The sequence below is a fragment of the Variovorax sp. BGA-UO-ETr-C22 genome (assembly GCF_059567965.1).
Map to the genome: position 1 here is coordinate 340,153 of NZ_JCAQPA010000010.1, position 453,830 is coordinate 793,982.

Annotated in this window: 412 protein-coding genes, 1 tRNA gene and 2 pseudogenes (2 of these 415 only partly in view); 256 read left to right on the top strand and 159 right to left on the bottom strand. The window is 68.0% G+C overall.

Annotation, left to right across the window (positions count from 1 at the left end; translation table 11 throughout):
- The 3 genes in view from ttcA to AC57B8_RS15035 are tightly spaced (at most 52 nt apart) and all read right to left on the bottom strand, a layout consistent with a single transcriptional unit that may run on beyond the window.
- Positions 1–57, bottom strand: partial view of a tRNA 2-thiocytidine(32) synthetase TtcA gene (gene ttcA / locus AC57B8_RS15025; RefSeq protein WP_062477895.1) — the beginning only. 873 nt of this gene lie to the left of the window's left edge; 57 of the gene's 930 nt are visible here — the first part of the coding sequence; the start codon lies at positions 55–57; the stop codon falls past the left edge of the window.
- Positions 58–109: 52 nt separating this feature from the next.
- Positions 110–487, bottom strand: a complete 378-nt coding sequence (locus tag AC57B8_RS15030) for a dihydroneopterin aldolase (RefSeq protein WP_056576172.1) — start codon at positions 485–487, stop codon at positions 110–112.
- A gap of 14 nt (positions 488–501) precedes the next feature.
- Entirely contained in the window at positions 502–1,287 is a 786-nt protein-coding gene (locus AC57B8_RS15035; RefSeq protein ID WP_062477898.1) for an SDR family oxidoreductase, read from the bottom strand.
- 42 nt (positions 1,288–1,329) lie between these two features.
- Here AC57B8_RS15035 and AC57B8_RS15040 point away from each other — a divergent pair, with 42 nt between their 5' ends.
- The 8 genes from AC57B8_RS15040 to AC57B8_RS15075 all read left to right on the top strand — a co-directional run bounded on the left by AC57B8_RS15040 (position 1,330) and on the right by AC57B8_RS15075 (position 8,612).
- Positions 1,330–2,442, top strand: coding sequence for a class I SAM-dependent methyltransferase (locus AC57B8_RS15040; RefSeq protein WP_496480019.1), 1,113 nt, complete (start codon positions 1,330–1,332; stop codon positions 2,440–2,442).
- Between the two features lie 411 nt (positions 2,443–2,853).
- Positions 2,854–3,753, top strand: coding sequence for a TauD/TfdA dioxygenase family protein (locus AC57B8_RS15045; protein WP_496480020.1), 900 nt, complete (start codon positions 2,854–2,856; stop codon positions 3,751–3,753).
- 31 nt (positions 3,754–3,784) lie between these two features.
- A complete protein-coding gene (locus AC57B8_RS15050; RefSeq protein ID WP_139705290.1) occupies positions 3,785–4,795 on the top strand; it encodes an ABC transporter substrate-binding protein in 1,011 nt (336 codons plus the stop codon).
- 4 nt (positions 4,796–4,799) lie between these two features.
- Positions 4,800–5,699, top strand: coding sequence for an ABC transporter ATP-binding protein (locus AC57B8_RS15055; RefSeq protein WP_496480021.1), 900 nt, complete (start codon positions 4,800–4,802; stop codon positions 5,697–5,699).
- Entirely contained in the window at positions 5,696–6,565 is an 870-nt protein-coding gene (locus tag AC57B8_RS15060) for an ABC transporter permease (protein ID WP_095743641.1), read from the top strand. The genes AC57B8_RS15055 and AC57B8_RS15060 overlap by 4 nt, the downstream gene beginning before the upstream one ends.
- A 99-nt stretch (positions 6,566–6,664) precedes the next feature.
- A complete protein-coding gene (hisN, locus tag AC57B8_RS15065) occupies positions 6,665–7,441 on the top strand; it encodes a histidinol-phosphatase (RefSeq protein WP_095743642.1) in 777 nt (258 codons plus the stop codon).
- 9 nt (positions 7,442–7,450) lie between these two features.
- Complete coding sequence (locus AC57B8_RS15070) at positions 7,451–7,645, top strand: DUF2905 domain-containing protein (protein ID WP_056575522.1); 195 nt, start codon at positions 7,451–7,453, stop codon at positions 7,643–7,645.
- Between the two features lie 40 nt (positions 7,646–7,685).
- On the top strand, positions 7,686–8,612 hold the full coding sequence (locus AC57B8_RS15075; protein WP_496480022.1) for an ROK family protein: 927 nt from the start codon (positions 7,686–7,688) through the stop codon (positions 8,610–8,612).
- Here AC57B8_RS15075 and AC57B8_RS15080 read toward each other — a convergent pair.
- Complete coding sequence (locus AC57B8_RS15080; protein WP_496480023.1) at positions 8,585–10,099, bottom strand: aminotransferase-like domain-containing protein; 1,515 nt, start codon at positions 10,097–10,099, stop codon at positions 8,585–8,587. The genes AC57B8_RS15075 and AC57B8_RS15080 overlap by 28 nt on opposite strands.
- A 172-nt stretch (positions 10,100–10,271) precedes the next feature.
- On the opposite strand from AC57B8_RS15080, the gene AC57B8_RS15085 reads away from it, so the two are divergent.
- Positions 10,272–10,607: a hypothetical protein gene (locus tag AC57B8_RS15085; protein ID WP_307583109.1), complete on the top strand. Its 336-nt coding sequence runs from the start codon at positions 10,272–10,274 to the stop codon at positions 10,605–10,607.
- 46 nt (positions 10,608–10,653) lie between these two features.
- Here the strand turns inward: AC57B8_RS15085 and glmU are convergent, their stop codons facing one another.
- On the bottom strand, positions 10,654–12,084 hold the full coding sequence (glmU, locus tag AC57B8_RS15090; RefSeq protein ID WP_496480024.1) for a bifunctional UDP-N-acetylglucosamine diphosphorylase/glucosamine-1-phosphate N-acetyltransferase GlmU: 1,431 nt from the start codon (positions 12,082–12,084) through the stop codon (positions 10,654–10,656).
- A gap of 49 nt (positions 12,085–12,133) precedes the next feature.
- Here glmU and AC57B8_RS15095 point away from each other — a divergent pair, with 49 nt between their 5' ends.
- Positions 12,134–12,982: a DUF6279 family lipoprotein gene (locus AC57B8_RS15095; protein WP_447741183.1), complete on the top strand. Its 849-nt coding sequence runs from the start codon at positions 12,134–12,136 to the stop codon at positions 12,980–12,982.
- Positions 12,983–12,996: 14 nt separating this feature from the next.
- On the opposite strand, the gene AC57B8_RS15100 is transcribed toward AC57B8_RS15095, so the two are convergent.
- On the bottom strand, positions 12,997–13,767 hold the full coding sequence (locus AC57B8_RS15100) for a Crp/Fnr family transcriptional regulator (RefSeq protein WP_447741185.1): 771 nt from the start codon (positions 13,765–13,767) through the stop codon (positions 12,997–12,999).
- Positions 13,768–13,860: 93 nt separating this feature from the next.
- Here AC57B8_RS15100 and AC57B8_RS15105 point away from each other — a divergent pair, with 93 nt between their 5' ends.
- Complete coding sequence (locus tag AC57B8_RS15105) at positions 13,861–14,277, top strand: BLUF domain-containing protein (RefSeq protein WP_070060073.1); 417 nt, start codon at positions 13,861–13,863, stop codon at positions 14,275–14,277.
- A gap of 103 nt (positions 14,278–14,380) precedes the next feature.
- Here the strand turns inward: AC57B8_RS15105 and AC57B8_RS15110 are convergent, their stop codons facing one another.
- Positions 14,381–14,698: a DUF2917 domain-containing protein gene (locus tag AC57B8_RS15110; protein ID WP_062477930.1), complete on the bottom strand. Its 318-nt coding sequence runs from the start codon at positions 14,696–14,698 to the stop codon at positions 14,381–14,383.
- 175 nt (positions 14,699–14,873) lie between these two features.
- On the opposite strand from AC57B8_RS15110, the gene AC57B8_RS15115 reads away from it, so the two are divergent.
- Entirely contained in the window at positions 14,874–15,857 is a 984-nt protein-coding gene (locus AC57B8_RS15115) for a LysR substrate-binding domain-containing protein (protein ID WP_062477933.1), read from the top strand.
- A gap of 6 nt (positions 15,858–15,863) precedes the next feature.
- Here AC57B8_RS15115 and AC57B8_RS15120 read toward each other — a convergent pair whose 3' ends face one another.
- A complete protein-coding gene (locus AC57B8_RS15120; protein WP_095743648.1) occupies positions 15,864–16,481 on the bottom strand; it encodes a 5-formyltetrahydrofolate cyclo-ligase in 618 nt (205 codons plus the stop codon).
- 9 nt (positions 16,482–16,490) lie between these two features.
- Between AC57B8_RS15120 and AC57B8_RS15125 the strand changes: the two genes are divergently transcribed.
- The 3 genes from AC57B8_RS15125 (at position 16,491) to AC57B8_RS15135 (ending at position 19,882) form a co-directional block, all read left to right on the top strand.
- Entirely contained in the window at positions 16,491–18,521 is a 2,031-nt protein-coding gene (locus AC57B8_RS15125; RefSeq protein ID WP_496480025.1) for a lytic transglycosylase domain-containing protein, read from the top strand.
- Position 18,522: 1 nt separating this feature from the next.
- A complete protein-coding gene (locus AC57B8_RS15130) occupies positions 18,523–19,086 on the top strand; it encodes an MgtC/SapB family protein (protein ID WP_496480026.1) in 564 nt (187 codons plus the stop codon).
- A 109-nt stretch (positions 19,087–19,195) separates the two neighbouring features.
- On the top strand, positions 19,196–19,882 hold the full coding sequence (locus AC57B8_RS15135) for a glutathione S-transferase family protein (protein ID WP_447741191.1): 687 nt from the start codon (positions 19,196–19,198) through the stop codon (positions 19,880–19,882).
- A gap of 16 nt (positions 19,883–19,898) precedes the next feature.
- Here AC57B8_RS15135 and AC57B8_RS15140 read toward each other — a convergent pair whose 3' ends face one another.
- The gene (locus AC57B8_RS15140; protein WP_095948224.1) at positions 19,899–20,636 is read right to left on the bottom strand and encodes an OmpW/AlkL family protein; all 738 of its coding nucleotides are present in this window, start codon (positions 20,634–20,636) and stop codon (positions 19,899–19,901) included.
- A 165-nt stretch (positions 20,637–20,801) separates the two neighbouring features.
- Between AC57B8_RS15140 and AC57B8_RS15145 the strand changes: the two genes are divergently transcribed.
- The 4 genes from AC57B8_RS15145 (at position 20,802) to otsA (ending at position 26,239) form a co-directional block, all read left to right on the top strand.
- On the top strand, positions 20,802–22,073 hold the full coding sequence (locus AC57B8_RS15145) for a multifunctional CCA addition/repair protein (protein WP_496480027.1): 1,272 nt from the start codon (positions 20,802–20,804) through the stop codon (positions 22,071–22,073).
- Positions 22,074–22,146: 73 nt separating this feature from the next.
- On the top strand, positions 22,147–22,938 hold the full coding sequence (gene otsB / locus AC57B8_RS15150) for a trehalose-phosphatase (RefSeq protein WP_447741195.1): 792 nt from the start codon (positions 22,147–22,149) through the stop codon (positions 22,936–22,938).
- A complete protein-coding gene (locus AC57B8_RS15155) occupies positions 22,935–24,857 on the top strand; it encodes a glycoside hydrolase family 15 protein (protein ID WP_496480028.1) in 1,923 nt (640 codons plus the stop codon). The genes otsB and AC57B8_RS15155 overlap by 4 nt, the downstream gene beginning before the upstream one ends.
- The gene (gene otsA, locus AC57B8_RS15160) at positions 24,854–26,239 is read left to right on the top strand and encodes an alpha,alpha-trehalose-phosphate synthase (UDP-forming) (protein ID WP_062481194.1); all 1,386 of its coding nucleotides are present in this window, start codon (positions 24,854–24,856) and stop codon (positions 26,237–26,239) included. Before AC57B8_RS15155 ends, otsA begins: the two co-directional genes overlap by 4 nt.
- Before the next feature lie 18 nt (positions 26,240–26,257).
- On the opposite strand, the gene AC57B8_RS15165 is transcribed toward otsA, so the two are convergent.
- Positions 26,258–26,740, bottom strand: coding sequence for an Lrp/AsnC family transcriptional regulator (locus tag AC57B8_RS15165; RefSeq protein ID WP_139705322.1), 483 nt, complete (start codon positions 26,738–26,740; stop codon positions 26,258–26,260).
- 141 nt (positions 26,741–26,881) lie between these two features.
- On the opposite strand from AC57B8_RS15165, the gene glmS reads away from it, so the two are divergent.
- A complete protein-coding gene (glmS, locus tag AC57B8_RS15170; protein WP_070060065.1) occupies positions 26,882–28,762 on the top strand; it encodes a glutamine--fructose-6-phosphate transaminase (isomerizing) in 1,881 nt (626 codons plus the stop codon).
- Between the two features lie 245 nt (positions 28,763–29,007).
- On the opposite strand, the gene AC57B8_RS15175 is transcribed toward glmS, so the two are convergent.
- Both AC57B8_RS15175 and AC57B8_RS15180 read right to left on the bottom strand, forming a co-directional pair.
- A complete protein-coding gene (locus AC57B8_RS15175; protein ID WP_496480029.1) occupies positions 29,008–29,814 on the bottom strand; it encodes a DUF1266 domain-containing protein in 807 nt (268 codons plus the stop codon).
- 3 nt (positions 29,815–29,817) lie between these two features.
- A complete protein-coding gene (locus AC57B8_RS15180) occupies positions 29,818–30,339 on the bottom strand; it encodes a hypothetical protein (protein ID WP_496480030.1) in 522 nt (173 codons plus the stop codon).
- A gap of 315 nt (positions 30,340–30,654) precedes the next feature.
- On the opposite strand from AC57B8_RS15180, the gene AC57B8_RS15185 reads away from it, so the two are divergent.
- The 5 genes from AC57B8_RS15185 (at position 30,655) to AC57B8_RS15205 (ending at position 35,501) form a co-directional block, all read left to right on the top strand.
- Positions 30,655–31,041: a hypothetical protein gene (locus AC57B8_RS15185; RefSeq protein ID WP_496480031.1), complete on the top strand. Its 387-nt coding sequence runs from the start codon at positions 30,655–30,657 to the stop codon at positions 31,039–31,041.
- Between the two features lie 234 nt (positions 31,042–31,275).
- Entirely contained in the window at positions 31,276–31,959 is a 684-nt protein-coding gene (locus AC57B8_RS15190) for a response regulator transcription factor (protein WP_159274070.1), read from the top strand.
- The gene (locus AC57B8_RS15195; RefSeq protein WP_492679351.1) at positions 31,956–33,329 is read left to right on the top strand and encodes an ATP-binding protein; all 1,374 of its coding nucleotides are present in this window, start codon (positions 31,956–31,958) and stop codon (positions 33,327–33,329) included. Before AC57B8_RS15190 ends, AC57B8_RS15195 begins: the two co-directional genes overlap by 4 nt.
- Before the next feature lie 138 nt (positions 33,330–33,467).
- Complete coding sequence (locus AC57B8_RS15200) at positions 33,468–33,956, top strand: tripartite tricarboxylate transporter TctB family protein (protein WP_062481184.1); 489 nt, start codon at positions 33,468–33,470, stop codon at positions 33,954–33,956.
- Positions 33,957–33,989: 33 nt separating this feature from the next.
- Positions 33,990–35,501 carry a tripartite tricarboxylate transporter permease gene (locus AC57B8_RS15205; protein ID WP_070060062.1) on the top strand — a complete coding sequence of 504 codons (1,512 nt, stop codon included), beginning with the start codon at positions 33,990–33,992 and terminating at the stop codon, positions 35,499–35,501.
- Between the two features lie 35 nt (positions 35,502–35,536).
- On the opposite strand, the gene AC57B8_RS15210 is transcribed toward AC57B8_RS15205, so the two are convergent.
- Positions 35,537–36,058, bottom strand: a complete 522-nt coding sequence (locus AC57B8_RS15210) for a bacteriohemerythrin (RefSeq protein ID WP_496480526.1) — start codon at positions 36,056–36,058, stop codon at positions 35,537–35,539.
- A 109-nt stretch (positions 36,059–36,167) separates the two neighbouring features.
- On the opposite strand from AC57B8_RS15210, the gene AC57B8_RS15215 reads away from it, so the two are divergent.
- Positions 36,168–36,599 carry a YbaN family protein gene (locus tag AC57B8_RS15215; RefSeq protein WP_370869682.1) on the top strand — a complete coding sequence of 144 codons (432 nt, stop codon included), beginning with the start codon at positions 36,168–36,170 and terminating at the stop codon, positions 36,597–36,599.
- Here the strand turns inward: AC57B8_RS15215 and AC57B8_RS15220 are convergent, their stop codons facing one another.
- Positions 36,600–37,007, bottom strand: coding sequence for an outer membrane protein assembly factor BamE (locus AC57B8_RS15220; protein WP_496480032.1), 408 nt, complete (start codon positions 37,005–37,007; stop codon positions 36,600–36,602).
- A 53-nt stretch (positions 37,008–37,060) separates the two neighbouring features.
- On the bottom strand, positions 37,061–38,530 hold the full coding sequence (locus tag AC57B8_RS15225; RefSeq protein ID WP_496480033.1) for a YadA family autotransporter adhesin: 1,470 nt from the start codon (positions 38,528–38,530) through the stop codon (positions 37,061–37,063).
- Positions 38,531–38,696: 166 nt separating this feature from the next.
- Between AC57B8_RS15225 and AC57B8_RS15230 the strand changes: the two genes are divergently transcribed.
- Positions 38,697–39,089, top strand: coding sequence for a carboxymuconolactone decarboxylase family protein (locus AC57B8_RS15230; RefSeq protein ID WP_062481171.1), 393 nt, complete (start codon positions 38,697–38,699; stop codon positions 39,087–39,089).
- A 6-nt stretch (positions 39,090–39,095) separates the two neighbouring features.
- Here AC57B8_RS15230 and putA read toward each other — a convergent pair whose 3' ends face one another.
- Positions 39,096–42,836: a trifunctional transcriptional regulator/proline dehydrogenase/L-glutamate gamma-semialdehyde dehydrogenase gene (gene putA, locus AC57B8_RS15235; RefSeq protein WP_496480034.1), complete on the bottom strand. Its 3,741-nt coding sequence runs from the start codon at positions 42,834–42,836 to the stop codon at positions 39,096–39,098.
- Between the two features lie 159 nt (positions 42,837–42,995).
- On the opposite strand from putA, the gene AC57B8_RS15240 reads away from it, so the two are divergent.
- From AC57B8_RS15240 to AC57B8_RS15250, 3 genes are read left to right on the top strand one after another with little or no spacing between them, the layout of a single operon-like run.
- Positions 42,996–43,598 carry a helix-turn-helix domain-containing protein gene (locus AC57B8_RS15240; protein WP_307638432.1) on the top strand — a complete coding sequence of 201 codons (603 nt, stop codon included), beginning with the start codon at positions 42,996–42,998 and terminating at the stop codon, positions 43,596–43,598.
- Positions 43,599–43,600: 2 nt separating this feature from the next.
- Entirely contained in the window at positions 43,601–44,131 is a 531-nt protein-coding gene (locus AC57B8_RS15245) for a GNAT family N-acetyltransferase (protein WP_492686256.1), read from the top strand.
- A 46-nt stretch (positions 44,132–44,177) separates the two neighbouring features.
- Positions 44,178–44,561: a PaaI family thioesterase gene (locus AC57B8_RS15250; RefSeq protein WP_496480035.1), complete on the top strand. Its 384-nt coding sequence runs from the start codon at positions 44,178–44,180 to the stop codon at positions 44,559–44,561.
- A gap of 7 nt (positions 44,562–44,568) precedes the next feature.
- Here AC57B8_RS15250 and AC57B8_RS15255 read toward each other — a convergent pair whose 3' ends face one another.
- On the bottom strand, positions 44,569–45,543 hold the full coding sequence (locus AC57B8_RS15255; protein ID WP_496480036.1) for a DMT family transporter: 975 nt from the start codon (positions 45,541–45,543) through the stop codon (positions 44,569–44,571).
- Between the two features lie 143 nt (positions 45,544–45,686).
- Between AC57B8_RS15255 and AC57B8_RS15260 the strand changes: the two genes are divergently transcribed.
- From AC57B8_RS15260 to AC57B8_RS15275, 4 genes are all read left to right on the top strand, one after another.
- Entirely contained in the window at positions 45,687–46,565 is an 879-nt protein-coding gene (locus AC57B8_RS15260) for a LysR substrate-binding domain-containing protein (RefSeq protein ID WP_495312406.1), read from the top strand.
- 69 nt (positions 46,566–46,634) lie between these two features.
- Positions 46,635–51,422 carry a CapA family protein gene (locus tag AC57B8_RS15265; RefSeq protein ID WP_496480037.1) on the top strand — a complete coding sequence of 1,596 codons (4,788 nt, stop codon included), beginning with the start codon at positions 46,635–46,637 and terminating at the stop codon, positions 51,420–51,422.
- Positions 51,419–52,369, top strand: a complete 951-nt coding sequence (locus AC57B8_RS15270; RefSeq protein ID WP_496480038.1) for an alpha/beta hydrolase family protein — start codon at positions 51,419–51,421, stop codon at positions 52,367–52,369. Before AC57B8_RS15265 ends, AC57B8_RS15270 begins: the two co-directional genes overlap by 4 nt.
- A complete protein-coding gene (locus AC57B8_RS15275) occupies positions 52,366–53,424 on the top strand; it encodes an aldose epimerase family protein (protein WP_496480039.1) in 1,059 nt (352 codons plus the stop codon). The genes AC57B8_RS15270 and AC57B8_RS15275 overlap by 4 nt, the downstream gene beginning before the upstream one ends.
- A gap of 7 nt (positions 53,425–53,431) precedes the next feature.
- Here the strand turns inward: AC57B8_RS15275 and AC57B8_RS15280 are convergent, their stop codons facing one another.
- Positions 53,432–53,677 (bottom strand): DUF2798 domain-containing protein, encoded by a 246-nt coding sequence (locus AC57B8_RS15280; protein ID WP_496480040.1) that lies wholly within the window; start codon positions 53,675–53,677, stop codon positions 53,432–53,434.
- A 234-nt stretch (positions 53,678–53,911) separates the two neighbouring features.
- Here AC57B8_RS15280 and AC57B8_RS15285 point away from each other — a divergent pair, with 234 nt between their 5' ends.
- Complete coding sequence (locus AC57B8_RS15285; RefSeq protein WP_369644709.1) at positions 53,912–54,826, top strand: LysR family transcriptional regulator; 915 nt, start codon at positions 53,912–53,914, stop codon at positions 54,824–54,826.
- Here the strand turns inward: AC57B8_RS15285 and AC57B8_RS15290 are convergent.
- A complete protein-coding gene (locus AC57B8_RS15290; RefSeq protein WP_496480041.1) occupies positions 54,823–55,761 on the bottom strand; it encodes an SMP-30/gluconolactonase/LRE family protein in 939 nt (312 codons plus the stop codon). The two genes, AC57B8_RS15285 and AC57B8_RS15290, sit on opposite strands and share 4 nt — an antisense overlap.
- A gap of 119 nt (positions 55,762–55,880) precedes the next feature.
- On the opposite strand from AC57B8_RS15290, the gene AC57B8_RS15295 reads away from it, so the two are divergent.
- Entirely contained in the window at positions 55,881–56,675 is a 795-nt protein-coding gene (locus AC57B8_RS15295; RefSeq protein ID WP_496480042.1) for an SDR family NAD(P)-dependent oxidoreductase, read from the top strand.
- On the opposite strand, the gene AC57B8_RS15300 is transcribed toward AC57B8_RS15295, so the two are convergent.
- Positions 56,676–57,635: a LysR family transcriptional regulator gene (locus tag AC57B8_RS15300; RefSeq protein ID WP_062480583.1), complete on the bottom strand. Its 960-nt coding sequence runs from the start codon at positions 57,633–57,635 to the stop codon at positions 56,676–56,678.
- A gap of 147 nt (positions 57,636–57,782) precedes the next feature.
- Between AC57B8_RS15300 and AC57B8_RS15305 the strand changes: the two genes are divergently transcribed.
- Genes AC57B8_RS15305 through AC57B8_RS15350 form a run of 10 tightly spaced genes read left to right on the top strand, consistent with a single transcriptional unit; the run spans position 57,783 to position 70,326 of the window.
- Positions 57,783–59,237, top strand: a complete 1,455-nt coding sequence (locus AC57B8_RS15305; RefSeq protein ID WP_496480043.1) for an aldehyde dehydrogenase family protein — start codon at positions 57,783–57,785, stop codon at positions 59,235–59,237.
- Between the two features lie 37 nt (positions 59,238–59,274).
- Positions 59,275–60,240, top strand: a complete 966-nt coding sequence (locus AC57B8_RS15310; RefSeq protein WP_496480044.1) for an ABC transporter substrate-binding protein — start codon at positions 59,275–59,277, stop codon at positions 60,238–60,240.
- A gap of 12 nt (positions 60,241–60,252) precedes the next feature.
- Entirely contained in the window at positions 60,253–61,323 is a 1,071-nt protein-coding gene (chvE, locus tag AC57B8_RS15315) for a multiple monosaccharide ABC transporter substrate-binding protein (RefSeq protein WP_496480045.1), read from the top strand.
- 32 nt (positions 61,324–61,355) lie between these two features.
- Complete coding sequence (gene mmsA / locus AC57B8_RS15320) at positions 61,356–62,882, top strand: multiple monosaccharide ABC transporter ATP-binding protein (RefSeq protein ID WP_496480527.1); 1,527 nt, start codon at positions 61,356–61,358, stop codon at positions 62,880–62,882.
- The gene (mmsB, locus tag AC57B8_RS15325; RefSeq protein WP_496480046.1) at positions 62,869–64,077 is read left to right on the top strand and encodes a multiple monosaccharide ABC transporter permease; all 1,209 of its coding nucleotides are present in this window, start codon (positions 62,869–62,871) and stop codon (positions 64,075–64,077) included. Before mmsA ends, mmsB begins: the two co-directional genes overlap by 14 nt.
- 4 nt (positions 64,078–64,081) lie before the next feature.
- Positions 64,082–65,602 (top strand): sugar ABC transporter ATP-binding protein, encoded by a 1,521-nt coding sequence (locus AC57B8_RS15330; protein WP_496480047.1) that lies wholly within the window; start codon positions 64,082–64,084, stop codon positions 65,600–65,602.
- Positions 65,599–66,633, top strand: a complete 1,035-nt coding sequence (locus tag AC57B8_RS15335; protein WP_496480048.1) for an ABC transporter permease — start codon at positions 65,599–65,601, stop codon at positions 66,631–66,633. The genes AC57B8_RS15330 and AC57B8_RS15335 overlap by 4 nt, the downstream gene beginning before the upstream one ends.
- Complete coding sequence (gene yjfF, locus AC57B8_RS15340; protein WP_496480049.1) at positions 66,630–67,652, top strand: galactofuranose ABC transporter, permease protein YjfF; 1,023 nt, start codon at positions 66,630–66,632, stop codon at positions 67,650–67,652. Before AC57B8_RS15335 ends, yjfF begins: the two co-directional genes overlap by 4 nt.
- A 10-nt stretch (positions 67,653–67,662) precedes the next feature.
- Positions 67,663–69,399: an IlvD/Edd family dehydratase gene (locus tag AC57B8_RS15345; protein WP_496480050.1), complete on the top strand. Its 1,737-nt coding sequence runs from the start codon at positions 67,663–67,665 to the stop codon at positions 69,397–69,399.
- A gap of 9 nt (positions 69,400–69,408) precedes the next feature.
- On the top strand, positions 69,409–70,326 hold the full coding sequence (locus tag AC57B8_RS15350; RefSeq protein ID WP_496480051.1) for a dihydrodipicolinate synthase family protein: 918 nt from the start codon (positions 69,409–69,411) through the stop codon (positions 70,324–70,326).
- Positions 70,327–70,375: 49 nt separating this feature from the next.
- Here the strand turns inward: AC57B8_RS15350 and AC57B8_RS15355 are convergent, their stop codons facing one another.
- The 5 genes from AC57B8_RS15355 to AC57B8_RS15375 all read right to left on the bottom strand — a co-directional run bounded on the left by AC57B8_RS15355 (position 70,376) and on the right by AC57B8_RS15375 (position 76,858).
- Complete coding sequence (locus AC57B8_RS15355) at positions 70,376–70,645, bottom strand: hypothetical protein (protein WP_062480564.1); 270 nt, start codon at positions 70,643–70,645, stop codon at positions 70,376–70,378.
- 148 nt (positions 70,646–70,793) lie between these two features.
- Positions 70,794–71,285: a hypothetical protein gene (locus tag AC57B8_RS15360; RefSeq protein ID WP_070060037.1), complete on the bottom strand. Its 492-nt coding sequence runs from the start codon at positions 71,283–71,285 to the stop codon at positions 70,794–70,796.
- 47 nt (positions 71,286–71,332) lie between these two features.
- Positions 71,333–71,749, bottom strand: a complete 417-nt coding sequence (locus tag AC57B8_RS15365) for a hypothetical protein (RefSeq protein WP_095743684.1) — start codon at positions 71,747–71,749, stop codon at positions 71,333–71,335.
- Positions 71,750–71,956: 207 nt separating this feature from the next.
- Positions 71,957–74,524 (bottom strand): cyanophycin synthetase, encoded by a 2,568-nt coding sequence (gene cphA, locus AC57B8_RS15370; RefSeq protein WP_307695525.1) that lies wholly within the window; start codon positions 74,522–74,524, stop codon positions 71,957–71,959.
- A gap of 87 nt (positions 74,525–74,611) precedes the next feature.
- Positions 74,612–76,858 (bottom strand): cyanophycin synthetase, encoded by a 2,247-nt coding sequence (locus tag AC57B8_RS15375; RefSeq protein ID WP_496480052.1) that lies wholly within the window; start codon positions 76,856–76,858, stop codon positions 74,612–74,614.
- 139 nt (positions 76,859–76,997) lie between these two features.
- Here AC57B8_RS15375 and AC57B8_RS15380 point away from each other — a divergent pair, with 139 nt between their 5' ends.
- The 4 genes from AC57B8_RS15380 to queC all read left to right on the top strand — a co-directional run bounded on the left by AC57B8_RS15380 (position 76,998) and on the right by queC (position 81,306).
- Positions 76,998–79,286, top strand: coding sequence for a cyanophycin metabolism-associated ABC transporter (locus AC57B8_RS15380; RefSeq protein ID WP_070060034.1), 2,289 nt, complete (start codon positions 76,998–77,000; stop codon positions 79,284–79,286).
- A complete protein-coding gene (locus AC57B8_RS15385) occupies positions 79,286–79,768 on the top strand; it encodes a cyanophycin metabolism-associated DUF1854 family protein (RefSeq protein WP_496480053.1) in 483 nt (160 codons plus the stop codon). The genes AC57B8_RS15380 and AC57B8_RS15385 overlap by 1 nt, the downstream gene beginning before the upstream one ends.
- Positions 79,769–79,838: 70 nt before the next feature.
- Positions 79,839–80,552 carry a hypothetical protein gene (locus AC57B8_RS15390; RefSeq protein ID WP_496480054.1) on the top strand — a complete coding sequence of 238 codons (714 nt, stop codon included), beginning with the start codon at positions 79,839–79,841 and terminating at the stop codon, positions 80,550–80,552.
- Between the two features lie 49 nt (positions 80,553–80,601).
- Positions 80,602–81,306: a 7-cyano-7-deazaguanine synthase QueC gene (gene queC / locus AC57B8_RS15395; RefSeq protein WP_095743689.1), complete on the top strand. Its 705-nt coding sequence runs from the start codon at positions 80,602–80,604 to the stop codon at positions 81,304–81,306.
- Here the strand turns inward: queC and AC57B8_RS15400 are convergent.
- Entirely contained in the window at positions 81,288–83,099 is a 1,812-nt protein-coding gene (locus AC57B8_RS15400; protein WP_496480055.1) for an ABC transporter ATP-binding protein/permease, read from the bottom strand. The two genes, queC and AC57B8_RS15400, sit on opposite strands and share 19 nt — an antisense overlap.
- Before the next feature lie 106 nt (positions 83,100–83,205).
- Positions 83,206–83,766 (bottom strand): phosphonate degradation HD-domain oxygenase, encoded by a 561-nt coding sequence (locus tag AC57B8_RS15405; protein ID WP_062481317.1) that lies wholly within the window; start codon positions 83,764–83,766, stop codon positions 83,206–83,208.
- A gap of 207 nt (positions 83,767–83,973) precedes the next feature.
- On the opposite strand from AC57B8_RS15405, the gene AC57B8_RS15410 reads away from it, so the two are divergent.
- From AC57B8_RS15410 to AC57B8_RS15435, 6 genes are all read left to right on the top strand, one after another.
- Positions 83,974–85,008, top strand: a complete 1,035-nt coding sequence (locus AC57B8_RS15410) for a putative 2-aminoethylphosphonate ABC transporter substrate-binding protein (RefSeq protein ID WP_492679433.1) — start codon at positions 83,974–83,976, stop codon at positions 85,006–85,008.
- A 22-nt stretch (positions 85,009–85,030) separates the two neighbouring features.
- Positions 85,031–86,104, top strand: coding sequence for an ABC transporter ATP-binding protein (locus tag AC57B8_RS15415; protein WP_496480056.1), 1,074 nt, complete (start codon positions 85,031–85,033; stop codon positions 86,102–86,104).
- Positions 86,105–86,431: 327 nt separating this feature from the next.
- On the top strand, positions 86,432–88,141 hold the full coding sequence (locus AC57B8_RS15420) for a putative 2-aminoethylphosphonate ABC transporter permease subunit (protein ID WP_496480057.1): 1,710 nt from the start codon (positions 86,432–86,434) through the stop codon (positions 88,139–88,141).
- Entirely contained in the window at positions 88,141–89,274 is a 1,134-nt protein-coding gene (locus AC57B8_RS15425; RefSeq protein WP_496480058.1) for a TIGR03364 family FAD-dependent oxidoreductase, read from the top strand. The genes AC57B8_RS15420 and AC57B8_RS15425 overlap by 1 nt, the downstream gene beginning before the upstream one ends.
- Before the next feature lie 40 nt (positions 89,275–89,314).
- Positions 89,315–90,148: a phosphonoacetaldehyde hydrolase gene (phnX, locus tag AC57B8_RS15430; RefSeq protein WP_496480059.1), complete on the top strand. Its 834-nt coding sequence runs from the start codon at positions 89,315–89,317 to the stop codon at positions 90,146–90,148.
- Between the two features lie 81 nt (positions 90,149–90,229).
- A complete protein-coding gene (locus AC57B8_RS15435; RefSeq protein WP_167394971.1) occupies positions 90,230–90,379 on the top strand; it encodes a hypothetical protein in 150 nt (49 codons plus the stop codon).
- Positions 90,380–90,419: 40 nt separating this feature from the next.
- On the opposite strand, the gene AC57B8_RS15440 is transcribed toward AC57B8_RS15435, so the two are convergent.
- The gene (locus AC57B8_RS15440; RefSeq protein ID WP_496480060.1) at positions 90,420–90,872 is read right to left on the bottom strand and encodes a GNAT family N-acetyltransferase; all 453 of its coding nucleotides are present in this window, start codon (positions 90,870–90,872) and stop codon (positions 90,420–90,422) included.
- A 98-nt stretch (positions 90,873–90,970) separates the two neighbouring features.
- On the opposite strand from AC57B8_RS15440, the gene AC57B8_RS15445 reads away from it, so the two are divergent.
- Positions 90,971–92,239 (top strand): MFS transporter, encoded by a 1,269-nt coding sequence (locus AC57B8_RS15445; protein WP_496480061.1) that lies wholly within the window; start codon positions 90,971–90,973, stop codon positions 92,237–92,239.
- Positions 92,240–92,267: 28 nt separating this feature from the next.
- Here the strand turns inward: AC57B8_RS15445 and AC57B8_RS15450 are convergent, their stop codons facing one another.
- Positions 92,268–93,359 (bottom strand): DUF4062 domain-containing protein, encoded by a 1,092-nt coding sequence (locus tag AC57B8_RS15450; RefSeq protein ID WP_496480062.1) that lies wholly within the window; start codon positions 93,357–93,359, stop codon positions 92,268–92,270.
- Positions 93,360–93,453: 94 nt separating this feature from the next.
- Positions 93,454–93,843, bottom strand: coding sequence for an energy transducer TonB (locus AC57B8_RS15455; RefSeq protein WP_496480063.1), 390 nt, complete (start codon positions 93,841–93,843; stop codon positions 93,454–93,456).
- A 224-nt stretch (positions 93,844–94,067) separates the two neighbouring features.
- Between AC57B8_RS15455 and AC57B8_RS15460 the strand changes: the two genes are divergently transcribed.
- Complete coding sequence (locus tag AC57B8_RS15460) at positions 94,068–94,490, top strand: tripartite tricarboxylate transporter TctB family protein (RefSeq protein ID WP_496480064.1); 423 nt, start codon at positions 94,068–94,070, stop codon at positions 94,488–94,490.
- Positions 94,491–94,500: 10 nt separating this feature from the next.
- Positions 94,501–96,024: a tripartite tricarboxylate transporter permease gene (locus tag AC57B8_RS15465; RefSeq protein WP_496480065.1), complete on the top strand. Its 1,524-nt coding sequence runs from the start codon at positions 94,501–94,503 to the stop codon at positions 96,022–96,024.
- A 47-nt stretch (positions 96,025–96,071) separates the two neighbouring features.
- Here the strand turns inward: AC57B8_RS15465 and AC57B8_RS15470 are convergent, their stop codons facing one another.
- Complete coding sequence (locus AC57B8_RS15470; RefSeq protein ID WP_496480066.1) at positions 96,072–97,493, bottom strand: aminotransferase-like domain-containing protein; 1,422 nt, start codon at positions 97,491–97,493, stop codon at positions 96,072–96,074.
- A gap of 110 nt (positions 97,494–97,603) precedes the next feature.
- On the opposite strand from AC57B8_RS15470, the gene AC57B8_RS15475 reads away from it, so the two are divergent.
- The 3 genes from AC57B8_RS15475 to AC57B8_RS15485 are packed head-to-tail and all read left to right on the top strand — an operon-like array spanning position 97,604 to position 99,823.
- A complete protein-coding gene (locus AC57B8_RS15475) occupies positions 97,604–97,792 on the top strand; it encodes a DUF2970 domain-containing protein (RefSeq protein WP_056573062.1) in 189 nt (62 codons plus the stop codon).
- A complete protein-coding gene (locus AC57B8_RS15480) occupies positions 97,792–98,517 on the top strand; it encodes a c-type cytochrome (RefSeq protein WP_070060023.1) in 726 nt (241 codons plus the stop codon). The genes AC57B8_RS15475 and AC57B8_RS15480 overlap by 1 nt, the downstream gene beginning before the upstream one ends.
- Before the next feature lie 7 nt (positions 98,518–98,524).
- Entirely contained in the window at positions 98,525–99,823 is a 1,299-nt protein-coding gene (locus AC57B8_RS15485) for a c-type cytochrome (RefSeq protein ID WP_496480067.1), read from the top strand.
- A 21-nt stretch (positions 99,824–99,844) separates the two neighbouring features.
- Here the strand turns inward: AC57B8_RS15485 and AC57B8_RS15490 are convergent, their stop codons facing one another.
- The 19 genes from AC57B8_RS15490 to gspG all read right to left on the bottom strand — a co-directional run bounded on the left by AC57B8_RS15490 (position 99,845) and on the right by gspG (position 122,696).
- Positions 99,845–101,281: an 8-oxoguanine deaminase gene (locus tag AC57B8_RS15490; protein ID WP_496480068.1), complete on the bottom strand. Its 1,437-nt coding sequence runs from the start codon at positions 101,279–101,281 to the stop codon at positions 99,845–99,847.
- The gene (locus AC57B8_RS15495) at positions 101,278–102,693 is read right to left on the bottom strand and encodes a nucleobase:cation symporter-2 family protein (protein ID WP_496480069.1); all 1,416 of its coding nucleotides are present in this window, start codon (positions 102,691–102,693) and stop codon (positions 101,278–101,280) included. Before AC57B8_RS15495 ends, AC57B8_RS15490 begins: the two co-directional genes overlap by 4 nt.
- 118 nt (positions 102,694–102,811) lie before the next feature.
- Positions 102,812–103,714: a LysR substrate-binding domain-containing protein gene (locus AC57B8_RS15500; RefSeq protein WP_095948271.1), complete on the bottom strand. Its 903-nt coding sequence runs from the start codon at positions 103,712–103,714 to the stop codon at positions 102,812–102,814.
- A 48-nt stretch (positions 103,715–103,762) separates the two neighbouring features.
- Positions 103,763–106,006, bottom strand: coding sequence for a phosphocholine-specific phospholipase C (locus AC57B8_RS15505; RefSeq protein WP_496480070.1), 2,244 nt, complete (start codon positions 106,004–106,006; stop codon positions 103,763–103,765).
- A 15-nt stretch (positions 106,007–106,021) separates the two neighbouring features.
- Positions 106,022–108,241: a phosphocholine-specific phospholipase C gene (locus AC57B8_RS15510; RefSeq protein WP_496480528.1), complete on the bottom strand. Its 2,220-nt coding sequence runs from the start codon at positions 108,239–108,241 to the stop codon at positions 106,022–106,024.
- A 32-nt stretch (positions 108,242–108,273) separates the two neighbouring features.
- Positions 108,274–108,450, bottom strand: coding sequence for a hypothetical protein (locus AC57B8_RS15515; RefSeq protein WP_159273959.1), 177 nt, complete (start codon positions 108,448–108,450; stop codon positions 108,274–108,276).
- Positions 108,451–108,500: 50 nt separating this feature from the next.
- Entirely contained in the window at positions 108,501–110,558 is a 2,058-nt protein-coding gene (locus AC57B8_RS15520; protein WP_496480071.1) for a LamG-like jellyroll fold domain-containing protein, read from the bottom strand.
- Between the two features lie 465 nt (positions 110,559–111,023).
- Complete coding sequence (locus AC57B8_RS15525) at positions 111,024–111,923, bottom strand: 5'-nucleotidase (RefSeq protein ID WP_099795206.1); 900 nt, start codon at positions 111,921–111,923, stop codon at positions 111,024–111,026.
- A 22-nt stretch (positions 111,924–111,945) separates the two neighbouring features.
- On the bottom strand, positions 111,946–113,190 hold the full coding sequence (gene gspF / locus AC57B8_RS15530) for a type II secretion system inner membrane protein GspF (RefSeq protein ID WP_496480072.1): 1,245 nt from the start codon (positions 113,188–113,190) through the stop codon (positions 111,946–111,948).
- Positions 113,191–113,199: 9 nt separating this feature from the next.
- A complete protein-coding gene (locus AC57B8_RS15535) occupies positions 113,200–114,591 on the bottom strand; it encodes a GspE/PulE family protein (RefSeq protein WP_139700924.1) in 1,392 nt (463 codons plus the stop codon).
- A gap of 27 nt (positions 114,592–114,618) precedes the next feature.
- On the bottom strand, positions 114,619–116,952 hold the full coding sequence (gspD, locus tag AC57B8_RS15540; RefSeq protein ID WP_496480073.1) for a type II secretion system secretin GspD: 2,334 nt from the start codon (positions 116,950–116,952) through the stop codon (positions 114,619–114,621).
- A 7-nt stretch (positions 116,953–116,959) separates the two neighbouring features.
- On the bottom strand, positions 116,960–117,763 hold the full coding sequence (gene gspN / locus AC57B8_RS15545; protein WP_159278470.1) for a type II secretion system protein N: 804 nt from the start codon (positions 117,761–117,763) through the stop codon (positions 116,960–116,962).
- Between the two features lie 23 nt (positions 117,764–117,786).
- Positions 117,787–118,338, bottom strand: a complete 552-nt coding sequence (locus tag AC57B8_RS15550) for a type II secretion system protein M (RefSeq protein WP_095948277.1) — start codon at positions 118,336–118,338, stop codon at positions 117,787–117,789.
- Entirely contained in the window at positions 118,335–119,546 is a 1,212-nt protein-coding gene (gspL, locus tag AC57B8_RS15555) for a type II secretion system protein GspL (protein WP_159278469.1), read from the bottom strand. Before gspL ends, AC57B8_RS15550 begins: the two co-directional genes overlap by 4 nt.
- A 131-nt stretch (positions 119,547–119,677) precedes the next feature.
- Positions 119,678–120,721 carry a type II secretion system minor pseudopilin GspK gene (gspK, locus tag AC57B8_RS15560; RefSeq protein ID WP_495305740.1) on the bottom strand — a complete coding sequence of 348 codons (1,044 nt, stop codon included), beginning with the start codon at positions 120,719–120,721 and terminating at the stop codon, positions 119,678–119,680.
- Positions 120,718–121,398 carry a PulJ/GspJ family protein gene (locus tag AC57B8_RS15565; protein ID WP_159273966.1) on the bottom strand — a complete coding sequence of 227 codons (681 nt, stop codon included), beginning with the start codon at positions 121,396–121,398 and terminating at the stop codon, positions 120,718–120,720. Before AC57B8_RS15565 ends, gspK begins: the two co-directional genes overlap by 4 nt.
- Positions 121,398–121,778, bottom strand: coding sequence for a type II secretion system minor pseudopilin GspI (gene gspI, locus AC57B8_RS15570; protein WP_307638382.1), 381 nt, complete (start codon positions 121,776–121,778; stop codon positions 121,398–121,400). Before gspI ends, AC57B8_RS15565 begins: the two co-directional genes overlap by 1 nt.
- Positions 121,775–122,281 (bottom strand): prepilin-type N-terminal cleavage/methylation domain-containing protein, encoded by a 507-nt coding sequence (locus tag AC57B8_RS15575; RefSeq protein WP_496480074.1) that lies wholly within the window; start codon positions 122,279–122,281, stop codon positions 121,775–121,777. Before AC57B8_RS15575 ends, gspI begins: the two co-directional genes overlap by 4 nt.
- A complete protein-coding gene (gspG, locus tag AC57B8_RS15580; protein ID WP_056573020.1) occupies positions 122,256–122,696 on the bottom strand; it encodes a type II secretion system major pseudopilin GspG in 441 nt (146 codons plus the stop codon). Before gspG ends, AC57B8_RS15575 begins: the two co-directional genes overlap by 26 nt.
- 50 nt (positions 122,697–122,746) lie before the next feature.
- Here gspG and AC57B8_RS15585 point away from each other — a divergent pair, with 50 nt between their 5' ends.
- Positions 122,747–123,379 carry a type II secretion system protein N gene (locus tag AC57B8_RS15585; protein ID WP_369644670.1) on the top strand — a complete coding sequence of 211 codons (633 nt, stop codon included), beginning with the start codon at positions 122,747–122,749 and terminating at the stop codon, positions 123,377–123,379.
- A 37-nt stretch (positions 123,380–123,416) separates the two neighbouring features.
- Here the strand turns inward: AC57B8_RS15585 and ilvA are convergent, their stop codons facing one another.
- Positions 123,417–124,982 (bottom strand): threonine ammonia-lyase, biosynthetic, encoded by a 1,566-nt coding sequence (ilvA, locus tag AC57B8_RS15590; RefSeq protein ID WP_240531311.1) that lies wholly within the window; start codon positions 124,980–124,982, stop codon positions 123,417–123,419.
- Between the two features lie 73 nt (positions 124,983–125,055).
- Here ilvA and AC57B8_RS15595 point away from each other — a divergent pair, with 73 nt between their 5' ends.
- Entirely contained in the window at positions 125,056–126,186 is a 1,131-nt protein-coding gene (locus AC57B8_RS15595; RefSeq protein WP_095743713.1) for a site-specific integrase, read from the top strand.
- 94 nt (positions 126,187–126,280) lie between these two features.
- Here AC57B8_RS15595 and AC57B8_RS15600 read toward each other — a convergent pair whose 3' ends face one another.
- Complete coding sequence (locus tag AC57B8_RS15600) at positions 126,281–127,561, bottom strand: porin (RefSeq protein ID WP_496480529.1); 1,281 nt, start codon at positions 127,559–127,561, stop codon at positions 126,281–126,283.
- Positions 127,562–127,833: 272 nt separating this feature from the next.
- Between AC57B8_RS15600 and AC57B8_RS15605 the strand changes: the two genes are divergently transcribed.
- On the top strand, positions 127,834–128,283 hold the full coding sequence (locus AC57B8_RS15605; protein ID WP_487848136.1) for an OsmC family protein: 450 nt from the start codon (positions 127,834–127,836) through the stop codon (positions 128,281–128,283).
- Positions 128,284–128,310: 27 nt separating this feature from the next.
- On the opposite strand, the gene coq7 is transcribed toward AC57B8_RS15605, so the two are convergent.
- A complete protein-coding gene (gene coq7 / locus AC57B8_RS15610) occupies positions 128,311–128,940 on the bottom strand; it encodes a 2-polyprenyl-3-methyl-6-methoxy-1,4-benzoquinone monooxygenase (RefSeq protein ID WP_496480075.1) in 630 nt (209 codons plus the stop codon).
- Between the two features lie 282 nt (positions 128,941–129,222).
- Between coq7 and AC57B8_RS15615 the strand changes: the two genes are divergently transcribed.
- From AC57B8_RS15615 to ygiD, 9 genes are all read left to right on the top strand, one after another.
- Entirely contained in the window at positions 129,223–130,467 is a 1,245-nt protein-coding gene (locus tag AC57B8_RS15615) for a porin (protein WP_159278462.1), read from the top strand.
- A gap of 184 nt (positions 130,468–130,651) precedes the next feature.
- Positions 130,652–131,632 carry an ABC transporter permease gene (locus tag AC57B8_RS15620; RefSeq protein WP_056573001.1) on the top strand — a complete coding sequence of 327 codons (981 nt, stop codon included), beginning with the start codon at positions 130,652–130,654 and terminating at the stop codon, positions 131,630–131,632.
- A 1-nt stretch (position 131,633) separates the two neighbouring features.
- The gene (locus AC57B8_RS15625; protein WP_496480076.1) at positions 131,634–132,908 is read left to right on the top strand and encodes a M20 aminoacylase family protein; all 1,275 of its coding nucleotides are present in this window, start codon (positions 131,634–131,636) and stop codon (positions 132,906–132,908) included.
- A gap of 31 nt (positions 132,909–132,939) precedes the next feature.
- Positions 132,940–134,520, top strand: coding sequence for an ABC transporter substrate-binding protein (locus AC57B8_RS15630; RefSeq protein WP_070060000.1), 1,581 nt, complete (start codon positions 132,940–132,942; stop codon positions 134,518–134,520).
- 105 nt (positions 134,521–134,625) lie between these two features.
- The gene (locus tag AC57B8_RS15635; protein WP_095948286.1) at positions 134,626–135,537 is read left to right on the top strand and encodes an ABC transporter permease; all 912 of its coding nucleotides are present in this window, start codon (positions 134,626–134,628) and stop codon (positions 135,535–135,537) included.
- Positions 135,538–135,557: 20 nt separating this feature from the next.
- A complete protein-coding gene (locus tag AC57B8_RS15640; RefSeq protein WP_495262656.1) occupies positions 135,558–136,628 on the top strand; it encodes an oligopeptide/dipeptide ABC transporter ATP-binding protein in 1,071 nt (356 codons plus the stop codon).
- Positions 136,625–137,665 carry a dipeptide ABC transporter ATP-binding protein gene (locus AC57B8_RS15645; protein WP_492734037.1) on the top strand — a complete coding sequence of 347 codons (1,041 nt, stop codon included), beginning with the start codon at positions 136,625–136,627 and terminating at the stop codon, positions 137,663–137,665. The genes AC57B8_RS15640 and AC57B8_RS15645 overlap by 4 nt, the downstream gene beginning before the upstream one ends.
- Positions 137,662–139,623 carry a glycosyltransferase family 2 protein gene (locus tag AC57B8_RS15650; protein ID WP_496480077.1) on the top strand — a complete coding sequence of 654 codons (1,962 nt, stop codon included), beginning with the start codon at positions 137,662–137,664 and terminating at the stop codon, positions 139,621–139,623. Before AC57B8_RS15645 ends, AC57B8_RS15650 begins: the two co-directional genes overlap by 4 nt.
- A 102-nt stretch (positions 139,624–139,725) precedes the next feature.
- Complete coding sequence (gene ygiD, locus AC57B8_RS15655; RefSeq protein WP_496480078.1) at positions 139,726–140,631, top strand: 4,5-DOPA-extradiol-dioxygenase; 906 nt, start codon at positions 139,726–139,728, stop codon at positions 140,629–140,631.
- A 25-nt stretch (positions 140,632–140,656) separates the two neighbouring features.
- Here the strand turns inward: ygiD and zwf are convergent, their stop codons facing one another.
- Positions 140,657–142,129, bottom strand: coding sequence for a glucose-6-phosphate dehydrogenase (gene zwf / locus AC57B8_RS15660; RefSeq protein ID WP_062472648.1), 1,473 nt, complete (start codon positions 142,127–142,129; stop codon positions 140,657–140,659).
- Positions 142,130–142,272: 143 nt separating this feature from the next.
- On the opposite strand from zwf, the gene AC57B8_RS15665 reads away from it, so the two are divergent.
- Genes AC57B8_RS15665 through AC57B8_RS15680 form a run of 4 tightly spaced genes read left to right on the top strand, consistent with a single transcriptional unit; the run spans position 142,273 to position 147,269 of the window.
- Positions 142,273–143,283 (top strand): ABC transporter substrate-binding protein, encoded by a 1,011-nt coding sequence (locus tag AC57B8_RS15665; protein ID WP_095743722.1) that lies wholly within the window; start codon positions 142,273–142,275, stop codon positions 143,281–143,283.
- Positions 143,284–145,557: an ABC transporter permease gene (locus AC57B8_RS15670; protein ID WP_307695486.1), complete on the top strand. Its 2,274-nt coding sequence runs from the start codon at positions 143,284–143,286 to the stop codon at positions 145,555–145,557.
- A complete protein-coding gene (locus tag AC57B8_RS15675) occupies positions 145,554–146,594 on the top strand; it encodes an ABC transporter ATP-binding protein (protein ID WP_496480079.1) in 1,041 nt (346 codons plus the stop codon). Before AC57B8_RS15670 ends, AC57B8_RS15675 begins: the two co-directional genes overlap by 4 nt.
- Positions 146,595–146,606: 12 nt before the next feature.
- Positions 146,607–147,269 carry an HAD family hydrolase gene (locus tag AC57B8_RS15680; RefSeq protein WP_496480080.1) on the top strand — a complete coding sequence of 221 codons (663 nt, stop codon included), beginning with the start codon at positions 146,607–146,609 and terminating at the stop codon, positions 147,267–147,269.
- On the opposite strand, the gene AC57B8_RS15685 is transcribed toward AC57B8_RS15680, so the two are convergent.
- A complete protein-coding gene (locus AC57B8_RS15685; protein ID WP_496480081.1) occupies positions 147,215–147,886 on the bottom strand; it encodes a lipocalin family protein in 672 nt (223 codons plus the stop codon). The two genes, AC57B8_RS15680 and AC57B8_RS15685, sit on opposite strands and share 55 nt — an antisense overlap.
- A 242-nt stretch (positions 147,887–148,128) precedes the next feature.
- On the opposite strand from AC57B8_RS15685, the gene tal reads away from it, so the two are divergent.
- From tal to AC57B8_RS15700, 3 genes are all read left to right on the top strand, one after another.
- Positions 148,129–149,085, top strand: a complete 957-nt coding sequence (tal, locus tag AC57B8_RS15690) for a transaldolase (RefSeq protein WP_159273980.1) — start codon at positions 148,129–148,131, stop codon at positions 149,083–149,085.
- 2 nt (positions 149,086–149,087) lie between these two features.
- Complete coding sequence (gene pgi / locus AC57B8_RS15695; protein WP_496480082.1) at positions 149,088–150,641, top strand: glucose-6-phosphate isomerase; 1,554 nt, start codon at positions 149,088–149,090, stop codon at positions 150,639–150,641.
- Positions 150,642–150,814: 173 nt separating this feature from the next.
- Positions 150,815–151,147 (top strand): DUF805 domain-containing protein, encoded by a 333-nt coding sequence (locus tag AC57B8_RS15700; RefSeq protein ID WP_354345485.1) that lies wholly within the window; start codon positions 150,815–150,817, stop codon positions 151,145–151,147.
- 57 nt (positions 151,148–151,204) lie between these two features.
- On the opposite strand, the gene AC57B8_RS15705 is transcribed toward AC57B8_RS15700, so the two are convergent.
- Positions 151,205–152,266, bottom strand: coding sequence for a 4-hydroxythreonine-4-phosphate dehydrogenase PdxA (locus tag AC57B8_RS15705; RefSeq protein WP_370877915.1), 1,062 nt, complete (start codon positions 152,264–152,266; stop codon positions 151,205–151,207).
- Positions 152,267–152,308: 42 nt separating this feature from the next.
- A complete protein-coding gene (locus AC57B8_RS15710) occupies positions 152,309–153,289 on the bottom strand; it encodes a Bug family tripartite tricarboxylate transporter substrate binding protein (protein ID WP_496480083.1) in 981 nt (326 codons plus the stop codon).
- Between the two features lie 93 nt (positions 153,290–153,382).
- Here AC57B8_RS15710 and AC57B8_RS15715 point away from each other — a divergent pair, with 93 nt between their 5' ends.
- The 11 genes from AC57B8_RS15715 (at position 153,383) to xylB (ending at position 165,038) form a co-directional block, all read left to right on the top strand.
- Positions 153,383–154,318 (top strand): LysR family transcriptional regulator, encoded by a 936-nt coding sequence (locus AC57B8_RS15715; protein WP_172438316.1) that lies wholly within the window; start codon positions 153,383–153,385, stop codon positions 154,316–154,318.
- Positions 154,319–154,500: 182 nt separating this feature from the next.
- Positions 154,501–155,811 carry an ABC transporter substrate-binding protein gene (locus AC57B8_RS15720; protein WP_496480084.1) on the top strand — a complete coding sequence of 437 codons (1,311 nt, stop codon included), beginning with the start codon at positions 154,501–154,503 and terminating at the stop codon, positions 155,809–155,811.
- A gap of 58 nt (positions 155,812–155,869) precedes the next feature.
- The gene (locus AC57B8_RS15725) at positions 155,870–156,727 is read left to right on the top strand and encodes a carbohydrate ABC transporter permease (RefSeq protein WP_070059984.1); all 858 of its coding nucleotides are present in this window, start codon (positions 155,870–155,872) and stop codon (positions 156,725–156,727) included.
- Between the two features lie 10 nt (positions 156,728–156,737).
- Positions 156,738–157,562, top strand: coding sequence for a carbohydrate ABC transporter permease (locus AC57B8_RS15730; protein ID WP_496480085.1), 825 nt, complete (start codon positions 156,738–156,740; stop codon positions 157,560–157,562).
- A 17-nt stretch (positions 157,563–157,579) separates the two neighbouring features.
- Positions 157,580–158,617 (top strand): ABC transporter ATP-binding protein, encoded by a 1,038-nt coding sequence (locus AC57B8_RS15735; protein WP_062472672.1) that lies wholly within the window; start codon positions 157,580–157,582, stop codon positions 158,615–158,617.
- A gap of 90 nt (positions 158,618–158,707) precedes the next feature.
- Positions 158,708–160,087 (top strand): D-arabinitol 4-dehydrogenase, encoded by a 1,380-nt coding sequence (gene dalD / locus AC57B8_RS15740; protein WP_496480530.1) that lies wholly within the window; start codon positions 158,708–158,710, stop codon positions 160,085–160,087.
- On the top strand, positions 160,084–160,872 hold the full coding sequence (locus AC57B8_RS15745) for an L-iditol 2-dehydrogenase (protein ID WP_496480086.1): 789 nt from the start codon (positions 160,084–160,086) through the stop codon (positions 160,870–160,872). The genes dalD and AC57B8_RS15745 overlap by 4 nt, the downstream gene beginning before the upstream one ends.
- A gap of 26 nt (positions 160,873–160,898) precedes the next feature.
- Complete coding sequence (locus AC57B8_RS15750; protein WP_496480087.1) at positions 160,899–161,570, top strand: transaldolase family protein; 672 nt, start codon at positions 160,899–160,901, stop codon at positions 161,568–161,570.
- Between the two features lie 23 nt (positions 161,571–161,593).
- A complete protein-coding gene (locus AC57B8_RS15755; protein WP_496480088.1) occupies positions 161,594–162,562 on the top strand; it encodes a carbohydrate kinase family protein in 969 nt (322 codons plus the stop codon).
- A gap of 15 nt (positions 162,563–162,577) precedes the next feature.
- Complete coding sequence (locus AC57B8_RS15760; RefSeq protein ID WP_062471853.1) at positions 162,578–163,519, top strand: AraC family transcriptional regulator; 942 nt, start codon at positions 162,578–162,580, stop codon at positions 163,517–163,519.
- A 52-nt stretch (positions 163,520–163,571) separates the two neighbouring features.
- A complete protein-coding gene (gene xylB, locus AC57B8_RS15765; protein WP_496480089.1) occupies positions 163,572–165,038 on the top strand; it encodes a xylulokinase in 1,467 nt (488 codons plus the stop codon).
- Positions 165,039–165,109: 71 nt separating this feature from the next.
- Here the strand turns inward: xylB and groL are convergent, their stop codons facing one another.
- Positions 165,110–166,765: a chaperonin GroEL gene (groL, locus tag AC57B8_RS15770; protein WP_042579049.1), complete on the bottom strand. Its 1,656-nt coding sequence runs from the start codon at positions 166,763–166,765 to the stop codon at positions 165,110–165,112.
- A gap of 56 nt (positions 166,766–166,821) precedes the next feature.
- Positions 166,822–167,112 (bottom strand): co-chaperone GroES, encoded by a 291-nt coding sequence (locus AC57B8_RS15775; RefSeq protein WP_056572926.1) that lies wholly within the window; start codon positions 167,110–167,112, stop codon positions 166,822–166,824.
- A 377-nt stretch (positions 167,113–167,489) separates the two neighbouring features.
- Here AC57B8_RS15775 and AC57B8_RS15780 point away from each other — a divergent pair, with 377 nt between their 5' ends.
- Positions 167,490–167,987 carry a plastocyanin/azurin family copper-binding protein gene (locus AC57B8_RS15780; protein ID WP_495266011.1) on the top strand — a complete coding sequence of 166 codons (498 nt, stop codon included), beginning with the start codon at positions 167,490–167,492 and terminating at the stop codon, positions 167,985–167,987.
- Positions 167,988–168,142: 155 nt separating this feature from the next.
- Entirely contained in the window at positions 168,143–170,365 is a 2,223-nt protein-coding gene (locus AC57B8_RS15785) for a copper-transporting P-type ATPase (RefSeq protein WP_496480090.1), read from the top strand.
- On the opposite strand, the gene AC57B8_RS15790 is transcribed toward AC57B8_RS15785, so the two are convergent.
- Complete coding sequence (locus AC57B8_RS15790; protein WP_447741337.1) at positions 170,346–171,281, bottom strand: LysR substrate-binding domain-containing protein; 936 nt, start codon at positions 171,279–171,281, stop codon at positions 170,346–170,348. The genes AC57B8_RS15785 and AC57B8_RS15790 overlap by 20 nt on opposite strands.
- 97 nt (positions 171,282–171,378) lie before the next feature.
- Between AC57B8_RS15790 and AC57B8_RS15795 the strand changes: the two genes are divergently transcribed.
- Genes AC57B8_RS15795 through AC57B8_RS15815 form a run of 5 tightly spaced genes read left to right on the top strand, consistent with a single transcriptional unit; the run spans position 171,379 to position 175,443 of the window.
- The gene (locus AC57B8_RS15795; protein ID WP_492734049.1) at positions 171,379–171,831 is read left to right on the top strand and encodes a hypothetical protein; all 453 of its coding nucleotides are present in this window, start codon (positions 171,379–171,381) and stop codon (positions 171,829–171,831) included.
- Positions 171,832–171,839: 8 nt separating this feature from the next.
- The gene (locus AC57B8_RS15800; RefSeq protein WP_496480091.1) at positions 171,840–173,012 is read left to right on the top strand and encodes a trans-sulfuration enzyme family protein; all 1,173 of its coding nucleotides are present in this window, start codon (positions 171,840–171,842) and stop codon (positions 173,010–173,012) included.
- A gap of 22 nt (positions 173,013–173,034) precedes the next feature.
- The gene (locus AC57B8_RS15805; RefSeq protein WP_496480092.1) at positions 173,035–173,961 is read left to right on the top strand and encodes a transporter substrate-binding domain-containing protein; all 927 of its coding nucleotides are present in this window, start codon (positions 173,035–173,037) and stop codon (positions 173,959–173,961) included.
- Between the two features lie 55 nt (positions 173,962–174,016).
- Positions 174,017–174,754 (top strand): ABC transporter permease subunit, encoded by a 738-nt coding sequence (locus AC57B8_RS15810; RefSeq protein WP_493196036.1) that lies wholly within the window; start codon positions 174,017–174,019, stop codon positions 174,752–174,754.
- Entirely contained in the window at positions 174,754–175,443 is a 690-nt protein-coding gene (locus tag AC57B8_RS15815) for an amino acid ABC transporter permease (protein ID WP_095948311.1), read from the top strand. Before AC57B8_RS15810 ends, AC57B8_RS15815 begins: the two co-directional genes overlap by 1 nt.
- A gap of 7 nt (positions 175,444–175,450) precedes the next feature.
- Here AC57B8_RS15815 and AC57B8_RS15820 read toward each other — a convergent pair whose 3' ends face one another.
- Complete coding sequence (locus AC57B8_RS15820; RefSeq protein ID WP_496480093.1) at positions 175,451–177,631, bottom strand: TonB-dependent receptor; 2,181 nt, start codon at positions 177,629–177,631, stop codon at positions 175,451–175,453.
- Between the two features lie 271 nt (positions 177,632–177,902).
- Positions 177,903–179,495, bottom strand: coding sequence for a phospholipase D family protein (locus AC57B8_RS15825; protein ID WP_496480094.1), 1,593 nt, complete (start codon positions 179,493–179,495; stop codon positions 177,903–177,905).
- A 174-nt stretch (positions 179,496–179,669) separates the two neighbouring features.
- On the opposite strand from AC57B8_RS15825, the gene AC57B8_RS15830 reads away from it, so the two are divergent.
- Genes AC57B8_RS15830 through AC57B8_RS15845 form a run of 4 tightly spaced genes read left to right on the top strand, consistent with a single transcriptional unit; the run spans position 179,670 to position 185,357 of the window.
- On the top strand, positions 179,670–181,766 hold the full coding sequence (locus tag AC57B8_RS15830; protein WP_496480095.1) for a TonB-dependent siderophore receptor: 2,097 nt from the start codon (positions 179,670–179,672) through the stop codon (positions 181,764–181,766).
- Between the two features lie 30 nt (positions 181,767–181,796).
- The gene (locus AC57B8_RS15835; protein WP_492728418.1) at positions 181,797–182,984 is read left to right on the top strand and encodes a PepSY domain-containing protein; all 1,188 of its coding nucleotides are present in this window, start codon (positions 181,797–181,799) and stop codon (positions 182,982–182,984) included.
- Positions 182,981–183,193: a hypothetical protein gene (locus AC57B8_RS15840; protein WP_070059960.1), complete on the top strand. Its 213-nt coding sequence runs from the start codon at positions 182,981–182,983 to the stop codon at positions 183,191–183,193. Before AC57B8_RS15835 ends, AC57B8_RS15840 begins: the two co-directional genes overlap by 4 nt.
- 37 nt (positions 183,194–183,230) lie before the next feature.
- Positions 183,231–185,357: a TonB-dependent receptor domain-containing protein gene (locus AC57B8_RS15845; protein WP_496480096.1), complete on the top strand. Its 2,127-nt coding sequence runs from the start codon at positions 183,231–183,233 to the stop codon at positions 185,355–185,357.
- 75 nt (positions 185,358–185,432) lie between these two features.
- On the opposite strand, the gene metK is transcribed toward AC57B8_RS15845, so the two are convergent.
- Complete coding sequence (gene metK, locus AC57B8_RS15850; RefSeq protein ID WP_062471813.1) at positions 185,433–186,617, bottom strand: methionine adenosyltransferase; 1,185 nt, start codon at positions 186,615–186,617, stop codon at positions 185,433–185,435.
- Between the two features lie 232 nt (positions 186,618–186,849).
- On the opposite strand from metK, the gene AC57B8_RS15855 reads away from it, so the two are divergent.
- Positions 186,850–187,749: a lysophospholipid acyltransferase family protein gene (locus AC57B8_RS15855; RefSeq protein WP_095948316.1), complete on the top strand. Its 900-nt coding sequence runs from the start codon at positions 186,850–186,852 to the stop codon at positions 187,747–187,749.
- On the top strand, positions 187,746–188,630 hold the full coding sequence (locus AC57B8_RS15860; protein ID WP_496480097.1) for an LpxL/LpxP family acyltransferase: 885 nt from the start codon (positions 187,746–187,748) through the stop codon (positions 188,628–188,630). The genes AC57B8_RS15855 and AC57B8_RS15860 overlap by 4 nt, the downstream gene beginning before the upstream one ends.
- Here the strand turns inward: AC57B8_RS15860 and AC57B8_RS15865 are convergent.
- Positions 188,624–189,538, bottom strand: coding sequence for an alpha/beta fold hydrolase (locus tag AC57B8_RS15865; protein ID WP_496480098.1), 915 nt, complete (start codon positions 189,536–189,538; stop codon positions 188,624–188,626). The genes AC57B8_RS15860 and AC57B8_RS15865 overlap by 7 nt on opposite strands.
- A 90-nt stretch (positions 189,539–189,628) precedes the next feature.
- Positions 189,629–190,366, bottom strand: a complete 738-nt coding sequence (gene yihA, locus AC57B8_RS15870; protein WP_307584259.1) for a ribosome biogenesis GTP-binding protein YihA/YsxC — start codon at positions 190,364–190,366, stop codon at positions 189,629–189,631.
- Between the two features lie 71 nt (positions 190,367–190,437).
- Between yihA and AC57B8_RS15875 the strand changes: the two genes are divergently transcribed.
- From AC57B8_RS15875 to msrQ, 5 genes are all read left to right on the top strand, one after another.
- On the top strand, positions 190,438–191,109 hold the full coding sequence (locus AC57B8_RS15875; RefSeq protein WP_496480099.1) for a c-type cytochrome: 672 nt from the start codon (positions 190,438–190,440) through the stop codon (positions 191,107–191,109).
- Between the two features lie 121 nt (positions 191,110–191,230).
- Positions 191,231–193,411: a cytochrome c biogenesis protein ResB gene (locus AC57B8_RS15880; RefSeq protein WP_496480100.1), complete on the top strand. Its 2,181-nt coding sequence runs from the start codon at positions 191,231–191,233 to the stop codon at positions 193,409–193,411.
- Positions 193,408–194,727 (top strand): c-type cytochrome biogenesis protein CcsB, encoded by a 1,320-nt coding sequence (gene ccsB, locus AC57B8_RS15885; RefSeq protein ID WP_496480101.1) that lies wholly within the window; start codon positions 193,408–193,410, stop codon positions 194,725–194,727. Before AC57B8_RS15880 ends, ccsB begins: the two co-directional genes overlap by 4 nt.
- A 116-nt stretch (positions 194,728–194,843) precedes the next feature.
- Positions 194,844–195,857: a protein-methionine-sulfoxide reductase catalytic subunit MsrP gene (msrP, locus tag AC57B8_RS15890; RefSeq protein WP_496480102.1), complete on the top strand. Its 1,014-nt coding sequence runs from the start codon at positions 194,844–194,846 to the stop codon at positions 195,855–195,857.
- A 31-nt stretch (positions 195,858–195,888) separates the two neighbouring features.
- Entirely contained in the window at positions 195,889–196,542 is a 654-nt protein-coding gene (msrQ, locus tag AC57B8_RS15895) for a protein-methionine-sulfoxide reductase heme-binding subunit MsrQ (protein ID WP_447748621.1), read from the top strand.
- Positions 196,543–196,549: 7 nt separating this feature from the next.
- On the opposite strand, the gene lysA is transcribed toward msrQ, so the two are convergent.
- Positions 196,550–197,827 (bottom strand): diaminopimelate decarboxylase, encoded by a 1,278-nt coding sequence (lysA, locus tag AC57B8_RS15900; RefSeq protein ID WP_496480103.1) that lies wholly within the window; start codon positions 197,825–197,827, stop codon positions 196,550–196,552.
- On the bottom strand, positions 197,824–198,075 hold the full coding sequence (lptM, locus tag AC57B8_RS15905; protein ID WP_062471782.1) for an LPS translocon maturation chaperone LptM: 252 nt from the start codon (positions 198,073–198,075) through the stop codon (positions 197,824–197,826). Before lptM ends, lysA begins: the two co-directional genes overlap by 4 nt.
- Before the next feature lie 12 nt (positions 198,076–198,087).
- Here lptM and cyaY point away from each other — a divergent pair, with 12 nt between their 5' ends.
- A complete protein-coding gene (gene cyaY / locus AC57B8_RS15910) occupies positions 198,088–198,420 on the top strand; it encodes an iron donor protein CyaY (RefSeq protein ID WP_062471779.1) in 333 nt (110 codons plus the stop codon).
- A gap of 22 nt (positions 198,421–198,442) precedes the next feature.
- On the opposite strand, the gene AC57B8_RS15915 is transcribed toward cyaY, so the two are convergent.
- On the bottom strand, positions 198,443–200,854 hold the full coding sequence (locus tag AC57B8_RS15915) for a penicillin-binding protein 1A (protein WP_169805026.1): 2,412 nt from the start codon (positions 200,852–200,854) through the stop codon (positions 198,443–198,445).
- Between the two features lie 251 nt (positions 200,855–201,105).
- Between AC57B8_RS15915 and AC57B8_RS15920 the strand changes: the two genes are divergently transcribed.
- The 20 genes from AC57B8_RS15920 (at position 201,106) to AC57B8_RS16015 (ending at position 223,091) form a co-directional block, all read left to right on the top strand.
- Entirely contained in the window at positions 201,106–202,185 is a 1,080-nt protein-coding gene (locus AC57B8_RS15920) for a pilus assembly protein PilM (RefSeq protein WP_062471776.1), read from the top strand.
- Positions 202,182–202,802, top strand: a complete 621-nt coding sequence (locus AC57B8_RS15925; RefSeq protein ID WP_070059948.1) for a PilN domain-containing protein — start codon at positions 202,182–202,184, stop codon at positions 202,800–202,802. The genes AC57B8_RS15920 and AC57B8_RS15925 overlap by 4 nt, the downstream gene beginning before the upstream one ends.
- Positions 202,803–202,808: 6 nt before the next feature.
- Complete coding sequence (locus tag AC57B8_RS15930; RefSeq protein WP_496480104.1) at positions 202,809–203,495, top strand: type IV pilus inner membrane component PilO; 687 nt, start codon at positions 202,809–202,811, stop codon at positions 203,493–203,495.
- Positions 203,492–204,034 (top strand): pilus assembly protein PilP, encoded by a 543-nt coding sequence (locus tag AC57B8_RS15935; RefSeq protein ID WP_062471766.1) that lies wholly within the window; start codon positions 203,492–203,494, stop codon positions 204,032–204,034. The genes AC57B8_RS15930 and AC57B8_RS15935 overlap by 4 nt, the downstream gene beginning before the upstream one ends.
- Positions 204,031–206,181 (top strand): type IV pilus secretin PilQ, encoded by a 2,151-nt coding sequence (locus tag AC57B8_RS15940; RefSeq protein WP_496480105.1) that lies wholly within the window; start codon positions 204,031–204,033, stop codon positions 206,179–206,181. Before AC57B8_RS15935 ends, AC57B8_RS15940 begins: the two co-directional genes overlap by 4 nt.
- A gap of 23 nt (positions 206,182–206,204) precedes the next feature.
- Positions 206,205–206,753 (top strand): shikimate kinase, encoded by a 549-nt coding sequence (locus tag AC57B8_RS15945; protein WP_062471759.1) that lies wholly within the window; start codon positions 206,205–206,207, stop codon positions 206,751–206,753.
- A gap of 33 nt (positions 206,754–206,786) precedes the next feature.
- Positions 206,787–207,911, top strand: coding sequence for a 3-dehydroquinate synthase (gene aroB / locus AC57B8_RS15950; RefSeq protein ID WP_369644639.1), 1,125 nt, complete (start codon positions 206,787–206,789; stop codon positions 207,909–207,911).
- Positions 207,912–207,939: 28 nt separating this feature from the next.
- Positions 207,940–209,076, top strand: a complete 1,137-nt coding sequence (locus tag AC57B8_RS15955) for a deoxyguanosinetriphosphate triphosphohydrolase (RefSeq protein WP_496480106.1) — start codon at positions 207,940–207,942, stop codon at positions 209,074–209,076.
- Positions 209,073–210,353, top strand: a complete 1,281-nt coding sequence (locus tag AC57B8_RS15960) for an MFS transporter (protein WP_496480107.1) — start codon at positions 209,073–209,075, stop codon at positions 210,351–210,353. The genes AC57B8_RS15955 and AC57B8_RS15960 overlap by 4 nt, the downstream gene beginning before the upstream one ends.
- Positions 210,350–210,925 carry a DUF1415 domain-containing protein gene (locus tag AC57B8_RS15965; RefSeq protein WP_496480108.1) on the top strand — a complete coding sequence of 192 codons (576 nt, stop codon included), beginning with the start codon at positions 210,350–210,352 and terminating at the stop codon, positions 210,923–210,925. The genes AC57B8_RS15960 and AC57B8_RS15965 overlap by 4 nt, the downstream gene beginning before the upstream one ends.
- A gap of 14 nt (positions 210,926–210,939) precedes the next feature.
- A complete protein-coding gene (locus AC57B8_RS15970; protein ID WP_159278667.1) occupies positions 210,940–211,821 on the top strand; it encodes a class I SAM-dependent methyltransferase in 882 nt (293 codons plus the stop codon).
- A gap of 29 nt (positions 211,822–211,850) precedes the next feature.
- Positions 211,851–212,552, top strand: a complete 702-nt coding sequence (locus tag AC57B8_RS15975; RefSeq protein WP_496480109.1) for a transposase — start codon at positions 211,851–211,853, stop codon at positions 212,550–212,552.
- A gap of 178 nt (positions 212,553–212,730) precedes the next feature.
- A complete protein-coding gene (locus AC57B8_RS15980) occupies positions 212,731–217,476 on the top strand; it encodes a glutamate synthase-related protein (RefSeq protein ID WP_495270007.1) in 4,746 nt (1,581 codons plus the stop codon).
- Positions 217,477–217,511: 35 nt separating this feature from the next.
- Entirely contained in the window at positions 217,512–218,990 is a 1,479-nt protein-coding gene (locus tag AC57B8_RS15985) for a glutamate synthase subunit beta (RefSeq protein WP_062471739.1), read from the top strand.
- Between the two features lie 65 nt (positions 218,991–219,055).
- Complete coding sequence (locus AC57B8_RS15990; RefSeq protein WP_062471736.1) at positions 219,056–219,919, top strand: ABC transporter ATP-binding protein; 864 nt, start codon at positions 219,056–219,058, stop codon at positions 219,917–219,919.
- A complete protein-coding gene (mlaE, locus tag AC57B8_RS15995; protein WP_062471733.1) occupies positions 219,916–220,698 on the top strand; it encodes a lipid asymmetry maintenance ABC transporter permease subunit MlaE in 783 nt (260 codons plus the stop codon). Before AC57B8_RS15990 ends, mlaE begins: the two co-directional genes overlap by 4 nt.
- Before the next feature lie 41 nt (positions 220,699–220,739).
- Positions 220,740–221,228, top strand: a complete 489-nt coding sequence (gene mlaD / locus AC57B8_RS16000; protein WP_062471729.1) for an outer membrane lipid asymmetry maintenance protein MlaD — start codon at positions 220,740–220,742, stop codon at positions 221,226–221,228.
- Positions 221,225–221,974 (top strand): MlaA family lipoprotein, encoded by a 750-nt coding sequence (locus tag AC57B8_RS16005; RefSeq protein WP_070059937.1) that lies wholly within the window; start codon positions 221,225–221,227, stop codon positions 221,972–221,974. The genes mlaD and AC57B8_RS16005 overlap by 4 nt, the downstream gene beginning before the upstream one ends.
- 166 nt (positions 221,975–222,140) lie before the next feature.
- The gene (locus AC57B8_RS16010; protein WP_062471721.1) at positions 222,141–222,803 is read left to right on the top strand and encodes an MlaC/ttg2D family ABC transporter substrate-binding protein; all 663 of its coding nucleotides are present in this window, start codon (positions 222,141–222,143) and stop codon (positions 222,801–222,803) included.
- A gap of 12 nt (positions 222,804–222,815) precedes the next feature.
- On the top strand, positions 222,816–223,091 hold the full coding sequence (locus AC57B8_RS16015) for an STAS domain-containing protein (protein WP_062471718.1): 276 nt from the start codon (positions 222,816–222,818) through the stop codon (positions 223,089–223,091).
- Between the two features lie 4 nt (positions 223,092–223,095).
- On the opposite strand, the gene AC57B8_RS16020 is transcribed toward AC57B8_RS16015, so the two are convergent.
- On the bottom strand, positions 223,096–224,469 hold the full coding sequence (locus AC57B8_RS16020) for a serine hydrolase domain-containing protein (protein ID WP_496480110.1): 1,374 nt from the start codon (positions 224,467–224,469) through the stop codon (positions 223,096–223,098).
- A gap of 386 nt (positions 224,470–224,855) precedes the next feature.
- On the opposite strand from AC57B8_RS16020, the gene AC57B8_RS16025 reads away from it, so the two are divergent.
- The 13 genes from AC57B8_RS16025 to AC57B8_RS16085 all read left to right on the top strand — a co-directional run bounded on the left by AC57B8_RS16025 (position 224,856) and on the right by AC57B8_RS16085 (position 235,781).
- A complete protein-coding gene (locus AC57B8_RS16025; protein WP_070059934.1) occupies positions 224,856–225,803 on the top strand; it encodes an ABC transporter ATP-binding protein in 948 nt (315 codons plus the stop codon).
- Entirely contained in the window at positions 225,800–226,564 is a 765-nt protein-coding gene (locus AC57B8_RS16030) for an ABC transporter permease (RefSeq protein ID WP_487847952.1), read from the top strand. Before AC57B8_RS16025 ends, AC57B8_RS16030 begins: the two co-directional genes overlap by 4 nt.
- Positions 226,565–226,583: 19 nt before the next feature.
- A complete protein-coding gene (locus AC57B8_RS16035; RefSeq protein WP_062471708.1) occupies positions 226,584–226,826 on the top strand; it encodes a BolA family protein in 243 nt (80 codons plus the stop codon).
- Between the two features lie 42 nt (positions 226,827–226,868).
- Positions 226,869–228,158 carry a UDP-N-acetylglucosamine 1-carboxyvinyltransferase gene (gene murA, locus AC57B8_RS16040; protein WP_062471705.1) on the top strand — a complete coding sequence of 430 codons (1,290 nt, stop codon included), beginning with the start codon at positions 226,869–226,871 and terminating at the stop codon, positions 228,156–228,158.
- A complete protein-coding gene (gene hisG / locus AC57B8_RS16045) occupies positions 228,155–228,796 on the top strand; it encodes an ATP phosphoribosyltransferase (protein WP_390346376.1) in 642 nt (213 codons plus the stop codon). The genes murA and hisG overlap by 4 nt, the downstream gene beginning before the upstream one ends.
- A gap of 11 nt (positions 228,797–228,807) precedes the next feature.
- Complete coding sequence (gene hisD, locus AC57B8_RS16050; protein ID WP_492679583.1) at positions 228,808–230,130, top strand: histidinol dehydrogenase; 1,323 nt, start codon at positions 228,808–228,810, stop codon at positions 230,128–230,130.
- A gap of 37 nt (positions 230,131–230,167) precedes the next feature.
- Entirely contained in the window at positions 230,168–230,995 is an 828-nt protein-coding gene (locus AC57B8_RS16055) for a hypothetical protein (RefSeq protein WP_496480111.1), read from the top strand.
- A gap of 12 nt (positions 230,996–231,007) precedes the next feature.
- Entirely contained in the window at positions 231,008–231,388 is a 381-nt protein-coding gene (locus AC57B8_RS16060; RefSeq protein WP_070059929.1) for a hypothetical protein, read from the top strand.
- Positions 231,385–232,488, top strand: a complete 1,104-nt coding sequence (hisC, locus tag AC57B8_RS16065; RefSeq protein ID WP_496480112.1) for a histidinol-phosphate transaminase — start codon at positions 231,385–231,387, stop codon at positions 232,486–232,488. The genes AC57B8_RS16060 and hisC overlap by 4 nt, the downstream gene beginning before the upstream one ends.
- The gene (gene hisB, locus AC57B8_RS16070) at positions 232,485–233,102 is read left to right on the top strand and encodes an imidazoleglycerol-phosphate dehydratase HisB (protein ID WP_496480113.1); all 618 of its coding nucleotides are present in this window, start codon (positions 232,485–232,487) and stop codon (positions 233,100–233,102) included. Before hisC ends, hisB begins: the two co-directional genes overlap by 4 nt.
- Before the next feature lie 19 nt (positions 233,103–233,121).
- Entirely contained in the window at positions 233,122–233,781 is a 660-nt protein-coding gene (gene hisH, locus AC57B8_RS16075) for an imidazole glycerol phosphate synthase subunit HisH (protein ID WP_062471685.1), read from the top strand.
- A gap of 63 nt (positions 233,782–233,844) precedes the next feature.
- Positions 233,845–234,588, top strand: a complete 744-nt coding sequence (gene hisA / locus AC57B8_RS16080) for a 1-(5-phosphoribosyl)-5-[(5-phosphoribosylamino)methylideneamino]imidazole-4-carboxamide isomerase (RefSeq protein ID WP_062471681.1) — start codon at positions 233,845–233,847, stop codon at positions 234,586–234,588.
- A gap of 20 nt (positions 234,589–234,608) precedes the next feature.
- A complete protein-coding gene (locus AC57B8_RS16085; protein WP_496480114.1) occupies positions 234,609–235,781 on the top strand; it encodes an AAA family ATPase in 1,173 nt (390 codons plus the stop codon).
- A gap of 16 nt (positions 235,782–235,797) precedes the next feature.
- Here the strand turns inward: AC57B8_RS16085 and AC57B8_RS16090 are convergent, their stop codons facing one another.
- The gene (locus AC57B8_RS16090; RefSeq protein WP_492728457.1) at positions 235,798–236,712 is read right to left on the bottom strand and encodes a transporter substrate-binding domain-containing protein; all 915 of its coding nucleotides are present in this window, start codon (positions 236,710–236,712) and stop codon (positions 235,798–235,800) included.
- 11 nt (positions 236,713–236,723) lie between these two features.
- Complete coding sequence (locus AC57B8_RS16095; protein WP_070059926.1) at positions 236,724–238,031, bottom strand: dicarboxylate/amino acid:cation symporter; 1,308 nt, start codon at positions 238,029–238,031, stop codon at positions 236,724–236,726.
- A gap of 132 nt (positions 238,032–238,163) precedes the next feature.
- Here AC57B8_RS16095 and AC57B8_RS16100 point away from each other — a divergent pair, with 132 nt between their 5' ends.
- The 9 genes from AC57B8_RS16100 to tatC all read left to right on the top strand — a co-directional run bounded on the left by AC57B8_RS16100 (position 238,164) and on the right by tatC (position 243,071).
- A complete protein-coding gene (locus tag AC57B8_RS16100; RefSeq protein WP_496480115.1) occupies positions 238,164–238,997 on the top strand; it encodes a D-hexose-6-phosphate mutarotase in 834 nt (277 codons plus the stop codon).
- 22 nt (positions 238,998–239,019) lie between these two features.
- Positions 239,020–239,805: an imidazole glycerol phosphate synthase subunit HisF gene (gene hisF / locus AC57B8_RS16105; RefSeq protein ID WP_056572731.1), complete on the top strand. Its 786-nt coding sequence runs from the start codon at positions 239,020–239,022 to the stop codon at positions 239,803–239,805.
- A gap of 42 nt (positions 239,806–239,847) precedes the next feature.
- Positions 239,848–240,237, top strand: a complete 390-nt coding sequence (hisI, locus tag AC57B8_RS16110; protein WP_095743771.1) for a phosphoribosyl-AMP cyclohydrolase — start codon at positions 239,848–239,850, stop codon at positions 240,235–240,237.
- Positions 240,234–240,623, top strand: coding sequence for a phosphoribosyl-ATP diphosphatase (locus AC57B8_RS16115; protein ID WP_139701050.1), 390 nt, complete (start codon positions 240,234–240,236; stop codon positions 240,621–240,623). Before hisI ends, AC57B8_RS16115 begins: the two co-directional genes overlap by 4 nt.
- A gap of 25 nt (positions 240,624–240,648) precedes the next feature.
- A complete protein-coding gene (locus AC57B8_RS16120; RefSeq protein ID WP_056572726.1) occupies positions 240,649–241,038 on the top strand; it encodes a DUF4870 family protein in 390 nt (129 codons plus the stop codon).
- The gene (locus tag AC57B8_RS16125; protein WP_070059922.1) at positions 241,028–241,387 is read left to right on the top strand and encodes a histidine triad nucleotide-binding protein; all 360 of its coding nucleotides are present in this window, start codon (positions 241,028–241,030) and stop codon (positions 241,385–241,387) included. Before AC57B8_RS16120 ends, AC57B8_RS16125 begins: the two co-directional genes overlap by 11 nt.
- Before the next feature lie 65 nt (positions 241,388–241,452).
- Positions 241,453–241,701, top strand: a complete 249-nt coding sequence (tatA, locus tag AC57B8_RS16130) for a Sec-independent protein translocase subunit TatA (RefSeq protein WP_070059921.1) — start codon at positions 241,453–241,455, stop codon at positions 241,699–241,701.
- 19 nt (positions 241,702–241,720) lie between these two features.
- Positions 241,721–242,182: a Sec-independent protein translocase protein TatB gene (tatB, locus tag AC57B8_RS16135; RefSeq protein WP_062471652.1), complete on the top strand. Its 462-nt coding sequence runs from the start codon at positions 241,721–241,723 to the stop codon at positions 242,180–242,182.
- Between the two features lie 73 nt (positions 242,183–242,255).
- A complete protein-coding gene (tatC, locus tag AC57B8_RS16140; protein ID WP_095743773.1) occupies positions 242,256–243,071 on the top strand; it encodes a twin-arginine translocase subunit TatC in 816 nt (271 codons plus the stop codon).
- Positions 243,072–243,172: 101 nt separating this feature from the next.
- Here the strand turns inward: tatC and AC57B8_RS16145 are convergent, their stop codons facing one another.
- Positions 243,173–244,333, bottom strand: coding sequence for a S1C family serine protease (locus tag AC57B8_RS16145; RefSeq protein ID WP_062473641.1), 1,161 nt, complete (start codon positions 244,331–244,333; stop codon positions 243,173–243,175).
- Between the two features lie 291 nt (positions 244,334–244,624).
- Between AC57B8_RS16145 and AC57B8_RS16150 the strand changes: the two genes are divergently transcribed.
- From AC57B8_RS16150 to pdxA, 3 genes are read left to right on the top strand one after another with little or no spacing between them, the layout of a single operon-like run.
- On the top strand, positions 244,625–245,977 hold the full coding sequence (locus tag AC57B8_RS16150) for an MFS transporter (RefSeq protein ID WP_070059916.1): 1,353 nt from the start codon (positions 244,625–244,627) through the stop codon (positions 245,975–245,977).
- Complete coding sequence (locus AC57B8_RS16155; protein WP_062473645.1) at positions 245,974–246,747, top strand: Nif3-like dinuclear metal center hexameric protein; 774 nt, start codon at positions 245,974–245,976, stop codon at positions 246,745–246,747. Before AC57B8_RS16150 ends, AC57B8_RS16155 begins: the two co-directional genes overlap by 4 nt.
- Positions 246,744–247,784, top strand: coding sequence for a 4-hydroxythreonine-4-phosphate dehydrogenase PdxA (gene pdxA, locus AC57B8_RS16160; protein WP_496480116.1), 1,041 nt, complete (start codon positions 246,744–246,746; stop codon positions 247,782–247,784). The genes AC57B8_RS16155 and pdxA overlap by 4 nt, the downstream gene beginning before the upstream one ends.
- Before the next feature lie 22 nt (positions 247,785–247,806).
- Here pdxA and mscL read toward each other — a convergent pair whose 3' ends face one another.
- On the bottom strand, positions 247,807–248,238 hold the full coding sequence (mscL, locus tag AC57B8_RS16165) for a large conductance mechanosensitive channel protein MscL (protein WP_062473649.1): 432 nt from the start codon (positions 248,236–248,238) through the stop codon (positions 247,807–247,809).
- A gap of 751 nt (positions 248,239–248,989) precedes the next feature.
- Here mscL and AC57B8_RS16170 point away from each other — a divergent pair.
- The 15 genes from AC57B8_RS16170 to AC57B8_RS16240 all read left to right on the top strand — a co-directional run bounded on the left by AC57B8_RS16170 (position 248,990) and on the right by AC57B8_RS16240 (position 264,699).
- Entirely contained in the window at positions 248,990–250,063 is a 1,074-nt protein-coding gene (locus AC57B8_RS16170; RefSeq protein ID WP_496480531.1) for a polysaccharide biosynthesis/export family protein, read from the top strand.
- 140 nt (positions 250,064–250,203) lie between these two features.
- Complete coding sequence (tviB, locus tag AC57B8_RS16175) at positions 250,204–251,487, top strand: Vi polysaccharide biosynthesis UDP-N-acetylglucosamine C-6 dehydrogenase TviB (protein WP_496480117.1); 1,284 nt, start codon at positions 250,204–250,206, stop codon at positions 251,485–251,487.
- A 14-nt stretch (positions 251,488–251,501) separates the two neighbouring features.
- Complete coding sequence (locus AC57B8_RS16180; protein WP_496480118.1) at positions 251,502–252,641, top strand: NAD-dependent epimerase/dehydratase family protein; 1,140 nt, start codon at positions 251,502–251,504, stop codon at positions 252,639–252,641.
- A gap of 50 nt (positions 252,642–252,691) precedes the next feature.
- On the top strand, positions 252,692–253,873 hold the full coding sequence (locus AC57B8_RS16185; protein ID WP_496480119.1) for a lipopolysaccharide biosynthesis protein: 1,182 nt from the start codon (positions 252,692–252,694) through the stop codon (positions 253,871–253,873).
- A 45-nt stretch (positions 253,874–253,918) separates the two neighbouring features.
- On the top strand, positions 253,919–255,184 hold the full coding sequence (locus tag AC57B8_RS16190; RefSeq protein ID WP_496480120.1) for an O-antigen polymerase: 1,266 nt from the start codon (positions 253,919–253,921) through the stop codon (positions 255,182–255,184).
- Positions 255,185–255,191: 7 nt separating this feature from the next.
- Complete coding sequence (locus AC57B8_RS16195) at positions 255,192–256,394, top strand: glycosyltransferase (RefSeq protein WP_496480121.1); 1,203 nt, start codon at positions 255,192–255,194, stop codon at positions 256,392–256,394.
- Positions 256,381–257,562, top strand: coding sequence for a glycosyltransferase family 4 protein (locus AC57B8_RS16200; protein ID WP_496480122.1), 1,182 nt, complete (start codon positions 256,381–256,383; stop codon positions 257,560–257,562). The genes AC57B8_RS16195 and AC57B8_RS16200 overlap by 14 nt, the downstream gene beginning before the upstream one ends.
- A gap of 50 nt (positions 257,563–257,612) precedes the next feature.
- Positions 257,613–258,656 (top strand): polysaccharide biosynthesis protein, encoded by a 1,044-nt coding sequence (locus AC57B8_RS16205; RefSeq protein WP_496480123.1) that lies wholly within the window; start codon positions 257,613–257,615, stop codon positions 258,654–258,656.
- A gap of 4 nt (positions 258,657–258,660) precedes the next feature.
- Entirely contained in the window at positions 258,661–259,788 is a 1,128-nt protein-coding gene (gene wbjC / locus AC57B8_RS16210; protein ID WP_496480124.1) for a UDP-2-acetamido-2,6-beta-L-arabino-hexul-4-ose reductase, read from the top strand.
- A 22-nt stretch (positions 259,789–259,810) separates the two neighbouring features.
- Positions 259,811–260,947: a non-hydrolyzing UDP-N-acetylglucosamine 2-epimerase gene (gene wecB / locus AC57B8_RS16215; protein WP_496480125.1), complete on the top strand. Its 1,137-nt coding sequence runs from the start codon at positions 259,811–259,813 to the stop codon at positions 260,945–260,947.
- Positions 260,948–260,954: 7 nt separating this feature from the next.
- Positions 260,955–262,208, top strand: a complete 1,254-nt coding sequence (locus AC57B8_RS16220) for a glycosyltransferase family 4 protein (RefSeq protein ID WP_496480126.1) — start codon at positions 260,955–260,957, stop codon at positions 262,206–262,208.
- Positions 262,148–263,164, top strand: coding sequence for a UDP-glucose 4-epimerase family protein (locus AC57B8_RS16225; protein ID WP_496480127.1), 1,017 nt, complete (start codon positions 262,148–262,150; stop codon positions 263,162–263,164). Before AC57B8_RS16220 ends, AC57B8_RS16225 begins: the two co-directional genes overlap by 61 nt.
- Positions 263,148–263,708, top strand: a complete 561-nt coding sequence (locus AC57B8_RS16230) for a sugar transferase (RefSeq protein WP_496480128.1) — start codon at positions 263,148–263,150, stop codon at positions 263,706–263,708. Before AC57B8_RS16225 ends, AC57B8_RS16230 begins: the two co-directional genes overlap by 17 nt.
- A 14-nt stretch (positions 263,709–263,722) precedes the next feature.
- Entirely contained in the window at positions 263,723–264,301 is a 579-nt protein-coding gene (locus tag AC57B8_RS16235) for a PglD-related sugar-binding protein (protein ID WP_495269522.1), read from the top strand.
- Between the two features lie 41 nt (positions 264,302–264,342).
- On the top strand, positions 264,343–264,699 hold the full coding sequence (locus AC57B8_RS16240; RefSeq protein WP_496480129.1) for a VanZ family protein: 357 nt from the start codon (positions 264,343–264,345) through the stop codon (positions 264,697–264,699).
- 70 nt (positions 264,700–264,769) lie between these two features.
- On the opposite strand, the gene AC57B8_RS16245 is transcribed toward AC57B8_RS16240, so the two are convergent.
- Positions 264,770–267,031 carry a polysaccharide biosynthesis tyrosine autokinase gene (locus AC57B8_RS16245; RefSeq protein WP_496480130.1) on the bottom strand — a complete coding sequence of 754 codons (2,262 nt, stop codon included), beginning with the start codon at positions 267,029–267,031 and terminating at the stop codon, positions 264,770–264,772.
- The gene (locus tag AC57B8_RS16250; protein ID WP_496480532.1) at positions 267,028–267,462 is read right to left on the bottom strand and encodes a low molecular weight protein-tyrosine-phosphatase; all 435 of its coding nucleotides are present in this window, start codon (positions 267,460–267,462) and stop codon (positions 267,028–267,030) included. Before AC57B8_RS16250 ends, AC57B8_RS16245 begins: the two co-directional genes overlap by 4 nt.
- A 497-nt stretch (positions 267,463–267,959) precedes the next feature.
- Here AC57B8_RS16250 and AC57B8_RS16255 point away from each other — a divergent pair, with 497 nt between their 5' ends.
- On the top strand, positions 267,960–269,918 hold the full coding sequence (locus AC57B8_RS16255) for a polysaccharide biosynthesis protein (protein ID WP_496480131.1): 1,959 nt from the start codon (positions 267,960–267,962) through the stop codon (positions 269,916–269,918).
- A gap of 101 nt (positions 269,919–270,019) precedes the next feature.
- On the opposite strand, the gene AC57B8_RS16260 is transcribed toward AC57B8_RS16255, so the two are convergent.
- The 3 genes from AC57B8_RS16260 to AC57B8_RS16270 all read right to left on the bottom strand — a co-directional run bounded on the left by AC57B8_RS16260 (position 270,020) and on the right by AC57B8_RS16270 (position 274,130).
- The gene (locus tag AC57B8_RS16260) at positions 270,020–273,076 is read right to left on the bottom strand and encodes a YjbH domain-containing protein (protein WP_496480132.1); all 3,057 of its coding nucleotides are present in this window, start codon (positions 273,074–273,076) and stop codon (positions 270,020–270,022) included.
- The gene (locus tag AC57B8_RS16265) at positions 273,073–273,690 is read right to left on the bottom strand and encodes a YjbF family lipoprotein (RefSeq protein ID WP_496480133.1); all 618 of its coding nucleotides are present in this window, start codon (positions 273,688–273,690) and stop codon (positions 273,073–273,075) included. The genes AC57B8_RS16260 and AC57B8_RS16265 overlap by 4 nt, the downstream gene beginning before the upstream one ends.
- A 134-nt stretch (positions 273,691–273,824) precedes the next feature.
- Positions 273,825–274,130 (bottom strand): hypothetical protein, encoded by a 306-nt coding sequence (locus AC57B8_RS16270; RefSeq protein WP_082818080.1) that lies wholly within the window; start codon positions 274,128–274,130, stop codon positions 273,825–273,827.
- Positions 274,131–274,622: 492 nt separating this feature from the next.
- Between AC57B8_RS16270 and AC57B8_RS16275 the strand changes: the two genes are divergently transcribed.
- From AC57B8_RS16275 to AC57B8_RS16305, 7 genes are all read left to right on the top strand, one after another.
- Complete coding sequence (locus tag AC57B8_RS16275) at positions 274,623–275,372, top strand: LuxR C-terminal-related transcriptional regulator (RefSeq protein ID WP_496480134.1); 750 nt, start codon at positions 274,623–274,625, stop codon at positions 275,370–275,372.
- A 160-nt stretch (positions 275,373–275,532) separates the two neighbouring features.
- The gene (gene petA, locus AC57B8_RS16280) at positions 275,533–276,150 is read left to right on the top strand and encodes a ubiquinol-cytochrome c reductase iron-sulfur subunit (RefSeq protein ID WP_062473677.1); all 618 of its coding nucleotides are present in this window, start codon (positions 275,533–275,535) and stop codon (positions 276,148–276,150) included.
- 14 nt (positions 276,151–276,164) lie between these two features.
- Complete coding sequence (locus AC57B8_RS16285) at positions 276,165–277,601, top strand: cytochrome b (protein WP_070059900.1); 1,437 nt, start codon at positions 276,165–276,167, stop codon at positions 277,599–277,601.
- A gap of 37 nt (positions 277,602–277,638) precedes the next feature.
- Positions 277,639–278,415, top strand: coding sequence for a cytochrome c1 (locus tag AC57B8_RS16290; RefSeq protein ID WP_062473681.1), 777 nt, complete (start codon positions 277,639–277,641; stop codon positions 278,413–278,415).
- 95 nt (positions 278,416–278,510) lie between these two features.
- A complete protein-coding gene (locus AC57B8_RS16295) occupies positions 278,511–279,122 on the top strand; it encodes a glutathione S-transferase N-terminal domain-containing protein (protein WP_062473683.1) in 612 nt (203 codons plus the stop codon).
- A 41-nt stretch (positions 279,123–279,163) separates the two neighbouring features.
- Positions 279,164–279,742, top strand: coding sequence for a ClpXP protease specificity-enhancing factor (locus AC57B8_RS16300; protein WP_062473685.1), 579 nt, complete (start codon positions 279,164–279,166; stop codon positions 279,740–279,742).
- A gap of 59 nt (positions 279,743–279,801) precedes the next feature.
- Positions 279,802–279,877, top strand: a tRNA-Thr gene (locus tag AC57B8_RS16305).
- A gap of 105 nt (positions 279,878–279,982) precedes the next feature.
- On the opposite strand, the gene AC57B8_RS16310 is transcribed toward AC57B8_RS16305, so the two are convergent.
- Together AC57B8_RS16310 and AC57B8_RS16315 are read right to left on the bottom strand one after the other, a co-directional pair.
- The gene (locus tag AC57B8_RS16310) at positions 279,983–280,798 is read right to left on the bottom strand and encodes a class I SAM-dependent methyltransferase (RefSeq protein WP_496480135.1); all 816 of its coding nucleotides are present in this window, start codon (positions 280,796–280,798) and stop codon (positions 279,983–279,985) included.
- Complete coding sequence (locus tag AC57B8_RS16315) at positions 280,795–281,184, bottom strand: cupin domain-containing protein (protein ID WP_159275044.1); 390 nt, start codon at positions 281,182–281,184, stop codon at positions 280,795–280,797. Before AC57B8_RS16315 ends, AC57B8_RS16310 begins: the two co-directional genes overlap by 4 nt.
- A 141-nt stretch (positions 281,185–281,325) precedes the next feature.
- Here AC57B8_RS16315 and AC57B8_RS16320 point away from each other — a divergent pair, with 141 nt between their 5' ends.
- Positions 281,326–284,472, top strand: a complete 3,147-nt coding sequence (locus AC57B8_RS16320) for an ATP-binding protein (RefSeq protein WP_496480136.1) — start codon at positions 281,326–281,328, stop codon at positions 284,470–284,472.
- 67 nt (positions 284,473–284,539) lie between these two features.
- Here AC57B8_RS16320 and AC57B8_RS16325 read toward each other — a convergent pair whose 3' ends face one another.
- The 4 genes from AC57B8_RS16325 to AC57B8_RS16340 all read right to left on the bottom strand — a co-directional run bounded on the left by AC57B8_RS16325 (position 284,540) and on the right by AC57B8_RS16340 (position 288,315).
- A complete protein-coding gene (locus AC57B8_RS16325) occupies positions 284,540–284,887 on the bottom strand; it encodes a zinc ribbon domain-containing protein YjdM (protein ID WP_495272470.1) in 348 nt (115 codons plus the stop codon).
- A gap of 89 nt (positions 284,888–284,976) precedes the next feature.
- Complete coding sequence (locus AC57B8_RS16330) at positions 284,977–285,570, bottom strand: hypothetical protein (RefSeq protein ID WP_062473695.1); 594 nt, start codon at positions 285,568–285,570, stop codon at positions 284,977–284,979.
- 49 nt (positions 285,571–285,619) lie between these two features.
- Positions 285,620–287,341, bottom strand: coding sequence for a single-stranded-DNA-specific exonuclease RecJ (gene recJ, locus AC57B8_RS16335; RefSeq protein ID WP_095950947.1), 1,722 nt, complete (start codon positions 287,339–287,341; stop codon positions 285,620–285,622).
- Positions 287,338–288,315: a hypothetical protein gene (locus AC57B8_RS16340; protein WP_496480137.1), complete on the bottom strand. Its 978-nt coding sequence runs from the start codon at positions 288,313–288,315 to the stop codon at positions 287,338–287,340. The genes recJ and AC57B8_RS16340 overlap by 4 nt, the downstream gene beginning before the upstream one ends.
- A gap of 123 nt (positions 288,316–288,438) precedes the next feature.
- Here AC57B8_RS16340 and AC57B8_RS16345 point away from each other — a divergent pair, with 123 nt between their 5' ends.
- The 8 genes from AC57B8_RS16345 to AC57B8_RS16380 all read left to right on the top strand — a co-directional run bounded on the left by AC57B8_RS16345 (position 288,439) and on the right by AC57B8_RS16380 (position 305,909).
- Positions 288,439–289,695, top strand: a complete 1,257-nt coding sequence (locus AC57B8_RS16345; RefSeq protein WP_062473701.1) for a lipoprotein-releasing ABC transporter permease subunit — start codon at positions 288,439–288,441, stop codon at positions 289,693–289,695.
- Positions 289,688–290,365 (top strand): lipoprotein-releasing ABC transporter ATP-binding protein LolD, encoded by a 678-nt coding sequence (lolD, locus tag AC57B8_RS16350; RefSeq protein WP_496480138.1) that lies wholly within the window; start codon positions 289,688–289,690, stop codon positions 290,363–290,365. Before AC57B8_RS16345 ends, lolD begins: the two co-directional genes overlap by 8 nt.
- A 235-nt stretch (positions 290,366–290,600) precedes the next feature.
- Positions 290,601–291,359, top strand: a complete 759-nt coding sequence (locus AC57B8_RS16355; protein WP_496480139.1) for a TonB-dependent outer membrane receptor — start codon at positions 290,601–290,603, stop codon at positions 291,357–291,359.
- Positions 291,360–291,366: 7 nt separating this feature from the next.
- Entirely contained in the window at positions 291,367–291,885 is a 519-nt protein-coding gene (locus AC57B8_RS16360; protein WP_307584202.1) for an RNA polymerase sigma factor, read from the top strand.
- A gap of 99 nt (positions 291,886–291,984) precedes the next feature.
- On the top strand, positions 291,985–293,004 hold the full coding sequence (locus AC57B8_RS16365) for a FecR domain-containing protein (protein WP_492729812.1): 1,020 nt from the start codon (positions 291,985–291,987) through the stop codon (positions 293,002–293,004).
- A gap of 100 nt (positions 293,005–293,104) precedes the next feature.
- Complete coding sequence (locus tag AC57B8_RS16370; RefSeq protein WP_496480140.1) at positions 293,105–304,528, top strand: filamentous hemagglutinin family protein; 11,424 nt, start codon at positions 293,105–293,107, stop codon at positions 304,526–304,528.
- A 20-nt stretch (positions 304,529–304,548) separates the two neighbouring features.
- Positions 304,549–305,181, top strand: a complete 633-nt coding sequence (locus tag AC57B8_RS16375; RefSeq protein ID WP_496480141.1) for a sigma-70 family RNA polymerase sigma factor — start codon at positions 304,549–304,551, stop codon at positions 305,179–305,181.
- A 107-nt stretch (positions 305,182–305,288) separates the two neighbouring features.
- Positions 305,289–305,909 (top strand): ATP-dependent Clp protease proteolytic subunit, encoded by a 621-nt coding sequence (locus tag AC57B8_RS16380; RefSeq protein WP_070059889.1) that lies wholly within the window; start codon positions 305,289–305,291, stop codon positions 305,907–305,909.
- Here the strand turns inward: AC57B8_RS16380 and AC57B8_RS16385 are convergent, their stop codons facing one another.
- Positions 305,910–306,299, bottom strand: coding sequence for a RidA family protein (locus AC57B8_RS16385; protein ID WP_062473709.1), 390 nt, complete (start codon positions 306,297–306,299; stop codon positions 305,910–305,912).
- 193 nt (positions 306,300–306,492) lie between these two features.
- Here AC57B8_RS16385 and AC57B8_RS16390 point away from each other — a divergent pair, with 193 nt between their 5' ends.
- From AC57B8_RS16390 to AC57B8_RS16400, 3 genes and pseudogenes are all read left to right on the top strand, one after another.
- Complete coding sequence (locus AC57B8_RS16390; RefSeq protein ID WP_496480142.1) at positions 306,493–308,067, top strand: ABC transporter substrate-binding protein; 1,575 nt, start codon at positions 306,493–306,495, stop codon at positions 308,065–308,067.
- A gap of 91 nt (positions 308,068–308,158) precedes the next feature.
- On the top strand, positions 308,159–309,355 hold the full coding sequence (locus AC57B8_RS16395; protein ID WP_496480143.1) for a lactonase family protein: 1,197 nt from the start codon (positions 308,159–308,161) through the stop codon (positions 309,353–309,355).
- Positions 309,352–309,663, top strand: a pseudogene (locus AC57B8_RS16400) (ABC transporter permease); the annotation flags it as partial. The gene AC57B8_RS16395 and the pseudogene AC57B8_RS16400, both read left to right, overlap by 4 nt.
- Positions 309,664–310,002: 339 nt before the next feature.
- On the opposite strand, the gene AC57B8_RS16405 reads toward AC57B8_RS16400, so the two are convergent.
- The 7 genes from AC57B8_RS16405 to AC57B8_RS16435 all read right to left on the bottom strand — a co-directional run bounded on the left by AC57B8_RS16405 (position 310,003) and on the right by AC57B8_RS16435 (position 314,502).
- Complete coding sequence (locus AC57B8_RS16405) at positions 310,003–310,518, bottom strand: hypothetical protein (protein WP_496480144.1); 516 nt, start codon at positions 310,516–310,518, stop codon at positions 310,003–310,005.
- Positions 310,515–311,117, bottom strand: a complete 603-nt coding sequence (locus AC57B8_RS16410) for a type II TA system antitoxin MqsA family protein (RefSeq protein WP_495269254.1) — start codon at positions 311,115–311,117, stop codon at positions 310,515–310,517. Before AC57B8_RS16410 ends, AC57B8_RS16405 begins: the two co-directional genes overlap by 4 nt.
- Positions 311,114–311,542 (bottom strand): hypothetical protein, encoded by a 429-nt coding sequence (locus AC57B8_RS16415; RefSeq protein WP_496480145.1) that lies wholly within the window; start codon positions 311,540–311,542, stop codon positions 311,114–311,116. Before AC57B8_RS16415 ends, AC57B8_RS16410 begins: the two co-directional genes overlap by 4 nt.
- A 445-nt stretch (positions 311,543–311,987) precedes the next feature.
- Positions 311,988–312,437 (bottom strand): hypothetical protein, encoded by a 450-nt coding sequence (locus AC57B8_RS16420; RefSeq protein ID WP_496480146.1) that lies wholly within the window; start codon positions 312,435–312,437, stop codon positions 311,988–311,990.
- 189 nt (positions 312,438–312,626) lie between these two features.
- Positions 312,627–313,007 (bottom strand): hypothetical protein, encoded by a 381-nt coding sequence (locus tag AC57B8_RS16425; RefSeq protein ID WP_095746542.1) that lies wholly within the window; start codon positions 313,005–313,007, stop codon positions 312,627–312,629.
- Positions 313,008–313,139: 132 nt separating this feature from the next.
- Positions 313,140–313,553 (bottom strand): Rid family hydrolase, encoded by a 414-nt coding sequence (locus tag AC57B8_RS16430; protein WP_495273537.1) that lies wholly within the window; start codon positions 313,551–313,553, stop codon positions 313,140–313,142.
- A gap of 13 nt (positions 313,554–313,566) precedes the next feature.
- Entirely contained in the window at positions 313,567–314,502 is a 936-nt protein-coding gene (locus AC57B8_RS16435; protein WP_495261104.1) for an NAD-dependent epimerase/dehydratase family protein, read from the bottom strand.
- 74 nt (positions 314,503–314,576) lie between these two features.
- Here AC57B8_RS16435 and AC57B8_RS16440 point away from each other — a divergent pair, with 74 nt between their 5' ends.
- Complete coding sequence (locus AC57B8_RS16440) at positions 314,577–315,641, top strand: 2Fe-2S iron-sulfur cluster-binding protein (protein ID WP_495273538.1); 1,065 nt, start codon at positions 314,577–314,579, stop codon at positions 315,639–315,641.
- Between the two features lie 46 nt (positions 315,642–315,687).
- On the top strand, positions 315,688–316,665 hold the full coding sequence (locus AC57B8_RS16445) for a tripartite tricarboxylate transporter substrate-binding protein (protein WP_495269259.1): 978 nt from the start codon (positions 315,688–315,690) through the stop codon (positions 316,663–316,665).
- Here AC57B8_RS16445 and AC57B8_RS16450 read toward each other — a convergent pair.
- Positions 316,637–317,413: a Crp/Fnr family transcriptional regulator gene (locus AC57B8_RS16450; protein ID WP_095746547.1), complete on the bottom strand. Its 777-nt coding sequence runs from the start codon at positions 317,411–317,413 to the stop codon at positions 316,637–316,639. The two genes, AC57B8_RS16445 and AC57B8_RS16450, sit on opposite strands and share 29 nt — an antisense overlap.
- A gap of 155 nt (positions 317,414–317,568) precedes the next feature.
- Between AC57B8_RS16450 and AC57B8_RS16455 the strand changes: the two genes are divergently transcribed.
- Positions 317,569–319,764, top strand: a complete 2,196-nt coding sequence (locus tag AC57B8_RS16455; RefSeq protein WP_496480147.1) for a xanthine dehydrogenase family protein molybdopterin-binding subunit — start codon at positions 317,569–317,571, stop codon at positions 319,762–319,764.
- 11 nt (positions 319,765–319,775) lie between these two features.
- Positions 319,776–320,234 carry a (2Fe-2S)-binding protein gene (locus tag AC57B8_RS16460; protein WP_056572291.1) on the top strand — a complete coding sequence of 153 codons (459 nt, stop codon included), beginning with the start codon at positions 319,776–319,778 and terminating at the stop codon, positions 320,232–320,234.
- A gap of 65 nt (positions 320,235–320,299) precedes the next feature.
- Here AC57B8_RS16460 and AC57B8_RS16465 read toward each other — a convergent pair whose 3' ends face one another.
- From AC57B8_RS16465 to AC57B8_RS16500, 8 genes are all read right to left on the bottom strand, one after another.
- Positions 320,300–321,076 (bottom strand): ABC transporter ATP-binding protein, encoded by a 777-nt coding sequence (locus AC57B8_RS16465; protein ID WP_354342495.1) that lies wholly within the window; start codon positions 321,074–321,076, stop codon positions 320,300–320,302.
- A gap of 1 nt (position 321,077) precedes the next feature.
- Entirely contained in the window at positions 321,078–321,851 is a 774-nt protein-coding gene (locus tag AC57B8_RS16470) for an ABC transporter ATP-binding protein (RefSeq protein ID WP_056572293.1), read from the bottom strand.
- Positions 321,852–321,868: 17 nt separating this feature from the next.
- Positions 321,869–323,077, bottom strand: a complete 1,209-nt coding sequence (locus AC57B8_RS16475) for a branched-chain amino acid ABC transporter permease (RefSeq protein WP_062481017.1) — start codon at positions 323,075–323,077, stop codon at positions 321,869–321,871.
- A gap of 13 nt (positions 323,078–323,090) precedes the next feature.
- Positions 323,091–324,020, bottom strand: coding sequence for a branched-chain amino acid ABC transporter permease (locus AC57B8_RS16480; protein ID WP_062481019.1), 930 nt, complete (start codon positions 324,018–324,020; stop codon positions 323,091–323,093).
- A 228-nt stretch (positions 324,021–324,248) separates the two neighbouring features.
- Positions 324,249–325,541 (bottom strand): replication-associated recombination protein A, encoded by a 1,293-nt coding sequence (locus AC57B8_RS16485; RefSeq protein ID WP_062481021.1) that lies wholly within the window; start codon positions 325,539–325,541, stop codon positions 324,249–324,251.
- Between the two features lie 26 nt (positions 325,542–325,567).
- Positions 325,568–326,209: an outer membrane lipoprotein periplasmic chaperone LolA gene (gene lolA / locus AC57B8_RS16490; protein WP_139703243.1), complete on the bottom strand. Its 642-nt coding sequence runs from the start codon at positions 326,207–326,209 to the stop codon at positions 325,568–325,570.
- 184 nt (positions 326,210–326,393) lie between these two features.
- Positions 326,394–328,844 carry a DNA translocase FtsK gene (locus AC57B8_RS16495; protein WP_159275542.1) on the bottom strand — a complete coding sequence of 817 codons (2,451 nt, stop codon included), beginning with the start codon at positions 328,842–328,844 and terminating at the stop codon, positions 326,394–326,396.
- Between the two features lie 96 nt (positions 328,845–328,940).
- Positions 328,941–329,615, bottom strand: a complete 675-nt coding sequence (locus AC57B8_RS16500; RefSeq protein WP_062481025.1) for a Crp/Fnr family transcriptional regulator — start codon at positions 329,613–329,615, stop codon at positions 328,941–328,943.
- A 180-nt stretch (positions 329,616–329,795) separates the two neighbouring features.
- Here AC57B8_RS16500 and trxB point away from each other — a divergent pair, with 180 nt between their 5' ends.
- The 3 genes from trxB (at position 329,796) to rpmG (ending at position 331,416) form a co-directional block, all read left to right on the top strand.
- Positions 329,796–330,746: a thioredoxin-disulfide reductase gene (gene trxB, locus AC57B8_RS16505; protein WP_062481027.1), complete on the top strand. Its 951-nt coding sequence runs from the start codon at positions 329,796–329,798 to the stop codon at positions 330,744–330,746.
- Positions 330,747–330,997: 251 nt separating this feature from the next.
- A complete protein-coding gene (rpmB, locus tag AC57B8_RS16510) occupies positions 330,998–331,231 on the top strand; it encodes a 50S ribosomal protein L28 (protein ID WP_007830293.1) in 234 nt (77 codons plus the stop codon).
- An 11-nt stretch (positions 331,232–331,242) separates the two neighbouring features.
- Positions 331,243–331,416, top strand: coding sequence for a 50S ribosomal protein L33 (gene rpmG / locus AC57B8_RS16515; protein WP_007830291.1), 174 nt, complete (start codon positions 331,243–331,245; stop codon positions 331,414–331,416).
- A gap of 166 nt (positions 331,417–331,582) precedes the next feature.
- Here the strand turns inward: rpmG and AC57B8_RS16520 are convergent, their stop codons facing one another.
- From AC57B8_RS16520 to AC57B8_RS16530, 3 genes are all read right to left on the bottom strand, one after another.
- Positions 331,583–332,797, bottom strand: coding sequence for a DesA family fatty acid desaturase (locus tag AC57B8_RS16520; protein WP_495304994.1), 1,215 nt, complete (start codon positions 332,795–332,797; stop codon positions 331,583–331,585).
- A gap of 132 nt (positions 332,798–332,929) precedes the next feature.
- Entirely contained in the window at positions 332,930–334,201 is a 1,272-nt protein-coding gene (locus tag AC57B8_RS16525; protein WP_492684708.1) for an RsmB/NOP family class I SAM-dependent RNA methyltransferase, read from the bottom strand.
- A 43-nt stretch (positions 334,202–334,244) separates the two neighbouring features.
- Positions 334,245–336,098, bottom strand: a complete 1,854-nt coding sequence (locus tag AC57B8_RS16530) for a M48 family metalloprotease (RefSeq protein WP_487849068.1) — start codon at positions 336,096–336,098, stop codon at positions 334,245–334,247.
- A 54-nt stretch (positions 336,099–336,152) separates the two neighbouring features.
- On the opposite strand from AC57B8_RS16530, the gene AC57B8_RS16535 reads away from it, so the two are divergent.
- On the top strand, positions 336,153–336,401 hold the full coding sequence (locus AC57B8_RS16535; RefSeq protein ID WP_062483076.1) for a DUF1653 domain-containing protein: 249 nt from the start codon (positions 336,153–336,155) through the stop codon (positions 336,399–336,401).
- Here the strand turns inward: AC57B8_RS16535 and AC57B8_RS16540 are convergent.
- Together AC57B8_RS16540 and purN are read right to left on the bottom strand one after the other, a co-directional pair.
- Positions 336,389–336,697 (bottom strand): I78 family peptidase inhibitor, encoded by a 309-nt coding sequence (locus AC57B8_RS16540; RefSeq protein ID WP_223301392.1) that lies wholly within the window; start codon positions 336,695–336,697, stop codon positions 336,389–336,391. The genes AC57B8_RS16535 and AC57B8_RS16540 overlap by 13 nt on opposite strands.
- Positions 336,698–336,756: 59 nt before the next feature.
- On the bottom strand, positions 336,757–337,353 hold the full coding sequence (purN, locus tag AC57B8_RS16545; protein WP_496480148.1) for a phosphoribosylglycinamide formyltransferase: 597 nt from the start codon (positions 337,351–337,353) through the stop codon (positions 336,757–336,759).
- Between the two features lie 173 nt (positions 337,354–337,526).
- On the opposite strand from purN, the gene AC57B8_RS16550 reads away from it, so the two are divergent.
- From AC57B8_RS16550 to AC57B8_RS16565, 4 genes are all read left to right on the top strand, one after another.
- Complete coding sequence (locus tag AC57B8_RS16550) at positions 337,527–338,708, top strand: acyl-CoA dehydrogenase family protein (RefSeq protein WP_062482930.1); 1,182 nt, start codon at positions 337,527–337,529, stop codon at positions 338,706–338,708.
- A 12-nt stretch (positions 338,709–338,720) separates the two neighbouring features.
- A complete protein-coding gene (locus tag AC57B8_RS16555; RefSeq protein WP_095746552.1) occupies positions 338,721–339,836 on the top strand; it encodes an acyl-CoA dehydrogenase family protein in 1,116 nt (371 codons plus the stop codon).
- Positions 339,837–339,932: 96 nt separating this feature from the next.
- Positions 339,933–341,291, top strand: a complete 1,359-nt coding sequence (locus AC57B8_RS16560; protein WP_496480149.1) for an alpha/beta fold hydrolase — start codon at positions 339,933–339,935, stop codon at positions 341,289–341,291.
- Between the two features lie 6 nt (positions 341,292–341,297).
- The gene (locus AC57B8_RS16565) at positions 341,298–342,083 is read left to right on the top strand and encodes an enoyl-CoA hydratase (RefSeq protein ID WP_496480150.1); all 786 of its coding nucleotides are present in this window, start codon (positions 341,298–341,300) and stop codon (positions 342,081–342,083) included.
- A 33-nt stretch (positions 342,084–342,116) separates the two neighbouring features.
- On the opposite strand, the gene AC57B8_RS16570 is transcribed toward AC57B8_RS16565, so the two are convergent.
- Positions 342,117–342,677 carry an HNH endonuclease gene (locus AC57B8_RS16570; RefSeq protein WP_062480919.1) on the bottom strand — a complete coding sequence of 187 codons (561 nt, stop codon included), beginning with the start codon at positions 342,675–342,677 and terminating at the stop codon, positions 342,117–342,119.
- A 165-nt stretch (positions 342,678–342,842) separates the two neighbouring features.
- Between AC57B8_RS16570 and AC57B8_RS16575 the strand changes: the two genes are divergently transcribed.
- The 13 genes from AC57B8_RS16575 (at position 342,843) to AC57B8_RS16635 (ending at position 359,099) form a co-directional block, all read left to right on the top strand.
- Positions 342,843–343,880 carry a bifunctional riboflavin kinase/FAD synthetase gene (locus AC57B8_RS16575; RefSeq protein ID WP_307694915.1) on the top strand — a complete coding sequence of 346 codons (1,038 nt, stop codon included), beginning with the start codon at positions 342,843–342,845 and terminating at the stop codon, positions 343,878–343,880.
- A gap of 125 nt (positions 343,881–344,005) precedes the next feature.
- Positions 344,006–346,855 carry an isoleucine--tRNA ligase gene (gene ileS, locus AC57B8_RS16580; RefSeq protein WP_496480151.1) on the top strand — a complete coding sequence of 950 codons (2,850 nt, stop codon included), beginning with the start codon at positions 344,006–344,008 and terminating at the stop codon, positions 346,853–346,855.
- Positions 346,855–347,370: a signal peptidase II gene (lspA, locus tag AC57B8_RS16585; protein WP_369646000.1), complete on the top strand. Its 516-nt coding sequence runs from the start codon at positions 346,855–346,857 to the stop codon at positions 347,368–347,370. Before ileS ends, lspA begins: the two co-directional genes overlap by 1 nt.
- Positions 347,371–347,533: 163 nt before the next feature.
- A complete protein-coding gene (locus AC57B8_RS16590; protein ID WP_496480152.1) occupies positions 347,534–348,553 on the top strand; it encodes a LacI family DNA-binding transcriptional regulator in 1,020 nt (339 codons plus the stop codon).
- Positions 348,554–348,581: 28 nt separating this feature from the next.
- Complete coding sequence (locus AC57B8_RS16595) at positions 348,582–349,595, top strand: extracellular solute-binding protein (RefSeq protein ID WP_495261117.1); 1,014 nt, start codon at positions 348,582–348,584, stop codon at positions 349,593–349,595.
- A gap of 16 nt (positions 349,596–349,611) precedes the next feature.
- The gene (locus AC57B8_RS16600) at positions 349,612–350,451 is read left to right on the top strand and encodes an ABC transporter permease (protein WP_496480153.1); all 840 of its coding nucleotides are present in this window, start codon (positions 349,612–349,614) and stop codon (positions 350,449–350,451) included.
- Entirely contained in the window at positions 350,451–351,251 is an 801-nt protein-coding gene (locus AC57B8_RS16605; RefSeq protein WP_495305140.1) for an ABC transporter permease subunit, read from the top strand. Before AC57B8_RS16600 ends, AC57B8_RS16605 begins: the two co-directional genes overlap by 1 nt.
- Entirely contained in the window at positions 351,241–352,314 is a 1,074-nt protein-coding gene (locus AC57B8_RS16610) for an ABC transporter ATP-binding protein (protein ID WP_070062132.1), read from the top strand. Before AC57B8_RS16605 ends, AC57B8_RS16610 begins: the two co-directional genes overlap by 11 nt.
- Positions 352,311–353,171 carry a phosphodiesterase gene (locus AC57B8_RS16615; protein WP_496480154.1) on the top strand — a complete coding sequence of 287 codons (861 nt, stop codon included), beginning with the start codon at positions 352,311–352,313 and terminating at the stop codon, positions 353,169–353,171. The genes AC57B8_RS16610 and AC57B8_RS16615 overlap by 4 nt, the downstream gene beginning before the upstream one ends.
- Before the next feature lie 73 nt (positions 353,172–353,244).
- A complete protein-coding gene (locus AC57B8_RS16620; RefSeq protein ID WP_496480155.1) occupies positions 353,245–354,906 on the top strand; it encodes a Na/Pi cotransporter family protein in 1,662 nt (553 codons plus the stop codon).
- Between the two features lie 354 nt (positions 354,907–355,260).
- Positions 355,261–355,917 carry a nuclease-related domain-containing protein gene (locus AC57B8_RS16625; protein ID WP_070062123.1) on the top strand — a complete coding sequence of 219 codons (657 nt, stop codon included), beginning with the start codon at positions 355,261–355,263 and terminating at the stop codon, positions 355,915–355,917.
- Between the two features lie 75 nt (positions 355,918–355,992).
- Positions 355,993–358,398, top strand: a complete 2,406-nt coding sequence (gene bamA / locus AC57B8_RS16630; RefSeq protein WP_496480156.1) for an outer membrane protein assembly factor BamA — start codon at positions 355,993–355,995, stop codon at positions 358,396–358,398.
- 17 nt (positions 358,399–358,415) lie between these two features.
- Positions 358,416–359,099: a response regulator gene (locus AC57B8_RS16635; RefSeq protein WP_496480157.1), complete on the top strand. Its 684-nt coding sequence runs from the start codon at positions 358,416–358,418 to the stop codon at positions 359,097–359,099.
- Here the strand turns inward: AC57B8_RS16635 and AC57B8_RS16640 are convergent.
- From AC57B8_RS16640 to AC57B8_RS16650, 3 genes are read right to left on the bottom strand one after another with little or no spacing between them, the layout of a single operon-like run.
- Positions 359,074–359,358, bottom strand: coding sequence for a hypothetical protein (locus AC57B8_RS16640; protein WP_496480158.1), 285 nt, complete (start codon positions 359,356–359,358; stop codon positions 359,074–359,076). The genes AC57B8_RS16635 and AC57B8_RS16640 overlap by 26 nt on opposite strands.
- 3 nt (positions 359,359–359,361) lie before the next feature.
- Positions 359,362–360,165: a dioxygenase family protein gene (locus tag AC57B8_RS16645; protein WP_496480159.1), complete on the bottom strand. Its 804-nt coding sequence runs from the start codon at positions 360,163–360,165 to the stop codon at positions 359,362–359,364.
- Positions 360,155–360,424 (bottom strand): hypothetical protein, encoded by a 270-nt coding sequence (locus tag AC57B8_RS16650; protein WP_496480160.1) that lies wholly within the window; start codon positions 360,422–360,424, stop codon positions 360,155–360,157. The genes AC57B8_RS16645 and AC57B8_RS16650 overlap by 11 nt, the downstream gene beginning before the upstream one ends.
- 157 nt (positions 360,425–360,581) lie before the next feature.
- On the opposite strand from AC57B8_RS16650, the gene AC57B8_RS16655 reads away from it, so the two are divergent.
- Together AC57B8_RS16655 and AC57B8_RS16660 are read left to right on the top strand one after the other, a co-directional pair.
- On the top strand, positions 360,582–362,165 hold the full coding sequence (locus AC57B8_RS16655; RefSeq protein ID WP_496480161.1) for an ATP-binding protein: 1,584 nt from the start codon (positions 360,582–360,584) through the stop codon (positions 362,163–362,165).
- The gene (locus AC57B8_RS16660; RefSeq protein ID WP_496480162.1) at positions 362,162–362,860 is read left to right on the top strand and encodes a response regulator; all 699 of its coding nucleotides are present in this window, start codon (positions 362,162–362,164) and stop codon (positions 362,858–362,860) included. Before AC57B8_RS16655 ends, AC57B8_RS16660 begins: the two co-directional genes overlap by 4 nt.
- Before the next feature lie 9 nt (positions 362,861–362,869).
- Here the strand turns inward: AC57B8_RS16660 and AC57B8_RS16665 are convergent, their stop codons facing one another.
- Positions 362,870–363,700, bottom strand: coding sequence for an AraC family transcriptional regulator (locus AC57B8_RS16665; protein ID WP_159273091.1), 831 nt, complete (start codon positions 363,698–363,700; stop codon positions 362,870–362,872).
- A 102-nt stretch (positions 363,701–363,802) separates the two neighbouring features.
- On the opposite strand from AC57B8_RS16665, the gene AC57B8_RS16670 reads away from it, so the two are divergent.
- A complete protein-coding gene (locus tag AC57B8_RS16670; RefSeq protein ID WP_496480163.1) occupies positions 363,803–364,789 on the top strand; it encodes a Bug family tripartite tricarboxylate transporter substrate binding protein in 987 nt (328 codons plus the stop codon).
- Between the two features lie 44 nt (positions 364,790–364,833).
- Entirely contained in the window at positions 364,834–366,117 is a 1,284-nt protein-coding gene (locus AC57B8_RS16675; RefSeq protein WP_496480164.1) for a PhzF family phenazine biosynthesis isomerase, read from the top strand.
- Here the strand turns inward: AC57B8_RS16675 and AC57B8_RS16680 are convergent.
- Together AC57B8_RS16680 and AC57B8_RS16685 are read right to left on the bottom strand one after the other, a co-directional pair.
- A complete protein-coding gene (locus AC57B8_RS16680) occupies positions 366,114–366,851 on the bottom strand; it encodes a TetR family transcriptional regulator C-terminal domain-containing protein (protein ID WP_496480165.1) in 738 nt (245 codons plus the stop codon). The two genes, AC57B8_RS16675 and AC57B8_RS16680, sit on opposite strands and share 4 nt — an antisense overlap.
- Complete coding sequence (locus tag AC57B8_RS16685) at positions 366,848–368,299, bottom strand: aminotransferase-like domain-containing protein (RefSeq protein ID WP_496480166.1); 1,452 nt, start codon at positions 368,297–368,299, stop codon at positions 366,848–366,850. Before AC57B8_RS16685 ends, AC57B8_RS16680 begins: the two co-directional genes overlap by 4 nt.
- A gap of 253 nt (positions 368,300–368,552) precedes the next feature.
- Here AC57B8_RS16685 and AC57B8_RS16690 point away from each other — a divergent pair, with 253 nt between their 5' ends.
- From AC57B8_RS16690 to AC57B8_RS16710, 5 genes are all read left to right on the top strand, one after another.
- A complete protein-coding gene (locus AC57B8_RS16690) occupies positions 368,553–369,923 on the top strand; it encodes an NAD(P)-dependent oxidoreductase (protein ID WP_496480167.1) in 1,371 nt (456 codons plus the stop codon).
- Between the two features lie 70 nt (positions 369,924–369,993).
- Positions 369,994–371,304 carry an NAD-dependent dihydropyrimidine dehydrogenase subunit PreA gene (gene preA / locus AC57B8_RS16695; protein WP_062479945.1) on the top strand — a complete coding sequence of 437 codons (1,311 nt, stop codon included), beginning with the start codon at positions 369,994–369,996 and terminating at the stop codon, positions 371,302–371,304.
- A 128-nt stretch (positions 371,305–371,432) separates the two neighbouring features.
- A complete protein-coding gene (locus AC57B8_RS16700) occupies positions 371,433–372,938 on the top strand; it encodes an NCS1 family nucleobase:cation symporter-1 (protein ID WP_496480168.1) in 1,506 nt (501 codons plus the stop codon).
- A gap of 26 nt (positions 372,939–372,964) precedes the next feature.
- Positions 372,965–374,404 (top strand): dihydropyrimidinase, encoded by a 1,440-nt coding sequence (gene hydA / locus AC57B8_RS16705; RefSeq protein ID WP_496480169.1) that lies wholly within the window; start codon positions 372,965–372,967, stop codon positions 374,402–374,404.
- An 18-nt stretch (positions 374,405–374,422) separates the two neighbouring features.
- The gene (locus tag AC57B8_RS16710) at positions 374,423–375,679 is read left to right on the top strand and encodes a Zn-dependent hydrolase (protein WP_496480170.1); all 1,257 of its coding nucleotides are present in this window, start codon (positions 374,423–374,425) and stop codon (positions 375,677–375,679) included.
- A 22-nt stretch (positions 375,680–375,701) separates the two neighbouring features.
- Here AC57B8_RS16710 and AC57B8_RS16715 read toward each other — a convergent pair whose 3' ends face one another.
- From AC57B8_RS16715 to ycaC, 4 genes are all read right to left on the bottom strand, one after another.
- Positions 375,702–376,919 (bottom strand): acyl-CoA dehydrogenase family protein, encoded by a 1,218-nt coding sequence (locus AC57B8_RS16715; RefSeq protein WP_369645982.1) that lies wholly within the window; start codon positions 376,917–376,919, stop codon positions 375,702–375,704.
- 97 nt (positions 376,920–377,016) lie between these two features.
- Positions 377,017–377,613, bottom strand: coding sequence for an NADPH-dependent FMN reductase (locus AC57B8_RS16720; protein WP_496480171.1), 597 nt, complete (start codon positions 377,611–377,613; stop codon positions 377,017–377,019).
- A gap of 93 nt (positions 377,614–377,706) precedes the next feature.
- On the bottom strand, positions 377,707–378,396 hold the full coding sequence (locus AC57B8_RS16725; RefSeq protein WP_062479955.1) for an isochorismatase family protein: 690 nt from the start codon (positions 378,394–378,396) through the stop codon (positions 377,707–377,709).
- A 7-nt stretch (positions 378,397–378,403) separates the two neighbouring features.
- Complete coding sequence (gene ycaC / locus AC57B8_RS16730; protein WP_062479957.1) at positions 378,404–379,030, bottom strand: isochorismate family cysteine hydrolase YcaC; 627 nt, start codon at positions 379,028–379,030, stop codon at positions 378,404–378,406.
- Positions 379,031–379,274: 244 nt separating this feature from the next.
- Here ycaC and AC57B8_RS16735 point away from each other — a divergent pair, with 244 nt between their 5' ends.
- The 4 genes from AC57B8_RS16735 to AC57B8_RS16750 all read left to right on the top strand — a co-directional run bounded on the left by AC57B8_RS16735 (position 379,275) and on the right by AC57B8_RS16750 (position 381,620).
- Positions 379,275–379,610, top strand: a complete 336-nt coding sequence (locus tag AC57B8_RS16735) for a hypothetical protein (RefSeq protein WP_062479977.1) — start codon at positions 379,275–379,277, stop codon at positions 379,608–379,610.
- A gap of 180 nt (positions 379,611–379,790) precedes the next feature.
- Positions 379,791–380,489: a Bax inhibitor-1/YccA family protein gene (locus AC57B8_RS16740; RefSeq protein WP_062479959.1), complete on the top strand. Its 699-nt coding sequence runs from the start codon at positions 379,791–379,793 to the stop codon at positions 380,487–380,489.
- A 35-nt stretch (positions 380,490–380,524) separates the two neighbouring features.
- Positions 380,525–381,070 (top strand): Rrf2 family transcriptional regulator, encoded by a 546-nt coding sequence (locus AC57B8_RS16745; protein ID WP_307694935.1) that lies wholly within the window; start codon positions 380,525–380,527, stop codon positions 381,068–381,070.
- Between the two features lie 103 nt (positions 381,071–381,173).
- Positions 381,174–381,620, top strand: coding sequence for a universal stress protein (locus tag AC57B8_RS16750; protein ID WP_062479963.1), 447 nt, complete (start codon positions 381,174–381,176; stop codon positions 381,618–381,620).
- Positions 381,621–381,658: 38 nt separating this feature from the next.
- Here the strand turns inward: AC57B8_RS16750 and AC57B8_RS16755 are convergent, their stop codons facing one another.
- From AC57B8_RS16755 to AC57B8_RS16770, 4 genes and pseudogenes are all read right to left on the bottom strand, one after another.
- Positions 381,659–382,087 (bottom strand): hypothetical protein, encoded by a 429-nt coding sequence (locus AC57B8_RS16755; RefSeq protein ID WP_062479965.1) that lies wholly within the window; start codon positions 382,085–382,087, stop codon positions 381,659–381,661.
- A 42-nt stretch (positions 382,088–382,129) separates the two neighbouring features.
- Positions 382,130–382,627 (bottom strand): GNAT family N-acetyltransferase, encoded by a 498-nt coding sequence (locus tag AC57B8_RS16760; RefSeq protein ID WP_496480533.1) that lies wholly within the window; start codon positions 382,625–382,627, stop codon positions 382,130–382,132.
- Positions 382,628–382,651: 24 nt separating this feature from the next.
- A pseudogene (locus AC57B8_RS16765) lies at positions 382,652–383,215 on the bottom strand (HD domain-containing protein); the annotation flags it as partial.
- Between the two features lie 69 nt (positions 383,216–383,284).
- Entirely contained in the window at positions 383,285–383,872 is a 588-nt protein-coding gene (locus AC57B8_RS16770) for a hemerythrin domain-containing protein (RefSeq protein WP_496480172.1), read from the bottom strand.
- A gap of 151 nt (positions 383,873–384,023) precedes the next feature.
- On the opposite strand from AC57B8_RS16770, the gene AC57B8_RS16775 reads away from it, so the two are divergent.
- Complete coding sequence (locus AC57B8_RS16775) at positions 384,024–384,536, top strand: universal stress protein (RefSeq protein WP_390349499.1); 513 nt, start codon at positions 384,024–384,026, stop codon at positions 384,534–384,536.
- 119 nt (positions 384,537–384,655) lie between these two features.
- Positions 384,656–385,180, top strand: a complete 525-nt coding sequence (locus tag AC57B8_RS16780; RefSeq protein WP_495266660.1) for an OsmC family protein — start codon at positions 384,656–384,658, stop codon at positions 385,178–385,180.
- A gap of 21 nt (positions 385,181–385,201) precedes the next feature.
- On the opposite strand, the gene AC57B8_RS16785 is transcribed toward AC57B8_RS16780, so the two are convergent.
- The gene (locus AC57B8_RS16785) at positions 385,202–386,386 is read right to left on the bottom strand and encodes a DesA family fatty acid desaturase (protein WP_062479973.1); all 1,185 of its coding nucleotides are present in this window, start codon (positions 386,384–386,386) and stop codon (positions 385,202–385,204) included.
- Positions 386,387–386,567: 181 nt separating this feature from the next.
- Here AC57B8_RS16785 and AC57B8_RS16790 point away from each other — a divergent pair, with 181 nt between their 5' ends.
- Both AC57B8_RS16790 and AC57B8_RS16795 read left to right on the top strand, forming a co-directional pair.
- Positions 386,568–387,293, top strand: a complete 726-nt coding sequence (locus tag AC57B8_RS16790) for a winged helix-turn-helix domain-containing protein (RefSeq protein ID WP_070062099.1) — start codon at positions 386,568–386,570, stop codon at positions 387,291–387,293.
- Positions 387,286–389,397, top strand: coding sequence for a PAS domain S-box protein (locus AC57B8_RS16795; RefSeq protein ID WP_095948752.1), 2,112 nt, complete (start codon positions 387,286–387,288; stop codon positions 389,395–389,397). The genes AC57B8_RS16790 and AC57B8_RS16795 overlap by 8 nt, the downstream gene beginning before the upstream one ends.
- 13 nt (positions 389,398–389,410) lie before the next feature.
- On the opposite strand, the gene AC57B8_RS16800 is transcribed toward AC57B8_RS16795, so the two are convergent.
- Positions 389,411–390,169, bottom strand: coding sequence for a cyclic nucleotide-binding domain-containing protein (locus tag AC57B8_RS16800; protein WP_495305025.1), 759 nt, complete (start codon positions 390,167–390,169; stop codon positions 389,411–389,413).
- Between the two features lie 226 nt (positions 390,170–390,395).
- Between AC57B8_RS16800 and AC57B8_RS16805 the strand changes: the two genes are divergently transcribed.
- Positions 390,396–390,878, top strand: a complete 483-nt coding sequence (locus AC57B8_RS16805; RefSeq protein WP_223301389.1) for a Rossmann-fold NAD(P)-binding domain-containing protein — start codon at positions 390,396–390,398, stop codon at positions 390,876–390,878.
- 12 nt (positions 390,879–390,890) lie between these two features.
- On the opposite strand, the gene AC57B8_RS16810 is transcribed toward AC57B8_RS16805, so the two are convergent.
- From AC57B8_RS16810 to AC57B8_RS16870, 13 genes are all read right to left on the bottom strand, one after another.
- Positions 390,891–391,592, bottom strand: a complete 702-nt coding sequence (locus AC57B8_RS16810) for a sulfite exporter TauE/SafE family protein (RefSeq protein WP_496480173.1) — start codon at positions 391,590–391,592, stop codon at positions 390,891–390,893.
- Positions 391,593–391,598: 6 nt separating this feature from the next.
- Positions 391,599–393,005 (bottom strand): oxygen-independent coproporphyrinogen III oxidase, encoded by a 1,407-nt coding sequence (hemN, locus tag AC57B8_RS16815; protein ID WP_496480174.1) that lies wholly within the window; start codon positions 393,003–393,005, stop codon positions 391,599–391,601.
- Complete coding sequence (locus tag AC57B8_RS16820; RefSeq protein WP_223301390.1) at positions 393,002–393,235, bottom strand: hypothetical protein; 234 nt, start codon at positions 393,233–393,235, stop codon at positions 393,002–393,004. Before AC57B8_RS16820 ends, hemN begins: the two co-directional genes overlap by 4 nt.
- A gap of 5 nt (positions 393,236–393,240) precedes the next feature.
- Positions 393,241–393,531, bottom strand: coding sequence for a FixH family protein (locus AC57B8_RS16825; protein ID WP_070062094.1), 291 nt, complete (start codon positions 393,529–393,531; stop codon positions 393,241–393,243).
- Between the two features lie 11 nt (positions 393,532–393,542).
- Positions 393,543–394,970: a cytochrome c oxidase accessory protein CcoG gene (ccoG, locus tag AC57B8_RS16830; protein ID WP_496480175.1), complete on the bottom strand. Its 1,428-nt coding sequence runs from the start codon at positions 394,968–394,970 to the stop codon at positions 393,543–393,545.
- Positions 394,967–395,881 carry a cytochrome-c oxidase, cbb3-type subunit III gene (gene ccoP, locus AC57B8_RS16835; protein WP_496480176.1) on the bottom strand — a complete coding sequence of 305 codons (915 nt, stop codon included), beginning with the start codon at positions 395,879–395,881 and terminating at the stop codon, positions 394,967–394,969. Before ccoP ends, ccoG begins: the two co-directional genes overlap by 4 nt.
- 13 nt (positions 395,882–395,894) lie before the next feature.
- On the bottom strand, positions 395,895–396,035 hold the full coding sequence (locus tag AC57B8_RS16840; RefSeq protein WP_062481697.1) for a cbb3-type cytochrome oxidase subunit 3: 141 nt from the start codon (positions 396,033–396,035) through the stop codon (positions 395,895–395,897).
- A 23-nt stretch (positions 396,036–396,058) separates the two neighbouring features.
- The gene (ccoO, locus tag AC57B8_RS16845) at positions 396,059–396,703 is read right to left on the bottom strand and encodes a cytochrome-c oxidase, cbb3-type subunit II (RefSeq protein WP_062481700.1); all 645 of its coding nucleotides are present in this window, start codon (positions 396,701–396,703) and stop codon (positions 396,059–396,061) included.
- A 26-nt stretch (positions 396,704–396,729) separates the two neighbouring features.
- The gene (gene ccoN, locus AC57B8_RS16850; protein ID WP_095746592.1) at positions 396,730–398,172 is read right to left on the bottom strand and encodes a cytochrome-c oxidase, cbb3-type subunit I; all 1,443 of its coding nucleotides are present in this window, start codon (positions 398,170–398,172) and stop codon (positions 396,730–396,732) included.
- Positions 398,173–398,259: 87 nt separating this feature from the next.
- Complete coding sequence (ccoS, locus tag AC57B8_RS16855) at positions 398,260–398,397, bottom strand: cbb3-type cytochrome oxidase assembly protein CcoS (protein ID WP_062481719.1); 138 nt, start codon at positions 398,395–398,397, stop codon at positions 398,260–398,262.
- The gene (locus AC57B8_RS16860) at positions 398,397–400,727 is read right to left on the bottom strand and encodes a heavy metal translocating P-type ATPase (protein WP_496480177.1); all 2,331 of its coding nucleotides are present in this window, start codon (positions 400,725–400,727) and stop codon (positions 398,397–398,399) included. The genes ccoS and AC57B8_RS16860 overlap by 1 nt, the downstream gene beginning before the upstream one ends.
- A gap of 82 nt (positions 400,728–400,809) precedes the next feature.
- Positions 400,810–401,031 carry a DUF1059 domain-containing protein gene (locus tag AC57B8_RS16865; RefSeq protein ID WP_062482949.1) on the bottom strand — a complete coding sequence of 74 codons (222 nt, stop codon included), beginning with the start codon at positions 401,029–401,031 and terminating at the stop codon, positions 400,810–400,812.
- Positions 401,032–401,047: 16 nt separating this feature from the next.
- A complete protein-coding gene (locus tag AC57B8_RS16870) occupies positions 401,048–402,109 on the bottom strand; it encodes a class I SAM-dependent methyltransferase (protein WP_496480178.1) in 1,062 nt (353 codons plus the stop codon).
- 144 nt (positions 402,110–402,253) lie between these two features.
- Here AC57B8_RS16870 and AC57B8_RS16875 point away from each other — a divergent pair, with 144 nt between their 5' ends.
- Positions 402,254–402,721 carry a helix-turn-helix transcriptional regulator gene (locus AC57B8_RS16875; RefSeq protein ID WP_496480179.1) on the top strand — a complete coding sequence of 156 codons (468 nt, stop codon included), beginning with the start codon at positions 402,254–402,256 and terminating at the stop codon, positions 402,719–402,721.
- Between the two features lie 24 nt (positions 402,722–402,745).
- Here AC57B8_RS16875 and AC57B8_RS16880 read toward each other — a convergent pair whose 3' ends face one another.
- From AC57B8_RS16880 to AC57B8_RS16930, 11 genes are all read right to left on the bottom strand, one after another.
- Positions 402,746–403,402 carry an energy transducer TonB gene (locus AC57B8_RS16880; RefSeq protein WP_070062086.1) on the bottom strand — a complete coding sequence of 219 codons (657 nt, stop codon included), beginning with the start codon at positions 403,400–403,402 and terminating at the stop codon, positions 402,746–402,748.
- On the bottom strand, positions 403,399–403,836 hold the full coding sequence (locus tag AC57B8_RS16885; protein ID WP_139702542.1) for an ExbD/TolR family protein: 438 nt from the start codon (positions 403,834–403,836) through the stop codon (positions 403,399–403,401). Before AC57B8_RS16885 ends, AC57B8_RS16880 begins: the two co-directional genes overlap by 4 nt.
- A gap of 27 nt (positions 403,837–403,863) precedes the next feature.
- Complete coding sequence (locus AC57B8_RS16890) at positions 403,864–404,292, bottom strand: ExbD/TolR family protein (RefSeq protein ID WP_139702541.1); 429 nt, start codon at positions 404,290–404,292, stop codon at positions 403,864–403,866.
- A gap of 31 nt (positions 404,293–404,323) precedes the next feature.
- A complete protein-coding gene (locus AC57B8_RS16895) occupies positions 404,324–405,193 on the bottom strand; it encodes a MotA/TolQ/ExbB proton channel family protein (RefSeq protein WP_070062083.1) in 870 nt (289 codons plus the stop codon).
- Positions 405,194–405,222: 29 nt separating this feature from the next.
- Complete coding sequence (locus AC57B8_RS16900) at positions 405,223–406,386, bottom strand: alanine racemase (RefSeq protein ID WP_496480180.1); 1,164 nt, start codon at positions 406,384–406,386, stop codon at positions 405,223–405,225.
- Positions 406,383–408,749 carry an alpha/beta fold hydrolase gene (locus tag AC57B8_RS16905; RefSeq protein WP_496480181.1) on the bottom strand — a complete coding sequence of 789 codons (2,367 nt, stop codon included), beginning with the start codon at positions 408,747–408,749 and terminating at the stop codon, positions 406,383–406,385. Before AC57B8_RS16905 ends, AC57B8_RS16900 begins: the two co-directional genes overlap by 4 nt.
- The gene (locus AC57B8_RS16910) at positions 408,746–410,419 is read right to left on the bottom strand and encodes a serine hydrolase domain-containing protein (RefSeq protein ID WP_496480182.1); all 1,674 of its coding nucleotides are present in this window, start codon (positions 410,417–410,419) and stop codon (positions 408,746–408,748) included. Before AC57B8_RS16910 ends, AC57B8_RS16905 begins: the two co-directional genes overlap by 4 nt.
- A gap of 51 nt (positions 410,420–410,470) precedes the next feature.
- Positions 410,471–411,862 carry an MFS transporter gene (locus tag AC57B8_RS16915; RefSeq protein WP_095746600.1) on the bottom strand — a complete coding sequence of 464 codons (1,392 nt, stop codon included), beginning with the start codon at positions 411,860–411,862 and terminating at the stop codon, positions 410,471–410,473.
- A 1-nt stretch (position 411,863) separates the two neighbouring features.
- Complete coding sequence (locus AC57B8_RS16920) at positions 411,864–414,356, bottom strand: TonB-dependent receptor (protein ID WP_496480183.1); 2,493 nt, start codon at positions 414,354–414,356, stop codon at positions 411,864–411,866.
- A 71-nt stretch (positions 414,357–414,427) separates the two neighbouring features.
- Positions 414,428–415,432 (bottom strand): FecR family protein, encoded by a 1,005-nt coding sequence (locus tag AC57B8_RS16925; protein WP_487849109.1) that lies wholly within the window; start codon positions 415,430–415,432, stop codon positions 414,428–414,430.
- Positions 415,429–416,001, bottom strand: coding sequence for an RNA polymerase sigma factor (locus tag AC57B8_RS16930; protein ID WP_223301388.1), 573 nt, complete (start codon positions 415,999–416,001; stop codon positions 415,429–415,431). The genes AC57B8_RS16925 and AC57B8_RS16930 overlap by 4 nt, the downstream gene beginning before the upstream one ends.
- Positions 416,002–416,341: 340 nt before the next feature.
- Here AC57B8_RS16930 and AC57B8_RS16935 point away from each other — a divergent pair, with 340 nt between their 5' ends.
- The 3 genes from AC57B8_RS16935 to AC57B8_RS16945 all read left to right on the top strand — a co-directional run bounded on the left by AC57B8_RS16935 (position 416,342) and on the right by AC57B8_RS16945 (position 421,527).
- Positions 416,342–416,662 carry an STN domain-containing protein gene (locus tag AC57B8_RS16935; protein ID WP_307694956.1) on the top strand — a complete coding sequence of 107 codons (321 nt, stop codon included), beginning with the start codon at positions 416,342–416,344 and terminating at the stop codon, positions 416,660–416,662.
- Between the two features lie 194 nt (positions 416,663–416,856).
- Positions 416,857–419,580: a sensor domain-containing diguanylate cyclase gene (locus AC57B8_RS16940; RefSeq protein WP_496480184.1), complete on the top strand. Its 2,724-nt coding sequence runs from the start codon at positions 416,857–416,859 to the stop codon at positions 419,578–419,580.
- A gap of 48 nt (positions 419,581–419,628) precedes the next feature.
- A complete protein-coding gene (locus AC57B8_RS16945; RefSeq protein ID WP_070062077.1) occupies positions 419,629–421,527 on the top strand; it encodes a GspE/PulE family protein in 1,899 nt (632 codons plus the stop codon).
- A gap of 27 nt (positions 421,528–421,554) precedes the next feature.
- On the opposite strand, the gene AC57B8_RS16950 is transcribed toward AC57B8_RS16945, so the two are convergent.
- Positions 421,555–422,244, bottom strand: coding sequence for an EAL domain-containing protein (locus AC57B8_RS16950; RefSeq protein ID WP_062477265.1), 690 nt, complete (start codon positions 422,242–422,244; stop codon positions 421,555–421,557).
- A 398-nt stretch (positions 422,245–422,642) separates the two neighbouring features.
- Between AC57B8_RS16950 and AC57B8_RS16955 the strand changes: the two genes are divergently transcribed.
- From AC57B8_RS16955 to AC57B8_RS16970, 4 genes are read left to right on the top strand one after another with little or no spacing between them, the layout of a single operon-like run.
- Entirely contained in the window at positions 422,643–423,173 is a 531-nt protein-coding gene (locus AC57B8_RS16955; protein ID WP_070062075.1) for a Csu type fimbrial protein, read from the top strand.
- Positions 423,174–423,181: 8 nt separating this feature from the next.
- Positions 423,182–423,991, top strand: a complete 810-nt coding sequence (locus AC57B8_RS16960) for a fimbrial biogenesis chaperone (protein WP_496480185.1) — start codon at positions 423,182–423,184, stop codon at positions 423,989–423,991.
- Position 423,992: 1 nt separating this feature from the next.
- The gene (locus AC57B8_RS16965) at positions 423,993–426,317 is read left to right on the top strand and encodes a fimbria/pilus outer membrane usher protein (protein WP_496480186.1); all 2,325 of its coding nucleotides are present in this window, start codon (positions 423,993–423,995) and stop codon (positions 426,315–426,317) included.
- Positions 426,284–426,808, top strand: a complete 525-nt coding sequence (locus tag AC57B8_RS16970) for a Csu type fimbrial protein (RefSeq protein ID WP_496480187.1) — start codon at positions 426,284–426,286, stop codon at positions 426,806–426,808. The genes AC57B8_RS16965 and AC57B8_RS16970 overlap by 34 nt, the downstream gene beginning before the upstream one ends.
- A 4-nt stretch (positions 426,809–426,812) precedes the next feature.
- On the opposite strand, the gene AC57B8_RS16975 is transcribed toward AC57B8_RS16970, so the two are convergent.
- From AC57B8_RS16975 to AC57B8_RS16990, 4 genes are all read right to left on the bottom strand, one after another.
- Positions 426,813–427,790: a nitronate monooxygenase gene (locus AC57B8_RS16975; protein WP_492731164.1), complete on the bottom strand. Its 978-nt coding sequence runs from the start codon at positions 427,788–427,790 to the stop codon at positions 426,813–426,815.
- Between the two features lie 51 nt (positions 427,791–427,841).
- The gene (locus AC57B8_RS16980) at positions 427,842–428,447 is read right to left on the bottom strand and encodes a TetR/AcrR family transcriptional regulator (RefSeq protein WP_354342403.1); all 606 of its coding nucleotides are present in this window, start codon (positions 428,445–428,447) and stop codon (positions 427,842–427,844) included.
- 127 nt (positions 428,448–428,574) lie between these two features.
- Positions 428,575–429,729 carry an aromatic ring-hydroxylating oxygenase subunit alpha gene (locus tag AC57B8_RS16985; RefSeq protein ID WP_496480188.1) on the bottom strand — a complete coding sequence of 385 codons (1,155 nt, stop codon included), beginning with the start codon at positions 429,727–429,729 and terminating at the stop codon, positions 428,575–428,577.
- Between the two features lie 111 nt (positions 429,730–429,840).
- Positions 429,841–430,899 carry a beta-keto acid cleavage family enzyme gene (locus AC57B8_RS16990; RefSeq protein ID WP_095948779.1) on the bottom strand — a complete coding sequence of 353 codons (1,059 nt, stop codon included), beginning with the start codon at positions 430,897–430,899 and terminating at the stop codon, positions 429,841–429,843.
- Between the two features lie 237 nt (positions 430,900–431,136).
- Here AC57B8_RS16990 and AC57B8_RS16995 point away from each other — a divergent pair, with 237 nt between their 5' ends.
- On the top strand, positions 431,137–432,117 hold the full coding sequence (locus AC57B8_RS16995) for a Bug family tripartite tricarboxylate transporter substrate binding protein (protein ID WP_496480189.1): 981 nt from the start codon (positions 431,137–431,139) through the stop codon (positions 432,115–432,117).
- Between the two features lie 25 nt (positions 432,118–432,142).
- Positions 432,143–433,183 carry an AraC family transcriptional regulator gene (locus tag AC57B8_RS17000; RefSeq protein ID WP_062477242.1) on the top strand — a complete coding sequence of 347 codons (1,041 nt, stop codon included), beginning with the start codon at positions 432,143–432,145 and terminating at the stop codon, positions 433,181–433,183.
- A 91-nt stretch (positions 433,184–433,274) separates the two neighbouring features.
- Here the strand turns inward: AC57B8_RS17000 and AC57B8_RS17005 are convergent, their stop codons facing one another.
- Genes AC57B8_RS17005 through AC57B8_RS17015 form a run of 3 tightly spaced genes read right to left on the bottom strand, consistent with a single transcriptional unit; the run spans position 433,275 to position 436,216 of the window.
- A complete protein-coding gene (locus AC57B8_RS17005) occupies positions 433,275–434,333 on the bottom strand; it encodes a beta-keto acid cleavage family enzyme (protein WP_070062068.1) in 1,059 nt (352 codons plus the stop codon).
- A gap of 37 nt (positions 434,334–434,370) precedes the next feature.
- On the bottom strand, positions 434,371–435,213 hold the full coding sequence (locus AC57B8_RS17010) for a TauD/TfdA family dioxygenase (protein ID WP_493193170.1): 843 nt from the start codon (positions 435,211–435,213) through the stop codon (positions 434,371–434,373).
- A 31-nt stretch (positions 435,214–435,244) separates the two neighbouring features.
- Complete coding sequence (locus tag AC57B8_RS17015) at positions 435,245–436,216, bottom strand: Bug family tripartite tricarboxylate transporter substrate binding protein (RefSeq protein WP_496480190.1); 972 nt, start codon at positions 436,214–436,216, stop codon at positions 435,245–435,247.
- Positions 436,217–436,414: 198 nt separating this feature from the next.
- On the opposite strand from AC57B8_RS17015, the gene AC57B8_RS17020 reads away from it, so the two are divergent.
- The 12 genes from AC57B8_RS17020 (at position 436,415) to AC57B8_RS17075 (ending at position 450,123) form a co-directional block, all read left to right on the top strand.
- A complete protein-coding gene (locus AC57B8_RS17020) occupies positions 436,415–437,386 on the top strand; it encodes a quinone oxidoreductase family protein (protein WP_496480191.1) in 972 nt (323 codons plus the stop codon).
- Between the two features lie 23 nt (positions 437,387–437,409).
- On the top strand, positions 437,410–438,441 hold the full coding sequence (locus AC57B8_RS17025; RefSeq protein ID WP_496480192.1) for an AraC family transcriptional regulator: 1,032 nt from the start codon (positions 437,410–437,412) through the stop codon (positions 438,439–438,441).
- A gap of 46 nt (positions 438,442–438,487) precedes the next feature.
- Positions 438,488–441,184: a helix-turn-helix transcriptional regulator gene (locus AC57B8_RS17030; RefSeq protein WP_496480193.1), complete on the top strand. Its 2,697-nt coding sequence runs from the start codon at positions 438,488–438,490 to the stop codon at positions 441,182–441,184.
- A gap of 165 nt (positions 441,185–441,349) precedes the next feature.
- Complete coding sequence (locus AC57B8_RS17035; RefSeq protein WP_496480194.1) at positions 441,350–442,258, top strand: TauD/TfdA dioxygenase family protein; 909 nt, start codon at positions 441,350–441,352, stop codon at positions 442,256–442,258.
- Between the two features lie 55 nt (positions 442,259–442,313).
- Positions 442,314–443,372: a beta-keto acid cleavage family enzyme gene (locus AC57B8_RS17040; RefSeq protein ID WP_095948786.1), complete on the top strand. Its 1,059-nt coding sequence runs from the start codon at positions 442,314–442,316 to the stop codon at positions 443,370–443,372.
- Between the two features lie 42 nt (positions 443,373–443,414).
- Positions 443,415–444,398, top strand: a complete 984-nt coding sequence (locus AC57B8_RS17045) for a tripartite tricarboxylate transporter substrate binding protein (protein ID WP_056573291.1) — start codon at positions 443,415–443,417, stop codon at positions 444,396–444,398.
- A 14-nt stretch (positions 444,399–444,412) separates the two neighbouring features.
- The gene (locus tag AC57B8_RS17050) at positions 444,413–444,970 is read left to right on the top strand and encodes an RBBP9/YdeN family alpha/beta hydrolase (protein WP_496480195.1); all 558 of its coding nucleotides are present in this window, start codon (positions 444,413–444,415) and stop codon (positions 444,968–444,970) included.
- A gap of 38 nt (positions 444,971–445,008) precedes the next feature.
- Positions 445,009–445,980, top strand: coding sequence for a quinone oxidoreductase family protein (locus tag AC57B8_RS17055; protein ID WP_496480196.1), 972 nt, complete (start codon positions 445,009–445,011; stop codon positions 445,978–445,980).
- Positions 445,981–445,987: 7 nt separating this feature from the next.
- On the top strand, positions 445,988–446,998 hold the full coding sequence (locus AC57B8_RS17060) for a YeiH family protein (protein ID WP_447746808.1): 1,011 nt from the start codon (positions 445,988–445,990) through the stop codon (positions 446,996–446,998).
- Between the two features lie 58 nt (positions 446,999–447,056).
- Positions 447,057–448,298 (top strand): porin, encoded by a 1,242-nt coding sequence (locus AC57B8_RS17065; RefSeq protein ID WP_496480197.1) that lies wholly within the window; start codon positions 447,057–447,059, stop codon positions 448,296–448,298.
- Positions 448,299–448,357: 59 nt separating this feature from the next.
- Positions 448,358–448,918 carry a hypothetical protein gene (locus AC57B8_RS17070; RefSeq protein ID WP_095746625.1) on the top strand — a complete coding sequence of 187 codons (561 nt, stop codon included), beginning with the start codon at positions 448,358–448,360 and terminating at the stop codon, positions 448,916–448,918.
- Entirely contained in the window at positions 448,915–450,123 is a 1,209-nt protein-coding gene (locus AC57B8_RS17075) for a PrsW family intramembrane metalloprotease (protein ID WP_070062056.1), read from the top strand. Before AC57B8_RS17070 ends, AC57B8_RS17075 begins: the two co-directional genes overlap by 4 nt.
- Positions 450,124–450,136: 13 nt before the next feature.
- Here the strand turns inward: AC57B8_RS17075 and AC57B8_RS17080 are convergent, their stop codons facing one another.
- From AC57B8_RS17080 to AC57B8_RS17095, 4 genes are all read right to left on the bottom strand, one after another.
- Positions 450,137–450,817 (bottom strand): peptidoglycan DD-metalloendopeptidase family protein, encoded by a 681-nt coding sequence (locus AC57B8_RS17080; RefSeq protein WP_496480198.1) that lies wholly within the window; start codon positions 450,815–450,817, stop codon positions 450,137–450,139.
- 175 nt (positions 450,818–450,992) lie between these two features.
- The gene (gene phaP, locus AC57B8_RS17085) at positions 450,993–451,442 is read right to left on the bottom strand and encodes a TIGR01841 family phasin (protein ID WP_390349378.1); all 450 of its coding nucleotides are present in this window, start codon (positions 451,440–451,442) and stop codon (positions 450,993–450,995) included.
- A 44-nt stretch (positions 451,443–451,486) separates the two neighbouring features.
- Positions 451,487–452,827, bottom strand: coding sequence for an MFS transporter (locus tag AC57B8_RS17090; RefSeq protein WP_496480199.1), 1,341 nt, complete (start codon positions 452,825–452,827; stop codon positions 451,487–451,489).
- A gap of 48 nt (positions 452,828–452,875) precedes the next feature.
- Positions 452,876–453,830 carry the 3' portion of a wax ester/triacylglycerol synthase family O-acyltransferase gene (locus AC57B8_RS17095; protein WP_496480200.1) on the bottom strand. It continues 662 nt past the right edge of the window, so the window shows 955 of its 1,617 coding nt (coding positions 663–1,617); the start codon falls outside the window, past its right edge; it ends in the stop codon at positions 452,876–452,878.

The window sequence follows — 453,830 nt, forward strand, 5'->3', positions numbered from 1 at the left end:
CAGCGAGTTGGAGGGCGCACCGGCTTCGGGCGTATCGTCGATCCAGACGGCGTTCATTGGGGGGCTACTTCGGGCAAATCGGGGGAAAGAGCCCCGATTTTGCCTTGGATCACCATTCCCCGGCTTCGATGCGGATGGCGACTTCGCAGTCGTCGAAGATTTCGAGCTTGGCGATCTTCACGCGCACGCCCCGCACGCCGGGCAACTGCAACAGGCGCTGCGCGAGCTTGCCGATCAGGCTTTCGAGCAGGTTGACGTGCTCGGCGGTGCACTCGTCGATGATGATGCGGCGCACCTTGCGGTAGTCCAGCACGTGGAAGATGTCGTCGTCCTGCGGCAGCAGTGGCTGCGGGCCGAGGTTGAGCTCGGCGTCCACCAGGATCGGCTGCGGCGCGGTCTTTTCCTGCTCCAGGATGCCCAGGTTGGCGTCGAAGCGCAGGCCCTGGAGGGTGAGTGTCTGGTGGCCGTGCGGTGTGTTCGTGGACATGGTGGTGGTGCTCGTCACATGAGCGAGAAGTCGCGCTCGAATTTCATGAGGTGCTGGCCGCCGTCGACGAGCAGCGTGGTGCCGGTGATCGAGCTGTTTTCCAGCGCGAACTTCACGGTGGCGGCCACGTCTTCCGATGTGGACGAGCGGCCCAGCGGCGACAGCTTGTGCAGCTGCGCGAACTTGTCGTCGTCGAGCATGTGGCTCGCCAGCGTGAGGCCGGGCGCCACGCCCACCACGCGCACGCGCGGCGCGAGCGCCAGCGCGAGCATGGGGGTGGCGGCTTCGAGCGCGGCCTTGGAGAGCGTGTAGCTCAGGAAGTCGGGGTTCGGGTTCCACAGCTTCTGGTCGAGCAGGTGCACCACGGCGCCGCCGTGCGCGTCGCGCCGGGCCAGGTGGTCGTGCAGCGCCTGCGCCAGCAGGATGGCCGCGCCGGTGTTGCTGCGCGCGTGGCGTTCCATGAGCGCGTAGCTGAAGCTGGCGGCGTCGTCGTGTTCGAAGAGGGCGGCGCTGTGCACCACGGCATCGACGGCGCGAAAGCGCGCCGCCACGCGCGGCAGCAGGGCGCGCGTGGCCTGTTCGTCGGCCAGGTCGGCCTCGAACAGGGCCGAGTCGCCCGAGCGCGCGGCGCAATCGGCCACGGTCTGCTCGGCCTCGGCACGCGAGCTGCGGTAGTGCACCGCCACCTGCCAGCCACCCGCCGCGAGCGCCAGCGCGATCTCGCGGCCCAGCCGGCGGCCCGCGCCCGTGACGAGGACGGTGCGGCGGCGATCGGGGGAGGAGGGTGGGATGGCGCTCATTCGGAGGAAGAAGACAGAAGACAGGAAGAGGACAATGGCGCCGTGACGACGCCAACGACAAACAGTTTACCCATCGCCCTCGACCATCTGATTGCCCGCTCCGTCGAGCGCGCGGGCGGATGGATCGGCTTCGACCGCTTCATGGCCCTGGCCCTGTATGCGCCGGGGCTGGGCTACTACGCCAACACCTCGGCCAAGTTCGGCCACATGCCCTCGTCCGGCAGCGACTTCGTGACCGCGCCCGAGCTGACGCCGATGTTCGGCCACACGCTCGCAGTGCAGGTGCTCGAGGCGCTGGAGAAAACCGGCACCGACACCGTGTGGGAGTTCGGCGCGGGCTCGGGGGCGCTGGCGGTGCAGCTGCTGCATGCGCTGGGAGAGATGGGGCGCAGCGATGTGCGCTATCGCATCGTCGACCTGTCGGGCACCTTGCGGGAGCGGCAGCAGCAGGCGCTGGCGGGGCATGCGGGGCGGGTTGAATGGCTGGGGGAGCTGCCTGAGTCCATGGAGGGCGTGGTGGTCGGTAATGAGGTGCTCGATGCGATGCCGGTGCAGTTGCTGGCGCGGGTGAAGGGGGCTTGGTTCGAGCGGGGGGTGGTGCGGAATTTGGCGGGGGATGGGTGGACGTGGGCGGACCGGGCTACCGAGCTGCGGCCGCCGGTCGAGGTGCCTGGGGTGCACGACTACCTCACCGAGGTGCATCCGCAGGCGCAGGCTTTTATTGCGACGCTGGCGGACCGGCTTGAGAAGGGGGCGGCTTTTCTCATCGACTATGGGTTTCCCGAGGGCGAGTACTACCACCCGCAACGGCACATGGGGACGGTGATGTGCCATCGGGGGCATCAGGCGGATGGCGATCCTCTTTCGGAGGTTGGGTACAAGGACATCACGGCGCATGTCGACTTCACGGGGATTGCTGTGGCGGGGCAGGAGGCGGGGCTTTCTGTGCTCGGCTACACGAGCCAGGCGCGGTTTCTCTTGAATTGCGGGATCTTGGGGCGGATGGAGCGGGGGACTGTGGCGCAGCGGGGGATGGCGGCTCGGTTGATTCATGAGCATGAGATGGGGGAGTTGTTCAAGGTGGTGGGGTTTGCTGTGGGCGAACCTTGGGACGCCGTCGGGTTCTCTGAAGGGGATCGGAGTCATACGCTCTGAGATCTTTGGTCTTGGCTGAGTGATTGCTTCCCGGGGCCGGGACTCGCCCCGGCGGGCGACTTACTTTCTTTTGCTTCGCCAAAAGAAAGTAAGCAAAGAAAAGGCGACCCCACTGTCTGCGTCCCTCCGCTTCGCTGCGGGCAACCTGCGGTGCTCGCGTTTCGCGGGGTCTCGCCCAAACTCGCTTCGCTCAAACAAGGGCGAGCCCTGATCCGCGAAACGCTGCGCTCCTCGGCGCAGCCAGAGGGGCTGGGATGCCGGGCGGGCCATCGCTGCGCTCGGCCACCATGGCGCCAAAGGCGCTGCGCGCTTTGGGCGCCTGGGGCTTGTGCTTTCAACGGGGAAACTTGGTCATAAGCAAGCAACAAAGACTTCGTTGGGGAATGGAGGGCGCGCTTCTACATTCGCGGCATGACTGCCGTTCTTTCCCGCGCTACCTCCACCACAGAGGCTCCCGCGCAGCACTTCGAGGTGCGGCCTTTCGATGCGCCTGTCGGTGCGGAGATCGTCGGGCTCGACATCGCTGAGCCGATCAACGCCGCCGACTTCCAACGCATCCACCGCGCGCACCTCGACCACCATGTGCTGGTCTTTCGCGACCAGCGCATCATGCCCGCGCAACACATCGACTTCAGCCGCCGCTTCGGGCCGCTCGAGATCCACGTGCTGCACCAGTTCCAGCTGAAGAACCACCCCGAGATCCTGATCGTCTCGAACATCAAGGAGAACGGCGAGCCGATCGGTCTCGGCGACGCGGGCGTGTACTGGCACTCCGACATCTCGTACAAGCCTCATCCCAGCCTGGGCTCGCTGCTGCACGCGCAGGAACTGCCGAGCGAAGGCGGCGACACGCTGTTTGCCGACCAGCACCTGGCGTGGGAGGCGCTGCCTGCCGAGCTGCAGCAACGCATCCTGCCGCTGAAGGCGGAGCACAGCTACCTCGCGAAGTACGAGGAACTGCGTGCGAAGAATCCGTGGCGGCCCAAGTTGTCGCAGGCGCAGATCGACCAGGTCGCACCCGCCGTGCAGCCCGTGGTGCGCACGCACCCGGAAACGGGGCGCAAGGCGCTGTTCGTCAGCGAGCACTTCACGACGCGCATCGTCGGCCTGCCGCAAGGCGAGAGCGACGCGCTGTTGGCTGAGCTGTTCGCGCACAGCACGCGGCCGGAGTTCGTGTACCGCCATGCGTGGGCGCCGCACGATCTGGTGTTCTGGGACAACCGCTCGCTGATGCACCTCGCGGCAGGCACGCCCGACCATCTGCGCCGCCGGCTCAACCGCACCACCATCGTGGGCGACACGTCGTTCTGATTTCTTCCTTTTCTCCTTTCCGGACTTTCCAATGAACCGCTTCACCCGCCGCGCCGCCGCGCTCGTCACCGGCCTCGGCCTTCTCGCTGGCAGCCTGGCCGCGCACGCCGAAGGGCAGATCCGCATCGCCGAGCAGTTCGGCATCGTCTACCTGCTGCTCAACGTGGCGCAGGAGCAAAAGCTGATCGAGAAGCACGCGAAGGCCGCGGGGGTCGATGCGAAGGTGGAGTGGGTCAAGCTCTCGGGCGGGTCGGCGGTGAACGATGCGCTGCTGTCGGGCAACATCGAGATCGCGGGCGCCGGCGTGGGGCCGCTGCTCACGCTGTGGGACCGCACCAAGGGCAAGCAGAACGTGAAGGGCGTGGCTTCGCTGGGCAACTTCCCGTACTACCTGGTGAGCAACAACCCGAACGTGAAGTCGATCGCCGACTTCACGGACAAGGACCGCATCGCGCTGCCCGCCGTGGGCGTTTCGGTGCAGTCGCGGGTGCTGCAGATCGCGTCGGCCAAGCTGTGGGGCGACAAGGAATTCAACCGGCTCGACAAGATCAGCGTGGCGCTGCCGCACCCCGATGCGGCGGCGGCCATCATCAAGGGCGGCACGGAGATCACGGGACACTTCGGCAATCCGCCGTTCCAGGAGCAGGAGCTCGCGGGCAACCCGAACGCGCGCATCGTGCTGAACTCGTACCAGGTGCTGGGCGGGCCGTCGTCGGCCACGGTGCTGTACGCCACCGAGAAATTCCGCAACGAGAACCCCAAGACCTACAAGGCGTTCGTCGACGCGCTCGACGAGGCGGCGAAGTTCGTCACGGCCAACCCCGAGAAGGCGGCCGACATCTACCTGAAGGTGAGCAACGCCAAGCTCGACCGCGAGCTGCTGCTCAAGATCATCAAGAACCCCGAGGTGCAGTTCAAGACCGCGCCGCAGAACACCTACGTGTTCGCGGAGTTCATGCACCGCGTGGGCGCGATCAAGAACAAGCCGGCGTCGGTGAAGGACTATTTCTTCGACGACGCACACACCGCCTCGGGGAACTGACGCGATGCTGTCCCGGCTCGAGCGCCTGGCAGGGCCGCCCGCCGCGGCCTTCCTTGGCGGCGCGGTGGCGCCGCAGCGGCCGGCCCGGCGGCGCGGCGTGGTGGCCACGGGCGACGCGGCACCGCCGTACGTGCACGAGGCGCTGCTGCAGGTCGACGGCGTCAGCCTCGAGTACCGCACGCCCGAGCGCGTGGTGCGCGCCACGCACCGCGTGAGCTTCGACGTGCATGCCGCTGACCGCTTCGTGCTGCTCGGGCCTTCGGGCTGCGGCAAGTCCACGCTGCTCAAGGCCGTGGCCGGGTTCATCCCGCCGGTCGAGGGCGAGATCCGCCTCGACGGCCGGCGCGTGACGCAACCGGGCCCCGATCGCATCGTCGTGTTCCAGGAGTTCGACCAGCTGCCGCCGTGGAAGACGGTCAAGCAGAACGTGATGTTCCCGCTGCTCGCCTCGCGCACGCAGGGGCGCAAGGAAGCGGCCGAGCGCGCGCTGCATTACCTGGACAAGGTGGGCCTCTCGAAATTCGCCGACGTGCACCCGCACCAGCTCTCGGGCGGCATGAAGCAGCGTGTGGCGATCGCGCGTGCGCTGGCGATGCAGCCGCGCGTGCTGCTGATGGACGAGCCCTTTGCCGCGCTCGACGCACTCACGCGCCGCCGCATGCAGCAGGAGCTGCTCGAGCTGTGGGACGAGGTGCGCTTCACGCTGCTGTTCGTCACGCACTCGATCGAAGAGGCGCTGGTGGTGGGCAACCGCGTGGCGCTGCTGTCGCCGCATCCGGGGCGCATGCGCGCGGAGCTCAATAGCCACGGTTACTCGCTGGACAGCCTGGGCGGCGCCGACTTCCAGGCGACGGCGCGGCGCATCCACGACATGCTGTTCGAGGAAGAACAGGGCACCCCATGAGCACCCTGACGCCACCCATCCGCCCCGAGTACGAACGCACGCTCGAGCCCTTCACCGAGCTGCCGGTCGAACGCGCGCTGCCGCTGGCCACGCGCCTGGCCTCGCACACCTGGCTGCGCAAGGGCCTGATCCTTGCCGTCATCGCCGTGCTGTGGGAGCTGGCGGCGCGCTGGCAGGACAACGACCTGCTGCTGCCCACCTTCACCGCCACCGCCCGCGCACTGGCCGAGGGACTGGCCAGCGGCGAGCTGGTCGAGAAGGTGCGCATCTCGCTGGCCGTGCTGCTGCAGGGCTACCTCGCGGGCGTGCTGCTGGCCTTCGGGCTCACCACGCTGGCGGTGTCCACGCGCATCGGGCGCGACCTGCTGGACACGCTGACCTCGATGTTCAACCCGCTGCCCGCGATCGCGCTGCTGCCGCTGGCGCTGCTGTGGTTCGGGCTGGGCCGCGGCAGCCTGGTGTTCGTGCTGATCCATTCGGTGCTATGGCCGCTGGCGCTCAACACGTACGCGGGCTTCCAGGGCGTGCCCGAGACGCTGCGCATGGCGGGGCGCAACTACGGGCTGAAGGGGCTGCGCTACGTGCTGCAGATCCTGGTGCCGGCCGCGCTGCCGTCGATCCTGTCGGGACTGAAGATCGGCTGGGCCTTTGCCTGGCGCACGCTGATCGCGGCCGAGCTGGTGTTCGGTGCCTCGTCGGGCAAGGGCGGGCTGGGCTGGTACATCTTCCAGAACCGCAACGAGCTGTACACCGACCGCGTGTTCGCCGGTCTTGCGCTGGTGGTGCTGATCGGCCTGCTGGTGGAAAGCCTGGGCTTTCGCACGCTGGAGCGGCTCACGGTGCGGCGCTGGGGCCAGCAGCGCTAGCCCACAGGTGAAGGGGCCGGGCGGACGAATGCCCCGGCGATGGCGCAAGGGCGGCGGGCTCGGGTCTAATCGCAGCTTTTGGCACGCGTTCTCCTTCCCATGAGCTCTTCCGCCCCCGACCTTTCCGCGATCGCCGGTGCGCTGGCCGATGCCGCCGCCGCCCAGTCGATGCGCTACTTCCGCACGCCGCTGGACATCATCACCAAGGCCGACGAAAGCCCGGTCACGCTGGCCGACCGCGCCGCCGAGACGGCGATGCGCGAGATCCTCGGTGCGCGCGTGCCCACCGACGGCATCTTCGGCGAGGAGCACGGCCCCGAGCGGCTCGACGCCGACCGCATCTGGGTGCTCGACCCGATCGACGGCACGCGCAGCTTCATCACCGGCTCGCCGCTGTGGGGCACGCTCATCGGCGTGCTGCAGGGCGGGCGCGTGGTGCTGGGCATGGTCGACATGCCGGTGCTCAAGGAGCGTTGGATCGGCGAGGCCGGCAAGGGCGCCACGCGCGACGGCCAGCCCGTGCGCGTGAGCGGCTGCACCGAGATCGCCAAGGCCCGCATCGTCACCACCTCGCCCGACATCTTCTCGCCGGCCGACTGGAGCGCCTTCGATCGCCTGAGCCGCCAGTGCGCGATGCGCCGCTTCGGCGGCGACTGCTACGGCTACGCCCAACTCGCGGGCGGCACCATCGACCTCGTGGTCGAGACCGGCCTGCAGCCCTACGACTTCCTGGGCCCGGCGGGCCTGATCGAAGCCGCGGGCGGTGTCGTCACCGACTGGGAAGGCCGGCCACTGGGGCTGAACCCCGACCAGCGCGTGATCGCGGCGGCCACACCCGAACTTCACCGACAAGCCCTGGCCGTGCTCGCGGCCTAGACTGTCTGCATGTTCCGCTGGCTGATCGTCGTCGTCCTGGCGCTGGTGCTCATGAGCGGCCTGACCGCCTGGCTGCGCCGCTTCGGCTTCGGACGGCTGCCCGGCGATTTCGAGTTTCGCGCCTTCGGCCGCGACTGGCAGCTGCCGATCGCGAGCACGGTGGTGCTCAGCATGATCGCGGCGCTGGTGGCGCGGCTGCTCTGAGCACGGCGCGGCGACGATTGAGAAAGAAGAGAACCCCGCAATGAGAGCCTGCGTAGACATCGGCGGCACCAAGGTCGCCGTGAGCCTTTCCGCTTCGAGCGACGCGCCGCTGATCGGCCGCCGCAGCGAGCCCACCGCCAAGACCGGCGACAACGACGCCGTGGCGGTGCAGATCCTGCGGCTCATCGACGAGGTGTGCGCCGAGCAGGGCGTCGATCCGGCGAGCATCGACCGCGTGGGCGTGTCGTCGACAGGGCCCTTCGAGCTGCACGACGGCATGGTCGAGCTGGCCACGCCCAACATCTGCGGCGGCATCGCCGGCCCCTCGCGCGGGCTGCCCAACAACTGGATGACGGCCATCGTCGAGGCGCCGCTGGCGCGCCGCTTCGCCCGCGTGCGCGTCGAGAACGACGCCGTGGCCGCGCTCGAGGCCGAGCGCCACTGGGGCGCGCTGAAGGGGCTCGACAACTGCGCCTACGCCACCTGGAGCACCGGCGTGGGCGTGGGCCTGTGCGTCGACGGCAAGGCGCTGCGCGGCAAGAACGGCAACGCGGGCCACGCGGGCCACAGTTTCGTGGTCGACGACGACAGCGGCGCGCTGTGCGGCTGCGGCAACCTGGGCGACGTGGAAGCGCTGGCGGGTGGCAATTCGATCGCGCACCGCTTCGGCCAACCCGCGGCCGATCTGTTCACGGCCGCCGCGGCCGGTGACGCTGCGGCACTCGAGAAGGCCGACGCGCTGTGCCGCGTGATCGGCCGCATGCTCTACAACCTGGTCATCACGCTCGACCTGCAGCGCATCAGCCTGGGTGGCAGCGTGTTCTGGCACCACCGCGACTTCGTGCTGCCGCGGCTGCAGGCGCAGGTCGACGGCAAGCTGCCGCCGCTCACGCGCGGCGTGCTGCTGGTGCCCGCCGGGCTCGGCGACAAGGTGGGCGACTACGCGGCCCTGGCGCTGCTCGACTGAGCCGCGGCGCGCGGCGATCGCACCCCCGTCGCCGGCGGGTGCTTCTGCGCCGCGCAGCCTTCCTCGACGATCCGTCCCAACCGACGCAGCCCTGCGTCGACCGCTTCGCTGTAGGGCCAGCCGCAGTTGATGCGCAGGTAGTGGTCGAAGCGCGAGGCGTTCGAGAACTGCGCGCCCGGCGCCACCAGCATGTGCTCGCGCAGCGCCGCCTCGAACACCGCCACCGACGACAGCCGATCGGGCAGCTCCACCCACAGCTGGAAGCCGCCGCGCGGCAGGTTCAGCCGCGTGCCGGCCGGAAAGTAGCGGGCGATGGCATCCGCCGTCTGGTCGCGCTGCGTGTGCAGGCGTTCGCGCAGCCGGCGCAGGTGGCGGTCGTAGCCGCCGCTGGCAATGATCTCGCCCGCGGCGATCTGCGCCAGCGCCTCGTTGTTGCGCGTCTGCGCGTACTTGAGCATCTCGACCTGCGCGTGCCAGCGCCCGGCTGTGATCCAGCCCAGCCGCAGGCCCGGCGCCAGCACCTTGTGCAGCGAGGCGCAATACACGACGTTGCCCGTGCGGTCCCAGGACTTGATGGCGCGCGGCGGCACCTCGGTTTCCACCAGGTCGCTGTAGGTGTCGTCCTCGACCAGCGCGATGCCGTGGCTTTCGCACAGCTGCACCAGCCGCTGCTTGTGGGCATCGGGCATCACGCTGCCGATGGGGTTCTGCAGGTGCGGCACCACCACCACGGCCTTGATGTCGTCGTAGGTGTGGATGGCCAGGTCGAGCGCTTCGAGCGAAATGCCGGTCTGCGGGCTGGTCGGAATCTCCAGCCCGCGCAGGCCCAGGCTCTCGAGCACCTGCAGCAGGCCGTAGAAGGTGGGCGATTCGACCGCCACGGTGTCGCCGGGCTTGGCGATGGCGCGCAGCGCGAGGTTCAGCGCCTCGATGCAGCCGTTGGTGACCAGCACGTCGTCGGGCGCCACCGTCATGCCCACGCGCAGGTTGCGCTGGGCCACGACCTGGCGGAACTGCTCATGGCCTTTTTGCGAAGAGGCCGTGGTCAGCAGCTCGGGGCGCTGGCGCAGCGCGCGCGTCATGGCGTTGCGCAGCGCCTCGGCCGGGTAGAGCTCGGGGGCTGCGCGCGAGATCGCGAAGTTGAGCTTCACGTCGTTGAGGCGTCCGCGCGCCATGAAGTTGGCCATGCGCGTGCGCATGTTGACGAACTGCGCCGGGTCGGGCGGCAGGCCGGACACGGGCTCTTCCATGGCCGCGATGGCCAGCCGCTGCGGGCGGCGCACGAAGTAGCCCGAGCGGTCGCGCGCCTCGACCCAGCCTTCGCTTTCCATGGCGCGGCACACCTGCAGCGCGGTCGAGAGGCTGATGTCGTGCAGCCGCATCAGGCTGCGCAGCGAGGGGAGCTTGTCGCCGGCCTTGAGCGAACCGGCGTGGATCGCGTCCACGTAGTGCGCCGCGAGCTGGCGGTAGAGCGGTAGCGAGTCCATGGGTCGATGTTCCCCGCATCGGGCATCCGAAAACAGATGCAGTTGACTGGGAAAAAGACCATAACAGATGGCGTGGCGGCCCGGCTGTTCCGGTCGCAATAGCCACTGGGTGTGCCTGTTTTTCGGGCGGCGGAATTCCTACGATGAAGCCCACATCCACCCGAGGTCCGCCATGATCACCACCCTGTCCGAAGCCCCCGATTCCATCGTCCTCGAACCCGGCCAGTCGCTGCGCACCGCCGTCGATGCGGGCGCCTGGCTTCAGCTGGCCGAGGGCCGCGCCCGCGTGGTGTCGCCGCCGGGCTGGCTGGGCGAGACGGTGTTCATGACCGAGACACTGCTCGGCGAGGGCGACATGCACTGCGTGCCGCAGGGCGGGTGGATCGAGGTGTCGGCGGTGACGGCGGTGCACCTGCGGGTGCATGCGCCCCAGCGCACGGCCCGGGCCACGGCGCCGGTGGCGGCGCGGCCGGTGATGCGCTTCGTGCGCCTGCTGACGGGCTGGTGAGGTCCGGGGCAGGGCGCCTGTCCCGAACCAGAGCCCGAAGCCGCCGTCAGTTCTTCGGCAACTTCTGCGGCCGCTTCCAGTTCGCGAAGCTGACCTGCTTGCCCCGCGCCACGGTCAGCGCGCCGGGCTCGGTCGACTTGTTCACCGTCGAGCCGCCGCCGATGGTGCCGCCCGCGCCGATCGTCACGGGCGCCACGAGCACGCAGTTGCTGCCCACATGCACGTCGGCCTCGATCACGGTGCGGTGCTTGTTGGCGCCGTCGTAGTTGGCCGTGATGCTGCCCGCGCCGTAGTTCACGCGCTCGCCCACCGTGGCGTCGCCCAGGTAGGCCAGGTGGTTGGCCTTGGCGCCCGCCGCCAGCGTGGAGTTCTTGACCTCGACGAAGTTGCCGATGTGCACTTCGGCGCCCAGTTGGGCACCGGGCCGCAGCCGCGCAAACGGCCCGACCAGCGCGCCCGTGCCCACCGTCACGCCGGCCTTCTCGCCGTCGATGTGGGTGAAGGGGTGGATCACCGCGCCGGCCTCGATGCGCACGTTGGCAATGACGCAGTTCGCGCCGATGCGCACGCCTTCGCCCAGCGACACCGTGCCTTCGAACACGCAGTTGACGTCGATGTCGACGTCGGTGCCGCAGCTCAGCGTGCCGCGCAGGTCGAAGCGCGCCGGATCGGCCAGGCGCACGCCCTGTTCCATCAGCGCGTTGGCCTGGCGCAGCTGCCAGGCGCGTTCCAGCGCCGCGAGCTGGGCGGGGCTGTTGATGCCCGCCACCTGCAGCGCGTCGGTCGTGACATGCGCCACCACCGGCACGCGGTCGTCGGCCGCGAACTTCACGATGTCGGTCAGGTAGTACTCGCCCTGGGTGTTCTTGTTGTCCAGCCGCGCGAGCCAGCCCTTGAGCAGCCGCGCGGGCGCGGCCATCACGCCGCTGTTGATCTCGCGCACGGCGCGCTGTGCCTCGGTGGCGTCCTTGTGCTCGACGATGGCCGTCACCTCGCCACCGGCACGGGTGCGGATGATGCGGCCGTAGCCCGTGGGGTCGTCGAGTTCGATGGTCAGCAGCGCGAGCCGCTCGCCACCGCTGGCGGCGATGAGGGTGCGCAGCGTGTCCTCGGCGATGAGCGGTACGTCGCCCGAGAGGATCACCACGGTGCCGTCGTCCGGCAGCTGCGGCGTGGCCTGCTGCACGGCGTGGCCGGTGCCCAATTGGGGCTCCTGGCGCGCGAAACCGAGGGCGGCGGCGTTCACGGCGGTGGCCTTGATGGCGGACTCGACCTGCTCGGCGCCGTGGCCCGTCACGACCACGACATGGCGCGCGCCGATGCGCGCAGCGGTGTCGGTCACGTGGGCCAGCAAGGCGCGGCCGGCCAAACGATGCAACACTTTGGGCAGCTTGCTCTTCATGCGCGTGCCCTTGCCGGCCGCCATGATGACGACGTCGACCGGTCCCTGGTTGCTCTGCTGCGGAGTCTGATTCATGCGCTTTTCTTCCCGGATTCGTTGTGCTGGACTGGCCCGAATTATCGGTGTGCTGCTGCTGGCCGCTGCCCTGGGGGCTTGCAGCGCGGTCAAGCTCGCCTACAACAACCTGCCCGAGCTGAGCTACTGGTGGCTCGACGGTTACTTCGACTTCGACGGCGCCCAGACCCCCAAGGTGCGCGACGAGCTCGCCCAGTTGCTGGCCTGGCACCGCCAGAACGAGCTGCCGCGCATCATCGGCCTGCTGCAGGAGGCCCAGGGCCTGGCGAGCGCCGAGGTGACGCCGGCCCAGGCCTGCCAGCTGGCCGACCGCGTCCGCGAGCGCCTGCTCGCCGTCACCGAGCGCGCCGAGGCCGCCAGCGCCGAACTCGCACTGAGCCTGAGCGACGCGCAGCTGCAGCAGCTCGAACGCAAGTACGCGAAGAACAACACCGACTACCGCAAGGACTGGCTCGATCGCAGCCCCGCGCAGGTGCAAGAAAAGCGCTACGACCAGTTCCTCGAGCGCCAGGAAGACTTCTACGGGCGCCTGACGACCGAGCAGCGCGCGCTGCTGCGCCAGCAGGTGGCGCAGTCGGTGTTCAGCCCGAAGCTGGCGTACGAGGAGCGGCGCCAGCGCCAGCAGGAGGCGCTGGTGCTGCTGCGCGGCTTTCTGGGCGGCAACGGCGGCCCGCGCGCTTCGCCGGCCGAAGCCCGCGCCGCACTGCATGCCTACATCCAGCGCATCGCCGATCCGCCGCCCGGCCCCTGGCGCGACCAGCAGCAGGCGCTGCTGCAGGAAGGCTGCCGCAACCTGGCGGCGCTGCACAACACCACCAGCGCCACGCAGCGCGAGCAGGCGGTGCGGCGGCTGCAGGCCTACCTGGGCGACCTGCGGCAGCTGGTGGCGGCGCGCTGAGGCAGGCGGCGCCTTCAGATCATGGGCACCGGCCGCAGCGGGCGCTCGAAGTAGTCGCCCAGCGTTTCGAGCGCGTGCGGCTCCAGGATGCGCAGCCAGCCGCCGTCGAGCTTGTACAGGCCCAGGCGCTGCAGCCGTCGCATCGTCTTGTTGGTGTGCACCAGCGACAGCCCCAGCGCGTCGGCGATGTGCTGCTGGTTGAACGGAAACTCCACCCAGCCGTCGCGCACCATGCCCACGCGCTGGGCGCGGCGGTACAGGTGCATGAGCAGCATGGCCACGCGCTCGCCGGCGTTGCGGCGCCCGGCGGTGACGAGGTGGTCGTCCACCAGCTTTTCCTCGCGCGCGGCCAGCCAGGTGATGTCGTAGCCGAGCCGGGGCTGGGTCTGGAACAGGGCCCACAGCCGCTCGCGGGCAAAGGCGCACAGCGTGGCGTCGGTCACGGCCTCGACGCCGTGGGTCTGGCCGTCGGCAAACTCGTCCTGCAGGCCGATGAAGTCGCCGGGCAGCAGGAAACCCAGGATCTGCCGCCGGCCGTCGCTCAGGGTCTTGTAGCGGAAGGCCCAGCCTGCGTAGAGCGTGAACAGCTGCGGGCTGGCGCGGTGCTCGTCGACGATGGTGCCGCCCGCCTCGACGCGCCGGGTGCCGGTGCGAAAGGACTGGATCGCCTCCAGCTGCTGCGCCGTCACCGGCAGGAAGGCCTCCAGGCGCCGCAGCGCGCAGTGTTCGCAGGGGTTCGCACCCTGCGGCGGGGAGGCGGCAACGGGGTAGTCCTCGAGCTTCACGCCGCACTATAGGCTGGCGGGGCTATGTCTTTTGACATTTCGGGGTGCAGGATGGCCCCCTAGACTCGAAACGATGTCCCCTTTTTGCACCGCATGACACCAGAACAAGCCTCTGCAGAACTCCTGTACGAATTCCTCTACTGCAGCCTGCTCGCCCCCGACCTGCCGCCCGCCACCGTGGGCGCGATCGTCACCCAGGCCCGCGCGCGCAACGCCGAGGACGGCATCTCCGGCCTGCTGGTGTTCGACGGCCAGTGCTTCTGCCAGCACTTCGAGGGGCCGCGCGAGGCGGTGCAGGCGCTGATGGCGCGGCTGCAGCGCGATCCGCGCCACGTGGCGCTCGTGGTGGTCCACGACGGCCCGCTGGCCGCCCGGCGCTACAGCGGCTTTGCCATGGGCCTGGCCGAATGCGAGGGCCCCGACCCGGTCTCCGGCCTGCGGGCCCTGCGCGGCGAGGCGGCGCTGGCGCACTTCCTGGCGCTGCGCGCCAGCTTCGACATCAGCACCTGACCGGCTGACTGACTGACCGATTTGACCGATTGAAAACGACGGGCAAAGAAAAAGGCGGCCGAAGCCGCCTTTGTTCAGAAGAGCCGGGAGTGCAGGCGGTCGGTCAGACCGGGTCCCACACGTAGGTGGCACCGTAGCCATCCCAGGCTTCCATGACGATGCGCTGGCCGGCGGCCACGGTGAGCGATTCGCCCGGGGCCAGCACGATGTCTTCGCTGGGGCCATGGGCGGTGGCGTCGGGCGTGACCCACACGCGGCCCTGCTTGACGCGCAGCACGCTCGCCGACCGCGCCTTCAGGCTCATCGCCTCGCCGGGCGCAATCTGCCAGGCGCCACGGCGCACGGCCGGCGGAATGGCCGCGGTGCGGGTGGAACGGGACAGGGAAGCGAGCGATTCGTTGGTGCAGACGGCGGTGGACATGATGAGGACTCCTTGGCTGATCCGAAGCGCCTTTGACAGACAGAGAGGTTGGCGCAGTTCGGGAATGAATGATCGTTTTTGCGGCCTTGGAGGTCCAATGAAAACGAGGTAGCCTACTGATGCGATTCCCGCATCAATCAACTGGGCGCCGGGAACGCACACCAAAGTCATACCCATGCAACATTCGCAAACCCACCTGCGCTCCCGGCCCATCTCGGCAGGGCACCTGCGGGCCTTCGAGGCGGTCGCGCGGCACCTTAATTTCCGCGCCGCGGCCGAGGAAATGGCGCTCACCCAGTCGGCCGTGAGCCGGCAGATCCAGTCGCTCGAGGAAGAGGTGGGCGTGTCGCTGTTCCTGCGCCACACGCGGGCGGTCGAGCTGACCAGCGCCGGGGCGCAGTTGCTGCTGTCGGTGCAGCAGGCGCTGCCGCGTATCGACATGGCCGTGCGGCAGATCCGCCAGAGCGCGGGGCGCAAGAGCGTGGCGCTCACCACGTTTGCCTCGTTCGCCTCGATGTGGCTGATCCCGCGGCTGGAGGCCTTCCAGCGCGACAACCCCGAGATCGACATCCGCATCGACGCCAGCGACATCGCGGTCGACCTCGACGTGGCCGACGTGGACATCGCGCTGCGCTACGGCCCGCCCGAAGGCATGCCGCCCGGGGCCGTGCGGCTGTTCGGCGAAACGCTGACGCCGGTGGCTAGCCCGTGGCTCATCAAGAGCAACCCGCCGATCAAGACGCCGGCCGACATCGCCCGCTTCACGCTGATCGAGGCGGGCGACGCGCACCGCACGCACCTCGAGTGGCTCACGTGGCGGCGCTGGTTCGAAGTGAACGGGCTGGAGCGCGCGCAGCCCAAGCGCTGGCTCTATTTCAACTATGCCTACCAGATGGTGCAGGCCGCGCTCACGGGCCAGGGCCTGGTGCTGGCGCGCAGTTCGCTCATTGCCGAAAGCCTGGCCAACGGCGACCTGATCGAGGTGCTGCCGCAGCACCGGCTGGATTCACCGATGGCCTACTGGCTCATCTCGGGGCCGCGCAATGCGCTGCGGCCCGAGATCAAGGCCTTTTCCGACTGGCTCGAGGCGCAGGCCGTCACCACGCGCCAGACCATCGGCGAGGTGCCCGACCCCGACACCGTCGACAACCTCGACTGAGCCGGCTCAGGAGGTCGGCCAGACGACGCCGTTGTCGTTCAGGATGGCATCGAGCGGCAGGTCGTGCGCCTCGGGCTCGAAGTCTTCCAGGAAGCCGTTCGTGAAGCCCAGCCCCACCGTGAACGGCCGCGGCTCCAGCGCCGCCAGCGTGCGGTCGTAGAAGCCGCCGCCATAGCCCAGCCGGTAGCCACCCGCGCTGTAGCCCACGCAAGGCACGAACAGCAGGGTCGGCACGATCAGCTCGGTGTCCTTGGGCTTGGGAATGCCGTAGGCGTCTTCTTCCATCTGGCAGCCCGGGTACCAGGCATGGAAGGTGAGCGTCTTGTGAACTTTGTCGATCACCGGCAGTCCGATGCGGCGGCGCTGCGTTTCTTCCATGAGTTCGCCGTCTTCCTTCCAGCGATGCAGTGCGGGCAGCGGGTCGAACTCGCCCTTGATCGGCCAGTAGGCGCCGATCACGGTGTCGGGCCGGCCGACCAGCCAGATCCGCATCACCCGCTGCAACAGGTCGGCCCGCGCCAGGCGGTCGGGCAGCGCCAGGCGTTGCTCGATGAGTGCCTTTCGCAGTTGACCCTTCAGAAAACTCGCCGTGGCCGAGGTGTCGGCATCCTTTGACTTGTCCATAATCCCCCGATGCAGTTCCCAAGCATTTTGGCATCCGCGCGCGCTCGTCAGCGTCGCGGCGCGCCCGCCCTGGTTTTTTCCGCCGTTCTCGCACTCGCCGCGCTGCTCTCGCAACAGCCCGCCGCCGCGCAGAACAACACCAACGACGACGTGCTGGTCCAGATGAAGCAGGCCTTCCAGCGCGGCGACAAGGCCCGTCTCACGGCCCTGCTGCCGCAGGCCCGCGGCCACGCGCTCGAACCCTGGGCCGCCTACTGGGAGCTCAAGGCCCGCCTACAGGAGGCCGCGCCCAACGAGGTGCAGGACTTCTACGCGCGCTACCCCAACACCTACCAGGAAGACCGCCTGCGCAACGACTGGCTGCTGCTGCTCGGCCAGCGCCGCGACTGGGACGGCTTCGCCGCCAACATCGCCGGCTTCCGCATGGGCGACGACGCCCAGGTGCGCTGCTACGCGGTGCTGGTCGACACGCTGCGCACCGGCACGGCCACGCAGGCGCAGGCCGACGAGGTGCGCCGCAACTGGTTCGCGCAGAAGGACAGTGACGACGGCTGCCTCACCGCCGCCGACCGCATGGTCGCGGCCCGCCTGATGACGACCAACGACGCCTGGAAGAAGGCGCGCCTGGCCATCGAGGCCAACCGGCCCGCCGCCGCACGCGGCGCCGTCACCATCGCCGCACCCGACGCGCTGCCGCTGTTCGAGGAGGTGAACGCCAGCGCCGCCAAGTTCCTCACGGGCCGCGCCTTCGTGGCCGCCAAGTCGCGCAAGGAACTGGTGGTGCTCGCGCTCATCAAGATCGCGGTCGCCGACCCCGACCAGGGCGCCGCGCAGCTCGACGGCAAGTGGGGCCCGATGCTCTCGGCCGAAGAGCGCAACTGGGTCTGGGGCACCATCGGGCGCGCGGCCGCGAACAAGCTCTCGCCGATGGCCGTGAGCTATTTCGGCAACGTCACGAAGAACAGCGACCTGTCCGACGACATGCTCGGCTGGCGCGTGCGCGCCGCACTGCGCGCCAGCCAGTGGAAGGACGTCGCGCCCGCCATCAATGCCATGAGCGACGCCGTCCAGCAAGACCCGACCTGGGTCTACTGGAAGGCCCGCGCGCTCAGCAGCGCCGGCGGCGACGAGCGCCGCGCCCAGGCCCGCGAGCTGTACACCAGCATCGCCGGCACGCGCGGCTTCTATGAAATGCTGGCGCTCGAAGAGCTGGGCCAGCGCGTCGTGGCGGCCACGCGGCCCGCGCCGCTCACGCCCGAAGAAAAGAACGCCGCGCGCACCAACCCGGGCCTGCAGCGCGGCCTGCAGGCCATCGGCATGGGCCTGCGTTCCGAAGGCACGCGCGAGTGGAACTACGCCACCAACCTGCACGACAAGGGCGGCATGGACGACCGCGCCCTGCTGGCCGCCGCCGACCTGGCCTGCCAGCGCGAGGTGTGGGACCGCTGCATCAACACCAGCGAGCGCACCAAGGGCGTGATCGACGTCGAGCAGCGCTTCCCCATGCCCTTCCACGACACGGTGCTGCGCAAGAGCCAGGACATCGGCCTGGACCCCGCATACGTGTACGGCCTGATCCGCCAGGAAAGCCGCTTCATCATGGACGCGCGCTCGGGCGTCGGCGCCTCGGGCCTGATGCAGGTCATGCCCGCCACGGCGCGCTGGACCGCCCGCAAGATCGGCCTGACCGACTTCACGCCCGGCCAGATCAACGACCGCGAGACCAACATCACCATCGGCACCAACTACCTGAAGCTCGCGCTCGACGACTTCGACGGTTCGATGGCGCTGGCCGCCGCGGCCTACAACGCGGGCCCGGGCCGCCCGCGCAACTGGCGCAACGGCCCGGTGATCGACGCGGCCATCTGGGCCGAGAACGTGCCCTTCAACGAGACGCGCGACTACGTGAAGAAGGTGCTGGCCAACACCACCAACTACGCCGCCATCATCAGCGGCAAGCCGCAGTCGCTGAAGGAGCGCCTGGGCCGCGTGGGCCCGCGCAACGCCAACGAGCCGGAACCTAACAAGGACCTCCCCTGATATGAGCTGGCGCGACGAGGTGCTAGACACCGTCGCGTCCGAATTCTCGGACGTGGGCGATGTCGCGCAACTCACGCGCATCTCGGTGCGGCTGCTGCTGGCGGCCGTGCTGGGCTTCCTGCTCGGCTTCGAGCGCGAGCAGCAGGGCAAGGCGGCCGGCGTGCGCACGCACATGCTGGTGGCCATCGGCTCGGCGCTGTTCGTGCTGATCCCGCAGCAGACCGGCATCGTGCCGGCCGACATGAGCCGCGTGATCCAGGGGCTGGTGGCCGGCGTGGGCTTCCTGTGCGCCGGCACCATCCTCAAGCAGGGCAAGGACGAATCCCACGTGCAGGGCCTCACCACCGCCGCGGGGCTGTGGATGACGGCCGCCATCGGCATGGCCTGCGGGCTGGGCCGCGAGGTCACGGCCGTGTTCAGCGCGCTACTGGCGCTCGCCGTGCTGTCGCTGGTGCCGCGCCTCGTGAGCCTGATCGAGCGCGTCGTGAAGCCCTCGCCGGACACGAACGCCTCCGGCCCGCGCGTGATCGTCCCGCCCGAATCCCGCCAGGACGGCGACCGCTGAAGCGGCCCGCATCAATTCGCGCCGCCTTCGTCATCAATCGCAGCGCGCCGCCCGGCTAGCATCGACGGCTTTGCCCCGCATTCCCGCACTGACCCGGAGACCCTGACAGATGTCCAAGCTCTACATCGGCAACAAGAATTACTCGTCGTGGTCCATGCGCCCCTGGGTGCTCATGACCCAGGCCGGCATTCCCTTCGAAGAGGTGATGGTGCGCTTCGATTCGTTCGACGCCACCTCGCAGTTCAAGCACGTGATCGGCGCCATCAACCCCGTGGCCAAGGTGCCGGTGCTGGTCGACGGCGACCTGGCCGTCTGGGACACGCTGGCCATCGCCGAGTACCTGGCCGAGCGCTTCCCCGAGAAGCAGCTGTGGCCCCAGGGCGTGGCCGAGCGAGCCCGCGCGCGCAGCATCTGCGCCGAGATGCACTCGGGGTTCACCAATCTGCGCGGCAATTGCCCGATGAACATCGAGGCCTCGCTGCCCGAGGTGGGCGCGCGGCTCCTGGCCGAGCAGCCCGGCGTGCAGGAAGACCTCGACCGCATCGTGCAGATGTGGACCGAGCTGCTCGACACGCACGGCGGCCCGATGCTGTTCGGCGCCTTCACCATCGCCGACGCCTTCTTCGCGCCGGTGGGCATGCGCATCCGCGGCTACGGCCTGCCGGTGCCGCCGGCCATCGACGCGTACATCGCGCGCGTGGCGGCCCTGCCGGGCGTCGCCGCGTGGATCGCGGGCGCCCTGGCCGAGAAGACCTTCGTGGCTTTCGACGAGCCCTATCGCACTTCACGCGACTGAGGCCCGTCGGACTTCGTCAGAACCGGTACGTCGCCGCCAGGTAGGTGACGATCGGGTTCAGCTTCAGGCTTGCCTCGCTGCGCGCCACCGGCAGGCCGGTGATGCTGGTCGTCGTGAGCTTGGCCTTGGTCTTCAGCGGGATGTAGGACACCGAGAACGACACGCCCCAGTGCTTGTCGAACTGGTAGGCCACGCCGGCGTTGAGCACGGGCGCGAACGAGCTGTCGAGCTTGGCGGTGGTGTTCACCGAAGACGGACGCACGTGGAACTGGCTGGCCAGCGCGCCCTGCAGGTTCGACGTGAGCTTCACGTCGCTGTACCAGACGTAGGTGGCGCCCAGGCCCACGAACGGACGGAAGGCGTCGTTGCCTTCGTTGAAGTAATACTTGGCCAGCACGGTCGGGCTCCACTGGCGGGCCTGGCCGAGTTCGCCCACGCGCGCCAGCGTGCCACTGCCGTTGAGCTTGAACTTGGGCGGCACGCCGAGCACGCCCTCGACGGCCCAGTGGGGGTCGATGAAGTACGCGACGTTCAGGCCCAGCGTGTCCGAGTTGGTGACGCTCGCGCCCGAGCCGGCCAGCACGCTGTGCACGGGCGAGGTCACGGTCAGCGGCTTGCTCGAATCCTGCGGCGACAGGTGGAACCAGCCGGTGCCGACGACCCAGTCGCCGGCGTTCTGCGCCACGGCGCTGCCCGATGCCAGGACCCCGAGTGCCGCCAATGCCAACGATGCTGTTGTTGTGAGTTTCTTCATAGCTGTGAATGCTCCTTGGGTGTTGAAAACAGCCCCGCGCACGGGGGCACCGGCCAGCGACCGGTGCTTCGCGCGACACGAATTTACGAACGGTCGTTCGCATCGCTCGGCGATTATCGAACGACCGTTCTTTTTGTGCAGGGAGAGTATCCCTACACTGCACTCATGAACATTTTTCTCGTCGGCGGTGCACTGCGCGACCGGCTGCTGGGCCGCCCCGTGTCCGACCATGACTGGCTGGTAGTGGGCGCCACGCCCGAGGCCATGGTGGCGCGCGGCTACCTGCCCGTGGGGCGCGATTTCCCCGTGTTTCTGCACCCGCGCACGCGCGAGGAGTACGCGCTGGCCCGCACCGAGCGCAAGAGCGCGCCGGGCTACCGCGGTTTCGTCGTGCATGCGGCGCCCGACGTCACGCTGGAGCAGGACCTCGCCCGGCGCGACCTGACCGTCAACGCCATCGCGCTGCCCGCCGAGCACGTGGCCGCCGACGGCAGCTTCGAGGCGCGCCCCGAAACCCTGGCCGATCCCTTCCACGGCCAGCGCGACCTGCGCGACAAGGTACTGCGCCACGTCACCGACGCCTTCCGCGAAGACCCGGTGCGCATCCTGCGCGTGGCGCGCTTTGCCGCGCGCTTCGACGACTTCACCGTCGCGTCCGAAACCATGGCGCTCATGCGCGAGATGGTCGCGGCCGGCGAGGTCGATGCGCTGGTGCCCGAGCGCGTGTGGCAGGAGCTCGCGCGCGGCCTGATGGAAACGCGGCCCTCGCGCATGTTCGAGGTGCTGCGCGACTGCGGCGCGCTTGCCGTGCTGCTGCCCGAGGTTGACCGGCTCTGGGGCGTGCCGCAACCGGCGCAGCACCACCCCGAGATCGACACCGGCGTGCACCTGATGATGGTGCTGGACACCAGCGCGCGGCTGGGCGCCACGCTGCCCGTGCGCTTCGCCTGCCTGATGCACGACCTCGGCAAGGGCACCACGCCGGCCGACATGCTGCCGCGCCACATCAACCACGAGCTGCGCAGCGTCGACCTGCTGCAGGCCGTGTGCGAACGCTGGCGCGTGCCGGTGGAACTGCGCGAGATGGCCGAGGTGGTGGCGCGCGAGCACGGCAACATCCACCGCAGCGGCGCGCTCGACGCGACGCCGCTGGTGCGCCTGCTGGAGCGCTGCGACGCCTTCCGCAAGCCGGCGCGCTTCGCCGAGGCGCTGCTGGCCTGCGAATGCGACGCGCGCGGCCGGCTCGGCTTCGAGGACACGGCCTACCCGCAGCGCCCGCGCCTGCTCGCGGTGCTCGCCGCGGCCCAGGCCGTGGCCACCGACGTGGTGGCGCGCGAGGCGCAGCAGGCCGGCGCCACGGGGCCGCGCATCGGCGAGGCGATCCACCGCGCGCGCATCGCGGCGGTGAAGGCCTCGTTGCCGGCCACGGCCGACTGAATCCCCGCCATCGGCGCACGCCGGGACTTTGGCCGACACGCGCCGCGTGCGAGCCGTGCTATGGTTTTTCCCAATGCCAAAGTCCTCCAGCAGCAACGCCCAGTTGCCACCTCCGCCGGGCCGGGACGCCGCCCTTTTTCTCGACTTCGACGGCACGCTGGTCGGCCTCGCCGCCACGCCTGAAGCCATCGAGGTGCCGCCCGCCCTCGTGCCCCTGCTGAGCGACCTGCGCGACCTGCTCGGCGGCGCGCTCGCCGTGGTGTCGGGGCGCCAGATCGATGCCATCGACCGCTTTCTCGCGCCGCTGCGGCTGCCCGCGGCCGGCGAGCACGGCGTGCAGCGCCGCGATGCCAAAGGCGGCATGCAGGAGCAGCGCCCGCCCGACCTCGTCCCGATCCTGGACGTGGCCAACGAACTCGCGCGCATCCACGAAGGCCTGCTGGTCGAGCGCAAGCACGGCGCCATCGCGCTGCACTACCGGCTCGCGCCGCAGCTGGAGGCCGTGTGCCGCGACGCGATGGCGCGCGCCATCGAAGGCCGTCCGCAGCTCGAGCTCATGCACGGCAAGTTCGTGTTCGAAGTGAAGCCTTCGGGCGTGAACAAGGGCCTCGCCATCGAAGCCTTCATGACCGAAGCGCCGTTCGCGGGCCGCACGCCGGTCTTCGCGGGCGACGACACCACCGACGAGAGCGGCTTCGCCGTCGTGCAGCCGCGCGGCGGCGTCGCGATCAAGGTGGGCGCCGGGCCGAGCCTGGCGCTGCACCGGCTCGAATCGCCGCGCGCGGTCTACGAATGGCTGGTGCAGGCACGCGACCTGCTGGCCGCACCCGACCATCCCCAGACACCACCGAGGAGCCCCGCATGAGCGAACAACAACTGCCGAAGGCTCCGGAGGACCGCGCGGGCAACGCCCTGGCCGGCGCGGCGGGCCCCGACGACCAGGCGCCCGTCGACGCCGCGAAGGTGGCAGCAGCCCCGCCGCGCGGCTTCGCGCCGCCGGCCGAGCCCTCGCTCAATGTCGGCGTGATCGGCAACTGCGCCTACAGCGCGCTCATCGATGCGCGCGCCCGCGCCGTCTGGTGCTGCCTGCCGCGTTTCGACGGCGACCCGGTCTTCAACGCGCTGCTGCACCCCGGCGAGGAGGCCGGCGCCTGGGCCATCGAGATCGAGGACTTCGCCTCCAGCAAGCAGTGGTACGAGCCCAACACCGCCGTGCTGCGTACGCAGCTGTTCGACAGCGCGGGGCAGGGCATCGAGATCACCGACTTCGCGCCGCGCTTTCACAGCCGCTCGCGCTACTTCCGCCCGCTCATGATGGTGCGCCGCGTGCGCCCGATTGCCGGCGCGCCGCGCATCCGCGTGTCGCTCGACCCGCGCTTCCAGTGGGGCGCCTCGGCGCCGACCGAGGTCACGCGCGGCAGCAACCACATCCGCTATGTCGGGCCCGATGTGACCTTGCGGCTGAACACCGACGCGTCGATCTCGCACATCCTGTCGCGCCAGCCCTTCGTGATCTCGCGCGAGTACAACTTCATGTTCGGCGTGGACGAGACGCTGCTCGAAGGCATTGCCGACACCGCGCGCAAGTTCGAGCAGGAAACCATCGCCTACTGGCGCACCTGGAGCAAGCGCCTGGCCATTCCCTTCGAATACCAGGACGCGGTGATCCGCGCGGCCATCACGCTCAAGCTCTCGCTGTACGAGGACACCGGCGCCATCGTGGCCGCCATGACCACCAGCATCCCCGAGGCGCCGGGCAGCCAGCGCAACTGGGACTACCGCTACTGCTGGCTGCGCGACGCGTTCTTCGTGGTGCGCGCGCTCAACTCGCTGAGCGAGGTGGGCACGATGGAAGACTACCTGCGCTGGCTCGGCAACGTGGTGATCGGCTCGCACGGCGAGCACATCCAGCCGCTGTACGGCATCGGGCTGGAGCGCGAGCTGCCCGAGTCCTTCGTCGAGGGCCTGCCCGGCTACCGCGGCATGGGTCCGGTGCGCGTGGGCAACCAGGCGCAGGAGCACTTCCAGCACGACGTGTACGGCAACATCGTGCTCGGCGCAGCCCAGGCTTTTCATGACCACCGGCTGCTCAGCCGCGCGGGCGTGGCGGAGTTTCCGCACCTGGAGGCGGTGGGCGAGCAGGCCGTGCGCGTGTACGGCACGCCCGACGCCGGCATGTGGGAGCTGCGCACGCGCGCCCGCGTGCACACCAGCTCGGCGCTCATGAGCTGGGCCGCCTGCGACCGGCTCGCCAAGATCGCGCGACGGCTCGAGCTGCCCGAGCGCGCCGCCTACTGGCATGGCCATGCCGCACGCATGAAGGAAGAGATTCTTGCCAAGTCATGGTGCGAAGAGCGCCAGGCCTTTGCCGAAAGCTTCGGCGGGCACGAGCTCGATGCGAGCATCCTGCTGATGGTCGAGGTGGGCCTGATCGACGCGCGCGACCCGCGCTTCATCTCCACCGTCGACGCGATGGAAAAGTCGCTGTGCGACGGCCCCTACATGCGCCGCTACGAAGCGGCCGACGACTTCGGCAAGCCCGAGACCGCCTTCAACATCTGCACCTTCTGGCGCATCGACGCGCTGGCCAAGATCGGCCGCAAGGCCGAGGCGCGCCAGATCTTCGAGACCATGCTCGCCGCGCGCAACCCGCTGGGCCTGCTGTCGGAAGACACGCACCCGGTCACGGGCGAGATGTGGGGCAACTTTCCGCAGACCTATTCGATGGTCGGCATCATCAATGCGGCCGTGCGCCTGTCCGCTCCCTGGGATTCGTGCATATGAGTCGTCTCGTCGTTGTTTCGAACCGCGTGGCCGACCCGCGCAAGCCCGCCGCCGGCGGCCTGGCCGTGGCCCTGGGCGAGAGCCTGCAACAGAGCGGCGGCCTGTGGTTCGGCTGGAGCGGGCAGATCGTCGAAGGCGGGCCCACGGGCGAAGGCGAGCTGCACAAGCAGCAGGCCGGCAAGGTGACGCTCGCCACGCTCGACCTGAGCCGTGACGACCACGACAGCTACTACCTGGGCTACAGCAACGACGTGCTCTGGCCGGTGTTCCACAACCGCCTGGACCTGGCGCATTTCGATGCCGGCTTCATCGGCGGCTACCGGCGCGTGAACCAGCTGTTCGCGCGCAAGCTGATGCCGCTGCTGAAGGACGACGACATCATCTGGATCCACGACTACCACCTGATGCCGCTGGCCGCCGAGCTGCGCGCCATGGGCTGCAAGCAGCGCATCGGTTTCTTCCTGCACATTCCGCTGCCACCGCAGATCATCATCGCGGCCATTCCGCAGCACGAATGGCTGATGCGTTCGCTGTTCTCGTACGACCTGATCGGCTTCCAGGCGCAGCAGGACGTGCAGCACTTCGAGCACTACGTGCGCAACGAGGCCCATGGCGAATACCTCGGCAACGACATGTACCGCGCCTACGGGCAGACGGTGCGCTGCAACGCCTTCCCCATCGGCATCGACGTGGACGAGTTCGCGGCGCTCACGCACGCCAAGGAATCGCGCGACATGTACGAGACCATGAAGCGCGAGTACTCGAGCCGCCGGCTGCTGCTGGGCATCGACCGGCTCGACTACTCGAAGGGCATCCCGCAGCGCGTGCGTTCGTTCCGCGAGCTGCTGGCCAACTACCCCGAGAACCGCCGCAGCGCCACGCTGATCCAGATCGCCTCGCCCACGCGCGAGACGGTCGATGCCTACGCCGACATCCGCAAGGAGCTCGAGTCGCTGTGCGGCGCCATCAACGGCGACTACGGCGAGCTCGACTGGATGCCCGTGCGCTACATCCACCGCATGGTGGCGCGGCGCCGCGTGCCCGGCCTGTGCCGCGCGGCGGCCGTGGGGCTGGTGACGCCGCTGCGCGACGGCATGAACCTCGTGGCCAAGGAATACATCGCGGCGCAGGACCCGGCCGACCCCGGCGTGCTGGTGCTGTCGCGCTTCGCCGGCGCGGCCGAGCAGCTGAAGGAAGCGCTGCTGGTGAATCCGTACGACACGCACGGCACGGCGGAGACGGTGCAGCAGGCGCTGCAGATGCCGCTGGAAGAGCGGCGCGAGCGGCACCAGAAGCTGCTGTCGCGCATCCGGGCGCAGGACATCCACTGGTGGCGGCGCACCTTCCTCGAAGCGCTGCGCGAGGCGGCGAGCGAGCGCTGATCGCGCACAGAACCGGCGTCAGCCCAGCGGAACGCGGGCCCCGAACTTCGCGCGCTTGAGGCTGAAGAACGCCTTCACGTTGCGCACGTTGGCGTCGGCCGTGAACAGCCGCTGCGTCAGCGCGCCGTAGCCGGGCATGTCGCGCGCCACTACCACCAGCACGAAATCGGGCCCCGGCGACACGCGCCAGCACTGCTGCACGGCGTCGTCCGCGATCACGCGGGCCTCGAAGGCGTCGAGCGCGGCGGCGTCCTGCCGGTCGAGCGAAATCTCTACCACCGCCTGCAGGCCGTGGCCCAGCACCGTGGCGAGGCGGTCGGGCGAGAGCAGGGCGACCTGGCGCTCGATGAGCCCTTCCTGGCGCAGCCGCTGCACGCGGCGCAGGCAGGTCGGCGGCGAGATGCCCACCTCGGCGGCCAGGCGCTGGTTGGTCTGCGAGGCGTCGTTCTGGAGCGCGTCGAGCAGCTTGAGGTCGATGGCGTCGAGAGAGATTGATTCCATATGAGTTGAAATTATGGAATAAAACTCCATCTACAGGTTTGAGTGAAATAAAACTCCAAAACTGTGGAAATTTAGACGCCATATTTCTCGAAGGGCTCCCTACCATCGAGCCCTTCTGTTCTTCAAGACAAGGTACACCCCATGTGCGGCATCGTCGGCGCAGCCTCCCATCGCGACATCGTTCCGGTCCTGGTCCAGGGCCTTCAGCGGCTCGAATACCGCGGCTATGACTCCTGCGGCGTCGCGGTGCATGCCGGCGGCCTGAGCCGCGCACGCACCACCTCGCGCGTGGCCGACCTGCTGACGCAGGTGCGCGACGACAAGGTCGAAGGCCTCACCGGCATCGCCCACACCCGCTGGGCCACCCACGGCGCACCGGCCGTGCACAACGCCCATCCCCACTTCAGCCACGGCGTCGGCGCCGACGCGCCCGCCGCGCGCCCGGGCCGCATCGCGCTCGTGCACAACGGCATCATCGAGAACCACGAACCGCTGCGCGCCGCGCTCGAGGCCAAGGGCTACGTGTTCGAGAGCCAGACCGACACCGAGGTCATCGCCCACCTCGTCGACAGCCTCTACAACGGCGACCTGTTCGAAGCCGTCAAGGCCGCCGTGCTGCAGCTGCACGGCGCCTACGCCATCGCCGTCATCTGCCGCGACGAGCCGCAGCGCGTGATCGGCGCGCGCGCCGGCTCGCCGCTGATCCTGGGCGCCGGCAAGGACGGCACCGAGAACTTCCTGGCCAGCGACGCGATGGCGCTGGCCGGCGTGACCGACCAGATCGTCTACCTCGAAGAAGGCGACGTGGTCGACCTGCAGCCCGGCAAGTACTGGATCGTCGACAAGAACCACAAGCCCGTCACCCGCACCGTGCGCACCGTGCACGCCCACAGCGGCGCGGCCGAGCTGGGCCCGTACCGCCACTACATGCAGAAGGAAATCTTCGAGCAGCCGCGCGCCATCGGCGACACGCTCGAAGGCGTCGAGGGCATCGTGCCCGAGCTGTTCGACGGCATCGGGCAGGACGGCGCCACCGGCGCGAGCGCGCACCGCGTGTTCCAGGACATCGACAAGATCCTCATCCTGGCCTGCGGCACCAGCTACTACAGCGGCTGCACCGCCAAGTACTGGCTCGAGAGCATCGCGAAGATCTCCACCCAGGTCGAGATCGCCAGCGAGTACCGCTACCGCGACTCCGTGCCCGACCCCAAGACGCTGGTCGTCACCATCAGCCAGTCGGGCGAAACCGCCGACACGCTGGCCGCGCTCAAGCACGCGCGCTCGCTGGGCATGGAGCAGACGCTGACCATCTGCAACGTCGCCACCAGCGCCATGGTGCGCGAGTGCAAGCTGGCCTACATCACGCGCGCCGGCGTCGAAATCGGCGTGGCCTCGACCAAGGCCTTCACCACCCAGCTCGCGGGCCTGTTCCTGCTCACGCTGGCCATCGCGCAGTCCAAGGACCGCCTGAGCGCGCTCGACGAGGCGCGCTACCTGAAGGAAATGCGCCACCTGCCCGTCGCGCTGCAGTCGGTGCTCGCGCTCGAGCCGCAGATCATCGGCTGGGCCGAAGACTTCGCGCGCAAGGACAACGCCCTGTTCCTGGGCCGCGGCCTGCACTACCCGATCGCGCTCGAAGGCGCGCTCAAGCTCAAGGAAGTGACCTACATCCACGCCGAGGCGTACGCCGCCGGCGAACTCAAGCACGGCCCGCTCGCGCTCGTCACGAGCGAGATGCCCGTGGTCGCCGTGGCGCCGAACGATGCGCTGCTCGAAAAGCTCAAGAGCAACCTGCAGGAAGTGCGCGCCCGCGGCGGCGTGCTCTACGTGCTGGCCGACGGCGACACGCAGATCGCCAGCGGCGAAGGCCTGCACGTGATCCGCATGCCCGAGCACTACGGCGCGCTGTCGCCGCTGCTGCACGTGGTGCCGCTGCAGCTGCTGGCGTACCACACGGCGTGCGCGCGCGGGACCGACGTGGACAAGCCGCGCAACCTCGCGAAAAGCGTGACGGTGGAGTGAGCGTGCGTGGGCGGCGCGATTCCAATGATCTCGCCAAATAAAGTCTTGAACGCGCAAATAGCGTCGTAAATACTTTGAATTTGTTGATTTCCGTTTACGAGTAATCCACTCCTCCATGCGAACAACGGCCGCAAGACATTGCGGCCGGTCAGTTCGCGATGGAAAGGTGGATCAAGCGTCCACGGAAATCAACAGGGAGTGATCCGACGAGCTGGATCTTTTCCAGCGCTGTCGTCGAATGCAACTCACAGAGGCGACAGCACCCAAGGGCTCCGTTCATCGGTCATGAGATCTTCGGCAATACCGATGATTCCGCCCAGCGTCATATTTTGACCCGCCCAGCTGGCCCGGCCGATGATGTAGCTCTTTGCAAACTGCGGCCAGGACGAAAAATTCGAGCGCAATTCCTTGTCTGCATGCGAAAGAATGCGATCGAATTCAGCCTGCTCGATGTATTTGCAGTCCAATGACATCCTCGCAACCGTGACGAGGCGGCCCAGATCCCAGGCAAGGATGCCGGCGCTGTAATCCTTGGGAAGGTACGAGCCATTGACCTTGTCTTCGAGAAGACGAAAAACGGATCGCAGATTCTCCAGCATCTCCATCGCCTGCGCCAAAGCCGAGAAAACGAGATCTTTTTCCTCACTCGGCCCCTGCGCGGCAATCTGCTCGCGCACCGTTTCCGGGGAGCCGTATCGACCGCTGGCGATCAAGGCCTCGAGAACCTCCTGGCGCTCCTCTCCTGAAGCACCATCGCTGTAAATACGAAAAACAATGTCGTAAAAAAAGCGATGGCCATGGCGACCGAGTGACGCCAGGGTTTCAGCAGCCTCCTGGGGCGAGCGTATGCCCCAGTGCGAGCCAAGTCCCTCGGAGAGAGTTTCGTCAGACAACCCCGTTGCGTAGCTGTCGCAATACGCCATGATCTGTTCGGAGTTGATGAGCCCCGCTTGAAGTGCTCGCTGCGCCGCCGGATCCGCTGCGGCCCCATCGGGGCAATTTCTGTATTTTTTGGCAGAAACTATCTGGAACAACTTCTTCAAGAAACCCATGGGTCAGATTTGCTTGAAGGTGGCGTTGACGGCGCGATGCTTGAGCGCATTCACAAGAACTTCAAAGTCTGAATCCTTCACCATGTGAATGGCATCGAACTCGTGCTTCTTGGGTGCCATCGACGGCGTGCTGATTTCTATTTTTTTCTCCGCACTCGATGTGGAGGTTTCCGGGATGTCCGTGATGGTGACTTGATTGATGGCGTCATAGCCCACGGTGGTCAGTACGCCCGAGAATTTCTTGACGGTCGTGAAAGACATGCCCTTTTCATCAAGAACAATGTTGGCGCCCTGGCTGTTGGCTGCGCGCTTCTTGAAAAGTGTTCCGACCGTAAGATACGTGACGTACGCCCCGATCAACATGAGAACGCCATTGGCCACGCCGGTCGGCAGGTGAAGCCGAAGGGTGCCTATTTTCAGATCCGCAATCGGATAAAAAATGGCGGCAATGATAATTGCCGGGCCAATCAGGCCGAAAACGTACTCGAGAATCGAGTACTCCATCTTGTAATTGATGGTGTGCATGTAGCATTTTTCCTTATAGTTGATTTGGCCGGGCGATCGCCCGGTAGGTAGTCGGTCCTGCAAAATTCCTCCAACCCCCGGACTAATGTAACAAATCGCGTCTTGGTGCCGCCGGCCTGCTGTACCTCCAATGCGCCTGCAGAGGCTTCGCCTGCCTTCGTGCGCAACACGTGCATCGCGATGGCGGTAAGCGCACTTCTGGCTGCTTGCGGTTCACACGATTCCCAGCCGCCCGAGCGAACGCGACCCGCGCCTGCTGCCTCCACCACGGTGGTGCTGCCGCCCGTCGCGTACGGACATGACCAGGGCCGCCAGATGTCCGAAGCCGATGACGCGTGCGGTGTGCCGGACCCGCTGCGTCAGGCCGTGCAAGATCAGTTGAAGGCGCGGTATGAGGTTGTGGGCTCCGTGCCGGGTCCCGGCAGGGAGGCCGCCCTTGTGCTGAAGATCGACATCATGGACATCGTGACCGTCAGCGCTGGCGGCCCCACGATCGTGGTCATCCATGCGGTGCTTGAACGACCGGGACTGCCCCCTGCGCAATTCAAAGCCCTGCGCCAAGTGCGCACCCCCTACGCGGATATCACGGCGGAGACGACCGAATGCAGCGCAATGGATGCAGTGATTCACGGGTTGGGCGTGGACGTTGCGAAATGGATGCGCAAGCCGGAAGACGGGGTGTCTCTGGTGAACGGAGAGTGAGCGTGGTCTTCGACTTGATGGGGCCAGGTCAGCTCCTCGCGCACGCGACCACGCGACCACGCGGCTTCATGGACAAACGGTAATGAAGCGCAGGCCTTTCCCGCTTCCACCTGGGCTAGCATTTGCGTTGCAGGCCCCCGCATCCCAGGGGGCGCAACGTGAGCACAACCGCACCGCCATCCATGGGTATTTCTTGCCGTGGCCGCACCGACTGACGTGCTCGGCCCCACCGTCATCTGGAACTGCCTCATCGTCGAGGACGATGCCGACAACGCGCGCTACATCGCCGAAGGCTTCCGTTCGCTCGGCCATGTGGCGGTGATCAGCCGCGACGGCGCGGATGCGTTCGCGCGCGCGACGGGCGAGACGTGGGACCTCGTCATCCTCGACCGCATGCTGCCCAACGACGTGGACGGCCTGTCGATCCTCACCACGATGCGCGCGCTCGGCAAGAAGACGCCGGTGCTGGTGCTCAGCGCCTTGAGCGCGCTCGACGAGCGCGTGCGCGGGCTCAAGGCCGGCGGCGACGACTACCTGGCCAAGCCCTTTGCCTTCTCCGAACTCGCGGCGCGCGCCGAGGCGCTGGTGCGGCGCTCGCGCAGCGGGCCCGAGATCCGCACGCTGCAGCTGGCCGACCTCACGCTCGACCTGGCGCGCCGCCACGTGGAGCGCGGCGGCCGGCCCATCGCGCTGCAGCCGCGCGAGTTCAGGCTGCTGGCCTATCTCATGATGCATCCGGGCCAGGTGGTCACGCGCACCATGCTGCTCGAGGCCGTGTGGGACTACCAGTTCGACCCGCAGACCAACGTGATCGACGTGCAGGTGAGCCGCCTGCGCGGCAAGCTCGATGCGGGCGGCGCGCCGACGCTGATCCACACCGTGCGCGGCGTGGGCTACACGCTGGCCGCGCCGCAATGACCCGGGCCCTGCGCCAGCTGTGGCGCTCGGTCGGCTTCCGGCTCGCCTTCTACTACGGGCTGCTCGTCGCGATCACCATGCTGGCCGCGCTGGCCATCGTCTACATGCAGACCGTCGGCGTGCTGCAGCAGCGCATGGTGCGGCAGGTGGCCGCCAGCGTGCAGCAGCTGGTGGTGCGCTACGAAGCGCGCGGTGCCGAGGGTGTGGCGGGCGAGATCGCCCATGCGCTTTCCGACGGCCGCAACTCCGACAACGAGATCTACCTGCTCACCGATCGCGACGGAAACAAGCGCGCGGGCAACCTCGACCAGATGCCCTCGCTGGCGCCCGATGCGGGCGACGGCGTGCACCGCCGCGTGGTGCGCGCGGGCCAGACCGTCATCGCCTACCTCGTGATGCGCCCGCTGCCCGACGGCGGCATGCTCGTGGTGGGGCACGACCTGCGCGACCAGGAGTCGATCGAATCATTGGTGGCGAGCGCCAGCGCGGCGGCGGGCATCGTGGCGGTGCTGCTGCTCATCGGCGGCACCTTCGTCTTCCGCCAGGAGCTGGAGCGCAGCGTGGGCGCGGTGCGGCGCACGGCCGCGCGCATCGCGGCGGGCGAGCTGCAGGAGCGCGTGGCGCCTTCGGGCCAGGAAGACGAGTTCGCGCTGCTGGAGGGCGACATCAACGCGATGCTCGACCGCATCCAGTCGCTGATGGACGGCGTGCGCCATGTGTCCAACACCATCGCGCACGACCTGCGCACGCCGCTCACGCGCGTGCTGGTGCGCCTGCGTGCGGTGGAGGCGGGGCTCGGCGACGCCCACCATCCGCAGCGCGAGCCCGTCGCCACCGCCATCCGCGAGCTCGAGGAGCTGGCGGTGATGTTCGAGAAGCTGCTGCAGATCGCCGAGGTCGAGGCCGGCGCGCGGCGCCAGCAGTTCGCGCCGGTGGCGCTGCACGTCATTGCCGACGACGTGGCGGAGCTGTACGAGGCGGTGGCCGAGGTGCGGGGCATCGCGCTGCTGCGCGAGCCGGCCGACCGCGCCATCGCGCTGGGCGACCGCGACCTGCTCGCGGGGGCAGCGGCCAACCTGCTCGACAACGCGCTGAAGTACGGCGGGGCCGGCGCCACCGTGCGCATCGGCACGCACACGGTCGACGGGCGCGCGCAGCTGTTCGTGCAGGACGACGGCCCCGGCATTCCGAGCGCCGAGTACGAGCGACTGGGCGTGCGCTTCCATCGGCTGGACCACAGCACGCCGGGCCACGGCCTGGGGCTCGCGAGCGTGCAGGCGGTGGTGGCGCTGCACGGCGGTCGCCTGCAGTTCGGCGATGCCCGCCCGGGCCTGCGCGCCTGCATCGACCTGCCGACCGCGGACGCCTGAGCGGCGCCTTCTTCGTTTCCTCGCGCCTCGAACATTGCCGAATGGCAATGCTTTGTTCATACACACCGCCGCGCTGAATTCCTAGGATCGCTGACGCACATCGTGTGCCGATCAACGCAGTTCCAGGAGACATCAACGGTGAGAATCAAGAGTCAGAGAGACTTCTGCTCGGGCGTGCTTTTCAGCGCCTTCGGCGTGGCCTTCGCATGGGGCGCCACGACCTACAACGTGGGCACCGGCGCCCGCATGGGCCCCGGCTACTTTCCGCTCATCGTGGGCATCCTCATCGCGTGCATGGGCGTGCTGATCACGTTCAAGGCCCTCACGGTCGAGACCGCCGACGGCGAACCCGTGGGCCGCATCGCATGGAAGCCGCTGCTGTTCATCATCGGCGCCAACCTGGTGTTCGGCGTGCTGCTGGGCGGTCTGCCGAGCATCGGCTTGCCGTCGATGGGGCTCATCGTCGCGATCTATGCGTTGACCTTCATCGCGAGCCTGGCGGGCGACAGCTTCGGCTGGAAGGGCGTGACCCTCCTGGCGACCGTGCTCGCGCTCGGCAGCTACCTGGCCTTCGTGGTGGCGCTGAAGCTGCAGTTCCAGGTGTGGCCCACCTTCATCGCCGGCTGACCCGCGCAGAACAACAAGAAATCCAAGAGAACAATGGACCTGATTACCAACCTCTCGATCGGCTTCGGCGTGGCCTTCACCGCGCAGAACCTTGTCTATGCCTTCGTCGGCTGCCTGCTGGGCACGCTGATCGGCGTGCTCCCGGGCATCGGCCCCGTGGCCACCATCGCGATGCTGCTGCCCGCCACGTACGCGCTGCCGCCCGTGTCGGCGCTGATCATGCTGGCCGGCATCTATTACGGCGCGCAATACGGCGGCTCGACCACCGCCATTCTGGTGAACCTGCCGGGCGAATCGTCGTCGGTGGTGACCGTGATCGACGGCTACCAGATGGCACGCAAGGGCAGGGCCGGGCCGGCGCTCGCCGCGGCGGGCCTGGGCTCGTTCTTCGCGGGTTGCGTGGGCACCTTGATTCTTGCGGCCTTCGCACCGCCGCTGACCGAGCTGGCCTTCAAGTTCGGCCCGGCCGAATACTTCTCGCTGATGATCCTGGGCCTGATCGGCGCCGTGGTGCTGGCCTCGGGCTCGTTGCTCAAGGCCATCACGATGATCCTGCTCGGGCTGGCGCTGGGCCTCGTGGGCACCGACGTCAACTCGGGCGTGGCGCGCTACAGCTTCGACATTCCCGAGTTGACCGACGGCATCGGCTTCATCGCGATTGCGATGGGCGTGTTCGGCTACGGCGAGATCATCGCCAACCTGGCCGTGCCCGAGCATGAGCGCGAGGTGTTCACCGCCAAGGTCAAGGGCCTGTGGCCGACCAAGGAAGACTTCCGGCGCATGACGCCCGCTGTGCTGCGCGGCACCGCGCTGGGTTCGGCCCTGGGCATCCTGCCGGGCGGTGGCGCGCTGCTGTCGGCCTTCGCGGCCTACACGATCGAGAAGCGCATCAAGCTCAAGCAGGGCGAAGTGCCCTTCGGCAAGGGCAACATCCGCGGCGTGGCGGGACCGGAGTCGGCCAACAACGCCGGTGCGCAGACCTCGTTCATTCCGCTGCTGACGCTGGGCATTCCGCCCAACGCGGTGATGGCGCTGATGGTCGGTGCGATGACCATCCACAACATCCAGCCCGGCCCGCAGGTGATGACCAGCAACCCCGAGCTATTCTGGGGCCTGATCGCCTCGATGTGGATCGGCAACCTGATGCTCATCGTGCTGAACCTGCCGATGATCGGCATCTGGATCAAGCTGCTGACCATTCCCTACAAGTGGCTCTTTCCGTCGATCGTGCTGTTCTGCGCGGTGGGCGTGTACTCGGAGAACAACAACACCTTCGACGTGTGGATGGTCGCGATCTTCGGCATCGTGGGCTACCTGTTCCTCAAGCTCAAGTGCGAGCCCGCACCGCTGCTGCTGGGCTTCATCCTCGGGCCGATGATGGAAGAGAACCTGCGCCGCGCGCTGCTGCTGTCGCGCGGCGACTGGAGCGTGTTCGTCATGCGTCCGCTGTCGGCGGGGCTGCTGGCGGCGGCGGCGCTGCTGCTCATCGTGGTGCTGCTGCCTTCGGTGAAGGCCAAGCGCGAAGAAGCCTTCGTGGAGGAGTGACGATGCGGCGGCCGTGGCGCGGCGTCAAAGCCGCGTCAGCCGCCGAACAGGCGCCGCATCCACCCCATCTTGACCTGCCCTGCGGCGCCGCCTTGCTGCACCGCCTTGCGCACCTGCGCGTGCACCAGCACTTCCGCAGACGAATCGGTCGTGTGCAGGTGCGCTTTCACGGTCGGCACGTACGCGCCGTCTTCATGGCGGATGTGGTTGAACAGCCAGCGCGAGAGCATGTCGTGCAGCTCGGCCAGCACCTCTTCGCCGTGCTCGAAGCGCGTGCGGAATTCGGTGACGCGGCGCACGAAGATCTCGTGCACCTTCCGGTGCGGGCCCGTGAAGGGGTAGCCCGCGTCCTCGATCATGGCCTCCTCGAACGCGAAGTGCGAGGCGGTGTAGTCGATGGTCTCCTCGATGATCCGGCCCACGACTTTGCGGTCGTTCGTGCGGCGGGCGTCGTCCAGCGCATTGATGTACTGCACGATGCGCTGGTGCTGCGTGTCGATCTCATGGATCCCCGTATTGAGCTCGGTCTTCCATACAAGGTGGGCCTTGGTCTTCAGAACTTTGCAGGTGGATGTAAAAGTCCAGTATCGGCAGCCGAAAGCGGCGCGCGGTTGATCTGAATCAAGCGCGTCGGTGCGGTGAAAGAGAAAGAAAGACAATCGGCCCGTGACGCCCGCCGAAGACCCCCAGAACCCGCCCGCTGCCGTGGAGCCCCGGCCGTTGCCGCTGCTCGTGCGCTGGCTGCTGATGGTCTTTGCCGCGTTGTGCCTGGTGCTGGCCGCCATCGGCGTGGTCGCGCCGGGCATGCCGACCACGGTCTTCGTGCTGATGGCCGCCTGGGCCGCGGCGCGCAGTTCGCCGCGGCTGCACCGCTGGTTGCTGAACCACCGGCTCTTCGGTCCGCTGCTGCGCAACTGGGAGAACGGCCGCACCGTGAGCCGGCGCGCCAAGTGGAGCGCCACCGCGGCGATGGCGTTCTGCGCGGTCGTCATCGTGTTGACGGCGCACAAGCCGTGGCTCGCAGGCGTCGCCATCGGCTCGATGGCGGTCGTGCTGACGTGGCTGTGGCGGCGGCCGGAGCCGCCGCAGGGCGGCTGATCAGCCCTTGGCCAGCTCCGCGCAGATCGCCGGGTTCCAGTGGAAGCTGCGCGCCTTGTAGGCCGTGTCGAAGATCACCTTGTAGCGGCAGCTCGTCGCACCGCCGCCCGAGCGGAAGTGAAAGACGTAGTCCCACTCGCGCACGGCGGCCATGCCTTCGTCGAAGTGCGGGCGGCCGATCAGGGCGTAGAGCTGGTCCTTGGTCGCGCCGGGGCCGACGGCGCGCAGGTTCTCGCGGTTCGGAAAGCTGCCTTCGGTCTGCCACGTTTGCTGCTGGTCGGCGCCGGGCCAGACGAGTTCGGTGGCCTTGCCGTCGCTGTCGAGGCCGCGGCTCACGTACGAGGTGCAGCCGGCGAGGGTGAGCAGGGCCAGCAGCGCGGCGGTGGGCAGAAAAAAGGTGCGTGTCATGAAGGAAGAATGCGTGGGGCCTGGAGCGATGGCGGTTCTGGGGTTCATGCGGCTCACCACTGGTAGCCCGCGCCGGCCGAGACGCCGACGTTGCCGCGCGAGTTGGCCGAGCCGGTGAACTTCATCACCCACTTGCCGTTGTCCGAGATGCTCGAGAAGCCGACCGCGAGCGCGCTCTGGCCCTCGTAGCCGGCGATGCCGGCCGCGATCATGTTCTTGCCCGGCATGTAGGCCTGCGGCATGCCGGCCATGGCCATCGCACCGGCGGTGCCGGCGTTGGCATCGCGCTGGTTCACGCGGATGGCGTCGCGCCACTGCGCGCTCTGCGCGTTCAATTGGTTGACGTTGACCGCATCCGTGCCGGCCACGCCGGGCGCCACGTTGGACACGGTGGTGCCGTTGGGCGCCTGTCCGTTGCCCAGCACGATCTGGTTGTGGTTCACGCTGCCGTCCACGTTGGTCACGTAGTTGACCGCGCCGGCCTGCACGGCCTGCAGCTGGCGCACGTTGACCGCGTCGGTCGCCTGCGTGCCGCCCGCGACGTTCGTGATCTGCCGCTCGCCGCCCGCGCTGCCGACCGAGACCGCGCCCTGCGTGGAGCCCACGGCGACGTTCGAGAAGCGCTCTTGCTGGCCGCCCATGCCCGCGCGGTCGGCGACGGCGCCGGCGCCGAGTGCCACGCCATTGACGGCGCTCGCTGTCGCGCCCGTGCCGATGGCCACGGCGGACGTGGCCGATGCGGTGCTCTGGCGGCCCACGGCCACGGCCGACTCGGCACCCGCGGTGGCGCGGTCGCCCACGGCCACGGCGCTGTCGGCCAGCGCCTGCGTGTTCGCGCCCAGCGCGGCGGCGTTGATGCCGTCGGCGATCGCCTTGTCGCCGGCTGCGAGGCTGCTCTTCTTGCGCGCCTGCGTGTTGGCGCCGAGGGCGGTCGAATTGATGTCGCTCGCGGTGGCGCGGTCGCCCACTGCGACGCTGCTGGTGGCCACGGCCGTGCTGTTGGCGCCGATGGCGGTGGCGTTGGTGCCGAAGGCCTGGGCCACGTTGCCTACGGCCGTGCTGCTGACGCCCGCAGCCACGGTGGTGGAGCCGATGGCGGTGGCGTAGGTTTCGGTGGCGCGTGCATCGGAGCCCGCCGCCACGCTGCCGAAGCCGGTGGCCTTGGCGGCCGTGCCGCCGAGCAGCAGCGCGTCGCCGCCGAGGTTGCCGCTCACCATGCCTTGCAAGGCCGCGGCATCGGGGCCGCCGTTCACGGGGTCGGTCGGCACGCCGGTGATGAGCGCGAAGCCGCCGCTGGCGTTGGGCACCTGGCAGGCCCACGTGGGACCGGCGCCGCCCGAGCTGCACACTGCGCCCGAGCCGGTGGTGTAGCTGGCACCGCCCAGGCTCACGTCGGCCCAGGCCGACGGGCCTGCGAGGCCGGCGGCCAGTGCGAGCACGGCGCCCGCGATGTCTCGGGTTTTCTTCTTGCAGACGAATGCGGCGCGCGCACCGCCCCCCACGTGCTGTGTGACGTGTTCCATGGTTCTCTCTTCTCCCTGAGATGGCGCCTGATGGCGCGCTTGATGTGTGACGCTTCGACTGTATGAACCGCAGGGCGCGTGAACCTAGGACCTAATTCACAATAAATGTGAAGGTACCGAAAGCAAATGTTGCTTTCCATCGCGCATTCACACTTCAGGAGATCGCATGAAACCCCAGCCCATCGAGCACGCCGCCGCTTCCGACGAGGTCCGCGCGGTGTTCGACGACATCAAGGCCTCGCGCAACGTGCCCGACGTCAACAATTTCTGGAAGTACCTGGCCAACGACCCGGCCACGCTGAAGCGCACCTGGGCCAGCCTCAAGGAGGTGATGGCGCCGGGCGCGCTCGACCCGGTGGTCAAGGAAATGATCTATCTGGCGGTGAGCGTCACCAACAACTGCGGCTACTGCATCGCGAGCCACCACGCGGGCGCGGAGAAGGCCGGCATGACGCCGGCCATGTTCGCCGAGCTGATGGCCGTGGTGGGCATGGCGAACGAGACGAACCGGCTGGTGAACGGCTACCGCGTGCCGATCGATCCAGCCTTCGACAAATAAGCCCGTTCACCCGATCGTCATCAGGCTCGCATTGCCGCCGGCCGCGGCCGTGTTGACGCTCAGCGCGCGCTCCAGCACCAGGCTTTCGAGCGGGATGCCGGTGTCGCCGGGCGCGAAGCCGCGCACGCCGACGATGGGGCCGGGCCGCGCCGCCACCTGCTGCAGCACGCTGGCAAGGTGGCCGGCGTCGCCGTGGTGCAGCACGGCATCGAAGACCACGGTGGGCGCGCGCCAGTCGTTGGCGAGCACGACCGCGTGGCGCGCTTCGTCGGGCAGCGCTGCCAGCAGCGCGTGCGCGCCGGGCGCATCGGCGGGCCAGATGGCGGTGCTGCCGACGGACAGCACGGCCGCCAGTTGCACGAGCCGGTCGGCTTCCGCATCGGCGAGGCACAGCACGGCCTCGCGCGGCTGCAGCGTGTAGACGTTGCGCTCGCCGGTCGGGCCGGCCAGCGTGCGTGCGCGGCCGACGTGGGCCAGGCCGGCGAAGCGGCGGCATTGCGCGGCCAGCGCGTCGCGGCCCGTGTCGCGCGCCCAGCCTTCGAGCGCCGCGAGGCCGCTGGCAGGTGCCACGGGACGGTCTTCGGCCACGGCGCGCGCCAGCACGTCGTCGGGCCGCGCCGACAGCAGGCGCGCCATGTACAGCGGCCCGCCGGCCTTCGGCCCGGTGCCCGACAGGCCTTCGCCGCCGAAGGGCTGCACGCCCACCACGGCGCCGACCATGTTGCGGTTCACGTACACGTTGCCCGCCTGCGCCTGCGCCACCACCTGCGCAATGGTCTCGTCGATGCGCGTGTGCACGCCCAGCGTGAGGCCGTAGCCGCTGCCGTTGATCTGGCCGATGAGCGCGCCCAGGTCGCGGCGGCGGTAGCGCAGCAGGTGCAGCACGGGGCCGAACACCTCGCGCTGCAGCTCGCCCAGGTGTTCCAGCTCGACCAGCGTGGGCAGCACGAAGGTGCCGTGGCGCGTGTCGTGGCCGAACTCGCGGCCCTGGCGGAACACGCGCCGGCCGCGCCCGCGCATGCCGGCGATGTGGCGCTCGATGCCGTCGCGCGCCTCGTCGTCAATGACCGGGCCCACGTCCACCGCGAGCCGCGCGGGGTTGCCGATGCAGCTCTCGGCCATCGCGCCCTGCAGCATCGCCACGAGGCGGTCGGCCGCTTCTTCCTGCACGCACAGCACGCGCAGCGCCGAGCAGCGCTGGCCCGCGCTGTCGAAGGCCGAGGCCATCACGTCGGCCACCACCTGCTCCACGAGCGCGGACGAGTCCACGATCATCGCGTTCTGCCCGCCGGTCTCGGCGATCAGCGGCACCGGCGCGCCGTGCGCGCCGAGGCGCGTCGACAACGTCTTCTGCAGCAGGCGCGCGACCTCGGTCGAGCCCGTGAACATCACGCCCTGCACGCGCGCGTCGCCGACCAGCGCGGCGCCGACGGTCTCGCCGCGGCCCGGCAGCAGCTGCACCGCCGCGCGCGGCACGCCGGCCTCCCACAGCACGCGCACCGCTTCGGCGGCGACCAGCGGCGTCTGCTCGGCCGGCTTGGCCAGCACCGGGTTGCCGGCCGCGAGCGCGGCGGCCACCTGGCCGGTGAAGATCGCGAGCGGAAAGTTCCACGGGCTGATGCACACCACCGGCCCGAGCGGGCGGTGCGTGGCGTTGGCGAAGTCGGTGCGCGCCTGCGCCGCGTAGTAGCGCAGGAAGTCGACCGCCTCGCGCACTTCGGCGATGGCGTTGGCGCCGCTCTTGCCGGCCTCGCGCATCAAGAGGCCGAGCAGGCGCGGCTGTTGCGCTTCGAGCAGGGTGGCGGCGTGCTCGAGCGCGGCGGCGCGTTCGGCGGGCGGCGTGGCGGCCCACGCGGTGGCGACGGCTTCGGCCTGCGCAATGGCCGAGGCCACGTCGCCCGGCACCGCGTCCTGCACCTGGCCGACGAGGTCGCGGCGGTCGGCGGGGTTGCGCACCTCGGCCCAGGTGCGACTGGCTTCGTCTTCGGCGCGTGGCGCGGCGAGCATCGGCGTCGCGCGCCAGGGCTCGCTCGCGCTGGCCTGCAGCGTGGCGGCGAGCGCATGCAGCGTGGCTTCGCTCGCGAGGTCCAGGCCCTGCGAGTTCGCACGCTGCGTGCCGTAGAGCGCGGCCGGCAGCGGAATGGCCGCGTGCGGCAAGCCCATCGCGCCTTCCTGCGCAGCCATGCGCTCGACCGTCGCGACCGGGTCTTCCACCAGCGTGTCGAGCGGGATCGACGCATCGGCGATGCGGTTCACGAACGATGTGTTGGCGCCGTTCTCCAGCAGCCGCCGCACCAGGTAGGCCAGCAGCGTCTCGTGCGTGCCCACCGGCGCGTAGATGCGGCAGGGCCGCCCGAGCGGGCCCACCACCTGCTCGTACAGCGGCTCGCCCATGCCGTGCAGGCACTGGAATTCGTACTGGCCCGGCGTGTAGCGCGACGGGTCGGCCATCGTGTAGATCGCGGCCAGCGTGTGGGCGTTGTGCGTGGCGAACTGCGGGTACACCGCGTCGGGCGCATCGAGCAGCCGGCGCGCGCACGCCAGGTACGACACGTCGGTGTAGGCCTTGCGCGTGTAGACCGGGTAGCCCGCCAGCCCGTCGAGCTGCGCGCGCTTGATCTCGCTGTCCCAGTAGGCGCCCTTCACCAGGCGCACCATGAGCCGGTGGCCGCTGCGGCGCGCGAGGTCGATCACCCAGTCGATCACGAAGGGGCAGCGCTTCTGGTAGCCCTGCACCACGAAGCCGATGCCCTGCCAGCCCGCCAGCGCGGGCTCGAAGCACAGGCGCTCCAGCAGGTCGAGCGAGAGCTCGAGCCGGTCGGCTTCTTCGGCGTCGATGTTCAGGCCGATGTCGTAGTGCAGCGCCAAGAGTGCCAGGTCGCGCAGCACCGGGTACAGCTCGGCCATCACGCGCGTGTACTGCGCGCGGCTGTAGCGCGGGTGCAGCGCCGACAGCTTGATCGAGATGCCCGGCCCGCCGTACACGCCGCGCCCGTTGGAGGCGCGGCCGATGGCGTGGATCGCGTCTTCGTAGGCCGCGCGGTAGCGGCGCGCGTCGTCGGCCGTGAGCGCGGCCTCGCCGAGCATGTCGTACGAATAGCGAAAGCCCTGCGCCTCGAGCGTGCGCGCATGCGCCAGCGCCTGGGCGATGGTTTCGCCGGTGACGAACTGCTCGCCCATCATGCGCATCGCCATGTCCACGCCCTTGCGGATCAGCGGCTCGCCGCCCTTGCCGATCAGCCGCGTGAGCGTGGCCGACAGGCCCGTCTCGCTGTGCGTGGCCACCAGCTTGCCCGTGAGCAGCAGGCCCCAGGTCGCGGCGTTGACGAACACCGACGGGCTGTGCCCCGCGTGCGCCTGCCACTGGCCCTGCGCGATCTTGTCGCGGATGAGCGCGTCGCGCGTGTCGGCGTCGGGAATGCGCAGCAGCGCCTCGGCCAGGCACATCAGCGCCACGCCTTCCTGCGACGACAGCGCGTACTCCTGCAGCAGGCCCTGCACCAGGCCCGAGCGGCCGCCGCCATTTTTGCGCTGGCGCAGCTGGTGGGCGACGCGGTGGGCGAGGGCGTGGGCTTCGGCGGCCTGGTCGGCGGGCAGCCGGGCCTGGTCGAGCAGCGGCTGCAGTGCCTCGGCTTCGGGCGGCCGGCAGGCGGCGGTGATGCGGGCGCGCAGCGCGGACGGCGCGGCGGGGCCGTCGGCGAAGGTGGCGAAGGTCGAGGGCAGGGGGGCGGGATCGTTGGCGCTCATGGTGCGTCGGTGGTGGTGATGTGTTGGATGATTTCAGCGATTGGCATGAATATTTCTCCAAAGAACAGTCACTTCGACGAGCAAGTCTCTGCGGACTGGACGACCGGCTTTCGCCCCGGGGTTGACGGAATTTCTATTTCATTGGATATTTCATCCAATATGAAAGAAGAATCAGCGTCACCCCCCAGCCTCAACGACCGCATCGCCCAGCGCGTGCGCGCCCTGCGCGCCGCGCGCGATCTCTCGCTCGACGCCCTGGCCACGCACTGCGGCGTCAGCCGCTCCATGATCTCTCTGATCGAGCGCGGCGAGAGCAGTCCGACGGCCGTGCTGCTCGAAAAACTCGCGACCGGCCTGGGCGTGCCGCTGGCCTCGCTGTTCGAGTCCGACGCGCCGGCCGCCAGCCCGGTGTCGCGCCGTGCCGACCAGCTCGAATGGCGCGATCCGCATTCGGGCTACCTGCGCCGCAACGTCTCGGCCGGCGGCGACGCCTCGCCGATCCAGATCGTCGAGGTGCTGTTTCCGCCCGGCGCGCGCGTGGCCTATGAAACCGGTGCGCGCGAGCCGCGCATCCACCAGCAGGTGTGGGTGCTCGAAGGCTGCATCGAACTCGCGGTCGGCGACCAGCAGCACCGGCTCGAGGCCGGCGACTGCCTGGCGCTCGTGCTCGACCAGCCGACGAGCTATTTCAACCCCACCCGCGAGACGGCGCGCTACGCGGTCGTCATCACCAGCGCGCCTTCTCACGCCAACCGGAAATGACCATGACTGCTGCCACCACCCCGCGCCTGCGCGCCCTTTCTTCCGTCAGCGAGGCCGAGCTGAACGCGCTGGCCGACGTGCTCATCGACTGCGTCGATGGCGGCGCCTCGGTGAGCTTCATGCAGCCGCTCACGCCCGAGCGCGCGCGGGCCTTCTGGCGCCACGTGGCCGACGGCGTGGCGCGCGGCGAGCGCGAGCTGCTCGTGGCCGAGGACGACGCAGGCATCGTCGGCACCGTGCAGCTGGTGCTGGCGCAGCCCGAGAACCAGCCGCACCGCGGCGAGGTCGCGAAGATGCTGGTGCACCGCCGCGCACGCCGCCACGGCCTCGGCGCGCTGCTGATGAAGGGCGCCGAACAGCGCGCGCGCGACCACGGCAAAACGCTACTCGTGCTCGACACCTCCAGCCCCGAGGCCGAGCGGCTGTACACCCGCTGCGGCTGGCTGCGCGTGGGCACCATCCCCGGCTACGCGCTGCTGCCCGACGGCACGCCGTGCGGCACCACCTACTTCTACCGCGCGCTCGGCGACTGACGGCCGTGCGGTCTACAGTCGGCCGGTCCTTTCATTTCCCGTCGCCATGAAACACCCCTTCGCCGAACTGATCGACCTGCGCTGCGAGCAAGCCACCGCCGGCGCCAGCACCATGACGCTGGTCGTCGCGCCGCAGCACCTGAACCCGCACGAGGTCGTGCACGGCGCCGTGCTCTATGCGCTGGCCGACACGGGCATGGGCACGGCGCTGTACCCCACGCTCGAGGCGGGCGAGATCTGCGCCACCATCGAGATCAAGATGAACTACTTCAAGCCCGTGTTCGAAGGCCAGGTCGTCTGCAGGACCACGCTGCTCAACCGCGGGCGCACCGTCGCCAACCTGGAGTCGCGGCTGTACGTGGGCGAGGTGCTCGTGGGGATGGCGAACGGCAACTACGCGATCTTCCGGCGCAGCCGCGCCGAGGGCTGAGCGCTGTTCATGGCGTGACGCCGCAGGTGCGCTGGCCTGGCGACGGCACGCGAACCGGGGCCACCGGCGTCGCCGCCCGCTTCGCTGCCGCCACATGCAGCAGCAGCGCCACCACCACCATCGCCACGCCGACGATCTCGTGCGTCGCGGGCGGCTTGCCCAGCGCCACGCCCATCAGCAGCGCCGACACCGGCACGAAGTTCAGGAAGGCCGTGCCCGTGACCGCGCCGAGCGCGCGCACGCCGTGGTTGAAGGCCAGCACCGCGAGCGCCGACGGCACCAGCCCTACGTACAGCAGCACCTGCCACGACAGGCGCAGCCCCTGCGCGTCGGGCGCGGGCGATGCGCCCAGCACGGTCATGCCCACCGCCACAGCCAGCAGCAGTGGCCACGAGGCCAGCACCGTGAGCGCGGTGTAGTCCACCGTGTCCAGCGTCGGGAAGCGCGCCGCGCCGCGCGTGTAGACGACCCAGCCCAGCGTGCCGACGAAGGCGATGGCGTCGCCGAGCAGCGTGTCGTGCGACAGGCCTGCGCCACCGGGCGACAGCAGCCCGGCCACCGTCGCCACGCCGGCCAGCGCCAGCGCGGCGGTCAGCAGGGTCGTGCGCGTCGGGCGCACGCCATCGAGCCACCAGCGCAGCAGCTGCGTGGTGATCGGCGTGGTGGCGATCAGCACCGCGCCGTGCGAGGGCACCGAGTGCGAGAGCCCGACGAACAGCAGGATGCTGAACACGCCGAAGCCCGCAAAGCCGTGCAGCGCCAGCGGCACCGCGTGCTGCCGCAGCTTGTGCCAGCCGCCGCTGCCGCGCAGGCCCAGCAGCGCGGCGAACACCAGCGCCGACAGGGTGTAGCGGATGAGCGTGAGCCACACCGGCGCCACGTGCTGCAGCACGCCCTTGCCGACGAGGAACAGGCTGCCCCAGCTGGCGGTGGCGAAGAGCAGGGCCGCAATGCCCGGCAGGCGTGAGGAAGGGGAGGACACGGGAAGGCCTTTCAAGAAAAAAGAGGAAGCGCGTGGCCTGAAGGATGGGGACGGGCCGCCGCGAAGGCCATTCGTTTCTTTGGACAAGGGCTTCCGAAAAAGCGAACGGACGACTGCGTCGCACGCGCTCACAATCCGCGGTCATGGAGCTGTACCAACTGAAGACCTTCGTTGCCATCGCGAAGGAGGGCAACCTGACCCGCGCCGCCGAACGCGTGTTCACCAGCGCCCCGGCCGCCAGCGCGCAGCTCAAGGCGCTCGAAGACGAACTCGGCGTGCGCCTGTTCGAGCGCACGCCGCGCGGCATGTCGCCCACCGCGGCCGGCCGTCGCCTGCTCGAAGAGGCCGAGCGCACCCTGGCCTCGGCGATGCGCATGCAGTCGGCCGCCGACCAGCTGCGCGGCGCGGCGCAGGGCGTGGTGCGCTTCGGCACGGTGGTCGATCCGGTGGCGCTGCGCCTGGGCAGCGTGCTGGTCACGCTGGCGCAGCAGCATCCGCAGGTCACGCTGCAGCTCAAGCAGGGGCTGTCGTACGAAACCCTGGCGGCCGTGCAGCGCGGCGAACTCGACTGCGCCTATGTGCTCAGCGATGCCGAGCGGCTCGAAGGCTTCGAGCTGCGGCGCCTGGGCGTGGTCGACCTGGCCGTGGGCCTGCCGCTGGCGGTGGCGCAGGCGCACCCCGAGCTCACGCTCGCGCAGCTCACCGACCTGACCTGGGTCGGCACGCCGCCCTCGTGCATCCTGCGCGCGCACCTCGAAAAACTGTTTGCCTCCGCCGGGCGCGACTACCGCCAGGGCGTCACCGCCGACGGCGAGAGCGCCATCCGCAGCATGGTCGCCAGCGGCATGGGCGCGGGCCTGATGCGGCTGGACCAGGCCGAGCAGGGCGAGCGCCAGGGCGAGCTCGTGGTCTGGAACGGTTGGCGCTCACACACCTGGCTGTGCTGGGTCGCGCCGGCCGGCGGCCAGCGCTCGGCGGCGGTCGAGGCCGTGCGCGGCGCGGTGTTCGACGCCTGGGCCTGACCCGGACCTGGTGCGCCCCGGATTTCCGCAGTGGCAGGCCGCGCCGTGGCCTGTCATCATTCGCGGCGCATGACTCACCAAGCTCCCGTCCCCCTCGCCGATCTGTTGAACCGCGCCAGGCAGGCCCTGGCCACCCCGGACGGGGCGCTGCCCCCGGCCCCGCCCGCCACCGACGAGGCCGGCTGCGTGGTGTTCCTCGCGATGGGCGAGGGCGAAAGCCGCGCCCGCGTCGTCATGGGCCGCGGCCCCGACACCGAGGCCGCGTGGCAGGCCGCGGCCGAGGCGCTGGCCGTGAAGGCCCAGCGCGCCGAGCGGCCCGCGCAGCGGCTGCGCGCGGAGATCGTCGAGCACGCCACGCCCATGAGCTGGGGCGAACTGAAGGCGCGGCTGGCGCAGACCAAGCGCAACTACTTCAACGAAGGCATCGCGCTCGACGCGCGCTTCGAGACCGCGCTGCTCGCGCAGGAGATGCACGGCAGCGCCGTGCTCTACAACGGCACGGTCGACCACGCGGAGCCCAACAACGGCAACCTGCGCACGCACACCAAACGCCGCTTCGGCGACGAGCGCGACTTTCCCACCGACGACGCCGCGCCCGTGTGGTGCTTCACCACGCGCGCCGTGTACGTCGATGCCGAGGGCGCCTGGCCGCTCACCGCGCAAGGGCAGGCCGCGGGCTTTCGCACGCTCACCGACTGGAACGCCGCGCAGGTGCGCGCGCTGGTCGATTCGGCAAGCGATTACCTGGCCGAACAGGTCAAGCCCACGGGCGAGTTCCACTACGGCTGGTTCCCCTGCTTCGACCGCGCGATTCCCACCTACAACACGCTGCGCCACGCCAGTTCCACCTACGCCATGCTCGAAGGCTGGGAGCTCGCGCGCAGCGACGTGCAGAAAGCCGCCATCGACCGCGCGCTGGCCTTCCTGAGCCAGCGGCTGATCCGCCGCGCCACGCTGGCCGACGGCACGCAGGCCGCGTTCCTGGTCGACATCGGCAACGAGATCAAGCTCGGCGGCAACGCCGTGTGCCTGCTGGCGCTGGTGAAGTACACCGAGCTCACCGGCGATGCGCAGTACCAGCCGCTGATGGAGCAGCTCGCGCTGGGCATCCGCTCCATGCAGGACCCCGAGACCGGGCGCTTCGTGCACGTGCTCAACCACCCGGGGCTCGACGTGAAGGAGCCCTACCGCATCATCTATTACGACGGCGAGGCGGCCTTCGGGCTGATGCGGCTGTACGGCCTCACGCGCGACGCGCGCTGGCTCGCGGTGGTCGAGAAGGCCTTCGAGCATTTCATCGCCGCGGGCCACTGGCGCGCGCACGACCACTGGCTGAGCTACTGCGTCAACGAACTCACGCGCTTCAAGCCCGAGACGCGCTACTACCAGTTCGGCCTGCAGAACATGGCGGGCCACCTGGACTTCGTGCTGGAGCGCATCACCACCTTCCCCACGCTGCTCGAGCTGATGATGGCCGCGCGCGAGATGGTGCTGCGGCTGGAAGCCGACCCGGCGCTGCGCCCGCTGCTCGCGGGGCTCGATCGCCACAAGTTCGACCGCGCGCTGGAGCACCGCGCGCGCTACCTCGCCAACGGCCACTTCTGGCCCGAGCTGGCGATGTTCTTCCGCCACCCCGACCGCATCGCGGGCTCGTTCTTCATCAAGCACCACAGCTTCCGCGTGCGCATCGACGACGTGGAGCACTACCTGTCGGGCTACGTGGCCTATCACCGGCTGCTCGAAGCGCGTGAGGCGCAGCAGCAGAGCGCGCAGCTCACGCAGGCCACGGCCGAACCGGCCGCGCCGCGCGGCGCCGAGGGCATCGTGCTGTGGGGCGGCGACGTCAACCTGGGCCGGCGCCAGCACTACCGCATGCACGACCTCGGCGGCCCCGCCCGCATGCTCGGCGACATCGCCGCGCTGCGCGAGGCCGACCTGCGCATCGTGAACCTCGAATGCGTGGTCGCCACCACGGGCGAGCAGGGCGTCGAGAAGGACGAGGGCGGCCCTTACTACTACCGTGCGCGCCCCGAAATGCTGTCGGTGCTGACCGAGGCCGGCATCGACATGGTCGCCACGGCCAACAACCACAGCGGCGACTACGGCCCCGAGGCGCTGCTGGAGCAGCACGGGTTGCTCAACGCCGCCGCCATCGCGTTCGCCGGTACGGGGCCTGATCTCGACTCGGCGCTGCGCCCCGCCTTCCGGCAAGCCGGTGGGCTGCGCGTCGCGTTGTTCTCGCTCGACGCCACGCAGCCGCGCTTCGCCGCCACCGCGCAGCGCCCCGGCGCGGCCTGGCTGTCGCTCGACGACCCGGCGGCTTGGCGCGCCACGCTCGCGCCGCGCATCGCCGCCGCACGCCAGGAGGCCGACGTGGTGCTGGTGGCCGTGCATTGGGGCGAGAACCTGGAGACCGCGCCCTCGCGCGCCGAGATCGCCGTCGGCCATGCCATCGTCGAAGCCGGCGCCGACGCGGTGCTCGGCACCTCGGCGCATGTGCTGCAGGGCATCGAGGTCCATCAGGGCCGGCCGATCCTGCACGACGCGGGCGACCTGCTGTTCGATGCCGTCCGCAACGACCTCGCGGACTCCGGCGTGTTCTCGCTGCGCCTCGGGCCGCACGGCGTGGAAGAGGTGGTGTTCACGCCGGTGGGCGTGGGCTTCGGCTTCTCGCAGCAGCTCGCGGGCGAGGCGGCGCAGGCCGCGAGCGCGCGCTTTGCCGAACTGTGCCGCGCGCTCGGCACCGAGATGACGGCGCGGCCCGATGGGCGCTGCGCGCTGCAGCTGTCGCCGCCCGAACGCACCGCGCCGGCCGGGCGCCCGCCACTGGCGCCGCTGTCGGCGTCGCGCCCGCCCGCGCTGGTCGGCCCCGTGCTCGCGCCCCGGCCCGAGTGGTCGGTCGATGTCGTGCCCGAGGACGCCAGGATGCGCCCGCTGCAGTTCGGCCCGCTGCGCCTCGTGGGCATCCGCCTCGCGCCGACGCAGATCATCGGGCGGCGCCTGCTGTGGGTCGAGTCGTTCTGGACCGCCGATGCGCCCGTGAGCGCCGACCTGCGCGTGCAGTTCCGCGCGCTGCCGATGCGCAGCACCACCATGCCGGCCTGGGGCGAGGCCATGGACCACGACCCCTGCGACTGGATGTGGCCCACCAGCCGCTGGACGCCGGGTCGCATCTACCGCGACCGCTACGGCCTGCGCGCGCCGCGCCTGGGCCTGCTCGAGAACGACGCGCTGCAGATCGAGGCGCGCGTGCGCGGCAGCATGCCCGATCTGCCGGGCGCGCGCCGGCTGCCCGTGTGGTGCGGCCTGCGCGTGCCGAAGTTTCCGACGCCGCTGCCCGAACGCCCCGCGCCCGTGCTCGCGGCGCTGCGCCCCGGTGCGGCGCCGCAGGCGTCGCCCGTGTGGACCGCCGACGAGCTGCAGCGCGTGGTCGGCGGGCAGTGGCTGGTGCCGCCGCCGCCGGGCTGGTTCGTCAACGCGGTGGTGCGCGGGCCGACGCACATGGCGCGGCTGCCGAAGCCGGCGCTGTTCATTGCATCGGACTACCGCACGCTCGCCAAACACGAGAACTACAGCAAGCCGCGCGCCGACAACCCCGACCGCCACGAAGACGTGCCCGTGCTGCAGCACGCGCTCGCGGGCGCCGTGGTCGCGCACCCGGTGGACGGGCTCGACCCGTCGTTCCCGCTGCTGCAGGTGGACGACCCGATCCGCGCCATGATCGAGCTGGGCGTGGCCGCGCGTGCGCGCTTCCAGGGCCGCGTGGTGGGCGTGACCGGCACGGTCGGCAAGTCGTCCACCATCGCCATGCTGCGCGACCTGCTGCCCGAGGCGGCGCGCGTGCACACCACCATCGACAACTACAACTCGCGCGTCGGCGTGCCGGCGATGCTGGCCAACCTCGCGGCCGACGCCGACGTGTGCGTGCTCGAGATGGCGCAGAGCGCGCTGTGGATGGACCGCGGCCCGATCTCGCTCGTGGCGCGCCCGCACGTGGCCATCCTCACCGAGATCGGCCTGTCGCAGACCCGCCAGACCGCCACGCTCGAGCAGACGGCCGAGTTCAAGTCGCGCATCTTCCTCGGGTTGGAGCCCGGCGGCGTGGCCATCGTGCCCGACCACATCCCCTGCCTGATGCAGGTGGTGCGGGCGGCCGCGCGCACCGCGGGCGCCATCTGGGTGGTGGGCAGCAGCCCCGACGCCAACATCCGCATCGTCGACACGCGGCCCGAGCCCGACGGCGGCTGCCGCGTGCGCATCGCGCTGCCGGGGCGCACGGTCGAGTACCTGTTCCCGATCGCGAGTGCAGGACTGGTGCGCAATTCGGCGCTGGCCTTTGCCGCGCTGCTGGCGCTGGGCTTCGACGCCGAGGCCGCGTGCGCGCGCATGCCTTTCGTGCGCCTGCCGGCCTCGGTGATGCAGCTGCGCCCGCTGCGCACGCAGGGCGGCGTGCAGGCCACGCTGATCGACGACAGCTGGAACGCCGAGGTCATGTCGATGCGCAACGCGATGGAGTTCGTGCGCACCTGCCAGCATGCGGCGCACGGGCCGGTGACGCGCAAGATCGGCGTGCTCGGGCGCATCATCAACCTCGACAAGGAAGCAGAAGCGATGCACCGCAGCCTCGCCGCGCCGCTGCTGGCCTCGGGCATCCAGCACCTCGTGACGCACGGCGCCGAGATGCGCTGGCTGCGCGAGGAGGTGCCGGCCGAGCTGCTCGGCCCGCACTTCGAAGACGCCGCGCAGCTCACCGGCTACCTCGGCGAGTTCCTGCGCGATGGCGACCTGGTGCTGGTGAAGGGCGACCGCCAGCAGTCGGACTTCGGCCTCATCTCCGAACTGCTGCAGAAGCTATGACCCCGAGCGCGCGCCTGGCCTGTGTGCTCCTTGCCCTCGTGCAGACGGCCTGCGCGCAACGTGCCGATGCGCCGAAGGCCGCGGCGCCGCGCGAGCCGGCGGCCTCCGCCTCGGCCGAGGGCGCGCTGCTGCACTGGAACCAGCCCGCCGTGCGCGCCAACTGCCCCGACCGCCCGGGCTTTCTCTGGGTGCAGGCGGTCGAGGGGCCGTCGTGCATCCGCTACTTCGCGAGCCGCGACATCGACGACGCGCGCATCGCCATCGTGCAGTTCTCGGGCGACCGCGACAGCGTGATGAACCTGTCGCCCACGCGCATCCCCGGCAACACCGAACCGCTGCGCACGCTCGACGCGCAGGCCGCGAGCGACCGCGCGGGCATGCCGTGGATCTTCATGGCGCGCCCCGGCACCTACGGCTCCTCGGGCGACCACCGCCAGCGGCGCGAGGCGGTGGAGTTCCATGCGCTCGATGCGGCGCTCGAAGCGCTGATGCAGCGCCACCGGCTGCAGCGCGTGGTGCTCTTCGGCCACAGCGGTGGCGCCACGGCCGGTGCCGCGCTGCTCACGCTCGGGCGCACGCGCGTGGCCTGCGCGGTGCTCACGTCAGGCGCCTTCGATCTGCTGGAGCGCGCGCGGCTGCTCGGCCGATCGAAGAACGGGCGCACCGACACCACGGGCAGCATGCAGGTCTACGACCCGCTGGACCATGTGGCCGGCATCCCGCGCGACCCGCAGCGGCGCATCGTGCTCATCGGCAACCCCGGCGACCGCAACACGCCGTTCGCGCTGCAGCAGCGCTTTGCCGACGCGGTGGGCAAGGCGGGCCATCGCGTCGAGGTGATGACGCACGACGCCGAGCCACCGACCTTCCACGACCTGAAAGACCGCATCGGCCTGCGCACCGCATCGCAGTGCGCGCGCGAGGCGCTGCAGTCGCAAGCCCGATGACCGAACCCCTCACTTCGCGCCCCTTCGGCGCCATGCCCGACGGCCGGCCCGTCACCGAGTACACGCTCGACAACGGCCACGGCCTGCGCCTGAGCGCCATCCACCTCGGCGGCATCGTCACCGCGCTGCACGTGCCCGACCGGCAGGGGCGCAGTGCCAACGTGGTGCTGGGCTTGCCGTCGCTCGATGACTACCTGAAGCCGCACCCGCACTTCGGCACCATCGTCGGCCGCTACGCGAACCGCATCGCGGCGGGCCGCTTCACGCTCGATGGCACCGCTCACCAGCTGGGCCTGAACGACGGCGTGAACACGCTGCACGGCGGCGCCACGGGCTTCGGCAAGCGCTACTGGGAGATCGTGCCGGTGCCTCATGAACTCGCCCTCGAGCTGCGCTACACCAGCGCCGACGGCGAAGAGGGCTATCCCGGCGAGGTGCAGCTGACGGTGCGCTACACCTTGAGTGCCACCGCCAACACCTGGCGCATCGACTACCGCGCCACCACCGACCGGCCCACGGTGCTCAACCTGAGCCACCACGACTACTTCAACCTCGCCGGCAGCGGTTCGGTGATGGACCATGTGCTGACGCTGCCCGCGAGCCGCTACTGCCCGGTCGATGCCACGCTCATTCCGCTCGGGCTGGGCGAGGTGGCCGGCACGCCTTTCGATTTCCGCACGCCGACGCGCATCGGCGAGCGCATCCGCGACAGCCACGAGCAGCTGCTGCGCGCGCATGGCTACGACCACAACTGGGTTCTCGACGGCGATCGCAGCGGTACGGGCCTGGCGTTTGCCGCGCGCCTCGCCCACGAGGCCTCGGGCCGCGTGATGGACGTGCACACCACCGAGCCCGGCGTGCAGTTCTATTCGGGCAACTTCCTCGACGGCAGCCTGCTCGGCAGCGCGGGCGCGAGCCTGCGCCAGGGCGACGGCCTGTGCCTGGAGACGCAGCACTTTCCCGATGCGCCGAACAGGCCGGCGTTTGCGTCGACCGTGCTGCGCCCCGGCGAGGTGTTCGCCAGCACGACCGAGCACCGCTTCGGCATCGGCTGACCACGGATCAGCGCTGCGGGCTCTGCACCGTCGCCGCGACGATCCGGCGCACCACCGGCAGCACCACGAGCAGCGACGGAAACGCGGCCAGCCACGACACGCCCCATGCAGCCATCCACATCTGGAAGAGGCCCGAGGCCAGCCCCACGCTCTTGAGCGTGGAGATGCCCGCCACGATGCACGACATGAAGATCGACAGCAGGAAGGGCATGGCGATGCCCGCATAACGGGCCGGCAGTTTTCGGGGGGTCATGATGGGGCAAGCTCCTGGATGTGGTTGTTCAAGGTGCGCGGACGAGGTTGCAGCCCCTCTGCGCCGTCGGTGTCGACCACCCGCACGGTGGGCCTGTGTCGTTGTTTCATGGAATGATTCCTTCGTTTTTTGGCAATGCGATCTGCGACCGCGAGGCCTCGAAGATACGAACGGCAGGCGCCATCGGGAATCCACGCGTGCCGCCATAGACCTTCATCCAGACCGAGAGAATCCATGGACCAGATTCAGGACATCCGGGCCTTCGTGGCCATCGTCGACCACGGCAGCCAGAGCGCGGCGGCCCGGCAACTGGGGCGCTCGGTGCAGTCCATCAGCCGCTCGCTGAGCGTGCTCGAGCGCAGCCTCGGCGTGCAGCTCCTTCGCCGCACCACACGGCAGTCGTCGGTCACCGAAGTGGGGTTGGCCTACCACCGCCGCGTGCGGGCCGCGCTGGCGGAGTTCGATGCGGCGGCCGTCGAGGCCAGCAGCCAGCTCGACTCGCCGCGGGGCCTGCTGCGCGTGGCCGCGCCGGTGCAGTTCGCGCCGGCCTTCGTGGTGCCGCTGATCGGCGCGTTCATGCAGCGCTACCCGGACATGGAGGTCGAGCTCACGGCCTCCGACCGTTTCGTGGACCTGATCGAAGGCGAGCTGGACCTGGCCATCCGCATCGGCGAGCTGCCCGATTCCGAACTGGCTGCCAAGCCGCTCGGCGAGCTGCGGCTGGTGGTGTTCGGCTCGCCGGCGTACTTCGCGCGGCACGGGCGGCCGCAGCGGCCCGAAGACCTGGCCGACCACCAGTGCGTGGTGCGCACCACGCACGGCAGCGACGCGCACTGGCCCTTCACGGTCGACGGCACGCTGCAGCGCGTCAAGGTGACGGGGCGCTTCCGGGCCGACAACACCGCCGCGATCTATGCGGCCGTGCTGAGCGGGCTGGGCTTGTTCTTCACGCCGCTGTGGCAGATCCGTGACCTGCTCGACAGCGGGCAGGCCGAACTGGTGCTGACCGAGTTCGAGTCGCCGAGGATTCCGGTCCACGCGGTGTGGCCCTCGTCCCGTGGCAGCTTCGCGCGGGCCCGGCTGTTCGCCGATTTCGCGGCGGCGCACCTGCCGTCGCTGCAGCCGCGCGAGGGGCCCGGGGTGGCCTAGCCCGCGAACAGCGCCGCCGGCACGCCCGGGCTGTCGATGCGCACCGAGAAGAGCCCACCGGCCAGCGGCTCGCTCTTCAGCTGTGCTTCGGTGCGGCCGTTGCGCGCCGTCGTGATGTAGAGCGTCTGCATATCCGCGCCGCCGAAGGCGCAGTCGGTCACGTTGCTCGCGGGCAGCGCGATGCGGCACAGCTCGGCGGCGCTCACCGGGTCGTGGCAGGTGACGCAGGCGCCGTCCCAGTGCGCGATCCACAGGCGGCCGGCCGCGTCGGTGGTCATGCCGTCGGGCAGGCCGTCGCCCTTCGGGAAGCGGTGCCACAGGCGCTTGTTCGACACCGCGCCGGCGTCCATGTCGAAGTCGTAGGCGTACATCGTGTTGATCGCCGTGTTGTTGAAGTACATGGTGCGGCCGTCGCCCGACCACGTCGGCCCGTTGGTCACCTCGAAGCCGTCGTCGTGCCGGGTGCATTGGCCGTCGGCGTCGAAGCGGTAGAGCGCGCCGGTGGGCGCCTTGCAGTCGAAGTCCATGCTGCCGGCCCAGAAGCGGCCGCGGCTGTCGCACTTGCCGTCGTTGAAGCGGTTGTTGATGCGCTCGGGCTCGGGCTGGTGCAGGTAGCGCGGCTTCGTGGTGTCGCCGGGCGCGGTGGTGTCGAACAGCGCGAAGCCGCGGCGCAGCGTGAGGAACAGGCCCGGCGCCGACGCACGCTCTGCGATGGCGGTGATCTCTTCGTCGAAGTGCCAGGTGCGCTGCGCGCCCGTGGCCGGGTCGTAGCGGAACAGGCGCGGCAGCAGGATGTCGATCCAGTACAGCGCCTGCTCGCGCACCGACCACAGCGTGCCTTCGCCGAGGTCGGCGGCGGCCGGCCAGAGGCATTCGGGGGTGCCGAGCACGCGGGGCGCTGCGAGCGGCGAAGAAGGGGCGCTTGTCTCTTGCATGGTCATTTGTTCTTTCTGTAGGTCATGTCGCCTTGACGCGGCGGATCGTATCAAGGCATATTGATAATAGAAATTGAAAATAACCGCATCGATTGATATGTGTTTTGCAATGTCATGAGATGCCCCTGGAGACCTCGCCCTTGAATTCCCCCCAGCTTTCCATCCATCCCAGCCTGAAGGGCCGCACCGTGTTCGTCACCGGCGGCGGCAGCGGCATCGGCGCGGCCATCGTCGCTGCTTTTGCGGCGCAGGGCGCGCGCGTGGCCTTTGTCGACATCGCGGAAGCTGCCAGCGCGGCGCTTGCCGCGCAGATCGCCGAAGCCGGCCACGCCGCGCCGTGGTGGCGCGCCTGCGACGTGCGCGACATCGGCGCGCTGCAGCAGGCCATGGCCGACGCGGCCGCCGAGCTCGGCGACTTCGCGGTGCTGGTCAACAACGTGGCCAGCGACGACCGCCACACGCTCGCATCGGTCACGCCCGACTACTACGACAACCGCATGGCCATCAACGAACGGCCCGCGCTGTTCGCGATCCAGTCGGTGGTGCCGGGCATGAAGCGCCTGGGCTTCGGCTCGGTGATCAACCTCGGCTCCACGGGTTGGCAGACCAAGGGCTCGGGCTACCCCTGCTACGCGATCGCCAAGTCGTCGGTGAACGGCCTCACGCGCGGGCTCGCGGTGGAGCTGGGCCGCGACCGCATCCGCATCAACACCGTGTCGCCCGGCTGGGTGATGACCGAACGGCAGGTGGCGCTGTGGCTCGACGAGGAGGGCGAGAAGGCGCTGCACCGCAACCAGTGCCTGCCCGACAAGCTGATGCCGGAAGACATCGCGCGCATGGTGCTGTTCCTCGCGTCGGACGACGCGAAGATGTGCACCGCGCAGGAGTTCACGGTGGACGCGGGTTGGACCTGATCAGTCCATCTCGAGCTTGCGTCCGTAGACGCTCATGCTCGCGGTCTTCAGCGCCTTCATCATCACCTTCGCGGCCGGCGACAGCAGCCGGTCGGTGCGCGTGATGATGCCGAAGGCGTCCATGTGGCAGGGCATGTCCAGCGGCAGCAGCGACACGATGCCGTGCGCCGCGTAGTAGCGCGCCACGTCGGTCGCCAGCACCGCGACCATGTCGCTTTGCTGCAGCATGCGCGTGATGAACAGCAGCGCCGGGCTTTCGATGATGTTGCCCGGCGGTGCCAGGCCTTCCTCCTGGAACATCAGCTCGAAGCGGTGGCGCAGCACGCTGCCCGCGGGCGGCACGATCCAGCCGGCGCCCACCACGTCGCGCAGCGTGAGGCCGCTCACGCCCAGCAGCGGATGGCCGGGGCGCACCAGCGCGCACACGGGCTCCTCGGTGAGCGCCTCGTAGCGCAGCTGCGACTTGTCGTGCTCGGCGAACAGCCGCGCCACGAGGATGTCGAGCTTGCCCTGCTCGAGCCGCTCGAGCAGCACCGGGCTGGTCTCGATCTCCAGTGACACGCGCAGGTCGGGCTGCTCGCGCTTGACCATCGCCACGGCCGGCGGCATCAGCGTGAGGCCCGGCGCGGTGATGGCGCCCACGTTCACCTGGCCGAGGCGCCCGGCCTTCAGGGCGGTGAGCTCGTCGTGCGCCTGGTTCAGGCTGGCCAGTGCCACGCGGGCGTGGCGGATCATGGTCTCGCCGTACCAGGTGGGGCGCATGCCGCGCGGCAGCCGCTCGAACAGCGGCACCTCGAGCACGTCTTCCAGGTCCTTCAGCAATTTCGACGCGGCGGGCTGCGTCATGTTGAGCACCTGCGCCGCGCGGTGGATGTTGCCTTCCTCGGCCAGCGCCACCAGCAACAGCAGCTGGCGGGTCTTGAGGCGGGCGCGGATGAACCAGTGGTTGTAGGTGTTCATGAAGAGGGTGCGAACGAAGGTCTGACGGGGTTTTCCAGAATCCACCGATTGATATGCATTTTGTCTAAAAAACGATTGGATCGATATCGAAATCATTCCTAGACTTCCGCCCCAGTCCCATCACAACAGAGACAAGGCAACGCCACGGTGATCCACGGCGAGCTTCGGCAGAGCGTGCGCCAGTACATCAACGGCCGCTGGGAAACCAGCGCGACCACCGGTGTCAGCGTCAATCCATCGGACACCAGCGAAGTGGTGGCCGAGTACGCACGTGCCGACCGGCGCCAGGTCGAGCTGGCGATCCGCGCGGCCAGCGAAGCCTTCGCGCACTGGAGCCACAGCACGCCGCAGCGGCGCGCCGACGTGCTCGACCGCATCGGCGCCGAGCTGCTCGCCCGCAAGGACGAGCTGGGCCTGCTGCTGGCGCGCGAGGTCGGCAAGACGCTGCCCGAGGCCGTGGCCGAGGTGGCGCGCGCCGGCCAGATCTTCAAGTTCTTCGCGGGCGAGGCCCTGCGCGGCGGCGGTGGCGAGAACGTGGCCTCGGTGCGCGCCGGCGTGCAGGTCGACGTCACGCGCGAGCCGGTCGGCGTGGTGGGCCTCATCACGCCGTGGAACACGCCCTTCGCGGTGCCGGCCTCGAAGATTGCCGCGGCGCTGGCGCACGGCAACAGCGTGGTCTTCAAGCCGGCCGAGCTGGTGCCGGCCTGCGGCTGGGCGCTCACCGACATCATCGGCCGCGCCACGCTGCCGGCCGGCGTGTTCAACCTCGTGATGGGCAGCGGCCGCGAAGCGGGCCAGGCGCTGGTCGACAGTCCGCTGGTCGATGCGCTGAGCTTCACCGGCTCGGCCGCCAACGGCGAACGCGTGCTGCAGGCCGCGGCGGCACGGCGCGCCAAGGTGCAGCTGGAGATGGGCGGCAAGAACGCGCTCGTGGTGCTGGCCGACGCCGACCTGGATCGCGCCGTCGACTGCGCGGTGCAGGGCGCCTACTTTTCCAACGGCCAGCGCTGCACCGCATCGAGCCGCCTCATCGTCGAAGCCGCCGTGCACGACGCCTTCGTGGCGCAACTGCGCCAGCGGTTGAAGACACTGAAGATCGGCCACGCGCTGGAACGCGGCATCGACATCGGCCCCGTGGCCGACGAAGAGCGGCTGGCGCAGAACCTCGCGTGGATCGACATCGCGCGCGAAGAGGGCGCGGAGCACGTGTGGGGCGGCGAAGCACTGCAGCGCGCCACCGCCGGCCACTACATGAGCCCCGCGCTCTTCCTGGCCCAACCCGAACACCGCATTGCGCGCGAAGAAATCTTCGGGCCGCTGGCCTGCGTGCTGCGCGCCAGCGACTACGACGAAGCGCTCGCACTGTGCAACGACACGCCCTTCGGCCTGTGCGCGGGCATCTGCACCAATTCGCTGAAGCACGCGATGCACTTCAGGCGCCATGCCGTGGTCGGCATGACGATGGTCAATCTGCCGACCGCGGGGGTGGACTTTCATGTGCCCTTCGGCGGCCGCAAGGGGTCGGGCTACGGGCCGCGCGAACAAGGGCGCCACGCCGCGGAGTTCTACACGACGGTGAAGACCGGCTACATGCTGGCCTGACCGAACACATCACAGACTCATCAAGAAGGAGACAACCATGACCATGAATCGCCGCACCCTCAACACCGCGCTCGCCGCCGCAGCCCTGGGCAGCATGCTGCCCGTGTCCGCCCTCGCGCAGAAGAAACTCGTGCTCGGCTTCGCGCAGGTGGGCGCCGAGAGCGAATGGCGCACCGCCAACACCGAGTCGATCAAGTCCTCGGCCAAGGAGGCGGGCATCGAGCTCAAGTTCTCCGACGCGCAGCAGAAGCAGGAGAACCAGATCAAGGCGATCCGCTCGTACATCGCGCAGAAGGTCGACGTGATCGCGTTCTCGCCCGTGGTCGAGTCGGGTTGGGAAACCGTGCTGCGCGAAGCCAAGGCCGCCAAGATCCCGGTGGTGCTGACCGACCGCTCCGTGAACACCAAGGACGACTCGCTCTACGTGACCTTCATGGGCTCCGACTTCACCGAGGAAGGCCGCAAGGCCGGCCGCTGGCTGGTCGAGAAGATGAAGGACCAGAAGGGCGACGTGAACATCGTCGAGCTGCAGGGCACCGTGGGTTCGGCCCCCGCCATCGACCGCAAGAAGGGCTTCGAGGAAATCATCAAGGCCGACCCGAAGTTCAAGATCACCCGCTCGCAGACCGGCGACTTCACGCGCGCCAAGGGCAAGGAGGTGATGGAAGCCTTCCTCAAGGCCGAGGGCAAGAAGATCAACGTGCTCTACGCGCACAACGACGACATGGCCATCGGCGCGATCCAGGCGATCGAAGAGGCCGGCATGAAGCCCGCGAAGGACATCACCATCATCTCGATCGACGGGGTGAAGGGCGCCTTCGAAGCCATGATCGCCGGCAAGCTCAACGTGTCGGTGGAATGCAGCCCGCTGCTCGGGCCGCAGCTCATGAGCGCGGTGAAGGAAATCAAGGCGGGCAAGACGCTGCCCAAGCGCATCGTCACGGAAGAAGGCATCTTCCCGATGGAAGTCGCGGCCAAAGAGTTTCCCAATCGCAAGTACTGAGGACCGACCGACATGAAACGCAACTTCCTCAAGGCCTCGCTCGCGGGCCTGGCCTTCGCCGTCGTCGGCTTCACGCCGCTGGCCCACGCGCAGGACAAGGGCCTGATCGCCATCTCGATGCCCACCAAGTCGTCGGCGCGCTGGATCGCCGATGGCGCCAACATGGTCAAGTACTTCAAGGACAAGGGCTACAAGACCGACCTGCAGTACGCCGACGACGACATCCCGAACCAGCTCGCGCAGATCGAGAACATGGTGACCAAGGGCTCGAAGGTGCTGGTCATCGCGGCCATCGACGGCACCACGCTCTCCGACGTGCTGCAGAAGGCGGCCGACAAGGGCGTGAAGGTCATCGCCTACGACCGGCTCATCAAGGGCTCGAAGAACGTCGACTACTACGCCACCTTCGACAACTTCCAGGTCGGCGTGCTGCAGGCACAGTCCATCGAGGCGGCGCTGGGCCTGAAGGGCGGCAAGGGTCCGTTCAACATCGAGCTGTTCGGCGGCTCGCCCGACGACAACAACGCCTTCTTCTTCTACAACGGCGCGATGTCGGTGCTCGACCCGTACATCAAGAGCGGCAAGCTCGTGGTGCGCAGCAAGCAGATGGGCATGGACAAGGTCGGTACGCTGCGCTGGGACGGCGCGGTGGCGCAGGCCCGCATGGACAACCTGCTGTCGGCCTTCTACACGAAGGACCGCGTCGATGCGGTGCTGTCGCCGTACGACGGCCTGTCCATCGGCATCCTGTCGTCGCTCAAGGGCGTGGGCTACGGCTCGGGCTCGCAGCCGATGCCGGTGGTGTCGGGGCAGGACGCGGAGATTCCGTCGGTCAAGTCGATCCTGCGCAAGGAGCAAAGCTCCACCGTGTTCAAGGACACGCGCGAGCTGGCCAAGGTGACGGTGGCCATGGCCGACGCCATGCTCTCGGGCAAGGCGCCCGAGGTGAACGACACCAAGACCTACAACAACGGCATCAAGGTCGTGCCCTCGTACCTGCTCAAGCCGGTGAGCGTGGACGGCTCCAACTGGAAGCAGGTGCTGGTGGACAGCGGCTACTACAAGGAAAGCCAGGTCAAGTGAGCCAGGCCGGCGAAGCGCGCACGATCCTCGCGATGCGCGGGATCACCAAGACGTTCCCGGGCGTGAAGGCCCTGAGCAACGTCAACCTCGCCGTGCGCGCGGGGGAGATCCACGCGGTGGTGGGCGAGAACGGCGCGGGCAAGTCGACGCTCATGAAGGTCCTGAGCGGCGTCTACCCGTGCGACTCCTACACCGGCGAGATCCATTTCGAGGGCGAGCTGCGCCGCTTCAAGGGCATCGCCGACAGCGAGAAGCTCGGCATCATCATCATCCACCAGGAGCTGGCGCTGGTGCCGCTGCTCTCGATTGCCGAGAACATCTTCCTGGGCAACGAGATCGCGAGCGGCGGCGTGATCGACTGGTTCGCCGCCTACGCGAAGACGCGCGAGCTGCTTGCGAAGGTGGGCCTGAAGGAGCCGCCCACCACGCTGGTGACCGACTTGGGCGTGGGCAAGCAGCAGCTGGTGGAGATCGCCAAGGCGCTGGCGAAGGAGGTGAAGCTCCTGATCCTCGACGAGCCCACCGCGAGCCTGAACGAGAACGACAGCGATGCGCTGCTGGCGCTGCTGCTCGAACTGAAGCGCCAGGGCATCGCGTCGATCCTCATCTCGCACAAGCTCAACGAGATCGCCAAGGTGGCCGATTCGATCACCGTGCTGCGCGATGGCGCGACGGTCGAGACCATGGACTGCGCGCGGCAGGCGATCAGCGAAGACCGCATCATCCGCGGCATGGTGGGCCGCGACATGGAACACCGCTACCCGCAGCGCTCGCCGAAGATCGGCGAGACCGTGCTGGAGGTGCGCGACTGGCGCGTGCACCACGCGCTGCACGCCGACCGCGAGCAGATCAAGGGCGTGAACCTGCAGGTGCGCCAGGGCGAGATCGTCGGCATCGCGGGCCTCATGGGCGCGGGGCGCACCGAGCTGGCGATGAGCGTGTTCGGCAAGTCGTACGGCCGGCGCATCAGCGGCACGGTGCTGATGCACGGCAAGCCGGTGGACGTGAGCACCGTGCGCAAGGCCATCGACCACGGCATCGCCTATGTCACCGAAGACCGCAAGGGCCTCGGGCTGGTGCTGGAGGAGGGCATCCGCAAGAACATCAGCCTCGCGAACCTCGATGCGATTGCCGAGCGCGCGGTGATCGACGACGGCCGCGAGTTCAAGGTGGCCAACGACTTCAAGAAGGCGCTGAACATCCGCTGTTCGGGCGTCGAGCAGCAGGTGGTCAACCTGTCGGGCGGCAACCAGCAGAAGGTGGTGCTGAGCAAGTGGCTCTTCACCAAGCCGGAACTGCTGATATTGGACGAACCCACGCGCGGCATCGACGTGGGCGCCAAGTACGAGATCTACACCATCATCGACCAGCTCGCGAGCGAGGGCAAAGGCATTCTCATGATTTCTTCCGAACTGCCCGAGTTGCTGGGCATGTGCGACCGCATCTACGTGATGAACGAGGGCCGCTTCGTGGCCGAGTTCACCGCGGCCGAGGCGTCGCAGGAGCGCATCATGCATGCGATCGTGAGCGCGGGGAGTTCCGTTCATGTCCCTGCCTGAAGCCAACGCGGTGCAGGGCGCCGCACCTGCCGCCACCCCGAAGCTCCATGTGGGCTTCCTGAAGAACAACCTGCGCGAATACGGCATGCTGATCTCGCTGGTCGCGATCATGGCGCTGTTCCAGGTGCTGACCGACGGCACGCTCTTGCGCCCGCTGAACCTCACCAACCTGCTGCTGCAGAACAGCTACGTCGTCATCATGGCGCTGGGCATGCTGCTGGTGATCGTGGCGGGGCACATCGACCTGTCGGTGGGCTCGGTCTGCGGCTTCATCGGCGCGCTCGCGGCGGTGCTGATGGTGGAGTACGAGTGGCACTTCGTGCCGACCGCGATCATCAGCATCGCGGCCGGTGCCGTCATCGGCGCTGCGCAGGGCTGGTTCGTCGCGTTCCGCAAGATTCCTTCGTTCATCGTCACGCTCGCGGGCATGCTGGTGTTCAAGGGGCTCACGCTGGCGCTGCTGGCGGGGCAGTCGGTGGGGCCGTTTCCGGTGGAGTTCCAGCGCCTGAGTTCGGGCTTCATTCCCGATCCGCTCGGCGGCGACACGCTGCGCACCACCTCGCTGATCGTGGGCGCGCTGGCCGCTGCGGCGCTGGTGTTCTTCAAGCTGCGTGGGCGCGCCAAGCTCAAGGCGCACGGCATGGAGCAGGAGCCGTATGCCTTCTTCCTCGTGAAGAACCTGTTCTTCGCGGCGATCATTCTTTTCTTCAGCTACCTGCTCTCGACCTACAAGGGCCTGCCCAACGTGCTGGTGGTGATGGCGGTGCTGATCGTGGTGTACGACTTCGTCACGAACCGCACGACCATCGGCCGGCGCATCTATGCGCTGGGCGGCAACGAGAAGGCGGCGCGGCTGTCGGGCGTGAAGACGCAGCGGCTCGCGTTCCTCACTTTCGTGAACATGGGCGCGCTGGCCGCATTGGCGGGGCTCGTGTTCGCGGCGCGGCTCAACACGGCCACACCCAAGGCGGGCCTGGGTTTCGAGCTCGATGTGATTGCTGCCTGCTTCATCGGCGGCGCCTCGGCCTCGGGTGGCGTGGGCCGGGTGATGGGTGCGGTGATCGGCGCCTTCATCATGGGCGTGATGAACAACGGCATGTCGATCCTCGGCATCGGCATCGACTACCAGCAGGTCATCAAGGGGCTGGTGCTGCTGGCCGCGGTGTTCATCGACGTCTACAACAAGAACAAGTGAACGCATGACCGACGGAACCGCCAGCCCCGTGCTCGAACTGCGGGGCATCCACAAGCAGTTCGCCGGCATCCCGGTGCTGAACGGCGTGCAGCTGAAGCTCTACCCGGGCGAGATCCATGCGCTCATGGGGCAGAACGGCGCGGGCAAGTCCACGCTCATCAAGGTGCTCACGGGCGTGTTGCCGTCCAGTGGCGGCGAGATGTTCCTGGGTGGCGAAGCCATCCGTCCGGGCTCGCCGCTGGAGGCGCAGAAGCTGGGCATCAGCACGGTCTACCAGGAAGTGAACCTGTGCCCGAACCTCTCGGTGGCGGAGAACGTGTTCGCGGGACGCTATCCGCGCTGCGGTGCGCTGCAGGGCTTTCGCATCGACTGGGCGGCGGTGAACCGCCGGGCTTCGGAGCTGCTGGCGCGCATCGGGCTCGACATCGACGTGACGCGGCTCCTGTCGAGCTATTCGGTCGCGGTGCAGCAGATGGTGGCGATCGCGCGGGCGCTCGGCGTGTCGTCGAAAGTGCTGATCCTCGACGAGCCGACGTCGAGCCTCGATGACGATGAAGTCGAGAAGCTGTTCGAGGTGCTGCGGCGCTTGCGCGGCGAGGGCCTGGCCATCGTCTTCGTGACGCACTTCCTCAACCAGATGTACGCGGTGTCCGACCGCATCACCGTGCTGCGCAACGGCAATTGGGTGGGCGAATGGAAGGCTGCGGACCTCGGTCCGCAGGCGTTGATCGCGGCGATGCTGGGTCGCGAGTTGGCTGCGCAGTCGGCACGACCTGCCGCGCTGCCCGCGTTCGATGAAGCGGCGCCCGCGCTGCTGCAATCCGAAGGGTTGGGGCAGGCGGGGCAGTTGCAGGCCACCGATCTGCGCGTGCGTGCCGGCGAGGTCGTCGGCATCGCCGGCCTGCTCGGCGCGGGCCGCACCGAACTGGCGCGCCTGCTGTTCGGCCTCGAATCGCCCGACCGTGGCGTGCTGAAGATCGACGGCCGCTCCGTCAGCTTTTCGAATCCGGCCGATGCAATCCGCGAAGGCCTCGCGCTGTGCCCCGAGGAGCGCAAGACCGACGGCATCGTGGCCGAGTTGTCGGTGCGCGAGAACATCGCGCTGGCGCTGCAGGCCCGCCTGGGCACGCGGAAATTTCTCTCGCATGCCGAGCAGACCGCGATGGCCGAGCGCTTCGTCGCCTCACTGGGCATTAAGACCGCCAGTGTCGAAACGCCCATCGGCCTGCTTTCGGGCGGCAACCAGCAGAAGGCCATGATCGCGCGCTGGCTCGCGACCGAGCCGCGCCTCCTGATCCTGGACGAGCCCACGCGCGGCATCGACGTGGCTGCCAAGCAGGAAATCATGGAAGAGATCCTGCGGCTCGCGCGCGCCGGCATGGCGGTGATCTTCATCTCGTCGGAGATGAGCGAGGTGGTGCGCGTGGCGCATCGCATCGTGGTGCTGCGCGACCGGCAGAAGGTGGGCGAACTGCCGGGTGGTTCGACCGAGGACGAGGTCTACGAAATGATCGCTGCAGCATGAACCGCCTCTCGTCCCTCATGAGCCACCGGCTCGCCTGGCCGGTCATCACGCTGCTGTTGCTGCTCGCCATCAACACCGCGTTCAACGCGAGCTTCCTGAGCCTCGAATGGCGCGAAGGCCATCTCTACGGCAGCCTGATCGACATCGTGAACCGCGCGGCGCCGCTGGTGCTGGTCTCGCTCGGCATGACGCTGGTGATCGCCACGCGCGGCATCGACATCTCGGTGGGCGCGGTGGTGGCCATCGCGGCGGCGGTCGCGGCCTGGATGATCGGCGGCTCGGTGTCCAGCGACGTGAGCCGCTTCCCGATGCCGCTCGCGATCCTCGCGGCGCTCGGTGTCGCGCTGCTGTGCGGCCTGTGGAACGGGTTGCTGGTCGCCAAGGTCGGCATGCAGCCGATCATCGCGACGCTGATCCTCATGGTGGCGGGGCGCGGCATCGCGCAGCTGGTCGCGGACGGGCAGATCATCACGATCTACTACAAGCCCTTCTTCTTCCTCGGCAGCGGCTACCTGCTGGGGCTGCCGTTCTCGCTGTTCATCGTGGCGGCGGTGTTCGCGCTGCTGTACCTGGCGATCACGCGCACGGCGCTCGGCCTGTTCATCCAGGCGGTGGGCATCAACCCGACGGCGGCGCGCGTGGCGGGCATCCAGGCGCGGCGGCTGGTCGTCGGCGCGTATGCGTTCTGCGGCGTGTGCGCGGGCGTGGCGGGCCTGCTGATCAGCTCGAACGTGAAGAGCGCGGACGGCAACAACGCCGGCCAGCTGCTGGAGCTCGATGCGATCCTCGCGGTCACGCTCGGCGGCACGGCGCTCACGGGCGGGCGCTTCAGCCTCGTGGGCAGCGTGATCGGCGCGCTCATCATCCAGACGCTCACCTACGCGATCTACTCGCTGGGCGTGCCGCCGGAGATCAACCTCGTGGTGAAGGCGGTGGTGGTGTTCGTGGTGATGCTGATGCAGTCGCCGGAGTTCCGGGCGGAGGTTCGCACGCTGGTGCAGCGGCCGGTGCATGACGGGAGCAGGGCATGAGTGCAGTGATCGAGGCCGCACCCTCGGCGCCACCCGCTCCCGTGCGCGGGAGCAAGGCAAGGCTCAATCCGAAGTACCTGCCGCTCACCGCAACCATCTCGCTGTTCGTGCTGATGGCGACGCTGGGCTCGGTGTTCTACGACGGCTTCTTCTCGGCGCAGGTGTTCCTCAACCTGCTGATCGACAACGCCTTCCTGATCGTCGTCGCGGTCGGCATGACCTTCGTGATCCTCTCGGGCGGCATCGACCTCTCGGTGGGCTCGGTGATCGCGCTCACGACGATGGTGTCGGCCTCGCTGGTCGAGAAGCACGGATGGAGTCCGGCCATCGTGATCCCGCTGGTGCTCGCGATGGGCACGGCCTTCGGCGCGTTCATGGGGCTGCTCATCGAGCGCTTCCGGCTGCAGCCTTTCATCGTCACGCTCGCGGGCATGTTCCTCGCGCGGGGCCTGTGCTACCTCATCAGCATCGACTCGATCAGCATCACCAACGCGTTCTATTCGGAGGTCTCGCAGATCCGCATTCCCATCTGGGGCGAGGCCTCGGTGTCGGTCAGCGCGGTGATCGCCATCGCCGTGCTGCTGGCCGCGGTGTTCATCGCGCACTGCACGCCGTTCGGCCGCGCGGTGTACGCCATCGGCGGCAGCGAGCATTCGGCGATGCTCATGGGTCTGCCGGTGCGCCGCACGCTCGTGGGCGTGTACACGCTCTCGGGTTTCTGCTCGGCGCTGGCCGGCGTGATCTTCACTTTCTACATGCTCTCGGGCTACGGCCTGCATGCGCTCGGGCTGGAGCTCGACGCCATCGCGGCGGTGGTGATCGGCGGCACGCTGCTCACGGGCGGCGTGGGTTATGTGGCGGGCACGCTCTTCGGCGTGCTGATGCTCGGGATCATCCAGACGCTGATCTCCTTCGACGGCACGCTGAGCTCGTGGTGGACGCGCATCGTGGTCGGCGCGCTGCTCTTCGTGTTCTGCCTGCTCCAACGCTTCTTCACCTCGCGCGCCCCGCGCCGCTGACCACCTCCCCATGACAAAGAAACTGCGCTCGACCGAATGGTTCGGCTCCGCCGACAAGAACGGCTTCATGTACCGCAGCTGGATGAAGAACCAGGGCATCCCCGACCACGAGTTCGACGGCCGCCCCATCGTCGGCATCTGCAACACCTGGTCGGAACTCACGCCGTGCAACGCGCACTTCCGCAAGATCGCCGAGCACGTCAAGCGCGGCATCTCGGAGGCGGGCGGCTTCCCGGTCGAGTTCCCGGTGTTCTCGAACGGCGAATCGAACCTGCGGCCCACCGCGATGCTCACGCGCAACCTCGCGAGCATGGACGTCGAAGAGGCCATTCGCGGCAACCCGGTGGATGCGGTGGTGCTGCTCACGGGCTGCGACAAGACCACGCCCGCGCTGCTGATGGGCGCGGCCAGCTGCGACATCCCGGCCATCGTGGTCACGGGCGGGCCGATGCTCAACGGCAAGCTCGACGGCAAGGACATCGGCTCGGGCACGGCCGTGTGGCAGCTGCACGAATCGCTGAAGGCGGGCGAGATCAACCTGCACCAGTTCCTCTCGGCCGAGGGCGGCATGTCGCGCTCGGCGGGCACCTGCAACACGATGGGCACGGCCTCCACCATGGCCTGCATGGCCGAGGCGCTGGGCACCTCGCTGCCGCACAACGCGGCGATCCCGGCGGTCGATGCGCGGCGCTACGTGCTGGCGCAGATGTCGGGTGCGCGTGCGGTGCAGATGGCGAAAGACGGGCTCACGCTGTCGAAGATCCTCACGCGCGAGGCCTTCGAGAATGCGATCCGCGTGAACGCGGCGATCGGCGGATCGACCAACGCGGTGATCCACCTGAAGGCCATTGCGGGGCGCATCGGCGTCGAGCTCGAACTGGAAGACTGGACGCGCATCGGCAGCCACACGCCGACGATCGTCGACCTCATGCCTTCGGGGCGCTTCCTCATGGAAGAGTTCTATTACGCGGGTGGCCTGCCCGCCGTGCTGCGCCGCCTCGGCGAGCACGGGCTGCTGCCGCACCCCGGCGCGCTCACCGTCAACGGCCAGTCGCTCTGGGACAACGTGCGCGAGGCGCCGAGCCTCAACGACGAGGTGATCCGGCCGCTCGACAACCCGCTGATCGCCGACGGCGGCATCCGCATCCTGCGCGGCAACCTGTCGCCGCGCGGCGCGGTGCTCAAGCCCTCGGCCGCCACGCCCGAGCTGCTGAAGCACCGAGGCCGCGCCGTGGTGTTCGAGAACCTGGAGCACTACAAGACACGCATCGTCGACGAAGACCTCGACATCGACGCGAGCTGCGTGATGGTGCTGAAGAACTGCGGCCCCAAGGGCTACCCCGGCATGGCCGAGGTCGGCAACATGGGCCTGCCGCCGAAGCTGCTGCGCCAGGGCGTGAAGGACATGGTGCGCATCTCCGACGCGCGCATGAGCGGCACGGCGTACGGCACGGTGGTGCTGCATGTTGCGCCCGAAGCAGCCGACGGCGGGCCGCTCGCGGCGGTGCGCGATGGCGACTGGATCGAGCTCGACGGCGATGCGGGGCGGTTGCACCTGGACATCAGCGACGAGGAACTGGCGTCGCGCCTGGCCTCGTTGTCCGCGTCCGATGCGCAGCCGATGAGCACGCGCGGCGGCGGCTACCAGAAGCTCTACGTCAACCATGTGCTGCAGGCCGATGAAGGCTGCGACTTCGATTTCCTGGTCGGCTGCAGAGGCTCGGCCGTTCCCCGCCACTCCCACTGACCCCACACCATGACCCCCCGATACCGCGGCATCTTCCCGGTGGTGCCCACCACCTTCACCGAACAGGGCGCGCTCGACCTGGAAAGCCAGAAGCGCTGCGTCGATTTCATGATCGACGCGGGCTCCGACGGCCTGTGCATCCTCGCGAATTTCTCCGAGCAGTTCGTGCTGTCCGACGAAGAGCGCGAGGTGCTCACGCGCACCATCCTCGACCACGTGAAGGGACGCGTGCCGGTGATCGTGACCACCACGCACTACAGCACCCAGGTCTGCGCCGAGCGCAGCCGGCGCGCGCAGGCCATGGGGGCGGCGATGCTGATGGTGATGCCGCCGTACCACGGCGCGACCTTCCGCGTGCCCGAGCCGCAGATCCACGAGTTCTACGCGCGCCTCTCGGATGCGGTGTCGATTCCGATCATGATCCAGGACGCACCCGCGAGCGGCACGGTGCTGTCGGCGCCGTTCCTCGCACGCATGGCGAAAGAGATCGAGCAGGTCGCGTACTTCAAGATCGAGACGGCCGGTGCCGCGTCGAAGCTGCGCGAGCTGATCCGTTTGGGCGGCGATGCCATCGAAGGGCCGTGGGACGGTGAAGAAGCGATCACGCTGATGTCCGACCTCGATGCCGGCGCGACCGGTGCGATGACCGGCGGCGGCTACCCGGACGGCATCCGCCCCATCATCGAGGCGCACCGTTCAGGCGACCGCGATCAGGCCTTCGCGCTGTACCAGCGCTGGCTGCCGCTCATCAACTGCGAGAACCGCCAGGCGGGCCTGCTGGCCTGCAAGGCGCTCATGAAGGAAGGCGGCGTGATCGCCTGCGAGGCGCCGCGGCATCCGCTGCCCGCGCTGCATCCCGAGACGCGCGCCGGCCTCATCGAGACCGCGCGGCGGCTTGATCCGTTGGTGTTGCGCTGGGGGAAATGAAAAAAGGCGGGCCCGGGTACGCCAGGTACCGGGCCGCCATGGGACGGGCTCAGGAAGCGGCGCTGTTGCCCGCTTCGAGCTCGGTGACTTGCAGCGAGAGATCGAACAGCTTGGACTTGCTGGCGTAGTAGCGGTCCAGGCGCCACTCCTTCAGGATGTCCATCGCAAGCTGGAAGCTCTTGTAGTCGAGGCTGTAGAGCGTGATCAACTCGAAGCTGCGTTCGGCTTCGAGCGCCAGCACGAGTTGGGCAAGGATCTTGGCCGATTCGTTGGCCGGGTCCGTTTCAATGAATCGGCGAGCGACCTTGATGGCATTCATGGGAAAGTGTTCCTCGGTTGGCAGGGACCGGGAACTATAGCTAGCACATGCCTGTATTTTGTGACGATTTGATGACAAACGAGGGCATCGCCCGCGAACGTGTCGTCGGTGTTATCACCGAGGCGCATTCCGGGCGATGCGCACCGGGTCACTGCACCGGCACGGGGCGCGGCATGGGCATCGGCATCGGTTCCGCAGGCATCGGTGCCGGCATCGGCGCGGCCATCGGCGGCGGCAGCGTGGCGGCCGGTATGTTCACCACGCGGGTCGAGACCGATTCGCGGATCACGCCGCCACCCATCACGCTGCCATCGACATTGCTGCGGATATTGCCCGCGCTGCCCAGCACGCGGGCTTCGCAGTCGGCACGCTCGGCCGGCGGCTGCAGCCCGCAGCGGGCCACGGCGTTGGCGCGGTAGTCGGGCGCGGAGGTGAGGCCACCGCGCGCCGCGGCCTGGCGCGCGGCGCCGGCTTCGCGGATGCAGGCGGCACGGTCCTGCTGGTTGTGGCCGCAGACCGCAACCTCCTGCTGGTAGGTGCTGCCGCCGCCGTCGCCACGGGCGGCCGTGGCGATGGTGGTGGTGGCCAGCCCGCTGAGTGCGAGCAGGGCAAAGATCATCGAACGCGCATTGTTTGGCATGGTGTGCTCCTTGTTGGCGTATCGGGGTGAAGGCCGGCCTCGCTCGATCAGCGCGCCGGCTGTACGGGCTGCGGCGGCAGCGGGGTGACGGTTTCGCGGATCACGCCGCCGCCCATCACGCTGCCTTCGGTGGAGGTGCGCGCACCGCCGCGGATGCGCGCTTCGCAATCGGCGCGGTCGGCCACGGGTTGTTCGCGGCAGCGTGCGAGTGCGTTGGCGTCTTCGCGTTCCGCACCGGGGGTGGTCAGGCCGTGGCGACCGGCTTCCTGGCGCGCGGCGCCGGCTTCGCGCAGGCACGCCGCGCGGTCCTGTTGCACGCCGTCACAGGTGGCGCGTTCCTTTTGCATCCGCGCGTCGCTGCCGGGCGCCTGGGCCGAGGCCAGCGGCGCACAGGCCATGAAGAAGCCGCCGAACGCCACGAGGGCGGCGGTCGACACGGTGGAACGGAGGGAATGGGTCGTCATCGGGGCTCCTGGAAAGGCGCGCCGTGCGAGCGGACATGAGGAAGACAAAAGCACGCAGGGCGCGACCGGTCCCCAGTGTGGGGCGGGCGCCCGGGCCGGGCTGTGGGACAAGCCGCACGCCGTGGAGCGGGCCGGACGCGCCCCTGCGTGTGGGACACGTCCGTCAGCGCCAGGAGGGCGGGCCTCCTGCGCTGCGGGGCGGGCGGATCAGCCCTGCGCGATGCGCTGCGCGAGGTGGGCCAGCGCCTCTTCGACCTGGTCGACGAGGATGAGCGACAGGTCGCCCGGCTGCAACCGCGCCAGCGCCGTGTCGATGGCGACGAACTCGCCGCGGATCTCGTCGATCTGGCGCGTGCGCGATGCGCCCTGCAGGCCCTGGCGCAGCAGCGCCATGACCTCGCCGTCGGCGCGGCCGCGCTGCGCCGCGTCCTGGTACAGGATCACGTCGTCGAAGGCCTGGCCGAGGATCGCGGTCTGGTCGCGGATGTCGGAATCGCGCCGGTCGCCCGCGCCGCTGATGACCACCGAGCGCTTGTTGGCGGGCATGGTGTCCACGGCCGACACCAGCGCCTTCATGGCGTCGGTGTTGTGGCCGTAGTCGGCGATCACGGTGGCGCCGCGGTAGTCCATGACGTTGAAGCGCCCGGGCACGCCGGCCGCGTCGTTCATGAAGCTCGACAGGCCGCTGCGGATGGTGTCCCAATCGAGGCCCACGGCCCAGGCTGCGGCCACCGAGGCCATCACGTTGTCGACCTGGAAGCCGATGGTGCCGCCGCGCGTGATCGGCACGTCGCGCAGTGCGATGCGTTCGCGCCACGAGCCTTCGGCGGCCACCAGCGTGTCCTGGTCGACGTACACGGTGCGCTTGCCCTGCGCGCGGTGCGTGGCCATCACCGGGTGCATGCGGTCGGCGGTGAAGAAGATCACGTTGCCGGGGCAGCCGGCCGCCATGGCGGCGACGTTCACGTCGGCCGCGTTGAGCACCGCGTAGCCGTCGGGGGCCACGTTGCGCACGATCACGCGCTTGAGCACCGCGAGGTCTTCGACCGTGGTGATGTAGTTCAGGCCCAGGTGGTCGCCGCTGCCGATGTTGGTGACCACGGCCACTTCGCAGCGGTCGAAGCCCAGGCCTTCGCGCAGCACGCCGCCGCGGGCCACTTCGAACACGGCCGCGTCGACGTCGGGGTGCATCAGCACGTTGCGCGCGCTCTTGGGGCCGCTGCAGTCGCCGCTGTCGGTCTGGCGGCCGTTGACGTACACGCCGTCGGTATTCGTCATGCCGGTGCGCAGGCCGCTGGAGGCAATGATGTGGTTGATCAGGCGCGCGGTGGTGGTCTTGCCGTTGGTGCCGGTGACGGCCACCACGGGAATGCGGCCGTCGTCGCCGGGGGCGAAGAGCGTGTCCATCACCGCCTCGCCGACCGCGCGGCCGCGGCCGAACGAGGGCGAGATGTGCATGCGCAGGCCGGGCGCGGCGTTCACTTCGACCACGCCGCCGTGCTGTTCTTCGAGCGGGCGCAGCACGTTCTCGCAGACCATGTCGACGCCGCAGATGTGCAGGCCGACCATCTGCGCCGCATCGACCGCGCGCGCGGCCACTTCGGGGTGCACGGTGTCGGTGACGTCGGTGGCGGTGCCGCCGGTCGAGAGGTTGGCGTTGTTGCGCAGCACCACGCGCTGGCCCAGCTCGGGCACGCTCTCGGGCGTGAGGCCCTGCGATTCGAGCCGGCCGATGGCGATGTCGTCCAGGCGGATCTTGGTGAGCGAGGTGGCGTGGCCCTCGCCGCGGCGCGGGTCGAGGTTCACGGTGTCGACCAGCTGGCGCACGGTGGAGCTGCCGTCGCCGATCACCTGCGGCGGGTCGCGCCGCGCGGCGGCCACGAGGCGGTCGCCCACCACCAGCAGGCGGAAGTCGAAGCCGGGCAAGAATTTCTCGACCATCACCTCGCCGTACACGGCGGCCGAGTCGTAGGCCGAAGTGAGTTGCTCGCGCGTGGTGATGTTCACCGTCACGCCCTTGCCCTGGTTGCCGTCCTGCGGCTTGACCACGACCGGCAGGCCGATTTCCTCGGCGGCGGCCCAGCCGTCGTCGGCGCTGCTCACGGGGCGACCCAGCGGCACCGGCACGCCGGCGGCGTTGAGCAGCTGCTTGGTGAGTTCCTTGTCCTGCGCAATCGATTCGGCCACGCCGCTGGTGCTGTCGATCTCGGCGGCCTGGATGCGGCGCTGCTTGGAGCCCCAGCCGAACTGCACCAGGCTGCCGCTGGTGAGGCGGCGGTACGGAATGCCGCGCGCCACGGCGGCGTCGACGATGGAGCCGGTGCTCGGGCCCAGGCGTTCCGATTCGTCGAGGTCGCGCAGCTCCGTGATGGCGGCGTCGGCGTCGAAGGCGGTGTCGGCCAGCGCGGCCTGGATCAGCGCTTCGGCCAGCGCGAGGGCGCGGCGGCCCACGTCTTCCTCGGTGTACTGCACGGTGACCTGGTAGACGCCTTCTTCGGTCGTGGGCGCGGTGTTGCCGAAGTTGACGGCGCAGCCGGCCTGGGCCTGCAGCGCCACGGCGGCGTTCTCGAGCACGTGGGCCAGCGCCAGCGGCTGGCCGAGCACCATCGGATGCAGCTCGCCGATGGTCGGGAAGCGGGCGCGCAGGCGGGCTTCGAACCCGTCGAGCTTGCCGACGGCGTTCTCGTCGCCTTCGCAGGCCACGACGGCCTCGATGGTGGTGTGGCGGCTCCAGAGATTGGGGCCGCGCAGGGCGCGGATGCGGGTGACTTTCATGGGGCTACGGCACGGGGCGCGCGGTTGCGGTGATCTTGCGGTGTGACCAGGGCGCCGGCCCCGCGGGTGGCGGGGCGGCGCATCGTGTCATGCCAGTTGTTGTTGCGAAGGCGAAAGCGGCGAGGCCTGCGACAGCTGCAGCGAGGCCAGGGCCGCCTGCAGGTCGGCTTCGAAGGCTTCGACGCCGGCGCCGATCAGGTTGAGCGGAATGCCCATGGCCCAGGCGGCGGCCACGGCGGCCAGCAGGCTTTCGAGGCTCACGCCGACGTGGGTCGCGCGCCAGATGGTCAGGCGGCCCAGGCCGGGCAGGAACGATTCGCTCGTGCCGTTGGCCAGCACCACGCGGTCCTGGCGCACCAGCACGGCCTTGCCGCCGGCGGCCTGGTGCGCGGACAGCGCGGCGGCCTGCGGGTCGGCGGCATAGAGGATGACCGAGCCGTCGCACAGCGGCGCCAGCGCGGCGATGCGCGGCTCGTCGGCGTTGAGTACGGCCGTGCCTTCGCCCAGCACCACGTCGACCTGGGTGCGCAGCACCTTGACCATCTGGTCGCTCTCGGTGATGTCGTAGTCGGCCAGGGCTTCGCAGCCTTCGAGGTCGGTCACGATGCCGACTTCGCAGCGGTCGTAGGCCAGGCCGTCGCGCAGGATGGTTTCGGCACCGTTCTCGATCACCACGGCCTCGACGGCGCGGTTCACGAGCAGGCGGTGGCCGGCGTCCCAGTTGGCGCTGTCGCGTGCATCGACGCGGCGGCGTTCCAGGAACAGGCCGTCGCGGCAGGCCAGGCCGGTGTGGCGCCCGCCGAGGTTGATGAGCCAGGCCACCAGCCGCGCGAGCACGGCGGTGTCGCGCGAGCCGGCCACGCCCACCACGGGGATGCGGCCGGGCGCGTCGTTCGGGAACAGGTGGTCGCAGATGGCGCGGCCCACGGGGCGCGGCGAGCCGATGGCCGGCTTCAGGTGCATCAGCAGGCCGGGGCCGGCGTTCACTTCGACGATCGCGCCGCCCTGCGGGCCCAGCGGCTTGGAGATGTCCTGCGCGACCATGTCGATGCCCGCGATGTCCAGGCCGACCACGCGGGCGGCGAGCACGGCGGCGTGCGCCACCTCGGGGTGCACGAGGTCGGTGCAGTCGTAGGCCATGTTGCCGTTGCGCTGGATCGTCACCACGCGCCCGGCGGCGGGCACCGAGTTGCCGTCCAGTTCCTGGCGCTTGAGCTCCAGCTGCAGCTTGGCGTCGGTGGCCAGCACGATCACGTCGAGCGGGAATTCTTCTTCGGCGCCGCGGCGTGGGTCGCTGTTGAGCTGCTTGTCGATCAGCCCGGCCACGGTGTTCGTGCCGTCGCCGGTCACGGTGATGATCTCGCCGCGCGCGGCCGCCACCACCTCGCCGCCCACCACCAGCAGGCGGTGTTCGTGGCCGCGGATGAAGCGCTCGACCATCACGTCGCTGCCCTCGGGCTCGGCGACCGCGAAGGCGGCCATGACTTCCTCGCGCGTGGTCAGCTCGAGCGACACGCCGCGGCCGTGGTTGGCGTCCGACGGCTTCACGACCACGGGCAGGCCGATGTCCTCGGCGGCTTCCCAGGCTTCCTCGGGCGACTCGACCACCTGGCCGTGCGGCACGGGCACGCCGCAGCTCGCGAGCAGCGACTTGGTCAGCTCCTTGTCGCTGGCGATCGATTCGCCGATGGCGCTGGTGTAGTCGGTTTCCGCGGTCCAGATGCGCTGCTGGTTGGCGCCGTAGCCCAGCTGCACCAGGTTGCCGCTGTTCAGGCGCATGTGCGGAATGCCGCGGTCGGTGGCGGCGGACACGATGGCCGCGGTGCTCGGGCCGAGGTAGCAGTCCTCGACCTTGGCCTTGACGGCTTCGACGGCGGTCTGCACGTCGGCGGCGGTGAACGGGTCGTTGTTGATGGCCGCCATCAGCAGGCGGTGGCCTTCGGTGAGTGCCACGCGGGCGACCTGCTCGTCACGCGCGCGGAACACCATGCGGTACACGCCGTGCTCCGAGGTGCTGCGGGTTTGCCCGAAGCCGGTCGGCATGCCGGCCAGGTTCAAGAGTTCGATCACGACGTGTTCCAGCACGTGGCCCGACCAGGTGCCTTCGGTCAGGCGCTGGATGAAGCCGCCGCGCTCGCCCACGCCGCAGTGGTGCTCGATGAGCGCCGGCAGCAGGGTGGTCAGCCGGTCGGTGAAACCGTCGATCTTGTTGGAGGGGAAGTCTTCCAGTTGGCCCAGGTCGAGCCAGACTTCGAGCACCGGACGGTAGGTCCAGAGGTTGGGACCGCGCAAATAGTTGATGCGCAGCAATTGGATGTCGTCGAAACGGGTCATGCAAACGTTCGATGTGCTTTGGCCGAGCACCACGGCGCCTTCAAGCGCACCCATGGCGATCGGTCAGAATCGGCGCCCGACCAAGGACGCCATGACGCGGTCCCAGCGGCCCGCGACGGGCAAGAGTCAAATAAACACAATGCAACATCACGATCCAGTCGGCGCCCAGGCGGGCGAAACGGAGGCGGTCTCAGGCGTGCTGAAAAGCCGACTCGCAGGCGCTGAAAACGTTTCGGTAACACTTGCGGTTGACCTCGACGACCAACTTCGCTTCGCCACGGGCCTCGTCGCCCTGACCGACCAGCGGCTCATCGCCCTGGAACCCGGCGGCGAGTGGCGTGAGTGGCCACTCACCGATCAGGCCTTGGAAATGCGTCTTTCCGACCATGCAGGCGTCGGAACCCTCGACCTCATCGGCCCCGCCGGACAGCTCGCCCGCTGGCGCTACACCCTGGCCGGCCAGCCGGCGGCGCTGAAGCTGCTCAAGCTGTTCGGCCAGCGCGCCGCGCCCGCTGTCGCGAAGGCGACAGAAGAGGTGCCCGAACTTCTCGACGTCGACGGCACCGACACCGAACTCCAGACCCCGCCCTCGACCTGGGTGCTGCTGCGCCTGGGCCGCTTTGCCGGGCCGTACCGCAAGCAACTGATCCTCGGGTTTGTCCTGACCCTCATTTCCACCGCCGCCACGCTGGTGCCGCCGTACCTGACCATCCCGCTGATGGACGACATCCTGATCCCGTTCCAGAACGGGCAGAAGATCGACTCCGCCCGGGTCGGCCTCTACCTGGGCGGCCTGCTGATCGCGGCGCTGGTCGGCTGGGGACTGGGCTGGGCGCGCACCTACCTGCTGGCGCTGGTGTCCGAGCGCATCGGCGCCGACCTGCGCACCACCACCTACGAGCACCTGCTGACGCTGCCGCTGGACTACTTCGGCGGCAAGCGCACCGGCGACCTCATGGCGCGGATCGGCTCGGAAACCGACCGCATCAACGTCTTCTTGTCGCTGCACGCGCTCGATTTCGCCAACGACGTGCTGATGATCGTCATGACGGCGGCCATCCTCATCTCGATCAACCCGCTGCTGGCCGTGGTCACGCTGGTGCCGCTGCCCTTCATCGCCTGGATGATCCACGTCGTGCGCGACCGCCTGCGCACCGGCTTCGAGAAGATCGACCGCGTCTGGTCCGAAGTGACCAACGTGCTGGCCGACACCATCCCCGGCATCCGCGTGGTGAAGGCCTTTGCACAGGAACGCCGCGAGGCCGAGCGCTTCCGCGTCGCCAACGCCTACAACCTGCAGGTCAACGACAAGCTCAACCGCACCTGGTCGCTGTTCACGCCGACCGTGTCGCTGCTGACCGAAATCGGCCTGCTCGTGGTCTGGGCCTTCGGCATCTGGCAGGTGGCGCGCGGCAGCATCACGGTGGGTGTGCTCACCGCCTTCATCGCCTACATCGGCCGCTTCTACACGCGGCTCGACTCGATGAGCCGCATCGTCTCGGTCACGCAGAAGGCGGCCGCCGGCGCCAAGCGCATCTTCGACATCCTCGACCACGTGAGCAACGTGCCCGAGCCGGCCAACCCGGTGAAGGTGGAGCGCGTGCAGGGCCGCATCGAGATGAGCGGCCTCGGTTTCCGCTACGGCTCGCGCGCCGTGATCCACGACCTCGACCTGACCATCGAGCCCGGCGAGATGATCGGCCTCGTGGGCCACAGCGGCTCGGGCAAGAGCACGCTGGTCAACCTGATCTGCCGCTTCTACGACGTGACCGACGGCGCCATCAAGGTCGACGGCACCGACATCCGCCGCTTCGCCGTGGCCGATTACCGCCGCCACGTCGGGCTGGTGCTGCAGGAGCCGTTCCTCTTCTTCGGCACCATCGCGCAGAACATCGCCTACGGCAAGCCCGACGCCACGCGCGAAGAGGTGGTGGCGGCGGCCCGCGCGGCCCACGCGCACGACTTCATCCTGCGCCTGCCGCACGGCTACGACTCGTTGGTGGGCGAGCGCGGCCAGGGCCTGTCGGGCGGCGAGCGCCAGCGCATCAGCATCGCGCGCGCACTGCTCATCGACCCGCGCATCCTGATCCTCGACGAGGCCACGTCGGCCGTCGACACCGAGACCGAAAAGGAAATCCAGAAGGCGCTCGACAACCTCGTGCAGGGCCGCACCACCATCGCCATCGCCCACCGCCTGTCCACGCTGCGCAAGGCCGACCGCCTCGTGGTCATGGACCGCGGCGAGGTGGTCGAGGTCGGGCCGCACGACGCGCTCATGGCCAAGCAGGGCGCCTACTGGCGCCTCTACCAGGCGCAGCTGCGCCAGGGCGACGAAGACGACGTGAGCGAGGGCGCCGCCGACGAACGCGCCAACGCCCAGGCGCCGCTGGCCGTGAGCCACGCGGCCCATCCGGCAGGGGACGTGTGATGAGCAGCACCAATACCACCATCAGCTTCGAACTCGCACGCGACACGTTCGGGCGCCTCGTGCTGACCGACGCGCAGGGCGAGCACCATGTGGGCGTGACGCCCGTGCGCGCCTTTCCGCTCAGTGCGCCGAACGAGGGCGTGTCGCTCGTCGGCAGCGAAGGCCGCGAACTCGTGTGGGTCGACCGCGTCGACCAGCTGCCCGCGCCCACCCAGGCGCTGCTGACCGAAGAACTCGCCGTGCGCGACTTCGCGCCCACCTTGCTGAAGCTGCACGGCGTGTCGAGCTTCGGCGTGCCCAGCACCTGGACCGTGAGCACCGACCGCGGCGACACCAGCTTCGTGCTCAAGGCCGAGGAAGACATCCGCCGCCTCGACGGCGGCGCGCTGCTCATCGCGAGTGCGCACGGCGTGCAGTTCCGCATTCCCGACGCGAAGGCGCTGGATCGCGCCTCGCGCAAGCTGCTGGAGCGCTTTCTCTAGAAGCACCAGAGAACGCCGCCGCCGGTGCGCGGCGCGCTTGAGCGCGGAATCAAAAATAAAATCGCCCGCCATGGTCAACCTCTACCTCGTCTCCAGTGCGCTCAACACGAAGATCGGGGTTTTCGACAGCGACCAGCGCCTGGCGCAGACGCTCTACACCCTGGCCAGCATCCGCCTGCAGGACCCGCAGGCCCGCATCTACCTGGTGGAGATGGGCGCCGTGCCCTACAACGACCTCCAGCGCGCCGTGCTGGCGCGGGCGGCGGACCGGGTGCTCGACTTCACGGGCGACCGCGAGGTGCAGCAGATTGCCGCGTCGCAGGACCTCAGCATCGTCAAGAACGTGACCGAGACCCTGTGCCTGGATGTCGTGTTCGGCTTCCTGCGCTCCGAGGGCCTGCTGTCCGACGTGTCGCGCGTGTTCAAGGTCAGCGGCCGTTACCAGCTCACCGAGCGCGCCGACATCGGCCGCTATGCCGATGCCCGTTTTTCGGGCAAGGTGGTGTTCGCCCAGCGGCGCCCGCCGGGCGACGTCAAGGCGGTTGCCGGCATTCCGGGGCAGTACATGAGCCGTCTGTGGAGCTTCGACGCGATGCTGATCGACCACGTCGTGACCGTCTACCAGCAGATCCTGGCCCACATGCTGGCCGTGATCCATGCCGGGGAGTACATCGACATCGAGCATTGCTTGTGCAAGTTCTTCCCGGCGGAGCGGATCGCGGAGGTCGAGTCCATCGGCGTGCGCGGCCCTGCCGGCGGCAGCGGCGCGATGCTCGAAGATTGACCGCGCGGCGCGCCGACCGTTTTCCTTTCCCTATTTTTCCGGAGGCCCCATGCCCCTGCACACCACCGCCCTCGTTCTCTTCTCCGGCGGCCAGGACTCGGCCACCTGCCTGGCCGAGGCCCTGTCCAAGTACCAGCGGGTCGAAACCCTGGGCTTCGATTACGGCCAGCGTCACCGCGTCGAGCTCGACGTGCGCGGCACCGTGCTCGCGAAGATGCGCGAGCGCTTTCCCGAATGGGCGCCGCGCCTGGGCGAAGACCACGTGCTCACGTTGGCCGCGCTGGCGCAGCTCGGCGGCTCCTCGCTCACTGAAGAAGTCGCCTTCGCCATGCAGGCCGACGGCCTGCCCAACACCTTCGTGCCGGGGCGCAACCTGCTGTTCCTCACGCTCGCGGGTGCGCTGGCCTACCGGCGCGGGCTGCAGGTGATCGTCACCGGCGTGTGCGAGACCGACTTCTCGGGCTACCCCGACTGCCGCGACGACACCATGAAGGCCATGCAGCTGGCGCTGTCGCTCGGCCTGGAGCGCCGCCTCGTCATCGAGACGCCGCTCATGTGGATCGACAAGGCCGAGACCTGGGCGCTGGCCCACCGCCTGGGTGGCCAGCCGCTGGTCGACCTGATCGTGGAAGAAACCCACACCTGCTACCTCGGCGACCGCGAACACCGCCAGGCCTGGGGCTACGGTTGCGGCGAGTGCCCGGCCTGCGATCTGCGCAAGAAGGGCTGGGAGCGTTACGTCGCTGCGGCCTGAGCAGCTGTAGAGGTATCGAGCCGGTAGCGCGCGCCGCCGGCTGCACTTTCGTCCTGCGGCACCAGCGTCCACCGCTGGCCATGGAAGTCGCCCACGGCGGGGCGGTGCGCGATCGACACCATCGCACCGCCACCCGCGCGCACCGTGTCGGCCAGCCGTTGGTAGAGCACGGCTTCGGCCGGTGCATCGAGCGCGCTGGTCACCTCGTCGGCGAAGAGCCACGCCGGCTTCTTCAGCAGCACCCGCGCGATGGCCAGCCGCTGCTGCTCGCCGCCCGAGAGCTTCTGGCTCCAGGCGTCGCTGTCGTCGAGTCGGTTCACCAGGTCGGGCAGCAGCGCATCGGCCAGGGCCTGGCGCAGCTGGTCGTCGCTGAAGCCGGCGGCCGGGTGCGGGTAGGTCAGCGCCTCGCGCAACTTGCCGTCGGGCAGGTAGGGGCGCTGCGGCATGAAGACCGCGTCGGCCGGGGCCTGCACCTTGCCGCGTGCAAACGGCCAGATGCCCGCGAAAGCGCGGAACAGCGTCGACTTGCCGCTGCCCGAGGGGCCTTGCAGCAGCACGCTGTCGCCGGGGCGCACCGCCAACGCGGCGCCGGCCAGCAGCTGCGTGCCGTTGGGCAGCGCGAGCGTGAGGTCGCTGGTGCCCAGCGCGGTGGCGCCTTCTTCGCGCTGCAGGGCGTCCTCGCGCGCGGCGTGGGCGCGCATCGCGTCGTCGAAGCTGATCAGGCGGTCGGTGGTGGCGCGCCAGACGGCCACGCGGTCGTAGTTGGCGACGAACCAGCTCAGCGACTCCTGCACCTTGTCGAAGGCCGATGAAATCTGGATCAGCGCGCCCAGCTGGATGGCACCGCTGAAGAAACGCGGCGCCGACACGATGAACGGAAAGATCACCGACGCCTGTCCGAACATCGCGGTGAAGGTGACCAGGTTCTTCTGCTTCTTGATCAGCTGCAGGTAGTTGCGCAGCACGGCGCCGAAGCGCGTGTCGAGCTGGCCGCGCTCCACCGTCTCGCCGCGGTCGAGCGCGATGGCTTCGCTGTACTCGCGCACGCGCACCAGGTGGTGGCGGAAGTCGGCCTCGAAGCGCTGCTGGCGGAAGTTCAGGCCGATCAGCGGCCGGCCGATGAAGTGCGTGATGACCGTGCCGACCACGCAATAGACCAGCGCCAGCCACACCATCGAGCCGGCGACCTGGTAGGTGCTGCCGCCCAGCGACAGGTCGAAGGTGCCCGACAGGCCCCACAAGATGCCGATGAAGCTCAGCAGCGTGACCACCGCGTTCAGGATCTCCATCGACAGCGTCATCGTGGCGTTAGTGAACATCTGCATGTCCTCCTGGATGCGCTGGTCGGGGTTGTCGGGCGTGGCGCCGTCGGCCTGCGCGTAGCGCGCCAGCTCCAGGTGATAGAAGGTCCGGTCGGCCATCCAGCGGTCGAGGTAGTTCCGGGTCATCCAGGCGCGCCAGCGCAACTGGAGCATCTGCGTCACGTAGAACTTCGCCACCTGGATCGCGATGTTGAAGAAGGCCAGCACGGCGAACACGCGGATCTCGCGCCAGAAGACCACCGCGTCCTTGTTCTGCAACGCATCGTAGAAACGGCCGTACCACTGGTTGAAGAGCACCAGCGCGTACACGTACGCCAGGTTCAGCGCCACGATGCCAGCGAACATCAGGCGCGCCCGCCATTTCTCCTCGTCCGAGTTGAAGTAGGGCGCCGCGAGCCGCAGCACGCGGCGCACGACCTGGACGAACGTGCTGACACGCGCCGCGACAGTGGGGGATGGAGCAGATGACATGCGGATTTCCTCGCAGGCGCCGATGCGCCGGACCTCGTGAGGCGCCCATCGTAGACAAGTGCGTCTTAAGCGGGGCTGAAGGCGGCTCCCGCCGCCCCGCCGGCCCTCAGCGCAGCATCACGCGCGCCGCCGTCGCCAGGAAATGCGCGAGCGGCGGCGTTCGCAGCCCCTCGGCCTTGGCCGCTTCGTCCCACAGCCGCAGCCGCACCGCGTCGCCCGACCACGGCAGGCCGGCAAAGCGCTGCGCCGCGTCGTCGTCCATCACGCCGCCCTGCAGCGCCAGGCTGCGCACCGAATCGGGCGAGAGCATCGACACGTAGCCCGGCCGCGTCGCGCACAGGTAGCGCTTGGCGTCCACGTGCAGGCGGATCGGTTCGCGCACCGCCACGTCGAAGGCGCCGCGCAGCAGCGGCAGCGCGATGTACTGGTGGCGGTCGTCAATGCCCAGTTCGGTGGGCGAGAGCGACAGCGTCTGGTGCTCGGCGATCAGCAGGTGCCCCAGGTCGTGCAGCAATGCGGCCGTCACGAGCGTGTCGCCGGCGCCCGCCTGTTCGGCCAGCCAGGCGCATTGCAACGCGTGTTCGAGCTGCGACACCGGCTCGCCCGCGTACGCCAGGCCGCCGCGTTCGGCGAACAGGCGAGCGATCTCGGCGAGGTCGAGTGTCATGGGATTGCAAAAGAACGGTGTGCGACAGCCTGTACAGGCTCGCGTCGCTCGATGACAGCCGTGTGACGAAAGTGCAAACGCCGCAGCGCGGGTACGGCCGTGTGACAAACCTTTGTCACATAGCGCTGCGAGCATCGCTGCGTTCACGGCCCCGGCCGTGTTTTCTTTTTGCGTACACCGCCTGTTCTTACCTCGAGGGAATCTCCCATGCTGCATCGTCGTCTGATGTGGGCCGCCGTGCCCGCCGCCTTGTTCTCGCTGGCCTTCGCCGCCTCGGCCCAGGGCCGCACCGAGCTGCTGGTCTACACCGCGCTCGAAGCCGACCAGGTGCAGGCCTACAAGGCCGCCTTCGAAAAGGAGAACCCCAACATCGAGCTGAAGTTCGTGCGCGACTCCACCGGCATCGTCACCGCCAAGCTGCTGGCCGAAAAGGCCAACCCGCAGGCCGACGTGGTGTGGGGCCTGGCCGCCACCTCGCTGATGCTGCTGGACAAGGAAGGCATGCTCCAGCCCTACGCGCCCAAGGGCCTGGATGCCATCAAGCCCACCATGCGCGACACGGCCAACCCGCCCAAGTGGGTCGGCATGGACGTGTGGTCGTCGGCCATCTGCTTCAACACCGCCGAAGCCACGAAGAAGAACCTGCCCAAGCCCACCAGCTGGGCCGACCTGACCAACCCGGTCTACAAGGGCCAGATCACCATGCCCAACCCCGCGGCATCGGGCACCGGCTACCTCATGGTGTCGGGCTGGATCCAGATGATGGGCGAGGACAAGGCCTGGAAGTACATGGACGCGTTGCACCAGAACATCGGCGTGTACAGCCTCTCGGGCAGCAAGCCCTGCCGCCAGGCCGGCGCCGGCGAGTTCGCGCTCGGCATGTCCTTCGAATACCGCGCCAACAAGACCAAGCGCGACGGCGCGCCCATCGACATCGTGCTGCCCAAGGAAGGCCTGGGCTGGGACATGGAAGCCACCGGCATCATGAAGACCAGCAAGAAGCAGGACGCCGCCAAGGCCCTGGCCGACTGGGCCGTGACGAAGCAGGCCAACGAGCTGTACGCGAAGAACTTCGCCGTGCTCGCACTGCCGGGCATCCAGGAAAAGCTCGAGTTCGTGCCGGGCGACGTCGAGAAGCTGCTGGCCAAGAACGACTTCAACTGGGCTGCCGCCAACCGCGACCGCATCTTGACCGAATGGTCGAAGCGTTACGACGCCAAGGCTGAAAAAAAGCCAATGTGATCGGGGTTCCGGGTAGCCGCACATGACCAGCTTTCTCTCCCTTCGCGGCATCGGCAAGTCCTTTGGCGCCACGCGCGTGCTCGACGGCATCGACCTGGACATCGAGCCCGGCGAGTTCGTCTGCCTGCTCGGTCCTTCGGGCTGCGGCAAGACCACGCTGCTGCGCATCGTGTGCGGCATCGAGCGCGCCGACAGTGGGCAGATCCTGCTCGGTGGCCAGGACATCGCGGGCCTGCCGCCCGCGGCGCGCGGCTTCGGCGTGGTGTTCCAGTCGTACGCGCTGTTCCCCAACCTCACGGCGGCGCAGAACATCGCCTACGGCCTGCACCCCACGGGCGCCCTGGCACGCGAGATGGCCAAGCGCTCGCGCGAAATGCTCGACCTCGTCGGGCTCACCGCGCATGCCGACAAGTACCCCGTGCAACTCTCGGGCGGCCAGCAGCAGCGCATCGCGCTGGCGCGCGCCCTGGCGCCCAACCCGCGCCTGCTGCTGCTCGACGAGCCGCTCTCCGCGCTCGACGCGCAGGTGCGCGCCACGCTGCGCAGCGAAATCCGCGCGCTGCAAAAGCGCCTGGGCATCGTCACCATCATGGTCACGCACGACCAGGAAGAAGCCCTCTCGATGGCCGACCGCGTGGTGCTGATGCACAACGGCCGCATCGAGCAGGCCGGCACGCCCGACGAGCTGTACCGCAGGCCGCGCACCCGCTTCGTGGCGGGTTTCGTGGGCCGCATGAACATGCTGCCCGCCACCGTGCTGGCCGACGGCAAGGTGCGCGTGCGCGACAGCGAACTGTTCTGCGCGCCCGGCAGCCTCAGCGTGGGTTCGCAGGCCACCGTGGGCATCCGGCCCGAGCATGTGGTGGTGAAGCGCTTCGGCTCCGAACTCGGCACCAACAGCTTCGCCGCGCGCCTGCTCGACACCGAGTTCTTCGGCAACCGCACCTCGGCCCGCCTGGCCTGCGAGCCGCTGGGCATCGAGATCGAGGCCGAGCTGCCCGCCGATGCGCGCAGCGGCGGCGAAGAGCCGCTGGTGCCCAGCAGCATGGTGCACATCCAACTGCCTTTGAACGCGCTGTCGGTCCTGGCGCAATGACATGACATCGCGTGTGCGGGGTTCTCGTCGCGAGGTGCGCAGTCCTTCGGGGCGCGCTCCCGCCGACGGGGTACCTTGCTCCGCGAATGTCCCCCGGCCTGCGGCCTCCTCCTTGATTTCGCTGCGCAAGGCACCCCATCGGCGTGAGCGTGACGCAGTGCGGTGGTTGATCGAACAGCACCACGACCGCGCCCATCGTGCGCAGGACACCGGGTGCTTCCCGCAGCGAAATCAAGGAGGAGGGCGAAGCCCGGGGGACATTCGCGGAGGGAAGTGCCCGGTGGCCTGTGCACACGCCCTGAACAACGACACCAGAAGAACAACAACATGAGCACCCCTTCCGAAGCCCTCGCCCCGATCGCCATCCCGCGTTCGAATCACTTCGACCGCGAACGCTGGCTCACCGGCGCCGCCGTGCTGCTCGTCGTGCTGCTGCTCGTCGTGATCGTCGCGCTCCCCGTCGGCGCGCTCGTCGGCCAGAGCTTCTACGACCGCGCAGGCAGCTTCGTCGGCCTGACCAACTTCGCGCGCTACCTCGAGAGCCCCGCGCTCGTGCAGTCGGCTTTCAACAGCGTGCTGCTCGCGGTGATCAGCGCCGTGCTGTGCACCGCCATCGCCTACGTGTACGCCTACGGCCTCACGCTCTCGTGCATGCCCGCCAAGGGCCTGCTGCGCGCCGTGGCGCTCATGCCGCTGCTCGCGCCCTCGCTGCTGCCGGCCATCAGCCTGATCTACCTGTTCGGCAACCAGGGCCTGTTCAAGGGCCTGCTGGGCGACCTGTCGATCTACGGCCCGCTGGGCATCGTGCTCGGCTCGGTGTTCTGGACGCTGCCGCATGCGCTGCTGATCCTCACCACCGCCATGGCCACGTCCGACGGGCGTTTGTACGAAGCCGCGCAGACGCTGGGCGCCTCGCGCTGGCGCATCTTCCGCACCGTCACGCTGCCCTCGTCGCGCTACGGCCTCATCGTGGCCGCGATGGTCGTGTTCGTGCTCGTCATCACCGACTTCGGCGTGCCCAAGGTCGTGGGTGGCCAGACCGGCGTGCTCGCGACCGACATCTACAAGCAGGTGGTCGGCCAGCAGAACTTCCAGATGGGCGCGGTGGTCGGCCTCGTGCTGCTGATTCCGGCCGTGCTGTCGTTCCTCGTCGAGCGGCGCGTGCGCCGCAAGCAGGCCGCCGCGCTGTCGGCACGCGCCACGCCCTACCAGCCCGAGCCCGTGAAATCGCGCGACCGCGCGCTGCTCGTGTTCTGCACGCTCACCGCCATCGCCATCGTCGTGATGATCGGCATGGCCGTGTTCGCCTCGCTCGCCAGCTACTGGCCCTACAAGCTCACGCCCTCGCTGAAGAACTACGACTTCAGCAACATGGACGGCGGCGGCTGGGGCAGCTACGGCAACTCGCTGCGCCTGGCGCTGTGCGCGGCCGTGGCGGGCGCGCTCGCCACCTTCGTGTCGGCCTACTTCGTGGAGAAGCCGCGCCACTTCGGCCTGCTGCGCGAGCTGCTGAACCTGCTGGCCAACCTGCCGCTCGCGGTGCCGGGGCTCGTGCTCGGCGTGGGCTACATCTTCTTCTTCAACTCGGCCGCGAACCCGCTGCACGGGCTGTACGGTGGCATGGCGATTCTGGTGATCTGCACCGTGGCGCACTTCTTCTCGGTGGCGCACCTCACCTCGCTCACCGCGCTGCGCCAGCTCGACCGCGAGTACGAACTGGTGTCCGAATCGATGGGCGTGCCGTTCTGGCGCACGCTGTGGCGCGTGCACCTGCCGGTGGCGCTGCCCACGGTGCTCAACGTGGCCGGCTACTTCTTCGTCAACGCGATGACCACCGTGTCGGCCGTCGTGTTCCTCTATTCGCCGCAGACCACGCTGGCCGCCATCGCCGTGCTCAACATGGACGATGCCGGCGACGTGGCACCCGCCGCCGCCATGGCCTCGCTCATCATGCTCACGGCCGCCGTCGGCCGCGGCCTGTTCGCGCTGGCCGGGCACTGGGCGCTGAAGCGCACGCAAGCCTGGAGACGACGTTGATGAACCCCAGCATGTCCGTCGACAGCTTCGACGTGATCGTGGTCGGCGCCGGCATCGTCGGCCTGGCCCATGCCTACACCGCCGCACAGCGCGGCCTGCGCGTGTGCGTGGTCGAGCGCGATGCCGCGTGCCTGGGCGCATCGATCCGCAACTTCGGCTTCATCACCGTCACCGGCCAGGCGCCGGGCGACATGTGGCGCCGCGCCATGCATTCGCGCGACGTGTGGCAGGCCGTTGCGCCGCAGGCCGGCATCGACATTGTGCACCGCCACCTCTGGCTCGCGGCCTACCGTCCCGAGGCGCATGCCGTGCTCGAAGCCTTCCTGCGCACGCCGATGGCCGAGGCCTGCGCGCTCATCGACGCCACCGATGCGCAGGCGAGGGCGTCCGGCCTCAACCTCGCGCAGGCGCGCTCGGTGCTGTTCAGCCCGCACGAGCTGCGCGTCGAATCGCGCACCGCCGTCGGCCTGCTCGCGCGCTGGCTGGCCGAAGTGCACGGCGTGGTGTTCCGCTTCGGCGAGACCGTGCACGAGGTCGAAACCCCGCGCGTGCGCACCTCGCGCGGCACCCTGCGCGGCGAGCGCGTGGTGGTCTGCACCAACACCGAATTGCACGGCCTGTTCGCCGGCCGCATCGCCGCGCACGACCTCACGCTGTGCCGCCTGCAGATGCTGCGCGTGCAGCCCGAGGCCGGCTTTCGCCTGCCGGGCGCGGTCATGACCGACCTGAGCCTGGTCCGCTACGAGGGCTACAGCAGCTTGCCCGAAGCGGCGGCGCTGCGCGCGCGGCTGATGCAGGAAGAGCGCGCTTCGCTCGACCACGGCATCCACCTCATCGTCGTGCAGAGCGCCGACGGCTCGCTGGTGGTCGGCGACTCGCACCACTACGGCGACGCACCCGAACCCTTCGCCATCGAGGCGGTCGACCAGCTCATCCTGCGCCACCTGCGCAGCACGCTCGACCTCGAGACCGCGCAGGTCACCGAGCGCTGGACCGGCGTCTACCCGTCGTCCAAGACCACGCCCTGCGTGATCGACGCGCCCGACGACGCCACGCGCGTGGTGCTGGTCACCAGCGGCAGCGGCGCGAGCACGGGCTTCGGCATTGCCGCCGACGTGTTCGACGCGTGGTGAGCATCACCGCCTTCTTCATCCCTTTTCTTCTTTCGTCGCCATGAACGCCCATCACCATGCCAGGCTGCAGGCCGTCGTCTTCGACTGGGCCGGCACCATCCTCGACTTCGGTTCCTGCGCGCCCATGGGCGCCTTCGTGAAGCTGTTCGCACAGTCCGGCATCGACATCACCATCGACGAGGCCCGCGCCCCGATGGGCATGGCCAAGTGGGACCACATCAAGGCCCTGGGCACGCAGCCGCGCATCGCCGCGCAGTGGGAAGCCAAGCATGGCCATGCCTTCAGCGACACCGACGTCGACCGCCTGTACGAGGTGTTCACGCCGATGAACGCAGCCAGCGTGCGCGACCACACCGACTTCATTCCGGGCGCGATCGAGGCCGTCAACGCGGCGCGTGAGCGCGGCCTGAAGATCGGTTCGACCACCGGCTACAACCGCCCGATCATGGACGTCGTCACGCCGCTCGCCGCAGCCGGCGGCTACGAGCCCGACAACCTCGTGTGCGCGGGCGACCTCGCGGCGGGCCGCCCGTCGCCGCTCATGATGTACCGCTGCTTCGCCGACCTCGGCGTGTGGCCGCCGCACACCGTCGTCAAGGTCGACGACACCGGCGTGGGCCTGCAGGAAGGCCTCAACGCCGGCACCTGGGCCGTCGGCGTGTCGGTCAGCGGCAACGTCAACGGCCTGACGCTGGCCGAGTGGCAGGCGCTCGATGCCGACAGCCAGCAGGCCCGCCGCGCCCGTGCCACCGCCGAGCTGCAGGCCGCCGGCGCGCACTACGTGATCGACAGCGTGGCCGACCTGCCGAACGTGCTCGAAGACATCGAGCGCCGCCTGCAGGCCGGCGAGCGGCCGGAAGTCCTTTTGCGCTGAAGCAGAAAGCTCGCTTTACCGACGGTGGCTGGCGCTGCCGTCCGACTTGACGCGTCACTTCGCGGGCTTAGCATGCGCCGCATGCGAAGCACAGCCTTTGTTCTTCTGCTCTGTCTCGGCCTGCTGACCGCGGCCTGCGACGGCAAGCGCAAGCCCGGCATTCCGATGCCGAAGGCCTTCTTGTCGTCGAGCGTCGTGGTGGTGATGGCACCTGCGCCGTTCGTGGGCTGAGGCTGCCGGCGCGTCCAGCGCACCGGCCGCGGCGAACGTCTCAGGACGGGACGTACGCCAGCACTTCATCGCCCGCTGCATCGAATTCGCCCGTGGGCTTCCAGCCCAGGTGCCGGTAGAAGCCGTGCGAGCGCACCCGCGGATCGGGCGAACAGCCCAGGAAGAGCCGCTGGAAGCCCAGCCCCTTGAACTCTTCGACCATCAGCGCGAGCAGCGCCTTGCCGATGCCCAAGCCTTCGTACGCAGGCAGCAGGGCCAGCACCGCGATCTCGCCGGTGTCGCGCTCGCCGAAGCAATAGCCCGCCAGCTCGCCGTCGACGAGCGCAACGTAGCCGGGCAGGGAGCCGTCGGCGATGCCGGCCTGCCAGCTCTCCAGGGTGATGCCGAGCGCCTCGAGCTCGTCGACCGAGAAGGCGTTCTCTCGCGTGCGGCCGCGCAGGTCGAGGCACGCGGACGTGCCTTCGGGAATGGCTTGTCTGTAGGTGATGGGCATGCGTCGGGTGCTCGAGGGCGCACGCAGCAGGCGGCGCGGCCTTCCGCGAGAATGCCACACGACGTGCGCCACCCGATGCACGCGTGGAGACAAGAAGAATGAAGACGACCCCAGAGACAACCATCGTCCACCAGCCCGACTCGCGCTACGCCATGGTGCGCCTGGCGCTCACGCTGCTGGTCATGACGGTCGGCAGCAGCGGCATGTACGTGGTGTCGGTCATGCTGCCCGCCGTGCAGGCCGAGTTCGGCGTGGCGCGCGCCGATGCCTCCATGCCCTACACGCTGCTGATGCTGGGCTTCGGTTTCGGCGGCGTGCTCATGGGCAAGCTGGCCGACCGCATCGGCGTGATGAAGCCGCTGCTGATGGGCTCGGTCTTCCTGGCCGCCGGCTACATCGCCACGGGCCTGTCGCAAGGCATCGTGTCCTTCACCATCGCGCAGGCGCTGCTGGTCGGCCTGCTCGGCAGCTCGGTGGCCTTTGCGCCGCTGGTGGCCGACACCTCGCTGTGGTTCGTCAAGCGGCGCGGCATCGCGGTGGCCGTGTGCGCCAGCGGCAACTACCTCGCGGGCGCGGTGTGGCCGCCCATCGCGCAGCACTTCGTCGAGCAGGTGGGCTGGCGCCAGACCTACATCGGCATGGGCATCTTCTGCGGCGTGACGATGGCGCTGCTGGCGCTGTTCTTCCGCGCACGGCCGCCAGCACTGGCCGAGGTGGCGCCGGTGTCGCAGGTGGCGGGCAGCACCCTGGTGCGCGACATGACGCGCCCCTTCGGCCTGAGCATGGGCACGGCGCAGGGCCTGCTGTGCGTGGCGGGCGTGGCCTGCTGCGTGGCGATGGCGATGCCGCAGGTGCACATCGTCGCCTACTGCGGCGACCTGGGCTACGGCCCGGCGCAGGGCGCGATGATGCTGTCGTTGATGCTGGGCTTCGGCATCGTGAGCCGGCTGGTGTCGGGCGCCATCTGCGACCGCATCGGCGGGCTGCGCACGCTGATGCTGGGCGGCGTGCTGCAGTGCGTGGCGCTGCTGTTGTTTTTGCCCTTCGACGGGCTGGTGCCGCTGTACGTGATCTCGGCGCTGTTCGGCCTGTTCCAGGGCGGCATCGTGCCCTCGTACGCGATCATCGTGCGCGAGCATTTCCCGCCCAAGGAGGCCGGCGCGCGCGTGGGCACGGTGCTGATGTTCACGCTGTTCGGCATGGCGCTGGGCGGCTGGATGTCAGGCAAGGTGTTCGACCTGACGGGCAGCTACCACGCAGCCTTTTTGAACGGCATCGGATGGAACCTGCTGAACGTGAGCATCGCGGCGTTCCTGCTGTTCAGGGTGCGCCGGATGCGGCGGGGTGGGGTGGCGGTGGCTGCTTGAGGCCGGAGGTATCGAATTGACGGGCGGACTACGCTTCAGTCACAGAGGCGTCGCTGTCCTCCTCATCAGATGACGGCTTGAAATCCCCTTTTCGAATTGCTCGGAGTTGAACGAGGACCGCATCGCCGTATGTGGTGAGACTCCAAAACGTACGTGTGTCTTTAACACTACGGGCTTTCTTGCTTTGCTCGATCAGTCCAAGTGCGCGAAGCTGTATTTTTATCGTCTGCTCATCGCGAGCTGCGACAGAAAAGTTTCGAGGACTGTTGTAGCTCTTGAGCTGAGTATCGGATTTCCATCCCTCGATGATCGGAGACCTGACTAGCTGATTAAGTCCCGATCGGAGGCGTTCGTCTGCGGCCTCATCAAGCATGAGTGGACCAAGCTCTTCAAAAATCTCGTTCCAACTCCATTCCATCTGGCGACTGAAGGTCCACATTTCACGTTTGGCATCAGACGCATCGAACGTGAAATCGATTGGAAATGCCTCATCACCTTGAGCTAGCTCTTCACTTCCCTTCGGAGCCGACAGTTGGCTTTCTTCAAGTTTGGCTTGCAGTTCCTCGATTGTCTTGCGAAGACGCAGGACCTCGGTTGCCGCTATGGCCGCAGCTGCCTTGTCGGCTCTGATCCAGCCGGGCATTGGGTGGGTATTGATGAGACGCACGATGCTGCGGCTGACTGCGGACCCGAGATCGGTCGGGTTCTCCCAGAACTTGCAAACTTTGTTTTGTGCAAGAGACCGAAACGCCTTCAATTTCTCAACCGACTCGGGCACAGATTCCGATTTTCCTACTGCGATCAGCGACGGATTTTTGTGCAAGAAGGCGATGACAGGTTTCCCTGTTTCGATCGAGTATCGATACTCCTGCTCCGTGTAGCTGATGCCTTTCGGTCCAATTGAGCCATACCTTCCTCCGATCACGACGATGTAGTAATCACACTCATCGATTACTCGCTTGATGAGGGTCCATTGGTCATCGTCCGTCGCGGGGAAGAGTTCCATCCCGGCGGGTATGCAATCTAGTTCCAGAAGTGCTTGCATGACTTCTTGACGTTCTTCTCGGAGGTCTTCGTAGGTTGAACTAACGAAGACTTGATATCGACGGTCGTTGGACATTTTCTTGAACGCCTAGTTTTGAAGATTACTCACAGCTAGCGAATGGTTTGGAGCAGATTACAAGCGAAATTTGCCCTGACATGACCCAGCCAACCTAATTCATCGTCGGCTGCTGCGGCGGCGACGTGATGAAGAACCGGATCGGCACTTCCCGCCACACCACCGTGCCATCGTCCGGCGTCGGCTTGAAGCGCCATGTGCGGACGGTCTCGACGGCCGAGCGGTCCAGCAGTGCATGGCCGCTCGATTCCTTCACCTCGACGCTCGCCGGAAGGCCGGCCGGCGTGGTGCGCACGCGCAGCAGCACCATGCCTTGCTCCCCGTTCATCCGCGATTCGGCCGGGTAGGGCGCGTTCGGGTTGGGGGGCTGCGGCGACCATTCGCCGGGCGCCGGCGGCGGCGGTGCCGCGCAGGCGGCGAGCAGCGCGGCGGTGGCAGCGACCGCCAGGAGCGCGTGTCGGGGAGCGTGGCGTGGTGTCTTCATCGGTGTTCCGCAATCCTTCGAAAGGAGGCCCCGCGCATTGTGACCCGGGCGCGTTCACCGCCTTCGCGCCCGGTACGTAGTTCCCCTCGCGCCTGCGTCAGATTCCGATCAGCTTGCAAAAAGAGCATCGATCCGTCCGGAATTTCCCTCCGGACGGAGACACGCCCGCGCCGGTTTTGCCGGTCGCGGGCGCATTCGAATCACAACACTCCGTGAGCGTATGAATGAAAAATAGAAACCTTGTCAGAGGTCTGTTCCTCATGGCGATCGCGCTGGCCTTCGGCCTGACCGCGCTGCGCTATCCCATCGGCGATTTCAGCCGGGCGGGGCCGGGCCTGTTCCCCGTGATGGTGAGCAGCCTGCTGCTGCTGATCGGCGTGGCCACCGTGGCCCGGTCGTTCGTGGTGGCGCCGGTGGTGCTGGACCTGAACTTCAAGAACATCGGACTCATCCTGTCGAGCCTGTGCGGGTTCGCGCTGATCTCGATGTACGTGAACATGATCGCGGGCATCGTCTTCATGGTGTTCTGTTCGGCCTTCGCGGGCAGCTCCAATTCGTGGGTGCGCAACGTGAAGATCTCGGCGGGCCTGATCGCCATGGCGCTGGCGCTGCAGAAGCTGCTCGGCCTGAACCTGCCGCTTTTCTGAGGCCACGACCATGACGGAAGTCCTGAACAACCTGGCGTTCGGTTTCTCGCACGCCCTGACACTGCACAACCTGATGTACTGCGCCATCGGCTGCACGGTGGGCACGCTGGTCGGCCTGCTGCCGGGCCTGGGGCCGCTGGCCACCATCAGCCTGCTGCTGCCGCTGACGTATTCGATTCCCACCACCGGCGCGCTGATCATGCTGGCCGGCATCTACTACGGTGCGCAGTACGGCGACAGCGTGAGCGCGATCACGATGAAGATTCCGCACGCCAGCAGCATCGTGGCCTGCATCGACGGCTACGCGATGACGCTCAAGGGCCAGACGGGCCTGGCGCTGTTCACGGCGGGCTTCTCCAGCTTCATCGGCGGCACGGTCGCGATTTTGGTGCTGTCGTTCCTGGCGCCGACGCTGGGCGAGGTGGCCTTCCTGTTCGGCCCGGCGGACTACGTCGCGATGATGCTGGTGGGCTTCGTGTGCGTGAGCTTCGTGACCACGGGCAGCCTGCTGAACGGGCTGGCGATGTGCATGATCGGCGTGCTGCTGGGCACCATCGGCACCGACGTGAACAGCGGCATGGCGCGCTTCACGATGGACATGCCGTTCCTGACCGACGGCGTGGGCATCGTGAGCATTGCGCTGGGCTGCTTCGGCATCGCCGAGATCACCAAGAACCTCGACTCGCGCGAGGAGCGCTCGCCCTTCAATGGCAAGATCAACCTCATTCCGACCTGGGCGGAGTTCAAGCGGATCATTCCCAGCGCGCTGCGCGGCAGCGTGGTCGGCTCCATCCTGGGCATCCTGCCCGGCGGCGGCCCGACCATTGCGCAGTTCGCGGCGTACGCGCTCGACAAGAAGGTCAGCAAGTACAAGCACGAGATCGGCACCGGCTGCATCGAGGGCGTGGCCGGCCAGGCGGCGGCCGACGAGGCGGCGGCGCGCACGAGCTTCATTCCGCTCATGAGCATCGGCATTCCCGAGAACGCGGTCATGGCGCTGATGCTGGCGGCCTTCATCATCAAGGGCATCCAGCCGGGCCCGAACATGATCGCCAGCCACCCCGAGCTGTTCTGGGGCCTGGTGGCCAGCATGTGGATCGGCAACGTGTTCCTGCTGGTGCTGAACGTGCCGCTGGTGCGCTACTGGCTGTCGGTGTTCAAGATCCCGTACAGCGTGCTGTTCCCGTCGATCCTGTTCTTCTGCTGCATCGGCACCTACAGCGTGAACAACAACCTGCAGGACGTGTTCATCACCGCCGCGTTCGGCTTCATGGGCTACATGTTCATGCGGCTGGAGCTCGACGCCGCGCCGCTCATGCTGGGCTTCATCCTCGGGCCGATGCTCGAGGAGAACTTCCGCCGCGCGATGCTGCTCAGCCGCGGCGGCTTCGGCACCTTCGTCTCGCGGCCCATCAGCGGCACGCTGCTGGGGCTGATCGCGATCTTCGTGGTGTGGCAGCTGGTGGCGTTCGTGCTGCAGGCGCGCAGGAAGAACGGGGCGCGGGCGCCGGTCGCGCTGGAACCGCAAGAGTAGGTCGACAGGCCCGCACAACGCCCGCCCCTTCGGCGGGCGTTGTCGTTTCAGCTCGCTTCTTCTGCCACCAACCGCCCGAGCGTCTGCAGGGCCTGCTCGCTGTGCGCGTCCCACGCGTGGCCGTAGTTCAGGCGCAGGCAGTTCGAGAACGCACGCGTGGCCGAGAAGATCGGCCCGGGCGCGACGCTGATGCCGCGCTCCAGCGCCAGGCGATGGATCTCCAGCGCATCCACCTGCGCCGGCAATTCCACCCACAGGAAGTACCCGCCCAGCGGCCGCGTGGCGCGCGTGCCGGCCGGAAAGTAATGGCCCACGGCCTGCGCGAAGCTGGCCTGCTGCATCGCCAGCGTCTGGCGCAGCTTGCGCAGGTGCTTGTCGAAGCCGCCCTTCTCGAGGTAGTCGGCCAGCGCCAGCTGCGCGGGCACCGAGGTGCTGAGCGTGGTCGTGAGCTTCTGGCGCGCCACCTTGCGCGCGAAGCGCCCGGCCGAGGCCCAGCCGATGCGGTAGCCGGGCGCGAGGCTTTTCGAGAACGACGAGCAGTGCAGCACCAGCCCCTGCGTGTCGAAGGCCTTGGCCGGCGGCGGGCGGCGCTCGCCGAAGTAGAGCTCGGCGTACACGTCGTCTTCGATGAGCGGCAGCTCGTGCCGCGCGAGCAGTTCGACCAGCGCCTTCTTCTTCGCGTCGGGCATGAGGCTGCCCAGCGGGTTCTGGAAGGTGGTCATGAGCCAGCAGGCGGTCGGCTTGTGGGCGGCGATGGCCTGCGCGAGCGCGTCGAGGTCGATGCCTTCGCCCGGGTGCGTGGGCACCTCGATGGCGCGCAGGCCCATGCGTTCGAGCGCCTGCAGCGCGGCATAGAAGGTGGGCGACTCGACGATCACCGCGTCGCCCGGCCGCGTCACGGCCGAGAGGCACAGGTTGAGCGCCTCGAGTGCGCCATTGGTGACCACGATCTCCTCGGCCGGCACCGGCAGGCCGTCGGCCAGGTAGCGCAGCGCGATCTGGCGGCGCAGGGCCGCGCTGCCGGGCGTGAGGTCGTCCACGGTGCGCCACGGGTCGAGCGACTTGGCGCTGGCCGCCATGAACTGGCCCAGCCGCGCCAGCGGAAACAGCAGCGGGCTCGGAAAGGCCGAGCCGAAGGGTACGACCAGGCGCGACATGCTGGCTTCGAGGATGTCGAAGACCTGGTCGCTCACCTCGAGCGCGCGCGGGCCTTCGGCGGGGCGTGAGGTGAGGGTGGTCTCGGGTGGCGCGTCGCGCAGGCCGCCGCCGGCCACGTAGTAGCCCGAGCGGTCGCGCGCGCGCACCAGCCCGCGCGCCTCCAGCAGGTAGTAGGCTTGGAACACGGTGGAGGCGCTCACGCCGCGGCTGCTGCCCGTGTGGCGCACGGAGGGCAGGCGGTCGCCGGTCTTGAGGGTGCCGTTGCGGATCGAGGCCTCGATGTCCGAGGCCAGGGCTTCGTAGCGTTTCATCGGGGCTTCATCGGTGGGCCGTTGTCATTCGCGGGGACTCTAATCTGATATGGTGAATCGAGCTGGATCTGCATCTGTTTTTTTTGGCCCGTTTGCGCGACAGTGGACCCATGTTCAATCTGATGCGCGCGGTGCGCGCCGTACTCTGGAGCTTCATCGGGCTGGGCGGCCGCCGGGCCGACGCCGACAAGCGGACCGCCCAGCTGGGCATCCTGCCGCTGATCGGCGTGGGGCTGTGCATGGCCCTGCTGCTGATCGCGGGCCTGCTGGCCCTGGCGCATTTCGCGGCAGGCACGTGATGAAGGCCGTGCTCCACCGGGCAGCGCTGGCCCTGGCGCTGCTGTTGCCGCTCGCGCCGGTTGCGGCGCAGGCCGCGACCACCACCGTGCCCGACACCATCGAGCAGCGCGTGGCCGCCTGCATCGCCTGCCACGGGCGCGAGGGCGCCACCACCAATGCCGGTTTCTTTCCGCGCCTGGCGGGCAAGCCGGCGGGCTACCTGTTCAACCAGCTCGTGAGTTTTCGCGACGGGCGCCGCTTCAACAGCGACATGACCTACATGGTCCAGCACCTGTCGGACGACTACCTGCGCGAGATGGCCGAGTACTTTGCGAACCTGTCGCTGCCGTACGCGGCGGTTTCGCCGCAGAGCGACGCCTCGCCCGAGCAGCTGCGCCGCGGCCGCCAGCTCGCGCTCGAAGGCGATGCCGCGCGCCAGATCCCGGCCTGCGTGCAGTGCCACGGCGCCGCCCTCACGGGCGTGCAGCCGGCCATTCCGGGCCTGCTGGGCCTGCCGCGGCTGTATGTGTCGTCGCAGCTCGGCGCCTGGCTCACCAAGGAGCGCCACGCGCCCGCGCCCGACTGCATGGCGCAGATCGGCCAGCGCATGACCACCGCCGACATCAACGCCGTGGCCAGCTGGCTGGCCGTGCAGCCGATGCCGGCCGACACCCGCCCGGCGGCCTCGCTGCCCGCGCCGCTGCCCGTCACCTGCGGCGGCATGCCCACCGCGGCGAAACCCTGAGAACCCGATGACCGCGCGACTGAGACATTTCGGCTGGGCCCTGCTGGGCCTGGTCACCCTGGCGGCCGTGCTGGCCGGCGTCGTGCTGGCGCTGAACCTGCGCGGCGAAGACCCGCTGCCCGAACACGCCGAAGCCTTCGAGGCCACGCCTCAGCTCGTCGAGCGCGGGCGCTACCTCGCGCTGGCGGGCAACTGCGCCGGCTGCCACACCACGCGCGGCGGCCAGCCCTATGCGGGCGGCGTGCCGCTCGAAACGCCGTTCGGCACCATCTACGCGACCAACCTCACGCCCGATGCGACGCACGGCATCGGCGGCTGGAGCAGCGCGCATTTCTGGCGCGCCATGCACAACGGCCGCAGCAAGGACGGGCGCCTGCTGTATCCGGCCTTCCCGTACCCGAACTTCACGCAGGTCACGCGCGAAGACTCCGACGCCCTGTACGCCTACCTGCGCAGCGTGGCGCCGGCCAACACCGAAAACAAGGCGCACCGCCTGCGCTTTCCGTACGACACGCAGGCCGCGCTCGCGGTGTGGCGCGCGCTCTCGTTCAAGCCGCAGCCCTTCGTGGCGAACGCGAACAAGCCGGCCGAATGGAACCGCGGTGCCTACCTCGTGGGTGGGCTGGGCCACTGCATCGCCTGCCACGGCAGCCGCAACTCGCTGGGCGCGACCGAAACCAAGCTCGGGCTCTCGGGCGGCCTGATCGCGGTGGAGAACTGGTACGCGCCCTCGCTGGCCGACCCGCACGAAGCGGGCGTGGCCGACTGGCCCGCGGCCGATGTCGTGGCGCTGCTCAAGTCGGGCACCGCCCCGCGGGGCTCGGTGATGGGCCCGATGGCCGACGTCGTGTTCCGCAGCACGCAGTACCTGAGCGACGCCGACCTGGGCGCGATGGCCATCTACCTGAAGGACCTGCCCGAGGCCGTGAAGAAGGACGCCCCCGAAGCAATCAAGGCCCCCGCCGCGCCGGTGCGGCGCGATGCCGGCGCGATGGTGCGCGGCGCGAAGATCTACGACCAGCGCTGCGCCTACTGCCACGGCGACCAGGGCCAGGGCGCGGCCGGCGCCTACCCGCCGCTCGCGGGCAACCGCGCGGTGACGATGGCGCGGCCCACCAACCTGATCCAGGTGGTCGCGCACGGCGGCTTCCTGCCCGCGACGGCCGGCAACCCGCGCCCCTACGGCATGCCGCCGTTCGGACACGCGCTCGACGCCACCGAGGTGGCCGAGGTGCTCACCTACATCCGCGGGTCGTGGGGCAACAACGCCGCGCCGGTCACGCAGCTGGACACCATGCGCCGCTGACGCGCACGGCGCACCGCTTTTTCAGGCGGTGTGCGGATGCCGCACGCTGTCGTACAGCGTGCGCGCCAGGTCGCGGTGCGTGGCCAGCAGCGGCGCCAGCTCGAAGCCCGTGAAGCGCCCGTCGCGGATGCGGACCACGCCGTCGATCACGCTCAACGCGGCCGCCACCGGCGTGCAGAACACCAGCGCCGCGACCGGGTCGTGCCAGGCGCCCGCGTGGTCCACGCCGCGCATGTCGAAGGCCACGAGGTCGGCCGACATGCCCGGCGCCAGCGCGCCGATGTCGTCGCGCCCGAGCACGCGGGCGCCGCCGAGCGTGGCGATCTCCAGCGCCTCGCGCGCGGTCATCGCAGCCGGGCCGTAGCCCACGCGCTGCAGCAGCATGGCCTGGCGCGCCTCGCCCAGCATGTGCGCGCCGTCGTTCGACGCGCTGCCGTCCACGCCCAGGCCCACGGGCACGCCCGCGCGCCGCATCGCGCCGATGGGCGCGATGCCCGAAGCCAGCCGCATGTTCGAGCACGGGCAGTGCGCCACGCCGGTGCCGGTGCGCCCGAAGAGCGCGATGCCGGCGTCGTCCAGCTTCACGCAGTGCGCGTGCCACACGTCGTGGCCGACCCAGCCCAGGTCTTCGGCGTACTCGGCTGGCGTCATGCCGAACTTCTCGCGCGAGTACGCCACGTCGTTGTCGTTCTCGGCCAGGTGCGTGTGCAGCGACACGCCGCGTGCGCGCGCCAGCTCGGCCGACAGCCGCATCAGGTCGCGCGACACCGAGAACGGCGAGCAGGGCGCCAGCACGATGCGGCGCATCGAATGGCGCGCGGGGTTGTGCCAGCGGTCGATGAGCCGCTCGCTGTCGCGCAGGATCGCCGCCTCGGTCTCCACCACCTCGTCGGGTGGCAGCCCGCCGGCGCTGCGGCCCACGCTCATGCTGCCGCGCGCCGCGTGGAAGCGCATGCCCATGGCGTCGGCCGCCTCGATCGAGTCGTCGAGCCGCGAGCCGTTCGGAAACAGGTAGAGGTGGTCGCTGGTGGTGGTGCAGCCCGAGCGCATGAGCTCGGCCATGGCGGTCTGCGTCGACACGCGGATCATCTCGGGCGTGAGCCGCGCCCACAGCAGGTACAGGTTGGTGAGCCAGCCGAAAAGCTCGGCGTCCTGTGCCTCGGGCACGGCACGCGTGAGGCTCTGGTACATGTGGTGGTGCGTGTTGACCAGTCCGGGCATCACGACATGGCCGTGCATGTCGATGGCCTCGGCCTGGCCGCTGCGCAGCGCGTCGAGGTACGGTGCCGGCAGCTCGGCCGTGGCGCCCACCCAGGCGACGGCGGGGCCGTCCATCACCACGGCGCCGTCGGCGATCTCGCGCCGCGCGGCGTCCATGGTGACCAGCACGTCCGCGTGGCGCACGATCAGCAGCGGCGGGCGCTGCGGTGAAGAGGACGAAGGATTCTGGAAGGTCATTCGGTACCGTGCGAAGTGCGCGCGGCCATCGCGAAGGAGCGTTCCTTCGACAGCACGCCGTTGTAGAAAAGATTGAGCAGCACCGCGGCCAGCGTGCCCAGCACGATGCCGCTGTGCGTCAGCGGATGGGTCCAGGCGGGAAAGTGCTGGAAGAAGTTGGGCGACAGCGTGGGGATCAATCCGAGCCCGATGGAGATGGCGATCACGTACAGCGCGTGGCGGTTGTGCGCATAGTCGATCGCGCCCAGGATGCGCACGCCCGTGGCCGCCACCATGCCGAACATCACGATGCCCGCGCCGCCGAGCACGAACTGCGGCACCGAGGCCACGATGTGCGCGATCTTCGGAAAGAGCGCCAGCGCGATCAGCATCAGGCCACCGCCCGCCGCCACGTAGCGCGAGCGCACGCCCGTCACCGTGACCAGCCCCACGTTCTGCGAGAACGAGGTGTACGGAAAGGTGTTGAACACGCCACCGATGACCGTGCCCAGACCGTCGGCGCGCAGCCCGCGCGTGAGTGCATCGGTCGTCACCTTGCGGCCGGTGATCTCGCCCAGCGCGAGGAACATGCCGGTCGATTCGACCAGCGTGATGAGCATCACGATGCACATCGAGGCAATGGCCGTGAGCTCGAAGCGCGGCAGGCCGAAGTGGAAGGGCGTTGTCACGGCGACCCAGCTCGCTTCTTCGAGTCCATCGAAGTGCATGCGCCCGAGCGCCAGCGACACGCCCACGCCGAACACGATGCCCAGCAGCACCGCGATGTTGGCGATGAGGCCCTTGCCGAAGCGCGTGATCGCGATGATCACCGCCAGCACCGCCGCGGCAATCGCCAGGTTCACCGGCTCGCCGTAGGCCGGGTTGGCCACCGCGTGCGCCACGCCGTCGACCATGCGGGTCGCGGTGGGCTGGCCGCCGGCGGCCCAGTTGATGGCCACGCCCATGAGCGACACGCCGATCAGCGTGATGACCGTGCCCGTGACCAGCGGCGGAAACACGCCCAGCACGCGCCCCATGAGCGGCGCGACGAGCATGCCGAACACGCCCGCCACGATGGTCGCGCCGTAGATCGCGGGCAGCCCGAGCGAGGGGTCCATGCCGATGGCGATCATCGGCCCGACCGCCGCGAAGGTCACGCCCATCATCACCGGCATGCGGATGCCGAAGCGCCAGAAGCCGATGGCCTGCACCAGCGTGGCGATGCCGGCGGCGAACAGGTCGGCGTTGATGAGGAAGGCGATGTCGGCCTTCGAGAGGCCGAGCGCACCGCCCACGATGAGCGGCACGGCCACCGTGCCCGCGTACATCACGAGCACGTGCTGCAGGCTCAATGCGCCGCAACGTGCGAGCGGAAGCTTCTGGTCGACCCCTTCGCCGTCTCCTGCGGGGGTCTTTTTATCGTTCGAGAACATGGGAACCTTTCCTGCCGATGAACCGGCGCGGCAGTCTAGGAGCGATGTCTTTGCACATGCAAAGTCAATAAATGACGCGCCCTGTGCACAAAAAGTGGACGGTCATCCAGGGTGCATGTCAGGGCGCCAGCAGGTCGTCCAGGCAGGCCACGACATGGTTCGCGAACAGCTCGGCCGCCGCGCTCGGCGCCTGCGCGGCGCGGGTCTCGAGCGTGAGCGTCTGCGCGCGCAGCGTGGTGTCGCGCAGCGGCACGAAGACCAGGCTGCCGTCGTTGCGCTCCTCGTCCACGTCCAGGCGATTGAGCAGCGTGATGCCGCCGCCGTCGCGCACCAGCCGGCGCATCAGCGCGGTGGAGGTGGTCTCGACCACCGGCGACACGCGGATGGCCGAGCGCTCGAACGCGGCATCGAGGATTGGGCGGATCGACAGCGAAGGCGCGGGCAGGATCAGCGGGTAGCCCACGCACTCCGCCAGCAGTGCGGTCGCATGCGCCGTGAGCGGATGGCCCGGCGGCACCACCGCGCCGATCGGCCACTCGCTGCTGAACAGCGTGCGAAAGCCGGCCGTGCCGGGCACGTCGTAGGCCAGCGCCAGGTCGGCATCGCCTTCGGCCACGCTGCGCAGCACGGCCGCGATGGGCAGGCCCAGCAGCTTCAGCTGGATGCCCGGGTGCGCGGCGCGAAAGCGCTGCACCACGGCCGGCAGGAAGGCGTCGGCCAGACCGGCCGTGGTGGCCAGCGTGACCTCGCCCTGGCGCAGGCCGCGCACGTCCTCGATGCGCTGGCGCACGAGGTCGAACTCGCGCAGCGTGCCGCGCGCGTGCGCCAGCACGATCTCGCCCACAGGCGTGAGCTTGAGCGTGTTGTGGATGCGCTCGAACAGCGGTGCGCCCAGTTCTTCCTCGAGGTTGAGGATCTGGCGGTTGACGGCCGTGGGCACCACGTGCAACTGCTCGGCCGCCTTGCGGATCGAGCCCGCGCGAACCACTTCGACGAAGTACCGGATGACCTTGGCGTGCATGAATTCCCCCGCGCCGCTGGCGGGCGCGGGGGGATCATGCCTACGTCTTCAGAGGTCGGGCAAGCCCATCGCCGGATCGCTGACCGTGTGCTTGCCGGTTTCCACGCGGCCGGCGAAGCGGCGGTAGAAGGCCGGGTCGCTGTCGCAGGTGACGGCGAAGTCGTACCACTGGCCGCTGGCGGCGAGTTCCCAGTGCTGCTCGGCCTGGGCGCCGCCGTTCACCGTCGCGTTCCACGGGCCGTCGTCGCGGTAGGCCTTGGCGCGCACCGTGAACTTGCAGGCGGCCTTGCCGTCGTTGCGCATCTGCAGGTACACGTTGCCGTTGGCGATGTCGTAGCAGACACGCACCTCGGGCGCGGCCACGCCGCCGGCGCGCAGGCGGTTGAGGTCGCCCTTGAAGTGGCGGTGGTAGCCGTTGGGGCCGAGCACCCACAGGTCGTAGAAGCCGCTGTTGTCGATCGCAGCGGTCCAGCTGTCGTCGAGTGTCTTGCCAGGCTCGACCATGTAGCGGCGCGGCAGGCGGTCGAGGTTGAGCTTGTCGTACACATGGAACACGGCGGCGGCCTTGCCGGTGTTCGAGAAGACCAGCTTCACGGTGCCGGCGAGGGTGTCGGCCCTGGCGCTCGTGTGCAGCTCGTAGGGCAGGGCACGCGACGGGCGTGTGCCGGTGGCCTGGCGCGGCAGTTGCGGGTCGGTCGGCAGCGGCACCAGCGGCAGCGCCTGCTGGTCGTTGCGCACCTTGTCGGCATCGGTTCGGCTCAACTTGCCTGCGAGTTGGGGCGGGGCCTCGGTGTTCGGCGTGGCGAAGTTGAAGGCGCTCGTGAGGTCGCCGCACACCGCGCGACGGAACGGCGAGATGTTGGGCTCCTTCACGCCGAAGCGCGTTTCGAGGAAGCGCAGCACCGAGGTGTGGTCGAAGGCCTGCGAGCTGACCCAGCCGCCGCGGCTCCAGGGCGAGATCACGTACAGCGGCACGCGCGGGCCGGGGCCGAACACGCGGTTGTCGGGCTTGGGCTGCGAGGTGCTGCCGTCGGGCGCCGGCTGCGTGAAGTACTCGTGCTTCAGGGCGTCGGCGGCGAGTGTGGTCTTGCCGGCCGGTGTCTTGTCGGGGTTGAGCGAAGGCGCCGACGGCGAGGGCATGTGGTCGAAGTAGCCGTCGTTCTCGTCGAAGTTGACCAGCAGCACGGTCTTGCTCCACACCTCGGGCACGGCGGTGAGCGCATCGAGGATTTCCTGGAGGAACCATGCGCCCTGCACCGGGCTGGACGGGCCCGGATGCTCGCAGTAGGCCGAGGGCGCGTTGATCCAGCTCACCTGTGGCAGGCGGCCGGCCTTGATGTCGCGCCGGAACGCGTCCAGGTAGTCCTCGGGCTTGTCGCCGGGCAGCGTGTTGGCGATGCCCTTGTACAGCGGGTTGCCGGGGTTGTCGCTGGCCGCGTCGTAGGCGTGGAAGGGAAGCTTCTGGCCCGTGTCGGAAAACGGCGCCTTGTAGTAGCCGCTGGTCACCGGGTAGGGCGACGCGCGGTTGGCGCGGCGGAACTGGCGGAACGCGCCCAGCATGTTGTCGCCCCATTCGTCGGGCATGTTCTGGTAGCAGATCCAGCTCACGCCGGCGTCTTCGAGGCGCTCGGCGTAGGTCTTCCATGTGTAGCCGGTGTCGACCTTGCTGGGGGTGGCGTCCAGCCAGTCCCACTCGTTGCTGACGAAGGCCACGTTCTGTGCGGTCGGGCCGTTGGTGCCGGTGATGTGGAACGAGCGGTTCGCGTCGGTGCCGGTGTGCATCGCGCAGTGGTACGCGTCGCACAGCGTGAAGGCGTCGGCCAGCGCGAACTGGAACGGGATCTCGGCCTGCTTGTGGTAGCCCATGGCCTTGGGCGTCTTGTAGCGCGCCCATTCGTTCATGCGGCCGCCGCCCCAGGCCTGCTGGCTGTCGTCCCAGTCGTGCGGCGTGCCGCCGTCGCGCTGTGCGTTGCCCTTGCGGCTGTCGAAGTGGTATGGCAGCACCACGTTGCCGTTGGCATCGCTTTGCTGCCAGACGTTGAGGCCCTTGGGCAGCGGAATGGGGAAGCGGTCGCCGAAGCCACGCACGCCGGCCAGCGTGCCGAAGTAGTGGTCGAACGAACGGTTCTCCTGCATCAGGATCACGACGTGCTCGACGTCCTTGATCGTGCCGGTCTTGTTGTTGGCCGGAATGGCCAGCGCGCGGCGGATGCTCGGCGGAAAGGCCGAGAGCGCGAGCGCGGCGGCACCGGTGGTGGCGGTGCCGGTGAGGAAGGTGCGGCGGGAGGTCATGGTGTCACCCCGGCCTCAGGCGGCGGCCGTGCCCATGGCCGGGTCGCTCACCGAATGCCGGCCGGTTTCCACGCGGCCCGCGAAGCGCCGGTAGTAGCTGGTGTCGGCGTCGCAGGTCACTTCGAAGTCGTACCAGGCGCCGCTGGCGGCCAGGTCCCAGTGCTGCTCGGCCGAGGTGCCGCCGGCCACGGTCGCGGTCCACGGGCCGTCGGTGCGGTAGGCCCGGGGACGCACGGTGAACTTGCAGGCGTTGCGACCGCCGTTGAGCATCTGCAGGTAGACATTGCCGTTGGCGATGTCGTAGCACACGCGCACTTCGGGGTTGGGCGCATCGCCGGCGCGCAGGCTGTTCAGGTCGCCGCGGAAATGACGGTGGAAGCCGTTGGGGCCGAGCACCCACAGATCGTAGAAGCCCGTGTTGTCGAGCATCGCGTTCCAGGTGTCGTCCAGCGTCTTGCCGGCCTCGACCATGTAGCGGCGCGGCAGGCGTTCCAGGTTGAGCTTGTCGTACACGTGGAACACGGCGGCGGCCTTGCCGGTGTTGGCGAACAGCAGCCGCACCTTGCCGCTGGTGGCGTCGTTGCGCGCGCTCACGTGCAGCTCGTAGGGCAGGGCGCGCGAGGGGCGTGTGCCGGCGGCCTGGCGCGGCAGCTGCGGCGTGGCGGGCATCGGGACCTGCGCCTGGGCTTCCTGCGCCGCGCGCTTGTCGTTCGCCTGCGTGCGACTCGTGCGGCCGGCCAGCGTCGGCAGCACTTCGTTGTTGGGCGTGGCGAAGTTGAAGGCGCTCGTCAGGTCACCGCACACCGCGCGACGGAACGGCGAGATGTTCGGCTCCTTCACGCCGAAGCGGGCCTCGATGAAGCGGATCACCGAGGTGTGGTCGAAGGCCTGCGAGTTCACCCAGCCGCCGCGGCTCCAGGGCGAGATCACGTACATCGGCACGCGCACGCCGGGGCCGTAGACGCGGCCATCGGGCGCGGGCTGCCTGGTGGTGCCCGGCGGCTTGGGGTGCGTGAAGCGTTCGAAGGCGATGTCGGCCTCGGGCAGCGTCGTCTTGCCGGCGGGCGAGCCGTCGGGGTTGAGCGAGGGCGCGGCGGGCGAGGGGTAGTGGTCGAAGTAGCCGTCGTTCTCGTCGAAGTTGATGAGCAGCACGGTCTTGCTCCACACCTCGGGCACAGCGGTGAGGGCATCGAGCGTTTCCTGGATGTACCAGCCGCCTTCCACCGGGCTCGACGGTCCGGGGTGCTCCGAGTAGGTGGCGGGCGCGATGATCCACGACACCTGCGGCAGCTTGCCGTTCTTCACGTCGTTGCGGAAGGCGTTCAGGTACTCGTCCACGTTGGCGCCGGGCATCGTGTTGGCGATGCCCTTGTACAGCGGGTTGCCGGCGTCGTCGCTGGCCGGGTCGTAGGCCGGCACCGGGCCGGTGTTCTTGATCGGCTTGCCCGAGGCCTCGCTGGCCTGGCGGTACTGCTTGAAGCCGACCAGCGGGTTGTCGCCGAAGTTGTCGCGCATGTTTTCATACACGATCCAGCTGACGCCGGCGGCCTGCAGGCGCTCGGGGAAGGTCTTCCACTCGTAGCCGGTGGTCGAGGGCGGCGTGTAGCTGTCGTCCCACTCGTTGGTGACCGAGGCCACGTTCGCACCCGTGGGGCCGTTGGTGCCGGTCCAGTGGAACATGCGGTTCGAGTTGGTGCCGGTGTGCATGCTGCAGTGGTAGCCGTCGCACAGCGTGAAGGCGTTGGCCAACGCGAACTGGTACGGCAGTTCGGCCTGCTCGAGGTAGCCCATGGCCTGGGTGTACGGCGCGGTGCCGGTCTTCTTGTACTTGACCCACTGGTACGCACGGCCGCCGTCCCAGGCGTTCTGGCCGTCGTTCCAGTCGTGCGGCGTGCCCGCGACGCGCTGTGCGTTGCCCTTGGTCTGGTCCAGGTGGTAGGGCAGCACGGGCGCGCCCGTCTCGTCGGCCTGCTGCCACACGTTGCGACCGCCCGGCAGCGGAATGGTGAAGCGGTCGCCGAAACCACGCACGCCCATGAGCGTGCCGAAGTAGTGGTCGAACGAACGGTTCTCCTGCATCAGGATGACGATGTGCTCGACGTCCTTGATGGTGCCGGTCTTGTTGTTGGCCGGAATGGCCAGCGCGCGGCGGATGCTCGGCGGGAAGGCCGAGAGGGCGAGGGCGGCGGCGCCGGTGGTGGCGGTGCCCGTGAGGAATTTGCGGCGTGAATTCATGGTCTTGTCGTGGGATGTCATGACGTCGCGGGTCACGGTGCGCAGCGCATTTCGGGCTTCACGCCGGGCTCGGGCTGGGGCTGCGGTGGCGGCGTGATGACGGGCGGAATGCCGCCGCCGCCGTTGTCGCTGCCACCGCAGGCGGACAGCGTGCAGGCCAGGAGGAAGGCGGCCAGCAGGCGCGCGGGGAGGGAAGCTTGAAGCAGCATGGGGTGATCCTCTCTTTGTGATGTCGTGGAGATCGGGGTGATCGGAGTAATCAGGGCGCCAGTGCCGACAGCGGCTGGCCCGAGGTGTAGATGGCCGTGAGCTCTTCGGCAGTGAGCGCGCGGTTCCAGATCGCGAAGTCGTTGAAGTCCATCGCGCCGCGTGGCGAAGCCGACCAGCGCTGGTAGTACAGGCCGGTGGCGTCTTCGTTCAGGGCGATGCCCTTGCCCAGGCCGCCGAGAGCGGCGACCAGCGCATTCGAGAGCGCGACGCTGCCGGTCTGCGTGCCCTTCACGGGGTCGAACACATAGCCGCTCATGTTCTTGCCGGCCTTGTCGACGACCATCGCCACGTAGGCCCAGCGGCCCGCGCTCAGGAAGTGCTTGCCCTTGATCTCGCCGCGGCCGCTGCCGGTGCCGGTGTTGAAGCGCAGCTCGCAGTTGCTGAACAGGCCGAGTGCCAGGCCGGCGTTGTCGCCGGTGTCGTAGTTCTTGTTGGCGATGACCGAGGCGCCGTTGCTCACGCCCTGGCTGCAGGTGGCGTCGGTGCGCAGCCAGAAGCCGAAGGTGAAGGCGGCCACGGCGGGGGCCGTGGTCACGTCGCGCGTCTGCAGCAGCTTGTAGCCGGCCATGCCGCTCGCGTTCTTGATGCGGCTGTCCACGCGCAGCGCCTGCACGCGGTAGGGCGGCTGGAAGTTGTCGTCGGCCACGAGCGAGCCACTGTCGGCATCCGCGGCCATGGGCGCGAGCGTCGCGGTGGCGTTGAGGTCCAGCGCGGGCAGTGCGTCGAGCGGGAAGAGGTTGACCAGGCCCACCTTCACGTAGGCGATCTGCGCGGAGACCGAGACGTTGGCGCCGCCGGCGGCGACCGTGTACTGGAACGCGTAGAGGCCGTCGGCCGCGGCCTTGACGGGGTCGGTGTAGCGCGTGGCGCCGGCCGGCAGCGTGGCGATGGGCTTGCCGTCGCGCAGCACCTGCACCGGGCCGCCGAGGTCGCCCGCGAGGGTCCACGAGAGTTCGATGCTGCTGCGGTCGGCGCTGGTGCGGGCCGCGAGCTGCTGCACGGCGGTGGTGGCCTGCAGGGCCTGGCCGTTGAGGTTGTAGGCCGCGGTCGCGGGCAGTGCGCCAAGGTGGCGCAGCACCGTGGGCGCGATGTCGGTCGCGGCGGCCGATTGGCGCAGCGCGGTGTCGTCGGCCGGCGAGGCGGCGCTGACGGCGGGCAACGCGGGCAGGGTCTTGTTGCTGGCGATGAAGACGGTCTTGTTGTCGACGTCCTTCAGGCTGGTGACGCCGCCGAAGGCATCGAGGCCGTGGCCGGTCGTGAGGATCACGAGCCAGTCTTCCTTCGCATCGTTGGCCGTGCGTTGCGCGATGCGCGCGAGCAGCTGGCCGACGGCCGTTGCGGTGTCGGAGACGGCGCGCTGGTAGCTGTCGCTGCGCAGGCCGTTGGCGGCCGCGGCGGCGGGCGCGCTGTACTGCGCCACGAGCAGGTCGTAGCCTGCGCCGATGAGGCGCGTGGTGTTGGCGGTCACGCAGGCGTCGGCACCGGCGCAGTCGACGGCGGTGTCGAGCGTGCCGGTTTCCGCGAGCAGCAGGTTCGGATACAGCGTGTTGGCGGTGACCGATGCGGTGAGGTAGCCCGCGTCCTTCTTCTGCTTCGCGAAGGCGAAGACCGAGGGCGCGAGCTTGGCGTCGATGCGTTGGTCCGCGGTGTCGGCGCGCACCGCGTGGCGCGGCACCCAGGTGCCGGTCAGCAGCGTGGCCCAGCCGGGGCCGTCGGTGGCGGGCTGCTCGCTGAGCGCGCCGTCGGTGCCGCCGGTCCATGCGGGAGCGAGCTGCAGCGATTGCAGCGCGGCCGGCACCTTCTTCTGTGCGATGGCGTCGCGCAATGCTGCATGCGTGAGGCCGTCGATCTCGACGATCAGCGCCTTCGGGCCGCTCTTGCCTTCGTTGGGCGTGCTGGCCGGGGGCGGCGTCGGGGTGCCGCTGATCGGGGGAAAGGCAACGCCACCGCCGCCTCCACCGCCGCAGGCCGCGAGCGCGGCGGAAATCGCAAGGGGCAACAGCCAGCGCGTGAGAGGCGCGGCGTGCGTGAGGGAGTTCGGACGCATCGGAAAAGCCGTTCGGTTCTTGTTGTCTGTCGAGGGAGGTGAAAGGCCGGCGCGAAAAAAAGTGCCACGAAGGCACTGCGCACCGGACAGGCGACAAGACTAGGGAGAACCCGTTACTCGGCAGTGAACGAGCGATGACAGTGGGACGAAACGCGTGTGACAACGCGCTGGTCTGCGGCTTCGTGGAGACCGCGAAAGAGGGGCGGGGGCGCGTGCACAGGACACCGGGTACTCCCCTCCGCGAATGTCCTCCGGCCTGCGGCCTCCCCCTTAATTTCGCTGCGGGGAGTACCCAGTGCCCTGCGCACGAGAGGCGCGGCTGTGGTGTTGGCCAATCAACGACCGCACTGCCCATCGATCACGTCGATGGGGTGCCTTGCGCAGCGAAATCAAGGAGGAGGCCGAAGGCCGGAGGACATTCGCGGAGCAAGGTGCCCCGTCGGCGGAATCGCGTCCTGAACGGCGTCAGGACTCGTTGCTGATGCCGCTCGACACATGCCCCGCAGGCACATGCCGCGAGGCCGCATCGACGTGACCGGTCTGGTCGTCGAAGAAGAAGTCGGGCTCGAACTCGCGCAGGAACTCGCCCTTGGGCAGGCCGCCGAGGAACATCGCTTCGTCGACGCGGATGTTCCACTTCATGAGCGTGCGGATCGCGCGCTCGTGCGCCGGTGCACTGCGCGCCGTGACCAGCGCGGTGCGGATGCGCATCTGCGCGTTGCCCGCCATCTGCAGGCGGTGCAAGGCCATCAGCAGCGGCTTGAACGGGCCTTCGGGCAGGGGCAGGTCGGCCTTGCTGAGTTCGTGCGCCTGGAAGGCGTCGAGGCCCTCGGCCTGGAACACGCGCTCGGCTTCGTCGCTGAAGAGCACGGCGTCGCCGTCGAAGGCGATGCGCACTTCGTTCGGCCACGCGTCGCTGGCTTTCACCGATTCGACCAGCACGCGCGCGGCCGGAAAGCCCGCGGCGAGCGCTTCGCGCACGTCCTGCGCGTTGACCGACAGGAACAGGTGCGCGCGCAGCGGGCGCAAATAGCCGAAGGGCGGGCGGCCTTGGGTGAACACGCCGCGCTGCAGCTTGATGTCGGCCGCGGCGCTCGACTTGAAGATGCGCATGCCCGACACCGGGTCGTTGCGCGAAAGAATGACCACCTCGACGCGCTGCACGCCGTCTTCGTTGAAGCGCAGCAGCTTGCGGATCAGCGACGACGCGATGCCGGGGGCGGCCGGCTCATCGATGCGGTCGAGCTGCAGCTTCATGTAGCCCTCGTTGTCGCCGGCCTCGAAGATCTTGTTTTCTTCTTCGAGGTTGAACAGGGCCCGCGAGGAGATCGCGACCACGAGTTTGTCTTCGAGCGTTACGGGCATGTGAGGGGCTCCCCGTCCGTCGTCACTTGACGAACTGATTGAGCTGGATGATAGGCAGCATCACGGCCAGCACGATGAGCATCACGACGCCGCCCATTGCGACGATGAGCAGCGGCTCGAGGATGGTGGCCAGGTGCATCGCGCGGCGCTGCACTTCGGCGCCCAGCTGGTTGGCGGCGCGTTGCAGCATCACGGGCAGCGTGCCGGTCTGCTCGCCCAGGCGCGCGAACATCGACACCAGCCCCGGGAAGCGTTTCTTCTGCGCCAGCGCGGAGGCCAGCGGCGCGCCTTCGCGCACCAGCACCAGCGCGTCGAGCGCGTCGGCGCGCATGGCGCGGTTGCCCAGCGTTTCGGAGGCGGCCTGCAGCGCACGCAAGATGGGCACGCCGGCCGTGGCCAGCATGGCGAGCGTGCTGGCGAAGCGCGCCGCGTTGTAGCCGCGCGCGAGCTTGCCGACCAGCGGCAGCTTGAGCCAGGCGGCATCGAACTTGAGACGGAAGGCCTCCTGCGCCAGCGCGATGCGCGCACCGATGGCCGCGATCACCACGGCGCCCAGCATCCACCAGCCGTAGTTGCGCACGGCCGCGCTCAGCGACAGCATCACGGTCGTGAGGAAGGGCAGCGAGCGCTTGGTGCCCGCGAACACCTGCGCCACCTGCGGTACCACGTAGCTCACGAGGAAGATCACGATCACGATCGCCACCAGCGTGACGATGGCCGGGTACAGCGCCGCGCCGATCAGCTTCTGCTGCAGCACCTGGCGCTCTTCGAGGTCGTCCGCGAGGCGTTCGAGCACGAGCCCGAGGTTGCCGCTTTGCTCGCCGGCGCCGATCACGGCGGTGTAGATGGGCGAGAACTCGCGCGGGTGCGCCGACAGCGCGCGCGCGAAGGGCGAGCCCGCGTTGACCTCGGCGCGCAGCGAGGCCACGAGGTTGCGTTGCGGTTCCGATTCGGCCTCGTCGGTGAGGGCCGTGAGTGCGCGTTCCAGCGGCAGGCCGGCCGAGATGAGGCCCGCGAGCTGGCGCGTCCACACGGCGAGGTTCGTCGAGCCGAAGACCCGCTTGCCGCCGCCGAGCCAGCGCGTGAGCGCGTTGCTTCCGGCGCCGCCGCCACCGGCCGCATCGCCGCTGCCGACCGGCTTGACCGACAGCGGAATGAGCGCCTGCGCCCGCAGCAGGCCGCGTGCGGCGCGTGCGGTGTCGGCCTCGAGCACGCCTTCGCGCGACTGGCCGCTGGCATCGATGGCTTCGAAGGAATAGGCGGGCATCGCGGGTTGCTACTCGCGGGTGACGCGCAGCAATTCGGCGCGCGAGGTGATGCCGGCCTGCACCAGCCGTTCGCCGTCTTCGCGCATGGAGCGCAGGCCGCCGCGCGCGCCGGCTTCGAACAGCGCGCTCTCGGCGGCCTTGCCGTGGATGAGGGCCTGCACTTCGTCGTCGGCCACGAGTAGCTCGAAGATGCCGGTGCGGCCCTGGTAGCCGGTCTGGCCGCAGGCCTCGCAGCCCGGGCCGCCGCAGGCCGTGCAGACCTTGCGCACGAGGCGCTGCGCCAGCACGCCGAGCAGCGACGAGCTCAGCAGGAAGGGCTCCACGCCCATGTCGGTCAGGCGCGTGACGGCACTCACCGAGTCGTTGGTGTGCAGCGTGGCCAGCACGAGGTGGCCGGTGAGCGAGGCCTGGATGGCGATCTGCGCGGTTTCGAAGTCGCGGATTTCGCCGATCATGATCACGTCGGGGTCCTGCCGCAGGATGGCGCGCAGGGCCTTGGCGAAGGTGAGTTCGATCTTGGCGTTGATCTGCGTCTGGCCCACGCCCGGCAGCTCGTACTCGATCGGGTCTTCCACCGTCATGATGTTGCTGCGGCTCGCATCGAGGCGGGCCAGCGCGGCATACAGCGTGGTGGTCTTGCCCGAGCCGGTGGGGCCGGTCACGAGGATGATGCCGTGCGGCTGCGCAATGAGCTTTTCGAAGCGCGCCAGCGAGTCGCCCTGCATGCCGACCGATTCGAGCGTGAGCTTCGATTCGCTCTTGTCCAGCAGGCGCAGCACGGCGCGTTCGCCGTGCGCGCTGGGCAGCGTCGACACCCGCACGTCGACCGCGCGCGTGCCGATGCGCAGGCTGATGCGCCCGTCCTGCGGCAGCCGCTTCTCGGAGATGTCGAGGTCGGCCATGATCTTCAGGCGCGAGATCAGCGCGGCGTGCAGCGCGCGGTTGGGCTGCACCACTTCGCGCAGCGTGCCGTCGATGCGAAAGCGCACCGACGACGTGCGCTCGTAGGGCTCGATGTGGATGTCGCTGGCGCCGTCGCGCGCGGCCTGCGTGAGCAGCGCGTTCAGCATGCGGATGATGGGCGCGTCGCCGGCGCTGGCCAGCAGGTCTTCGACCGCCGGCAGCTCCTGCATCATGCGCGAGAGGTCGGCGTCGTTCTGCACTTCGCTGACCACCGCGGCGGCGCTCGATTCGCCCTGCGCGTAGGCGGCGCTGATGCGCTGCGCGAGCGGGCCGTCGTCGAGCACCTCGAAGGCCTGCACGCCGTACTTGCGGGTCACTTCACCGACCGCGCTGCGCGCCGGGTGGGAAGACATCCACAGCGTGTGGCGGCCGTCGTCCGTGGCTTCGAGCAGCAGTTGCTGGCTGCGTGCGAACGCGTAGGGCAGGGGATAGCGCATGGGTGGCTGGCGTGTGCGAAACGGGGCTCAGGGCAGCTCGCGCGAGCTGGTCGGGTCGGCGGTGGGCGGCAGCGCGCCGCGCAGCGGGCTGGGCGCGAGCCGGCGGTTGTCGGTGGCGGGGCGCGGCGGCGGGATGAGCTGCGTGCCTTCCATGCGGGTCTCGCTGCTCTTCTTGCCGCTGTCGTTGCTGTTGAGGCGGTTGATGCGCACCAGCGGCGCCTCGGGCAGCACGGGCGCCGAGTCGACACCGCGCAGCATGATGTTGTCGGTGTTGGGCTGCGTGCGCTGCTGCATGCCGCGGATCTCGTCGTAGCGGTCGTAGGCGAAGGCTTCGGTGGAGGCGCCGTCGCGCATCACGGCGGGGCGCAGGAACATCATGAGGTTGCTCTTGTCGCGCGTGCGCACCTCGTTCTTGAACAGGTTGCCGAGCACCGGGATGTCGCCGGCCACGGGCACCTTCTCGACGGTGTTGCCGTAGTTGTCCGACAGCAGGCCGCCGAGCATCACGAGCCCGCCGTCTTCCACCAGCACGCTCGACTCGATGGAGCGCTTGTTGGTGGTCGGGCCATTCGGGTCCTTGGCCGTGTTCTGGTCGACCGTGGAGGTCTCCTGGAAGATGGTCATCTTCACGGTGCCGTTCTCGTTGATGGTCGGGCGCACGCGCAGCGTGAGGCCCACGTCCTTGCGCTCCACCGTGGTGAACGGGTTGATGCCGACCGAGCCCGAGGTGCTGGCGTACTGGCCGGTCACGAAGGGCACGTTCTGGCCGATGACGATCTTGGCTTCTTCGTTGTCCAGCGTCAGCAGGTTGGGCGTGGACAGCACGTTGGCGTCGCCGTCGCTGTTGAAGAAGTTGGCGATGGCGCCCAGGATGTACTGGCCGCCGATCTTGCCGGCGATGCCCAGGTTCAGGCCGGTGGAGGGCCGCACGTTGGCGACGTCGCGCGTGGCCAGGGCCTGCGTCAGCGCCAGGATGTTGGCGCTGGCCAGGCTGGAGTTGGTGCCGATGACGGCGTTGTTGCCCAGCGCGCTTTGCCACTGCACGCCGAAGTTGGCGGCCTTCTTGGCGCTGACTTCGACGATGAGCGCCTCGATCATCACCTGCGCGCGGCGGCCGTCGAGCTTGTCGATCACGGCGCGCATCTGGCGGTACTGCGGCTCGGGCGCGGTGATGATCAGCGAGTTGGTGCTCGGGTCGGCCTGGATCTGGCCGCCGGTGGACGGCTGGTTGGCGTTGTTCAGCGGCGCGTTGGCCGCGGCCGAACCGCCGCCCTGGGTGTTGTTGCCGCCGAAGCCGGCCTGCGTCATCGGCATGCTGGCCGGCGGCACCGACGAACCGGCGCTGCCCGTGGCGCCGGGCGCGCCCGGCACCTGCGACTGCTGCTGGCTCGCGGCCATGGCGGCGCGCAGCGTGGCGGCCAGGCGCACCGCATCGGCGTTTTTCAGGTAGACCACGTAGATGTTGCCGGCCGCGCCGTTGCTGCTTTCGGCCGGCGCACGGTCGAGCTTCTCGACCAGCGTGCGCACGAGCTGCGCGCGCGCGGGGTTGGCGGCGCGAAGGATCAGCGAGTTGCTGCGCGGGTCGGCCATCAGCGTGGTGCGGAACGACGCGTCGGCCCCGCCCGGTGCGGCGGCGCCCGGTGCACCCGCACCACCACCTTCGACCAGGCGCGTGACCAGCGGCACCATGTCGGTGGCGACCGAATGCTTGAGCTGGATGACTTCGATGTCGGACGCGTTGGGCACGTCGAGCGACGCGATGATGCGCGCCAGCCGGCGCATGTTGTCGGCGTAGTCGGTGATCACGAGCGAGTTGTTGCCCGGGTTCACGTTGATGGTGTTGTTCGGCGGGATCAGCGGGCGCAGCACCGGCAGCAGGCTGTTGGCCGACTCGTAGTTCAGGCGAAAGATCTGCGTGACGATCTGGTTGCCCGCGGCCGCGCTGGCGCCGCCGATGGAGGTGTTGACGGTGCTGGTCTGCAGCTTGGCGTCGGCCTCGGGCACGACCTTGTACAGGCCGTCGGCTTCCACCACCGCGAAGCCCTGCAGGCGCAGTGCGGCGGCGAACTGGTTGAACGCGGCGGCCGGCGCCAGCGGGCGGTCGGTGACCAGGTTCATGGTGCCCTTGACGCGGGGATCGACCACCACGTCGCGCCCCGTGACCACGGCCATGGTGCGGGCCACGGCCTCGATGTCGGCGGCGGCGAAGTTCAGCGTGATCGGTTCGCCGCGCCGGGGGGCGTCGCCGGTCTGCGCGTAGGCGGGCGGCAGCACCGGCACGAACGACGCAGCGATCAGCAGGCGCACCGCGAGTGCGACGAGGCCGGGGCGGGCGCCGGACGAGGACAGAGGCTTCTTCATGGTCGGATCAACCCAGGGTGATGATCGAGCGCGCACCGTCGCGCCGCCCGATGATGTTCAACAAATTGGAAAGTGCGTCTTCGCGGCCCGGTGCCGCGCTGGCTTCGCCGTTGAAGCGCAACGCGGTGCCGCTCCAGTCGCCGCTGCCGTTCAGTTCGAGGCTGCCTTCGCGCGTGCTCAGCAGCAGCGTGGGGCGCGTGCCGCCTTCGAGCGACAGGCGGTAGCTGCCCATCGGCCGCAGGGTCGACAGGGCGGATGACACATCGGTGGCGTCGAGCGTGGCCTGGCCTTCGATGCGCAATGCGGGGCCGTCCCACTGCATGGCGAAGGCGCGGGTGTTGAGGTCGAGGGCGCCTTCGAGCTTGAGCGTGTTCCAGGGCGCGCCCAGGCCGGTGAGCAGCGTGGCGGGCCAGCGCGAGCGGGCGTCCTGCCAGGCGAGCTGCAGGCCGTTGGCGCGCGGGCTGGCTTGCAGGCCCAGCGGTTGCGCTGCGCAGCAAGAGAGGTCAAGTCGCGCCGAAAGGCCGCGCCAGTTCGGCCACATGCGCCAGTTCAAGAGGCCGGGCAGCGAGACGGCCTGCGTGCCGCCGGCGCCGCTGGCGAACACGACGGCGGCGGTGCCGTTCCAGACCGTGCCGCGCGGGTTGACCAGCAGCAGGCGGCCTTGTGTCCAGCCCGAGAGCGCCGAGGCGAGCCAGCGCGCCGGCGCGAACAGCACGACCGCGACCAGCATGCCGGTGGCGGCGCCGAGCACGGCCCAGCGCCAGCTGCCGCGGCGCGGCTGGAGGTCGGGGACCGGGGGACGTCTCGCCATGCCGTGCGGTGCGTGGGGCTGCTTCAGCGCGGGGCGGGCAGCGCCATCACGAGCGTGCCGTCCCAGCGGGGTTGCGGAGGTTGGTCGGGCGTGGCGGGTGCGGGCTTGGCGCCCGGCGGCGGCGGTGCGACGGGCGCGCGCGTCAGGTGCACTTCGCGCGGCACGGCGTGGGCATTGCCGCGCGCCTGTGCGAGCCATTGCGCCAGGTTCTGGGCGGGCGCGCCGCGCAGCGTGACGGTGGCGGCGCCGTCGCCACCGGCCGTCATGAGCTGGGCGTTCGTGACGCCGAGGCCGTCGCGCACCGAGCTTTCGAGCGCGCGCAGGGCGTCGTCGCGCGCCAGGCGCGGTTGCGACTGCAGCGCCTTCGCGCGGTTCTGCAAGGTGGCCATCTGCTGGAGCTGGGCGTCGAGCCGCGCGTGTTCGGCCGGTGCCGCGGCCAGCGTGCGCAGCGCGGGGGCGAGCGCAATCCACCAGAGCAAGGCCAGTGCCACCAGCGCGACGGCGCCGATGACGAGGCGGCGCTCGCGCATCCCGAGGACGGCCCAGCGGGCCTTGAGTTGTTCGCTGAAGTTCATCGGTTGGCCTCGGCCTGCACCAGCAGCAGGTCGCCTTCGGTGCGCACCTGGTAGCCGCGCGGCGACAGCGCGGCGGTGATCTGCGTGACCTCCTGCGGCTGCAGCCCGAGGCCGCGCAGGCGCAGCTGGCCGGCGCTGAAGTCGATGGCGCTCGGCGAGCGGCCGGGCGGCAGGGCGGTGGCGATGGCGCCGACCATGGGTTCGAAATCGCTCGGTGCCACGTCGCCCACGGCCTGTTGCAGGGCGGCGACCTCGCGGCCCATCTGGAGCGGCGCGTCGACCACGATCTTCACCGAGGGAAAGGTCTGCGTCAGGATGGCGCGCGTGGCCTGGCGCTTGGACTCGAGCGCGTTGCGCTCCTTCCAGGCCCAGGCGTTCAGGCCGATCAATTGCGTCAGCAACAGCACCACGACGCCCCAGCGCGCGGCGCGCCATTCGGGCGCGAAGCGCAGCGTCTGCAGCACCGAGGCGAATTTCTTGCCGGCGCGCGCGCGGCCCGTCACGGCCAGGTCGAACTGCGCGAGCTCCCAGGGCGTGCGCGTGGCGTGCAGCCAGCGCTGCGGCGCCTGCACGATCGGCACGCGGCGCTGCAGCAGGTGCTCGGCGGCTTCGGCCACGGCGGGTTCGGTGGTGATGACGGCGGTGTCCAGCGGCAGGCCGTTCGACAGGGCCAGACCCGCGCCGGCCAGCGGCAGCGAGACCACGCCGTCGCCGTCGCAGACCGTGAGTTGCGGCGCCTCGGGCTCGCCCGTGACCTGCAGCAGCGGCGGCGCGTCGGCCGGCTGCGGCGTGAATTCGGGAACGATGCGCACGACGCGCCGGCCGGCGGCTTCGAGCCCTTGCACGACGCTGCGCAGCCAGATGCGGTTGCAGGCCGCGACCCACACCGGCTCGCCGGCCTTGGCGTCGGGCGCGAGCGCGAAGTGCAGGGCTTCCGGGTCGTCGAGCAGGTGCTCTTCGAGCAGGCCGTCGAGCACGGCGCGCAGCTTCGAGGTGCTGCCCATGCTGCCCTTGGGCAGCGTGACGCGGTGCCACGACAGCGCCGAGGACGGAATGCCGAGCGTGACCTCGGGGCCCGACGGCAGCAACGTCAGCAGCGCGCGGCCCTGGTCGCGCAGGGCAATGCCGTCCTCACCGGCCTGGGCCCAGTCGTACTCACCCGCGGCGTCGGCCGGAGGGAGGGGGGCAAGGAGCAGCAGCGGGGTCATGTCGGGGGGTGTCGGAAAAGCCGGTGATTGTAGGAGGGTGGCTTACAAGTTGTTGCTATTGTTTGAATAGCATATCTTGCAGAGACTACGTGCGTTTGACGGTGTTTTGATCAGAGAAAAGGAAACCGGCGTCAGGGTTTTGCCGGGGGCATGGTGGCGCCCGCGCCACGGGTGCGCCAGACGGTGGTCACGGCCAGGCCCTTGCGAAAGAGCAGCGAATGCTCCTCGACCCAGGTGCGGTCCAGCCGCAGCCGGCCGTACACCTCGAAATACTGGGTGCCCACACCGTGCTGGGCCGCATTGAAGCGCGAGCCGCCGCTGGGCAGGCCGGCGTTGGCTTCCTCGATGTTCTTGAAGAAGGAGCGGGTGCGCCGCTCCACCAGCTGGCGCGCGCTGGCGATGCCCAGCGATTCGACGCTCGCGCTGATGGCCTCGGCGCTGGCCGTGTTGAGGTTGAGCGTGGTGCGCTCCGGCAGGATCGTCACGTAGGGCTCGAGCGCGGCGGCGGTGGCGGGCGAGAGGCCGAGCCACACCAGCTGCGCGACTTCCTGCGGCATCAGCGGGGCGGCGCCGGTGTCGGCGCTGGCATCGCTGCTGCCGCCGCCGCTACCGCCGCCACCGCCTGAGGCTGCGTCGGTGCTGCCGGTGTGCAGCGCGCTCGCGAGCCGCGCGGTCATCTGGGTCAGCTCGCCGGCCGGCAAGCCCAGCAGGTTGAAGAGGCGCGTGAAGGTGGCGACGCTCGCCGGCACCGGCTTGCCGGCGTCCACCAGCGACAGCACGTTGAGCTTGGACTGCGCGTCGATGATGCGGCCCGACAGGAAGGCGTCGGGCAGGCCTTCGAGGTTGTCGCTCGCCACGTTCTTCTCGGCCGACAGGAAGCTGGTGAGGCGGGCTTCCTCGAGCGGCACGGCCCACGGCTCGCCGAGGTGGTCGGGGCCGCCGGCACGGCCGTCTTCGCCGAGGATCAGGCGCGACCAGTCGAGCGCGCCGATCAGCACCCAGGCCGCCTGCACGCGCGCGCGCTCGGCGCCTTCGACCTCGGCGGAACGCCACTGCTGCCAGAGCGCGGCGGCGGAAAAGGTGGCGACCAGCATCACGGTCAGCATGGCGGCGAGCAGCGCGGCGCCGCGCTGGCGGCGTGTGCTGGTCACGCGATGGCGTTGCGGCGCGGTCATGAGCGCGGCCCCCCGAGCGTCGGGCGCACCCAGTCACGCGTGAGCGTGCCCGAGAGCCCGTCGCCGGGTGGCAGGGTCAGCACCAGCCGCACGCCGTCGGGCATGGCGATGAGCGCGCCGGCCGGGTTGGACGGGTTCGCCGCCGCCACGGGCAGCGGCTCCGCCGGCACCCAGGCGTTGTTGCGGAAGTACGCGAGCTGCCAGCTGTTGACCGGCATCAGCGCCACGTCGGTGGCGCCGCCGGTGGGCGCGGCGCCGTCCTGTGCCCACGCGGCCGCGAGGTTCCAGGCCTGCACCCATTCGCCGCGCGTGGCGAAGGGCGCCGACTGCCAGCGCCGCCAGCGTGTGCCGTCCGCGCCGGGGCGCAGCGTCCAGGCGACGACCTGCACGGTCGGCGTGCTGGTGTCGCTGCCGCGGCGCGTCATGCGCAGCACGCGGCCGTCCCAGTCGATCGGGCGGGTCTGCGCGAGCAGGGTGATGGCGTCGAGGTCGGCGCTCCACTGCGCGAGCGTGGCCTGCAGCGTGAGCACCGCGTCGGCGCGCTGCTGGTTCTGCGTGGTGGCGCGCGACATGCTGTCCAGGCCGCGCCAGCTCACCAGCGCGAGCAGCGCCATCACGGCGATGGCGACCAGCAGCTCGATCAGCGTGAAGCCGCGCGCGCGCGAAGGCTTCGTCATCAGACGCGCCCCACCACGGTCGACACGCGCAGCAGCGGTGCGCTGCCTTCGTCGCGCACTTGCACGTCGACGCGCCGGAAATTCGGGTTGAGCGTGGGCACCGTCGTGGTCGTCACCAGGAAGGTGAGACCGGCCTGCAGGCAGATGGAGCCCGAGTCGCCGACGGCCGGCATCTGCCGCGACAGGCGCGCCTTGGCGAGTTCGTTTTCGGCGCACAGGCCGGCCAGCACGAGGTCGGACTGGCGCTGCGCATTGCGCGTGAGCGACATCGTGGCCTGCGAGCCGGCCGCCAGCGCGAGCGCGACGATGCCCAGCGCGATCAGCACCTCGACCAGCGTGAAGCCGTGGCTGGAGCCGGCGCGCCGCAGCCGTTGTCTCATGGCACGGCGAACACGGTGAAGGGCCGCAGCCCGTCGGTGGCGACGCGCAGCACGCGCGCGGGTGGGCCGTCGCTGTGCAACATGACCTGCTGCGCCGGAATGATGGGGTCGGGCCCGAGCTGCAGCGCCGCCACCGGGGTGTCGCCGCCCAGCAGGGGCTGGGCCGTGATGCCTGCGTGGGTCCAGCCGGTGGGCAGCGCGTCGGCGGGCAGGCCGTCGAAGACGAAGCCGCCGCCTTCGACGAGGCGCCAGCGCACCATGACGCCGCTGGCGCGCGACTGGGCGCGGGCCGATTCGAGCAGGGCGGCGAGGCGGTCGGCCTCGCGGTCGAGCGCGGCGGCGTTGGTGTCGCGCATCGCGAAGCTCACGCTGGCGGTCGCGATGGCGATGATCGCGATCACCACGATCAGCTCCAGCAGCGTGAAGCCGCGCGCTGCGTGAGGCGGTGGCAGCACCACGCGGCCGGGGGCGATGCGCTTACTGCCAGCTGCCGATGTCGGCATTCTTGCCCTCGCCGCCGCTCTGTCCGTCGGCGCCGAAGGAGAGCACGTCGATTTCGCCCTTGATGCCCGGGTTCATGTACTGGTACGGATGGCCCCAGGGGTCGTTGGGCAGCTTCTCGACGTAGGGTTTCCAGTTGGGCGCGGCCGGGCCCGCGGTGGGGCGGGTCAGCAGCGACTGCAGGCCCTGCTCGGCGGTCGGGTAGCGCTGGTTGTCGAGGCGGTAGAGCTTGAGCGCCTGCATCAGGTTGTTGATGTCGGTGCGGGCGGCGGTGACGCGGGCGTCGTCGGCGCGCTCGATCACGTTCGGCACGATCAGCGCAGCGAGCACGCCGATGATGACAAGCACCACCATGAGTTCGATCAGCGTGAAGCCGCGTTGTGCGGTGCGGGAGACGGAACGAAGGAGTTTGTTCATAGCTTGCGGGGACATGAGGCGGTAAGCGCGCTGCATGATAATCCGCGGCCATGACAAGTCCTTACTCCGCAGCCCGCTGGCATGCCCCACTTGCAACGACGGGGCTTTGGGCGTTGGCCGCGGGCGCCGCGGTGTTCTGGGCGCTGCGGCTGGCCTCGCCGGCCGACGCCGTGGCCGCTGCGGCCACGATGCCGCGCGCACCGGTCGCGGCCGATGCCGAGGCGGTGGCCCGGTTGCTGGGCGTGGTCACGGTGACCTCGAACGCCCCCGTGGCGCCGGAGGCCGCGAGCCGCTTCGCGCTGTCGGGCGTGGTGGCCGATCCGTCGAACCAGGGCGCGGCGCTGATCTCGATCGACGGCAAGCCGCCGCGGCCGTTCCGCGTCGGCTCGAAGGTCGGTGAGAGCTATGTGCTGCAGTCGGTGGGCGTGCGCGCGGCGACGCTCGGTGCCCAGCGCGACGGGCCCGCGGCGTTCACGCTGCAGCTGCCGGTGCGTGCGCCGCTGAGCATGGGGCTTCCGACGCCGCCTGCCGGTCTGTCGTCGGTGCAGTCAGCTGCGCCAGCCGGGCCGTTGCCGGCCACGATGCCGACGATGGTGATGCCGCCGCCGCAGCAGCAGCAACTTCCCGCCACGGCGGGCGCCGCGATGGAGCCACCGCCGCAGGCGCAGACCCCCGCGCAGTAAGCGCGGCGGTTTTTTTCTTTCTCTTCTCTTCTTTTCTTCAGGCCTGGAGGAACAGGCGGTAGGCCGGGTTGGCCGTTTCCTCGACGCAGGGATAGCCCAGCGTTTCGAGGAAGCTGTCGAAGGCCGCCGACTCTTCGGCCGGCACCTGCAGGCCCACGAGGATGCGCCCGTAGTCGGCGCCCTGGTTGCGGTAGTGGAACAGGCTGATGTTCCAGTTCGGCCGCATCAGGCTCAGGAACTTGAGCAGCGCACCCGGACGTTCGGGGAACACGAAGCGCAGCAGGCGCTCGTCGTGCGCCAGCCCCGTGCGGCCGCCCACCAGGTGGCGCAGATGCTCCTTGGCGAGCTCGTCGTGCGTGAGGTCGAGCGCGTCGAAGCCGTGTTCGATGAAGACCTTCGCGATGGTGGCCGACTCGCCACGCGCCGAGGTCGTGAGGCCGACGAACACGTGGGCCTTGGCGGCATCGCTGATGCGGTAGTTGAACTCGGTCACGTTGCGCGGCGCGCCACCGGCCGGCAGCTGGCTGATGAGTTCGCAAAAGCGACGGAAGCTGCCGCGCTCTTCGGGGATGGTCACGGCGAACAGCGCCTCGCGCTCCTCGCCGACCTCGGCCCGCTCGGCCACGAAGCGCAGCCGGTCGAAGTTCATGTTGGCACCGCACAAAATCGCCGCGTAGGTCTCGCCTTGCCGGCCATGCTCGGCCGCGTACTGCTTGATCGCCGCCACGGCCAGCGCGCCCGCCGGTTCGACGATGCTGCGCGTGTCGACGAACACGTCCTTGATGGCGGCGCACACGGCATCGGTGTCGACCGAGATGTAGCCGTCGACCAGGTTCTGCGCGATGCGGAAGGTCTCCTCGCCGACCAGCTTGACGGCCGTGCCGTCGGAGAACAGGCCGACGTCGGGCAGGTTCACGCGCTGGTGCGCGGCGACCGATTGCATCATCGCGTCGGAGTCGTTCATCTGGACGCCGATCACCTTGATCTCGGGCCGCACGGCCTTGATGTAGTTGGCCACGCCGGAGATGAGGCCGCCGCCGCCGATCGCCACGAACACCGCGTCGAGCGGGCCCTGGTGCTGGCGCAGGATTTCCATCGCGATGGTGCCCTGGCCCGCGATGACGTCGGGATCGTCGAAGGGATGGACGAAGGTCAGGTTCTGCTGCGTCTGCAATTCGAGCGCATGCAGGTAGGCGTCGGAATAGCTGTCGCCGTGCAGCACGATCTCGCCGCCGAAACCACGCACTGCATCGATCTTCAATTGCGGTGTGGTCACGGGCATCACGATCACGGCGCGCGTGCCGAGCTTGCGCGCGCCGAGCGCAACGCCTTGCGCGTGATTGCCGGCCGATGCGCAAATCACGCCGCTCGCCAATTGCGCTTTGCTCAGGTGCGCCATCTTGTTATAGGCGCCGCGCAGTTTGAAACTGAATACGGGTTGCTGGTCCTCGCGCTTGAGCAACACGGTATTGCCGAGCCGCTCGCTGAGCGCGCGCGCCTTCTCCAGAGCGGACTCGACGGCCACGTCGTAGACCCGCGCATTGAGGATTTTTCTGAGATAGTCGGCGGGCGTTAACGCCGCAGTAACAGGTGCATTGCGCAAGATCTTTTCCAGGGAGTTTTCATTTGCTAACCATCAATCATAAGAGGCATCGGTATTGCATGCGGGGAATGGCATGGACACAAATGTCATAAACCTATTCCGCAAGGCTCCTGCTGCAAATGATTCCGGTTTTTTTGCGCGCACCTATCCCGCGATTCATACGCCCGCTAATTCACTAACAGTTGGGCAGAATTTGTTATCAGTTTCTGTCAGCGACCTTTCGAAGGGACTGATGCAGGCCGAGGCCGCGCGCGTGCAACGCGGCGAAATCGGACGGCCCACATGGCAGGTCATGGGCAACAGATTGCGTGCGCACATCGTTCCGTTGCTGGGCGATGTGCCGGTGGCTGTGTTCGCGACCGCAGACGTGCAGCGCCTGATCGATCACCTCGGCGAACAAGGCTTTACCAGCACGACGATCGCGCAGTACCTCGTGTTGCTGCGCAAGGTGGTCATGCATGGCGTGCACGTCGGTGCATTGCGCGAGGCCCCCGTGTTCCCGAAGGTCAAGGTGCGCAGCCAGCCGCGCGGCAGTTTCAGCGTGGCGGAGTACCGTGCGCTGATCGCGGCGGCGCGCAGCTTGCGCGGCCATTCGCACCCGGTGCTGGACCGGTTGACGGCCGGCGAACGTTTCTGGATTGCTCGCGAATTGCTCGTCATGCCCGACGAGCTGCCGTGGCTGATCCGCTGGATGGTCAACACCTTCGTGCGTCCCAGCGACATCAAGCTCATGAAGCACAAGCACATTGAGGTGGTGCGAGGCAAGCACGTCTACCTGCGGATGAACCTGCCGGAGACCAAGCGGCACAGCCAGCCCATCGTGAGCCTGCGACCTGCCGTTCGTGTCTATGAATGCCTGCGCGCGTACCGCGAGACGCATGGCTTCGGCGGGGCGGAAGACTACATCTTCATGCCGCACCTGAAGAACCGCGAGCACGCGCTGGCGGTTCTCAATTTCTTCTTTCACTGGGTGCTCGAAAAGACCGGTCTCGAGAAAGGACCGCTGGGTCAGTCGAGGACGCTGTATTGCTTGCGCCATACGGCCATCACGTTGCGGCTCTTGTATGGGCAGGGGATCGACATGCTGACACTGGCGCGCAACGCGCGAACGAGCGTCAACATGGTCGAGCGTTTCTACGCATCGGTGCTGAGCGGAGAAATGAATGTGGGGCTGCTGCAGAGCAGGCGTGGCCGGATGAATTGAGGAAGGACAAAAAGCCGCCCGGCTTGAACCGGGCGGCTTGTGCGTTTGCAGATTCAAACTGGCGTGGGCCAGCATGTGAATCGACAGCGAACGATCAGAAGGCGTGACGGATGCCGAAGTCGTAGCCCGTCGAGGTCTTCGGCGTGAAACCGTTGCCGGTACCTTGGAAGCCCGTGCCGCCGACGGTCAGCGATGCGCCGTTCTTGTTGCTCACGCGAGCAACGGTGGCGTACAGGGCAGTGCGCTTCGACAGGTTGTGCACGTAGCCGATCGCCAGCTTGTTGGCCTTCTTGTCTGCGGGCAGCACTTCCCACGGGTTGCGGGCAACCAAGTTCTCGTCGTACTTGACGCTCGAGTACGAAGCGCGGATCAAGCCAGCACCGACCGGCACGGTCACGCCGAGCAGGTAGCCGGTCAGGTCGATGTCCGGACGGCCGCCGAGGTACGGTTCGACTTCGTAGTCGATCTTGTTCTTGGCGCGCGACAGTTCACCGAACAGCTTCACGGGGCCGAAGTCGTACGAAGCGCCCAGGTTCAGCGTGTTGACCTTGGTGGTCGTGCCGACGTAGAACTGGTCACCCACGGTGCTGCTGCCATAGGCCAGCGCAACGTCCAGCGGGCCGTTGGCATAGCCGAAGCGACCGCCGACATAGCGACCGGTGCGCGATGCGTTTTCCGCGAGGGGCGTTGCGGTGCCGGGGCTGTACTTGGTCTTCTCGTGGAAGCCGTACATCACCTGGCCGTAGAAGCCGCCCAGGTTCGGCGGCAGGAAGTAGCCGATGCTGTTGCCGGCGCGAACGTAGTTGCTTCCACCGGCATCGGGGAGCTGCGGAACGTTCTTGAGGGCGTCGGGGAGCTTCTTGCCGTCGGCATAGCCGGTGAAACCGCCGAACGAGCCGTTGGCCGTCGAGACCAGGTTGGTGCCCACGCCGTTGGTGCCGAACGGGTCGAACACGGTGTCGTTCCAGAACGTCGGGGTGTAGTCGCGGCCGAGGCGGACTTCACCGAACCCGCCCGACAGGCTCACGGTCGAACGGCGCGTGAATGTCGAGACGCCCGTCTGGCCGTCGTCGTTGCTGATCGGGGCTTCGAGCCAGAAGCTGGCGGCCAGGCCACCACCGAGGTCTTCCGTGCCACGGAAGCCCAGGCGGCTGGAGTTGTAGCCCGAGTGGGCCAGTTCGCGGCGGCTCGCCTTGATGCTGCCGCGGTTCAGGTAGAACGGGTTGTAGATGGGGAAGCCGAGCCGGTCGTACGTGACGCCATTGCCCAGGTCCCGCGAGGTGGACGAGTAGCCGCTGATCGACGCGTCGACCACACCAAACAGCGTGACGGACGACTGAGCCGAGGCAACACCGGCAACAGCCAGGGCAGCCAGAGCAGCTGCCCTTTCGGAGTGGACGGCTAGAGTGGCGCGGCCATCGGGGCGCACAAAGAAAAAAGCCCCGAGTCTTGCGACTCGGGGCTAAATCCACCAATTGGAAGGGTGGAGGAGACAACTGGGTGCGCACCATGAAGTGCGCAGCAATGAAATAGAGTATACCCACCCTTTGTTGCGATGCAACAAGCAGGCGATGCTTTTCCCACACACAAACCGATGTTGGCGTGCACTTTTGCGCACCAATTCATCCCAATTGGAGCTGAAACACCATGGAATGCACAGTAAGTTGGACTGGTGACGCAGGCACCCGATCGGCCATGGGCTTCGTGGCCGAGACCGGCAGCGGCCATGTCCTGATGATGGACGGCGCTCCGGATGCGGCCAAGCCCGAGAACGGCGGCCAGAACCTGGCCGCGCGGCCGATGGAAACCGTGCTCGCTGGCACGGGTGGTTGCACGGCCTACGACGTGGTGCTCATATTGAAGAGGGGGCGCCATCGTGTCGAGCGCTGCAGTGTCAAGCTGACCAGCGAGCGCGCCGAAAAGGACCCCAAGGTCTTCACCAAGATCCACATGCACTTCACCGTGGCGGGCAAGGGCATTCCGGCCATCGCCGTGGAGCGGGCGATCGCTCTCAGCCACGAAACCTACTGCTCCGCCAGCATCATGTTGGCGAAGACGGCGGAAATCACGACCAGCTTCGACCTGATCGAGACCTGAAACGCCGGGTGGCGGTGCGCCGGAGCCTCAGATCCGGTGGGCGACGGTCGTCATGACCCGCGATGCCAGGCGCATCAGGGCCTTGGCCGGGGCCGGCAGTTCCGCTGCGCCCGCGTCGACGGCCTGCGTGGCATGGCGGGCCTCGTCAATCTTCATCTGCTCGACCACGGCGCGGGACGCGTGATCGGTCGGCGGCAGCCGGTCCAGGTGGCTTTCGAGGTGTGCTTCCACCTGCCGTTCGGTTTCGGCGACGAAGCCGAGGCTCAAGGGATCGCCCAGGCGTCCGGCAATCAGGCCGAGACCGAAGGCGCCTGCATACCAGAGTGGGTTCAGGAGGGACGGGCGGGCGCCCAGGTCGTCCAGCCGCTGCCGGGTCCACGCCAGGTGATCGGTTTCCTCATGCGCGGCTTCCAGGAAGTGCGCGCGCAACGCCGGGTCCCGCGCCACGGCGGCCTGGGCGGTGTACAGCGCCTGTGCGCAGACTTCGCCGACATGGTTCACGCGCATGAGCGCACCGGCTTCGCGGCGCTCCGATTCGCTCAATTCACCTTGCGGCTGGATCGCGGACGGAAGCGCCCGGGTGGCGTGAGATCGGGCAAAAAGCGTGCGCAAAGCCGCATCGGCGGCAGTCAGGGCGGGGTCGAGCAGGGCGGTCATGGGTCTATTTGAACGCACCTGTCCGGCGATGCAAGGACAGCACATTTCGTTTCATATCGTGGCAAAACCACCCGTCTAAGTCCTTTGTTGCACGACTGCAACGAAACACACGGGGCTTCCAAGATTTAGGGCGATTTGTTTTGCCCTGCCGCAGCGGCTCTGGTGCAATAGCATCAACTTCCCAAAAGGAGGTTGGCCCGGGGTCCGGTGGGAGCACAAAAGTGCCAGTCACGGTGAGCCCTTCGCACCGGAGCCCTATGTTTAACCTTGGAGAAACTTGCAATGAAAAAATCTCTAGTTGCTCTGGCTGCCCTGGCTGTTGCCGGTGTTGCCTCGGCTCAGTCGTCCGTCACGCTGTTTGGTGTGGTCGACGCGTCGATCAGCGGCTACTCGTCCACCTCGCGTGACCTGAACGGTGCCACCTTCCTGAACCCGTTCTACCTGAACAAGGGCAGCGTCAAGGCAAGCCGTCGCGAACTGGCTAACTCGGGCTACAACTCCAGCCGTCTGGGCTTCCGTGGTACGGAAGACCTCGGTGGTGGCCTGGCAGCCAGCTTCTGGCTCGAAGCTCCGATCAGCAACGACAACGGCCAAGAAGGCATCGCCACGTTCGCACGTCGTTCGACCGTGAGCCTGTCGGGCGGTTTCGGTGAAATCCGTCTGGGCCGTGACTACACCCCGACGTTCTGGAACGACACCGTGTTCGATCCGTTCGGCACCAACGGCGTTGGCACCAACCTGATCTCGACGGCCAATGGCTCGTTCGGCGCATTCGGTACCCCCGCTGCTTCGACCGCTCCGTTCACCAACGTTGGCTCCAGCAACTACGTCCGCGCCAGCAACACCATCGGCTACTTCCTGCCGCCGAACCTGGGTGGTTTCTACGGCCAAGTGCAGTACGGCTTCGCTGAGAAGACCAAGTACAGCCCTGGCCTGGCAACGCCTGATGTGGCTAACAGCCAGCGTCAAGGTCGTTACGTCGGTGGCCGCTTCGGCTACGCCAACGGCCCCCTGGACGTTGCTCTGGCTTACGGCAGCAGCACCGTTGGTGACCAGTTCTACGTCGGCACGACCACCAAGGTCAACACGCTGAACCTGGGCGCTTCGTACGACTTCGGTCCCGTGAAGCTGTTCGGTGAACTGTCGCGCGCCAAGAACAAGGTTGACTACGAAGTCACCCCGTTCGCTGGTGGCCGTCCTGACATCGACCTGACCGGTTACCTGCTCGGCGTGACCGTGCCGGTCGGTGCTGGCCTGATCCGCGCTTCGTACTCGAGCGTCAAGTACGACTACAACCAGCCCGCAGTGCTGTTCCAGCCCGCAGTTGCTGACCCGAAGGCCAACAAGCTGGCTATCGGCTACGTGCACAACCTGTCGAAGCGCACGGCTCTGTACGCTACCGTTGCTCGCGTGAGCAACAAGAACGGTGCAGCTCTGACCGTCGGCGGCCCGGCTTTCGTGACCACGGGTGGCTTCACCCCGAAGACCTCGACCGGCTACGACTTCGGTATCCGTCACGCTTTCTAATTTGATGCTGGCGCAAGCCAGCTTCGAATCGAAAGACTGAAAGCCACCCGGCGCAAGCCGGGTGGCTTTTTCTTTTGGCGCGCGCCTGTTCTCACTCGTAAAAATTGCGCCTCCACCCCCGGGGAACCCCCGTGCGGGCACGCTGCTTGCACTGCTAGCATGCCGCGATCACTCTTGTTGCTGAATGACTGCCTTTGTACTGCGCCGCCTGATCCAGGCCGTGATCGTGATGATCGCGGTTGCGTTCATTGCCTTCCTCCTCTTTCAATATGTCGGCGACCCGGTCGTGTTCCTGCTGGGGCAGGATGCCAAGCCCGACCAGATCCGTGAAATGCGCGCCGCATTGGGGCTCGACCGACCCTTCTTCGTGCAGTTCTGGCACTTCCTCGTCAACGCCGCGCAAGGCGAATTCGGACTGAGCCTGCGCCAGGGCGCCAAGGTGTCGCGCCTGATCGGCGAGCGCTTCCCGGCCACGCTCGAACTCGCACTCGTGGCCGCGGCCCTGGCGCTGTTCGTCGGCATTCCGATGGGCGTGTACACCGCCCTGCGCCGTGGCACCTTCATGAGCCAGGTGTTCATGACCGTCTCGCTGCTCGGCGTGTCGCTGCCCACCTTCCTGATCGGCATCCTGCTGATCCTGGTCTTCGCCGTGACGCTGGGCTGGTTCCCGAGCTTCGGGCGCGGTGACACGGTGCAGTTCGGCTGGTGGACTAGCGGGCTCTTCAAGGCCGACGGCTGGCACCACATCATCCTGCCGGCGGTGACGCTGGCGATCTTCCAGCTCACGCTGATCATGCGGCTGGTGCGCGCCGAGATGCTCGAGGTGCTGCGCACCGACTACATCAAGTTCGCGCGCGCACGGGGCCTGTCGAACCGCGCGATCCACTTCGGCCACGCCCTCAAGAACACGCTGGTGCCGGTCATGACCATCACCGGCCTGCAGCTCGGCGGCCTGATCGCTTTTGCCATCATCACCGAGTCGGTGTTCCAGTGGCCCGGCATGGGGCTGCTCTTCATCCAGGCCGTGACCTTCGCGGACATTCCGGTGATGGCCGCCTACCTGTGCCTGATCGCGCTGATCTTCGTGGTGATCAACCTCGTGGTCGACCTGCTGTACTTCGTGGTCGATCCCCGGCTGCGCGTGGGCAAGGCGGGAGGCCACTGAGGTGAGTGTCGCAACAGCTGCCGCAACGCCGCGCCTGCAGGCCTCCGGCCGGGCCTTCGCGCACATCGCCAGCTTCTACCCCGAGATCACGGCCTTTCGCCGCGACCTGCACGCCCACCCCGAGATCGGCTTCGAAGAGGTCTACACGGCGGGCCGTGTGCGCGAGGCGCTGCGCGCCTGCGGCGTGGACGAGATCCACGAGGGCATCGGCAAGACCGGTGTCGTCGGCGTCATCCGCGGCAAGTCGACGGCCAGCGGCCGCATGATCGGCCTGCGCGCCGACATGGACGCGCTGCCCATGCGCGAGGACAACGACTTCGGCTGGCGCTCTGCCAACGACGGCCTGATGCACGGCTGCGGCCACGACGGCCACACCGCCATGTTGGTCGGCGCCGCGCGCTACCTGGCCGAGACGCGCGACTTCGACGGCACCGCCGTGCTGATCTTCCAGCCCGGCGAAGAAGGCTTGGCCGGTGCGCGCGTGATGATCGAGGACGGCCTGTTCGACCGCTTCCCGGTGAACGCCGTCTACGCCATGCACAACTGGCCCGCGATGCCGGCCGGCACCGTCGGCATCAACCGCGGCGCGATGATGGCTGCGGCCGACCGCGTGACGATCGAGATCAAGGGCAAGGGCGGCCATGGTGCGCATGCCTACCAGACCATCGATCCCGTCGTGGTGGCTGCGCACATCATCACCGCGGCGCAGACCATCGTGTCGCGCAGCGTGCGCCCCATCGACGCGGCCGTCGTCAGCATCTGCGCCGTGCAGGCCGGCGACCTCGGCGCGATGAGTGTGATCCCGGGCGAGGCCACGCTGGTCGGCACCGTGCGCACCTTCAGCGCACGCGTGCAGGCGCAGGTCGAGCAGCGACTGAGCGAGCTGTGCACGGCCATTGCCACCGGCTTTGGCGCGACCGCGACGATCAAGTACGAACGCATCTACCCGGCCACGATCAACACCGCGCCCGAAGCGATGTTCGCGGCCGACGTGGCGCAGGCGCTGGTCGGCGCGAAGAACGTCGATCGCAACCTGGAGCCCAGCATGGGCGCCGAAGATTTTTCCTTCATGCTGCAGAAGAAGGCCGGTGCCTATCTGCGCATCGGCCAGGACGCCCGCAGCGGCGCCTTCCTGCACAACAGCCGTTACGACTTCAACGACGAGATCCTGCCGCTGGGCGCCGCTTTGCATGCGGGCCTGATCGAGCAGGGCATGCCGCTGGCTGCTACCCGCAGCCTGCAGCCAGGGAAAGCCGCCGCCACCGCGGCGCCGTGATGTGTTCGATTTCAACCCGAGGAGTGTTCCCATGAGTTTCAAGAAGCAAGCGGCTGCGGTCGCTGTCCTGTGCGCCCTGGGCGCCGTCAGCATGGTCGCCAGCGCGCAGACCATCCGCATCGCGAACCAGGGCGACGCCCTGTCGCTCGACCCGCACTCGCTCAACGAGTCGCTGCAACTGAGCGTCACCGCCAACGTCTATGAAACTCTCGTGGGCCGCAACAAGGACCTGAGCCTGGCACCGCTGCTGGCCACGAGCTGGAAGCAGACCTCGCCGAACGTGTGGCGCTTCGAGCTGCGCAAGGGCGTGGTGTTCCATGACGGCACGCCGTTCAGCGCCGACGACGTGGTGTTCAGCTTCGCGCGTGCGCAGGGCGACGGCTCCGACATGAAGGCCACGCTCAGCGAGATCAAGGCCGTGCGCAAGGTCGGCGACCTCGCCGTCGAAATCGAAACCAACGGCCCGTTCCCGATCCTGCCCGACGTGATCTCGCTCACCATGATCATGAGCAAGAAGTGGTGCGAGGAAAACCAGGCCACCAAGCCGGTCGACCGCCGCAAGGGCATCGAGAACACCGCCTCGTTCAAGGCCAACGGCACCGGCCCGTTCCGCGTGCGCGAGCGCCAGCCCAACGTGCGCACCGTGTTCACACGCAACGGCACCTACTGGGGCAAGATCGACGGCAACGCGCAGGAGATCGTGTTCACGCCCATCGCCAACCCCGCGACCCGCGTGGCCGCGCTGGTCTCCGGCGAAGTCGACGTGATGGAGCCCGTGCCCGTGCAGGACATCGCGCGCATCAACGCCGCGCCCAACGCCCGCGTCATCACCGGCCCCGAGATGCGCACCATCTTCCTGGGCATGGACCAGAAGCGCGACGAGCTGCAGTACTCGAACGTGAAGGGCAAGAACCCGTTCAAGGACAAGCGCGTGCGCCAGGCCTTCTACCAGGCCATCGACATCGCCGGCATCCAGCGCACCGTGATGCGCGGCGCCTCCAAGCCCACTGCGCTGCTCGTCGGCCCGGGCATCAATGGCTGGACCGCCGACCAGGACAAGCGCTTGCCCTTCGATGTCGATGCCGCCAAGAAGCTGCTGACCGAAGCCGGCTACCCCAACGGCTTCGAAGTCTCGATGAACTGCCCGAACGACCGCTACGTCAACGACGGCCAGATCTGCCAGAGCGTGGCCGCCAACCTGGCCAAGATCGGCGTCAAGATCAACCTCGTGGCCGAGACCAAGGGCACCTACTTCCCGAAGATCCTGCGCCGCGACACCAGCTTCTACATGCTGGGCTGGACCCCGACCACCTACGACTCGCACAACGCGCTGAGCTCGCTCACCTCGTGCCCCGACGACAAGGGCACGGGCCAGTTCAACCTGGGCGCCTACTGCAACCCGAAGCTGGACGAGCTGACCAAGAAGATCCAGTCCGAGTCGGACAAGGCCAAGCGCAACGAGATGATCAAGGAAGCCTTCAAGGTCCACACCGACGACATCGGCCACCTGCCACTGCATCAGCAGTCGCTGGCCTGGGGCGTGAGCAAGAAGGTCGAGCTGGTGCAACTGGCCGACAACTTCATGTACTTCAAGTGGATGAGCATCAAGTAAGTCGACCGTGGGCCGCTGCCTGAGCGGCCCGACCATGGGCCCGCTTCTTGCGGGCCCATTCCTTTTTTGCTTCACGATGAAAAATAACCCCCACGCGGCCCGGCGATGAAAAAAACCCTTGCTCGCTGGCTCGACAGCGATGTCGGCTACAGCTTCCGCACCTCGCCGGTGGCGATCGCCGCCGCCGTCATTGCGCTGGTGTGCGTCTTCTGTTCGGTGTTCGCTGGATGGGTGTCGCCGCACAACCCCTTCGACCTCGCCACCCTCGAACTCGGCGACGCCCGCCTGCCGCCGGCGTGGAGCGCCGAAGGCTCCACCAAATACATCCTCGGCACCGACGACCAGGGCCGCGACATTCTTTCGGCCGTGATCTACGGCGCCCGCATCTCCCTGATCGTCGGCGTGGTGTCGGTGGTGCTGTCGGTCGTGGTCGGCGTGGTGCTCGGCCTGCTGGCCGGCTTCTTCGGCGGCTGGCTCGACTCCTTCCTCATGCGCGTGTGCGACGTGATGCTGTCGTTCCCGCCCATCCTCGTCGCGCTGCTCATCGCCGGCGTCGGCCGCGCGCTCTTTCCGGGCGCGCACGAGTCGCTGGCCTTCGGCGTGCTGATCATCTCGATCTCGCTCACGGGCTGGGTGCAGTACGCGCGCACCGTGCGCGGCTCCACGCTGGTGGAGCGCAACAAGGAGTACGTGCAGGCCGCGCGCGTCACCGGCGTGGCGCCGCTGCGCATCATGCTGCGCCACGTGCTGCCCAACGTGATGGGTCCGGTGATGGTGCTGGCCACCATCCAGGTCGCGACCGCGATCATCACCGAGGCCACGCTCTCGTTCCTGGGTGTCGGCGTGCCGCCGACCTCGCCTTCGCTGGGCACGCTCATCAGCATCGGCAACCAGTACCTGTTCTCGGGTGAATGGTGGATCACGGTGTTCCCGGGCCTGATGCTGGTGCTCATCGCACTCAGCGTGAACCTGCTCGGCGACTGGCTGCGCGACGCGCTCAATCCGCGCTTGCGCTGAACAGAAAAGGAGAACGCCTCATGACGCTGCTCCAGGTCAAAGACCTCGTCGTCGAATTTCCGAACCGCCGCGGCACGCTGCGCGCGCTCGACCGCATTTCCTTCGACATCGCGCCCGGTGAAATCCTCGGTGTGGTGGGCGAATCGGGTGCGGGCAAGTCGCTCACCGGCGCGGCCATCATCGGCCTGCTCGAACCGCCGGGCCGCGTGGCCAGCGGTGAGATCCTGCTCGAAGGCCAACGCATCGACAACCTCGGTTTCGATGCGATGCGCCCCATCCGCGGCCGCAAGATCGGCGCGATCTTTCAAGATCCGCTGACTTCGCTGAACCCGCTGTACACCGTGGGCCGCCAGCTCATCGAGACCATCCGCACCCACCTGCCCGTGACCGAGTCGGAAGCGCGCAAGCGTGCCATCGGCCTGCTGCAGGACACCGGCATTCCCGCCGCCGAACAGCGCATCGACCACTTCCCGCACCAGTTCTCGGGCGGCATGCGCCAGCGCGTGGTGATTGCCCTGGCGCTCGCGGCCGAGCCCAAGCTCATCGTGGCCGACGAGCCGACCACCGCGCTCGACGTGTCGATCCAGGCGCAGATCATCCAGCTGCTCAAGCAGGTCTGCAAGGAGCGTGGCGCGGCGGTGATGCTCATCACGCACGACATGGGCGTGATCGCCGAGACCTGCGACCGCGTGGCCGTGATGTATGCCGGCCGCATCGCCGAGATCGGCCCGGTGCACGAGGTGATCCACCAGCCCGCGCATCCCTACACCTCGGGCCTGATGGCGTCGATCCCCGACATGACGAGCGACCGCGAACGGCTCAACCAGATCGATGGCGCCATGCCGCGGCTCAATGCCATTCCGACCGGTTGCGCCTACAACCCGCGCTGCCCGCGCACCTTCGCACGCTGCCTGACCGAACGGCCCGAACTGATGCATGCGGGCGCCACGCGCGCCTCCTGCTGGCTGCACGACGCCGCCGACCCGCATGCGGGCCAGGCCGAGATTGCCGCGCAGCACCACGACGCCCTGGCGGCCGGCGAGCGCGCCACGCCCGAGGCGGCCGAACCCCTGGCAGAGGTGACCCGATGAGCGCCGTGATCGAACCCCGCAAGGACGCCGCGGCGACAAAGACCGGCGAGCCGCTTGTGGTCGCGCACGACCTCGCGCGCACCTTCGACGTCTCGCCGCCCTGGCTCAACCGCGTGCTCGAACGCAAGCCGCGCGTGCTGCTGCATGCGGTCGACGGCGTGAGCTTTTCCATCGAGCGTGGCAAGACGCTGGCGCTGGTCGGTGAATCGGGCTGCGGCAAGAGCACCGTGGCGCGCCTGCTGGTGGGCCTGTATGCGCCCACGCGCGGCGGCCTGCAGTTCGACGGGCAGGACGCGCACGCCGCGTTCAAGACGCCCGAAGGCCGTCAGCTGCGCCGGCGCATCCAGATGATCTTCCAGGACCCCTACGCGAGCCTCAACCCGCGCTGGATCGTCGAGGACATCATCGGCGAGCCGCTGCGCGAGCACGGCATCCTGAGCGACAAGGACGCGCTGCGCCAGCGCGTGGGCGAGCTGCTGCAGTCGGTCGGCCTCTCGCCGCTGGACATGAGCAAGTACCCGCACCAGTTCTCGGGCGGCCAGCGCCAGCGCATCTCCATCGCGCGCGCGCTCGCCACGCAGCCCGAGTTCCTCGTGTGCGACGAGCCCACCTCGGCGCTCGACGTGAGCGTGCAGGCGCAGGTGCTCAACATCATGAAGGACCTGCAGCGCGAGCAGGGCCTGACGTACCTGTTCATCTCGCACAACCTCGCCGTGGTGCGTCACGTGGCCGACCAGGTCGGCGTGATGTACCTGGGCCGGCTGGTCGAGGTGGCCGACAAGCAGAAGCTCTTCGCCGAGCCGCAGCATCCGTACACCCGCATGCTGCTCGACGCGATCCCGCAGATGAAGCACACCGGCCGTGCGCGCACGCCAGTGCAGGGCGAGGTGCCGAACCCGCTGAACCCGCCGACCGGCTGCGCCTTTCATCCGCGCTGCCCGCATGCGAATGCGCGCTGCTCGACCGAGCGGCCGCAGTTGCTGAGCCTGAAGGGCGTGCAGGTGGCCTGCCATGCGGTGGAGGAAGGCCGTGTGTGAATGAGGGCGGCAGCCCGCAGGGCTGGCCGGCGGACTTTCCGTACCGGCCGCACCTGCGCTTCTGCTCGCTGGGCAACGAGAACGTACGGGAGGTGATGGAGGGCTTTCGCCTCGCCTGCGAACGCCTCGGCTACACCACAAGCATTGCGCCGGGGCCGGGTGTCGACAACGACGACATCAATCTCTTCTTTTTCGCGATGGGCCTGAGCCTGCCCTCGGACGACGAGCTGCCGCCGAACGCGATCGTCGTCAACTTCGAGCCGGCCCTGCCCGCGTTGCTTGCGGAGATGCCCGGCTACCAACGGCTGCTGCAGCGCGCCCACGTGTGGGAGTACAGCCTCGAGAACATGGTGCACCACCCGGCGCTGGGCATCCATCGATCCGACTACGTGGGCCCGGGCTTCGAGCCGCTGGCCACGCCGCTGCTGCCGGCGTCCGCGGTGCTGGACGACGCGCAGCAGGACATCGACGTCATCTTCTTCGGTGAGACGACGCCCCGGCGGCTGCAGGTGCTGGAGGCATTGACGGCTGCGGGACTGCGGGTGGCCTACCCCTTCGGCACCGCCTGGACGCCGGCGCAGCGCGACGCCTTGCTGCCGCGCGCCAAGGTCGGGCTGAACATGCGCAAGGCCGATCACTCCAGCACGGTGGAGCTGCCGCGCCTGTCGATCCTGCTGCGGCATCGCAAGGCCGTGGTGTCGGAGCTGTATCCGCATTCCGAGATTCCGCCCGTGTTGCGCGACGCGGTCGAAGGGTGCACGAAGGACGAGCTGGTCGACCGCGTGCGCGCGCTGGTGGCCGATGCGCCGCGGCGGCGCGCACTGGAAATCGCCGGACCGCGGGCGTTGCAATCCTTGCCGCCGCAGCATGAGGTGCTGGCGGGGGCGATGCAGCGTTATCTTGCGGCGGCTCGGCAGCGATGGGTGGGGCAGCAGGCGCTGAACGACGACGGACCTGCTTCGCAGGTGTCGGTGCTGATGGTGATGCGCGACGACGAGGCAAACGTTGCAGAGACCCTGGCATCGATCGCTGAGCAAACCCTGCAGCCGCACCAGATCATCGTGGTGGACGACGGCTCCACCGACGCCACCGTCGACGTGATTCGCGCGCGCATGGCCGCCGACCCTCGGCTGGCTGGGCTGCTGCTGTTGCAGGCGCCCGTCCCGATGGGCTGGGCCGCCGCCGCGCAATGGGGGTTGATGCAGGCGCGCGGCAACGCGCTGGCGCTGTGGGCGCCGACCGTGCGCTGTGCGCCCGAGCGCCTGCAGGTGCAGTCTGCGTTCCTGCGCGCGTCGCCGGAGATCGGCGCGGTCGGTGCCTGGTTCGTCCGCGATGGCGACGCGGAACCACCGATGCAGCGCCTGCCGGAGATGCACGACCAGATCCTGGCCGCGTTGCTGGCCCACTTGCCGCACGAACAACCGCTGCTGATGGGCGGCCTGATGCTGTCGCTGCCGCGCATCCAGCAACGCGGGCTCGGCTTCGACGACACGCTCGGCCGGTTCGCATGGCTCGGCCTGTTGCTGGAACTGGTGCGCGGCGGCGCACGGCTCGCCAACCTCGGCATGAGTCTGAGCCGACTGACGCGCCGCCACGCCACGGGCGTGGCGGAAATCGATGTGAGGGCGCTGGCCCATGTGCGAGAGCGTCTGCTGCCCCTGGTCTTCCCCGAAGTGCCGTCCGCCGAGGCGCAACGGCTGGCCCGGCTCTATGGCCAGCAATGGGCGCCCGACGCCGACGATGCCACGGCGCTGCTGCGCGACATGGCGAGCGCCTGCGAGCGTCAGGGCGACGTCCACGCGACCACCGTGCTGCGCGGCGAGAGCCTGCGCGTGCTGGCGGTGTATGCGGAGAACGGGCGGCTGGCGCCGGGCTACCTCGGCACGCTGATGCGCGAGCCCTTGCTGCGCGATTTCCTGGCGCCGCTGGGCGAGCGCCTGCGTGCATTCGTGCCGTGAACCATGGTGCTTGCGCCGGGCGGTGTGCGTAAACGCACTTTCCAAGCCCTCACTCTGTTGCACAGTCTTGGGTTGGCCCCGAATCCACACCCCCCCGACACGATGACCTCCTCCCCGATGACCCGCCTGCTCGGCCGCCGCGGCTTTCTCATGGGCTCGGCGCTGGGCGCGACCGCCGCGCTGGCGTCGATGACCGAGATCGCACACGCGGCCGGCGCAACCCCGACGCGCCGCATGCCCGTCATCTTCATCGGCCACGGATCGCCGATGAACGCGCTGGCGGACAACGCCTTCACGCGCCGCCTCGCCGCCTGGGGCCGCGAGCTGCCGCGCCCCACGGCGATCCTCAGCGTGTCGGCGCACTGGCTCAGCCAGGGCGCGACCGGGGTCACGGTGCAGACACGGCCCAAGACGATCCACGACTTCGGCGGCTTTCCGCAGGCGCTGTTCGACATCGAATACCCCGCGGCCGGTCATCCCGCACTGGCGCGCGAAACGATCGGCGCCGTCAAGCAGGCGCCGGTGATCGCCACCGAGCAGTGGGGGCTGGACCACGGCACCTGGACCGTGTTGAAGCACCTGTACCCGAAAGCCGACGTGCCGGTTTTCCAGCTCAGCATCGACTACGACAAGCCGGCGGCGTTCCACCATGCGGTGGGGCGCGACCTGGCGGCCTTGCGCGACCAGGGCGTGCTCGTGATGGGCAGCGGCAACGTGGTGCACAACCTGCGTGCCACCGACCGCGGCACGCCCGATGGGCTCAAGGCGAGCCGCCCGTGGGCGCAGTCGTTCGACGAGGCGGTGAAAGCCGCGCTGGCCGGCCGGGACGACCGCGCGCTGATCGGCTACGAAAAACTCGAAGGGGCGTCGACCGCCGTGGCCACGCCGGACCACTACTTTCCCTTCCTGTATGCCCTGGGCGCTGCGGCGCCGGGCGAGCGTGCGAAGACGGTCTACGAAGGCTTCCAGTCGGGCACGCTCAGCATGCGCTGCCTCCAGTTCGGTTGAAGGCGCGGCGCATTCGGCGTCGGCCTTACTGCTCCTCGCCCCAGGCGAAGCCGTCGCGCGCGATCATGGCGCTCGACGCGCTGGGGCCCCAGGTGCCGGCCGCATAGGGGCGCGGACCGCCGTCGGATTCCCAGGAGTCGATGAGCGGCTCGACCCAGCGCCAGGCTTCTTCCTGCTCGTCGCTGCGCACGAACAGGTTGAGGCGCCCGTCGATCACGTCCAGCAGCAGGCGCTCGTAGGCACCCACGCGCTCGGCGCCGAAGCGCTTGTCGAAGTCCAGGTCGAGCTGCACCGGCGCCAGTTGCGCGGCGCTGGCGTGGCCGTTGCCGCCGCGCTGGCGGTTGTCCTGCGCCTGCGCGAGCATGTGCAGCTCCAGGCCGTCCTTGGGCTGCAGGTTGATCACCAGCTTGTTGACGTTGCCTGCGGGTGCGCGGTAGATGGCATGCGGCGTGGGGCGGAAGTTGACCTCGATGCGCGCGTCGCGCGAGGCCAGCCGCTTGCCGGTGCGGATGTAGAAGGGCACGCCGGCCCAGCGCCAGTTGGCGATCTCGGTGCGCAGCGCCACGAAGGTCTCGGTGCGGCTGTCGGGGTTCACGCCCGGCTCGTCGCGGTAGCCCTGCACCCGCTCGCCGTAGGCCGTGCCGGCCGTGTACTGGCCGCGCACCGCGTGCAGGCCCAGGCTCTCGGGCGTCCAGGGCTTGAGGGCGCGCAGCACCTTGAGCTTCTCGTCGCGGATGGCGTCGGCGTGCGCGTTGATGGGCGGCTCCATGGCCACGGCGCACAGCAGCTGCAGCGCGTGGTTCTGCACCATGTCGCGCAGCGCGCCGGTCTGGTCGTAGAAGGCGCCGCGCTTTTCCACGCCAAGGTCCTCGGCCATGGTGATCTGGATGTTGGCGATGTGCTCGCGGCGCCAGATGGGCTCGAACAGGGCATTGCCGAAGCGCATCGCGAACAGGTTCTGCACCGAGGGCTTGCCCAGGTAGTGGTCGATGCGAAAGACCTGCTTCTCTTCGAGCACCTTGCCCACCGCGGCGTTGATGGCGCGGTTGGAGGCCAGGTCGTGGCCCAGCGGCTTCTCGAGCACGACGCGGGTGCGCGGGCCGTTGAGCCCGGCGGCGGCGATCTGCTCGACCACCTGCGTGAAGAGCGCGGGCGCCGTGGCCACGTACATCACGACCGTCTTGGCGTCGCGCTGCTTGAGCAGGTCGGCCAGGCTGGCGTAGTCGGCGGGCTTGGACAGGTCCATGCGCAGGTAGTGCAGCATGGAGGCGAACTTCTTGAACTCCTCGGGGGAGGGGCGCTTGGCGCCTTCGACGGCGCTGAAGCGCGACTGGATCAGCTCGCGGTACTGGTCGTCCGACAGGTCGTCGCGCGCCACGCCGACGATGCGCCCGTCCTGCGGCAGGCTGCCGTGCCTGAAGGCCTGGAACAGCGCGGGCATCAGCTTGCGCCACGCAAGGTCGCCAGTACCGCCGAACAGAACGAGATCGAAGCTCATGAGAAAACTTTCCTTTGTCTGAATGCCGAGCAGGCAACGTGCCAGTCGCGATGGTACTTGTACCGATTCGGCACACCTGTACTAAAGCTACGCTGTCCCATGGCCGCGAGGCCTTTTTTTATTGCCGAGGCAGGGGAATACCAATGAAGAAGCTTTTCACGGCAGCCGCGCTGCTGGGTCTGTCGGCCGCCGCGTCGGCGCAGACCGTCAACGTCATCTGCTCGGTCCAGGCCGAGTGGTGCAACGTGATCTCCACCGTCTACGCCCGCACCACGGGCGTGCGCATCAACATGGCGCTCAAGGGCTCGGGCGAGGCGCTGGCCCAGCTCATCGCCGAGAAGGACAACCCCAAGACCGACGTCTGGTTCGGTGGCACGGGCGACCCGCACCTGCAGGCGGCCGAGCAGGGGCTCACGCTCGAATACAAGTCGCCCACGCTCACGCAGCTGCATCCCTGGGCCCAGCAGCAGGCCAAGCAGTCGGGCTACAAGACCGTGGGCATCTATTCGGGCCCGCTGGGCTTCGGCTACAACCCCGAGCTGCTCGCCAAGAAGAAGCTGCCGGTGCCCAAGACCTGGGCCGACCTGCTCAAGCCCGAGTACAAGGGCGACATCCAGGTGGCCAACCCCGCCTCCAGCGGCACGGCCTACACCATGATCGCGACGCTGGTGCAGCTCATGGGCGAGGACAAGGCTTTCGACTACCTCAAGGCGCTGCACAAGAACGTCGGCCAGTACACGCGCTCGGGCACCGGCCCGATCAAGGCGGTGGCGCGCGGCGAAACCGCGATCTCCATCAGCTTCGTGCACGACGGCCCGGGCGAGAAGATGCAGGGCTTCCCCGTCGAAACCATCACGCCCGCCGACGGCACCGGCGCCGAGATCGGCTCCATGAGCGTCATCAAGGGCGCGCGCAACCTCGACGCCGCCAAGAAGTTCTACGAATGGGCGCTCACGCCCGCCGCGCAGGAGCTGGGCGCCGCCAACAAGCAGTTCCAGCTGCCCAGCAATGCGAGCGCCAAGCTCGACCCGCGCATTCCTGATTTCAAGAAGATCAAGTTCATCAACTACGACTACGCCAAGTACGGCGCCAGCGCCGAGCGTCGCCGCCTGATCGCGCGCTGGGAAAAAGACGTCAACTCGCTGCCGCGCTAAGTGCAGGCGCGTTCCAACGAAGGCGCGCCGGCCAACCCGGCGTCCCTGGCCGCCGCCCGGCGCGCGCGGCGATGGATCTGGGCCTGGGTCGCGCTGGGCCTGGCGGCCTATCTCGTGCTGCCCTGGTATGCGATCCAGGATGCGACCTGGTACGAAGCCGTTCCGCAGGTCTTCGGGCAGGCAGAGGGCGCCAACGGCCTGATGCAGGCCGCGACGCAGGGCCGCAGCTGGCTCTTCATCGGGCTGGCCGGGCTGCTGCTGTGCGCCGTCGGCGCGGCCTTGCCGGCCGGCAAGGCGCAGGGGCGCTGGCTGCTGGCGGGCGGCGCGATCGGCGCCATCGGCCTGGCCGTGGCGGGCTTCACCATCGGGGCGCGCGGCTGGAGCGTCGCGGCGCTCAACACCCAGTTCGGCGAACTGGCGGTCAACCAGTTCGGCATCGGCGCGGGCGGCTTCGTGGCGCTCACGGCGCTGGTGCTGCTGGCGGCCTTCGGCATGGCGCGGCTCGGCCTGTTCAAGGGCGACCTGTTCGTCTCCGCCTCGGTGGTCGGCTGCGGCGTGCTGATGGCGCTGTTCATCGCCTACCCGGTGAGCCGGGCGCTGTCGGGCGCCTTCTTCAACGAAGACGGGCAGTGGTCGATCACGGCCTTCGCGGCGCGCGTGTTCACCGAGCGCATCTGGGGCCTGGGCTGCCTGGCGGGCGGGGTGCGCTGCGGCGTGGCGTGGAACACGCTGGTGCTGGCGCTGCTCACCGCGGCCGGCACCACCTTCCTGGGCACGCTGATGGCGCTGATGGCCGAGCGCGGCAACCGGCGCGGGCAGGGCGCATTGCGCGTGCTGGCGCTGCTGCCGATCATCACGCCGCCGTTCGTGGTCGGCCTGGGCCTCATCTTGCTGTTCGGCCGTGCGGGCATCGTCAACCAGGTGCTCGAAAACGTGTTCGGCATCGAGCCCACGCGCTGGTTCTACGGCATGCCGGGCGTGCTGGTGGCGCAGCTCTTCGCTTTCACGCCCATCGCCTTCATGATCATGCGCGGCGTGGTGCAGGGCATCGCGCCCAGCCTGGAAGAGGCCGCGCAGATGCTGCGCGCCGACCGCCGCCGCGCCTTCTTCACCGTGACGCTGCCGCTGCTCAAACCCGGGCTGGCCAACGCCTTCCTGGTCGGCTTCATCGAGAGCATTGCCGACTTCGGCAACCCGGTGGTGGTGGGCGGGCAGTTCTCGGTGCTGTCGACCGACATCTTCTTTGCCATCGTCGGCGCGCAGTACGACCAGGGCCGCGCCGCGTCGCTGGCCTGGGTGCTCACGCTGTTCGCGCTCGGCGTGTTCGCGCTGCAGCGCGGCCTGCTCGGCAAGCAGAACTACACGACGGTGAGCGGCAAGGGCGACGCCGGCATCGCGATGGCGCTGCCCGACGGCGTGCGCCGCACCATCCAGTGCATCGCGCTGCCGTGGATCGCCTTCACCGCCGTGGTCTACCTGTTCGCCTTCGCGGGCGGCTTCGTGCAGACCTGGGGGCGCGACTACAGCTTCACGCTCAACCACTTCAAGAGCGCCTTCGCGCTGGAGTGGGGCCAGTTCGGGCTGGTGTGGGCCGGCACGGCGTGGAACTCGCTGATCACCACGCTGAAACTGGCCGGCATCTCGGCGCCGATCACCGCGGCGCTGGGCCTGCTCATTGCCTGGCTGCTGGCGCGCAACGAGTTCAAGGGGCAGGGCGCCTTCGAGTTCGGCGCGCTGCTGGCCTTTGCGATCCCGGGCACGGTGCTGGGCGTGAGCTACATCCTGGCCTTCAACGTGCCGCCGTTCGAGCTCACGGGCACGGGGCTCATCATCGTGCTGTGCTTCATGTTCCGCAATCTGCCGGTGGGCGTGCGGGCTGGTACGGCGGCCTTCAAGCAGCTCGACCGCTCGCTCGACGAGGCCTCGTTGATGCTGCGCGCATCGACCTCGCAGACGCTGTTCAAGGTGGTGCTGCCGCTGCTCAAGCCGGCGCTGGTGGCCGCGCTGGTCTACAGCTTCGTGCGCGCCATGACGACGGTGAGCGCCGTGATCTTCCTGGTCACGGCCGAGAACGAGCTGGCCACCACCTACATCATCGGCCGCGTCGGCAACGGCGACTACGGCATTGCGCTCGCCTACTGCACGGTGCTCATGGTGCTGATGTCGCTGGCCATTGCGCTGGTGCAGTTCGTGGTGGGGGAGCGCAAGCTGGGTCGGCGTGGGGCGGTGCCCCCGCATGAGGGACATCACAAAATGGAAAGCCTGGCAGCATGAACGGCATCGAATTTCGCAACGTCACGAAGCGCTACGGCACCGATAAAAGCGGCCCGATGGCCGTCAAGGGCATCAGCTTCGAGGTGCCCGTGGGCACGCTCACCACCATCCTCGGCCCCTCGGGCTGCGGCAAGACGACCACGCTGCGCATGATCGCGGGGCTCGAATCGCCCACCTCGGGCTCGATCTTCATGGGCGGGCGCGACGTCACCACGCTCGGCCCGGGCGAGCGCAACGTGAGCATGATGTTCCAGAGCTACGCGCTGTTCCCGCACATGAACGTGATCGAGAACGTGGGCTACGGCCTGCGCATGAGCGGCGTGAAGAAGGACGAGGCCACGGTGCGGGCGCGCGAGGCGCTCAGGGGCGTGGGCCTGGTCGGCTTCGACGAGCGCCTGCCCAGCGAGCTGTCGGGTGGCCAGCAGCAGCGCGTGGCCCTGGCGCGCGCGCTGGTGCTCGAGCCGGCGGTGCTGCTGTTCGACGAGCCGCTGTCCAACCTCGACGCCCGCCTGCGGCGCGAGATGCGCGAGGAAATCCGCTCGCTCCAGCAGCGCTTGAAGCTCACCGTGGCCTACGTGACGCACGACCAGAGCGAGGCGCTGGCTGTGAGCGACCAGATCATCGTGATGGACCACGGCGTGATCGCCCAGCGCGGCACGCCCGAGCAGCTGTACGGCCGGCCCGAGAGCGAATTCGTTGCCGGCTTCATGGGCGAGGCGATGGTGTTCCCGGCCGTGGCACAGGCCGACGGCAGCGTCACGCTCGGCCCGCTGCGGCTGCAGCCGCGCTACGCGGTGGCGCCCGGCACGGTGAAGGTGGCGGTGCGGCCCGAGGCCTGGGACATCGGCGCGCTCGACGGCCTGCCTGCCACGCTGCGCAAGTCGGCGTACCTGGGCAGCTTCTACGAATACGGCTTCGACACCCCGCTGGGGCCGGTCTTCGTGGTCTCGACCGACCTGTCGCGCCCGCTGGCGGCCGGCACGCAGACCACCCTGTCGCTCGGAACCCATGGCGTGAGCGTGGTGCCCGGCGCATGAAACAATGGCGCCATGAACGTGGTTTTCGATCTTGGCGCCGTGCTGTTCGCCTGGGAGCCTGCACGGCTGGTCCAGGCCCATCTCCCCTCTCACGCCCCCACTGACGCCGCCGCCACGGCCCTGGGCCGGGCCCTTTTCCATCATGACGACTGGACCGGCTTCGACTGCGGCACCCGCACGCTCGACGATGCCATCGCCCGCATGTCGGCGCGGCTGGCGCTGCCTGCCGAGTCGCTGCACGCCATGCTCGACGGGCTCGGGGAGCGGCTGGCGCCGATCGACGTCACGGTCGCGATGCTCGAAGAGCTGCTCGTGCAGCGCGATGCCGGCGAGCCGCTGCGGCTGTACTACCTGTCGAACATGCCCGTGCCGTTCGCCCGCGCCCTCGAGCGCCGGCACGCCTTCATGCGGCGCTTCGACGGCGGCGTGTTCTCGGGCGACGTGAAGTTTCTCAAGCCCGAGCGCGAGATCTACGAGCTGCTGGCCATGCGCCACGGCCTCGACCCCGAGCAGACGGTGTTCATCGACGACTCGGCCGCCAACGTCGAGATGGCCCGTGCGTTCGGCTGGCACGCCATCCACTGCACCGCGCCCGACAAGCTGCCGGCGCAACTGCAGCGCTACCTGCCGGTGAGCACCACCTTGTCGGTGTCGAACCCCAGGCTGCGGGCGTAGTCCAGCTCGGCCTGCAGCGCGTCGTCCTCCAGGCGCGGCGCGCGCGACAGCACCCAAAGGTACTCACGGTCGGGCGTGCCGACCAGCGCCACCTGGTAGTCGCGGTCGAGCTTCAAAATCCAGTAGTCGCCCCACACCAGCGGCAGCCAGCCCATCCAGGCGGGGGCGAAGCGCACCTGCAGCCGTCCGGCGCCGGGTTGGCCGGCCACGGGCACCACGCGCGCGCTGCCGATCGCCTCGTCGAAGTTGCCGTCGTCGCGCACGCAGCGGTTGCGCACCTGCACGGTGCCGTCGGGCTGCGGCGTGTACTCGGCGCTCACCGGGCCGGCGCACTGCTTCTGGAACCGGTTGGGCAGCCGCGCCTGTTCGTGCCAGACGCCGGCGTAGCGGTGCAGGTCGACCGGCGCCACCACCTGCAGCGGTGCGCGCATCAGCGGGGCGCCGTCGGCCGGGCCGGCGGGCCGGACACGGGCCGTGCGTGCGGCGCCCAGCGCGTACCAGGTGGCCACGCCGCCCACGACGAAGGCGGTGGCCATGGTGCCGATCGCGTGGCTGGTGCGGCGGTCGTCGAAGGCGCGGCCGGCGGCGGTCGCGGGGCGTGGGGGGCGAGGGGTCATGAGGGCTCCTGGGGAAAGTCGTTCTCGGCGTGGATGTCGCGTCCCGTTCAGGGTGCCCCGGGCCGCGGCCGGCTGCCGTCAGCCGGGGACCACAGCCCCTGTAGGGCAGGGCGGCCGACAACCCTTCGCGCTGCAGGCCGATGGAGCTTCGCGAAAACCCGTGCTACGGTTCGCATGAAAACATCGACCGCCGCGCAACTGCGTGCAGGACTTGTCACACCCCTCCCCGGATAATTGATTTCATGAACCAACTCGATGCACTCCGCCAGTGGACCACCGTGGTTGCCGACACCGGCGACTTCAAGCAGCTCAGCATTTCCAAACCGCAGGACGCGACCACCAACCCGTCGCTGATCCTCAAGGCCGTGCAGAAGGCCGAGTACCGGCCGCTGCTCGATGAAACCGTGAAGGCCCACGCCGGCAAGCCGCTCGACGAGGTCATCGACCGCCTGCTGGTGCGCTTCGGCACCGAAATCCTCTCCATCATCCCGGGCCGCGTGTCCACCGAAGTCGACGCACGCCTGTCGTTCGACACCGCCGCCACCGTGGCCCGCGGCGAGCGCATCGTGGCGCTGTACAAGGCCGAAGGCATCGACACCGAGAAGCGCCTGCTGATCAAGGTCGCCTCCACCTGGGAAGGCATCGAGGCCGCGCGCCTGCTCGAGCAGAAGGGCATCCGCACCAACCTCACGCTGCTGTTCTCGTTCGCGCAGGCCGTGGCCTGCGGCGCGGCCGGCGTGCAGCTCATCTCGCCCTTCGTGGGCCGCATCTACGACTGGTACAAGAAGTCGGCCGGCGCGAAGTGGGACGAAGCCGCCAGCGCGGGCGCCAACGACCCCGGCGTGAAGTCGGTGCGCGAAATCTTCAACTACTACAAGCAGCAGGGCATCAAGACCGAGGTCATGGGCGCGAGCTTCCGCAATGTCGGGCAGATCCAGGCGCTCGCCGGTTGCGACCTGCTGACCATCAGCCCCGAGCTGCTGGCCGAGCTGGCCGCGAGCAACGAGCCGCTCACGCACGCGCTCGACGCCAAGGCTGCCGCGAGCGGCAACGCAGAGAAGGTGAGCTACGACGAAGCCGGCTTCCGCTTCGCGCTCAACGAAGACGCCATGGCCACCGAGAAGCTCGCCGAGGGCATCCGCGCCTTCGCGGCCGACGCCGTGAAGCTCGAAAAGCTCATGCAGGAAAGCGGCAAGTAAACATGACCATGACCCTGCGCTGTGACCGCGCGCCGGCCTGGGCGCAACTGCAGTCCAGCTTCGACACGGCCGGTCGCCAGTTCGATCTTCGCCATGCCTTCGTGGAGGACGCCGGGCGCTTCGCGCGCTTCAGCCAGGAGGCGCCGCACGTCTTCGCCGACCTGTCGAAGAACCTCATCGACGCGCGCACCGAGGCGCTGCTGTTCACGCTGGCGCGCGAATGTGGCCTCGAGGCCCACCGCGACGCCATGTTCGCGGGTGCGCACATCAACAACACCGAAGACCGCGCCGTGCTGCACACGCTGCTGCGCGCGCCGGCCGACGCGGCCACCGGCCGCCAGACGGCCCACGAGCTGCGCGAAGTGCACGCCACGCTCGACGCCATGCTGGCCTACGCCGAGAAGGTGCGCAGCGACCACACGATCACCGACGTGGTCAACATCGGCATCGGCGGCTCCGACCTCGGCCCGCAGATGGCGGTGCTGGCGCTCGCGGAGTTCGTGGCGCCGGGCAAGCGCTTCCACTTTGTCTCGAACGTCGACGGCCACGAGCTGGCGGGCGTGCTCAAGGGCCTGGCGCCCGAGCACACGCTGTTCCTGGTCGCCTCCAAGACCTTCACCACGGCCGAGACGATGACCAACGCGCTCTCGGCCAAGCGCTGGTACGAACAGTCGGGCGGCACCGACATCGCGGGCCATTTCGCTGCGCTCACCACCAACGTCGAGGCCGCGAAGCAGTTCGGCATCGACACCACCTTCGGCTTCTGGGACTGGGTGGGCGGCCGCTACTCGCTGTGGTCGGCCATCGGCCTGCCGATCGCGCTGGCCATCGGCGCCGACGGCTTTCGCCGGCTGCTGGCGGGCGCGCATGCGATGGACGAGCACTTCCGCACCGCGTCGCTCGAGCAGAACCTGCCCGTGCGGTTGGGCCTGCTCGATGTCTGGTACCGCAACTTCCACCACTTCACGAGCCGCAGCATCGCGCCGTACCACAGCGCGCTGAAGCGCGTGCCGGCCTACCTGCAGCAGCTCGAGATGGAGAGCAACGGCAAGCAGGTCGATGCGAGCGGCGCGCCGCTGGCCTTCGGCACCTCGCCCGTGCTCTGGGGCGAGCCCGGCACCAACGGGCAGCACGCTTACTTCCAGATGCTGCACCAGGGCACCGACGTGATCCCGCTCGAGTTCATGGCGGTGCGCGACGCCTCGCACGACCTCGACGGCCACCACCCCAAGCTGCTGGCCAATGCGCTTGCGCAGGCGCAGGCGCTGATGGTCGGCAAGCTCGACGAAGGCGGCCACAAGAACTTCCCGGGCAACCGGCCGAGCACCTTCTTCGTGTTCGAGAAGCTCACGCCCGAAGCACTGGGCGCCTTCCTCGCGATGTACGAGCACCGCGTGTTCACCAGCGGCGCGCTGTGGGGCATCAATAGCTTCGACCAGTGGGGCGTGGAGCTCGGCAAGGTGCTGGCGCGCGACATCGAGCCGCGCCTGGCTTTGGGCGATGTCTCGGGGCTTGATGCCTCGACGGCCGGCCTTTTAAAGCGGCTGAGCGCCTGACGGCACACGTCACCGCAAGGCTTGCGAGCCTTGGCCAAAGGCTCTATCCACTAGGCCTTTAGGCCATTGGTTTGCAGCGCGGTGGCCGGTTTGGCCGAGTTTGTCGTTGCACAGTGCGCCGATATGATGGCCCCGGGGAAATTTCCCTGGGATTCATCAAGAGGAGCGAGTCAATGGACTTTCAAACAGCGGTCAAGACGTGCATCGCCAAGTACACCGATTTCACGGGTCGTGCGTCGCGTTCCGAGTTCTGGTGGTTTTTTCTGGCCCAGTTCGGCGTGCTCGTCGTGACGGGCCTGATCCATGAGTACGTGTACTTCATTGCAGCGCTGGCCCTGCTTCTGCCCGCCCTCGCGGTGGGCGTGCGCCGCCTGCACGACATCGGCAAGAGCGGCTGGTTCCTGCTGCTGTCGATCATCCCGCTGATCAATCTCGTGCTGATCTATTTCTTCGTTCAGCCGACGCAGCCTGAGAGCAACGCTTACGGCGAACCGCCGAGCGCCTGAACTTTCTGCCAAAGGGCCGCACATGCGGCCCTTTTCTTTTGGGCGTTAGCAAGCGGCTCAGGCCACCGCCGCCTCCACGGATGCAGGCGCTGGCGCACCGCTTGCCATCCGCACGCACAGGTCGAAGGCCTGCTGCAGCCCTTCGATCTGCGCCACGCCCTGGCCGGCGATGTCGAAGGCGCTGCCGCTGGCCGAGGTGGCCACGGGCACGGGCAGGCCACCGTGCAGGGTCACGCCCTGTTCGAAGCCCATGAGCTTCATCGCGATCTGGCCCTGGTCGTGGTACATCGACACCACCGCGTCCACGTCGCCGCGCCGTGCGCCGATGAACACGGTGTCGGGCGAGAACGGGCCGCGCGCGTCGTGGCCTTCGGCGCGCAGCTGTTCGATGGCGGGCGCGATGATCTCGATCTCTTCCATGCCGATCGAGCCGCCGTCGCCCGCGTGCGGGTTGAGTCCGGTCACCGCGATGCGCGGGTGTGCCACGCCGGCGCGGCGCAGTGCCGACGCGATGATCTTCACGGCGTCGCGCACGCCCTCCACGGTGATGTGCCGCGCCACGTCCTTCAGTGGAATGTGCGAGGTCACGCGCGAGGTCCACAGCGAGCCGGTGAGGTTGAACTCGCAGACGAAGCCCGTGACGGCGAAGCGCTCCTGCATGTAGCGCAGTTCGTCCTCGTGCACGAGGCCGCCCAGGCGCAGCGAATGCTTGTTGAGCGGCGCGAAGAGGATCGCGTCGGCCTGGCCGTTGCGCACGGCCTGCGTCGCCAGCTCCAGCGCCTCGAACGAGGCCCGGCCCGAGCGCTCGTTCGATTCGCCGAGCACCGGTTCCTCGCCTGCCATCCAGTCGCGCACGAGGAGGCTCGGACGGCCGTCCTCGAAGCGCAGGCTGTCGAGGGTGTTCACCTGCAGCGGGGCCAGCTTCGCGCCCGCCACGCGCTCGCCCGCGGCCAGCACGACGGGGTCGGCGATCAGCAGCACGCGCGCGGCGTCGAGGTTGCGCTGGCGCGCGAGCAGCTTCACGGCCATCTCGGGGCCGACGCCGCTGGGGTCGCCGAGCAGCACGGCGATGCGGGGTTTAGCGGAGGTCACGCGCGGGGTTGTCGAGGGGGTAGACATGGTCGGCAATGGAGGTGGAGAAAAGAGAAAGAAGGGACGGCCTCACTCGGCCTTGATGCGCGCATCGCGCACGAGCCGGCCGTAGTGGTCGAACTCCTGCCGGTTCATCGCCGCGAAGGGTTCGCCGGTCAGCGTGCCGGGCTCGCCGCCCAGGGCCTTGATGCGCGACTGCACGTCCGCCAGGCCCATCGTGCGCGTGAGTTCGGCGCTCAGCCGCTCGACCGCGGGGCGCGGCGTGCCGGCCGTCACGTACAGGCCATACCAGGTCGACACGTCGGCGCCCTTGACGCCTTGCTCGGCCAGCGTGGGCACGTCGGGCAGCTCGGGCGAACGCTGCGGTGCGCTCACGGCCAGCGCGCGGAACTTGCCGGCGCGGATCTGGCCCATGGCCGAGGAGGTGCTGTCGAACATCATCTCGACCTCGCCCGAGATGATGTCGATGTGCGCCTGCGAGCTGCCCTTGTAGGGCACGTGGATCGAGGTCATGCCCGTGGCCAGGTTGAAGGCTTCGCCGCCCACGTGCTGCGTGCTGCCGATGCCCGACGACGCGTACTTGAAGCCGCCCGGCCTGGCGGCCATGGCCGCGAGCAGGTCCTTCACCGATCGGTAGGGTGAGTTCGCCGACACCACCAGCACGTTGGGCATCACGGCCACGAGGCCGATGGGTTGCAGGTCTTTCAGCGGGTCGTACTTGAGCTTGAGGATGTGCGGCGCCACGGCCTGCGCCGTGTTGGTGGCCAGCAGCAGCGTGGCGCCGTCGGCCGGCGCGCGGGCCGTGAGTTCGCCGGCGATGGTGTTCGATGCGCCGGGGCGGTTCTCCACCGTCACGGGCTGCTTCAGCACGGGCGAGAACTTGTCGGCCAGCACGCGCGCGAGGATGTCGGTGCCGCCGCCGGGCGAGGCGCCGACCAGGATGCGCAGCGGCTTGTCGGGGTAGGCCGGCTGCGCACCCGCGTTCAGGCAGGCGGCCAGCGCCAGGAGCGCCGCCAGGCCGGCACCGCGGGCCAGGGGAAAGAGAGTCATCGCGTCGTCTCCTGCTTGTTGTGGGCCCGAGCCTACGGAGCTTCGGTCGCGCGATCCAATCGAAAAAGGCCGAAGCTCCATATACTTTTGTGCATGAAACCTGGCCTCACCGACGCTTCGCTGATGCTGCATGTGAGGCCGCGCCAGCTGCTCCTGCTGGCCCGGCTCGACGCGCACCGCCACCTCGGCCGCGCGGCCGAGGCGATGAACATCAGCCAGCCGGCCGCCACCAAGCTGCTGCAGCAGCTGGAGGAGTCGCTGGGCGAACAGCTCTTCGAGCGCCTGGCGCGCGGCATGGCGCCCACGCCCTACGGCGAGATCCTGATCCGCTACGCCCACCGCGTGCTCAGCGACTTCGGCACCGCCCGCGAGGAAATGCTCGCGCTGCGTTCCGGCCTGAGCGGTGCGCTGCGCGTGGGCAGCGTGCCGGGTGCGGTGCCCGAGCTGCTGGCGCCGGCGCTGGTCGCCTACCATCTGCGCCATCCGCAGGTGGCCGTGTCGGTGGTGGTCGAGACCAGCGACCTGATGCAGGCGCAGCTGGAGCAGGGCGACGTCGACCTCGTGCTGGGCCGTCTCACCGACGGCCACGACGAGGCCAAGTACGCGAGCGTGCCGCTGCTGGGCGAGTCGCAGGTGGTCGTGGTGCGCGCCGCGCACCCGGTGTTCGAGCGCGCGGCCACGGTCACGCTCGCCGAGATGGCGACCTGGTCATGGGTGCTGCAGCCGCCGGGCTCGCCGCAGCGCGGGCGCTTCGAGGCGGCGATGCGCGAGGCCGGCATCCAGGCGCGGCTGGACATCATCGAAACGGCATCGCCCATCGCGATCACGGCGCTGCTGGAGAACTCCGACATGGCCGCCGTCATGCCGGCCTCGCAGGCCAACCATTACGGCCGGCTGGGCGTGCTGCGCACCGTGCCGGTCGAGCTGCCGGTGCGCGTGCCGCCGATCTGCCTCATCACCCGCGAAGACCGCCCGCTGTCGCCGGCGGCGGCGCAGTTCCGGCGCCAGCTGCTGGGTGGGCACGCGTGACGGGCGAGAACTTCAGTCGGACGTTTTCCATCCTGAATTGCGTTAACTAGGGATTTCACTAGCCAACTGGTGCAAGAGAGTACTGGTTGGGCCGCTCGAAATACCAAAATCGCAAGCGCGTTTCTCCAGAATCCGGGCACGGCGACCACGATACCGAGGCGTCGCTCACCCAAGGAGACACCATGAAGCGCTTTCTGAAAGCGGGCCTCGCCCTCGCACTCATCGGCACGGGCCTTGTGTCCCACGCCGCCACCGAACTCGTGATCGCGACCGTCAACAACGGCCACATGATCGAGATGCAGAAGCTCACGCCCTTCTTCGAGAAGGCGAACCCCGACATCAAGCTCAAGTGGGTCACGCTCGAGGAAGGCACGCTGCGCCAGCGCGTGACCACCGACATCGCCACCAAGGGCGGCCAGTTCGACGTGATGACCATCGGCCTGTACGAAGCGCCGATCTGGTCGAAGAAGGGCTGGCTGCAGCCCATCGCCACCGATGCCGCCTACGACGCCGACGACCTGCTGCCCGCCATCCGCGCCGGCCTGTCGCACGAAGGCAAGCTGTACGCCGCGCCCTTCTACGGCGAGAGCTCGATGCTCATGTACCGCAAGGACCTGGCCGACAAGGTCGGCTTCAAGATGCCCGAGCAGCCCACCTGGGCGCAGGTGAAGGAGCTGGCCGGCAAGATCCATGACCCCAAGGGCGGCCTGTACGCCATGTGCCTGCGCGGCAAGCCGGGCTGGGGCGACAACATGGCCTTCCTGACCACGCTGGTCAACACCAACGGCGGCCAGTGGTTCGACATGCAGTGGAAGCCGCAGATCGACACCAAGCCCTGGAAGGACGCGATCGGCTTCTACGTCGACCTCATGAAGGCCTACGGCCCGCCGGGCGCCTCGGCCAACAGCTTCAACGAGAACCTGGCGCTGTTCAACGAAGGCAAGTGCGGCATGTGGGTGGACGCGACCATCGCGGCCTCGTTCATCAGCGACCCCAAGCAGTCGAAGGTGGCCGACAAGGTGGCCTTCGCGCAGGCCCCCGTCGCCGTGACACCCAAGGGCGCCAACTGGCTGTGGACCTGGAACCTGGCCATTCCCGCCAGCTCGACCAAGGGCGCCGCAGCACAGACCTTCGTGAAGTGGGCGACCTCCAAGGAATACGTCAACCTCGTGGCCAAGGAGCACGGCTGGGGCACGGTGCCCACCGGCACGCGCAAGTCGACCTACGCGAACCCCGAGTTCCAGAAGGTCGCCAGGTTCGCCGCCGCCGAGAAGAAGGCCATCGACAGCGCCAACCTCAGCGACAGCACCTTGCCCAAGTCGCCGTACGTCGGCGTGCAGTACGCGGCCATTCCCGAGTTCCAGGCCATCGGCGTGGCGGTGGGCCAGCAGATGAGCGCGGCGCTGTCGGGCAAGGTCACGGTCGACCAGGCGCTGAAGACCTCGCAGCTCGCTGCGGAGCGCGAGATGAAGAAAGCGGGCTACTACAAGTAAGCCGCGCTTCTTCCCCTCTCCCCGCGGGGAGAGGGCCGCAGCCTGAGAGGAACAGACCATGAAAAGACTCCTGCCCCGCGCCCTCATGGCGCCCGCCGTGCTCACGCTCTTCCTGTGGATGATCGTGCCGCTGCTGATGACGTTGTACTTCTCGTTCGTGAACTACAACCTCATGCAGCCCGGCGAACGCACGTTCGCGGGCATCGAGAACTTTCACTACTTCGTCACCGACCCCGACTTCTGGCCGGCCACGTGGAACACGCTGCTGCTTATCGGCAGCGTGATCGTCATCACGGTGGTGTTCGGCGTGCTGCTCGCGCTCCTGGTGAACGAACCCTTCCCGGGCCGCGGCATCGTGCGCGTGCTGCTGATCTCGCCCTTCTTCGTCATGCCTGCAGTGAATGCGCTGCTGTGGAAGCACATGATGATGAACCCCATCTACGGCATCCTGGCCGACGTGTGGCGCTTCTTCGGCGCGCAGCCGGTCGACTGGCTCACCGACGTGCCGCTGTTCTCCGTGATCATCATGGTGGCCTGGCAGTGGCTGCCTTTCGCCTGCCTGATCTTCATCACCTCGCTGCAGTCGCTCGACCGCGAGCAGATGGAAGCCGCGCGCATGGACGGCGCGAGCTCGTTCCAGCGCTTCTTCTATCTCACGATTCCGCACCTGGGCCGCCCGATGGCCGTGGTGATCATGATCGAGATGATCTTTCTGCTCAGCGTGTTCGCCGAGATCGCCATCACCACCAATGGCGGCCCGGGCAACGAGAGCACGAACATGACCTACATGATCTTCAAGCAGTCGCTCATGAACTTCGACGTGGGCGTGGCGTCGGCCGGTGCGCTGTTCGCAGTGGTGCTGGCCAACATCGTGGCCGTGTTCCTCATCCGCATCATCGGCAAGAACCTGGACTGAAGGAACGACCATGCAACCCAGCAACCTCCTTCCCCAGCTGCTGCGTACCGTCGGTGCGTGGGCCGTGGCGCTGCTTCTGTTCTTCCCGCTCGGCTGGCTGTTCCTCACGGCCTTCAAGACGGAGCTGCAGGCGATCCACGTGCCGCCGCTGTTCATCTTCGAGCCCACGCTCGACAACTTCGGCGAGGTGCAGCGCCGCAGCGACTACCTGCTGTATGCGCGCAACTCGCTGATCACCAGCCTGGGCTCGACCATCCTGGGCCTCTTGATCGCCGCGCCCGCCGCGTACTCGATGGCGTTCTTTCGCACGAAGAAGACGCGCGACATCCTCATGTGGATGCTCTCCACCAAGATGATGCCGGCCGTCGGTGCGCTGGTGCCGATCTACGTGCTCGCGCAGACCGCCGGCATGCTCGATTCGCTCACCGCGCTCACCATCGTGTTCACGCTGTCGAACCTGCCGATCATGGTGTGGATGCTCTACAGCGCCTACAAGGACATTCCGAACGAGATCCTCGAAGCCGCGCGCATGGACGGCGCGAGCCTGTGGACCGAGTTCCGCCACGTCGTGATGCCGCTGTCGGTCGGCGGGCTCGCATCGACCGGCCTGCTGTGCCTGGTGCTGAGCTGGAACGAAGCCTTCTGGGCGCTCAACCTCACCTCCGCCAAGGCCGGCACGCTGGCCACGCTCATCGCGTCGTACTCCAGCCCCGAGGGCCTGTTCTGGGCCAAGTTGTCGGCCGCGTCGCTGATGGCCATTGCGCCCATCGTCGTGTTCGGCTGGTTCAGCCAGAAGCAACTGGTGCAAGGCCTGACCTTCGGCGCCGTCAAGTAAAGAAAGGGAGACATCTCATGGCCTACCTCGAACTCAAGAACATCAAGAAGAGCTTTGGCGACGTCCACATCATCAAGGGCGTCGACCTGCAGATCCAGAAGGGCGAGTTCATCGTCTTCGTCGGGCCTTCGGGCTGCGGCAAGTCGACGCTGCTGCGCCTGATCGCGGGGCTCGAACCCATCACCAGCGGCAACCTGCTGCTCGACAGCAAGGACATCACCTGGACGCCTTCGGGCAAGCGCGACCTGGCGATGGTGTTCCAGAGCTACGCGCTGTACCCGCACATGAGCGTGTACGACAACATGTCCTTCGCGCTGAAGCTCGCGGGCGTGGCCAAGGACGAGATCAGGACCAAGGTCGAGTACGCGGCCAAGACGCTGAACCTCACGCAGTACCTGGACCGCACGCCGAAGGACCTGTCGGGCGGTCAGCGCCAGCGCGTGGCCATCGGGCGCGCGATCGTGCGTGCGCCGAAGGTGTTTCTCTTCGACGAGCCGCTGTCGAACCTCGATGCGGCGCTGCGCGGCAACACGCGCGTCGAAATCCACAAGCTGCACCGCGCGCTCGGCGCCACCACCATCTACGTCACGCACGACCAGGTCGAGGCCATGACGCTGGCCGACCGCGTGGTGGTGCTGAAGGACGGGCTCATCGAGCAGGTCGGCACGCCGCTCGAACTCTACGACCGACCGGCCAACCAGTTCGTCGCGCAGTTCATCGGCATGCCGTCGATGAACATGGTGGCGGCGAGCGCCATCCCGAGCTTTTCCGCCGCCACCGGCGGGCGCCTGCCCAGCGACGGCTTTCTGGGCGTGCGCCCCGAAGGCCTGCGCGTGCATCCGAAGCAGGGCGCGGCCGCCGGCGTGCCGGGCCGCGTCGAGCTCATCGAGGCGCTGGGCGCCGACACGCTGATCCACGTGGACGTGGGCGGCGTGCCGCTCATCGCGCGCCAGAACGAACGCACGCCGCTGCAGGCCGGCGACGACGTGGCGGTCGAGCTCGACCCGTCCGTGCTGCACCTGTTCAGCCGCGAAGGCCGCGCCGTCGCCGCCTGATCCGACGCCCCTCACTTTCAACGGACCTTCCCCGTGACCCTCGCAGCAGCGGGCCTCGTGCCCACCCCACCGGCGCCTTCGGAATTCACGGTGCTTCACCTCGGCCTCGGCTCGTTCCATCGCGCCCACCAGGCCGTCTACCTGCAGCGGCTGATCGATGCGGGCGACACCCGCTGGTCGCTGTCGGGCGCCAACATCCGGCCCGACATGGCCGAGGTCGTCGCGGCGTTGCAGGCCCAGGGCGGGCGCTACACGCTCGAGACCGTGTCGCCGGCCGGCGAGTACCGCTACGAGCAGATCGAAGCCATCCGCGAGGTGCTGCCGTACGAGCCCTCGCTGGCCCCGGTGATCGCGCGCGGCGCGGCGCCGTCCACGCGCATCGTCTCCTTCACGGTGACCGAGGCGGGCTACTACCTCGACACCAAGGGCAAGCTCGACCTGTCGTTCACCGACCTCGCGGCCGACATCGAACGCGCACGGCGCGGCGAGGCCGGCGAGACGATCTACGGCGCGGTCTGCGCGATCCTGCGGGCACGGCGCGCCGCGCAGGCGGGCCCCGTGACGCTGCTGAACTGCGACAACCTGCGCCACAACGGCGACCGCTTTCGCGCGGGCCTGCTCGAGTTCATCGCGCTGGTCGGCGATGCGCCGCTGCAGGCCTGGGTCGATGCCAACACCCGCTGCCCGAACGCGATGGTCGACCGCATCACGCCGCGTCCGCCGCCCGAGTTGCGCGCGCGCGTGCGCGCCGCCACGGGCCGTGACGACGGCGCGGCGGTCACGGGCGAGAGCTTCATCCAGTGGGTGATCGAAGACGACTTCGTCGCCGGGCGCCCCGACTGGGGGCGCGTGGGTGTCGAGTTGGTCGAATCGGTGCAGCCGTATGAAGAGGCCAAGATTCGCATCCTCAACGCCACGCACAGCTGCATCGCCTGGGCCGGCACGCTGGCGGGGCTGGGCTTCATCCACGAAGGCACGCACGACGCGGCCATTCGCCGCATGGCCTTCGACTACGTGACCGACGACGTCATCCCGTGCCTGAGCCCCAGCCCCATCGACCTGGCGGCCTACCGCGACGTGGTGCTCGACCGCTTCGGCAACCCCGCGATCCGCGACACCAACCAGCGCGTGGCGGCCGACGGCTTCTCGAAGATCCCGGGCTTCATCGCGCCGACCGTGCGCGAGCGGCTCGCGGCCGGGCAGGGCATCGACAGCGTGGCGATGCTGCCCGCACTGTTCCTCGCGTTCCTGCAGCGCTGGCACCGGGGCGCGCTGCCCTACGCCTACCAGGACCAGAGCATGGACGATGCTGCCGCGCACGCCATCTGCGACGCGGCCGACCCCGTGGCGGCGCTGTGCGCCGATGCCGGGCTGTGGGGCAGCCTCGCGGGCGATGCGCGGCTCGTCGATGCGGTGCGTCGTGCCGGCGAGCGCGTGGCCCGCTTCATCAAAGAGAAGGCCGCGCCATGAGCGGCCGCCTGCAGGACCGCCATGTGCTGCTGACTGGTGCCGGCGGCGGCATCGGCCTGGCCGTGGCCGAGGCCTGCATCGCCGAGGGTGCGCGCTGCAGCGTGATCGACCGCGCGACCGCCGCGCCCGAGGCCGTGCGCGCACTGCAGCAAGCCCACCCCGACACGCTCGCCTACATCGCGGCCGACGTGACCGACACGCAGGCCATCGCGCACATGCTGGCCGAGGCGCAGGTCGCCTTCGGTCCCGTCCACACGCTGTTCAACAACGCCGCCGTGTTCGACCTCGCGCCGCTGCTCGACAGCGACGAAGCCTCGTTCGACAAACTCTTCGCGGTCAACGTGAAGGGCATGTTCTTCGTGATGCAGGCCGTGCTGCGCCACATGGGCGAGGCCGGCACGCCGGGCGCGTCGGTCATCAACATGGCCTCGCAGGCCGGGCGCCGCGGCGAGGCGCTGGTGTCGCACTACTGCGCGACCAAGGCGGCCGTCATCAGCTACACGCAGAGCGCCGCGCTGGCCATGGCGCCGCACGGCATCCGCGTCAACGGCATCGCCCCCGGTGTGGTCGACACGCCGATGTGGGACCATGTCGACAGCCTGTTCGCCAAGGCCGAGGGGCTGGCGCCGGGCGAGAAGAAGCGGCGTGTCGGCCTCGCGGTGCCGCTCGGGCGCATGGGCGTGCCGGGCGACATTGCCGGGGCGGCGGTCTTTCTCGCCAGCGACGAGGCGCGCTACATCACGGCGCAGACCCTCAATGTCGACGGCGGCAATGTCATGAGCTGAACCCTACCTTCCTTCCGCATTTCTGCATGAACGACGACTTCCACCTGTACCTCGACAGCGCCGACCTGGCCGAGCTGCAGGCCTGCCTGCCGCATCCGGTGGTGCACGGCGTGACGACCAACCCGACGCTGCTGCAACGCGCCGGCGTCGGGCGTGCTTACGTCCCGGATCTGCTGAAACGCTGCATCGATCTGGGCGCGCGCCAGGTGCAGGCCCAGGTGTATTCGAGCGAGGTCGACGGCATGCTGGAAGACGCCGCCGTCCTGCTGCCGCAGTTCGACCCCGGCCAGCTCGTCATCAAGATTCCCGCCACGCGCCAGGGCCTGGACGCCGGCGCGCGGCTCATCGCCCAGGGCGTGCCTGTGACGTGGACCGCCGTGTACGCGCCCGAACAGGCGCACTTTGCTGCACAACTGGGCGCGGCCTATGCGGCGCCGTACCTCGGGCGGCTCGAAGACGCCGGCATCGACGGGCTGGCGCTCATCGCGCAGATGCAGTCGCTGGTGGCGCAACGGCCTTCTTCGGGCACGCGGCTGCTGGTGGCGAGCATCCGTTCCCGCTCGGCGTACCTGTCGCTGCTGGCGCTGGGCGTGGGCGCCATCACCATCCCGCCGCGCCTCTTTGTCGAGCTGCTCGACCATCCCGCCACCCTGGCTGCCGAAGCGGGTTTCCTGGCCGACGCCCGCGCCTTGCCCTGACAGAAGAAGAAAATCCAAGCACCATGCGCATTGCACTCACGGGCGAGGCCCTGATCGATTTCACCGCCGGCGAAGGCGCCGCCCTGGCGTTCCTCGGCCACGAAGGCGGTTCGCCGCTGAACACGGCCGTGGCCTGTGCGCGGCTCGGGCAGCCGACCGGCTTTCTCACGCAGCTGTCCACCGACCTGTTCGGCGAGCGGCTGATGGCCTTTCTCGAACGCAACGGCGTCGACACCCGGCTCATTTTGCGCAGCGACGCGCCGTCGACGCTGGCGTTCGTGGAGCGCACGCCGCAGACCAACCGCTACGCCTTCTACACACGGGGCAGCGCCGACGCCACCTGGGCGCCCGAGCCGCTGCCGCAGCTGCCCGCGGAATGCCGCTTCCTGCACTTCGGCTCGATCTCGCTGCTGCAGGAGCCGGCGTCGTCGCGCATCGCCGACCTCGTGGCCGCCCACACGGGGCGCTGCGTGATCGTGTTCGACCCCAACGTGCGGCCCAGCCTGATCCCGGACATGGCCGCTTACCGCGCCCGCGTCACCGAGTGGTTCGCCATGGCCGACCTGGTCAAGCTCAGCGACGAAGACGCCGCGCTGCTCGCCCCCGGACGGCCGGTCGATGTGCTCGCGGCCGAATGCCTCACGGCCGGCGCGCGCGCCGTGGTCGTCACGCGCGGCGGTGCCGGCGCCACGCTGTGGCGCACCGGCAGCGCGCCGCTCACCGTGGCCGCGCCGCGCGTCGAGGTGGTCGACACCATCGGCGCGGGCGACACCTTCACCGCCGGGCTGTCGGTGGCGCTGCTGGCGCATGGCGTCGAGCACCCGGCGCAACTGGCCGAGCTCGGCGACGACGCCTGGCGCGCTGTGATGCGCTTTGCCGCCACCGCCGCGGCCCTGAACTGCACCCGCGAGGGCGCCGATCCACCGACGCTGGAAGCTGTTCGCACGGCGCTTTCGCAGGAAGACAACGAGGCCGTCGCTTCCCGGCCCTGATCGATCCGTGCCGCCATGACCACGACCACCCGCAAACGCGCGATCCCTCGTCAACGCCAACCCGAACTGGAGCGCGACTTCGCGCGCTCCCCGTCGCTGGGCTACGAGGCCCCGGAAGAAACCGGCCTGGTGCGCTGCCTCGCGCACGGCTTTCCGAGCCCGCTGGTGCGATGGCACTTCCATGAAGACTACGAGCTGCACCTGATCACCGAGACCTCGGGCAAGGCCTTCATCGGCGACTGGATCGGGCCGTTCCAGCCCGGCCACCTCGTGCTGTGCGGGCCGCGCCTGCCGCACAACTGGATCTCGCTGGACGTGCCCGAAGAAGGCGCCGCCGGGCGCGACCGCGTGATCCAGTTTCGCCACGAGCCCATCGAGCGCGCGGCCGCCGAGATTCCCGAGCTGCGCGACGTGATGCCGCTGCTCGATCGCGCGCGCCACGGCATCGAGTTCTTCGGCATGTCGGCGCAGGCGCTGGCGCACTGGGATGCCATCAAGGCCGCGCGCGGCGTGCGCCGCCTGGGCCTGTTCTGCGAGTTCATGGCCGACCTGGCGCAGTGCACCGACTACCGGCTGCTGTCGAGCGTGCAGATGCAGGGCGTGCAGGGCAGCGACGGCGATGCGCAGGTCGACCAGATCAACGACATCGTGAACCGCATCACCAACAACATGACCGACTCGATCTCGATGTCGGACGTGGCCGCCGAGCTGGGCATGAGCGAGAGCCGCTTCAGCCGCTTCTTCCGCCGTTCGACGGGCAACAGCTTCACCGACTTCGTGAACCGCGTGCGCATCAACAGCGCCTGCCACCTGCTGATGCAGACCGACCACTACGTGACCGACATCTGCTACCAGGTGGGCTTCAACAACGTGGCGAACTTCAACCGGCGCTTTCTCGAAATCAAGGGCATGACGCCGAGCGAGTTCAGGCGCCAGGCCGACACGCGCTTCGGCTGACTTCTTTCAAGGCGAACGCGCCCGCTCCGAAGGCGCCATCAGGGAGACCATCTTGTATCTGGGACTCGACCTCGGCACGTCCGAGCTCAAGGCATTGCTGCTCGCGGACGATCACCGCATCGTCGGCGTGGCACGCGCGCCGCTCACGGTCGACCGGCCGCACCCGCTGTGGTCCGAGCAGGCGCCTGCCCAGTGGTGGCAGGCGCTCGAGGCGGTCATGGCCGAGCTGCGCACCACGCACGCCGAGGCGCTGCTGCAGGTGCGCGCCATCGGCTTGTCGGGCCAGATGCACGGCGCCACGCTGCTCGACGCGGTGGGCGAGGTGCTGCGCCCGGCCATCCTCTGGAACGACGGCCGCAGCGGTGCGCAGTGCGAGGCGCTCACGCGCGCCGTGCCGCGCCTGGGCGAGATCGCGGGCAACCTCGCGATGCCCGGCTTCACCGCGCCCAAGCTGCTGTGGGTGCGCGAGCACGAGCCCGAGGTCTTCGTCCGCGTGGCGCGCGTGCTGCTGCCCAAGGACTGGCTGCGCTTCATGCTCAGCGGCGAAGCGGTCAGCGAGATGTCCGACGCGGCCGGCACGCTCTGGCTCGACGTGGGCGCGCGCGACTGGTCCGACGAACTGCTCGCCGCCACGGGGCTCACGCGCGATCACATGCCGCGGCTCGTGGAAGGCAGCGAAGTCTCCGCACTGCTCAAGCCGGAACTGGCGGCGCGCTGGGGATTGCGCGAGGGCGTGAAGATCGCCGGCGGCGCGGGCGATAACGCCGCCAGCGCGGTCGGCATGGGGCTCGTGGAGCCGGGGCAGGGCTTCGTCTCGCTCGGCACCTCGGGCGTGGTGTTCGTCTCGACCGACCGCTTTTTGCCGAACCCCGCGCAGGCGATGCACGCCTTCTGCCACGCGCTGCCCAGGCGCTGGCACCAGATGTCGGTGATGCTCTCGGCCGCGAGCGCGGTGAGCTGGGCGGCGAAGACCTTCAAGTTCGCGGACGAGGCGGCGTTGCTCGAAGCGGCTGCGTCGGTTGCGTTGGCGGACCGGGCGCGCTGCCCGCTGTTCCTGCCGTACCTGTCGGGCGAGCGCTCGCCGCACAACAACCCGAATGCGCAAGGGGTGCTGTTCGGCCTCACGCATGCGCACGGCCCCGCGGAGATCGCCTATGCCGTGGTCGAGGGCGTGAGCTTCGGTTTGCGCGATGGCTTCGACACGCTGCGCCTGCCGGCCGACATGCCTTTGCGTGAAGTCGCGCTGGTGGGGGGCGGTGCGCGCAGTGTGTGGTGGGGGCAGTTGCTGGCCGACATCTTCCAGGTGCCGCTGACGCTGTATGCGGGCAGCGAAACGGGCGGGGCGCTCGGTGCGGCGCGGCTGGCGTGGCTGGCCGATGGGGGCGAGGTCGCCGAGGTGTGCACGCTGCCGCCGGTGAAGCAGACGCTGACGCCATCATCCGAAGGCGCTGGCGCACACAAGACGCGGCATGCGCGCTTCCAGGTGCTCTACATGGCGCTGCGCGACCAGTTCCGCTGAACCTTCCGCACAAAGAAAAAGGGCCGCTTGCGCGGCCCTTTTTACTTTGGTGAGCAGAGCTCAGCCGGGCATTACATGCCCATGCCGCCCATGCCGCCCATGCCACCCATGTCGGGCATGCCGCCGCCGCCGGCGCCGGACTCGTCCTTGGGTGCGTCAGCAACCATGGCTTCGGTCGTCAGCAGCAGCGAGGACACCGAAGCGGCGTTCTGCAGTGCGGTGCGGGTGACCTTCGTCGGGTCCAGGATGCCCAGCTCGAGCATGTCGCCGTACGTGTCGTTCGCAGCGTTGAAGCCGTAGTTGCCCTTGCCGGCCAGCACAGCGTTCACCACCACCGAGGCTTCGCCGCCGGCGTTGTTCACGATTTCGCGCAGGGGGGCTTCGATGGCCTTCAGCACCAGCTTGATGCCGGCTTCCTGGTCAGCGTTGTCGCCCTTGACCGACTCGCCCACGGCTTGCTTGGCACGCAGCAGTGCCACGCCGCCGCCAGCCACAACGCCTTCTTCCACTGCAGCGCGGGTGGCGTGCAGGGCGTCTTCGACGCGAGCCTTCTTTTCCTTCATTTCGACTTCGGTGGCAGCGCCAACCTTGATCACTGCCACGCCGCCGGCCAGCTTGGCCACGCGCTCTTGCAGCTTTTCACGGTCGTAGTCGCTGGTCGCTTCTTCGATCTGAACGCGAACTTGCTTCACGCGGGCTTCGATGTCACCAGCAGCGCCAGCGCCGTCGATGATGATCGTGTTTTCCTTGCCCACTTCGATGCGCTTGGCTTGACCCAGGTCGGCCAGCGTCACCTTTTCGAGCGTCAGGCCCACTTCTTCAGCGATGACCTTGCCGCCCGTCAGGATGGCGATGTCTTCCAGCATGGCCTTGCGGCGGTCGCCGAAGCCAGGTGCCTTCACAGCCACGACCTTCAGGATGCCGCGGATCGTGTTCACGACCAGGGTCGCCAGGGCTTCGCCTTCGACTTCTTCGGCAATGATCAGCAGCGGACGGCCCGCCTTGGCGACTTGCTCCAGCACCGGCAGCAGGTCACGGATGTTGCTGATCTTCTTGTCGAACAGCAGCACGAAGGGGTTGTCGAGCAGCGCCGATTGCTTCTCGGGGTTGTTGATGAAGTAGGGCGACAGGTAGCCGCGGTCGAACTGCATGCCTTCGACGACGTCGAGTTCGCTGTCCAGCGACTTGCCGTCTTCCACGGTGATCACGCCTTCCTTGCCGACCTTGTCCATCGCGTCAGCGATGAGCTTGCCGATGGTTTCGTCGCTGTTGGCCGAGATGGAGCCGACTTGCGCGATTTCCTTGGAGGTGGTGGTGGGCTTGGAAGCCTTCTTCAGCTCAGCGACCAGGGCCGTGACAGCCTTGTCGATGCCGCGCTTCAGGTCCATCGGGTTCATGCCGGCAGCCACCAGCTTGAAACCTTCGCGAACGATGGCTTGGGCCAGGACCGTGGCGGTCGTGGTGCCGTCACCAGCGTTGTCGCTGGTCTTGGAGGCCACTTCCTTCACGAGCTGGGCGCCCATGTTCTGCAGCTTGTCCTTGAGTTCGATTTCCTTGGCCACGGACACACCGTCCTTGGTCACGGTGGGGGCGCCGAACGAACGCTCGAGCACCACGTTGCGGCCCTTGGGGCCCAGGGTCACTTTGACTGCGTTGGCCAGGATGTTGACACCCTCGACCATGCGTGCGCGGGCTTCTCCGCCGAAGACTACGTCTTTTGCTGCCATGATGAATTAACTCCGAATGGATTGAATTTGGATGAGATCGAAAGGGAGGAGAAGAATTACTTCTCGACGACTGCGAACAGGTCGTCTTCCTTCATCACGAGCAGTTCGTCGCCATCGACCTTGACGGTCTGGCCGCTGTACTTGCCGAACAGGACGCGGTCGCCGACCTTGACGGTCAGTGCGGCCAGTTCGCCCTTGTCGTTGCGCTTGCCCGGGCCCACGGCCAGGACTTCGCCCTGATCGGGCTTTTCGGCGGCTGCGTCGGGGATGACGATGCCGGAGGCGGTCTTGGTTTCGCTGTCAACACGCTTGACGATCACGCGATCGGCCAAAGGACGAAGTTTCATTGCATCTCCTGGAAGGGTAAGAAACGGGTTTGTTTGTGGTCGGGCGCCGGAGAAACCGGCGACCTGTCGACTGGATGGGAGGGCTGTTAGCACTCGTCAGCAGCGAGTGCTAATCATAAGGGCATTCGATGACCTTTCAAGGGCGGCGCCCTTGCCGCCGTTTGGCACCGCCGTGCTTTTCCGGGGAAACACCGGGTGGCCGGGTGCCTTCGGTCGTGGAGCTTTGAGGTATTTTGCCCGGACAAAATAAGGCCGTGCCCATGTCGCCGATGCACGTAGGTCGCGCGCGCAGATTGCTTTTTTGTAATCCGGGTGATCGGTGGTGGATGGGCTTGGCTTCCTAGAGTCGCGGCATCCCGGCAACCTCCAAGGACACCATGACACACACCTTCCGCAACACCGTCTTCGCCGCAGGAGCCGCACTGGCCGCTGCCGGCGCCTTTGCTTCGGGCACCCATGCAGGTGGCCACGGCCACGGCCACGATGCCGAAGCCGCCGTCGGCAAGCCCGGCGTGGCCGCCAAGGTGACGCGCACGGTCCAGGTCGACATGACGGACTCGATGCGCTTCACGCCGGCGGACATCAAGGTCAAGCAGGGGGAGACGGTGCGCTTCGTCGTCAAGAACTCCGGCGTCCTGAAGCACGAGCTCGTGCTCGGGACCGAGAAGGCGCTGCTGGCGCACTACGAGGCCATGAAGAAGAACCCGGAGATGGAGCACGCCGATCCGAACATGGTCACGCTGGCCGCGGGCAAGACCGGCGAGATCGTCTGGCAGTTCACCCAGGCCGGCAAGGTCGACTTCGGCTGCCTGCAACCGGGCCACTACGACGCCGGAATGAAGGGCGCGGTGCTGGTGGGCAAGGCCGGCAAGTGAGCGTGATGCGCGCGCGTCTTTCACGCGCCGGCCGCCATGCCGGCGCTTTTTCTTCCAGGGGATCGCGCGACAGGGCTTGACCTTCACATCGTGTCAACCTGGACACTGATCGCTTCCCCCTCAAGGGCTTCCCCCTTTCCTGTCGGAGAACGCGAATGAACGACACGTCCACCAGGCACGCAGGACACCCCCCCGGTCATCACGACCACCACGATCACCACGCATCGCACGGGCATGCGCCCGCGGACCCTGCGCAGCCCGCCGCGCAAGGCACGGTCTACACCTGCCCCATGCACCCGGAGATCCGGCAGGACCACCCGGGCAACTGCCCCAAGTGCGGCATGACGCTGGAGCCCGAGATGCCGACCCTCGACGAGGGCGAAGACCCCGAGCTGAAAGACTTCAAGCGGCGCTTCTTCTGGACACTGCCGCTCAGCGTTGTCGTCACCGTGCTCGCCATGGCCGGCCACCGCCTGCAGTGGTTCGAGATGGGCACGCAAAGCTGGATCGAGCTCGTGCTCAGCATGCCGATCGTGCTGTGGGCCGGGTGGCCGTTCTTTGTGCGCGCGGTGCAGTCGGTGGCGAACCGCAGCCCGAACATGTGGACCCTGATCGGCCTGGGCACGGCCGCCGCCTTTGTCTACAGCGTCGTGGCCACGGTGGCGCCCGGCGTGTTCCCCGCATCGTTCGTGTCGATGGGGCGCGTGTCGGTCTACTTCGAGGCGGCCGCGGTGATCATCTCGCTCACCTTGCTGGGCCAGATCCTTGAGCTCAAGGCGCGCTCGCAAACCTCCGCGGCCATCAAGTCGCTGCTGGGGCTCGCGCCCAAGACGGCGCGCCGGATCGGCGCCGACGGCACCGAGGAAGACGTGCCCATCGGCCATGTGCATGTCGGCGACAAGCTGCGCGTGCGCCCCGGAGAGAAGGTGCCGGTGGACGGCGTGGTGATCGAAGGCGGCAGCGCGGTCGACGAGTCGATGCTCACCGGCGAACCGCTGCCCGTGACCAAGCGCGTGGGCGACAAGCTCATCGGCGCGACGCTCAACACCAACGGCGCCCTCGTCATGCAATCGGAAAAGGTCGGCTCGCAGACCGTGCTCGCGAGCATCGTGCAGATGGTCGCGCAGGCCCAGCGCTCGCGCGCGCCGATGCAGCGGATGGCCGACCAGGTCGCCGGCTACTTCGTGATGACGGTGATCGCCATCGCGGTGCTGACCTTCTTCGCCTGGGGGTTCTTCGGGCCGCAGCCCAGCTGGGTCTACGGCCTCATCAATGCCGTGGCGGTGCTCATCATTGCCTGCCCCTGTGCGCTCGGCCTTGCGACGCCGATGTCGATCATGGTGGCCACCGGCAAGGCGGCCACGCAGGGCGTGCTGTTCCGCGATGCCGCGGCGATCGAGAACTTCCGCAAGGTCGATGCGCTCATCGTCGACAAGACCGGCACCCTGACCGAAGGCCGGCCGCAGTTCGAGCGCGCGGTGCCTGCGCCCGGCTTCACCGCCGACGAGGTGCTGCGCCTGGCCGCCAGCCTGGACCAGGGCAGCGAGCACCCGCTGGCCGACGCCATCGTGCGGGCGGCGCGCGAGCGCCAGCTGGCGCTGGACACGCCCGAGGGTTTCGAATCCAGCAGCGGCATCGGCGTGAGCGGCGCCGTGGCCGGCAGGAAGCTGGCGCTCGGCAACACGGCGCTCATGGAACAGCTGCGCGTGCGGGTCGACGCACTCAAGCCGCAGGCCGAGGCGCTGCGGGCCGAGGGCGCGAGCGTCATGTTCCTGGCGGTGGACGGCCAGGCCGCCGGCCTGCTCGCGGTGTCGGACCCGATCAAGCCCACCACGCTGGAGGCGCTGGCCGCGCTCAAGGCTTCGGGCCTGCGCGTCATCATGGCCACGGGCGACGGGCTGACCACCGCCCGCGCCGTCGCCGCGAAGCTGGGCATCGACGAGGTGCACGGCGAAGTGAAGCCCGCCGACAAGCTCGCGCTGGTCGACAGGCTGCAGCGCGAGGGCCGCATCGTCGCGATGGCCGGCGACGGCATCAACGACGCGCCCGCGCTCGCCAAGGCCGACGTGGGCGTGGCGATGGGCACCGGCACCGATGTCGCGATGAACAGCGCCCAGGTGACGCTGGTCAAGGGCGACCTGCGCGGCATCGCGCAGGCGCGCGTCATCTCCGAGCAGACCATCGCCAACATGAAGCAGAACCTGGGCTTCGCCTTCCTCTACAACGCCCTGGGCGTGCCGCTGGCCGCGGGCGTGCTGTTCCCGTTCACGGGCTGGCTGCTGTCGCCGATGATCGCGGCGCTGGCGATGAGCCTGAGTTCGGCGTCGGTGATCACCAATGCCTTGCGCCTGCGCGGCGCTACCTGGCGCGAGGCTTGAGAAGGCCCGCCAGGGCCTTCTGGTCTTCGGCCAGCTGGATGCGCATGAGCTGGAGCACGCGCACCGCCAGGCCGGACAGCGGCTGTCCCGGCGGCAGCACCAGCATGCCCGCGAAGGACACCTCCAGCGACAGCGGGCGCACGGCCAGGCCGCGCTGCGCGTACTCCAGCGCGGTGACCGGGTTGACGACACCGATGCCCATGCCGCTCAGGGCCATCTCGCACACGCTGGCCGCGTACGGGGTCTCGACCAGCACGCTCAATGCGACGTTGCAGTCCGCCAGCGCCCGCTCCAGGCGGCGCCGGGACGCATCTTCCGGGTTGAGCGCGAGGAAGGGCTCTTCGGCGAGTTGATGCGGCTGGATGGTCCTGGCGCGGGCCAGCCGGTGCTTGGCATGCATCACCACCACGCCCGGAAAGCGCGCGAATTCGGAGTGCTCCAGGCCGGTCGTCGGCATTTCGTCGGCCATCAGCCCGAAGTCGACCTGGCGCCCCAGCACGGCCTCGTGCACCTCCCGCGAGCTGAGCACCTGCAGCGAAATCTGCGGGCGGGCATCGGCGTCGCCGCGCTCGGCCACCAGCCGCGACAGCACCCGTGGCACGAAGCTCAGGCCGAAGGCCGGATACACCGCCATGCGCAGCGTGTTGACGCCGAAGCGCTTGAGGCTGCGCATGCGGTGCTCGATGCTGCTCAGGCCCACGAAGACGCGCTCGACCTCGGTCAGCAGCGCCTGCGCTTCGGGCGTGGGGTGCAGGCGGCCGCGCAGCCGGCGGAACAGGGGAAAGCCCGCAGCTTCCTCCAGCCTGCGCAGCGACTGGCTGATGGCCGGCTGCGTCACGCCCAGGAGTGCGGCCGCCTTGCTCGCGGAGCCCACGGACATCACGGAACGGAACACCTCGATCTCTCGGAGCAACATATAACAACCGCTTATGGAGAAAGAATTTCGGGCGCGATCCGGATTATCTCCAGCGTCCTAGAGTTGGTGTCTTCAGCCACTTCCCGAAAGACGCGAGATGAACCTTCGAACAGCGCTTGCAGTGACGGTCCTGGCGTGTGCGGCGCCCGCATGGGCGCACGATTTTTCCAGCGACGTCGCCAGGTTCCAGACCCTTGCGGCCACCCGCAAGCCAGACAGCCCGCAGGCGGTGGCCGCCAGGCTGGCGCTGGAGCGGGCGCAGGGCGAGATGGAGCAGTCGGACGTGAAGATGCTGCTGCGCATCCGTTCGATGACCAACGCCGGCCTGCGTGCCCTCGGCGAGCAGCCGGCCTTGCTCACCAGCGAGTACAAGCGCCTCGAGGCGGCGCTGGCCAACCCGAAGACCCAGGACCCGGCCCGGATCGCCACCGCCCGCGAAACCTTCACCCGCCTGGGCGTGGAGATGAAGGTCTACACCGATCTCGAAACCATGGCCGTCGAGCAGATGAAGCATGCGCTGCAGCTCATCGAATCGGCCCCCGCGAACTGACGTCCATCGTGAACCCTTCCATTTCCCATCCCGGCACGTCCTCTGCAGACGCCGCCTTCGCCAGCCTGGCGCCGCCGGTGTGGCGCGCCTCCACGGTCGTCTTCGACTCGCTCGACGATTTCGTGCATCGCCGCACCCGCCTGCCGGACGGCTTCAGCTACGGCACGACGGGCACGCCGACGCAGCGCGCCCTCGAGGCGCGCATCGCCGAGCTGGACGGCGCCGCGCACGGCATCGTCTTTCCTTCCGGACAGGCGGCCATCTGCGGCGTGCTGCTCGCACTGCTCAAGCAGGGCGACCACCTCTTGATGACCGATGCCGCCTACGGCCTGGCCAAGTCCTTCGCCGTCGAGCGGCTGCAGGCACTGGGCATCGAGGTCGAGTTCTATGTGCCGCGCATCGGCGCGGGCATCGAGCGCCTCGTGCGCCCGAACACGCGGCTCATCTGGCTGGAGTCGCCCGGCACGGTGACGATGGAGGTGGAGGACGTGCCGGCGATCACCGCCGTGGCGCGGGCCCGTGGCGTGCTGACCGCCATCGACAACACTTGGGCCAGCCCGCTGGGCTTTGCCGCGCTGGCGCACGGCGTCGACCTGTGCGTTCACGCATGCACGAAGTACATGGGCGGGCATTCGGACGTGCTGATGGGCAGCGTCACCACCCAGGACGAAGGCCTGTACCGGTCCTTGCGCGGCCTGCAGTCGCTGATGGGGCTGGCCGTGAGCCCGGAAGACTGCTTCCTGGTGGCCCGGGGCCTGGACACGATGCAGGTGCGCATGGAGCGCCAGGCCACCAGCGCGCGCCTGATCGCCGGGCAACTCGCCGCGCACCGCCTCGTGCGCCGCATGCTCTTTCCGGCGCTGCCCGGCGCGCCGGACCATGCGCTGTGGGCGCGCGATTTCGCGCAGCCTGGCTGCGTGATGTCGCTGCAGCTCGTGGACTGCCCCTACGACGCCTACCGGACGCTGTTCGCAGGCCTGAAGCGCTTTGCCATCGGCGCCAGCTGGGGCGGCGTGCGCAGCATCGCGGCCTTCTACCCGGCGGAGGAACTCGCCAGGCGCAATTTCTGCGACGTCGAAGGGCCGGTCATCCGCCTGTCGATCGGCCTGGACGACCCCCAGGCCCTGCGCGACGAGCTGCTGGGCGCGCTGGACGCCTGCGCCACGCGTTTCGATCTCTGATCCCCGACACCTGGAGCCTGCGATGACTTTCAAGCCGACCCTTCACGCCGCATTGACCCGTTCCTTCCTCGCCATGACCGGCCTCGCGCTGTGCGCAAGCGTTGCCGCGCAGACCGCATCGCCGCTGGACGGCACGCTCAAGAAGATCAAGGACACCGGGGCGATCACCGTGGCCACGCGCGGCGCCTCGATCCCGTTCAACTACCTGGACGACCACAACAAGCAGGCCGGCTTCGCCTGGGAAATTTCGCAGCGCGTGGTCGCCCAGGTGAAGAAGGACCTGCAGCTCGCCCGGCTGGAGGTCAAGACCCTGGAAGTCACGCCGCAGACGCGCATTCCGCTGGTGGCCAACCAGACGGTCGACCTGGAGTGCAGCTCGACCACCAACAACGCCGAGCGGCAGAACCAGGTGTCGTTCTCGACGACCTTCTTCGTCGTGGGCGCGCGCCTGCTGGTGCGCAAGAACTCCGGCATCAAGCACTGGGCCGACCTCGTCGGCAAGAACGTCGTGGTCAGCGCGGGCACCACGGCGGAGCGCATGCTGCGGCAGCTCAACGAGAAGAACAAGTGGGGCATCCAGATCATCCTGGCCAAGGACATCAACGAGAACTTCCTGACCGTGGAGACGGGGCGCGCGGTGGCCGCGACGCAGGACGACATCATTCTCTTCAGCAACATCGCCCGCGCCAGGAACCCGGCGGACTGGGAGGTGGTCGGCGTGCCGCAGCAGAAGGAGGCCTACGGCTGCATGCTGCGCAAGGGCGACGCGGCGTTCAAGAAGCTTGTCGACGGCGTGATCACCGGGATGATGCGATCGGGCGAGTTCACCGCGTTGTACGAGAAGTACTTCCTCAAGCCCATCGCGGTGAAGGGCAGCGTGACGGTCAACTTCCCGATGTCGCCCGACATGCAGGAGCTCGTGCGCCATCCGAGCGACCAGCCGCTGTAAGGCGCGGGCGCGGCGACCCCTTCACGAACCGAACCGCCTCCCGGCACCTTTCGCGATGCACTACACCTGGGATTGGTTGATCTTCTTCAAACCCTCGGTCACGGGGGAGGGCCTGTACGGCCTGATGCTGGTGCGCGGGTTGCTGTGGACGGTCGCGCTGTCGCTGCTGGCCTGGACGCTGGCATTGGGCCTGGGCCTGATCGCCGGCGTGGCCCGGACGCTGCCCCACCGGACGGCGCGCACGCTGTCGGCGGTGTACATCCACTGCTTTCGCAACACGCCGCTGCTGGTGCAGCTGTTTCTCTGGTACTTCGTGGTGCCCGAGCTGTTGCCGACCGCCTGGGGCCATGCGATCAAGCAGATGAACCCGACCGCGAACCAGTTCCTCACCGTGCTGGTGGGCCTCACGCTCTACACGGCGGCGAAGGCGGCCGAGCAGGTGCGCGCGGGCATCGAGTCGGTGCCGCGCAGCCAGAAGCAGGCGGCCATGGCGATGGGCCTGGGAACCGTGGCGGCCTACCGCTACGTGGTCCTGCCGCAGGCCCTGCGCATCGTCATCCCGCCACTGACCTCGGACTTCCTGAACGTGTTCAAGAACTCGGCCGTCGCGCTGACGATCGGGCTCATGGAGCTCACCGGGCAGACGCGCCAGCTCAGCGAGTTCAGCGCCCATCCCTTCGAGGCCTTCATCGTGGCGACGCTCATCTACATGGCGATCACCTACGGCGTGATCGTGCTGATGCGCCGCATCGAACACCGGGTGCGCGTGCCCGGCCTGCTGGGTGCCGCGTGATGGGCTACGACTTCGATTGGGTCGCCCTGCAGCGCGCCTGGCCCTACCTGCTGCAGGGCCTGCAGATGACCGCCTTGCTGGTGGCGGCCTCCATGGCCGCGGGCATCGGCCTGGGGACCTTGCTGGCGATCACGCGGATCTTCGCGCCGCGGCCGGTGGCGGCGCTCGTGGCGGGGTACGTGAACCTGTTCCGCTCGATCCCGCTGATCCTCACGATCCTGTGGATCTACTTCCTGATGCCGGTGGTGCTGCGCGCCGTGACCGGCGACCCGAACCTCGGCGTCGGGCCGATCTATGCCGCGCTCGTGGCCTTCGTGCTCGCGGAGTCCGCCTACTACTGCGAGATCATCCGCGCCGGCATCGGCAGCGTGCGCGCCGGCCAGATGCAGGCGGCGCAGTCGCTGGGGATGTCGCCGGGGCAGGCCATGCGGCACGTGATCCTGCCGCAGGCCTTTCGCAACATGACGCCCTCGCTCATCAACCAGACCATCGCGCTGCTCAAGGACACCTCGCTGGTCTACGTGATCAGCCTGAACGACTTTCTCGGCGCCGCCAGCAAGGTGGGACAACGCGACGGGCGCGTGGTCGAGGTCTACATCCTGGTCGCCGTCGTCTACCTGGTGCTGTGCACGGCGGGCGCCTGGTGGGTCACCTGGCTGCAGCGGCGAAGGACGGCGGCGGCGACCTGAGGCCTTCTCAGAACTTGGCGCGCAGCGTCAGCTGCACCTCGCGCCCCGGTCCCGGCAGGATCAGGTTGTCCACGCTGCCGTGGGCCGACACGTAGTACTTGCGGTTCGCGATGTTCTTCAGGTTCAGCGCGATCTCGTAGCGCTCGGTCTTGTAATTGGCCGCGAGGTCGGCGGTCAGGTACGAGGGCAGCGTGACGAGGTTGCTCAGCGAGGCATAGCGCGCGCTGACGTAGTTCAGGCCGCCGCCGGCGCTGAAGCCGTGGCCCAGGTCCTTCATGGCCCACACGAAGGCCGAGTGGCGCGGCGTGAGCGCGGCGGTCTTGCCCTGCACCGGGATCGCCGCGCCCACGGGCAGCTGCAGCGAGCTCACGGTGGCGAGCGACTTCGTCATCTTCGCGTCGAGGTAGGCATAGCCCGCGCTCACGTCCCAGCGGCCCGGCAGGCGGCCGTTGAGCGCAAGCTCCAGGCCGTTGGTGCGCTGCGTGCCGACGTTGATCTGGCGGCGCGGGTTGTTCGGGTCGGTGTTCTTGATGCCCGAGCGCTCCAGGTTGAACAGCGCGGTCGTGAGGTTCAGGCCGCCGTCGAGCAGGTCGAACTTGGCACCGATTTCCTTGTTGACGGTGATCTCGGGCGCGTTGTCGATGTTGCCGGTGGACAGCGCGAAGTTCTCGCCCGAGGGCTGGAACGAGCGGCTGTACGACACGTAGTACGACTGCACCGTGTCGGGCTGCCACACCACGCCGGCGCGCGGGCTGAACTTGCGGTCGGTGCGTTCCAGCGGCGCGAGCTTGCGCTCGAAGCTGGTGTCCTGCTTGAACACGTCGTAGCGCCCGCCGATCAGCGCCTTCCAGTGCGGCGCCAGCGTGATCTGGTCCTGGAAATACACGGCCGCGGTCTTGAACTCGCTGTTACTCGGGATCGCGCCGTCGGCGAGGTAGGTGGCCAGCGGGATCGGCAGCGGGTCCGCCACCGGGCTGAACAGGTTCACGCGTTGCGCTCCTGTGGCGGAAGACACGCTGAAGAGGCGCTTGCGCTGCACGCCGAACTCGGCGCCCACCAGCCACTCCTGCTTGAAACCGCCCAGGTCGTTGCGCCAGGTCAGGTCGGTCTGGTTGAACCAGCCGCTCTCGTCGCGGTCGACGATGCCGCGCGTGCGGCCCACCGTCAGGCGCACCGGGTCGGTGGTGCCGCTGGGCAGCGTGTTGTTGCGGTCCAGGTGGTAGCTCGCATAGCGCGTGGTGTTGCGCAGGCTCAGCGCGTCGCTGAAGCGGTGGTTCAGCGTGGCGGTGAAGGTCTGCACCTTGCTGGTCACGGTGTCGTCGCGCTTGCCGTGCGCCGAGCCGTAGTAGGCGCCGATGGGCACGTCGACCGGGCGGCCGTTGAGCGCCGGAATGCCGAAGTCGGTGAGGCGCTGGTCGCGCAGGTTCGTGTACTGCAGCAGCAGGTCGGTCTGCGGGCTGAACTTGATCGCCAGCGAGGGCGCGATGTTGTGGCGGTCGGTGAACTGCTGGTCGCGGTAGCTGTCCGACTGCTCGCCCGCCACGTTCAGGCGGAAGGCCATGTTCTCGCCGATGGGCGTGTTCAGGTCGATCGTGCTGCGCGTGTAGTGGTGGCTGCCCAGGCCCAGCGAGACCTCGCCGAAGCGGCGTTCGAACACGGGCTTCTTGGTCACGCGGTTGATCAGGCCGCCCGAGGAGCCGCGGCCGTAGAGCACGGCGGCCGGGCCCTTGAGCACTTCGATGCGCTCGGTGTCCGAGAGGTCGCGGAAGTACAGCGCGTCGTCGCGCACGCCGTCCACGAACCAGTCGGAGATGCCGCTGAAGCCGCGGATCACGACCTGGTCGCGCTGGCCGTCGCCGTGGTTGAAGCTCACGCCCGGCACGTTGCGCAGGGCGTCCTGCATCGACACGGCGCCCTGGTCGCGCAGCAGCTGCTCGGGCAGCACGTTGACGGCCTGCGGCACGTCGCGCAGCGGCGCGCTGCCCTTGGTGGCGGTGCTGGCGGCGGCGGGGGCGTAGCCCTTGTCGTCCTCGGCGCTGACGGTGACTTCCTTCAGGGTCGAGGCGGCGGTCTGTGCCAGCGCGACGCCCGACAGCGACGCGAGGGCGGCGCCGGCCAGCAGCGAAAGGGGCCACAGCGGGCGCGAGGGGGTGGCGGTGCGGGTGGCTGTGCGAGAGGAGGGCTTCATGTTGTCCGGTTGTGCTTGTTCTTGGAGGGCGGCGCCGCGCAGGGGCAGCCGTACGCGACAACGCCCTTCGTCGCGAGAGACGAAGGGCGTTGTCGTGCCCTGCCTTGAACTGGAAATGTCTGGGTGAGGCAATGGCGCAGCGCGGACGGAAGAAGCTCCGTGGCGGGACGCCATGACGGCCGCTGGACGCGGCGGGCTGAATTCTAAAGAGCTAAATGCGAGGCGTTTGCATTTGTGGCAAGGATGCGACGCGGGGCCGCCCGCTCGCCGCTCACAGCTGGTCGGTCGGCACGAACCACGAGAACAGCAGCAGCTGTAGGCGCGTGAGCATGCTGGAGTCGGGCTCGCTGTCGAGCACCTCGTTGTGCACGTCGCCGGTGCCGATCCATTGCACGTTCTGGCCGTCGGGCTTGAGCACGACGCGGTACACGCCTTCCATGTCGTCCAGCTGGTAGGCGAAGAGCAGCGCCTGCGTCAGCTCGAAGCTGCGCACGCGCACGCCGAACTCGGTGTTCAGCAGGGCCGAGCGCGGGTCGAGGTTCATCGAGCCCAGCAGCACCCATTGGCGGTCGACCAGCGCCAGCTTGGCGTGCAGGCGACCGCGCGCCTTCTTGAGCAGGCTGCGGAACTGGCCGCTGCGCTTGAGCTGCTGCGTGCTCACCTCGTACAGGTTCACGCCCAGCTTGAGCATGTCGACGCGGTAGCGGTTGTAGTTGATGTTCACCAGCGGCTCGTCGCTGTCGGCCAGCGAGTTGGTGACCACGGTGATGCTCAGGCCGTGGTCGCGGCCCATGCGGATGCGCTCCATGCCCTCGTCGCCGGGAATGAAGTAGGGCGAGATCACCACCACGTTCGACTTCGCGGCGCCCAGCATCTCGTGGAAGCGCTGGGCCAGCGACTCCTGCGGGCGCGCCATCGTGCCCAGGGCCTTGTTCGGGCTGTCGGCGGTGGCGGCGGCCTCGGCGCGGATCCAGCGCGTCTCGCCGATGTTGTCCAGCTGCGCGCCCAGTGGCAGGTCGCCCAGCAGGTCGGTGGCGGCCAGCGGATCGGGCAGCGGCGCGAAGGCGGGCGAGGTCGCGGCGTCGAAGGCGGCCTTGAGCTCGTCGGGCGTGAGCGTGGTGCCGGCCATGCGCTGCAGCGGGTAGACCACGTCGCTGTTCCAGTAGGCGTCGAAGATCCCGGCCGACTGCGGCACCACAGGGCCGGCCAGCAGCAGCTCGAAGTCGATGAAGTTGGCGCTCTCGCTGCGCAGGAAGTACTCGTCCGCGAGGTTGCGCCCGCCGGCGATGGCCATGGCCCCGTCGGCGATGAACAGCTTGTTGTGCATGCGGTGGTTGAGCCGCCGGAAATCGCCGAAGAACTCCAGCCAGCGCAGCGACGAGTGATCGCGCGCGTTCACGAAAGGGTTGAACAGCCGAACCTGCGCGTTCGGCTCGGCGGCCAGCCCGAGCAGCAGGCGGTCCATGCCGGCGGTGTAGAAGTCGTCGAGCAGCAGCCGCACGCGCACGCCGCGCCGGGCGGCGTCGCGCAGTTCGCGCAGCAGCAGGCGGCCGGTCTTGTCGTTGCCGAGCTGGTAGGTCTGCACGTCGAGCGAGGCCCGGGCGCGGCGGATGAGCTCCAGCCGCGCATCGAGCGCGAACGAGGCCTCGATCAGCGGCCGCATGCTCGACAGGCCGTCGGGCGGCGAATCGAGGCTGGCGGCGGCATGGCCGAGCGGGGTGGCGGCCGAAGCGGGAATGGCGATCGAGGGCGGCCCATCGGGCAGGCGCGGCGGCAGGCCGGCGCAGCCGGTGAGCACCAGCACGACCAGCACCAGCGCCGGGCCGCGCAGCGCGGGAAACAACGAGGCGAGGAGCTTGAGCATGGGGCCTGTCAGCGCACGCAAGGGCGTGCGGGCGGCATCGTAGCCCGGCTCGCGACGGCGACCGCGGCGGTTTTGCAACGCTTCGCCCCCGTGTGCTGGAAAACCCGTGGACCGCGACTTTCTTGACAATAGAATGCGAATTGTTATCAATAGTGTTCAATGAGCAATAAAAACATGGCAAGAATGAGGGCGCGGCGCAGGGCCGCTTCGGTGCTGGTGGGCTGTCTGGCGATCTACGCGCAGCAGCACGTTCTGGCGCAAACGGGCGGCACGGGCTCGCTGCCCGAAGTGCGCGTCGATGCGAACGCCGAAGCCGAGACCGCCACCTCGCCCGTGATCGGCTACCGCGCGAAGAACGCCGTCACCGCCACCAAGACCGACACGCCGCTGTCGGAAACGCCGCAGTCCGTCACCGTGATCACGCGCGACCAGATGGTCGACCAGGGCGCCAACAACCTGCAGGACGCCCTCAATTACGCGGCGGGCGTGCGCTCCGACGCCTACGGCGTCGACTCGCGCACCGACTCGATCCGCGTGCGCGGCGCCTACCCCGACATCTACCTCGATGGCCTGCGCCAGGCCTACGGCTACTACACCAGCACCACGCGCACCGAGCCCTACACGCTGGAGCGTCTCGAAGTGCTGCGCGGCCCCTCGGGCATGCTGTTCGGCGCGGGCACCGCGGCGGGCGTGGTCAACATGGTCAGCAAGCGGCCGCTGCAGGAGGCCCAGCGCGAGGTGGGCGTGCAGTTCGGCAGCTTCGGCCGCAAGCAGGTGCAGGCCGACCTGACCGGCCCGCTGAACGCCGACGGCTCGCTGTCGTACCGACTGATCGCGCTGCAGCGCAAGTCCGACTCGCAGGTGGACAACGTGCCCGACGACCGCAGCGTGATCGCGCCCTCGCTCACCTGGCGGCCCAACGCGGCGACCTCGCTCACGTTGCAGGGGCTGTGGCAAAAAGACAAGAGCGGCAGCAGCTCGCAGTTCCTGCCGTGGGAAGGCACCTTGCTGCCGAACCCGAACGGCCGCGTACCGGCCAGCCGCTTCATCGGCGAGGCCGGCGACTACTACAACAGCGAGCGCCAGACCTTCGGCTGGCAGTTCGAGCACAAGTTCAACGACAGCTGGACCGTGCGCCAGAACTTCCGCTACGCGAAGAACGAGAACGACAACCGCTACCACTACGGCGGCGCGTTCAGCGGCTTCGACAGCTGGTCGACCGACCCGATCTTCAAGCGCGTGTTCCCCCGCTACTTCGACAGCCAGCTGACCCGCAACCGCACGCAGACGCTGGACAACCACGTCGAGGGCCACTTCCAGACCGGCGTGCTCAAGCACACGCTGCTCGTGGGCGCGGACTTCGCGCGCCAGCGCGAGAACGTCTGGGGCGGCACCACCGTCGACACCATCGACCTCTATGCGCCGGTGTACGGCCACGTGGACGAGCCCGAGCGTGTGGCGCGTCCGCGCACCCGCCAGCGCCAGACCGGCCTGTACCTGCAGGACCAGATCAAGCTCGACAACTGGATCTTCGTGGCCGGCCTGCGCCACGACCGCGCCGTGTCCAGCGCCGCCGGCAGCGACGAGCAAAAGAGCAGCGCCACCACCAAGCGCCTGGGCGTGATGTACGCCCATCCTTCGGGCTGGTCGCCGTACCTGAGCTACAGCGAGTCGTTCACGCCGCAGTCGCCGCGCGAAGGCCGCATCTTCTCGCCGCTGCGCGGCGAGCAGTGGGAAGTGGGCCTGAAGTACGAGCCGAAGAACCGCGCCATGGCCTTCAGCGCCGCCGTGTACGACCTGCGCGAGAAGAACCAGATCGTCGAAGAGCAGCCGAAGGTGTTCTCGCAACGCGGCCTCACCAAGACGAAGGGCGTGGAGCTGGAAGCCAAGGGCTCGGTGGGCGCCAACCTCGACCTGATCGCCCACTACAACTACACCGACGCCGACGCGCAGATCGAAGGCCTGCCCAAGCACCAGGCCAGCTTCTGGGCCAAGTACAGGTTCTCGGTGGCCGGCATGAGCGGCTTCTCGGCCGGCGCCGGCGTGCGCGTGATGAGTTCGTTCCGCGACACCCAGTTCGGCACCGGCCCGCGCATTCCCGGCGTGGCACTGGCCGACCTGGTGTTTGCTTACGATACGGCCCAGTGGCGCTATGCGCTCAACATCAACAACGTGACGGACAAGGTGTACTTCAGCACCTGCCTGTCGCGCGGTGACTGCTGGTACGGTGCGCGACGCAACATCGTGGCGAGCGCCACCTACCGCTTCTAGCCTTTTCCCCACCCAACGACGCACGACGACATGGACAGCCGAAAGATCAAGACCTGGGCCTGGGTGCACAAGTGGAGCAGCCTTGTCTGCACGGTGTTCATGCTGCTGCTGTGCATCACCGGCCTGCCGCTGATCTTCCACCACGAGATCGGCCACCTGCTGGGCACCGAGGTCGAGGCGCCGAAGATGCCGGCGAACACGCCGCGCATCAGCCTGGACAAGGTGGTCGAGATCGGCCGCGCCAAGCACCCCGACCGCGTGGTGCAGTTCGTCTCGCAGCCCGAGGACGACGACGGCCTGTGGTTCGTCACGCTCACGCCCACGCCCGAGCCCACCGAAGACTTCAAGTCGGTGGCGGTCGATGCGCGCACCGGCGTCGTGCTGGCGCAGCCGGAGTTCAGCCAGGGCTTCATGTACATCATGTTCAAGCTGCACGTCGACCTGTTCGCCGGGCTGCCGGGCAAGCTGTTCCTGGGCTTCATGGGGCTGCTGCTGCTGGTGGCCATCGTCTCGGGCGTGGTGCTGTATTCGCCGTTCATGCGCAAGCTCGACTTCGGTACCGTGCGGCGCGAGAAGCGCCCGCGCCTGAAGTGGCTCGACCTGCACAACCTGCTGGGCATCGTCACGCTGGTGTGGCTGTTCGTGGTGGGCTCGACCGGCATGATCAACACCTGGGCCGACCTGATCATCAAGTACTGGCAGTACGACCAGCTCAGCACGCTGCTCGCGCCCTACAAGAACGAGCCGGTGGTGCCGGTGGCCGAGCGCGGCTCGCTGCAGCGCTCGATGGAAGGCGCGATGCAGAAGGCGCCCGGCATGAAGCTGTCGTTCATCGCCTTCCCGGGCACCTCGTTCTCGAGCCCGCACCACACGACCTTCTTCCTGCGCGGCAACGAGCCCTTCACCTCGAAGCTGCTGCAGCCGGTGCTGGTCGACGCCAAGACGGCGGAGGTCACGGCGGCGCCGAAGATGCCGTGGTACCTCACGGGCCTGCTGGTGTCGCAGCCGCTGCACTTCGGCGACTACGGCGGCATGCCGATGCAGATCCTGTGGGCGCTGCTCGACATCGCGACCATCATCGTGCTGGGCAGCGGTCTGTACCTGTGGCTCAAGCGCGGCAACACCGTACCGGCCCGGACGACCACGACGACTGCGGCGCCCGCCACGGTATCGGGCCCGCAGCCCGACCCGGCACCGGCCATGAAGGTGCAGGCATGACGACGCACCACAAGGCACCGCACCAGTCCTTCTGGCGCATGTGGGGCTGGCCCATCGCGCTGGGCGTGATGACCACGGTCGGCCTCATCACCGCGCTGTTCAGCGACGGCGGCCTCGGCGACATGGTGGCCTGGGTGGGCCTGGGCATTCCGGTGCTCGTGTGCGCCTGGTACGGCTGGCGCCGGTCGCCGCGCACGGGTTCGCGCTAGGCGAAAGGGGCAGGGCACCGACGCAGAATCGGTGCCGATGAATGCCGCACTCTCCTACCCGCTTCGCCTGCTGATCCTGGGCGCTCCGCTGGCCGTGCACGGCCAGCAGCCCGCCACGTCGCCGGCTGGCACGCTGCGCGATGTCACCGTTTCGACGCCGCGCGGCACGCTGTCTCCGTTTCTCGTGCCCGGCTCGGTCGACCGCGTCGATGGCGACGAGATGCGCGACAGCCGGATGCAGGTCAACCTGTCCGAGAGCCTGGGCGCCGTGCCCGGCCTGCAGGTGCAGAACCGCATGAACTACGCGCAGGACCTGCAGCTGTCGGTGCGCGGCTTCGGCGCGCGCTCGACCTTCGGCGTGCGCGGCGTGCGCCTGTACGTCGACGGCATTCCGGCCACCTTGCCCGACGGGCAGGGGCAGACCTCGAACATCGACATCGGCTCGGTCGACCGCGTCGAAGTGCTGCGCGGGCCGTTCTCGGCGCTGTACGGCAATTCGTCGGGCGGCGTGGTGCAGGCGTTCACGGCCTCGGGGGAGGGCGCGCCGCGCCTGTCGTACTCGCTGGCGGGCGGCAGCTTCGGCAGCTGGCGCCAGTCGCTGCAACTCAGCGGTTCGCAGGGCGCGGTCGACTACCTGCTCGGCGCGAGCCACTTTCGCACCGACGGCTGGCGCGAGCAGAGCGCCGCGCGGCGCAACATCGCGAACGGTAAGCTGGGCATCGCGCTGGACAACGGCGACAAGCTCACGCTGGTGTTCAACAGCGTGCGCATCGAGGCGCAGGACCCGCTGGGCCTGACGGCCGAACAGGTCGCGCAGGCACCGCGCAAGGCGCCGCTCGCGCTGCAGTACGACACGCGCAAGACGGTCGAGCAGACGCAGGTCGGCCTGCGCTACGAGCGGCGCCTGAATGCCGAGCAGGCGCTGCAGTTCATGGTCTATGGCGGCGAACGCAAGACCGTGCAGTTCCAGTCGATCCCGCCATCGGCGCAGCAGAGCCCGCTGCATGCGGGCGGCGTGATCGACCTCACGCGCCAGTACGGCGGCGTCGACCTGCGCTGGACCGCCGCGCTGCAGCTGGCCGACCGGCCCTTCGACCTCGTGGCAGGCCTGGGCTACGACAGCCTGCGCGAGCGCCGCCGCGGCTACGAGAACTACCAGGGCCCGGTGGCCGCGCCCCTGCTGGGCGTGCAGGGGCGGCTGCGCCGCAACGAGCGCAACGAGGTCTGGAATCTCGATCCGTATGCGCAGGCCGCCTGGCGTTTCGCGGAGCGCTGGACGCTCGAGGCCGGCGTGCGCCGCAGCCGCGTGCACTTCGATTCGCACGACCTGTACATAGCCGGTGCCAACCGCAACGACAGCGGCAGCGCGAGCTACAGCAAGACCCTGCCCGTGGCCTCGCTGCGCTACCAGGCCACGCCCGATCTCGCGGTGTACGGCTCGGTCGGCCGGGGCTTCGAAACGCCGACGCTCAACGAACTGTCGTACCGCCCGGGCGGCGCGAGCGGGCTCAACTTCGGGCTGCGGCCGTCGGTGAACGACAGCCTCGAGGTGGGCGCGAAGGCCCGGCTGGGCGGCGGCCTGCTGACGGCGGCGCTGTTCCACACCCGCACGCGCGACGAGATCGTCACCGCCACCAACAGCGGCGGCCGCGCCACCTTCCAGAACGCGGGGCGCACGCGGCGCAACGGCTTCGAGCTGGGCTGGCAGCACGAAACGGCCGACCACTGGCGCACGCAGGTCGCCTACACCTGGCTGGACGCGACCTACCGCGATGCGTTCTGCTCGCCGTCGCCCTGCGCGGGTGGCAATGCCGTGAACGCGGGCAACCGCATCCCGGGCATCGCGCGGCAGTCGCTGTTCGCCTCGCTCGGCTGGGTGCCGCCCGAGGGCTGGCGCGCCGGTGTCGAGATGCGCGCGCTGAGCCGCATCCAGGCCAACGACCTGAACACCGCGAGCGCGCACGGCTACGCCGTGGCGGCGCTGTACGCCGGCTATCTGAAGAGGTGGGAGCGCTGGGACTTCAACGCCTTCGCGCGCGTCGACAACCTGTTCGACCGGCGCTATATGGGCTCGGTCATCGTCAACGAAGGCAATGCGCGCTTCTACGAGCCCGCGCCGGGGCGCAACTGGACGGTGGGTCTGAGCGGCGCGTACCGCTTCTGAGCGAACGCGCCATGAAAGGAAAAGGCCCGCCGCCCCGAGGGGACGGCGGGCCTTGAGGCCCGGTAGTCGCAGTGCTTACTTGAGGCCGGCCGCAGCGCGCAGTGCGGCCGCTTGCGTCGTGGCTTCCCAGGTGAACTCGGGCTCTTCGCGGCCGAAGTGGCCGTAGGCGGCGGTCTTCTGGTAGATCGGGCGCAGCAGGTCGAGCATCTGGATGATGCCCTTCGGGCGCAGGTCGAAGTGCTCGCGCACGAGTTCGGCGATCTTCTCGTCGGGGATCACGCCGGTGCCTTCGGTGTAGACCGTGATGTTCATCGGCTGCGCCACGCCGATGGCGTACGCCACCTGGATCTGGCACTGGCGCGCCAGGCCGGCGGCCACGATGTTCTTGGCCACGTAGCGCGCGGCGTAGGCGGCCGAGCGGTCGACCTTCGACGGGTCCTTGCCCGAGAACGCGCCGCCGCCGTGCGGGCAGGCGCCGCCGTAGGTGTCGACGATGATCTTGCGGCCGGTGAGGCCGCAATCGCCCTGCGGGCCGCCGATGACGAAGCGGCCGGTCGGGTTGATCAGGTAGCGCGTGTTCTGCAGCCATTCCTTGGGCAGCACGGGCTTGATGATCTCTTCGATGATGGCTTCGTTGAACGAGGCCTTCATCTTGGTCGGCGTTTCGCTCTGGTCGGGGCTGTGCTGCGTGGAGAGCACCACGGTGTCGATGCTGTGGGGCTTGCCGTCCACGTAGCGCATCGTGACCTGGCTCTTGGCGTCGGGACGCAGGAAGGGCAGGCGGCCGTCCTTGCGCAGCTGGGCCTGGCGCTCCACGAGGCGGTGCGCGTAGTAGATCGGCGCGGGCATCAGCTCGGGCGTCTCGTCGCAGGCGTAGCCGAACATCAGGCCCTGGTCGCCGGCGCCGGTGTTCAGGTGGTCGTCCGAGGCGTGGTCCACGCCCTGGGCGATGTCGTTGGACTGCTTGTCGTAGCAGACCATCACGGCGCAACCCTTGTAGTCGATGCCGTACTCGGTGTTGTCGTAGCCGATGCGCTTGATGGTGTCGCGCGCGACCTGGATGTAGTCGACGTGCGCGTTGGTCGTGATCTCGCCGGCAAGCACCACGAGGCCGGTGTTGGTCAGCGTTTCGGCGGCGACGCGGCTGCGGGGGTCTTGTTCGAAGATCGCGTCGAGGATCGCGTCCGAGATCTGGTCCGCGACCTTGTCGGGATGGCCCTCGGAGACCGATTCGGAGGTAAAGAGAAAGTCGTTCGCCACTGTGGTCACTCCTTGAAGTTCAATTGGCGCGTTGCCAACTCTGCGGAGCCCTGGCGAACGCTTTAGCAGATGTCGATGAATCGACGGGACACAATCGCATTCGCGCTTGTGGGTGTCGCCCTGCAAGTTGTTCCGTAACTCGGCGACAATTTGCATTCTATTCGAGCCGCGCAATACCATGCGCGCGCGTCCGCCTTTTGACCCTCCCTGACTCTCTCCCCCTCCCCGTTCAATGATCACCCTGTTCCGCCTGCTTGCCCGCGTGCCGATGCCGTTGATGCATCGGCTCGGCGCCTTGCTGGGATGGCTGGTCTGGTGGTGCGCGCCGGATTACCGCCGCCGCTTCAAGGCCAACGCCGAGAGCGCCGGCTTCTCGCCCGCGCAGTACCGTCCCGCCATCGCCGCCGCCGGCCACATGGCGTCCGAGCTGCCCTGGCTGTGGCTGCGCCCGCAGGGCGAGAGCGTGCTGACGCGCGTGGTGCGCTGGGAAGGCGTCGAGGCCTTCGAGGCCGCGATGCGCGCGAAAAAGGGCGTGATCCTCGTGGCGCCGCACCTGGGCAGCTGGGAGATGTGCGGCCAGGCCATCGGCGAGCGCTTTCTCGCGGACTTCGGGCCGATCACCGCGCTGTTCCGTCCGGCGCGCAAGAAATGGATGGCCGACCTGATCGCCGCGGGCTCGCGCGACCGGCCCGGCCTGCAGACCCTGCCGACCAACAACACCGGCGTGCGCGGCCTGATCCGCACGCTGCGCAGCGGCGGCTACACCGGCATCCTGCCCGATCAGGTGCCGCCGCTGGGGCAGGGCGTGTGGGCGCCTTTCCTCGGCCGCCCCGCCTACACCATGACCCTGCTTCCCCGTTTGGCCCAACAGACCGGCGCCGCCTGCTTCCTCAGCGTGTGCGAGCGCCTGCCGCGCGGCGCGGGCTACGTGATCCGCTTCGAGCCGATCGTCGGCACTGCGCTCACCGACCCCGAGGCCTCCATCGAGGACGCCGCCGCCGCCATGAACGACGGCATCGGCCGCCTGATCCACAGCCTGCCCGGCCAGTACGTGTGGGACTACGCACGCTACAAGGAGCCGCGCGGCGAACCCGCCGTGGTGGCCAACGCCGCAGGAGGGGCTGCGCCATGAGCCTGAGCTCCCGACTCGGTATCGGCTTCATGCGGGTGCTGGCCCCGCTGCCCCTGCCGCTCGTGCGCGGTTTCAGCAGGGTCCTCGGCCGCCTGCTGCACACCATCGCCGTGCCGCGGCGGCGCGTGGTCGACCGGAACCTGGCCCTGTGCTTCCCCGGGAAATCGGAGGCCGAGCGCCGCGCCATCGCACGCGAGACCTTCGTCTTCGTCGCGCAGTCGTGGCTGGACCGCAGCTGGCTCTGGCATGCGCCCGAAAAGGTGGTGAAGAGCCGGCTGAAGATCGTCGGTTCTGCCTCGGAGATCCGCGAGATCGCCGAGGGCGACGCGCCGATGATCCTGTTCGCGCCGCACTTCTACGGCCTGGACGCCGCGGCCACCGCGCTCACCATGCACACGGCGCGCCCGTCGGCCACGATCTACACGACCCAGCGCGACCCGATGGTCGACGCCTGGATCCGCGAAGGCCGCACGCGCTTCGGCGACGTGGCGGCGCTCAACCGGGTGGACGGCATCAAGCCCATCCTCTCGGGGCTGCGCAAGGGCGGTTTGCTGTACCTGCTGCCCGATATGGACTTCGGGCGCGACCAGACCATCTTCGTGCCCTTCTACGGCGTGCAGGCGGCCACCGTGCCCTCGCTCTCGCGCTTCGCGCGGCTGGGCAAGGCCAAGGTGGTGCCGGTGGTGGCCAAGCTCACGCCCGGTGGCTACGAGATCCAGGTGCTGCCGGCGTGGCAGAACTTCCCGACCGACGACGTCGAGGCCGACACGGCGCTCATGAACGAGCGCCTGCAGGGCTACATCGACACGATGCCGTCCCAGTACTACTGGGTGCATCGGCGCTTCAAGACCCGCCCCGAGGGCGAGCCTCCCATTTACTGAGCGCGCTGGAGGAAGCCCTCGATCTCGCGCGCGACCAGCTGCGGCTGCTCGTGCACGATCCAGTGGGTGGCGTTCGGCACCTTCTTGACCTCGAGCTTCGGCACGTACTCTTCCAGCCCTTCGAGCAGGCCTGGCAGCAGCGCCGCGTCGTCGAGCGCCCAGAACACGAAGGTCGGCATGGTCACCGTGAGGCGTTCGCGCGGCAGCACCGGAATGCTGTCGATGGACTGGCCCGGCAGCGGCGGCTTCATCGGCGTCACGCGGTACAGGTTGCAGGCGCCCGTGAGGCCCGCGCTCCAGACTTCGCGGTACTGCTGCTTCACTTCCTCGGTGAGCCAGCCGAAACCGTCCGGGCCAGCCTTCATCAGCAGGAAGAAGGGCCACATGCGCTTGAAGTCGTCGGCCGCGAGCAGGGCTTCGGCGTCGGGGCGCGCCAGGAAGTGCATGTAGGCGCTGGCCTGCTGCTGCGCCGGGTTGTTGCGTAGCTCGCGCGTGAACGTGCCCGGGTGCGGCGAATTGATGATGACCAGCTTGCCGACCTGCTGCGGGAAGGCGTTGGCGTAGCCCCAGGCGAAGGCGCCGCCCCAGTCGTGAGCCACCAGCGCGGCCATGGTGCCGTCGGCGCTCTCGGTGGCCACGAGCTGCTGGATGTCCTGGATCAGCAGGTGGGCCTTGTAGTCGGCCACTTCCGTGGGCGCGCTGGACTTCTCGAAGCCGCGCAGGTTCGGCGCCACGCAGCGGTAGCCGCCGTGGGCCGGGTCCGAGAAGTAGGCGAGCAGTTCGTCCCAGATGAACGCGGCTTCGGGAAAGCCGTGCAGGAACACCATCAGCGGCTGGCCCGGCTTGCCGGCGGCGCGGCAACTCAGGGTGGTGCCGTTGGGCAGGCTGCGTTGGAAGGTCTCGATCATGCTTCGTGTCTCCTTGGGTTGACTGTCGCTATTGTTTTGATAGTGAACTTCGCAGGCGAGGCGCTCGATGCAGCCGGTTCCTCTAGCGCATCAGGCGTCGTCGGCCGGTGGCGGCGCGGGCGCTGGCGCGGCGTCGTCGGGGTGCACCCAGCGCCACAGCAGTTCGGCCGCTTCGCCGACCCCTTGCTTCTTCAGGGCCGAGAACAGTTTGACCTCGCCGCCGCCGGCGTTCAGTCGCGTAATCGACAGCACCTTGGCGGCTTCGGTGCGGGTGAGCTTGTCGGACTTGGTCAGCAGCACCAGGAATTTCAGGCCTTGCTCGACGCGCGGACGGATCACGTCGAGCAGGATCTCGTCGAGCTCGGTCATGCCGTGGCGCGGATCGCACATCAGGACAACCCCGCGCAGACTTTCGCGCGTCATGAGGTAGTTGCCCATCACGCGCTGCCAGCGCAGCTTGGCTTCCTTCGGCACGGCCGCGTAACCGTAGCCGGGCAGGTCGGCCAGCACGGCGTCGTCGACCTTCTGCTTGCCGATGCCGAACAGGTTGATGTGCTGCGTGCGGCCGGGCGTCTTCGAGGCGAAGGCCAGGCGCGTCTGCTGCGTCAGGGTGTTGATGGCGGTCGATTTGCCGGCGTTCGAACGGCCGACGAAGGCGATCTCGGGCAGGTCGACCGGGGGCAGGTGCTCGAGTTGCGGAGCGCTGGTCAGGAAGTGGGCGGTGTGCAGCCAGCCGAGGGCCACGCGCTCGCGTTCAGCGACCTGCGGGTCCACGGCAGGGGCCGCGCGGGGAGGATAAGCGGCGGACTTGGCGCGCGGGGAGGTCATCAATGGGCTTTCGGAACGGGGCGCCATTGTAGAATCGCGGGGTTTTGCGCCATAAATTCGAAGCCCCCGATATGAAGTTGTTTGCCAATATTCTGCTTGCAGCCCTCATGGGCGTCGCAGCCAGCGCGAGTTTTGCAGTCGATGAGCATGCAGCTGCCCCCGCAGCGGCAGCCGCCAAGCCGGCCAAGCCCGATCCCGCCAAGGGCGACACGCTGTTCAATGCGACGCCGGCCAACAGCCAAAGCTGCGCTTCGTGCCACAACGCGGACGGCAACTCGGCCATCGCAGCCAACCCCAAGCTGGCGCAACAACACCCCGAATACATCCTCAAGCAGCTGCAGGACTTCAAGTCCGGCAAGCGCAAGAGCGCCATCATGAAGCCGCTGGCGTCGGCGCTGTCCGAAGAAGACATGCGCAACATCGCCTGGTTCGTCGGCTCCAAGAAGATCAAGCCGGGCTTCTCGAAGGAGAAGGACACGGTCGCCCTCGGCGAGAAGATCTACCGCGGCGGCATCGGCGATCGCCAGATCCCGGCCTGCGCCGGCTGCCACAGCCCGAACGGTGCCGGCCTCCCGGCCCAGTACCCGCGCCTGGGCGGCCAGCACGCCGACTACACCGTGACCCAGCTCGTGGCCTTCCGCGACAACGTCCGCCTGAACAGCTCGCCCATGAACGGCGTGGCCGCCAAGCTCAACGACCGCGAAATCAAGGCTGTCGCCGACTACATCGCCGGCCTGCGCTGATTTCCGCCGTCGCGCTGTCCAGCGTGAACTAACCGCCGATAAAAATCCCAAACAAAGGGCGGGCCGATCCAGGAGGATGGCCCGCCCTTTTGTTTTTTTCCTCTTTCCTGGTTCCCTCCCGATGACCGTTTCCACCCATGGCCTTCGCGTGCATCGCGGCCCGCAGCTGCTTCGCGCCGCGGTGGAACTGCTGTCGTCGATGCGCTTCGCGATCGCGCTGCTCACGGTCATCTGCATCGCCTCGATCATCGGCACCGTGCTCAAGCAGCATGAGCCGATCAACAACTACATCAACCAGTTCGGGCCCTTCTGGGCCGAGCTGTTCCGCACGGCACGGCTCGACTCGGTCTACAGCGCCTGGTGGTTCCTGCTGATCCTGCTGTTCCTGGTGATCAGCACGTCGCTGTGCGTCGCGCGCAACACGCCGCGCATCCTGATCGACCTGCGCACCTTCAAGGAAGACATCCGCGCCCAGAGCCTCAAGGCCTTCGGTCAGCGCGCCGAGAACCGGCTGGCGGAAACGCCCGACATGGCGGCCAACCGCATCGGCCAGCTGCTGGTGAGCGGCGGCTGGAAGGTCAAGCTGCAGCAGCGCAACGCCAGCGCCGACGGCAAGGCCTCGGCCGGCTGGATGGTCGCGGCGCGCGCCGGCGGTGCCCACAAGCTGGGCTACATCGCGGCCCACAGCGCCATCGTGCTGGTCTGCATCGGCGGCCTGCTCGACGGCGACCTGGTGGTGCGCGCCCAGACCTGGTTCAACGGCAAGAGCGTGTTCACGGGCGGCGGCATGATCGCCGACGTGGCGCCCGAGCACCGCCTGTCGGCCGCCAACCCGACCTTCCGCGGCAACATCCTCGTGCCCGAAGGCGGGCGGGGCAACGTGGCCATCCTGAACCAGGCCGATGGCGTGCTGCTGCAGGAGCTGCCGTTCACCATCGAGCTGAAGAAGTTCATCGTCGACTACTACTCGACCGGCATGCCCAAGCTGTTCGCCAGCGAGGTGGTGCTGCACGACCGCGAGAGCGGTGAGCAGGTGCCGGCGCGCATCGAGGTGAACCACCCGGCCAGCTACAAGGGCGTGGAGATCTACCAGTCGAGCTTCGACGACGGCGGCTCCACGGTGAAGCTCAAGGCGGTGCCGATGGCGGCGGCGGCCAAGCCCTTCGAGGTCGAGGGCATCATCGGCGGCCCGAGCACCGAGATCACCAACGGCACCGACAAGCTCACGCTCGAGTACGCCGCGCTGCGCGTGATCAACGTCGAGAACTTCGCCGACGGCGGTGCGATGGGCAGCGGTGCCGACGTGCGCAAGGTCGACCTGCGCCACGGCATCGAGTCGCGCCTGGGCGCCGCCAACAAGACCAACAAGCCCAAGGTGCTGCGCAACATCGGCCCCAGCATCGGCTACAAGCTGCGTGACGCGGCCGGCCAGGCGCGCGAGTACCAGAACTACATGGTGCCGGTCGACGCCGGCGACGGCCAGCCGGTGTTCCTGCTGGGCATGCGCGAGAAGCCCGAGGAGCCGTTCCGCTACCTGCGCGTGCCGGCCGACGAGCAGGGCTCGATGGACGGCTTCGTGCGCATGCGCACCGCGCTGGGCGACGCTGCCACGCGCGAGCGCGCCATCCAGCGCTACATCGCCAAGGCGACCGACCCGAAGCGCCCCGAAATGGCCGAGCAGCTGCGCGTGTCGGCCGCCCGTGCGCTGGCGCTGTTCTCGGGCGCCGAGCGCGCCAAGGCCGACGCCGCGTCGCAGGGCGGCTGGCAGGCGATTGCCGAATTCATGGAAGCCAACGTGCCCGAGGCCGAGCGCGAGCGCGCCGGCACGGTGCTGGTGCGCATCCTCAACGACGTGCTGTTCGAGGTGCTCAACTTGAGCCGCGAGGGCGCCGGCCTGGCCGCACTGCCGAACGACGAAAAATCGCAGGGCTACCTGACGCAGGCCGTGCTGGCCCTGAGCGACGCGCACTTCTACCCGGCGCCGGTCGCGATGATGATGACCGACTTCACCCAGGTGCAGGCCAGCGTGTTCCAGGTGGCACGCGCCCCTGGCAAGAACATCGTCTATCTGGGGTGTCTGTTGCTGATCGTCGGTATTTTTGCCATGCTGTACGTGCGCGAGCGCCGCCTGTGGGTGTGGCTGACACCCGGCGGCGGCGCCTCTGGAGACAACGACGGCCGCGAAACGGTCGCCACGATGGCGTTCTCGGTCAACCGCAAGACCCTGGACAGCGATCGCGAATTCGAGCACCTGAAGCACAGGTTGCTCGCCCTGAAGAAAGAAGAACCGGCGTCACCATGAACACCACGACCCTCACGCTCCACGAAAGCTGGCTCTCCCGCCGCAACCTGTTCGACTGGGTGTTCGCGGCGCTGGTGCTGGCCGGCGGCGCGTTCGCCTTCATGCGCCACGCCGGCTCGATGGACAGCTACGAAAAGCCGATCCTCGTGGCCGCGCTGATTTCGGTCATCGGCATCTGCTGGTTCTGGCGCCCGTTGCGGGTACTCGCGCTGGTGGTGGCCGCGGCCTCGCTGCTGGCCATCAGCTCCTACCAGGGCGACCTGGCGCGCGCCGATTCGGTGTTCTGGCTCAAGTATTTCCTGTCGAGCCAGTCGGCCATCCTTTGGATGAGCGTGCTGTTCTTCATGAGCACGCTGTTCTACTGGATCGGCTTCGCCGCCGGCAAGCAACAGGCCGACACCTTCGACCTGATCGGCTCCCGCCTGGCCTGGGCGGCCGTGACCATGGCGCTGATCGGCACCATGGTGCGCTGGTACGAAAGCCACCAGCTCGGCCCGGACATCGGCCACATCCCGGTGAGCAACCTGTACGAAGTGTTCGTGCTGTTCTGCTGGCTGACGGCGGCGTTCTACCTGTACTTCGAAGAGCGCTACAACACGCGCGCACTGGGCGCCTTCGTGATGCTGGTGGTCAGCGCGGCGGTCGGCTTCCTGCTCTGGTACACGATCGTGCGCGAGGCGCACGAGATCCAGCCGCTGGTGCCCGCGCTGCAGAGCTGGTGGATGAAGCTGCACGTGCCCGCCAACTTCATCGGCTACGGCACCTTCGCGCTCGCGGCCATGGTGGCCTTCGCCTACCTCATCAAGGAACAGGCGAGCGAGACCCGCTGGTACAAGCTCACGCCGATCTGGCTGCTGGGCGTGGCGCTGTGCTTCGTGCCGGTGGCCTTCCGCCAGCGCGTGCAGGAAGCCGGCGGCAGCTACTGGGTGATCTACGCGGGCATCTCGGCGCTGATCGCCGCGGGCATCCTGCTGGGCCGCAAGCGCATCGCGGCGCGCCTGCCGGCCAACGAGGTGCTCGACGACGTCATGTACAAGTCGATCACCGTCGGCTTTGCCTTCTTCACCATCGCGACCGTGCTCGGCGCCCTGTGGGCGGCCGATGCCTGGGGCGGCTACTGGAGCTGGGACCCGAAGGAAACCTGGGCGCTGATCGTCTGGCTCAACTACGCGGCCTGGCTGCACATGCGCCTCGTGAAGGGCCTGCGTGGCACCGTGGCCGCCTGGTGGGCGCTGGCCGGCCTGGCCGTGACCACCTTCGCCTTCCTGGGCGTGAACATGTTCCTGAGCGGGCTGCACAGCTACGGCACGCTGTAGGCGCAGGCCTAGCGCCTTTTGCGAAGAATTGAAACCACGCGCCGCCATGGCGCGTAACCAAACCGGGGCATGTCACGAACTACCCTGAGCACAACGATTCACGCGAAAGGCCTGCCATGTCGTTCCCTTCCCGTTCGCACCGTCGCGACACCCACGGTTTCAACCATCCGCTGTCGAGCGAGATCACGCCGCGCGCGGCCTACGAAGGCCGGCGCGACCTGCTCAAGCTGATGGCCGGCGGTGCCGCGGGTGCGGCGCTCGCCACCTTCGCCGGGCGCGAGGCCTTCGCCCAGGCGGCCGGCCCGCACAAGCTGGCCCTGCTGCCGGGCGCCCGATCGGCCGTGCCGGGTGCGCAGACCATGGAAAAGCTCACCGACTACAAGGACGCGAGCAGCTACAACAACTACTACGAGTTCGGCGTCGACAAGGGTGATCCGGTGAAGAACGCCGGCACGCTCAAGACGCGGCCGTGGACCGTGGAGGTCGAAGGCCTGGTCAAGAAGCCGGGCAAGTACGGCATCGAAGACCTGCTCAAGCTCAGCGCGCAGGAAGAGCGCATCTACCGCCTGCGCTGCGTCGAGGGCTGGTCGATGGTGATCCCGTGGGTGGGCTATTCGCTGGCCGAGCTCATCAAGAAGGTCGAGCCGCAGGGCAACGCCAAGTTCGTCGAGTTCGTGACGCTGGCCGACCCGAAGACCATGCCCTTCGTCGGCTCGCGCGTGCTCGACTGGCCCTACACCGAGGGCCTGCGCATGGACGAGGCGATGCATCCGCTCACGCTGCTGGCCTTCGGCATGTACGGCGAGGTGCTGCCCAACCAGAACGGCGCGCCGGTGCGGCTCGTGGTGCCATGGAAGTACGGTTTCAAGTCCGCCAAGTCGATCGTCAAGATCCGCTTCGTCGAGAAGGAGCCGAGCACCGCCTGGAACAAGGCGGCGGCGCAGGAGTACGGCTTCTATTCGAACGTGAATCCGAACGTCGACCACCCGCGCTGGAGCCAGGCGACCGAGCGCCGCATCGGCGACGGCGGCGGCCTGTTCGCAAAGCGGCGCAAGACCGAGATGTTCAATGGCTACGAGGCGCAGGTCGGTCAGCTCTACGCCGGCATGGACCTGAAGAAGAACTACTGAGCGGGTGCGCCCGCCCGGTCGTTGCGCCATGCTGAACAAGCTGCTCATGCACCCGGCGACCAAGCCGGTCGTCTTCCTGCTGTGCCTGCTGCCGTTCGCGCGGCTGGCCTTCGGTGCCTTCACCGACGGGCTGGGCGCGAACCCGGCCGAGTTCCTGATCCGCGCGACGGGCGACTGGACCCTGCGCTTCCTGTGCATCGTGCTGGCGGTGACGCCGCTGCGCGTGATCGCCAAGCTCAACGCGCTGGCGCGGCTGCGCCGCATGCTGGGCCTGTTCGCGTACTTCTACGTGGTGCTGCACCTCCTGTGTTACAGCTGGTTCGACATGGGTTTCGAGTGGGGCGAAATCGCCAAGGACATCGCCAAGCGGCCGTTCATCCTGGTGGGGTTCTCGGCCTTCGTGCTGCTGACGCCGCTGGCGGCCACGTCGTTCAACCGCGCGATCAAGGCCCTGGGCGCCAAGCGCTGGCAGCTGCTGCACAAGCTGGTCTACGTGATCGCGGGGCTCGGGCTGCTGCACTTCTTCTGGATGCGCGCGGGCAAGAACAACTTCGCCGAAGTGTTCGTCTATGCCGCGATCATCGGGGTGCTGCTGGCGTGGCGCGTCTGGAATTTCGCGCGCAAGCGCCAGGCCAGGCCCGCAGTGGCCGTGCGCGGCAGCGAGAAGCCGCTGCGCACCGGCTGAGACCGGATCAGCCGTCGATCTCGGCGCGCAACTGGTCTTCCATCGTCTCGCGGCGACGGATCAGCTTCGTTGTGGCGCCGCTCACCAGCACCTCGGCGGCGCGGCCGCGCGTGTTGTAATTGCTCGCCATGCTCATGCAGTACGCACCCGCCGACAGCACGGCCAGCAGGTCGCCGGCCACCACGTTGAGCGCACGGTCGCGGCCGATCCAGTCGCCGCTTTCGCAGACCGGGCCCACCACGTCGTAGGTCGGCGCGTCGCCGGCGCGCGCGCGCAGCGGCACGATCTTCTGGAAGGCCTGGTACATCGCGGGGCGCGGAAGGTCGTTCATGGCCGCGTCGACGATGCAGAAGTTCTTGTCTTCGCCGGGTTTCGTGTAGAGCACCTCGGTCACGCACACGCCGGCATTGCCGACCAGCGAACGGCCGGGTTCGATCACCAGCTTGCGCTGGCCGAAGCCGCGCGCGTCGAGCTTGGCGAGCAGCTGCTGCCACAGTGCATCGGCCTTGGGCGGCACTTCGCCGTTGTAGTCGATGCCCAGGCCGCCGCCGAAGTCCAGGTGATGGATCGGCACGCCGGCCGCCTCGATGGCTTCCACCAGGTCGAGCACGCGGTCGCAGGCGTCCAGGTAGGGCGAGGCTTCGGTGATCTGCGAGCCGATGTGGCAGTCGATGCCGACCACCTCGAGGCCCGGCAGCCGGGCGGCGTGCTGGTAGGCCTGCACCGCACGGTCGTGCGCGATGCCGAACTTGTTGCCCTTGAGGCCCGTGGAAATGTAGGGGTGTGTCTTCGGGTCGACGTTCGGATTGATGCGGATGCTGATCGGCGCGCGCACCTTCTCGGCGAGCGCCACCTCGTTGAGCACGTCGAGCTCGGCTTCGCTCTCGACGTTGAAGCAGGCGATGCCGGCCGCCAGGGCCTGGCGCATCTCGGCGCGCGTCTTGCCGACGCCCGAGAAGATGATCTTCTTGGGATCGGCGCCCACTGCCAGCACGCGCGACAGTTCGCCGCCCGAGACGATGTCGAAACCGCAGCCGGCTTCGGCGAATACGCGCAGCACGCCGAGCGAGGAGTTGGCCTTCATGGCGTAGCAGATCAGTGCCTCGCGGCCCTCGAAGCCGCGCTGGTAGGCGGCCAGGGCGTCGAGCATCCACTGCTTCGAATAGACGAACAGCGGCGTGCCGTGCGCGCGCGCCAGCGCGTCGAGCGTGACGCCCTCGACGTGCAGGGCGCCGTCGCGGTGGGCGATGTGGGGGTGGCCGGGCAGGGGGGTGTTCGTCGTCATTTCTGGGGGGAGGCGGGGGCGCTGCTGGCTGCGGCGGGCTTGGGGGCCGCTTCGTTGTCGGAGGCTTTGGAGCCGCCGGGGGTGAGCAATTGGGGCAAGGTGGCGCGCTGGGCGGCCGCCGGATCGGTCGGCAGATAGAGCGCGCCGCGCTGTCCGCACGCCGCAAGGCCGGCCGCGCTGGCGGCAAGGCAGACCATGAGCGCGGTGCGGGCGCGAGCGCTCACTAGAATTTGGCGAACATTCAACATGCTGAAATTGTAATGACCGACACCGAGTACATGGACCGCGCCGAGGCGGCGCTTGCTGCCATCGAGCAGGGCTGCGACCGCATCAACGACGCGACCGACGCCGACATCGACAACCAGCGGGTCGGCGGGATGATCACGATGTCGTTTCGCAACGGCAGCCAGCTGATCGTGAACCTGCAGAAGCCGCTGCAGGAAATCTGGCTGGCGGCACGCTCCGGCGGCTACCACTACCGGCACGACGGCCGGGTGTGGGTGGACACCAAGACCGGGGAAGAATTCTTCGGCAACCTGTCGCGCGAGGCGACCCTGCAGGCGGGGCAGCCGCTGGTGTTCGCGGCGGCCTGAGCCGCCGCTCTGTCTTTCTCGATCAGTTCCTGAACAGGTCGAGGATGCGGTTGCGCTCCTCGGGTGGCGCAGGCGCGCTGATCGCCGGGCCGCTCAGGGCTTCGGCGGGGGCCACCGGCGCGGAAGATTCCACGCCCAGGCTCGACACGCCGCGGCCCGGCGCGTAGTCGTCGTAGTACCACTCGCCGCCGACGCTCACGATGCCCGAAGGCGGCGTGGTCGACAGGTCGGTCACGGGCACGCCCTTGAGGGCAGTTTCCATGTAGTTGATCCAGATCGGCAGGCTCAGGCCGCCGCCGGTTTCGCGGTCGCCCAGGTTGCGCGGCGTGTCGTAGCCGATCCACGAGATCGCCGTCATGGTGGGCTGGAAGCCCGCGAACCAGGCGTCGAGCGAGTCGTTGGTGGTGCCGGTCTTGCCGTAGAGGTCGGGGCGCTTGAGCATCGCCTGCGCCTTTGCGGCCGTACCGGCGCGCGTGATGGACTGCAGCAGCGTGTCCATGATGAAGGCGTTGCGCTGCGGGATGGCGCGCGACGCTTCGTTGAGCAGTGGCGGCTGGACGTCGACCAGCACGCGGTCCTTGTGGTCGGTGACGCGGGTCACGAGGTACGGATTCACGCGGTAGCCGCCGTTGGCGAACACCGAATAGCCCACCGCCATCTGCATCGGCGTGACGGCACCGGCACCGAGCGCCATCGGGAGGTAGGCGGGGTGCTTGTCCTTGTCGAAGCCGAAGTTGGTGATCCAGTCTTGCGCGTAGCGCGTGCCGATGGATTGCAGGATGCGGATCGACACGAGGTTGCGCGACTTCATCAGCGCCGTGCGCATCGACATCGGACCGTCGAAGCCGCCGCCGTAGTTCTTGGGCTCCCAGGGCTGGCCGCCGGTGGTGCCGGCGTCGAAGAACAGCGGGCCGTCGTTGATGACGGTGGCGGGGGTGAAGCCCTTTTCGAGCGCCGCCGAGTAGATGAAGGGCTTGAAGCTCGAGCCCGGCTGGCGCCACGCTTGCGTGACGTGGTTGAACTTGTTCTTGCCGAAGTCGAAACCGCCGACCAGTGCCTTGATGGCGCCGTCGCGCGGGTCCATGGCCACGAACGCGCCTTCCACCTCGGGCAGCTGGGTGATTTCCCAGGTGTTCTTGGGCGTCTTGGCGACACGAATCACGGCGCCGCGGCGGATCTTGATGTTGGGCGGTGCCTTGTCCGACAGGCCGGACTGCGCGGGCTTGAGGCCGTCGCCCGTGATCTGCACGGCGTCGCCGTTGGCGCGGATGGCCTGGATTTCCTTGGGCGTTGCCTTGAGCACCACGGCCGCCATGACGTCGCCGTTGTCGGGGTGGTCGTTCAGCACGTCGTCCACCGCCTCGTCGAGCTCCTTGGGGTCGTTCGGCAGGTCGATGAACTTCTCGGGGCCGCGGTACACCTGACGGCGCTCGTAATCCATGATGCCCTTGCGCAGCGCCTTGTAGGCCGCGGCCTGGTCGGCCGCGACCAGCGAGGTGTAGACCTTGAGGCCGCGCGTGTAGGTGCTGTCGCCGTACTGGGCGTACATCAGCTGGCGCACGGTTTCGGCCACGTACTCGGCGTGCAGGCGGTTCGGGTCGGCGGCGTCGCGCAGGTGCAGCTCTTCCTTCTTGGCCTCGGCCGCCTGCTCGGCGGTGATGAAGCCGGCTTCCTGCATGCGATCGATCACGTAGAACTGGCGCCCGCGTGCGCGCTGCGGGTTGTTGACCGGGTTGTTCGCGCCGGGTGCCTTCGGCAGGCCGGCCAGCATGGCGGCCTGGGCGATCGTCATCTCGGACAGCGGCTTGCCGAAATAGGCTTCGGAAGCGGCGGCGAAGCCGTAGGCGCGGTTGCCCAGGTAGATCTGGTTCAGGTAGATCTCGAAGATCTGGTCCTTCGTGAGCAGATGCTCCAGCTTGAAGGTCAACAGCACCTCGTAGATCTTGCGGGTCAGCGTCTTCTCGGAGCTCAGGTAGACGTTGCGGGCCACCTGCATCGTGATGGTGGAGGCGCCCTGGCTCTTCACGCGGTTCAGGTTGGCGAGGCCGGCGCGGACCAGCCCCTTGTAGTCGACGCCGCCGTGGTCATAGAAGCGGGCGTCTTCGGCGGCCAGGACGGCGTCCTTCACGACCTTGGGGATCGCCGCGATGGGGGTGAGGTTGCGTCGCTCTTCCCCGAACTCGCCGATCTGCGTGCCCTCGGCCGAGAACACGCGCAGCGGCAGCTTGGGGCGGTAGTCGGAGAGTTCCGAGATGTCCGGCAGGTTGGGATAGGCCACTGCCAGGGCCACGGCCACCACGCACAGGATGGAAAGCAGGCCCGCCGCAGCGATGCCCGCCCCCCAGAACACGAAACGCAACAGCCATTTCAGCCAGAAGGGGCGTTCGGGTGGAGGAGTCTTGGCGCGCCCTTTCGGGCTGGAAGTTTCTTGCATGGGGGCCCGGAGAGTCACCGGACATTATAAAAAGCCGCCCCCTCGGCGCCTCCGGATCTTTGTTACCTCGCGCATTCCCTCTCCAGGGGCTAAGCAGAAAGTTACAGAATGCGGCTTTGACGTCACGTTTTGACAACGGTTGTCGGTTCCGGGCTTTCTGCACGCTTGGTGGGCGCTGTGCCTGCTGCTAGCATGCAACCGAACGCATATTTTTCCATTGGTTACAAATAACAGGGGGAGAGGGACCTAACTTGGCTGCTCTTGGATCATTGTTTCGTCGTCAGAACGCCCCCCTGCTGGGACTGGACGTCAGTTCGTCCAGCGTGAAGCTGGTGGAGCTCGGCCGTGAGGCCAGCGGCAAGCTGGTCCTGGAGCGCTGCGCCATCGAGCCGCTCGAACGCGGCTGGATCACCGACGGCAACGTCGAAAAATTCGACGAAGTCGCCGAAGCCGTGCGCCGCGTCGTGCGCAAGAGCGGCACCAAGACCCGCAACGTGGCGCTGGCGCTGCCGCCCTCGGCGGTCATCACCAAGAAGATCATTCTCCCGGGCGGGATGAGCGAGCAGGAGCTCGAGATCCAGGTCGAATCCGAAGCCAACCAGTACATCCCGTTCTCGCTCGATGAGGTGAGCCTCGACTTCTGCGTGACAGGACCGAGCACGACCTCCGTCGGTGACGTGGAAGTGCTGATCGCCGCCTCCCGCAAGGAGAAGGTGCAGGACCGCGAAGGCCTGGCGGAAGCCGCGGGCCTGAAGGCCATGATCCTCGACGTCGAGTCGTATGCCTCGCGCCTCGCAACCGCACGCCTGATCGAGCAGCTGCCGGGCAAGGGCGTGGACGCCATCGTGGCGCTGTTCGAAGTCGGCGCCTTCACGACCAGCATGCAGGTGCTGCGCAACCAGGAAGTGCTGTACGACCGCGACCAGGCCTTCGGCGGTGCTCAATTGAGCCAGCTGATCGTGCGCCAGTACGGTTTTTCCGCCGAGGAAGCCGAAGCCAAGAAGCGCAGCGGCGACCTGCCCGACGACTACGGCTCGGGCGTGCTCAAGCCCTTCGTCGAAAGCATCGCGCAGGAAATCGCGCGGGCGCTGCAGTTCTTCTTCACCAGCACGCCGCACAACCGTGTGGACTACGTGCTGCTGGCGGGCGGATCGTCGTCGCTGCCGGGGCTGACCAATGCCGTGACCCGCCAGACCTCTTTTGCCTGCTCGCTCGTGAATCCGTTCGACGGCATGGACTTCGGCCCCAGCATCCGCGAGAAGAAGGTCCGCCGCGAAGCGCCTTCCTATCTGACCTCCTGCGGCCTGGCCATGCGGAGGTTCCTGCAGTGATCCTGATCAATCTGCTTCCACACCGCGAAGCTGCGCGCAAGCGCCGCCGCGAGGCTTTCTACGGCACCCTGGGTGGTGCCGCGCTGCTGGGCGCCCTGATCGCCGGCCTCGGTTACCTGTGGTTCGAGGCCCAGATTTCGGCTCAGCAATCGAAGAACGGTTTCCTTCAGGCCGAGATCAAGAAGCTCGAAGTCGAGATCAAGGAAATCTCGACACTGCAGGAGGAAATCGCAGCCTTGCGCGCGCGCCAGCTGGCTGTGGAAGACCTGCAAGGCGACCGCAATCTGCCCGTGCACCTGCTCAACGAACTCGTCCGGCAACTGCCCGACGGCGTCTACCTCACCAGCATGAAGCAGGAGAACCAGACCGTGACCCTGCAAGGCATGGCGCAGTCGAACGAGCGCGTGTCGGAACTGCTGCGCAACCTCGGCAACAACAGCCCCTGGCTGGTGAAGCCCGAGCTGGTCGAAATCACCTCGGCCAACGTGAACCTGAGCCAGCGCGACCAGCGCCGCGTGGCGAACTTCACGATGCGCATCGGCCTCAAGCGGCCCACCGACGCGCAGAAGGCGGAGGCCGAGAAGGCCCTGGCCGCCAAGGCGCAGGCGAAGGGGTAATCGATCATGGCCATCAGCAACCGATCCCTCCCCAAAGTCGACGTCGCCACCGCATTGCGCAACTTCGGCGACCAGTTCCGCGGACTGAATCCGAACGATCCTTCCATGTGGCCGGCGGTGCCGCGCTACGCCCTGTGCCTGGCCCTGGCCGCCCTGGTGCTGGTCGGCCTGTGGTTCGTCTGGCTGACCAATTCCAACGACGAACTCGAGGCCGAGCGCGCCAAGGAGGTCACGCTCCGGACCGACTACCAGAAGAAAGTGGCGCAAGCCGCCAACCTCGACCTGCTGAAGAAGCAACGCGAGCAGGTGCAGCAGTACGTGATCCTGCTCGAGAAGCAACTGCCCAGCAAGGCGGAAATGGACGCACTGCTCTCCGACATCAACCAGGCCGGCCTCGGCCGCAGCCTGCAGTTCGAACTGTTCCGTCCGGGCCAGGTTTCGGTCAAGGACTACTACGCAGAGCTGCCGATCGCCGTGCGCGTCACGGGCCGCTACCACGACATGGGCGCCTTCGCTGCCGACGTGGCCAGCCTGTCGCGCATCGTGACGCTCAACAACGTGACCGTCACACCGCAGAAGGACAAGGACAAGGACGTGCTGACGATGGACGCCACCGCGCGCACCTACCGCTACCTCGACGAAGACGAGCGGGCCGCCCAGAAACGCGCCACGGCGCCGAAGGCGAAGAAATGAAGCCGGTCGCCAAAGTCCTGTGGCTGGCACTGGCCACGCTGGGCCTGAGCGCCTGCGGCGATTCCGACCAGGAAGACCTGCAGCGCTGGATGGTCGAGCAGCGCGCGCAGGTGAAGCCCTCTGTGCCGCCGATCTCCGAACCCAAGAAGTTCACGCCGCAGGCCTACACCGAGGCGTCGTCGTTCGAGCCCTTCAACATGCTGAAGCTGACCCAGGCACTGCGCCGGGAGTCGAACCAGCCGAGCACGTCCGAGCTGATCGCGCCGGAGCTGGCGCGCCGCAAGGAAGCCCTCGAAGCGTTCCCGCTCGACACGATGGCGATGGTCGGCAGCATGAACCGCAACGGCCAGCCGGTGGCGCTCGTGCGTGTGGACAAGCTGCTCTACAAGGTGCGCGTCGGCGAATACCTGGGGCTCAACTACGGGCGCATCACCCGTATCAACGAAACCGAAGTTGCCCTGCGCGAGATCGTGCAGGACGCCGCGGGCGAATGGATCGAACGCGTAGCCACGCTGCAGTTGCAAGAGAGTGCGAAATGAACCATAAAAAATCAACGATGGCACAGTGGCTGCGCGCCGCCGGGCTGGGTCTGCTGGCTTTCGGTGCCCTGGCCGTCGCCCATGCGCAAAACGCGATCGAGTCGGTGACGAGCTCGACCCAGTCGGGCGCGGAAGTGATCCGCATCGACCTGGCCCAGCCGCTCACCGCCGTGCCTGCCGGGTTCTCGGTGCAGACGCCGGCGCGCATCGCGCTGGACTTCCCGGGCGTGACGAACGCCATCGGGCGTTCGGCCATCGAGGTGAACCAGGGCAATCTGCGCTCGGTCAACGTGGTGCAGGCTGGCGATCGCAGCCGCGTGGTGCTGAACCTGAAGCAGGCCACGGCCTACAAGGCCGAGATCCAGGGCAAGTCGCTGCTGGTGGTGCTCGAGCCGGTGGCTGGCACGGCGCTCGTCGCTTCTGCGGCGACCACTTTCGCCGAGAACCGCAACCGCGACACGCTGCCGCTGCGCGATGTCGATTTCCGCCTGGGCGCCGACAACACCGGCCGCGTGCTGGTCGACCTGCCGAATAACCAGGTCGGCGTCGACGTGAAGCAGCAGGGCAAGAGCCTGGTCGTGGAATTCACCAAGTCGACGCTGCCCGAAGGCCTGCGTCGCCGCCTCGATGTGGCCGACTTCGGCACGCCGGTGCAGCTGATCACCTCGCAGCAGTCGGGCGACCGCGTGCGCATGACGATCGATGCCAAGGGCGACTGGGAGCACAGCGCCTACCAGAGCGAGAACCAGTTCGTGGTGGAAGTCCGCGCGCGCAAGGTCGACCCGAGCAAGCTCACGCAAGGCGTCGGCTACAACGGCGAGAAGCTGTCGCTCAACTTCCAGAACATCGAGATCCGCTCGCTGTTGCAGGTGATCGCCGACTTCACGAACTTCAACATCGTGACCTCGGATTCGGTCAGCGGCGCACTGACGCTGCGGCTGAAGGATGTGCCCTGGGACCAGGCGCTCGACATCATCATGCAGGCGAAGAACCTGGGCATGCGCAAGAACGGCAGCGTGCTGTGGATCGCGCCCAAGGACGAGATCAACGCCAAGGAAAAGCTCGAATTCGAAGCCAAGGCGGCGATCGAGAACCTGGAGCCGCTGCGCACGCAGTCGTTCCAGCTGAACTACACGAAGGCCATTGCGATTGCACAGGGCCTGACGGGGACTGGTGCATCGGCGGGCGGCGGCGGTGGTGGCGGTGGCGGCGCGACCTCGCGCATCCTGAGCCCCCGCGGCAGCGTGATCGCCGAATCGCGGACCAACCAGCTGTTCGTGTCCGACATTCCCTCGCGACTGGCCCAGGTCACCGATCTGATCCAGAAGCTGGACATTCCAGTCCGCCAGGTGCTGATCGAAGCGCGCATCGTGGAAGCCTCCGACACCTTCGGCAAGTCGCTCGGCGTGCGGATGGGTGGCGGTATCTCCCGCGAACGCGTCGCGTCGGCCAACGGCAATCCGGCCTACGGCACCTTCGGTGTCATGCCTGCCACCACCAACGCCGGCGGCGTCGGCGGCGCAGCAGCCACCTGGACCAACTCCAACTTCATCAACCTGCCCGCCGGCGACGCTGGCGGCACCGGCAACGCCGCAGGCACCTTCGCGATCTCGCTGTTCAACTCGAGCTTGTCGCGCATGCTGAACCTCGAAATCTCGGCCCTCGAAGCCGATGGCAAGGGCAAGCTGGTCTCCAGCCCCCGCGTCATCACGGCCGACCAGACCAAGGCGCTGATCGAGCAGGGCGAGGAAATCCCCTACCAGCAAGCCACGTCCAGTGGCGCGACCTCGATCTCGTTCCGCAAGGCGGTGCTCAAGCTCGAAGTCACGCCGCAGATCACGCCAGAAGGCAACATCATCCTGACGCTGGACGTGAGCAAGGACGCCCGCGGCGTCAACACTTCGGCGGGCCCGGCCATCAACACCAAGCACGTGCAGACCGAGGTGCTGGTCGAGAACGGTGGCACGGTGGTCATCGGTGGTATCTTCGAACTCACCGAAACCAATGACGAATCGCGCGTGCCGGTGCTGGGTGAAATCCCCTACATGGGGGCATTGTTCCGCAAGCGCGAACGCATTGCCAACAAGACCGAAATGCTCGTCTTTATCACTCCGAAGATGATTACCGACCGCAACGCCGCGCGCTGACGCGCGGGCGTAGCAGCCACCGCGTGGCGGTCGCACTTGTCGGGTTGCCCGGCGCCGGAAAGTCCGCAGTGGGCCGGCGCCTGGGTGCTCGGCTGAACACTCCCTTCATCGACACCGATCACGTGATCGAGCAGCGCATCGGCTGCACGATCCGTGACTTCTTCGACCGCGAGGGCGAAGCCGCCTTTCGCGACATCGAGCAGGCGGTCATCGCCGACCTGGCCGCCCACCCCCACGGCGTGCTGGCGACCGGCGGCGGCGCCGTGCTGCGCGAGGCCAACCGCCAGCAACTGCGCGACCATTTCCACGTCATCTACCTACGCTCCTCGCCCGAAGACCTGTTCCGGCGCCTGCGCCACGACGTCAAGCGCCCGCTCCTGCAGGTGGCCGACCCGCTGGGTCGGCTGCGCGAACTGCACGATGCGCGCGACCCGTTCTACCGGGAAACCGCCCATGACGTGGTCGACACCGGCCGGCCGTCCATTGCGGTGCTGGTCAACCTCATCGTGATGCAGCTCGAACTGGCCGGAGTGGTCGAACCCGGCGCCCATCCGGAAGAGCCCTCGGACTGACCCTGGCAGGCCCGAGCGCCTAAACTCGTGGCCATGTCCCTGTCTGTTTCGCCCGCACTTTCCGCCCCGCCAAAGCCCGAACGCGTCGAGATCCAGCTCGGCGAGCGCAGCTACCCGATCCTGATCGGCGGCGGCCTGCTGGAAGACCCCGCCAGCTTCGGTGTCGTTCCGGCGGCGGCGAGCGCGCTGATCGTCAGCAACACCACCGTGGCGCCGCTGTACGCCCGGGCCCTCCAAACCGTGCTGGCCGGCCGCTTCCGCACGGTCCATCTGCTCGAACTGCCCGACGGCGAGGCGTACAAGAACCTCGAAACCCTCAACCTCATCTTCGACGCCCTGCTGGGCCACGGCAGCGACCGCAAGACGGTGCTGTTCGCGCTCGGCGGCGGGGTGGTGGGCGACATGACCGGCTTCGCGGCCGCCAGCTACATGCGCGGCGTGCCCTTCGTGCAGGTGCCGACCACGCTGCTGGCGCAGGTCGATTCCTCGGTGGGCGGCAAGACGGCCATCAACCACCCGCTGGGCAAGAACATGATCGGCGCGTTCTACCAGCCGCAGCTCGTGCTCTGCGACCTGGACACGCTGCAGACGTTGCCCCCGCGGGAACTGAGCGCCGGCCTGGCCGAGGTCATCAAGTACGGCCCGATCTACGACATGGCTTTCTTCGACTGGATCGAGTCGAACATCGAGGCGCTGGTGGCGCGCGACCCGGCCGCGCTGGCCCATGCCGTGAAGCGCAGCTGCGAGATCAAGGCGCTGGTGGTCGGCCAGGACGAGCGCGAGACCGGCCTGCGCGCCATCCTCAACTTCGGCCACACCTTCGGCCATGCCATCGAGTCGGGCCTGGGCTACGGCGAGTGGCTGCACGGCGAAGCCGTCGGCTGCGGCATGGTCATGGCGGCGCAGCTGTCGCAGCGGCTCGGCGGCGTCGACGCGGCCTTTGTCGCGCGGCTCACCCGCCTGATCGAGCGCGCCGGCCTGCCCACCGTGGGACCGGCGCTGGGCGCCGAGCGCTACCTGGAGCTGATGCGCGTCGACAAGAAATCGGAAGCCGGCGAGATCCGCTTCGTGGTGATCGACCGACCCGGCTCCGCCGTCGTGCGCAGCGCGCCCGATGCGATGGTGCGCGACGTGCTCGCGCAGTGCTGCGCGGCATGAGCGCGGCGCGGCACGCGGAGATCCGGCCGTGAGCCTTGCGGCGTACGCCTGCCACCCCGCGCGTTCGCGCGGACGGCGCCACGCGGAGCCGCCCGCGCCCACGCGCGACGCCTTCCAGCGCGACCGCGACCGCATCGTCCATTCCACCGCCTTCCGACGGCTGGTCTACAAGACCCAGGTGTTCCTGAACCACGAGGGCGACCTGTTCCGCACGCGGCTCACGCATTCGCTCGAAGTCGCGCAGCTGGGCCGCTCCATCGCGCGCGCGCTGCGGCTCAACGAAGACCTGGTCGAGGCGATCGCGCTGGCCCATGACCTGGGCCACACGCCCTTCGGCCACGCGGGCCAGGACGCGCTCAATGCCTGCATGGCCGAGCACGGCGGCTTCGAGCACAACCTGCAGAGCCTGCGCGTGGTCGATGCGCTGGAGCACCGCTACCCGCAGTACGACGGCCTGAACCTCAGCTTCGAGACCCGCGAAGGCATCCTCAAGCATTGCTCGCGCGCCAACGCCGAACGCATCGAGGCCGCCGAGCCGCAGGGCGTGGCCCGTCGCTTTCTCGACCGCACGCAGCCGGGGCTGGAGGCGCAGCTGTGCAACCTGGCCGATGCCATCGCCTACAACGCGCACGACATCGACGACGGCGTGCGCTCGGGCCTGATCAGCGTCGAGCAGCTGGCCGACGTCGAGCTGTTCGAGCGCTACCGCCGCGAAGCGCTGGCCGAGCATCCGCACCTGCAGGGCCAGGGCCGGCGCGTGCTCTATGAAACCATCCGCCGCATGCTCAGCGCGCAGGTCTACGACGTGATCGACACGACGCGTGCGGCCATCGAGGCGCTGGGCCCCGTCGATGCCGACGCCGTGCGCCAGGCGCCGCCGCTGGTGGCCTTCAGCGGCGTCATGCAGGCGCAGTCGGAGGCGCTCAAGCAGTTCCTGTTCCGCAACCTCTACCGCCACCCGCAGGTCACGCAGACCACCGACCAGGCGAGCGAGGTCGTGCGCGGGCTGTTCGATGCCTACCTGGCGCGCGGCACCGAGATGCCCGTCTCGTACGCCGAGCGCCGCGACCGGCACCGCGCCGTGGCCGACTACATCGCTGGCATGACCGACCGCTTCGCCATGCGCGAGCACGAGCGGCTGACTGGCCGGCGGGGCATCGCATGACGGCGGCCGTGCGCTCGAACAGCGCGTCGGCCCGCGTGCCGGCCGCGGCCTTCGCCGTCGTGCTGGGCGGCGTCAGTGCCGCGCTGCACCTGGGCAAGCTGCCGCCCGCCGTGCCGGCGCTGCAGGCGTCGCTCGGCATCGACCTTGTCGAGGCGGGTTTCCTGCTGTCGCTGGTCCAGGTCGCGAGCATGACGCTCGGCTTGCTGGCTGGGCTCGCCGCAGACTCCATCGGCCTGCGGCGCAGCATGCTGGTCGGGCTGGCGGTGCTGACGACGGCCAGCCTGCTCGGGGGCGCCGTCGGTGCCGGTTTGCTGGGCGGGTCTCACGCGGTGCTGTGGCTGTTCGTGCTGCGTGCGGCCGAAGGCATCGGCTTCCTGATGGCGGTGATGCCTGGCCCGGGACTCATCCGCGCACTGACGCCGGCGGGCGCCGACAAGGCCGCGCTGGGCCTGTGGGGCGCCTACATGCCGTTGGGCGTGGCGCTGGCGCTGCTCGTCGGTCCGGCCCTGATCGGCTGGGGCGGATGGGCTGATTGGTGGTGGACGCTGTCGCTGGTGTCGGCGGGTGCGGCACTCTGGGTGTGGCTGGCGGTGCCGCGCGACCGGCCCCGCACGGCCGGCGCGAGCCTGCAGCCCGCGTCGGCCGGTTGGGCGTCGCGGCTGCGCGAAACGGTCGGTGCGCGGGCGCCGTGGCTGGTCGCGTTGACCTTCGCCGTGTACTCGTCGCAGTGGATGGCTGTGATCGGTTTCCTGCCCGCCATCTATGCCGACGCCAAGGTGCCGGCCGCCTGGAGCGCGGTGCTGACCGCGCTGGCCGCGGCGATGAACATCGTCGGCAACCTCATGGGCGGCCGCTGGCTGCAGCGCGGCGTGGCGCCCGAGCGCCTGCTGCAATGGGGCTTCCTGACCATGGCGCTGGGCGGTGTCGCTGCCTTCGCGCAGGTGGGGCAGGGCGCCGACGCGCTGGGCCTGCCGCCCGCGCTGCGCTATGCCGCGATCTGCGCCTTTTCACTCGGCGGCGGCATGGTGCCGGCCACGCTGTTCCTGTTGGGCGTGCGGCTGGCGCCGGGGCCGAGCACCGTCTCGACCACCGTTGGCCTGATGCAGCAGGCGTCGTCGCTTGGCCAGTTCCTGGCGCCGCCGGCGGTGGCCTGGCTGGCGCATCGCGTCGGTGGCTGGCACTGGACCTGGACCGCCACGCTGGCCTGCTCGCTCGCCGGCATGGCGGTCGCCGCGCGCCTCGGGCGCATCCGCCGACTGACGGAGGCCACGGCATGAGCGACCCGATGGTCATCGACGCCGCGCAGGCCGAAGCCGACACCCGCCGCTGGCTCGAACGCGCCGTGATCGGCCTCAACCTGTGCCCCTTCGCCAAGGCGGTGCATGTGAAGGGCCAGATCCACTATGTCACCTACCTCGACACCCACGAAGGCCGCCTCATCGATGCGCTGCTGGCCGAAGCCCGCGCGCTCGTGGCGCTCGATGCCGAGGTGCGCGACACCACCTTGCTGATCGTCCCCCGCGCGCTGGCGGACTTTCTCGACTTCAACGATTTCACCGAGCGCGCAGAGCGCAAGCTCGCCCGCGCGGGCTTCGACGGCGTGCTGCAACTCGCCAGCTTCCATCCGCATTTCCAGTTCGCCGGCACCGAGGCCGACGACATCACCAACGCCACCAACCGCGCGCCGTACCCCACGCTGCACCTGTTGCGCGAAGACAGCGTGGACCGCGCGGTCGAGGCCTTTCCCGAGGCCGAGGCGATCTTCGAGCGCAACATCGAGACGCTCGAAGTCCTGGGCCCTGACGGCTGGACCGCGCTCGACGTCGGCCCGGGAAGCGCCACGCCATGAACAACAAGAACACCATGCCCCGTCCCGCGAAAGCCCACCCCACCAACAAGGCTGCGAAGGCCGAAGCCGAGCTGGCCGAAGTCCTGCGGCCGGGCCAGTCCGTCGAGCTGCTCAAGGAGCTGCACATCCTCACGCGCGAAGGCCGGCTCAACCAGGATTCGCGGCGCAAGCTCAAGCAGGTCTACCACCTGTTCCAGTTCATCGAGCAGCTGCTGCGCGAGCTGCCGGGCGAGGGCGCCGAGGCCACGCTGGCCGACCACGGGGCGGGCAAGTCGTACCTCGGTTTCATCATCTATGACCTGTTCTTCCGCGCGCGGCAGGGTGGCCATGTCTACGGCATCGAGACGCGCAGCGAGCTGGTCGAGCGCTCTCGTGCGCTGGCGCAGCAGCTGGGCTTCGGGCGCATGTCGTTCCTGAACCTCACCGTGGCCGAGTCGGCGCAGGCGAGCGAACTGCCGGCGCAGATCGACGTGGTCACCGCGCTGCACGCCTGCGACACCGCCACCGACGACGCCATTGCCTTCGGCCTCGCCAAGAAGGCGCGCTGCATGGTGCTCGTGCCCTGCTGCCAGGCCGAAGTGGCGGCCTGCCTGCGCGAGACCAAGGCGCTGGCCCTGTCGCGCACGCCGCTGGCCGAACTGTGGCGCCATCCGCTGCACACCCGCGAGATCGGCAGCCAGCTCACCAACGTGCTGCGCTGCCTGTACCTGGAAGCCAACGGCTACAGCGTCACCGTCACCGAGCTGGTCGGCTGGGAGCACAGCATGAAGAACGAGCTGATCCTGGCGCGCTACACCGGCCAGCGCAAGGCGAGTGCGGCGACGCGGCTGCGCGAGCTGCTGGCGCAGTTCGGGCTCGACACGCTGGGCGACACGCGCTTCCGCCTCGCGGATTGAGTGCCCGGACGGCGTCGTCCATCGTTCCCATGGCCCGTCTCCCCCGTCTCACGCTGGCCGGCATGCCGCACCACGTGATCCAGCGCGGCAACAACCGCCAGCCGATCTTCGTGGACCGCGCCGACCACGAGAAGCTGCTCGGCCTGCTGGCCGAGAATGCCGCGCGCTTCGGCATCGCGCTGCACGCCTACGTGCTGATGGACAACCACTTCCACCTGCTGGCCACGCCTGACAGTGCCACGGGCCTGCCGCAGTTCATGCAGTCGGTCGGGCGCAGCTACGTGCGCTACTTCAACGACCGCCATCGTCGTAGCGGCACCTTGTGGGAAGGGCGCTACAGATCGACCCTGATCCAGACCGAGCGCTACCTGCTGACCTGCATGGCCTACATCGACCTGAACCCGGTGCGTGCCGGCATGGTCGCCGAGGCGCGCGACTTCCCGTGGTCCAGCCACGGCCACTACGCCGGCCTGCGGCAAGACCGCCTGCTGACGCCGCATCCGCTGTACTGGGAGCTCGGCAACACGCCCTTCGCGCGGGAGGCGGCGTATGCCGAACTGGTGCGTGGCGGGGTTCGCGCGGCCGATCAGCAGGCCCTGACCGAGGCCACCCTGCGCGGCTGGGCGGCTGGCGACGACGGTTTTCTGGACACGTTGCAGAAGTCCACCGAGCGCCGGGTGATCAAGGCCAAGGCCGGCCGGCCGCCCGCGCCCGCCAAAGATCCGGACTGAAAGCGGCTGAAAGTCGCGCCCTTGTTGGGAGTTGTGCTCCTGCTTTTAATATGTCCCCAATTTAATTCTGACAAGAAAACTCAAGATTTAATAGGAATCTGACCCCCATTAAAGTGTTTGGCATTCTTTGTGCATCGCAATATGCTCCCTTTCCCTGCGAAAACTGAAGGAGCGCGCCATGACGACGGCTGCCGAGATTCAACACCTCCAAGAACACGGTCTGTATTCCGGTGCCGATGAGCACGACGCCTGCGGCGTCGGCTTCGTCGCCCACATCAAGGGCGAGAAGAGCCACGCCATCGTGCTGCAGGGCCTGAAGATCCTCGAGAACCTCGACCACCGCGGCGCCGTCGGCGCCGACAAGCTGATGGGCGACGGCGCGGGCATCCTGATCCAGCTGCCCGACCTGCTGTACCGCGAAGAAATGGCCAAGCAGGGCGTCACGCTGCCCCCGCCGGGCGAATACGGCGTCGGCATGATCTTCCTGCCGAAGGAACATGCCTCCCGCGAAGCCTGCGAACAAGAGATGGAACGCGCCATCAAGGCCGAAGGCCAGGTGCTGCTGGGCTGGCGCGACGTGCCGGTCAACCGCGACATGCCCATGTCGCCCACCGTGCGCGAAAAGGAACCGCTGCTGCGCCAGATCTTCATCGGCCGCGGCAACGACGTGATCGTGCAGGACGCGCTGGAGCGCAAGCTGTACGTGATCCGCAAGACCGCCAGCGCCAACATTCAGCGCTTGAAGCTCAAGCACAGCAAGGAATACTACGTTCCGAGCATGTCCAGCCGCACCGTGGTCTACAAGGGCCTGCTGCTGGCCGACCAGGTCGGTACCTACTACCTCGACCTGCAGGACAAGCGTTGCGTCTCGGCCCTGGGCCTGGTGCACCAGCGCTTCTCGACCAACACCTTCCCCGAGTGGCCGCTGGCCCACCCGTACCGCTATGTCGCCCACAACGGCGAAATCAACACGGTCAAGGGCAACTACAACTGGATGAAGGCGCGCGAAGGCGTCATGTCGTCGCCCGTGCTCGGCGCCGACCTGCAAAAGCTCTACCCGATCAGCTTCGCCGGCCAGTCCGACACCGCCACCTTCGACAACTGCCTCGAGCTCTTGACGATGGCCGGCTACCCCATCAGCCAGGCCGTGATGATGATGATTCCCGAGCCCTGGGAACAGCACGCCACCATGGACACGCGCCGCCGCGCGTTCTATGAGTACCACGCCGCCATGCTCGAGCCGTGGGACGGCCCGGCCTCCATCGTGTTCACCGACGGCCGCCAGATCGGCGCCACGCTCGACCGCAACGGCCTGCGCCCCTCGCGCTACTGCGTGACCGACGACGACCTGGTCATCATGGCGTCGGAGTCGGGCGTGCTGCCCGTGCCCGAGCAGAAGATCGTGCGCAAGTGGCGCCTGCAGCCCGGCAAGATGTTCCTGATCGACCTGGAGCAGGGCCGCATGATCGACGACGAGGAGGTCAAGGCCACCCTCGCCAACAGCAAGCCCTACAAGCAGTGGATCGAGAACCTGCGCATCAAGCTCGACAGCGTCAAGGCCGAGCCGGCCGCGATCCCGGTGAGCCAGGTGGCGCTGCTCGACCGCCAGCAGGCCTTCGGCTACACCCAGGAAGACATCAAGTTCCTGATGAGCCCGATGGCGCAGGCCGGCGAAGAAGGCATCGGCTCCATGGGCAACGACAGCCCGCTGGCCGTGCTCTCCAGCAAGAACAAGCCGCTGTACAACTACTTCAAGCAGCTGTTCGCGCAGGTGACCAACCCGCCGATCGACCCGATCCGCGAAGCGATCGTGATGTCGCTGGTGTCCTTCATCGGTCCCAAGCCGAACCTGCTGGACATCAACCAGGTCAACCCGCCGATGCGGCTCGAAGTGAGCCAGCCCATTCTCGACTTCGCCGACATGGCGAAGCTGCGCGACATCGGTCGCTACACGCAGGGCAAGTTCAAGAGCTACGTGCTCGACATCACCTACCCGCTGGGCTGGGGCGATGAAGGCGTCGAAGCCAAGCTGGCCTCGCTGTGCGCCGAAGCGGTCGATGCCATCAAGGGCGGCCACAACATCCTGATCGTGAGCGACCGCGGCGTGGGCCCGACGCAAGTGGCGATCCCCGCCGTGCTGGCGCTGTCGGCCGTGCACCAGTACCTCGTGCGCGAGGGCCTGCGCACCACGGCCGGCCTCGTGGTCGAGACCGGTTCGGCGCGCGAAGTGCATCACTTCGGCGTGCTCGCCGGCTACGGCGCCGAAGCCGTGCACCCGTACCTCGCGATGGAAACGCTGGCGGCCATGCACGCCGACCTGCCGGGCGACCTGAGCGCCGACAAGGCGGTCTACAACTACGTCAAGGCCATCGGCAAGGGCCTGTCGAAGATCATGTCGAAGATGGGTGTCAGCACCTACATGAGCTACTGCGGCGCCCAGCTGTTCGAAGCCATCGGCCTGAACACCGAGACGGTGAACAAGTACTTCACCGGCACCGCCAGCCGCGTGGAAGGCATCGGCGTCTTCGAGATCGCCGAAGAAGCCATCCGCATGCACAAGGCCGCCTTCGGCGACGACCCGGTGCTCGCCCACATGCTGGACGCCGGCGGCGAATACGCCTGGCGCACCCGCGGCGAAGAGCACATGTGGACGCCCGACGCCATCGCCAAGCTGCAGCACAGCACGCGTTCCAACAACTGGAACACGTACAAGGAATACGCGCAGCTCATCAACGACCAGAACCGCCGCCACCTCACGCTGCGTGGCCTGTTCGAGTTCAAGATCGATCCGGCCAAGGCCATTCCGGTCGACGAGGTCGAAGCGGCTGCCGAGATCGTCAAGCGCTTCGCCACCGGCGCGATGTCGCTGGGCTCGATCAGCACCGAGGCGCACGCCACGCTCGCCATTGCCATGAACCGCATCGGCGGCAAGAGCAACACGGGCGAAGGCGGCGAAGACCCGGCGCGCTACCGCAACGAACTGAAGGGCATCCCGATCAAGCAGGGCGACACGCTCAAGAGCGTGATCGGCGCGGCCAACGTCGAGGTCGACCTGCCGCTGAACGACGGCGACTCGCTGCGTTCGCGCATCAAGCAGGTGGCTTCGGGCCGCTTCGGCGTCACCGCCGAGTACCTGCACTCGGCCGACCAGATCCAGATCAAGATGGCGCAAGGTGCCAAGCCGGGCGAGGGCGGTCAGCTGCCCGGCGGCAAGGTCACCGAGTACATCGGCAAGCAGCGCTATGCCGTGCCGGGCGTGGGCCTCATCTCGCCGCCGCCGCACCACGACATCTACTCGATCGAAGACCTGGCTCAGCTCATTCACGACCTGAAGAACACCGCGCCGCACGCCAGCATCAGCGTGAAGCTGGTGAGCGAAATCGGCGTCGGCACCATCGCCGCGGGCGTGGCCAAGTGCAAGAGCGACCACGTCGTGATCGCGGGCCATGACGGCGGCACGGGCGCATCGCCCTGGTCGTCGATCAAGCACGCGGGCAGCCCGTGGGAAATCGGCCTGGCCGAGACGCAGCAGACGCTGGTGCTCAACCGCCTGCGCAGCCGCATCCGCGTGCAGGCCGACGGCCAGATGAAGACCGGCCGCGACGTCGCCATCGGCGCGCTGCTGGGCGCCGACGAGTTCGGCTTCGCCACCGCGCCGCTGGTGGTCGAGGGCTGCATCATGATGCGCAAGTGCCACCTGAACACCTGCCCGGTGGGCGTGGCCACGCAAGACCCGATCCTGCGCAAGAAGTTCTCTGGCAAGCCCGAGCATGTCGTCAACTACTTCTTCTTCGTTGCCGAAGAAGTGCGCCAGATCATGGCCCAACTGGGCATCCGCAAGTTCGACGACCTGATCGGCCGCGCCGACCTGCTCGACATGCGCAAGGGCATCGAGCACTGGAAGGCGTCGGGCCTGGACTTCAGCCGCCTGTTCGCGCTGCCGATCGTGCCGGCCGACGTGCCGCGTTTCCATGTCGAGAACCAGGACCACGGCCTCGAGCGCGCGCTCGACGTGAAGCTCATCGAGAAGTCGCGTCCTGCCATCGACAAGGGCGAGAAGGTGCAGTTCATCGAGGTGGCGCGCAACGTCAACCGCTCGGTGGGCGCCATGCTTTCGGGCGCGCTGACCAAGGTGCACCCGCAAGGCCTGCCCGACGACTCGATCCGCATCCAGCTCGAAGGCACGGGCGGCCAGTCGTTCGGCGCCTTCCTGGCACGCGGCATCACGCTGTACCTGATCGGCGATGCCAACGACTACACCGGCAAGGGCCTCTCGGGCGGCCGCGTGGTGGTGCGCCCCAGCCTCGACTTCCGCGGTGAAGCCGCGCGCAACACCATCGTCGGCAACACCGCGCTGTACGGCGCGACCACTGGCGAGGCCTACCTGTGCGGCGTGGCCGGCGAACGCTTCGCGGTGCGCCTGTCGGGCGCCACGGCGGTCATCGAAGGCACCGGCGACCACGGCTGCGAATACATGACCGGCGGCACGGTGGCCGTGCTCGGCAAGACGGGCCGCAACTTCGCGGCCGGCATGAGCGGCGGTGTCGCCTTCGTCTACGACGAAGACGGCCAGTTCGCCTCGCGCTGCAACCTCTCGATGGTGTCGCTCGACAAGGTGCTCACCTCAGCCGAGCAGACCGCCAGCGTGCATCGCAAGATCTGGCACGGCGGCGAGACCGACGAAGCGCAGCTCAAGAAGCTGCTCGAAGAGCACCACCGCTGGACCGGCAGCAAGCGCGCGCGCGAGCTGCTCGACAACTGGGCCGAGTCGCGCACCAAGTTCGTCAAGGTGTTCCCGAACGAGTACAAGCGCGCGCTGGCCGAACTGCACGACCGCCAGGTCGAGCTGGCCAGCAGCGGCAACAACGCCCACGTCGGCCTCGAGCCGCACGCACTGGCCGCGCCCGCCACGGCCGCCGTCTGAGCGCGCCATAGATACGAAGAACAGAGGAAAGCACGATGGGAAAAATCACCGGCTTCATGGAGCATGAGCGCATCGAAGAGGGCTACAAGCCTGTCGAAGAGCGCGTCAAGCACTACAAGGAATTCGTCGTCGGCCTGAACACCGACCAGGCCAAGGTGCAGGGCGCACGTTGCATGGACTGCGGCACGCCGTTCTGCAACAGCGGCTGCCCGGTCAACAACATCATTCCGGACTTCAACGACCTCGTGTACCGCGACGACTGGCAGAACGCCTTCGCGGTGCTCGATTCGACCAACAACTTCCCCGAGTTCACCGGCCGCATCTGCCCCGCGCCCTGCGAGGCGGCCTGCGTGCTCAACGTGAACGACGACGCGGTCGGCATCAAGTCGCTGGAACACGCGATCATCGACCGCGCCTGGGACGAAGGCTGGGTGGCGCCGCGCGTCGCCAAGCACAAGACCGGCAAGAAGGTCGCCGTGGTGGGCTCCGGCCCGGCCGGCATGGCCGCCGCGCAGCAACTGGCGCGCGCCGGCCACGACGTCACGCTGTTCGAGAAGAACGACCGTGTCGGCGGCCTGCTGCGCTACGGCATTCCCGACTTCAAGATGGAGAAGTCGCACATCGACCGCCGCGTCGAGCAGATGAAGGCCGAGGGCGTGACCTTCCGCACCGGCGTGATGGTCGGTGCTGCGAAAGACCCGCTGGGCAAGGGCTCCAAGGTCACCAACCTGGCCAAGGAAACCGTCACGCCCGAGCAGCTGCAGAAAGACTTCGACGCCGTGGTGCTCACCGGCGGCGCCGAGCAATCGCGCGACCTGCCCGTGCCGGGCCGCGACCTCGACGGCATCCATTTCGCGATGGAGTTCCTGCCGCAGCAGAACCGCGTCAACGCAGGCGACAAGGTCAAGGGCCAGCTGCGCGCCGACGGCAAGCACGTCATCGTGATCGGCGGCGGCGACACCGGCTCCGACTGCGTGGGCACCAGCAACCGCCACGGCGCCGTGAGCGTCACGCAGTTCGAACTGATGCCGCAGCCGCCGGAAGAAGAGAACCGTCCGCTGACCTGGCCCTACTGGCCGATCAAGCTGCGCACCAGCTCCAGCCACGAAGAAGGCTGCGAGCGCGAGTTCGCCATCTCGACCAAGGAATTCATCGGCGAGAAGGGCAAGGTCACCGGCCTGAAGACCGTGCGCGTCGAGTGGAAGGACGGCAAGATGCAGGAAGTGCCCGGCAGCGAGCAGATCCTCAAGGCCGACCTGGTGCTGCTGGCGATGGGCTTCATCAGCCCCGTGGCCACCGTGCTCGACGCCTTCGGTGTCGAGAAGGACGCCCGCGGCAACGCGCGCGCCACGGTCGACTTCATCGGCGGCTATGCCACCAATGTGCCCAAGGTGTTCGCCGCAGGTGACATTCGCCGCGGCCAATCGCTGGTGGTGTGGGCAATTCGCGAGGGCCGTCAAGCGGCGCGTTCGGTCGACGAATTTTTGATGGGATTCAGCGACTTACCGCGCTGATTTTTGTTTCAGTGAAGCGGCGCCGTTCGCGGCCCCGTTATCATCCGCGGAAACCGCATGCCGGGATGCCTGAGAAGGCGCCCGGCTTTTTTATTGAGATGGACCCAGCCACACCCACGTCTTCCTCCTTCGTCGAATTCCGCGATGTCACGTTCGGCTACGGCGCGCGCGCGATCCTCGACGGCGTGTCGTTTTCCGTGCCGCGCGGCAAGGTGACGGCGTTGATGGGGGCATCGGGTGGCGGCAAGACCACCGTGCTGCGCCTCATCGGCGGCCAGCAGCGCGCCCAACGCGGCGAGGTGCTGTTCGACGGGAAGGATGTCGGCCACTTCGATGTCGCGACGCTGTATGCGGCGCGGCGCCGCATGGGCATGCTGTTCCAGTTCGGCGCGCTGTTCACCGACATCAGCGTGTTCGACAACGTGGCCTTTCCGCTGCGCGAGCACACGCAGCTGTCGGAGGCGCTGGTGCGCGACATCGTGCTCATGAAGCTGGACGCTGTCGGCCTGCGCGGCGCGCGCGACCTGATGCCCAGCGAGGTGTCGGGCGGCATGGCGCGGCGCGTGGCGCTGGCCCGCGCGATCGCGCTCGACCCCGACCTCGTGATGTACGACGAGCCCTTCGCGGGGCTCGACCCGATCTCGCTCGGCACGGCCGCGCGGCTGATCCGCCAGCTCAACGATGCGCTCGGCCTCACCAGCATCATCGTGTCGCACGACCTCGAGGAAACCTTCCGCATCGCGGACCACGTGATCATCCTGGCCAACGGCGGCATCGCTGCGCAGGGGCGGCCCGACGAGGTGCGCGAGAGCGCCGATCCGCTGGTGCATCAGTTCGTCAATGCGCTGCCTGACGGGCCGGTGCACTTCCACTATCCGGGCGTCAGTATCGAAGACGATTTCGGGAACCGGGAAGGGGGGCGCTCATGACCTGGTGGAAGCCCGCCGACGTCGGCTTTGCCGTGCGCAGCCAACTGGCCGACATGGGCCATGCGGCCAAGCTGTTCCTGCGCCTGCTCGGCCCGGGCGCGCAGATCATGCGCCGCTTCGGGCTGGTGCGTGACCAGATCCATTTCCTGGGCAACTACTCGCTCGCCATCATCGGCGTGTCGGGCCTGTTCGTGGGCTTCGTGCTCGGGCTGCAGATGTACTACGCGCTGCAGCGCTACGGCTCGTCCGAGGCGCTCGGCCTGCTGGTGGCGCTGAGCCTCGTGCGCGAACTCGGTCCCGTGGTGGCGGCCCTGCTGTTCACCGGCCGGGCCGGCACCTCGCTGACGGCCGAGATCGGCCTCATGAAAGCCAACGAGCAGTTGAGCGCCATGGAAATGATGGCGGTCGACCCGGTGCAGCGCATCCTCGCGCCGCGCTTCTGGGCCGGCGTCATCACCATGCCGCTGCTGGCGGCCGTGTTCAGCGCGGTCGGCATCATGGGCGGCTATGTCGTGGGCGTGCTGATGCTGGGCGTCGACCCGGGCGCGTTCTGGGGCCAGATGCAGGGCGGCGTCGATGTCTGGCGCGACGTCGGCAACGGCGTCATCAAGAGCATCGTGTTCGGTTTCACCGTGACCTTCGTCGCGCTGCTGCAGGGCTTCGAGGCCCAGCCGACGCCCGAGGGCGTGTCGCGCGCCACCACGCGCACCGTGGTGATGGCGTCGCTGGCGGTCTTGGGGCTCGATTTCTTGCTCACCGCCATGATGTTCAGTATCTAAAGGGGCCCCGGCTCCATCGTTCTAGACAGAGAGTGCAAACCATGCAACGTTCCACCAACGACATCTGGGTCGGCCTGTTCGTGCTGATCGGCGGCGCCGCATTGCTGTTCCTGGCGCTGCAGTCGGCCAACCTGCTGAGCCTGAACTTCCAGAAGACCTACACGGTCACCGCACGTTTCGACAATATCGGCGGGCTCAAGCCCCAGACCGCGGTCAAGAGTGCTGGCGTGGTGGTCGGTCGTGTGGAATCCATCGCGTTCAACGACAAGGCCTTTCAGGCCGATGTGACGCTGGCGCTGCAAAACCGTTACAGTTTTCCCAAGGACAGCTCGCTCAAGATCCTGACCAGTGGCCTGCTCGGCGAGCAGTACATCGGCATCGAGGCGGGCGCCGAGGAAAAGAACCTGCAAGCCGGCGACACCATCACCGCGACCCAATCGGCCGTGGTGCTGGAGAACCTGATCAGCCAGTTCCTGTACAGCAAGGCCGCCGAGGGGAATACGGCGCCGGGAACAGCCAACAAGAAATGACCACACGACTTTTTTCGTCGACTGCTATTAAAAGTGTAGCTAGCTCCGCCCGTTGGGCCACCGCCACCGTCGGTTTCGCCCTCGTGGCCGGATGCGCCACCGGATCCGGCGCAAGCCCGACCGACCCCTTCGAGCCGTACAACCGCGGCATGACGCGCTTCAACGACACCGTCGACGAAGCCGTGCTGGAGCCCGTGGCCACTGCCTACCAGAACGTGGTGCCCTCGCTGGTGCGCCAGGGCGTGACCAACTTCTTCAGCAACCTCGGTGACATCTGGAGCCTGGCCAACAACGTGGCCCAGCTCAAGCTGCAGAACAGCGCCGAGACCTTCATGCGGCTGAACGTCAACACCTTCTTCGGCCTGGGCGGCCTGCTCGACGTCGCCTCCGAGGCGCGCCTGCCGCGCCACGAGGAAGACTTCGGCCAGACGCTGGGCTACTGGGGCGTGGGCGCCGGTCCGTACGTCGTGCTGCCGTTGCTCGGCCCCTCGACGCTGCGCGACACGATCGCCCGGCCGCTCGACATGTACGGCGACGCGCAGGGCCATATCCACGACATCGCTTGGCGCAATTCGCTGGCGGGCCTGCGTGTCGTGGACACCCGCTCGCGCTACCTGGGTGCCACTCGCCTGCTCGACGAAGCCGCGCTCGACAAATATTCGTTCACGCGCGATGCGTTCCTGCAGCGCCGCCGCAACCAGGTCTACGACGGCAACCCGCCGGACGACGACAACGCCGGCAAGTGACGGCAAAAGAGGGCGGACGGGGTGGTCCTGCTTGCATCCGGTTGCAAGGCTTCACCTCCGCTTCAGGAACCCGGTCGGCCTGGCGCCTGTCGAAACCGTTCCTGTCTCAGCACGGGGCCATTGGCTGCACCGTGCAGGGAAGACAATTCAACCTGAGGGACTCACCATGAACAACAAGATCTTGCTGCAACGACGCGACCTGGGCCGCCTGGCATTGGCCGGCGCGCTGCTGTTCGGCGCCGCCACCGCTTTCGTGCACCAGAGCGCATTCGCGGCCGACGAAGCCCCCGATGCGCTCGTCAAGCGCCTGTCGACCGACGTGCTCGAGACCATCAAGGCCGACTCGTCGATCAAGGCCGGTGACATCAACAAGATCATGCTGCTGGTCGACAGCAAGATCATGCCCAACGTCAACTTCCAGCGCATGACCGCCTCGGCCGTCGGCCCGGCTTGGCGCCAGGCCACGCCCGAGCAGCAAAAGCGCCTGCAGGACGAGTTCAAGACCCTGCTCGTGCGCACCTACGCCGGCGCGCTCGACCAGGTGAGCGACCAGACCGTCACCATCCGCCCGTTCCGTGGCGCGCCCACCGACACCGACGTGCTCGTGCGCACCGAGGTCAAGGGCCGCGGCGACCCGGTGCAGCTGGACTACCGCCTCGAAAAGACCCCGGGGCAGGGCGCCGGCTGGAAGGTCTACAACCTGAATGTGCTGGGCGTCTGGCTGGTCGACACCTACCGCACCCAGTTCGCGCAGGAAATCAACAAGAGCGGCATCGATGGCCTGATTGCCGCGCTGGCCGCGCGCAACAAGGGCAACGGCAAGGGCTGACGGGCGCACGCCATGCTGGTCCTTCCCTCCCGACTCACCCACGACGAAGCTCCTGCCTGCATGCGCATGCTGCAGCAGGGGCTCAAGGGCCAGACCGATTCGTCGTCCACCGTGGTCGACGCCACGGCACTGGCCCAGTTCGATTCCTCCGCGCTGGCGGTGCTGCTCGAGTGCCGGCGCGAATCCAGCGCGCTGGGCCGGGGGTTCTCGGTCAAGGGCCTGTCGCCGCGCCTGCGCGAGCTGGCCGCGCTGTACGGCATCGCGGGCCTTCTGCCCGCCGCACCCTGACACCCTAGCGCGTGCGTGGCACCGCTGCGGTCAGCAGCGAGAGCGCCTTGTTCAGGGTTGAGGTCGCGAATCGCTCCCCCTTGGAGTGGCCGATGCGCACGACCACAAGATCGTGCGACGGAATCACGAGCACGAACTGGCCCCCTGCGCCGAGCATGTAGTAGGCCGTCGTTGGCACCGCCAGCGCTCCCGTTCCATTGATCCAGAAGAATCCCCCGTAGATGGGGCGCTGGTCTGCGGCCCAGGCTGGTGCGGCCGTGCTCACGAAGTTGACGAACCCCTCGGGAAGAATGCGTTCCCCGTTCCACACCCCGTCCTGCAGGTAGAGATTGGCCAGCCGGGCCCAATCGCGCGCCGACATGAAGTCGTAGCCTTGCGTGAGGAAGTTGCCGTAGGGATCGGTCTCGATCACCATGGAGCGGATGCCGATCTTGTCGAAGATGGCGCGCTGCGGGAACGAGAGGTACTCTTCGCCGCGCTTCTCGACCGCAAGGCGGACCAGGTAGTTGGCAAGCACCGGATCGGTGTTGCGGTAGCGGCCCACCGTGTTGGGTGGCCATTGCTGCGGTCGGGTCGCAGCGTAGTTGAAGGCGTTGATCCGGCCCGTGTAGTAGTAGATGTGATCGGGGTAGGTGCCGTTGGGATCGAAGTCCGGATCGTCCGGGGCCTTGATGCGCAGCCCGCTGGACATGCGCAGGATGTCGGCAATGCGGATCTGCTGGCGGCCGTCGCCGGCACCTTGCCATTCGGGAATCGGCGCGGGCTGGTCGAGCTTGTACACGCCCTGCTTGATCAGAACGCCCATCATCGTGGCCACGACGCTCTTGCCCATCGACCATGATTCGAGCGGCGTTGTCGCGCTGATGCCGCTCATGTAGCGCTCGCCGATGAGCCGCCCCTTGTGCGTGACCACGAAGGCCGCGGTGTAGGCCTCCGTGGTTTCAAAGGCGGCGCCGATGGCCTGGTTCACCTTGGCCATGTCGACGTCGGCGGGCGGCGGGTCGTTCGACAGCACATCGCCCATGGGCCAGGGCACGGTCGTGGGGTCGGCCAGCGCGCTCTTGACATTGACGGGTGTGAAGAAAACGTCGTCCTTGCCGGGCGGCAGCGTGATGCAGCCCTGCGATCCGAAGTGGCGAGCCACCAGCGTCGGACCGCCGTTGGGCATCGTGATCCGCACCTCTTTCTTGGTGCGGTCGACGACCGGCGCCCCTACCTTCTTGCGCTGTTCGTACGGCCCCGTGAAGTACCCGATGGTTTCGGCGGCGACCGCAGGATCGAGTCCGGTGATGAAGACCGCCGAGCACATGGCCTTGGCATAGCCGGACGTGTTGTGCTCCAGCACATCGCCGGGTGGTGGCACGTAGGGCGTGTCCAACTCCAGGCACTTGGCGCGCGCAATGAGTGCATCGCGGGCTGGCAGCTGGGCCGAACCGGCAGATGAAGTGCAAGGTTGGGCGGTGCCGCCCCCTGCGCCAGCGCCTGCGCCGCCGCCAACAAGGGCGATGCCGCCACCTCCGCCGCCACCACCTCCTCCCCCGCAAGCAGTCAGCACCATCGCCAGGAGCAGGGCGGCAACGGTTGGGAGGGGGCTGCGGGTCAAACACTTCATTGGCGTTCCTCGCGATGGGCGGTTGCGGTGCGCAAAATCGGCACCGGCGGGATTGTGGGTGAACTCCGGGCCGATGCCTAGCGCGGCCGGCTTCCCACGTTCACCCCTGAGCAGCGCCGAAAAACCCATCGCCCGTAAAATCGCGGGCTCCCATGCCCGCGATCTCATTCCAGTCGGTCTCCAAGACCTACCCTCCCTCCCGTCAGCAACGCGCCCAAGGCAAGCAGGGGCTGCGTGCGGTCGACGAGGTTTCCTTCCAGATCGAGCCGGGCGAGTTCTTCGGCCTGCTCGGCCCCAACGGCGCGGGCAAGACCACCCTCATCAGCATGCTGGCGGGCCTGTCGCGGCCCACGGCGGGCGCGATCAGCGTGCACGGTTTCGACGTGCAGCGCGACTACGCCGAAGCCCGGCGCCAGCTCGGCATCGTGCCGCAGGAGCTGGTGTTCGACCCCTTCTTCAACGTGCGCGAGTCGCTGCGCATCCAGTCGGGCTACTTCGGCATCAAGAACAACGAAGCCTGGATCGACGAGCTGCTGCAGAGCCTGGGCCTGGCCGACAAGGCCACGGCCAACATGCGCCAGCTCTCGGGCGGCATGAAGCGCCGCGTGCTGGTGGCGCAGGCGCTGGTGCACAAGCCGCCGGTCATCGTGCTCGACGAGCCCACGGCCGGCGTCGACGTCGAGTTGCGCCAGACGCTCTGGCAGTTCGTCGCCAAGCTCAACAAGCAGGGCAGCACCGTGCTGCTCACCACCCATTACCTCGAGGAAGCCGAAGCCCTGTGCAGCCGCATCGCGATGCTCAAGCTCGGCAAGGTGATCGCGCTGGACCGCACCAGCGAGCTGCTGAAATCGGCCGCGAGCAATGTGCTGCGCTTCAAGACCGATGCCATGCTGCCCTGGGCCATCGCCCAGCACGCGCGCATCACCGGGCGCATCGTGCAGCTGCCGGCGCAGAACGCGCATGAAGTCGAACAACTGCTGGCCGCGATCCGCGAAGCCGGCGTCGCGGTGGAAGACGTGGAAATGCGCAAGGCCGACCTGGAAGACGTGTTCATCGACCTGATGGCGGGCGAGCAGACGCCGCTGGAGGTGTCGCGATGATGGCCGTCACTGGGTGGCGAGCGCTGCTCTACAAGGAAACGCTGCGCTTCTGGAAGGTCGGCTTCCAGACCGTCGGCGCGCCGGTGCTCACCGCGCTGCTGTACCTCATGGTGTTCGGCCATGTGCTCGAAGGCCGCGTGACGGTCTACGGCTCCGTGGGCTACACCGCTTTCCTGATCCCCGGCCTCGTGATGATGAGCGTGCTGCAGAACGCATTCGCGAACAGCTCGTCCTCGATCATCCAGAGCAAGATCATGGGCAACCTCGTGTTCGTGCTGCTCACGCCGCTGTCGCACTGGGGCTGGTTCTTCGCCTACGTGGGCTCCTCGGTGATCCGCGGGCTGGCGGTGGGCGTGGGCGTGTTCGCCGTGACCGTCTTCTTCGCCGTGCCGAGCTTCGTGGCGCCGGTGTGGATCCTGGTGTTCGCGCTGCTGGGCTCGGCCATGCTGGGCACGCTCGGCCTCATCGCCGGGCTCTGGGCCGAGAAGTTCGACCAGATGGCCGTGTTCCAGAATTTCCTGATCATGCCCATGACCTTCCTGTCGGGCGTGTTCTATTCGATCGGCTCGCTGCCGCCGTTCTGGCAGAGCGTGAGCCACCTGAACCCCTTCTTCTACATGATCGACGGCTTCCGCTACGGCTTCTTCGGGGTGAGTGACGCCTCGCCCTGGCTGAGCTTCGGCATCGTCGGTTCCGCCTGGCTGGTGGTGAGCGCGATTGCCGTTCACCTCCTGCGCATCGGCTACAAAATCCGCGGCTGAACCCGCCTTCCAAGACCCCATGACCGCTGACGAACTCCAAGCCATCATCGCTGCCCATCTGCCGTGCGAGCACATCACGCTCGAGGGCGACGGCCGACATTGGTACGCGACCATCGTCTCGGCCGAATTCGAGGGCAAGCGCGCCATCCAGCGCCACCAGCGGGTCTACGCCACCCTCGGTGCGAAAATGCACACCGACGAGGTGCATGCGCTCTCGATGAAGACCTACACGCCGGCCGAATGGGCCGCCGTGGACAAATGACTTTCCGGCCCCTGCGGGCCTCCTGATTTCGCTGGATCCTTCATGGACAAACTTCTGATTCGCGGCGGGCGTGAGCTTCGCGGCGAAGTGCTCATTTCCGGCGCCAAGAACGCCGCGCTGCCCGAGCTGTGCGCGGCGCTGCTGACCGACCAGCCCGTGGTGCTGCACAACGTGCCGCGCCTGCAGGACGTGTCGACCATGCTCAAGCTGGTGCGCAACATGGGCGTGACGGCCGAGGCCGACGACAACGGCACCGTGCGCCTGAACGCCGGCGAGCTCGGCAATCCCGAGGCCCCCTACGAACTCGTGAAGACCATGCGCGCCTCGGTGCTGGCGCTGGGCCCGCTGCTGGCGCGCTTCGGCCACGCCAAGGTGTCGCTGCCCGGCGGCTGCGCCATCGGCTCGCGGCCGGTCGACCAGCACATCAAGGGCCTGCAGGCGATGGGTGCCGAGATCGTGGTCGAGCACGGCTACATGGTCGCGCGCCTGCCCGAGGGCCGCACGCGGCTGAAGGGCGCGCGCATCCTGACCGACATGGTCACCGTCACCGGCACCGAGAACTTCCTCATGGCCGCCGCGCTGGCCGAGGGCGAGACGCTGCTCGAGAACGCCGCGCAGGAGCCCGAGATCGTCGACCTGGCCGAAATGCTGATCCGCATGGGCGCGAAGATCGAAGGCCACGGCACCAGCCACATCCGCATCCAGGGCGTCGAGAAGCTGCACGGCTGCGAACACGCCGTGGTGGCCGACCGCATCGAGGCCGGCACCTTCCTGTGCGCCGTGGCGGCCACCGGCGGCGAGGCCTTCCTGCGCCACGCGCGCGGCGACCACCTCGACGCCGTGATCGACAAGCTGCGCGACGCCGGCTGCACCGTCGTGACCGAGCCCGACGGCATCCGCATCGGCTCGCAGGGCCCGGCCTACGACCACCTGAAGGCGCAGAGCTTCAGCACCACCGAATACCCCGGCTTCCCGACCGACATGCAGGCCCAGTTCATGGCCCTGAACGTGATCGCGCGCGGCGCTTCGATGGTCACCGAGACCATCTTCGAGAACCGCTTCATGCACGTGAACGAGATGGTGCGCCTGGGCGCGCGCATCCACGTCGAAGGCAAGGTCGCGATGGTCGAGGGCGTGCAACAGCTCTCGGGCGCCACCGTGATGGCCACCGACCTGCGCGCCTCCGCCAGCCTCGTCATCGCCGGCCTTGTGGCCGAGGGCGAGACGCTGGTCGACCGCATCTACCACCTCGACCGGGGCTACGACCGCATGGAATCGAAACTGCGCGGCCTCGGTGCCGACATTGAACGCGTGACCGGAGCCGCCGCATGATCACCCTGGCTCTTTCCAAAGGCCGCATCTTCGAAGAGACGATGCCCCTGCTGGCCGCCGCCGGCATCGAGGTCACCGAAGACCCCGAGAAGTCGCGCAAGCTCATCCTCGACACCACCCGCCCCGACGTGCGCGTGGTGCTGGTGCGCGCCTCCGACGTGCCCACCTACGTGCAGTACGGCGGCGCCGACCTGGGCGTGACCGGCCTGGACGTGCTGCTCGAGCACGGCAACCAGGGCCTGTACCAGCCGCTGGACCTGCGCATCGCGGCCTGCCGCCTCAGCGTGGCCGTGCGCGCCGACTACGACTACGCCTCGGCCGTGAAGCAGGGCTCGCGCCTGCGCGTGGCGACCAAGTACGTGGGCCTGTCGCGCGACTTCTTCGCCAGCAAGGGCGTGCACGTCGACCTGATCAAGCTCTACGGCAGCATGGAACTGGCGCCGCTCACGGGCCTGGCCGACGCCATCGTCGACCTGGTCTCGACCGGCAACACGCTCAAGGCCAACCACCTCGTCGAGGTGGAACGCATCATGGACATCAGCGCCCGGCTGGTCGTCAACCAGGCCGCGCTCAAGCTCAAGCGCGAACCCATCCGCCGCATCATCGACGCCTTTGCGTCCGCCATTCCCTCCGCCTGAACCTCACGCCCATGACTCTGCAAGCAGCCCCCGCCCGACTGTCCACGAACTCAGCCAGCTTCGACGCTGAATTCAAGGCGCGGCTGCATTGGTCCGCGGACGCGGACGCGGCGATCGAGAAGGTGGTGGCCGACATCCTGGCCGACGTGCAAAAGCGCGGCGACGAAGCGGTGCTGGAGTACACGAACCGCTTCGACAAGCTCGACGCGAAGACGCTGCCCGAGTTGGAGCTCACGCAGGCTGAACTGAAGGCCGCGTTCGAAGGCCTCCCCGCTGTGCAGCGCGACGCGCTCGAAGCCGCCGCGCGCCGCGTGCGCAGCTACCACGAGGCACAGAAGAAGGCCTCCGGCGAAAGCTGGAGCTACCGCGACGCCGACGGCACGCTGCTCGGCCAGAAGGTGACGCCGCTGGACCGCGTGGGCATCTACGTGCCGGGCGGCAAGGCCGCGTACCCGTCGAGCGTGCTGATGAACGCCATTCCCGCGCACGTCGCCGGTGTGGGCGAAATCATCATGGTCGTGCCCACGCCGAAGGGTGAGAAGAACCAGCTCGTGCTCGCCGCCGCCTACGTGGCCGGCGTGACGCGCGGCTTCACCGTCGGCGGTGCGCAGGCTGTGGCCGCGCTGGCCTACGGCACGGCCACCATCCCGGCCTGCGACAAGATCACCGGCCCCGGCAACGCCTACGTGGCCGCCGCCAAGCGCCGCGTGTTCGGCACCGTGGGCATCGACATGATCGCGGGCCCGAGCGAGATCCTGGTGCTGGCCGACGGCTCCACGCCGCCCGACTGGGTGGCCATGGACCTGTTCAGCCAGGCCGAGCACGACGAGCTGGCGCAAAGCATCCTGCTGTGCCCCGACGCCGCCTACATCGACCGCGTGCAGGCCGAGATCGACCGCCTGCTGCCGACCATGCCGCGCGCCGAGATCATCGCCGCCTCCCTCAACGGCCGCGGCGCGCTGATCCACACGAAGAGCATGGAAGAGGCCTGCGAGATCAGCAACCGCATCGCGCCCGAGCACTTGGAAGTCAGCAGCAGCGAACCGCACCGCTGGGAACCGCTGCTGCGCCACGCCGGCGCGATCTTCCTGGGCAACTTCACCAGCGAGAGCCTGGGCGACTACTGCGCCGGCCCGAACCACGTGCTGCCCACGAGCGGCACGGCGCGTTTCTCGAGCCCGCTGGGCGTGTACGACTTCCAGAAGCGCTCCAGCCTCATCGAGGTGAGCGAGGCCGGCGCGCAGGTGCTGGGCCCGATCGCGGTCACGCTGGCCGAAGGCGAGGGCTTGCAGGCGCACGCCGAAGCCGCGCGCATGCGCCTGCGTAAGATCTGAGGCTCCAACAACCCCGCTTCAGGGAGGAGCACGCCAGATGATTCAACGCCTCTATCGCTCGCGATTTTTCCGTTTCGCCACCGGCCTCGTTGCCGGTGCCGCCTTGCTGGCCGCCTGCACCCAGATGCCGCAGAACCGCGCCGAGACGACGGCGATGGCGGCCACGTCCAGTGCTGCAAAGCCCGCACCGGCGCCCGCCCAGCTCGGCACGCAATGGGGCGAAGGCATCGAGTCGAAGACTCGCACGGTGGCTGCCAAGCGCCTGTCCGACCAGCCCGACGACGTGGCCTCGATCGGCTACAACGATGCGGCCAGCGTGCGCCGCGACGCGGGCAGCAACCCCGAGCGCCGGCTGAACCTGCAGCTGGCCCAGGGCGACATCGAATGGTCGGTGCTCGACGAGAACGACCGCCCGCTGCCGCTGCAGCGCGCACGCCGCAGCGGCAATGACATGTTCCGCCTCGCCGGCGTCGAAGGCGCGCGCTACACGCTGCGCTTTCGCAACCTCAGCGACCGCAGCTACGAGGTGATCGCCACCGTCGACGGCCTGGACGTGCTCAATGGCAAGCCTGGCAGCCTGCGCAACGGCGGCTACGTGCTGCGCCCGCAGCAGACGCTCAACATCGAGGGCTTCCGCAAGAGCCAGAGCGAAGTGGCCGCCTTCCGTTTCGCCACGCAGGGCCGTGCCTACGCCGCGAACACCGAGGCCGGCGACGTGCGCAACATCGGCGTGATCGGCGCCGCGCTGTTCGAGCTCGAAGAGCCGAACGCCCCGCGCCGCACCCGCCGCGACGCCTCGCCGTCGCAGCCCAGCGCCTTCCCGGCCGACGGCGCGTACGCGCCGCCGCCGCGCTACCGCAAGTAAGCCAGCGAGGCCATGCAACGCGCCGCCGTCCTGCTGTTGCCGCGCCTGCCGGCGCTGCTGCTCGCCCTGGCGGCCGGTGCGATCGGCGCCGGCGCGCAGGCGATGAGCATCCGCGAGCTGCGCACGCTCGAAGCCAACGAGAAGGACGGCAAGGCCTACGCCAGCTACTACCTCGTCGGCGTGCTTGAAGGCCTGCGCGAGGGCGTCGAGTCGTCGCAGCGCAACGGCCAGGTGCCGCCGTTCTGCATCGAGGGCCGCCGCCTCGAACCCTCGATGGCCCGCTCGCTCTACCAGACCGAGCTGAGCCGCAACGCCGACAGCTACGAAGCCGACATGCCCGTGCAACTGGTCATGGCCGGCGCCCTCCGCAACAGCTACCGCTGCACCCGATGACCGTTTCCGATTCCTCCGCCTCCGACACCCGTCTGCCGCTCGACCGCATCCGCGCCGACGTGCGCGCCATGCATGCCTACGCGGTGCAGGACGCGCGCGGCTTCCTCAAGCTCGACGCGATGGAGAACCCCTACGGCCTGCCGCCCGCGCTGCAGGCCGAACTGGGCGTGCGCCTGGGCGCGCTGTCGCTCAACCGCTACCCTGGCGACCGCGGCGCCGACCTGCAGCGCGCGCTGGCCGCCCATGCCGGCTTGCCCGAAGGCTTCGGGCTGATGCTGGGCAACGGCTCGGACGAACTGATCTCGCTGCTGGGCATCGCCTGCGACCAGCCCGGCGCCGCCGTGCTGGCGCCCGTGCCCGGCTTCGTCATGTACGCGATGAGCGCCCAGCTGCAGGGCCTGCGCTTCGTCGGCGTGCCGCTGACGGCCGATTTCGAACTCGATGAGGCTGCCATGCTGGCCGCTATCGCGCGCGAGAAGCCCGCCATCGTCTACCTCGCCTACCCGAACAACCCGACCGCCAACCTCTGGGACGACGCCGTCATCGAGAAGATCGTGCGAGCCCAGGGCGCACAGGGCGGCCTGGTGGTGATCGACGAGGCCTACCAGCCCTTTGCCGCCCGCAGCTACATCGACCGGCTCGCGAACCACCGCCACGTGCTGCTGATGCGCACCCTGAGCAAGTTCGGCCTGGCCGGCATCCGCCTGGGCTACCTCATGGGCCCCGCCGCGCTGGTCGCCGAGATCGACAAGGTGCGCCCGCCGTACAACATCAGCGTGCTCAACTGCGAGGCTGCGCTGTTCGCGCTGGAGCACGCGGCCGTGTTCGAGGCCCAGGCGCGCCAGATCCGCGAAGGGCGCGACCAGCTCATGGCCGCGCTGGCCCGGCTGCCGGGCGTGAAGACCTGGCCCAGCGACGCCAACATGATCCTGCTGCGCGTGCCCGATGCCACCCGTACCTTCGAGGGCATGAAGGCCCGCGGGGTGCTGGTGAAGAACGTTTCTAAAATGCATGAACTGCTCGCCAACTGCCTGCGCCTCACCGTCGGAACGGCCGACGAGAACGCGCAGATGCTGGCGGCGCTCGAAGCCTCACTATGACCACCCCCACGACCCTGGGCAGCACCGATCGCATCGCGACGGTCACCCGCAATACCGCCGAGACGAAGATCACGGTCAGCGTCAACCTCGACGGCACCGGCAAGGCCAAGCTCTCCACGGGCATCGGCTTTTTCGACCACATGCTCGACCAGATCGCCCGCCACGGGCTGATCGACCTGGACATCGACTGCGAGGGCGACCTGCACATCGACGGCCACCACACGGTGGAAGACGTGGGCATCACGCTCGGCCAGGCTGTGGCCAAGGCCATCGGCGACAAGAAGGGCATCCGCCGCTACGGCCATGCCTACGTGCCGCTGGACGAAGCGCTCAGCCGCGTCGTCATCGACTTCTCGGGCCGCCCCGGCCTCGTGATGCACGTGCCCTTCACCAGCGGGATGATCGGCACCTTCGACAGCCAGCTCACCTACGAGTTCTTCCAGGGCTTCGTGAACCACGCCTTCGTCACGCTGCACATCGACAACCTGAAGGGCGTGAACGCGCACCACCAGTGCGAAACGGTGTTCAAGGCCTTCGCGCGCGCCATGCGTGGCGCGCTGGAGCTCGATCCGCGCTCCGTCGGCGTCATTCCCTCGACCAAGGGTTCGCTCTGAAATTCCTCAGCGAACAGCTATGAAATCTGTAGCAAAGAATTCCGTCGCGGTCGTCGACTACGGCATGGGCAACCTGCATTCCGTGTCGCAGGCCGTGCGCCATGCGGCCGACCAGGTGGGCGTGGAGGTGTTCGTCACCTCCGACCCGGACGTGGTGCGCCAGGCCACCCGCGTGGTGCTGCCGGGGCAGGGCGCCATGCCCGACTGCATGCGCGAGCTGCGCGACTCGGGCCTGCTCGAATCGGTGCTCGAGGCCGCGGCCAGCAAGCCGCTCTTCGGCGTGTGCGTGGGCATGCAGATGCTGCTGTCGCGCAGCGACGAAGGCCCGACCGACGGCCTGGGGCTCATTCCCGGCGAGGTCGTCAAGTTCGACCTGGCCGGCCGCCTGCAGCCCGACGGCAGCCGCTTCAAGGTGCCGCAGATGGGCTGGAACCAGGTGCGCCAGGCCCAGCCGCACGCGGTGTGGGCGGGCATTCCCGACCAGAGCTACTTCTATTTCGTGCACAGCTTCTACGCGTGTCCGGCCGATGCCCGGCACAGCGTGGGCGAGGCCGATTACGGGGCATGCTTTACCGCGGCCATCGCACGCGATAACATTTTTGCAACCCAGTTCCACCCGGAGAAGAGTGCGGACCATGGGCTGCAGCTGTATCGCAACTTCCTCCACTGGAATCCCTGACCTTATATTCCCGCCCGGGCCGCACCGTTGGCAGCCCGGCTTTCGCACACTCGCGTCACTTCCATGCTCCTCATTCCCGCCATTGATCTCAAAGACGGCCACTGCGTTCGCCTCAAGCAGGGCGACATGGACCAGTCCACCATCTTCAGCGAAGACCCCGCCGCCATGGCCCGCAAATGGGTCGAGGCCGGCGCCCGTCGGCTGCACCTGGTCGACCTGAATGGCGCCTTCGCCGGCAAGCCGCAGAACCACGCGGCGATCAAGGCGATCCTGAAGGAAGTCGGCGACGACATCCCGGTGCAGCTGGGCGGCGGCATCCGCGACCTGGACACCATCGAGCGCTACATCGACGACGGCCTGCGCTACGTGATCATCGGCACCGCCGCGGTCAAGAACCCGGGCTTCCTGAAGGACGCCTGCAGCGCCTTCGGCGGCCACATCATCGTGGGCCTGGACGCCAAGGACGGCAAGGTCGCCACCGACGGCTGGAGCAAGCTCACGGGCCACGAGGTGGCCGACCTGGGCAAGAAGTTCGAGGACTACGGCGTCGAATCGATCATCTACACCGACATCGGCCGCGACGGCATGCTCTCGGGCATCAACATCGACGCCACCGTCAAGCTCGCGCAGGCGCTGACCATCCCCGTGATCGCCTCGGGCGGCCTGTCGAACATGGCCGACATCGACCAGCTCTGCGCGGTCGAGTCCGAGGGCGTCGAGGGCGTGATCTGCGGCCGCGCCATCTACTCGGGCGACCTCGACTTCGCCGCCGCCCAGGCGCGCGCGGACGAGCTGGCCGGCGCCTGACGCCTTTGCCGTAACGGCGCGTGCTCTCCGCGCTCGCCATTGCCAACTACCGCTCGCTGCGCCAGCTGACGGTGCCGCTGGGCCGCCTCACGGTGGTCACGGGCGCCAACGGCAGCGGCAAGTCGAGCGTGTACCGCGCGATGCGGCTGCTGGCCGACATCGCCAACGGCGGCGTGATCCGCTCGCTGGTGCGCGAGGGCGGGCTGTCTTCCACGTTGTGGGCCGGGCCCGAGCGCTTTTCGGCGGCCATGCTGCGCGGCGAACAGCCGGTGCAGGGCACCACGCGCAGCGAGCCGGTGGCGCTGAAGCTGGGCTTCGCCGGCGCCGAGGCCGAGGATTTCGGCTACGCCATCGACATCGGCCTGCCGCCGCCGGTCCCGTCCTCGGCCTTCTCGCACGACCCGCAGATCAAGCACGAGGCGATCTGGAGCGGCCCGCTGCTGCGCCCCTCCACGCACCTGGTCGACCGCAAGGGCGCCGCGCTGCGCCTGCGCGACGGCAAGGGCTGGCAGGCCATCGGCCGGCCGATTCCCGCCTTCGCCAGCATGATGACCGAGCACGCCGACCCGCGCGACGCGCCCGAGATGCTCACGCTGCGCGAGCAGATGCGCTCCTGGCGCTTCTACGACCACTTCCGCTCCGATGCCGACGCCCCGGCGCGTCAGCCGCAGCTGGGCACCTACACGCCCGTGCTGGCGAACGATGGGGCCGATCTGGCCGCGGCCCTGCAGACCATCCGCGAGATCGGCGACGGCGAGGCGCTCGACAGCGCCGTGGACGATGCCTTCCCGGGCGCCCGCATCGAGGTGCAGGCGAACGGCGACCGCTTCGAGACGCTGATGCACCAGCACGGCCTGCTGCGGCCCCTGACGGCAGCCGAACTGTCGGACGGCACGCTGCGCTACCTGCTGTGGATCGCGGCGCTGCTGACGCCCCGTCCGCCCGCGCTGCTGGTGCTCAACGAGCCCGAGACCAGCCTGCACCCCGACCTGCTGCCGGCGCTCGGCCGCCTCATCGCGCAGGCCGCGCGGTCGTCGCAGGTGATCGTGGTGTCGCACGCGGCGCGCCTGATCGCCGCCCTGGACGACAGCGACGGCCTGCAGCCGGTGGTGCTCGAAAAGCGCTTCGGCGAGACCCGCATCGCGAACCTCGACATGAGCGAGATGCCGCGCTGGGAGTGGCCGGCGCGGTAGAGAAGGGCGGGCCGGCCTACTCGGCCTTCACCGCCATCGTCTGGATGATCGTTTCCAGCTGCGCGCTCATCGGCAAATTGAGGCTTTCTCCCGAAGGCAGCTTGCGCATGAACCAGCGCTTGTACTGGCGGTGGATCTCGCCGTCTTCCGCCAGCACCTGGAAGGTGTCGACCACCACCTTGTTGAGCTGCGGGTCGCCCTTGCGGTACATGACCGCGTACGGGTCGTAGGAGAGGAAGTCGCCCACCACCTCGTACTGCGCCTTGGCGGCGTCGCGGGCGATCAGGCCGTAGAGCAGCACGTCGTCGGTGGCGAAGGCGTCGGCCTGGCCTTCTTTCACGAGCGCGAACGACTCGGCATGGTCGCGCGCCACCTTCAGCTCGATGTTGAGCTTGAACTTCTGCGACAGGTCGCGCAGCGTCTTCTCGTTGGTGGTGCCGGCCGTCACGGCCACCTTCTTGCCGGCCAGGTCGCGGAACGACTGGATCGGCGAGCCCTTCTTCACCAGCACCTTGGTGCCCGAGACGAACATGGTCGGCGAGAAGGCCACGCGCTTCTGGCGCTCGAGGTTGCTGGTGGTGGAGCCGCACTCGAGGTCGACCTGGCCGCTGACGACCGCGTCGATGCGCGAGTCGGAGGTGACGGGCACCCACTTGATCGTGAGGCTCTTGTTGACCGTGTCCTCGATGGCCGTGACGAGCGCGCGGCACAGCTCGATGGAATAGCCGATCGGCTCCTTGCGCGCATTGAGGTACGAAAAGGGCACCGAGGCCTCGCGGTGGCCGATGGCGATGGTACCGCTCTCGCGCACCTTGGCCAGCGTGCCGGTGAGGAGCTCCTGTGCCTGCGCGGGGCCGCCCGGCAAGGCCAGGGCCACGGCCGCCAGCAGCCATGCGGCGACGGCGGAGGGCAGCGTGGCGATGCGCGTCATGGCGTGGCGCCTCACGCGTGCGCCGGGTGGGCGAGGGTGGCGGCGGCTTCCTCGTCGAGCACCTTGGCGTTGGCCTCGGCATCGCTCTCGGACAGCAGCTCGCCTTCCCACTTGGCGACCACGGCGGTGGCGATGGAGTTGCCCACCGCGTTGGTGGCCGAGCGGCCCATGTCCAGGAAGGTGTCCACGCCCAGGATCAGCAGCAGGCCGGCCTCGGGAATGTCGAAGTGGTTCAGCGTGGCGGCGATCACCACCAGCGAGGCGCGCGGCACGCCGGCCATGCCCTTGGAGGTGAGCATCAGGATCAGCAGCATGGTGATCTGCGTGCTGATCGGCATGTGGATGTCGTAGGCCTGCGCGATGAACAGCACGGCGAAGGTGCAGTACATCATCGAACCGTCGAGGTTGAACGAGTAGCCCATCGGCATCACGAAGCTGGAGATCTTGCGCTTCACGCCGAAACGGTCGAGCGCCTGCAGGATCTTCGGGTACGCGGCCTCGGAGCTCGCGGTGGCGAACGACAGCAGGAACGCCTCCTTGATGAGCACCAGCAGCTTGAACACGCGCGGCCCCAGGAACAGCAGGCCGGCCATGATCAGCACGCCCCACAGCACGAACAGGCCCAGGTAGAAGTCGCGCATGAACACGGCGAACTTGACGAGAATGCCCAGCCCGTTCACGGCCACGGTGGCGGCCATGGCCGCCAGCACCGCCAGCGGCGCGAGCTTCATGACGTAGCCCGTGATCTTGAGCATGGCGTGCGACAGCTCCTCGATGGCGGCCACCAGCGTCTTGGCCTTGTCGCCGAGCGAGGCCAGCGCCACGCCGAAGAACATCGAGAACACCACGATCTGCAGGATCTCGTTGTTGGCCATCGCCTCCACGAACGACTTGGGCACCGTGTGGCTCACGAAGTCCTTGAAGGTGAACTTGTTGGTCGCCAGGTTGGCCGAGGCGCCGATGTCGGGCAGCGGCAGGCCCAGGTTCTCGCCGGGCTTGAGCAGGTTGGCCATGACCAGGCCGATCACCAGCGAGATCAGCGAGGCCGTGAGGAACCAGCCGATGGCCTTGCCGAACACGCGGCCCACCGACTTGGCGTCGCCCATGTGCGCGATGCCCACCACCAGCGTGGAGAACACCAGCGGGCCGATCAGCATCTTGATCAGGCGCAGGAAGACGTCGGAGACGATGGAGACGTAGTCCGCGATCTCCTTGGCGGCCTTCTTGTCGGGAAAGCTGGTGAAGATCATGTAACCGACGATGATGCCGAGCACCATGGCGATCAGGATCCAGGCGGCCATGGGCAGCTTTTTCTTCATGCGTATCCCCTTTGTCGTGTGAGAGTGGTTCTTTTCGAGTGCACGGGACCGACCCGGCACAGGGTATCCAAGAAAGGCGGATGCACGCAATGGCCCGCTGCCAGGATGCGGCGGCTGCCTACAATTCCTCACATGGATATCCGCTCGATCGAGTTTCGAGGCCAGCCGGCGTTGCACGCCGTGGCGGCCGATGGCAGCACGCTGACGGTGGCGCTGCATGGCGCCCAGTTGCTTTCCTGGGCCCCGGCCCGCGGTGGGGAGCGACTGTATCTGAGTCCGAAGGCCGTTTTTGACGGCCAAACTGCCATCCGCGGCGGCATTCCCCTGTGCTGCCCCCAGTTCAACCAGCGCGGCATGCTCCCCAAGCATGGCTTCATGCGCAATCTGCCTTGGATTCGCGAGGAATCGGGCGCGCCCGACACGCTGCGGCTGGTGCTGCGCGACAACGACGCCACCCGCCGGCTCTGGCCGCATGCCTTCGAAGCGCGGATGGACGCCACGCTCGCCGCCGGCCGGCTGCGCACCGCGCTCACCCTGGCCAACAACGGCGACGCGCCCTGGCCGTTTTCGGCCGCGCTGCACACCTACCTGCGCGTGGACGACATCGCCGCGGTGCGCCTCGAAGGCCTGCAGGGCGCCGCCCGCTGGGACGCGGTGCGCGACGTGCGCCAGACCGAAACCGCCGCCGCGCTGCAGTTCGACGCCGAGTTCGACAGCGTCTACACCGCCCCGGCGCAGCCGCTGCGGCTGGTGCAGCCCGACGGCACGCTCGAAATCACCCAGAGCGAAACCTGCACCGAAACCGTGGTCTGGAACCCCGGCGCCGCGCTCGGTGCGACACTCGCGGACATGCCCCCAGAGGGCTTCCGCCACATGCTCTGCGTCGAGGCGGCCCGCATCGACGAACCCGTCGTGCTGGCGCCCGGCGCCCAATGGCAGGGCTGGCAACAGCTTTGCGTTCTCTGATTTCTCTCTGGTTCACCACCCCATGCTTGCCAAACGCATCATTCCCTGCCTCGACGTCACCGGCGGCCGCGTCGTCAAGGGCGTCAACTTCCTCGAGCTGCGCGATGCCGGCGACCCGGTCGAGATCGCGGCGCGCTACAACGCGCAGGGCGCCGACGAACTCACCTTCCTGGACATCACGGCCACCAGCGACGGCCGCGACCTGATCCTACCGATCATCGAGGCGGTGGCCTCGCAGGTCTTCATTCCGCTGACCGTGGGCGGCGGTGTGCGCACCGTGGCCGACGTGCGTCGGCTGCTCAACGCGGGCGCCGACAAGACCAGCTTCAACTCGGCCGCCATCGCCGATCCGCAGGTGATCAGCGACGCGGCCCAGAAGTACGGCTCGCAGTGCATCGTGGTCGCCATCGACGCCAAGCGCCGCAGCCCCGAAGACGCCGCCACGCGCGGCGCGGGCTGGGACGTGTACAGCCACGGCGGGCGCAAGAACACCGGCCTGGACGTGGTGCAGTGGGCGACCGAGATGGCGCGCCGCGGCGCGGGCGAGATCCTGCTCACCAGCATGGACCGCGACGGCACCAAGAGCGGCTTCGACCTGGCCCTGACGCGCGCCGTGAGCGACGCGGTCAATGTGCCGGTGATCGCCTCGGGCGGCGTCGGCAACCTCGACGACCTGGCCGACGGCATCCAGAAGGGCGGCGCCGACGCGGTGCTGGCCGCGAGCATCTTCCACTATGGCGAGCACACCGTGGGCGAGGCCAAGGCGCGCATGGCCGAGCGCGGGATTCCCGTGCGCATCGACGCCTGAGCGGGACCGGAAGGGTCTTTTCCTATCCTCGACAATATCCCCATGAATTGGCTCGATGAAGTGAAGTGGGACGCGAACGGGTTGGTGCCCGTGATCGCCCAGGAACAAGGCACGAACGACGTGCTCATGTTCGCGTGGATGAACCGCGAGGCGCTCGAAAAGACCGCCGAGCTGGGCCGCGCGGTGTATTTCAGCCGCTCGCGCAGCAAGCTGTGGTTCAAGGGCGAGGAGTCGGGCCACGTGCAGACCGTGCACGAGATCCGCCTCGACTGCGACAACGACGTGGTGCTGCTCAAGGTGACGCAGCTGGGCCACGAGCCCGGCATTGCCTGCCACACCGGCCGCCACAGCTGCTTCTTCAGCAAGTACGAGAAGGGCCAGTGGACCGTGGTCGAGCCGGTCTTGAAAGACCCGGAGTCGATCTACAAATGAGCGCCACAGTGAACGATTCGAACACCTCCGACGCGCTCGCCCGCCTGGCCGCGGTGCTCGAGAGCCGCCTGCCCGCGAACGGCGGCGACCCCGAGAAGAGCTACGTCGCCCGGCTGCTGCACAAGGGCCCCGACGCCTTCCTCAAGAAGATCGGCGAGGAAGCCACCGAGGTCGTGATGGCCGCCAAGGACGCCGACCACGGCGGCGACCGCTCGAAAATAGTGAACGAAGTGGCCGACCTGTGGTTCCACACCATGGTGGCGCTGGCCCACTACGGTTTCTCGCCAGCCGACGTCGTCGCGGAGCTCGAGCGCCGCGAAGGCACCAGCGGCATCGAGGAAAAAGCCCTGCGCAAGGTGCAGGCCCGCGAAGCTTCCAACGACTGAATGATCGATTGAAAGGGCATCGACCATGGCCAATGACATCGTGAACGTGGAACCCGACGACTCCCTCAAGACCTGGGGCTGGGTCAGCTACGTGCTGCACCTGATCGTGGCCATCGGCGCGGTCGTGCCGGGCGCGCAGGCCTCCGTGCTGCTGCTGCTCATCGCCCTCCTGATCGATTTCGTGAAGCGCGACGACGCGGCCGGCACCTGGCAGGCCTCGCACTTCAGCTGGCGCATCCGCTCGGTGCTGTGGGCCGGCCTGCTGTACATCGTCACCTCGTGGCTCTGGCTGCTGCTGTTCGTGCCGGGCTGGATCGCCTGGAGCCTGATTTCGCTGTGGTTCCTCTACCGGATCGTGAAGGGCATGATCCGGATGAACGACGGCCGTCCCATGGAACCCAAAGATGTCATCTGATCCGAACTGCGTCTTCTGCAAAATCATCGAAGGCAAGATCCCCTCGCGCAAGGTCTACGAAGACGACGACCTGTTCGGTTTCCATGACATCTCACCCTGGGCGCCGGTGCATTTCATGCTGGTGCCGAAGAAACACATCGCCTCGATGGCGCAGCTCACGCCCGAGGATTCGGCGCTCATGGGCAAGATCATGACGCTGGCCCCCCAGCTGGCGCTGGAGCAGGGCTGCCGGCCCTATCCGGACGGCGGCTACCGCGTCGTCGTGAACACCGGCGCCGAGGGCGGGCAGGAGGTTCACCATCTCCATGTGCACGTCATGGGCGGCCCTCGCCCCTGGCTTCGCGGCTGAGCAGGGTTAAGCCAAACTGTCACATTCCCCCCGACTAAAATCGGACACATTCTTAGGAGTTCTCCATGGGTTCTTTTTCCATCTGGCACTGGCTGATCGTGCTGCTCGTCGTGGTCATGATCTTCGGCACCAAGAAGCTGCGGAACATGGGTTCGGATCTCGGTGGCGCCGTCAAGGGTTTCAAGGACGGCATGAAGGACGGCTCGGCCTCCCCTGACGCCTCCGCTGCACCGGCCCCCACGCAGCAAGTGACCGGCCAGCCGGCCAACAGCGACAAGTCGACGATCGACGTCGAAGCGCGCCAGAAGTCCTGAGCACCGCAGGCACACATCCGTGATCGACCTCGGCATTGAGAAGCTGGCGCTCATCGGCGTCGTGGCGCTGATCGTGATCGGGCCGGAGAAGCTGCCGCGCGTTGCACGCACGGTGGGCGCCCTGCTCGGCAAGGCGCAGCGCTACGTGAACGACGTCAAGGCCGAAGTCAACCGTTCGATGGAGCTCGACGAGCTCCGCAAGATGAAGACCACGGTCGAGGACGCGGCGCGCGACGTGGAGCACAGCATCCACACCGGCGCCAGCGAGTTCGAGAAGCAGTTTTCCGGCGCGTCCGGCGACACCCTGTCGGCACTGGCCGAGCCCGAGCAGGCGGTGCCCGAATACAGGCACCCCCGCAAGAACTGGCGCCTGAAGCAGGGCGCCACGCCGAACTGGTACAAGGCGCGCAACGGCGTGCGTACCAAGGCGCTGTCGGGCGCGGCGCGGGTCGCCCGCTTCCGCCCCCACAAGATCAACTGACGCACGCGCACGCCCCGCGGCGTTCCCGGGCGCCCCGTGCGCCTGTGTCTTCTCCCACGCTTTCTCCTTTCCCATGGCCGATTCCGACAACAAGAACAAAGAAGACGAGCTGGCGGGCACCGAGCAGCCGTTCGTGCAGCACCTGGTCGAGCTTCGGGACCGGCTGCTGTACTGCGTCTACGGCCTCGTGGTCGCGGGCATCCTGCTGGCGATCTGGCCCGGCCCGAGCGGGCTCATGGACATCATCGCCATGCCGATCCGCGCGCACATGCCGCCGGACGCCAAGCTGATCGCCATCGGCGTGTTCTCGCCGTTCTTCGTGCCGCTCAAGGTGCTGATGATGGCGGCCGTGCTGCTGGCGCTGCCCTGGCTCATGTACCAGGCCTGGATGTTCGTCGCGCCGGGCCTGTACAGCCACGAGAAGCGCTTCGCCTTGCCGCTGATCTTCTTCGGCAGCGTGCTGGCCTACGGCGGCATCGCCTTCGTGCAGCTGTTCGTGCTGGACAAGATGTTCGGCTTCATCCAGAAGTTCACGCCCGCGGCGGTGGCGGCCACGCCCGACATCTCGTCGTACGTGGAGGCCATCCTGTCGCTGTACATCGCCTTCGGCGTCGCCTTCCAGGTGCCGATCGTGGTGATGCTGCTGGTGCGCTTCGAGATGGTCACCATCGAGAAGCTGCGCTCGTTCCGCGGCTACTTCATCGTGATCGCCTTCGTGGTGGCCGCGGTGCTCACGCCGCCCGACGTGGTCTCGCAGCTCGCGCTGGCGGTGCCGATGTGCCTGCTGTACGAGGTAGGGATCATTGGGGCGCGCTACTTCGCAGGAACGGGCAAGGCGCCCGAAGGTGAAGAAGAGGGCGCGGGTTCGGGGTCTTCCGGCAGTTCCTGATCCGCCGGATCGATCGGCTCCTGCCCCCCAAACAAAAGCGGCCCTCGGGCCGCTTTTTTGTTGCTGTCTGATCTGCGGCCGGAGCCGCTGTCGTTTCTCGCCTACTCGTTGTTGGGCAACTGCTGCCGGATCGGACTCTTCGGTCGCAGCCCCGGTGTCACGTCCAGTTCCATCTTGTCGGTGCCGCGCTGCAGGGCGAAGCGTGCGGTGTCGCCTGGCTTGAGGCCGGCGACGGCGGTCAGCAGGGCCTGCACGCTGTCGGTCTTCTTCTCGCCCACCGATGTGATCACGTCGCCGGGGCGGATGCCGGCCTTGGCGGCGGGGCCGTTCTGCAGCACGCCGGTGATGATCACGCCCGCGTCGGCCTTCACGCCGAAGGTCTCGGCCAGTTCGGGCGACAGGTCGCTCGGCTCGACGCCGATCCAGCCGCGGCGCACCTGGCCTTCTTTCACGATGCCCTCGAGCACGATCTTGGCCATCGACACCGGAATGGCGAAGCCGATGCCCATGCTGCCGCCCGAGCGCGAGTAGATGGCGGTGTTGATGCCCTGCAGGTTGCCGTTGACGTCGATCAGCGCGCCGCCCGAGTTGCCGGGGTTGATGGCCGCGTCGGTCTGGATGAAGTTCTCGAACTGGTTGATGCCCAGCTGGTTGCGGCCTAGCGCCGAGACGATGCCGCTGGTCACGGTCTGGCCCACGCCGAAGGGGTTGCCGATGGCCAGCACCTGGTCGCCCACCAGCAGTTCGTCGGAGTTGCCCAGCACGATCACCGGCAACTTGTCGAGCTCGATCTTGAGCACGGCCAGGTCGGTGTCGGGGTCGGTGCCGATCACCTTGCCGCGCGCGTGGCGGCTGTCGTTCAGGGTGACCTCGATTTCGTCGGCGCCCTCGACCACGTGGTTGTTGGTGAGGATGTAGCCGTCGGTGCTCACGATCACGCCGCTGCCCAGGCCCACCTGGGGCTGGTCGGCCTGGTCGCCGAAGAAGAAGCGGAACCAGGGGTCGTTGCTGCGCGGGTGGCGCTGCGCGGCCTTGCTGGTGTTGATGCTCACCACCGCCGGCGAGGCCTTCTTGGCCGCCGCGCTCAGGCTGCCCGCGGCGGGCACGGCCGGCGCGCCGCTGGGTGCTTCGACGATCGACACCACGCCGCCCAGCGAGGTCGAGCGCTTGTGGATCCACTCGGGCTTGAGCGTCGCGACGACGAAATAGGCCGCCAGCAGGACGGTCACGGCTTGGGCAAAGAGCAGCCAGGTGCGTTTCATGAAAGCTTGAAGAAAGAGCGTTGGAAAAGCGCTGAAAGACGGCGCCGGTTGCAATTGTCCCTCAACCGGCCTGGCGCCATAGACCGCGCGGCAGGGTCGAGATTGCGCGGCCTGCGGGGCGTGAATACGGGCTAACCCTTAGTATCGGCAGGCGATCCGACCCGGATCGCCCCCTCAGGCCTTCCGCGCCGCCCACCCGGCGGACGCGGCCAGGCGATCCCTTCGTCGGCGCGCCACGCTCTGCCCCTATCCGGTTCAAGGCAGGCGAGCGGCCACGATACCCCTGCTGCCATGACCTCAGAAGCTACCTACACGGACGGCGCCACGCCCGCTCCGGCGCGCACGCTCGATGCGCGCGACTACAAGACCCTGGCCCTGTCCGCACTCGGCGGCACGCTCGAGTTCTACGATTTCGTCATCTACGTCTTCTTCGCGACCGTGCTGGGCGCGCTGTTCTTCCCCGCCGACATGCCCGACTGGCTGCGCCAGCTGCAGACCTTCGGCATCTTCGCGGCGGGCTACCTCGCGCGGCCCGTGGGCGGCATCGTCATCGCGCACTTCGGCGACCTGTTGGGGCGCAAGCGCATGTTCACGCTGTCGATCTTCCTGATGGCGGCGCCCACGCTGGTGATCGGCCTCTTGCCCACCTACGCCAGCATCGGCGTCGCTGCGCCCCTGCTGCTGCTGGCCATGCGCGTGCTGCAGGGCGCGGCCATCGGCGGCGAAATGCCCGGTGCCTGGGTGTTCGTGGGCGAGCACGTGCCGGCCAAGCGCTACGGCTTCGGCATCGGCACGCTGACTTCGGGCATCACCGGCGGCATCCTGCTGGGCTCGCTGGTGGCCGTGGCCATCAACCGCCATTACTCGCCGGAGCAGGTGAACGACTTCGCCTGGCGCATTCCCTTCATCCTGGGCGGTGTGTTCGGGCTGTTCTCGGTCTACCTGCGCCGCTTCCTGCACGAGACGCCGGTCTTCAAGGAGCTGGCCGGCCGCAAGACGGTCGCCCGCGAGCTGCCGCTGCGCACCGTGCTGCGCGAGCACCGCCTGGCGAGCGTGTACGTGGGGCTGCAGACCTGGGTGCTGTCGGCCGCGATCGTCGTGGTGGTGCTGTACACGCCCACCTACTTGCAGAAGGTGCACCACATCCCGGCGGCGCTGGCGCTCGAAGCCAACGCGCTCGCCACGCTGACCCTGACCATCGGCTGCGTGATCGTCGGCTGGGCCAGCGACCGCATCGGCACGCGCGCCGTGATGCTCATCGGCTGGGGTGGCCTCTTTGCCACCGCCTACCTGTTCTACACCGGGCTGCCCGGCACGCCGGCCACGCTGTTCTGGCACTACGGGCTGGTGGGGCTCTTCGTGGGCACCATCGCCACGGTGCCGATCGCGGGCGTGCGCGCCTTTCCGGCGCCGGTGCGCTTCACGGGGCTTTCTTTCGCCTACAACATGTCCTATGCCGTCTTCGGCGGCCTGACGCCGGTGATCCTCACGCTCTGGCTGCAGCACGACACCATGGCGCCGGCGCACTACGTCGCCGCGCTGGCGGCGCTGGGCTTCCTGCTGGCCCTGTGGCCCCTGGCCGCACGCGGCCACCCGATGCGCGATGGCGCGCCGGCCGCAGGGAGCGCGACAATGTCGCGATGAGCACCACACGCCACGAACTGCTTCACGCATTCGACCTGCTGCTGGCCCCCGGGCGCTTCAAGGATTACGGACCCAACGGCCTGCAGGTCGAAGGGCGCACCGTGGTCCGCAAGATCGTCTCGGGCGTGACCGCCAGCCGCGCGCTGATCGAGGCCGCGATCCACGCCGAGGCCGATGCCATCTTCGTCCACCACGGCCTGTTCTGGCGCGGCCAGGACGGCTGCGTCACCGGCTGGATGAAGCAGCGCCTGGGCCTGCTGCTGGGCGACGACGTCAACCTCTTCGCCTACCACCTGCCGCTCGATGCGCACCCCGAACTGGGTAACAACGCGCAACTCGGCCTGCAGCTGGGGCTCGTGGCGCACCCGGGGTCGGCAGGACGCTTCGGCGAACAGGAGCTGGGCTTCCTGGGCGCGCGCGAGAACGGCGAGAACTTCGCCAGCGCCAAGGCCCTGGCGACCCATGTCGAGAAGGTGCTGAAACGGCCTGTCACGCTGGTCGACACGGCCCATCGCCCGATCAAGAACATCGCGTGGTGCACGGGCGGCGCCCAGGGTTACTTCGAGGCCGCCATCGCGGCCGGCGCCGACGCCTTCATCACCGGCGAGATTTCCGAGCCGCAGGCGCACTACGCCCGCGAGCTGGGCGTGGCCTTCCTGGCCTGCGGCCACCACGCCACCGAGCGCTACGGCGCGCAGGCCGTGGCGGCCCATGTGGCGGCACAGCTCGGGCTGAAGCACGAGTTCATCGACATCGACAACCCCGCATGAAGGCGCCGATCGCGATCACGCTCGGCGACCCGGCGGGCATCGGCCCCGAGATCATTGCCAAGGCCTTCCGCGACGCACCCGACGCTGTGCGCGGGGCGTTCGTGGCTGGCGACGTCGGCACGCTGCGAAAAGCCTCGCAGGCGCTCGCGGCGCCGGGGCGGCTGGGCTGGCCTGTCGTGGAGATCGCCAGCGTCGCTGAAGCGGTTGCCGTGCCGCCGGGGTGCATCCCGGTGCTGCAGGTGATTGCATCGCCGAAGGGCATCGTGCAGGGACGCATCAGCGCCGAGGCCGGGCGCGCCGCCGGCGACTGCGTGGTGTGGGCCGCGCGCGCCGCGTTGCGCGGCGAGATCTCGGCCCTTGTCACCGCGCCACTGCACAAGGAAGCGCTGGCCGCGGCCGGCTTTCCGCACCCCGGTCACACCGAGCTCCTGCAGGCCGAGGCCGCCGCCCACCTGGGCCGCACCGTGGCCGATGTGCCCGTGCGCATGATGCTGGCCAACGACGAGCTGCGCACCGTGCTCGTGAGCATCCACATGTCGCTGCGCGACGCCATCGAGGCCGTGCGCTTCGACGGCGTGCTGGACACGCTGCGCATCACCCATCGCGCGCTGACCCACGCGCTCGGGCGGCCGCCGCGCATCGGCGTGGCTGGGCTCAACCCGCACGCGGGCGAGGGCGGCCTGTTCGGTTCGGAAGAGCGCACCGTCATCGCGCCGGCCATCGAGGCCGCACGCGCCGAGGGCATCGATGCCCAGGGGCCCCATGCGCCCGACACCGTTTTCATGCGCGCGCGCGCCAAGGCCGGCGTGCCGTCCAGCGGCGAGTTCGACGTGGTGATCGCGATGTACCACGACCAGGGCCTGATCCCGGTCAAGTACCTCGGGGTGGAGAAGGGTGTGAACGTGACGCTCGGGCTGCCGTTGGTGCGCACCAGCCCGGATCACGGCACGGCGTTCGACATCGCGGGCCAGGGCGTGGCCGATGCCTCGAGCCTCGTCGAGGCGCTGCGCATGGCGCGAACGCTGGCCGGCGCCTGAGCGCGCGGCCAGAAAGAAAAGCTCAGGGGCGCTTCAGGCTGTCGCGGATTTCGCGCAGCAGCGTGATGTCTTCCGGCGTGGCAGCCGGCGCTGCGGGGGCCGCCTCTTCGGTCTTGCGCAGCTTGTTGATCTGCTTGACCATGATGAAGATGATGAAGGCGAGGATCACGAAATTGACAGCAATCGTGATGAAGTTGCCATACGCCAGCACCGGCACGCCGGCCTTCTTCAACTCCGCCAGCGTGTTCGTCACGCCCGGCGGCACCGTGCCCAGGATCACGTAGAGATTCGAGAAGTCGAGCTTCCCGAACACCATGCCCACGAGCGGCATGATGATGTCGGCCACGAGCGAGTCGACGATCTTGCCGAACGCCGCCCCGATGATCACGCCGACGGCGAGGTCGATGACGTTGCCCTTGACGGCAAACTCCTTGAATTCACTGAGGATGCTCATGATTCAGAAAGGGTGCTGAAGACCTGCTGTTGAAAGGGGTGCCAGTATGCCTGCGGAAGCGGGAGGGCAAGACGGCGGCGCGGCGGGTGATGCTGGACTGCAACTGAGGCATGACCGCTGGCGGCTCTTGCCTGGAACGGACGGAGGGTACCCAATCTCCGTAGCTAACCCTTGCCGACTACGCTTTGGAACGTCTTGTTTCCAATTTCGCGGGATGGGTAGAACCGGTCGGATACGCCGTGTTTTGCTCTCGAAAAGAAGGCAAAACGGCGCGGTGCGGGCATTCCGGAAGCATCCTGGAACGCAGGCAAAGCCCCATTGACAGTGCACTGCACTGGTACGATGAGAGGGGAGCAGTGGGGAGCGGCCGCGCGAAATCGACCTTCAAGACTTCTGTCTGTCAGAGCGCATTCGCCCCGGGTGCGCCAGATTCTTGCGTGACCCCGCGATGAATTCTGCACCTTTGTTGCCTGAATTTGCCAGTTTCAGCGCGACTATAGCTGTTCAAATTTTTACATAAATGGTGCCGCGTAGTGGTGGCGATCACAAGTGTTTGAAAAAGAAGCGCGATACAAGAGAGCGGATGTGCGAGCCTCGCATGCCTCCGGGAATTGCCGTTCTTTCGCCGCTTCGTTGTTGATACGACTGACTGACTTTCAAGGGACCTGAATTGAGAAGAGATGCGAAAGCCCTCGCGTGGGTAGCGCTTGCCGGCGCGGTATTGCTCCAGGGCTGTGCCGTGGTGCCCGGCATGGGTTCGGTGGAGCCATACGAAGCAGGCGGCGAGTTGCCGTCGCAGTTCCGCTACCTTCCCGATGAAGCGCCTGAGGGCGAAATCACTCCTATCTCGCTGGCGTTGGTGCGTACGCTGGCAGAGGTGTCGCCGAAGGGCGTGCCGCCTGAGGTGCAGGCGTTGTTTGGCAAGGGGGCGCGCTACACCATTGGGTCGGGCGACGTCGTGGGCGTCATCGTGTACGACCACCCTGAGCTGCTGCCCAATGCGGGTGCTGTGATTTCGCAGTCGGCCGACCCGACTGGTGTGCAGGTGGCGCCAGGCTTTATCGTCGATGCTGACGGCGAGATCGCCTTTCCCTATATCGGTCGTGTGCGCGTGGCAGGCTTGAGTGAAGGCGATGCTTCCGACCTGATCGGCAAGCTGCTGCGGCCCCACGTTCGTGATCCCCAGGTGACGGTGCGAATTCAGTCCTTCCGAAGCCGTCGCGCCTATGTGGAAGGCGAAGTGCGCACCCCGGGGTCGCAGATCTTCACCGACGTGCCCATGACGCTGAACGAGGCGATCAACCGCGCTGGAGGCATGACCTCGAACGCCAATCGTTCGGCGGTCACGCTCATTCGCGATGGCCGTTCGGTCCCGATCGATATGACGCGGCTGCGCGAGGCTGGCTACGACGGGAACAACATCCCTCTGAAAAACGGCGACACCGTTCGCGTGGCGCATCGGGAAGACTCCAAGGTCTTCGTGATGGGCGAAATCATGGCGCCTGTCGCTCTGTCCATGCGCAGCAACGGGCGTTTGAGTTTGAGCGAGGCCTTGGGCGAGGCGGGTGGTCCGATGACGACCACCTCCAACGCCGGCCAGATCTACGTGATTCGCCAAGGCGCGACGGGCGCGCCGGCCATCTTCCATCTGAACGCGAAGAACCCTGCGACGATGGCATTGGCAAGCCAGTTCCGGCTGCAGTCGCAAGACGTCGTGTATGTCGACCCGGTGCCGCTGGTCAAGTGGAACCGCGTGGTCAGTTTGATCCTGCCGTCTGCGCAAGTGGTCAACAACGCCAGCGAGGTTTACATCAGGCATCGCTAGCCAAGCTTGGCCCCAGACCGAGTTCTCGAGGTTCGCGTCACAGGCCTCCCTACTTTTGAAGTCAGCGGCCGTGAATGCGGTGTGGCGGCATGGCTCTGGACTGAGTCTGTCGCCAATTTTTCGTCTCCAGTGCTTTCAATATGCAAGTCATTCAATCAACTCAACCTATCGCGATCATCGGCCTCGGCTACGTGGGCCTTCCCCTCGCTGTGGAATTTGGCAAGAAGCGTCGGGTGGTCGGCTTCGATATCAATGCCAAACGCATCACGGAGCTGCAGGGTGGACACGATCACACGCTAGAAACTACCGGCGAAGAGTTGAAGGCAGCGACGCAGCTGGCATTCACGTCGTGTGCCGATGACTTGCGCGAATGTGCTGTCTTCATCGTGACGGTACCCACACCCATCGACAACGCGAATCGGCCGGACCTGACGCCGTTGATCAAGGCGAGCGAAACCGTTGGCAAGGCCTTGTCGAATGGTGCGATCGTTATCTTCGAATCAACGGTCTATCCCGGTGCGACGGAGGAAGTGTGCGTGCCTGTGCTGGAGAAATTCAGTGGCAAGAAATTCAATGTCGATTTCTTCTGCGGTTACAGCCCGGAGCGCATTAATCCCGGCGACAAGGAGCACCGCCTGCCCAACATCAAGAAGGTGACTAGTGGCAGCACGCTGGAAGTCGCCGAGGTTGTAGACCAGTTGTACCGGCAAATCATCACCGCCGGCACTCACAAGGCCAGTAGCATCAAGGTGGCCGAAGCTGCCAAAGTGATTGAGAACACGCAGCGGGATGTGAATATTGCGCTGATGAATGAACTCAGCCTCATCTTTCACCGACTCGGGATTGACACACTTGAAGTATTGCAAGCGGCTGGCACCAAATGGAACTTCCTGCCTTTTCGTCCGGGACTGGTGGGTGGCCACTGCATCGGGGTGGATCCGTACTACCTCACGCACAAGGCCGTGGAAGTTGGCTACCACCCCGAAGTGATCCTGGCTGGCCGACGCATAAACGACAACATGGCCAACCACGTCGCGGACGAAGTTATCAAACTGATGCTGCGCAAGAACGTGCCAGTGCTGGGCAGCAAGGTCTTGGTGTTGGGCCTGACCTTTAAGGAAAACTGCCCCGACGTGCGCAATACCAAGGTGGTGGACATAGTCCGTACTCTGAAGGGCTACAACACGCAAGTCGATGTGTTTGATCCGTGGATCGACGTGGCCGAGGCCGAGCATGAGTATGGCCTACATTGTCTTGCCGAGATGCCCACAACTGGACGGTATGCGGCTGTCGTTCTGGCTGTGGGCCATCATCAGTTTGTGACCCTAGGAGAAGCCGGTATTAAGGCGCTGGGACTGCCCGACGCCGTGCTGTTCGACGTGAAGAGTCTGCTCCCTTTGGGCGCTGCAGATGGCCGACTGTGAGCGAGGCAGATCCTATGAGCCAACCTAGTACCAATCTGTCGGCCTACGACAAGCTTTGTGCTCGCTTAGTTACGGAGCGTCATGTGTGGCTCGTCACTGGGGTGGCAGGCTTCATTGGCAGCAACTTGCTTGAGAACTTACTCAAACTAAACCAGCGCGTGGTGGGGATTGACAACTTTGCCACAGGTCACCGGCGCAACCTGACTGAGGTTCAGGCCCTGGTGACGGCCGAACAATGGGCCAATTTTCACTTCATCGAGGGCGACATCCGAAGCCTCGATGATTGCCGACGTGCCATGGTTTTCTTGCCGACTGCATTTTCCGAAATTGCTCCAGGGATGGGTGAAAGCGACGACGGCAACCTCCCTGTTGAATACGTTCTTCACCAAGCCGCACTCGGCAGCGTTCCCCGTAGTTTGGCCGATCCGATCACGACAAACGGAGTCAACATCGCTGGTTTCCTAAATATGCTGGTGGCTGCGCGCGACGCCAACGTCAAGAGCTTTACATATGCAGCCAGTAGCAGCACTTACGGGGATCATCCGGCACTCCCCAAAGTCGAGCATACGATCGGTAAACCGCTGAGCCCTTACGCAGTCACCAAGTATGTGAATGAGTTGTATGCGGATGTCTTTGCTCGAAACTATGGATTTAATGCGATCGGCCTGCGCTATTTCAACGTTTTTGGCCCTCGCCAAGACCCAAATGGTTCGTACGCTGCGGTGATCCCAAAATGGACCGCTGCCCTCCTGCAAGGAGATGAAATATTCATAAACGGGGACGGAGAAACTAGTCGTGATTTCTGTTTTGTACTGAATGCTGTTCAGGCCAATTTGTTGGCTGCGACCTCCGAGGTAGGAGAGAGCCGAAATGAAGTCTATAACGTGGCAGTAGGCGACCGAACAACATTGAAGGACTTGTTTTTTCAGCTTCAAGAAAATCTAAGAAGAATTGGAATTGAGTCAAAAAGTAAACTGACTCATCGTGAATTTCGGGCGGGAGATGTACGACATAGTCAGGCCGACATAGAAAAAGCCAAGCGCCTTCTCGCATACGCGCCAAATTATAATTTGAAGAATGGCTTGAAAATTGCAGTGTCGTGGTACGTGTCTGAATTTAAGAAAAACAACAAGGCTGCGGCAGCTCAAGAGTGAGGTGTGGTTTCCAATTTCTGCCTCAACCCGTCTTGTTCGATGGGATTTGAATGTTTGCGCAGTTAAAAAAGCTAATCATCGGAAACGGCGCGGCACAAGCGTTGCAATTAATTTCGATTATCCTGTTGTCGAGAATATACAGCCCTGCTGATTTCGGATTGTTGGCGCAGGTGCAAGCCATCGCAACTGTAGGCGCCATTGTAGTTACTTTGCAGTTGCATTTAACTATCCCGTTAAATAGAAACGAGCCAGAGGCGCGCGCCAGGGTTGAGCAAGTTCAGCTGATCGGTTGTGCAATTTTCGCGATTTTTTTTATTCCTGCGTTTTATTTTGGGAAAGTAGCTGCGTTTTCGGTCCTACTCGCTTTTTTTCTCGGGTTGACCAATACCTATAGTTCGTTTTTAATTTTTTGCGGGAATTTTGGGGGGCTGTCGATTTTCTATATCGCGCGCGCTCTTTTGATTGTCGGCTTACAGATTGGATTTTCAGCACTCGCTGTCCAAGATGGCCTTGTACTGGGCGCTGTGATTTCCGAAGGGGTTGTTGCCCTATATCTAAAATTATTTTCTATTGGGCCACTAGAAAAGCGGAGGTTTGGCTTGACTGGAGCTTGGAGAATGGCTCTCGAGAACAGATCATTTTCAATATACGGAACTTTACAGGAGCTGATCTCAGTGGCAGCGTTTTATGCACCATTGATTTTGTTCTCGCATAAGTACGGCGAGGCTATTGGGGGGCAATACGCAATGGCAAATCGACTAATATGGGCGCCAACTGCATTGCTCTCTAGGAGTTTTGCTCAAGTCTTGTCCCATCGGTTTGGGAAAAATCCGTTAACCAGTCGACCCGATTTTTTGACGGCCCTGCCGAGTAATTGGATTTACCTTCTTTTGGCGATAGGCTGCTGCAGCGCTTTTTATTTGCCAAACATCTTTTTATTTGTGCTGGGCGCGCAATGGAGTCTGGCTAGTGAATTAATGCCTCTGCAATTGACTTGGTGTTGCTTTTTTCTGTTCGCAACACCTTTTCGTGTTGCGTGTCGCGCACTTCATTTGCAAAAATATCAGCTCGCAATCGATTTCGGTATGCTGGTTTCGATTTTCCTCTTGTTTAATTTTTCTTCGCTGACGCCGTTGCATCTAATGATTGCGTTGGTCGGAATGGCATTGATTCAAAATGCATTGCTCTGCCTCGTTGTGTGGCGACTGGGGTGGCGAAATTCGGCGTCTTAGTCCTCACGATTTGTTGAACTTGATGCTCGGCGCTTTTGAAAAAATATGATTGAAGTCACTGAGTTAGTTTTGAGCATGCTCAGCGCCCTAATTTTGGGGGTGGGGATGTGGCGTTCAATGCGGAAAAACCCAGACCCTTTTTCGCCGATTAAAATCTACATTGTATTTAATACTTTTTTCTACGCAGATATTTTTTTTGGGGAGCATAACTTCCTCGTGAGGGCGATCTATCTGGCGCAGTGCTCAATTATTTTAATTTGCGGATTCTTCGAGCCTAAAGGAGTAGGTCTTAATTGGGAAGGGGTGAGAAAGCAGGCGGTAAAAACAAAAAAAATGGTGCTTCTGGTCTGGGTGCTGAGTGTTTTTCCTATCGCAACCCAATTGATGGTAATAGGAGAGTTGGGGGGGGTGGCTTCCGCAATTTCTAATATTGCACTCCGAGTTAAATACTTCGAGGGGCGGGGTTATATATTGATAATAAATTCCTCCTTCATTGTGTTGAATCTGATCCATTTTTGCGCGGTTCTGATATCCAAGAGTAAGCGGAATTTGATCCTATATGTATTTCATTTTTCAATTCTTGTTCTCATTGGATTGCTCTCAGGTTCTCGCTCCTTCATCGTAATGACGCTGCTGGCTGCTGTTGTTATTTACAGCTATCTCTTTAAAAGAATTAAGAAATCAAAGTTGCTATTGATTTTCTTTGCCTTCGCCTCCTTGGTTGCGATTTTAGGTGAGTTGAGAAACACCGTTAGTGTTGCAGACGATGTGGTTTCTTTTGAGAACTACGGATCTTCAGGCGGCTTGGAGGGGTCGCATTTTAAATATGGATTAATCCCGTTGGATATCATTACGGCATCAAATTTGTCGGAATTGCAGTGGGGGAAAACCTACCTATCTCTTTTGACGAACTTTATACCGCGGGCAATTAACTCGGACAAATTGGAGTCGGGTGGGGTTTATTTCACACGGGTTTACGCTGACAACGCTTGGGGTGGAGACTCAAATTTGGCGACTGGAGCGGTCACCGAAGGAATTATCAATTTTGGCTTTGGATTTGGATTGATATTTGGGTTGGCAGGAATCTTTGTCTTTTACATCTTAGGCATACTTGCGTATAAGAAATTAATCCTTAGAGGGATGAATGAGAAGACATTTATGTTCCTGATTCCTTATATTTATTTCATCCTTTTGGCGGCCAGATATTCCTATTCTGAATTTTCGTACGTTATATTTTCTTTTGTGCTGACTGTGATTTTTCCTTGGTATTTGTTTCGATTTCTCTATGGGAAATCCGTTAGATTAAATTGAATTTAAAATGAATAATCCAGAGAAAAGGAATAAAATTCTTTACACGGGTGCGTTCAGATTTCCGAATGGTGACGCGGCCGCTTCTAGGGTTTACGGCGTTGGGTTGCTCTTTAAAAATTCCGGATTCCAAGTTGATTTTGCAGGGTGGGAGCAATCAAGCACGGAAAATGGTTTCTATAAATATAACGGGCACGATTGCTACTCTCAGTCCGAATTTAGAACTAAGGAGTTAAACGGGGTTTCTCGATTGTTTGGATTTTTTTTCCGTGGAATTAAAACCATAAGATGGCTTTGGAATCATCGAGAATATAATGTTGTTGTGCTATATAACCCGCCGGCATTGTTTTCCATCGGCGTGTGGTTGCTTTGCCGATTTTTTAGAATCAAAGTCGTTCTCGACAGCACTGAATGGTTTTCAGCAAATCACCTTCCCGGTGGTCGATATGGGCCTGCAGCCTTTGAAAATTGGTTGAGGATGCATGTCGCCTACAAGGTTTTCGATAATGTTATTTGCATAAGCAGTTTCTTGGTGCGGCATTATAAAAAGAGAAACGTTGTATATATTCCTCCTCTTCTGCTCGGTCGATGCGGAATCGCTAGTCGCCCAAGAATAAAGAATCGCATAGACTTTATATATGCCGGAAACGCGGGAAGGAAAGATAAGCTGCACCCGTTTATTTTTGCATTGCCGGGGTTGGCGGAAGGCCTAAATAAGTCTGTCGTTTTGCATATAGCAGGTTTGTCGTGGACTGCTCTTGCGGCCATCATTAAATCGAATGGCAAAGATCCCGAAATTTATAGGTCTTTTGTGGAGTGCTATGGGCGTCTCAACGCCGAGGAGGTTGAGGGGTTGTATGGCGCGAGTAATTTCTCAATACTTCTTCGAGAAAATGAGCGTTACGCTCTAGCCGGTTTTCCCACGAAGGCCGTTGAAAGCTGGGGCTTTGGATGTCCTGTCATTATGAATTCAATCGGTGATGTGGCAGATATCGCGACCGACATGAAAGATGCAGTTTTTGTGGACGAAGGAAATATTCTCCCCTCATTGATGAAGAAGATTGAGTTGATTGCTAATGGCGATGCCTATGAGCAGATGTCCGTGAATAGTAGGTTGTTGGCGGAAAGAAATTTTTCTATAAATGCACACCAATCAAGGTTCGATGAATTCTTAACAAATTTAATGATTTTTGATAAAAATGGCAGGCAATAAAAATGAAGAAGATAAGGGAATGGTTGTGGCCATCGATGCCTCTCGAAATCGCTCAGGCGGCGCGAGAGCGCATTTGTTGGGCATTCTCAAGGCTGGAGACCCTCGGATTCATGGCATCAATGCTATACATGTTTGGTCATATAAGCAGTTGTTAGATGCTATTCCTGACGCTCCCTGGCTGGTAAAGCATTCACCTCCGGAATTGGAAAAATCTCTGCTTCGACAAATTTGGTGGCAGTACAAGAAGTTTTCGCGTGAAATCCGGAGCGCCGGTTGTGATGTTTTATTGAGTACGGGCGCAGGGACTTTTTGCCGATTTTTCCCTTCTGTAGTTATGAGTCGGGACATGCTTTCATTTGAAGGCAAAGAGATGCAACGATATTCTGTTTTTTCGTTTGCCCGCTGGCGACTTCAATTTTTGAAATGCTTGCAAATAAACTCGATGAGGCAGGCGGCGGCGGTGCTTTTTTTGACAAAATATGCGTCAAATACCATTCAAAAGTTCACGGGGGTTTTGAGTAAATTCGTAATTATTCCGCACGGAATTGGTGAGGAGTTTAGAATTGCCCCTGCTTCTTTGATGGATGGGCCGGGCGAAAGCATTCGGTGTCTCTATGTTTCGAATGCGGATTTGTACAAACACCAGTGGCACGTAGTCCGTGCAATTTCTCGATTGCGAAAAGCCGGCTATCCGATTTTTTTGGATTTGGTTGGCGGCGGTTCGGGCAAAGGGAGGGCGCTACTTGATAAAGCAATTGCGGCAGAAGACCCTGAGGGGAAATTTGTCGAGTTGTTTGATTCAGTGCCGCACGCGAAGATTCCAACTTATTTGAAGAAGGCCAATATATTTATATTTGCCTCAAGTTGCGAAAATATGCCAAATACCCTCGTTGAGGCCATGGCGGCAGGGTTGCCTATCGCATGTTCTGATCGTGGACCTATGCCTGAAATATTGCAAGACGCGGGAATATATTTTGATCCCGAGGATGAAGAGAGCATTCGAGCTGCAGTCGAAAAAATGATCTCAAATTACTCCCTGAGAAGCTCGCTGGCGAAGAAGGCCGAGTACCTTTCGACGCAGTATTCTTGGAGTAGATGTGCGGCTGAAACGTGGGGCTTCCTCTCTGAAATTGGATGTGTTGCTGAAAGAGTTTCGCGTCGTAAATGAAAATTCATATGCGCAAATTTTTGATTTTAAGGTGAAGGAGGTTGTACTTTATGTTTGAGGATGAAATTCTCCTAATTACTGGCGGGACTGGTTCTTTTGGGAATGCGGTTTTGCGGCGTTTTTTGAATTCGAGCTTGCGGGAAATTCGAATTTTCAGTCGCGATGAAAAAAAACAAGATGATATGAGGAAGCGCTATGCGCATCCTAAGGTTAAGTTCTATATTGGTGATGTCCGAGATTCCCGGAGCTTGATGGCTGCAATGCGTGGGGTGGACTATGTCTTCCATGCAGCAGCGCTTAAACAGGTGCCTTCTTGCGAGTTTCACCCTATGCAGGCTGTTCATACCAATGTGTTGGGCACCGAAAATGTTTTGGATGCAGCCATAGGGGAGGGGGTGAAGCGTGTCGTTTGTCTAAGTACTGACAAGGCGGTCTATCCCATTAACGCCATGGGAATCAGCAAGGCAATGATGGAGAAAGTGATGGTTGCCGCGAGTCGCAATTTGGAGGGTAAGGCGACCGTAATTTGTGGCACGCGTTATGGCAATGTCATGGCTTCGCGGGGCTCTGTCATTCCTCTTTTCGTGGAACAGGTTTTAGCCGGCAAGCCGATCACAGTGACAAATCCAGCTATGACCCGTTTCATGATGACGTTGGATGATGCGGTGGAATTGGTGCTTCATGCTTTCGAGCACGGAAAAAACGGTGACATTTTCGTGCAGAAGGCGCCAGCAGCGACGGTGCAGGTACTGACTCAGGCCATCTTAGGAGTGATGCGCAAACCCGATCACGAAGTGCGCGAGATCGGGACACGTCATGGTGAGAAGCTCTACGAGGCGTTGCTGAGCCGGGAGGAAATGGCCTGCGCAGAAGACCAAGGTGACTACTATCGCGTGCCGCCCGATGGCCGCGACCTCAACTATGCCAAGTTTGTGGAAGAGGGCGAACAACGCATTACTCAAAGCACACATGGCGATGACTACAACTCGCACAACACCATACGGCTCGATGTGGAAGGCATGAAGACGTTGTTGCTCAAGCTCGATTTTATGCAGCGTATTGCGCGCGGTGAGCCCGCTGAGGCACAGGAATAAAACGATGAAGGTGTTGATTACGGGCGCTCGCGGCTTCATGGGCAAGAACTTACAGCTCCACTTAGCTGAGCGTAAAGATGTGCAGGTGCGCTGCTTCACGCGCGACGAAAGCGTTGATCAACTGCCCGCGCTGCTGCAAGGTGTGGACCTCGTGTTCCATCTTGCGGGGGTCAATCGCCCCCAGGACCCGCAGGAATTCGCCTCTGGAAATGCCGAACTCACACAGAGCCTGTGTCGCGCCGTTTGCACTGTCGCCGAAGCCACTGGCAAGAAGGTGCCGATCATCTACACGTCATCCACGCAGGCGGAACGCGATAGCCCGTATGGCCATAGCAAGCGCGAAGCGGAAGGGAAGCTGCAAGCGGCCGCCGTTAGCCATGGCATTCCGGTGCACCTTTTCCGTTTGCCCAACGTGTTCGGCAAATGGTGCCGGCCCAACTACAACTCTGCCGTGGCCACCTTCTGCCACAACATCGCGCGCGACCTGCCGATCCAGGTCAATGACCCGGCCGCGCCGGTCACGCTGGTGTATGTCGACGATGTCATCGAGCGTTTCGTCCAGCTCATGGATGGCGCCGACGCCACCGTGGACGCAGACGGTTTTGCGACGGTCACGCCGCAATACACCACCACGGTGGGCGAGCTGGCCCGGCAGATCCAGTCGTTTAAAGACAGCCGCAACACGCTTATGACCGACCGCGTGGGAACGGGCTTGGTGCGCGCGCTCTATTCGACTTACGTGAGCTACCTGCCGCCCGATTCGTTTGCCTACACCGTGCCGCAGCACGGGGACGCGCGCGGTGTGTTCGTCGAAATGCTCAAGACGCCCGACGCCGGCCAGTTCTCGTTCTTCACCGCGCACGCGGGCATTACCCGGGGTGGCCACTATCACCACAGCAAGACCGAGAAGTTCCTCGTCATCAAGGGGCAGGCGCGGTTCAAGTTCCGGCACATGCACACCGGCGAAACCCATGAACTGGTGACTGCGGGCGACAAGTCTGAAATTGTCGAGACCGTGCCTGGCTGGACGCACGACATCACCAACATCGGCACCGAAGAAATGGTCGTGATGCTCTGGGCCAACGAGGTATTCGATCGCGCGCGGCCAGACACCTTCGCGTGTCCGCTGTAGCCCCAGGACTTTGGATAACTCAATGAAAAAACTCAAAGTCATGACCGTGGTCGGCACCCGGCCCGAAATCATTCGCCTGTCGCGCGTGCTGGCTCGGCTGGACGAGCATTGCGAACACGTGCTCGTGCATACCGGCCAGAACTACGACTACGAACTCAACCAGGTCTTCTTCGACGACCTGGGCGTGCGCAAGCCCGACCACTTTTTGAACAGCGCGGCCAACGCCACCAGCGCGGCGCACACCATCGGCAACCTCATCATCGCGGTGGACCAGGTGCTGGGCGAGGTGCAGCCCGAAGCCATGCTGGTGCTGGGCGACACCAACAGCTGCCTCTCGGTGATTCCGGCCAAGCGCCGCAAGATTCCGATCTTTCACATGGAAGCGGGCAACCGTTGCTTCGACCAGCGCGTGCCCGAAGAAACCAACCGCCGCATCGTGGATCACACGGCGGACGTCAACCTCACTTACAGCACGATCGCGCGTGATTACCTGTTGCGCGAAGGGCTGCCGCCCGATCTGGTCATCAAGACCGGCAGCCCGATGTTCGAGGTGCTGACGCATTACCGCCCGCGCATCGAGGCGTCCGATGTGCTGGAGCGGCTTGGCCTGCAGGCTGAGCAGTACTTCGTGGTCAGTGCCCATCGCGAAGAGAACATCGAATCGCCGCAGTCCTTTGCCAAGCTGGTGGCGGTGCTGAATGCCGTTGCCGAAGACCACGACCTGCCGGTCATCGTCTCGACGCATCCGCGCACGCAAAAGCGCATCGACGCGACGGGCGCTCGCTTTCATCCGCAGGTGCGGCTGTTGAAGCCGCTGGGCTTTCACGACTACGTGAAGCTGCAGCTCTCGGCGCGCGCCACGTTGTCCGACAGCGGCACGATCAACGAGGAGTCGTCGATCCTGAATTTTCCGGCGCTCAATCTGCGCGAGGCGCATGAGCGGCCCGAAGGGATGGAAGAGGCCGCCGTGATGATGGTGGGCCTCGAGGTGGAGCGTGTGCGCCAGGGGCTGGCGATTCTGGAGAGCCAGCCGCGAGGCGATGCGCGCGGCTTGCGTCAGGTGACCGACTACAGCATGCCCAATGTGTCGGACAAGGTGCTGCGGATCGTTCACAGCTACACCGACTACGTGAACCGCGTGGTCTGGAAGAAGTACTGACGTCACTATGCGATTGCTCGTCGTCTCTCAGTACTTCTGGCCGGAAAACTTCAGGATCAATGATCTTGTCGCCGAATTCGTGCGGCGTGGTCACCAAGTTACAGTGCTGACTGGCGTGCCCAACTACCCCGACGGCAAAGTCTTCCCCGCGTACCGAGATGACCCCGAGAAGTTTGCGCGCTATGAAGGCGCGGAGGTCGTCCGGGTGCCCATGTCTGCACGTGGAAAGGGAGGCATCCGGTTGATGCTGAACTTTGCAACCTTCGCGATCAGTGCCTCCGTGCTTGGGATGTGGAAGCTGCGAGGGCGCGACTTTGACGCGGTTCTCGCCTATGAGCCATCGCCCATCACGGTCGGCGTGCCCGCAGTTGCGTTGCGAGCGGTAAAACGGGCACCGCTGGCTTTCTGGGTTCTGGACCTCTGGCCCGAGACGCTGGAAGCCATTGGCGTGGTTCATTCGCCTTTCATCCTGCGTTCAGTGGGACGGCTTGTGTCGTTCATCTACAAGCGCTGCGACCTGATCCTGGCGCAGTCGAAAAGCTTTGTGCCTCAAATCAAGAAGTACGCGGGCAACAGCGGCCGAATCGAGTACTTCCCCAGTTGGGCCGAGATGCTGTTCGATGTAGAGCAAGCGGTTGCCGCGCCTGAGGTACAGGTCCAACCGGAAAGCTTCAATGTGATGTTCGCTGGAAACATCGGCGATGCTCAAGATTTCCCGGCGATCCTTGCGGCGGCAGAGATGCTCAAGGAACACAGAAACATCCGTTGGTTGATCGTTGGTGATGGCCGAATGGCGCAGTGGGTGGCCGATGAAATCCAGCGGCGCGGATTGCGGGAGTGCGTCCATATGCTGGGACGGCACCCAGTGGAGCGAATGTCCTCTTTCTTCAAGCATGCCGACGCATTGCTGGTCAGCTTGAAGAACGAGCCGATCTTCTCCATGACCATTCCTGGCAAGCTCCAGTCGTATCTGGCAGCAGGCGTTCCCGTATTGGCCATGCTGAACGGCGAAGGTGCTGACGTGGTGAAAAATGCCGTGGCTGGTTTGACTTGCAACGCAGGGGATCACCAGGAGCTTGCCAAGGCAGTTCTGGATCTCTCGAAAAAATCGGCTGAAGAACGCGAGGCAATGGGCGCGAATGGCCTTGCGTTGAGTGCCAGCGAATTCGAGCGAGGCTCGCTGATCAATCGATTGGAAGGATGGCTTCAGTCGCTGTCCTTTCCCGCCTCGGCCACAAAAAAACAAAGCGAGGCAAGATGATCTTGGTAACGGGAGCGACGGGCTTTGTAGGTACTGCGCTGATTGCGCGGCTGCTCGCTGATGGCCTGCCTGTACGCGCGGCGATTCGTCGTGAATCCGCGCTCGAGAAGTTCAAGGTCGAAACCGCGATGGTCGGCGACCTCAGTGCGGAAACTGACTGGCAAGAAGCTGTCGCAAATGTTGACGCTGTGATCCACACCGCCGCCCGCGTCCACGTGATGTCGGACGGTGCGAGCGATCCATTGATGGAATATCGGCGCACGAATCTTCATGGAACGTTGCGACTGGCGCGGCAAGCCGCAGAGGCGGGGGTGCGACGCTTTGTCTTCGTGAGCTCCATCAAAGCCAACGGAGAAGCAACGTCGATCGGCAGTGCTTTTTCAGCGGATGGGCCGACAGCGCCGGTGGATCCATACGGCGTTTCCAAACTGGAGGCGGAGCAGGCCTTGCGAGAGCTGGCAACGCAAACCGGAATGGAAGTGGTGATCGTTCGTCCGCCTCTCGTGTACGGCCCGGGCGTCAAGGCGAACTTCCGCACGATGATGAGCATCGTCGCGCGCCGAATTCCGTTGCCGCTCGGGGGCATCACCGGCAATCGCAGAAGCATGGTGTCGCTCGACAACTTGGTGGATCTGTTGACCTCTTGCGTGCACCACCCCGCAGCGGGCAATCAGACTTTTCTGGTTTCGGACGGTGAAGATCTTTCCACCGCACAACTGTTGAAACGCCTGGGGCAGGCCATGGGGAAGCCTGCGCGGCTGCTTCCTGTTCCGGCGAGTTGGTTGGAGCGAGGCACTTCTATGCTGGGTCAAGCCCATGCCGTGCAACGACTCTGTGGCTCTTTGCAAGTCGACATTTCAAAGACGAGGGACTTGCTGGGGTGGACGCCCCCCACTTCAGTTGACGAGGGCTTGAAAAGGACTGCAGAAGGATATTGGCGTGAAGCGTCTGTTTGATTTGTTTTTGGTATTGTGCGCGGGGGGCGTGTTGCTGTTGCCCGTCATGATCGTGGCGATAGCAGTACGCCTTACCTCTCGCGGGCCTGCTCTCTACTGGTCTGATCGGATCGGCCGCGATAACCGCATTTTCAAGATGCCCAAGTTCCGTAGCATGCGTGTCGGTACGCCGGCAGTAGCTACGCATTTGTTGTCCGATCCCAGGGTGTATCTGACGCCTATCGGCTCTTTTCTGCGCAAAAGCAGTCTCGACGAACTGCCGCAACTCTGGAGCATCTTGGTCGGGGACATGAGTTTTGTGGGGCCCCGACCAGCGCTCTTCAATCAGCAGGATCTGATCGATCTGCGGACGCAGCATGGTGTAGATGTATTGGTGCCGGGCCTGACGGGCTGGGCGCAGGTGAATGGACGCGATGAATTACCTATCCCTGCCAAGGTCCAGCTCGATATCGAATACCTTCAGCGTCGCTCGTTCTGGTTTGATATCCGCATCCTATGGCTTACCTTCGTCAAGGTGCTGAGGCGCGAAGGTGTGACGCACTGAACATGAGGCAGCAGATGAAAAAGCGCTTGCTGATCATTGGCGCGGGTGGTCACGGACGTTCCGTTGCTGAGGCCGCATTGCTCGGGCAGGACTATGCATTGACGGCGTTCCTGGACGACGCGGCCAAGTCACAGCAGCATCATTTGTGGGGCTGCCCGGTCTGGGGCACAACCGCAATGCTGGCTGACTGCCGTGGCCGAATCGATACGGTGATCGTGGCGATCGGCAATAACGCGTTGCGCGAGGCTCTGCATCAGCAAGTAAAGGCGCAGGGATTGACGCTGGCGATGGTGGTTCATCCGGCAGCCATCGTGTCGCCCACAGCCACCATCGGGGAGGGCAGTGCCATCATGGCCGGCGCTATCGTCGGAACCGGGGCTCAGCTGGGCGAGGGCGTTATCGTCAATTGTGGCGCCGTTGTCGATCATGACTGCGTGGTGGAGTCATTTGGCCATCTCGGTGTCCATGCGGGCATGGCGGGGGGCAGTGTGCTCGGACGCTCGGCGTGGATGCCCGTGGGCTCAGCGCTCGCTTATGGGGTGAGGGTTCCTGCTGGGCGCGTGCTGCGAGCGGGCGAAGTGGTCGATGCCTGAGGAGGTCTCCGTGCGACCCGAGCCCGAAAGAGCGTAAGCAGGTGAAGCCGAAGCTCGCGTTGCTATCAGCCTGGGCTTTCTGGGCCTGTGTTTGTGCGATTCTTGTGCTGTCGCTCGCGCCCTCCTCGACCCCCATGCCCAGCACCGGCTGGGACAAGAGCAATCATGCTCTGGCCTTTGCAATATTGGCCTTCTTGGCACACAAGGCCTGGCCGGGGCGCATGTGGCTGCTGCCTAGCTTGCTAGCCTACGGCGCACTCATCGAGATATTGCAGTCTTTCACGCCGGATCGATACGCTGAATGGAGCGATCTTTGGGCAGATGGCTTCGGCCTGTTTGTCGGGGAAATGTTCGCGCGGCTGACGCGGTGGCTGGCTCATCAACAAGCAGGTCGCTGATTTCTCTGCATTGCAGAGGCTCACTGAAGAGGCCCGGTGGAGAGCGGCTCCCCTAGCCGCGTCTCGCCAGTTACTCCGAGGCCGCTCCAGCTTCTTTGTACTTGTATTCGGTGTACCGGTAGCCACCGTACTTGTAGCCATAGCTGCCATAGTGCCTGCGTGAGAGGTCCATGCCATTGAAGACCACGCCGTTGACTTGTTGGCCCGCATGCGCCAGGCGCTTGACGCTCTCGTTCAATTCGCCCAACTGGGTCAGGTTGTCGCGAGCGACCAGCAGCACGGCACCTGCATGCGCAGCAACTGCAGCGGCATCGGCGGCCACCAGCACCGGCGGGCTGTCGATCACCACCAAGTCGTAGCGTTCCGAGAAGGCGTCCAGCAACTCGCCCAGCGCTGACGACAGCATCATGTTGGCGGGATTGAACGGGTAGGCGCCCGTGGTCAGGACGTCCAGGTTCGGGACCACTTGAGCATGAATCGCTTGCTCGGGTGTCATCTCGCCGGACAATACGTCCGCCAGGCCGCCCTTACGTGGCAAGCCAAAAGCTTTTTGAAGATGACCTTTGCGTAGGTCGGCATCGATCAACAGAACACGCTTACCGGCTTGCGCCATGATGACGGCGAAATTGCCGGAGACGAAGCTCTTGCCCACGCCGGGCGTAGCGCCCGTGATGAGCACACGGTTGTTCCCGGTCTCCATCAAAGTCAGTTGCAGGGAAACACGTAGGTTACGCAGGCTCTCGATGGCAAGGCTCTCGGGGGAGGTTACGGCCAGCAATTGCACACCCTTCGCGCCGCCTGCAATATGCTCCAGAATCGTTTCCTGCTCGAGCGCCAGTGGCACAACTGAATAGACGTTGAGGCCGAGACGCTCCTCGATTTCTTGCGGGTTCTGGATGCCGCTTGAAAGCTTGCTTCGGACAATGGCAAAGGCCACGCCAGCCAACAATCCGAGCACCAGGGAAAGCGCGACGACCAAGGGCTTCTGCGGTTTGACGGCCTTCTTCGGTTCGACAGCGGTATCGAGCAGTCGCACGTTGCCGATCTTGCCTTCCTTCACAAGGCGCAGTTGCAGTGAGCTATTGAGCAGTGACTTGTAGAGCTCACCATTGACGCGCACATCGCGCTCGAGCCGCAAGGCGTCACGCTGAACGGCCGGCATGGCACTGACACGGGTCTCGAGGCCCTCGATCTCATGGCGAACGGCCGCGATCTGGCCGTCGATCATTCGGACCTTGGGGTTGCTCTCCGTGAAGCGCGAAAGCAGTTCGCGTCGCAGTTGTTGGGACTCCAGCAGCTTGGTCTGCAGCTGCACTGACATGGTCAGGGCAGCCTTGGCCTCTTCATCGAAAGCGACGGTGCCGTTCTGATTGCGAAAGCGTGCGTAGGCGTCTTCCGAGTCTTCGAGTTGTTGCTTGAATTCGGGAAGCTGCCGGTCAAGAAATTCAATGGTTTTTTCGGCCTCGGCGGCTTTACGCTCAACGTTCTGGCGAACGTACTGAGCGCCGATTTCGTTGAGCGTGCTCCGCAGGCGGTCGCGGTCGCTGTCTTCGAGCGAAACACTGATCACGTTCGACTGCTTGCCCTGTTCTCCCAATTGGAGACGCCTTTGAAGGTCTTCGACGGTGGTGAGCAACGATGCACGCGAGACCAAGAATTCGGCACCGGGTTTGCCGTCGAGTCGCGATACCACCAAGGTGATGGCACCTTCGGGAGCCTCTCGGTTGAGTACCTTGCCTACAGTGCCGGTCAATGGTTCGGCAAGATCGGGATGGCTCAGCGAGTATTGATCACCGGCTAGCGCGGTGATCGTGAAAGGCTTCTGATCTTCGAACGTGGAAGGCACGTCAAACTTGGCAATGTTGACCGCTTCTGTGCCAGAAACGTACCCTCCCATGCCAAGAAAGCCCGGGCTTGACAGTTCCTTGGCACGCCTTGAGAGCCATTCGCCGATGAACGGAAGGTAGCGAGGCTGAGCATCAATGTACAGCTGCTTTGCCTCGATGGCTCCTCCGATAACCATTCGCGAGCGGATGATCTGGATTTCGCCTGTGGCTGGCGTTTTTACATCGAAGAGGTTGGCGGTGTCGCCAAGAAAGTTCTTCGCGTCCGGAGCGGAGTCTTCAACCTGAATCAAAAGGTTGGATTGATAGATCGGTGTAGCCAGAAGCGCGTAGGCCGTACCGATGACGAGAGCGACGGCAGTAACGCCGGCCACCAGCCACTTTCGGTCGAGCAAGATATCGAAGTACTCGGACAGATGAATTGCATCGTCGTCATCGTCGCGCGCGAATGCTGTGGCGGGAGCCGAAGTGGAAGCAGAAGGAGTCATGAGAGTTTGCGGATGCGTTCGGCCCAAGCTTGGGCGCCGTCAGCGATGAGTTGCAGGGCGTACTCGAAGGCCGGACGGCCCATGCGATACGGATCGGGAATGTCAACGCGTGCGACTTCGCCCAGGCGAAACAGCTTGCCTCGGGTCAACGGATGGCGCTGCCCGATGTGAATCCGTTGGGCTTCATCCATCGCAAGAATCAGGTCTGCCTGCTGGCACATCAGCCCTGTAAGCTGGCGTGCCCGGTGGGCCTCGATGTCGATGCCACGTTCGGCCATGAGTTTGCGTGCAATCGGATCTGCTTGGTGCCCGACCAAGGCCCCAGTTCCCGCTGACGCGACTTGAACCTGCGGCAACGCTGCAGCAATCAGTGCTTCCCCCATCGGGCTACGGCAGATGTTGCCAATGCATACCACCAGAACAGATTTCATGAGACTTGGGCTCCCTGCGAAGGCTTGTGCCTCTATTGTCAGATTCAGCGTATTGCGTGCCGTGTGCTTCATATCCAGCATGAATCACATGTCATACCGAAATGTCCTCACCAATTGTTCTTCGTTGAGCGATCGGATCGCGCTATCTAAGCAAGAGAGCCGAAGGATGGCTGGGCACGCCGTTGGCATTGTAGTCAGGGCGTTGGCGACCACTGCCACGCGGATGTGGTCATGCAGCAGGCACTCTGGGCTCGAATCGGTCATTGCTGCCCAAGGGACAGCTGATCGAGTGAGCTAATCAGCCGCCCTGACCAAAGTCATGTCGATGCAAAAGATACAAAAAATGACATTATGAGTGTCGCGAATCCCCTGAATTGGGGGGGAGGGGTGGGTACCCTTCACGGACAATTGTTGCAGCGCGGCGCACTCCAACCGCCGCAGGAGTTTTCAGTGTGATCAATCGTCTGGCTGCGCCCTTGCTCGCTTTGCCGCGCCCCATGAAGCGCATGCTGGCTCTGGGGGTCGACGCAGCGCTCTGCGTCCTGTGCGTCTGGTTGGCGTTCAGTTTCCGTTTCGAGCAATGGATGACACTGCGTGGCGTTCAGTGGTCGGCCGTTGCGGTGGCTGTCGCATTGGCGCTTCCGCTTTTCGTGGTGTTCGGGCTCTACCGGGCCATCTTCCGATATGCCGGAGCGGCCGCGCTGATGGCGATCGTGCGCGCGAGCGTGCTCTTTGGCCTCTGCTATGCATTGATCTTTTCGGTGGTTGCCGTGCAGGGCGTCCCGCGCACCGTGGGTTTGCTGGTGCCGTTGCTGTTGTTCTTGGCCATTGCTGGCTCGCGCATGTTTGCGCGCTATTGGTTGGGCGGCCTTTACATGAGTGCACTGCAGCGCAAGCAACTGCCTCAGGTCGTGATCTACGGTGCAGGTAGCGCCGGTTTGCAGTTGGCCGCAGCGTTGATGCAAAGCCGAGACATGGTAATCCGTGCCTTCATCGACGATTCTCCGCATCTTCAGGGCAATACGATCAACGGCCTTCGCATCCAGTCCTCAAATTGGCTCAAGGACAACGCCGCCAGTTGGGGCATCACGGATGTCCTGCTTGCAATGCCTTCGGCAAGCCACGGCCGTCGTGTCGAAATTTTGAACCAACTGTTGCCTTTGCATCTGCATGTACGCATGCTTCCGGGTCTGTTGGATCTGGCCAACGGCAAGGTCCAAGTCAATGACTTAGTCGAAGTCGACATCGAAGACCTGTTGGGGCGGGATCAGGTCGAGCCGGTGGCGGATCTGCTGCACAAGCACATCCGCGGCCAAGTGGTGCTTGTCACCGGTGCTGGTGGCTCCATCGGCGGCGAACTGTGCCGGCAGATCGTTCAATTGTCGCCTTCCACGCTGCTACTCGTAGAGCTGAGCGAATACGCGCTCTATGGCATCCACCAGGAGTTGGAGCAGTTGGCGCCGAACGTACGTGTCGTCCCATTGCTCGCCTCGGTATGCGATGCTGCGCGGCTGCGTGAAGTGATGCGCACCTGGCACCCTGATACGGTCTATCACGCGGCGGCGTACAAGCATGTGCCGCTCGTCGAGCACAACCCGGCAGAGGGTGTGCGAAACAACGCGATGGGCACGCTCACGACGGCGCGCATTGCCATGGAGTGCAAGGTTCCCAACTTTGTCCTGATCAGTACCGACAAGGCCGTGCGGCCGACGAACATCATGGGGGCCAGCAAGCGCGTCGCTGAAATGGCGTTGCAGGGGCTGGCACAGCAGAGTTCGGACACCTGCTTCTCGATGGTCCGCTTCGGCAATGTGCTCGGCTCCAGTGGCTCGGTGGTGCCGCTGTTTCGAAAGCAGATCGAAGCGGGCGGCCCGATCACGTTGACGCATGCAGACATCACGCGCTATTTCATGACCATTCCCGAGGCCGCCCAGTTGGTGATTCAGGCGGGTGCGATGGCGCAGGGCGGCGATGTCTTCGTGCTCGATATGGGCGAGCCGGTGAGGATCATCGACCTCGCTCGTCGGCTGGTGGAGCTTTCGGGGCGCACGGTCCGTGACGAGCATTCGCCGGATGGCGATATCGAGCTCCAGGTGACTGGGCTGCGACCCGGCGAGAAGCTCTACGAAGAGCTCCTGATTGGTGACAGCGCGATGCCTACGGCGCATCCTCGTGTCATGAAGGCGCACGATCCCTGCCTGCCATGGAGTGAACTCTGGCGCCAGTTCGAGACGCTGAATGCGGCACTCGAAAGCAGCGATGTGCCGATGCTGAAGCAGACGCTGACGCAGATGCTGCCCGGCTATCGGCCTCATGCGGAGGTGGTGGATTGGGTGCATATGGAGCGTCACCGTGTGAGTGACCGTGCTCAACCGCTTGCAGCAGCAGTCGGAGCTGCGCAGATGGGCGAGGCCAACCAGCCATCCGTGCCGAATCAGATTGCCGTGGCAATCTGATTTGATAGAGCGGCTTCATTTTTTTCCTGCCCCGACTCACCGGGGAATGCTGAGATCAAGAGCCCCGTATCGGGGCTCTTTTTGTTTTCAGCCTGCAGCGCCTATTGCGCCCGCTTGAAGTCGAGGATGTTGTCCCCCGCCTTGGGGGCTTTGTCGTCGGGCGGCGAGAAGCTGAAAGCCTTCGGGTCTCGAATCGACGTCATCTCGAACAGCGGGTTGATCCGTCCCAGCTTGGCACCACCATCCCGTATCAGCGGGGCCCAGGCAAAGTTCGCAGTGAACTTGCTCGAGCGAGGCAGCAGCGCGTCGAAGGGGATGGAAACGTAGATGCCCTTGTCGAAGCTGCCTTCGCCGAACTGTGCGGCGGACACATTGGTCTTGGTGGCCCAGGCGCCGATCGTCACGCCGTTGTCGAAGCGGCGGCTGATGTCGAGAGTGACGCCACGATCGCCCGCAAGGTACTGACCCGCGCTGATCCTGGCCTGCACCCCGTTCCAGCCGGTGTCCCAATAGAGCGTAGCGTGGCCGGTGTTGACCTTGTAGTCGCGCAGGCCGAGGTCCTGAGCGAAGTCGCGCTGGCGTACGTGGTTGATGTCGATGCCGAACGCGAACCTGCTGCGCCACGGGCGGTAGAGCCATTCGGCGCCCACGCCGGCGAACATCGATTCGAGCGCACCGCCGTAGACGCTGTAGTACTGGTCTTCGTTCAGGCGGCCCACGTGGGTCAGCTGAAACACCGGCATCGTCAACCGCTTGGTTGTTGCGTACTCGCGCTGGTAGGTCCGCACGCGGGGAAGGTTGCTGGGCGCGGTGTAGGTGAACTTGTCAAAGTTGTCGAGCAAGCGCCAGTTCAGTGCGGCGTTCACCCAGGTGCTCGGTGTAAAACGGTACTCCGCGGTGGCCGAGACGCCGAGTTGGTAGAGCAGGAAGGCATCGGGGCCGCCGAGGATCTGCGAGAAGCTCGGGGTCAGGCCGAAGGTGAGTTTTTCTGTGCGCCGCTCCCAAGGAGCCATAGCCGGCGTCTCGCCGGGCGATGCGGTGGCGGCGGTTGTTGCCTCGGCGGGTGTGCGCTGCGGCGATGCCGCTACGTAGAGCCCGTCTTCGGTCCGGCCGCGCGGCGGGGCGTAATCGCGCTGGTCCGTGGCGCGCAGTTCTGCGGGCGTCTGTGCCTGGTAGTGCGCCGTCACCCACTCGCTGCGATCGATGACCTGAGTGTGCAGTGCCAGTCCGCGCTCGTTGTAGTGAAGCACGAAGTGCTTGATCGACGCCGGGGCATCGCGATGCATGACGGCAATGATCTGCTGCACGCGGGCCTCGCGGTACACCGTGTGACTTTCGGTGATCCAGACGTGCGCGCTGTCGCCCTGCGGTGCGATGCGCTGCACGGTCCATTCGGTGCGTGCCTGAATCTCCGCAGCAGTGGCGGCCCAGCCGGGTGGATTGGCCGGCGCCTCCGGCGTGAAGCGGGGCGGCGGCGGATCTGCGGGCTTACTGGCTCGCATGCTCGCCATGTTGGTGGACAGGGTCAGGCCCACCATCACCTTGTTGCCGCGCTCCAGGCCGGCGGTGAAGGCGACGCCGGGTGAGTAGCGATATTCCAGGCCGATGTTGAAAGGCGAGCGCTGGACCTGGTTGTTCTGCTGAGGCTCGTTCTTGTAGTTGTTGCCTTCGTACTCGAGCTTGACGGTCAGGGGATCCCAGGGCGTGCGCCATTCGACGCCGCCGAACAAGGAGGCTGGACCTCGGAAGAAAGCCTTGAAGTTCGCTTCACCGCCCGTTGCGGAACTCACCGTACGCGTTCTGAAGCGATTGCTCAGTGCCAGCAAGGGGTTGCGGATGTTGCCGCTGTTGCCCAGGTATCCCCAGCCGATGCCGAGGCTGAAGTCGAGATCGCCGTAGCGCTTGTTGGCGACCAGGTATTCGGCCGAAAAGAGGCCGGTGCCGCCAAGGTCGCGAAAGCCCAGCGCAACCTGAGGCACATACGCGGATTCGCGCAGCAGCCGCAGCTTCACGTCGATGCTCTTGTCCTTGTTGCTCTGGCCAGTGGTGCTGGCGGCATACGCGCGGTTGCTGATGGAGGTGTAGCGAAAGCCCGCCTCCATCCAGTCCAGTGGCTGGAACATCACGTTCAGTCGCGTATAGGGCGATACGTGGCTGATCGACGTGCGGAAGTCGCCGGCCTCGCCCATGCGTGCCGTCGGCGTCTGGAGCAGGCCGGTTTCGCCCCAGTCATTGCTGCTTGTGCGAGGTGCCTTGTATTGCGGAGCCGAGGCATCGGGGCGCACCGAGATGGCGCTTTCCGGCGGAACCGGCGGCGGGATGGGCGTAGTGATTGCTGCGGCCGGCTTGGCTGTTGCAAGTGCGGCGGTGGTGGTGCCCAGCGCCGCTGTCTGAGGCGAAGGGCCCTGGGTTGCCAGGAACTTGATGATGCCTTCCGATGCGTCGACCAGTTCAGTCATGCCGCGCGGTGCAGTCCAGATCCATGCACCGGGCGCCGGTTCATCGGAGGGGTGTCCGTTCCAGGGGGCGATGCCCACGCGCGATGTTCGGCCGTCGGGTTGCGCCACCCATGCCCAGTCGTAGGTGCTGTCGGGGGCGCAGGCGATGACGTAGTCCCAGGCGGTCCGGCCGGCTTCGTGCGCCACGTGGCACAGCTCGCCATTAGGGCGGACAACCGCGATGGTCTTCAACTGCGGGGAGGGCGCAACCAGTTGCTGACCGGCTGACAGCACGGGGTCTTGATCCGTGTGGGCCTGCAACCAGCGGGCGTCTACGATGCCCAGCGCCACGCGACCAGTGACGGGCAGGTTCTGCAGCCACGTGATGAGTTTCAACCGATCGAGTTGCTCGGAGCGCGGTGCGCGCCTGCTGGCTGCTTCAAGTCGCACGAGCAGGGTGTTCTTCAGAAACTGTTGGGCCAGCCGTTCCTGCGGCACGCGCCATGCCAGTCCGGGCGCAGCGGTGCCTTCGGGCTGACGCAGCAGCCAGGTGCTCAGTCGCTCGCCGGGGCGCACCTCGGCATCATTTGCGGGCTCCACGGTCGCCGTGTTCTGCGACGGCTCCGCCAGCGCACCAAGACTTGCCATCAACGCGCAGGCAAGGGCCGTTCGACGGGGCCAATGCGGGGGGCTGACGGCTCGCAGGAAGAAGGGGCTCATGTACCAGCGCGCGCCGCGGTGCCGGCTGCTGGTGCGGGGGGTGTCCACTGTTCGAAGCTCATGCAGAGGTCGCGGGAAATACATTGCTCCGAATACACGACCTGGGGGGCGCCAGAAGCAAATGAAACGCCGAAGCGTGCGGGTGGAACGGAGGCTGTCGCAGGATGGGACAGGCTGCGCTCTTCATACCAGCGCAAGGAGCTTGTGGGCGTGCCAGCGAGGGCGCTGTCGGTGGGCGGGGTGATCGGTGTGCGCGCGATATCGTCGCGAATGCCAAAGCGATATCCTGGCATGAGGTCGCGCTCTCGAACGTAGGCCTGTGTGGAGTTGGCGGCGTGAGCCTGCCAAGCGGGAAGGTTGTGGAGCCGAACCTCGCGCCAGTCGACAGGCAGCCCGGTCGTGCCGACCAGCTGACCATTCAGCAGTCGGACGACCTCACCCGAACCGCTGTACCAAACCTCGACGGGCCCTTCGGCACGCTGGTCGATGTAGCCGAGCACCATGAAAACGACGCGCCCATTGACGCTGGTTCTCAGGTACCGATAGCTGGGATTGAAATCGGGCTGGGTTGCTGAGGACTCGCCGCGATACAGCAGGCGAGCTGAATCCAGCATGGCTGAAGTTCCGGAGGAGCAACCGCCAACGCCCAAGAAAAACGTTGCCCAAAGGCAACGTTCTAAGAGTCGCGTGGCGGAAGCAACGCGCGGACTTTTCAGCGAATGCCCTCCTTTCAGGAGGGCAACCAGCATTAACGCGTGCCGGTGGTGCCCGTGCCGGTGGTGCCCGTGCCGGGGACGAAGAAGCCGCCGCCGCCGTTGCCGTTGTTGCTGCTGCCGAGGGTCAGCATCAGTGCGCCGGTGCCTGCAACAGCGCCCCATTGAACGGGGGTCAGGCCGCCAAGGCCAGCAGCGGTTGCGCTCGGAGCGCCAGCAGGGCCCGGCGTAAATGCGCGATTGTTGCTTGCGGGCGCAGGGGTAACCTGCGTTTGGGCAAAAGCCGACGAGATTGCCAGGGTGGCAAGGGCGACGGTAGCAACCAGTTTGTTCGTCTTCACAGTGATCCTCTCAAAGGGTTTTTATGCTCTTGACTTGAGGTTAGCAGCATCAGAAGTGTGCCGCAACTAATTTGGCCTGGAGGATGAGGCGTTTGCCACGGCCTCCTTGTAACCGCGTATTGCCTCGATTGTTGCGGATGAGCGTGACGGGTGCATGTGTATCTCAATGCTACGTAACGTTCCGCCTGTGACGGCCGTAACGACGGCGACTGGCGCGCAGCTCCATCGGCGGGGTCCCGGGCGTTACCGCTGCATTTCTTCAATGAAATCAACGCACTCACCGAGCCATCGTTGCGATGGGCCGCATGGCCGACTTCCAGGCATCGTTCCTGCAGTACCCCGAAACGAAAGTTGACATTCAAGGTAGGCCGCGGGGCACAACAAGGGGATATGCGTGGTTCGATTGTCTGAAGGTGGGGTAGCGGAGGGTGTGCGAGTGTGCGGGCCCGTGGCCGACGGCGTGATCGGAGGCGTCTGTTCATGATGAATCACTTGTCCATCAGCAGCGCACATTCGGCGCCGGCACTCGCCGGGCGCTACGCCGCCCTGGGCTGTGCCTTCTTCGGTGCGTTGATCGTCGAGGGCGACCTTGCCCTGGCCGACCGCATGCGACGCCTCCTTTGCGATTTGGCCCCGGGTCGCCGCGTCGTGATCGCCTCCACTCACACGGAAGCGATCCGTCTGCTGGCCGCGTTGCCCTACGACCTGGTGCTGGTCGACATGCACCTGACTGATGATGGCGGCGTCGCGCTCTTGTCGCACCTGCGGCGCGCGTATCCGCAGATCGACGCCATCGCCATGTCGAAGGACGACGACCGCCTGCTGGTCGAAGCCGCGATCTCGTCGGGAGCCTCCGGCTACCTGCTGACGAGCACCGACGATGCCGAACTCTCTTTCTTGCTGCGCTCGATCGAGCGCGGCGGTTCGCCGATGGACGCACGCGTCGCGCGTCGCGTCCTCGGCCTGATTGCGGCGTCCGCGAGACCGGAGGGTGTCGAGTCCGCGCTGCGCGACGGTGACACGGTCTCGCCCCCGATGCCTGCTCCCGGGCTGCTGTCACCTCGGGAGCTCAATGTGCTGCGCTTGATCGCGCAAGGCTGGAGCAATCGGCAGATTGCCGAAGCGATCTGCCTCTCGATCAACACGGTCGAGTTCCACGCTAAGCGGATCTACCGCAAGCTGGCCGTCAAGTCGCGAACTCAGGCCGTTCGGCAGGCGACCCAGTACGGGCTGCTGAGCTGAGCGCCAAGGGCCGTCGCGTGCTGTCGCGCACGTGCTGCGGCGCCGTGCGCACGCGCGGCAATCATTGAAAAACTCTTTTGCGCCCCGCTACAATCTCGGGTTGACCTTGCTGCGGCGAAGGTCAGCCCCTGCTCCAGCGAAGAAGACTTAGAGGATCCCCATGAGTGACATGACCTCCGGCTCGCCCCGGATCGACACAAGCAAGCGGACGTGGTTGATCGCATCCAGCTGTGCCGGCGTAGCGGGCGGCGTGGCCACCGCAATCCCTTTTGTGAGCACATTCCAGCCGTCCGAAAAGGCCAAGGCCGCGGGCGCCGCGGTCGAAGTGGACATCTCGGCCCTCAAGGTCGGCGAAAAGATCACCGTCGAATGGCGTGGCAAGCCCGTCTGGATCCTCAAGCGCAGCCCTGACCAGGTCGCCGAACTCGCCAAGCTCGATGGCCAGCTCGCCGATCCGCTCTCCAAGCGTCACCCCGACGAATTCACGCCCAAGTACGCACAGAACGGCCACCGTTCGATCAAGCCCGATGTGCTGGTCGTGGTCGGTATCTGCACCCACCTCGGCTGCTCGCCGGTCGACCGCCTGCAGGCCGGCCCGCAACCCTCGCTGCCGAACGACTGGGAAGGCGGCTTCCTCTGTCCCTGCCACGGTTCCACGTTCGACCTCGCCGGTCGCGTGTTCAAGAACAAGCCCGCTCCTGACAACCTCCCTGTGCCTCCGCACATGTACCTGTCCGACACGCGCCTGCTCATCGGCGACGACAGCAAGAAGGCCTGAGGGAGACCACGAACATGGCTGAATTTCACGAAGTTTCCCCGAACGCCCCCGCCGGCGAGAAGCTGCTCAACTGGGTCGACAACCGCTTCCCGCTGACCAAGCTCTGGAACGACCAGTGGGGCAAGTACTACGCACCGAAGAATTTCAACTTCTGGTACATCTTCGGCTCGCTCGCGATGCTGGTCCTCGTGATCCAGATCGTGACCGGCATCTTCCTCGTCATGCATTACAAGCCCGACGCGAACCAGGCGTTCGCATCGGTCGAGTACATCATGCGCGACGTGCCCTGGGGCTGGCTCATCCGCTACATCCACTCGACGGGCGCCTCGGCGTTCTTCATCGTGGTGTACCTGCACATGTTCCGCGGCCTCATGTACGGCAGCTACCGCAAGCCGCGCGAGCTGATCTGGGTGTTCGGCTGCGCGATCTTCCTGTGCCTGATGGCCGAAGCCTTCATGGGCTACCTGCTGCCTTGGGGCCAGATGTCCTACTGGGGCGCCCAGGTGATCGTGAACCTGTTTGCTGCCATCCCCTTCATCGGTCCTGACCTGGCCCTGCTGATCCGCGGCGACTACGTCGTGAGCGACGCCACGCTGAACCGCTTCTTCAGCTTCCACGTCATCGCCGTGCCGCTGGTGCTGCTTGGCCTCGTGGTGGCCCACCTGATCGCGCTGCACGAAGTGGGTTCGAACAACCCCGACGGCATCGAGATCAAGGCCAAGCGCGGTCCCGACGGCCATCCGCTCGACGGCATCCCGTCGCACCCGTACTACACGGTGCACGACATCTTCGGCGTGGTGGTGTTCCTCACGATCTTCTCGGCAGTGATCTTCTTCGCGCCTGAAGCCGGTGGGTACTTCCTCGAGTACAACAACTTCATCCCGGCCGATTCGCTGAAGACGCCGAACCACATCGCCCCGGTCTGGTACTTCACGCCGTTCTATTCGATGCTGCGCGCCACCACCGACGACATGGTCAACGTGTTCGCGCTGATCATCGCGGCCGCTGCCGTCTGGAACTTCATCAAGGGCAAGTCGGGCATGGGCCTGAAGGTTGCCGCGGTGGTCGTGGCCGCCGTCGTGATCTTCCTGCTCAAGACCTTCGACGCCAAGTTCTGGGGCGTGGTCATCATGGGCGGCTCGGTCATCATCCTGTTCTTCCTGCCGTGGCTCGACCACAGCGAAGTCAAGTCGATCCGCTACCGTCCGAGCTGGCACAAGTATGTCTACGGCGTGTTCGTGTTCCTGTTCCTGATCCTGGGGTACCTGGGCATCCAGGCACCCGGCGTCTGGGGCAACCTGGTCATCGGCTCGTTCGCCCTGGACATCGCCCAGACCATCTCGCAGATCGGCACGCTCTTCTACTTCGGCTTCTTCCTGCTGATGCCGTGGTGGAGCCGCAAGGGCGAATTCAAGACCGTGCCCGAGCGCGTGGTCTTCGCCGCCCATTGATGCGCGCGCAAGTGCAAGAGAGCTTGAGAGAAACACGATGAAGAAAAGAATTTCCGGCTGGCTCGCTGTCATGGGTCTGGCACTGGGCCTGACCTTCTCCGCGGCCGCATCCGCCGAATCGGGCGGTCTGGCGTGGGACAAGTCGCCCAACAAGACCACCGACGTGGCGGCCCTGCAGAACGGCGCCAAGCTGTTCGTCAACTACTGCCTGAACTGCCACTCGGCCGCCTTCATGCGCTACAACCGCCTGCAGGACATCGGCATCAGCGAGCAGCAGATCAAGGACAACCTTCTGTTCACGACCGACAAGGTCGGCGAGACCATGAAGGCCAACATCGACGCGCGCCAGGCCAAGGAATGGTTCGGCACCACGCCGCCCGACCTGACGCTGGTCGCACGTTCGCGCGCCGGCCATGGCGGCACGGGCCCCGACTACCTGTACACCTTCCTGCGCAGCTTCTACCGCGACGACACCAAGGCCACCGGCTGGAACAACCTGCTGTTCCCGAGCGTCGCCATGCCGAACCCGCTGTGGGAGCTGCAGGGCGAGCGCCTGCCGGTGCACGCCAAGGTCGAGCAGCACGGTCATGCCACCGACGTGTTCACGGGCAAGTGGGAGCAAGTGACCCCCGGCACGCTGACCCCGGTGCAGTTCGACAGCGCAGTGGGCGACCTCGTCGGCTACCTGCAGTGGATGGCCGAGCCGGCACAGAACACCCGCGTGCGCATCGGCGTCTGGGTGCTGCTGTTCCTGGCCATGTCGGTGGTTTTCGTATGGCGACTGAACGCCTCGTACTGGAAAGACGTCAAGTAATTCCGTTCACGCCGATCGGGCGCCTCGTGCGTCCGGTCCCACAGAGTGGGTTGCCCAGGCGACCCACTCTTTTTGATTTTTAGGAGTCTCTCGCCATGATGGTCTTGTATTCAGGAACGACCTGCCCCTTCTCCCACCGCTGCCGCTTCGTGTTGTTCGAAAAGGGCATGGACTTCGAGATCCGCGACGTCGATCTCTACAACAAGCCCGAAGACATCAGCGTGATGAATCCGTACGGCCAGGTGCCGATCCTGGTCGAGCGCGACCTGATCCTGTACGAGTCGAACATCATCAACGAGTACATCGACGAGCGCTTCCCACACCCGCAACTGATGCCCGGCGACCCGGTCGACCGCGCCCGCGTGCGCCTGTTCCTGCTCAACTTCGAGAAGGAACTGTTCGTGCACGTCGCCACGCTCGAGAACCGCACCGCCAAGGGCAACGAGAAGGCGCTCGAAAAGGCCCGCTCGCACATCCGCGACCGCCTCACGCAGCTCGCGCCCGTGTTCCTCAAGAACAAGTACATGCTGGGCGACAACTTCTCGATGCTCGACGTGGCCATCGCGCCGCTGCTCTGGCGCCTCGACTACTACGGCATCGACCTCAGCAAGAACGCGGCGCCGCTGCTGAAGTACGCCGAGCGCATCTTCTCGCGCCCGGCCTACATCGAAGCACTGACGCCTTCCGAAAAGGTCATGCGAAAGTAAGTAAGCTGCGTGCTTGCTTCCTTCGTTTTTCGCCGCCTTTCATGATCAACGCGCTCGAGTCCTCTTCCACCCGCCCGTACCTCATCCGGGCGCTGTACGAGTGGTGCACCGACAACGGGTTCACGCCCTATGTCGCGGTGCTGGTCGACGACACCGTCCAGGTGCCGCGCGAGTACGTGAAGAACGGCGAGATCGTGCTGAACATCAGCTTCGACGCGACCAGCTCGCTGAAGCTGGGCAACGACTTCATCGAGTTCAAGGCCCGCTTCGCCGGCACGGCGCGCGAGATCAGCGTGCCGGTCGGCCGTGTGATCGCGATCTACGCCCGTGAGAACGGACAGGGCATGGCGTTCCCGGCCCCCGTGCCGACCGCCACCACGTCCGACGATGGCGATGACGCCACCACGGCCGCTGCTTCGCCGAACAGCGCGCCGCGCATGCCGCTGCGCGATGCCTCGCGCGGCACCGAAGGCGACGCCAGCAAGGTGTTCCATCTGGTGACGGGCGAAGAGGGCGACGAGACGGTCGACGCCGGCTCGGCGCCTTCCGACCCGACCGACGAGCCACCGCGCCCGCCGGCCGGTGGCGGCGCCCGGCCGTCGCTCAAGCGCGTCAAGTGACGACGCGGTCGGCCCCAAAGCCGGCCGCTTAGAATCGTCGCCAGCACTGCTTTCTTTCAGCCGCTTTAGCTCAATTGGTAGAGCACCCGCCTTGTAAGCGGAAGGTCGTCAGTTCGATTCCGACAAGCGGCACCAATCAAAAAAGCCCGACAACGTCCTGCGTTGCCGGGCTTTTTCTTTGTCTCCCTCGACCTGTCCGGCGATCTGGACCGGCCGCAGAAGGCGACGGAACGCCGCGGATCAGCCCACGTCCACCGTCACCCGCAGGAACGTCGCGGCGATCAGGCAGGTGTTGGGGTACTGGCTCTGGTTCTGGCTCTGGAACAGCGTCACCAGTTCCGTGCGCAGTTCGTCGGTGCGCCCCGCCTGGGCTGCCGCGTCGAATGCGTTCATGGTCGGGCCGTAGAACTGCCGGAAGGTGTCGACGAATTCCGCCGGTGAACCCTTGAAGTCGAAGATGTAGCTGTCGCGTTCCCAGCTGATGGCCTCCGAGGCAACGCCCGCCGCGCCAAAGCGCTCGATGATGTTCGGGGTCGAGCCCCAGCCCATCGGGCTCACGAAACCCTCGGGCGGCGGGGGCGCATACGACGAACTGATCTTCAGGATCTGCGCCACCAGCGTCGGGTCGTTCGGGATCCAGTTGCCCATGAGGATGCGGCCGCCCGGACGCGTGACACGCACCATCTCCCGTGCCACGTCGAAGGGCTTGGGCGCGAACATGGCGCCGAACATGCTGATGACGAGGTCGAAGGACTTGTTCTCCAGCCGCAGCTCGCAGGCGTCCCCTTCCTCGAACCGGCAGCTGGCCGACAGCCCGGCCTGGGCCGCCCGCCGGTTGCCCGCGGCGACCAGGTTGGCGGCGATGTCGACGCCCAGCACCTGCGCGCCGAGCTTGGCGGCCGGGATGGCGGTGTTGCCGTCGCCGCAGCCGAGGTCCAGCACCTTCATGCCGGGCGTGATGTGCGCGTGGCGCACGACGTCTTCACCGCTCTCGCGCATGCTCTCGGCGATGCGGGTGAAGTCGCCTTTTTCCCAGAGGGCCTTGTTCGGGTTCATGACTTCACCTTCTCGATCATGTGGTCGATCACGTGCGTGTGTTCGTGCTGCGGGCTGAACATCACGATCTCCGCGTCGGCGTCGACCTTGACGTTGTGGCCGGGCGGCCAATAGAACAGGTCGTTGGCCTGGACGGTCTCCTGCTCCCCGGCGTCGTCGGTGGTGGTGATCTGGCCCTTGAGCACGAACCCCCAGTGCGGGCACTGGCAGGAGTTGTGGTTGTTCAGGCCCTGGAACAGCGGCGTCGTGTCGACGCCCGCCGACAGCGTGAAGTACTCGCCGCTGATCTTGCTGTAGCCGGTCGCGTCGCCGAAATTCAGACGCTGCCGGATCAGGGCACCGGGAATTTCCATCTTCACGTCGACGGCGTCTTTTGCGATATGCATGAGGTACTCCTTGAGGGTCCGCGGGCGCGAGGGTGATGCGTCTATTCGTTGCACCCGCCAGATTCGATAGACGGCATACTGATGCTCCACGCTTGGCGTTCCTGAAACGTTCCCGGCCCGTGCCGGGGGAAAGGAATCGCGATGTCGCCCCCACCGACTCCGCCGTCCGAAGCCGTGTCCATCCGGCTGCTGGGCCCGTTCCACCTGAGCGTGGCCGGCGATGACCCGCAGATTCCATCAGTGCCGCTGACCCGGCGCGCCGCCGAGCTGCTGCAGCTGCTGGCCCTGCAGCCCGGACGCAGCCTGGCGAACGAGCAGGTGGTGGAAGCCCTGTGGCCGCACCTGGACCCTGACGCCGGCAGCGCCAACCTGCGCAAGGCCGCGCACCACGCGCGCCAGTTCATCGGCCAGCCCGACGCCCTGGTGCTGCGAGGCGGCCGGGTTTTCCTGCTGCCCGACCGTGCGGTGGCGTGCGACGCCGAGCAGTTCGAGCGCGCAGCGGACGAGGCCCTGCGCAGCGGCGATCCGCAGACCTGCAAGGCGGCCGCACAGCTCTACGGTGGCGACCTCCTGCCGGACGCCCGCTACGAAGCCTGGACCGAGGCGCCGCGCCAGCGGTTGCGCGACAAGTTCCTGCGGTTGCTGCGCCAGACCGGCGACCTGGAACGGCTGGTGCGCGAAGACCCCACCGACGAGGCGGCCCATGTCCAGCTGATGCGCGAGGAACTGGCGGCCGGGCGGCGCTCTTCGGCGCTGCGCTGGTACGGCCACTTGCGCGACCATCTGCAGACCATGGACATGCGCCCCGGTCCGCCGGCCGAGGCGCTGTACCGCGAATGCGTGGCGGGCCTGGAGGGCGCCGCGCCGCGTTTCGTCGGCCGCGCCATGGAGCTGGTGCGTGTCCTGGGGTGGCTGCGCGCCAGCCTCGCGGGCCGTCCGGGGGGCGCGGTGGTACGCGCACCGGCGGGCATGGGCAAGACCGCGTTCTGCCGCCGCGTCGCCGAAGAAGCGCGGGGCCTGGGCTGGCAGGTGCGCTCGTTGCAGGCCGGCGACTGGACCCGGCCCTACGGCATCGCGGCCGACCTGGTGGAGCCCCTGCTCGGCGAGCTGCCCGACGCGGCGCAGGCCATCGGTGCGCACGCCCAGGCTGTGCTGGCGCAGATGACCGCCTCGGGCGACGTGAAGCCGTTGGCCCTGCCGCTCGGGCGCCACCAGATGGTGGGCGCCGTGCGCCGGCTGCTGCTGGCCACCGCCGCGCACAAGCCGGTGCTGCTCATCGTCGACGATGCGCACGCGGCGGACGACGCGAGCGCCCAGGCGCTGACGCAGCTGGCTGCCAGCGGCCCCCCGGTGTTCGTGCTGCTCGCATGCCGGCACGCGCTGCCGCCGCTGCTGGATCGGAACACTTCGCGCTTGCAGCGCGCCGGCCAGCTGGAGGCCCTTGAACTGGGGCCGCTCTCCGAGGAAGAAGCGGCGCTGCTCGCGGCCCGCTCGGCCGACGCGCCGATGACGGCCGAGGCCGCCACCGCCATCGCGCGTCGTGCCGAAGGCCTGCCGTTTGCCGTGGTCGAACTCGCGCGCGGTGCGGCCACCTCAGACGGCGCCACGGCGGTGATGTCCCGCAGCCTGTCGTCGGCCCTGGCCGAACGCCTGTGCGACCTGGACCCCGGCACGACGGAGGCCCTGCGCCGATTGGCGCTGTCGGCCGAAGATTTCGACGTGGCCACGGCCGTGGCGCTGGCCGCCGACGAGGGCCACGACGCGTTGGCGCGGCTCGATCAGGCGCTGGCCGCCGGCGTGCTGGTGGTGGCCGACGGCCGCTACCGCTTCCGCCACGCACTCGTGCGGGACGCGCTGGCCGAAGGCATCCCGCCGCACCGGCGTGTGCTGCTGCATCGCGACGTGGCGGCCCGGCTCGCGCAAGGCGGTGCGGCACCGGGCCTGGTGGGCCATCACTGGCTCGCCGCGGGCGATGCCGAGCAGGCCATGCCGTGTGCGCTGGCGGCCGCGCGCCAGGCCTTTCGCCTCGGCGCCTACGAGGACGTGTTGCGCCATGTCGAGCCGCTGCTCGCGCACCGGGCGGCGCAGCCGGAAGCCCTGGCGCTGCGTGCCGAGTCCCTGGACGCGCTGGGCCGGCCCGGCACGTTGGCCGCCTACGATGCGGCCGCCGCCGTCGCTGCGGAGGCGCTGTCCCACGAACTGCGCGCCAAGCGGGCCTTGGCGCAAGTGAAGATGAGCGACCCGCCCGGTGCCCTGCAGTACCTGAAGGACGTGCATCCCACCACGGTGGCGGGGCGCCTCGCCGAAGCGCTGGCCTACAGCGGCGCGGCGGCCCTGGGCTTCGGGGACCCCGCCGAAGGCACGCGCCGCTCGACCGAAGTGCGCCGGATCGCCCTGGAGACCGGCGACGAAGGCACGCTCGTGATCGCCTCCTGGTCGCAAGCCGCGGCGGCGCACGCGCGCGGCGACCTGCACGGCAGCGTGTGGGCCGACCTCAAGGAGACGAGCCACCTGCCGCAGCTGGCGGTGCGCGTGTTCGACGGCCACCTGTGCATCACGCAGCGCTTCCTCTACGGCTCGCGGCCCTATGCAGAGGTCATCGCGTTCGCCGATGCGTTGGCCACGGAAGCGCAGCGGCTGGGCGCGGCGCGCGGACATGCGTTCGCGGTCACGCTGCGCGGCGAGGCCTGGCTGCTCAGCGGCCAGCTCGACGCCGCCGAGCAGGACCTGGTGGCCGGCGGGCGCATGCACCGCGCGATCGGCGGCGCGACCGGCGAAGCGCTGTCGCTGCAGCGCCGCTCCGAACTGGCGATCTACCGTGGGCAGATGGACCGGGCGCGCGGCCTGCTCGACGAAGCGCTCGATGTCGCGCGCCAGTCCGACGTCGGCTTCCACCTGCTGGACCGCATCTACGGCACCCGCATCGCGATGGCCACGCAGCCCGATGCCGCGCTGGGCGTGCTGGAGGAGGCCGAGGCCAACGTGCGCGGCCCGCTGGAAAGCTGCCCCGGCTGCCGCATCACCTTCGCCATCCCGGCCACCATCGCGGCCGCGAGAGCGCACGAACTGGACCTGGCGGCCAGCCACCAGCTGCAATCCGAATACCTGGCCAACGTGGTGATGAAACTGCCGGCTTGGTACGCGTCGCTGCACGAGGCGCAGGCTCACATCGAACGGGCCTCGGGCCGTGTCGCTGCCGCGCGCGAAGGCTTCGCCGCGGCGGCGCGGGAGTTCCACGCCTGCGGCCATGCGCTGGACGCCGCACGCTGCCGGGAGTTGGCCAGCTAGGAAGTCCGCGCGGCACCGGCGTGACGAGCGGACAGCGAGACGCTGCACCGCATGAGCCAGGCCGGTCTCACGCCTTGCGCACGAATTCCGACTTCAGCTTCATCGCGCCAATGCCATCGATCTTGCAGTCGATGTCGTGATCGCCATCGATCAGGCGGATGTTCTTCGCCTTGGTGCCGACCTTCACGACCAGCGACGAGCCCTTGACCTTGAGGTCCTTGATGACGGTGACGGTGTCGCCGTCGTTCAGCACGTTGCCGACCGAATCCTTGATGACCCGCTCCTCATCGGCCGCGCTTTCGGCGGCAGCGCCCGAGGCGGACCATTCGTGAGCGCATTCGGGGCAGACAAGGTTGAGGCCGTCTTCGTAGGTGAATTCCGAATGGCATTGGGGGCAAGGGGGCAGGGTGCTCACGGCGGTAGGTAGGGTCCGTATCGGTTGAAGGACGTGGATACTAGCCTGCCCTCATGGACGCAGGTCCTGTTCCTGTTGGCCGCAGCGGCTCAATCCAAGGTGTCGAAGAGCCGGAAGATCCACGACAGCTGGTACGCCAGCGTGCCCGCAACGAAGGCCGTGTGAAAGCGCGGGTTGGCGGAGCGGGCCGCCGCGATGCACAGGCCCACGAGGATGGGCGTGCGGATGAGGTACTCCATCGCAAAGCGGGCGAAGTGCGCCTCGCCCTTGATCAGCGTGTCGACCACGTCGAGCAGGTAGGTTGCGGCCAGCAGGCCGAAGAACCACGCGCGGCGGGCGTAGAAGTAGTCGCGGTAGCTCGCGTAGTCCTGCATGCTGTCGGGAAAGAGCAGCGCGCACAACAGGAAGAGCAGGATCGCGTAGCTGACGATGAAGGCGTAGGTGCCGAAGGTCCAGCTGTCGATCTGGTACAGGCCGAACTCCCACCACCAGAAATGCACCAGCGCCAGCAGCACCGAGGCGACCCAGGCCAGGTGCACGGCGTAGAGCCGGTACTGCGTCGGGTGCTGCACGATGCGCGCGACGCCCGACAGCAGCCGGGTCACGCCCAGGCCGATGACCATGCCCATCACGACACGGATGTGCGGAAAAATGTCGTGGGCCGAGATGGCTTCTTGCTGCATGCGAGAGTGCCCGGCCGAATGGATGGGCCTCCAGTCTAGGCCGCCTGCGTCACACCTCCGCGCCTTCGACCAGAAAGCGCAACCGTCGCACCCCTTGCCACTCGTCCGCATCGAGCCGGAACGCCAGCTTCACGCGTGGCGGCAGCGGCTCGGTGTGGCTGAACCAGATCGCGTCGATGGGCTGGCCCTGGTGCTTGAGCTTGAGCGCCAGGTGCTTCTCGCCCACCAGCCGCTGCGACACCACCTCGACCTCTTCGCTGAAGGTGGGCGGTGCGAAGCCCTGGCCCCAGACCTCGCGGTGCAGCGTGTCGACCAGGTCGATGCGCATGTACTCGCGCGCGATCGGCCCGTCGGTCTCGATCTGACGCGTGAGCGCAGCTTCTGCCAGCCATTCGCCGGCCACCTGCGCCAGCGCGCGTTCGAAGACGGGAAAGTGTTCGCGCGCCACGGTGCAGCCCGCGGCCATCGCGTGGCCACCGAAGCGCAGCAGCACGCCGGGGTGGCGCTTGGCCACGAGGTCGAGCGCATCGCGCAGGTGAAAGCCCGGAATCGAGCGGCCCGAGCCCTTCAGCTCCTGCTCCTTGCCCGGCGCCGCGCTGGCCGCGAACACGAAGGTCGGGCGATGGAAGCGGTCCTTGATGCGCGAGGCCACGATGCCCACCACGCCTTCATGGAAGTCCGCGCCGAACACGCTGATGGCCGGCGGCGGCGCTTCCACGCCTTCGCCATCGGCCGCGAACAGCGACTCGGCCAGCAGCAGCGCCTGGTCGCGCATGCCGCCCTCGATGTCGCGCCGCTCGCGGTTGATGCCGTCGAGCATGCGCGCGAGTTCGTCGGCGCGACCCGCGTCGTCGGTCAGCAGGCACTCGATGCCCAGCGTCATGTCGGCCAGCCGGCCGGCCGCGTTGATGCGCGGGCCGAGTGCAAAGCCGAAGTCGAAGGTGGTCGCGGCCGAGGCGGTGCGCCCCGCTGCCTTGAACAGCGCCGCCACGCCGGCCGGCATCGCGCCTGCGCGAATGCGGCGCAGGCCCTGCGCCACGAGGCGGCGGTTGTTGGCGTCGAGCTTCACCACGTCGGCCACGGTGCCCAGCGCCACCAGCGGCAGCAGCGCATCGAGCTTGGGCTGCGTGGCGGTGTCGAACACGCCGCGCGTGCGCAGTTCGGAGCGCAGCGCGAGCAGTACGTAGAACATCACGCCGACGCCGGCGATGCTCTTGCTTTCGAACTCGCAGCCGGGCTGGTTCGGGTTGACCATCACGTCGGCCAGGGGCAGTTCGGGGCCGGGCAGGTGGTGGTCGGTCACCAGCACCTGCAGGCCGCGCGCCTTGGCGGCGGCCACGCCCTCGACGCTGGCAATGCCGTTGTCGACGGTGATCAGCATGTCGGCGCCGGCCGCGGCCACGCGCTCGGCGATGGGCGGCGTCAGGCCGTAGCCGTCCACCACACGGTCGGGCACGAGGTAGCTCACGTTCTTGCCGCCCAGCAGGCGCAGGCCGCGCACGCCGACCGCGCAGGCGGTGGCGCCATCGCAGTCGTAGTCGGCCACGATGCACAGGCGCTTGTCCTGCGCGATGGCGTCGGCCAGCAGCACGGCGGCTTCGCGCGTGCCGCGCAGCGTGTCGGGCGGCAGCAGGCGCGCGAGGCCGTCGTCGAGCTCGTCCTTGCCGCGCACGCCGCGCGCGGCAAAGAGGCGCGCCAGCAGCGGGTGCACGCCGGCCTGTTCCAGCGCCCAGACGGTGCGCGGCGGGATGTCCCGGGCAATGATCTTCATAGGGACTCCAGCACCTGCGTGGCGCGGTTGCGGTCGAACAGGCCCTTGGCCCAACGGGCGAGGCCGCGCGGTTGCACGGTGAAAAGCTGTGCGCCGCGGTCGCCGCACAGCGAGAGCGCCACGTCCGCGCCGCGCGTGAGGTCGGCGAGCAGGCCGGCGACGGCGCCCGCGTCCAAGGCCTGCCAGGCGGCGGCCCAGGCCAGGCCGTCGTCGCGCAGCGCGGCATCGCGCAGCGCGAGCTCGACGAACGGCGTGCGCGACAGGGGCGGCGAGGGCAGGGCGCCGTCCTTCAGGACACCGGTGCCGCTGAGCCAGAACGAATTGATCGGCGGCACGCCGCGCGCGGTGCGCTCGTCGTTCACGCGCTGCGTGTACAGCAGCATCTGCATCTCGTTCTGCAGCCGGCGCAGCGGCCGCGACGCGTCGCCCAGCGGCGACCACTGCGAAATGGGGTACCCCACCGCGCGGTCGATGGAGGCCGTGGCCAGCCCGTCGAAGATGGGCGCGCGGGCGAGCCAGTGGCCCGGCGTGTCGCTGGGGTACAGCGCGATGCCGTCTTCCTCGAAGAACGGCTGCGCCACGGTCAGCAGGGCCATCGACTCGGCGGCATCGATCTCGATGGCGCTCGGATCGCCCAGCGCCACGTCGTCGATGCCGACCTGCCAGTTGCACAGCGTCACCAGGCCCCAGGCCTCGGGGTCGCCGGGCGCGGCCAGGCCGGTCTTGCGGGCTTCGAGCGCGGCCCAGGGAATGCAGCCGTCGTCGGCGGGGGGCAGGCCCAGCGCGCGGGCCAGCGCGCGTTCGTGCGGCGGGGAGCGGGTGCTGTCGTCCTGCGTGTCGGTGTCGGCGAGCGCCAGGCGCAGCAGCAGGGTTTCGAGGTTCGGCAGTCGCAGGGTCGCGAGCGCCGCGCGGCAAGCCGGGGAACCGCGGCCGGCAAAGGGAATCAACAGATGACGTGGGAGAGGTTCGGCCATTTCCCTATTGTCCGGGATGCCACAATTCCACCGTATGACCTACCCCCTCGCTCCTCACCCCGAGTATTTGCCGCCCCCCGCGGGTGCGCCCATGCCCCTTGAGGCCACGGGGCGAGGCCGCTGATGCGATTCCCCTACGAACTGCAGCTCGGCTGGCGCTACACGCGCGCGGGCCGGGCCACGCGACGCAACGGCTTCATCTCCTTCATCTCCGGCGTGTCGATGCTCGGCATCGCCCTGGGCGTGGCGGCGCTGATCATCGTGCTCAGCGTGATGAACGGCTTCCAGAAGGAAGTGCGCGACCGCATGCTCAGCGTGGTGTCGCACATCGAGATCTTCTCGCGCGACGGCCAGGCCTTGCAGGACATCGACGCCATCATGGCCGACGCCCGCAAGAACCCCGAGGTGATCGGCGCGGCGCCGTTCATCAACACGCAGGCGCTGATTGCGCGCGGTGAAGACATGAAGGGCGCGATCGTGCGCGGCATCGACCCCGCGCTCGAGCCCGAGGTCACCGACACCGGCGGCATCGCCAAGGGCGGCACCTTCGACAAGCTGGTGCCGGGCGAGTTCGGCATCGTGCTGGGCATCGAGCTGGCACGCTCCATGTTCGTGCAGCCCGGCGACCAGGTCACGCTGGTGGCGCCGGGCGGACAGGTCACGCCGGCCGGCGTGGTGCCGCGCCTGAAGCAGTTCACCGTGGTCGGCGTGTTCGATTCGGGCCACTACGAGTACGACTCGGCGCTGGCGATGGTGCACGAGAAAGACGCCGCCAAGGTGTTCCGCCTCGAAGGCCCGACCGGCATCCGCCTCAAGCTGAAAGACCTGCACGAGGCGCGCGAGGTGGCCGACCAGCTCGCCGTCACGCTGCCGGGCCAGTTCCTCATCCGCGACTGGACGCGCCAGAACAAGACCTGGTTCGCGGCCGTGCAGGTCGAGAAACGCATGATGTTCATCATCCTCACGCTCATCGTCGCGGTGGCGGCGTTCAACCTCGTGTCGACGCTGGTGATGACCGTGACCGACAAGCGCGCCGACATCGCCATCCTGCGCACGCTGGGCAGCTCGCCGCGCAGCATCATGGCCATCTTCGTGGTGCAGGGCGCCATGGTGGGCGTGATCGGCACCGTGGGCGGCCTGCTGCTGGGCCTGGGCATCGCCTACAACATCGACGTGATCGTGCCCTTCCTGGAGCAGCTCTTCCACGCGAGCTTCCTGCCCAAGGACATCTACCTGATCAGCAAGATGCCGAGCGATCCGCAGCAAAGCGACATCATGCCGATCGCGATCATTTCCCTCATCCTGGCCTTCCTGGCCACGCTGTATCCGAGCTGGCGCGCCAGCCGCGTCAATCCCGCCGAGGCCCTGCGCTATGAGTGATGTTGTTCTCAAGGCCCGCGGCCTTACCAAGCGCTTCCACGAAGGCCGCATCGACCTCACCGTGCTGCACGGTGTCGACCTCGACGTGCACGCCGGCGAAACGCTGGCCATCGTCGGCGCGTCCGGTTCCGGCAAGAGCACGCTGCTGCACCTGATGGGCGGGCTCGACGCACCCACCGCGGGCAAGGTTGAACTGCTCGGCAAGGACATCGCGCATGCCGACCCCGCCGAGCAGGGCCGCTTGCGCAACCATCACCTGGGCTTCGTCTACCAGTTCCATCACCTGCTGCCCGAGTTCAGCGCGCTCGACAACGTCGCGATGCCGCTGAAGATCCGCCGCGTCGAAGCCGGCGAAGCGGCGCAGGCCGCGGCCAAGATCCTCGCCAGCGTGGGCCTGGGCGAGCGCCTGCATCATCGGCCGGCCGAGCTGTCGGGCGGCGAGCGCCAGCGCGTGGCGATCGCGCGTGCGCTGGTCACGAAGCCCGCCTGCGTGCTGGCCGACGAGCCCACCGGCAACCTCGACCGCAGCACCGCCGACGCCGTGTTCGCGCTGATGCTCGACCTCGCGCACCGGCATGGCACGGCTTTCGTGATGGTCACGCACGACCAGGACCTGGCCAAGCGCTGCGACCGCGTGCTGCAGCTGGTGGCGGGGCGGCTGGCCGGCTGAGCGTCGGTCGGCCGCTCGAGGGGCGTCCTCGGGCTTCCCGCGGCACACGGGATGCGCGCCACGCGCCGGGGCGCAGGAAGGTCTGACGTTGCAACGAGACCGTCACACGCCGGTGACAGCATGCAAGTTTCCCGACTGGCGTGCGCTCCTTGCCGACTCGACTTTTTTCCCTGCCATGGCTTTCGCATCCTCACGGCGGGCGTGACGATGCGCGCGGCATCGTTGCGCCGCGAGGATGAGCGAGGTGCACCCTGGGTTCGCGGGCGCTACAGGCCGCAGCGTCGCACTCTGCGCGCTTGCGCTGTCGTGGCTGGCCGGCACGGCCTGGGCGAGCGACGGATCTGCATCACCGCTGTGTGAGGGCGAGGCCCCGGCCGGCGCGGTTCCGGGCACGGTTGACGCCGCACTGGCGTTCGACATTCCCTCGCTTCCCTTGGCCGATGCGCTCAAGCGCTATGCCGCCGTCACGCGGCAGCCTGCACTCTTTCGCAGCGAAATCCTGGCCGGGCTGACGTCCTCCGCGGTGCGCGGGCTTTACGCCCCCGACACCGCGCTTGAACTGTTGCTGGAGGGCTCGGGCCTGGTGGCCGAAAAGGTCCGCACGGGTTCGGCCGTCACGCTCGCGCTGAGGCCGGCGCAGGCCCGGGCGGAGGCCCCGCGCGCGGCCAGCCTTGGAAGCCTGGCGGGCTACCCCAGCCTGCTGCAGGCGCGGGTCTGGGAAGCGTTGTGCGGCAATGTGCGCACGCGGCCGGGAACGTACCGGTCCTTGCTGCGCTTCGAGGTGGACGAGGGGGGCCAGCTTCGCCGGCCGCGCCTGCTCGGCCTGACCGGCGACGCGGCCCGCGACGCCGAGATGCTGGAGGTTCTGCGGGGCGTGCGCCTCGCGCATGCGCCGCCGCCGGACCTGCCGCAGCCCTTGACGCTGCTCATCCTGCCCACCGATGCGCGCGGCGGAACGCGCTGCCGCGAGGCGGCCGGCCGCTCGCCGTCCTGACCTGTCCATGGCCGAAGACGTCCGCCCCGTGCTCATGGACTACCTGTCCAGGCACTACGACGCTCTCAAGCGCCAGCTGGGCCGCGCGTTGCGCAATGCCGACCTGGCCGAGGACGCGCTGCACGACACCTGGCTGCGCGTGAACGACCAGGGCGGAAGCGACGCAGGGCCGATCCAGCGGCCGGGCGGCTATCTCGTGCGCATGGCGTTCAACATTGCGCTGGACATCCAGCGTCGCCAGAGCCGCAACCTGCCTTTCGAAGAAATCGATGCGCTGATGGAACTGGCCGATACGGCGCCGGGACCCGCGCGGATCGCCGAGGCGCGTTCGCAGCTGGACGCCGTGATCAAGCTGCTGGACCGCATGCCGGCGCGGCGGCGCGAGGTCGTCGTGCTCGTGCACATGGAGGGACTGACGCAACCCGAAGTGGCCCGACGCCTGGGCATTTCCCTGCGCACCGTCGAATACGAACTCAAGCATGCGCACGACTACCTGAGTGCCCGGATGGCCCATGACAAAAAATAGTTGCGGGATCGGCGCGGCCCGTTCGTCGTACGGAGTGAAGAATCGAATCACCCTGGCGCTCGCAGCGGGCCGAGGCCCAGAAGAAGGGTCGCGGCCGTGATGCACGACCCCCTGACGGCACCGGTCGACGATCCCGCCCTCGCGGTCGACACGACGCGGCACGAGGCCTGGGAGTGGCTGCGGCTGTTGCATTCGGGTGCCGTCAAGCCGCAGGACGCCCAGCGCTTCAAGCACTGGCTGGCGCGCAGCCCGGCGCACGCGGCGGTCTTCAAGGAGGCCAGGGCGCAATGGGCCGTGCTCGGTCAGGCCTCTGCCGGCGTGCTTCGCACCAATGCCGATGCGGCGGCGTTTCATGCGCGCCACCAGCCCCGGCCGGTGCTCGCGCGCCGCGCCTTCCTCGGTGCGGCAGCGGGCGCGGCGGCCATGGCCGGTGTCGCGGGCGTGGCGGTGTTCCATCCGTCCGCGGGCTTGTGGCCCGCGCCGGCGGGATCGGGTGCCGACTACCGCACCGCCACCGGCGAGCAGCTGGAGGTGGGCCTCACCGAGCGGGTGCAGGTCACCCTGAACACCCAGACCCGCATCCGGCGCCGCACGGTGGACGGCCGGACGACCGGCGTCGACCTGCTCGAGGGCGAGGCCGCGTTCGATCTGTCGTCGGCCAGTGGCGCGCGGCCCTTCGGCGTCGTGGCCGGGGCCGGCCGCAGCCTGGCCGAGTCGGGGCGTTTCGAGGTCCGCTACCTGGACGCCAAGGTGTGCGTGACCTGCATCGAAGGCGCGGTGCGCGTGGAGCATCCCGCGGGCGCGCGTGAGCTGCGCGCGCGCCAGCAGACGGTGTACGACGGCACGTCGGTGAGCAGCGTGGCGCTGGTCGGCGCCGCCAACCTGTCGGCCTGGCGCAAGGGTGAGCTGGTGTTCACGCAGGCCCGGTTGTCCGACGTGCTCGACGAGATCAACCGCTACCGGCGCGGTCGTGTGGTGCTGATGAACACGGCCGCGCGCAGCCGCCTGGTCACCGGGAGCTTCTACATCGCATCGCTCGACCTGGCGCTGGTGCAGCTGCAGCATGCCTTCGATCTCGACGCCCGTTCGTTGCCGGGCGGGTTGACCGTTCTCAGCTGAATCGGACGGCCGTGGTGCGCGGCCTGAAAAATAAGTTGCGGGGTCGTGGGGCGCCCGTTCGTCGTAGTGCATCGACTCAACTTTCCGGCGGAAACGACTCATGAGCACACGCGGGCCCCTCACACCGATCCACGCAACGAAGGCGCACAACCGGCGGCAGGCGCGGCGCTTTCGCATGGCGCCGATCGCGCGCGCCATTGCCATGACGCTGGCGGCCAACGGCGCCCTGGTGCTCGATGCCCAGGCCCAGCAGGCCTTCAGCGGCGCCTGGTTCGCCAACAAGAGCGCGGTGCAGAACACCGCCTCGGCGACGGGCCGCCTGCCCAACGGCATGCCGGCATCGATGCTGACCAACCCGCTGGAGCAGCGCAAGGCCGGCGAACAGTTGCAGCGCTCCATGGGCAACCTGAACATGGCGGCGCGTTCCATTGCCGCGCAACAGGCGGCGCAGGCGGCCGCACGCGAGGCCGCATCGAACGGGGGCTCGGACATCCCCGACGGCCTGGCCGACGGCGGCCTCAAGGTCGATACCCACAGCCTTACCGCAGGCTGGCTCAATGCCAGGGCGCCGGTGCAGACCGCCGCGGGCGGCCGCACCGTGGTCGGCATCGAGCAGACCGACGACAAGGCGATCCTGAACTGGGAGAGCTTCAACGTCGGGAAGCACACCACGGTGCAGTTCGACCAGAAGGGCGGCGCCAAGCCCGACGGCACCAACGCATGGATCGCGCTCAACCGCATCAACGATCCGAGCGGCCGCCCCAGCCAGATCGCGGGGCAGATCAAGGCCGACGGCTCGGTGTACCTGGTCAACCGCAACGGCATCGTCTTCACCGGCTCCAGCCAGGTGGACACGCGCTCGCTGGTCGCGTCCAGCCTTGCGCTGTCGGACAAGCAGTTCAAGCTGGGCATCAACAACCCGCAGGTGCTCACCAACCAGGGCAACGATTTCCCGATTCCCCAGTTCGGCGAGTTCACCTCCGAGCGGCCCCTGATCTACGGCGACGCGGGTTTCAAGCCCGGCGTCGGCGGCGCGCCCGACAAGATGGGCGACGTGGACCGCTTCGTTCCCGGCGCGGCGCCCGGCGAAGTGCGTGTCGACGCAGGCGCGCAGCTGGCGGCGAACAGCGGCGGCAAGGTCATGCTGTTCGCGCCCAAGGTGCGCAACGCGGGCCGCATCTTGGCGCCCGACGGCCAGGTCATCCTCGCGGCCGGCGAGAACATCTACCTGAAGACGCCATCGACGCAGGACCCGAACGCGCCCCGCGGCCTCGACGTGGCCGCTTCGGCAGTGCCCGGTTGGGCTTTCACCGGCGGGCAGGTGTGGGGCGCGCTCAAGCTCTCGCCGGTCTATGCCGACGCCAATTTCGTCGCCGGCCTGCGCGACGTCGTCATGCCCGAGATGGCGGCGCGCGCCAAGGCGGTCGGCTACGAGGTGGTCAACACCGGCACCGTGCAGGCCGACCGCGGCAACATCACCCTGCAGGCGCAGGACGTGCGGCAGTCGGGCGTGCTCAGTGCAACCACCGCGTTGAACAACCGCAACGGCTCCATCCTGCTGCGCGCCTGGGGCCTGGGCTCGCACATGTACGCCGATGGCGTGAACGACCTGATCAACTGGTCGGCCGGCACGCTCACGCTGGGCGAGGGCAGCATTTCGCAGGTATTGCCCGACACCTCGGACACGAGCGAGATCGAGGCGTCGGCGCTTGCCACGCGCTACCAGCCGGGCCGCGTGAGCCTGTACGGGCAACTGATCGACATCCGCTCGAAGGCCGGCGTGCTGGTGCCGGCGGGAACCATCAAGCTCGAGTCGGCGGTCAATCCGATGTTCACGCTGTTCCCGTATTTCAAGCCCGGCAGCCTGCGCGACGCGAGCCGCATCTACGTGGACAACGATGCCTTCCTCAGCGTGGCCGGCCTGCAGGGCATGCAGGTGGCCATGTCGCGCAACTTCATCGAGGCCGAACTGCGCATCAACGAACTGCGCGACTCACCCATGCAGCTCGACGCGTGGGTGCGTGGCAAGAAGGTGATCGTCGACCGGCGCGTGAGCGGCGTGTTCAAGGACGGCCCGATGGCGGGCGTGCAATGGGTGCTGGGCCCTGACGGCGCCACCTACATTCCCGGTGCCTGGGTGGGCACGCCGCTGGGCGACGTGAGCGGCTGGGTGGGCGTGGGCAAGACCGACCTGGGCGAGCTTTCGGCCAACGCGGGCAGCATCGAGATGCGCTCGGGCGGCTCGGTGATCACGCGCACGGGATCGATGCTGGACGTGTCCGGCGGCTCGGTGCGCTACACCGACGGCATGAACACCGCGACCAAGCTCATGGGCGCCGACGGCCGCGTGCACACCATGGACCGGGCCATGTCCGACACCGACTACACCGGCATCGCGGGCGAGTTCACCCACCAGCATGCGCGCTGGGGCGTGAAGACCACCTGGCGCACGCCGCTCATCGGCGCCGACTACAAGGAAGCCGGCTACACCGAAGGGCGCAAGGCCGGCGCCGTGCAGATCTACGCGGGCGACACCATGGTGCTCGAGGGCGACATGCTGGGCGGCGTGGTGGTGGGCGAGCGCCAGTCGAAGAACCCGGGCGGCAACAAGGGCGGCCGGCTGCAGCTGGGCGAGAACTCGCCGGATGGCCGGCCGTGGTCGCCGGGCACCATCATCGTCAGCCACGACCCGAAGCGGCTCGCGCAGGACTTCGATGCGAACACGAAGCTCGGCGACGACTTCTATGTGCAGCTGAAGCCGGGCGAGCAGAAGTCGCGCAAGCTCACCTTCCTGTCGGACGACATGCTCAGCAATTCGGGCATGGGCACCATCGTGCTGAACCACATCAACGGCGACTTCGAACTTTCGAGCGGCGCGGCGCTGAACCTGTCGCCGGGCGCGTCGCTCTCGGTGGCCGGCACCGAAGGCTCGACCAACGACATCCGCATCAACGGACTGATCCGCGTGCCGGGCGGACAGATCGGGCTGTCGTCGGCCTACGGAAAAGTGGAGCTCGGCGAGCAGGGCCGGCTGGACGCCAGCGGCCAGTGGATCAACACCTGGCGCGACGGCGCACTGCGCGGCGCCTGGGCGCTGGACGGCGGCGCGATCACGGTGCTTGCCGGAAAGATCGTGGCCCACAAGGATGCCGTGCTCGACGTATCGGGCGGTGGCCGCGCGGACCCCGGCAAGCAGGGCCTGCCGACGCTGCGCGTGGGCAATGCGGGGTCCATTTCGCTGGCCGGCGTGACGCCCGACCTCGACCTGAACGCACTGAACATGCGCGCCCATGCAGCGGGCTCGGCGGGCAGCCTGTCGATCCAGACCGCCTCGGCGGTGCAGATCGGTGGCGTGCCGCCCGTTTCGCCGCCGGACGAAGCCGAGGCCACTTCGGCCTCCTCGGTGGTGATGCTGCCGCCCACGCTCTTCGGCGAGCGCGGATTCGGCAACGTCACGGTCTCGGTGCGCGGCGAAGGCAAGGGCATCGTGGTGCCCGAAGGCGTGGTGGTGTCGCAGCAGGCCACGAGCATCGACCTGAACAACTTCGCCTGGCGCGACCTGCCGAGCGGCCGCAACCTGGCCGAGGCAGCGCCCCTGGGCATGCTGCGGCCCGACGAACGCGCGGCGCGAAGCCCCGCGGCGCTGTCGCTCGGCACCGAGAACGGCCCGGTTCGCATCGCGCGGGGCGCCAGCGTGCGCACCGACACCGGCGGCAGCCTGTCGCTGAACGCCGGCGGCGAACAGGGCGTGCTGACGGTCGGCGGGCGCCTTGACGCACCGGCGGGCCGCATCGGGCTGAGCGGCGGCACGGTCGTCCTCGAAACCGGCGCCGAGCTGCTGGCGCGCGGCGTGCCGTTGATCCGCATCGACAGCAGCAGCGGCCGCCGCGTGGGCGAGGTGCGCGACGGCGGCACGGTGAGCATCCTGGCGGGCGACATGCGGCTGGAGAAAGATGCGCTCATCGACGTGTCGGGCGCCACCGGCACGATCGACGGCGTGCCCGACGCCGGCCCCTCGGGCACGCGCGTGCCCCGGCCCGCACCGGAGATCCGGCTGGACAGCAACGGCGGCCTGATCGAGATCACGGGCAAGGGCCTGATCGAAAGCACGATGGTGGGCAAGGCGGGCGGGCCCAACGGCATCGGCGGGCGCATCCGCCTGAACATGACCGCGACATCGGGCCCGACAGGCTCGCCGCTGGAGCAACTGCAACGCGTGCTGCAAGACCCGGACTGCGTGGGCCTGGCGGTGGACGGCGTGTGCAGCGACTGGCGGCAGGGCGTGGACTACGACTGGGCGCCCGGCCTGCGCAGCTACGGCTACGAGATCGACGGGCCGATGATCCTGTCGTCGGCGCTGCTCGCGAAGCTGGCGGACGTGAAGGAGCTGGTGGTGTCCGACCGGCTGGGCCTGCCCGGCGCGAACGGCGCGCTCGATGCGGCGCAGTTCGGCCTGACACCGCAGGCGCTGGACCTGTTCCGCGACGCGCTCTTTTCGAGCGACCTGCTGCGCGACCTGCTGAACAAGCCCGGCCAGGTGTCCACGCTGACGGTGCGTCCGCAGGCCTTCAAGGACGGCGGCTTTGCCGACCTCTCTCTGGTGAATGCGACGCAGGGCGCGATTCGCCTGGACAACGCGAACCTCGCGCTGGGCCGCTCGATCTGGCTGCAGGGGCCGATCGTCGGGCACGCGGGCTCGTCGTCGTCGCTGCGCGCGCCACGCATCGTGCTGTCGGCCGTGCCTGCCGCCTCGCCTGAAGCGCCGGCATCGTCGGCAGGGGCGGGGCAGCTCACCGTGGCCGGCTCGCTGATCGACATCTCGGCATCGGAAGACCCGACCCAGTTCCAGGCCGGCGCCGTGCGCATCGGCGGCTTCGGCCGCACGGTGCTCGAAGCCGGAGAGATCCGCATGGGCGGCGCGCTGCCTTCGCCGATCAACGAAGAAACCCGGCTGCAGGTCAACCTGGACGTGGACGGGCAACTGGTGCTGAACGCCGGCCAGGTGTACCCGACCACCGCGATGACCGGCGTGATCCGCGCCGGCGATTCCATCACCGTCGAGCGCCTGGGCGATGCCGGCAGCGCGCCGCTGTCGGCCGGCGGCAGCCTGCGCCTGGAAGCACCGGTGATCGCGCAGAACGGTGTGCTGCGCGCGCCCTTCGGCCAGATCGAGCTGAACGCCGGCGAGCGCCTGTCGCTGGGCGCGGGCAGCCTCACCTCGGTGTCGGGCGCCGGAATGACCGTGCCCTTTGGCACGCTGTCCAACAACGAGCACTGGCACGACCCGTCGAAGGCGGTCGATCCCACCAATCCGTCGACTGGCTCGCTGGTCGCGCCGCCTGAAAAACGCATCACCATGAAGTCGCCCGACGTGGCGCTGGCGCGTGGCGCGGTGGTGGACATCGCGGGCGGCGGCGACCTGCATGCCTCCGAATTCGTGCCGGGCCCGGGCGGCTCGCACGACATGCTGAACATGCCCGGCATGTACGCGATCCTGCCGGGGCAGGCCGGCGCGGCGCCCGCTGGCGGTGCCGCGGCGGGCCAGCGTGTCTGGCTCGCCGGTGGCCCCGGTCTGGCGGCCGGCTGGTACACGCTGCTGCCCGCGCGCTATGCGCTGCTGCCCGGTGCCTTCGCGGTGCAGGCAACGGGCAAGGCCTGGGGCGGCGCACTCGCGCCCGCCACCCGCGCACCGGACGGCAGCCTCGTCATGCAGGGCAAGGCCGGCAATGCCTATGGCGGCAACCAGGACGCGCAGGCGTCGGCCTGGCGCGTGATGTCCGGCGCCGTGCTGCGGCGCTACTCCGAATACAACGAGGCCACGGCCAACGACTTCTTCTCGTCCGAGGCCTTCAAGCTCACGCAGTACCGCCTGACCGGGCAGAACGTGGTCACGCCGCGCCTGCCGCGCGACGGCGGTGCGGTGGTGTTCGACGCCGGCCGCCGGCTGGTGCTGGACGGCACGCTGCGCTCGGCGCCCGACGAGGGCGGGCGCGGCGGGCTGGTCGACATTGCCGGCAAGAAGATCGCCATCGTCGGCAGCGGGCAGGACAGCGCCAGCCTGCAGGCCGACGGCTACCTCGTCATCGATGCGGCGAGCCTGTCGAACTTCGGCGCGGGCAGCCTGCTGGTGGGCGGCAAGCGCAAAGGCAACGCGCTCGGCCTGGAACTGGACGTGACCGCGACCGACATCGTGGTGCGCAACAACGAGGGCTCCGAGCTGTCCGGCCCCGAGATCATCCTGGCGGCCAGCGACAAGGTGGCCATCGAGGGCGGAAGCCGTGTCAGCGCGAAGGGCGCGGGCGGGCGCGGCGCGGGCAACCTGGTCATGAAGCCGCGGGTGGCGGCGGTCTACGCCGACCCGGACGGGCAACTGGACGACAACTTCGACGGCGTGATCGACGCCAAGGACGCGGTGGACGACGTGCTCGTCTCGGCGGCCAGGGACTGGGGCGCGCTGGTGCGCGTGGCCACCGGCGATGCGGTCAAGGTCATCCGCCAGGGCGTGGACACTTCGCGCGGCGGGCTGGTTTCCATCGGTGCGGGCGCCATCGTCAACGGCGACGCGGCCTTGCTGATCGACGCCACGCGCACGACGGAACTGGCGGCTTCGGCGCAGATTGCGGGCACCGACCTGTCGGTGGCGGCCGGCCGCATCGGCTTCGGCGGCGGCACCGAAGGCATGGTGTTGGACAGCGGCGCGCTTGCGCAGCTGGGCCGTTCGACGCGCCTGACGCTGCGCAGCTACACCGACTTCGACTTCTACAGCTCGCTCGACCTGGGCGCGGCCGGCCTGAAATCGCTGACCTTCGACGGCGGCGCATTCGTGGGCCGCGGCGCGGGCGGCGTGACGATCAAGGGCGACAGCATCGCGCTCGTCAACAGCGGCGGGGGCGGCACCGGCGTGCCCGCCGCCGGCGGTGCGGGCGGCTTCACGCTGGACGCGGCCACGCTGGTGCTGGGCGCGGGCCAGAAGACGTTCTCGGGCTTCGGCGCGGTGACGCTGGCGGGCCGCAACGCGATCATCGGCGAGGGCGCGGGCGGCATCGACACGGGCGCGTCGCCGCTCACGCTGAACACGCCGCTGCTGACCGGCCGCGGCGGCGCGGCGCAGTCGATTGCCACGGGCGGCGCCTTGCAGGTCGTCGCTTCGGCGCAAGGCGAGGCCGCGTCGTTCGACCCGAAGGAAAGCCTGGGCCTGCGCCTGGCCCTCAGCGGGCGCAGCATTGCCTTCGACGGCCGGGCGGTGGCGCGGGGCGGCAGCATCGACATGACGGCGACCGGCGGCAGCCTGGTCGTGGCGCGCGGCGCCACCATCGACGTGAGCGGCTCCGCCAAGCAGTTCTTCGACGTGGCCGAATACGCGGACGCGGGCCGCATCGGCCTGTCGGCGGTGGGCGGCGACGTGCGGCTGGAGGCCGGCAGCCGGCTCGACCTGGCCGCCCACCCGAGGGGCGGCGACGCCGGCACGCTGAGCCTTGCGGCATCGCAGGGCGGCACGGTGGTGCTCGACGGCCTGATCGCGGCGCAGGCGAGCCGCACCGGTGGCAAGGCCGGCAGCTTCGCGCTCGACATCGAGGCGCTGCCCGATTTCGCCGGCGTGAGCCAGCGGCTGAACGACGCCGGCTTCAACCGCTCGCGCCAGTTCCGCATCCGCCAGGGCAACGTGGCACTGGGCGGCTTCACGCAGGTGGAAGACTTCGGCCTCACGGCGGACCGGGGCAGCATCGACATCTCGGGCACGGTGGATGCGCGCTCGGCCTACGGCGGCGCCATTCGCATCACCGCCGGCAACGGCGTGGCAATGCAGGCCGGCGCGCAGTTGCTCGCCGGTGCCACCGGCAGCCTGGGCAACGGCCGCGTCACGCTCGAAGCGGCGGGCGGGCAACTCAACCTGCAAGGCGGCCTGATCGACGTGGCCGGCAACGAAGGCGGCAAGGTGCGCCTGCGCGCGCGGCAGAACGCCGCGCACGACGACGTCGCGGTCGGCGCGCTGAACGTTGCGGTGAACGGTGCGCGCTCGGCGGTGCTCGAAGGCGTGAGCGTCTACGACGTGAAGGACTACGACGGCGCCACGGTCGATTCGGTCAAGCCCGACGCCATTGCCGATGCCGCGCGTTTTCGTGCCGCATCGGCCGGGGTGGCGGCACGGCTGGGCACCGGGCTGGCCGTGATGCCCGGCATCGAGGTCCGCAGCGCGGGCGACCTCGCGTTGAACAGCGACTGGAATCTTTTCAGCGATTTCTCCGGCGCGCGCGAAGGCACGCTGACCTTGCGCGCGGGCGGCAACCTCGCCATCAACGGCCACCTGAGCGATGGCTTCGACGCGGTCGACCGCAGCGGCCGGCTGCAGGCGGGCCCGTCGTGGAACCTGCGGCTGGTGGCCGGCGGCGAACTGGCCTCGGCCGATGCGATGGCGCTCAAGCCGCTCGCGGCGCAGGCCGTGGGCAAGGGGTCGATCACCGTGGGCACGGCCAACACCGCCGTGCCCACCGACATCGACCCGAAGCCTGACAACGGCGCGGGCAAGCTCGTGCGCACCGGCACCGGCGACCTCGAAGTGCGCGCGGGCCGCGACCTCACGCTGGCGCACAAGGAATCGGTGATCTACACCGCCGGGCGCAAGGACACGACGGTGTGGAGCGACTTCTCCACCGCCAACCCGAACGCGAGCTACGGCGTGGAAGGCGGCAACCTCGCCATCGGCGCGCAGGGCAGCATCGAGGCCGCGCCGTCGGGCCAGCACTTCAGCGAGTGGCTCAACCGGCAGGGCACGCTCAATGAAAAGCGCTTCTTCGGCGAATACACCAACGGCGAAAACGGCTGGAACCCGGACGGCGTCTACGGCCCCGTCATTCATGCACCCGAGCAGTCGAGCTGGTGGATCGACTACGGGCGCTTCCAGCAGGGCGTGGGCGCGCTGGGCGGCGGCAACGTCAGCGTGGACGCCGGCGGCGACCTGCGCAACCTGCTGGTCGCCTTGCCGACCCACATGCGGATGCGCGGCGGCCGTTCCGTCAGCGAGGCCATGGCCATGGAAATGCGCAACGGCGGCGCCATGACGGTGCAGGCCGGCGGCGCGATCCGCGGCGGCCAGTACTACGTGGCGCGCGGCGCGGGCGACATCCGCGCCGGCGAAACGGCGGTCGGCCACACGGTGACGATAACCCGCGACGACAGCGGCGGCGGCTTGACGAAGAGCAGCTACACCGTGGCGCCGATCCTCGCGCTGGGCGACGCCACGCTGAGCCTGCGCACGGCCGGTGACCTGCGCCTGCAAACGGTGGTCGATCCGCTGCTGGTGACCTACGGCGAGGGCCTGCGAGGCGACGGCCAGGTGCTGAACTACGGCGCCTACATGAGCGGCTACACCGACCGCAGCGCGCTGCGGCTGGTGTCGACCGGCGGCAACATCACCTTCGTGAACCGGACCGAGTTCATCTTCCGCGACCTGCTGCTGCGCTGGGTCGAGAAGGACACGCTGGTGGGCTTCGGCGGCAACCGGTATCCGGCGCGCTTTTCGGTGGCCGCCCTGAACGGCGGCATTGCCATCGACGGGCCGCTGTACGTGCTGCCGGGCACCACCAACGACGTGCGGGTGGTCGCGAAGAACGACATCCGCTTCGACGCGCCGCTCGTCATGGCCTACGCCACGCCCGCGATGATGCCCACGGGCTACATGCCGGCCGGCGCGGGCTCGCCGTTCAGCCAGATGAACATGGAGGACATGCTCGACAACCTGATCGAGCGGGCACTGGCCTCGCCGGTCAACAACACGTACCTGCGCACCGTGAACAACCCCGAGGTGCTGCCGCTGGCCAACGACTTCGAGCCCAGCCGCATCTATGCATCGCAGGGCTCCATCGTGGGGCTCGACGTGAAGGCCAACGAGCAGACCTGGGTGCGCGCGGGCACCGACATCCGCGGCCTGCGGCTGGCGGGCCGCAACCTGCGTGGGTCCGACGTCACGCTGCTGGAGGCGGGCAACGACATCCTGGCGATGCAGAGCACGGCGCGGCTGGACACGAACAACGATCTCTCGGTGGGCCTGACCGGCAACATCGAGATCCAGGGCCCCGGCACGCTGGTGCTGGCCGCCGGCCGCGACCTGTACGCCGACAACCTGCAGGTGCAGACGCTGGGCAACCAGCGCTACGACAGGAACAACCGCGCGCTGCCCGAGACGCAGGTCAAGGGCCTGCCGGAACACGGCGCCGCCATCACCGCCATGGCCGGGCTCAACCACGCCGTGGGCTACGACGCGTTCACGGCCGCCTACCTCGATCCGTCGAAGGTCGCGTCCATGCCCGACTACCTGAAGACCCGGGGCGCGGACGGCAGCGTGCTGCCCATCTACCTGGTGGACCAGGTCGAAACGCGCGCAGGCGGGCAGGAAAAAACCGTGCGCCGCGGCCTCGTCTCGTTCATGTCGGACATGACCGGCGAAAAGCTGGAGCCGCTCGAAGCCTGGGCGCGCTTCCAGAAATTGCCCCAGCTCGCGCAGCAGCAGTTCCTGCGGCAGGTCTACCTGCTCGAACTGCGCGAAGCCGGGCGCGACCAGAACGAGCCGGGCACCGGTGGCCTGCCGCGCAACGGCGGCTACAACCGCGGCTACACGGCCATCGAGACGCTGTTCCCGGGCGACACATGGAAGGGCGACGTGGCGGCCAACAAGCTGATGCTGCGCACCATGGCCGGCGGCGACATCGACGTGCTCACGCCCGGCGGCGGCCTGCAGGTGGCGGCGCTGGGCGCCGCGGTGCCGGCCGGCTACGGTCTGGTGACGCTGGCGTCGGGGCACATCGGCATTGCGGCCAGGAACGACGTCACCGTGAACCAGTCGCGCATCCTGTCGTTCGTGCCCGAGGTCACGAAGCAGGGCAGCGACCAGATCATCTGGTCCACCGTCGGCGACATCGACGCCGGGCGCGGCGCCAAGACCTTGCGCGTGCCATCGGCGCCCGAGGTGTCCACCGACCTGGACGGCGTGACGGTGATCCGCGAGAAGTCGGACATGAGCGGCAGCGGCATCGGCACCGTGGGCGACGGCGACGTCGACCTGGTCGCGCCGCGCGGCACCGTGAACGCCGGCGATGCGGGCTTGCGCGTGGCGGGCAACCTGAACATCGCGGCGCTGCAGGTGCTCAACGCGGACAACATCCAGGTCAAGGGCGAGACCAAGGGCCTGCCGGTGATCGCGTCGGTGAACATCGGCGCGCTCACCAACGCGAGCGCTGCCGCTGCGCAGGCGACGGCCGCCGCGCAGGACGCGGTGCAGCGCGAGCGCGCGGCCGCGCGGCAGGCGCTGGCGTCGGTCTTCACGGTGCGCGTGCTCGGCTTCGGCAACGAGCCCGCACAAGAGGGGCGCGACGCGCCGGCGCCGCGGTCGGGACTGCAATCCGGGGCGCAGGTCGACTACGACCCGCAGAACCCCGTGCAGGTGGTGGGCATGGGCCGCAAGATCGACCCCAGGCACTGGGCGGCCCTGAGCAGCGACGAGCGTCGTCGCCTGCAGCAGGACCGCTAGGCGGGCAGGAGCGGCATGTCATGGCACCCAGTGTCCTTTGCGAACAGGAAGCACCGGCGCGCGACGAGGCGGCCGATGGGCTGCGGGACGAAGCGCAGCGTCGCCTGGCGCTGCAGGTTTTTCTCTGCGCCAACTACGAAGGGTTGCGGCGCAAGCTGACCCGCCATCTCGGGTGCGCCGAGATGGCCAGCGAATGCCTGCACGACGCCTGGCTGCGGCTGGGCCACCTGCGGGTGGGCGCACCCGTGGAGAACCCCAGCGCCTACGTCTATCGCGTGGCCTGCAACCTGGCCATGGACCGGTTGCGCAGCGAGGGGGCATGGCGCTATGTGGACGACCCGCACACCGCCGTCGAGTCGGCCATCGACCACGCGCCCGGGCCCGAGGACATGGCCGAAGTGCGCGCCGAAGTCGGTTCGGTCGACCGCGCGATGCAGGGCCTGCCGCGGCGTCACCGGGCGGTGCTCGAGGCCTTGCGCATCGAGGAGAAGACGCGCCAGGAGGTGGCCTCCCATTACGGGCTGTCGCTGCGCAACGTGGATACCGTCCTGCGCCAGGCGCTGGACCATTGCGGCGCGATGACGGGCCGGCCGGTGCTGGCCGGCGTCGGTACACCCCGAAGGGCCGTGGTGTCGCCCCGGATGGCCGCCTGAGCGGCACGTGGCACCGTGGCACCACGGTGCTGCTTGCCACGGCAGGCGCAATGTCACGAAACTGTGGGCTTGTTCGTCAAGACAGTTCAACCACAGGAGCTTTCTTCATGCAGCCCATGTTTTCAACACTGGAAACCGACGACGACACCCCGCCCGCGGCGACGGCCGAGCCGCGCAATTCCTACCTCGAGGAGAAAGCCTTCAAGTCGCGCACGCTGCTGATCTTCGGCAGCATCACCGACAGCGTGGCCGCCGATGTCACGCGCCGGCTCATCGCGCTCGATGCCGACAGCGGCGACAAGCCCATCGACATCCTCGTGAGCTCGCCCGGCGGGCACCTGGAGTCGGGCGACGCCATCCATGACGTGGTGCGCTTCATCAGCGCGCCGGTGCACATGATCGGCACCGGCTGGGTGGGCAGCGCGGCGACGCACCTGTTTTTGGCGGCGCCGCGCGAGCGCCGCGTGTGCCTGCCCAACACGCGCTTCCTGATCCACCAGCCCAGCGGCGGCGCGGGCGGTCAGGCGACCGACATCGCGATCCAGGCGCAGGAAATCATCAAGGCCCGCCAGCGCATCGCGCACGAGATCGCGCGCGAAACCGGCAAGCCCATCGACGTGGTGCTGGCCGACATCGAGCGCGACCGCTGGCTGTCGGCCACGGAGGCCGTGGAGTACGGGCTGGTCTCGCGCATCGTGCAGCGCAAGACCGAACTGCGACCGGCCTGATCAGGCCTTGGGCTTGTAGGCGACCACGTCGATCTCGACCTTCGCATCGACCATGAGGCGCGCCTCGGTGGTCGAGCGCGCCGGCTTGTTTTCACCGAAGTAGCTCATGTAGACGCGGTTGAAGGCACCAAAGTCGCGCGCGTCGTGCAGCCAGACGGTGCTCTTGCAGACGTCGTCGAGCGTGGCGCCGGCCAGCGCGAGCACGGTCTTGAGGTTCTCCATCACCTGGCGCGTCTGCACCTCGATGCCGCCGGCCACGATCTCGCCCTGCGCGTTGGCGGGCACCTGGCCCGACACGTAGACGAAATCGCCCGCGCGCACGGCGGGGGAGAAGGGGCGGGCCTGGCGGTCGGAAGCGATGGGCGGGGCGCCGAGGTATTCGAGGGGCATGGGAACTCCTGTAAGTGAGAGGGGTTGAGTGGGGCGGGTGAGGGCCGCAGTATCCGCCTGATTTGAAAGACTTTTTCAGAATAACCCCTCAACAAGGGTTAATACGGATGATTTGGCATGAAGTCTGCTTCAGAGTTCGGCCTAGAAAGAAAATTTCTTTCATAAATCAGTCCGCCCCATGAAGGAGTTCTCCATGTCTCACGCCGGTCTTGTCCAGCGCCTGCCCCGCCTGTCGAAGCGCAGCCTGCTGGGAGCTTCCCTGCTCGCGATGCTGTGTGCCGCACTGCCTCACCCCAGCGCCCACGCGCAGGGCCCGCGCAACTTCGCCACGCTGGCAATGGTGGCCGAACCGCAGACGCTCGACCCGATGGCCTCCACGGCCGATCTGGTCGGAACCATCATGCAGCACGTGTACGAGACGCTCTACACCTTCGACGCCAAGTGGAACGTGGTGCCGATGCTGGCCGAAGGCATGCCCAAGATCTCCGCCGACGGCAAGACTTACGCGATCACGCTGCGCAAGGGCGTGGCGTTGCACAACGGGCGCGAGCTCACGGCCGACGACGTGGTGGCCAGCCTGCAGCGCTGGATGGACCAGTCGCCGCGCGGCAAGGCCGTGGGCAAGGAAATCGAGAGCCTGAAGGCCAAGGGCCCGCTGGGCGTGGAGATCGTGCTGAAGGCGCCGTACGCGCCGCTGCTGTCGCAGCTGGCGCTGCCTAGCGGTATGGCGGCCATCATGGCCAAGGATTCCATCGCTTCGCCGCTGAAGGATTTCGTCGGCACCGGCCCCTACAAGTTCAAGGAGCGCCGCCCCGACCAGTTCGTGCTGCTCACGCGCTTCGACAAGTACGCCGCGCGCAAGGAGCCCGCGAGCGGCTACGGCGGCAAGCGCGAAGCGGCCATCGAAGAGCTGCGCTTCGTGCCCGTGCCCAACGCCAGCACCCGCGTCGAAGGCGCGCTGGCCGGCCAGTACGACTTCGCCGACCTGCTGCCGGTGGAAGCGCTGCCGCGCCTGGAGAAGGCCGGCGGCAAGACGCTGCCGATCATGACGCCGTCGTTCGGCTTCCCCTACCTCGTGCTCAACACCAAGGAAGGCGTGGCCGCCAACCCGGCCGTGCGCCAGGCCGTGCAGACCGCGCTGGGCCAGGGCGAGATGCTCGCGGCCGGCTTCGGCGACACGCGCTTCTTCATCGCGGAGGCGAACCACTTTCCCAAGAGTTCGCCGTTCTACTCGGCCGCGGGCGCCGACCAGTACAACCAACGCAACGCCACCAAGGCGAAAGACGCCGCCGCCAAGGCCGGCTACAAGGGCGAGCCGATCCGCGTGCTCACGAGCCGCCAGTACGACTTCCACTACAACATGTCGCTCCTGATGGCCGAGCAGCTCAAGCGCGCCGGCTTCAAGGTCGACCTCAACGTGGTCGACTGGGCCACGCTGGTGCAACGCCGCAACGACCCGAAGCTGTGGGACATCTACGTGACCCACTCGGGCCAGTTCCCCGAGCCCATGCTCTCGCCGCCGCAACTGGGCGACGGTGCGCCCGGCTGGTGGGATTCGCCCGCCAAGAAGGCCGCGCTCAGCGCCTTCAATACCGAGAGCGACCCGGCCAAGCGCGGCGCGCTGTGGGGCAAGGTGCAACAGGTGGTGTACGACGAAGTGCCCTACATCAACGTCGGCAAGTTCAACGGCCTCTCGGCCAAGAGCCCGGCGCTGGACAACTACCAGCCCGCGACCTGGCCGTTCTTCTGGAACGCGAAGATCAAGTAAGGCCGCAAGCACCGCCATGCCGTCGCGTCGTCAACTTCTGCAAGTCAGCGCACTGGCCTCCGGCCTCGGCGCCCTCGGACTCAAACCATCCATGGCCACTCCCGCTCAAGCCACCACTTCGGGCCCCGTGTACGCCTACGTCGGCACCTACAGCGACGGCGGCAAGCCGTGGCGCGGTGGGCGCGGTTTGGGCGTGCACCAGTTCGTGGTGGACGGCGCGACCGGCGCGCTCAAGCCCATCCCTGGCGCGCCACCCGCCGTGGCGAGTGCGGGCAGCGATGCGAAGCTGCGCAACCCCGCCTCGCTCGCGCGCCACCCGACGCTGCCGATGCTCTACGCCGCCAACGAATTCGAAGCCGGCTCCGTCTCGGCCTTCCGCATCGGCGCGAACGGCGCGCTGTCGTTCGTGGCCGAGGTGCCCTGCGGCGGCAAGGACCCGGCGCACCTGAGCGTGCACCCCGACGGCCGCTTCGTGTTCACCGCCAACTACGCCAGCGGCGACGTCAGCGTGATCGCATTGCGCGCCGACGGAACCTTCGACACCGACCGCGCCGCCGTCGTCTACAAGGACGTCGCGGCCTGCGGCGCCGCCACGCCCTGCAAGCCCGGCGCCGACGTGGTGCCGCTGGCCGCGCGTTCGCACGAAGGCTTTGCCACCAGCGACCACGACGGCCCGCACGCCCACATGGTGCAGGCCGACCCGGCCGGCAACTTCGTGCTCGTGGCCGACCTGGGGCTCGATCGCGTCATCTCGTACCGTTTCGACCGCGCCACCGGCGTGCTGAGCCAGCCGAGCACGGTGGCCGTGTCCGAGAGCTCGGGCGCGCGCCACTTCGCCTTCCATCCGAACGGCAAGTGGGTCTACCTCGTGAACGAAGAGGCCTCGACCATCGCCTTCCTGCGCTACGACGGCGCCACCGGCGTGCTCACGCTCGTGAGCGAGACCTCGGCGCTGCCGGCCGGCTTCAAGGGCACCAGCTACGCCTCGGGCATCCGCATGCTGCCGGGCGGCACGCACTTCGTGTCGCTCAACCGGCTGCACGATTCGATCTCCATCTTCAAGGTCGATGCGCGCACCGGCGCACCCACGCTGGTGCGCGAAGAGTGGACGCGCGGCAACTACCCGCGCAGCTGCACGCTCGAGCCGAGCGGACGCTTTCTCTACGTGTGCCACAACAAGCAGGGCGACAACGTGACCATCTTCCGCGTGAAGAAGAACGGCGACGTGCAGTTCACCGGGCAGTACGTGGCCGTCGGCAGCGCCGCCGCCATCGAGTTCTCGTCATGATCAAGAGCGCATCGCTTCGCTACATCGCCTCGCGCGCGGGCGGCATGCTCATCGTGCTGGCGCTGGTGGCCGTGCTGGTCTTCGTGCTCACGCGCGCGGCTTCGGGCGACCCCATCTCCGTGCTGTTGGGCGACCAGGCCACCGCCGCCGACATCGCCCGCGTGCAGAAGGACTACGGCCTGGATAAACCCCTGCCCGTGCAGTTCGGCTACTGGCTGCGCGAAGTGCTGCAGGGCAACCTGGGCACCTCGATCTTCCTGCAGCGCCCGGTCACGCAGGCGCTGTGGGAGCGCGCCGAGCCCACCACCTNAAGAAGCGCATCAAGGCCAGGGAGCAGACCCGCAAGACAGGCGCCAAGGCCGATCCAACCGACGCCACCGATTGACGACTACTGCTCGTAGCAAGGCGCTACGGGCTACGCCCTTCGCGCCTTATGAGTTCGATCACAAGAAGCGAAAGGAGGTCACAGAACAAGGCAAGACATACACTTATCCACAGTCGACCATTGCTGCGTCGGCTTCCACCCCTGGCTCACGATTCAAGCGGCGCGGTGGCTCAGTTCTACTTCGGCGCGGACAACACCGATCCAACTGCGTCTCGCTATGCCCGAGTGCCTATAAGGAAGAAGGGCATTATCAAGAATCCAATCAGGTAGAAGCGATTTCTGCGTTTTTCTTCGCCATAGCATCGTGGGCGGCAGAAAGCTCCTCATATCTTTCGTCCTCGAACGACATCGTGGGAAGCAACAACCGCCCAGGCTTCATTTTTGAAGAAAGTGCGATGACCTGATCGCGTACAGCGCCGTAAAGCAAAGCCAATCCGTACTTTGCGGCGAGTTGATCTGAGTCCCCATCGGTGTGATCAAAATTTACGACCACACCTGAAAATATCACTTCAAATTGATAGGGATAAGCGGTAGGTTCCCTGAGGGGGGTTCGAATTCCTAGTCGTACCGTGTATGTATGCTTTTTAGCCTCGGGATCCACTTGATCATCATCGTCCCAAAATTCCGGGGATTTAGTAATTGTCTTCGCGCTCTGTAGCGCAAAATTTTCAACACTGGCGTCCTCTGATTTAGAGGACGTTTTTTGATATAGCGGATTCTTCTTGAACGTAACTCTTTCGAGATCTAGGTCCAATAGTTGGATCTTAGACTGCCTCATGCAGCAGCTCCATAAAGTTCTTCAAGCGAAAAGTCACTCCCGTGCGACGCACGAGGCTCTAGGTGTTCGCGAGATGAGACAATAAAGGCATGTAGCACCCTCGGGGAATTCTCAAATGGTGTTTCGGCCTTGGACCACTGCAAGCCATCTTTCGATTCTTCGATCTCGACATTGGCCAGCGCCCCCAGGAATTGAGCAACTCCTGGGACATGAATAGCGCACTGAATCAACAACGCTGCCGGGCCACTAGGCAGCTGTCCCGATTCCCACTTTCCTACCGAGGATTCACCTGCCCCGAATAGTCTTGAAGCAGACCGCTGGCTAAGGCAGAATTTTTCTCTGAATTTCTTCAGAATCCCAATCGAGAGAAAGGATTGCTCCTTTCTGGTCGCGCTCTCAATTAAAAAAGCGTTATAGTCATTTTGCGATTCGCTCGCAAATTTTTCACCGCATGCAAGACATTCACATTCCTGCAAGCCGGTGACAACATGCTTTCTCCGCCCAATGGGCGTCGCGCTCTCAAACGCGCGCACCACTACATCCTCCGACTCGCAGAAGGGGCAGTACTGCTCGGCGATGGGGGAAATGTGAGTAGTCATTTTGCTTTCTCTGGGTGTGCGGAGAGAACCAAAATCTTTTGGGTTTTGGTCAAGATTGAAAACTTGAAATAAACCCAGGGGTCAGTTTTTTGGTTTTCACATCCGCGGTGACGATTAAAGCCCATTACGTAGGCGTCCGCCGCATACGGAGTCTGGCCGTTTGATGCATAGCACCATTCGGACGTGTAGTAGCGAGCCTTCGACAGTTGCGAGAGGAACGCTTTGGCGTTGTCAGCAGTCCACGCGAGCTTCTCCACGGCGTCTAACTTGGCCGTACCTGAGTAGACAAGACTCAAATTGGAAAGGTCCGCACAAATGGTATCTAGGCACCATAGAGGTCCTCCTGGTATAGCGCGCTGATGGTCCTGCTGCGTTCGCAGATCTTCAGCCGGCTTCGCGGGGTGTTCCCGCAGAGCATAGGTCATTGTAGATGCTACCTTTAAGGAATCATTCAAGACTTCACCGACAGAAGGGGAATCGTAAGGGAGTGTTGTGGCGGCGCGCCAGAGTGGCTTACCGGATTCACGGACTACATGGCAAGTGCGGATGTGACGCGGCACCACTATCCCATGCACTCATCTTGTTAGCAGTCACTAATATTCGGAGGCGAGAGACAGCCGTCAGGCCCTCCCAGCGCCTACATCTTGCAACAGCCCAAGGGACTTTGAGATTTGTCGGCACTTTTGTCGGCACCTCACCGCATCTGATTTATAAAATCTAGCATTCATGAGGCTTGCAGCTTGAATTGCGATTCCGGCCCCGGCACCACGAGACGACACCGTCTCCCCCACATCAAGAAACCCGCTCGCTTCACTGGCGCAGCGGGTTTTTCTTTGCCTCGGGGCCTTCCAGGCCGGGCAGCGCCCCGCCCTAGCCAAGCACGTCGGCGAGCTTCACCTGCAGCGACAAGGCGGCCTGGTGCAGCAGCTCGAACTCGTCGTCCGGCAGCGGCACGGCCGTGAAGTTGAAGTGGCACAAGGTGCCGGCGACCGCGCCCGAGGCGTTCAACAACGGAACGCCGTGGTAGCTGATGGTGTAGTCCCGCCCGGGATGCGTGGCGAAGCGCTCGTCCACGCTCGAGTCGTCGGTGCGGAACCATCCATCACGCAGGACAAAGGGACAGATGCTCGCCTCGAAGGGCACGATGGCGATGTTCTCGGGGATCAGCTCGCCCTGCTTGTCGTGCAGGTAGAGGCTCGTGACCAGGTCGGCGCGAATCCTGTAGATCCCGGTGTACCGATGCGGCACACGCGCGTTCAGGTAGGCGAGAACAGCCTGTGCGCCTTGATCGGCAAGCAACGCTTCAATCGTTTGGGGCATTCGTTTCGTCCGCTTCGCTTCGATCGGTTCGATCTGGAACCTGTCCTGCCATGGTACGCCCGGACCGATCTGCGAGAGCGGCCCCGGTCACCCGCTTCAGTCGAGCCGCCTGACAGGGCTGCGTCCTGGCGGTCCAATATGGCAGGACCACGCCCCCGACAATCCCTGCCCGTCCACGGATTGAGTAAATCACCGTCGATCTTGCCTCTGTACAGCGCCTCTGAGCGCCACGGCGTGGAACATGACCATCGTGCCCGGCTCTTCCTTGCAGGCCTTGTCCAGATAGGCGTTGATCGTGTCAGCGGACAGTAGCCGGACCATGTCGTCCTTGTTGGTTGTTGTGTTCAAGCCTGTCAGAAAGCCCAGAACCCAGGAAGTCATCAGATGCGCCGCAATGGCATTTGGATCAGTTGGGGACGCTGCTCGGGCAGCGAGCCACAAACTGCAGCTGTCATCACGGACGCCGACACCTGCACCGTATGTGTCCGACGCATTGGCGGCAGGCGCCATCACGAAGGCAGCAACAAGGGCAAGGGCAGTCGCAGAAAGGCGGGCTTTGATGAAGATCATGGAGCGAATTAGGCCTCAAGAAAAACCGAACTACACCCTTGAGATCAGCGGAACCCAACACCGCGTCGCGCCTTCCCTTCGTTGCGTTTCGCTGGTGACCGGCGCCCCTCCCTCTCTCCTGTGCAAGCCCGCCTACGCAGCCCTCAACGCCGCTACGGCGCGAATCTCCACCCGCAGCGCCGGGCGCGCCAGCGCGGCCACGCCGAGGATGGTCCACGCCGGGAAATCCTCGGTGATGTAGCGGTCCTTCACTTCGCGAAAGCCCGCCAGCTCGTGCTCGACGTCGACGTGGTAGCTCACGATCTCCACCAGGTCGGCGAAGCCGAGCCCCGCGCTTTCGAGCACCACGCCCAGCCGCCGGAAGGCCCAGTCGGCCTGTTCCGCGGCGCTCTCGGGCACGCTCCCGTCGGCACGCAGGCCGACCTGCCCCGCCACGAACAGCAGGCCGCCGGCCTTGACGCCGGGCGCGTACTTGAAACTGTCGAAGACGGCGGTCGAGCCGAAAGTCGGATGGCCGTCGGGGATGCGAACGCTCTGTTTGCTCACGGGTTGCGTCCTTTCAGGCGTCTGCCGGCTGCAGGCCGGTGTGTACCGTCGGATGCGCGAGCCGCACGCGCAGCTCGCGCTTGAGCCGCGTGTTGTCGAGTCGGCGCGATTCGCCCATGAAGCTCAGCAGCTGCAGCGGCAATTGCCGCTGCGCCTCATCGCGCGCCACGCGCGGCGGGCGGGGCATGCCGTAGAGGTCGGCGGCCAGGTCGAAGTAGTCGCCCATGCGCAGCTCGGTGTCGTCCGACGCGTGCACCACGCGCTGGGGCTTGCCGCGGAACAGCGCCGCCACGCAGGCGCGTGCGAGGTCGTCGGCGTGGATGTGGCTGGTGTAGACGTCGTCCTCGCGGCGCAACACGGGCGTGCCGCGTTCCAGGCGGCCGCGCGGCGTGCCGTTCTCGCGGTCGGGCGCGTAGATGCCCGGGATGCGCAGGATGCTGGTGCGCACGCCGGTGCTGCGGCCGAACCAGCGCACGGCGCGCTCGGCATCGACGCGCCGGTGGGAGCGCGGGGTGTCGGGGCGCACGCCGCGCGTTTCGCTCACGCGCGCGCCGCCGCAGTCGCCGTACACGCCGCTGGTGGAGCCGTAGACCAGCGCCGAGGGCAGCGAGCGCAGCCGCAGCGCCTGCGCCAGCGACACGGTGCGCTGGTCGCGCCACCAGGCCGCGCCGCCTTCGCGCGCGGGCGGCGCCAGATGCACCACGCGGGTGGCGATGCCCGCCAGGCGGCGCAGGGTGGCGCGGTCGTCCAGGTTGCCCACCAGCGGCCGGATGCCGGCCGCGCGCAGCGCCGCGACGCGGTCGGCCGAGGACGTGAGCGCCACCAGCTGCATGCGCCCGCGCAGGTTGCGCGCCACGCGCTGGCCGACGTCGCCGCAGCCGACGATCAGCAGGCGCTCGCGCCGGAAGCGGGCCGGCAGTGCGCCGGAGGGACTATTGATTGAAGGCAAAATCCGGGTTTCCTGTCTCAATTCAGTTGTCCCGGCCGCACGCAGCCGGGAAAGTTCACCCCCGAAGAATACCGATGACTGCTACAGCGCCGCACGAAGCGGGCTTTTCCATCACCGTCGAACCCAGCGGGCGCCACTTCGTGGTCCAGGGCGACGAAACCATCCTCGCGGCAGGCATCCGCCAGGGCATCGGCCTCCCCTACGGCTGCAAGGACGGCGCCTGCGGCTCCTGCAAGTGCAAGAAGCTGTCGGGCGAGGTCACGCTCGGCCCGCACCAGAGCAAGGCGCTGAGCGCCGAAGAACAGCTGGCCGGCTACGTGCTGACCTGCTGCGCCCACCCGACCAGCGACGTGGTGCTCGAGTCGCGCCAGGTCACCGAGGCCGGCGCATTGCCGATCCGCAAGATGCCGGTACGCGTGATGGCGCTCACGCGCCAGTCGCACGATGTGATGATGCTGCGCCTGCAGCTGCCGGCCGGCGAGCCGCTGCAGTTCTATGCGGGCCAGTACGTGGAGTTCATCCTGCGCGACGGCGCGCGCCGCAGCTACTCGATGGCCAACGCGCCGCACACGGTGGCGGTGCCGGGCACGGGCCTCGAACTGCACCTGCGGCACCTGCCGGGCGGCAAGTTCACCGACCATGTCTTCGGCGCGATGAAGGAAAAAGAGATCCTGCGCATCGAAGGCCCGTTCGGCAGCTTCTTCCTGCGCGAAGACTCCGACAAGCCGATGATCCTGCTGGCCTCGGGCACGGGCTTCGCACCCATCAAGGCGCTGCTGGAGCACATGCAGTTCAAGGGCATCGACCGGCCCGCCGCGATCTACTGGGGCGGGCGCCGCCCCGAAGACCTGTACATGGACGCCTGGCTGCGCGAGCAGCTGGCCGCGATGCCGAACCTGCGCTACGTGCCCGTGGTGTCGAACGCCACGCCGGAAGACAACTGGACCGGCCGCACCGGCTTCGTCCACCAGGCGGTGCTGGAAGACTTCACGGACCTGTCGGGCCACCAGGTGTATGCCTGCGGCGCGCCGATCGTGGTCGACTCGGCCAAGCGCGACTACGTGGCGCTCGCGGGCCTGCCCGAAGAAGAATTCTTCGCCGACGCCTTCACCACCGAAGCCGACAAAGCCCTGCCCTGAGCCTGCGCGTTCCCCTTTCCTTTCCGCAGACGTGACGCAGAACAACATGAAGACGAGACACTTCCTCCTGACCCTGATCGCCGGCGCCGCCGTGCTCACCGCCGGCCACGCCGCAGCCCAGCAGCATCGCCCGATCCGCCTCGTCGTGCCCTACGCGGCCGGCGGCCCGATCGACAACACGGCGCGCATCCTGGCCGAGCAGGTGAAGGACACGCTGGGCGGCCCGGTCATCATCGACAACAAGCCCGGCGCGGGCGGCAACATCGGCGCCGACTTCGTCGCCAAGGCGCCGGCGGACGGCCTCACGATCGGCATCGCGGCCACGGCCACGAACGCGGTGAACCCGTGGCTGTACAGCAAGATGCCGTTCAACGCCGCGACCGACTTCGCGCCGATCACGCAGATGGTGCGCGTGCCCAACGTGCTGGTGATGAACGCCGACACGGCCAACCGCCTGAACATCCGCACGCTGGCCGACCTGATCCGCTACGCCAAGGCCAACCCGGCCAAGCTCAACTACGCCAGCGGCGGCAACGGCAGCGCCGGCCACCTGGCGGGCGAGCTGTTCAAGAAGGAAGCGGGCATCTTCGCGGTGCACATTCCGTACAACGGCGGCAACCCGGCGCAGCTCGCTTTGCTGTCGGGCCAGGTCGACTTCAACTTCGACAACCTCGCCACGGCCGCGCCGAACATCCGCTCGGGCAAGCTGAAGGCGATCGCGGTCACGACGCTCAAGCGCAGCAGCGCCCTGCCCGACGTGCCGCCCGTGGCCGACACGCTCAAGGGCTTCTCGATCGACACCTGGTGGGGCCTGGTCGCGCCGGCCGGCACACCGCCCGAGGTGGTCGCGAAACTGAATCAGGCCTTCGTCGCCGCGCTGAACGCGCCGGAAACGAAGACGCGCTTCGCCTCGATGCTGGCCGAGCCCGTCGGCAACTCGTCCGAGCAGTTCGGCGCCTTCATGAAGAGCGAACTCGCCAAGTACGAGAAGGTGGTCAAGGCCACCGGGGCGAAGGTGGACTGACGAGGTCGTCCAGGGGCGCCGCGGCCTGCGTGTCGGTGGCCGCGGCCACGGCCGCCGCCGCTTCGGCCGCCCCGCTCTGGTAGGTGCGCAGGCCCGCGAGGTCGAGCACTTCCACGCCGCCATGTTCGATGCGCAACAGGCCGTCGCGCTGCAGCGCATGCAGCGCGCGGTTGGCACGCTGGCGCGACACCGCCGACAAGAGGCCGATCTCGTCCTGGCTCAGCCGCACGAAGCGGGTGGCGCGCGGATAGAGGATGGGGTCGAACAGGCTGGCCAGGCAACGCGCCACGCGCGCGTCGGGGCCGAGCAGGCGATCGAATTCCATGAGGCCGATGAACAGGCTCAGTCGCGCATTGATGTGTAACAACAGAAACCGATTGAAGTCGATGCTGGTGGACATCAGCCGCTCGAAGCTGTGCCGCGGCACGCAGGCCACGCGCGTGGGCCGCAGCGCCACGCCGTCGTAGCGCCAGCATCCGGGGGTAAGCAGCGAGCCTTCGCCGCCCCAGCCGCCGGCGGTCACGCCGGTGAAGGTGGACACGCGCCCGTCGGGCAGCGACACCGACATCTTCATGAGGCCGTCGATCACGCCGATCCAGTGATCGGCCGGCTCGCCGCGCCGCACGACGAAGCCGCCGGCCGGCACCACGCGCTCGTGCGACTCCTGGACGACGCGGTCGAGTTCGTCGTCCGTGAGCGCGCGCGCCCACAGGCTCTCGCGAAGCATGTTCTCCAACGCGTTCGACATCGCGCCTCCTGCTGTCGTCCCTCGTGACATCGCATCGGCCGATCCGTCGCAGGCGCCGGTCGGCGGGGTCCGTAAGAAATGTCGTTGCAACGACATCTTCGGCGCGGCGATGGTGCCACAGTCATCCGCGTTCGCCAAACAACAAGGAGACAACGATGAAGCGTTCGAACAAGGACCCGCGCCCCGCGCGCGGACCCGACGGCGGGGATGCGCACGGCCTGCGCCGGCGCGACGTGCTCGGCTACGCCACGGCCGCGCCGCTGGCCTCGGCGGCGGCCGGCATCGCGGGGCTCGGCGCCCTCACGGCGCCCGCCTCCGCGGTGGCCGCGCTGCTGCCCATGACCCCGCCCGACACCACCGACCTGATCGACATCGGCGACGCGGTCACGCTGACCTCGCTGCCGACCATGCCGCTGGTGAAGGTGACGAACACCGGCGACGGCCGCGTGCGCCTGGCGCTGCCGCGCCTCGAAGTGGGCCAGGGCATCGCCACGGCCAGCGCGATGATGCTGGCCGACAAGCTGCGCCTGCCGCTGAGCGCCATCGAAGTCACGTCGGCCGACGCGAGCCCCGAGCTGATCTGGAACCAGCTCACGGGCGGCTCGTCGAGCGTGCGCTCGATGCACGCCGGCATGCCGGTGCTGGGCGGCCTCGGTGGCCTGCTCTCGGGCTCGACGCCTTCGGTGGTCGGCCAGCGCGTGACGCGGCTCGATGCGCTGGACATCGTCACCGGGCGCAAGAAGTTCACGCTCGACCAGGCGGTGCCCGGCGCCAAGCCGACGATGGTGCGGCGCCCGCCGACCATCAACGGCAAGTTCGTCGGCATCAACAACCTGAACACCGTGATGGGCATGCCGGGCGTGATCGGCGTGGTGCCGATTCCCGCCACCAACGGCATCACGCCGACGCCGCCCGGCGTGGCGGTGATGGCCGAGACCTTCGGCCAGGCCTGGGCCGCGGTGAACGCGCTCGACGTGACCTGGGCCGCGGGGCCGCTCGACGGCGAGTCGAACGCCACCATCATGCGCAAGCTGAAGTCGTCGCTGCTGCCCTTTGCGCTGCCGCCGCTGGGTGCGCTGACGGTCGAGGCCGAGTTCGAGTTCGCGCCGGCCGCGCACTGCCCGATGGAAGTCGAATGCGCGATTGCCGATGTGCGAGCGGATCGCGCCGAGATCTGGGCCGGGCTGCAGAGCCCCATCGTCACCCAGCAGGCGGTGGCCGCCGAGCTGGGCCTGCCGCTGAACAAGGTCGTCGTGCATGCGGTGCCCTCGGGCGGCTCCTTCGGGCGGCGCCTGTTCTGGGACCCGGTGCTGCAGGCGATCCAGGTGTCGAAGGCGCTGGGGCGCCCCTGCCGCCTGATGTACCACCGCACCGACGACATGCGCCACACGCGCATCCGCCCGCCGATCTACCAGAAGGCGCGCGCCACGATGCTGCTGGGCCAAGTCATCGCCTTCGAGCAGCGCATCGCCAGCGTGCGCCTGGACACGCGCCACGGCTTCGGCAACATGCTCGAGGCCGCCGCCATCGCGCTGCCCAACGCCTTCCCGCAGACGGTGGGCAACTTCGCGATCGAGCAGGTCATGTTCAAGACCATGGTCACCTCGCCCTACAACTTCGGCGTCACGACCAAGCTGCTGACGCCGGTGGCGATGGACATGAACACCTGCTCCTACCGCTCGGTGCACATCCAGCCCGCACGGCTGGTGGAAGAGATCCTGGTCGACGAGATGGCCCGCGCCGCGCGCAAGGACCCGGTCGCCTTCCGGCTCGAGTACCTGCGCCTGCCGCGCGCCCGCGCGGTGCTGAAGGCGGTGGCGGAGGCCGCGCAGTGGGGCAAGGCGATGCCGGCGGGCTTTGCGCAGGGCGTGGGCGTGCACCAGGAGTCGAAGTCGTTCACGGCCTGCATCGTCGAGATCGACGCGCGCGTGCCGGCGCAGGCCCGCGTGGTGCGCGCCACCATCGCCATCGATGTCGGCACGCCGATCAACCCCTCGGGCATCGAGGCGCAGCTGCAGGGCGGCCTGTGCGAATCGATCGCGCTGGTGCTGTCGGCGGGGCTGCACATCCAGAACGGCCTGCCGCTGGAAGGCAGCTACTCGCAGTACCACTTCTCGCGCATGAAGCACTACCCGAAGGACGTGAAGATCATCATCCTGCCGGCCAATGGCGAGGCCATCGGCGGACTGGGCGAAGTCGGCCTGTCGGCGAGTTCGGGCGCGATCGCCAACGCCTATGGGCGCGCCACGGGCATCAAGCCGCGCAGCTTCCCGCTGAACTTCCCGGTCGACTTCACGCCGATCCCGCCGGGCAAGCTGCCCACGCCCGTCAACGTTCCGATCCCCGCCTGAGGAGACCCGCCATGCCTGTGCAATCTTTCAAGGTGAACGGCCAGAACGTCGACGTCGAAGCGCCCGACGACCTGGCGCTGCTGTGGGTGCTGCGTGACAAGCTCGGCATCACCGGCCCGAAGTACGGCTGCGGCATCAACGTGTGCAAGGCCTGCACCTGCCACGTCGACGGCAAGGCCGTGACGACCTGCTCGGTGCGCGTGTCCGACGTGCGCGGCCGCCAGGTGACGACCATCGAGGGCCTGGCCAACGGCAACACGCTGCACCCGGTGCAGCAGGCCTGGATGAACCTGGACGTGCCGCAGTGCGGCTTCTGCCAGCCGGGCCAGATCATGGCCGCGGTCGACCTGCTACGCCGCACGCGCACCCCGACGGACGCCGACATCGACGCCATCGAGAACGTGTGCCGCTGCGGCACCTACGGCCGCATCCGCGAGGCGATCAAGGCCGCCGCCGCGATGATGGGATAGGGACGGACGGAAAAACGGCCAGCCACCGCGCTCTGCGGTGCTGGCCGGTCGGCGTTGACTGGCGCTTACTCGCCGAGGTAGGCGGCGCGCACGCGCGGGTCGCGCAGCAGTTCCTTGGCGTCGCCGTTCATCGTGATGAGGCCCGACTCCATGACGTAGCCACGGTCGGCCAGCTGCAGCGCGCGGTTGGCGTTCTGCTCCACCAGCAGGATCGTGACGCCTTGCGACGCCACGGTCTGCACCACCTCGAAGATCTTGTCGCACATGATCGGCGACAGGCCCATGGTGGGTTCGTCGAGCAGCAGCACCTTCGGACGCGCCATGAGCGCACGGCCCATGGCCAGCATCTGCTGTTCGCCGCCCGACATCGTGCCGGCCAGCTGATCCTTGCGTTCGCGCAGGCGCGGGAAGGTCACGAACACGCGCTCCATGTCGCTCGCGATCTCGGCCTTGTCGTTGCGGATGTAGGCGCCGATCTGCAGGTTCTCGGTGATCGTCATGCGCGTGAACACGCCGCGGCCCTCGGGCACCATCACGAGGCCCTCGCCCACCAGGTCCCAGGCGCCCCGGCCCTTGATGCTGCGGCCCAGGAACTCGATGTCGCCCGCGCCGGCCGGCAGCGTGCCGGTGATGGCCTTCATGGTGGTGGTCTTGCCGGCGCCGTTGGAGCCGATGAGCGAGACCAGCTCGCCCTCGAACACGTCGAAGTCCACGCCCTTCACGGCCTGGATGCCGCCGTAGCCCACCTTCAGGCCACGGACCTTGAGCAGGTTCTTGCCCGCTGCCTTGGTGGTGGCGGCCGGTGCCGTCGCGGTGGCCATCGTTGCTTCTGCGGTGCTCATCTCAATGTCCTCCGGTGCCGAGGTAGGCCTCGATCACCTTTTCGTTCTTCTGTACCTCGACCGGGTTGCCCTCGGCAATCTGCTTGCCGTAGTCGAGCACGGTGACGCGGTCGCACAGGCCCATGATGAGCTTGACGTCGTGTTCGATGATCAGGATCGTGCGGTTGTCCTTGCGGATGCGGTCGATGAGCTCGCGCAGCAGGACCTTCTCGGTCGAGTTCATGCCGGCGGCCGGTTCGTCCAGCGCGATGAGCTGGGGGTCGGTGGCCAGTGCGCGGGCGATCTCGAGGCGGCGCTGGTCGCCGTAGCTCAGCGTGCGCGCCTTGTAGTCGGCGAACTTGCCGATGCCCACGTAATCGAGCAGCTCCTGCGCCCGCTTGGCGATGGCCGCTTCCTCGGCCTTGAAGCCCTTGGTGCGCAGCATGGCGCCGAACACGCCCGAGTGCGTGCGGATGTGGCGCCCGACCATCACGTTCTCCAGGGCCGTCATTTCGGCGAAGAGGCGGATGTTCTGGAAGGTGCGCGCGATGCCGGCCTTGGCCACTTCGTGCACGGCCGTCGGCTGGTAGGGCTTGCCGGCCAGTTCGAAGGTGCCGCTGTCGGGCGTGTACAGCCCGGTGATCACGTTGAAGAAGGTCGTCTTGCCGGCGCCGTTGGGCCCGATCAGGCCGTAGACCTGGCCGCGCTTGATGGTGATGCCCACGTCCGAGAGGGCCTGCAGCCCGCCGAAACGCTTGGAGATGCCGCGAACGTCGAGGATGGTGTCTGTCGTCATGTCTGTGTGTCCTTGGCTCACGGATTGATGGACATGGGACGCGATGCCGCACCCGGCACTTCGTCAGCGGGGCTGTCGATGCCCGGTGCATGGGTCTGGAGCGTTCCGGGCGCCACGGCCGCATGGGTCGGGTCGACGGGCGCGCCGTTCTTCTTGGTCAGCGTCTTGCCGTGTTCCGGCGACGGCCACAGGCCACGCGGGCGCATCAGCATGATGACGATCATGGCCAGCGCGATGAACAGCTGGCGCAGGATGGACGCGTCGAGGCGGCCGTCGGTCATCGCCTGCAGCGGGCCGGCCACGTAGCGCAGCACTTCGGGCAGCGCGGCCAGCAGCACGGCGCCGAGGATGACGCCGGGCAGGTGCCCGAGGCCGCCCAGCACGACCATGGCGACGATCATCACCGACTCCATCAGGCTGAAGGACTCGGGCGACACGAAGCCCTGGAAGGCCGCGAACATCGCGCCCGACACGCCGCCGAAGCTGGCGCCCATGCCGAAGGCCAGCAACTTCATGTTGCGGGTGTTGATGCCCATCGCCTTGGCAGCGATTTCATCTTCGCGGATGGCCATCCAGGCGCGGCCGATGCGCGAGATCTGCAGGCGGTGCGAGATGATGATGGTGGCCACCACCAGCGCCAGGAACAGGTAGTAGTACAGCGTGACCGACGAGATCGTGAAGCCGTCGAACTTCCACGCCTTGCCGAGGTCGAGACCCCAGAACTTGATGGAGTCGATCGCCGTGATGCCCTTCGGCCCGTTGGTGATGTTGATCGGCTGGTCCAGGTTGTTCAGGAACACCCGGATGATTTCACCGAAGCCGAGCGTGACGATCGCGAGGTAGTCGCCGCGCAGCTTCAGCGTGGGCGCCCCCAGCATCGCGCCGAGCACCCCGGCCACCACCAGCGCGAGCGGAACCACGATCAGGAGCGAGGTGTGCAGCCCGTTCGGGAACATCGCCTTGAACCACGGAAAGGTGTCCGAGAGGTGCGACGAGCCCATCAGTGCATAGAGGTACGCGCCGACCGCAAAGAAGGCCACGTAGCCCAGGTCGAGCAGGCCGGCATAGCCGACCACGATGTTCAGGCCGAGCGCGAGCATCACGTAGAGCAATGCGATGTCGGCGATGCGCACCCAGGCGTTGCCCTGGGTCTGCAACAGAATGGGCAGCGCCAGCACGGCGACCACGCCGAGGATGTAGAGCGCGAGGTTCTTGCTGTTCTTCATGGTGTGCTGCTCCTCAGGCCCGGTCCGCCACGCGCTCGCCGAGCAGACCCGAAGGCCGCAGCGTGAGCATCACGATCAGCACGATGAAAGCGAAGATGTCGCTGTAGTTGCTGCCCAGCACGCCACCCGTGAGGGTGCCGATGTAGCCGGAGCCGATGGCCTCGATGAGGCCGAGCAAAATACCGCCGACCACCGCGCCGGCCAGGTTGCCGATGCCGCCGAACACGGCCGCGGTGAAGGCCTTGAGGCCGGGCAGGAAGCCCATCGCATGTTGCGCGATGCCGTAGTTGGAGGCGTACATCACGCCGGCGATGGCCGCGAGCACGGCGCCGATGATGAAGGTGGCCGAGATGACCATGTCGGGCCGGATGCCCATGAGCGCCGCGACGCGCGGGTTCTCGGCGGTGGCGCGCATCGCGCGGCCGAGCTTGGTGTAGTTGACCAGCCACATCAGGATCACGAGCGAGAACGCCGTGACGCTGAGGATCATGACCTGCGTCGGCGAGATCACGGCGCCGCCCACGTGGATGGGGTCGGTCGGCAGCAGGTTGGGATACGCCTTGTTGGTCGGCTTCCAGATGATCATGGCCAGCGTCTGCAGCAGGATCGACACGCCGATGGCGGTGATGAGCGGTGCGAGCTTGGGGCTGTTGCGCAGCGGCCGGTAGGCCACTTTCTCGATCACGAAGTTGAGGCTTGCCGCGACGACGCAGGCAATGATCAGCGCAACGAAGAGGATCAGCCAGCCCGGTGTGTTGGGCATTCCGTCCTTCATGAGCCCGATGATGGTCCAGCTTGTGAGCGCCCCCACCATCAGCACTTCACCGTGCGCAAAATTGATCAGATTGATGATGCCGTACACCATGGTGTAGCCCAAGGCTATCAAGGCATACATGCTGCCGAGAACCAGACCGTTGATGATCTGCTGCAGCAATATTTCCATAACGCGATTCCCTATGTGTTGCACCTTGCGGGTGCCATTCACCTACCGAGGCACCGGTTTGGCGCCACTGGCTTGACAAGCAAAAAACCAGCCAACATGTGTCGCCGGCAGATTTGGTGGGCGGGATTGTAGACACGCCCCGGCGCTGTTTTGGGGCGGGATGACCGGGGTTTACCCGCTCACTTCATGCTGTATGCGCGTGAAGTCATGCAGATGCGCAAACCTGTATCAGCGATCTGAATTTGTGTTGAGGCGACGCAGTTCGCGCAGCTTTTCCGCGATGCGGATTTCGAGTCCACGCTCGACCGGTTCGTAGAACACCTGGCCTTCCAGGCCCTCGGGCAGGTAGCGCTCGCCGGCGGCGAAACCGCCCTCCTCGTCGTGCGCGTAGCGGTACCCCTTGCCGTAGTCGAGCTCCTTCATGAGCTTGGTCGGCGCATTGCGCAGGTGCATCGGCACTGGGCGCGTGCTGTCTTTCTTCACCAGCGCGCGCACCGCGTTGTAGGCCTTGTAGACCGCGTTCGACTTGGGTGCGATGGCCAGGTAGACCACGCATTCCGCCAGTGCCAGCTCGCCTTCGGGGGTACCCAGGCGCTCGTAGACCTCGGCCGCATCGAGCGCCAGGCGCAGCGCGCGCGGATCGGCCAGGCCGATGTCTTCGCTGGCCATGCGCACCAGGCGGCGCGCCATGTAGCGCGGGTCGGCGCCACCGTCGAGCATGCGCACGAACCAGTAGAGTGCGGCGTCGGGGTCGCTGCCGCGCACCGATTTGTGCAGCGCGCTGATGGTGTCGTAGAACTGCTCGCCGCCCTTGTCGTAGCGGCGCATGCGCTCGCCGAGCACGCGCAGCAGCCACTCGTCGGTGATGTTCGTGAGCTTCTCGGCGCCGGCTGCAACCGCCAGGGTCTCGAGCGTGTTGAGCAGGCGGCGCGCGTCGCCGTCCGCGTAGGCGACCAGGCGGTCGATGGCCGCCTCGTCGATGGCTGGAACCGCCTGAATCGATTGCGCCTTGGCGACGATCTGCTTCAGGTCGCCTTCGTTGAGCGACTGCAGCACGTACACCGCCGCCCGCGACAGCAAGGCCGAATTGACTTCGAACGACGGGTTCTCGGTGGTCGCGCCGATGAAGGTGAACAGGCCCGACTCGACATGCGGCAGGAACGCGTCCTGCTGGCTCTTGTTGAAGCGGTGCACCTCGTCGACGAAGACGATGGTGCGCTGCTGCGTGAGCCCGTCGCGCGCGGCCGTGGCCTGCTCGACCGCCTCGCGGATGTCCTTCACGCCGCCCAGCACCGCGCTGATGCTCAGGAACTGCGCGTCGAAGGCGTCGGCCATGAGCCGCGCGATGGTCGTCTTGCCGGTGCCCGGCGGGCCCCAGAGGATGCAGGAATGCGGCTGGCCCGACTCGAAGGCGATGCGCAGCGACATGCCCGGACCGAGCAGGTGCTGCTGGCCGATCACTTCGCCGAGCGTCTTGGGACGCAGGCGCTCGGCGAGGGGCTGGTGGGTGCGCGGGGCCAAACCGGGGACTGTCCTGCTGAGGGTGATTACTGCTTGAGCACGTCGGCACCCGCGGGCGCCTTGAACTCGAAGGTGCTGGCGGGCAAGGCGGGGTTCACCTCGACCTTGCTGAACTTGAGCACCGAGCGCTGGCCGAAGCTGTCCAGGATCTCGAGGGCCGCGAGCGCATCACCCTGGAAGCCGACCATCACGCTCTGCAGCTGGCCGTCCTTGTTCTTCGGCGTGGCCTTGACCCACTGCAGGCCGTCGCGCTCGGGCGCGGCTTCCAGCGCGAAGTCGGCCTGCAGGGCGCGCAGGTCGGCGGCGGAGGCAATCAGCGCCGCGGGCGTCGAACCCAGCGCCTGGGCCTGGGCGCGCTGCGTGACCTGGTTCAGGTCGGCGTCGTAGAGCCAGAGCGTCTTGCCGTCGGCCACGATGCTCTGGGCAAAGGGCTTGCGATAGTCGAACTTGAATTTGCCGGGGCGATGGAATTCGAAGGTGCCGGTCGAGGTCTTCACGCGGCCCGGCTGGCCCTCGCGCGGCGGGGCCGTCACGGTCTGGGTGAACTCGGCGCGGCCGGACTTGACGGTCTTCACGAAGGCTTCGAGGCTTTCGAGCCCGTCGGCCCAGGCACTGCCGGCCACCGTGCAGATCAGGCCGGCCAACAGCCAGAGGCGGGTTTTCTTCATGGGAGATTCCTCGGAAAAACGTTGCTGCGATGTCCATCGACACTACCCGCCGCAGATGCCGGCATCTGTAGGCTTTGATGAAGATTTGCAGCGGCACTGGTGCGCGTTTGCAAATTGCCTCTCAGCACGTAACCAGTCCTGGCGCGGTGGTGATGGGGGTCGTCGTCGATGGTGCGCCGGCGGGTCACTCCGCCTGGCGCGCGGGCACGAGAATCTCGCGCTGGCCGCTGCCGCTCATGGCGCTCACGAGGCCGGCCTTTTCCATGTCCTCGACCAGGCGCGCGGCGCGGTTGTAGCCGATCTTCAGGTGGCGCTGCACCAGCGAGATGCTGGCCTTGCGATTCTTGAGCACGACCTCGACCGCCTGGTCGTACATCGGGTCCTTTTCGCCGTCGCCGCCGCCGAGCAGGTCGCCGTCACCGTCGCCATCGACCGTGCCGCCTTCGAGCACGCCCTCGATGTAGTCGGGCTCGCCCTGGCTCTTGAGGTAGGCCACCACGCGGTGCACTTCCTCATCGCTCACGAAGGCACCGTGCACGCGGATCGGCAGACCCGTGCCGCTGGCCATGTAGAGCATGTCGCCCATGCCCAGCAGCGCCTCGGCACCCATCTGGTCGAGGATGGTGCGGCTGTCGATCTTGGAGCCCACCGAGAACGCGATGCGCGTGGGGATGTTGGCCTTGATGAGGCCGGTGATCACGTCGACGCTGGGGCGCTGCGTGGCCAGGATCAGGTGGATGCCGGCGGCGCGGGCCTTTTGCGCAAGGCGGGCGATCAGCTCTTCGATCTTCTTGCCGACCACCATCATCAGGTCGGCCAACTCGTCGATGATGACCACGATGTGCGGCTCGCGCTTGAGCGGCTCGGGATCGTCCGGCGTGAGGCTGAAGGGGTTGTAGATGAACTCTTCCCGCGCCTTGGCTTCGTCGATCTTGGTGTTGTAGCCGGCCAGGTTGCGCACGCCGAGCTTGCTCATGAGCTTGTAGCGGCGCTCCATCTCGGCCACGCACCAGTTCAGGCCGTGCGCCGCCTGGCGCATGTCGGTGACCACGGGCGCCAGCAGGTGCGGGATGCCTTCGTAGACCGACATTTCGAGCATCTTCGGGTCGATCATGAGCAGGCGGACGTCGCGTGCCTCGGCCTTGTAGAGCAGCGACAGGATCATCGCGTTGATACCGACCGACTTGCCCGAGCCGGTGGTACCGGCCACCAGCACGTGCGGCATCTTCGCGAGGTCGGCCACCACGGGGTTGCCGATGATGTCCTTGCCCAGGCCCATCGTGAGCATCGACTTGCCCTCGTTGTAGACCTGCGAGCCCAGGATCTCGCTGAGCTTGATCGACTGGCGCTTGGCGTTCGGCAGTTCGAGCGCCATGTAGTTCTTGCCAGGAATGGTTTCGACCACGCGGATCGACACCAGCGAGAGCGAACGCGCCAGGTCCTTGGCCAGGCCGAGGATCTGCGAGCCCTTGACGCCGGTGGCGGGCTCGATCTCGTAGCGCGTGATGACGGGGCCGGGCGAGGCGAGCACCACGCGCACCTCGACGCCGAAGTCCTTGAGCTTCTTCTCGATCATGCGCGAGGTCATCTCGAGCGTGTCGGACGACACCGTTTCCTGGCGCACCAGCGCGGCGTCGAGCAGGTCGACCTGCGGCAGCTTGCTGTCGGGCAGTTCCTTGAAGAGCGGCTTCTGGCGTTCCTTGACGACGCGGTCGCTGCGGGGCACCTCGGTCATCGCGGGCTCGATCTGCACGGGCGGCGATGCGGGGCGGCGCTTGGGCGCGACTTCTTCCTCTTCGTCGTCGAAGCTCGGCTCGAGAGGGCCGGCGTCGCCGAACGAGGCCTCCTTGCTGGGGCGCATTTTCTTGGCGCGCGGTGCGGGCGCCAGCTCTTCCTCGTCGCCGGCACGTTCGCGCGCGGCCTGCTTGCCCATGGCGATGTCGGCGGCCATTTCGCGCTTTTCACGGCGCGACTCGAACAGCGAGTACGCACGGGCACCGATGCGCTCGGCGATCAGGCTCCAGGAGAAACGGAACACCAGCGCCGAGCCGATCACGCCGCCGGCGATGGCGACCAGCGCCGAGCCCGTGAAGCCCAGCCAGCGCACGCTCGCCGGCCCCACGAGGTAGCCCAGGGCGCCGCCGCCCGAACCCGGGAGGTGCGATTCGAGCCGGTACAGGCGCGACCATTCGAGCACCGCGCTCGCGCACAGCAGCAGGACCAGGCCGAACCAGAAAGCGAGGCGGCTGCGGTTGAAGCGGCCGCGCGGGGGCTGTTCGACCGCAGGAGTGGGTTCGCCGCCGCGCAGCCAGCCGGCCAGCGACGAGAGCCACGCGCGCAAACCGGCCGCGAGGCACCACCAGACGGAATAGCCGGCAAGGAAGTAGCTGCCATCGGCCAGCCAGGCGCCGATGCGGCCGCCCCAGTTCTTGATCTCACCGCCCGTGCCCGAGGTCGACCAGGCGGCATCGGACGGGGTGAAGCTCAGCATCGCCAGCAGCCAGAACAGGAGGGCTGCGAACCCGGCGATCAAGGTGATTTCGTGGGCGAAGCGCAGGGCGCGCAGGCGCACGGGTTGCCCTTCGGCAGCGGAAGAAGAGGAGGACGATTGAAGCGTATGGAGCGAATAGGTCATGAAAAGCACGGCGCCCGGCCCGAAAAAAACGCAGGCCGGCCGCCCCGAACACTACAACAAAAGGCCGTGGACGCCGAAAGCGCCCGGCCTATGGGCTCAGGTCAGCGTCAGGAGCCGGTCCTTGATGATCACCGAGCCGTCTTCCTGGGACTGCACGAAACCGCGCTCCTCCAGGTCCTTCATGACGCGGCTCACCATTTCGCGCGACGCGCCGACCATCTTGGCCAGGTCCTGGCGGGAGATCTTGTCGCGGACCTTGAGGTTGCCCATGCCGTCCTGGCTGGCGAACTCGAGCAACGCGCGGGCCACGCGGCCGTACACGTCCATCAGCGCCAGCGACTCGATCTTGCGGTCGGCGTGGCGCAGGCGCTGCACCAGGCCGCGCATGATGTTGTAGGCCATCGAGGAGTTCTCGGGCAGGCAGCGCGCGAAGGCGTCCCGGCCCAGCATGAGCACGTCGCACTGGATTTCGGTGCGCACGGTGGCCGAATGCGGCTCGTCGTCGATCAGGCTCATCTCGCCGAGGTAGTCGCCGGGGTGCAGCGTGGCCAGGATCACCTCGCGGCCACGGCTGTCGGCGCTCGTGACGCGGGCGCGGCCGGTCAGGATGATGTACAGCGCATCGGATTTCTTGCCCTGCTCCACGACGACCTCGGCGCGTTTGAAGCGCTTCTTGATGATCGCATCCGCAATGCTTGCGGACTGCGAGGCCGTCAACGACGCGAACAATGGAACGCGCCGAAGCAATTCAAGGTTGGACAGCATCGACATTAATCAATCCCTGAAACAGCGCGCGATGTGATCCTGATGCTGAGCCCATGGATTACTACAATCGCGCGCATTGAAAACACCGTGCACCCGGTGTTGAACCGGGCGGTGATACTCCCCACGTATCGCTACCACCCTGAAAATGTACACGCTGCCGCAGCGTCCATCCTAGGTTTTCTACTCATGTCCGCACCCCAACACGCCAAGGTTCTCATTCTGGGCTCCGGCCCGGCCGGCTACACCGCCGCCGTCTACGCCGCACGCGCCAACCTCCAGCCTTTGCTCATCACGGGCATCGCGCAAGGCGGTCAACTCATGACCACGACCGAGGTCGACAACTGGCCGGCCGACGTGCACGGCGTGCAAGGCCCGGAGCTGATGCAGCGCTTTCTCGAGCACGCCGAACGCTTCAAGACGCAGATCGTGTTCGACCACATCAACAAGGTCGACCTGAGCAAGCGCCCGTTCACGCTCACGGGCGACAGCGGCACCTACACCTGCGACTCGCTGATCATTGCCACGGGTGCATCGGCCAAGTACCTGGGCCTGGATTCCGAAGAAAAGTTCATGGGCCGCGGCGTCTCCGCCTGCGCGACCTGCGACGGCTTCTTCTACCGCGAGCAAGAGGTCTGCGTGATCGGCGGCGGCAACACGGCCGTCGAGGAGGCGCTGTACCTCTCCAACATTGCAAACAAAGTCACACTCGTGCATCGCCGCGACAAGTTCCGCGCCGAGCCGATCCTGATCGACAAGGTCATGGAGAAGGTGGCCGAAGGCAAGATCGTGCTGAAGCTGCACAACCAGCTCGACGAGGTGCTCGGTGACGGCACGGGCGTGACGGGCATCCGCATCAAGAACACGCAGACCGGCGCGACCGAAGAGATCACGCTCAAGGGCTGTTTCATCGCGATCGGCCATCACCCGAACACCGACATCTTCCAGGGCCAGCTGGAAATGAAGGACAACTACATCCTGACCCGCTCGGGCCTGAAGGGCTTCGCGACGATGACCAGCGTGCCCGGCGTGTTCGCGGCCGGCGACGTGCAGGACAACATCTACCGCCAGGCCATCACCAGCGCCGGCACGGGTTGCATGGCTGCCCTCGACGCGCAGCGCTTCCTGGAAGAGCACTGAGGCCTATCCCACGTGGAACGGGGCACCGGCCAGCGGGGCCGGATTTCCCGTATCTGCGACGGTCCCCGGCCTCGCTGAGCCCGAAAGGGCTATAATCCGAGGCTTTGCCGAAACAGGGCCTACCTCCCACCGGGAGTCGGGTTGCGGCAAATCCGGGGTACCGCCACCCGTTTCTGGCGAGGTCAAGCTGTAAAACACCCTGCAATCGCCCTGATTGCGCCGGTGCCAGCTGTTCAAGAAAGAGTGTCCACATGGCACGCGTATGCGACGTAACGGGCAAAGGCCCGATGGTCGGAAACAACGTTTCCCACGCCAACAACAAAACCAAGCGCCGGTTCCTGCCGAACCTGCAATACCGCCGTTTCTGGGTCGAGACCGAAAACCGTTGGGTTCGCCTGCGCGTTTCGAGCGCTGCACTGCGCCTGATCGACAAGAACGGTATCGATGCCGTGCTCGCAGACCTGCGTGCCCGCGGCCAAGCTTAAGGAGCTGAATCATGGCAACGAGCAAAGGCGGACGCGAAAAGATCAAGCTGGAATCCACCGCGGGTACCGGCCACTTCTACACGACGAGCAAGAACAAGAAGACGATGCCTGAAAAGATGTCGATCATGAAGTTCGACCCCAAGGCGCGCAAGCACGTCGAATACAAGGAAATCAAGCTGAAGTAATTCGGCCTGCTCTCCCCAAAAAACCCGCTGCTCACCCAGCGGGTTTTTTATTGCCTGTCGTTTTTGTGAAAGCAGAAAAAGGCAGGCACAAAAAAGCCGACCCGCAGGTCGGCTTCTTCACTGGGCAAGAGCAGCAGCGCGGGAGGCGCCGGCCCTTTGCTCTTCGTCAGGCGCGCGCAGCGCGCAGGCGGGTCGAGAACTCGCGCAGGCCGGCAATGCCGCTGGCTTCCGCACGGTGGCACCAGGCTGCCAGGTCGGCCGCCAGCTGCTCGCGCGATTGCGAGGTGTTCAGCCAGAGCTGACGCAGCTCTTCGCGCATCGTGACCATCTTGTCGAGCACCGGGTGCGCAGCACGGGCCTGCACCAGATGGGTGCGCGCCGAGGCGGGCACCTTGTCGTCGTCGCGATGCAGCCAGCGCTTGGCCGCCTTGAGCACCGACAGGTCGGCGCCCTTGGCCTTGAGCACGTCGATTTCCTCGCTGGTCGCACGGCGCATTTCGCGGGCGTAGCCGGCCATCACTTCGTAGCGGTTGGCAATGACGGCCTCGAGCGTCTTCTCGTTGGCCACGGGCTGGATGTCGCCCATCTGCATCTTCGGCGGCACCTTCTTGACCTTGGCCCAGCCGAGCTTCTGGAACACCTGGATGTAGACCCAGCCGATGTCGAACTCGTACTTCTTGACCGAGAACTTGGCCGAGGTGGGGTACGTGTGGTGGTTGTTGTGCAGCTCTTCGCCGCCGATGATCAGGCCCCAGGGCATGATGTTGCGGCTGGCGTCGGACGCCTCGAAATTGCGGTAGCCCCAGTAGTGGCCGATGCCGTTGATGATGCCGGCGGCGGTGATCGGGATCCAGAGCATCTGGACAGCCCACACGGTCAGGCCGAGCCCGCCGAACAGCGCCAGGTTGATCACCAGCATCAGGCCCACGCCTTGCCAGCTGTAGCGCGTGTACAGGTTGCGCTCGATCCAGTCATCGGGCGTGCCGTGACCGTAGCGCTCCATCGTTTCCTTGTTCTTCGATTCCTTGCGGTACAGCTCGGCGCCGCGCCAGAAGACTTCATCGATGCCCTTGACCTGCGGGCTGTGCGGGTCGTCGGCGGTTTCGCACTTCGCGTGGTGCTTGCGGTGGATGGCGACCCATTCCTTCGTCACCATGCCGGTGCCGAGCCAGAGCCAGAAACGGAAGAAGTGCGAGGGGATCGGACCGAGGTCCATCGCCTTGTGCGTCTGCGTGCGGTGCAGAAAGATCGTGACCGCTGCGATGGTGATGTGCGTGGTGACGAGCGTGTACAGCACGACTTGCCACCAGGCAATGTCCCACAGGCCGTGTCCGAGCCATTGGATGACCGCGTTCAGAACGGCGGAGTCAGGAAGCATCATTGAGTCAGGTACTCCATGGCCACACGAAGGTGCAGCCTTCAGGTAACCCGTGATTTTAGGATGTCAGGGCCAAAACGAGGCCTTTTGTCCTTCTGTCACACCGCAGATTTACCCTAGTTTGGAGCCCCGCGCCTATTTCCGGTTCCACACGGCGGCAAAAAAGCCGTCGGTGGCGTGGCGATGCGGCCACAGACGCAGGTAGCGCCGGCCGTCTTCCCCGCCCGCGCAGAGGGTTTCGGCGCCCTCCACCTTGAGCGCCTGGAGCAGTTCCGCGGCATCCATGGGCACGAAATCGGGGTTCGCGGCGGCAAAAGCCTCGGCGATGGCCTCGTTTTCCTCCGGCAGCACGCTGCAGGTGGCGTACACCAGCCGGCCACCCGACTTCACGAGCCGGGCCGCGCTTTGCAGGATGGCGGTCTGCTTGGCCGTCAGTTCGGCCACCGACTTGGCCGATTGCCGCCATTTGAGGTCAGGGTTGCGGCGCAGCGTGCCGAGCCCCGAACAGGGCGCGTCGACCAGCACGCGGTCGATCTTGCCGGCCAGGCGCTTGATCCGGTCGTCGCGCTCGTGGGCGATCGCAGCCGGGTGCACGTTCGAGAGCTTGCTGCGCGCCAGCCGCGGCTTGAGCGCGTCCAGGCGGTGGGCCGAGGTGTCGAAGGCGTAGAGCCGACCGGTGTTGCGCATCGTTGCGCCGATGGCCAGGGTCTTGCCGCCCGCGCCGGCGCAGAAATCGACCACCATCTCGCCGCGCTTGGCGTCCAGCAGCAGCGCCAGCAGCTGGGAGCCCTCGTCCTGCACCTCGATGGCGCCGCGCACGAACGCGTCGAGCTTGGTCAGCGCGGGCTTGCCGTCGATGCGCAGCCCCCAGGGCGAGAACGGCGTCACTTCAGATTTGATAGCAGCCTTCGCAAGCTCCGCCTTCACTTCGGCCCGCTTGTCGGTGAATGCATTGACGCGCAGGTCGAGCGGCGCCGGCTGCTGCAGGCTCTCGACCATCGGCCAGAAACCGTCGCCCAGCTGCGCCTTGAGCGGCGCGACCAGCCATTCGGGCAGGTTGTGGCGATGGCGTTCGAGCAGGTCGCCGGGCTGGACGGCGTCGCAGTTGTCGAGCCAGCGCTTCTCGGTGTCGTTGAGCGCGCTCTTCAAAAAGTCGCGCGGGCCGTGAAAGCCCAGGATCGCCATGCGGCGCTCCTTCGAACCGCTGCCCGAGGGCGACAGGTGATCGAACAGCAGCTTCTTGCGAAGCACGGTGTAGACGGTCTCGGCGAGCGTCGCGCGCTCGCGCGGGCCGAACTCGCGGTGGTCGCGGAAAAAGCGCGAAACGACCTGGTCGGCCGGGTGATCGAATTTCAGGACCAGGCCGACCAGATCGGCGGTGGCCTCCAACAGGGCTTTGGGATGCATAGCCCCGATTGTCTCAGCCGGCCGGCCTCGCGGCCGAAACGCCTCAGGCGCCGCGCACCCAGACGGTTCCGAAGGCCTGCCGCTCGATGTCTTCCAGCGTGGGCGAATGCCCCGCCCAGAGCACCAGCGCCGCCCCCGGCAGGGTCAGGGTCTGCTCGAGTTCGCGGCACAGGTGCCAGCGATCCTCGTCGTCGAGCCCCGGCACCTCGACGAACACGATGTACGCCCGCCGCCAGGCGAACTCGCGCAGGTTCTTGCGCACCACCCACAGCCGCGACACGGGCAGGCAACGCGCGATGTCCGCGCGCAGCTCGCCCAGCTCGTGGTCGTTCAGGTCGTGGCGCGAAATCTGGCTGAAGAACGGCGTGTCGGTGATCTCTTCCCAGGCGCGCGCCTCGGCCTCCTCCGCCTCCTTGAGCCGCGCGCGCCACAGCTTGAGCCCCTGCTCGTCGTGCGGCCCGGCTTCGGGATCTTCGAGGGACGCGACGGCGTTCTTGGCCGCCCACCAGCGGCTGGCCACGCCCGACTGGTGCAGCCGCTCGAGCACCACCAAGCGCTCGGCGCGCTCGCGCACGGGCAGCATCTGCGCCAGTCCGCGCAGCGCGCCCGGGTGGTCCGGCGCGATCCGCAGCGCGCTTTCGTAGCGTGCACGCACCGGCGCCGCCGGATCGAGCCGGCGCTCGGCGTCGGCCCACTCGACCATCTCGTCGGGCGTGTTGCGCTCGCCGCGGGCCGCCAGCACCGCGATGCGCTCACGGATGCGCGAGCGGTGCGCGTGGTGCTGCTTCCAGTCGGCGGCATGGGCGCGACGCCAGGCGTTGTCGAAATGCGAGATCCACTTGTGCTTGTCGGCCAGCATGTCCAGCGCGGGCCGCTGCGACCAGGCCGGCAGCGCCGCCTTCTGGTTCAGCGCTTCCAGCCGGTCGCGCAACACCGGGTGGGTGTCGTCCAGGTCGCTGACGCGGCGCATGGCCTCGCGCAGTGCCTGGCGCGCGAATTCCTCGCTCGGCGGCGTGCGGGCGCGCTGCCGCAAAGCAGCAAAGGGGCCGGGCGGCAGCGGCTCGCGCTCGGCGCGCGCCCAATGCCAGGGCCAGAACTCGCTGGCGTACCAGTTGCCCTTGATGGCCACTTCGGTGAGCGCGGCCGCGGCCACGGCGGTGCCGAGCAGCCGACCCGAGATGCGGTCGGCCTCGTACTCGTCCTGGCGGGCCAGCGCGAAGGTCTTGGCGGCGAAGCGCGGAAAGTACCAGCGGAAGAAGGCCTGCGACACCAACGCCATCACGCCCTCGTCGCGCTGCAGGCTGGCATCGAGCCGCAGCCACGACAGCCGCGTGCGGTAGATCCAGGCGCTCAGCCGGCCATGGTTGCCGCGCAAGTGACCGTATTCGTGGGCCAGCACCGACAGCAGGCGCTGCCGGTCCAGCATCATCAGCAGCGGCAGGCCGATGCTCAGCGAGTTGAGCGCACCGCCGAACAGGCCGAAGCGCGGCACCTGGCTGATGCTGGCGTTGAAGTTGTCGTCCAGGTAGACGCGGTGCACCGGCGGCCCCTTGATGCGCTCGCGGATGCGGTCCAGCGCCTCGAACAACCCCGGCGCGTCGGCGCGCGTGAGCGGCTCGCCGTCGGGCTCGTCGAAGTGCACCCAGAGCGCACGCAAAGTCGCCCAGAACAGGCCCAGCGCGAACACGAGCAGCCAGCCGCGGGTGAAGTTGAAACGCCCGTCGGCCACCGAGACGACCACCCAGGCCACAATGCCCACCGCCAGCCCGAGGCAGGCCAGCACCCAGAGGTAGCCGAGCGCGGCGAACGCCGCGACGCCACGCCGGTAGCGCGCGCTGTCGTCCGCACTCGCGTGCTCGCTCAGGCGAACCAGGTGAACAAAATCCGCACGGTCCATCCGACTCCCGTCAAAGACTCATCCGACAGTTGTTACCGAAGAAAGAAGCCCCCGTTGAACGACGAAGACCTCCCTCCCCTGATCGAAACGCCCCCTGGCCGCTACCGCCACTACAAGGGCGGTGAATACGACGTGATCGGCACCGTCCGCCACAGCGAGACGCTGGAGCCGATGACGCTGTACCGCGCCCTCTACGGTGCCCGCGGCCTGTGGGTCCGGCCCGCCGCGATGTTCGAAGAAACCATCGAGATCGACGGCCGCCCGCAGCGCCGCTTCACCCCGATCGACGCTCAGCCGCAGTGAACGTCCTTGACGCGGCCACGCGCGTCGACGCTGATGTTGAGCCGTCCGGGGTTGAGTTCCATCGTGACCGCTTGGTTCGGCTTGAGCACCCGTGCCGTGCCGGCGCCGGCACGTGCGCGCGCGGCGGCTTCGAGCTGAGGCGTCACCTGCTGGCCCACGGCAAAGCGGGCGCCTTCAGCGTTGCACTGGAAGACGGGTTCGGCCGGCGCGGCGGGCGCAGGCGCGGCGGCGCCCGGTGCCGGCGCGGGGGCCGGAGCGGCGCAGGCGGCCAGCAGGGCCGCGGTGGCCAACGTCAACAGTAGCGATTGGGTTTTCAAAGTTCTGTGCTCCCGAAAACCCAACAATATAAACAACTTTAAGCTTTGTGACTCAATGTATCCAACAGCCATCCAGCGATGGCGCGCGGATACAGCTGGTGCTCCTGGGACAGCACCCGGGCGGCCAGCGTGGCGGCCGTGTCATCCGGCAGCACCGGCACCACGGCCTGCGCCAGGATCGGCCCGTGGTCGAGCTCGGCCGTGACCTGGTGCACCGTCACCCCCGCCACCTTGCAGCCCGCCTCGATGGCACGCTGGTGCGTGTGCAACCCCGGAAAAGCCGGCAGCAGCGAGGGGTGGATGTTCACCAGCCGCCCGGCGTAGCGGGCCACGAAGCCGGGCGTCAGGATGCGCATGAAGCCCGCCAGCACCACCAGCGCCGGCGCGTGGGCGTCGACCGCCTCGGCCAGCGCCGCGTCGAAGGCCTCCCGGCTGTCGAAGGCCTGGTGCGGCACCACGGCGGTCGCGATGCCGTGCGACGCGGCCAGCGCCAGCCCGCCAGCCTCTGCCTTGTTGCTGATGACGGCGGCAATGCGCGCGCCGAAGCGCTCGGCCCAGCGGTCGCGCTCGGCGGCGCGCACGATGGCCGCCATGTTCGAGCCGCCGCCGGAGATCAGGATCACGATGTTCTTCATGGGAGGCCGGGATTATCCGTGCCCCGCCAACACCCCGATCAGCCTCCCGTCGACCCGCACGCTGGCGTGCTTGTCGCGACGCGGACACCGGATCGCAGCACGACCGTGCTAAAACTCGCAGTTCCGGAGACACCCCGCGTCTGCGGTGGATCGATCAACACAGCGAGGCACGCATGGATTTGAGCTTCACACCCGAAGAACAGAAGTTCCGCGAAGAAGTTCGCGCATGGGTCAAGGACAACCTCCCCCAGGAGATTTCGCACAAGGTGCACAACGCGCTCGAACTGACGCGCGACGATCTGCAAGGCTGGGCCAAGATCCTCGGCAAGAAGGGCTGGCTGGGCTACGGCTGGCCCAAGGAATTCGGCGGCCCCGGCTGGACCGCCGTGCAGCGCCACCTGTTCGAGGAAGAAACCGCCCTGGCCGGCGCGCCGCGCATCATCCCCTTCGGCCCCGTCATGGTGGCCCCGGTGATCATGGCCTTCGGCAACGCCGAGCAGCAAAAGCGCTTCCTGCCCGGCATCGCCAGCGGCGAAGTCTGGTGGAGCCAGGGCTACAGCGAACCCGGCTCGGGTTCCGACCTGGCCTCGGTCAAGACCAAGGCCGAGCGCAAGGGTGACAAGTACATCGTCAACGGCCAGAAGACCTGGACCACGCTCGGCCAGCACGGCGACTGGATGTTCAACCTCGTGCGCACCAGCAACGAAGGCAAGCCCCAGACCGGCATCAGCTTCCTGCTGCTGGACATGAAGTCGCCCGGCGTCACCGTGCGCCCGATCAAGCTGATCGACGGCGGCGTCGAGGTGAACGAGGTGTTCTTCGACAACGTCGAAGTGCCCGCCGAGAACCTGATCGGCGAAGAGAACAAGGGCTGGACCTACGCCAAGCACCTGCTCTCGCACGAGCGCACCAACATCGCCGACGTGAACCGCGCCAAGCGCGAACTCGAGCGCCTCAAGCGCATCGCCAAGAGCGAAGGCGTGTACGACGACCTGCGCTTCCGCGACGAGATCGCCAAGCTCGAAGTCGACATCGTCGCCCTCGAGATGATGGTGCTGCGCGTGCTGTCGGCCGCCACCTCGGGCAAGAACTCGCTGGACGTGGCAGGCCTGCTCAAGATCCGCGGCAGCGAGATCCAGCAGCGCTACGCCGAGCTGATGATGCTGGCCGGCGGCCCCTACTCGCTGCCGCTGATCCGCGAAGCCATGGAAGCCGGCTGGCAAGGCAACTTCCCCGGCGGCAACCCGGCGCTGGCACCGCTGGCATCGACCTTCTTCAACATGCGCAAGACCACGATCTACGGCGGCTCGAACGAAGTCCAGCGCAATATCGTGGCGCAAACCGTCCTGGGCTGAGGAGACACCAACATGGATTTCAATTTTTCGGAAGACCAGGACCAGCTGCGCGACGCCGTTCGCAAGTGGGTCGACAAGGGCTATGACTTCGAGCGCCGCCGCGGCATCGAGGCCAAGGGCGGCTTCTCGCGCGAAGCCTGGGACGAACTGGCCGAGCTCGGCCTGGGCGGCCTGTACATCAGCGAAGACGACGGCGGCCTGGGCATGGGCCCGGTGGCCGGCATGGTCGTGATGGAAGAACTGGGCCGCGGCATCGTGCTGGAGCCCTTCGCGCAGACGCTGATCGCAGGCGCCGTGCTCGGCGGCTACGCCGACGCGGCCACCAAGGAAAACTGGCTGCCACGCATCGCCGGCGGCCAGGCCCTCGTGGTGCTGGCCTACCAGGAGCGCAAGGCACGCTACCGCCTCGACGTGTGCGAGGCCACGGCCACCAAGTCGGGCAACGGCTACTCGCTGACCGGCGCCAAGAGCGTGGTGCCCGTGGGCGACGAAGCCGATGCCTTCATCGTGCCCGCCAAGGTCGACGGCAAGATCGCCCTCTTCCTGGTCGAGCGCAGCGCCAGCGGCGTCGAAGCCCGCGGCTACGGCACGCAGGACGGCGGCCGCGCGGCCGAGGTCGTGTTCGACAAGGCCGACGCCACGCTGGTCACGGCCGACGGCCTGGCCGCGCTCGAGTACGCGGTCGATGTCGGCATTGCCGCCACCTGCGCCGAAGCGGTCGGCGTGCTCGACAAGACGCTCGACGTCACCATCGACTACATGAATCAGCGCAAGCAGTTCGGCGTGGTCATCTCCAGCTTTCAGGCGCTGCGCCACCGCGTCGCCGACATGAAGATGCAGCTGGAACTGGCACGCTCGATGAGCTACTACGCGACGCTCAAGCTCAACGCCCCGGCCGACGAACGTCGCCAGGCGCTGGCCCGCGCCAAGTACCAGCTGGGCACGTCGATGCGCTACGTGGCCGCGAACTCGGTGCAGCTGCATGGCGGCATCGGCGTGACCGACGAATACATCGGCAGCCATTACTTCCGCAAGCTCACGCAGCTCGAGCTCACCTTCGGCGACACGCTGCACCACCTGGGTGAGGTTTCTGCCCGCATGCAGGACACGGCCGGCGTCTTCGCCTGACGGCTGTTTGTCGATAGCATCCAACGCCCGCCCGCCTTGCGCCGGCGGGCGTTTTCACTTGTGGGGCCCGAGCCCCCTGCCAGGAGAGAGACAGACATGCCTTCCCGCCGCACCCTGCTTGCCTTGGCCCTTGCCGGAACCACCGCCGTCACCTGGCTGACCGGCTGCGCCACCTCCGCGCCCTCTTCCACCGAGCGCCCACCCATCGTCTTCATGCACGGCAACGGCGACTCGGCCGCGCTGTGGCAGACCACGATCTGGCGCTTCGAATCGAACGGCTGGCCGCGCGAGCGGCTTTTCGCCGTCGACCAGCCGAATCCCCTGGCCCGCGACGACGACGCCGTGGCCCAGCCGGGGCGCAGTTCCACCGCCGACTCGGCCGCGTTCCTGCGCGCCGAGGTCGAGAAGGTGCTGAAGGCCACGGGCGCGCCCAAGGTGGTGCTCATCGGCAATTCGCGCGGCGGCAACACCATCCGCAACTACGTGCAGAACGGCGGCGGCGCGGCCGTGGTGAGCCATGTGGTGCTGGGCGGCAACCCGGCGCACGGCATCTGGAAGGTGAAGGGCCTGCGCGAGAACAACGAGTTCTCGGGGCTCTCGGCCTTCATGCAGCAGCTCAATGCACCCAAGGGACCCAACGGCGACGAGGTCACGCCCGGCGTGCAGTGGCTCACGCTGCGCTCGGACACCAACGACAAGTACGCCCAGCCCGACGGTCTGTGGATCGGCGCGCCGGGCCAGCCGACGAACATCGGCTTCGACGGGCCGGCCCTCAAGGGCGCCACCAACCTCGTGCTGCCGCGCGTGGACCACCGCGAGACCTCGTTCTCGCCCTCTGCCTTCGCGGCGACCTGGCGCTTCCTGACCGGCCAGGCGCCGGCCAGCACGGCGGTGGCGCCGGAATCGAAGGTCGTGCTCGACGGCCGCGCGACCGGCGCGGACAACCTCGCGCTGGCCGGCGCGCGCGTCACGGTCTTTGCGGTCGACCCGGCCTCGGGCGCGCGGCGCGGCGAGGCGGCGCACCAGCAGACGGTCGGCGCCGACGGCCGCTGGGGCCCGTTCAGCGCGCAGCCCACGGCGCGCTACGAGTTCGTGCTCGACGTGCCCGGCCAGGGCACCACGCACATCTACCGCAGCCCGTTCGTGCGCAGCAGCGGCTTCGTCAACCTGCGGACCGAGCGCCTGGCGCCGGCCGAGAGCGGCGCGGGTGCGGTGGTCGTCTTCACGCGCCCGCGCGGCTACTTCGATGCGCAGCGCGACACGATGAACTTCGACGGCCAGAGCCCGCCGCCCGGCGTGCCGGCCCAGGGTGCGGGGCAGTCGAGCTCGCGGCTGCGCATCGCGGCCGGCGCGCCGCAGCGCACGGTCAGCGCCGAGTTCAACGGCGAGCGCCTCACCGGCCAGAGCTGGCCCGCCGCGCAAGGGCACGCGACGGTGCTCGAGCTGACGTACTGAACGGCCATGAACGACACGGCCCCCTTCGTCCTGACGGCGCGCGACGCGCGCGGCGTGGTCACGCTCACGCTGAACCGCCCCGCCGCCTTCAATGCGCTTTCCGAAGGCATGCTGGGCGCGCTCGAACAGGCGCTCGGCACCATCGCCGCCGATGACACGGTGCGCGCCGTCGTCATCGCCGCGGCGGGCAAGGCCTTCTGCGCGGGCCACGACCTGAAGGAGATGCGCGCCGACCCCTCGCTCGGCTACTACCAGCAGCTGTTCGACCGGTGCGGCGCGATGATGCTGTCGATCCAGCGGCTGCCCGTGCCGGTGATCGCGCGCGTGCACGGCATCGCGACCGCGGCGGGCTGCCAGCTGGTGGCGGTCTGCGACCTTGCGGTGGCCGCCAGCGACGCGCGCTTTGCGGTCAGCGGCGTCAACGTGGGCCTCTTCTGCGCCACGCCCGGCGTCACGCTCTCGCGCAACCTCGGGCGCAAGGAAGCCTTCGAAATGCTGGTGACGGGTGAATTCATCGGCGCCGAGGAAGCGCGCGAGAAAGGCCTGGTCAACCGGGTCGCGCCGCCCGAAGCGCTCGACGCTGCGGTCGAGGCACTGGTAGCCAGCATCGTCGCCAAGCCCCGCACGGCGCTCGCGCTGGGCAAGGCGCTGTTCTATCGCCAGCTCGAGACCGGCATCGAGGCCGCGCTGGCGGACGCCAGCCAGACCATGGCCTGCAACATGATGGACAAGAGTGCGCTGGAAGGCGTGCAGGCCTTCATCGAGAAGCGGCCGCCGGCCTGGAAGGGCTGAATCAAAAAAGAGGCTCAACGCCTCTTTTTGTTTTCAGATGTCGTGCAACCGGGACGACTGCGGCAGGTGCGCCATCAAAAACTCCATCTGGTCCGCCAGGATGCGGCGGTTGCGCAGGATGAAGTCTTCCCACAGGCTCGGCACATACGGCGCATACAGCAGCGGCATGTTCGCCTGCTCGGGCGTGCGGCTGCTCTTGCGGTGGTTGCAGGGCTTGCAGGCCGTGACCACGTTCATCCAGGTGTCGATGCCGCGCTGCGCGAACGGAATGATGTGCTCGCGCGTGAGTTCGTCTTCGTGGAAATGGCCGCCGCAGTAGGCGCAGATGTTGCGGTCGCGCGAGAACAGCTTGCTGTTGGTCAGGCCCGGGCGCTGCGCGAAGGGGTTGATGCGCGGCACGCCCTTGGTGCCGATGATGCTGTTGATCGCGATCTGCGACTGCTCACCCGTGATCGCGTTGTGGCCGCCACGGAACACGGCCACCTGCGCGCCCACTTCCCAGCGGACTTCGTCCGCCGCGTAGTGGATCACCGCCTGTTCCAGCGATATCCATGACTGGGGCAGCCCTTGGGCCGACAGCTTCAAGACCTTCACACACGCCTCCTCGAAACGAGAAAAACACGCAGAGACCAGAGACTCGGAATGCGTTGGCGACTCACGCCAACCCACCCACTGCGTCACAATATACCGGCTTTGTGACAAATCGGCCTGATTTGCCCATACGACGGGCATCAGGCGCTATCAAAAAGATACTCTCCCATGCAGGTTTTCCGCGGCTTCCGACACCCGGGCGTAGCTCCGGCCTGCGCCCTCACGATCGGCAATTTCGACGGCGTCCACCGCGGCCACCAGGCCATGCTGGCGCTGTTGCAGACCGAGGCCCGCCATCGCGGGCTGCCCAGCTGCGTGCTGACCTTCGAGCCGCACCCGCGCGACTACTTCGCGGCCGTCACCAAGAAGCCCGACCTGGCCCCTGCCCGCATCGGCACGCTGCGCGACAAGCTGACCGAGCTGGCGGCCTGCGGCGTCGACCAGACCATCGTGCTGCCCTTCGACGGCCGGCTGGCGTCCCAGTCGCCCGAGGCGTTCATCCAGAACGTGCTGATCGACGGCCTGGGCGCGCGCTACGTGCTGGTGGGCGACGACTTCCGCTTCGGCGCCAAACGCGCGGGCGACTACGCCATGCTCGATGCCGCCGGTGAAACCCACGGTTTCGACGTCGCGCGCATGAACAGCTACGAGGTGCACGGCCTGCGGGTGTCCAGCTCGGCCGTGCGCGAGGCGCTGGCCGAAGGCCGCATGGCCGACGCCCACACGCTGCTGGGCCGCCCGTACACGATCTCGGGCCATGTGGTCCACGGCCGCAAGCTGGGCCGGGCGCTGGGCGCGTCGTCGCCGGGCAAGGACGACGGTTTTCGCACCCTCAACCTGCGCTTCAAGCACTGGAAACCGGCCGCCAGCGGCATCTTCGCGGTGCTGGTGCACGGCCTGGCCGACCAGCCGCTGCCGGGTGTCGCGAACCTCGGCGTGCGGCCCTCGTTGGACGCCAACGACGTCAACGCGGGACGCGTGCTGCTCGAGACGCATTGCCTGGAGTGGCCCTCGCATCTGGGGGCCGAAGGGGCCTACGGTAAAATCGTGCGCGTGGAACTCCTGCACAAACTGCACGACGAATTGCGCTACACCAGCCTCGAAGCCCTCACTGCGGGCATCGCGAAGGATGGCCGCGACGCACGCGCGTTCTTCGCATCGACCCACGCCGAGACCCACCGCCAGACCACGCGCGACCGAATTTAGCCCTGCACGCCCCGTGCTGCCGCCCTTCGACAAGCTCAGGGCGAACGGCTATATCTTCCGCACCGACCGCTCAATGCAGTTCGGGCTGAGCCTGTCGAAGCCCCTCTGTTTCGCCGCACCCCAACATGTCTGACGCTGCTTCCCCCAAAGATTACCGTTCCACGCTGAACCTGCCCGACACCCCCTTCCCGATGCGCGGCGACCTGCCCAAGCGCGAACCGGGCTGGGTCAAGGAATGGAACGACGAAGGCCGCTACCAGCGCCTGCGCGACGCCCGCCACGGCGCGCCCAAGTTCATCCTGCACGACGGCCCGCCGTACGCCAACGGCCAGATCCACATGGGCCACGCGGTGAACAAGATCCTCAAGGACATGATCACCAAGGCGCGCCAGCTCGAAGGCTTCGACGCGCTGTACGTGCCCGGCTGGGACTGCCACGGCCTGCCGATCGAGAACGCCATCGAAAAGCAGTTCGGCCGCAACCTGAGCCGCGACGAGATGCAGGCCAAGAGCCGCGCCTACGCCACCGAGCAGATCGCCCAGCAGATGGTGGACTTCCAGCGCCTGGGCGTGCTGGGCGAATGGGACCATCCCTACAAGACGATGGACTTCGCCAATGAAGCCGGCGAGCTGCGCGCGTTCAAGCGCGTGATCGAGCGCGGCTTCGTGTACCGGGGCCTGAAGCCCGTGTACTGGTGCTTCGACTGCGGCTCCTCGCTGGCCGAATTCGAGATCGAATACGCCGACAAGAAGAGCCAGACCATCGACGTGGCCTTCAAGGCGCACGAGCGCGAGAAGGTGCTCAAGGCCTTCGGCACCGACCACACGATCCTGGGCGACATCTTCGCGGTGATCTGGACCACCACCGCGTGGACCATCCCGGCCAACCAGGCGATCAACCTCAACCCCGAGCTCGAGTACTCGCTGGTCGACACCGAGCGCGGCCTGCTGATCCTGGCCAACTCGCTGGTCGAGATGTGCATGACGCGCTACGCGCTCGACGGCAAGGTGCTGGCCACGGTCAAGGGCGAAGCGCTCGGCGGGCTCGAGTTCGAGCACCCGCTGTACGACGTGGATGCGGGCTACCAGCGCCTGTCGCCCATCTACCTGGCCGACTACGCCACCGCCACGGACGGCACCGGCCTCGTGCACTCGTCGCCCGCCTACGGCGTGGACGACTTCAACTCCTGCATCGCCCACGGCGTGGCGTACGACGACATCCTGAACCCGGTGCAGGGCAACGGCAGCTACGCGCCCGACTTCCCGCTGTTCGGCGGCCAGAACATCTGGAAGGCCGTGCCGGTGATCATCGCCGCGCTGCGCGACGCCAACCGACTGCTGACCACCGAGACCATCACCCACAGCTACCCGCACTGCTGGCGCCACAAGACGCCGGTGATCTACCGCGCGGCCGCCCAGTGGTTCGTGCGCATGGACGAAGGCGAAGGCGTGTTCACGAAGGACAAGGCGCCCAAGACGCTGCGCCAGACCGCGCTCGACGCCATCGAGCAGACCAGCTTCTACCCCGAGAACGGCAAGGCCCGCCTGCACGACATGATCGCCGGCCGGCCCGACTGGTGCATCAGCCGCCAGCGCAGCTGGGGCGTGCCGATCCCGTTCTTCCTGCACAAGGATTCGGGCGAGCTGCACCCGCGCACCATGGAAATCCTCGACCAGGCCGCCGACATCGTCGAGAAGGGCGGCATCGAGGCCTGGAGCCGCGTCACGGTCGAAGACATCCTGGGCGCCGCAGACGCACCGAGCTACACCAAGAGCACCGACATCCTCGAGGTGTGGTTCGACTCGGGCTCGACCTTCTCGCACGTGCTGCGCGGCACGCACCCCAACGTGCACCACGAAACCGGCCCCGAAGCCGACCTGTACCTCGAAGGCCACGACCAGCACCGCGGGTGGTTCCACTCGTCGCTGCTGATCGCCTGCATGCTGGAAGACCGCGCACCGTACAAGGGTCTGCTCACGCACGGCTTCACGGTGGATGCCAAGGGCATCAAGATGAGCAAGTCGCTCAAGAACGGCATCGACCCGCAGGAAATCAGCAACAAGCTGGGTTCGGAAATCATCCGCCTCTGGGTGGCCGCGAGCGACTACTCGGGCGACATCGCGGGCGACGACAAGATCCTCGCGCGCGTCGTCGATGCCTACCGCCGCATCCGCAACACGCTGCGCTTCCTGCTCGCGAACACCAGCGATTTCGACATCGCGAAAGACGCGGTGCCGCTCGACCAGCTGTTCGAGATCGACCGCTACGCGATGTCGCGCGCGGCGCAGTTCCAGGCCGAGATCCTCGCGCACTACCAGGTGTACGAGTTCCATCCGGTGGTGGCCAAGCTGCAAATCTACTGCTCGGAAGACCTGGGCGGCTTCTACCTCGACATCCTGAAGGACCGCCTCTACACGACGGCGCCGGGCTCGCTCGCGCGCCGCAGCGCACAGACCGCGCTGTGGCACATCTCGCAAGCCATGCTGCGCTGGATGGCGCCGTTCCTGAGCTTCACGGCCGAAGAGGCCTGGAAGATCGTGGGCACCGGCAAGGCCGGCGAGTCGATCTTCACGCAGACCTACAGCCAGTTCGCCGCACCCGACGAAGCACTGCTCGCCAAGTGGGGCCGCATCCGCGAGATCCGCGACGGCGTCAACAAGGACATCGAGGCGGTGCGCGCCGAGGGCAAGGTCGGTTCGTCGCTGCAGGCCAACCTGCAGCTGAACGCACCGGCCGACGACCTCGCGCTGCTGGGCTCGCTGGGCGACGACCTGAAGTTCGTGTTCATCGCCTCGGCCGTGGCGCTGGCGGCGGGCGACACGCTGTCGACCGTGGTCACGCCGAGCACCGCGCAGAAGTGCGAACGCTGCTGGCACTACCGCGAGGACGTGGGCCACGACCCGGCGCACCCGACCATCTGCGGCCGCTGCACGAGCAACCTGTTCGGCGCGGGCGAATCGCGCAGCGTGGCCTGATGGCGACCGCACGCTCCGCCTCGTCGGCCTCGCGTTCGCGCGGGGCCAGCATCTGGCCCTGGCTCGGGCTGGCGGCGATCATCGTGATCATCGACCAGTTCACCAAGACGCTGATCCTGGGCTACTACAAGCTCGGCGACGCGACCTACGTGACGAGCTTCTTCAACGTCGTGCGCGCGCACAACACGGGAGCCGCCTTCTCGTTCCTGGCCGACCACTCGGGCTGGCAGCGCTGGTTCTTCACGGCCATCGGCGTGGCGGCGGCGATCTTCATCGTCTGGATGCTGCGGTCGCACGCCGGCCAGAAGCTCTTCTCGTTCGCGATGGCCTGCATTTTGGGCGGCGCCATCGGCAACGTGGTCGACCGCATGATGCACGGCTACGTGGTCGACTTCCTGAGCTTCCACTGGGGCAACTGGTACTTCCCGGCGTTCAACGCAGCGGACAGCGCCATCACGCTCGGGGCGATCTGCCTGATCGTCGACGAAATCCGGCGAGTGCGCCGGGGCAAGTAAGCCAGTTCTAGACCAAAGGGGCCCACGGGCCCCTTTTTCTTTGGGCCGCGTGCTGCGCCAGCGGCCCCGGGGTTCTCCCCACTTCCCCACCCTGTCATCGCGAAGTCATACTGCGCCGGTCCAATGTAATCGATTACATGAACCCCACCACGGACCCCGCACGATGAGCATCCAAGCTGTAGCCGCCCAGGCCGGGGTCTCCGTGGCCACGGTCTCGCGCGCCTTCAATTTCCCCGACAAGGTGACGCCGGCCACGCGCGAACTGGTCGAGCGCGTGGCGCGCGAACTCAACTACCTGCCCAACGCCAGCGCCCGCACCTTGCGCACCCAGCGCAGCCGCACGCTCGGCGTGGTGCTGCCCACGCTGTTGAACCCGACCTTTGCCGAATGCCTGCAGGGCATTGCGCGCGCGGCCGTCGCGGGCGGCTACGCGATCCTGCCGGTCACCACGGGCTACCGGCTCGACGAGGAAGAGCGCGCCGTCCAGCTGCTGCTGGCGGGCAACGTCGACGGGCTGATCCTCGTGGTGTCGAACCCGTCCACCTCGGCCGCGCTGCAGCGCCTGCAGGCCGCCGGCGTGCCCTACGTGCTGGCCTACAACCGGCACGCCGACCACCCCTGCGTGTCGGTCGACAGCGAAGGCGCGGTGGCCGATGCGGTCACACGGCTCGTGCTGCTGGGCCACCGGCGCATCGCGATGGTCAGCGGCACGCTGGCCGCCTCGGACCGCGCGCAGCAGCGCTACCGCGGCTACCAGCGCGGCATGGCCGAAGCAGGCCTTGCAGCGCCGCCGCTGATCGAAGTGCCCTTCGTCGAGACCGCCGTCGATGCGCTGTGCGCGGAGCTGCGCCCGGGCAGCCGCCCCACCGCGCTGGTCTGCTCGAACGACCTGCTGGCCATCCGCAGCATCCGCGCCGCGCATTTGAGCGGCCTGGCGGTGCCCGACGACCTCAGCGTGGTCGGCTTCGACGGCATCGCGCTCGGCGAAGACCTCACGCCCGCGCTCACCACCATCGCGCAGCCCAACAGCGACATCGGCCGCCACAGCGTCGAGCTGCTGGCGCAGGCGATCGCCGGCGGCCGCGCGCTGCAGGCCGACGCGAGCCTGCTGCTGCCCCATGCCTTCCGAGACGGCGAGTCGTGCGCGAATGCGCGCGAAGACAACGACGCCGCACTGTCCTGACCTCACCACCCCTCCCAGGAGTTTTTCCATGTCCCTGCGCTTTCACCGCCTCGCCCGCCTCGGCGTGCTGGCCGCCGCCCTCGTCGCCGCCGGCGGCGCCATGGCCCAGACCGCCATTTGCTACAACTGCCCGACCGAATGGGCCGACTGGGGCACCCAGCTCAAGGCCATCAAGGCCAGGACCGGCATCACCGTGCCGGCCGACAACAAGAACTCGGGCCAGTCGCTCGCGCAGCTGGTCGCCGAAAAGGCCAGCCCCGTGGCCGACGTCACCTACCTCGGCGTGACCTTCGCGGTGCAGGCCGCGAAAGACGGCGTGGTCGAGCCCTACAAGCCGGCCGCCTGGAAAGACATTCCCGACGGCCTGAAGGACCCCGCCGGCAACTGGTTCACCATCCACTCGGGCACGCTCGGCTTCATGGTCAACGTCGATGCGCTCAAGGGCAAGCCGGTGCCCAAGTCGTGGGCCGACCTGCTCAAGCCCGAGTACAAGGGCCTCATCGGCTACCTCGACCCCGCTTCGGCCTTCGTGGGCTACGTGGGCGCCGTGGCCGTGAACCAGGCGCGCGGCGGCACGCTCGACAACTTCAAGCCGGCCATCGACTACTTCAAGGCGCTGCAGAAGAACGAGCCCATCGTGCCCAAGCAGACCTCGTACGCGCGCGTGCTGTCGGGCGAGATCGCGATCCTGCTCGACTACGACTTCAACGCCTACCGCGCCAAGTACAAGGACAAGGCCAACGTCGCCTTCGTCATCCCCAGCGAAGGCACGCTGGCCGTGCCCTACGTGATGAGCCTGGTCGCCAAGGCGCCGCACGCGGCCGATGCCAAGAAGGTGCTCGACTTCACGCTGTCCGACGAAGGCCAGGCGATCTGGGCCAAGGCCTACCTGCGCCCGGTGCGCGCCAGCGCCATGCCCAAGGAGATCGAGGCGCAGTTCCTGCCCGCGAGCGACTACGCCCGTGCCAAGACCGTCGACTACGCCCGCATGGCCGACGCGCAGCGTGGCTTCTCCGACCAGTACCTGAAGGAAGTGCGCTGACCCGGCGCCGCGCGCGATGACACGCAGCACCACCACATCCAACTCCAACGCCTGGAACCCGCGCTGGCGACTGCTGGCCTGCGTCGCGCCGGCGGCCGTCTTCTTCGCGGCCTTCTGGCTGCTGCCGGTGGTGCGCCTGCTCGCGCTGCCGGCCGACAAGGGCGCCGCCACCTACTTCGCGGTGCTGACCGATGCACGCTACCTGCACAGCATGGCCAACACCGTCGCGCTGTCGGTGGCGGTGACGCTGGCCACGCTGGTGCTGGGCGCGGCGGTGGGCATCTACCTCGCGCGCCACGCCTTCCCGGGCAAGCGCATGCTGCTGTCGCTGCTCACGCTGCCGCTGTCGTTCCCGGGCGTGATCATCGGCTTCTTCGTGATCCTGCTGGGCGGGCGCCAGGGCGTGGTGGCCGACCTGAGCGACAGCCTGTTTGGCGAGCGCATCACCTTCGCCTACGGCCTGCTCGGCCTCTTCCTGGCGTATCTGTATTTCTCGCTGCCGCGCGCCATCGCCACCTACGCCGCGGCGGCCGAATCGATGAACACGCAGCTCGAGGAAGCGGCGCGTTCGCTCGGCGCCTCGAAGCTGCGCGTGGCGCGCGACGTGTGGATGCCCGAGCTCGCGCCCACCACGCTGGCCTGCGGCGCCATTTTGTTCGCCACCTCGATGGGCGCCTTCGGCACGGCCTTCACGCTGGCCAGCAAGTTCGAGGTGATCCCCATCACCATCTACAACGAGTTCACCAACTACGCCAACTTCGCGCTCGCCGCGTCGCTGTCGATCTCGCTGGGCATCGTGACCTGGCTGGTGCTCTTCGTGGCGCGCCGCTTCGGCGCCAACCCGGTCACCCGATGATGAAGACGCCTTCACAACCCCGCGCCCCTTTCCTGCTCGCCATCACGGTGATCGTGAGCCTCTTCATGATCGCGCCGATGCTGCTGTCGGTGATGGCCGGCCTCGTCAACAACTACAGCGTGGGGCTCAAGAGCGGCCTCACGCTGCGCTGGCTGGGCGAGGTGTGGGAGAACTACGGCGGCACCGTCGGCTGGTCGCTCGCGCTGGCCGTGGCCTGCGTCGTGTGCACCGTGCTGATCGGCGTGCCCTGCGCCTACACGCTGGCACGCAGCCGCTCGCGCGCGGCGCGCATCTTCGAAGAGCTGCTGACCCTGCCGGTCGCAGTGCCGGGCCTGGCGACGGCGCTCGCGCTCATCCTCGCCTACGGCCAGCTCACGGCCTTCCGCCAGAGCTTCGCCTTCATCCTCGTGGGCCACATCGTCTTCACGCTGCCCTTCATGGTGCGCACCGTGAGCTCGGCCTTCCAGCGCGACGACCTGCTCGCGCTCGAGGAAGCCGCGCGCTCGCTGGGCGCGAACTTCCGCCAGCGCTTCATGGGCATCCTCGTGCCTGCGGTGTTTCCGGCCATCGTGGCCGGCAGCCTGATGGTGTTCACGCTGTCGGTGGGCGAGTTCAACCTCACCTGGATGCTGCACACGCCGCTCACGCGCACACTGCCCGTGGGCCTGGCCGACAGCTACGCCTCGATGCGCATCGAGATCGGATCGGCCTACACGCTGGTCTTCTTCGCAGTGATCCTTCCCGTGCTGTGGGGCCTGCAGTACCTTGCCAACCTGATGCAGAAACGCCATGGAACTTGAACGCATCCCCGTCGACATTTCGAACTGCGCGAAGACCTATGCCGACGGCACGCGCGGCCTGCAACCCACCAACCTCAAGGTCGAGGCCGGCGAGGTGCTCGCGCTGCTCGGCCCCTCGGGTTGCGGAAAGACCACGCTGCTGCGCCTCATCGCCGGGCTCGAAGCACCCGACGACGGCAGCCGCATCGTCTTCGGCGACCAGGACGTCACGCAGCGTCCGGTCGAGCACCGCGGCGTGGGCATGGTGTTCCAGAGCTACGCCCTCTTTCCGCAGATGACGGTGGCGGCCAACATCGGCTATGGCCTGCGCATCCGCGGCGTCTCGCCCGAGGAAGAGAAACGCGCCGTCGGCGAGCTGGTCGACCTCGTGCGCCTGGGCGGCCTGGAGAACAAGCGCCCCGCCGAACTCTCGGGCGGCCAGCGCCAGCGCGTGGCCCTGGCGCGCGCCGTGGCCGTGCGCCCGCGCGTGCTGCTGCTCGACGAGCCGCTGGCCGCGCTCGACGCCAAGCTCAAGGAATCGCTGCGCGACGAACTGGCCGAGCTGCTGCGCCGCCTGCACATCACGGCCATCCACGTCACACACGACCAGCAGGAAGCGCTCGCCATCGCCGACCGGCTCGCCGTGATGCGCGCCGGGCGCATCGTGCAGGTCGGGCGCGGCGAAGACCTGTACCGCGCGCCTGCGCACCCCTTCGTGGCCGAGTTCCTGGGCCGGGTCAACCGGCTGGAGCGCGCGGCCGACGCCATCGCTCAGGGCGTTGTCCGACTCGGAGGGTCGTCGCTGCCCTGCCCCGCGCCCTGGCAGCAGCATGCGACGCTGCTGGTGCGGCCCGAAGACATCGAGGTCGGCGCGCCCCCGCCCGGCGAGGCGCCCGGCTGGGGCCGCGCCACGGTCGAACGCCGCACCTTCCTCGGCGACCGCGTGCAGCTGCACCTGCGCCTGCAGGACCAGCCCGTGCTGGTGGCCGACGTGGGGCGCGACAACCCCTTCGGACCGGGCGACGCGGTGGGCCTGCGCATCCCGGCCGACCGCCTGATGACCTCGCAGGAAACCCGCGCATGACGACCACGACCACGCCCCCCAACACCTTCCTGGTCCAGCTGACCGACCTGCACATCCGCGAGCCCGGCCGGCTGGCCTATGGCCGCATCGACACCGCGCCCTACCTCGCGCGCGCCGTGCAGTCGGTGCTCGCGCTGCGCCAGCCGCCCGACGCGGTGGTCATCACCGGCGACCTGACCGACTTCGGCCGCGCCGCCGAGTACGAGCACCTGGCCGCCCTGCTCGCGCCGCTGACGATGCCCGTCTACCTGCTGCCCGGCAACCACGACGACCGCGACCAGCTGCGCCGCAGCTTCCCGGGCCACGCCTACCTGGGCACGGGCGCCGACACGCACGGCTTCGTGCAGTACTCGGTGCGCGTGGGCGACCTGCGGCTGCTCACGCTCGACACCTGCGTGCCCGGCGCCAGCCACGGCACGCTGTGCGAGCGGCGCCTGGCCTGGCTCGAGGCGCAGCTCGACGCCTGCCGCCACGAGCCCGTGGTGGTCGCCATGCACCACCCGCCCTTCGAGACGCTGATCGGCCACATGGACGAGATCGGCCTGCTCGAGGGCGCCGACGCGCTCGAAGCCCTGCTGCGCCGCTACACGAACGTCGAGCGCGTGATCTGCGGCCACCTGCACCGCGCCATCGACGTGCGCTTCGGCGGCACCATCGCCTCGACCTCGCCGGCGCAGGCGCACCAGGTCTGCCTCGACCTGGCGCCCGACGCCGCCTCGGCCTGGACGCTGGAGCCGCCCGCCTTCCGCGTGCACGCCTGGTCTGCGGCCGGGCGCCGGCTCGTCACCCACCTGGCGGCCTCCGGCAGCTTCGAAGGGCCTTATCCTTTCCACGACAACGGAGCCCTGATCGACTGAAGCGTCTACTTGTGGAAAATGGGGCTGAAACGAATCAAAACGAAAACAAGAGAAAGGTCAGACCCCGCCCTCCATGAAGCACCTTCTGAATCTGCTTGCGGCCGTCGCCCTGCTGGTGTGGGGCACGCACCTCGTGCGCACCGGCGTGCTGCGCGTCTTCGGCGCCAACCTGCGCAAGATCCTCGTGCAGAGCATGCGCAACCGCTTCACGGCCGCGCTCTCGGGCATCGGCGTCACGGCGCTCGTGCAGTCGAGCACGGCCACCTCGCTCATGACCTCCTCGTTCGTGGGGCAGGGCCTGGTCACGCTGCCGGCGGCGCTGGCGGTGATGCGGGGCGCCGACGTGGGCACGGCGCTGATCTCGGTGCTGTTCTCGGCCGACCTCTCGTGGCTCTCGCCGATGTTCATCTTCGTGGGGGTGGTGTTGTTCATCACGCGCTCGGCCACCGTGGCGGGGCGCGTGGGGCGGGTGCTGATCGGGCTGGGGCTGATGCTGCTGGCGCTGCAGCTGGTGGTGGCGGCCACCGAGCCGCTGTTCTCGTCGCCGGCCGTGCGGGCGCTGCTGGCGTCCATCACCAGCGATGTGCTGCTGGAGATCACGCTCGGCGCCGCACTCGCCATCGTGGCGTACTCGAGCCTGGCGGTGGTGCTGCTGGTGGCAGCCATGGCGAGTTCGAACGTGGTGCCGCTCGACGTGGCGCTGGGCCTGGTGCTCGGCGCCAACCTGGGCAGCGGCCTGCTGGCGGTGCTGACCACGGCGCGCTCGGCCGTGTCGGTGCGGCAGGTGACGGTGGGCAACCTGCTGTTCAAGGCGCTGGGCGTGGCGCTGGTCACGCCGTTCGTGGGGCTGTGGGTGCGCTACGTGCAGCCCCAGCTGCCGAACCAGACGCACGGCGTGGTGCTGTTCCACCTGGCGTTCAACATCGTGATCAGCGTCGGCTTCATCGGCCTCACGCAGTGGGTCGCCAAGCTGGTGACGCGCATGCTGCCCGTGCCGCCGCAGCCCGTGGGCACGAGTCGGCCGCACCACCTCGACCCTTCGGCGCTGTCGACGCCTTCTCTCGCTATTTCTAACGCGGCGCGCGAGGCGCTGCACCAGGCGGACATCGTGGAGACCATGCTCATCGGCACGCTCGATGTGATCCGCAACAACGACCTGCGGCTGGCGCAGGAGCTGCGGCAGCTGGACGACACGGTGGACGAACTGTACTCGGCGATCAAGTACTACATGACGCGCATCTCGCGCGAGGCGCTGGGCGAAGAGGAAAGCCGGCGCTGGACGGACATCATCAGCTTCACGATCAACATGGAGCAGATCGGGGACATCATCGAGCGGGTGATCATCGATATCGAGGACAAGAAGATCAAGCCGCAGCGCAACTTCTCGGAAGCGGGGATGGCGGAGATCGTCGAGTTGCACCAGCGGCTGGTTGCCAATCTGCGGTTGAGCATGAGTGTGTTCTTGAACGGCAATGTTCGTGACGCGCAGAAGCTGCTGGAAGAGAAGGCGCGGTTTCGGGATCTGGAGCGGGCCTATGCAACAACCCATCTGGATCGGTTGTCGGATCGGACCACTTTGAGCATCGAGACGAGTTCGCTGCACATCGATCTGATCAGCGATTTGAAGCGGATCAATTCGCATATCTGTTCGATTGCTTATCCGATTCTTGAGTCTGCGGGGGCGTTGGCGCCTAGCCGGCTTCGGGAGTCTCGGTTGGAGAAGATTGAGGGTTAGTCGTTTGGGGGGCTGAGGCCGGGTCTCGCCCCGGCGGGCGACTCACTTTCTTTTGCTTCGCCAAAAGAAAGTAAGCAAAGAAAAGGCGACCCTACTGTCTGCGTCCCTCCGCTTCGCTACGGGCAACCTGCGGTGCTCACGTTTCGCGGGGTCTCGCCCAAACTCGCTTCGCTCAAACAAGGGCGAGCCCTGATCCGCGAAACGCTGCGCTCCTCGGCGCATACAGAAGGGGTTGGGGCCCTCACAGGCCTTTGCTTCGCTCGGCCTGGGGACGGTGGGGTGGTTTTGGCTATGGCCTCGTACCAGAAATCTCCTAAAAGGCCGGCAATGCTCGGGGCTTCGAAGGAGTTCGACATGACCATTGTTCTGCCGCAAAGCGCGGTCGCCGCGTCGCTCGGGGTGCAGCAGCTCGCCACGGCGTTCAGTCCGGCGTTTTCGCACCTGCGCATTCTTCGCAACCTCATCATTCCGATGCCCTCCGGTTGCGCGGTGCCCACGGCGCGCATCGATGCGGTGATCGTGTGCGAGACGGGTGTCTACCTGTTCGAGATCAAGGCCTGGCGCAATGCGTTCGTCTACCGCAAGAAGTCCGACGAGGCGCCGCCACGCTGGTTCCTGCGGTTGCATGGCTGCACGCGGGCGCGTGAAGTGAAAGACCCGGCCTGGCAGGGCGGGCGCAAGACGACGCAGCTGCGCAGTCTGCTGCCGGACGACCTGCGGCTGCAGTACTTCGTGCTGCTGCCGTGCGAGGGCGTGGAGTTGGAGGGCGTGATGCCTGCAGCGGTGATCACGCAGCAGGACCTGCCGTACATCGCGCGCCTGGTGCGCAACAACGGGCGCACGGCGCGCACGTACCCGCTGCTCGACGCGCAGGCGGTCGATCGCACGGTGCAGCGGCTGCTGGAGATCCAGGGCGATCTGTCGCTGGAAACGCATGCGCAGAACTGCCGCGAACGCATCGAACGGCCTGCGGTGGCGTGGCCGGCGGTGAACGCGATGGGGTTGCAGTAACGACTGCTCACCAACCAGCCCTGCGCGCGGGAGGGCGTCCCACATTCCTCCGACATTGGTGAAGACCATGCGGTGATGACGATTCCTCCCAAGTCTCTCGCGGCCCTTGCCGCGCTGTGCCTCGCGATGGCGGTCTGCCCGGCACAGGCCGCCGACCCGTTCACCGTGCAGGACATCCGCCTCGAAGGCCTGCAGCGCGTCGAAGCGGGCACGGTGTTCGCAACCCTCGGCCTGAAGGCCGGCGACAGGTACAGCGACGACCGCGGCAGCGCAGCCATTCGCGCGCTGTTCGACCTGGGGCTGTTCAAGGACGTGCGCATCGACGTGAACGGCCGGGTGCTCGTGGTCATCGTCGAAGAGCGCCCCACCGTAGCTGATGTCGACTTCGCGGGCACCAAGGAGTTCGACAAGGCGGCGCTGCAGAAGGCGCTGCGCGACATCGGGCTGGCCGAAGGCCGGCCGTACGACAAGGCGCTGGCCGACCGCGCGGAGCAGGAGCTCAAGCGCCAGTACATCGGCCGCAGCCTCTACAACGCGCAGGTGGTCACCACCGTCACGCCGCTGGAGCGCAACCGCGTCAACCTCACCTTCAGCGTGACCGAGGGCGAGCCGGCGCGCATCACGCGGGTGCGCGTGGTCGGGCAACAGGCTTTCGACGAACGCACGCTGCTCGACCTGTTCGACCAGGACAGCGGCGGCTGGCTGGCCTGGTACACGAAGTCGAACCAGTACGCGCGCAGCAAGTTCGACGCCGACCTGGAAACGCTGCGTTCGTTCTACCTGACGCGCGGCTACCTCGAGTTCCGCATCGAGTCGACGCAGATCGCGATCTCGCCCGACCGGCAGACGCTGGAGCTCACGGTGAACATCAGCGAGGGCGAGAAGTTCGCGGTGGCCGGCGTGAAGCTGGCGGGCAACTACCTGGGGCGCGAGGACGAGTTCAAGTCGCTCGTCACCGTGCGCTCCGGCGCGCCCTACAACGGCGAGGACGTGGCGGCCACCACCAAGGCCTTCGCCGACCACTTCGGCACCTTCGGCTACGCCTTCGCGCGTGTGAAGGCCGAGCCCGAGATCGACCGCACCCGGCGCCGCGTCGTGATGGTGCTGAACGCCGAGCCGGGGCGGCGCGCCTATGTGCGGCGGCTGAACATCGGTGGCAATGCGCGCACGCGCGACGAGGTGATCCGCCGCGAGTTCCGCCAGTACGAAGGCGCCTGGTACGACGGCACGAAGATCAGGCTTTCGCGCGACCGCATCGACCGCCTGGGCTTCTTCACCGACGTGAACGTCGAGACCGCCGAAGTGCCGGGCAGCAACGACCAGGTCGACCTGAACGTCACCGTGGCCGAGAAGCCCACGGGCTCGCTGCAACTCGGCGCGGGCTACTCGTCGACCGACAAGATTTCGCTGAGCTTCGGCATCACGCAGGAGAACGTGTTCGGCTCGGGCAACTACCTGGGGCTGCAGGTCAACACCAGCTCGTACAACCGCTCGGTGTCGCTCACGGCCACCGACCCGTACTTCACGAAGGACGGCATCTCGCGCACCTTCAACCTGTTCCACACCACCACGCGGCCCTACTACGAGGCCGACGGCAACTACAAGCTCGCGAGCGACGGCGGCTCAGTGCGCTTCGGGCTGCCGGTGAACGAGCTGGACACGGTGTACCTGGGCATCGGCGTCGAACGTTATTCGTTCACGCCGGGCACCAACGGTTCGTACACGCTGGTCAACGGCTCGTACGTCTACACGGCCACGCCGCAGGCCTACCTCGACTACTTCCAGTGCACCGGCACCGCGCCGAGCGTGGTATGTGCGGGCAGGGACGTGGTGGGCATCCCGGCCACGGTGGGCTGGTCGCGCGACGACCGCGACAGCGCGCTGGTGCCCACGCGCGGGCGCCTGCAGAGCGCCAACCTCGAGCTGGGCGTGGGCAGCGCGCTGCGCTACCTGAAGACCAACTACCAGTACCAGCAGTACGTGCCGCTGTCCAAACAGTACACGCTGGCCTTCAACGGCCAGCTCGGCTATGCGAAGGCGCTGGGCGGCAGCAGCTTCCCGATCTTCAAGAACTTCTACGCGGGCGGGCTGGGCTCGATCCGCGGCTTCGAACAGAACTCGCTGGGCCCGACCGACGCGGTCACCGGCGGCTCGCTGGGCGGCACGCGCAAGGCGATCTTCAACATGGAGCTGACCACGCCCTTCCCCGGCGCGGGCAACGACAAATCGCTGCGCCTGTACACCTTCTTCGACGCGGGCAACGTGTTCGCCGAACGCTCGGCCAGCATGACCGACGCGCAGTGGAAGGCGCAGAACCGCCTGCGCGCCTCGGCCGGCCTGGGCATCAGCTGGATCTCGCCGCTGGGCCCGCTGCGCCTGGCGTACGCGGTGCCGATCGTCTACCAGAAGGAAGACACGGCCAACGGCATCGCGGCCGACCGCACGCAGCGCTTCCAGTTCCAGATCGGCACGTCCTTCTGAACCGGCCCGCACGCCCCATGAGCCGCATCCTGCTGGTGGAAGACGGACGCGAGATCGCGTCGCTGCTGCTGGGCCCGCTGCAGCGCGCGGGCCACGAGGTGGAGCAGCTGGGCGACGGCGCCGCCGCGCTCGATCGCATCCTGCATGCGCCGCCGGCGCTCACGCTGCTCGACGTGGTGCTGCCGCGCATCGACGGGCTGCAGGTGATCGCGCAGGTGCGCGCGCGCAGCGACCACCCGATCATCGTGCTGACGGCGCGCGCGCACGAGGCCGACCGGCTGCGCGGCTTCGACCTGGGCGCCGACGACTATGTCTGCAAGCCCTTCTCGCCGCGTGAGGTGGTGGCGCGCGTGCACACGGTGCTGCGCCGGCGTGCGCCGCCCGACCTGAGCGTGGGCATGGCCTCGCCGGCGGTGGCCTTCGACAGCGCGATGGGCCATGCCTGGCTGGAGGGCCGGGCCCTGGCGCTCACGCGCCGCGAGCTGCTGTTGCTGCGCGCGCTGTCGCGCGAACCGGGCCGCGTGTTCACGCGCGCCAGGCTGCTCGAAGCGGCCTTCCCCGAGGCGCTCGACGTGAACGAGCGCGCGGTCGACGGGCACATCAAGAACCTGCGGCGCAAGCTCGCGACCGTGTCGCCCTCGCACGGCTGGATCCGTTCGGTCTACGGCGTGGGGTTCAGCTTCGCGCAGCGGCCGGGCTGAGGGCCGGCCCGGCCTTGCATGCGCCGTGGCCGCGCGGCGTGCGGCCTTCGCTGCCCCTTTGCATGATCGGCGCCAGCGTCGCCAGGCGCGAGTTGCGCACCTCGGCCTGCCGGGCCTCCGCGCAGGCGCCGCGTGCCGCGACGCCGATGCCCAGCGCCAGGCTGCACAAGGCCAGGCCGCCCGCGCAGACGTGGGCCAGCGCGCGCAGTGTGACCCGTCCATCGGCTGGCGCAACGAACGGGAGCGGCAGGCGCAGCACCGCTCAGCCTTCGGTGCGCGGCGGCACCAGCGCGCGGATACGGGCAAGGCCCTCGGGCGTGCGCGGCCGCATCGGCCGCACGCCGCCCACTGGTGCCGGCCCTGTGCGGGGCTGCGGCGGGCGCTCGGTCACCGGGCGCGCGGTGGGGTCGACCACCAGCGTGAGCAGCGCGACGTAGCGCCTGCCCTCTTCGCGCACCGCGCCCAGCACCGTGTCGCCGGCCCGCAATGCGATGCCGTCGGCGCTGTTGAGCGTGTCGCGCAGCCGCGCGCGCTGGTAGCTGGAGACCTGCGTGTAGAGGAACTCGCTGAGCGCATCGGGCAGGAAGAACTGCGTCGTGAGCACGGCGCGCTCGCGGTGGTGCACCTTGACGTGGATGTGCGTGGTGCGCCCCGCGTACCAGCCCGGGTAGAGCGTGGCGAACACGGCCTGGCCGTCGCGGTCGGTGCGCTGGCTGCCGCGCAGGAAGGCCTGGCCTTCGAAGCCGCGCGTGCGGTCGTCGCCCTGCCCGCCGAAGCCCGAGTAGTTGCCCTGCGCGTCGCAGTGCCACAGGTCGGTGCGCAGGCCGCGCAGCGGCCGGCCGGTGGCATCGAGCACGCGCAGGCGCACATCGAGCGGCACGCCCTCGCGGCCGTCGGTCATGTCGGTGCGGAAATTCGCGAGGTCCAGGTAGTACGGGCCCTCGGTGGTCTGGGCGGTCAGCGGAAGCTTCTGCGCTGCTGCAGCGGCCCCGGGTGCGGACGCGGCCAGGCCGGCCGCGCCGACCGCAGCAAGCAGGCCCCGGCGCCCGATCGCTTCATCGGCCATGGGCGGCCTCCTTCCTGGCAGGCGCGCGCACGCCCGAAGCCCGGGCCTCGGCCCAGACCACGAGCAGCGTCCACACATGCGCGACGCCCCAGAACAGCGCCGCCAGCAGGAACAGCAGCAGGTCGATGTCGGTGTCGCCCGGGGGCGTGGACGGCGGCGCGGCGTGCCCCGGCGGGGCCCAGGCGAGCGCGGCGGCGGCCAGTGCGCGGAAGGCGGAAGTGGGAGGGGCGCGGTGCGTGTCCGGTGTCATGGCGGGCATCGTGCGATCCGAATCGGGAGAAATGTGGGAGAGGAGCGGGAAGGCCCGTCTCCCAGATTCCTCCCCAATCGGACGCCATGATCGGCGGCTTGCCCATGCCATCCCCGCCCCCGAAACGCATGCCGCAGAATGCGGCCATGCCTCCGCCGCCGAGCCCATGCCGCGCCTGACCCTCTCCCGCAAGATCTTCCTGGCCCTGGCCGCCCTGCTGATCGTGCTGCTGCTGAGCTTCGTGGGCTTCTCGATCGTCGCGCTGCAACGGGGCCTGGGCGCCTACGTGGCCGAGATCGAGATCCGCCGCATGGACTGGCTCTCGCAGCTCCTGCTGAAGCACTACACCGCCAATGGCGACTGGAAGAAACTGCGCGACAACGACGACGCCTGGCACCGCCTGCAGCTGGGCCAGTCGGCGATGGTGATCGACGGCGCCGCCACGCCCGACGACCGGCGGCTGCCGCCCTGGTACGAGCGCCGTGCGCCCGGCACACAGGGCGACGGCGCGCCGCAGCCAGAACCGTCCAGCGGGCTCTCGCCCACCGCCTCGCCCCAGCCGCCGCAGCTCGACCTGCTGCCCCGCCGCTTCCTGATGCCGCCCCCGGGCTTCTTCCCCGGCCTGGCCGGCCCGCCCGACTCGATCTTTCGCCGCCTCGCCGTGCTCGATGCCCACGGCGCGCTCGTGGTCGGCGCGACCATCGACCCGGAGAACGCCGCGCGCCGGCCGATCCGCCACGGGCGCACCGTCGTCGGCTACCTCGCGCTCGCGCCGATGCAGGGCCTGGAGAGCGAGGCCGACCGCGCCTTCCTCGCCCGGCAGTCCGGCGTGATCGCGCTCACCGGGCTGTGCGGCCTGGCCTTTGCGCTGGTGCTGTCGTGGCTGCTGGCGCGCCGCTGGTTCCAGCCGATCGACGCGCTCACGCAGGCCGCGCAGGACGTGGCGCGCGGGCGGCTCTCGACGCGCGTCGCGGTCCACGGCTCGGACGAACTCGCGCTGCTGGGCAAGACCTTCAACGACATGGCGCAGCGCCTGGACACGGCCGAGGCCTCGCGCCGCGCCTGGCTGGCCGATGCGGCGCACGAGCTGCGCACGCCGCTGGCGGCCATGCGCGCGGAGATCGAAGCGCTGCAGGACGGCGTGCGCAGCTTCGACGAACGCACCGCGCTGCGCATGCACCGGCAGGTGATCCGCCTCGGCCAGCTGGTCGACGACCTGCGCAGCAGCATGCGCGAGCCCCAGAGCGACCTGCTGAAGGCGCCGGTGTATCCGCTGTCGCTGCTGAAGGAGGCACTCGACCACACGCGCGACCGCTTCGCGCAGCGCGACATCGCGCTCGACCGCGACGCCCTCGACCGCATCGCCGCCTCGGCCCAGCCGGTGATCGACGGCGACGCGCACCGGCTGCACCAGGTCTTCATGAACCTGCTGGAGAACACGCTGGCCTACACCGACGCCGGCGGCCAGCTGCGCATCGGCGTGAGCGTCGAAGGCGCATGGACCGGCAATTGCCTCACGCTGGTGTTCGACGACAGCGCACCCGGCGTGCCCGAGGAAGAGATTCCGCGCCTCTTCGACCGCCTGTTCCGCGGCGAGACCTCGCGCAGCCGCGCGCTGGGCGGCTCGGGCCTGGGCCTGTCGATCTGCCGCGCGACCCTCGAGGCGCACGGCGGCAGCATCGAGGCGGCGCCCTCGCCGCTGGGCGGGCTGCGCATGACGATCACCCTTCCGCTGGCGGCTTCCGCATGACACGCATCGTGATCGTCGAGGACGAACTCGACATCGCCTCCGTGGTGCAGGACTACCTGCGCCACGCCGGCTACGACACCGAGCACTTCGCCGATGGGCAGAGCGCGCTCGAACGCATCGTCGCCGCACCGCCCGACCTCACGCTGCTCGACATCATGCTGCCGCGCCTCGATGGCATCGAGGTGCTGCGCCGCGCGCGGGAGCACACCGCCCATCCGATCATCATGCTCACCGCGCGCATCGAGGAGGTCGACCGCCTGCTCGGACTGGAGCTGGGCGCCGACGACTACGTGTGCAAGCCCTTCTCGCCGCGCGAGCTGGTGGCACGCGTGCGCGCCGTGCTGCGTCGCACTGCGCCGGCACCGGCCTTGGCGGCGCCGGGCGCGCCGGGCGATGCACCGGGCCTCGTGCTCGACGACGTGCACTGGCGCGCCTCGCTCGACGGCACGCCGCTGAACCTCACGCGCCGCGAGTTCGGGCTGCTGCAGGTGCTGTCGCGGCACCCGGGTCGCATCTTCTCGCGCGCCCGGCTGCTGGAGCTGGCCTACGACGACACGGTGGATGTGACCGAGCGCGCCATCGACAGCCACGTGAAGAACCTGCGCCGCAAGCTCGGCGCGGTGACGCCCGCGCACGACTGGATTCGGTCGGTGTATGGCGTGGGCTTTGCGTGGGAAGCGCCGCCGCCGGCCTGAGCGGTCAGGCTAGTTTTGTCGAGGGGCTGCCGCGCGAATTTGCGTCGCCGTCTTCGCCCAGGTCTTCTCCAGCATCCGCGAAAGATAGGACGCCGACTCCCAGCCGACCTGCAGCGCGATGGACAGCACCGAGTCCCGCGTGGTCTGCAACAGGTACACCGCCCGCTCGATGCGCTGGCGCTGCAGGAACTCCAGCGGCGAGATGCCGTGCTTCGCGCGAAAGATCCGCTCCACCTGCCGGCGCGACAGCCGGTGCTGTTGCGCGAAGGCGTCGAGCGACAGGGGCTGCGCCAGATCGCGCAGCATCGTTTCGGCCAGCAGCTCGGCCACCCACAGCGCCGGCGAGGCGTCGCCCTCCGACAACGGGTTGGCGCTCAGGCGCGCGGCCTCCATCACGAGCGCGCCGCACAGCACGTAGTTCTCGCTGTCGCCGGCACGGGTCGATTCGAACATCCGCTGCGACAGGGCGCCCAGCGCGGTGCTGCCCGCGCGCATGCCTTGCGGGGGCCGCACGACGCCCTGCGCCTGCAAGGCCGTGGCCCACAGCGCCGGGTCAACGTAGACCGCGACATGGCTCTGGCCGGCGGTGAGCGTGGTCGTCGAATGCGCGCTGCCCGCCGCAAACCAGACGAAGTGGCCGGGCCCGAGGCGCTGCGCCTCGCCCTGCGCATCGCCCACGCTGAAGCGGCCTGCGATGGGCACGAACAGCATGTCGCAATCGTGCACGTGCGCGTCGGTGGCGTAGTGGTCGCGGGTGTTGGCGACCATCGTCGCCTGGTGAGACAGCCGTTCGACGAACAGCGATTGGCGGGGCGGCGGGTGGCTGGAAGTCAGTGGCATGGCCATTCCTTGTCGCATTCGAAGCCGCGCATGTCGCAATCGGGCGCACGCGTTGGCGCGCGCTCCACAGAATCGGAAGGACCACTCCTGCAAGAAGACCCCATGACTACTCAACCTCTGCGCCGCGCGCTCCTGGGCCTGGCCGCCGCCGGTGCCCTGTACGGGCCGACCGCCTCGTGGCCGGCCTCCGATCCGGCCTACCCGGTGAAGCCGATCACCGTCATCGTACCCTTCCCCGCCGGCGGCGGAACGGACGTGATCTTCCGTTCGGTGCAGCTGCGGCTGCAGGCCGCGCTCGGTGTGTCGGTCATCATCGACAACCGCTCGGGCGCGGGCGGCACCGTCGGCACGGGCTTCGGCGCGAAGGCGAACCCCGACGGCTACACGCTGGTGGCCAGCACCACGACCACCATCGCCTCGGCCGATGCGGTGTACCCCAAGCTCCCGTACGACCCCCTCAAGGACCTGGTGCCGATCGGCACCATCGGCACCACGCCTTTCGTGCTGGTGGTCACGCCCGCGCTGGCGGCGCGCACGGTGAAGGACTTCGTCGGCTACGCCAAGGCCAACCCGCAGGCGCTCAACTACGGCAGCATCGGCAACGGCAGCCTGAGCCACCTGGCGGGCGAACTCTTCAAGCAGCGCACCGGCATCGAGATGACGCACGTGCCCTACCGCGGTGCCGCGCCCGCGCAGGCCGACCTGATGGCAGGCCAGATCCAGGCGCTGTTCGACAACCCGCCCGCATTGCTGGCGCAGGTGCGCGGCGGCCGCATGCGGGCGCTGGCCATCAGTGAACCGTCGGCGGGTTTTGCCGACCTGCCGACCTTCGAGGCGGCCGGCATCAAGGACTTCAAACCGCAGCTCTGGTATGGCCTGATGGCACCGGCCGCCACGCCGCAGCCGGTGGTGCAGCGCCTGCGCGCCGCACTCGACACCGCGATGAAAGACCCGGCACTGCGCGCCGACATGCTGGCCAAGGGCGTGACGCCGTGGAGCGTGAGACCCGAGGTGTTCGAGGAACAGATCCGCGACGACATCAAGCTCTGGGGTGGCATCGCGCGCTCGGTCAATGCGAGGGCTGATTGACGATGGCTGCGATTTTTTCTGCGCCCGGTTGCCGGAACATCCGCGTGTTCGTCGGCCCCGATCCATCCGTCGGCGGCAACCCCGCGCCCGTCTGGCTCGATGCCGACGCGCTCTCCACCGCACAGATGCAGGAGCACACCCGGCTCAGCGGCCATGAGTCCGTCTTCGTGCTGAAGCCGACCACACCGGCGCACCGGCTGCGCATGCGCTACTTCGTGCCGAAGCACGAGATGGAAATGTGCGGCCACGCCACGGTCGGCGCGCTGTGGCTGCTGCACCGGCGCGGCGAATGGGACGGTGCGCCCGTCGCGATCGAAACGCTCAGCGGCACCGTCACGGGCCGGCGCGTCGATGGCACGGTGCAGATCAGCCAGCCGCGCGCCACGGTGGAAGAGGTGACGCAACAGCGGCTGGTCGAAGACATCGCGCAGTGCCTGGGCATCGAGGTCGGGCAGATCGTGGGGCCGGTGCTCAACGCCGCCACCAGCCGGGTCAAGACGCTGGTTCGCCTGGCCGACACCGCGCAGCTGCACGCCTTGCGCGTCGACTTCGCACGCGTCGAATCGCTGTGCGAACGTCTCGGGTCCACCGGGCTGTATCCCTATGCCATGTCACGGGACGAGACCGACACGGTCAGCGCACGACAATTTCCCAAATCTTCCGGCTACCCGGAAGACGCCGCCACGGGCATCGCCGCCGCCGCGCTGGCCTGGGGCCTGCGCCACCTTGGGCTGGTCGGCCACGAGGCGCTGTCAGTGACCGTGCGGCAGGGAGAGGCGATGGGTTCACCTTCCGCGATCCACGTGGGATTGCCATGGGATGCGAACACGCAGGAAGGTTGCTGGGTCGGCGGCGAGGCCTGCGATGCGCAGCCCGAAGATTTCTTGCTCGACCAGCTTTGCCCGCCGGAAGTGGCGCGGGCCAAGCCATCGGGTACCTACGCCACATTCGCGAGGGCCGGCAGTCTGCTGCACACGAGCGGCGTGGTGGCGCGCGAGAACGGCCAGGTGATCACAGGCCGGCTCGCAGGCCCCGACGATGTGGCACGCGGCCAGCGGGCCGCAGTGGCGGCTGTCGGCGCCCTGCTGCGCGCGGCGCAGGACGAGCTCGGCAGCCTCTCGCGCGTCGTTCGCGTCGTGGCACTGAACGGCTACCTCCAGGCTTGCGGCGACTTCAAGGACCACGCCCGGGTGATGGACGCGGCCTCGGCGGCCCTGCAACGGATCTTCCCCGATGCCCCACTGCCGGTTCGCACCACCGTGGGCGTCGCGTCGCTGCCTCGCGGCGGCGTGGTCGAGGTGTCGATGGTGCTCGAGACGCGCGACTAGGCCCTGCCCTTGCCGGTTTTTTCCGCGCACGGCAGCGCGGCGTGCCCGCTCGTCACCACCGCCGAGGTGGCGGGCCGCTTCAGCCCCAGCGCGCCTTCGAGCATCCGCAGGATGGTCTCGCGGGCCAGGTCGAAGTCGGCCGGCTCCAGCGCCTGCTTGCCGAGCAGCATCCGCATCTGCCAGGCGAAGTCGGCGTAGGTCTGCGTCATGGCCCACAGCGTGAACAGCAGGTGCGGCACCGGCAGCGGTGCCACGTCGCCATTCGCCATCCAGCGGTTCAGCACAGCGGCTTCGGCGCGGAAGGCGGGCACCAGCTTGGCCTCGATGTCGTCGGCGCATTGCGGTGCCTGCGAAATGATTTCCTGCGCGAACAGCCGCGAGCCCGAAGGGTGGTCGTACGAGAACTGCAGCTTCTGCGTGACGTAGCGCTCCAGCGCGGCATGCGGGTCGAGGTCGGCATCGGCCAGGCTGTTGAGGTTCGACAGCCACGAGTCGAGCACGTCGTTGAACACGCGGCTGTACAGCGCCTTCTTCGAGGGGAAGTAGTACAGCAGGCTCTGCTTGGAGATGCCCGCGTCGGCCGCGATGTCGTCGACCGACACCCCGCCGTAGCCGTGCAGCGCGAATCGCTCCTGCGCCACCGCGAGGATGGCGCTCTCGAGGTTCTGGCGGCGGGCCTGGCGCTTCACGGCGGGAGGACGCGCCGCAGTTCGCAGGGGTGGCGCAGTACTCATGGGTTCTTCATCCGCGCCAGGAAGCGCACCAGTCGCTCGTCGCCGCAGTGCGCGACGTTGAAGCGATACCAGGCAAAAGGCTGCGGCATGTCGCCGAAATCGGTCGCGGCCGCGAGCGGCAGGCCCTGCTTGCGCGCCTCCTGCAGCACCGCATCACCCGATGGACGAGGCTCGCTGCCGGGCGGCCAGCCTGCGCAGAGAAAGGGACCGCCATCGGGCACGCACAGCGCCTGCAGGCCCGCGCCGGTCAACAGCGACAGCGTGCGCTCACCGGCGATCTTCAGCGCGGTGTTGAGCTTCTGCAGGAAGCGCGGATAGCCGGCATCGGCCAGCACCTCGCAGGCGACGCGCTCCTCGAACTCGCTCGGCCCAAGCGTGGTGTGCAAGCAGCGCAAGGCCGCATCGTCGACCCAATGCTGCGGCAGCAGCACATGTGCAAGCCGCAGCTTGGCCGAGAGCGTGGTCGACACGCCACCGACCTGCGCCACGCGCTGCAGCCCGTCCATCGCGGCAAGGCTGGGCGCCTGCAGCGGCGAGAGCCCGCGCCAAGTGTCGAGCTCGATCACGCGCAGGTCATGCCGCTCGGCCGCCTGCAGCGCCTGGTGCGCGCCCTGCGGGCTCATGCAGATGCCCATTGGATTGGAGACGGCGGTCGACAGGAACAGCAGGCGCTGCCGGCTCGCCGTCGGCAACAGCATGGCATGGCCGTCGAGCGCGGCGATGTCGAGGCAACCGCCACGCCGTGGCACTTCGAGCATGCGACGGCCCAGCGTGCGGATCAGGCTGCGCAGCTGGCGCGGTGCGGGCGACTCGACCAGCACCGCGTCGCCGGGCTCGGTCCAGGCCTGCAGCAGGCACATCGTGGCGCCGAGGCTGCCCGCTGCCGTCATGACCTGCTGCGGGCCCAGTGCGGGCAATTCGGCACGATGGCGCGCGGCGATCAGTTCGCGCAGGCGCGGCAGGCCGAAACCATGTCGCGTGCCGCTGTCCCATTCGGGGGCCGAGCGGGCCACGCGGCGCATGGCTTCGCGCACCAGGTCGTCGCCCCGGTATTCGGGGGGTGGCGGGCGGTCGTGGGCCGTGGCGGTGTCGGTCATGCGCGGCACCGCATCGGCGTCGTCGGGTGCCAAGCGCGAAGGCCGATGCAGCACGTAGTAGCCGCTGCCCGGCCGCGAGGCCAATACCGAGCGTGCGCGCAAGGCGCTGTACGACTCGGTGACGGTGAAGGTGCTGATACCCAGCTTGCCGGCCAGCGCGCGCACCGAAGGCATCTTGGTGCCGGGTGCAAGGCGCCCGTCGATGACGCGCAACTCGACGCCCACCACGAGGCGCTGCGCCAGCCCGAGGCCGGGCGCGGCCTCGTCCATGTCGCCCATCAGGCCCTGCATCCAACCGGCACCGGCGGGCGCCGGCTGGCGCAGCGCCGACGCGTTGCTTGAACTCTGCATCACCGGGTCTCCTTGAGAAACGCATGCGGCCTGTCTGGACAGGGTTTGCCCTGGGCAACTGTGCTGGGGAGTGCACCAAACAGCATGGTCGGCAGCGGCAAACACTTTCTCGTTCGCCGCGCCAACTGTGTATGGGCGGCACCCCTCGTTTGCTGAATCATCGCGACATTCGACCACTTGGTCAAACTTCATGAGGGCTCGATCTCTCATGTCGCACACGGTTACCCCACCACGACCTGGAGCTTGAAAGCCCATGAGCAGCACGATGAATCCCGTCGCGCCCAGCGCGCACATTGCCTCCGATGTGCGCGCCGGCCGTCTCGACCCCGCGCAGTACGCCAAGAACTTCTGCGACGCCCACCCGCCGCTGAACGTGGTGCAGGCCAACATCGAAGCCGAGCGTTGCTACTACTGCTTCGACGCGCCCTGCCAGACGGCCTGCCCCACCGGCATCGACATCCCGACCTTCATCCGCCGCATCGCCGACGGCAACCTGCGCGGCGCCGCGCGCACCATCCTCGAAGAGAACCCGCTGGGCGGCATGTGCGCCCGCGTGTGCCCGACCGAGGTGCTGTGCGAGCAGGCCTGCGTGCGCAACAGCAACGAGAGCAAGCCGGTCGAGATCGGCCTGCTGCAGCGCCATGCGACCGATGCCTTCTTCGACGCGCCCGGCGCGCCGCTGTTCGTGCGCGCCGCCGACACCGGCAAGCGCATTGCCGTCGTCGGCGCGGGCCCGGCCGGCCTGGCCTGCGCGCACCGCCTGGCGGTGCTGGGCCATCAGGTGACGCTGTTCGACGCGCGCCCCAAGCTGGGCGGCCTGAACGAATACGGCCTGGCCAGCTACAAGACAGTGGACGGCTTCGCGCAACGCGAGATCGAGTGGCTGCTGTCGGTCGGCGGCATCGAGGTGCGCAACAACCAGGCACTGGGCCGCGACCTGCACCTGGATGCGCTCGCCACCGGCTACGACGCGGTGTTCCTGGGCCTGGGCCTGGCCGGCGTGAACACGCTGGGCCTGGGCGAGCAGAGCGGCGTGCGCGACGCGGTGGACTTCATTGCCGAGCTGCGCCAGGCCGCGTCGCCGGCCGACGTGGCCATCGGCCGCCATGTTGTAGTGATCGGCGGCGGCATGACCGCGGTGGACGCGGCCGTGCAGTCGCGCAAGCTCGGCGCGGAAGACGTGAGCATCGTCTACCGGCGCGGCGCCGAGGCCATGGGTGCCTCGGTCGACGAGCAGAGCTGGGCCAAGGAGAACGGCGTGCGCATCATCCACTGGGCCGCGCCCAAGGCCCTGCGCGCCAAGGGCGGCGCGCTGCGCGGCATCGACTTCGCGCGCACCGCGTTGGTCGACGGCAAGCTGATCGAGACCGGCGAAGCGCTCGCGCTGCAGGCCGACATGGTGCTGTGCGCCATCGGCCAGAGCTTTGTCGCGACCGCGCTGGAAGACAGCGGCGTGCAGCTGCAGGGCGGGCGCATCAGCACCGATGCGGAATGCCGCAGCTCGCTCCCCAAAGTCTGGGCCGGCGGCGACGCGCGCTTCGGCGGGCGCGACCTCACGGTCGAGGCGGTGGAAGACGGCAAGCAGGCCGCGCTGTCCATCGACCGCCACCTGCGCGCTGCCTGACGCGACAGCGCCCTCCCTTCCCTTCACTCCATTCATCCGTGCGCGCCGCGGCGCGACAGGAGCAATTCACATGGCAGACCTGAGCATCGATTTCGTGGGCATCCGCAGCCCCAACCCCTTCTGGCTGGCCTCGGCACCGCCGACCGACAAGGAGATCAACGTGGTCCGCGCCTTCGAGGCCGGCTGGGGCGGCGTGGTCTGGAAGACCGTGGGCGAAGACCCGAACGTCGTCAACGTGCACGGCCCGCGCTATGCCGTGTCGTATGCGGCCGACCGCCGCGTGACGGGCTTCAACAACATCGAGCTGATCTCCGACCGCCCGCTGCGCACCAACCTCGAAGAGATGACGCGCGTGAAGCGCAACTGGCCCGACCGCGCGCTGGTGGCGTCGATCATGGTGCCGTGCACCGAAGAGGCGTGGAAGAACATCCTGCCGATGGTCGAAGACACGGGCTGCGACGGCATCGAGCTGAACTTCGGCTGCCCGCACGGCATGAGCGAACGCGGCATGGGCGCGGCCGTGGGCCAGGTGCCCGAGTACATCCAGATGGTGGCTGAGTGGTGCAAGCATTACTCGAAGCTGCCGGTGATCGTGAAGCTCACGCCCAACGTGGCCGACATCCGGCCCGCCGCGCGCGCTGCCAAGAAGGGCGGCGCCGATGCGGTGAGCCTCATCAACACCATCAACTCGATCATGGGCGTCGACCTCGATGCCATGGCGATGTTTCCGCACACCGACGGCAAGGGCTCGCACGGCGGCTACTGCGGCCCCGGCGCCAAGCCGATCGCGCTGCACATGGTGGCCGAGATCGCGCGCGACCCACAAACGGCCGGCCTGCCCATCTCCGGCATCGGCGGCGTCTCGACCTGGCGCGATGCGGCCGAGTTCATCGCGCTGGGCAGCGGCTCGGTGCAGGTGTGCACTGCTGCCATGGTCTACGGCTTCAAGATCGTGCAGGACCTGTGCGACGGCCTCTCCAACTTCATGGACCAGAAGGGCTACGCCAACCTGGAGCAGCTGCGCGGTCGCGCGGTCGGCAGCATCACCGACTGGCAGCAGCTCAACCTGAACCACGTCGACAAGGCGGTGATTCACCAGGACCTGTGCATCCAGTGCGGCCGTTGCCATGTGGTGTGCGAAGACACCTCGCACCAGGCCATCAGCGCCACGAAAGACGGCATGCGCTTCTTCGAGGTGAAGGAAGAAGAGTGCGTCGGCTGCAACCTGTGCGTGTCGATCTGCCCGGTGCCCGGCGCGCTGTCGATGCGCACGCTGAAGGCCGGCGAGACGGACGCGCGCACCGGCCACCCGGTGGTCGGCCACTACGCCAACTGGACCACGCACCCCAACAACCCGATGCGCACCGGCAGCCCCGCCTGAACGGGATATCGAACAAGCGAGTGAGTGAGTGAGCAAGTGAATGACCAAGCCCGGCGCAGACCGGGCGGCGGCGGGAGGGGAACGACCACACGGCCAGACGCACGACACACGTGCAGGAGAAAACCCACATGACGACCCCACAGCACGGCGGCGCACCCGCCGCAAACCTCTGGAACGAGGACCTGGCGCCCACCACGCTGGCGCAGCGAACGTGGCGCTGGTACCACTTCGCCGCGCTCTGGGTGGGCATGGTGATGTGCATCCCCGCCTACATGCTGGCGGCCAGCCTCATCGAAGGCGGCATGTCGTGGGGGCAGGCGGTGCTGACCGTGTTCCTCGGCAACGCCATCGTGCTGGTGCCGATGCTGCTCATCGGCCACGCCGGCGCGAAGTACGGCATTCCGTATGCGGTGATGGCGCGCGCCTCGTTCGGCACGCGCGGGGCGCGGCTCCCCGCCTTGCTGCGCGCCATCGTGGCCTGCGGCTGGTACGGCATCCAAACCTGGTTCGGCGGCCAGATGATCTACACGCTGGTCGGCGTGCTCATGGGCCAGCCGCTGGGCGGCGACAAGCTGCCGATGCTCGGCATCAACGGCGCGCAGCTCGTGTGCTTCCTGATCTTCTGGGCCATACAGCTGTACTTCGTGGTGCACGGCATCGAGTCGATCCGCCGTCTCGAAACCTACACTGCGCCGCTGAAGATCATCGTGTGCGTCGCGCTGCTCTACTGGGCCGTGCAACGTGCCGGCGGCCTGGGCCCGATCTTCGACCAGCCTTCGCAGTTCGAGGCCGGCGGCAAGAAGGCCGGCATGTTCTGGGCCGTGTTCTGGCCGTCGCTCACGGCCATGGTCGGCTTCTGGGCCACGCTGGCGCTGAACATTCCCGACTTCACGCGCTTCTCGCGCTCGCAGCGCGACCAGGTGGTGGGCCAGGTGATCGGCCTGCCCGCACCCATGGGCCTGCTCGCGATGATGGCCGTGATGGTCACCTCGGCCACGGTGGTCATCTACGGCAAGGCGCTGTGGGACCCGGTCGACCTGGCCAGCCGCATGACCGGCGCCGCGGTGCTGATCGCGCTCATCATCCTGCTGATCGACACGGTGAGCGTGAACCTGGCGGCCAACCTGGTGGGCCCGGCCTACGACTTCTCTGCCCTCAACCCGAAGAAGATCTCGTACCGCACGGGCGGCTACATCACGGCCGGCATCGCCATCGTGATGATGCCGTGGAAGGTGTTGGAGACCACACAGGGCTACATCTTCACCTGGCTCATCGGCTACTCGGCGCTGCTGGGGCCGGTGGCCGGCATCCTGATTGCCGACTACTACCTCATCCGCCGCAAGGAGCTGGACGTCGAGGCGCTCTACCGCGAGACCGGCGCCTACAGCTACGGCAACGGCTGGAACATGGCGGCCATCGTCGCCTTCGTCGTCGGCGTGCTGCCGAACATCCCCGGCTTCCTCAACGCGGCCTTTCCGTCGACCGTGCCGTCGATGCCCGAGTTCTTCAAGACGATCTACACCTACGCCTGGTTCGTCGGCGTGGTGCTGTCGGCCGTGGTCTACATGGGGCTGATGAAGGCGCGCGCGCCACAGCTTCAGGGCATGACCCCACCCCTCAAGAACCCCAGCTGAGACAAAACAGAAAAGGAACCCACGCCATGACCGTTCTCATTCGCGGTGGCACGGTGGTCAACGCCGATGCCGAGCACCGTGCCGACGTGCTCTGCCAGGGGGACAAGATCCTCCAGGTCGGCACCGACCTGCAGGTGCCGGCGGGCGCCGAAGTCGTCGACGCCGGCGGCGCCTACGTCATGCCCGGCGGCATCGATCCGCACACCCACATGCAGCTGCCCTTCATGGGGACGGTGGCGGCCGACGACTTCTTCAGCGGCACGGCGGCCGGCCTGGCCGGTGGCACCACCAGCATCATCGACTTCGTGATTCCCGACCCGCAGCAGTCGCTGATGGACGCATTTCGCATGTGGCGCGGCTGGGCCGAAAAATCCGCCGGCGACTACAGCTTTCACGTGGCCGTGACCTGGTGGAACGACAGCGTGCACAAGGACATGGGCACGCTGGTGCAGGAGCACGGCGTGAACAGCTTCAAGCACTTCATGGCCTACAAGAACGCGATCATGGCCGACGACGAGATCCTGGTGAAGAGCTTCCAGCGTTCGCTCGAACTCGGCGCCATGCCCACGGTGCATGCAGAAAACGGCGAGCTGGTCGCGATGCTTCAACAGCAGTTGCTGGCGCAGGGCATTCGCGGGCCTGAAGGCCATCCGCTGTCGCGCCCGCCGATGGTCGAGGCCGAGGCGGCCAACCGCGCCATCGCCATCGCGGACGTGCTGGGCGTGCCGATCTATGTGGTGCACGTGTCGTGTGGCGAGGCACTCGACGCCATCACCCGCGCCCGCGCGCGCGGCCAGCGCGTGTACGGCGAAGTGCTGGCCGGCCACCTCGTGGTCGACGAGAGCGCCTACCGCGACCCCGACTTCGCGCGCGCCGCCGCCCACGTGATGAGCCCGCCCTTCCGCTCGCGCGAGAACCAGGCCATGCTGTGGCGCGGCCTGCAGGGCGGCAACCTGCACACCACGGCGACCGACCACTGCACCTTCTGCGCCGAGCAGAAGGCCGCCGGCCGCGACGACTTCACGAAGATTCCCAACGGCTGCGGCGGCGTCGAAGAGCGCATGGCCGTGCTGTGGGATGCGGGCGTCAACGCCGGCCGGCTCACGCCGTCGGAGTTCGTGCGTGTCACCTCGACCAACGCGGCGCAGCTGTTCAACCTGTACCCGCGCAAGGGCGTGATCCAGCCCGGCGCCGACGCCGACATCGTGGTCTGGGACCCGAAGGCCACCAAGACGCTGTCGGTGAAGACGCAGCATTCGAAGAGCGACTTCAACATCTTCGAAGGCCGCGAAGTGACGGGTGTGCCCAGGCACACGGTGAGCGCCGGCCGCTGGGTCTGGCGCGACGGCGACCTGCGCGCCGAGCCAGGCACCGGCCGCTACCTCAAGCGCCCACCCTTCGCGCCGATGTTCACCGCACTCGAACGCTTCAAGCAGCAGCACGCGCCCACGGCCGTGGCGCGCTGAACCCCCAAGGAGTCATACATGAATGCAGCAGTGGACACGCAGGTGCTGACGGTCAACGGCGAGCGCCTGTGGAACTCGCTGATGGAACTGGCACGCATCGGCGCCACCCCCAAGGGCGGCGTCAAGCGGCTGGCGCTGACCGACCTTGACAAACAGGGCCGCGACCTCGTGGTGTCGTGGGGCAAGGCGGCCGGCCTGAGCATCACGGTCGACAAGATCGGCAACGTCTTCATGCGCCGCGAAGGCACCAACCCCGCGCTGCCGCCCATCGTGTCGGGCAGCCACATCGACACGCAACCCACCGGCGGCAAGTTCGACGGCAACTACGGCGTGCTGTCGGCACTGGAAGTGGTGCGCACGCTGAACGACCAGGGCATTCGCACCGAAGCGCCCATCGAAGTCGCGTTCTGGACCAACGAGGAAGGCTCGCGCTTCGTGCCGGTGATGATGGGATCGGGCGTGTTCTGCGGCGCCTTCAGCCTCGAGCACGCCTACGCCGCGAAAGACACCGAAGGCAAGACGGTGCAAGAGGAGCTGGAACGCATCGGCTACATCGGCGACCAGACGCCGGGCGACCACCCCATCGGCGCCTACTTCGAGGCGCACATCGAGCAAGGGCCGGTCCTGGAAGATGCGGACAAGGTCATCGGCGTGGTGCCGGCGGTGCTCGGCCTCTCGTGGTACGACTGCGTCGTCACCGGCATGGAGGCGCATGCGGGCCCCACGCCGATGCACCTGCGCCGCGACGCGCTGCAGGTGGCGACGCGGATCATGCAGGAGGTGGTGGCCATCGGGCTGCGCTACCCACCCTACGGGCGCGGCACGGTCGGCATGGTGCAGGTGCACCCGAACAGCCGCAACGTGATTCCGGGCGAGGTGAAGTTCTCGGTCGACCTGCGCAACGTGAGCGGCGAATTGCTCGACCGCATGCACGGCGAGATCCTCGCCTTCGTCGAGCGCACGGGGCGCGAGACCGGGTTGGGCGTGACGATCGAGCGCGTGTCGTACTTTCCACCCTGCCCGTTTCACCCCGATTGCGTGGATGCGGTGCGCCGCGCGACCGAACGGCTCGGCTACTCGACCATGGACGTGGTGTCGGGCGCGGGCCACGACGCGATCTATGCCGCGCGGCTGGCACCGGCCGGCATGATCTTCGTGCCCTGCAAGGACGGCATCAGCCACAACGAGATCGAGGACGCGCATCCCGACCACCTGACGGCCGGCTGTAACGTGCTGCTGCACGCCATGCTGGAGCGCGCGAAACGCGTCGACTGACGCGCTCGCGGCGGCGTTGCCGTTACTGGTACGCCGCCAGCTCCTGCTTGGCGATCGCGTTGCGGTGCACCTCGTCGGGGCCGTCGGCCACGCGCAGGTGGCGCTCGTAGGCGTAGAAGTGCGTGAGCAGCGTGTCCTGGCTCAGGCCCATCGCGCCGAAGGCCTGCATGGCCCAGTCGATCACCTTCACGCAGTTGTTGGGCGTGAGCACCTTGATCATGGCGATCTCTTTCGCCGCCACCTTGTTGCCCACGGTGTCCATGCGGTAGGCCGCGTTCAGCACCATCCAGCGCGACTGCTCGATGAGCATGCGCGACTCGGCAATGCGCTCGCGCCACACGCCCTGCTCCGACAGCGGCTTGTGGAAGGCGGTGCGCGACACGAGGCGCTGGCACATCATCTCCAGCGCGGCCTCGGCCATGCCGATGGCGCGCATGCAGTGGTGGATGCGTCCGGGGCCGAGGCGGCCTTGTGCAATCTCAAAACCGCGGCCCTCGCCCAGCAGGATGTTCTCGACCGGCACGCGCACGTTGTCGAACACGATCTCGGGGTGGCCGAAGGGCGGGTCGTACATGCCCAGCAGCTGCATGTCGCGCACGATGGTGATGCCGGGCGTGTTCTTCGGCACGAGCACCATCGACTGCTGCTTGTGGCGGTCGGCGTTGTCGGGGTCGGTCTTGCCCATCAGCACGAAGATTTCGCAGCGCTCGTTCATGGCGCCGGTGATGTACCACTTGCGCCCGTTGATGACGTACTCGTCGCCCTCACGGCGGATGCTGCAGCGGATGTTGGTGGCGTCGCTGGAGGCCACCTCGGGCTCGGTCATGGCGAACGACGAGCGGATCTCGCCGGCCAGCAGCGGCGTGAGCCAGCGTTCCTGCTGCGCCTTCGTGCCGTAGCGCGCCAGCACTTCCATGTTGCCGGTGTCGGGCGCGGAGCAGTTGAAGATTTCCGCGCACCAGTAGCGCCTGCCCATGATCTCGCACAACGGCGCGTACTCGACGTTGCTCAGGCCCGGGCCGTGTTCCGACTCGGGCAGGAACAGGTTCCACAGGCCGCGCTCGCGCGCCTTGGCCTTGAGGCCGGCCATCATCGGCAACTCGGCGTAGGGCCGGCCGGCGCGGGCGTTGGCGGCCAGCTCTTCCTCGCGGCGCTTCTCGTTCGGGTAGACGTGCTCGTCCATGAACTTGAGCAGCTCGGCGCGCAGCGCGAGCACCCGGGGCGTGAATTCGAATTGCATGTCGTCTCGTCCTTCTTCCAATGTGCGGTCGAAGATACGTCGCGATGCGGATCGGGACGGTCGTTCGCGCGACAGCACGAACGCCGCCCTGAGCAAGTCAGCGTGGCGTGGGCAGCGCGGTCGCGAGCGCGGCCAGTGCCGCCACCACCTTCTGCACCGACTGCGCGGCGCGTGCGTCCTTCAGCGTGCCGTCGGCCTCGAAGGCCTCGTTCGCGCGCCCGAGCGCGAACTGCTGCGGTGCCACCAGCATGGCGAAGGCCATCTGCAGGTACTGGCGCAGGAAGTTCATCGAGCGCAGCGCGCCCAGCGGCCCGGGCGAGGCCGACAGCAGCGCGGCCGGCTTGTTGGCCGTGGCGGCCAGCCCGCCCGCGTGGCCCTCGCCCGGCGGAATGCGCGAGAGCCAGCTGAAGGCGTTGATGACCAGCGGCGTGGGAAAGCCGTTGTACTCGGGCGTGACGAGCAGCACGCCGTCGCTCGCCGCGATGGCGCTGCGCAGTTCGTGCGCGCCGGCCGGCACGCCCGAGGCGGCTTCGAGGTCGCCGTCGTACACGGGCAGTGCCAGCGCGCGCAGGTCCATCTCCGTCACCTGCAGGCCCGCCGCGCGCGCGGTGGCCGCGGCCACGGCCGCCAGCCGGCGGTTGAGCGAGCCGTCGCGGGCGCTGCCGGGAATGATCAGGATGCGGGGACTGTCCATGCGGGGCTCCTTGCCGTGCGTTGAAAGAAGAAGGAAAGCCGCGCCGCACGTTTCGCGTGCGGCGCGGCGTTCGTCAGTGTCGCATCCGGAAGATCAGGCGCGCTGCGAGTCCAGCTGCTCGCTGTTCGTCACGACTTCCTGCGCCTTCATGTAGCTCTCGATCAGCAGCTGGTAGGGCGGGAACACGGCGCTGTAGGCCTCGGCCCATTGCGCGGCGTCGTCGCGGTGCCAGGTCTTCTGCACTTCGGAGCACACGCCCGCGGTGTCGATCGGCACCACGCCGGCCTGCACCACGCGCGCCAGCGTGATCTCCTGCGCCATCTTCGAGTAGGTGCCCGACGCGTCGATCACCGCGAACACGCGGTAGCCCTCGTGCACCGCCGCGATGCTCGGGAAGGCCATGCACACGCTGGTGATGGTGCCCGCGATGATCAGCGTGCCGCGCCCGGTGGCCTTCACGGCGGCCACGAACTCGGGGTTGTCCCAGGCGTTGATCTCGCCCTTGCGCGCCACGTACTGCGCATGCGGCGCGTACTTGTGCACTTCGGGAATCAGCGGGCCGTTCGGACCCTGCGGCACCGAGGCGGTGGTGATGACCGGGATCTTCGCCAGCGTCGCGACCTTGGCCAGCGTGGTGACGTTGGAGCGCAGCTCGGTCATCGGCATGTCCTTCACGGTCTGGAACAGGCCGCTCTGGTGGTCGATGAGCAGCATCACGGCGTCGTCGGGGTCGATGACGGGCTTGGCGCCGTTGAAGTTGGCGACGGTGTTCGGTGTGGTCATGGGGTGCTCACTTTCCCTGGGTCAGTTGCGTGTAGCTGGTGATGAGGTTGCGGTAGTCGGGGATGTGGTTGGAGAACAGCGTGCCCAGGCCCTCGATGTCGTTGCGCCAGTCGCGGTGCAGCTCGCAGGCCACGCCGAACCAGGACATCAGCTGCGCGCCGGCGGCCGACATGCGGTCCCACGCGGCCTGGCGCGTCACGTCGTTGAAGGTGCCCGACGCGTCGGTGACGACGAACACGTCGAAGCCCTCGGCCAGCGCCGACAGCGCCGGGAAGGCCACGCAGACCTCGGTGACCACGCCGGCGATCAGGAGCTGCTTCTTGCCCGTGGCCTTCACGGCCTTGACGAAGTCCTCGTTGTCCCAGGCGTTGATCTGGCCGGGGCGGGGAATGTAGGGCGCGTCGGGGAACTGGGCCTTCAGCTCGGGCACCAGCGGGCCGTTGGGGCCGTTCTCGAAGCTGGTGGTCAGCACCGTGGGCAGCTTGAAGTAGCTGGCGATGTCGGCCAGGGCCAGCACGTTGTTCTTGAACTTGTCGGGGTCGATGTCGCGCACCAGCGAGAGCAGGCCGGTCTGGTGGTCGACCAGCAGCACGGCGACATCGTTCTTGTCGAGACGGGTGTAAGGCTTGGACATGAGAGGCTTCCTTTGCGAGGTTGAATGCCGGGGAAAAATGGCCCCCGATGCATGTCCGTCAGCGTAAAAGCGCACCCGAAAGTCCGGTAGTCGGCGAAATTTGCCTGCAGCGTTCCACCCGATGGACGATGGCAACACCCGTGCGCCGTGGTCGGATGAATTCGCGCCCGCCGGAGCCGATCCGTGGCGGCGGGTAAAATACCCCTACATGTCCCGCTGGTTTGCCGCTACTGTCCTCGCTTTCATGCTGTCCTGCTACGGCTTCGCCGTGCTCGCGCACGGGCTGGTCGGCGGCCACCATGTGACGTCGTCGTCCGGCGAACGCCAGACCGTCGCGACGCTCGCCGCCTCGCTGGCCGATGGCGGCGACAAGGACATCGGCAAGACGTCGTCCGAAGACCCGTCCGCCATGGACGAAGCGGGCTCCGAGCACGCCGAACTGGTCGATGCGCGTCCCCACGCACGCAACCTGCTGGTGCTGTCCGCGCAACCGCCGCGGCTGGGCTCCACCTCGGTGCTCTCGCCGCTGCTCGACCGGCCCAAGCGGCCACCCCGGCCCCACGCCCTCCTCGCCGCCTGAGGCCGCGCGGCGGCGAGCGAACGCCTGAGGACTGTTGCAGTCCGGGCGTTTGCGCTCATCCGATCCGGCCCGTCGCCCTTTTCGCGCGACGCCCCTGCCCCTTCTTTTTCAGCCGTCTGACGGCCCCGCCGCACGTGTCATGCGACCCGTCCGGCCTTCTCTCTTTTTCAGGATTTTTCGATGAACTCCAGCCAATCGGCCTACCCCTCCAGCTTCGGCGCACCGTTGGCCTCGGTCCAGGAACGCAACCGCGTTCTGCGCAACACCTACTGGCTGCTCGCGCTGTCGATGGTGCCCACCGTGCTGGGCGCCTGGCTCGGCGTGGCCACCGGCCTCACGCGCGCCATGTCGCCGGGCATCGGCATCATGGTGTTCCTCGGCGGCGCCTTCGGCTTCATGTACGCCATCGAGAAGACCAAGAACTCCGCCGCCGGCGTGCCCGTGCTGCTGGCCTTCACCTTCTTCATGGGTCTGATGCTGTCGCGCCTGGTCGGCAGCGTGCTCGGCCTGTCCAACGGCGCCAGCCTGGTGATGACCGCCTTCGCCGGCACCGGCGGCATCTTCCTGGGCATGGCCATGCTCTCGACGGTCATCAAGCGCGACATCTCGGCCATGGGCAAATGGCTCTTCGTGGGCGCCATCGGCCTGCTCGTGGTGGGCATCGCCAACGTCTTCATCCAGTCGAGCGCGCTGATGATGACGCTGTCGGTCGCCGCCATCGGCATCTTCTCGGCCTTCATCCTGCACGACCTGAAGCGCGTGAAGGACGGCCTGGAAACCAACTACATCTCGGCCACGCTGGGCGTGTACCTGAGCCTCTACAACGTGTTCCAGTCGCTGCTGGCCCTGCTGGGCATCGCCGGCGGCCGCGACGAGTAAGCGCACACAGAACGACAAGCAAGGAAGGAAACACCATGCGCCTCACCACCAAGGGCCGCTTCGCGGTCACCGCGATGATCGACATCGCCCTGCACGGCCGCTCGGGCCCCGTCACGCTGGCCTCGATCAGCCTGCGCCAGCAGGTCTCGCTGTCGTACCTGGAACTGCTGTTCGCCAAGTTGCGCCGCAACGGGCTGGTCGAATCCACCCGCGGCCCCGGCGGCGGCTACTCGCTCAGCCGCAAGGCCACGGAGATCACGGTGGCCGACATCGTGCTCACCATCGAAGACCTGGGCGCCAGCAAGATCCGCCCGCGCGCCGCCGGCTCGGCCGACGAACCCGGCCGCTGCGAGATCGACGACCTCTGGGCCTCCGTGAACCTGCGCGCCGTCGAGTTCCTGCGCTCGATCTCGCTGCAGAGCCTGGTCGACGAACAGAAGGCCAAGGGCGTGCAGCCCGCCACCAGCGCGGCCGCCCGCCGCACCACGGCCGTCGTTGGCTCGCCGGTGCGCAAGCCCTTCGTGGTCGACGCGCCGAACTCGGTGTTCGCCCTGGGCCGGCGCCACAGCACGAGCAGCTGACGGTGATCGGCGCGGCCGCTGCGCCGCGCCTTGAAAGACCGGGCCCAGCGACCTAGACTGGGCAGTGAGGGCACCCGCGGTGCCGGGGGCCAAGGAGCCTGCCATGTACAAGCGTGTTCTCGTCGCAACCGACGGCTCTTCGCTGTCGGACAAGGCGGTGGCCGCGGCCATCGATCTCGCGTTGCTGACCGGCGCCGAGCTGGTGAGCGTCAACGTCGCGCACATCCAGCCCTATGGCTACTTCGAAGGCTCGATGCTGCTGAACCAGACGGATTTCGAGGCCAACCAGAAACACGTCGAGCAGGCGGCCCAGCGCGTGGCCGATGCGGTGCGCGACACCGCCCTGGCCAAGGGCGTGCGCCGCGCCGACGCGGTGGTCATGAAGTCGAACCAGGTGGCCGAAGCCATCATCCACGCCGCCAAGAACCAGGACTGCGACCTGATCGTGATGGCCTCGCACGGGCGCCGCAGCCTCGCCCGGCTGCTGCTGGGCAGCGAGACGCTGCACGTGCTGACGCACTCGCACATTCCGGTGCTGGTGCTGCGCTGAACTGAACGAACGAGGCCCCGCGCACGCGGTGCGCGGGGTTATCTCGTCGCTGCGGACTCGACGGTCTCGACGACCGTGCGACCGGCCGGCGGGCACGACGGCCCGGCATCGCGGCCGAAGCAGCGCGCGGCCTGCGTACGCGCCTGGGCTTCCTGCGCGTGGCGCGCTTGCGCGGCATCGACCTGGTAGTCGAGCAGCCACTTCATGAGCAACAGCATCGCAATGACCAACCCAAGCGCCACACCCAGCAGGGTCGTGCGCCAGTTGCGCGGTCGCGCCGCAGACGGCGCGCGGGCCGGTGCGCTGCTCTCCATCGCGGTGAAGCCCGCAAGGCTGCGGGACGCACCACCGTCATGAATGCGGCGGCGGGGTGGTTCGGGGGTCGCGGAACGCGCGGACACCGAGGTCTGCGCGCGCTTCACGCGCGGCGCATGGGCAGTGTCCGAAGGCAGGTGGCGGGCAGGCATGACGGGGGCGATTATGAACGCCTTGCGCCCCCGGTCCGTGCGTCAGGCACCGACGCCGAACGCCGCGTGGTACCGCACCTCGCCGACCGGCCACGCGCCGTGGAACGACACGGCCTGAAAGTATTCCGGCGGCACGCCCGGCAACACCAGCCCGGGCCGCACGACGAAGCCGAAGCGGCCATAGAAAGCCGGGTCGCCCAGCAGCACGCAGCCTTGCGCGCCGGCGTCGCGCAGGCCCGCCAGCGCGGCGTCCATCAGCAGCCGGCCGATGCCCTGCCCCTGGCGCGTGGGCGCCACCGAGATCGGGCCCAGGCCATGCCAGCCAGTCGTACCGTCCGAGATCGCCACGGGCGACAGCGCCACATGGCCGACGATCTCGCCGCCGTCTTCGACCACGAGCGACAGCGTGAGCTGGCCGGCCGCGCGCAAGGCGTCGACGATGAGGTGTTCGGTGCCGTCGGCATGCGGTGCCTCGGCAAACGCCGCCACCGTCAATTGCCGGATGGCGGCCTCATCGCCCGGTTGCTCGGGGCGAACCACCGGCCCCGCCTCCGTCCGTCGCGCAGCCTCCACCTTCTTCTGCGTGTCGGCATCCACCAGCGCCCGCATGGCACGGAACAGCGGCCGGCTGCCGGTGTGCTTCTGGCCGTAGCCGAGGTTGAATTCGTAGTCGAAGTCCGGCGGGTTCGCGCCCTGGTTGTGCTGCAGCAGGGTCTCGAGCTTGTCGAGCGCCTTGACCGCCTGCGCTTCGGGCGTCTCGGCTTTCTCGTACTCGTCCCACAGTGCGAGGATGCCCGCGCGCAGCGGCGCGTCGAGCGTGCGCGTGAGCAGCTGCAGGTCTTCGCGCTCCTGCGCGCTCTTGTCGGGGTGCGCGGCCTGCACGATGGCGGGGATGTCGCCGTGGATCGCCTCGCCCAGGTCGTGCACCACGCACATCTTCAGCACCTTGAGCAGGTCCAGGTCGGCCAGCTCGTCCTCGAAGGCCATGGCCATGAGGCACAGGCGCCAGCTGTGCTCGGCCGTGCTCTCGGTGCGGCCCGAGGCCGTGTGCGCGCTGCGCAGCACGCTCTTGAGGCGCTCGGCCTCGCGAAGGAAGTCCAGCCTTCCCCTGATCTGATCGATGTCCATCTCGCCGTCTCGTTCGTCCTGAAGGGTGTCAGGCCGAGCCTACGCGATCCGGACGCGGGCCGTCGTTGCCTACAGCGCCGGCCCCAGCCCGATCGGCGCAGGCACCGCGTTGACGATGCGCGTGAAGAGCGACGCATACACCTCGTCGGGCGCGGGGTGGTTGGAGAACAGGTCGCGGTTCTCGCCGAAGGCCGCATCGAGTTCGCGCCAGTCGTCGGCACTGAGCACGCGCTCGGCCAGCGGCAGGATCTCGCGCTCCTCGTGCGCCATGTGCTCCAGGTAGAAGCTCACGTACTCGTTCATCGCCTGCTCGAAGACCAGGCGGCGCGGCTCGCCGAGCATCTCGAAGGCCAGCAGCGCATGCTCGACGTGGCGAATCTTGCGCTCGCCCCAGGCATGGTCGTTGTCCAGCTTGTCCATCAGGTCGCGTGAGATCGGCGTGCTGGCGCGCAGCCGGGGGAAGAGCAGCTCGGTCTCCTTCGGGTGATGGCGCTTCTCGGGAAACTCGTCCACGTAGAACAGCATCGCGCGCAACGTCGCGAAGTCGGGCATCGTGCCCTTGCGGCGGTGCTGGTCGAGCAGCATCACGATGGAACGCAGCATGGCCGCCAGCGCGGCGTGCTCCTGGCGAATGATCCGGACGGCGGCATGGGTCATGGAGGGGTCTCCTTCTTTCGAAGGCCCCAAGGGTCGCAAGTCCGAGGCGGCCCGGGCTTGTTCCAGATCAAGGCCCGCGCATGCAGCCAGGCACAGACTGGCATGGCATCTCCTGTCTTTTTCTTCAACGCACTCCTGGAGGTTCCACACCATGTACCAACGCATCCTGGTTCCCGTCGACGGCAGTTCCACCTCCGCCGAAGGCCTGGCCGAAGCCATCCGCCTGGCAAAGCTCACCGGTGGCCGCCTGCGCATCGTCCACATCCTCGATGAGCTCTCGTTCGCGCTCGGCATGGACGTCTACGTCGGCCATTCGGGCGACTGGCTCGGGGCGCTGCGCGCCAACGCCGTGACGCTGCTCGAGAAGGCCCGCGCCCAGGCGCAGGACGCGGGCGTCGAGGCCGAGGTCGTGCTGCGCGACGGCTTCAAGGCCGGCGCGGTCCACGACCAGGTGGTGACCGAAGCCGTCGATTCGAAGGCCGACCTGATCGTGCTCGGCACGCACGGGCGGCGCGGCCTGAGCCGCTGGGCCATGGGCAGCAGCGCGGAACACATCCTGCGGGTGGCGCCCGTGCCGGTGCTGCTGATCCGCGCGCCCGAAGCCGCGGCCAAGGTGGAGTCCGAGCGCTTCAGCCTGCCGGACGGACAGGTCGCGAACCAGTAGGCCGCCCGCCCGCCGCCGGTTTGACGGGGCCCGGCGCCGCGCCCAGAATGGCCTGCTCCGCTCGCGGCTTCTTTCGCGCAAGAGCCGCCCGCCCGTTCCCCGTTTCAAGGAGCAGCGCCATGAGCTCACCCCAGCACATCCGGCAGTCCATGGACACCCTCGCGAGCCATTTCGCGACGCATCCCCAGGACGCCCTGACCCAGGACAAGCCGGCCACGGCCACGCTGGTGTCGGGCTTGCACTTTCGCGTGACCGGGCCCACGGGGGAATCCATCGCGACCGACATGCCTAAGGCCATCGGAGGCCACGGGGAAGCGCCATCGCCCGGCTGGTTCATGCGCGCCGCCCTGGCGAGTTGCGAGACGACCGTGATCGCCATGCGGGCGGCGCAGCTCGGCATCGCGTTGACGACGCTCGAAGTGGTCGTCGGCAGCCAGTCGGACAGCCGCGGCCTGCTCGGCGAACCGGCCTCCGTGCCCGCCGGCCCCAGCCGCATGCACGTCGCGGTGCGGATCGCCGCGGAGGGCGTGCCGGAGCAGGCGTTGCGCGACCTGGTGCACTGGGCCGAGGCCCACTCCCCGGTGGGCAGTGCGCTGCGCCGGGCCGTGCCGCTCGATGTGGCAGTGCAGGTCGGGCCGGCCTGACGGCACCCGCGAAGACCGTCCTCAGGCGTAGGAACGCAGCCGCACCGCAAAGGCCGCCAGCGGTGCGATGCCGCTGGCTTCGGCGCGCTCGCACCAGTCCTGCAGCCGCTTCACGAGCTGTTCGCCGGTGGCGCCCGAGCGGCTCCACAGCGCCGTCAGCTCGCGCCGCATGGCGTACATCGTTTCCAGTGCCTGCGAAGCCACCAGCGCTTGCGTGAGCTGCGCATGGCGCGTGGCGTCGAGCGCCTTCTCTTCCTTGCCGAGCCAGGGCCGCGCGGCGCGCAGTGCGCGGGCCTTGTTCGGCGCAAGCGCATGCACCCGCGCCAGCTCCTCGGTGCAGGCCTGCTTCAGCGAGCGCGAGTAGTTCGACAGCACGTCGTAGTGGTGCCGGATCACCGCCTGCACCGTGAGCAGGTCGACGGTGGCGCGCGGCGCCGTGAGGCGCGGCTTCGGCGCCAGGTGCTTCACCTTCGCCAGCCCCAGCGCCTGCAGCGCGCGGATGTAGACCCAGCCGATGTCGAACTCGAACCACTTGTTCGAGAGCTTCGCCGAGGTCGGGAACGCGTGGTGGTTGTTGTGCAGCTCCTCGCCGCCGATCAAAAGGCCGATGGGAAAGATGTTCGTGCTCGCGTCCGACGCGGGCCAGTTGCGGTAGCCCCAGAAGTGGCCGATGCCGTTGACCACGCCGGCGGCCCAGAACGGAATCCATGCGATCTGCACGAGCAGCACCAGCGCGCCCGGCAGCACGCCGAACAGCGCCATGTCGATCAGGCCCATGCAGGTGATGCCCAGCGTCTGGTAGCGCGTGTACAGCCGGCGCTCGAGCCAGTCGTCGGGCGTGCCGTGGCCGTAGCGGCTGAGCGTCTCGGGGTTGCGCGCCTCGGCCACGTACAGCAGCACGCCGCCCCAGAGCACGCGCTTCAGGCCCACCACCTGCGGGCTGTGCGGGTCGTCGGGCGTGTCGCACTTGGCGTGGTGCTTGCGGTGCACCGCGGCCCATTGCTTGGTGACCATGCCCGTGGTCATCCAGAGCCAGAAGCGGAAGAAATGGCTGGCGATGGGGTGCAGGTCGAGCGCGCGGTGCGCCTGGTGGCGGTGCAGGAAGATGGTGACCGAGGCGATGGTGACGTGCGTCAGCGCCAGCGCGGCCAGCAGCACGCCCCACCACGGGAGATCGAGCGCGCCCGAGAAAAGAAAAGATGCCATTCGTTCGTACCTTCTGGACCCTGTGGACAACGGGCGCGATTCTCGGAAGCGCCCCGCCCGCATGCCTTGCGCCAGATCAACGGCGGGCGCTGCGGCTGCCGCAGCCGCGCCTTGCGTGCTACGCTTCCCGGCTCCCTGCGCCCTTCCCCGTGGCGCCGGCGTTTTTTCTCCCAGCCCCCGCATGACTTCTGCCCCCCACATCGCGGTGCTCGACGACGAGGTCGACATCACGCTGCTGCTGGCCAACTACCTCCAGGGCCACGGCTATCGCGTCACCCAGATCCACGACGGCGCGGCGCTGCGCTCGCTCATGGCCGCTGACCCGGCCGACCTCGTGCTGCTGGACCTCGGCCTGCCCGGCGAAGACGGTTTTTCCATCGCCCGCCACATGCGCGAGAACTGGCGCTGCGGCCTCGTGATCGTCACCGGCCGCGGCGACCCGGTGGACAAGGTGGTGGGCCTCGAAGTGGGCGCCGACGACTACGTGACCAAGCCCTTCGACCTGCGCGAGCTGGCGGCGCGCGTCAAGGCCGTGCTGCGGCGCCTGACGCCCGACGCGTCGGCAGCGGCCGCCGCGCCCACGCCGCCCGAGCGCCTGCGCTTCGCCGGCTGGCGCCTGGACACCGCCGCGCGCAGCCTCAGCAACGCGCAGGGCGAGGCCGTGGCGCTGACCACCGGCGAGTTCGACCTGCTGTGCGCCTTCGCGCGGCACCCGGGCCGCGTGCTCTCGCGCGACTTCCTGCTCGAGCAGACGCGCGGTCGCGAAGCCGCCCCCTTCGACCGCACGATCGACGTGCAGGTCGGCCGGCTGCGCAAGAAGATCGAGGCCAACGCCGACGATCCGCAGCTCATCAAGTCGGTGCGCGGCGCGGGCTACATCCTGGTGCCGCCGGTCACCCATGGCTGACGGCAACGCACCCTCGATTCCCGGCCTGCCCTCGGGCGTCGAGGAAGGCAGCGTGTTCCGCTCGCTGTTCGCCGCCTACCCCGATTCGCTGCTGGTGGTCGACCAGTCGGGCCGCATCGTGCTGGCCAACCCCTCGGCCGCCGCCATGCTCGGCTACGCGGCCGACGAGCTCGTGGGCCTGAGCGTGGAAGCGCTGGTGCCCGACAGCATCCGCCCGCGCCATGCGGCGTTTCGCGAAGCCTACGGCCGCGCGCCGCGCCCGCGCCCGATGGGCACCGACATGGAACTCGTCGCCAAGCGCAAGGACGGCAGCGAGGTGATGGTCGAGATCGCGCTGAGCCCGCTGCAGAACCAGGGCCTGCCCTTCGTGGTGGCCGCGATCCGCGACATCGGCGCCTACCCGCGCGTGAAGCAGGCGCTGCAACGCGCGCGCTACAGCGAACACCTGGCGCAGCTGGGCCGGCTGGCGGTCGACACGCGCGACCTGCAGGTGGTGCTGGCGCAGGTGCCCGACATCGTCGCGACCGCATTGCAGGTCGAGGTGGCCATGGTGTGGCTGCTCGACGGCAGCCAACGCGAGTTCCGCCTGGCCAGCGGCGTGGGCCTGGTCGCCGACGAGAGCGTCGGCCTGCGCATCGCCAACCGGCCCGACACCCAACCCGGCTACGTGCTCTCGCAAGGCTGCCCCGTCGTGGTCACGGACTACCGCGAAGAGCGTCGCTTCACCGTGCCGCCCGCCTACCTCGAGGCCGGGCTGGTCAGCGCGCTGGCCGTGCCGCTGTCCGACCGGGGCCGCGTGACCGGCATGCTGTCGGTGCGCGCCACCGCCGCGCGGCGCTTCGGCGACGAGGAGATCCGCTTTCTCGAATCGGTGGCCAGCCTGCTGGCCACCAGCCTGCAGCGCGTGCAGACCGAAGAGGCGCTGAACCACGCGCAGCGCCTGGAGAGCGTGGGCCAGCTCACCGGCGGCATCGCGCACGACTTCAACAACCTGCTGACCATCATCCAGGGCAACCTCCAGGTGCTCGAAGAGCTGCCGCAGCTCGCGGCCGACGGCTACGCGCAGCAACTGGTGGCCGCCGCCGCGCGCGCCAGCCGGCGCGGCGCCGAACTCACGGGCAAGCTGCTGGCCTTCTCGCGGCGCCAGATGCTGCAGCCCGACGCGGTCGACGTGCGGCAGATGCTGCACTCGCTCACCGACATGCTGCGCCGCACGCTCGACCAGCGCATCCAGATCGAGATCGACGCCGACGACCCCTGCCCCGCCGTGCGCGCCGACCCGGGCCAGCTCGAATCGGCGCTGCTGAACATCGCCATCAACGCGCGCGACGCCATGCCCGAGGGCGGGCGCCTGCACTTTCGCGCCGAGGCCTGCGACGCCCTGCCCGCCACCGTGCGCCAGGAACTGAGCGACGCCGACGCCGGCCGCCGCTTCGTCGCGCTCTCCATCGCCGACAGCGGCACCGGCATGACCGACGCGGTCATGGAACACCTCTTCGAGCCCTTCTTCACCACCAAGGAGGCCGGGCGCGGCACCGGCCTGGGCCTGAGCACGGTGTACGGCTTCGTGAAGCAGTCGCGCGGCGCCATCGCCATCGACAGCAAGCTCAACGCCGGCACCACCGTGACGCTCTACCTGCCGCAGGTCGAAGCCGACGCGGCGAGCGCTGCGGCACCTGCCGATGAAGATGCCATGGAGATCGAAGCCGAAGCCACGCTGGCCCCGGGCCTGCGCGTGATGCTGGTCGAAGACGACGCCGAGGTGCGCCAGGTGGTCCACACCTTCCTGACCACGCTGGGCTGCGAGGTCGCGACCGCCGCCAACGCCGAGCAGGCACTGCCCGCGATGGCCGCCGAGGCCACGCCCTTCGACCTGCTGCTGAGCGACATCGCGCTCGGCCCCGGCATGCGTGGCACGCGGCTGGCCGCCGAGGCGGTGCAACGCCAACCGCGGCTGGCGGTGCTGCTGATGTCGGGGTTCTCGGCCGAGCTGCTCGACGCCGACCGCGAAGCGCCTCCGGGCTGGGAGCTGCTGCGCAAACCGTATTCGCGCAGCGAGCTTGCACGCGCGATGGCGCGGGCGCTGCTGGCTGCGCGCGAGTGAACGAAGTCTCTTCTTACTGAAGCATCGCGGGCGCCGGCGCCAGGCAGCGCTGCACGAAGGCCGAGAGCGCGCCCACGTCGGGAATCTGCACCTCGCGCCGGCCCTTGGTGGCAAAGCCGATGACCTTGTCGCGCGCCAGCCGCGAGAGTGCGCGGCTCACGCTTTCGAGCGTCATGCCCAGGTAGTTGCCGATCTCGGCGCGCGTCATGCGCAGCGTGATCTCGTCGGTGCGCATGCCGCGGTCGGCCAACGACTCGGCCCAGTAGCGCAGGAAGTCGGCCACGCGCGCGTCGGCCGGCAAGGTGCACACCGACATCAGCGAATCGCGGTCGTGCGCGATCTCGCGGCTCATCGCGGCGTGCAGCATCTGCAGCAGCGCGGGGTGCGTGGCGCAGGCGGCCAGCAGCGATTCGTAGGGCACGACCCAGACCTCGCCCGTGTCCATCGCCACCGCGTCGCACACGTAGCGCTGGCCCGCGATGCCGTCGAAGCCCAGCCAGTCGCCGCGGAACTTCAGGCCCACCACCTGCTCGCGGCCGTCGGCCGAGAGGTTGACGATCTTGAAGAAGCCCGAGTTCAGGATGTAGAGGTTGCCGAAGCGCTCGCCCGCCTGGTAGATCACGTCGCCCGTGTGCACCATGCGGCGCTGCGGTTGCAGCTGCTCGGCCAGCAGGCGCAGGCGCTCGGCCGTGCGGCGGCCCGCGTCTTCCTTGTGCACCGTCGGAAGGGGCCGAAGCGGGAGGATGGGGTTGGGGCGGGCACTCGTGAGCATGGGGATTCCTCGGCGTTCTGTCTGTCTTGTGTAGCGTTGCCTGCGATCAGGCGATGTCTCGATGCTAGGAAGCGCGAGGCCCCGCAGTGACAACGGCCCGCATCGGTGCGTAACGTCGGGTGAACGCTCTGTGTCCGGCGTGTAACAGCGGGGCGCTCCTTGATGTGCGTCAAGGCCGGCGCAGCGTGGGTGGCTAGCCTCCGCGAGACACATGTCGAACCTTGCCATGCACCCTTCCACCGCTGCGCTGTCGCCCCAGAGAGAGGCCAGCCTGCTGGGCCGCGCCCGGCTGCTCCAGCGCGCCGCGCTCGACGGCGCCGCGCCGCCACGGCTGCTGCGCGGCAAGAACCTCGGCCTGCTCAGCGAGACCGGCGACAGCGCCGCGCTCGCCCTGCTGCGCCAGGCCGCCGAGGAACTGGGCGCGCAGGTCGCGACGATGCGTTCCAGCCTGTCGACCGACACGCCGGTGCAGGAGCTGCAGCACACGGCGCGCATGCTCGGGCGGCTGTACGACGCCGTCGCCTGCGAGGGCATCGATGCCGCGCTGGTGCGCCAGATCGGCCAGCACGCAGGCATTCCGGTGCACGACGGCGCGGCGGCCGACAGCCACCCCACGGCCGCGCTCGCGGGCCTGCTCGGCGAGCGCACGGCGGCGGCGGACAACCGGCGGTTCGTGCTGCAGGCGTTGCTGATCGAGAGCATCGCCTGAGGAGTTAGCGCGTCAGCCGCACCAGTCGGCGATGCGGTGGCTCAGGTCCATCCACAGCGCCTGCAGCGCCACCGCTGCCAGCAACACCCCCGCCAGCCGTGCGCCCCAGGCCTGTCGCGTACCGCTGTCGCCCCACCCGCGCAAGCGCTGCCACAGCCACGGCGCGGCGAGCAGCGACACGCTGCTGCCCAGCGCGAACAGCGCCATCGTCGATGCACCTTGGAGCGGCCCGTTGCCCAGCGCGGCCAGCATGAGCGCCGAATAGAGCAGGCCGCAGGGCATCGCGACCCACAGCGTGCCCGTGGCCAGCACGCCCAGCAGCGAGCCGCCGGCCACGGGCCGCAGGCGTGCCTCGAGGGCACGCCCGGCGCGCTGCGCCCACAGCGGCTGGCGGCCCGCAACGGCGAGCACCACGCCCCAGGCGAGCACGAACACATGCAGCATCACCCACAGCGGACGCCAGGCCGCGACCTGCGCGCTCGCTGCGCCCAGGCCGTGCAGGCTCGCGGCGGCGATGGCGCCGGCGGCGGCGTAGCTCGCCATGCGGCCGAGATGGAAGGCGACCGGTGCGACGGGATGCACCGCCTGCGCGGGCCCGCCCACCGGCACGATGCGGATCACCGCGGACGACACCGCACCGCACATCGCCACACAGTGCGGCCCGCCGGCGAGCCCCATCAGCAATGCGGCGCCGGCGAGTGCGGGGGAACTCATACCTTCCTAGACCACGCGCGAGAAGCGCGTGCGCGTCGCGGCGCAGTAGCGGTCGAACACCATCGCCACCGCACGCACGAGGAACCAGCCGGCCTCCGTGACCTCGATGGCACGCGGCGACAGGCGCACCAGCCCTTGTTCGGCCATCGGCGCCAGCGCGGCACGCTCGGGGGCGAAGTAGTCCGCAAAGGCGATGCCGTGCGCGGCCTCGACGGCGTCGAAGTCCACGCGGCCGCGGCACATCAGCGCCATGATGACCTCGCGGCGCAGCACATCGTCGTCCGACAGCGCGAGCCCCTTGACCACGGGCAGGCGGCCCTGGTCGAGCAGCGCGTAATAGTCTTCCAGCGTCTTCGCGTTCTGGCTGTAGGTGGCGCCCACGCGGCCGATGGCCGACACGCCGAGCGCCACGAGGTCGCCGTCGGGTTGCGTGCTGTAGCCCTGGAAGTCGCGGTGCAGCCGGCCCTCGCGTTTGGCCACGGCCAGCGGATCGTCGGGCAGCGCGAAGTGGTCCATGCCGATGTAGACATAGCCGGCCTCGGTGAGCGCCGCAATCGCGCGCCCGAGCATGCGCACGCGCGTGGGCGCATCGGGCAGCTCGTCGGCCGCGATGCGCCGCTGCGGCTTGAAGCGCTCCGGCAGGTGGGCGTAGGCATACAGCGCGATGCGGTCGGGCCGCAGTTCGCGGATCTGCGCGAGCGTGCGCTCGAACGAGGCATCGTTCTGACGCGGCAGGCCGTAGATCAGATCGACGTTGATCGATTTGAAACCCAGTGCGCGCGCCGCGTCCATCAGCGCGAAGACCTGCGCCGCCGGCTGGATGCGGTGCACGGCCTGCTGCACGGCGGGGTCGAAGTCCTGCACGCCGAAGCTCAGACGGTTGAAGCCGAGCGCGGCCAGCGCCGCGAGTCGCTTGGCATCGACGGTGCGCGGATCGATCTCGATCGACTGCTCGCCGCCCGGCACGAAGGCGAACGCGCGGCGCAGCAGGGCCACCAGCTCGCCCAGTTCTTCGTCGTCCAGGAAGGTCGGCGTGCCGCCGCCCAGGTGCAGCTGGCCGACGGGCGCACCGGGCCCGAGCTGCGCGACCTGCAGCGCCACTTCGCGCGCCAGGTAGTCGAGGTACTGCCGCCCGCGCTCGCGGTGCTTGGTGACGACCTTGTTGCACGCGCAGTAGTAGCACAACGATTCGCAGAACGGGATGTGCACATACAGCGACAGCGGTTCGCCGGCCGCATCCGCGTCGCGCCGCACGTGCAGCGCCTGCGCGTAGTCGTCGGCGCCGAAGGTCTCGACGAAGCGATCGGCCGTGGGGTACGAGGTGTAGCGCGGGCCGGGCATGTCGAAGCGGCGCAGCAGCTCGACGGGCAGCACGGACGGGGTCTCGGGAACGCAGGCCAGGGGCAGGTTCATGACGCAGTCTCTTTCTCGGACGGCAGCGCCAGCAGCGTGGTGCACGCGCTCGAGGCCGCCGCCATCAGCCAGAAAACGAAGAAGGACACGGTGTAGATGCCCTGGCGCGACATGCGCAGCGCATCGGCGCCGCAGTACGAATGGATCGGGTCGATCATGGCAAACACCAGCACCTCCATGCCGCAGGCCACGAGGAACGACGGCCACAGGATGCCGGCGATGCGGCGCATGGCACTCACTGCGCGCCCCTCCTGGGCACCGGCACATCGTCCTCGGGCGTCGCCGCATGGTTGCGCCCGGCCTGCGCCGGCATGCGCTTCTTGTCGGCCAGCGTGCGGTTGATCTCGATGCCTTCGCGGTAGTAGTCCTCCGACACCAGCACCTCGGGCGTGCGCAGCGCCAGCCACACGGTCGCGATGCTCGCGAGCACCACGGCGGCGGGCCCCGCGATCACCAGCCAGACCAACGGGTAGCGCCACCAGGGGCCGGAGGTCGCGGGCGCGTTCATCGGCAGGGCATCGTTCATGGGAAGACCTTTCAGCGCGGCACCAGGAAGACCGCTTTTTCGGAAACCTGCGCCGCGCCATCCGCCTGCCGGATGTCGAAGTGCACCGTGTGCGAACCGGCCGGCGCCGCGCCATAAGGCACCTGCAGCCGCACCGCGACCCAGCGCGCCTGCGCGGGATCGACCTCGATGGCCTCGTCGGGCGAGGCCACGCTCAACCCGTCGATGCCGCGCGCGGCGATGCGGTAGTGCTGCGTGCGCTCGGTCGCATTCATGATCTGCAGCCGGTAGACGTTCTCCAGCCGCCCGCCCTCGACGATGCGCGCCAGCGAGGCACGGTCGCGCACCACGTCGACCTTCAGCGGCGTGCGCGCGACCAGGCTGGCGAGCAGGCCCGCCACCAGCAGCGCGAGCAATGCGGTGTAGACCAGCACGCGCGGGCGCAGCACGCGGCGCCACAGCTGGCGGCGCGACCAGCCGGCCTCCATGCCGTTCTGCGTGTCGTAGCGGATGAGGCGCGGCGCGTAGCCCATCTTGTCCATCACGCTGTCGCAGGCGTCCACGCACAGGCCGCAGCCGATGCACTCGTACTGCAGGCCCTGGCGGATGTCGATGCCGGTGGGGCACACCTGCACGCACAGGCTGCAGTCGATGCAGTCGCCCAAGGCGGCGCTGCGCGGGTCGACGTTCTTGCGGCGCGGTGCGCGCGGCTCGCCGCGCTGCGGGTCGTAGCTGACGATGAGCGTGTCGCGGTCGAACATCGCGCTCTGGAAGCGCGCGTAGGGGCACATGTACTTGCACACCTGCTCGCGCATGAAGCCAGCGTTGCCGTAGGTGGCAAAGCCGTAGAAGAACACCCAGAACACCTCCCACGAACCCATCTGCGTCTGCAGGAAGGCCATGCCCAGCTCGCGGATGGGCGTGAAGTAGCCCACGAAGGTGAAGCCCGTCCACAGCGCGATGCCGATCCAGACGAGGTGCTTGAAGGCCTTCTTCACGAGCTTCTCGAGCGAGAACGCACCAGCGTCGAGCCGGATGCGCGCGCTGCGGTTGCCTTCGATGCGCTGCTCCACCCACAGGAACATCTCGGTGTAGACGGTCTGCGGGCAGGCATAACCGCACCACAGGCGCCCGGCCACGGCCGTGAAGAGGAACAGAGAGAGCGCGCTGATCACCAGCAGGCCCGACAGGTAGATCAGGTCCTGCGGGTACAGCACCAGGCCGAAGATGTAGAAGCGCCGCGCGGCCAGGTCGAACAGCACCATCTGCCGCTCGCCCCATTCCACCCAGGGCATGCCGTAGAACACCAGCTGCGTGAGAAAGACCATGCCCCAGCGCCAGCGCGCGAACAGGCCCTGCACACTGCGCGGGTAGATCTTCTTCGTCGCCTCGTACAGGCCGACCTCCGGCGCCGCGGCGGGCGGCGCACTGACGATCGGGATGACCGTCTTTCGCGTCATGGCGTCCCGGTCGCAGGGTTGGACATGCCCCACACGTAGGAGGCCAGCAGCTTGATCTGGGCCTCGGTCAGGCGGCCTTCCTGCGCGGGCATGGCGCTGTGCTTGCCCTCGTTGATGATCTGCACGATGGCGGCCTCGCCGTAGCCGTGCAGCCAGATGCGGTCGTTCAGGCGCGGGGCGCCCAGCGCCGGGTTGCCCACGCCGCCGATGCCGTGGCAGGCCGCGCAGGCGGCGAACTTGGGCTTGCCCAGGCCCGCGCGCAGCGAGTCGTGCGGCTCGCCCGACAGGCTCAGCACATAGTTGGCGACGTTCTTCACGTCGTCGGGCGTGCCGACCATCGCGGCGGCCGGCGGCATGGTGCCGATGCGGCCCTTGGTGATCGACTCGACGATCTTGTCGGGCGTGCCGCCGTGCAGCCAGTCGGCGTCGGTGAGGTTGGGAAAGCCCTTGCTGCCGCGCGCGTCGGAACCGTGGCACTGCGCGCAGTTGTTCATGAACAGGCGCTCGCCGATGGCACGGGCCTGCGGGTCGCGCGCGACCTCCTCCAGGGGCATGGGCGTGTAGCGCGCGTACACCGGCGCCAGCGCCTGCGTGGCCTTGGCCACGTCCTGCTGGTACTCGGCGCGCGAGCTCCAGTCGTTCGTGCCGCGGAAGCTGCCCAGGCCCGGGAACACGGCCAGGTAGCCCAGCGAGAAGACGATGGTCAGCACGAACAGGCCCACCCACCACAGCGGCAGCGGGTTGTTGGCTTCGCGCAGGTCTTCGTCCCACACGTGGCCGGTGGTGTTGTCAGCGTCGGAGGGCACGCGCTTGCGCGCCGTGAGCCACAAGAGCAGCACGCAGCCCAGGATGCTCAGCAGCGAGGCCACGGCCACGTAGCTGGACCAGAAGTTACTAATGAAGTCGCTCATCGTGTGTGTCCCTTCAGTCCTGCTCGAACGGCAACCGGGCCGCTTCGGCGAAGCGCTGCGTGTTGCGGCGCGAGCAGGCCCAGGCCACGATGCCGATGAAGACGACGAAGCAGGCGATGGTGGCGGCGATGCGCAAGGTGGTGATGTCGGTCATGGGGCGTTGCCTGTTCTTTCTTCTTACTTGAGCGCCAGGCCCAGCGACTGCAGGTAGGCCACGGTGGCGTCCATGTCGGTCTTGCCGGCGACCTCGTCGGCGGCCTTGGCAATCTCTTCGTCGGTGTAGGGCACGCCCACCGTGCGCAGCGCGCGCATGCGGGTGGCGATGCTGCCGGCGTCGACCAGCCCCTTCTCCAGCCACGGGTAGGCCGGCATGTTCGACTCGGGCACGAGGTCGCGCGGGTTGTTCAGGTGGATGCGGTGCCACTCGTCGCTGTACTTGCCGCCCACGCGGTGCAGGTCGGGACCGGTGCGCTTGCTGCCCCACTGGAAGGGGTGGTCGTACACGAACTCGCCGGCCACCGAGTAGTGGCCGTAGCGCAGCGTCTCCGAGCGGAAGGGGCGGATCATCTGCGAGTGGCAGTTGTAGCAACCCTCGCGCAGGTACACGTCGCGGCCGGCCAGTTGCAGCGGCGTGAGCGGTTTCACGCCCTCCACCGCCTCGGTGGTCGACTTCTGGAAGAACAGCGGCACGATCTCCACGAGGCCGCCGATGGCCACCACCAGCAGGATCAGCACGATCATCAGCAGGTTGTTGGTCTCGACCTTCTCGTGCGTGAAGCCGGTGGCGGCGGGCGCGGAGTTCTGGTTGTCAGGTGCGTTCATCGTGCGTCTTCAAAGGCTTTGGGGCTTCAGGCGTGGGCGGCGGCAACGGCCGGGATCTCGGCGCGCACCGAGCGGCCGGTGATCACAGTCATCCAGACGTTCCAGGCCATGACCAGCATGCCGCCCAGGTAGAGCACGCCGCCGATCACGCGCACCAGGTAGTAGGGGAAGGTGGCCTTCACGCTCTCGACGAAGGTGTAGGTCAGCGTGCCGTCGGCATTGATCTCGCGCCACATGAGGCCCTGCATCACGCCGGCGATCCACATCGCGGCGATGTACAGCACGATGCCGATGGTGGCCATCCAGAAGTGCACGTCGATGGCGCGCACGCTGTACATGGCGAGGCGGCCGTACATGCGCGGGATCAGGTAGTAGAGCGACCCCATGGTGATGAAGCCCACCCAGCCCAGCGCGCCGGAGTGCACGTGGCCGACGGTCCAGTCGGTGTAGTGGCTCAGGGCGTTGACGGTCTTGATGGACATCATCGGGCCCTCGAAGGTCGACATGCCGTAGAACGACAGCGCGACGATCAAGAAGCGCAGGATCGGGTCGGTGCGCAGCTTGTGCCAGGCGCCCGAGAGCGTCATCACGCCGTTGATCATGCCGCCCCAGCTGGGCGCCAGAAGGATGAGCGAGAACACCATGCCCAGCGACTGCGTCCAGTCGGGCAGCGCGGTGTAGTGCAGGTGGTGCGGGCCGGCCCACATGTAGGTGAAGATCAGCGCCCAGAAGTGCACGATCGACAGCCGGTACGAGTACACCGGGCGCCCCGCCTGCTTGGGGATGTAGTAGTACATCATTCCCAGGAAGCCGGCCGTGAGGAAGAAGCCCACGGCGTTGTGGCCGTACCACCACTGCACCATCGCGTCCTGCACGCCGGCGTAGGCCGAGTAGCTCTTCATCCAGCCGGCCGGAATGGCCGCGCTGTTGACGATGTGCAGCAGCGCCACCGCGATGATGAAGGCGCCGTAGAACCAGTTGGCCACGTAGATGTGGCGCACCTTGCGCAGGCCGATGGTGCCGAAGAACACGATGGCGTAGGCCACCCAGACCACGGCGATCAGGATGTCGATGGGCCATTCGAGCTCGGCGTATTCCTTGCCGCTGGTGTAGCCCAGCGGCAGGCTGATGGCGGCGGCGACGATCACCAGCTGCCAGCCCCAGAACACGAACGAGGCCAGCGCCGGTGCGAACAGCCGGACCTGGCAGGTGCGCTGCACCACGTGGAAGCTCGTGGCCATGAGCGCGCAGCCGCCGAAGGCGAAGATCACCGCGTTGGTGTGCAGCGGACGCAGGCGGCCGTAGCTGAGCCAGGGAATGCCGAGGTTGAGTTCGGGCCAGGTCAGCTGCGAGGCGATGATCACGCCGACCAGCATGCCGACCACCCCCCAGACCACCGACATGAGTGCGAACTGCCGCACGACGGTGTCGTCGTAGATGGCCGCGGGAGGGTGCGTGGTCTGCTGCATCGTGGTGCCCGTAGATGTGGTTTGCGGGCAGTGTCTGCCCGCATCGCCCGGGCAGGCTTGATGCAGATCAAGCCATCAATCGCTGTGTCAGTCGTTGTTCAGGATGCGGTCGCCTTCGACCTCGATGTCTTCGAACTGGCCGCGTTCGATGGCCCACCAGAGCCCGCCCAGAATCGCGAGCACGAGCACCACCGACAGCGGCACGAGCAGGAACAGCACGTCCATCAGGCCACCGCCGCCTTGCCGGGCGCAGCCAGGCGCGCCGCGTTGAGCACCACCAGCAGCGAGCTCGCCGCCATGCCCAGCCCCGCGAGCCAGGGCGGCAGCCAGCCGGCCACGGCCAGCGGCACGCACACGGCGTTGTAGGCCGCGGCCCAGAACAGGTTCTGGCGCACCACGCGCAGCGTGCGGCGCGCCTGCGCCACGGCCGCGGGAATGGCCTGCAGCGCATCGCCGAGCACCACGAAGTCGGCACGCGCGCGCGACAGCGGCACGGCCTGGCCGAAGGCGAACGAGGCGTTGGCGCGCGCCAGGCTGGGGCCGTCGTTCAGGCCGTCGCCGACCATCGCCACCTCGCGCCCGGCCGCCTGCAATTGCCACAGCACCTCGAGCTTGTCTTCCGGTGCGCAATCGCCCTGCACCGCCGCGATGCCGGCCTGCGCGCCGATGGCGCGCGCCGCGTTCTCGCGGTCGCCCGAGAGCAGGCGCACCGACAAGCCCTGCGCCTGCAGCGCCGTCACGGCCTGCGTGGCGTCGGGGCGCAGTTCTTCGGCGAGCACGAAGCTGGCGAGCCAGCCCTCGTCGTCGCTCAGGTGGATCTGCGCCGCGTCGACCTGCAGCGGCGGCACCTCGCAGAAGGCCGCCGAGCCCAGGCGCACGGGGCGCGCGCCGTGGTCGTCCACGGCATCGCGCCGGTGCAGCGAGGCCGCCACGCCCTGCCCCACCGTCTCGCGCAGTTGCGTCGCCGACCAGGCCGGCGGCGTGCGGAACTGCGCCTGCCAGGCGTTCACGAGCGCGCGCGCGGCCGGGTGCAGCGACAGCGCCGCGAGCGCCGCGCCGATCTCCAGCGCATCGCCCGGGCGCAGGCCCTGGCGGCAGTACACGCGTTCCAGGCGCGGCGTGTCGCCCGTGAGCGTGCCGGTCTTGTCGAACACCACGGTGTCGACGCCGGCCAGTGCTTCGAGCGCCTGCAGGTTCGACGTGAGCACGCCGCCACGCGCCAGGGCACCCGCGCTCGCGAGCATCGCGGCCGGCGTGGCCAGCGACAACGCGCACGGGCAGGTGACGATCAGCACCGCCACCGCGACCATCAGCGCCTTGCCGGGATCGACCGTCCACCACAGCGCGCCCGCGCCGAACGCGCAGGCCAGCACGGCGATGAGAAAGGGCCGCGCCACGCGGTCGGCGAGCCGGGCCAGGCGCGGCTTGTCGAGCGCGGCGTTTTCCATGAGCCGCACGATCTGCGCGAAGCGCGTGCCCTCGCCCACCGAAGCGATGCGCACCTGCACCACGGCCGAGAGGTTGTGGCTGCCCGCGAGCACGCGGTCGCCGCAAGGGCGCGGCACGGGGCGCGACTCGCCGGTGAGCAGCGCCTCGTCGGCGGTGGTGTCGCCGTCGATCACCGTGCCGTCGGCCGGAAAGGCCTCACCGGGGCGCACGCGCACCACGTCGCCCGCCGCGAGCCGGCGCACCGCCACGCGCGTCCATGCGCCGTCGGGCCCGAGGCGTTCGACGCTGTCGGGCAGCCGGTGCATCAGCGCTTCGAGCGCGCCGGCCGTGCGGTCGCGCAGCCGCGCCTCGAGCCAGCGGCCGGTGAGCAGGAAGAAGACGAACATCGTCAGCGAATCGAAGTAGACCTCGTGCCCCAGCGGCCCCGTGGGGTCGAAGGTGGCGGCCGTGCTCACCACGAAGGTGATGACGACGCCGAAGGTCACGGGCAGGTCCATGCCGACACGGCCGATGCGCAGGTCGCGCCAGGCGCTGCGAAAGAAGGGCCCGCACGAGAACAGCACCACGGGCAGGCTGAGCACCCACGAGGCCCAGCGCAGCAGCTGCGCCGCGTCGGCCGTCATGTCGCCGGGGCGCGCGACATAGGCCGGGTAGGCGTACATCATCACCTGCATCATGCAGAAGCCCGCGACCAGCCAGCGCCACAGCGCCATGCGCAACTCGCGCGTGCGCGTCTCGCGCGCGCTGCGGCTGCCGGCCGGCAGCAAGGGGTAGCCCGCGCGCGCGCTGGCCTCGAACCAGCGCGAAGGCCGCGTGGCCGCAGCCGACCACACGATGCGCGCGCGCCGGCTCGCGGCGTTCACCTGCACCTCGGTCACGCCGGGCACCTGCGCCAGCGCGGCCTCGACGGTGAAGGCGCAGCCCGCACAGTGCATGCCCTCGACCGCCACCTGCGATTCCCAGCGGCCTGTCCCGGCCTCCAGCGGGCGGCCGAACGCGGCCCACTCGGCGGGGTCGTCGAGCAGCTGCCAGGCGTCGGCGCGGGCATCGGCCCCCGCAGACGATGGAACGGACGGAAACGGCGCGAGCGCGGCGGAAGCTTGCATCGGGGCAGGCTAAATGCCGGGCCGATGCAAGCGTTTGATCTGCATCAAGGTTCGTGACTGCGGCCGGGGCCGCGCAGAACCCTCAGGCGGGTGTCTTCGCAGCCTCCAGCTGCACCGGCGGTGTGCCGGCCTTGAACATGCTCGCCAGCTGCTTGCGCAGTTCGGGTGTGTCGGTGTGGCCGTGAACGGCCACGGCGTGCTGGACGGCGGCATCGAGCAGTTCGCCTTCGGAGTCGGCGCAGAGCGCGACACTGCAGTTCATCGTGCTCGGATACTCGCGGCAGTCGATGTATTGGCGGGACATGGCGCCTCCTTTGTCCTTACGGACGTGCTTCGAAGATCAGGTTGAAGGGCGTTTCGCTGGCCCGGCGGAAGTGCGAGAAGCCGCCCTGCGAGACGACGTCGCGCAGGCGCGCTTCGCCGGCCTGCGCCCCCAGGCACAGGCCCACTTCCTGCGAACGCGAGGCCGGCGTGCAGATGAAGCTGGAGGCCGAATAGAACACGCGCCCCACCGGGTTGATGTTGTCTTCCAGCCGGTCGTTGGCAAAGGGCTCGACGATCATCCACGTGCCCTGCGGCTTGAGGGTGCGCCGCACATGCGCCGCCGCGCCGACGGGATCGCCCATGTCGTGCAGGCAGTCGAAGACGGCGACCAGGTCGTAGTCTTCGCCGGGAAAGTCCTTGGCGCTCGCGACCTCGAAGCGCAGGCGCTTTTCATCGTCGATGCCGGCCTTGCGCGCGGTTTCGCGGGCGCGTTCGATCGACGGCGCGTGGTAGTCGAAGCCGACGAAGCTGGATTGGGGATAGGCCTGCGCCATCAGCAACGTCGAAGCGCCGTGCCCGCAGCCCACGTCGGCCACGCGCGCGCCGCGTTTCAGCAGCGGTTCGATGCCTTCGAGCGCCGGAATCCATTGGCTCACCAGGTTGGCCGCGTAGCCGGGCCGGAAGAAGCGCTCGGTGCCATGGAACAGGGCCACGTCGTGCTCGTGCCAGCCGATGCCCAGGCCCGTGCGCATGGCCTGGACCATCTTGGGAATGATCTTGAACTGCGCCACGGCGATCTGGAACGCGCCGGGCACGAAGGCCGGGCTGCCTTCCTCGGCCAGCGCGAAGGCCTGTTCCTCGGTCAGCGAGAACAGCTCGCCCTTCGGGTCGTACTCGACGTAGCCGCTGGCGGCCTGGGCCGAGAGCCATTCGCGCAGGTAGCGCGGGTCGGTCTCGGTGCGGCGGGCCAGCTGCTCCGCGGTGGCGGGGCCTTCGGCCAGCGCCTTGTACAGGCCGAGCTGGTCGCCGACGACGATGGTGGCCGCGTGCATCACGGCCCCGATGTCGTGGACGAAGTTACCCATGAACGCGTTAAGCCGTGTTTCGTCGATGGCCATGTGTATCCCCTTCGTCGACAAGCGACTGGCGCGCCCGCTGCCTGCCTATACTGAATTCGAGGCAAAGGGCCTGCGAGCATCCTGTCTCTCGATGCGTGCGGGCGCCATACGCAGCAATGCGTATGCACCGTGAAAGGGCATGCCATGACGCACCTGTCGCGCAACGATTGGGCGAGCGCACTTCGCCTGCTGGACAAACTGGAGTCCGGCCATGTGCCCGTGCGGCATCGCAGCGCCGACGCGCATCCCACGCGCACCACCCGCCGCATCGCCAAGGCGCCGGGCCGGCGCGAGTTGCGCCGCGCCGCCCAGCAGGCCGACTACTGCCGGCGCGTGGGGCTGGAGCATGCGATGGCGGTGGCCTTCCTGTACCGGCTGGCCTGCCGCACGCCGGCGCCGTTGCCGGATGCGCAGCTGGCCGGCCTCACGCCGCGCGAGGGCGATGTCATGCACTGGCTCTCGCAGGGCAAGACCGACGCCGAGATCGCCGCGCTGCTGACGATCAGCCCCCGCACCGTGCACAAGCACCTGGAGCATGTCTACGTGAAGCTGGGCGTGGAGACGCGCACGGCCGCCGTGATGCGCGCGCTCGCCATGGGCCGATCTGTCTGAAGAAGACAGATCGGCTCCTTCCCCCTACTCGATGCGGAAGACGAACTCCTGCGTCGCCAGCACCTCGGCATCGCCCGTGGTCTGGCATTCGTAGCGCATCACGGCGGCGCGCACGGCCGAGTGGTACACGCGCGGCCCCGACAGGAAGCGCACCTCCTGCACATGGCCGCCCTTGATGCGCACCTCGGCCTTGACCACGCCGCCGATGCCTTCGTCCATCGCCTTGCGCGGCATCTCGGGCTTGACCTGCCGCGGGCAGGCCACCGCGATGTCGGTGGTGGTCGCCTTCGGCGGGGCCGGCGGCGCGGGGGGCGCCGGCGGAGCGGCCGGCGGCGGCGGCACGGGCTCGGTGTTCTGCACGGCGGTGATCGCGGGCGCCGACGTGGCAGGCGGCGTCACGGCCGGCGGCGGCACATAGGCCGGGCGCGGCGGCGGCGGGGCCTTGGGCGTTTCCTGGCGCACGATCTTCTTCGGCGGCGGGGGCGGCGGTGGCGGTGGTGGCGGCGGCTTGATCTCGCTGATGATGGTCGCGTCCATCGGCTTCTTGATCAGCTCGACCGTCTGGCGCGCCAGCCCCGACACGAGCGCATAGCCCACGCCGACATGGAACAGCACCATCACGGCGATGCCCACGGGGCCGAAGCGTGATTTCGGGTTGAAGTCCTTGCGGGAGCGCTTCATGGGATGAACTGCTCCGCGCCCACGATGCCCAGCTTGCTCACGCCCGTGCGCTGCGCCGAGGCCATCACGCCGGCCACCACCTCGTACTTCGCGCGGCGGTCGGGGCGCAGGTGCACCTCGGGCTGCACGGCCTGCGCGGCGACCTGCTCGAAGCGCCGTTCCATCTCGCCGCGGTCGGCCAGCGGCTCGCCGTTCCACTGCACGACGCTGAGCGCGTCGATGTCGATGCGCAGCACCTCGGGCTTGAGCTCGCTGGGCGGCGGGTTGCCGGTGGGCATGTTCAGGTTCACCGAATGCAGCTGGATCGGGATGGTGATGATCAGCATGATCAGCAGCACCAGCATCACGTCGATGAGCGGCGTGGTGTTGATGTCCATCATCGGCTCGTCGGAAGGCGTGCTGCTGCGCCGCCCCTGCTTCTGTTTTCTTGGCATGGCTTGCTTGTCTCGTCTCGTCTCGTCTCAGTTGCGCGCGGGCGGCTCGGTGATGAAGCCCACCTTGGCGATCCCGGCCGCCTGGCAGGCGTAGATGATCCGGCCCACCGGCTCGTAGTCGGAATGCCAGTCGCCGCGGATGTGCACCTCGGGCTGCGGGTTCAGGGCCGCCACCTTGGTGAGCCGCGCCACCAGCGCGGGCGTGCCCTGCACCGGCGTGTCGTACCAGTAGGTGCGGCCGGCGGCGTCCACCGAGATCACGACGGTCTCGGGCTTGCTCTCGCGCACCTCGTTGCGCTCCTTCGGCACCGCGACGGGCACCGAGTAATTGACCACCGGGATGGTGATGAGGAAGATGATCAGCAGCACCAGCATCACGTCGACCAGCGGCGTGGTGTTGATGGCCGCGATGGCCTGTTCCTCGTCTCCCCCGGAGGCCGGGATGTTCATCGCCATGGCGCGATCCGCTTGCGTGCGTGCGCGCGCGTCAGGCCGCGGCGCTGCCGGCCAGGATCACGGAGTGCAGCTCGCCGCTGAACTCGCGCACGTCGTCCATCACGGTGATGTTGCGGCGCAGGAGCCAGTTGTAGCCCAGCACCGCGGGCACGGCCACGGCCAGGCCGATGGCGGTCATGATGAGCGCCTCGCCCACCGGGCCCGCCACCTTGTCGATCGAGGCCTGGCCCGCCACGCCGATGGCGGTGAGCGCGTGGTAGATGCCCCAGACGGTGCCGAACAGCCCGACGAAGGGCGCGGTGGAACCCACGGTGGCCAGCAGCGACATGCCGTTGCCCAGGCGCCGCTGCACGCGCTCGGTGGCGCGGTGGATGCACAGGTCGACGAAGTCGGCGAAGTCGACCTTGCCGCGCAGGCCGTCGTGCTTCTGCGTGGCCTGCATGCCGGCGTCGGCGATGAAGCGGAACGGGCTGCCCTCGGCCAGCCGCGCGGTACCGGCCTGCACGGTGCCCGCGTTCCAGAACTCGTTGTCGACCGCGCGCGCCTGGCGGCCCATGCGCATCTGCTCGAGCAGCTTGGTGACGATCACGTACCAGCTGCCCATCGACATGATCGCCAGGATGGCGAGCACGGCCTTGGCCACGGCATCGCTCTGCGACCAGAGCGCGCCCACGCCGTAGGGGTTGTCGACCTTGGCGGTGGCGGCCGGCGCGGCAACCGGGGCGGCAGGCTTCTCGGGCACCGCCACGGGCGCCGGCGTGGCGGCAGCAGCCGCGCTGGCTGCGGCCTGCGGCGCTGCCGGCGTCTGGGCGCCTGCGAGTTGCGGCGCGCTGCCCAGGCCGAGGGCCAGAACAAAGGGCGCGGCCACGGCCGTCAGCCGTGCAAGGAATGTCTTCGTCATCGTTGTCTTCTCCAGAAAAATAGATTGCTTCAGGCGCCGGCCTGCCAGCCGTGCGCCTTGTCCCAGACCGCCCGCACGCCGCTGCCCGCGCCGTCCACCACGTGGTAGCGGTCGTAGGGCGCGGCCGTCATGCAGGCGTGGTGCGGCAGCACGCGCACGCGGGCGCCCAGGGGCAGCGCGCGGAACATGGCCTGTGCGTCGTCATCGCCTTCGCAGGCGATCAGCCCGTGCTCCTGGTGCAGCTCGGCCACGCACAGCCCAGGCAGCGGCACCGTGCCGTCGGCCCGGCACACCAGCCCGAAGCCCAGGCCGGTGCGGAACTCGGCCGCCGACTGGTCCTTCGACAGCGCGAGCGCGCCGGCGTCGATCAGCACGCGACGCGAGCGCGGGTTGTGACCGATCACCGTGGCCAGCACCGACAGCGCGATCTCGTCCACGCCGCAGATGCCGCGCGCCGCCTGGTCCAGGTCGAAGAAGGTGTAGACGCCGGGGCGCATCTCGGTGACGCCCTCGAGCGACTGCGCGCACACGGCCGTGGGCGTGGAGCCCACGCTCACCACCTCGACCGGGATGCCGACCGCGCGCAGCCGTTCGGCCGCATGCACGGCGCCGGCGCGCTCGGCTTCGGCGATGGCGCGGATCGCCGTGCCGCCCTGCACGTGGTAGCTGTGGCCCGCATGCGTGAGCACGCCGGCCAGCGCCAGCGATTCGCTGCGCTGCACCTCGCGCGCGAGCGAGAGCAGGCCGTCGTCGCGCGGACCGACGCCGCCGCGGCCGCCGCCCGTGTCGATCTCGAGCAGCACGCGAAAGCTCGCGCCCAGCGCCCGCGAGCGGGCACCGGCCGCCTGCACCGCCTCGACCGAATCGGCCAGCAGCGTCACGCGCGCGCCGTGCGTGCGCTGGATGTCGTGCAGCGCCTCGATCTTGTTCGCGTCGATGCCCACGGCGTAGGTCAGGTCGGTGAAGCCATGGCGCGCGAAGTAGGCGGCCTCGGCCACGGTCGACACCGTGAGCCCGCCGGCCTGCCCGCGCGTGGCGCGCCGCGCCACCTCCGCCGACTTGGCGGTCTTCAGGTGCGGGCGCAGGGCCACGCCGTGGCGCGCCGCACGCTGCGCCATCGCTTCGCAGTTGCGTTCGAGCACGCCGACGTCGAGCAGCAGCGCGGGCGTGCTGAGTTCGGCCAGGGGCGTCATCGGCCGGTTCCGGACGCGATCTGCGCCATCACGCCGTCGATTTCCTCGGCCACGCGCTGCACCAGCGGCGGCAGCAGCACCAGCGTCATGTGCGCAGCGCCTTCGATGCACGCCAGGCGGCGTTGCGTCGACAGCGCCGCATGCGCTTCCTGGAACTCGGGCCAGCGCTGCTGCACCGCGGCAATGGCCGGGTCGGCGCCGGCCGGCAGCGGCTGCTGCCTGGCCCACAGCACGGCCAGCGGACGCGAACCGAAGTCGGGCGACGCGGCCGCCTGGCGCGCGACGTGCGGCAGGCCGCGCACCTCGGCCACCATGGTGTCGAGCGCTTCGGGCGTGTAGGTCGCCTTCATCTGCCGCAGCACCTGCGGCATGTCGGCGAACAGGGCCTCGATGGGCGCCTGCTCCGGCGGCGGCGGGCCGCCGGCCTGGAAGTCCGCGCGCTTGACGCGCTCGGCCGCGAACTGCGATTCGGGCGGGTGCTCGTACATCGCGAACTGGTCGGGGTGGCTGGCGTCGAGCATCACCACGCCCGCGACCTGTTGCGGGTACAGGCCCGCGTAGACCCGGTTCAGCAGGCCGCCGAGCGAATGGCCGACGAGCACGATCGGGCCCGTCACGCCGGCCGCTGCGAGCAGCGCATGCAGGCGGTGCGCGGTGCGCTCGCCGTCGAAGGGCGCGTCGTCGGCTTCGCTCCAGCCCATGCCGGCGCGGTCGTAGCTGATCACCGGGTGCTTGGCCGCCAGCGCCTGCTGCAGGCGCGCGTAGGTCGGCGAGGCGCAACCGCCGCCGGCCTCGATCACGAGCGTGGGCTGCATCGGGCTGGCCGCCACGGGGCCGCTGCGCTGCAGGTGCATCGCGCGGCCGTCGATGGTGTAGAGCTCGCCGGGTGCGGCCATGTGGTACGGGCGACCGGGCTGTTCCACGCGCGGCCAGTAGTCCAGGTCGCGCACGCGGTACGGCAGGTTGGCGAAGTCGGTGCTCAGCGAGGCCGGCGTCGACACGTACAGCACCGACTTGGCAAGGGGCCCGAACTCCGCGTGGAAGTGCTGCGCCGACTTCACGATGACCAGCTTCTTGGCCGTGAGGTCGATGCCCAGGCCGGTGAAGAGATCGGCGCCGATGACCTGGTTGCGCTTGCTGATGAGCACGATGTCCACGCCGTCGGCGGCCTGCACCCACACGCACGGGCCCATGGGCGTGCGCACGCCCGACAGGCCGCCCTGCGAGTGCGCCTCCACCACGTTCATCACGGTCACGTGCAGGTCGATCGGGTCGCCCGAGGCCAGGCCGCACTTGCCGCCCAGGCGCAGCTCGAAGCTCGCGCCCACGCCCGCGTCGCGGCACAGCTGCACCGCGCCCAGGTCCCACACGCCGCCGAAGGCCACGTCGCCGATGCCGCGCTCGACCACGGCGCGCAGCATGAAGGTGCTGTCGCTGGTGGCGCCGCCGCCGGGGTTGTCGGCGGTGTCGGCAATGACCACGGGGCCGCCCTGCACGGCCATGGCTTTGGCCAGCGTTTCCTCGATCGAGAGCGAGGGCACGCCGGTCTCGTGGCGCAGGTCCCAAAAGCCACGGCCCAGTTCTTCGGCCAGCTTCGCGGCCAGCGCCGGGTCGTTGTCGGTCACCACCCAGAGCTTGGCGCCCGACTCGGGCACGTCGGCCCACGGGAAGCCATGGCCCAGCGACACCGAGAGCACGCCCGGCAGCTTTTCGGCGTCCTGCATGCGGCGCACGAAGCCGGCCATCGGTTCGCGCGTGGTGTGCCACTTGCCGACCATGCGGCAGTCGTGCACGGCCGTCACGGGCTTCACGCGGCCCTGCGCGGTGTCGACCACGATGCGGATCAGCTCGGTCAGGCGCTCGAAGGCATCGGTGTGCGGATATTCCTTGTAGCAAATGATGGCGTCGGCCGTGTTCACCATCTTCTGCGTGAAGTGGCAGTGCAGGTCGAGCGAGACGCCGATGGGCACGTTCGGCCCGACGATCTCGCGCACGCGCGAGATCACGTCGCCTTCGCAGTCGTCGTAGCCGTCGGCCACCATCGCGCCGTGCAGCACGAGGATCACGCCGTCGACCGGGCCGGCCTTGCGCAGGTCGTCCAGGATCTCGTCGCGCAGGCGCTCGTACACGCTGCGCACGGTACGCCCCAGCGGTTGCGCGAAGGCCAGCAGGCTCTCGACCGTTTCATGGCCTTCGGCGGCCAGCTGCCGGCGCACTTCCACCGCGTACAGGCCGTAGCCGGTGGCGTCGCGCGTGCTGGCGTCGCCGCGGAAGATGCCGTATTCCTCGTAGCTGCCCAGGCCGGTGGGGGCCGAGACGAAGGTGTTGGTCTCGGTGGCGAACAGGGTGGTGAAGAACTTCATGCGCGGGGCTCCTGGCGGGCAAGGTGAATGTTTCGCGAGCGCGTGGTGGCAAACAGCAGTCCCACGACCCGGCCACCCTTGCGCTCCACGTTGAGAACCGATTTGCCCAGCTGGGCCAGCACCGGGTCGACCGAGGCGAGCGTCGCCACGTCGGCCGACAACGGCGTCAGCACGCACGCGTGCTGGCCGTGGCGGCCCTGCACCGTGAGCTGCAACCGGCCGTCGACCAGCACCATCCGCGCGGTGGCGTCGAGGTCGGGGCTGGTGTAGTCGCCGCACAGTTCGTCGGCGAGCGACGCGGCACTGGGCGCGGTTTCGGGCAGGCGCTCGAAGCGGCGCGGCTGGCCGCCTTCGTGCAGCACGAAGGCATCGGGTGCGCGTTGCGGGTCGATGTCGACGGTGTCGATCACGAGGTCGTTCGTCGGCAGGTCCTGCAGGCCCAGCCAGAGCTTGCCGTCGCCCTGGTTCAGGGGCCTGGCCTCGCCGGCCTGCCACGACAGCGCCAGCTTGCCGGCCACGTCCGCAAAGCCCAGCAGGCCGCCGGTGGAGGGGGCGTGGTAGCGCTGGCCGGGCAGCGCGGGGAAGGCGCTGGCCAGCGGGCGCACCTCGGGCGGCGCGAGCGCGTCGCCCAGCAGCAGTTCGATCACCTTGAGGGCCAACGCCGACGGCGACACGGGCGCGCCGTTCACCATGGCGATGATGTCCAGCCCGTGGCTGGGCACGCTGATCATCTGCGACTGCGCGCCGAGCACGGCGCCCGCGTGGTGCACGATCTCGACGCCGCGGTACGGGTGGCGCGCGAGGCCGAAGCCGTAGTTCACCTGGGAGCCCGACGACAGCGTGGTGGGCGCCGACAGCAGCGCCCAGCTCTTTGCGCTGCCCACGATCTTCTCGCTGCCGTGCATGTGGGCGAGCCAGCGCAGCATGTCGTCCGCCGTCGACACCAGCGAGCCGCCGCCGTCGAGTTCGCACGGGTACAGGCCGCGGCGCCAGCCGCCGCCGGGCGCGGGCATGTACAGGCCGGCCATGCCGGGGACCACATCGAGGTCGGTCTGCACCGACGAGGTGTCGGCCATGCCCAGCGGGTCGAACAGGCGCGCCTTCAGGAAGTCGTTGAAGCTCTTGCCGCTCACGCGCTCGACGATCTTGGCCAGCAGGAAGTAGCCGCCGTTGCTGTAGACCATGTGCGTGCCGGGCTCGAAGTTCAGCTCGCTCTGGCGCGCCATGGCCGGCAGGCCCGGGCCGGGCAGCGTGAACGTGAGGCCGTGCGCAATGGCCCACAGCTCGTCGTGCCCGCGCCAGCCGCTGGTGTGCGTGAGCAGGTGGCGCAGCGTGGGGCCGTTGGCGCTCAGTTGCGGCAGCTCGGGCAGGTACTTCTGCACCGGGTCTTCCACGTCGAGCAGGCCGTCTTCGGCCAGCAGCAGCACGGCCATGGCCGTGAAGTGCTTGCTGGTGGAGGCGATGCGCATGCGCGTGGTCGGCGTGAGCGCCACGCCCATCTCCAGGCTGGCCATGCCGACGGCGCGGCGGTACAGCAGGCGGCCGTGCTGCGCGATGGCCAGCACCAGGCCGGGCGCATCGCTGCGGTTCAGGGGCGCCACCAGCGCGTCGATGGCGGCCAGTGCGGAGGCGGTGTCGGGAAGAGAGGCTGAAGGGTGTGGTTGTGACATGGAGGAACAACGAACGATGAAAGGGGGGAGCGGAATCTCGACGCGGCAGGCTCAGTTCGGCTTCGCCTCGCGCATCAGGCGCACGAACGGGCCTTCGGCGGCGCGCAGCACCATGGCGCCCAGGCTGCCGCCGACCAGCGTGGTCACGACGATGGACACCGCCAGCCCGTTGGGCATCGACTTGAGGGCGTCCGACAACATGCCCACCACCAGCGGCCCCACCACGCCGAAGGGCAGGCTGGCCAGCGTGAGCATGGCGATGGTGCGGGCGCGCAGGTGCGGCGGCGCCGCGTCCTGCAGCACGTTGGGCAGCAGCACCGCGCTGCCGATGAGCGGCACCACCAGCAGGCCCAGCAGCGCGAAGTTGTGGTTGGCCGAACTCGTGAACAGCAGCAGCGTCGACATCAGCGCCGCCGAGAGGTTGCCCAGCATGATCAGGCGCAGCGCCGCGGCCGGCCCCATGCGCGGCTGCACGTAGCGCATCGACAGCACGCCCAGCAGGCCGCCGGCCACCGTGCCGCACAGGAAGGCCAGGCCCATGCCCTGCCCCATCTGCACCGGCGTGACGCCGTAGGTGCGCGCCGTGAGGATCGGCAGCCAGGTGCCCAGCGAGCTCAGGCCCACGCTGGTCAGGCCCACGCCGACCACCAGGCCCGCGAAGGTGCGCCAGTGCTGGCGCAGGTGCTGGCGCAGGGTCGTGGCGCCCGGTGCGTCGGTGGCCGGTGCCCCCGGCTTGGCCTTGGCTTCCTGTGCACCGCCGCGCGGCGTGCGCCGGATCGAGAGCACCAGCAGCGTCACCGGAATGCCGGCGCTGGCCAGCACGAAGAAGGTCAGGCGCCAGGCTTCGAGCTGTTGCATCGCCACCGGCAGCCAGGGCCGCAGGTCGTCGGTGAGGTGCACGATGGTGCCGCCCAGCAGCGCGCCCAGCGCACTGCCGAAGATGGCCGACAGCGCGAACACCGCATTCGCCAGCACCCGCTGCGCCCGCGGGAACAGGTCGGGGATCATGCTGTTGGTGATGGGCGTGAGGCCCGCCTCGCCCACGCCCAGACCGACCGAGGCGACGAACAGCACGCCGTAGTCCATGGCCGTGCCGCGCATGGCGGTGGCGGCGCTCCACAGCACCACGCAGGCCGCGAGCACCACGCGCCGGTCGTAGCGGTCGCTGAGCCAGCCCAGCGGCAAGGTGGCGATGCCGGTGAACAGCACGATGCCCGCGCCCTGCAGCAGCCCGAGCTGCGTGTCGGACAGCGACAGCGTCTGGCGGATCGGCTCCGTCAGCAGCGTGAGGATGACCTTGTCGATCGAGCCCAGCACCGTCGCGATGATGAGCACCGCCAGCGCATACCAGGCGCTGGTGGGCGCCTTGCGGGTCGTTTCCAGGGCCGCAGGGGCGGCCGCATCCAGCGGCATCGGTGCCGCGAACGGTGGGAGGCCCGACATGTCAGAACGGAACGTTGACGTTCACGCCGATGGTGCGCGCCGGCACGAGCGCCGCGGTCACCAGGTTCGGGTTCGCGTTGAGTCCGGTTTCGATCGACACGATGCCGCGCTTGTTCGTCAGGTTGCGCACGTAGGCCGAGACGCTGAAGCGCTTGAAGTCGATGCCCGCCTGCAGGTCGACCAGCGTGTAGGCCGGCATGTTGATGCTCGGAATGGCCGTGCTGCCGCGGTAGCCCGCATCGCGTTTTCCGGTGTAGCGCGCGCTGATGCCGACGTAGGCCGGGTGGTCGGCCAGGCTGAAGTTGCGCGTCACGCCCAGCGTGGCGGCAAAGCGCGGCGTGTGCGGCAGGCGCGCGCCGGCCTTGGCGCCCAGGCCCTTGGCATCCTCGGTCAGGCGCGCATCGACGGCCGCGGCATTGGCGGTGAAGCGCCATTCCTTGCTGGGCTTCCAGTTGAGCGTGACCTCGCTGCCCTTGATGCGGGCCGCGCCCGCGTTGGTGACGAACACGAAGGCGCCGCTGCGCGTGGGCTGCTGCACGCCGGTCCACTCGATGTCGTACAGCGCCGCCTCCAGCGACAGCGTGCGGTCCAGCAGGTCGGCCTTGTAGCCCAGCTCGTAGCTCCACAGCGAGTCGGAGTTGTACATCGGCTGCACCACGTTGCGGTCGGTGTCGGCCTTGAGCACGTTGGGACCGCCGGGGCGGTAGCCGCTGGCCGCGCGGAAGTACATGGTGCTCGTGTCCGACAGCGTGTACTTGGCCGCGGCCAGGTAGGTGGTCGGGCTTTCCGACGAGGTGCCGGCGGCACTGGCGGCGACCGACCCGACGAGCTGGCCGGTCTGACGGCTGGCGTACTTCTGGTTGTTGCGCGCCAGGCGCACGCCGCCGGTGAGCGAGAACTTGGGCGTCACGTTCCAGGTGACGTCGCCGTAGGCCGCCTCCTCGCGGTAGCGCGAGGACTGCGTCGAGGTCAGCAGGCCGAGGCTGCGGCCCCCGATCAGGTTGGCGTCCATGACGCCGTTGTTGCTGCCGCGTTCGCGGTTCAGGTACAGGCCCGCCAGCCACTCGATGGTGGTGCCCGAGCGCGAGGTCAGGCGGAACTCCTGGCTGACGCGGTGCTGCTCCACGGCGCTGTTCACCGGCACCGAGGCCACCGGCAGGCGCAGCGCGCTCAGCATCGGCCCGTAGCGGCCGGTGACGTCGACGGTGTTGTTGATCTTCACGTCCTGCGCGGAGGTGATCGAGTTCAGGCGGGCCCAGCCGAAGTCGTATTCCACGTCCAGCCCGAACAGCTGCGTGAGGTTGCTGTACGACTCGTTGGCCGACAGCTGGCGCGTGCGCTCCCGCGTCCAGGGGCGCAGCGTGCGCTGGTCCATGTCCTCGAAGCCCAGGCCCTTGCGATGCACGTCCTGCACCGTGCCCGTGAGGCGCACCGTGAGTTCGCGCGTGGGCGTGAGCAGCAGCGAGACGCGGCCGCCGTCGGTGTGGCCGCGGTCGATGTTGCGCCCGCGCGCCAGGCCCGTGGCGTCGTAGCTGCCGCCGAACTGGTCGGTGAACGCAGCGAAGCGCACGGCCGCCACGTCTTCCTTGAGCGGCACATTGAGCACCGCGCCGGTCGTGAAGCCGGGGCCGCCGCCCTGCGTCCACGAGGTGCCCAGCTTCACCGAGCCCGCGAACTCCATGGTGTCGGGCTGGTTGGTCACGTACTTGAGCACGCCGCTCATGGCGCCGGCGCCGTACAGCGTGCCCTGCGGGCCGCGCAGCACCTCGATGTGGCTGAGGTCGAGCATGCCCATGTCCAGCGGCGTGTTGCCACCGCTCGCGCCGGCCGAGCTCATGCCGGTGGCCACGTCGTCCACGTACACGCCCACGGTCGCGATGCCCTGCACCGGGCCGGTGGTCAGCCCGCGCATGGTGAGCGTGCCGCCCACGCTGCCGCTGCTGGTGAGGTTCACGCCCGGCTGCTCGGCCACGTAGTCGGCCAGGTTCTTGGCGCCCGCGCGCTCCAGCGCCTGCGCCTTCATCACGTTGACCTGCATCGGGATCTCGCGCACCGGCTCGCGGCGGCGCGTGGCGGTGATGGTGACGCTGTCGAGCGACTGCGGCGCCTCGTCGGCCTGCGGCTTCGCAGCAGCGGCCGTGTAGATCACGATGGCGCCGTCGTCACCGCGGCGCGTCTGCAGCGGCGTGCCTTCGAGCAGCCGCGCCAGCGCGTCCTGCGGCGACAGCGCGCCCTTCACGCCGCGCGTGGCCACGCCCTTCACGTCGTCGACCTTGTAGAGCAGCTGCACGCCGCCCTGCGCGATGTAGGCGTCGAGCGCGGTCTTGAGATCGCCGCCGCTCACGTCGAAGCCCTGCGGCGGGGTCTGCGTCTGCGCGTGCGCGGCCATGCCGCTGGCCAGCGCCCACGCGCCGCCGATGACCCACGGGCGCAGTGCGCCGTACGTTCGCTTCTTCTGGGGCGGCAGGCCGGTGCGGGGCGCGGTGCGATTCATTGTGTGTGTCTCCAGCGTGGTTATTTGTTTGGGTACCCACTGAGACGAATGCCCCGTCACATTCCGGTAATTTACGGATTCGAAATTCTGATTTCGTTGCCGGCCTCGTGCGCAGCGAGGCCGAAGCCCTGCTTGAGAAGCGCCACGAAGCCGCTCATGTTGTTCGCATCGAAGCTGCCGCCGATGCGCACCTGCGCGATGACCGGGTCGGCGATCACCAGCTTGCGCAGGTTGTAGCGATTGAACTGCGCGGCCGCGTCGCCCAGCGTGGTCTGGTCGAACACGAGCTTGCCTTCGCGCCAGCTGAGTTCGTCATCGACCTGCTTGGGCGCCTTGGACATCACGAGCACGTTGTCGGCATGCGTGACCGCCGCCTGGTTGCGCGTGAGCACGGTGGGCTCGGCGCTTCGGGCATCGGGCTTGGCCGCGGCGATCTGCACGCGCCCCTCCTCCACCGTCACGTTCACCTGCTCGCCCTGGCGCCGCACGAGAAAGCGCGTGCCCAGCACGGTGATGCGGCGGTCGCCGGCGATCACGACGAAGGGATGGTTCTTGTCGTGCGCGATGTCGAAGTAGGCCTCGCCCGCATCGAGCCACACCTTGCGCCCGCTGTCGTTCACGGCCGTGCGCACCTGCGTGGCGGTGTTCAGCGTGAGCTTCGAGCCGTCGGACAACGCGACCGACTGGCGCGCACCCACGGCCGTGGCGTAGTGCTGGCCGCGTTCTTCCTGCGTGTACTGCCAGCCGAGCCAGGCTGTGCCGGCGGCGGCCACGAGCACGCCGGCGGCGATGCGTTGCAGCGAGAAGCGCGACAGGCGTTGCGCCGGCCGTGCGGCCTGCGGTGCGGGTGCCGGCGCCGGCGTGGGCAGGGGAATGGGAACCGCCGGCGTGCGCAGCGCGCCCAGCCGGTCGCCGCGCTCCCACGCGCTGGACAGCCGCAGCCACGCCACGCGGTGGGCGATGGAAGCGGCGATCCAGGCGTCCAACTGCTGCTGGTCGGTGTCGGTCCAGTCGCCGCTGTCGCGGCGGGCCAGCCAGTCGGCGGCCAACGATTCGATGCGCTGGGCTTCGCTCATGGTGAGAGCCTCCGCTCGTTCTGCGCTCGCCCGAAGGCCTTGGTGTCCAGTTGCACGCCGCCCGACAGCAGGGCGTCGGCCAGGGCGCGCACGCCGCGCGAGACCTGGCGCTCGACCGTGTCCTCGGTGATGCCCAGCTGCGTGGCGACCTCGCGCTGCGAAAGCCCGTCGATCTTGCGCATCTCGACCACGCGGCGGCACTTGGAGGGCAGCGCGTCGAGCGCCGTCTGCAACAGCCGCAGCTCGCCGCGGCCGGCGGCGTGGCGCTCGGGCGTGAGCTCGTCGGCCGAGAAATCGAGCGCGTCGAGGTCGGCAATGATCTCGATGGAAACGATCTGCGCGCGCCGGGCGCGGTCGATCAGCAGGTTGCGCGCGGTGGCAAAAACGAAGGGCTTGACCTGGTCGGGCATGGATCTGGAGGCGGACTCGTAAATGCGCACGTAGACGTCCTGCCGCAGGTCGGGCACTTCGGCGTCGTCGCGCCAGTTGCGGCGAAGGAAGCGCGTGAGCGCGGCTTCCATCGGCAGCACCTCGCTGACGAACCAGGCATCCAAGTCACTGAGAACCACGAAGCGCTCCTGGAAATTGAAGGGCCGACACACAAAGCGGCAGGTCGCCGGGATTGGCGACAGACAGTGAGACGAACGGCCCGAAGATTTCCGGTAACGCGCGAAGGCCCGCCGGCGAAATTTCCTTGAATTCCCATGCCCGGCGGCGGACCCGGAAATTCTAGAAGGCCGGGCCCGAGGGCTTTTCCCCCTTGCCCCGTTACCGGAAAGTGCGCTCGAACTCGTCTCACCGGGGGCAGAAGAAAAACCAATTCGCGGAAAACAGACCGACATGATTCGAATCCGGAGGCAGCCCCCCACCTTCCTTGCCCTCTTCCTCTCCCGCCCCCGCCTTGCCCTCGTGGCCGCCGCCGGCCTGCTGGCGACGGGGCTGGCCCTCGCCCACGCGCGGGAGTTCGACGTGAAGGGCGGCGAGCTGCGGCCCGCGCTCGACGCCTACATCGCGCAGTCGGGCGTGCAGCTCATCTACAAGATGGAAGACGTCAAGGACCTCTCGACCCGGGGCATCAGGGGAAAGATCGCCGCCGACGCGGCGCTGGAGCGCCTGCTCGACGGCACGCGCCTGCGCGTGCGGCGCGGACAGGACGGCGCGATGGTGCTCATCGCGCCGGCCCGCTCGCCCGCGGCCGCCCGATCGGAGCCGCCGCCGCGCGTCGAGTAATACGATTGGTTTCCCTCGCGCACCTGCGCAACACTCCGGCCCCCGGGAACCCCGCGAGATGCACCGCAATGGCGCGCATTTCTCGCACTTTCTGACACACTAGCTGCGCAACGCGCGAAGGGTGTGTGCCGTGCCCCCATGGCCGGCCCGGCCGGTGGTCCCCGCCGCTTCGCTGCACCGCCTGCACGACGCCCATGAAACTCTTCGCGACCGCGAAACGCCGCATCAGCCTGAACACGCGCCTCAGCGTCGGCGTTGCGGCCGTCGTGCTGGCCACCACCTTCATCATCGCCACGGTGGCGCTGCACCTGGTCAAGAGCCGCATGCAGGCCTCGATCGCCAACGAGGAGTTCGCGCGGCTGTCGGCCATCGCGAGCGCGGTGGAGCAGAAGTTCGCCAGCCGGCGCATCCTGCTGAAGACGATCGCCGAGAGCGTGGGCTCGCACGGCATCACGAACGCCGCGCCGCTGCAGGCCTTTCTGGAAAAGCACCAGTCCCTGCGGGCGGCGTTCGACAACGTCGCCTTCCTGGACACGGACGGCGAGCTGGTCGCCAACCTGAACGGCGCGCGACAGATCGGCAAGGTGAACGTGAAGGACCGCGCGTACTTCAAGGACACGGTCGCCGCGCGCACGGGCGTGATCTCCGAGCCTTACCGCAACCGGCTCAACGGCCTGGCGCAGGTCGCCATCACCGAGCCGGTGCTCGATGCGGCCGGCCGGGTGCTGTTCGTGATCTCGGGCTCCATCAACCTGAAGGACCGCAACATCCTGGGCGAGCTGGCCGATGTGCGCTTCGGCCAGACGGGCTACGTGTTCATCACCACCGCCGACGGCATCGTGATCGACCACCCGCTGGCCGACCGCGTGCTCAAGCAGGCCAACATGGCCATGGCCGACGACGCGCCCGACCTGGACCGCGCGATCGGCGGCTTCGAAGGCACCATCGAAGGCGTGAACCATGCGGGCGTGCCCGGCCTGTACGCCTTCAAGCGCATCCGCCAGGCCGACTGGATCATGGGCTCGATGTACCCGCGCCACGAGGCCTTTGCCCGCATCGACGCCATCGAGCGCACCGCGTGGATCGGCGCCATCGTGCTGGCGCTGCTGGCCGGCGCGCTCGCGCTGGCCGTGGTGCGCCAGCAGCTGCGCCCGCTCACCGGGCTGCACCGCCACATGCTCGACGCCCACGCGGCGCCCGCGCAGGCGGCCGTGGCGCGCACCTACCCGGACGACGAGATCGGCGACCTCTCGCGCACCTTCGACCGGCTCATGCAGCAGCACCAGGCCAGCGAGAAGTTCCTGCGCGACATCACCGACAACCTGCCGGCCATGATCTCGCACGCCGACGCGCAGGGCCGCTACACCTTCGTGAATGCGCGGCTGTGCGAGGAGCTGGGCTACAGCGCCGAGGAGCTGGTGGGCCAGCCCGTGCAGAGCATGAGCGGCCTGCACGACGATCCGACGCTCGAGCACAACCTGCGGCGCGTGCTGGCCGGCGAGGCCGTGTCCTTCGAGCGGCGCGGCGCCGCGCACCGCGACGAGGAAGAGCACTTCTTCCAGACCGACTTCATCCCCGAGCTCGACGCGCAGGGGCGGGTGTGCGGCTACTACGCGATGACCTTCGACATCACGCAGCGCAAGCACATCGAGCTCGAGCTGGCGCACAGCGAGGCGCAGATCCGCACCATCGCCGACAACATTCCCGCGCTGGTCTCGCACGTCGACGCCGCGCTGTACTACACCTTCGTCAATGCCAAGGTGCGCACGCTGCACCACGGCCAGCCGCTGGTCGGCCAGTGGATGCCGGCCGTGCGGGGCGCGGCCGATTTCGCGGTGGTGCGGCCCCACATGGAGCGCGCGCTGGCGGGCGAGACGGTGATCGTCGAGAAGGCCGGCGACGCGGCGCTGGGCATCGGCGACCGCACCTTCAAGGCCCACTACATCCCCGACCAGGACGCCGAGGGCATGGTGCACGGCGTGTTCGCGATGACCTTCGACATCACCGACGAAGTGAACATCCGCCGCGCCCTCACGCAGCAGGAAAAGCGCCTGCGCGACGTGACCGACAACATCCCCGCGCTGGTGGCCTACTTCGACCGCGACGAGAACTGCCTGTACGGCAACAGCCGCGCGCGGCGCATGGCGGGCCTGGACGAGCGCGCGCCGCTGGAGGGCGTGACGCTGCGCTCGGCCGTGGGCGAGGCGGTGTACGTGCAGCACACGCCCCACCTGCCCACGGTGCTCACCGGCAGGGCGACGCAGTACCCGGTGCAGGTGCCGATCGATGACCGGGAGGCGCACTTCCAGGTGAACCTGATTCCCGACAAGGACCTGGCGGGCCACACGGCGGGCTTCTACCTCATGACCTTCAACGTCACGGCGCTGAAGGAGGCCGAGCGCAAGCTCATCGAGCTGGCGCGCATGGACGTGCTGACCGGTCTGCCGAACCGGCTGGCCTTCAACGAGCAGCTGCCCGCGGCGATGTCGCGCGTGCGCCGCGCCGAAGGCGGCATGGCGCTGATGTTCCTGGACATCGACCACTTCAAGGCCATCAACGACACCCTCGGCCATTCCACCGGCGACGGCGTGCTGGCCGAGTACGCGCGCCGCCTGCGCGCCAGCGTGCGCGAGACCGACACCGTGGTGCGCCTGGCCGGCGACGAGTTCGTGATCGTGCTGGAGAACGTGCACTCGCAGGACGCGGTGGCGGGCGTGGCGCACAAGATCGTCTCGCAGATCGCGGCGCCGGCGTTCCCCGTGGAAGGCCGGCGGCTGGACGTCACGACCAGCATCGGCATCGTGTTCGTCGAGACGGTCGACGCCACCGTCGGTGCCGGCGAACTGCTCGCGCGGGCGGACACGGCGCTCTACGCCGCCAAGTCGCAGGGCCGCAACCGTTTCGCGTTCTACCGTTAGCGTCGGCACGCCCGCCGCCCCCCCTCACCCCCACCAGGAGACCCATCCATGGCAGCCACCGAAGTCGTCATGCCCGAACAGCTCGTGCAGGAGCTCGACCTGCAAAGCCGCATGCCGATCGCGCGCATCGGCCAGGCGCTGATGTCGCTGGGCATGATCACGCAGGCGCAACTCGACGCGGCGCTCCAGCAGCAGCAGCGCGAGCCCACGGTGCCGCTGGGCGAGACGCTGGTGCGCATGGGCGTCGTGAGCCGCGGCCAGCTGCAGACCGCGCTGGTGCGCAAGATGGGCTACCCGCTGGTGAACCTGCATGTGTTTCCGGCCGCGGCCGACGCGCTGCGCAAGGTGGGCCACGAGGCCGCGCGGCGCCTGCAGGTGATGCCGCTCATGCTGCACGGCGGGCGCCTGGTGGTGGCGCTCGACGACCCGGTCAACCGGCACGCGGTGATCGACGAGGTGGAGTTCATCGCGCAGACGAAGATCATTCCCGTGCTGGGCCAGTGCCTGGACCTGGACGGCGTGCTGCACAAGGCCTACGAGAAGGTCGGCCAGGTGGCGGCCGAGCGCCCGGTGGTCGACATGAACGACCCGATGCGTCCGCTCGAGTTCGACATGACGGGCACCAGCACGCTGCTGAAGACGCTCGAGAAGGAAGAATCGGCCGCCGCGCCCGCCGCCGGCGAGCCGCCCGTGGAGCAGTCGGACAACTCGCTGGTGCGCATGATCAACAGCATGATCCTCGAAGCGCACCGCGAAGGCGCCTCCGACATCCACATCGAGAGCGACCCGGGGCAGGAAAAGACGCGCATCCGCTTTCGCCGCGACGGCCGGCTCTACACCTACCTGGAGCTGCCGCCCAGCTACCGCAATGCGGTGGTCGCGCGCGTGAAGATCATGTGCGACCTGGACATCAGCGAAAAGCGCAAGCCGCAGGACGGCAAGATCAACTTCTCGAAGTACTCGCCGCAGCACCGCATCGAGCTGCGCGTGGCCACCATCCCGACCAACAACGGCCTGGAAGACGTGGTGATGCGCATCCTGGCCTCGGCCAAGCCCATCGCGCTCGATGCGCTGGGCCTGTCCGAGCGCAACCTGGCGCAGTTTTCGCAGGCGGTCGACCGGCCCTACGGCATGGTGCTGTGCGTGGGCCCGACGGGCTCGGGCAAGACCACCACGCTGCACTCGGCGCTCATGCGCATCAACACGCCCGAGCGCAAGATCTGGACCGCCGAAGACCCGATCGAGATCACGCAGCCTGGCCTGCGCCAGGTGCAGGTCAACCCGCGCATCGACTGGACCTTTGCCAAGGCGCTGCGCGCCTTCGTGCGCGCCGACCCCGACGTGATCATGGTCGGCGAGATCCGCGACGCCGAGACCGCCAGGACCGCCATCGAGGCCTCGCTCACCGGCCACCTCGTGCTGTCGACGCTGCACACCAACAGCGCGCCCGAAACCGTGACGCGCCTGCTCGACATGGGCATGGACCCGTTCAACTTCGCCGACTCGCTGCTGGCCGTGCTGGCGCAGCGGCTGGTGCGCTGCCTGTGCCCGCAATGCGTGCAGAGCCGCCCGGCCACGCGCGAGGCGGTCGAGGAGCTGCTGGCCGACTACATGCACGCCTTCGGCGCGCAGGACACGCCGGCCGCGCGCGACGCCGTGCGCGCCGAGTGGGTGCAGCGCCACGGGCGCGACGGCCAGCTGCAGACCTACACCAGCACCGGCTGCAAGCACTGCAACGACACCGGCTTCCGGGGCCGCGTGGGCATCCACGAACTCATGGTGATGTCGAGGGAGCTGCGCCGGCTGGTGCAGGGCGGCGCGCGCGCCGAGGAACTGCAGGACGCCGCGATGCGCGAGGGCATGCGCACGCTGCGTCAGGACGGCATCGAGAAAGTGCTGGCCGGCCGGACCACGCTCGAGGAAGTGCGCGCGACCAGCAACGTCTGACGCACAAGGCCGGAGGTCAGGGCAGGCTCAGGCGGCGGCGTCCCACGCCACCGCCGGCAGCGTGGCGATGGCCGGCCGCGCGAACAGGTAGCCCTGGAACAGCTCCACGCCGATCTCGCGCAAGGCGCGCACCTCTTCGGGCGCCTCCACGCCTTCGGCGATCACGCGGATGCGCAGCTCGTCGCAGGTGGCGACGAAGCCGCGCACGATGGTCAGCCGCACCGGGTCGGCATGGATGCCGCGGATCAGGCTCAGGTCGATCTTCACCACGTCGGGCTGGAACGCGGCCAGCAGCTCGAAGCCCGCGTAGGCCGCGCCGAAGTCGTCGATGGCCGAGGTGAAGCCGTGGCGCTTGAAGGCGCGGAAGGTGTCGGCCAGGCCGTGCAGGTCGCGCACGCGCTCGCCCTCGGTGATCTCGAACATCAGCTGGCGCACGGGGAATTTGCAGCGCTTGGCGGCGGCCATGGCGGTGCGGAAGCACTCGGCCTGCCCCGCGACGTCGTTGGGCATGACGTTGAGGCTCAGGCGCGACTTCATGCCCAGGCGCGAGGCGATCTCGATGGCCTTGACGCGGCAGGCTTCGTGGAAGGCGAAGCGGTCGACCGGATCGACGCGCCCCAGCACCTCGGCGGCACCTTCGCCCGACAGGCCGCGCACCAGCGCCTCGTGCGCATAGATCTCGTGCCGGCCCAGGTCCACGATGGGCTGGAACGCCATGGTGAACCCCGAGGCGAGGCCAGCAGGCGCGGCATCAGCATGTATTTCGGCGATCACGTTGGATGGACCTCGCGGGCAAGGTTGCAATGGCGTTGGATGGCGACTCCCAAGAGCGTAAATGTAAACGGTTCTATACACCGCACGCACCACCCCCCTGCGACAAGAGGTCGCGCCCCATGAAGACATCCGACCTAGGCCCGGCCCAGGCTGTAGACCGAAATCACTCATGAGCTCTCCCGGCCTCGAAAAAATCTGTAGCAAGCTGTCGACGACAGGGCTGCGTCCTATGTCCCATCGGGGAGAGATTGGTTAGAAAGGGGGCGCCCACTACTGGAAACGGTGGGTGGGTTTTCACTGTCGTTCCTGGGTTTCCAGTCACCGATGAAAGGTCCCGTCCGATGCGCCACCAGCCTCGCTCCCTCCTTCGCACACTGGCCCGTACCGTGCTGCCCGTCGGTGCCTTGTTGACATTGCTGCCCGCGCAGGCGGTCACGACGACCACGACCTTCCAGGTCACGGCCACGGTGCTCAAGGCCTGCCTCATGACCACGCCGGCCACGCTGGCGTTCGGGCCGTACGACCCGGCGTCAGCCACCGCGCTGGCCGGCACCACCAGCCTCAACGTGACCTGCACCTTCGGCACGCCCTACTCGCTCGGCCTGAGCGCGGGCGGCGGCTCGGGCGCAACGATCACGAACCGCCTGATGACCAGCCCCACGGCGGCCGCCGGCAACAACACGCTGGGCTACGGCCTCTTCAAGGACAGCGCGCACCAGACCAACTGGGACAACAGCGTCGCCGGCACCGGCTACGTCGGCAACGGGACGCCGCAGACGCAGACGATCTACGGCCTGATCCCCACGGGGCAGTACACCGCGGCGCCGGCCATCGACTACACGGACACGATCACGGTCTCGCTGACCTATTGAGGGCGCCGTTGACCGCCTTCACCGCAGGCCGCCACGGCATGCGTCGCGCCCTGCTGCCAGTCGCATGGGGGGCCGGCCTGCTGCTGGCCGCCCTCGCTCCCCCTCCCGCCGCGGCCACCAGCCTCAGCGTGGCGCCGCTGCGCATCGTGCTGACGCCGCAGCGCCCGGTCGCCTCGCTCACCATGGGCAACGCCGAAGACACCGAGGTCGCCGTGCAGGCCGAGGTGGTGGCCTGGTCGCAGCAGGACGGGCGCGATGCCTACGAACCCACGCGCGACGTGCTGGTCAACCCGGCCATCTTCCGCCTGCCGCCGGGCGGGCGGCAGATCGTGCGCCTCGGGCTGCAGGTGCCGGCCGACGCCGGCGAGCGCAGCTACCGCGTCTTCCTGCGCCAGCTGCCGCGCGACCAGGCGCTGCCGGCGGACGGTGCCGAGGGCGCGAAGGTGCAGACGCTGCTGCGCATCGGCGTGCCGATCTTCGTGCCGCCGCTGCAGCTGCGCCGCGCGCTGCAATGGTCGCTGCAGCCTTCGGGGCGCGCCACCGGCACGGCAGGCACCGCCTGGCGGCTGGTGTTCGACAACCAGGGCAGCGAGCACATCCAGGTCACGCAGCTCGTGGTGCGCCGCGAGGACGGCACCGAGCTGCTGCGCAAGAGCCTGTCGCAGTACGCGCTGGCCGGGCAGTCGGCCGGCATCGACATCGAACTGCCCGCCCTGCCGCCCGACACCCGGCTGCAGGTCGAGGCTGCCACCGATGCCCCCGAGGCGTCGTCCAGCGCCACCGTGCGCGTGCCCCGTGCGCCCGCCACGCCACGCTAGCTTGTGGGTCTGCTGCGGCTGGCTGGGCCTGCGCGTGGCCTGCGCACAGACGTCACCCGCTGACATGGCGGGCGAGGTGCAGCCCGCGATCCTCGATGTGCGCATCAACGGCCTGAGCCAGCCCGCGCCAAGGCCGCTCTTGCGGCGCGGCGCGCAGCTGCTGGCGTCGGCGCCCGACTTCGCGGCCTGGCGCCTGGTGCGGCCCGCCACCGCGGCGTTGCAGCGCGCCGGCACCGACTACTACGACCTGCGCGCGCTGCCGGGCGCGCAGCTGCAGCTCGACGAAGGCGCGCAAAGCGTGGACCTGAGCGTGCCCGCCGAGGCGTTCACGCTGGGCACCGCGCAGGCGTACACCGGCGACCGCCCGCCGCTGTCGGCGTCGGCCTTCGGGGCCTTTCTCAACTACGACCTGGCCTTGCAGCACGACCGCGAGGGCACGCGCGCCTCGGGCTACTTCGATGCGGCGGCCTCGGGCGACTGGGGCCTGGTGGGCACGAGCCTCGTCGCCGGCCAGTCCGCGTTCGGCGGACGCGGCACGACGCGGCTGGACAGCTACTTTCGCCGCGACGACCCCGCGCGGCTCACGCGCCTCACGGTGGGCGACACGATCACGCAGGCCGCCGCGTGGTCCACGCCCTTTCGCTTCGGCGGCGTGCAGTTCGGCACCCGCTTCGGCTTGCAGCCCGGCTTCATCAGCTACCCGATGCCAACCCTGCGCGGCGGTGCGGCCGTGCCGTCGGCGGTGGAGGTGTATGTGAACGACACGCTGCGCTATCAACGCCGTGTCGATGCCGGCCCCTTCGCGCTCAGCGACGTGCCCGTGCTCACCGGCGCGGGCGAGATGCGCTTCGCCGTCACCGACGCGCTCGGCGTGCAGCGCACCGTGACCACGCCCTACTACGTGAGCTCGAACCTGCTGCGCGCCGGGCTGTCCGACTACTCGCTCGAAGCCGGCTGGACGCGGCTGCGCTACGGCGAGCGCAGCTTCGACTACGGCCCGCCCTTCGTCGCCGGCACCTGGCGCCACGGCGTGAACGACGGCGTGACCGTCGAGGCGCGCGGCGAGGCCAGTGCGCGCAGCCAGACCGCGGGCGCCGGCGTGACCTGGGTCTGGGGCACGCTCGGCGAACTGTCGCTGCACGGCGCCGCCAGCCGCAGCAAGGACGGCGACAGCGGCCGCCTCTGGCGCGCCGCCTACACGCGCACCAGCGACGAATGGAACTTCTCGGTGAGCCGCCAGGTGGCCAGCCGCGGCTTCACGCAGATCGCCTGGCACGACAGCCCCGTGCACACCGACGCGCAGACCCAACTCTTCGCAGGCCGCTCGCTGGGCCGCTACGGCACGCTGGGCGCGAGCCACACGCGGCTGCACTACAACACCGGCGAGCACATCGGCGTGACCACCGCCAGCTGGTCGATCGGCCTGGGCGGCAACGCCTGGCTCGGCACCTCGGTGGCCCATACGCGCCAGGACGGCAAGCGTTCCATCACCTCGGTGAACCTGAGCCTCAGCTTCACGCTCGGCGAACGCCAGCACGCCACGCTCTCGGTGCAGCATCAGAAGCCGGGCGGCCACTCGGCCGTGGCCGAGTGGGTGCAGCAGCCGCCCAACGACACCGGCTGGGGCTACCGGCTGCGCGCCGCCGACGGCGAGAACGCGCGCAGCGAGGCTGCGGTCGATTGGCGCGGTCGCTACGGCATGCTGACGGCCGAAGCCGCGCGCGCCCAGGGCCAGACCGCGGTGCGCCTGCGCGCCAGCGGCGCCGTGGGTTTCGCGGGCGGCGTGGGCTTTGCCACGCGCCAGTCGGACGACGCCTTCGCGCTCGTGACCGTGCCCGGCGCCGCCGGCGTGAAGGTCTACCGCGAGAACCAGCCCTGGACCACCACCGACAGCGAAGGCCGCGCCGTCGTCTCGGGCCTGCGCGCCTACGAGCCCAACCACATCAGCATCGACAACGGCGACCTGCCGATCGAGGCGCAGGTGCGCAGCGACGTGCTACGTGTGGTGCCGCGCTACAAGGGCGTGGCGCAGGCCAGCTTCGACATCGCGCGCGACACGGTGGCGAACGTCACGGTGCTGCTGCCCGACGGCAGCCCGCTGCCTCCGGGCATCGACGTGATGCGGCCGGCGCGCGGCACCTCGCTGCTGTCGGGCTTTCGTGGCCTCGTGTCGGTCGACGACCCGCAGCCGAACGAGCGCTTCGAGGCGCGATGGAAGCGCGGCCATTGCCGCTTCACGCTGGGCGAACCCGACCGCGCCGCCGGCGCACTGCCCTCGATGGGACCTTACCGATGCGAACCCGTGCCGTCACCGTCCCCGCGCTGACGGCCGCGCTGGCGCTGGCGGGGCTGCTGGCCCCGGGCGCGTCGCTGGCCGCGTGCTCGGGCGTGGGCGTGTTCAGCTGCAGCGCCACCGTCAGCGCGACAGCGCTGGCCTTCGGCAACTACGACCCGGCCGTCGCGACGCCCAAGGACAACACCTCGACCGTGACCGTCGCCGGCACGGTCACGGGCCTGGGCATCCTGGTGACGCTGTCGTTCACGATCAGCCTCGACGCGGGCTCGGCCGGCAACATCACCAGCCGGCAGATGGTGGGCCCGGTCGGTGCCACGCCGCTGGGCTACAACCTCTACACCACCAACGCGCGCAGCACCGTCTGGGGCCTCAACAGCGTCAGCGACAGCTACAGCGCGCTGGCGACCCTCGGTGGCGTCACCACGCTGCGCCCCCACACCGTCTACGGCCGCATTCCGCCCGGCCAGTACGTGGCGCCGGGCCCCTACAGCAGCACGATCACCGTGACGGTGACCTACTGAAAGCTCAACCCCTCAGCATGCCCGCCAGGCGCTTGGCGATGAGCTCGTCGGCCTGCGCCATGATGCGGTCGATGAGCTCCGCGCAGCTGGGCACGTCGTGGATCAGGCCGGCCACCATGCCGCAGCTCCAGGCGCCGGCGTCCATGTGGCCCTCGGTCATCACCTTCGGGTAGATGCCGGCGACCTGGTCCATGATGTCGTCGATCTTCAGCGTGTCGCCCTTGGCGCGCTCGATCTCCATGAGGCGCTCCACGCCCGCGTTGTTGATCACGCGCTCGGTGTTGCGCAGCGACCGCATGATCAGGCGCGTGTCGAGTTCGGAGGCGTTGACGATGGCCTGCTTCACGTTGGCGTGCACCGGCGCTTCCTTGGTGGCGATGAAGCGCGTGCCCATGTTCATGCCCTCGGCGCCCAGCGCGAGCGCGGCCACGAGGCTGCGGCCGTCGGCCATGCCGCCCGAGGCGACGAACGGGATCTTCAGTTCTTCGGCCGCGCGCGGCAGCAGGATCATGTTGGGCACGTCGTCCTCGCCGGGGTGGCCGCCGCACTCGAAGCCGTCGACGCTCACGGCGTCGCAGCCGATGCGCTCGGCCTTGAGCGCGTGGCGCACCGAGGTGCACTTGTGGATCACCTTGATGCCCGCGGCCTTCAGCGCCGGCATGTAGGCCTCGGGGCTGCGGCCCGCGGTTTCCACGGCCTTGATGCCGCCCTCGACGATGGCCGCGATGTACTCGGGGTACGGCGGCGAGGCGAAGGTCGGCAGGAAGGTGAGGTTCACGCCGAAGGGCTTGTCGGTCATCTCGTGGCAGCGCGCGATCTCGCGCGCCAGCAGCTCGGGCGTCTTCTGCGTGAGGCCCGTGATGATCCCCAGGCCGCCGGCGTTGGAGACGGCCGCGGCCAGCTCGGCGAAGCCGACATAGTGCATGCCGCCCTGGATGATGGGGTGGCGGATGCCGAAGAGTTCGGTGATGCGGGTTTTCAAGGGAACGTCCTTTGGTCGGGGTTGCTGGGAAGGAAAGAGAGAAAGAAAAAATCAGGGCGGCGAGATGACGCGCAGCACGTCGCGCGCCATTGCCTTCATCCAGGCCGTGTCGCTCTTCAGCGCAGGCTCTGCGAAGGTCTTCGCGAAAGTGGGCCGCGCCATCTTGGCGTAGTTCAGCGTGCCGAAGATGAGCGTGAGCACCACCACGGCCGACAGGTCGTCGCGCACGAGGCCAGCCGCCTGCGCCGCGGCCACCAGGCCCAGGCTGGCTTGCAGAAAGCCTTCGAGCGGCCGGGTCTGCGCATGCTGGATGCGCTCGGCGTTGTCGAGCAGTTCGCGCGTGACAAGCTTGAAGCCCGTGGGCCGCGCGTGCATCCACTCGACCTGCAGCGCGACGAAGGCCTGCAGCCGCGCAGGCAGGTCGGGGGCCGCCTCGACGCGCTTGCAGATGCGTGCGGTCAGGTCCTCGGCCTGCTTCTCGAGCACGGCGCGGTACAGCACCTCCTTGCTCGGGAAGTGATGCAGCAGCCCCGGGTTGCCGACCTCGCAATCGCGCGCGATGGCCGACAGCGACGCGCCCTGGAAGCCGTGGTCGGCAAAGTGCTGCTCGGCGCGCGCGAGGATCGTTTCTTTACGGGAAAGGGCAAGGGTGGCCATCGGGCGGTTCTGGAAGGCGTCACGCTTGGCGCATGCCGCGAAGACGCGACCGGCGATCAGACGCGACGCGCGCCATTCTTTCTTGTGTCTTGGGGTCTGGTTGTTGCACGCGCGACACCCTCGCGCGTCAGCGTGCGGCCGGCATGGCCGCCACCTGCTGCGCGAGCTGCGCATGGAAGCGCGGTGCGCTGTATTCGAAGGTGCCGAAGCTGAGCGCGTCGTTCGCGCCCGACGCCAGCCCGGCCTGGATCGACTCGGCCAGTGCGTAGTCTTCCGCGAGCGTGCGCCGGTACAGCGCCACGTTCGCGTCCCAGTGCGCGGTCGCCTTCTCCGAGGCCGGTGCCTCGGGGATCAGCGTGAGCTCGTGCACGCGCGTGCGCGTGGCGCCCAGCGGCTCCAGCATGCTGAGTTGCGCGTGGTCGGGCTGTACCAGGATGGTCGTGTTGGGAAAGAAGAAGTAGGTCAGGTTGCCGTAGCGACGCGGATCGAAACCGGCCGCATCGGGCTGGTGCTCCTGGAACTTCGACTTGAGCAGGTACAGGCGCCGGTTCAGGTCGAACTCGTCGATGACCTGCAGGTTGTGCAGGAACATGTGGGCGATGGTCTCGCGGTGCGCCACCTTGAAGTGGTAGGCCTCGAAGGAACCGTCGACCAGCAGCTTCCAGTTGGCTTCGACCTCGTACGTGCGCGGCGCATAGGCCACGGGCGCGTGCAGCCCGGCCAGCGACTCGAGGTTGTCCATGAGTGCGCCCAGGTGCGCGCCGGGGTCGCTGTCCGCCCGCGACGGATCGCACACGACCCAGACCACGCCCGCGCGCTCGACGGTGGCCAGCCGGCGCAGGCCCGACTCTTCCTGCTTCAGGCAGGGAAAACCGAAGGACTCGGGCACGCCGCGCAAGGCGCCGTCGGGCTTGTAGGTCCATGCGTGGTACGGGCAGACGAAGGCGCGCGCCTCGCTGCCGCTGCCCTCGGGCACCACGCGCGCGCCGCGGTGGCGGCACACGTTGAGAAACGCCTGCACCTGCCCGTTCTCCTGGCGCACCAGCAGCAGCGGCACGCCGGTGTGCGTGAGCGACAGCCACGCGCCCGGCGAGGCAAGCGACGCGCTGGCGGCCACCGGCTGCGGATGCCGCTGCAGCAGCCGCCGCTCGTCGCGTGCGATGGCTTCGTCGGTGTACTGGCCGACCGGCACGCGGTCGCCCTCCCCTTGCGCGTCGGCGCGCCCGGCCTGCAGGGCCGTGGTCGCTCGGCGATGGAGTTCGGCTGCGAAGTTCTCGCTCATCGGGGGCTTTCTGTGCGATGCGATGCAGCCCGGTGAGCTGCGCGATCGGCCCAGTCTACCGACTGACCAGTCGGTACGTCAACCGCCCCCCGAGAAGCGGTGGAAGCGGTATCAGGCCGGCTTGCGCAGGAAGCCCTGCTGCGCCCCATTGCGGTTGGGCGCGAAGCCGTTGGCCTGCAGCGTCTCTTCGGTGGTCTCGTAGAACACGCCGATCTGCATGATCTCGCGCGCCTGCTGCGCGGTGGCGATGGGGCGGCCGAACTCGGTCGCGATGCGCACGAGCTGCTTGATCTGCTCGACCGAGCTCATCTTGCCGGTGCGGGTCTGGTTCCACAGCACGTCCTCGATGCCGCAGCGCACGTGCAGGCCCAGGGCGATGCCGATCATGTTCACGGGCAGCACGTTGAGCACCGAGCTCTCGACCGTGACCACCGCACCGTCGGGTGCGGCGCGCAAAAAGTTGGCCAGGTTGTAGATGTTCGCCTGGTCCATGCCGCCGCTGATGGCCACCCAGTTCATCACCAGCGGGCCCTTGTAGACGCCGCGGCGGATCATGCGTTCGATGGTCTCGAAGCTGTTGATGTTGTAGCACTGGAACTCGCTCTGGATGCCCGCGGCCGTGAGGCGGCGGATGTGTTCTTCCACCCAGCTGGGGTTCGAGGGCACGATCATGTCCCGGTACGTCGAATACAGCCGCGGGTCGCCGCGCGACAGGCCCTTGAAGTCGTCCAGCCCCGCGTGCTCGGTCACGTTCATCTGCGTGGTGTTGACGGTCACCGTCACCTGGTCGGGCCTGGGCGTGAGCTCGGCCAGCATGTGGCGCGTGTCGTCGCTGAGCCACTTGGCGGCGGCGCCGTCGTCCTCGGGCGCGAAGCTGATGGAGCCGCCCACCTGGATGATCATCTCGGGCACACGGGCGCGCACGCCGGCGATCAGCTCGTTGAACATCGACAGCCGCTTGCTGCCCTTGCCGTTGGCCTCGCGCACATGCAGGTGCAGCACGGTGGCGCCGGCTTCGTAGCAGTCGACCGCCTTCTGGATCTGCTCTTCCATCGTGACCGGAATGTCTTCCGGAAAGTCGGCGGGAATCCAGCCCGGCGCATAGGGCGCGGCCGTGATGATCAGGGGCTGCTGGTTCTCGGGATACAGGTGGCCGTCGAGGAAGTTCATGGGGTTGTCTCCGGTGAAAGGGTTGCGCTTGCAGCCAAAGTTTCTGGCGCGCCTGCGAAAACTTCTTGCTCATCGGGGGCGCGGTTTTGTCTTTTTGGGGCATTGGAACGGCGCGTGCAAAGACAGGTGTCGCTGTCGCGATCCGGTAAGTGGCCGACGCGTGGCGCCAAGCATTCAGCAGAGGTGGCGCCACAGAATCCGCACGCCCTTCTTGTCTCTTCCACCTGAGGACGAACCATGTGTGTGCATCTGCTGCGAGCCTCCCTCCTCTTCCTGGCCGCGCTGTGCTGCGGCACGGCCTCGGCCCAGGCCTGGCCCGACAAGCCCATCCGGCTGATCGTTCCCGCGCCGCCGGGCGGCATCTCCGACGCGGCGGCGCGGCTGCTCGCCGAACAGCTGCGCACGAACCTTGGCCAGACCGTGCTGGTGGACAACAAGCCGGGCGGCTCCGCCGTCATCGCCGAGCGCGCGCTGATGGCCGCGCCGGCCGACGGCTACACGCTGATGGTCGGACCATCGAGCGTGCTGTCCGACATTCCGCTCACGGTGAAGACGCCCTTCGACCCGCTCAAGACCTTCACCTACGTCGGCGAGGTGACGGGCATGTTCCATGTGCTGGTGGCCAATGCCGGCTTCCCGCCGAACACGGTGAACGACCTGCTGGCGCATGCCAAGGCGCACCCGCGCTCGGTCAGCGTGGCCAACCTGAGCACGGGCACGCGCTCCAACCTGCTGGGCGAGATGCTGCGCGCGCGCAGCGGCAACGACATCCTCGTGGTGCCGTACAAGGGCTCGGCGCCGGCGCTGGTCGACCTCATGGGCAACCAGGTGCAGCTGACCTTCGAAGTGGTGAGCAACGTCACTTCGCTGATCCGCAGCGGCAAGCTCAAGGCGCTGGCCGTGGCCTCATCGAAGCGCTCGCGCTTCCTGCCCGACGTGCCCACCTTCGGCGAGCTGGGCCTGCCCGACTTCGTGATGCCCGACGCGAGCGTGGGCGTGTTCGTGCTCAGCAGCATGCCGCCGGCGCTGCAGGAGAAAATCCGCGCCGAGGTGGCCCGGGCCGTGCAGGCGCCGAAGTTCCGCGAGGCGCTGCTCGCGCAGAATTACGATCCGCCCCGCGAGGCGACGCTGGTGCAGCTGCGCCAGACGCTGGACGCCACGACCGCCCACAATCGGGCCATCATCGAGAAACTGCAACTCAAGATCAGCCCCGAGTGAACACGGGGCCCTTCCCACAACCACCATGAAGCACCTCGGTCGACTGATGCGCAGCGCGAGCCTCAGCGGCTACGTGGAGCTGGTGCAGTCGCTCGGCCGCGACCCGCATGCCTTCATGCGCACCGTGGGGCTGAAGGCGCAGCTGCTCGAGCACCCCGAGACGCTGATCCCCGGCGATGCGGTGCGCGAGCTGCTCGAGATCACCGCGCGCGCCACGCGCACCGAAGATTTCGCGCTGCGGCTGGCGGCGCAGCGCAAGCTGTCGGCGCTGGGCCCCATCAGCGTCGTGCTCAAGGAAGAGCCCACGCCGCGCGACGCGCTCGACACGCTGGGCCGCTACCTGAAGCTGGTGAACGCCTCGCTGAGCTTTCGCCTCGAGGACACCGGCGACATGGTCATCATCCAGGAAGACCTGCTGCCCAGCCCCGGGCTGCCGATGCGCCAGTCGATGGAGCTGGCCGTGGGCATCATGTTCCGCATCCTCGGCGAGCTCATCGATCCGCAGTGGCGCCCGCAGCAGGTGTGCTTCACGCACCGCCCGCCGGCGGACATGGCGGCGCACCGCGCCTTCTTCGGGCGCAACGTCAAGTTCAACCAGGATTTCAACGGCCTCGTGTGCCTGGCGGCCGACCTGCGCAAGCCGCGCGAATCGGGCGACCAGGGCGTGGCGCGTTTCGCGCGTGAGTACCTGGAAGCCGCGCTGAAAGACCGCGGCGAGAGCACGCGCGAAGCCTGCCGCGAACTCATCCTGGCGCTGATGCCCGGCGGCGGCTGCACGGCGCAGGAAGTGGCGCGGCACCTGCGCGTGGACCGCCGCACGCTGCACCGCCGGCTCGAGGCCGAAGGCCTCACCTTCAGCCGCCTGCTCGACGACGTGCGCTCCGACCTCGTGAAACGCCACCTGCGCGACAGCGACCTGCCGCTGAGCGAGGTGGCCGAGCTGCTGGGGTTTTCGGGGCCCAGCAGCTTCAGCCACTGGTTCCGCCACCACTTCGGCTGCAGCGCCTCGCAGTGGAGCAAGCAGACGGCCGGCGCGGTGGCTCAGGGCGCGGTGCGCGCGTTCTGAACCAGGTCTTCGTGGCGCAGGGCATGCGCGATGCCCTCCAGCAGGCGCCAGGCGGCGTGCGTGAAACGCCTCGTCATCGCCATCGTCCTTCTCAGGCCGCCTTGCGCAGGAAGCCCTGGTTGCCTCCGTTGCGGTTCGGCGCGAAGCCGTTGGCCGCGAGCGACTCTTCGGCCGTCTCGTAGAACACGCCGATCTTCGAGATCTCGCGCGCCTGCTGCGCCGTGGCGATGGGGCGGCCGAACTGGCGCGAGATGGCGACCAGCTGCTCGATCTGCGCCACGGTGCCGATCTTGGCGGTGCGCGTCTGGTTCCACAGCACGTCCTCGGTGCCGCAGCGCACATGCAGGCCCATCGCGATGCCCATCATGTTCACGGGCAGCACGTTGCGCACCGAGCTTTCCACCGTGAGCACGGCGCCGTCGGGCACGGCGCGCACGAAGTTGGCCAGGTTGTAGATGTTCGGCGCGTCCATGCCGCCGCTGATCGCCACCCAGTTCATCACCAGCGGGCCCTTGTAGACGCCGCGGCGCATGAGCCGTTCGACCGACTCGAAGCTGTTGATGTTGTAGCACTGGAAGGCGCTCTGGATGCCCGCCTTCGTGAGGCGGCGGATGTGCTCCTCGACCCAGCCCGGCTGCGCCGGCACCGTCATCTCCTTGTAGGCCTCGAAGATGGCCGGGATCTCGCGCGAGGTGCCCTTGAAGTCGGCCAGCTCGGCGTGCTCGGTGACGTTCATCTGCGAGGTGTTGACCGTCACCGTCACCTGGTCGGGCGTGGGCTCGAGTTCGGCCAGCATGTGGCGCGTGTCGTCGCTCAGCCACTTGGCCGCGGCGCCTTCGCTCTCGGGCGCGAAGCTGATCGAGCCGCCGACCTGGATGATCATTTCGGGCACGCGCGCACGCACGCCGGCGATCAGCTCGTTGAACTTGGACAGCCGCTTGCTGCCCTTGCCGTCGAGCTCGCGCACATGCAGGTGCAGCACCGTGGCGCCGGCGTTGTAGCAATCGACCGCCTTCTGGATCTGCTCTTCCATCGTGACCGGGATCTCGCCCGGGAAGTCGGAAGGAAGCCAGCCCGGTGCATAGGGCGCGGCGGTGATGATCAGCGGCTGCTGGTTTTCGGGAAAGAGGTGGCCGTCGAGGAAGTTCATGGCGTGCGTCTGTCAGGTGGCGATGCGGGGGCGGTGTTCAGTACGGCACGTCGCCGACGATGCCGGCGCGTTCCATCTTTCGTGGCGCGGGCCAGTAGTCGTTCAGCGCGTAGTGCTGCGTGCTGCGGTTGTCCCAGACGACCACGTCGCCCGGCTGCCACGACCAGCGCACCTGGTACTCGGGAATGGTGGCGCGGCTGAGCAGGTAGTTCAGCAGCAGCGCCGCGCCCGGCGTCTTGTCGATGCCGTGGCGCACGTTCTCGGGGGTGCTGTAGTTCACGAAGTGGGTGGTGAAGCTGCCCACGTAGAGCACCTTCTCGCCGGTCTCGGGGTGCGTGCGCACCACGGGGTGCTCCACGGGCGGATGGTCCTGGCCCAGCTTGAGGCGGGCTTCCATCGGCATCACGGCGCCGAAGGAATGCTCGATGCTGGCCTTGGCGCGCAGCTTGCCGATCTTCTGCTTGATCTCGTCGGGCAGCTCGTCGTGCGCCTGCACCATGTTCACCCAGATGGTGTCGCCGCCGACCTCGGGGCATTCGATGCAGCGCAGCACCGCGCCCATCGCGGGGCTCTGGCGCCACAGGCCGTCGCAGTGGTAGGTGTTCTCGTAGCTGTGCTTGTTGTCGCTGCGGTAGATGCGCACGAGGCCCGGGTGCTCGGGGTCGCTGCCGACCACGGGGTGGTCTTCCAGTTCGCCGAAGCAGCGTGCGAAGGCGACGTGCTCGGCGCGCTCGATGTCCTGGCCGCGGAAGAAAAGCACCTTGTGCTTGAGCAGCGCGGCGCGGATCGACGCAAAGCACTCGGGGTCGCGCGAGGCCTCGCCCAGGTGGACGTCCGAGATTTCGGCGCCGATGGACGGCGTGATAGGTCTGATCTTCATGAGAGGTCTCCGATGGAATGACGGGTGCCGCTCAGTTCGCCTGGATGCGGTACTTCTTGACGATGGCGGCGTTGCGCTCGGACAGCGCGCGGGTCTCGGCGATGAGCGCGGGCGTGTCGACGCTGAGCTCGGGCTCCAGGCCCACGTCGAGCAGCTTCTGCTGCACGGCGGGCGCCTGGCCGGCCTTCTCGATCGCGGCATGGAGCCTGGCCATCACGTCGGCCGGCAGCTTGGCCGAACCGATGAAGCCGACCCAGCCGCGGAACTGCAGGTCGGGGTAGCCCAGCTCGGTGGTGGTGGGCAGCTCGGGCAGGAAGCGCGAGCGGGTCTTGCCGGTGAAGGCATAGGGACGCAGCTTGCCGGCCTTGATGAGCGGCATCGAGGTGAGCATGCCGTCGAACATCAGGTCGACCTGGCCGCCCAGCAGGTCCTGCAGCGCGGGCGGCGAGCCGGGGTAGCCGATGTGCTGCAGGTCGAGCCCGGCGCGGTCGCTGAGGATCAGGCCCGCGTACTGCGACACGGTGCCGGGGCTGTAGCTGGCGAAGCTGGCCTTGCCCTTGCGCGTCTTCAGCTCGGCGACGAGGCCCTGGAAGTCCTTGGCCGGGAAGTTCGCGGCCGTGACGAGCACCACGCCCGAGCGCGCCACCGAGCCGATGGGCACCACGTCCTTCAGCGGATCGAAGGGCATCTTCACGACCTGCGGCGTCTCGGCCAGCACGTTGCTCGCGGCCATCACGATGGTGTTGCCGTCGGCCGGCGCCTGCAGCATGGCCTGCAGGCCGATGGAGCCGCCCGCGCCGGGGCGGTTCTCGACGATCACGGGGCGGCCGATGTCCAGCGCCATCTGCTGCCCGACGACGCGGGCCACGATGTCCATCGTGCCGCCCGGCGGCGCGGGAACGATGAGCTTGACGGGCTTGTCGCCCAGCGCCCAGGCCCCGAGGGCCATCGAGCATCCGACCAGCGCCACGGCGGCGGCGCGTGCAAATTGCAGCAGTTTCATGGGGGTGTCTCCGGTTGTTGTCTTGCAGGCCTCGGTGGGCCGATGCCGCCAGTATCCGGCGCACCCCGCCCGCATTTCTTGCTTTATTGGGGCATCGATTTGCCAATTTGGGACATCGCCAAGACCACGCTTCCCGCCGCCGCCACGCGCCGCAAGAATCCGTTCCATCCAGCCCCCACATACCCCAGGAGACGCACCATGAACCAGGCCATCCGCTTCCACGAGACCGGCAGCGCCGACCTGCTCAAGCTCGAACACGTCGAGGTCGGCGAGCCCGGCCCGGGCCAGGCGCGCGTGCGCCACAGCCTCATCGCGGTCAACTTCATCGACATCTATTTCCGCACGGGGCGCTATCCGCTCGCACTGCCCAACGGCCTCGGTTCCGATGCCGTGGGTGTGGTCGAGGCCGTGGGGCCGGGCGTGACCGACATCCGTGTGGGCGATCGCGTGGGCTACCTCATCGGACCGCAGGGTGCGTATTCGCAGGTGCGCGTGATGCCCGCTGATGTGCTCATTCCGCTGCCCGACGGCATCTCGGACCGCACCGCCGCCACGTTGATGATGAAGGGCATGACGGCGCAGTACCTGTTCCGCCAGGTCTATCCACTGAAGGGCGGCGAGACGATCCTGTACCACGCAGCGGCCGGCGGCGTCGGTCTCATCGCCTGCCAGTGGGCGCGTGCGATGGGCGTCACGATGATCGGCACCGTGAGCACCGACGAGAAAGCCGCCGTCGCCAAGGCCAACGGCTGCACGCACACCATCGTGACCTCGCGCGAGAACATCGCCCAGCGCGTGCGCGAGATCACCGAAGGCAAGGGCGTGCCGGTCGTGTACGACTCGGTGGGCAAGGACACGCTGGAAGCCTCGCTCGATTGCCTGCAACCACGCGGCACGCTGGTGAGCAACGGCACGTCTTCCGGCGCCGTGGTCCTCGACACCAAGCTGCTGGCGGCGAAGGGCTCGATCTGGCTCACGCGGCCCGCGATGGTTCATTACATCCACCCGCGCCCGCACATGCTGTCGATGGCCGACGAACTCTTCGGCCACGTGCTGGCCGGTCGCATCGTGAGCGAGCCCCAGCAGAGCTTCGCACTGGCCGATGCCGCCGAGGCGCACCGCGCCCTCGAAGGCCGCAAGACCACCGGCGCCACCGTGCTCGTGCCCTGAGAACTGCGACGTGCGGACTTGCGATGCCCTCCCTGGTCCGCGCGGCAAGCCTCACCCACTACCGCGAGATCGCCCGTGCCAGCGGCCTGGACCCGGCGCGCATGCTCCTGGACGCCGGCCTGAATCCCCGCGTGCTGGACGAGCCCGACCTGATGATCCCGGTCGACCGCGTCGCCGCGCTGCTGCAGGCCTCGGCCGAGCGCTCGGGCAACGAAGCCTTCGGGCTGTGCATGGCCGAGGGGCGGCGGCTGTCGAACCTCGGGGCCGTCGGCCTGCTGGTGCGCGAGCAGCCGACGCTGCGCGATTCGCTCGACGTGCTGATGCGCTACCAGCCGCTGCTCAACGGCTCGCTGTCGCTGATGGTCGAGGCCTTCGGCCAGGTGGTGGTCATCCGCGAGGAAGTGCAGCCCGGCAAGGCGCACCGCGCCACGCGCCAGCGCATCGAACTGGCGCTGGGCGTGATGCTGCGCCTGCTGCGCCAGTTTCTCGGCGCCGACTGGCAGCCCCGGCGCGTGTGCCTGGCGCACCCCGCGCCGCGCGACCTGCGCACGCACCATCGCGTGCTGGGCGCGGCCGTCGCGTTCGACCAGGACTTCCACGGCATCGTCTGCGCGCGCGACGACCTGGACGCGCCCAACCCCTCGGCCGACCCGGCCATGGCGCGCTATGCGCGGCAGCTGCTCGACGCGGCAGCGCCGGCGCCCGGCGACGCGCTGCCGGGCGACGTGCGGCGCGCGGTGCTGCTGCTCCTGCCCAGCGGGCGCTGCAGCATCGCGCAGGTGTCGGCGCACGTGGGCGTGGAATGCCGCACGATCCAGCGCCGGCTCGCGGACGACGGGCAGAGCTTCTCGGCCATCGTCAACGACGTGCGCAAGGAACTCGCCGTGCGCCACGTGCTGGAGGGCGACCGCCCGCTGGCCGAGGTCGCGGGCCTGCTCGGCTTCTGCGCGCCCAGCGGGCTGTCGCGCTGGTTCCATGCGCAGTACGGCTGCAGCGCGAAGGCCAGCCGCGCGCGGCGGGGGGCGCCGCGCCGCGCTTCGGCCTCGCGCGATTGACGTGGAGAATCGGGCCCGTTCTTCCCTCCACGAGCACGAACGAGCCTTGGCCACTTTCCCGCCCCCCGATGCGAGCGGCGCCCCGCGCGACCTGCTGCTCAAGGTGACGCCGCCCCGTGTCCCGCGTCACCTCGTCTCGCGCGCGCGGCTCCTGTCGAGCGCCGACGCGCTGCGCGACCACGCCGTGTGCGTGGTGCAGGCGCCCTCGGGCTTCGGCAAGACCTCGCTGCTGGCGCAATGGCGGCTGGAGTACCTGGGCCTGGGCGTGCCGGTCGGCTGGGTCTCGGCGCAGAGCCAGGACGACCCGGGCCGGCTGGTGCAGAGCCTGGCGCTGGCGCTGCGCGTCGCCATGGGCCGCCCCGCGTTCGGGCGCAGCCTGTTCCAGGACGACCGGCCCGGCACGCTCGGCAGCGTCACCGCGCTGCTGGCCGAGCTGGCGCAGGCGGCCTTGAACGTGGTGCTGGTCATCGACGAGGCCGACCGCCTGCCGCCGGCCTCGCGCGAGGCGCTGGCCTACCTGCTGCGCAACGCGCCGCCCAACGTGCGCACGCTCATTGCCACGCGCCCCGACGGCCGGCTCGACATCGAGGATCTCGTGGCCTACGGGCAGTGCGTGGAGATCGGCCCGGCGCTGCTGAAGTTCAGCCTCGACGAGACGCTGCAACTGGTGCAGGCACGCTTCGGCGCGCGCGTCGACCGCAACACCGCCGCCCGGCTGCACGAGCTGACCGAAGGCTGGCCGCTGGGCCTGCAGCTGGCCACGACCATCATCGCGCGCGGGGCCGACGCGCACGCCGCGCACACGGTGCTGGGCGACATGACGGCCGCCGCCGGCGAGCTGCAGGGCGAGCTGGTGCGGCTGCTGCTGGTGAACCTCGACCCCGACGACCGCGACTTCCTGGCCCGCATCGCCGTGCTCGACCTGCTGCATCCCGAGCTGTGCCGCGCCGTCTCCGGCGTCGACGATGCCGCGGCGCGGCTGGCGCGGTTGAGCAACGACACGCCGGTGTTCGCCGCCGCCGAAGGGGGCGAGTGGCTGCGCATGCATGCGCTGGCGCGCGACGTGCTGCGCCAGCGCTTCGCCGCGCTCGACGCCGCCGAGCAGGTGGCGGCGCATGCGCGCGCGGCGCAGTGGCTGGCCGCGCACGAGCTGCTCGACGAGGCCGCCCACCACGCGCTGAGCGCGGGCCAGCACCAGACCGCCTACGAGCTCGCGGAGCGCAGCCTGTACGAATCGCTCATGCGGCGCGGCCGGCAGGCCACGGTGCTCGAATGGATGGCGCAGATGCCGGCCGACGAACTCGACCGCCGCCCGCGCCTGCTGCTGGCCGCGGCATGGACGCTCGCATCGAGCGAGCGGCACGAAGAAGCCGGCCGCTTCGTGGCGCGCATCCTGGCGCAGCCCGATGTGAGCGATGCGCTGCGCTGCGAATGCGCGCTGATCCTCGGCGGCGCCGCCGTGTTCGCGGACGACCCCGACCGCTTCGTCGAACTGCACGCGCCCTGGACCGAGGCCGTGCCGCTGACCGACCCGCTGCTGCTGCAGTCGCATGCCAACCGCATGGCCTACCGCGCGCTGCTCGAGGGCGAGCCCGCGCTGGCGCGCCTGCGCCAGCAGCAGGCCCTGCGCGGGCACCCGGGCCACGGCGTCGACTACATCCGGCGCTGGAGCGAGCTGGTCATCGGCCTGAGCTACGCGTGGGAAGGCCAGGTGCTGCTGGCCGAGCAGCTGCTGCGGCCCGCCGTGGCCGGCGCCGAGGCCGAGATGGGCCGGCGCCACCGCTTCAGCTGCAACCTGGCCGCGCTGCTCGCGTCGGTGGCCTGGGAGCGCGACCTGCCGGGCGACGCCGCCACGCTGCTGGCCGACCGCCTCGACGTGCTGGAGCACAGCGGCCTGCCCGAATCGCTGCTGCAGGCCTACCGCACGGCGGCGCGCATCGCGGCGGCCGAGGGCGCCGAGCACCGCGCGCTGGAACTGCTGGACGCGCTGGACGCGGCCGGCGCCGCGCGGCGCCTGCCGCGGCTGCGCATCGCCAGCCTGGCCGAGCAGGTGCGCCTGCATGCGCAGCGCCACCGCGCCCAGACCTGCCGCGAACTGTGCGAGCGCATCGACGCGCAGCTGGCCGACCCCACGCTGCCGCAGGGCCCGCTGTGGCGGCGCAGCGTGGAAGCGCTGCGCGACGTGGCGCGCGCCCACGCGGCCATTGCCGCGCGCGACTGGCCCGACGCCCTCGCGAAGCTGGCGCGTGCCGACGAACAGGCGCGCCAGCGCAAGCAGGGCGGCCTGCACATCGAGCTGCTGGGGCTGCGCGCGCTGGCGCTGGAGCGCTGCGGCCAGCCGGCGCAGGCGCTGCTGCGCGAGGCCATGGACCTGGCGCGCGCCTACGGGCTGCAGCGCGTGTTCTCCGACGCGCACCCCGAGCTGGGCGCCTGGGTCGGCACGCTCGCGGCCGAGGGCGCGCAGGCCGAGATCGCGGTGGCGCCGCTCGCGCCCGCCGTGCCGCCTGCGCCCGCGTCTGCGGCACCCGCATCGCCCGGCACCGTGCTCACGCCCAAGGAGGGCGAGGTGCTGGTGCTGCTGGCGCGCAACCTGTCGAACAAGGAAATCGGGCGCGCCATGCAGGTGGGCGAAACCACCGTCAAGTGGCACGTGAAGAACCTGTTCGCCAAGCTCGACGCCGGTACCCGCACGCAGGTGGTGCAGCGCGCGCGCATCCTAGGGCTGCTCGCCGCCGGGCACTGAGGGCTCGCCGCCGGGCACCGAGGGTTTCTCCCTCCCCTCCAGGGCCGCCTCCCCCTCCTGCGAGGAGGGGGCGCGCGCAGGGGCCCCGACCTATTCTTGCTTCCAGCACGGTCACCGCCGCAAAGACACAGAGGCACTCCCCGACCGGCACAGGAGACAAGACACATGGGTTCCACGATCCAGCCAGGCCTCTCGAACGGGGCCCCCGCCGTGCACACGCGCGGCCTCCAGGTCCACCCCGTGACCTGCGCCATCGGCGCCGAGCTGCGCCACGTGTCGCTGGCCGACGCCTCGCGCGACGCCGGCCTGGCGGCCGAGATCCGCGCGCTGCTGGTGCAGCACAAGGTGCTGTTCTTCCGCCAGCAGGAGCTCACGCGCGCCGAGCACGTCGCCTTCGCCCGCCACTTCGGCGAGCTGGAAGACCACCCCGTGGTCGGCAGCGACCCCGAGCACCCGGGCCTGGTGCGCATCTACAAGAACCCCGACACGCCGGTCGACCGCTACGAGAACAGCTGGCACACCGACGCCACCTGGCGCGAGAAGCCGCCCTTCGGCTGCGTGCTGCGCTGCGTCGAATGCCCGCCGGTGGGCGGCGACACCATGTGGGCCAACATGGCGCTGGCCTTCGAGAAGCTGCCCGCGCACATCCAGCAGCAGATCGCGGGGCTGCGCGCGCGCCACAGCATCGAGGCCACCTTCGGCGCCGCGATGCCGATCGAGAAGCGCCTGGCGCTGAAGGCCCAGTTTCCCGACGCCGAGCACCCGGTGGTGCGCACGCACCCCGACACGGGCGAGAAGATCCTGTTCGTCAACGGCTTCACGACCCACTTCACCAACTTCCACACGCCGGCCAACGTGCGCTACGGGCAGGACTACCAGCCCGGCGCCGCCCTGCTGCTGGCCTACCTCGTGAGCCAGGTGCAGATCCCCGAGTACCAGGTGCGCTGGCGCTGGCAGCCGGGCGACGTGGCCATGTGGGACAACCGCTCGACCCAGCACTACGCGGTCATGGACTACCCGCCCTGCCATCGAAAGATGGAACGCGCCGGCATCGTCGGCGACGCGGTCTTCTGAGCGGGCACGTCCTGCGCCCTCTCCCTTCCTTCTTCCTTTCTCCCGAGGTCCTGCCATGAACTTTCTCGACGGCCATCTGTTCCCCGAAAACCAGCAGCCGCTGGTCATCACCGCCGCGCCCTACGCACCGTCGTGGGTGCCCGCCGACTTTCCGGAAGACATTCCCGTCACCATGGCGCAGCAGATCCAGAAGGCGGTCGACTGCTACAACGCCGGCGCCACGGTGCTGCACCTGCACGTGCGCGAGCTCGACGGCAAGGGCAGCAAGCGGCTGTCGAAGTTCAATGAACTGATCGCCGGCGTGCGCAAGGCCGTGCCCGAAATGATCATCCAGGTGGGCGGCTCGATCAGCTTCGCACCCGAGAGCGAAGGCGCCGCCGCCAAGTGGCTCAGCGACGACACGCGCCACATGCTGGCCGAGCTGGAGCCCACGCCCGACCAGGTGACGGTGACCATCAACACCTCGCAGATGAACGTGGTCGAGCACTGGGACGACGCCGACACCCGGGGCACCTCGATGGAAGACCCCGAGGTCTACCGCGCCTACAAGGAAATGACCGTGCCCGCGCAACCGGGCTGGGCCGAAGAGCACATCCGCCGCCTCACCAAGGCCGGCATCCAGAGCGCCTTCCAGTGCTACAACATCAACAGCTTCGACTCGGTCGAGCGGCTGATGCGCCGCGGCGTCTACAAGGGCCCGCTGGTCATGAACTGGGTGGCCATCGGCGGCGGCATGGACGTGCCCAACATCTACAGCCTGGCCAACTTCGTGCGCGCCGTGCCCGACGGCGCGGTGCTCACGGTGGAAAGCTCCATGCGCAACGTGCTGCCCGTGAACATGATGGGCATTGCCATGGGCCTGCACGTGCGCTGCGGCATCGAGGACAACCTCTGGAACCAGTCGCGCTCCGCCAAGATGGGCACGGTGGCGCAGGTCGAGCAGCTGGTGGCCATCTCGCGCCAGTTCGGGCGCCCCATCGCCACCGCCAAGCAGGCGCGCGAGATTTCCAAGATCGGCGTGTTCTACGACACCGTCGAGGAATCGCTGGCGGCCAACGGCTTCGCGCCGAACCGCAACGGCGCGCAGCAGGGCTTCCTGCGCAAGGCGGCCTGAGCACCCCACACCCCCGGCACCAGAACACCTGGAGACATCGCGATGAAAAAAACCCACAACATCCTTCGCCGCCTGAAGCCCTGGGCAGCCGCCCTGGCCGCCGCGCCCCTGCTCGCCCATGCCTGGACCACCAAGCCGGTGCGGATCGTGGTGCCGGCGCCCGCGGGCGGCACCATGGACGTCGTGGCCCGCGTGTTGTCCGATGCGATTTCGGCCGAGATCGGGCAGCCGGTGATCGTCGACAACAAGCCGGGCGCCGGTGGCGCCATCGGGGTGCAGGCGCTCAACAGCGCGCCGCCCGACGGGCAGACCATCATGTTCATGGTCAGCAACATCCTGACCGAGATTCCCCTGGTGATGAAGACCAGCTTCGACCCGGTCAAGGACGTGAAGCCGGTGACCATGGTGGCGCGCTCGGCGATGGTGCTGGTGAGCGCGCCGTCGGTGCCGGCCAACGACCTGAAAGGCCTCATCGCCTACCTGAAGACCGGCAAGGGCAGCCCGGGCAGCTACGCCTCGTACTCCGCGGGCACCAGCTCGCACTACGCCGGCGCCATCTTTGCCCGCAAGGCGGGGCTGGACCTGCAGCACGTGCCGTTCCCGGGCTCGCCGCCGGCGCTGCAGAACCTGATGGGCAGCCAGGTCGACATCCTGTTCGACGGCATCGTCACGTCGCTGCCGCTGATCAAGGCCGGCAAGGTGAAGGTCTTCGGGGTCGGGGCCAAGACCCGGCTGGCGCAGCTGCCGGAGGTGCCCACGATGGCCGAGCAGGGCTTCGACGAGATCGACTTCTCGAACTGGGCCGGCGCCATCGTGTCGGCAAAGATGCCCGACGACCTCGTGAAGCGGATCAATGCGGTCCTCACGAAGGCCGCCTCCTCGCCGAAGGTGCGGGAACGGCTCATCGCGCAGAACTTCGTGCCGATGACCAGCGAGAGCCCCGAGCAGCTCGCGAAGATCACGCATGACGAGTACGAGCGCAACGCGCGGATCGTCAAGACCTACAACATCCAGCTCAACCAGTGAGGGTGCAGGCCGACATGACTGCTCCCACCGTCCTCATCGTTCCCGGCCTGCGCGACGCCGTCGCCAGCCACTGGCAGACCCTGCTCGCCGCACGCCTGCCGCGCGTGCGCGCGGTGCCGCCCATGGGCCGCGACGACCTCGACTGCGCCGCGCGCGTGGCGGCCATCGAGCGCGAGGCGCAGGCGGTCGAGGGGCCGCTGGTCGTCGTGGCGCACAGCGGCGGCGTGGTGATGCTGGCGCACTGGGCGCAGCGCACGCGCCGGCCGGTGCGCGGCGCGCTGCTGGCCACGCCACCCGACTTCGAGCGGCCGATGCCCGAGGGCTACCCCACCGTCGAGGCCCTGCGCGCCGGCGGCTGGCTGCCGGTGCCGACCGGGCCGCTGCCGTTTCCGAGCATCGTGGCGGCGAGCCGCAACGACCCGCTGGCGCCCTTCGATCGCGTGGTGCAGATGGCGCAGGGCTGGGGCAGCCGCCTGGTCGACCTCGGCGAGGTCGGCCACCTCAACCCCGCCTCGGGCTACGGCGAATGGCCGGGCGCGCAGGCCCTCATCGACGAACTCTCGGCGGGCTGAACCCTTTCTGCCCGCCCTTCACACCGAAAGAAATTCCCATGGTCCAAGCCATCCGCTTCCACGAGACCGGCAGCGCCGACGTGCTCAAGCTCGAACACATCGAGGTCGGAGAGCCCGGCCCCGGCCAGGCGCGCGTGCGCCACAGCCTCATCGCGGTCAACTTCATCGACATCTATTTCCGCACCGGGCGCTATCCGCTCGCGTTGCCCAACGGCCTCGGTTCCGACGCCGTGGGCGTGGTCGAGGCCGTGGGGCCGGGCGTGACCGACATCCGTGTGGGCGATCGCGTGGGCTACCTCATCGGGCCGCAGGGTGCGTACTCGCAGGTGCGCGTGATGCCCGCCGATGTGCTCATTCCGCTGCCCGATGGCATCTCGGACCGCACCGCTGCCACATTGATGATGAAGGGCATGACGGCGCAGTACCTGTTCCGCCAGGTCTATCCGCTCCAGGTTGGCGAGACGATCCTGTACCACGCAGCCGCCGGGGGCGTGGGCCTCATCGCCTGCCAGTGGGCGCGCGCGATGGGCGTCACCATGATCGGCACCGTCAGCACCGACGAGAAGGCTGCTGTCGCCAAAGCCAACGGCTGCACGCACACCATCGTGACCTCGCGCGAGAACATCGCACAGCGCGTGCGCGAGATCACCGAGGGGAAAGGCGTGCCCGTCGTGTACGACTCGGTGGGCAAGGACACGCTCGAGGCTTCGCTCGATTGCCTGCAGCCGCGCGGCACGCTCGTGAGCAACGGCACGTCGTCGGGCGCCGTGGTCGTCGATTCGCAGGTGCTGGCCGCCAAGGGCTCGATCTGGCTCACGCGGCCCGCGATGGTTCACTACATCCACCCGCGCCCGCACATGCTGTCGATGGCCGACGAGTTGTTCGGCCACGTGCTGGCCGGCCGCATCGTGAGCGAACCCCAGCAGAGCTTTGCACTGGCCGACGCCGCCGAGGCACACCGCGCCCTCGAAGGTCGCAAGACCACCGGCGCCACCGTGCTCGTCCCCTGAGGTTTTCATGACCGCCTTGTCTGTCGCCGCATGGCCGGCGCGCGGCCGCCTGCTCTTTCCGGGCGTGCTCGCCTGCGCGGTGGTCGCCGCAGCGTCCACCTTTTTGTCGCAGCACTACGGTGCGCCGGTGATGCTGTTCGCGCTCATCCTCGGCATGGCGATGAACTTCCTTTCGGCCGAGGGCCCGTGCAAGCCCGGCATCGAGTTCACCGCGCGCCATGTGCTGCGCTGGGGCGTGGCGCTGCTCGGGTTGCGCATCACGGCCGCGCAGGTGGTGGCGCTGGGCTGGCACCCGGTGCTGCTGGTGGCGGTGTCGCTGGTGCTGACCATCGGCGTGTCGATGGTCGTGGCGCGGCTGATGGGCTTCAACGTGCTGTTCGGCCTGCTCAGCGGCGGCGCCACCGCGATCTGCGGCGCCTCGGCCGCGCTGGCGCTGGCCGCGGCGCTGCCGCCGCATCCGCTGAAGGAACGCGCCACGCTGTTCACGGTGGTGGGCGTGTCGGCGCTGTCGACGCTCACGATGATCGCCTACCCCCTGATCGCGCGCGCCCTGGGCATGGACGCGCACACGGCCGGCGTGTTCCTGGGCGCCACCATCCACGACGTGGCGCAGGTGGTGGGCGCGGGCTACGGCATGTCGCAGGCCACGGGCGACACGGCCACGCTGGTCAAGCTGATGCGCGTGGCGGCGCTGCTGCCGGTGATCCTGTTCGCCGTGATGTTCACGCGCGCCACCGGCAAGGCCGTGGGCGGCCAGCGCCCGCCGCTGCTGCCGTGGTTCGCGGTGGCCTTCGCCGCGCTGGTGGCGCTCAACAGCACGGGCTGGCTGCCGCCCCCGCTCGCCACCGCGGGCAGCGACCTGTCGCGCTGGTTCCTGGTGGCGGCGATGGCCGGCATCGGCATGAAGACGCAACTGCGCGAGCTGGTCGACGTGGGCCTCAAGCCGGTGGTGCTGATGGTCGGCGAGACCGTCTTCATCGCCGCGCTGGTGCTCGCGCTGCTGCGCTGGGCGCCCTGACGCACAGCCCCCACGACGACAGAGACGACAACACACACAACAACCAGGAGACAAGACCATGAAGAAGAAGACCCTCATCGCCGCCACGGCCGCGACCCTCGCTGCAGGCGCCTCCCTCGCCCAGTCCTCGCTCACGCTGTTCGGCGTGATGGACGCGGGCGTGAGCCACTACCGCACCACCAGCATTTCGTACAACCCGCTGCGCCCGGCCGAGCTGCGCCAGAGCCAGACCGTGCTGTCGCCCTCGGGCAATGCGTCGAGCCGCATCGGCTTTCGCGGCACCGAGGACCTGGGCGGCGGGCTGGCCGCGAGCTTCTGGCTGGAGGCGCCGCTGAGCAACGACACGGGCAGCGGCATCACCAACTTCGGACGCCGCTCCACGCTCAGCCTCAGCGGGCCCTTCGGTGAAGTGCGCCTGGGCCGCGACTACACGGCCTCGTTCTGGAACGACGCCGTCTTCGACCCCTTCAGCGTCAACGGCGTGGGCACCAACCTGATCGCGGTGGTCAACAGCAACATCGCGGCCTCGCGCGCGCTGGCCACGGGCGGCCTGCTGAACGGTGGCCTCTCTGCCGGCACCGACAGCTACCTGCGCACGAGCAACGCCATCAGCTACTTCCTGCCGCCGAACCTGGGCGGCTTCTACGGCCAGGTGCAGTACGCGCTGCACGAGAACACGAAGATCAGCAACACGCCCGACAGCCCCTCGCAGCGCGGGCGCTACGTGGGCGGGCGCATCGGCTGGGCCAGCGGTCCGGCCGACGTGGCGCTGGGCTACGGCGAGAGCACGCTGGCCAGCGCCGCCGCGCAGAGCGAGAAGATCAAGAGCCTGAACCTCGGCGCCTCGTACGACTTCGGCGTGGTGAAGGTGTTCGGCGAATGGTCGCGCGTGCGCGACGTGCGCCACAGCGCCACGCCCTTCGCCAACGGCGCGCTGCACCTGAGCGACCGCTACGACGGCCTCATGGCCGGCGTGAACGTGCCGCTGGGCGCGGGCGTGGTGCGCGCCTCGTATGCGCGCGTGCGCTTCGTCAACGGGCTGGGCCTGCCCGACGGCAATTCGTCGGTGAACAAGCTGGCGCTGGGCTACGTGCACAACCTCTCCAAGCGCACGGCGCTGTATGCCTCGGTGGCGCGCATCCACATCGCCAACGGCCGCAACAACCCGACCGTGATGGGCGTGACGCCGCTGGTGCTGAGCCTGCCGGCGATCTTCCCGCAGCCGGCCTACGCGACCACCAACGGCATGCAGCCGCACCGCGCGCTGGGCTACGACGTTGGCATTCGCATGGCGTTCTGAGCGCCTGACAACAGCGGCGGCGCCCCCGCGCCGTCGCTTCGGTGTGGCACGATCCACGGATGCTTCAACCGTCCCGCCGCATCCCGTACCGCACCTGGCCGGGCGCGCTCGCGATCCTCCTGGCCATTGCCGCGTACGTCGGCGGCCTCACCTTCTGGAACAACCACACGCCCGGCAGCCGGCCGCTGCCCGCGGGCGAGACGGTGTCGGTCGCCCACGCGCGCTTCGAGCCCGCACCGGGCTGGCAGATGGACGTGTCGCGCTCCAAGGCCGGCCAGTCGCTCATGCTCTTCAAGGGCGGCCACAAGTTCCTCGTGACCACGCGCCTGTGGATGGGCGGGCCCGACGGCCCCATGGTGCGCCAGCAGCGGCTCATGGAGCGCGGCCAGGGCCTGACCGTCGAAGGCGACGTGTCCGACTTCGTCACCGGCTGGGGCCTGCAGGGCAAGACCTTCGCCTACTACGGCGCCAAGCTCGCCGGCCGCTTCTGGCAGGTGGTCGACACGCCGCGCCGTTCGCTGGTGCAGATCGACGTGTACGGCCCCACCGACGGCTTCAACGAAGCGCTGGCCGACGCCCGCAAGATGCTCGACTCGATGGACCTGGAGGCACCGCTGTGAGCACCACCACCGAAGCCACCGAAACCACCGTTGCCACGCAAGAAGACGCCGACTGGCCGATCGGCACCGACTCGTTCTTCCAGCCGCAGCGCGCCGCGTTCTGGCTGCTGGCGGCGCTGATCCTCAACGGGCTGTTCTACACGGTCTCGATGTTCTCGCTGGGCTTTCGCGTGGTGCCCGTCACAGCGCTGCTGGGCCTGCTGGTGTGGGGCGGCTACACGGCGGCCTTCGTGCTGTTTTTCCGCACGCTCGATCTGCTGGAGCAGCACCCGCCCGAGGCCTACGTGCTGGCCTTTGCATGGGGCGGGCTGGGCGCGGTGTACTTCGCGGCGCCGGCCAACATCGCCATCCAGAGCCTGTGCGCCAAGCTGGTGTCGCCGGAGTTCGTGGCGGCGTGGGGGCCGGCCATCGCAGGGCCGATCACCGAAGAGTTCCTGAAGCTCGCGGGCGTGATCCTGCTGGTGCTGATCGCGCGCAACCAGTTCGAAACGTACCTGTCGGTGCTGATCGTCGGCGCCATGGCCGGGCTGGGCTTCCAGGTGATCGAGAACCTGAGCTACACGGTGAACAGCGCCGTGAACTTCCCGCTCGAGAACCAGGTGTACCCGGTGCTCTACCACCTGCTCATGCGCGGGTTGCTGAGCGGGCTGTGGAGCCACGCGGCCTACACGACCATCGCCTCGTTCGGCGTCGCGTGGTTCCTGCTGAACCCGCAGCGCTCGATGGCCGCGCGCATCGGCTGCGCCCTCTTCTACTTCGCGCTGGCGTGGGCGATGCATTTCATCTGGAACTCGCCGCTGCTCGAAGACCGCTTCGACGACGGCTTTGTCGGCATCGCGCTGCTGCTCATCGTCAAGGGCATCCCGGTGGTGATCGCCGCCGCCTTCGTCTGGCGCGCCGCCGCGCGCGAGAACGGCACCTACCTGCACGCGCTGGCGGCCTACTTCGTGCCCGAGCGCGAGCTGATCCGCGACGACGAATGGGTGCGCCTGGGCGCGCCGCTGCTGCGCTACCGCGTGCGCCGCGACATGGGCAAGGAATTCGGCAAGCGCGCCCGGCGCCTGAAGGCGCAACTGCAGCGCGAGCAGCTGCGGCTCATCCTGAAGGCCGGCACGCATGGGCGCGGGCCGCAGACGCGGCGCCATGAAGTGGCGGTGCGCCGCCTGCGGGCCGAGCTCGACCTGCTCACGCGGCCGCAGGGCTGAGGGCCCGCTGCGCTTACTTCGCCGGCAGGTACAGGCGCGGATCGACCGCCTTGCCGCGGTAGCGGATCTCGAAGTGCAGCTTGGCGCGGCCGCCCTCCGCCGGGCCGATCTCGGCGATCTTCTGGCCGCGCTGCACGCGCTGGCCCTGCTTCACGCCCACGGTGCCCACGTTGGTGTAGATCGACATGTAGGAGCCGCCGTGGTCGACCATGATGACGCTGCCGTAGCCGCGCATCGTCTCCGTCGCGGCCACCGAGCCGGCGCCGATCGCATGCACGGGCTCGCCGCTGCTGCCGCCGATGTCCAGGCCCTTGTTGCTGTTGCCGTTGAAGCCGGCGATGACCGCGCCCTGCGTCGGCCAGCCCCAGTCGCTGCGCCGCGAGGCGGGCGGCACCACGGGGTCGCGCTCGCGAGGGGCGGGCGCGGGCTTGGCTTTTTCGGCACTGCCGCTGCCGCCGCTGCTGCTGCGCGGCGGGGGCGTGGCAGCCCCCGTCACGGCGCCGCCCGGCGGCACCACGCGCAGCACCTGGCCGGCTTCGAGCTGGTCGGGGTCCTTGATCTGGTTCCAGCGGGCGATCTCGGCCGTCGTCCGGCCGTGCCGCTGCGCGATGCGGTAGAGCGTGTCGCCCGTCTGCACGACGTACTCGCCGGGGCCCGCCACCGGCGTGCTGGGCGTGGTGGAGCATGCGCCCACCAGCAATGCCGCCGTCAACGCGGCGCACGCGCCCCATCTTCTCCCTGTCACAACCACGCGCTGAGTCCTTTCTGATTCATCCGGATCGCGCGACCTCGCGGGGCGAGGCGCGCCTGAACAATCCGGCAAGGCTACCAGCAGTCGTTGCGCGGACATTGCGTCCGCGGGAGCGCCCCTATTTCTTCGGCTGCAGCAGCTGCTGCAGGTTCGCCATGTTCTCGTTCAGGCGGTCCTGCACCACCTTCCAGCTGTTGTTGCGCGCCTGCGCTTCCAGCTGCGCCAGTTCGCGGAAATTGTCGACGGCCTGCTGCACGCCGCGCTGCGCGACCTCGGCCTGCCTGGAGATGGCGTCCTTGCCGGTGGCGTCCTTCAGCGCGTCCTGCCACTGGGCCAGCGTGTCGCGCAGGATCTCGCCGCGCCGCTGCGCCAGCGACTGGATGCCCTCGTAGGCCTGACGGTTGGCCTCGGCCAGCGCCTCCATGTCCTTGCGCTGCCACTCCACGAGCGCGCCGACGTCCACGCCGGGCAGCTTGAGCTGCTCGATCAGCTTGCTGAAATCTTCCATCGACGGCAGCGCCGTGGGAAAGAGCGGGTTGGCGTTGGCTGCGTTCTTGCTGGTTGCCATGAATTGAATCTCCTTGGTGAGTGAAATAGCAGGTAACGAAAAAATCAGGCCGTCGCGAGCTGCGAGCGGCGCGCGGCGGCGGGCCGCATGACGAGCAGCAGGACCACGCCGGACGACAGCCACAGCCCGATCGCAAGGAACATGCTGTTGTCCGAGCTGCCCGAGGCGGTAGTGATCCACGCGGTGATCACCGGCATCACGGCGGGCCCGAGGTTGCCCAGGCTGCTGATCAGCGCGATGCCGCCGGCCGCCGACTTGCGCGGCAGGTACTCGCTGATGGCCGCGAAGAAGATCGGCGTGTTGGCCGACTGGCCGATGCTCATCACCGCGAGGCCCGCCAGCGCCAGCACCAGGTTGCCGCCGCTGAAGACGGCCACCAGCAGGCCCGCCGAGGCCAGCGCCACGCAGAAGAAGAAGTGCTTGCGCCGCTCCAGGTGCTTGTCGGAACTGCGCCCGACGAACACCATGCCGACAGCGCCGAAGACCGCCGGAATGGCCGACAGCAGGCCGACCATGAACACGTCGCCCACGCCCCAGTTCTTGATGAGCGTGGGCACCAGGAACACCAGCGTGTAGTTGGCGCCCAGGAACAGGAAGTACACGAAGGCCATCGTGAACACCTTGGGGTCGCGCAGCAGCGCCCAGAACGAACCGTGCGACGCGGTCTCCACGGCATGCGGCTCGTTGTCCAGGTGGTGGCGCAGCGCGACCTTCTCGGACGGCGTGAGCCAGCCGGCCTGCTCGGGTTTGTCCTTCAGGTAGAAGAACGCCACGATGCCGAGCAGCGAGGCCGGCAGCCCCTGCACCACGAACAGCCATTGCCAACCGTGGTGGCCGCCCAGGCCGTTCATGTACTTCATGATCCAGCCCGAGAGCGGGCCGGCCAGCAGGTAGCCGATGGCCGTGGCCGTCATGAAGATCGAGATCACCTTGCAGCGCCGCGCCGAGGGGTACCAGTAGGTGAGGTACAGGATGATCCCCGGGAAGAAGCCCGCCTCGAACGCGCCCAGCAGGAAGCGCAGCACGTAGAACTGCGTGGTGGTCTCCACGAACATCATGGCCGAGGCCACGAGCCCCCAGCAGAACATGATGCGCAGCAGCGTCTTGCGCGCGCCGATCTTCTCGAGCATCAGGTTGCTGGGCACCTCGAAGAGGAAGTAGCCGATGAAGAAGATGCCCGCGCCCAGCGCATAGGCCTCGTTGCTGAAGTCCAGCGTCTGCTTCATCTGCAGCTGCGCGAAGCCGATGTTGATGCGGTCGATGAAGGCGACGATGTAGCAGAGGATCAACAGCGGCAGCAGGTGCCAGCTGACCTTCGAAAACAAAGCCTCGTCCGCCGCGTTGTACGGCGCGCGGGCGGGGGCCTGCGCAGAAGTGGGGGTCATGGTCTTGCTTTCCTTTGGGGTCGGTCGGTGAAGGAATCGGCGGGAAGGCTAGGCAGCGGCGGCGGCGCGCTTGCCCTTGGCAGGAGCGGCCGGCTTGCGCGGCGCGCGGGGCTTCTTGCTGGCGGGTGCGGCAGCAGTGGCCGCCGCACGCGGCTTGGCGGCGGCCGGCGCCTTCGCGCGGCGCGGGGCCTTGGCGGGCACTACCTCGGCCTGCGCCTCTTTCGCGACCGCCGGCTTGGCCGCGCTCTCGACGCTGGGCAGCCGCTCGATCTGCCGCAGCGCCGCGCGCAGGTGGCCGATCAGCTCGTACGACTCTTCCTGCGACAGGATGCGGCGGCAGGCCGTGAGGCCGAAGTCGAGCGAGCCCGCGTAGCTCTGCACCGTGATGTTCAGCGCGCTGCCGTGGTACGGGATCGACACCGGGTAGAAGTGCATCATCCGCGCGCCCGCCACGTAGAGCGTGGCGCCCGGCCCCGGCACGTTGGAGATCAGCACGTTGGCCGCGGGCGGCACGCGGCGCGCCAGGTTGGAGCGGCCGTACAGCGACGCCAGGCTGGTCATGAGCCAGGGCGAGCCGGTGATCGGCATGTCGACGCCGAGCACGGGCTTGAGCTCGCGCACCACGGCCTTGGCCGCTTCCGACGAGGCATGGATCGCCTTGAAGCGCTCGGCCGCGTCGCCGATGTCGGTCGCCAGGTCGACGCGCACCATCGACACCTGGTTGTTCATCGCGTCGTCGCCCTCCGCGCGCAGGCTCACGGGCACGCCGGCGATCAGCGCTTCTTTCGGCAGCAGGTTGCGCTCCTTCAGGAAGCGGGCCAGCGCCTCGCTGCACATCGCCATCACGATGGTGTTGACGGTGCCGCCCACGCGCTTGCCCAGCGCCTTCAGTTCGTCGAAGGGCAGCGACATCGTGCTGTACGAGCGCTGGTTGGTGATGGCGTCGTTGAACATGCTCTTGGGCGCCATGCCCAGGCTCAGGCGGCGCTCGCCCTTGCCGGTC

Coding starts and splice junctions, on each gene's coding strand:
- coq7 (WP_496480075.1), bottom strand. CDS start 128,940: ATGACCGCCCTGCTCGACCCCGCCCTGACTGCCGCCGATGCGGCTTTG.
- AC57B8_RS15045 (WP_496480020.1), top strand. CDS start 2,854: ATGACTGCCGTTCTTTCCCGCGCTACCTCCACCACAGAGGCTCCCGCG.
- AC57B8_RS16885 (WP_139702542.1), bottom strand. CDS start 403,836: ATGCCAAGAAAACAGAAGCAGGGGCGGCGCAGCAGCACGCCTTCCGAC.
- AC57B8_RS15375 (WP_496480052.1), bottom strand. CDS start 76,858: ATGACCCGTTTCGACGACATCCAATTGCTGCGCATCAACTATTTGCGC.
- tal (WP_159273980.1), top strand. CDS start 148,129: ATGAACCAACTCGATGCACTCCGCCAGTGGACCACCGTGGTTGCCGAC.
- AC57B8_RS16405 (WP_496480144.1), bottom strand. CDS start 310,518: ATGAGGCAGTCTAAGATCCAACTATTGGACCTAGATCTCGAAAGAGTT.
- AC57B8_RS16825 (WP_070062094.1), bottom strand. CDS start 393,531: ATGAACGATGCCCTGCCGATGAACGCGCCCGCGACCTCCGGCCCCTGG.
- AC57B8_RS15715 (WP_172438316.1), top strand. CDS start 153,383: ATGAAACCTGGCCTCACCGACGCTTCGCTGATGCTGCATGTGAGGCCG.
- AC57B8_RS17055 (WP_496480196.1), top strand. CDS start 445,009: ATGGTCCAAGCCATCCGCTTCCACGAGACCGGCAGCGCCGACGTGCTC.
- AC57B8_RS16520 (WP_495304994.1), bottom strand. CDS start 332,797: ATGATGCTTCCTGACTCCGCCGTTCTGAACGCGGTCATCCAATGGCTC.
- AC57B8_RS16995 (WP_496480189.1), top strand. CDS start 431,137: ATGTGTGTGCATCTGCTGCGAGCCTCCCTCCTCTTCCTGGCCGCGCTG.
- AC57B8_RS16990 (WP_095948779.1), bottom strand. CDS start 430,899: ATGAACTTCCTCGACGGCCACCTGTATCCCGAGAACCAGCAGCCCCTG.
- AC57B8_RS16220 (WP_496480126.1), top strand. CDS start 260,955: ATGCGATTGCTCGTCGTCTCTCAGTACTTCTGGCCGGAAAACTTCAGG.
- AC57B8_RS16440 (WP_495273538.1), top strand. CDS start 314,577: ATGACTGCTACAGCGCCGCACGAAGCGGGCTTTTCCATCACCGTCGAA.
- AC57B8_RS15260 (WP_495312406.1), top strand. CDS start 45,687: ATGGAGCTGTACCAACTGAAGACCTTCGTTGCCATCGCGAAGGAGGGC.
- AC57B8_RS16775 (WP_390349499.1), top strand. CDS start 384,024: ATGTACCAACGCATCCTGGTTCCCGTCGACGGCAGTTCCACCTCCGCC.
- AC57B8_RS16565 (WP_496480150.1), top strand. CDS start 341,298: ATGAACGACACGGCCCCCTTCGTCCTGACGGCGCGCGACGCGCGCGGC.
- AC57B8_RS15665 (WP_095743722.1), top strand. CDS start 142,273: ATGAAGAAGCTTTTCACGGCAGCCGCGCTGCTGGGTCTGTCGGCCGCC.
- gspD (WP_496480073.1), bottom strand. CDS start 116,952: ATGAAGAAGCCTCTGTCCTCGTCCGGCGCCCGCCCCGGCCTCGTCGCA.
- AC57B8_RS16690 (WP_496480167.1), top strand. CDS start 368,553: ATGAGCAGCACGATGAATCCCGTCGCGCCCAGCGCGCACATTGCCTCC.
- chvE (WP_496480045.1), top strand. CDS start 60,253: ATGAAACGCAACTTCCTCAAGGCCTCGCTCGCGGGCCTGGCCTTCGCC.
- AC57B8_RS16190 (WP_496480120.1), top strand. CDS start 253,919: ATGATTGAAGTCACTGAGTTAGTTTTGAGCATGCTCAGCGCCCTAATT.
- AC57B8_RS16900 (WP_496480180.1), bottom strand. CDS start 406,386: ATGACGCCCCTGGCCGAACTCAGCACGCCCGCGCTGCTGCTCGACGTC.
- AC57B8_RS15490 (WP_496480068.1), bottom strand. CDS start 101,281: ATGACCTTCCAGAATCCTTCGTCCTCTTCACCGCAGCGCCCGCCGCTG.
- hisH (WP_062471685.1), top strand. CDS start 233,122: ATGAAATCTGTAGCAAAGAATTCCGTCGCGGTCGTCGACTACGGCATG.
- AC57B8_RS16495 (WP_159275542.1), bottom strand. CDS start 328,844: ATGACCTATTCGCTCCATACGCTTCAATCGTCCTCCTCTTCTTCCGCT.
- AC57B8_RS16655 (WP_496480161.1), top strand. CDS start 360,582: ATGCCGCGCCTGACCCTCTCCCGCAAGATCTTCCTGGCCCTGGCCGCC.
- AC57B8_RS15330 (WP_496480047.1), top strand. CDS start 64,082: ATGACCGACGGAACCGCCAGCCCCGTGCTCGAACTGCGGGGCATCCAC.
- AC57B8_RS16680 (WP_496480165.1), bottom strand. CDS start 366,851: ATGAGTACTGCGCCACCCCTGCGAACTGCGGCGCGTCCTCCCGCCGTG.
- AC57B8_RS15865 (WP_496480098.1), bottom strand. CDS start 189,538: ATGATCGAGACCTTCCAACGCAGCCTGCCCAACGGCACCACCCTGAGT.
- AC57B8_RS16445 (WP_495269259.1), top strand. CDS start 315,688: ATGAAGACGAGACACTTCCTCCTGACCCTGATCGCCGGCGCCGCCGTG.
- AC57B8_RS15790 (WP_447741337.1), bottom strand. CDS start 171,281: ATGTTGCTCCGAGAGATCGAGGTGTTCCGTTCCGTGATGTCCGTGGGC.
- AC57B8_RS16395 (WP_496480143.1), top strand. CDS start 308,159: ATGGCCACTCCCGCTCAAGCCACCACTTCGGGCCCCGTGTACGCCTAC.
- ygiD (WP_496480078.1), top strand. CDS start 139,726: ATGACCTCCTCCCCGATGACCCGCCTGCTCGGCCGCCGCGGCTTTCTC.
- AC57B8_RS17010 (WP_493193170.1), bottom strand. CDS start 435,213: ATGAAGATCAGACCTATCACGCCGTCCATCGGCGCCGAAATCTCGGAC.
- AC57B8_RS15465 (WP_496480065.1), top strand. CDS start 94,501: ATGACGGAAGTCCTGAACAACCTGGCGTTCGGTTTCTCGCACGCCCTG.
- AC57B8_RS16755 (WP_062479965.1), bottom strand. CDS start 382,087: ATGCCTGCCCGCCACCTGCCTTCGGACACTGCCCATGCGCCGCGCGTG.
- AC57B8_RS15335 (WP_496480048.1), top strand. CDS start 65,599: ATGAACCGCCTCTCGTCCCTCATGAGCCACCGGCTCGCCTGGCCGGTC.
- AC57B8_RS15680 (WP_496480080.1), top strand. CDS start 146,607: ATGAACGTGGTTTTCGATCTTGGCGCCGTGCTGTTCGCCTGGGAGCCT.
- cphA (WP_307695525.1), bottom strand. CDS start 74,524: ATGAAAGTCACCCGCATCCGCGCCCTGCGCGGCCCCAATCTCTGGAGC.
- AC57B8_RS16790 (WP_070062099.1), top strand. CDS start 386,568: ATGACTTCTGCCCCCCACATCGCGGTGCTCGACGACGAGGTCGACATC.
- AC57B8_RS16100 (WP_496480115.1), top strand. CDS start 238,164: ATGGATATCCGCTCGATCGAGTTTCGAGGCCAGCCGGCGTTGCACGCC.
- cyaY (WP_062471779.1), top strand. CDS start 198,088: ATGACCGACACCGAGTACATGGACCGCGCCGAGGCGGCGCTTGCTGCC.
- AC57B8_RS16600 (WP_496480153.1), top strand. CDS start 349,612: ATGACACGCAGCACCACCACATCCAACTCCAACGCCTGGAACCCGCGC.
- lolD (WP_496480138.1), top strand. CDS start 289,688: ATGAGTGATGTTGTTCTCAAGGCCCGCGGCCTTACCAAGCGCTTCCAC.
- AC57B8_RS15825 (WP_496480094.1), bottom strand. CDS start 179,495: ATGCTCAAGCTCCTCGCCTCGTTGTTTCCCGCGCTGCGCGGCCCGGCG.
- AC57B8_RS15635 (WP_095948286.1), top strand. CDS start 134,626: ATGAAAAAAACCCTTGCTCGCTGGCTCGACAGCGATGTCGGCTACAGC.
- zwf (WP_062472648.1), bottom strand. CDS start 142,129: ATGAGCTTCGATCTCGTTCTGTTCGGCGGTACTGGCGACCTTGCGTGG.
- AC57B8_RS15585 (WP_369644670.1), top strand. CDS start 122,747: ATGACAAGTCCTTACTCCGCAGCCCGCTGGCATGCCCCACTTGCAACG.
- AC57B8_RS16150 (WP_070059916.1), top strand. CDS start 244,625: ATGACCTCAGAAGCTACCTACACGGACGGCGCCACGCCCGCTCCGGCG.
- mmsA (WP_496480527.1), top strand. CDS start 61,356: ATGCGCGGGATCACCAAGACGTTCCCGGGCGTGAAGGCCCTGAGCAAC.
- AC57B8_RS16700 (WP_496480168.1), top strand. CDS start 371,433: ATGACGACCCCACAGCACGGCGGCGCACCCGCCGCAAACCTCTGGAAC.
- AC57B8_RS15405 (WP_062481317.1), bottom strand. CDS start 83,766: ATGACACTCGACCTCGCCGAGATCGCTCGCCTGTTCGCCGAACGCGGC.
- AC57B8_RS15425 (WP_496480058.1), top strand. CDS start 88,141: ATGAACCCCAGCATGTCCGTCGACAGCTTCGACGTGATCGTGGTCGGC.
- AC57B8_RS16800 (WP_495305025.1), bottom strand. CDS start 390,169: ATGCTCACGAGTGCCCGCCCCAACCCCATCCTCCCGCTTCGGCCCCTT.
- AC57B8_RS15280 (WP_496480040.1), bottom strand. CDS start 53,677: ATGACCCCCCGAAAACTGCCGGCCCGTTATGCGGGCATCGCCATGCCC.
- AC57B8_RS15415 (WP_496480056.1), top strand. CDS start 85,031: ATGACCAGCTTTCTCTCCCTTCGCGGCATCGGCAAGTCCTTTGGCGCC.
- AC57B8_RS16590 (WP_496480152.1), top strand. CDS start 347,534: ATGAGCATCCAAGCTGTAGCCGCCCAGGCCGGGGTCTCCGTGGCCACG.
- AC57B8_RS16810 (WP_496480173.1), bottom strand. CDS start 391,592: ATGAGTTCCCCCGCACTCGCCGGCGCCGCATTGCTGATGGGGCTCGCC.
- AC57B8_RS15620 (WP_056573001.1), top strand. CDS start 130,652: ATGACTGCCTTTGTACTGCGCCGCCTGATCCAGGCCGTGATCGTGATG.
- recJ (WP_095950947.1), bottom strand. CDS start 287,341: ATGAAGATCATTGCCCGGGACATCCCGCCGCGCACCGTCTGGGCGCTG.
- AC57B8_RS15380 (WP_070060034.1), top strand. CDS start 76,998: ATGCAACATCACGATCCAGTCGGCGCCCAGGCGGGCGAAACGGAGGCG.
- AC57B8_RS16095 (WP_070059926.1), bottom strand. CDS start 238,031: ATGAAGAAAAAGCTGCCCATGGCCGCCTGGATCCTGATCGCCATGGTG.
- AC57B8_RS16455 (WP_496480147.1), top strand. CDS start 317,569: ATGAAGCGTTCGAACAAGGACCCGCGCCCCGCGCGCGGACCCGACGGC.
- hisB (WP_496480113.1), top strand. CDS start 232,485: ATGACCACCCCCACGACCCTGGGCAGCACCGATCGCATCGCGACGGTC.
- hemN (WP_496480174.1), bottom strand. CDS start 393,005: ATGAACCTGCCCCTGGCCTGCGTTCCCGAGACCCCGTCCGTGCTGCCC.
- AC57B8_RS16980 (WP_354342403.1), bottom strand. CDS start 428,447: ATGGCCACCCTTGCCCTTTCCCGTAAAGAAACGATCCTCGCGCGCGCC.
- glmU (WP_496480024.1), bottom strand. CDS start 12,084: ATGAATCAGACTCCGCAGCAGAGCAACCAGGGACCGGTCGACGTCGTC.
- AC57B8_RS15145 (WP_496480027.1), top strand. CDS start 20,802: ATGAACATTTTTCTCGTCGGCGGTGCACTGCGCGACCGGCTGCTGGGC.
- AC57B8_RS16865 (WP_062482949.1), bottom strand. CDS start 401,031: ATGTCCCGCCAATACATCGACTGCCGCGAGTATCCGAGCACGATGAAC.
- AC57B8_RS16735 (WP_062479977.1), top strand. CDS start 379,275: ATGCTGTCCTGCTACGGCTTCGCCGTGCTCGCGCACGGGCTGGTCGGC.
- AC57B8_RS15435 (WP_167394971.1), top strand. CDS start 90,230: ATGCGAAGCACAGCCTTTGTTCTTCTGCTCTGTCTCGGCCTGCTGACC.
- mlaE (WP_062471733.1), top strand. CDS start 219,916: ATGACCTGGTGGAAGCCCGCCGACGTCGGCTTTGCCGTGCGCAGCCAA.
- AC57B8_RS16915 (WP_095746600.1), bottom strand. CDS start 411,862: ATGTCGGGCCTCCCACCGTTCGCGGCACCGATGCCGCTGGATGCGGCC.
- AC57B8_RS16745 (WP_307694935.1), top strand. CDS start 380,525: ATGCGCCTCACCACCAAGGGCCGCTTCGCGGTCACCGCGATGATCGAC.
- AC57B8_RS15520 (WP_496480071.1), bottom strand. CDS start 110,558: ATGCGTCCGAACTCCCTCACGCACGCCGCGCCTCTCACGCGCTGGCTG.
- AC57B8_RS16905 (WP_496480181.1), bottom strand. CDS start 408,749: ATGAAGTTCTTCACCACCCTGTTCGCCACCGAGACCAACACCTTCGTC.
- AC57B8_RS15285 (WP_369644709.1), top strand. CDS start 53,912: ATGGACCAGATTCAGGACATCCGGGCCTTCGTGGCCATCGTCGACCAC.
- AC57B8_RS15855 (WP_095948316.1), top strand. CDS start 186,850: ATGATCACCCTGTTCCGCCTGCTTGCCCGCGTGCCGATGCCGTTGATG.
- AC57B8_RS16985 (WP_496480188.1), bottom strand. CDS start 429,729: ATGAGCGAGAACTTCGCAGCCGAACTCCATCGCCGAGCGACCACGGCC.
- AC57B8_RS15975 (WP_496480109.1), top strand. CDS start 211,851: ATGGCCCGTCTCCCCCGTCTCACGCTGGCCGGCATGCCGCACCACGTG.
- AC57B8_RS15805 (WP_496480092.1), top strand. CDS start 173,035: ATGACTTTCAAGCCGACCCTTCACGCCGCATTGACCCGTTCCTTCCTC.
- mlaD (WP_062471729.1), top strand. CDS start 220,740: ATGCAACGTTCCACCAACGACATCTGGGTCGGCCTGTTCGTGCTGATC.
- AC57B8_RS15760 (WP_062471853.1), top strand. CDS start 162,578: ATGACCACGACCACCCGCAAACGCGCGATCCCTCGTCAACGCCAACCC.
- AC57B8_RS16330 (WP_062473695.1), bottom strand. CDS start 285,570: ATGCAGCAAGAAGCCATCTCGGCCCACGACATTTTTCCGCACATCCGT.
- AC57B8_RS16875 (WP_496480179.1), top strand. CDS start 402,254: ATGACGCACCTGTCGCGCAACGATTGGGCGAGCGCACTTCGCCTGCTG.
- AC57B8_RS16155 (WP_062473645.1), top strand. CDS start 245,974: ATGAGCACCACACGCCACGAACTGCTTCACGCATTCGACCTGCTGCTG.
- phnX (WP_496480059.1), top strand. CDS start 89,315: ATGAACGCCCATCACCATGCCAGGCTGCAGGCCGTCGTCTTCGACTGG.
- AC57B8_RS15550 (WP_095948277.1), bottom strand. CDS start 118,338: ATGAACTTCAGCGAACAACTCAAGGCCCGCTGGGCCGTCCTCGGGATG.
- trxB (WP_062481027.1), top strand. CDS start 329,796: ATGTCCGCACCCCAACACGCCAAGGTTCTCATTCTGGGCTCCGGCCCG.
- gspF (WP_496480072.1), bottom strand. CDS start 113,190: ATGCCCGCCTATTCCTTCGAAGCCATCGATGCCAGCGGCCAGTCGCGC.
- lysA (WP_496480103.1), bottom strand. CDS start 197,827: ATGACGACGAACACCCCCCTGCCCGGCCACCCCCACATCGCCCACCGC.
- AC57B8_RS15605 (WP_487848136.1), top strand. CDS start 127,834: ATGGAATGCACAGTAAGTTGGACTGGTGACGCAGGCACCCGATCGGCC.
- AC57B8_RS16420 (WP_496480146.1), bottom strand. CDS start 312,437: ATGCCCCAAACGATTGAAGCGTTGCTTGCCGATCAAGGCGCACAGGCT.
- hisN (WP_095743642.1), top strand. CDS start 6,665: ATGAGCTCTTCCGCCCCCGACCTTTCCGCGATCGCCGGTGCGCTGGCC.
- AC57B8_RS15205 (WP_070060062.1), top strand. CDS start 33,990: ATGGACCTGATTACCAACCTCTCGATCGGCTTCGGCGTGGCCTTCACC.
- ccoP (WP_496480176.1), bottom strand. CDS start 395,881: ATGAGCGACTTCATTAGTAACTTCTGGTCCAGCTACGTGGCCGTGGCC.
- AC57B8_RS15080 (WP_496480023.1), bottom strand. CDS start 10,099: ATGGACTCGCTACCGCTCTACCGCCAGCTCGCGGCGCACTACGTGGAC.
- AC57B8_RS15180 (WP_496480030.1), bottom strand. CDS start 30,339: ATGCACACCATCAATTACAAGATGGAGTACTCGATTCTCGAGTACGTT.
- AC57B8_RS16620 (WP_496480155.1), top strand. CDS start 353,245: ATGAAGCACCTTCTGAATCTGCTTGCGGCCGTCGCCCTGCTGGTGTGG.
- AC57B8_RS16410 (WP_495269254.1), bottom strand. CDS start 311,117: ATGACTACTCACATTTCCCCCATCGCCGAGCAGTACTGCCCCTTCTGC.
- AC57B8_RS15115 (WP_062477933.1), top strand. CDS start 14,874: ATGCAACATTCGCAAACCCACCTGCGCTCCCGGCCCATCTCGGCAGGG.
- AC57B8_RS15965 (WP_496480108.1), top strand. CDS start 210,350: ATGAGCGACCCGATGGTCATCGACGCCGCGCAGGCCGAAGCCGACACC.
- tatC (WP_095743773.1), top strand. CDS start 242,256: ATGGCCGATTCCGACAACAAGAACAAAGAAGACGAGCTGGCGGGCACC.
- AC57B8_RS16005 (WP_070059937.1), top strand. CDS start 221,225: ATGACCACACGACTTTTTTCGTCGACTGCTATTAAAAGTGTAGCTAGC.
- AC57B8_RS15710 (WP_496480083.1), bottom strand. CDS start 153,289: ATGACTCTCTTTCCCCTGGCCCGCGGTGCCGGCCTGGCGGCGCTCCTG.
- AC57B8_RS16660 (WP_496480162.1), top strand. CDS start 362,162: ATGACACGCATCGTGATCGTCGAGGACGAACTCGACATCGCCTCCGTG.
- AC57B8_RS15930 (WP_496480104.1), top strand. CDS start 202,809: ATGGCCATCAGCAACCGATCCCTCCCCAAAGTCGACGTCGCCACCGCA.
- queC (WP_095743689.1), top strand. CDS start 80,602: ATGCCCCTGCACACCACCGCCCTCGTTCTCTTCTCCGGCGGCCAGGAC.
- AC57B8_RS17065 (WP_496480197.1), top strand. CDS start 447,057: ATGAAGAAGAAGACCCTCATCGCCGCCACGGCCGCGACCCTCGCTGCA.
- AC57B8_RS15935 (WP_062471766.1), top strand. CDS start 203,492: ATGAAGCCGGTCGCCAAAGTCCTGTGGCTGGCACTGGCCACGCTGGGC.
- msrP (WP_496480102.1), top strand. CDS start 194,844: ATGTCGTTCCCTTCCCGTTCGCACCGTCGCGACACCCACGGTTTCAAC.
- AC57B8_RS16880 (WP_070062086.1), bottom strand. CDS start 403,402: ATGAAGCGCTCCCGCAAGGACTTCAACCCGAAATCACGCTTCGGCCCC.
- AC57B8_RS16170 (WP_496480531.1), top strand. CDS start 248,990: ATGGGTTCGGTGGAGCCATACGAAGCAGGCGGCGAGTTGCCGTCGCAG.
- tviB (WP_496480117.1), top strand. CDS start 250,204: ATGCAAGTCATTCAATCAACTCAACCTATCGCGATCATCGGCCTCGGC.
- AC57B8_RS15060 (WP_095743641.1), top strand. CDS start 5,696: ATGAGCACCCTGACGCCACCCATCCGCCCCGAGTACGAACGCACGCTC.
- AC57B8_RS16715 (WP_369645982.1), bottom strand. CDS start 376,919: ATGCAATTCGAATTCACGCCCCGGGTGCTCGCGCTGCGCGCCGAGCTG.
- AC57B8_RS16365 (WP_492729812.1), top strand. CDS start 291,985: ATGCACGACCCCCTGACGGCACCGGTCGACGATCCCGCCCTCGCGGTC.
- ccoN (WP_095746592.1), bottom strand. CDS start 398,172: ATGCAGCAGACCACGCACCCTCCCGCGGCCATCTACGACGACACCGTC.
- groL (WP_042579049.1), bottom strand. CDS start 166,765: ATGGCAGCAAAAGACGTAGTCTTCGGCGGAGAAGCCCGCGCACGCATG.
- AC57B8_RS17000 (WP_062477242.1), top strand. CDS start 432,143: ATGAAGCACCTCGGTCGACTGATGCGCAGCGCGAGCCTCAGCGGCTAC.
- AC57B8_RS15070 (WP_056575522.1), top strand. CDS start 7,451: ATGTTCCGCTGGCTGATCGTCGTCGTCCTGGCGCTGGTGCTCATGAGC.
- lspA (WP_369646000.1), top strand. CDS start 346,855: ATGGCGACCGCACGCTCCGCCTCGTCGGCCTCGCGTTCGCGCGGGGCC.
- petA (WP_062473677.1), top strand. CDS start 275,533: ATGAGTGACATGACCTCCGGCTCGCCCCGGATCGACACAAGCAAGCGG.
- AC57B8_RS15505 (WP_496480070.1), bottom strand. CDS start 106,006: ATGACCTCCCGCCGCACCTTCCTCACCGGCACCGCCACCACCGGTGCC.
- AC57B8_RS15110 (WP_062477930.1), bottom strand. CDS start 14,698: ATGTCCACCGCCGTCTGCACCAACGAATCGCTCGCTTCCCTGTCCCGT.
- AC57B8_RS15290 (WP_496480041.1), bottom strand. CDS start 55,761: ATGCAAGAGACAAGCGCCCCTTCTTCGCCGCTCGCAGCGCCCCGCGTG.
- AC57B8_RS16555 (WP_095746552.1), top strand. CDS start 338,721: ATGGATTTCAATTTTTCGGAAGACCAGGACCAGCTGCGCGACGCCGTT.
- AC57B8_RS16300 (WP_062473685.1), top strand. CDS start 279,164: ATGATCAACGCGCTCGAGTCCTCTTCCACCCGCCCGTACCTCATCCGG.
- AC57B8_RS15820 (WP_496480093.1), bottom strand. CDS start 177,631: ATGAAGCCCTCCTCTCGCACAGCCACCCGCACCGCCACCCCCTCGCGC.
- AC57B8_RS15915 (WP_169805026.1), bottom strand. CDS start 200,854: ATGCAAGAAACTTCCAGCCCGAAAGGGCGCGCCAAGACTCCTCCACCC.
- AC57B8_RS16180 (WP_496480118.1), top strand. CDS start 251,502: ATGAGCCAACCTAGTACCAATCTGTCGGCCTACGACAAGCTTTGTGCT.
- AC57B8_RS15135 (WP_447741191.1), top strand. CDS start 19,196: ATGTCCAAGCTCTACATCGGCAACAAGAATTACTCGTCGTGGTCCATG.
- aroB (WP_369644639.1), top strand. CDS start 206,787: ATGTCCCTGTCTGTTTCGCCCGCACTTTCCGCCCCGCCAAAGCCCGAA.
- AC57B8_RS15175 (WP_496480029.1), bottom strand. CDS start 29,814: ATGGGTTTCTTGAAGAAGTTGTTCCAGATAGTTTCTGCCAAAAAATAC.
- gspG (WP_056573020.1), bottom strand. CDS start 122,696: ATGAACAAACTCCTTCGTTCCGTCTCCCGCACCGCACAACGCGGCTTC.
- AC57B8_RS16895 (WP_070062083.1), bottom strand. CDS start 405,193: ATGACGAAGACATTCCTTGCACGGCTGACGGCCGTGGCCGCGCCCTTT.
- hisG (WP_390346376.1), top strand. CDS start 228,155: ATGATCACCCTGGCTCTTTCCAAAGGCCGCATCTTCGAAGAGACGATG.
- AC57B8_RS15185 (WP_496480031.1), top strand. CDS start 30,655: ATGTCCGAAGCCGATGACGCGTGCGGTGTGCCGGACCCGCTGCGTCAG.
- AC57B8_RS16340 (WP_496480137.1), bottom strand. CDS start 288,315: ATGGCCGAACCTCTCCCACGTCATCTGTTGATTCCCTTTGCCGGCCGC.
- AC57B8_RS16355 (WP_496480139.1), top strand. CDS start 290,601: ATGAGCGAGGTGCACCCTGGGTTCGCGGGCGCTACAGGCCGCAGCGTC.
- AC57B8_RS15275 (WP_496480039.1), top strand. CDS start 52,366: ATGACCGAACCCCTCACTTCGCGCCCCTTCGGCGCCATGCCCGACGGC.
- AC57B8_RS16290 (WP_062473681.1), top strand. CDS start 277,639: ATGAAGAAAAGAATTTCCGGCTGGCTCGCTGTCATGGGTCTGGCACTG.
- AC57B8_RS17045 (WP_056573291.1), top strand. CDS start 443,415: ATGAAAAAAACCCACAACATCCTTCGCCGCCTGAAGCCCTGGGCAGCC.
- AC57B8_RS16195 (WP_496480121.1), top strand. CDS start 255,192: ATGAATAATCCAGAGAAAAGGAATAAAATTCTTTACACGGGTGCGTTC.
- AC57B8_RS15565 (WP_159273966.1), bottom strand. CDS start 121,398: ATGACGAAGCCTTCGCGCGCGCGCGGCTTCACGCTGATCGAGCTGCTG.
- AC57B8_RS16090 (WP_492728457.1), bottom strand. CDS start 236,712: ATGACGCGCATCGCCACGCTGCCCTCCGCCGTCGCCGCATGGCTGCTG.
- AC57B8_RS17060 (WP_447746808.1), top strand. CDS start 445,988: ATGACCGCCTTGTCTGTCGCCGCATGGCCGGCGCGCGGCCGCCTGCTC.
- ileS (WP_496480151.1), top strand. CDS start 344,006: ATGTCTGACGCTGCTTCCCCCAAAGATTACCGTTCCACGCTGAACCTG.
- AC57B8_RS16720 (WP_496480171.1), bottom strand. CDS start 377,613: ATGGACAGTCCCCGCATCCTGATCATTCCCGGCAGCGCCCGCGACGGC.
- AC57B8_RS16475 (WP_062481017.1), bottom strand. CDS start 323,077: ATGAAGAACAGCAAGAACCTCGCGCTCTACATCCTCGGCGTGGTCGCC.
- otsA (WP_062481194.1), top strand. CDS start 24,854: ATGAGTCGTCTCGTCGTTGTTTCGAACCGCGTGGCCGACCCGCGCAAG.
- AC57B8_RS15445 (WP_496480061.1), top strand. CDS start 90,971: ATGAAGACGACCCCAGAGACAACCATCGTCCACCAGCCCGACTCGCGC.
- AC57B8_RS16550 (WP_062482930.1), top strand. CDS start 337,527: ATGGATTTGAGCTTCACACCCGAAGAACAGAAGTTCCGCGAAGAAGTT.
- AC57B8_RS16920 (WP_496480183.1), bottom strand. CDS start 414,356: ATGAATCGCACCGCGCCCCGCACCGGCCTGCCGCCCCAGAAGAAGCGA.
- AC57B8_RS15240 (WP_307638432.1), top strand. CDS start 42,996: ATGAAAGAAGAATCAGCGTCACCCCCCAGCCTCAACGACCGCATCGCC.
- AC57B8_RS16380 (WP_070059889.1), top strand. CDS start 305,289: ATGCAGCCCATGTTTTCAACACTGGAAACCGACGACGACACCCCGCCC.
- AC57B8_RS16035 (WP_062471708.1), top strand. CDS start 226,584: ATGACCGCTGACGAACTCCAAGCCATCATCGCTGCCCATCTGCCGTGC.
- AC57B8_RS16860 (WP_496480177.1), bottom strand. CDS start 400,727: ATGCAAGCTTCCGCCGCGCTCGCGCCGTTTCCGTCCGTTCCATCGTCT.
- AC57B8_RS16560 (WP_496480149.1), top strand. CDS start 339,933: ATGCCTTCCCGCCGCACCCTGCTTGCCTTGGCCCTTGCCGGAACCACC.
- AC57B8_RS15830 (WP_496480095.1), top strand. CDS start 179,670: ATGGCAAGAATGAGGGCGCGGCGCAGGGCCGCTTCGGTGCTGGTGGGC.
- AC57B8_RS15575 (WP_496480074.1), bottom strand. CDS start 122,281: ATGCCGACATCGGCAGCTGGCAGTAAGCGCATCGCCCCCGGCCGCGTG.
- AC57B8_RS16625 (WP_070062123.1), top strand. CDS start 355,261: ATGACCATTGTTCTGCCGCAAAGCGCGGTCGCCGCGTCGCTCGGGGTG.
- hydA (WP_496480169.1), top strand. CDS start 372,965: ATGACCGTTCTCATTCGCGGTGGCACGGTGGTCAACGCCGATGCCGAG.
- AC57B8_RS16425 (WP_095746542.1), bottom strand. CDS start 313,007: ATGATCTTCATCAAAGCCCGCCTTTCTGCGACTGCCCTTGCCCTTGTT.
- AC57B8_RS16685 (WP_496480166.1), bottom strand. CDS start 368,299: ATGCAGAGTTCAAGCAACGCGTCGGCGCTGCGCCAGCCGGCGCCCGCC.
- AC57B8_RS15125 (WP_496480025.1), top strand. CDS start 16,491: ATGCAGTTCCCAAGCATTTTGGCATCCGCGCGCGCTCGTCAGCGTCGC.
- AC57B8_RS15985 (WP_062471739.1), top strand. CDS start 217,512: ATGGGAAAAATCACCGGCTTCATGGAGCATGAGCGCATCGAAGAGGGC.
- AC57B8_RS16115 (WP_139701050.1), top strand. CDS start 240,234: ATGAGCGCCACAGTGAACGATTCGAACACCTCCGACGCGCTCGCCCGC.
- AC57B8_RS16950 (WP_062477265.1), bottom strand. CDS start 422,244: ATGGCGTTCCAGCCCATCGTGGACCTGGGCCGGCACGAGATCTATGCG.
- AC57B8_RS15725 (WP_070059984.1), top strand. CDS start 155,870: ATGAAAAGACTCCTGCCCCGCGCCCTCATGGCGCCCGCCGTGCTCACG.
- tatA (WP_070059921.1), top strand. CDS start 241,453: ATGGGTTCTTTTTCCATCTGGCACTGGCTGATCGTGCTGCTCGTCGTG.
- AC57B8_RS16385 (WP_062473709.1), bottom strand. CDS start 306,299: ATGCCCCTCGAATACCTCGGCGCCCCGCCCATCGCTTCCGACCGCCAG.
- AC57B8_RS16525 (WP_492684708.1), bottom strand. CDS start 334,201: ATGCATCCCAAAGCCCTGTTGGAGGCCACCGCCGATCTGGTCGGCCTG.
- AC57B8_RS16740 (WP_062479959.1), top strand. CDS start 379,791: ATGAACTCCAGCCAATCGGCCTACCCCTCCAGCTTCGGCGCACCGTTG.
- AC57B8_RS15845 (WP_496480096.1), top strand. CDS start 183,231: ATGAATGCCGCACTCTCCTACCCGCTTCGCCTGCTGATCCTGGGCGCT.
- hisF (WP_056572731.1), top strand. CDS start 239,020: ATGCTTGCCAAACGCATCATTCCCTGCCTCGACGTCACCGGCGGCCGC.
- AC57B8_RS17035 (WP_496480194.1), top strand. CDS start 441,350: ATGGGTTCCACGATCCAGCCAGGCCTCTCGAACGGGGCCCCCGCCGTG.
- AC57B8_RS16225 (WP_496480127.1), top strand. CDS start 262,148: ATGGCTTCAGTCGCTGTCCTTTCCCGCCTCGGCCACAAAAAAACAAAG.
- AC57B8_RS17020 (WP_496480191.1), top strand. CDS start 436,415: ATGAACCAGGCCATCCGCTTCCACGAGACCGGCAGCGCCGACCTGCTC.
- AC57B8_RS16665 (WP_159273091.1), bottom strand. CDS start 363,700: ATGCCACTGACTTCCAGCCACCCGCCGCCCCGCCAATCGCTGTTCGTC.
- mscL (WP_062473649.1), bottom strand. CDS start 248,238: ATGAGCATCCTCAGTGAATTCAAGGAGTTTGCCGTCAAGGGCAACGTC.
- AC57B8_RS16785 (WP_062479973.1), bottom strand. CDS start 386,386: ATGGCATCTTTTCTTTTCTCGGGCGCGCTCGATCTCCCGTGGTGGGGC.
- AC57B8_RS15130 (WP_496480026.1), top strand. CDS start 18,523: ATGAGCTGGCGCGACGAGGTGCTAGACACCGTCGCGTCCGAATTCTCG.
- AC57B8_RS15385 (WP_496480053.1), top strand. CDS start 79,286: ATGAGCAGCACCAATACCACCATCAGCTTCGAACTCGCACGCGACACG.
- AC57B8_RS16060 (WP_070059929.1), top strand. CDS start 231,008: ATGCAACGCGCCGCCGTCCTGCTGTTGCCGCGCCTGCCGGCGCTGCTG.
- AC57B8_RS16250 (WP_496480532.1), bottom strand. CDS start 267,462: ATGAAATCTGTTCTGGTGGTATGCATTGGCAACATCTGCCGTAGCCCG.
- AC57B8_RS16890 (WP_139702541.1), bottom strand. CDS start 404,292: ATGGCGATGAACATCCCGGCCTCCGGGGGAGACGAGGAACAGGCCATC.
- AC57B8_RS16145 (WP_062473641.1), bottom strand. CDS start 244,333: ATGAAACGCACCTGGCTGCTCTTTGCCCAAGCCGTGACCGTCCTGCTG.
- AC57B8_RS15755 (WP_496480088.1), top strand. CDS start 161,594: ATGCGCATTGCACTCACGGGCGAGGCCCTGATCGATTTCACCGCCGGC.
- AC57B8_RS15030 (WP_056576172.1), bottom strand. CDS start 487: ATGTCCACGAACACACCGCACGGCCACCAGACACTCACCCTCCAGGGC.
- AC57B8_RS15470 (WP_496480066.1), bottom strand. CDS start 97,493: ATGAAACGCTACGAAGCCCTGGCCTCGGACATCGAGGCCTCGATCCGC.
- AC57B8_RS16120 (WP_056572726.1), top strand. CDS start 240,649: ATGGCCAATGACATCGTGAACGTGGAACCCGACGACTCCCTCAAGACC.
- AC57B8_RS16635 (WP_496480157.1), top strand. CDS start 358,416: ATGAGCCGCATCCTGCTGGTGGAAGACGGACGCGAGATCGCGTCGCTG.
- AC57B8_RS16450 (WP_095746547.1), bottom strand. CDS start 317,413: ATGTCGAACGCGTTGGAGAACATGCTTCGCGAGAGCCTGTGGGCGCGC.
- AC57B8_RS15720 (WP_496480084.1), top strand. CDS start 154,501: ATGAAGCGCTTTCTGAAAGCGGGCCTCGCCCTCGCACTCATCGGCACG.
- AC57B8_RS16205 (WP_496480123.1), top strand. CDS start 257,613: ATGTTTGAGGATGAAATTCTCCTAATTACTGGCGGGACTGGTTCTTTT.
- AC57B8_RS16320 (WP_496480136.1), top strand. CDS start 281,326: ATGTCGCCCCCACCGACTCCGCCGTCCGAAGCCGTGTCCATCCGGCTG.
- AC57B8_RS16750 (WP_062479963.1), top strand. CDS start 381,174: ATGTACAAGCGTGTTCTCGTCGCAACCGACGGCTCTTCGCTGTCGGAC.
- AC57B8_RS15475 (WP_056573062.1), top strand. CDS start 97,604: ATGTTCAATCTGATGCGCGCGGTGCGCGCCGTACTCTGGAGCTTCATC.
- AC57B8_RS16295 (WP_062473683.1), top strand. CDS start 278,511: ATGATGGTCTTGTATTCAGGAACGACCTGCCCCTTCTCCCACCGCTGC.
- AC57B8_RS15195 (WP_492679351.1), top strand. CDS start 31,956: ATGACCCGGGCCCTGCGCCAGCTGTGGCGCTCGGTCGGCTTCCGGCTC.
- putA (WP_496480034.1), bottom strand. CDS start 42,836: ATGAGCGCCAACGATCCCGCCCCCCTGCCCTCGACCTTCGCCACCTTC.
- AC57B8_RS17090 (WP_496480199.1), bottom strand. CDS start 452,827: ATGACCCCCACTTCTGCGCAGGCCCCCGCCCGCGCGCCGTACAACGCG.
- AC57B8_RS16710 (WP_496480170.1), top strand. CDS start 374,423: ATGAATGCAGCAGTGGACACGCAGGTGCTGACGGTCAACGGCGAGCGC.
- AC57B8_RS17015 (WP_496480190.1), bottom strand. CDS start 436,216: ATGAAACTGCTGCAATTTGCACGCGCCGCCGCCGTGGCGCTGGTCGGA.
- AC57B8_RS15750 (WP_496480087.1), top strand. CDS start 160,899: ATGAACGACGACTTCCACCTGTACCTCGACAGCGCCGACCTGGCCGAG.
- ccsB (WP_496480101.1), top strand. CDS start 193,408: ATGAACACCACGACCCTCACGCTCCACGAAAGCTGGCTCTCCCGCCGC.
- AC57B8_RS15350 (WP_496480051.1), top strand. CDS start 69,409: ATGACCCCCCGATACCGCGGCATCTTCCCGGTGGTGCCCACCACCTTC.
- AC57B8_RS16415 (WP_496480145.1), bottom strand. CDS start 311,542: ATGACCTATGCTCTGCGGGAACACCCCGCGAAGCCGGCTGAAGATCTG.
- AC57B8_RS16245 (WP_496480130.1), bottom strand. CDS start 267,031: ATGACTCCTTCTGCTTCCACTTCGGCTCCCGCCACAGCATTCGCGCGC.
- AC57B8_RS16870 (WP_496480178.1), bottom strand. CDS start 402,109: ATGGCCATCGACGAAACACGGCTTAACGCGTTCATGGGTAACTTCGTC.
- AC57B8_RS16375 (WP_496480141.1), top strand. CDS start 304,549: ATGGCACCCAGTGTCCTTTGCGAACAGGAAGCACCGGCGCGCGACGAG.
- hisA (WP_062471681.1), top strand. CDS start 233,845: ATGCTCCTCATTCCCGCCATTGATCTCAAAGACGGCCACTGCGTTCGC.
- AC57B8_RS16945 (WP_070062077.1), top strand. CDS start 419,629: ATGGCAGCCACCGAAGTCGTCATGCCCGAACAGCTCGTGCAGGAGCTC.
- AC57B8_RS15050 (WP_139705290.1), top strand. CDS start 3,785: ATGAACCGCTTCACCCGCCGCGCCGCCGCGCTCGTCACCGGCCTCGGC.
- AC57B8_RS15245 (WP_492686256.1), top strand. CDS start 43,601: ATGACTGCTGCCACCACCCCGCGCCTGCGCGCCCTTTCTTCCGTCAGC.
- AC57B8_RS15390 (WP_496480054.1), top strand. CDS start 79,839: ATGGTCAACCTCTACCTCGTCTCCAGTGCGCTCAACACGAAGATCGGG.
- hisI (WP_095743771.1), top strand. CDS start 239,848: ATGAATTGGCTCGATGAAGTGAAGTGGGACGCGAACGGGTTGGTGCCC.
- AC57B8_RS15165 (WP_139705322.1), bottom strand. CDS start 26,740: ATGGAATCAATCTCTCTCGACGCCATCGACCTCAAGCTGCTCGACGCG.
- hisD (WP_492679583.1), top strand. CDS start 228,808: ATGACTCTGCAAGCAGCCCCCGCCCGACTGTCCACGAACTCAGCCAGC.
- AC57B8_RS15085 (WP_307583109.1), top strand. CDS start 10,272: ATGATCACCACCCTGTCCGAAGCCCCCGATTCCATCGTCCTCGAACCC.
- AC57B8_RS15140 (WP_095948224.1), bottom strand. CDS start 20,636: ATGAAGAAACTCACAACAACAGCATCGTTGGCATTGGCGGCACTCGGG.
- AC57B8_RS15860 (WP_496480097.1), top strand. CDS start 187,746: ATGAGCCTGAGCTCCCGACTCGGTATCGGCTTCATGCGGGTGCTGGCC.
- pdxA (WP_496480116.1), top strand. CDS start 246,744: ATGAAGGCGCCGATCGCGATCACGCTCGGCGACCCGGCGGGCATCGGC.
- AC57B8_RS15835 (WP_492728418.1), top strand. CDS start 181,797: ATGGACAGCCGAAAGATCAAGACCTGGGCCTGGGTGCACAAGTGGAGC.
- AC57B8_RS16595 (WP_495261117.1), top strand. CDS start 348,582: ATGTCCCTGCGCTTTCACCGCCTCGCCCGCCTCGGCGTGCTGGCCGCC.
- AC57B8_RS15420 (WP_496480057.1), top strand. CDS start 86,432: ATGAGCACCCCTTCCGAAGCCCTCGCCCCGATCGCCATCCCGCGTTCG.
- AC57B8_RS16530 (WP_487849068.1), bottom strand. CDS start 336,098: ATGGACCGTGCGGATTTTGTTCACCTGGTTCGCCTGAGCGAGCACGCG.
- AC57B8_RS16940 (WP_496480184.1), top strand. CDS start 416,857: ATGAAACTCTTCGCGACCGCGAAACGCCGCATCAGCCTGAACACGCGC.
- ccoO (WP_062481700.1), bottom strand. CDS start 396,703: ATGAACGCACCTGACAACCAGAACTCCGCGCCCGCCGCCACCGGCTTC.
- AC57B8_RS16460 (WP_056572291.1), top strand. CDS start 319,776: ATGCCTGTGCAATCTTTCAAGGTGAACGGCCAGAACGTCGACGTCGAA.
- AC57B8_RS16610 (WP_070062132.1), top strand. CDS start 351,241: ATGGAACTTGAACGCATCCCCGTCGACATTTCGAACTGCGCGAAGACC.
- AC57B8_RS16030 (WP_487847952.1), top strand. CDS start 225,800: ATGATGGCCGTCACTGGGTGGCGAGCGCTGCTCTACAAGGAAACGCTG.
- ccoG (WP_496480175.1), bottom strand. CDS start 394,970: ATGACGCGAAAGACGGTCATCCCGATCGTCAGTGCGCCGCCCGCCGCG.
- AC57B8_RS16645 (WP_496480159.1), bottom strand. CDS start 360,165: ATGGCCGATGAAGCGATCGGGCGCCGGGGCCTGCTTGCTGCGGTCGGC.
- AC57B8_RS15730 (WP_496480085.1), top strand. CDS start 156,738: ATGCAACCCAGCAACCTCCTTCCCCAGCTGCTGCGTACCGTCGGTGCG.
- AC57B8_RS16910 (WP_496480182.1), bottom strand. CDS start 410,419: ATGTCACAACCACACCCTTCAGCCTCTCTTCCCGACACCGCCTCCGCA.
- AC57B8_RS15510 (WP_496480528.1), bottom strand. CDS start 108,241: ATGAATTCACGCCGCAAATTCCTCACGGGCACCGCCACCACCGGCGCC.
- AC57B8_RS15785 (WP_496480090.1), top strand. CDS start 168,143: ATGAACGACACGTCCACCAGGCACGCAGGACACCCCCCCGGTCATCAC.
- pgi (WP_496480082.1), top strand. CDS start 149,088: ATGACCATGACCCTGCGCTGTGACCGCGCGCCGGCCTGGGCGCAACTG.
- AC57B8_RS15880 (WP_496480100.1), top strand. CDS start 191,231: ATGACCGTTTCCACCCATGGCCTTCGCGTGCATCGCGGCCCGCAGCTG.
- AC57B8_RS16285 (WP_070059900.1), top strand. CDS start 276,165: ATGGCTGAATTTCACGAAGTTTCCCCGAACGCCCCCGCCGGCGAGAAG.
- AC57B8_RS17050 (WP_496480195.1), top strand. CDS start 444,413: ATGACTGCTCCCACCGTCCTCATCGTTCCCGGCCTGCGCGACGCCGTC.
- AC57B8_RS15745 (WP_496480086.1), top strand. CDS start 160,084: ATGAGCGGCCGCCTGCAGGACCGCCATGTGCTGCTGACTGGTGCCGGC.
- AC57B8_RS15960 (WP_496480107.1), top strand. CDS start 209,073: ATGACGGCGGCCGTGCGCTCGAACAGCGCGTCGGCCCGCGTGCCGGCC.
- AC57B8_RS15155 (WP_496480028.1), top strand. CDS start 22,935: ATGAGCGAACAACAACTGCCGAAGGCTCCGGAGGACCGCGCGGGCAAC.
- AC57B8_RS15440 (WP_496480060.1), bottom strand. CDS start 90,872: ATGCCCATCACCTACAGACAAGCCATTCCCGAAGGCACGTCCGCGTGC.
- AC57B8_RS16925 (WP_487849109.1), bottom strand. CDS start 415,432: ATGAGCGAAGCCCAGCGCATCGAATCGTTGGCCGCCGACTGGCTGGCC.
- AC57B8_RS16125 (WP_070059922.1), top strand. CDS start 241,028: ATGTCATCTGATCCGAACTGCGTCTTCTGCAAAATCATCGAAGGCAAG.
- AC57B8_RS16055 (WP_496480111.1), top strand. CDS start 230,168: ATGATTCAACGCCTCTATCGCTCGCGATTTTTCCGTTTCGCCACCGGC.
- AC57B8_RS16780 (WP_495266660.1), top strand. CDS start 384,656: ATGAGCTCACCCCAGCACATCCGGCAGTCCATGGACACCCTCGCGAGC.
- AC57B8_RS15480 (WP_070060023.1), top strand. CDS start 97,792: ATGAAGGCCGTGCTCCACCGGGCAGCGCTGGCCCTGGCGCTGCTGTTG.
- AC57B8_RS15485 (WP_496480067.1), top strand. CDS start 98,525: ATGACCGCGCGACTGAGACATTTCGGCTGGGCCCTGCTGGGCCTGGTC.
- AC57B8_RS15400 (WP_496480055.1), bottom strand. CDS start 83,099: ATGTCATCTGCTCCATCCCCCACTGTCGCGGCGCGTGTCAGCACGTTC.
- AC57B8_RS15595 (WP_095743713.1), top strand. CDS start 125,056: ATGGACACAAATGTCATAAACCTATTCCGCAAGGCTCCTGCTGCAAAT.
- AC57B8_RS16670 (WP_496480163.1), top strand. CDS start 363,803: ATGACTACTCAACCTCTGCGCCGCGCGCTCCTGGGCCTGGCCGCCGCC.
- AC57B8_RS15220 (WP_496480032.1), bottom strand. CDS start 37,007: ATGACACGCACCTTTTTTCTGCCCACCGCCGCGCTGCTGGCCCTGCTC.
- AC57B8_RS15460 (WP_496480064.1), top strand. CDS start 94,068: ATGAAAAATAGAAACCTTGTCAGAGGTCTGTTCCTCATGGCGATCGCG.
- AC57B8_RS15310 (WP_496480044.1), top strand. CDS start 59,275: ATGACCATGAATCGCCGCACCCTCAACACCGCGCTCGCCGCCGCAGCC.
- AC57B8_RS15035 (WP_062477898.1), bottom strand. CDS start 1,287: ATGAGCGCCATCCCACCCTCCTCCCCCGATCGCCGCCGCACCGTCCTC.
- AC57B8_RS16360 (WP_307584202.1), top strand. CDS start 291,367: ATGGCCGAAGACGTCCGCCCCGTGCTCATGGACTACCTGTCCAGGCAC.
- AC57B8_RS17005 (WP_070062068.1), bottom strand. CDS start 434,333: ATGAACTTCCTCGACGGCCACCTCTTTCCCGAAAACCAGCAGCCGCTG.
- AC57B8_RS15345 (WP_496480050.1), top strand. CDS start 67,663: ATGACAAAGAAACTGCGCTCGACCGAATGGTTCGGCTCCGCCGACAAG.
- AC57B8_RS16605 (WP_495305140.1), top strand. CDS start 350,451: ATGAAGACGCCTTCACAACCCCGCGCCCCTTTCCTGCTCGCCATCACG.
- AC57B8_RS15265 (WP_496480037.1), top strand. CDS start 46,635: ATGACTCACCAAGCTCCCGTCCCCCTCGCCGATCTGTTGAACCGCGCC.
- AC57B8_RS16010 (WP_062471721.1), top strand. CDS start 222,141: ATGAACAACAAGATCTTGCTGCAACGACGCGACCTGGGCCGCCTGGCA.
- AC57B8_RS15615 (WP_159278462.1), top strand. CDS start 129,223: ATGAAAAAATCTCTAGTTGCTCTGGCTGCCCTGGCTGTTGCCGGTGTT.
- AC57B8_RS15225 (WP_496480033.1), bottom strand. CDS start 38,530: ATGGAACACGTCACACAGCACGTGGGGGGCGGTGCGCGCGCCGCATTC.
- mmsB (WP_496480046.1), top strand. CDS start 62,869: ATGTCCCTGCCTGAAGCCAACGCGGTGCAGGGCGCCGCACCTGCCGCC.
- AC57B8_RS16805 (WP_223301389.1), top strand. CDS start 390,396: ATGCACCCTTCCACCGCTGCGCTGTCGCCCCAGAGAGAGGCCAGCCTG.
- AC57B8_RS15105 (WP_070060073.1), top strand. CDS start 13,861: ATGACACCAGAACAAGCCTCTGCAGAACTCCTGTACGAATTCCTCTAC.
- AC57B8_RS16235 (WP_495269522.1), top strand. CDS start 263,723: ATGAAAAAGCGCTTGCTGATCATTGGCGCGGGTGGTCACGGACGTTCC.
- AC57B8_RS15705 (WP_370877915.1), bottom strand. CDS start 152,266: ATGTCTACCCCCTCGACAACCCCGCGCGTGACCTCCGCTAAACCCCGC.
- AC57B8_RS15360 (WP_070060037.1), bottom strand. CDS start 71,285: ATGCCAAACAATGCGCGTTCGATGATCTTTGCCCTGCTCGCACTCAGC.
- AC57B8_RS16575 (WP_307694915.1), top strand. CDS start 342,843: ATGCAGGTTTTCCGCGGCTTCCGACACCCGGGCGTAGCTCCGGCCTGC.
- AC57B8_RS15700 (WP_354345485.1), top strand. CDS start 150,815: ATGGACTTTCAAACAGCGGTCAAGACGTGCATCGCCAAGTACACCGAT.
- wbjC (WP_496480124.1), top strand. CDS start 258,661: ATGAAGGTGTTGATTACGGGCGCTCGCGGCTTCATGGGCAAGAACTTA.
- AC57B8_RS16265 (WP_496480133.1), bottom strand. CDS start 273,690: ATGCTGGATTCAGCTCGCCTGCTGTATCGCGGCGAGTCCTCAGCAACC.
- AC57B8_RS15055 (WP_496480021.1), top strand. CDS start 4,800: ATGCTGTCCCGGCTCGAGCGCCTGGCAGGGCCGCCCGCCGCGGCCTTC.
- AC57B8_RS15075 (WP_496480022.1), top strand. CDS start 7,686: ATGAGAGCCTGCGTAGACATCGGCGGCACCAAGGTCGCCGTGAGCCTT.
- hisC (WP_496480112.1), top strand. CDS start 231,385: ATGACCGTTTCCGATTCCTCCGCCTCCGACACCCGTCTGCCGCTCGAC.
- AC57B8_RS15780 (WP_495266011.1), top strand. CDS start 167,490: ATGACACACACCTTCCGCAACACCGTCTTCGCCGCAGGAGCCGCACTG.
- AC57B8_RS15685 (WP_496480081.1), bottom strand. CDS start 147,886: ATGACCCCTCGCCCCCCACGCCCCGCGACCGCCGCCGGCCGCGCCTTC.
- AC57B8_RS16500 (WP_062481025.1), bottom strand. CDS start 329,615: ATGTCGATGCTGTCCAACCTTGAATTGCTTCGGCGCGTTCCATTGTTC.
- AC57B8_RS17070 (WP_095746625.1), top strand. CDS start 448,358: ATGCTTCAACCGTCCCGCCGCATCCCGTACCGCACCTGGCCGGGCGCG.
- rpmG (WP_007830291.1), top strand. CDS start 331,243: ATGGCAACGAGCAAAGGCGGACGCGAAAAGATCAAGCTGGAATCCACC.
- wecB (WP_496480125.1), top strand. CDS start 259,811: ATGAAAAAACTCAAAGTCATGACCGTGGTCGGCACCCGGCCCGAAATC.
- AC57B8_RS15535 (WP_139700924.1), bottom strand. CDS start 114,591: ATGCGCTATCCCCTGCCCTACGCGTTCGCACGCAGCCAGCAACTGCTG.
- rpmB (WP_007830293.1), top strand. CDS start 330,998: ATGGCACGCGTATGCGACGTAACGGGCAAAGGCCCGATGGTCGGAAAC.
- AC57B8_RS15495 (WP_496480069.1), bottom strand. CDS start 102,693: ATGTTCTCGAACGATAAAAAGACCCCCGCAGGAGACGGCGAAGGGGTC.
- AC57B8_RS16310 (WP_496480135.1), bottom strand. CDS start 280,798: ATGAACCCGAACAAGGCCCTCTGGGAAAAAGGCGACTTCACCCGCATC.
- AC57B8_RS16955 (WP_070062075.1), top strand. CDS start 422,643: ATGCGCCACCAGCCTCGCTCCCTCCTTCGCACACTGGCCCGTACCGTG.
- ycaC (WP_062479957.1), bottom strand. CDS start 379,030: ATGTCCAAGCCTTACACCCGTCTCGACAAGAACGATGTCGCCGTGCTG.
- otsB (WP_447741195.1), top strand. CDS start 22,147: ATGCCAAAGTCCTCCAGCAGCAACGCCCAGTTGCCACCTCCGCCGGGC.
- gspI (WP_307638382.1), bottom strand. CDS start 121,778: ATGAGACAACGGCTGCGGCGCGCCGGCTCCAGCCACGGCTTCACGCTG.
- purN (WP_496480148.1), bottom strand. CDS start 337,353: ATGAAGAACATCGTGATCCTGATCTCCGGCGGCGGCTCGAACATGGCG.
- AC57B8_RS16820 (WP_223301390.1), bottom strand. CDS start 393,235: ATGCGCCGCATCGCCGGCATCCTGTGGCCGTCGTTCCTCGTGGCCTGC.
- AC57B8_RS15515 (WP_159273959.1), bottom strand. CDS start 108,450: ATGCTGCTTCAAGCTTCCCTCCCCGCGCGCCTGCTGGCCGCCTTCCTC.
- AC57B8_RS15875 (WP_496480099.1), top strand. CDS start 190,438: ATGAAGTTGTTTGCCAATATTCTGCTTGCAGCCCTCATGGGCGTCGCA.
- AC57B8_RS15120 (WP_095743648.1), bottom strand. CDS start 16,481: ATGGACAAGTCAAAGGATGCCGACACCTCGGCCACGGCGAGTTTTCTG.
- AC57B8_RS15940 (WP_496480105.1), top strand. CDS start 204,031: ATGAACCATAAAAAATCAACGATGGCACAGTGGCTGCGCGCCGCCGGG.
- AC57B8_RS15270 (WP_496480038.1), top strand. CDS start 51,419: ATGACCCCGAGCGCGCGCCTGGCCTGTGTGCTCCTTGCCCTCGTGCAG.
- AC57B8_RS15365 (WP_095743684.1), bottom strand. CDS start 71,749: ATGACGACCCATTCCCTCCGTTCCACCGTGTCGACCGCCGCCCTCGTG.
- ccoS (WP_062481719.1), bottom strand. CDS start 398,397: ATGGACGTGCTGTTCCTGCTCGTGCCGCTGTCGGTGGTGCTCGTGCTC.
- AC57B8_RS15810 (WP_493196036.1), top strand. CDS start 174,017: ATGCACTACACCTGGGATTGGTTGATCTTCTTCAAACCCTCGGTCACG.
- AC57B8_RS16370 (WP_496480140.1), top strand. CDS start 293,105: ATGAGCACACGCGGGCCCCTCACACCGATCCACGCAACGAAGGCGCAC.
- AC57B8_RS16345 (WP_062473701.1), top strand. CDS start 288,439: ATGCGATTCCCCTACGAACTGCAGCTCGGCTGGCGCTACACGCGCGCG.
- AC57B8_RS15295 (WP_496480042.1), top strand. CDS start 55,881: ATGCCCCTGGAGACCTCGCCCTTGAATTCCCCCCAGCTTTCCATCCAT.
- AC57B8_RS16315 (WP_159275044.1), bottom strand. CDS start 281,184: ATGCATATCGCAAAAGACGCCGTCGACGTGAAGATGGAAATTCCCGGT.
- AC57B8_RS15735 (WP_062472672.1), top strand. CDS start 157,580: ATGGCCTACCTCGAACTCAAGAACATCAAGAAGAGCTTTGGCGACGTC.
- glmS (WP_070060065.1), top strand. CDS start 26,882: ATGTGCGGCATCGTCGGCGCAGCCTCCCATCGCGACATCGTTCCGGTC.
- AC57B8_RS16650 (WP_496480160.1), bottom strand. CDS start 360,424: ATGCCCGCCATGACACCGGACACGCACCGCGCCCCTCCCACTTCCGCC.
- AC57B8_RS17025 (WP_496480192.1), top strand. CDS start 437,410: ATGCCCTCCCTGGTCCGCGCGGCAAGCCTCACCCACTACCGCGAGATC.
- AC57B8_RS16615 (WP_496480154.1), top strand. CDS start 352,311: ATGACGACCACGACCACGCCCCCCAACACCTTCCTGGTCCAGCTGACC.
- AC57B8_RS15815 (WP_095948311.1), top strand. CDS start 174,754: ATGGGCTACGACTTCGATTGGGTCGCCCTGCAGCGCGCCTGGCCCTAC.
- AC57B8_RS15645 (WP_492734037.1), top strand. CDS start 136,625: ATGAGCGCCGTGATCGAACCCCGCAAGGACGCCGCGGCGACAAAGACC.
- AC57B8_RS15675 (WP_496480079.1), top strand. CDS start 145,554: ATGAACGGCATCGAATTTCGCAACGTCACGAAGCGCTACGGCACCGAT.
- AC57B8_RS15410 (WP_492679433.1), top strand. CDS start 83,974: ATGCTGCATCGTCGTCTGATGTGGGCCGCCGTGCCCGCCGCCTTGTTC.
- AC57B8_RS16260 (WP_496480132.1), bottom strand. CDS start 273,076: ATGAGCCCCTTCTTCCTGCGAGCCGTCAGCCCCCCGCATTGGCCCCGT.
- bamA (WP_496480156.1), top strand. CDS start 355,993: ATGACGATTCCTCCCAAGTCTCTCGCGGCCCTTGCCGCGCTGTGCCTC.
- AC57B8_RS15250 (WP_496480035.1), top strand. CDS start 44,178: ATGAAACACCCCTTCGCCGAACTGATCGACCTGCGCTGCGAGCAAGCC.
- AC57B8_RS15300 (WP_062480583.1), bottom strand. CDS start 57,635: ATGAACACCTACAACCACTGGTTCATCCGCGCCCGCCTCAAGACCCGC.
- AC57B8_RS15500 (WP_095948271.1), bottom strand. CDS start 103,714: ATGCACGCCAAGGTCATCCGGTACTTCGTCGAAGTGGTTCGCGCGGGC.
- AC57B8_RS15230 (WP_062481171.1), top strand. CDS start 38,697: ATGAAACCCCAGCCCATCGAGCACGCCGCCGCTTCCGACGAGGTCCGC.
- AC57B8_RS16480 (WP_062481019.1), bottom strand. CDS start 324,020: ATGGAAATATTGCTGCAGCAGATCATCAACGGTCTGGTTCTCGGCAGC.
- AC57B8_RS15455 (WP_496480063.1), bottom strand. CDS start 93,843: ATGAAGACACCACGCCACGCTCCCCGACACGCGCTCCTGGCGGTCGCT.
- AC57B8_RS15970 (WP_159278667.1), top strand. CDS start 210,940: ATGCCCCGTCCCGCGAAAGCCCACCCCACCAACAAGGCTGCGAAGGCC.
- gspL (WP_159278469.1), bottom strand. CDS start 119,546: ATGACCCCGCTGCTGCTCCTTGCCCCCCTCCCTCCGGCCGACGCCGCG.
- AC57B8_RS15640 (WP_495262656.1), top strand. CDS start 135,558: ATGACGCTGCTCCAGGTCAAAGACCTCGTCGTCGAATTTCCGAACCGC.
- AC57B8_RS16025 (WP_070059934.1), top strand. CDS start 224,856: ATGCCCGCGATCTCATTCCAGTCGGTCTCCAAGACCTACCCTCCCTCC.
- gspN (WP_159278470.1), bottom strand. CDS start 117,763: ATGGCGAGACGTCCCCCGGTCCCCGACCTCCAGCCGCGCCGCGGCAGC.
- AC57B8_RS16255 (WP_496480131.1), top strand. CDS start 267,960: ATGAAGCGCATGCTGGCTCTGGGGGTCGACGCAGCGCTCTGCGTCCTG.
- AC57B8_RS17040 (WP_095948786.1), top strand. CDS start 442,314: ATGAACTTTCTCGACGGCCATCTGTTCCCCGAAAACCAGCAGCCGCTG.
- yjfF (WP_496480049.1), top strand. CDS start 66,630: ATGAGTGCAGTGATCGAGGCCGCACCCTCGGCGCCACCCGCTCCCGTG.
- AC57B8_RS15840 (WP_070059960.1), top strand. CDS start 182,981: ATGACGACGCACCACAAGGCACCGCACCAGTCCTTCTGGCGCATGTGG.
- lolA (WP_139703243.1), bottom strand. CDS start 326,209: ATGAAGAAAACCCGCCTCTGGCTGTTGGCCGGCCTGATCTGCACGGTG.
- lptM (WP_062471782.1), bottom strand. CDS start 198,075: ATGTTGAATGTTCGCCAAATTCTAGTGAGCGCTCGCGCCCGCACCGCG.
- AC57B8_RS16200 (WP_496480122.1), top strand. CDS start 256,381: ATGGCAGGCAATAAAAATGAAGAAGATAAGGGAATGGTTGTGGCCATC.
- AC57B8_RS15630 (WP_070060000.1), top strand. CDS start 132,940: ATGAGTTTCAAGAAGCAAGCGGCTGCGGTCGCTGTCCTGTGCGCCCTG.
- AC57B8_RS16470 (WP_056572293.1), bottom strand. CDS start 321,851: ATGACGACAGACACCATCCTCGACGTTCGCGGCATCTCCAAGCGTTTC.
- AC57B8_RS15980 (WP_495270007.1), top strand. CDS start 212,731: ATGACGACGGCTGCCGAGATTCAACACCTCCAAGAACACGGTCTGTAT.
- AC57B8_RS16770 (WP_496480172.1), bottom strand. CDS start 383,872: ATGACCCATGCCGCCGTCCGGATCATTCGCCAGGAGCACGCCGCGCTG.
- AC57B8_RS15990 (WP_062471736.1), top strand. CDS start 219,056: ATGCCTGAGAAGGCGCCCGGCTTTTTTATTGAGATGGACCCAGCCACA.
- AC57B8_RS16840 (WP_062481697.1), bottom strand. CDS start 396,035: ATGACCGACATCACCACCTTGCGCATCGCCGCCACCATCGCCTGCTTC.
- AC57B8_RS16725 (WP_062479955.1), bottom strand. CDS start 378,396: ATGACCACACCGAACACCGTCGCCAACTTCAACGGCGCCAAGCCCGTC.
- AC57B8_RS15450 (WP_496480062.1), bottom strand. CDS start 93,359: ATGTCCAACGACCGTCGATATCAAGTCTTCGTTAGTTCAACCTACGAA.
- yihA (WP_307584259.1), bottom strand. CDS start 190,366: ATGACCTCCCCGCGCGCCAAGTCCGCCGCTTATCCTCCCCGCGCGGCC.
- AC57B8_RS16465 (WP_354342495.1), bottom strand. CDS start 321,076: ATGAGCACCGCAGAAGCAACGATGGCCACCGCGACGGCACCGGCCGCC.
- AC57B8_RS16185 (WP_496480119.1), top strand. CDS start 252,692: ATGTTTGCGCAGTTAAAAAAGCTAATCATCGGAAACGGCGCGGCACAA.
- preA (WP_062479945.1), top strand. CDS start 369,994: ATGGCAGACCTGAGCATCGATTTCGTGGGCATCCGCAGCCCCAACCCC.
- AC57B8_RS15525 (WP_099795206.1), bottom strand. CDS start 111,923: ATGCCCGTAACGCTCGAAGACAAACTCGTGGTCGCGATCTCCTCGCGG.
- gspK (WP_495305740.1), bottom strand. CDS start 120,721: ATGACCGCGCCGCAACGCCATCGCGTGACCAGCACACGCCGCCAGCGC.
- AC57B8_RS15355 (WP_062480564.1), bottom strand. CDS start 70,645: ATGAATGCCATCAAGGTCGCTCGCCGATTCATTGAAACGGACCCGGCC.
- phaP (WP_390349378.1), bottom strand. CDS start 451,442: ATGGCAACCAGCAAGAACGCAGCCAACGCCAACCCGCTCTTTCCCACG.
- murA (WP_062471705.1), top strand. CDS start 226,869: ATGGACAAACTTCTGATTCGCGGCGGGCGTGAGCTTCGCGGCGAAGTG.
- AC57B8_RS16015 (WP_062471718.1), top strand. CDS start 222,816: ATGCTGGTCCTTCCCTCCCGACTCACCCACGACGAAGCTCCTGCCTGC.
- AC57B8_RS15795 (WP_492734049.1), top strand. CDS start 171,379: ATGAACCTTCGAACAGCGCTTGCAGTGACGGTCCTGGCGTGTGCGGCG.
- AC57B8_RS15775 (WP_056572926.1), bottom strand. CDS start 167,112: ATGAAACTTCGTCCTTTGGCCGATCGCGTGATCGTCAAGCGTGTTGAC.
- AC57B8_RS16970 (WP_496480187.1), top strand. CDS start 426,284: ATGCGAACCCGTGCCGTCACCGTCCCCGCGCTGACGGCCGCGCTGGCG.
- AC57B8_RS16390 (WP_496480142.1), top strand. CDS start 306,493: ATGTCTCACGCCGGTCTTGTCCAGCGCCTGCCCCGCCTGTCGAAGCGC.
- AC57B8_RS16795 (WP_095948752.1), top strand. CDS start 387,286: ATGGCTGACGGCAACGCACCCTCGATTCCCGGCCTGCCCTCGGGCGTC.